The organism is Erythrobacter ramosus (assembly GCF_009828055.1).
Classification (GTDB): domain Bacteria; phylum Pseudomonadota; class Alphaproteobacteria; order Sphingomonadales; family Sphingomonadaceae; genus Erythrobacter; species Erythrobacter ramosus.
The window spans coordinates 113,804-563,143 of the sequence record NZ_WTYB01000002.1; the positions used below are offsets into that span (position 1 = coordinate 113,804).

Below are 449,340 nucleotides of genomic sequence, written 5' to 3' on the forward strand. Positions count from 1 at the left end.
GCCACCAGCATCCCGGTGATGGCACCGGCGCGGAAAGCGAGTGTCAGGCCCTCTTGCAGACCCTTCATCGCGGCAGCGGCGGTGCGCACGTTGGAGCGCACCGACACGTTCATGCCGATGAAGCCCGCCACGCCCGAAAGCACGGCGCCGATTACAAAGCCGACCGCCGGGATCGCGCCCAGCGTGACCGCGACGATCACCGCGACAATCACGCCGACAATCGCAATCGCGGTGTACTGGCGCTTCAAATAAGCCTGCGCGCCTTCCTGAATGGCGGCGGCAATTTCCTGCATTTTGGCATTCCCGGCGTCCGCGCCGAGCACCTGCCGACTGGTGATGAAGCCATAAACAATGGCAAGCAGCCCCAGCCCAATTGAAATGAGCAATAAATTCACGAGCAATCCCCTCTCGTCTTATTTAGCTTCCCCTTGCGGGGCGCGTGCGCCTCGTTTTGATCCCGTGGGCGCAGGGGTGCCAGTCATAGGCGCTCGCAGGGTGCTGGCAAGCCTCCCGCCCGCCGGAGGCACGGTTTTGCGCCACTTTCAGCAGTTTTGGCAGGCGGAACGGGGTGTCAGCCGTGCTGGTAGCCGAGGGATGCGGGGTCGGTGAGCGGCTCATCACCTAGCGTCAGCGGTGCATCTGCGCGTTCGATGACGGTGCCGATGCGGTACGCTGCAACCGGCAAGCGGACAGCGGGCGCGGCGGTGAACAGCAGCTCGTAATCGTCACCCCAGCGGATGCAGTCGGCCAGCCGCGACGGGTCAGCGACCGGGATGGCGTCGGTTTCAAGCGCAAAGGTCACGCCGCTTGCCTGCCCCATGCGCCAGCTATCGAGCAGCAACCCGTCCGACACATCCATCATCGCGCTGACATGGGGGGCGAGGGCTTGTCCTTCGGCAAGGCGCGGCTGAGGGCGATTGAAAGCGGTGAGGTGCTCGGCATCGCCTGCGAAGCCGAGCATCGCGCGCCCGACCGGGCCGGTGAGGTAGATGGAATCGCCCGGTCGTGCACCAGAGCGCGACGGGACTGGTTGGTGGGTTGCCCGACCGATCGCGGTCAGTCCGAAACTGCGCGCACCTTGCGCCGCGACCGTGTCCCCGCCCAGCAGCGGCGCGCCAAAGGCAGCGAGCGCTTCGTGCAGTCCTACCAGAAAGCGCGCATCGTCGCGGCCCAGCATATGTCCGAGCAGCACGCCGACCGGTTCCGCTCCCTTGGCGGCAAGGTCCGAAATGTTCGACGCGACCAGCTTCCACGCCACATCGGCCATGTCGGCATCGGGTCGGAAATGCGTGCCCTCGGCCATCATGTCGTGGGTAATGACGAGGGTCTCACCGCCGATGGTCAGAACTGCGCAATCATCCTGCAATCCGCGTGCACCGGGGTGGAGCGGCAGGTCGCGCAGCGCGGCGATGAAATCGGCTTCGTTCATGGTTCGGGCGATTGTCTACCCCGAGCGCGCATCCCTCGCCACAGCATCCAGAATGCCATTGACGAATTTCGCCTGCCCATCATCGAAGAACGCCTTGGCGACCTCGACATATTCGTTGATCGTAACCGCTGCGGGCACATCGACGCGGGCGATCAGTTCATAGGTGCCGGCGCGCAGCACTTGCAGCATGGTCTTGTCCAGCCGTGCAATGCTCCATCCAGCTGCCAGCTTGCCCGCCACCAGCGCGTCGATCTCGTCCCTTCGGGCGTCCACACCGCGCACCACATCATCGAAGAACGGCACTTCGGCGTCGGCATATTCGGCGTCGTCGAAATCATCGTCGTCGATGGTGCGGCCGAGCCGGTGCTGGTGGAATTCATCGAGCAGCCGCACGAGTGCGGTGCCTTCCATATGCTGCTGATACAGCGCCTGCACGGCGGCGAGACGCGCAGCCGAGCGGGCTTTTGAGCGGGCGGGATGGTTCATTTGATCCTCAGTTCCACGGACTTGGCGTGGGCAGGCAGCCCCTCGGCATGGGCGAGGGTTGCGGCGGCGGGGCCGATCGCGGCGAAGGACGCCGCATCAAGCCCCAGAAAGCTGGTGCGCTTCATGAAATCGAGCACCGACAGCCCGCTCGAAAAGCGCGCGCGGCGACCGGTGGGCAGCACGTGGTTTGGCCCGGCGACATAATCGCCGACCGCCTCGGGCGTCATCCGACCGAGGAAGATGCTCCCGGCGTGACGGATCGCCTTCAAGTAAGGCTCGGGATCATCGACCGCGATCTCGACGTGTTCCGCTGCCAGCCGGTTGGCCAGCGCAGGAGCCTCCGCGAGAAGGTCGTTGACCACGATCATCACGCCGTGCGCATCCCAACTGGCGCGCGCGGTCTTGGCGGTCGAGAGCTGGGTGATCTGCAAGTCGATGCAGTCCTCCACCTGCCGCGCAAACCCGGCATCATCGGTGATGAGGATCGACTGCGAGGTCGGGTCGTGCTCGGCCTGGCTGAGCAGGTCGGCGGCGATCCAGTCGGGATCGTTCTTGCCGTCAGCGATCACGAGAATTTCGGACGGCCCGGCCACCATGTCGATCCCGACGACGCCGTAAAGCTGGCGCTTGGCTTCAGCGACCCAGGCATTGCCGGGGCCGGTGATGACATCGACCGGGCGGATGCGCTTGGTGCCATAGGCCAGCGCGCCCACCGCCTGCGCCCCGCCGACGCGCCAGATCTCGTCCACGCCGGCGATGTGGGCTGCGGCGAGCACCATCGGATTCGACTGACCCTTGGGCGTGGGCGTAACCACCACCAACCGCTCGACCCCAGCAACCCGCGCCGGGATGGCGTTCATCAGCAGCGAGGAGGGATAGGCCGCACGGCCCCCCGGAACATACAACCCCGCCGCATCCACTGGCCGCCAGATCGCGCCAAGGCGCACACCCGCCGCGTCCACATAGTCGCGGTTCTCGGGCAGCTGCGCCTCGTGATAGGCGCGAATGCGCGCCGCTGCGAGTTCGAGCGCATCGCGCAGATCGGGGGCGAGTTCGTGATAGGCCTGCTCGCACCGCTCGCGCGTGATCAGCCAGTCGCCATCATCCGCCAGCGTGTAGCCATCGAAGCGCTGGGTGTAATCCGACAGCGCCGCATCGCCGCGCAGCTTCACCGTCTGGAGAATATCGGCGACTTGCCCTGCGACTTCGCTGTCGGATTCGCGCCGGGCATCGACGATGCGGTCGAACACTTTCGCGAAATCGGGCTGGAGGGTGGAGAGGATCGGGGTCATGCGGCGGCGGCCTTCTCGCTGCGGTCCTGCGCCTCGCGCCGGAAAGCATCCACCAGCGCGGCCACCCGGGCGTCGGTTTTGAGCGCGGTGCGGTTGACGATCAGGCGGGCCGAAATGTCGAGGATCACGTCGGTTTCGACCAGCCCGTTTTCCTTCAGTGTCTTGCCGGTTGAAACGAGGTCGACGATCTGGCGCGCCAGGCCAAGCGAGGGGGCAAGCTCCATCGCACCGTTGAGTTTGACACATTCGGCCTGCACGCCAGCAGCCTCGAAATGGCGGCGGGTGAGGCTGGGATATTTGGTCGCGACGCGCAGGTGGCTGGCGCTGCCCGGCTCGTCGAGGTCCGAGGCGAGGCGGGCCACTGAAAGGCGGCACAGCCCGATCCCGAGATCGACCGGCGCGTAAAGATCGGCGTAGTCGAATTCCTCGATCACGTCCGAGCCGACGATCCCGATCTGCGCCGCGCCATGGGCGACGAAGGTCGCGACGTCGAAGGCGCGTACGCGGATCATCCGCATGTCATCGCGCGTTGTGGCAAAGGCCAGCGCGCGGCTCTTGGGATCGTGGAACTCGGCGTCGGGCTCCACCCCGGCGCGCGCCATCACCGGCAGCGCTTCATCCAGGATGCGCCCCTTGGGGACAGCGAAGGTCAGCTGTCCGGGATTGTCGTGAGTGCCGTTGATGGTCATGATTGGCCGCGCACTTAAGGACGAGCGGGCAAAAGGGCAATGGTGATGGCGACAAGCGAGCCTGGAATCATGGGGCTGGAAGACTTTACCACGGCGCTCGACTGGCAGGCCCGCCATGCCGAGGAAAATGGCGCGCCCGCCACCGCCCGCGTGATCCGGGCGCTGGCAGGGGTCCGTGCTAGCGATACGGCCACAGGACGGCGGATTGCGGCTTGGCCGGGCCTGACGCTGAAGGATGCGATGCCCTTGCGGCTGGCCGGGGGCTTTCATCACCTGTTGCTGACCGGGGCGGATGACCGGCTGGCTGAGGTTTACGCCGGAACGATCACCGATCAGTCGGCGGTAGACGCTATGGTGCTCGACCTGACGCACAAGTTCGATGCGCTTCTGGTTCCGTGGCTCGATGGCCCGCCGCAGACCAACGAAGCGGGCCGCTCTGCCAGCATTATGGCAGGATTGCTGTGGCTGGCGCAGCGGGTGCGGGCTCCGCGGTTCGATCTGTTCGAGCTGGGAGCAAGCGCCGGGGTCAACACGATGATTGATCGCTATTTCTTCCGGCTGGGCGATACCGAGGTTGGGCCGTCGGACTCGCCGATGCGGATCATTCCGGAGTGGCGTGGAGCCTCACCGCCTGCGCCGCCTGCCGCGTTCGGGATTGCCTCCGTGAAGGGCTGCGACATTGCCCCAATCAATCTCGCCGATCCTGAACCCGCTCTGCGCCTCAAGGCCTATGTCTGGCCTGATGCGGGGGAACGCATGGCGCGGATCGATGCGGCGATTGCTCTGGCGGGCGTGCAACCTCCTGATCTCGTGGCCGCCGACGCCGGTGACTTTGCCGCCGCGATGCTCGCCCGCCCTGCGCAGGCGGGCAGGGCGCGGGTGATGTTCCATTCGATCATGTGGCAATATATGCCCGCTGCAACGCAAGCGCTGATCACCGCTGCGTTTGAAGCGGCGGGTGCCGAGGCGACGCCTGAGACCCCGCTCGGCTGGATCGCGCTCGAGACGGACCCCGCCACCTTCCGCCACGAATTGCGGGTGCGGCTGTGGGATAGTGACGCCCACCAAGGTGAGGAACACCTGCTGTCCCAAGCGCACCCCCACGGCGCATGGGTGGAGTGGCTTTAGGTTCGCGCCAATTTAGGTTCGCGCCAAGCCGCCAAAAGGCCAAGATGTAGCGCTTGCGGCGGAGCCGCCCCACACATCGCTGCGCACTCGGTTCGGATTCGAGGGCCTGCGGCGCGGAACTGCCCTCTTGGCCTCTTGGCGGCTTGGCGCGAACCAAGCCTAACCCGCCAGAAACGCCTCCATCGCCGCATTCACCGCCGCCGGGGCTTCCCACGGGACGAAATGCCCGCAATCGGGCACGCGCACGATAGTGAGCGGGTCGATGATGTTCTCCAGCCCGTCAAGGTTTTCGGGCGGCAGGGCGAGGTCATCCAACCCCCAGATCACCAATGTCGGGATCGTCAGCTTGGGCAGGGCTGGCGGCGACCAGCCTTCGGGGATTTCGAACGGCGCGTCCATTGTCGGCACGTCGATCGGGCTGGCGCGGTAGTAGTTGAGCATCCCGAAGGCCGCATCGCGGTTCTGCCAATCGAGCAGCAGGGCATCGCGTTCCTCGGGCTCCATTGCGCTGGGGCGATCCCACTTGACCTCCTTCAGCAGCAGCGCGGTGAGGCCATGTTCCTTGACCAGCGCGTCGTTGGCCGGATCGCGGAAACCGCGGATATATTGGCTCGCCTCACGCTGGCCGGGGTGGGTGTAGAGCAGGCGCTGGAAGGTCACGGGGTGCGGGGCGTTGGCGATGATCGCCTTGTTCACCCGCGCATGTTGCCCGCCCAGCGCCACGCCCCACGCAATCGCGCCGCCCCAATCGTGGCCGACGATGGAGAAATGGGCGATCCCCAAGGCATCGGCGAGCAGGAACACATCTCCGATCAGCTTGTCGGGGGTGTAGGCGGCAACTTCCTGAGGCTTGGACGACCCGCGATAGCCGCGCTGGTCGGGTGCGATGCAGCGGTAGCGGTCCTTGAAATGCGCAATCTGGTGGCGCCACGTCCGGTGGCTTTCGGGAAAGCCGTGGAGGAAGATCAGCACCGGCGCATCGACCGGGCCTTCATCAACGATGTTGAGGCTGATGCCGTTGGGCAATTGCACCCGCTTGAGATCGAAGCTCATCACTGCTGCTCCAGCTTGTCCATGTAGCCATTGGCGACCATGCCCGCGATCTGATCGAACAGCGCATCAGGCGTGCGGCGCAGCTCGCCCATCGCCTTCTCGCCGCCCTCTGCCACGATGATCTCGCGCGCCCCTGCCGCAATCCCGTCAAGCATGGCCTTGGCCGCGATGTCGGCCGGGATGCCCTCGTCGATGGCCTTGTCCGAGCGGCCGCGCTTGGTACCATCAGCGGTCAGCGCATTGCGCGAAACTCCGGTAGCGACCGAACCGGGGTAGATCGTGTGGACGCTGACGCCGCTCTGCGACAATTCGCCCCGCAGCGCGTCGGCATAGCCCGCCAGCCCGAACTTGGCAGCGCAATAGGCAGTGCGCATCGGCACGCCGACCTTGCCCGCGATCGAGGAGATGAACCCGAGCGCGCCCGAGCCGCGCTCTGCCATGTGGCCGATCAAGCCTTGGGAGAACGCAATCTGCGCGGTGAGATCAACGGCGATAATGTCGCGATAGACCTGCATCGAAGTCTTCAATGCGCGGCTGCGCTGCGAAATGCCCGCATTGGCAAAAGCGATATCGACCCCGCCTTTCCACGCAATCGCCTTGGCCGTGGCATCGGCCAGCGCGGCGTCATCGCGAACGTCGAAAGCGAGGATCAGCGTCTCGCCGCAAGTCGCCGCCACTTCGGCCAGCCGGGCTTCATCCCGACCCGACAGCACCACATGCGCGCCGCGTGCCGCCAATTCCTGCGCCAGCGCGGCACCGATGCCCGATGAAGCCCCGGTGATCCAAGCCACCTTGCCTGCGTAATCCATTGCTCTCTCCCTTTTGGCGAGAGGTAGCGGGCGGGCGGGGGCTGCGCAATCAGGTTGCGATTGCAGACCGGATCATGTCGGCAAGCTCGACCGGGAAGATCGCTTCATGCCAGCTTTCCAGTTCGTCGAGCGTGAACCAACGGTGCTGCGTCATCAGCGCCAGTTCGGTTTCGGTATGGCGGCTGGTGTCAATGGCTGCCTCGGCAACGCGCACGAGAAAGAAGCGTTCATCCGCTTGCACTGGTTCGCCTTGGACAGTGATGAACTCCGGCGTCATGCGGGCAATCTGCGGCCCCGGATCGGCGGTAAAGCCCGTCTCCTCCAGCAATTCGCGCCGCGCGGCTTCCTCGAAGCTTTCGTCCGGCTCGCATTCGCCGCCCGCTGTCACCCAGAACGGATCGCGCCCCGGCACGTCATAGCGGAACATCAGCGCGCGGCCTTCCGGGTCGAGCACGATCAGCCGCGCCGCGCGGCGCAGGCGTAGTGCGGGATTGAGCGTGTTCACGCCTCCGGTACGCCCGCTTTGATCGCCACGGCATGGACCCGCTGGCCGACGATATCGCCCAGCACCGCAATCACCGCGCGCTGGCGGGCGAGGCGGTTCATGTCGGCAAAGGCCGCCGCGTCGATCTCGATGGTGAAGTGCGATTCGCCCGAGCCATCGTCGCCCATATGGCCCGAGTGCTTGTCGCTATCATTGATGATCGCGAGCCGTGCGGGCGCGAAGGCCTCGGTCAGCAGGACATGCATTTCCTCGGCGACACTCATCGGGACTTTCCTTCTTTGCAAGCTGATCGGCCAAATTCCGGCTTGGAACTTGGGATCCCAATCGCCATTCTCGAGGGCTATGCCTTCACCACGATTTCACGGCCGCGTCGAGAGCAAGGGACGCACATGCGAAGCGCCCGGCTGCCGCGAGGCGGGTGAATTCCGTGCGCCCGGACGCCGCCCCAACGGGTTTGACGGGCCGGGCGAGTGGCGCTGGTTCTGCCTTCAACATGTGCGCGAATTCAACGCAGGCTATGACTGGTTCGAAGGCATGAGCGCAGAAGAAATCATCGCCGCGCAGTCGCCCATTGCCGGGTGGCGCACCGAAACCCGCGCCTTCCGGCCCGATGCGGGCGTGGACGGCGTGCCGCGTTGGGCCGATTACGCCGACCCGCTGGATGCCATCGCTGCCCGTGCGCGCGGTATCCGCAGCCGGGCTGAGGCGCGCGCGCGGGAAGCGGCGGCGCAGGTGCGCTTCTCGGCCGATGAAGCCCGTGCGCTCGAAGTAATGGGGCTGGGCAGTGACATTGATCGCACCCGGCTGCGGCGCCGGTATTCCGAGCTGGTGCGGCGCTATCACCCCGACCGGAACGGCGGGGATCGGCAGCATGAGGCCAAGCTGGGCGCGGTGGTCGAAGCCTATCAGCTGCTCAAGGGCAGCGCCGCGCTGACTTAGGCGCTACCAGCTGCCCGCTTCAATCCGCGCTTGCCGCGCCAATTCGCGTTCGCTGATAATCGGGATCGGCGCTTCGGACGGATAGGGCGGCAGCGCGCCGCCGGGCGCGTAGCTTGCGATCACCGTGCCCTTGGCCGTCACCCGGTGATCGGTCATCGTCAGGGCTGCAACCGGGGTGCCTTCGCCGAAGATGCGTTTGCCAGCTCCGATGATCACCGGATAGGTCATGGTGATCAGCTCGTCGATCAACCCGGCGGCGAGCAAGGCGGGGTAGAGCGTGCTCGATCCCTGAATGATCATCTTCGGCCCGTCACCGGCCTTCAGCGCAGCGACATCCTCCACCGAGGACACCCGGTGGCTGTTCTCCCAATCGAGCGGCCGGTCACCGCGCGTCAGGACATATTTGTTCGCAGCATTGAAAGCGTCGCGCATCGGGGCATTGTCGCCCTCGGCATAGGGCCAGTAGGCGGCGAAGATGTCATAGGTTCGCCGCCCCAACAGCAAATCGTAATCTCCCGCAAACAGCGTGCCGAGCGTTGCCTCGACCCCTTCATCCCATACGCTGAACACCCAGCCGCCCTGATCGAACCCGCCGGTCGGGTCTTCGGTCGGGCCACCGGGGGCCTGCATCACCCCGTCGAGTGACAGGAAAGCGGAAGCGACGATGTGGCGAGCCATAGCCTTAACCCTCCTGTGCCGCCTTGATGATCGCTGCGTCGATCGCGTTGGCCTCAATGTAGGCTGTGCGCTGGGTGATCCGATCGACATAGGCGCGGAACGAGGGCCGTTCGGGGATCGAACCGAAGCGCAGGCCCCACACGAACTGGCTACCGACATAAGTATCGGCCATCGTGAATCGGCTGCCGGCGATGAAGTCGTTGGCCGAAAGCCAGCCGTCGAGCGCGTCGAGCGCCAATCCAAGGCTGCCAAAGCCCGCCATGCCGGTCTTGCCTTCGGGTACTTCCCAGCCCATCGCCTTGCCGACCACCGCCTGTTCCAGCGGCCCGGCAGCGAAGAACAGCCAGCGGAAATAGGACGCCTTTTCGTGTACGTCGGGCAGCAGGCCTTTATCGGGGTGGGTCTCGGCGAGGTAGTGATTAATCGCGGCGCACTCGGTGATCACATGGTCATGGCCGTCATGGTGATGCACTAAGGTGGGCACCTTGTTCATCGGGTTGATGGTCTTGAACGTGTCTGGCCGGGTCGCCCAATCGAACACCACATGTTCGTAATCCGCGCCGGCTTCATGAAGCGCCCAGCGCGCAATCTGCCCGCGGCTCATGGCAACGGTGTAGAAGGTGAATTCGGCCATTGATGCTCTCCCTTGAATTTTTACGGCCGCGCGGTCGGCTGGCGGAATGCCCAGCGCAGGGTGCGGCCCATGCCCCAAGTCGCTGCGCGCGCGGGCAGGGCGGTCAATATCGGTCGTTGCAACCGCAGCATTTGTCTCGCCCAGTCGGGCAGCATCGCGACGGCATCGGCGGTGACCATGGTCTGCACTGCCTGCGGCGTTCCCTGCGGACGCTGGCTGAGCACCAGCTGCGCCACCTCGCGCGCGGCGGGTGAAGCGCTGAGATCATGGCGCAGCTCACGGAAGATCGCGTCTGCCTCGGCGCGGGTCTCAGGCACCGGATCGGCCCCCAGCGCGCGGGCAATAACGGCGAACTGGCGGTAATATTCGTCCTGCTCGGCGCCCGGCATATTGGGCCGTACGTGCCGTAAGTAGCCTGCAAGGAAGCTCTGCGCTTCAGTGACATGGACCCAGGCGAGGGTGCGCGGATTGGTCGCCTGATAGGCCGAATCGTCAGGCAGCGTCCCGCCGACCTTGGCGTGGATACGGTTGACACGGTCAATCGCCTTCATGGCCTCCTCGTGGTGGCCGAAGGTCGTCACCGCAATGAAGCGCGCGGTGCGCCGCAGCCGCCCGTGCATATCCTCGCGGAAATTGGAGTGGTCGAGCACGCCTTGCAGCGCGTGGGGGTGGAGCATTTGCAGCAGCAGCGCGCGCACCCCGCCGGTCATCATGCCCACGATATCGGCGTGCACCTGCCGGATCGGCGTATCGCGTTCAAACAGCGCTTCGTCCGACGGCGGGGTCGGCGTCTGGCCTTGGCTCGCATCGTGAAACACGCCGCGCACCTGAGAGACCAGTTTGAGGCGCAGCGATTCGACGGGATCTGGCATTGGGGAGATATAGGCGTGCAGCGGGCCTGAGGGAAACGGACTCGCCAAATTGCCAGCCTTCGCAGCCAAACCACTGCTTGCAGGCGGGCGAGGCCTGTTCTAACCGAACCCCACGATGACTGCACCCTCCAAGAACAATGTCACCGGCGATAGCGCCATGCCCAATCAGCCCGACATCACCGTCGACGTCCGCGAGATGTTCGGCATCGATGTCGATTGGCAAGTGCCCGCCTTCTCGAAGATTGACGAGCATGTGCCCGAGATTGACGGCGCCTATGTGTTCGATCCGGACACTACGCTGGCGATTCTGGCGGGTTTTGCGCACAACCGCCGCGTGATGGTGCAAGGCTACCACGGTACGGGCAAGTCGACCCATATTGAACAGGTCGCCGCGCGGCTCGGCTGGCCCAGCATCCGGGTGAACCTTGATGCACACATCAGCCGTATCGACCTGATCGGGCGCGATGCGATCGTGCTGAAGGACGGCTTGCAGGTCACCGAGTTCAAGGAAGGCATCCTGCCCTGGGCGCTACAGCACCCGGTGGCGCTGACATTCGACGAATATGACGCAGGCCGGCCGGACGTGATGTTCGTGATCCAGCGCATTCTCGAATTCGATGGCCGCCTGACCCTTCTCGACCAGAACCGCGTCATCACGCCCAACCCGTGGTTCCGCCTGTTCGCCACCACCAACACCGTCGGCCTCGGCGACACCTCGGGCCTGTATCACGGCACGCAGGCGATCAACCAAGCGCAGATGGACCGCTGGAACATCGTCGTGGCGCTCAATTACCTCGCCCCCGCGGTTGAACAGCAGATCGTCAAGTCCAAGACCCCGGCGACCGATGACAAGCTGATCGCCGACATGGTCAAGGTGGCTGAGCTGACCCGCCAAGGTTTCATCAACGGCGATATCTCGACCGTGATGAGCCCGCGCACGGTCATCACCTGGGCCCAGAACGCGAGCATCTTCGGTTCGACCGGCTTCGCCTTCCGCCTCAGCTTCCTCAACAAGTGCGATGAAGCGGAGCGCACGCTGGTGGCAGAATACTACCAGCGCGTGTTTGGCGAAGACCTGCCCGAAGGCGCAGCGAAGAAGCGGTAAGCAAGTCGCTTGCAGGCCAGTGTCCTAGGCTGGTAACACAGCCGCTAAGATGGCGCTGTTCGACCGATTCTGGAAAGGCTCACGCTCCGGTGCTCCGGAGGGGGAAGGCACGCCTGCGGGGTTCTTTCCGCTCTACGAATCGACCCGTCCGCTGGACGACGATGAGGACGACGAACCGCGCCCGCGCGCCTCTGCCACGCCCGCATTTGATGAATGGGACGCGAAGCTCGCCAGCATCGATGACGCGCTGGTCGTTGAAGAGAAGCGCCGCCTGCGCTGGTGGCAGCGCGACTATTGGCGCGCGCGCTCGAAATGGTGGTGGACCGGGCGCAGTGTCATGGCGACGTTGGCGGTGCTCACGCTGCTGATCGGCTGGCTGACTATCACCGCGCCGCTGTCCAAAAGCCTTGAGCCGATCGCTCCGCCGCAAGTCACTCTGCTCGCCAGCGACGGCACGCCGATTGCGCGGCAGGGCGCGGTGGTGGAGGCGCCGGTCAAGGTCGCCGACCTCCCCCCGCATGTCACTCAGGCCTTCCTCGCGATCGAGGACCGGCGGTTCTATTCCCATTGGGGGATCGACCCGCGCGGGATCGCCCGGGCGGCGTGGACCGGCTATGGTGGCGGCTCGACGATCACCCAGCAGCTTGCCAAGTTCACCTTCCTCACCCCGGAACAATCGCTCACCCGCAAAGCGCGCGAGGCGCTGATCGCGGTGTGGCTGGAAAGCTGGCTGACCAAGGACGAGATTCTCGAACGGTATTTGTCCAACGCTTATTTCGGCGACAACCAATATGGCTTGCGCGCGGCGAGCCTGCACTATTTCTACCGCCAGCCCGAAAAGCTGCGCCCCGAACAGGCGGCGATGCTGGCGGGGCTGTTGCAGGCGCCCTCGCGCTATGCGCCGACCAAGCATTACGACAAGGCCAAGAAGCGGATGGAGCTGGTGATCCAGTCGATGGTCGATGTTGGCTATCTGACCGCTGCCGAGGCCGCCGCGCTGCCCGATCCCCGTGTTGATGTGCGCAAGCGCGACGACAACCTGCCGACCGGCACCTATTTCGCCGATTGGGCGCTGCCGCTGGCCCGTGAGGGGATGGACGCGAGCTACTCGCAACAGGTGCTCACCACCACGCTGGACTCCCGGCTTCAGGCGCTCGCCAATCGCATCGTCGCGCGCGCGCCCTTGGGCGGGGCGCAGGTCGCGCTGGTGGCGATGCGGCGCAATGGTGAGGTCGTGGCGATGGTCGGGGGGCGCGATTACGGCAAGTCGCCCTTCAACCGGGTGACGCAAGCCCGCCGCCAGCCCGGATCGACCTTCAAAGCGATTGTCTATCTGACCGCGCTGGAAGCCGGGTGGGAGCCGGATGACACCATCCCCAACACGCCGATCACACAAGGCAGCTATCGGCCAAAGAATTCGCGCGAGCAGTATTCCGATCAGATCACGCTCGAAAACGCCTTCGCCCAATCGAGCAACGTCGCCGCCGTGCGTCTGTTTCAGGCGGTGGGTAGCGACAAGGTGATCCGCACTGCGCGCAAGCTCGGCATCACCGCGCCCATGACCGAAGGCGATCCCAGCCTTGCGCTCGGCACGTCATCGATGACGCTGATGGAACTGACCGCGGCCTATGCCGGAATTGCTGCCAACGACTATCCGATCGAACCCCACGCCTTTGCGCGCGGCGAGCAGGGGTGGTGGGAGTGGCTGACGACACCGAAGGATTCCATGTCATCGGGCACCCACGAAGATCTCGAAGGGATGCTGCGCGCGGCGATCAATCGCGGCACCGGGCGCAATGCCGTGCTGCCGGTCGCCAATTTCGGCAAGACCGGCACGACGCAGGATTACCGCGACGCGCTGTTCGTGGGCTATGCTGGCGATCTGGTAGTGGGGGTATGGGTAGGCAATGACGACAACACGCCGCTCAACGGCATCACCGGCGGCAGCACGCCCGCGCGCATCTGGCGCGATTTCATGCGCGGCGCACTCAAAGTAGAGGCTGCGCCGAAGCCCCAAGCGTCAGACACGCCCGATCCTGAAGGGCCGGTGCAACCGCTTGACGTGCTCGAAGGCGAGGAAATCCCCTTGGGCCAGGACGGCACCAGCCTGCGGATTGAGGAGGGGGGTGTCACAATCCGGCAGGATGGCGTGCCGGTGGAAGTCAGGCTGAACGAGGGCGGGGTGGTGGTGCAACCCTCGGCGTCGCCGTCGCCGGGTCAGCCACCGCTCTAGACCATCAGGATATTCATCACCGCCGTCGCAATCGGGCGGGAGCGGTCATCCTGCCACGCCTCGACTGTGACATTGGCATTGCGCCGCCCCAACCGTGTGATCCGGCCAACTGCGAAGCTGGCTTGGGATTTGCCCGCGGCGAGGTATTGCACGGTGATGTTGATCGGCTTCAACTGCGGATCACGCCCCGCCGCCAGCAACGCCGCGCCGAGCGCAGCATAGCCAGCCGCCTCTAGCAATCCGGCGGTCGCTCCGCCGTGGAAATGCTGCGGACGGCCTTCAACCATCGGCCCAAAATCGACCGACAGCACCGGCATTCCGCCCTCGGTATCCCCCGTCATCACGATCCCGAGCGAGCGGGCATAGGCCGGCAGTTCCAACGGATCAGCCATGTTCGCCGCCATTCAGCGCCGGGTTGGATTCGCGCGGGTCGGCGCCAATCGTCATGAACACGCCCGCGACATGGGCGACCGGATCGTCCGGATCGCCATCATGCGCGATCCCGCGCACAAACGCGGCCGAGCGCGTGCGGCGATAGCATTCGACCCTTCCGCGCACGCTCGCCCGTTCTCGCGCAGGGCGCTGATAATCGACTCTGAGATCGAGCGTCGCAACCGGATTGAAGCTGCCGCTCGCCTGCCAGATTGCCATGCCGCTGGCCATGTCCATCAGGCTGATGATCGGGCCGGAGGCAAGCACGAGGCGGCTGGCATCGCCCAGCAAATCCTCGCGCCAAGGCAGTTCCAGCTCAACCCAGTTGTCGCCCTGATCGGCGAATGTCAGGCCGAGCCAGCCGGTATGGCCGTGGCGGAAAAACCAGCGCGAGGCTTCGCGTGCGTCGAACCGGGTAGGGGGCGTGGTCATAGCCGGCACGCATAGGGGCGGGGGCGCGGGGCGCACAATCGTTTATTTCGTGCAGGGGCGCACGCGCTTCAGTTGCTCAGCTTGGCCACGCCGACGGCGATCAGAACAACGTTCGTCCCGATCAGGGCGAACCACCCGCAACCGGTCCGGCGCCGCCTGCGGGCCGAGGAGTCGGCAAGTGAACCGAGCTCCCCCAATGCTTCTATGGCTAACCCGGCGGCATCCTCGATCACCTACAGCACGCCCCCCGCCAGCCGATCGATCGCGCCTTGCAGGATCACCGCTGCAGCATGAGCGTCAATTGCGGCGGCGCGTTTGGCGCGGCTCATGTCCTGCCCGATCATCGCGGCTTCGGCGGCCTGGGTCGACCAGCGTTCGTCCCACAGCAGCAGCGGCAGGCCGAAAGCTTCGGCGCAATTGCGGGCATAAGCGCGCGAGGCCTGCGCGCGCGGGCCTTCGCTGCCGTCCATGTTGCGTGGGAGGCCGAGCACAATTCCCCTGATGCTGCGCGCCTTGATCAGTGCGGCGAGGGTCTCGCGGTCCCGGCCCCACTTGCCGCGCTGGATGGTGGTGTTGTTGGTGGCAAAGCGCCATCCGGCATCGCACAGGGCCGTGCCCAGCGTCTTGGTGCCCAGATCAAGCCCCAGCAGCACGCCGCCCTCTCCCAGCTCATCGGCAAAGCGGCGCGGGTCTTCGAAGATCAGCGCGCCGCCCGAATTCAAGGCGCTTTCCATGCACCCGCCCGCGCGATCACATCGGCTTTGGTATTGGCCCAGAACAGCGGCAGGTCATAGACGTGGTAATTGTTGCCTGGCAGGACGTAGCTGCCCATTTCAGGGGGCGAGCCGATGAGCATCAGCCCGCGCGGATCGCAAGAGGCAGGGACGAAGCCGGGGCGCAACTCGCCCTTTTCCATGCTGTCTTCGGGCACCAGCGTGCCAAGATTGGCGCTGGCCGGGGCCTTCCCTCCGATCCGGCCTGTAAGGGGATTGGAGCACAGCATGGGATCCTTGCCGGGCGCCTTGCCATCAAGCGCCAATGTGCTGCCATAGGCGTTCAGCACTGGTGCCGGATCGGCCGGTTCGGCAAAGCTCGACCAGCTGATGATGCACCCGATCTGACCCGGCGCGGCGCAAGCGGGAAAGCCGATGGTCGGCAGATCGTGGGTCATCGAAACCGGCCAGCCGATCAGATAGGCCGCAACCAGCCGCGCTGCCACAGGCGATCCCTTGACCTCTTCGGCGAGCAGGCGCTTCAAATGCAGTGCGCCTTGTGAATGGCCTGCCAGCACGATCGGCGTGGCGGGGTCAACGCTAGAGAGGAAGAAGCGGTAAGCCTCGCGCACGTCAGCATAGGCAGCGTCGATCGCCTGCCTGCCTTGGGGCGCATCGGTCAGGAAAGCGCCCATCGTGGCCTGCCGGTAACGCGGTGCCCAGATTTCGGTCGCGGCGTTGAACGGGCTCGCCATGCCGCGCAGATAGACGCGGGCGATCCGCTCAGCCTCAGGATCGCCGCCATTTTCCAGCGGGGCGTTCCAGCTGTTGCGGTTCACATAGCTGGTGGGGTGGATAAAGAAGACCGCGAAGGCGCGCTGTGCCTTGGGCTGCGGGGGCGGGCTGGCGTTGATTGGTATCGCATCCGCTGCATAGGCGGGCTGCCAGCGCGCCGGGTCGTTCACTCCGATGCCGGGGCGCGAATACCACAGCGCCGGGCTTTCATAAGCGTTGGCGTCCATCGGCTTGACCGGCACGAAGGGGGCCGTGGGCACGGTTGCAAGCCGCGTCAGTTCGTTGGGAAACAGTGCGAGGATGATGGCTCCGCTGATCACCAGCACGATGCAGAACGCGACGAAATAGAGGAACTTGCGGACCATTCTTGCTGCCTCAGTTCACGTTCGCGCAGATCACTTGGCCGCGGCACCTTCGGCCAGCGGCGGGCGCAGGGTGGTCCACGCCCGGTCACCACGGAGGCTGGAGAACCAGCTCGCCGGGTTCCAGGTGGTCGACCCGTTGAGGCTGAAGGTGATGAACTCCGCCCGCCCGCCGATATTGGCCATCGGCACCGGCCCGCCAAGCCCGTCGGCAATCGCCAGCGCGCGGCTGTCAGCCGAAAGATCACGATTGTCACCCATCACGAACACGCTGTCTTCGGGCACGGTGATCGGGCCGTAATTGTCGAGGTCCTGATCGCGGTAGTCGATGGTGAGATAGGTCGCGCCATTGGGCAGGGTTTCGCGCCAAGTCGGCGGATCGAAATAGTCGCGCCCGTCTGCGCCGGTTTTGCGGAATGCTTCGAAGGCCTGGAGGCAGGGGCGCTCACCATTGCCATCCTGACACAACAGCTCAGGCTCGAACGGCAGGCGCACCGGCGGCACGACCTCGCGCTTGATCGCCTTGCCGTTGAGGATGATCTGGCCGCCGCGCACTTCGATAGTATCGCCCGGCAGGGCGACCACGCGCTTGATATAGTCGACGTCCTGATCGGGGTGCACTGGGATCACGATGTCGCCATATTCCGGCGTCGAAGCCAGCACTCGCCAGTTCCCGCGCGGCAGGATGTGGAAGCTCGCAGAGGCCCATGACCAGCCATAGGGATACTTGCTCACCACCAGCCGGTCCCCCACCCACAGGCTCGGCATCATCGAGGTCGAGGGGATGTAGAACGGCTTGGCGACCAGACTGTGGAACGCCAGCACCGCCAGCAGCATCAGCCCGAGACCGCGAATTTCTGCGAGCCAATTGACCTTGTCCGGAGCGCTGCTGTCAGTCACGTGCGGGCTTTCGATTGTTGTCACGGGGGGTGCCATGGGGCGGCCTGTCAAAGGGGGATGGCTTCGATGATCACAAAGGCCTGCGCCCACGGGTGATCGTCAGTGAGAGTTAGGTGAATGCGCGCCTCATGGCCTTTCGGGATCATTTCTTCAAGCCGCAAAGCCGCCCCGCCCGTCAGCGCCAGCGTCGGCGCGCCCGACGGGGCGTTAACCACGCCGATGTCTTTCATGAACACGCCACGCTTGAACCCGGTGCCGACTGCTTTGCTGAACGCCTCCTTGGCAGCGAAACGCTTGGCGTAGGTGCCGGCGATGGTGAAGGGACGGCGGCGGGCCTTGGCGATTTCGGTTTCGGTGAAAACGCGGTTCTCGAACCGCTCGCCATAGCGCGCGAGCGAGCTGGCGATCCGTTCGATATTGCAGAGGTCGGAGCCCATGCCGATGATCAAGAGACTACTCCGATGAATGCGCTGGTTCGGGCGCGCAGCGACCGCAAGGCCGACCGGCCGCCCGCAGCGACGCGGCCGTCGGGCCGTGTGAGCGAGGATATCGCTCGCCGGAGGGCGAGCGTAATCAAGGAAACGCCCTTATCATCACCGCCACCAGCAGGCCGACCGCAACCACATGAAGCATCACTTGCGACTTGAACAGCGGGTGCGCAAAGTCGCCCTTGGCCATCTTCAGCGCCCCGACATAACCGAAGATCATCAGCGCCAGCCAGCCAACCGCGAAGACCACCATCACCTGCGCATTGAGCGCAAAGCCGAGAAAGCCGACCGCCAGCAGGAACAGCGCCGCTGCCGCAAACGCCCAGCGCTTCTGTTCGCCGATTAGGGCAGGCAGGTCAGGATTACTCAGCGCACGTCATCCATCAATTCGCGCATCCGGCGGATCGCGTTTTCGAGGCCGACGAAGACTGCCTCTCCGATCAGGTAGTGACCGATGTTGAGTTCCGCAATTTGCGGGATGGCGGCAATCGGCTGGACGTTTTCAAAGGTAAGGCCGTGGCCCGCGTGCGGCTCGATCCCGTTTTTGGCGGCGAGGGCGGCCATATCGGTGATGCGGCGGAGCTCGCGCTCCACCCGTTCACGGTCGCCATCGATGAAGGCGTGGGCATATTCACCGGTATGGAACTCCACCACCGGCGCGCCAAGGCGCAGCGCAGCGTCAAGCTGCCGCTCGTCCGCTTCGATGAACAGCGAGACCCGGATGCCGGCGGCGCGCAATTCCTCGGCAATCGGGGCGAGGGTGTTGTGCATTCCGGCGGCATCGAGCCCGCCTTCGGTGGTGCGCTCCTCGCGCTTTTCAGGGACGATGCAGGCGGCGTGCGGCTTGTGACGCAGCGCGATGGCGAGCATCTCGCGGGTCGCGGCCATTTCGAGGTTGAGCGGCAGGTTGGTCGCCGCCTGAATCCGCGCCAGGTCCTCGTCACGGATATGGCGGCGATCTTCACGCAGGTGTGCGGTGATCCCGTCACCGCCGACCGCCGCGACAATCTCCGCAGCCCGCACCGGATCGGGATGATCCCCGCCGCGTGCGTTCCTGATCGTGGCGACGTGATCGATGTTCACGCCGAGGCGCAGGGGGCGGGGGTGGAGGGTCTGGTTCAAAGCGGTGTTCCTGTCGTGCAGACGGCGGCGCGGATTACATCATGGGTAATGCCGACCTGCTGCCAGATTTCGCCAAACGCAGCTTCAGCCTCGGCGCGGTTCGCTGTCATGATAATCACCATATCGAGATCGGGCAGGATGATGTTGCGCAGCACGACGCCCCCGATGAAGCCGCGCCGCTCGACAATGCGAACAGGCGTATCGCCGCAGTCCTTGAGGGGCGAGCTAAACGACCATTGGCCGAGCGCCGCAAAGCCATACTCGGGTTTGCCGTCCCACATCTGCGCGCGCTGCGCATCGGGGATCAGCTTGCCGGTCATCAGCGCCCGGTCGAACGCGAAGAGATCGCGGGTCGTGCCATAAAGCGCGCCCGCACCGCCGAAGTTCTCCAGCCGGAATGCCGTCGACTCAGGCTTGCCCTCCGCAAAGCCTGCCACCGTCGGCTCGGCGCGAGGAAATACACCGACACTGTTTAGGCCGAGCGGCTGGGCGATGCGCTCGTCAATCAGAGCGGCGTAAGGCTTGCCACTGGTTGCCTCGATCACGGCGGCCATCATGATGAAATCGCAGTCACCGTAGAAGAATTCCGACAGCGGTTCGCGGGTGGTTGGCCCCTCGCACCATGTCCGCCCGGTTGCGGGGCTATCGAGATCGACCGAGTAGAAGGTCGACCAATCGTCCCGGCCAATGGGGCCTTCCTCCATGCGCGGCAGACCCGAAACGTGCTGCATCAGCATCCGCGAGGTGATGCGGCTGGCATAAGGCGCCTTGCTGTCGGGCAGATAGCGGATGATCGGCGCGTCGAGATCGAGGCGGCCTGCGGCAACTTCCTGCATCGCGATGGTGGCGGTGACCTGCTTGCTGACCGAGGCCCAGCGCCACACCTGCCCCAGTTCATGCGGCGTGTCACCGCCAGGAGCGATGTTGCCGACCGTGCGTTCGAATACGATTGTGTTGCCGCGCGCGATCAGGATCGTGCCGGGGGCCGTCTCAGGATTGAGCGCCGCAGTGACGCTCGCAGCGTCAATCGCGGGAGGAGCGACAGACTGCGCGGCTGCCGGGAGGGCTCCAAGCATGAGCAGTGCCGCGCATTCAAGGAGCCTCTTCATCTGTCTATTCCTTCCGGCTGCCGGGTTTGGTTACCTCTACGCGCGCCAGAGCCTCGGGGATGCTGTCTTCGTCATAGGTTGGGAAATCAATGGCGAGCAGCGGGTAGAAAGGCACGCCCAGATCGACCGACCCGCAAGACCGGTCGATGATCGCGCATTCGGCAATCACTTCGCCGCCCTCACGCGCAACGGCAGCGATGGCTTCGCGGCTGGAAAGGCCGGTGGTGACCACGTCCTCTACCATCAGCACTTTTGCGCCCGGGGAAAGCGCAAAGCCGCGCCTCAGGTGGAACACGCCTTCTGGCCGTTCGAGGAACACTGCATCCTTGCCCAGCGTCCGGCCCACTTCATGACCGATTATGATCCCGCCCATCGCCGGCGAGACGACAACGTCAACCTGATCAAGCACTTCGGCAGGAATGCCTGCCACGACGGCTTCGGCCAACCGCGCAGCCCGCGCGGGGTTCATCAGCACCCGGGCGCACTGTAGGTAATGTCCGCTATGCCGACCGGACGACAGCTTGAAATGCCCTTCAAGCAGAGCGCCCGAGGCTCGGAATTCGGCCAGAACTTCATCTTGCGTCACGGAGGAACCCCTTAGAAAACATGAAAGAAAGCGCCGACTTGCGTTGGCGACATGGAGCCTTGCATAATTTTCTCCCTAGAAGCGCTTGAGGCCCTCGGCAAGCGGGGCTAAGGGCGAGGATGAAGCTGGCCTTAGGGCTAGCCAAACGCTGTCCGCACCGGGTCTCGAGGGGGCTGAGTGGTGGGCGGTATGGGATCAGATTAGAACCACTTGGACACATGTGATGGGTCAAAGGCACACCCGTATGAAAAATGCTATTCTGGCGGCGATCGCTGCCGGGCTCGCGGCGTTCGCGCCGCTGAGCGTTGCGGCGCAAGTCGCGCCGACGACCACTCCGGTTGAAGCTACGGCCCCGGCGGCTGAAGCTGCGCCTGCCACAGCCGCGCCCGCTGATGCTGCGCCCGCCGAAGCGGCGGGCACCTACACCCCGATGGCTCCGACCAAGGGCAAGGGGATGCCGACTTCCTACGAGGACGGTGCGCTTAAGAGCATGACCTTCCAGGATCAGTATTCCGAAAACGGTAAGTACGCCCAGTGGATGCATGACGGCATCCTGATGCCGGTGATTACCGCGATCAGCCTGCTGGTACTCGGCCTGCTGCTGTATGTCGTGGTGCGGTTCAACCGCATCCGCAACCCGGTTGCCTCGCGCACCACGCACAACACGGCGATCGAAGTGATCTGGACGATCGTTCCGGTGATCATCCTGGTTGTGATCGCTGTGCCGTCCATAACGCTGCTGGCCCGCCAGTACGAAACCCCGCCTGCTGACGCCGTCACCATCAAGGCGACCGGTTATCAGTGGTATTGGGGCTACACCTATCCCGACCACGGCGAGATCGAAGTGATCTCGAACATGCTCGACGAAGGTGAGGCTGTGCGCCGCGGTGAGCCGGGTCAACTGGCTGTCGACAACCGCATGGTCGTTCCTGCTGGCGTGCCGCTGCGTATCCAGACCACCGCGAGCGACGTGATTCACGCTTTTGCCGTGCCGTCGCTGTGGTTCAAGATGGACGCCGTTCCGGGACGCCTCAACGAAAAGCTGCTGACCATCGAGGAGCCGGGCGTGTATTACGGCCAGTGTTCCGAGCTGTGCGGCGCACGCCACGCCTACATGCCGATCGCAATCGAAGCGCTTCCCCCAGCTGAATTCGCCGCATGGGTGAAGGCGCAGGGCGGCTCGATGCCGGGCGAAGAAGCGGCGGCTCCGGCCGCTGCGCCCGCTGTCGATGCTGCTGCCGCCGCCGCTCCGGCTGCGGCGCGCTGAGACTGAACAAGAAATAGAAGCAGAAGAGTAGCTGACCATGGCAACCACCGCAGAAGGCTTCGACGCCCACCACGACCAAGGGCATGGGCATGACGCCCACGACCACGCGGACCACAAGCCGGGCTTTTTTGCCCGGTGGTTCATGTCGACCAACCACAAGGACATCGGCACGATGTACCTGATCTTCGCGATTATCGCGGGGATCGTGGGCGGTGCGATTTCGGGCATCATGCGGGTCGAGCTCGCCGAGCCCGAGATTCAGTATCTGCAATGGTGGGCCCAGTTCATGGGCGGCGGCAATGATCTGAACACCGCGCTCCACATGTGGAACGTGTTCATCACCGCGCACGGCCTGATCATGGTGTTCTTCATGGTTATGCCCGCGATGATCGGCGGCTTCGGCAACTGGTTCGTACCGCTGATGATCGGCGCGCCGGACATGGCCTTCCCGCGCATGAACAATGTCAGCTTCTGGCTGACGGTCGCTGGTTTCTTCAGCCTGCTGTTCTCGCTGTTCGTCCCCGGTGGCACCGGTCCCGGCGCGGGCACCGGCTGGACGGTCTATGCCCCGCTGTCGACCAGCGGTTCGGTTGGCCCGGCGGTCGATTTCGCGATCTTCTCGCTCCACCTTGCGGGCGCAGGCTCTATCCTGGGTGCGACCAACTTCATCACCACTATCTTCAACATGCGCGCGCCGGGCATGACCCTACACAAGATGCCGCTGTTCGTGTGGTCGGTGCTGGTCACCGCCTTCCTGCTGCTGCTGGCGCTGCCGGTACTGGCGGCTGCCATCACCATGTTGCTGACCGACCGTAACTTCGGCACCACCTTCTTCAATCCGGCCGGCGGCGGTGATCCGGTGCTCTACCAGCACCTGTTCTGGTTCTTCGGCCACCCTGAAGTCTACATCATGATCCTGCCGGGCTTCGGCATGATCTCGCAGATCATCGCCACCTTCTCGAAGAAGCCGGTGTTCGGCTACCTTGGCATGGCCTACGCGATGGTTGCGATTGGCGTGGTCGGCTTCATCGTCTGGGCGCACCACATGTACACCGTGGGCCTCGACGTGAACACGAAGATGTACTTCACCGCGGCCACCATGGTGATCGCAGTGCCGACCGGCGTGAAGATCTTCAGCTGGATCGCAACGATGTGGGGCGGCAGCCTCAGCTTCAAGTCGCCGATGGTCTGGTCGATGGGCTTCATCTTCCTGTTCACCGTGGGCGGCGTGACCGGCGTGGTGCTCGCCAATGGCGGGATCGACGACAACCTGCACGACACCTATTACGTGGTCGCTCACTTCCACTACGTGCTGTCGATGGGCGCCGTGTTCTCGATGTTCGCCGGCTTCTACTACTGGTTCCCGAAGATGAGCGGGCGGATGCACAGCGAGCTCCTTTCGCACCTGCACTTCTGGACGTTCTTCATCGGCGTGAACGTGATCTTCTTCCCGCAGCACTTCCTCGGGATGCAGGGGATGCCGCGCCGCTATCCGGACTACGCGGAAGCCTTCACCTTCTGGCACCAGGTCAGCACCTACGGGTACTACATCATGGCCGGTTCGATGGTGTTCTTCTTCGTCAACATCGCTTATGCGCTGCTGGCGGGCAAGAAGGCGGCTGCCAACCCGTGGGGCGAAGGTGCGACGACGCTCGAATGGACCCTGCCGAGCCCGCCGCCGTATCACCAGTTCGAAACGCTGCCGGTGATCACCGACGCGCATGACTACCACGATCACCGTCCGGTGACGGCCTGATCGCGGCCAGGTGGCGGGGCTGGTGACAGCCGCGCCGCACTGACCGGACACGAGCACAAGCAGGGGGCGCGGCTTTTCAAGGGCCGCGCTCCTTGCCGATGGAACCCAAGAGTATGGCTACGACCGCACCTCAGACCACCGCAACGCTGCCAACGGAATGGCGTGATTTCTTCACGCTGACCAAGCCGCGGGTGATGACGCTGGTGATCTTCACCGCGATCTGCGGCGTGCTGGCTGCGCCGGGTTCGATCCATCCGGTGCTCGGCTTTACCGCGATCCTCGCGATTGCGATGGGAGCAGGCGGCTCAGCCGTGCTCAACATGTGGTGGGAAGCCGACATCGACGCAGGGATGAAGCGCACGATGAACCGTCCGCTCCCCGGCGGCCGGATGCGGCGCGAGGATGCGCGCGATTTCGGCATTTTCCTGTCGGCGGTCTCGGTCGGGCTGATGGGCGTGGCGATCGGCTGGCTGGCGGCGGCTCTGCTGTTTGGCGCGATCATCTATTACGCCGTGATCTACACCATGTGGCTGAAGCCGCGCACCCCGCAGAACATCGTCATCGGTGGCGGCGCGGGCGCGTTTCCGCCGCTGATCGGCTGGGTTGCGGTGACGGGCGACATTACCGCCATGCCGATTCTGCTGTTCGCGATCATCTTCTTCTGGACCCCGCCGCACTTTTGGGCGCTCGCGCTGTTCGTGCAGTCGGACTACGCCAAGGTCGGCATTCCGATGCTGCCGGTGGTTGCGGGCGAGAAGGTGACGCGCCGCCAGATCATGATCTACACCCTGTTGCTGGCCCCCATCGCGATTGCCCCTTGGTATATCGGCGGGACGAGTTGGATCTACGGCTCGGTCGCGGTGGTGCTTTCGGTGCTGTTCGTGGTGTTGGCGATGCCGGTGTTCACCCGCATGCGTGCCGAGGTTGACGCCATGACGCCCGAGAAGACCCTGTTCAAATATTCGATCGTCTATCTCTTCGTGCTCTTCGCCGCGCTGGTGGCGGACCGTGTGGCGGCCTATCAGGGGTGGATCGCATGACGCCCGAAGAAGAGCGTGAATTCCTGCGCCGCCGCAAAGCCCGTAACTGGGTTGTCGCCGGTACGCTGATCTTCTTCGTGGTGTTGTTCTACGCCATCACCATCGTGCGCATCGGAGGCCAGACCTGATGGCCACCCTACCGCCCATTGCTGACGACGCTGCACGCCGCAATCTGCGGGTCGGGCTGATGGCGTTTGCGGGAGCACTGGCGATGCTGGGACTGGGCTATGCTTCGGTGCCGCTCTACCGGCTGTTCTGTCAGGTCACCGGCTTCGGCGGGACTACCATGCAGGCGACCGAAAGTGACGCCGCGCGCGCCGCCACGCTGGTGACGGGGCAGAAGATTTCGATCCGCTTCGACGCGTCGGTCCCGGCGGACATGCCGTGGACCTTCCACCCCAGCGCGCCGACCGACACCATCACCATCGGTGAGCGTGACATTGCCACCTATGTCGCCCGCAACCTCGGTTCCACGCCGGTGACCGGCATGGCGACCTTCAACGTCACGCCGGAACAGGCGGGCAAGTATTTCAACAAGATCCAGTGCTTCTGCTTTACTGAGCAGACATTGCAGCCCGGACAGGAAGTTATGATGCCGGTGCTCTACTATGTCGATCCGGCGATGCTGGACGATCCGAACATGCAGGGCGTCGAACAAATCACGCTCAGCTACACTTTTCACCGCGCCAAGGACCCGGTAAACCCGGTGTCCACCGGCACAAACTGAACCTTCAAGCACAACCCAGGGACGGGAACGACCAATGGCTGGCAAGGCAAACCACGATTACCACATTCTTGAACCCGATATCTGGCCGCTGATCGGCTCGGTTTCGGCGCTCACTTTCACCAGCGGCATGGTGCTGAGCTTCCATCCCGAGCTGTTCGGTGCGGCATCCAGCTTCGTGATGTGGGCGGGCCTGGCGGGCCTGATCGCGACCTTCTTCATGTGGTTCAAGAACATCGTTGTCGAAGCCCAGCGCGGCGACCATACGCCTGTGGTGCAGCTCCACATGCGTTATGGCATGATCCTGTTCATCGCGTCCGAAGTGATGTTCTTCGTCGGCTGGTTCTGGAGTTTCTTCGACTTCGCGCTGTTCCCGACCCCGCTGACCTATGACCACACGACCGGTGCGACCACCAGCCTGTTTGGCGAAGCGGGCGCGATTGCCGCCTTCATCCCTGAAGGCATGGAAGTGCTCGATCCCTTCGCGCTGCCGCTGCTCAACACGCTGATCCTGCTGTGTTCTGGCACCACGGTCACTTGGGCGCACCACTCGCTGATTCATGGCGACCGCGTGGGCCTGAAGCAGGGCCTGTGGGCGACCATTGCGCTCGGCGTGCTGTTCAGCTCGATCCAGGCCTACGAATACAGCGCGGCGCCGTTCGGCTTCGGCGGCAACACCTATTCGAGCGCCTTCTACATGGCGACCGGGTTCCACGGTTTCCACGTGGCGATCGGGACGATCTTCCTCGCTGTGTGCCTCTATCGCGCATACCTTGGTCACTTCACCCCGCGCCAGCACTTCGGCTTCGAAGCGGCGGCATGGTACTGGCACTTCGTCGACGTGGTGTGGCTGTTCCTGTTCGTCGCCATCTACGTGTGGGGCGGCTGGGGCGCTGAATACCATTGATGAACGCGGACCCCGGTCCGACGGAAAAGAAAGGGCAGCCGGGATTGGTCTCGGCTGCCCTTTCCGGTTTGTGCCCCCGTTGCGGCGCCGAGACCCTGTTCGCTGCGCCCGCCGGGCTGGCTGAGACTTGCGCACATTGCGGGCTCGATATCGTCAGCCTTGAACGCGGCGGACGGTTTGTCGGCGTCGTGACGATGCTGTTGGCGCTGGTGCTGATCCTTGCCGCGATGGGCGTGGACGAATGGCTGCGGCCGCCGATCTGGGCCTCGCTGGTGTTCTGGGCGCCGGTGACGGTCGGCGCGGTGATCTTTGGCCTGAGGTTCTACAAGACGATGTGGGTCTACCACCAATACGAAGAGAGCCAGCAGCCATGACCCGCCGTATTCCGATATTCTCGACCATCGTCGTGATCGCGGCTGTCCTGACGATGATCGGGCTCGGCATCTGGCAGCTTGGCCGCAAGACCGAGAAAGAGGCTCTGATCGCGCAGTATCAGGCGGCCTTGCAGGACGACACCGTGGTGCCGTGGCCCAGTCCTGCCGATTACGAGCGCGATCTGTTCCGTCGTACGACGATCAATTGCCTTGCCGTGCGCAGCACCGATCCGATTTCCGGCAAGTCCGCCACTGGCCGCTCGGGCTGGGTGCATATTGCGCGGTGCAGCCATGCGGGCGGGGGTGAGGCTGACGTCACAATGGGCTGGTCGCGCTCGCCCGAATCCCCGGAATGGAGCGGCGGCCCGGTGACGGGACGCATCGCAAGCTATGGTGATACCATCCGGCTCGTCGCCGAAACGCCGCAGGCCGGGCTTGAGCCGCTCGCCAAGCCTGATCCGGGCGATCTGCCCAACAACCACTTGGCTTATGCCGGGCAGTGGTTCTTCTTCGCTCTGACCGCACTCGTCATCTACGTGCTGGCATTGCGGCGGCGCCGAGGCTAGGCGCTTTCGCCATGCAATACGTCTCGACACGCGGCAGCGCACCGGCGCTCGATTTCGAAGGGGTGACACTGGCGGGCCTCGCCAGCGACGGGGGGCTTTACGTGCCTGCCGAATGGCCCCGGTTCAGCCAAAGCGAAATCCGCGACATGCGCGGCCTCGCCTATCCCGATCTGGCCGCACGGATTATGGCGCCATTTGTCACGCCCAGTCTGACCGAGGATGAGCTGCTGGCGCTGTGCCACACGGTCTATGGCGATTTCGGCCATGCCGCCGTCACGCCGCTGGTGCAGCTTGATCAGCAGCACTGGCTGCTCGAACTGTTCCATGGCCCCACACTCGCCTTCAAGGACGTGGCGCTGCAATTGCTCGGCCGCCTGTTCGAGACCTTCCTCGAACGCCGGGGCGAGCGTCTCACCATCGTTGGTGCCACCAGCGGGGACACGGGCTCTGCCGCGATCCAAGCGGTGGCCGGGCTCGAGCGTGTGGAGATTTTCATTCTCCACCCCAGCGGGCGGGTCAGCGACGTGCAGCGCCGCCAGATGACCACGGTGCTGAGCCCCAACGTCCACAACCTCGCGATTGATGGCAGCTTTGACGATGCGCAGGCGCATGTGAAGCGGATGTTCAATGATGGGGATGTGACCGCCACGCTCAACCTCGGCGCGGTCAATTCGATCAACTGGGCGCGGCTGATGGCGCAAGTGGTCTATTATTTCGCCAGCGCGCTGCAACTGGGCGCGCCTGACCGGACGGTGGCTTACTCCGTCCCCACCGGCAATTTCGGCGATGTCTTCGCAGGCTATGTCGCGGCGAAGATGGGCCTGCCTATCGAGAAGCTGATCGTTGCCACCAACATCAACGACATCCTCCACCGCGCACTGTCCTCCGGCGATTACTCGGCGGGCGGGGTGACGGCCACAATCACGCCGTCGATGGATATTCAGGTGTCCTCGAACTTTGAACGCCTGCTGTTCGACGCAGGCGGGCGTGATGGCCTCGCAATGGCCGCGCAGATGCACGCCTTCGAAGCGACCAAGGCGATGACGCTCACCAACGCACAGGCACAGGGCGCGTCGGCGCTGTTCACCAGCGCGCGCGCCGATCAGGTCGAAACCGCCCGCGCGCTGCAATGGGCCTATCGTTCGGCCGGACAGGTGATCGATCCGCACACCGGCGTCGGCCTTCACTGCGCGCAAGCGGTTGCTGCCAGCGTGCCAGCGGGCGTTCCCATCGTCACCCTTGCCACCGCGCACCCCGCCAAGTTCCCCGACGCGGTTGAGCGCGCAATCGGCGTGCGCCCCTCGCTGCCTGCACGGGTCGGCGACCTGTTCGGGCGGGAAGAGAGCTTCATCGAGCTGGCCGGCGATTACGCCACCACCCGCGATCATGTGCTGAGCCATGCGGCCTCGACCAGCGCCGGATAATGGCTGACCTCGTTCAGCAACCGCTGGTGATGGAGTGCACCGGGTGGGACGGCTATCGCCTGCTCGACAGCGGGTTGGGGCGCAAGTGGGAGGCCTTCGGCCAGCGCGCCTTCATTCGGCCCGAACCCCAGGCGATGTGGCACCCGCGCCTGCCTGATTGGCCCGCAGCGGGCGAGTTCATCCCCGGCTCGGACGAAGATGGCGGCGGCCGCTGGCAATTCCGTGAGCGCCTGCCCGATGATGGCTGGCCGCTAGCGTGGAACGACGTGCGCTTCACCGCGCGCCCGACCCCCTTCCGCCATCTGCAATTCTTCCCCGACATGGCCCCGGTGTGGGACTGGATGCGCGCACAGCTGGGCGACATGACCGAGGCGGAAACGCTCAACCTGTTCGGCTATACCGGCCTTGGCACGCTGGCGTTGTCGCGGCACGGCAAGGCCACCCATGTCGATGCCTCGAAGAAATCCGTGGCTCAGGCGCGCGAGAACGCTGTGCTCTCGGACATGGCCGAACGTCCGATCCGCTGGCTCACCGATGACGCTGCCAAGTTCACCGCACGCGAGGTGCGGCGGCAGAAGCGCTATGACGGGATCATCCTCGATCCCCCCAAGTTCGGGCGCGGGCCGGATGGTGAAGTGTGGCGGCTGGAGGAACATCTCGCTGGGCTCGTCACCGATTGCGCACGGCTGCTCGACAACAACAGCCGGTTCCTATTCCTCACCGTCTATGCCGTGCGGATGAGCAGCCTGGCGATTGCGGGCCTGCTGGAAGAGGCGCTTTCGCACCTCCCGGGCCGGATCGAGCATGGCGACCTCGCCGTGCGTGAGGAAGGCGAGGGCGGGCGCTTGCTCCCCACTGCGATCTTTGCACGCTGGAGCCGCTAGGCGCCCGCCCGTCAGGACTGCACTGGACTTCGCTGCCCCATCCTGCCAACGGCCTCGCGATGCGCGATACCCTTACCCTTGAAGTCAATGATCTCGTCGTCGATGTCCTGACCGGCATCTATTCTGAGGAGACCGGCAAGCCCCAGCCGCTGCGCATCTCAATCGCGGCGCGTTACCAGATCGCGGATCGCTACGAACCCGACACCCCGCTTGATGCGTCCAAGAACTACATGGACCTGAAGTTCGCCGCCTCGGGCGGGTTGCCGCAGGGCGTGCATTTCAAGCTGATCGAGGCGGTGGCGGATCACATCTGCACCACGCTGTTCGTGCAGGACGCGCGGGTGGAGGCGGTGACGATCAAGATCGTCAAGCTCGCCATCGCCGAAGCCAACGAGCAGATCGGAATCACCCTTCACCGCGAACGGCCTGCGGCCCACGGGGCGTGAGCCGATGATGCGGCATATCGAGGTCGGACTGCTGCCCGACAATGCGCTGGATGCGGCAGGCGCGTTCATGGCCTTCCACCTCGAAGCCGCGCGTGCAGCCTTGGCGGAGGCGCAGACCACCGCGCTCGCGATCATCCTGCCGCCCGCTGCCCACGATCACCGCGATTGGCGGCTGGCGCTCGCCCGCGATCTGGCCCGCGAAGCTGCGCCCAAGCGGGTCAATGTGGTTGCCGGCCTTGAAGGCGAGGCGCGAACTGCGACGTTACGCTTTTTGTCAGATGCGCCCGGGGTGACAGGGCAGTATCTCGTGTGCCATGAATGACAATGTGCCGCGCAACCCTCCTCGCAAACCTGATCTGATCGTTCTGCGCGACGCGGCGGAAAGCCCGCCGCCGCTGATCGACAGCTTCCAGCGTCGCATCACCTATCTGCGCCTGTCGGTGACTGACCGCTGCGATCTGCGCTGTTCGTACTGCATGCCCGAGCGGATGACCTTCCTGCCCAAGAAGGACGTCCTTAGCCTCGAGGAACTCTATGATCTCGCCACCGGCTTCATCGCCCGCGGCGTCACCAAAATCCGCATCACCGGCGGCGAGCCGCTGGTGCGGCGCGATATCATCGACCTGTTCACCGCATTGGGCCGCAGGCTGGGGCATGATCTGGCCGAATTGACGCTGACCACCAATGGCACCCAGCTGGCCGAGCACGCTGAGGCGCTGGCCAAGGCAGGCGTGCGGCGGGTGAACGTCTCGCTCGATACCCTCGACCGTGCGAAATTTTCCGAACTGACCCGGCGCGATGCGCTGCCGCAGGTGCTCGAAGGGATCGCCGCGGCCAAGGCGGCGGGGCTCAAGGTAAAATTGAACGCCGTGGCGCTGAAGGGCGTCAACGAAGGTGAATTGCCCGATCTGATCGCCTGGGGCCATGCTCAGGGCCACGACGTGACACTGATTGAGGTCATGCCCTTGGGCGATGTCGAGGAGGAGCGGCTTGACCAATATCTCCCGCTCGATGATGTCCGCGCCGCGCTGGAGCAGCGCTGGGAGCTGAAGGACATGGCGTTTTCGACCGGCGGCCCGGCCCGCTATGTCGAGGTGGCCGAGACCGGGGGCAGGCTGGGCCTCATCACCCCGCACACCAACAATTTCTGCTCGGGCTGCAACCGGCTGCGGGTGACCGCGACCGGGCAGCTCTACCCCTGCCTCGGCGGAGGCGAGCGAGTCGATCTGCGCGCCGCGCTGCGGTCTGACGCGCCGGAGGAGAACCTCGCCGCCGCCCTCAACGAGGCGCTGCGGATCAAGCCGGAAAAGCACCACTTCCGCATGGACGCGCGCGGCGCCGATCCGGCGACCGCGCGGCATATGTCGATGACGGGGGGCTGAGTTGGCTACCATCGTGATGCTCGGCAAGCTCGCCGATCTGGCACAGGCGGCCACCATCGATTTGCCGCTTCCGCTGTCTAAGCCGCTCGATTGGGAGGGGCTCAAGGCCGCGCTGCCGTCTGCGCTGGCCGAGGCGCTCGACGATCCGCGTATCCGCGTGGCGATCAACGGCGCGCTGCTGCCCAACAAAGCGAAATTGCAGGCCGGCGCGGGTGACGAGATCGCGCTGCTCCCGCCGGTATCGGGGGGCTGATGCGCGATATCCGCCTGCTCGATCAGATGTTCCTGCCCGGCCTGCTGATCGGCCCGTTCACGCAGGCCAACAAGGGGCTGGGCGGGGTGTGCACCTTTGTGGGCGAGGTTCGGTACGATGAAGGCGTCGAAGCGCTCGAACTCACCCATTACGAGCCGCTGACTCTGCCGGGGATGCATGCCCTGGCCGACCGGGCGTTCGAACGCTTCACGCTGATGGGTCTGCTGATGGTTCACCGCGTCGGCCAGATGCGCCCCGGTGAGCCGATCGTTTGCGTCTCTGCCGCCGCGCTCCACCGCCGTGATGCGATCGACGCGGTCGATTTCTGCATGGATCACCTCAAAAGCGCCGCATGGTTCTGGAAGCGCGAGAAGCGCGCCACCCAAAACGGGGAAAGCGAATGGCATTGGATCGAGCCGCGCGAACAGGACCACAGCGATCTCGCCCGCTGGGAAAGTTGATTTGATCCGGGTCAAAGCGAGGCCCTGCGCCGCACGCTAATCATGCCTCCAACATCAAGGAGGATCACCATGAGCCACATCGTCCACGACCTTATCGCCCGCGGCGATGCCCGCGTTGTTGCCGCGCCCGTCGAAGCATCCCTTCGCCATCAGGTCGAAGCCGACCGCAATTTCGGCCTCCCCACCGCGCTCTATGGCGCGACCGTTGGCTGCTATCTCGGCTTTCTGGTGATTGTCGGAACGGCCTTTGCCAACCCGGTGCTGGCGATCCCGATGGCGATTATCGTGCTGCTGATCGTGGCGGCCTTTGCGGTCCCGGCCGTCTGGACGCGGCTGCGGGACAATGTCTCCGAACCCCAGACGCTCGGCGAGTTCGAGACGCGCGGGATCATGACCAACACTGGGCGCCTGGCGCCGCGCGATGCGACCATTCAGGTGCTGATCCTGCCGGTGCTGCTGGTGGTGTGGGGCCTCGCCGTGGCGCTGATCGCCGCGATTGTAACCTGACAAGCTCCCCTCGGGGCGGCGGACCCACTCCCAAGCCGCCGCCCCGAACCCTTATCGTCCCGATATGTCCTGCAACATTGTCGCATCCAGCAGCGCGATGCCGCGCTTACCCTCGCGCCGGATCGCGCCCATGTCTTCCAGTTCGCCGAGCTTGCGGCTCACCGTCTCGATCGTCAGGCCGAGCATGTTGGCGATCTCGCCGCGGGTCAGCGGCAGTTCGAAATATTGCGCGAGATGGCATGAGCTTTCACTCGCCGCCCCGGCAAAATCATGGAGCAGAGCCGCCAGCCGCGCCTCGGCGCTGGCGTGGCCAGTGAGTTCCAGCAGATTGCGAGTCGCCAGCAGATCGGCCTGGCTGCGGCGCAGCAGCGCGCGGGCAAGCGCGGGGTAATCCTCGATCGCGCGCTCGATGTCGCGCTTGGCAAAAGTGCACAGGCGGCTTTCGGTCAGCGCCACTACATCGTGATGCGCAAAGGGCGCGAACAGCTCGCCGATGAAGCCCGCCGGGTGGACGAGGGCGAGGATTTGTTCGTTGCCGTCCTGATCGATGGCTGAAACCTTGAGCGCACCCGATTGCAACGTCGCGCAGGCGGCCTCTTCATCGCCTGCGGCAAACAGCATCTCGCCGCGTTTCAGCGTCCGAGTGCGACCGGCGGCGGCCATCGCGTCGCGTTCTTCCGGGGTCAGCACCGCGCAGGCGGCAGTTTCCTTGACCGGACAGGTGCTGCACGCAAGATTCATGATCCCATAGCCTTCCATAGCCGCGCGATCCCCTCGTCCTCACGGGCGAGCAGAGCGGCGATTTCGGTTTGCATCTGGCTGAGCGCCGGATCGGGGCTGAGCGCGGCGGCGGCTTCAGCCGCAAGCGTGTCGAGCGCGGCCAGCGTGCCAGCGGTCGCGCCGCGCTTCGAGTCCAGATCGGCCAGCGCCACCAAGGCGGCTGCGCGCGATGCGCTTTCGAATGGCTGACCGGCGGCGCCGCGCACGAGTCGCCCGGCGTCATCCTCGCGGGCCAGAAAGGCCGCGTGCGACGCCGTGGCAGCGCCGCGTAACTCAGCAAGGCGAGCCGCGGGCGTGGCCGGGCGAATCACTTGGGGCGGGGCAGGGGTTTCGGGTGCGGGGCCGCTTTCGAACGGGCGCATCGCCAGCGATGGATAGCGTCCCGCATCCGCGGCGCACCCCGTCAGCGCCGCGACAAGCAGCACCAGACCCAGCGTATTTTTCGAATTTGCCTGCATAAAAATCCCATGTCCTGTTAGCATGACACTCAGGGATGGCAAAGAGACCTCACACTAGGCCGCGTTATCCTTTTTGGGCGGCTTTCCCACCAAGCGGGCGTTGACTTGGCTCAGCCTTTCCCCTAACGGCACGCATCTTTCCGGGGCTGCATCCGCGCACGCCTCGCATTGCCGTTCGGTTGGCTTGGCGTTTCCTGGCTGTTCCCGATTGGCTCAGACACGAGAGTATAAAGCCATGTTCGCTGTAGTGCGCACTGGCGGCAAACAGTACCGCGTTGCCGCCGGAGACAAGATTGCCGTTGAAAAGCTCGCTGGCGAAGCCGGTGACACCATCACGCTGGGCGACATCCTGCTCGCCGGCGAAGGCGACGATCTCGCCGACGCGAGCAAGGTGACCGTTTCGGCGGAAATCATCGCTCAGGCCAAGAGCGAGAAGGTGATCGTTTTCAAGAAGCGTCGCCGTCACAACTATCGCCGCAAGAACGGCCATCGCCAGCAGATGACTCTGCTGCGCATCATGTCGGTCGGCGCTGCCGAAGAGAAGCCGGCTAAGAAGGCCGCCGCGAAGAAGACCAAGACCGAAGCGCCGGCTGAAGCCGCGGCATCGGCCGAATAAGGAGCGACTGAACCATGGCACATAAGAAAGCAGGCGGTTCGTCGCGTAACGGTCGTGATTCGGCCGGTCGTCGCCTCGGCGTGAAGAAGTTCGGCGGTCAGGAAGTGATCGGCGGCAACATTATCATCCGTCAGCGCGGCACCCGCGTCTATCCCGGCGTCAATGTCGGCATGGGCAAGGATCACACGCTCTATTCGCTCGCCGAAGGCGTGGTGCGATTCCACTCGGGCAAGCTCGGCCGCAAATACGTCAGCGTAGATGCGATGGCCGAAGCCGCCGAATAAGCCGACGATTCGATAAAGGGATCGTCCGGCAAGGATGGTCCCGGCAGGTGCAAAACCTGCCATAAGAGGGAGACAGGACCGTCCTCATCAGAGGGGGTCCGTCTCCCTTTTTGCTTTCTCCCTCACCAGCCGCGCGAATCACAAAGTTTCGCGGCCATGAAATTGTCATGCGTTGCCCCTAGGGGTGCGCCGGGCGAGGAAGGGAGTTCTCGTGTTCCATCGCAGCCAAAGACTGTTCCTGAGACCCGCATTCCCCGAGGATTGCGAAGCCATTCTGGCGGGCATCAATGACGAGGCGGTCGTGCGCAATCTGGCGCGGGCGCCGTGGCCCTATGGCTTGGACGATGCGCGCGCCTTCGCCACGCTGCCGCAGGATATGCGCCTGCCGCACTTCCTCGTGACCCTGCCCGGCGTTGGCGTGATCGGTTCGGCCGGGATGGGCGAGCATGAAGGCCAACCCGAGATCGGGTACTGGATCGCGCGTGACCACTGGGGCCGCGGCTATGCCACTGAAGCGGCAGGCGCAGTGTTGCGGATTGCCCGCACGCTGGGCCATAGGCGGGTGACGGCGGGCCACTTCGTCGACAATCCCGCCTCGGGCAAGGTGCTGCGTAAGCTCGGCTTCGTGCCGACGGGCCGGACGGGCGGTCGGCATAGCCTGGCGCGCGGCGGCGCGGTCGAATCGGTCGAGTACGCGCTCGATCTGGAGGCGGACATGGACCCGGCCCCGTTTGCCCGCGCGGCCTGACACCGCGCCCACCTCCCGGCACCTTGTTCGCAACCGCAAAACCGATTAGTGCGGCGCTCCTATGGTCAGTCGCAAACGGTTAACGCCCGAGGAATCCCGCAGTTCTGCGCTCGCCGCTGCGCGTGCGCTGCTGATCGAGACCGGGCCTCAGGCGGTGACGCTGAAGGCGGTCTCGGCCCGGATCGGGCGCACACACGCGAACTTGCTGCACCATTTCGGCTCGGCATCGGGTCTGCAAAAGGCGCTGGCCGAACACATCGCGCGCACTGTGTGCGAGACGATCCTGCAAGCCGTTCACGCCAGCCGCGCCGGGATGGGTTCAGCGCGTGAAGTGGTGGATCTGGCCTTCGATGCCTTCGACCGCGAAGGCGCGGGCGCGCTGACCAGCTGGATGCTGCTGACCGGCAATGATGACGCGCTGGATCCGATCATCTCGACCATCCATGAACTGCTGGATGAGCTCACTCCGGATGAGCCGGAGGAGCATCTGGCCGAGCGGCGGCTGCACCGCGACACGCTGTCGCTGGTGCTGATGGCATTGGGCGATGCACTGATCGGCGGGGCGCTGGCTAAGTCGCTCGAACTGCCGCGCGATGCCGCGCGTGAGCGGGCGACGGCGATGCTCGAAGCGAGCCTCGCCGGCCACCAGCAGGCTTAGGCTTCGCTTGTCACGCCCGCGCGCTGCCAGACCGGCAGAGCAGCGGGATCGAGGTTCTCCACCCGCAGGTGATCCACCGCCAGCCCGAGCGCGGGATAGGCCGCCACACGCCGCACCTCGTCCGATGCGGCCAGCGGCACCACGACGAGCCGCCGGTTGACCTTCTGCCGCCAGTTCATCCGGGCGGTGTTCTCCTGACCGACATAGCAGCCCTTGGTGAAGCTGACGCCGTTCAGTTCGACTGCGTTGGTTTCCAGCCACAGGATATCGCCCAGTTCCCCGCGCCCCTCGGGCACACCGAGCGACAGGCGGTGGGCGAGCCATGCAGCATCGGCGCTCTCACCGCCCGCCGGGGCGAGCCAGCGATAGCCGAGGTCTGGTAGGCGCGGATCGGGAACCGCTCCCGGCTCTTCCACGGAACTCCAATGCACCGCCAGCGCATCCTCGCGCGTGATCGCGATCTTCCGGCGCAGTCGGTACATCGACAGGCGCTTGACCAGATCATCCGCCAGCGCGGCCTCGCAATCCAGCAACAGGCCCGCCGGGTCGGCCCACACCAGAAAGTCGAACAAGTGCTTGCCCTGTGCGCTGAGCAGCGCAGCGTAGCAGGGCAATGGCCCGGCTGTGTCATTGGTGACGAGGCCTTGCAGGAAGGCGGCGACATCCTCGCCCTCTTCCAAGGGGGAGAGGCGGATCAGCGCGCGGGCGGTCAAATGGGTTGCAGTCATGCGTGACAGATAGGCACCCGCAAAGCTAAGGGGAAGCCATGACCGACCGCCTCACGATCCGCCGCCCCGATGACTGGCACCTGCATTTCCGCGATGGCGCAGTGATGCGCGAAGTGGTGCCTTACACCGCGCGCCAGTTTGCCCGCGCGATCGTGATGCCCAACCTGACTCCGCCGGTGACGACCACCGTGCTGGGCGCAGCCTATCGCGACCGCATCCTCGCCGCTGTCCCGGAAGGCGTCAGCTTCACTCCGCTGATGACGTGTTACCTCACCGACAGCACCGACGCCGACGATCTGGCGCGCGGGGCGGCTGAGGGCGTCTTCACCGCCGCCAAGATGTACCCCGCCAACGCGACGACCAATTCGGCCGCCGGGGTTTCGAACATTGAGAACCTCTACCCGGTGCTGGCGCGGATGGAGGCCGAGGATATCGTGCTGTGCATCCACGGCGAGGTGACGGATCACAATGTCGACGTGTTCGACCGCGAAAAAGAGTTTATCGAACGGCACTTGCGGGCGATTGTTGCGAGCTTTCCGAAGCTGCGGGTGGTGTTCGAACACATCACCACCAGCGACGCGGTGGACTTCGTGATGGAGGCTGGCCCGCAGGTCGCCGCGACCATCACCCCGCAGCATCTCCACATCAACCGCAACGCCATGCTGGTGGGCGGGATCCAGCCGCATAACTACTGCCTGCCGGTCGCCAAGCGCGAGACGCACCGGCTGGCGCTGCGAGCGGCGGCGACGGGCGGGTCGGGGAAGTTCTTCCTTGGCACTGACAGCGCCCCGCACCTGCGCAGCGCCAAGGAAAGTGCCTGCGGGTGCGCAGGGATCTTCGGCGCGCCGACCGCGCTGGAAAGCTACGTCACGGTGTTCGACGAGGAGGGCGCGCTCGACCGCTTCGAAGGCTTCGCCTCGCTCCACGGCCCGGCGTTCTACAAACTGCCGGTGAATGAGGATAAGGTGACGCTGGAACGCGCCGAATTCCCCGTACCGCCGGTCCTGCACGTGACGGGCGAGGAGATTGTGCCGTGGCACGGCGGCCAGACGCTGGAGTGGAAGTTCCTAGGCTAGCGCCGCCTTGCGCTTGGCCCACATGTCCCAGACGAACACCCCGACCGCGACCCAGATCAGCACGAAGCTCGCCAGTTTTGCGGGGGCAAGCGGCTGGTGGAACACGAACAGGCCGAGGAAGAAGACGATCGTGGGCGAGAGGTACTGGATGAAGCCCAGCGTCGAATAATCCATCCGCCGCGCCGCAATCGCAAACAGCAGCAACGGCACGGCGGTGACCACGCCTGAGAAGATGATGAGGCCGCTCATCCACCAATCCTGTCCGAAGGACGAACCTTGCGGGCTCATCGCATACCATGCTGCAATCCCGACCGCGGGCAGCAGCAGGATCGCGCTCTCTATAGTGAGGCCGGGCAGCGACCCCACGGCAACCTGTTTGCGAACAAGGCCGTAGAGCGCAAAGCTGAAACCGAGTGTCAGGCTGATCCACAAGCTCGTCACCGCGCCTGCGGCCAGCAACGCCACGGCGACGGCAGCGATGGCGACCGCCAGCCACTGGCGGCGCGACAGCTTCTCGCCCAGCACCAGCGTGCCCAGCAGCACGTTGACCAAGGGGTTGAGGTAATAGCCGATGCTGGTCGCAAACACCTCGCCCGCCATGATCGCCCAGATATAGACGAACCAGTTGATCCCGATCAGCACCGCGCTCGCCAACAGAGCCAGCAGGCTGCGCGGGGATTTCAGCGCCGCGAGCAATTCAGGAAACTGGCGGCGAAAGGCGACGATCAGCAGGCACAGCGGCAGCGTCCAGATGATCCGCCAGCCGACGAATTCGAACGGCGGCACGGTCTTCACCAGGATCAGGTAGAGCGGCAGGAAGCCCCAGATGAGGTAGGCCCCCAGCGCTGGCGCAAGGCCGGATACCACAGGGGCGGGTGACGGGGCGGGGCTGGTCATAGCCGGGCGGCGTTAGGGGCCGCAGCGGCGCGGCGCAAGCGGCCCGGACTGCGCTGGCCGAATGAATGGCGGCTGTCAGGCGTGTCGGCGATTCGTTCAGATTGACCGCTCTATACATGAACAACAATTTCGAAGCCCGCTGACGCCGCTCTCCGGCTCTGGCGCGTGTTTCACCTTCTTGCGGCCGTTCCCACCTAATGGTCGCCAGCGCGCGGGCAACCTCGCCTTCGTGGAAAGCGCCTTCGGAGTCTTCGGACTCCGGGGGCGCTTTCATGTCCGGGTAAGGCGCAAATTAACCATCCCGTGGCACAGCGAGCCGATGCTCCGAAAGCTTGTCCCCTTGATGTGCCTGATGGCCGCCGCTTGCGCGGACCCGGCGGAAGAGGTCGCCAATGATGCGGCGCTGATCGCAAGCGACCCGGTGATCGCCCGTGCACTGCACGATCCGTTGATGAGCGATCCTGATCTCGCCAGCCGGAATGAGGCCAATGCCGCGATCGGCTTTGTCGATTCGGGCGCGCTCCCGGTCATCACCGCTAGCCCCGAAGCGGCGAGCAAGGCGCGTGAGGCGCTGCGGCTTGACCTGCTGGAGCGCGGATCGATCCCCGAACTGCCGCCGCCCTCGCAAGGTGCGAGCGGAAAGGTGTTGGGTCCACTGACCAGCGCCGCCGATTTGCTTGCCGCAGTGGGCGCTCCGGCAGTGTGCGAGAGCCAGCTGATCGAGGACTTCGCGCTCGCCGCCGACTTGCCGCCAGTCGCCGCGATCCCGCCGAGCGCTATGGTGATGCAGGCGGGCGGGGCCGATGGGGATAAGTGCGGGCTGCGCATCATCCGCTATCATAGTGTCGCCCCGCGCGAGGATATGCTGCAATATCACTACACCGAGGCCCTGCGCGGTGGCCTCAGAGTGCTGCGCTATGCCGAGCCGGAGGACATCATCGCCGCCACCGGCGCGGGCGGGGAGACGCTGTTGGTCCACATCCGCGCCGCCGCCAATGGCCTCACCGGGGTCCTGTTGATCTACCGCGCGCCGTGAGGATTAGGGGCGCAGGCCCACCATGATCGTAGTGCGCGGCTGGTCCATCTCGGTGCTGGCGACCGGATAGGCGCAGTAATCGGCGGCGTAATAGGCCGCTGGGCGGTGATTCCCGGACAAGCCGATCCCGCCGAACGGAGCCTTGGACGACGCGCCGTTGGTGGGCGAATTCCAGTTGATGATCCCGGCGCGGATATTGGCCCAGAACCGCCCGTAATCCTCGGGACTGCCACCAATCAGTGACGCCGACAGACCAAAGCGGGTGTTGTTTGCCTCGGCAATGGCCGTGTCGAAATCGGGGACGCGGATCACTTGCAGCAGGGGGCCGAACAGCTCGATATCGGGCCGGTCGGGAATGTCGGTGACATCGATGATGCCGGGGCTGAGGAACGGCAGGTCAGGCACGCTGCGGCGCATATGCAGCAGCGCGCGGCCCCCGGCGGTGATCAGCGCGACGAAGCTTTCGGACAGGCGATCGGCGGTCTCGTTATCGATCACCGGTCCCATGAAGGGCTGCGGTTCGCCCAGCGGATCGCCCACCATCAGCTTGCGCGCCATCGGCACCAATTCGGCCATCAGATCGTCGTAGATGCTCTCCTTCACGATCAATCGCCGTGCGGCGGTACAGCGCTGCCCGGCGCTGGTGAAAGCGCTCTGGAGGATCAGCGCGGCGGCATCGGCCAGCTTGGGCGTGTCGATCACCACGATCGGATTGTTGCCACCCATTTCCAGCGCGACGATCTTGCCCGGATTGCTGGCGAGCTTGCGGTTGATCGCGATCCCGGCCTGGGCTGATCCGGTGAATAGCACCCCGTCGATCCCCGGATGGGCAACCAGCGCCTTGCCTTCCTCCGGCCCGCCGATGACGAGCTGGATCACGTCTTCGGGCACGCCTGCGCGGTGGAATGCGGACACCAGCGCCTCGCCCACAGCGGGAGTCTTTTCCGAAGGCTTGAACAGCACTGCATTGCCCGCGATCAGTGCCGGGACGATGTGGCCATTGGGCAGGTGCGCGGGGAAGTTATAGGGGCCGAGCACCGCCATCACCCCGTGCGGCTTGTGGCGGACGGCGGCGCTGCCATTGATCCCGGAATCGAACTTCTTCTTGCCGGTGCGTTCGGCATAGGCCTGCACGGCGATATCGACCTTGTTCACGACCGCATCGACTTCGCTGCGGGCTTCCCACAGCGGCTTGCCCGCCTCGCGCGCGATCAGGGTGGCGAGCTCTTCGTTGTCACGCTTCACGATATTGGAGAAGGTGCGCATCACCGCGATCCGGTCGGTCAGCGCGCGGGCAGCCCAAGCGGCCCAGGCGCGGCGCGCGGTGCTGACCGCCGCGTCGACATCGCTGATCGGCCCGCGCCATAATTCCTCGCCGCTGGCCGGTTCGGTCGAGATAAGGATATTGTCGGTCACGTTGCCGTTCATTGTGCCGCTATCCGCCTGTTTGTCTTGCCCCCGCAGTCACCTTGCGCCCTATCGCGGCTGGGGCCGAAAAGATAGGGGGCGACGTTGGCTATCCATGGCCGGCAGGTAAGGGCGCAGCGCCGTGGGCGGCGCCCATGCGGCGCAGCGCGGCGACTTTAGCGGTGAGCGGGGCCCAGTCGTCACCCTCGGCGATGGCGGCCCAGATCGCCTCGACCTCTTCGATCAGCATGGATTGCGGGGCGGAGTCGCTCCAATAGGGGTGGGTGCCATGGACCGGCTCGTAACCTGCCAGCGCGTCGGCCACGGCACCTGTCGCAGGCCCGCGTCCGCAGCGATGGTCGAAGAAGAAGGCATCGGGCTGCGCCTTGCTGTCGCGCATCGCCGCTTCGCAGGCAGCGACCAATTGCGTGTCGGCCTCAAGCCCCTGCGGCACAACGCCCAGCCGCCAGCACCACCGCCGCGCCACCGCCGCCATATAGAGCGGCCCGAACCGTTCGAGCGCGGCGACCAGCGGCGCGGTCTCGGCATGGAGCCGGAGCGCGACCGCCAGCTGCCCGCAGTTCCAATGCAGCGCCTCGGGCTGGCGGCCGAAGGAATATAGGCCCGCGTGGTCGAAATAGGCGGCGGTGAAGTCCGGCTCCCATTCGGGCAACCAGCGCCACGGGCCGTAGTCGAAGCTTTCGCCGGTGACGTTCATGTTATCGGTGTTGAGCACGCCGTGGACAAAGCCTGCGACCATGTAGCTGGCGGCCAGATCGGCCATGCGCTCGACCACATTGTGCATCAGCCGGATCGCGGGTTCATCGCGCGCGGGCGCATCCTCGGGCGGAGGCGGGCCGGGGAAGTGGGTGAGGCAATAGTCGATCAGCGCCGCCATCTCGTCCGCCTGCTCTAGCGCCAGCAGCCGCTGGAAGGTGCCGATGCGGATGTGCGAGTGCGACAGGCGCACCAGCACCGCAGACCGCGTGGGCGAAGGCTCGTCCCCGCGCCACAGCCGCTCGCCCGTCTCGATCACGCTGAAGGTTCTGGAGGTATGGACGCCAAGCGCTTCGAGCATCTCCGTCGCCAAAATTTCCCGCACCGCGCCCTTCAGCGTCAACCGCCCGTCGCCTGCACGGCTCCACGGAGTGGTGCCCGAACCCTTGGTGCCGAGGTCCATCAACCGGCCCCGATCATCGCGCAGCTGCGCAAACAGGAACCCGCGTCCGTCGCCGATCTCGGGGTTGTACACCCGAAACTGGTGCCCGTGATAGCGCAGCGCCAGCGGGTGGGGGAGGTTATCCGGCAAGGGTTGGAAGCGCCCGAAATGCGCGGCCCAATCCGCGTTCGAAAGGCCCGCCAGCCCGACGCTCGCCGCCGCCCGGTCATTGCGCCAGCGCAGCCGCGTCTCAGGGAAGTCGGCGGGGGCCACCGCGTCGCCGAGCCAGTCCGCTAGGGTCAGGATCGCAGGATCTCCCTGATAGATTGCGGAGGGGTGATTTTCAGGCGGGTGTTGCACAGGCTCGCTCATCCCGCGATAGTGGGGACAAGCGTAGCGCAGCGCAAGCCGCGCGCCACTTGGACCAAAGGGAATATCGCCGGTCATGGCCGCCACATACGAAGATCGCTTCTGGACCAGCAGCGATGGATTGAACCTGCATTACCGCAACTATCCCGGCCCAGAGGGGAGCACCCTGTGCCCGGTATTGTGCATGCACGGCCTCACCCGCAACGCCCGCGATTTTGCTGGGCTTGCCGAGGCGCTGTCCGCCACCCGCCGGGTGATCGTGACCGAGATGCGCGGGCGCGGAGCAAGCGACTACGCGCCGGATTCGGACACCTATTCGCCCGTCACCTATGTCGCGGATGTGGAAAAGCTGCTGGCCGAGCAGGGCATCACCCGTTTCGTGGCGATCGGCACCTCGATGGGCGGGTTGATGACGATGCTGATGGCGCATGGCGCGCCCGGCCGCATGGCGGCGGTGGTGATGAATGACATCGGCCCGGTGGTCGATGCCGAGGGGCTGGCGCGCATTTCGGGCTATGTCGGGCAGGGCCGCAGCTACCCCACCTGGGTCCATGCCGCGCGCGGCATTGCCGAAGCGCATGGTGCGGCCTTTCCCGATTACGACATCGACCAGTGGCTCGAAATGGCAAAGCGGACGATGGTGGTGACCCAGAACGGGCGGATCAGCTTCGACTACGACATGGCGATTGCCGAACCCTTCGCCAAACCGGGCAATGCGGCGCCGGCCAACCTGTGGCTTGCCTTCGAGGCCTTGCGCGATGTGCCGATGCTGCTGGTGCGAGGCGGTCTGTCCGATCTGCTTAGCGCCGACACGGTCACGCAGATGGGTGTGCGCAATCCGGCGATGCGGACGATCACCGTCCCGCGCGTGGGCCATGCGCCGACGCTGGACGAGCCCGAGGTGCGCGCCGCGATCCTCGACCTGCTGGACGGGGTGGGGTGAGCCAGACCTCCGGGGGTGTTCCCCGGATCCTGCACCTTCATTCGACCTTCAGTGCCGGCGGCAAGGAAGTGCGCTGCGCCCGGCTGATGAACGCGTGGGGGCCGCGCCTCCACCACACCATTATCTCCGCCGAGCCGGAGGCGATGGCCGCCGCCGCGCTGATCGATCGGGGCGTGCCGGTGGATTATCCGCAAGACTTCCCCTCGCTGAAAGGCAAGCCCACCCCCGGACGGCTAGCGCGTCTGGCGCGGGCGATGCGAGGGTTCGATCTCGTCTGCACCTATAACTGGGGCGCGATGGATGCGGTGATGGCGCACCGGGTGTTTGCGCGCGCCTTCGATCTGCCGCCGCTGGTGCATCACGAGGACGGCTTCAACGAGGACGAGGCCGAGCGGCTCAAACCCACGCGCAATCTCTATCGCCGGGCGGCGCTGGGCGGGGCGGAGGCCGTGATCGTGCCTTCGACCGGGCTGGAGGCGACTGCGCGCGAAGTGTGGGGCCAGCCCGCACGGCGTGTTCACCGCATCGCCAACGGGATCGACACCGCTGCCTTCGCCGCCGCGCCTGATCCGGCTGCGCTCCCCATGCCCAAGCCCGAAGGCCAGCGCTGGGTCGGCACGCTGGCGGGCCTGCGCCCTGTCAAGCAGCTCCCCACGCTGGTCGAGGCCTGCGCCGCGCTCCCGCCCGCATGGCATCTGGTGATCTGCGGGGAGGGGCCGGAGCGCGCCGCGATCCTTGCCGCAGCCGACCGTCATGGCATGGCGGACCGCGTGCACCTGCCCGGCGCGGTCGATCCGGCCCGCGTGGTCGGTCTGTTCGATATCTTCGCGCTGTCTTCCGCCTCCGAACAATTCCCGCTCTCGGTTGTCGAAGCGATGGCGGCGGGGCTGCCCGTGGCCGCGCCCGATGTCGGCGATATTGCCGCGATCCTGGCCGAGCCGAACCGCGCCTTCATCACGCCGCCGCAGGATACGCCCGCGCTCTCCGCAGCACTGGTGCAACTGGCTTCAGACGGAGCCCTGCGCGCAAGTCTGGGCGCCGCCAACCAGACCCGCGCGCAGGCCGAGTTTGATCTTGCCGCCATGCTCGGGCGCTATACCGCGGTCTACGCCAGCGCGATGCAGCGCGAATTTTGAAACCGAGGCGCTTCATCCCCCGTTCAATTCGCGTGAGCCATTCCCCGCGTCGCCCTGCTGCTACCCCAAGGCCTACCATTGCGTGCAGGGCCTCACCTGCCTAAAGAGCGCGCTTCCGGCCGCCACGCGCGGCGCATGTCACTGATCAGGATTACGAGGCCCCCATGGCGCGCACGCCTACCACGACCCCGGTCCCCGCTACCCCCTCGCGCGAGGACGAAGTTCTGATCCGCGAGATCGATGAAGCTGTGCGCGAAGATGCGCTGTACACCTTCATGCGCGATCACGGGATCAAGGTTTTGGGCGTGATCCTGCTCGGCCTGGCGGGACTGGGCGGCTATCTGATCTGGGATCACTACTCCGAAAAGGCGCTGGAGGAGCAGTCCGAAACGCTGATCTCCGCGCTTGATTACCTGGACAAGCGCGATTTCAAGACCGCGTCTGAAAAGGTCGCTCCGCTGCTGGCCGATGGCTCTGCGCCCGGTGCGCGCGCGGCGGCGCGGTTCCTGCAAGCGGCTGCGGCGCTGGAAGAAGGCAATAACGACAAGGCGACCGGCCTGTTCAAGGAAATCGCTGCCGACGCCGAAGCGCCCCCGGCGCTGCGCGATCTGGCCCGCGTGCGCGACGTCAGCCTCAATTTTGACCGGATGAAGCCGGCGGATGTGATCGCCCAGCTGTCGCCGCTCGCCAAGCCGGGCAGCGCCTATTTCGGTTCGGCCGCGGAGCTGGTGGCGATGGCCCATCTCGAAGCTGGCAACCGGGCCGAGGCGGGCAAGCTGTTCGCCGCGATCGCGAAGGATGAAGACCTGCCCGAAACGCTGCGCAGCCGCGCGCGCCAGATGGCGGGCCTGATGGGCGTGGATGCGGTGGTTGATGTGAAGAAGCTGCTCAAGGACGAAGGGGTCACCGATGACGCCCTTGAGCCCGCAGAGGCTAACGCCGGGAACGCTGCTGCGGCCGAATAAAGCTCGAAGTTTAGGACGGACGGGAATGACGGATATGAAATTTGCACGCGCTGCCCTGCTGGCTGGCCTCGCCGCCGCAAGCCTGACCGGCTGCAAGGGCGGGCTGTTCGGCGGCGGGGATGAAAAGACCACGCCGACGATTGGCAACCGTATGCCGATCCTTTCGCGGATCGAAAGCGGGGCCGAGGTCGATCCGGCGCTGGCTGGGATCTCAGTCGTCCTGCCGCCGCAGCGCACCAACCCCGAATGGGGTCAGACCGGCGGCGCGGCGAGCAAGTCCTACGGCCACCTCGCTCTGTCGGAAAATCCCACCAAGGTGTGGACCGCCACCGTCGCTGGCTCGACCAACCGGATGCGCCTTGCCTCAGCCCCGGTGGTGGGCAGCGGCAAGCTGTTTGCCGAAGGCACAGACGGCGTGATTGTCGCCTTCGACAAGGCCACCGGCGCCAAGCTGTGGACCCGCGGCGAAGATGACATGACCAAGGATCAGGTACCGTCCGCCTTCGGCGGCGGGGTCAGCTACGAAGCGGGCAAGCTCTACGCCACCAACGGTGTGGGCGATGTGAAGGCCGTCAACGCTGAGACCGGCGAAGTGATCTGGAAGATCAAGCCCGCAGGTCCGATGCGCGGATCGCCGACGATTGCCTTCGGCCAGCTGTTCGTGATGACGCAGGACAACCAGATCATCTCGCTCAACATCAACGATGGTTCGCTGATGTGGGACGAATCGGGTTCGAACACCCAGTCGGGCGTGTTCGGCGTGGCCGCGCCTGCTGCCGGGCAGGGCACGATCGTCGCCGGCTATTCGAGCGGAGAGCTGTCGGCCTATCGCTACGAGAACGGACGTACCCTGTGGTCGGACGCGTTGGCGCGCACCAATATCTCGACCACGGTCGGCTCCATCACCGATATCGACGCCGATCCGATCATCGATTCCGGCCGGGTCTATGCGCTCGGGCAGGGCGGTCGCATGGCCGCCTACGAACTGGTCACCGGCCAGCGCATCTGGGAATTGAACCTTGCGGGCATTTCGACCCCGGCGATTGCTGGTGAGTGGATCTTCACGCTCACCGATGACGCGCGCCTGCTCGCCATCTCTCGGTCTTCGGGCCGCGTGCGCTGGATCACGCAGTTGCAGCGCTACAAGGACGAGGAAGACAAGAAAGGCCCGATTTTCTGGACCGGCCCGGTGCTGGCAGGCGGCCACCTGTGGGTCGCAAGCTCGCGCGGCGAGATGTGGAAGGTCAGCGCGGGCGAAGGCTCGGCCTCGCTGTTTGCCGATATCGGCCAGCCGGTCAGCCTGCCGCCGCTGGTGGCTGACGGGATGCTCTACCTGATGGATGACGCGGGCACGATCCACGCCTGGAAGTAGGTTCCAACAGGGGTTTTTCCGCGGAGGGGCGTTTGCCCCCGGTTGACCCCTGTTTGACCCGCCATTGGTCGCGGCATATGCCTTTTTGACCCGGTTTCGGGCGCGTTTTGCCGAGCTGTTAACCAATAGGCTGTAGGGCAGAGCGGTCATGACCGCGCCGTTCTCGCCCGTTCCAACATCGCGCACAGCGCCGCCGTTGCGCCGCCCCGAAAGCGACGTTTCGACCGGCGTCGGATTTGCCGGGCTGGCGGGGCTGTTTGTATGGATCGCCTTCTGCCGATCCTACCCTGAAATCGCCGGCGTGCTGGGTCTGGGCGGCGGTTTGTCGGGGGAGCGGGGCGTGCTCTCCGGCCCCTACGCCGCGCTCGCCGCGATGCTGTTTACGGCGGTGCCGATGGCCCTGTGGTCGGTGCTGATCGACAAGGTCCACCTGCGCCCCTCAACCGGGATCGACTGGAAACTCGCCCGCCCCATCGCCGAAGTGCTGCCGGTGTCGGTAGTGAAGCTGTGCGGATTGTGGGCGACTTGGGCGTTGCTCGCAGCGTTCTATGCGTTGGCGCGGTGGTACTGGTCGGGCAGTTATCTGTTCGCGATGGAGGTGCTGACCATCGCCATCCTGCCGCTCGTAATCCTCTCAGTTCCTTATGTGATCTGGATCGACCGCTATCTGGTCGAGCCGCGCGATGCGACCTTCCAGTTCGGTGCTTTCGTGCTCGGAGGGGGAGTGATCGGGCGTGAGCAATGGGACAGCGGCACCATCGCCAAGCACTGGCGGGCCTGGGCGATCAAGGGCTTTTTCGGCGCCTTCATGATCTCGATCCTGCCGCCCGGCTTTGCTCAGATTGTCGAGAGCAGTCCGGCGCAACTCATTGCCAATCCTGTCGAATTCGTGATGCTGCTGGTCACGCTGTTGTTCGTGATCGACGTCCAGATCGGCACGGTCGGTTACCTTTTGACGCTGCGCCCGCTGGATTCGCATATCCGTTCGGGCAACCCGTTCCTCGCAGGCTGGCTGGCGGCGCTGCTGTGCTATCCGCCCTTCGTGTGGGGGATTATCGGACCGAACGACCAGATCCTGAGCTATGAATTCGCCACCCCAGGCTGGGCGCACTGGTTTGCCGGGAATGATGCGCTGCTGTGGGCGTGGGGCGGCGTTCTGCTATTGCTGACTGGCATTTACGCTTGGGCGACGGTGGTGTTCGGCATCCGCTTTTCGAACCTCACCTATCGCGGCGTGCTGACCCACGGGCCGTATCGTTTCACCCGCCACCCGGCCTATCTGTCGAAGAACCTGTTCTGGTGGGCCTCGGTCCTGCCGTTTCTGGTGACCAACGGATCGCTAGCGGATGCCATCCGCAACTCGGTGTTCCTGCTGGTCGTCAACGGCATCTACTATTGGCGGGCTCAGACCGAAGAGGCGCACCTTCTCGCCGAAGACCCCAAGTATCGCGATTATCACGCGTGGATGGAGCAGCACGGCATGATCACCGCGCCGCTCGCGCGTCTGAAGCGGATGCTCACCGGTAGCCCGGCACCCCGCCGTGAAGAGACGCATCCCTTCCCGGCGGAGTAGGATCACATCACCGGTGCGCCGTCATCGGCGTGGAATTTGAGCGCTTCGACCACCTGAAAATCGAGCCCGCTGATCGCGGCGCCGAAGGCCGCCATGTGCGGCGTCGCGAAATGCGCGGCGAGGGCAGCGTCGTCCACCCACTTCTCGACGATGTGCAGCACCGAAGGGTCGAGCACGTCCTGCGTGAACGCATAGGCGATGCACCCGGCCTCAGCATTGGAAGCCGCGACCATATCGGCAATCGCCGCCCGCGCCGGTTCCATTGCGCCTTCGCCCACCTTGGCCTTGGCCAGCACGATCAGCATAGTGTCACTCTCCCTCAGAACGACTGTTCATAGACGCGGGAGATGTCCCCGTTCCACTCGCCATTATAGGCATCGAGCAGGCGCTGGGCCGGAACCTTGCCGCTGGCGACGATCTCGTCGAGCGTTTCGAGGTAGCCGGTTTCGTTGTCGCCAGACGCGTTCAGCCGTGCCCGGGCTTTCAGGCCTGAATGCGCGATCTTGAGCACCTCGCGCCCCAGATCCTGCAAGGTGCCGCCATCGGGCGAGCGGGTGGCAAGCGCGAGACGCGGCACTTCGCTCCGGAGCCGTTCGCGCTCCTCCATCGTCCAGCCCTTGACCAGATCCCACGCTGCATCGAGCGCGCCCTGATCATACAGCAACCCGACCCAGAAAGCGGGCAGGGCGCAAATCCGGCTCCACGGCCCGCCATCCGCGCCACGCATTTCGAGGAAGCTCTTCAGCCGCACCTCCGGGAAGGCAGTCGAAAGGTGATCCCACCAGTCGCTCTGCGTCGGGCGCTCGCCGGGGAGCACGCTGAGCTTGCCATCGAGGAAATCGCGGAAAGACAGGCCCGCTGCGTCGATATACTTCCCGTCGCGGAAGACGAAATACATCGGCACATCAAGCATATACTTGGCCCAGCGCTCATAACCGAAGCCCTCCTCGAACACGAAGGGCAGCATCCCGGTGCGGTGCGGATCGGTGTCCGACCAGATGTGCGATCGGTAGGACAGGAACCCGTTGGGCTTGCCTTCGGTGAAGGGCGAATTGGCGAACAGCGCGGTCGCCAGTGGTTGCAGCGCAAGGCCGACGCGGAACTTCTTCACCATGTCGGCTTCGGACTGGTAATCGAGGTTCACCTGAATGGTGCAGGTGCGCAGCATCATGTCGAGGCCCATGCTGCCGACGCGCGGCATGTGGCGCAGCATGATATCGTAGCGGCCCTTGGGCATGATCGGCAGTTCGGCGCGGGTCTTGTCCGGCCACATGCCAAGGCCGAGATAGCCGACCCCGCATTTCTCGCCGACTTCCTTGACCTGCGCCAAGTGCCGCCCGGTTTCCGCGCAGGTCTGGTGCAGGTTTTCGAGCGGCGCGCCCGACAATTCGAGCTGTCCTGCCGGTTCAAGGCTGACCGCGCCATCTTCGCCTTTCAGGGCGATGACGTTTCCGCCTTCTTCAACGGGTTCCCAGCCGAACTTCTCAAGCCCGCCCAAGAGATCGCGGATGCCGCAAGGCTCGTCGTACGACGGCGCGCGCTTGTCCGAATGCTTGTAAACCAGCTTTTCGTGCTCGGTGCCGATGCGCCAGCGCTCGGGCGGTTTTTCGCCCTTCAGCATCGGTGTGACGAGTTGGTCGAGGCTTTCGATCACCGGATCGTCGGCAGTGGAAGCTTCGCGTGTGCTCATGGAATGAGGCCCTCTCTGGCCGGTTGCTTTAGAAAACTGGTTTGCCGGTGGGAAGGCAAATTCGCGTTTGGCGGGGTGAAGCCGAATTGTCTTGCCGTAAAGTGATGGGCGCGCGGGCGGCGCTACCAATCCCCGGCGGTGGCCATCCATGCCGCGAGCGCGGCGATGGCGGCGGTCTCGCCCCGCAGGATGCGCGGGCCGAGGGTGATGGGGCGGGCGGCAGGGTGCGCCCGGATCGCGGCGCGCTCGGCCTCGTCGAAGCCGCCTTCGGGGCCGGTGAGGATCGCGGCGGGGCCGGTATGGGCGGCGAAGGCCTCGGCGGCAGGCGCGCCGCCTTTCTCGTCGGCGAAGAATAGCGCGCGGCCTTCCGGCCAGCTTGCCAGCAGTGTGTCGAGCTTCACCGGATCAGCCAGCTGCGGCAGCGCGGTGCGGGCGCATTGTTCGGCGGCTTCGGTGGTGATCGCGAGGGCGCGTTCTAGGTTGAGCTTATCTGCCACGCAGCGCCGGGTGATGAGCGGCTGGATACGCGCGGCGCCCAGTTCGGTCGCCTTTTCGAGGATGAGGTCGAAGCGGTCCTTCTTCAGCAGGGCGGGGCAGAGCCACAGATCCGGCACAGCCTCGCGCTCCCGCAACTTCTCCACGACGTCGAGCAGCACATCGCGCTTGCACGCATCCGCCACGCGCGCGGCCCATTCCCCCGTCATGTCGTCGCACAGGATCACGGCGTCGCCGGGCGCTACCCGCATCACGCGGGCGAGGTAATGCGCCGGGTTACCCTCGATCCGCACAGCCGCGCCTGCCGCCAGAGGTCCGGCGACAAACAGGCGCGGGGCGCTTTTCGGAGGCCAAGCGGGGGTTGCAGGCATGGCTTTGCACTAGGCGCAGCGCCCGCTAGTGAGCAAGTCATGTCCGCACGCACCGCACAGTTCCTCATCGCTGCCGTCTTCCTGATACTGGGAGGCTGGGCGCTGTTCGCCCCCGCGAGCGTGATCGAGCTCGCCTTCACCCAACCCTATAGGGACACCAGCTTCATCAACCGCTTTACCATCGCCTGCTTCGGATCGCAGGCAGTATTGTTCGGGTTGATGGCGCTGGTGACCCGTTGGAGCGCCCGCAGTTTTGCCGTCTTCGCCGTGCTGCTGCTGCCGTTCTTCGGCTTCAACTACTGGTTCCATTACGAAGTGCCGGTGCTGACTTCGATCGGGATGCTCGACTTTGCGGGGAACGTGACGATGCTGGTGCTGGCGATCATCGGTTGGCGTGCGGCGCGGGCAGACGAGGCGCGCGCATGACCGAACAGATTGTCCCCGATAGCGAGCGCAACAGTCTTTCGGGCGGCCTCGTCGCCCGCCTGCCGCAACGCCTGCGCGATCTGGCGTTGCTGGCGCGGTTTGATCGGCCGATTGGCTGGTGGCTGCTGTTCTGGCCCTGCGTTTTCGGGGTATGGCTGGCGGGAGCGGGCGCGCAGCCGGTGTTGCTTGGCTGGATGCTGCTGGGGAGCATCGCCATGCGCGGGGCGGGGTGCGTCTATAACGACATCGTTGATGCTGATCTCGACGCGCAGGTCGCGCGGACGGCCTTGCGTCCAGTGGCGAGCGGGCGGGTTTCGAAGCGCGTCGCGTGGGGCTGGCTGCTGGCGCTGTGCCTCGTCGGCCTGACCGTGCTCCTCCAACTGCGCTGGGAGGCGCAGTTGGTCGCGCTCGGCAGCCTCGCGCTGGTTGTGGCTTATCCCTTCATGAAGCGCATCACCTGGTGGCCGCAGGCGTGGCTGGGGATGGTGTTCAACTGGGGCCTGCTGGTCGGCTGGACCGAGCTCAGGTTCGACAATTGGCCCGCGCTGGCGGCGGTCTATGCCGGGTGCATTGCTTGGGTGATCGGGTACGACACGATCTATGCCCTGCAAGACCGCGAGGATGACGCGATGGTCGGCATCCGCTCATCCGCGCTGGCGATGGGCGCGCGGGTGACGGGCGGCGTGGCGGCATTCTATGCGGGCGCTGTGGGTCTGTGGGGCTTGGGCTTCTGGCTTTATCGTCCCGATGCGCTGGTGCTGCTGGCGCTGGTGCCGGTGGCGGGGCATCTCGCTTGGCAGGTGGCGACGCTCGACGCGGATGATCCCGAGAACCCGCTCGCCCGGTTCCGGTCGAACCGCTGGGCCGGGGCGCTGATGGCGGCGGCGTGCTTTGTGGTCGGCAACGCGGGGGCCTGATCGCGCGATGTGCAACCTCTACCGCATGACCAAGCCCGTGAGCGAAGTCGCCGCGTGGTTTGATGCGGTGGCAGCAGCCGAGGGCGCGAACTTTGCCGAGGAGGTCTATCCCGGCTATCCGGGCCTCGTCGTGGCTGACGGAGCGGTCAGGCCCATGACATGGGGCTTCCCGCTGGTGCTCAAGGGCGCGAAGGGTCAGTTGCTCAAGCCCAAGCCGGTCAACAATGCACGCACCGACAAGCTCGGTACTTTCTTCTGGCGGCACGCCTTCGAGGAACGCCGCTGCCTCATCCCGCTGACCGCATGGGCCGAGGCGGAAGGCGCCAAGGGCCGGATGACGCGCACGTGGCTGTCACAGCCTGATGCTCCGCTCCTAGCCGCTGCCGGGGTGTGGCGGCAGAGCGAGGAGTGGGGCGCGTGCTATGCGATGGTCATGACGGACAGCGAAGGCTCGGACGCCGCCGCCGTCCACACCCGGATGCCGGTGCTGCTTGCTCCGGGCGATCACGCAATGTGGACGGGCGGCACCCCGGACGAGGCGCTGGCGCTGTGCCGGGCGTGGGAGGGGCCGCTGGTGACCGACCGGACGCCTGATCCGTGGGTCAGGGGTGCGGCCAGTCAGCCCGGATTGCTTTAAGTGTAGCTCACCATCTCGAATTCGATCCCGTCCCAATCGAAGAAATAGAACCTGCGGCCGGGCTCGTAATCGGCATGGTTGAAGGGCTCCAGCCCGGCGGCCTTGACCACCGCTTCGGCCGCGTCGAGATCATCGACCACAAGCCCGACATGGTTCAGCGGCATCCCCTTGGCGAAGCGATCGACCGGAGCGCCCTTGGTGTAAACCGCAATGTAATCAGCTTCCCCGCCGACATGGATCGTTTCGCCGCCCAGCTGCGAAGGTCCGCGCCAGCGGTCGTGCCAGCCCATCAGGTCGCGCAGCAGGGCGGCGCTGCGTTCGATGTCGCTGACAGTGATGTTGATGTGTTCGAGATAGCCTTTGGGCATCGTGAGTCCTTTCGTTCCAGTCGATGAAACACCCACCGAGATGGGGGCGAATCAATCACCTTGCCCAGTCTGCAATCTCAACTTAACTTGAGGTCAAGCTATATCGGAACACTCCTCCATGCCCACCCGTCTCAAGCCATCCGACCTCCTCTCCATCGGCGAGATTGCCCGCCGAACGGGCCTGTCGGTTTCGGCGATCCGCTTCTACGAGGACAAGCGACTGATCGAGCCGGTGCGGTCGGGTGGCAATCAGCGGCGCTTCCTGCGGTCGGATATCCGCCGCCTCAGTTTCATCCTCATCGCCCAGCGGCTTGGCCTGTCGCTGACCGAGATCGAGGCGGAATTGGCCAAGCTGCCGCAAGGCCGCACCCCGACCACACGCGATTGGGAGGCTATCAGCGCCGCGATCCGCGCGCGGCTGGATGAACGCATCGCTGAACTCACCCGCACCCGCGACCGGCTGGACGGCTGCATCGGTTGCGGCTGCCTCAGCCTGACGCATTGCGCGATCTGGAACCCCGAGGATCAGCTGGCCGAGCAAGGCCCGGGCCCGCGCAAATTGCTCGGCTGACCGCGCAGGCACGCTCCAGACGGTCAACCGCGTCCGACGAACGGCAATCGCGTCGATCAATCACACAGCGCGCTCCACCAACATGGCTGTTATGGCGGTGGCTTGGTGCTAGTGTGCAAATGGGCCAAAATTCAGGGGACTAAAATGCTCGAACTCAGCAGCGTCAGCCACGTCTATCCCAATGGTACGCACGCACTGGATGATGTGACGCTGACAATCCCCAAGGGGATGTTCGGGCTGCTCGGCCCCAATGGTGCGGGCAAATCGACCCTGATGCGCACCATCGCGACGCTACAGGCGCCCACGCAAGGCACGATCCGCTTCGGCGATATTGACGTGCTGGCCGAGCCTGACCGGCTGCGCCGCACGCTCGGCTATCTGCCGCAGGATTTCGGCGTTTACCCGCGTGTATCGGCTTATCAGATGCTCGATCATATGGCGGTGCTGAAGGGTGTGAACAACGCGGGCGAACGCAAGGCGATGGTCGAGCACCTGCTCAATCAGACCAACCTGTGGAACGTGCGCGGCAAGGCGATTGCAGGCTTTTCGGGCGGGATGCGCCAGCGCTTCGGCATTGCGCAGGCGCTGATCGGGCAGCCGGAGCTGATCATCGTTGATGAACCCACCGCTGGCCTCGATCCCGAAGAGCGCAACCGCTTCCTCAACCTGCTCGCCGGGATTGGCGAGAACGTGGTGGTGATCCTGTCGACCCACATTGTCGATGACGTCGCCGATCTGTGCCCGCGCATGGCGGTGCTGGCGGGCGGCAAGCTGCGACTGGAAGGCGCCCCGCACGATCTGATCGCCCGCACGCAGGGGCGCGTGTGGCAGAAAACCGTGCCGCACACGCAGCTTGCCGAGATGCAGGCGCAATACGAGGTCATCTCGCACCGCTTCTTTGCGGGCGACATCGTGGTGCACGTGCTCAGCGATAATCAGCCGGAGGGTTTTGCGCCCGTGTCGGGCGGGCTGGAAGACGTGTACTTCGCCACGCTGGCCGAAAACCGCCGCGCTCCCGCCACGCAAGCTGCATAAGGGGCGCTCGATATGCTCACCGCCAGCATTGCTGCGTTCGAAATCCGTTATCAGCTTAAGAACCCGGTGTTCTGGGTTTCGGCGCTGATCTTCCTGCTGATCGGCTTCGGCTTTGCCGCAAGCGAAAATGTCAGCTTCGGCACGCCCGGGTCGGTGCACGAAAACTCGCCCTATGCGGTTGTGTTTGCGCTGGGGCTACTGGCGACCTTCTACCTGTTCGTCATCACCTCGTTTGTTGCCAATGCCGTCGTGCGCGACGACGCGACCGGCTTTGGCCCGATGATCCGCGCGACGCCTGTGGGGCGCACGCAGTTTCTGGCCGGACGTTTCCTTGGCGGGCTGGTGATCGCGATCATTGGCTACATGGCGGTGCCGCTGGGCATTGCGCTAGGTACGGCCATGCCGTGGGTCGATCCGGAGACGGTGGGGCCGGGCGGCTTTGCGACATATGCGTGGCCCTTCCTCGTCATCGCCGTTCCCAACATCATCTTGTCATCGGCGCTGTTGTTCAGCCTTGCGACCATCACCCGCTCGATGCTGGCGAGCTATATCGGCGTGCTGGTGCTGGTGATGGGTTACCTCGTCATCAGTGTGATCCTGTCGGCCGATCCCAGCTATCAGGATGCAATTGCCCGGTACGAACCGCTGGGCATGGGCGCGATCGGTGAGCTCTCGCGCTACTGGACGGCTGCGGAGATGAATACGCGCCTGATGCCGCTGGAAGGCAATCTGCTGTTCAACCGTGTCTTCATTCTTGGCCTGTCTGCGCTGTTCCTCGGCTTTGCGTGGGCGCGGTTCAGCATGACCGAGCGTGCGCCCTCGCGCTGGCGCCAGCGGCGGCTGGCCAAGCAGGCTGCCAAGGCTGCCAAAGCCGGTGAAGTGACGCCGCGCGTGCTGACCGCGCCGGTGCAGCGCAGCTTTGGGGCCGACCATGCCATGCAGAGCTTCTGGGTGCGTCTGAAGTCCGAAGTGCTGTTGGTGGCTAAAAGCCCCGGCCTGATTGTGCTGCTGCTGATCGGTCTGGGCTTTAGCGCGATCAATCTTGCCTTCGGCCAGACCACCTTCGGCACGCCGTCCTATCCGCTCACTGCCGATATCATCACCACGGTGATCGGCAGCATGAGCCTGTTCACCCTGATCGTCGCGGTGTTCTATGGCGGCGAGCTGGTGTGGCGCGAACGTGATGTGAAGATCGGCGAGATCGTCGATGCGACCCCGGTTCCGGCCTGGGCGATGTTCGTGCCGAAAATCCTCGCGATCTTTCTGGTGCTGCTGGCGATGTCGCTGGTCGGCATGGCGACGGGCATCGGCTATCAGCTGATCAAAGGCGCGCCAAGCATCGATGGGGGGCTGTACCTGTCCGCCTACGTCCTGCCGCAGAGCATCGACGTGCTGCTGATCGCGGTTCTCGCGGTGTTTTTCCAGGTGCTCAGCCCCAACAAGTATATCGGCTGGGGGCTGTTTCTGGTGTGGTTCGTCAGCCGCATCTTCCTGTCCAACCTCGGCTATACCAACATGCTCTACATGTTCGGCGGTGGACCGGGTGAACCGCTCTCCGACATGAACGGCACCGGCGGCTTTTGGGTCGGCGGGCTGATTTCGCGCGCCTATTGGGGCTGCTTTGGCGTCCTGCTGCTGGTGTTCGCGCACTGGGCCTGGCCGCGCGGCACCGTGGTCGCGGTGATGCCCCGCCTCAAGGGCATCGGGCAGCGCATCAGCCTTGCCTCAGGCGGGATCGCGGTCGCGGCGGTCGCTGGCATGATCGGCACCGGTCTTGTGATCCATCATAACATCAAGGAGCTCAATTCCTACGAGACCTCCGACGAAGCCGAAGCGCGCATGGCGGAGTACGAACGCAAGTACCTGAAGTTCGCCGCACTCCCGCGTCCGGTGGTGACCGATGTGGTGTTCGACGTCGCGATCGACCCGGCTGAGCGGCGGTTAGATGTGACCGGCCATTATGACCTGCGCAACGACAGCGGCGTGCCGATCACGGAAATGCATATCCGTCAGGGTGACGATGCGGTCGAATACAGTCGCCTCGACATCGCAGGCGCCAAGCTGGCGACCCATGACAAGCGCCACTTCCACCGTGTCTACCGCTTCGATACCCCGCTGGCGCCGGGCGCGACCACGCGGCTTGATTTCACCTCGCGGGTGTGGCGGCGCGGCTTTGCCAATAGCGGGGCTGCGACCGATATCGTCGACAATGGCACCTTCGTGAACAATTCGGTGTTTGCCCCTGTGATCGGCATGGACCAGCGCGGCCTGTTGCAAGATCGCACCGCGCGCCGCCGTCAGGGCCTGCCGGACGAGCTGCGGATGGCCAAGCTGGAGGACGTAAAGGCGCAGGGCGAAAACTACGTCCACTCGGACTGGGTCAATTCGCGCATCACCATCAGCTCGGTGGCCGATCAGGTGCCGATCGCGCCGGGCAACAAGATTTCGGACGAAGTGAAGGGCGGCCGCCGTATCGCGGTGTTCCAGAGCCCGGCACCGATCCTGAACTTCTTCTCGGTGCAATCAGCGCGCTATGCCGTGGCCGAGCAGCAGGCAGGGCCGGTGATACTGAGCGTCTACCACGATCCCAAGCACGCGTGGAACGTGCCCGCGATGCTCAAGGCGATGCAGACCTCGCTCGGCTATTTCGAGCGCAATTTCGGTCCCTACCAGTTCGGCTACGCGCGGATCATCGAGTTCCCCGGCTACCAGAGCTTTGCGCAGGCCTTTGCCGGAACGATGCCGTACTCGGAAAGCATCGGCTTTGCCGCCGACGTGCGCGATCCCGAGACGATCGACTATGTCTCCTACGTCACCGCGCATGAATTCGGCCACCAGTACTGGGCGCATCAGGTGGTGGGCGGGGACATGCAGGGATCGACCCTGCTGTCGGAAACGCTGGCGCAATATTCCGCGCTGATGGTGATGAAGCAGCTCTATGGCGAGGACAAGATCCGCCGCTTCCTCAAGTTCGAGCTTGATCAGTACCTTGCAGGCCGCAAGGGCGATGTGCTGGACGAACAGCCGATGATCCGGGTCGAGAACCAGCAGCACATCCACTACCGCAAGGGCAGCGTCGCGATGTATCTGCTCCAGCACCGGTTGGGTGAGGATGCGGTGAACCGCGCGCTGGCGCGGCTGGTGGCGCGCTACAAGTTCAAGCCAGCACCCTATGCCCGCAGTCTCGATCTGATCGCCGAACTGCGCAAGGAGGCCAAGACGCCCGAAGATCAGGCGCTGATCACCGACCTGTTCGAAAAGATCACGATCTATGATTTCAAGGCGAAGGAGGCGGTGACGGCCCAGCTGCCCGATCTCACCTACCGCACCCGCATCACCATCGAAGCGGCCAAGTTTACCGCCGATGGCAAGGGCAACGAACGCCCCGCGCGGCTGGCGGAAAGCATCGAAGTCGGCGTGTTCACCGACCGGCCCGGAACCGGCGCTTTCGCCAAGGCCAACGTGCTGTCGATGAAGCGCTATCCGATCCGCAGCGGCAAACAGGTGATCGAGGTGGTGACGAAGGGCAAGCCGACCTTTGCCGGGATTGACCCGTACAACTTCTACATCGACCGGGATTCGGACGATAACCTGGTGCCGGTGAGCTAGCTCTCCGGCCCCAGTTCCGCGTCGAGATCGCGCGGCCGGGCGAAGTGGACCAGTTCGGCGCAGTAGCGCTTCAGATCGGCCCAGTGTTCGATATCGCATTCGAGCACGGCGTAGGCGGCGGTTGGGAATTTCACGACCGCTTCCTTGAACAGCGCGTTCTCCTTGCCCGGCGCGACCAGTTCCAGCAGCACGTCCTGCAAGCCCGGATTGTGCCCGGAAATGAGGATCGCTTTCGCCTCGTCATCGCCGCTGCCGGCATGGGCCTCGATCGTCTCGACGATGGTGTCGAAGCTGGCGAGGTAGAGCCGCTGGTCATAGATCACCGGCACATCGGGCAGCGCACCTTCCAGCGTCAGCTTCACCCGTACGGCGGGGCTCGCGATCACCCGGTCCCACTTCACCCCGTGGTCGCGAATATGCTTGCCGATCAGTTCCGCGCCCTTGCGTCCGCGCGCGTTCAACCCACGGTCGAAATCGCGCTGGGCGGTGTCGTCCCAGTCGGACTTGGCGTGGCGCAGAAGGCCGAGGATCTTCATGGCAGCAGGGCACCTTGCGCAAGGGACGTAGGATTGCCCACAACACCAGCGGCGAGGCGTTGTAAAGCCTGATCGAGCGTGACGCGCAGCACCGGGGTGCCGGGAGGGAAAGCTGACAACAACCGTGAAGGGAAGGCGGGGGACAGCACAATGAAGTGCCCTGCATCATCCTTGCTGCGGATCAACCGTCCGAAGGCCTGCGCGAGCTTGGCGCGGATGATGCGGTCGTCATAGGCCGAGCCGCCGCCCGCCAGTCTGCGCGCCTTGTGGAGGATATCGGGCCGGGGCCACGGCACCTGTTCCAGCACCACGCAGCGCAGCGAGTGTCCCGGCACGTCCACCCCGTCCCGCAGGGCGTCGGTGCCGATCAGGCTGGCGCGGGGATCGTCGCGGAAGATATCGACCAGCGTGCCGGTGTCGATCGGGTCGACGTGCTGGGCATAGACAGGGAGACCTGCGCGGGCCAAGCGGTCGGCAATACGGCCATGCACCGCGCGCAACCGGCGGATGGCGGTGAACAGGCCCAGCACGCCGCCGCCTGACGCCTCGATGATCCGGGCATAGGCGCCTGCCAGCGCGGGCAAATCGCCCTTGGCAACGTCGGTGACGATCAGAACTTCGGCGCGGGTCGCGTAGTCGAACGGGCTTTCGGCGGCGGACAGCAGCGGCGTGCTTTCGACATGGGCCGCGCCTGAACGCTGGATCGCGCTGGCCCAGACGTCATCGCTTGGTGTCCGGTCGGTCAGGGTCGCACTGGTCAGCAGCACGCCGTGGGCCGGTTCAAGCACCACGCGCGCGAAGGGCTTCATCGGATCGAGCCAGCGGCGGTGAATCGCGACATCGAACTCGCGCGCATCGGAGCGATCAACCGCCAGCCAGTCGACGAAATCGGGGTCAGCCGGCCCGCCAAGTCGCGCGAGAAGGGCTTCCCATGCAGCAAGCAGATCAATCCGCCACGCCAGCGCAAAGCGCGCGCCTTCGATCCGCGCGCGGCCTTGCGCGTCGAGCCAGTCGGGCGGTTCGGCCAGAATTGCCTCCAGCCGCCCGCCCAGCCGGATCAGCGGCACCCGGATGCTGGCGAGCGCTTCGGCGGCATTGCTGGCGGCCTCGATCACTTCGCCGGGCAGGCCCGCCGCCTCGGTCTCGATCCCGTAGCCTGCGTCAATCCCGCCGCTTTCGTCGCGGGCATAGGTGGCGGTGCGCACGGCGGCGAGCAGGGCTTCGACCGGGCCGAAGGGCGCATTTTCGGCGAGGCGTTGCAGCCAGCCTTCGCTCGGGAGCAATTGCCCGGCCTTGCACGCGGCGGCGATGGCTTCGGCCCCGGCCTCGTCATAGCTGGCAATATCGGCGAGCCGCGCGGCAAGACCGCGCCTGCGCCCGCGCGCCTCCCGTTCGGGGCCGATGATCCAGCGGCGCAGTTCAATCGTTTCCTGCCCGCTCAGCGTGGCCGCGAAGGTCGAGTCCGCCGCGTCAAACACGTGGTGGCCTTCGTCGAAGATCAGCCGCGTCGGGCGCTGGTTGGGGTCGCGGGCGCGGGCGGCGTTGACCATCACCAATGCGTGATTGGCGATCACCAGATCAGCCTGCGCGCTATCCCGCGCTGCGCGCTCGATGAAGCACTTCCGGTAATGCGGGCAGCCCGCATAGATGCACTCGCCGCGCTGGTCGGTGAGCGCGGCGATGCCCCGCTTGCGGAACAAGGTGCCGAGCCAGCCCGGTAGATCGCCGCCCACCATGTCCCCATCGCGGGTGAAGGCGCCCCAGCGCGCCACCAGCTGCGCAAGGATCGCCGCCCGGCCCGCGAACCCGCCTTGCAGCGCGTCCTCCAGATTGAGCAGGCAGAGGTAATTCTCCCGCCCCTTGCGCACCACCACCGGCGGCGATCCGTCCGCACGCTTGGCCGGCCACGCCCGGCGGCTCTCCGCGCGCAGCTGGCGTTGCAGGTTCTTGGTGAAGGTCGAGACCCACACCGTGCCGCCTGATTGTTCGGCCCAGAGCGAGGCGGGCGCGAGATAGCCCAGCGTCTTGCCGATCCCGGTGCCCGCCTGCGCCAGCCCGAGATGCGGGCGGCCTTCGCGGACGCGCGGGGCAAAGATGCGCGCGGCATCCTTGGCATAGGCGCGCTGGCCTTCGCGCTGTTCGGCGCCGTCACCTGTCAGCCGCGCCAGTTGCGCCTCTACCGCAGGCGCGGCGAGTTCGACCTGGCGGGGGGCAGGGCGCTCACCCGCTTCCTCCCATTCGGGCAGCTTGGCGAACAACCAGCGTTCGGCGCGTTCCGGCTTGGCGATATGCGGCCTGAGCACCTGCGCCCACGGCCAGCGCAGGCGCTCTAGCGATTGCACCGCGCTCCACGCCCCTTCGCGCTCGAACCATTCGGGGTCTTGGCACGCCGCAATCAACGCGCCAGCGGCAAGCTGGAGCATTTCCGGCACGGCTGCGTCGTTTTCCGGCACCGGTAGGCCCAGCGCCTCGGCCAGCCCGCGCGGAGTCGGCACGCAGAAGCGGGCGGGGTGGATGAAGGCAAAGGCTTCCAGCAGATCGAGGCCGGACAGGTCGGGATAGCCCAATCGGCTCGCCACCAACGGTGCGTTGAGCATCAGCACCGGCGTATCGGCGGCGGCCATGATCGCATCGCCCTTCGACACGGCGTTGGTGCGCCCGTCGGCTGCACGCAGCCAGTGGCCGCCGTGGCTGGCGTGGAGCGCGGGAAGGGGCAGGGGATCGGGCAAAGTCACGCGGCGCACGATGGGCGAGCGCGCTTGGCTTGTAAACGCACAGGCGTGCCGCTGTGCCCGCCATTCCTGCGCCATACGGCAAGTAGCTGTCCTACAGCGCCCTGCGGAGGTAAGCCCATTGTCGTTCCGCCCTGCACGGGGGGAGCCCCCCCGGTCCCGGGCCAAGTGTCAATTTCGGTTTGCGACCACAAGACACGGAAAAATATAATGAAAATGTGCGAATGCCTGCTTGACACGCTGTCAACTTTGTCAACTTCGCCGCTGCCTTCGCGCTTGCAAGCGGGTGCGCCATGCCTAATAGCCGCCACACTATGACCATCACTCGTGAAGCCCTCATCGCCGCAGCGCAAACCTCCAAGGCCTGGCCGTTTCAGGAGGCGCAGCGCCTCGCCAAGCGCTTTCCGGATGGCAAGCCCGGCGGCGTGCTGTTCGAGACCGGCTATGGACCCTCGGGCCTGCCGCACATCGGGACGTTTCAGGAAGTGCTGCGCACCACGCTGGTGCGGCGCGCCTATGAGGCGCTGACGGGCGGCGCTGCAACGCGGCTGGTCGCGTTCTCGGACGATATGGACGGGTTGCGCAAGGTGCCAGACAATGTGCCGAACCGTGCCATGCTGACCGAACATCTCGGCAAGCCGCTGTCGCGCATCCCTGATCCGTTCGAAAAGTTCGAAAGCTTTGCCGCGCACAACAACGCGATGCTGCGCGACTTCCTCGATCGCTTCGGGTTCGAATATGAATTCGTCAGTTCGTCCGATTGCTACAATGGCGGCAAGTTCGATGAGGCGCTGAAGGGCGTGCTCGCCAATTTCGGCGCGATCCTTGATATCATGCTGCCCACGCTGGGCGAGGAACGGCGTCAGACCTATTCCCCCGTCATGCCGATTTCGCCGACTACCGGCGCGGTGCTTCAGGTGCCCATCGAAGTCGTGGACGCTGCCGCCGGGATCATCCGCTTCACCGACGAGGACGGCTCCACCGTAGAACAATCGGCATTGGGCGGGATGGCCAAGTGCCAGTGGAAGGTCGACTGGGCGATGCGCTGGGTCGCGCTCGGCGTCGATTACGAAATGTACGGCAAGGACCTGACCGACAGCGGCATCCAGTCGGGCAAGATCGCCCGCGTGCTCGGCGGCACCAAGCCCGAAGGCCTGATCTACGAGCTGTTCCTGGACGGCAAGGGCGAGAAGATCTCCAAGTCCAAGGGCAATGGCCTCTCGATCGAGGAATGGCTGCAATATGGCAGCGAGGAGAGCCTCGGCCATTACATCTTCGCCAATCCTAAGAGCGCCAAGCAATTGCACGCCGGTGTGATCCCCAAGGCGGTGGACGATTACTGGCAGTTCCGCAGCGCCTTGCCGGGGCAGGAAATCGACAAGCAGCTGGGCAACCCGGTGTGGCACCTGCTGCGCGCCAACCAGTCTTTCGCGGGTGCGGAAGCGCCCGGCGCGGGCGATACACTGCCGGTGCCGTTCAGCCTGCTCTTGAACCTCGTGGGCGTGCTCGGCGCGGGCGCGACGCGGGAGGCGGTGTGGTCTTACCTTGGCAATTACGTCGAGGGTGCCGATCCGGCGGCGCACCCGGCGCTGGATGGGCTGGTGGGCAAGGCGCTCGCCTATAACCGCGATTTCGTTGCCCCGACGCTGGTCAAGCGTGCCCCGGTGGGCGGCGAAGTGGGGGCTTTGCACGCGCTCGACGCGGCGCTGGCCGAGGCTGATCCGGCCACCAGCGCGGAGGATTTGCAGACCATCGTCTATGAGATCGGCAAGATCGAGGAATTCGGTTTCGAAAGCCTGCGGGATTGGTTCAAGGCGCTCTACGAAACCCTGCTCGGTTCGGAACAAGGCCCGCGCATGGGCAGCTTCATCGCGCTCTACGGCATCGCGCCGACCCGCACGCTGATTGCCGAGGCGCTGGCGAAAGCATGATCCGCGACGCCGATCCGCACCAGCTCGCGCGCGACCTTCTGGGCCGCGAGTTCGACGATCTGGAGGCGGACGAGCAGCGCGTGTTGAGGCGGGTCGCCTCCGGCAGCTTCACGGGCCGCGATGCCGATGAATTGGCGCAAGGGCACGAAACCCGCGGCGACCGTCTGGCTGACCGCGTAGCCGAGATCGGGGGAAGCTGGCGCTTCATCATCGGCTTCGGCGTGGTGCTGATGGTATGGGTGGTGCTCAACAGCGGCGCGCTGAAATTGCTGGGGTTGGGGCCGTTCGATGCCTATCCCTTCATCTTCCTCAACCTGATGCTGTCGATGCTGGCTGCGGTGCAGGCGCCGATCATCCTGATGAGCCAGAACCGGCAGGCGCGAAAGGACCGCATCAACGCGCGCCACGACTACGAAGTGAACCTGCGCACCCAGCTGGAAATCCTGCGGCTGGCGCACCGGGTGGAGAAACTGGCGCAAGCGGCGCACGCCGAGCGTAAGGAAGCCGCCGAAGCCTCACCGAAGGATTGAGCGCGCCGGAGGGTTTCCTACCGCCACGCGCGGGTGCGATACCACTTGGTGATGACGTATTTCGCGCCGCTCTCCACCGGCAACCCGGCATGAAGCGTTGCCTCATTCGGGTGGCCATCGGGCAGGGCATTGTTCCACAGCAGGAGCACGCCCGGCTTGGGTTCGATCTGGATGCCGAGGGCGGTGAAGGCTGTCGCCCCGCCAGCCTCGACCGCATTGAGATAGGCCATCGCCGTCCACGACCGCTGCCCGCCGCGCGCCTCTTCCTGCGGCCAATAGCCTTCGGTCACGTAAAACCAGTCATTATGCGGCTTGAACTGCTGGCCCGGCTGATAGCGCTGGCCCTGAACCGGCTCGCCAATCGCAGCCTTGACGCCGAGCAGCGCATCGATCCGCTGCGAGATGGCGGCAACGAAGGGATCGTGCGGCTCGAGATCGCCCGAATACGAGGTGCGAAACCCGCTCGCGTAGTCCAGCTCATGCAGCGCCGAGGGCCGCGCAACCGCGTCGATCATCGCGCACAGTCGGGTGCATTCGTCCGCGCTGAGGAAGTCGCCGACTGCGAACAGCTCAACTGGCTCAGCGGGCACCCGGTAGACTGCCGGATTGTCCGCCAGCCGCGCGCGCACCTGTTCGCCGAGGCGGGCGAGGGCGTTCTGGTCAGGCACGAATTCGGTCATCGCCGCCGGGTAGCAAGCCGGCTTCGGCAAAAAAAGCCCCGCCGGATTGCTCCGACGGGGCTCTTTCGCGTCAGTGATGACCTACCAGAAGAAGTCGTGGATCACGTCAACCACTTCGCCGGTGTAGATGTCGACCAACACCACATCGTCGTAATAGCGAACCCACTGATAAGGGCCGTAAGCCGGGGGCAGGCGGTAGGCGTAGGGGTCGTTCAGGAAGAACCGCGGCTGGAAGAACAAGCTGTCAAGGTAGAAGCCGATATCCAGCCGGTTGTAGCGGTGCGAGCGGAACGGTGCATAGTAGGGGCCGGGGCGGAACAGGTACTGGTTGCTGCGCCGCCAATCGGTCCAGCCATAGCGCCGGTCATTGCGCCAGCCATTATTGTTCCAGCGGCGGAAATCGCGGTTGTCCCAGCCCGGACGGCCGTTCCAGCTGTGACGCCAATCGTCACGCCGCCAGTTGCTCCGGCCATCGCGCCAGTTGTCGCGGCGACCATCGCGCCAGTCGTTCCGGTCGTTACCGCGCGCATCTGCACGGCGGGCATCGCGGGCGATATCGCCTACCTGACCGCTGAAGCCGCCTCCGCGATTGTCGAAGCGACCATCGCGGCGACCGTCGCGGCCGTCGCGGCCGTCGCGCCAATCGTCACGGCGGCCATCGACCCGGTCGGCCCTGCGGTCACCACGATCCTCGATGCGGTCAGCGCGGCGATCCCCGCGGTTTTCGACTTGATCCGCCCGACGATCACCACGGTTTTCGATTCGGTCGGCGCGCGCATCGGTGCGGCGGTCGACTCGGACAGCAGCGCCATCGCGCCCGCGCCGGTCCAGCTGGCCAGCACGGATATCGCCGCGCTGTTCGACCCGGTCGGCCCGCACTTCGCTGCGACGATCAATAGTGTCGGCGCGCCGTTCGCTGCGGCGATCTACCTGACCGGCGCGCGCTTCGCTCCGGCGGTCGATTCGGTCGCCGCGCACTTCGCCGCGACGGTCGGGGCCATTGGCGCGCTGTGCTGCCTGAACTCGGGCTGCAACGTCGCCGCCGAAGCCTCCGCGAGCCGGACGCTGCTGGGCATCGACCCTAACCGGCGGTTGAGGACGCTGAGCGACGGCGCGCTCGGCCCGCTGAACGGAATCCGGGCGCGGGGCAGCAGCCCGTTCAGGCCGGGGTGCATCAACGCGTGCAGCGCGTTGCGGAGCGGCCCGTTCCGCCTGCACCCGCTCAGGGCTGCTGCGATTTTCGGCGCGGGTCTGCTGGCGTTCGGCCCGCGCCTGCGCCCGGGCTTCGCCGCGACCGTTCTGATTATCCTGCGCAGCGGCAGGGGTGGCGGGAAGGGAGAAGGCGAGCGCCACGGCCAGAGCCGCAAGCGATCCGCTTCTCGAGAAGAGAGTCATCATTGGGAATGCCTCCAAAAGAGCCGGCCCACCACAACCGGCTTGTTGAGATGATGTGTATTACGATTCGCAGACTGTCGCAGGGATGAACCAGCTCACCGATGTTCATAAAAAATGCGATGAATGTGAACGTAGGTGCGGCGTGCTTGACGGCGCAGGCTTTGCCGCCAAAGGCGTGCGCCATGTTTGAAGCGCTCGACGAAGTCCTCACCGATTGCCGCAACCGCCTGATTCGTGCGCCGCGTGACCGCAAGTCACCGATGCACACGCCGGTGATCGTTACCGGCGATGTCGATGCGCGGGTGATGGTCCTGCGTGCCTTCGACAGCCAGAATTGGACGTTCCGGCTTCACACCGACGCGCGCGCGCCTAAGGCAAAGGTGGTGACCGCTGATCCGCGCATTGCGGTGCTGTTCTATGACAAGGGCGCCAAGATTCAGATTCGCGCACGCGGCACTGCGGCGATTGTCACCAGCGGTGCCGAAGTGGACGCGGCCTGGGGTTCGAGCACCAATTTCGCGCGGCGCTGTTATCTGGGCGACGGGCCGGGAAGTGGCTCGGACGTGCCGACATCTGGCCTGCCTGCGGAGTTCGAAGGGGCCGAGCCCGATGACGCCCAGCTTGTTCCGGCACGGGAGAATTTCGCCCTGCTGCGGATCACGCTTACCGCATTCGACTGGCTCTACCTTGCGCATACCGGCCACGTCCGCGCGCAGTTTGCCCGCGCGGCGACCGGTGAGTGGCAGGGGCACTGGGTTTCGCCCTGAGCGCGCGCGATTGCTCGCGCCGCGGATCGGGCTGGGCTCATTGGCCCAGCCCGCTGGCCGATCAGCGCGTCAGCTTCTTGTAGGCAAGTCGCGTCGGACGGTCGGCGGCATCGCCCAGACGGCGGCGCTTGTCTTCCTCGTAAGCTTCGAAGTTGCCTTCGAACCATTCAACATGGCTGTTGCCTTCGAAGGCGAGGATGTGCGTGGCGAGGCGATCAAGGAAGAAGCGATCGTGGCTGATGACCACGGCGCAGCCTGCGAAGTTCTCGATCGCGTCTTCCAGAGCGGCGAGCGTCTCGACGTCGAGATCGTTGGTCGGCTCGTCCAGCAGCAGCACGTTGCCGCCTAGCTTCAGCATCTTGGCCATGTGCACGCGGTTGCGTTCACCGCCCGAAAGCTTGCCGACGTTCTTCTGCTGATCCGCGCCCTTGAAGTTGAACGCACCGACATAGGCACGGGTGCTCATGTCTTGACCGTTGACCTTCATGTAATCGAGACCGTCGCTGATTTCGGCCCACACATTGTTCGCCGGGTTCAGGTGATCGCGGCTCTGATCGACATAGCCGAGGTGCACGGTCGAGCCGATCTCGATCGTGCCGCTGTCAGGCGTTTCCTTGCCGGTGAGGATCTTGAACAGCGTCGATTTGCCCGCGCCGTTCGGCCCGATCACGCCGACGATGCCGCCTGGCGGCAGGATGAAGCTGAGGTTTTCGAACAGCAGCTTATCGCCATATGCCTTGGTGATGTTCTTGGCTTCGATCACCTTGCCGCCCAAGCGCTCGGGCACCTGAATGACGATCTGCGCCTTGCCGACCATGCGGCTGTCCTGGCTGTTCTGGAGCTCTTCGAACTTACGGATACGTGCCTTGGACTTAGTCTGGCGCGCTGCGGGCGTCTGCCGGATCCATTCGAGTTCGCGCTGCAACGCCTTTGTCTTGCCGCTTTCCTCGCGGCTTTCCTGCTCAAGCCGCTTGGCCTTCTTTTCGAGGTAGGTCGAATAGTTGCCTTCGTAGGGGTAGTACGATCCGCGATCGAGTTCGAGGATCCATTCCACCACATTATCAAGGAAGTAACGGTCGTGGGTGATCATCAGCACCGCACCGGCATATTCCTTGAGGTGGTTTTCCAGCCACTGCACCGACTCTGCGTCGAGGTGGTTGGTCGGTTCGTCCAACAGCAGGATCGAAGGCTTCTGGATCAGCAGACGGGTCAGCGCGACGCGGCGCTTTTCGCCGCCCGACAGGCTTTCCACCGCCCAGTCACCCGGCGGGCAGCGCAGGGCTTCCATCGCCACTTCAAGCTGGTTGTCGAGCGTCCAGCCGTCAACGGAATCGATCTTGTCCTGAAGCTCGCCCATTTCCGCGCCGAGGGTCTCGAAATCGGCATCGGGCTCACACATCAGCGCGCTGATTTCATTGAATCGGTCGACCATGTCGGCAATCCCGCGCGCGCCGTCCTTGACGTTTTCGAGCACCGTCTTGCTGTTATCAAGCTCCGGCTCCTGCTCAAGGTAGCCGACGGTGATGTTCTCACCCGCCCAGGCCTCACCGGTGTAGTCCGTGTCGATCCCGGCCATGATCTTGATCAGCGTCGACTTACCCGCACCATTGGGGCCAACGATGCCGATTTTGGCGCCTTGATAGAACTGGAGCGAGATGTTCGAGAGCACCGGCTTCTGGGCACCGGGAAAGCTCTTGGTCATGCCCTTCATGACATAGGCGTATTGCGCGGCCATCGGATTGGTCCTTCGGGATCGATAAATCGGGTGGTGAGGTTTGGCTGCGCAGATAGGGAAGGGGAGAGGCGAGGGCAAGCGGCTAGACTTAGCCGCGGGGCGAGCTTAGCAGTCGAGGCCATGAACCGCGTCATACCTGCGCTCGCCGCGCTTTCGCTCGCCGCTACCACTCAAGCCGAGACCGTAGCCCCCCTGCCGCCCCTCGAGCGCGTCGCAGACAATGCTCTTGAAGGTGACAAGAACGCTTGGGATTTCGTCGAAGGCATCACCACTGAAGTCGGCCAGCGGCAGGCGGGCACCGAGGCCGAAGCGCGCGGGCGGGCCTGGGCGGTTGCCTGGCTCAAGGCGAAGGGCTTCAAGAACGTCGCGGACGAGCCCTTCATGATGCCCACCTGGATTCCGGGCGAGCCGGGCCGTGCGGAGATCGTCAGTCCCTTCCCGCAGAGCCTCGCGGTTGCGCCGCTCGGTGACAGCGCGTCGACCGGGCCGGAAGGGATCACCGCCGAGGTCGTGATGTTCAAAAGCGTTGCCGAGCTTCAGGCCGCGCCCGAAGGCAGCCTGAAGGGCAAGATCGCCTTCGTCAGCAACGCCATGACACGCACGCAGGACGGCAGCCAGTACGGCTTTGCGGGTCCGACGCGCTGGGTCGCCTCTGGAATCGCCGCGAGCAAGGGCGCGGCGGCGACCGTCATCAAGTCGGTCGGCACCGATCTGCACCGCAACCCACACACTGGCGGCACGGACTTCCCTGAAGGCGTGACCCCCACCCCGGCGGGCGCGCTGAGCAATCCCGATGCGGCCAACCTTGAGCGGATGTTCCAGCGCGCGGGCGGTAAGCCGATTACCATGAAGTTGGTGCTCACCCCGCAGAATCTCGGTCAGACCCAGAGCGGCAATGTTGTGGGCGAGATCGTCGGGTTTAACCGCTCGCTGCCGCCAGTTCTGCTCGCCTGCCATCTCGATAGCTGGTGGATGGGCACCGGCGCCGTTGACGATGGGGCTGGCTGCGCGATTATTGCGGCGGCCGCGCTCAACGCGGGCAAGGCGGGCCAACCGCTGCGCACCATCCGCGTGCTGTTTGCCGGGGCGGAGGAAACCGGCCTGTGGGGCAGCGCGGCCTACAGCAAGGCCCACCTTAGCGAGCCAATCGCGGTGGGCCTTGAAAGCGATTTCGGCGCAGACCGCATCTGGCGCTTTGACAGCAATTTCCGCGAAACCAACCCGGCGCTCCACAAGAAGATCGCCGCAGCGGTCGCGCGCTTCGGGGTCTCGGCGGGCAGCGATGTCGCTGGCGGCGGGGCCGATCTCAACATCGTGCGCGACCAGAAGGGCGCGCTCGTCGATCTCCAGCAGGACGGCACCCGCTATTTCGACCTGCACCACACGCCGGACGACACGCTCGACAAGATCGACCCTGTGCAGCTGCGCCAGAACGTCGCAGTGTGGACTCAGGTGGTCGGCATACTGGCGAATGAAGGCATGTCGATCCAGACTGGCACCCCGATCCCCTCGGCCCCGGCGATCGCGGGCCAATAGCCTCGCGAGGCAGGCCGCGCCGGGCGCATATCGCTCGGCCCGCCTATCACTTCAGCCGCTTGGGAACGCGGGTGGCTCTTGTACCCTCTTGGCTGCAATGCGGGTACGAGGGAGGATAAGCGATGCAGGGACCACTGGCGGGGAAGGCGGCCATCGTAACGGGGGCGGCGCGCGGGCAGGGACGGGCGATCGCGCTCGCTCTGGCCGAGGCGGGCGCGGACGTAGCGATCTGCGATGTCGGCGCGGCAGCGATGCCGACGGTCGGCTATGCGATGGGTGGCGCACTGGATGACGTCGCTCGCGCCATCGAAGCGCAGGGGCGCAAGGCCGTGGCGATGGCCTGCGATGTGCGCGACCAATCACAGATCGACGCCTTCATGGCGGCCACGCTTGAGGCCTTCGGGCGGCTCGACATTCTGGTCAACAACGCCGGAATCCTGACCGGTGGCCGCCCCGCGCACGAGCTTGACGATGCGATGTGGACCACCATGATCGACATCAACCTGACCGGCGCTTGGCGGATGGCGCGCGCGGCGGTGCCGGTGATGATCGTAGGCGGTGAAGGCGGGCGGATCGTCAACATCGCCTCGGTCGCTGGCCATGTCGGCACGCCCGGCTATGCGCATTACTGCGCCTCAAAACACGGGCTCATGGGGCTGACCCGCGCAATGGCGGGCGAGCTTGCAGGCGAAAGGATCACCGTCAACGCGCTCTGCCCCGGGCTGGTGGATACCCCAATGGTCGCCCACGCCACCGATGAAGTCGCCGCCGCCCGCGGTCTCTCCACCGAAGAGGCCTACGAACTCCAGCTCACCCCGCATCTCATCAAAGAGAAAATCACAGCTGAACAATCGGCGGCAGCGGTGATGTATCTGGTGAGCGAGCCTGCGCGGGTGGTGACCGGTTCTGCGCTGATGATTGACGCGGGCTGGTCTGCGGTCTGAGGCACGGGGCCTGACGAAAACTGGTCGGGGAGACAGGATGCGAGTCCACTTTTCCGACCACCCGCAAAGCCCGGAAAACCGCGGGGTTCAACACGCCGAAAAGGGCGTGTGAACCAGCATGTGACATAGGACGAATCCGGCTGCAAGGGCTGAATACGGGAGGGCAGGGCGCTGTTTGGCGAACGCGATCGGGGGACGCGACCGCCTCGCTTCTACCGCTTATCGGGTCGCTTGCGCCCCGCCTCCGTATTCGTTTGGCAGCGCGTGGCGGAGACCGCCGGCAATGTCTGCTATGACCCCTTCGCCAATAATTCCTGCCGTTCAGCTGCCGACCCCAAACCAGACATGAACTCGCGCTAACCCGAGCGTGCGAGATTGATCTGTCCACCAGTGGCTGGGCGTGACCTTATCTTTGACCATAGAGGCCGCGTTCTTCGGGGAAACCTGGTGAGCGGGCTAATCGCGCTCTTGCGGTCCTGGCGCGCTGGGAGGGCCGGGAACGGTCGATCCGGGATCTCCGGCAATCTCGAATTCCACGAAGCCATTCAGCGATTTGAACGATTTGGACGTCAGCAGGTACGAGATAGTGTAGCCCCCGGCCTCTTCCAGTGGAACGGGCAAGCGATAGCGGACCTGCTTTTGCTTTCGGCGCAGGTATGGTGTTTCGGGCTCGGCGTTCACCTCGGTGTCGTCTGGCAGGCGCACCGTTACGCTGATCACCTCGGCGGGTTCGGCAAATGTCAGCGCGATGGTTTCGATCCCTTCCGCGACAATGCTGTCCTTGGCGGGGCTGGAGGCGACAAGCATATCGCGCGGGTCCAGTTTCTCGGCCGCCGCAGGGCTTGCCAGCATTCCTGCGAGGGCTGCCATAAGCACGAAGATCCGCATCGCGACACCGCCTTTCGTCATTTGTGGAATGCCTGGCGGATGGCATCGCTGCGCGAGTTGACTTCGAGCTTGCGGTAGATCGCCTTGACATGGGTGCCCACGGTATGGGGCGAGATGCCCAGCACGCGGGCGGCTTCCTTGTAGCTTTTGCCTTCCGCAAAGGCGCGCAGCAGTTCGGTCTCGCGGGTCGTCAGACGATCATCGGCGGCATTGTCCACCGCGCCCTGCGGCACTGGGGGCGGGGCACGCAGCAGATCGAGCAGATAAACCGCCGCTGCCGGGCTGACCGGGGCGCCGCCATCGAGGGTAATCGCTATGCCATCGAGAATTTGCTGCGGCGTGCTGTCCTTGAGCAGATAGCCATCCGCGCCTGCGCCAAGGGCCTTTACCACCGTATCGCGGTCGCCGAAGGAGCTGATGATCAACACCTTGGCGGTGCACCCGGCCTTGATCTCGGGCACCATAACATAGCCATTGCCGTCCGGCAGGCCGATATCCATCAGGAACAGATCGGGCTGAAGCGCAATTAGTCCGCGTCCGGTGGCCAGATCAGGGGCCATGGCGATGACGTCATAGCCTTCGGCCATGCCCATGATCTGCATGAAATAGCGTCGGACTGTCGGTTCATCCTCGATGATCGCGATGCGGACAGGGGCGCTGGGCTGCGGATCGGTCATGCAGCGGTCCTAACGCGTTTGCCGGGCGGGGCGTATCCCATGAAATGGCCGATTATATGGGATGCGCGGCATGGGCGGTCTGGCGCAAGGTGAGGGTGACACGGGTGCCTTCGCCGGGCATAGCCTGCAAGGCATAGTCAGCTCCCACCGCCCTTGCGCGGACACGCATATTGGCAAGGCCGCGCCCTGCCTCGCCATCGCCGGTCCCGCCACTGCCATTGTCGGCAATCGCGATTTCGACCCCGCCATCGCTGTGCTGGGCGATGGTGATCGCAATCTCGGTGCCGCTGGAATGCTTGAGCGCGTTGGTGACCGCCTCCTGCATGATGCGGAACACCTGCAACACATCGCGCGGGCCAAGATCGGGTGCGGCCAGCGCATCGGGCTGGCTCCAGCGGAAGGCGAAGCCCGCCGCTTCGACCCGCGGCTGCACCCGGGCGCGGAAGGTGGCGAGGGCGGCTTCGAGCGATTCCCCCACGGAATCCATCGAATCCACCATCAGCCGCATCTCGTCGATCACGCTCTGGAGCCCCTCGGCCACCTTGGGGGGATCGGCCTCGCCCAGCCGCGCGCTCAGCATCATCGTCATCAGCTGGCTGCCCAGCCCATCGTGGAGATCGCGCATGATCCGGCGGCGTTCCTCGTCATGGGCCTGCGCGCGCACCAGCGCCTGTTCGCGCAAAGCGGCCTCGGCCAGTTCGGCCTCGCGCTGGGTGACCTTGGCTTGCAGCATTGCGTTGAGCGCGCCTTGCGACTGGAACAGCCGGAAATTGCGCGCGAGGAAGGCGGCGGTCATCGCCAGCAGCAGGAAGGCCGAACTATTGAGCAGGTTGCCTTCGCCAATACCCCATTCCGGAAACCAGTTGGTAATCGCGTCAAACACCAGTGCGGTTGCCATTACGGTCAGGAGGACGCTTTCCACCAGCCGACTTTCCGCCCGCGTGGCAAAGTGCCAAGCCAGCCGCGCCAGAACGAGCACCGCCGCGCCCATAAGATACCAGATCCACAAGGTGGTCGGGCGGTCATAGCCTTCAGGCATCGCCACGCCATAAACATGCCATGATATAACCGCGATCGCCGCGCCATAGGCTGCCATCGCTCCGGCCTGCAAACCTCGCAGCGGCTTGCCCGTCCAGCTGTCGACGAAGCAGAGCAGCGCGGTCGGGACAAACAGATAGATCGCAAAGAACGCTAGCATCCGGCCCCAGCCATCTAGCGGCGGGTTCATCCACAAGGCGTAGGTGAGATAGGCGACGAAGCCTGCACACAGGGCGCTGAGCCAAGCGGCAAAGCGCCAGTCGTCCGACCGGAAGGTCATGATCCCCGCCAGCAGCCCCAGCATCCCCAGCACGGCTGCCGACAGCATGTAGAAACCGTTGATGAAGAATAGGCGATTGGCGCTGTAGCTTTCCAACGCGTCAAATTCTGCGATGATCGGAGGGTAGATGTCGGTATAGGGAAAGCCGTCGCGCACGGTGATGTATTGAATTTCGTTGCTGCCTTCGCGCAGCAATCCTGCAGGAATGCGGGTGAGGAATGTGCGCTGGCCATCAAAGGTAACGGCGCCAGGCTGCATCTGCCCGCGCGCAAACAGCGTCGACCCGTTGACCGCGAGGCGATAGTTGTCGGCTTGCAAGGTCGAAATAATGCCAAGGCCATTTGCAGGCACCGCATCCACCTTGACGTTGATCCGGACGCTGAAGATCGCGGTGTCGCAGCAATGGGTGAAGGGAATTTCGACCGGCTGATATTGCGCCTTGGCGGCAGCGGCAAAGGTCGGGCTGTCCAGCCGCGCAATGGTCGCCCCGGTGATTTCGAGCGGCGCGGGGCGCTCCGCTCGGTCGGCCTCGGTAAGTGGATTAATCAGCAACCAGTAAACCAGCTGCACCGCCAACAAGGTCACAGCAAATATTGCAAGTTGGCGCCAGGCAATGCGGCTCGTCATTGTCTTCAAATTCCCCCCGTTTGCGCCGAGCGATGCCTTAAAGTCTGCCACCTGAAAAGAGGGCAAATCTGCGGCTTTGCAAAGATATGGCACCATAAGGCAGCGGCTATCCGGGCGGCCTGCACCACCTTATCACTTCGGGACGTCTGCAACGGCTGCGGCCACAAAAGGGGGATGATGATGCGACACGGGATGATTGCGGGTCTGGCGCTGCTTGGCGCTGGCTTGCCGGCGCAGGCGCAAGTGCAGGCGACCCCGCCCAAGCTGATCGCACCCAGCTTCGATTGTGCCAAGGCAAGGCCGGGCACCATCGATCAGGTGATCTGCAAGGACCGCGAACTCTCGATCCTCGACCGCACGATGGGCCTCGATTACGAACGCGCCAAGCTCCAGACCCCGCCAGTGGAAGAGGCCACTCTGCTGCGCGAACAGCGCGCCTTCATCGCCAATCGCAATCTGTGCATGAAGCGGCGGGAAGACCGGCAAGCATGCATCGCCTTCGCGTACGAATCGCGGATCGAGCGGCTTGGCGAATGGATCGACCGTTCGGCATGGAGCGGCGAATGATCCGCGCGCCTCTGATCGCGCTGGCCGCAGCGCTTGCCGCCGCCCCAGCTCTGGCCAACGACACCGAGGCCGAAATCGCGCTCGGCGGCCTGATCTTCGAGGCCAACGACCAGATCAGCATGGACAGCGAAGACCTGTTCATCAGCGCCGAACTGGTGCGGGTGCGCTACACCTACACCAACCATTCCAGCGCCCCGATCACGCTGCTGGTGGCCTTCCCGCTGCCTGCCGTGCCGCTCCCGGGTCAGGAGCCCGACTGGATCGAGGCCGCCTATCCCGATTGGGAGCAGACCATCGGCATGGAAACGCGCGTCAATGGCAAGGTGGTGGGGCTGATGCGGCTCGATATCGCCAAGGTTGCGGGCGTGGATGTCGACAAGCGGCTGAAGGAACTCGGCTGGCCCGCAAGGCACTGGGAGGACAAGGGGTTTGCCGCGCGGCTCAACGCTCTGCCCGACGATGAGAAATACGCGCTCACCGCCGAAGGCCTGCTGGCGATGGACGAGGATGAGCCGGGTAAGGTCCGCCCGTTCTGGAGCGTCGAGACCAGCTATGTGCGCACCCAGACCTTCCCGCCCGGCGTGCCCATCACGGTCGAACATCGCTACACCCCGATGGTGGGCGGCACGGTCGCCAGCGCACTCGACCGCGACATCAGGGGAGAGGCGCTCGATCCCGACAGCGAATATATCACCCGCTACTGCGTCGATGAGGCCTTCGTGCGTGGCTATGACCGCAAGCGTTACAACGCCGATGGCAGCCGCAACGATAATGTCTTCCCGGTCGAAAACTGGATCGGCTACACCTTGTCGCCCGGGGCCAACTGGCGCGGGCCCATCAAGCGGTTCCGGCTGACGGTGGACAAGGGCTACCCCGATCGCCTCGTCAGCCTGTGCATGGACGGGATCAGGAAGATCGGCCCCACCCGGTTCGAGGTGGTCAAGACGAATTACGAGCCGTCCCATGATCTCAATGTGCTGATCGTCACCCTCGCGCCCACCGAAGGCGGGCAGTAGCAGCGCGAGGCGCGGCATCCCATGATATGGGAGCCATGATGCATGGGATGCCGCCCGGCTGCCTGCCCGCCTAACCCTGTTGCCACTGAATTCATCAGCAACAGGAGAGTGACCCATGACCCGAACTGAAAGCCGCAGCCGCCTGCTGATCGCTGGCACGCTGAGCATCGCCAACCTCGCGCTGGTCGGCAGCCTCGCGCTCGCCGGGCTGGCCGCACCGGCCCATGCGCAGGGCCAGAACCGCGAGGCGATCGTCAAGACCAGCAAGGCCGCCCCGTGCCCCTCGGGCTGGCGCCATCCTGATGGCAGCACCAGCGTGTGCGAGCCGATGGGCACCATCGCGCCCAAGGTCTACGCCAAGAAGGAAAAGGAAACCTGCGCGGACGGCTATTACGAAGTCTACCGCGTGTGGTGTTCGACCAAGAAGCCCTGATCCGGCCCGTCCCGATAATTCGCGACCTTTCAGGAGTTTCGCACCATGAAGATGATCACCACACTTGCCGCCGGTGCGGCCATGGCCTTTGCCGCAATTCCGTTTGCCAGCCCTGCGATGGCGCAGGGGGCTGAGGGAAAATTTCCCGTTCCTCGCGCGGGTTGCCCGAAAACCCATGTGACTGCCAAGCGGAGCCCGGACACAGTATATTATTGCTATCCAAAGAAGGTCTCAAACGACGATTCTTCGAGTTCGTCTTCGTCCGGCAGCTCGGGCGGCCCGGTCTACACGGACCCGACCTTCGGCAACCTCACCAAGGCCAGCGAGTATGACCGCTGCCCGGTCGGCTACCACACCAGCGACAGTGCGCGCACGACCTGCGTGTCGTACCATGAGGGCAAGTCGCCTGCATCGCGCCTGAAGAAGGGCGGCGCCTGCGCGGCGGACGAGGTCGACGAATGGGGCGTGTGGTGCACCTCGAAATCCACGACCCTGACGCGCGCGCAGGCTGAGGACGAGGCGATCTCGGACGTCAACATCATCTTCGCCCCGGAAGGGCGCGGCGCGACCCAGGGGCCGGAATACCAGAACACCCCCGGCATCCTTGCGATCTTCGGCCCCAAGGGCGGTGCGCAAGCGAGCAACGCGGCAGCGTCTTCCGGCGATCAGGCCGCAGCCCAGCAGACCGCGCAGTGCCCCGCCGGTTCCGGCTCGGCCTCGGGTGCTGCCATTGGCGGCGCGATCGGCGGTGATGCCGGGGCGGTGCTGGGCGGCATGCTCGGCGGGCTCGGCAAGAAGAAGAAAAAGGCCGCTGGCTGCTGACCTCTCTGGCGGGACCGGACGCTGACCGTCCGGCCCGCCGCACCATCTTTCAGCTGGAACGCACGCGCCAATGCAACAGGGGGCGGGCGTTCGAGGTTCACGGGGGCCATTTGCGACCCGGACCCCGTCGAACACTTGCGGGAGCGCCGCCGCGACGCCGCGCTCCCGCCTTTTGCCGCCTTGCGCGATCAACAGGAGTTTGCCGATGCGTCTCGCCCCGATCCTCGCCGCGCTGCTGGCTGCGGTCCTCACTGCCGCACCCGCCGCCGCGGAACTGCCCGCCCCGGAACTGACTGCGAGCTTCCCCGCCAATCAGGAAGAAATCGCCGCCCCGCTCGACGCGATCACGCTGATTTTCGCGGCCGACGCCGATCTGGTCAATGTCACCATCATCACCCCCGATCAGCGGCGTCTGGTGCTGCATGACGCCGCTACCGCAGACGAAGCGCGCCGGGACACGATGTTCGTCCTCAGCCTGCCCGAAGTGGTCAGCCTTCCGGGCGTCTACCTGATCGAGATCGACGCCTCGGTCACCGACCCCAGCGACAGCTCATCCTCGGCGCTCAGCACCATGAACAGCTTCATCATCACCGAAGCCGTAGCGGCGAACGAACCCGCGCCACCCGTGCCCGAATAGGGGCAAGCCTATGAGTCTCTCGTACGGCAATCTCCTGCATTCGGGAGCGCTCTGGCTGATTTGGGATGGGAAACCGGCCTTTCCGGTATCCACCCAGCTTCGGTCATGGAGCTTTGCTTGTCATAGCGCCAAGACCGGACATTGGTGCGGCGATGTGCCGAGGCCATGTCACCTACCGATACCCTGTCCCCATCCGGGCGGTAGCCGGAGAACTTCGCGGACCTTGTCATCCGTTCGTCGCTGCTCTGCCTCGATTTGCGACGCCCGCTCAGGTTGTGATTTGGCCAAGGCTGAACGTTCCTTCTTCAGGCTTTCGCGGAGTTCGAGGACGCTGTCGGTTGTCGTGCTCAAATGCGTGAACGCCTGTGCCGCGTGAAGAAGGCTTGGCTCCATATCAGCCAGAGGTATCCTCTGCACATTTCGGCGTTCGGTGTCACTGTCATGGCGCATGGTCATATAGCCGTCTGTGATGGCGACATCCCATTTGCCGGAAACGACAGCATCCAGCACCTTCCGCGATTTCTCAATGCGCCGCTGCTCGGCGGAAACCGCCTCTGTCTTGCGCTTCCAATCGGCCTCGGCCGCTTCAGCTTGTTGCCTTGCTTCCGCAAGCTCATGTCTTGCCTGGATAACACCTCTCGCCCAATCGGGCGCATCTTTCTCGATGGTGGCACGGATTGGTTCGGGCATCGACGCCATCAGTTGAGGCGCAACAGCGACCTTACCGCTGTCATCAATGGTGACCTTGTCAGATGCCGACGCGGTGGCGGAGATCACGGTCAGCCAGCGCTCCTGCAAGAGCGTCGCGGCGTTAGCCTGTCGATCTTTCGCCGCAGCGGCATTCAATGCCTCCGTTGCCGTGTCTAGACGCTGTTTGATCTGTTTTTCTGCATCGTTGTTGTTCGCGATCCTGATATCCAGATCGCGCACGGCATCTTGATGCGCTCGCAGGGCTTCCTGATGGGCGTCGACGGACCGCTGATGCTCCTTGCGCTCTCGTTCCAGCGTCGCTTCCTTGTCAGCCAGCCTGAGCAACGTTCGGCGAACGGTCTCAAGCGCATCGGCAAGCGTGCGTCCGATTGCTACAATGCCTGCCGACCAACGGCTCTCGTATGCCGTCTTCTCCGGGTGGGTCATTCGAGATTTCGCCATTGAGAGAGTGGCTCCGGAAACCCGCAGTTCTAGACCGTTTCCATCGTCCGCCGCCCTGACGAGAAGTGCCAGTTGTGCCGCCTCACGATTACGGTCGCGCTCAAGTTGTTCCCGTTCGGTCGTGACCTGCGCCATTGCAGATTTCGCGGTTTCCATAAGGGCAGCGGCCGCTCGCCTAGTCTCAGCCATCGCCTGAAGATGTACGTGCTTCATCCGCGCAACGACGGCAGGAGTTGGTTCAACGCCAAGCCCTTCGGCCATCAGGGCCATCATCTCGTCTGCGATGGTGTCCTTGCCGCAGTACCGATCGAGGTCGCAGGCGACCCACTCAACATCCATCTCGTCATGGCCTGCCGCTTCCAGCATCCGACGCTGGGCTTCGGTCAGCTCGTTGCCCGTGCCCGGACGCTGGGCGATATCGAACGCGCTCGCCATGGTGCGGTACTCCCGCACGCGGGCCGCCGGATCACGCGCCGGATCGTGCAGCTCCATGATCAGCTTCGACAGGCAATTGCGCAGTTCGGTTTCGAACAGCCCCTTGATCGTGTCTGCATCGAGCGTCTGGTTCTGTTCGAAGTAGGCGTTCACGGTCCGGCGCACCCTGTCAAACTGCGCGGTGAGAATCGCGACCCTTTCGCGCGCTTCCTGCCCGTCACAGGTGGAAAGTGGCACGATTACATGGATATCCTTGCCATCCAGCAAACGGACCCGTCTGCGGAAATAGTAGCGGCCATAGCGGCGCGTGCTGAAGGGTATCTTTGGCATTGAAGGGCTCTCCGAGAAGGCTCGGTGAACCGGCATGTGACATAACATGTGACACTCCGCCTCACCGAGAGGTGAAAAGCGGTTTTCCTTCAATGCTTTGCAAGAAAAGTGGTCGGGGAGACAGGATTCGAACCTGCGACCCTCTGCTCCCAAAGCAGATGCGCTACCGGGCTGCGCTACTCCCCGACTCTGTTTCGTCCCGCCCGCTCCGCGCTCGCCTCCGGTGGGCCCGGCAGGATTCGAACCCGCGACCTAGCCGTTATGAGCGGCCAGCTCTAACCGCTGAGCTACAGGCCCTTGGAAACAAGGCACCGGAACGCAGGGCGAGGCCCAGCCCCTACTCTGCCACTGACAGGGAGACAAGCTGGTAAACGTGCTGCCTATCCGCCGGTTGCTGCGATGATATCGGTCACCTTGCATGTCGTCACCCCGCGCGCGGTCAGACGGGCGTAGACCGCCTCCAGCCAGCCATAGAGGGCCTCCACGTCAGCTTGGGTGGCGGTGTAGGGCGTATAGCCAGGCGCGAGGGAGGGGCTGTGGAACGACAGCACCAGCACCGGAAGCCCATCATCCAGCGCGATATCGATGCCGCGCAGCGCCTCTTCGCTGGATACGCCTTCCGGCGTCAGTGCGATCCGCTCCAGCAGACCGAGCCGCGAAAGTGCACCCATGCCGCGCGGGATCCGCTCGCCGATCCGTTGCAGCGGCCGCCCCATGCCGCGCAGGCGTCCGGCATGGACCGATGTGACGGGCAGTTCGAGCAGCCGCATTGCGCCGTCGACCCAATAGGGTTCAAGCGGATGCCGGGTGTAATCCGGCCCGCCACCCGCGCTGTAATCGAACAGCGAACGCACCGAGGTATCGACTCTGATTCCGGCGTGCTTCAACAGGTCGGCGGTGTGCGGCCCAAGCCCATACCGCCCCGCGCGGTAGATCAGCGGAGCGGTGCCGAACTTGGCTTCAATCGCGTCGCGCAGACCCATGAACTTGGCCATCTCCAGTGCTTGCGGGAGATTGCCGGCAAAGGAGTTGTAGACGCACACCTCCTCATCGAAGGGCGGATTGACCCACGGGTGCAATTGCACGCCGACTTCCGCCGTGCCGCGCCGCACCGCATCGCCGATGATCTCAACGGCGCGCGCATCCTGCACGATGGGCCAATCGACCAGATAGACGGGGTGCGCGCCGATCGCCTCGCAGAAAGCCTGAAAGCGCGGGATCGCCTCGACATGCTTGACGCCGTAGCCGTCACGCCGGAATGGGGCGGTCCAATTGAAACACTCTTCGGTATCGACTGTCAGCAGCACGCGCTGGCCGAAGCCGGGCGCAAAGGCAGCCGTGCGCCCGGCAGGCGGCACATCGAGCATTGATCCTGTGGTCATCGTCCTCGCACGCCCCCGCGCATCAGCCTAAGCCTCAACGGCGCTAGGCAGAGCGGGAATTTCGGTCAAGAGCGGCAGGGTCAGCACCAGCGTCTTGCCATCGCGCCGCATTGCACCGCCTGCCGCGCGTGCTTCTGCCCGAGCAAGGCGCAGGGCAAAGCCGGTGCCGAACAATCCGGCATTGATCGCGCTTTCCGCAGAGCGGGTGGTTGCGGCAAACAGGTTGTCCTCCGCTGCAAGCCGCGCGGGCAGGGCGCAGATCAGCCGCGCCATTGCGCCGCCTGCACCGATCAGCGGATCGAGCTGCACCGCAATCCGCTCACCCGCGCCGCAAGCCGCGCCGAGGCTGGCGAGCAGCCGCCACACCAGCGCCTCGGCGTCCTCGGGGTCGAGCCCGATCAGCAGGGTGGCAGTATCGGGGAAGGAGAGCGCCAGTCCCGCGCCCTGCGGCGCCAGCACCGGATCAAGCTGGGCAGCGGTGCGGCGCACCAAGGCGGCGAGATCGGTCTCACCCGGTTCGATCCGGGTCGCGCCCGTTTCCAGCCGCGCGAGCCGGTCAAGCTCCTCGAACCCGGCAAGGATACGCGCGGCATCGGCCGCGATGGCGGCGGCGAGCGCGCGGTATTCATGCGGGGCAGGGCCGAACAGCTGCTGCTGGATCACCTCGGCATAGCCCTGCACGGCGGTGACGGGCGTGCGCAATTCGTGGAGCAGCTGGCGGATGCGGTCCGCTTCGCGCGCTTCGGGGCCGGAGGGGCCGCTGGTCGCATCGGGCGCGCGGCGGAAGCGGCCGAAATAGCCGGTGAAGTGGCCTTCCTCGCTAAAGCGCGGTTCGGCATCGACGATCCAGTCGCCGGTGATGGCAGGCGCACCAGAAAGGCTGATCTCGCCCCCGGTGATCGGCTGGCGGCGGGCAAAGGCACGGGCGAGACTGGCGCTGCCCGAGGTATCCGCGCCGCCCGTGTGCGAGGCGAACAGGCGGGTCCCGACCACCATCGGTGCGACTTCGCTGACGGCCCAAGCGATCCGCCCGCTGGTGTCAGCGGCAAAGCCGAAGCTGGCAATGGCGCGCTGGTTGCGCTCGGGCAATTCGCCCAGCGGCAATCGCGGCGAGCTATCGAGATCGAGCGGGCTGTCACCGCGCGTCCGGCGGAACTGGGCGATCCGCTCGACCAGCGCAGAGATCTCGGTGCGGCCACTCTCGTCCCGGTCGCGCTGCCGGATGGGGATGGCGGGCGCCACGGGACGCACAACCTCTGGGGCCTTGCGCAGCAGGATCGGCGCGGACGGCGGAGCGGGCAGGGACTCCGCAGCAGTCATAGGCCCGGTTGGCGCAACCTGCGGATCGGCGGTCGAAGTAGCTGGGGCGGGAAGTCCGCGATCATGCACGCCGAGCCGGGACAGCAAAGCCTCGACATCAATCGGCAGATCGCGGCGCAGACGCAGAAACCCGCGCGCGCGCACCGGCAGGCGCGGGATCAGCGCGGTCCAGTCGTCCGAGGTCAGCTCGGCGCGGCTCAAGGCGGCGGAAGCGACATCGGGTTCGTGATCGGATAGGTGCGACGCCAGATCGGGGCTGCGGAACCGCCAGCCCGGCTCTCGGATCATTTGCGCCCGGTTGGAGGCGGGAATCGCCTCGGCCAGCGCGTCCATCCGCAGCCAAGCGGCTGCCAATAGGCTAGGGTCGCTTCCGCGCGCATGGGCGCGGTCCTTGCCCAATAGATCGAGCAATTGCCGGTACTGCGTGCGCAGGCTCGCCTCGCCAGTGGCGCGTTGGCGCAGCACGGTGGCAAGGCGATCATCGAAGAACAAACTCGTCTCCTCAAGCGGGCGTAGACAGCACGAATCACATGCGCCGAAACGCCGCGCCGCGTACCCATACGCTGTGCCAAGCTGTTCGTCTTATCAGGATGGAGCAATAGTCACAGTCTAACGCTCAAGGCGCGTTGCAAAGCGGGACAATTGCTGGCAGACCTAATAATATTAGCCAAGCGAGCCATCCGGCGAGCGTCTTGTTTCTTTGCGATCATAATGCACGCGCGTTGCCGCCGGGTGAACGCTGGCGTGATGGGGGAGCTTCAGCCACGTGGCCAATCTCGACGATATCGACCGCCGATTGCTGGCGGAATTGCAGGCAGAAGGCCGCGTCACCAATGTCGAACTCGCCCAGCGCGTCGGGCTGACCGCGCCGCCGTGCCTGCGCCGCGTGCGCGGCCTCGAGGAAGACGGTGTGATCCGCGGCTACCACGCCGATCTCGACCCGTCGAAACTGGGCTTTGCGATCACCGTCTTCGCGATGGTCAGCCTCAAGAGCCAGGCCGAAGCCAGCTTGCGTGAATTCGAGGAGCATATGCGTGCGCTGCCCGAAGTGCGCGAATGCCACATGCTGAATGGCGAGATCGACTTCATCCTCAAGATCGTGAGCAAGGATCTTCAAAGCTTTCAGGAGTTCCTGACCGGCAAGCTGACGCCCGCGCCGAATGTGGAAAGCGTCAAGACGTCGCTCACCATCCGAACAGCCAAGCAGGAGCCCGGCGTTCCTTTGTAAATGGGTTGGCCGCTGTGACCGATGCACCTCGACTAGCTGAACCTGTCACCGGGCGTTGCCTGTGCGGCGCGGTGACGATTACGGTTACCGCGATGCAGGCCGAGGTCGATATCTGTCACTGCGCGATGTGCCAGCGCTGGGGCGGGGCGTTCTACGCAGGCGTGAAGGGCGAAGGCGCCGAAGTGACGGGCGAGGACGCTGTTACCATCTACCGCTCCAGCCCGTGGGCCGAGCGCGCCTTCTGCGGAACCTGCGGCAGCAACCTGTGGTATCGCTTCCTGCCGACCGGCGGGCGCTCGTTTCTGGCGGGCCTGTTCGATCTGCCACCGGGCTTCGGGATCGAGCAGCAGATTTTTGTCGACGAAAAGCCCGATTGGTATGATATTGCTCAGGAAAGCCCGATGCTGACGGGCCCCGAGGTGATCGCCGAGGCGATCGCGCAGGGGCTTAAACTCGGCGACTAATGCAGCTTCAGCTTGGGCCGCACGATGCGGTTCACGCGGCCCACCAGCATCAGGAACGTCGCCTTCACCCAGCCATGAATGCCGATCAGGTGCAGGCGGTACAGCGAGGTGTAGATGAACCGCGCCAGCCGTCCCTCGATCGCCATGCTCCCACCGATCAGGTTGCCCATCAGGCTCCCCACGGTCGAGAAGCGGCTGAGCGACACCAGCGAGCCCTTGTCATGATAGGCGAAGTGTCGGAGCGGCTGTCCGCGCTGCATCCGGCAGATATTGTCGAACACCGTGCCTGCCATCTGGTGCGCCGCCTGCGCACGCGGGGGGACGGGGCGGTCTTCGCCGGGCGGGGTGTAACTGGCGCAGTCGCCGAGCGCGAAGATGCTCGGATCAACCGTGGTCTGCAAAGTGTCGGTGACGAGGATCTGGTTGCGCGAATTGGTCTCCAACCCAAGGCCTGAGAGGTAGTCTGCCCCCTTCACGCCCGCCGCCCAGACGATCAGATCGGCCTCGATCACCTCGCCCGTTCTGGTGATGAGCTGGCGCGGGCGGGCTTCGACCACCTGCACGTCAGGGCGGACCTGCACGCCGAGCACGCCGAGCTCATGCTTGGCCGCTGCCGCGAGCTTTTCGGGCAGGGCGGGAAGAATGCGCGGCCCAGCTTCGAGCAGGGTCACGTGCATCCGGCCCTCGTCAAACACTTCAAGCCCGTAGTGCCGCAGCGCGCCCGCCGCATTGTACAGCTCGGCGGCCAATTCTACCCCCGTCGCCCCGCCGCCGACGATGGCGATGCGCACCTGTTCGTTGGCGGTTGGATCGTTCATCATCGCCCGGCTGACGCGCAGGCAGTGGTTGAGCAGCCGGGTGCGGAACCGGTCCGCCTGCACGCGGCTGTCGAGGTAGAGGCAATGTTCCTTCACCCCCGGCACACCGAAATCGTTCGATACCGACCCCATCGCCAGCGCGAGGATATCGTATCGGATGGTGTGGGCCTCGATCAGCGCGCTGCCGTCCTCATCCTTTACCGGAGCGAGGCTGATGGTCTTGGCCTCCCGGTCGATCCCGTCGAGACTGCCCTGGAAGAAGCGATAGCCCCAGCGGTAGCAATGCCCGCGATAGCCAACTTCATCGAGGTTCGCATCGAGCGATCCGGCCGCGACTTCGTGCAGCAACGGCTTCCAGATGTGCGACAGGTTTTTGTCGACCAGAATGATGTCGTGCCGCTTGCGCCCGTATTTCGCGCCGAGCCTGCGGACCAGTTCCAACCCGCCCGCGCCCCCGCCGACGACGACAATCTGGGTCTTGCGGTTCATCCGTCACTCCTTGGCACACGCAGTGCAGCGCAATCCCGCAGCCCTGTTAGCGGGTGCGGGCAGCAAATGCGCGTCAAATCAACGTAGCGCTGTGCAACTTGTGTTGCGGTGCAGCAAAAAAGCATCAGCGCGCCAACCGCTAAGCGTTCCAGCACTTTGGCTGCAATGCCGGTAGCTAGCTTCGCAGCGCCCACTCAAGCGGTGCCGGCAGCGTGTCGCCGCTGTAGTCCACTTGCAGCACTCGGCGCGAACCCGTGACGGTCGAGCGGCGTGACGCGTGCAGGATCGGTGTAGCGTAGGCCCATACGTCGCCGTGCTGGGCAAGACATGCGGCAACCTCGCTGGTGGCCACCACCGCAGTTATGCGCGCTTCAGGGATGTAACCCTTCCGATGGGACCCAAGCGCGATTTCGAGCGGTGCATTGTCTGGTGTGACGGGATCGAGGTGGATACGCAGCGTGATCATCGCCCCGATCAGCGCAAAGGGCGGCTCGACATGCGGGCTCCCTTGCTTGACGGTCCACGGGCCGTATCCTTCGACTTCCGCGCGTGCGGCAACGTTGATTGTGCGATCCTGATGCCAACCTAATGCCCAGTTGGTAGCTGGTGACTTGTCGAAAGCAATTGCGCGCACCGGCCGCGCGGGCCGTCCCAACAGTTGCGAAGCCAGCGCGGCAATCGGCCCGGGCGAGACGAGGTAGGAAGCGAAGGCGCCCAGCCGGTGGAGCCGAGTGCCGGGCGCAGTCGGGGCGTTGGCGTACCAGTCTGCAAGGGCGGGAAGCATGTCACGGGCGGAACCCGGAAACAGCTGCGCGCCGTCAGTGGCAAACGAGAGCGTGTCTAGCCGACCCGCTCTTCCAGCCACTTTTCCAACCACTTGATCGAATAGTCGCCGTTCAGCACATCGTCCTGCCGCAGCAGTTCCTGATGCAGCGGGATGTTGGTTTTCACACCTTCGACCACCATTTCCTCAAGCGCGCGGCGCAGGCGCATGATGCAGCCTTCACGGGTGCGGCCATAGACAATCACCTTGGCGATCATGCTGTCGTAATAGGGAGGGATCCGGTAGCCGGCGTAAAGCCCTGAATCGACCCGCACATGCATCCCGCCCGCCGCATGATAATACGTCACGAGGCCGGGCGAGGGCGCGAAGTTGAACGGGTCTTCGGCGTTGATCCGGCACTCGATTGCGTGCCCCTGAAACTCGAGCTCGTCCTGCGTGACCGACAGCGGCTTGCCTTCAGCGATGCGAATCTGTTCGCGCACCAGATCGACGCCGGTGATCGCTTCGGTGACGGGGTGTTCGACCTGAAGCCGGGTGTTCATTTCGATGAAGTAGAACTCGCCGTTTTCCCACAGGAATTCGATCGTCCCCGCGCCGCGATAGGCCATATCGCGCATCGCCTTGGAGCAGACTTCGCCCATCCGGGCGCGTTCTTCGGGGCTGATGACGGGGGAGGGGGCTTCTTCCAGCACCTTCTGGTGGCGGCGCTGGAGCGAGCAATCGCGCTCACCCAAGTGGATCGCATTACCATTGCCATCGCCGAACACCTGGAATTCGATGTGGCGCGGATTGCCGAGGTATTTCTCGATATAGACTGTGGCATCGCCGAACGCCGCCTTTGCCTCGCTGCCGGCCTGCTGCATCAGGGTTTCGAGCTTGTCCTCGGCCTCGCACACCTTCATGCCGCGCCCGCCGCCGCCGCTCGCGGCCTTGATGATCACGGGGTAGCCGATTTCCTTCGCGATCCGGCGCGCTTCGTCGAAATCGCTGACCGCGCCGTCCGAGCCGGGGACCAGCGGCAGGCCGAGCGCGCCAGCCGTGCGCTTGGCCTCGACCTTGTCGCCCATGGTGCGGATATGTTCGGGCTTGGGGCCGATCCAGATGATGTCATGCGCTTCGACAATATCGGCGAACTTGGCGTTCTCCGACAGAAAGCCGTAACCGGGGTGGATCGCATCGCACTGCGCAATCTCGGCAGCCGAGATAATGTTGGCGATGTTGAGATAGCTTTCGCCAGCGGGCGGCGGGCCGATGCATACCGCATGATCGGCAAGGCGCACGTGCATCGCATCGGCATCGGCGGTGGAGTGCACCGCCACCGTCTCGATCCCCATTTCATGCGCCGCGCGGTGGATGCGCAAAGCGATCTCGCCGCGATTGGCGATCAGGATGCGTTTGATCCCCATGGTTTAGGAAATCACCACGAGCGGCTGGTCGAATTCGACCGGCTGAGCGGTTTCGATCAGGATCGCGGTGATGGTGCCGGCGCGCGGGGCGGTGATCGGGTTCATGACCTTCATCGCCTCGACGATCAGCAACGTGTCGCCTTCCTTGACCGCTTGGCCGACCGATACGAAGGGCGCAGCGCCGGGCTCGGGCGTCAGATAGCAGGTGCCGACCATCGGTGATTTGACCGCATTCTTGAGATCGGGGCCAGCAGGCGCGGCGGGCTCTGCCGGGGCAGGCGCAGCGGCGGCGGGCGCAGCCGCAGCAGCAACCGGAGCGGGCGCAGCGGCATAGACCGGCGCCGCCGAGGCAACCGCGCCGCGCGAAACGCGGATCTTGCGGTCGTCATCTTCGACCTCGATCTCGGTCAGTCCGGTTTCGTTGAGCAGTTCGGCCAGCTCACGCACCAGCGCCGTGTCGATGTTCATGCCCCCCGACTTGCGCTTGCCCGAATCTTTGCCGTGTCCGTCGTCGTTCGACATGAAAGCCCCTTGGTGAATGCTAAGCCCGTTTATGCGAGCGACCTATTCACGCCAATTGCGGCTGGCAAGTGGCAAGGGTGCAAAATGTGAAAGTTGGGTGACGTTTCAGATCTGACCCGACGCTACGGCTTCGAGCGCGATACGGTAGGAGTCTGCGCCGTGCCCTTCGACCGTCATGGCTGCGCCCATGCCGACATAGGACAGGTGACGGAACGGTTCGCGCGTCTTGGGATCAGACAGGTGGACCTCGATCACCGGGGTGCGGATCGCTTTGATCGCATCGAGCAGCGCCACAGACGTGTGCGTATAGGCCGCCGCATTGAGCAGGACCGCACGCGCACCCTCCGCCTGCGCTTCATGCAGCCAGTCGACCAGCATCCCTTCGTGATTGGTCTGGCGCATCTCGATTTCCAGCCCGAGCTCGCGGGCGCGGTCTTCGAGCATCCCCGCGATGTCATCGAGTGTGGTGGTGCCATAAATCTCCGGCTCGCGCGTGCCGAGGAGATTAAGGTTCGGGCCGTTGAGGACGTAGACGAGGTTGGTCATGAAGTGGGGATAGCGGGAAGGTGCGGGGCGGGGAAGGGGGGTGGAAAAGCCAGCGCTCTTGTTGTTTCCCGGGGTCTGTGAGACCATACACGGATGCATCATGCGTCCCACAAAGGTTCGGAAGAACGACTTTACATCAAAGCGTTGTCGATCCGTCACGAACGCGGTCGGGGGTTGTGGAGGCCGATCATGTGGCATCTCGCGCATCGGGGCCACGCGGACGCCATGATCGAATTGGCGGACTGGTTTTGCGGCGATGATGCCGCCAAGGACGTTGGCAAGCCTTCCGAAGCTTTCAGCGCTGCGGGCCTCTATTACCGGGCTTATCGTAAGCGGAATGCGAGGGCGGCCCGGAACATGGCGATCAGTTGTTTCAACCGCAGCGACATGGCGGGATATCGCTGCTGGTTAACGCGTGCGGCCAAGGCGGGGGATACGGAATCCGCACGGGATCTGCGCTACTTTGAAACTCGGCTATGGCACGGAGCGGCGCGCAGGATTGGGCGGCTGAGGCCGGTCCAGAAGCGCGATGGATTTCTGTGAGCGAAGTGTGCTTTACACCTACTCTCGTCATCCCAGCGAAAGCTGGTACCTAAGGCCTCTAGGTCAGACCTTGCCGCCCTAGGCCCCAGCTTTCGCTGGGGTGACGATGGAGGGAAGGCGCCAACCTCCGCCTACCGATCCACGCCCTTGACCTTGCCCCACTGCCGCGCCGCTGTGTAGCCCAGATAGCCGGTGCCAAACAGCGCGTAGAGCGGCTCGGGCAGGCCAGCGAGATAGGCGTTCATTCCCGCCGCGATGTCGCGCGCGGCCAGTGGGTGGAAGGCGCTCAGCACCCCCAACGGCAGGGCGGCGAGCAGCAGGATGTACATGACATACAGGAAGCTCGGGCGGGCGCGGCTGGTCCAGGGGTCGGCGGAGTTGGCCTCGGCGACAATCGCCTGAAGTTGCGCCTCGATCATCCGCATTTCCTGCGTCCCTTCGAGCGCGATCAGTTCTAGCTTGGCTTTCGCCCGCGCCTCCTTGTCGGGGATGATCTTGTCGATGATCGAAGCGATGGGGCCGATAAGTGCGTCGACGAGGGACATTGGTGCGCTCCTAATTGCGTGAGTCGGACCAGAAATGACCAAATTGGTTAAAGTAGGAAAGTTATTTAACCTGTGCCGCGCTCGCTTCGGCCAGTAGCCGCTGCGCGAGCGCCAGATGCGGACGGTCGAGCATCGCGCCATCCAGCGCCACCACACCTGCGCCCGGATGATCCGCAAAGGCCTGCACCACGGCGCGGGCGTGCGCCAATTCCTCGGCGCTCGGAGTAAAGGCGGCGTTGATCGGATCGACCTGCGCCGGGTGGATCGCCAGCATCCCGCGAAAACCCTGCGCCCGCACCGATTTGGCGCGGCGTTCCAGTGCCTCAAGATCACGGAATTCCGGCTGCACTGTCTCGATTGGAGCTACCCCCGCTGCCGAAGCGCCGATCAGGCAAAGGCTGCGCGCCATTTCATAGGTGTGCGAATACTCGCCATCCGGCCCCCGCTGCTCGCGCGCGCCCAGCGCCGAGGACAGATCCTCCGCCCCCCAGCTCATCGCCACCAGCCGCGTCTTGCCCGGATAATTGCCCGCATATTCGCCGGTGCGGAACATCGCCGCCGCCGTCTCGGTCACCAATGCGGCGATCAAGGTGCGCCCCTGCGGAATGCCGTTCGCGGCCTCCAGCGCGGTCAGATAGTGGTGCAGTTGGGTGATGTCCGCTGCCCCTTCGGCCTTGGGCAGAAACACCCCTCCGGGCCGCGCGGGGATGATCGCGGCGAGATCGGATATGCAATCAGCGGTGCTGATCGGGTTGATCCGCACCCACAGCCGCGCGGCATTATCCGACGCCGCGATCTGCTCTGCCACCATCGCGCGGGCAGCGGGCTTGTTTTCGGGCGAGACCGAATCCTCAAGGTCCAGCAGTGCAATATCCGCCGGGCTGGCAATCGCCTTGCCCATCTTCTTTTCGCTGTCGCCGGGTGCGAACAGCCACGAACGCATACGGGGCGGGGTGGGGGCGGTGTGGGCCATGATGAGTTCCTCTTTCACCCCTGCGCTTACGAAGCGCGCCGCCCGCCTGCAAGCCCGCTCACGGCGCGTCTTTCCATTAGGCGGCGCGCCGACAGGTTGCTATATGGGACGCATATCAACCAGCGGGGGAGCCAGTTGTGGCAATCGCATTTTCGGTCAATGGCAAACCGGTGAGCGTGGAGGCTGACGCCGATACTCCGCTGCTGTGGGCACTGCGTGATGATCTCGGACTGACCGGGACCAAGTTCGGCTGCGGAATTGCCGCCTGCGGGGCGTGTTCGGTCCATGTCGATGGCGCGGTGACTCGCTCGTGCAGCGTGCCGATCAGCGATGTCGCGGGCAAGTCCGTGACCACGATTGAGGGGCTGAAGGCTGCCGACGGGACGCTCCACAAGGTGCAGCAGGCCTGGATCGAAGCGCAGGTGCCGCAATGCGGGTACTGCCAGTCGGGCCAGATCATGGCGGCGGTGGCGCTGATCGAGCAGGTCGGCTCGCCCAGCGATGCGCAGATCGACGATGCGATGACTAACATCTGCCGCTGCGGGACCTATCCGCGCATCCGTACCGCGATCCTTGCCGCGACCGGCCAGGCCGCCGCAGCCCAGCAGGGAGAGGCATAATGGCCGACAACCCCAATTCCGATCTCGATTATCCTGAAACCTCAGCCCCGGCGGCAAAGCCGAAGCGCAAGGGCGTCAAGCGGCGCATCTTCCTCGCCGGCTCCGCGCTGGTGGTGGGCGGCGGCATCTTCGGCGTGTGGTGGACTGACAGCAACGCCAAGGGGCGCGCCAACACGCTGATCGGGGGCGAGGGCAAGCACGCGTTCAACAGCGTGATGACCATCGCGGAAGACGACACCGTCACGCTGTTCTCGCCCCACATCGATTTTGGTCAGGGATCGCACACCGCGCTCGGCCAGATGCTGGCGGACGAGCTTGATGCGGCGTGGGAAAAGGTCACAATCGAACAGGCTCCGGCCGACATGGCCTTCGCCAACGCGGCACTCGCCAAGGGTTTCCTGCCCACGATGGTGGGCGACACGGTGGCCGGGCTGATCCCCGATGCGGTAATCGGCCTGATGGCGCGGTCCATGCCGCTGATGATCACCGGCGGTTCCTCCGCGATCCGTTTCACCGGCGAGGTCGCAATGCGCCGGACCGGTGCAGCCGTGCGTGCGGCGCTGGTGGCCGAAGCGGCTGACCGGTTGGGCGTTCCCGAAAGTGAACTGACTACCGCGGACAGCAAGGTGACCCACGCCAAGTCCGGCCGCAGCTTGCGTTACGGCGAGCTGGCAGCAGGCGCAGCGACGCGATCACTCAGCAGCGATCCGGTGCTCAAGACCCGCGATCAGTGGAAGTTGATCGGCAAGCCCGTTCCGCGGCGCGATATTCCTTCCAAGGTCGATGGCTCGGCGGTCTACGGGATCGACTTCACGCTGCCCGATATGCGGGTCGCGACCATCGCGGCGGCGCCGGTGCGCGGCGGCAAGCTGGAATCGGTCGACGAGGCCCCGGCGCTCGCGATCTCGGGCGTTGAGAAGGTGGTGAAGCTGCCCGACGCCGTGATCGTGGTCGCCAAAGGATACTGGCCCGCGACCAAGGGCCTCGCCGCACTGAGCCCCAAGTTCACCGATGGCGGCCACAGCGCGATGTCGACCCCGGCGATCTACGCTGCGCAGGAGAAGCTGCGCAAAGCGAGCGGCGAGCCTGACAATGTTGGCGGCGAAGGCGATGTCGATGCGGCCTTCGCCGCGGCGGGCGTCAAGCTGGTCGAAGCCGAATACCGCGTCCCTTTCCTCCACCACGCGATGATGGAGCCCTTCGCGCTTACCGGTCATTTCAAGGACGGCACCCTCCACCTATGGGGCGGCTTGCAAGACCCGCTCTCGACCCGCGCCAAGGCCGCCAAGGCTGCCGGGCTGGAGGTCGACAATGTCGTCTTCCACCCGATGATAATGGGCGGCGGGTTCGGCCGGCGCTTCCCCGATCTCGTTGAGATCATCGACCAGATCGCCGTGCTCGCCAAGCAGGTGCCCTATCCGGTCAAGCTGGTGTGGAGCCGCGAGGAAGAAGTGCGCCACGGCACCTACCGCCCGCAGTCCTCGGCTGGCCTCAAGGCCTCCCTCAAGGACGGCAAAATCACCGGCTGGCGCGCCGACTATGTGCAAAGCGGCAGCGCGGAAGGCGAGGTGCCGTTCATATACGCCATCCCCGCAACCTTGCGCCGTCACTTTGCCTACCAGTCGAACCAGATCGACGGGCCGTGGCGTTCGGTAAATGCGACCCAGATGGGGTTCTACACCGAAAGCTTCATGGACGAGCTGGCGGCGGCGGCGGGTGAGGACCCCTACCAGTTCCGCCGCAAGCACCTGGCCACAGGCTCGCGTCACCTGGCGGCGCTGGATATGGTCGCCAAGCGTTCGGGCTGGGGCACGCCGCTGCCGAAAGGTGTCGGGCGCGGGATCGCGATTGTCGAGAGCTTTGACACGATTGTCGCCGAAGTGGTCGAAGCCAGCGTCAAGGAAGATGGCAGCCCCAAGGTCTTGAAGGCCTGGGCCGTGGTCGACTGCGGCACCACGGTGAACCCCTTGAACGCCGAAGCGCAGATTGCGGGCGGACTGATCATGGGCCTGTCTTCAGCGATAGGCGAGCAGGTCACGCTGGATAAGGGCGCGGTAGTGGAGAGCAACTTCTCGGACTACCCGATCCTCAAGCTGGCCGACGCACCGCCTGCGGTGGATGTGCACTTCATCGAAAGCGGCGCGAAAACCGGCGGGATTGGGGAGCCGGGCTTGCCGCCTGCCTCGCCTGCACTCGCCAACGCATTGAGCGCGGCGACCGGCAAGCGCATCCGCAACCTGCCGCTGCTCACGCAAGCCAAGGCGTAACTTGCAGGGCTGGTCGGCGCTGATCCTCGCCGGAGGGGCGGGGCGGCGCTTTGGCGGCGGCAAATTGCTCGCTGATATGGCGGGCGCTCCGGTGATCCGGCGCGCGGCTGAGGCGGTTGCGGCAGCTGACTTTGCGGAGGTCGTGGTGGTGACCGGCGCGGACGACGCGGCCATTCGTGCGGCGCTGGTAGGGCTGGAAGCGCACATCCTCCACGCGCCGGACTGGGCCGAGGGCATGGCCGCAACCTTGCGCACCGGCATCGCAGCGCTCGCGCCCGAGGCCGCTGGCGTATGCGTTTTCCTCGGCGATATGCCGCTGGTGCCGGTTTCCCTTTGCCCCGCGCTGACCCAGGCGGCTGAACAAGCTGGCTATGCCGCCCGCCCACGGCTGGACGGCAAGCCCGGACACCCGGTCGCCTTCACCCGCGCGGCCTTTGCCGACTTGCTGGCGCTGACGGGCGATCAGGGGGCAACCGCGCTCCTGAAACAGCACCCCGAGGGGGTCGCCTATATTGATACGGCCGAAAGCGGCGCGCTGCTGGACATCGACACGCCCGCCGATCTCGCCGCTGCAACACGGGCCTGGAACGCCTGCGCGACCTCCGCCACCAGTGAGAGTGCCACCTCGCGCGGGGCCTTGCCGAAGCCGTAAAGCCCGATGGGGGCGTGGAGGCGCGCGATGGCCGCCTCGCTCACGCCGTGACTGCGCAGCCGTGCGACCCGCGCGTCCAGCCGCGCCCTTGCGCCAATGGCGCCGACATAGAACGCATCACTCTGCAAGGCCGCTGCGAGCCCGCGCTCGTCATCCTCGCGGTCATGCGAGAGAACCGCAATCGCGGTCCAGCGGTCGAGCCCGATCGCGGCAAGTGCGCTTGCGGGATCGCTGCGGTGATAGGTGATGCCGGGGAAGGGCGCCGCCTCGGGCCCGCCGGGCGCGATCAGCGCCACGTCCCAGCCCATTTCGACCGCCAGCGTAGCCGCAGTCAGCGCCGCGCCGTCCTCGCCAATCAGCACCAACCGCAAGGGCGGGGTGAACAGCCGGGTGTAACGGGCGCCGTCCCAGGTATCGGAATGCGCCTCCTCGCTAGCAGCGGCAAAGCGCGCGCGTCCGTCGCTCGACCACAGCACCGGATGGCGCGCATCCCAGCCTGCCAGCAAGGCCGCGACCGCCGGTTCGTCCGCCGCCACCGGCTCGACCAGCACGGAAATCCCCGATCCGCAGGCGAGCTTGATATCGATCCACGGGCTGCCCTCGCCATAGCGCAGCAGACGCGGCGCACCCTCGGCGAGCGCCTCGCGCCCGTGGCGCGCGACATCAGCTTCGATGCAGCCGCCCGAGAGGAAGCCCCAATATTCATGGTCGGTGATGAACATCTGCGCCCCCACATTGCGCGGGGCCGAACCGTCAACCTCCACCAGCGTCGCCAGTGCAAAGCGATCGGGCACGATGGGGCCGGCTCGCAGGGCGGCGCGAATATCATCGATGGGAGCGGCAAGACGCCAGCGGCTCATGGGGGCAGGGCTTTCGTGAGAAGCGAGACCCGCAGCCTAACTCGCCCGCACCCCGCGCGCAATTGCCTGCGCGGCGCGGTGTGTTGGGGGCAAAAAGGGGGGAAACCACTGGTCGGGACGAGAGGATTCGAACCTCCGACCCCCACACCCCCAGTGTGATGCGCTACCAGGCTGCGCTACGTCCCGACACCAGTGGAGCGGGGCCTATAGGGGGCATGATTGGGGCTGGCAAGCGGGTTTGGATACAAGGGGTGTTGCACCGGCGCATCGCCTCGGGCCCCTCGCGATTGCGGGGCGCTTGCAATGCTGCTAGGCGCGCCCACTTGAACGGCAGGGGTGTAACCCTTGCATATCTTTCACGGGATCCTGACGGGCTTTACCTATGACATTCGACCTTCTCGCCGCCGCTGGCGCAGGTGCCGCAGGCGCGCCGCCGGCCTGGATCAGCTTCCTGCCGATCGTCGGCATGATCGCCATCTTCTGGTTCCTGATCATCCGTCCGCAGATGAACCGCCAGAAGCAGCACCAGGCCAAGATCGCCGCCGTCAAGAAGGGCGATCAGGTCGTCACCGCTGGCGGGTTGGTCGGCAAGGTGATCAAGGTCGACGAAACCTATGTCGAGCTCGAACTGGGCACCAATGTCCGCGTAAAGGCGATCAAGACCACGCTGGGCGACATCATCCCGCCGGGTGGCAAGCCCGCCAACGACTGATGATTGGCCTGACGCCGTGCCTTACCTGACCTTTCCCGCGTGAGACCCTGACGCAATGCTCGAATTCCCGCTCTGGAAAAAGCTTTGGCTGTGGGGGCTGACACTGGCCGCCGCCGTGCTGGCCTTGCCTTCGCTGTTTAATGTCTCCGGCCTCGACTGGCCCTCGGCGCTGCCCAATCCGCAGGTCAATCTCGGTCTCGACCTTGCGGGCGGCTCGCACCTGCTGCTCGAAGCGAGGGCCGACGATGTGCGCGCCCAGCGGCTGACGAACATGGAAGAGACCGTGCGCCAGCTGATGCGCAACGCCAAGCCGCGCATCCGCATCGGCGATGTGTCGACGGCGGACGGCAAGCTGTCCTTCATGCTTGAAAACGCTGGTGATATTGACCGTGCGCGCGGGCTGATCGAGCCGGTGATGCAGGGCCAGACCACGGTGCGCGAGTGGAGCCTCCAGGTCGTGGACGGCCAGCGCATGGTGCTGAGCCAGACCGATGCGGGGGTCAATCAGGCGCTCGACGATGCGATGGACAGCGCGACCGAAGTGGTCCGCCGCCGGATCGACGAACTCGGCACGCGTGAGCCGACCATCATCCGCCAGGGCTCAACCCGGATCGTGGTGCAGGTGCCCGGCTTGCAAGACCCCGATGCCTTGCGCGAATTGCTTGGCAAGACCGCGCAGCTCGAATTCAAGCTGGTGGCCGACCCGGCCGGATCGCAGGTCGGCACGGAAATCTTCCCCTATGCGCCCGGCTCCGGGCTTGATGGACAGTTCGTCACGGTCAACCGGCTGGGCGGTATTCGCGGTGACAATCTGACCGGCGCTCAGGCCGGCGTTGATCCCGAGTCCAATCGCAACATCGTCAACATCACCTTCGATTCTCAGGGCGGCGCCAAGTTCGCCAAGCTGACCACCGAGAATGTGGGCAAGCCGTTTGCGATCATCCTCGACAAGCAGGTACTGTCCGCGCCCAACATCAACGAGCCGATCATAGGCGGCAGCGCCCAGATTTCAGGCAACTTCACGCCGGAAAGCGCCAACAGCCTCGCGATCAGTCTGCGGTCGGGCGCCTTGCCGGTGCCGCTGACCGTGGTCGAGGAACGCACCGTCGGGCCTGATCTCGGTGCGGATTCGATCCGCAAGGGTCTGCTCGCGATGGCGATCGGCAGCATCGCGGTGATCGCGCTGATGATTGCGACCTATGGCCGCTTTGGTGTCTATGCGACCATCGCGCTGGTGCTCAACGTGCTGATGCTGCTCGGGCTGATGGCGGCGGGCGGGTTCACCCTCACCCTGCCGGGGATCGCGGGCTTCGTCATCACCATCGGCGCGGCGGTCGATGCCAACGTGCTGATCAACGAACGTATCCGCGAAGAACGCGCGCGCGGCCGCAGGGTCGTCGCCGCGGTCGAGACCGGCTACAAGGAAGCCAGCCGCGCGATCTGGGACGCGAACCTCACCAACGTCATTTCCGGCGTCGCGCTGTTCGCCTTCGGGTCGGGGCCGGTGAAGGGCTTTGCCGTGGTGCTGGTGATCGGCATCATCACCTCGGTCTTCACCGGGGTGACGCTGACCCGCATGTTTGTCGCCGGGTGGCTGCGCAAAGCGCGGCCCAACGACATCACGATTTGAGGAGCAAGCACCCATGAAACTCCTGAAGCTTGTCCCTGACAACACCAACATCAAATTCCTGAAACTGCGCGTCCCGTTCTTCGTGCTCAGTCTTGTGCTGATCTTCGGCAGCTGGGCGGCGGTGCTGGTCAACGGCCTCAATTTCGGGGTCGATTTCGCCGGCGGTCAGGAAGTCCGCATGACCTTCAAGGAACGTGAGACTGCGCCGATCCCGTCCCTGCGCGAGCTGGTTGGGGGGCTCGGCTATGGTGAGCCGGTGGTGCAGGAATTCGGCGCTCCCAATCAGGTCTCGATCCGCGTCTCCCTGCCCGAAGGCACGGAAAACACGCCGGGCGCTGCCACCGCCATTGGCGACAAGGTGATCGCGGCGATTGCCAAGGAATATCCCGACGCGCGCAAGGACGGCAACGACACTGTTTCCGGCAAGGTCGCGGGTGAGTTCCGCAATCAGGCGATCCTCGCGCTGCTGGCCGCGATGGCGGCGGTTTCGGTGTATATCTGGATCCGGTTCGAATGGCAGTTCGGCGTCGGCGCGATGTTCGCGCTGGTGCACGACGTGTCGGTGACGCTCGGCCTGTTTGCGCTGACGCAGCTGGAGTTTAGCCTCCAAATCGTCGCGGCGATCCTCGCGATCATCGGCTATTCGCTCAACGATACCATCGTCGTCTATGACCGCATCCGCGAGAACCTGAAGAAGTATCGCAAGATGCCGCTCAGCGAACTGCTTGACCTGTCGGTCAATGAGACGTTGGCGCGCACGGTGATGACGTCGCTGACGCTGTTCATCGCGCTGGTACCGCTGCTGATCTTCGGCCCACCGAGCTTGTTCGGCATGGTGGCTGCGATCACCGTGGGCCTCTTCATCGGTACCTATTCGTCGATCTACATGGCTGGCCCGCTGCTGATCTGGATGGGCGTGACCTCGACCAGCTTCGTGCCGACCGAAACAGCGACGGACCGTCAGGACAAGCTGGCGCGCGGCGAGGGCTAAGGAGCAGGGTTGGGCCTCAGGCCGCGTCCAGCAGTCGCTCGTAATGCGCGGCCAGTGCTTCGGCATTGGCTTCCCAGCTGAACGCTTCCGTGAGCGCAGCCACCGCCTCGCGCTCGGGCGGGTTGCTGAGCACCGCATTGATCCCTGCCGCCACCGCCGCAGGATTGCGCGCCACCAGCCGGCCGGCGGTATCGCAGGAAATCAGCTCGCGCGCGCCGCCGACATCGCTCGTCACCACCGGTGTCCCGCATGCGAGCGCTTCGACCCATGCATTCGCCAGCCCTTCGCTTACCGTGGGCAGCACCATCACATCGGCCGCCGACAGGATCAGCGGCATGAGATCGTGGTCGATCGAGCCGGCGAAGTGCACCCGGTCTGCCACCCCCTCGCTTACCGCCAGCGCGCGCAGGCGGGCCTCGTCCTCGCCCTTGCCGATCAGCACCAGCCGTGCGCCCGGAATATCGCGCAGGGCTTCTATCGCGATCCCCTGACCCTTGCGCTCGATCAGCGCGCCGACACAGGCGAGCAGCGGGGCGCTATCGGGCATATCGAAACCCAGCTCGCGGCTCAGCTGTGCGCGCAGTTGCGTGTGGCCGAACGGTCGGAACCGGTCGCGGTCGAGCCCGGTGTAGTGGACCGTGATCCGCTCCGCATCCATGCCCATCGCGGCCATCTGCCCCGCCAGATCACGGCTCACAGCCAGCATCCCGGTCGCCGTGCGTGCGGCGTTGAGCATCTGCTTACGGGCAAAGTCCTGCTCGCCCCAGAAGCTGATATCGCTGCCTCGCGCCTTGATCGACAGCGGCAGGCCCATCGCCCGCGCAATCTCAGCGGCGGCGGGGCCATCGGGGAAGAAGAACTGCGCGTCGAGCATATCGATGGGCGTTGCCGCATGGATGCGGCGCACCAGCGGCAGGCACGCGCGAGCGATGGCCCCGGCGTTGCGGCGCGCGCCGATGCGCGGGATCAGGGTGAAGCGCGGGCGGTGGACGGTGATGCCGCCTTCCTCGCTCACCTCGGGCAGGTCGGCGAGCGGGCGGTAGCGGCCCAAGGCCAAGGGCGGCAGGCCGATAGGATTGACCAGCGTCACCTGCCAATCGCCGCGCTTGGCCAGCGCCTCCAGCGACCGCGCCACGAAGGTGCCGAACTGCGGATTGACCGGATTGGGATAGAGCGTCGAGAGGGCGAGGACGTGTTTCATCGCCGGTGCCTCACAGCGGCCTGACCAGCATGAAGGCGACCGCGATCCATGCCGGATTGTCGACCACCACCTGCTTCTGCCCCGCGCCCGGTGGCAGCAGGCCGACCAGCGTGCCGCGCCGGTCGATCAGCCTGCCGAAGGCAAAGCGTCCGCCGGGGCGCGGCAGCAGGCAATCGCGGTTGATCGCGCTCGCCGCGTCGGCGGGATCAAGCGGGCGCAGCCACACCAGATCGCCGGGACGGTATTCGCCAACGCTGTCCTTCACCGCCAGCACCAGCGGGGCAGGGCCATCTTCGGCGGCGAAGTCGCTCGGCAGCAATGCTTCGCGCGGGGCGGTCAGCGCTTCGGGGCCACTGACGGCGAGCTCAGCAACGATCTGCGCAGGCGCGGCCGTCTCGGCGCGCATCAGACTGGCGGGCTCGACGCCGAGTGCGGCAGCGATGCGGTTCATCCAGGTCATCGAGAGCTGGCGCATCCCCGTCTCCAGCCGCCCGATGGTCTGCGCCGTAGTCGGCGGATCGCAGGCGGCGGCCAGATCGGCCAGCGTCAACCCCTTGGCCTTGCGGATGTCGCGGATGCGGTTGGTCATATCACGCCCTCAAGTAGCAAAGCGGTAGGCGCACAAGAACGCGCCTCAAGTAGCAAAGCGGTAGGCGAACAAGAACGCGCCTGAATTAACCGAATTGGTTTTTTCTTTCCTACAGATGTGCGCCCTTGGCAAGCCGCTTTCCGGTCAGCAAGCGGAGGACACGCCATGAAGCGCCAGTTGGTTGAACGCGAACTTACTCCTGAAGGCCCGCGCCGTGGGGCGATCAAAACCGGGGCGAAACCGCGCCGTACGGTGACGGTCAATCTCTCCGAAAGCCCGCTCGTCTGGCTGCACACGCGCGGGCATCTTTCTGATCGCTTGCTGGATGCAGGCGAAGCGCTGCGAGCCGATTACGAACGCGCGCAGCTATCCCCCAACGTGACGATGCGGTGGGACCCGGTGCGGGTGAAATCGACCGGTGAGCGCGGGCTATCGGCAAGCGAGCGCCAAGTCGCCGCCCGCCAGCGCTTCGACGGAGCGATCAAGGCGGCAGGACGCGGGCTGGAAGACATCCTGTGGCGCGTCGTCTGCGCAGGCGAGGCTCTGCCCGAAGCAGAAAAGACCCTCGGCTGGCCCGCGCGCAGCGGCAAGCTGGTGCTGCGCATCGCGTTGGAGCGGGTGGCGGAATTTTACCGGATAACGTGACCGAGCATGGCCTGCACCTTGGCGCGAAGTTGCGGCAGAATGTCGCGATCAAACCACGGGTGTTTGGCCATGAACAGGCGTGAACGCCACGCGGGGTGGGGCAGGGCGATGAAGGGCTCGTCCTCGCCGAAGCGGCTCACCCTTTCCGCAAGCGATAGGCGCTTCAGATGCGGCAGATAGCGGGCCTGCGCATAGGTGCCGACCAGCAGAGTCAAACGCTCGGGCGGGAGCACGCCGAGGACCGCGTCGTGCCACTGCGGCGCGCATTCCTTGCGCGGCGGGGCGTCTCCGCCGCTGGCCTTGCCGGGGTAGCAGAACCCCATCGGCACCAGCGCGACCTGCGCCGGATCGTAGAAGGTCGCCTTGTCCAGCCCCAGCCAGCCGCGCAGCCGGTCGCCGCTGTCATCGTCCCACGGCACGCCGCTGGCATGAACCTTGGTGCCGGGCGCCTGCCCGACGATTAGCAGGCGGCTGGTAGCGGAAAAGCGCGCAATGGGCCGCGGGCCGAGCGGGAGGTGCTCAGCGCACAGGGTGCAATCCGCGATCCGCGCTCTGAGCGCTTCGACATGGTCCCCCGGTGCGGGGGCGCTCACCCCTCGACCAACTCGGCCAGCATCAGCCAGCGTTCTTCGGCCGCGTCCTTTTCCGCCCGGGCGTTTTCAATGCCCTTGCTGATGGTCGCGAACCTTTGCGGGTCCTTGGCGTAGAGTTCGGGGTCGTTCAGAAGCGCTTCGCCCTTGGCGATCACGCTTTCGAGTTCCTCGATCCGCGCTGGCAGGATCTCGTAATCGCGCTGGTCCTTGTAGGTGAGTTTGACGGACGGAGCGGGTTTGGCCGGCCCACCCTTGTCAGCTGTGGTTTGCGGGCCGTTTGACCGGGGTTGTGCAGCGGTTGACGCGGGTTTTGTCGAGGTTATCGGCGCTTTGCGCTTGGCCTCCCAATCGGCATAGCCGCCCGCGACAATATCCACCTTGCCCGTCCCATCCAGGCCCAGAGTGACCGTGACCGTGCGGTCGAGAAAGTCGCGGTCGTGGCTGACGATCAGCACCGTGCCATCGAAATCGGCGATGACTTCCTGAAGTAGATCAAGGGTTTCGAGGTCGAGATCATTGGTCGGCTCGTCCAGCACCAGCAGGTTGGCGGTGCGGGCAAATTCACGGGCGAGCAGCAGTCGGGAGCGTTCGCCGCCGGACAGAATGCCGATCTTGGTATCGACCAGGCCGGGATCGAACAGGAAGTCCTTGAGGTAAGCTTGAACGTGCTTGCGCACCCCGCGAACATCGACCCAGTCGCCCCCTTCGGCGACGATCTGGCGCACGGTCGCACCGGGCTCGAGCAGTTTGCGCTGTTGGTCGATCATCACCCCTGTCAGAGTGCGCGCGTGGGTGACGCTGCCGGTGTCGGGCTCCAGCTCTTTGGTGAGCAATTTCAGCAAGGTGGTCTTGCCCGCGCCGTTCGAACCGACGATCCCGATGCGGTCGCCGTTCTGGATGCGCAGAGTGAAGGGCTTGATAATGGGGCGGTCACCGTAGGACTTGGAGATGTTCTCTGCGACGATTACCGACTTCGATTTGAAGTCATCATCGCTGGACAGTTTCAGCTTCGCTGTCCCCGCGCCGGAGATCATCGCCGCCCGCGCCGCGCGCATCTGGTAGAGCTTCTCCAGCCGCCCCTGATTGCGCTTGCGCCGCGCAGTCACTCCGCGTTCGAGCCAATGCGCCTCAAGCTTCAGCTTGGCGTCCATCCGCTCGGCTGCGCGGGCTTCCTCGGCATAGACTTGTTCTTCCCACGCCTCGTACCCGCCGAAGCCGACCTCCTTACGCCGCAGCGTCCCACGGTCGAGCCACAGGGTCGCCCGGGTCAGACGGGTGAGGAAGGTGCGGTCGTGGCTGATGGTGATGAAGGCGCCGCGATAACGCGAGAGCCAGTCCTCCAGCCAGTCAATCGCGGCCAGATCCAAGTGGTTGGTCGGTTCGTCGAGCAGGATCAGGTCGGGGTCCTGCGCCAGTGCGCGGGCGAGGGCGGCTCGGCGGCGTTCGCCGCCACTGGCCGTTGCGGCCTCGCGGCTCATGTCGATGCCGAGTTGGCCGGCGATGGCTTCCACCTCGTGACGCTCGGGTGGCAGTTCACCGCCAAGCGCGAAGTCCATCAGCGTTTCCGCGCTGCCGAATTCCGGGTCCTGTTCCAGAAACACGATCCGCGTCCCCGGCTTGATCCGCCGCGCGCCGCGGTCGGCATCGATCCGCTCCATGATCAGCCGCAGCAGCGTGGTCTTGCCAGCGCCGTTCCGCCCGATCAGCGCCAGCCGGTCACCGGGCAGCACGTGGAGATCGATGGGTGCCGCGCCGCTGGTGGGCGACGGACCGCCGAACAGCCAGCGCCCGCCTTGCTGCAATGCGACGCCTTCGAGCGAGAAGATGGGGGGCTGTGCCATGGGATGGGCCAAGTAGGGGCTTGGCCCCCGCGCCACAAGAGCGCGTTTCCCGCCGGTTCAGTGCAGCGAAAGCTGAACGGGTGCAGAGGCGCGACCAATCGGAGGAATACTTACCATGATGAAACCCGCCATTGCCTTTATTGCCGCCTCGGCGCTGACGCTTCCTGCGGCGGCGCTTGCCGCCAGCGTCGATATTGCCGCGACCGGCCCGGTGGTCGAACTCAACGTCTATGAAAGCGTTGATGTCGCCCCGGATACTGCGACAATCGGCGCAGGCGTCACCACCGAAGCGCCGACCGCGACCGAGGCCTTGCGGCTGAACTCGGCGGAGATGCAGAAGGTGATCGCGCGGATCAAGGCGCTGGGCGTTGCCGAAAAGGACATCCAGACGACCGGCATCAACCTGAACGCGCGCTATGATTACGATCAGGCCACCCAGCGCCAGGTGTTTCGCGGCTACATGGCCTCGAACCGGGTGAACGTGATCCTGCGCAAGATCGACGACACGGGCCGAGTGCTTGATGCGCTGGTCGTAGCCGGGGCGAATGACATTAACGGCCCGAGCTTTAGCATCGATGATGACACCGCCGCCAAGGACGCAGCCCGGAAGCGCGCGGTTGAGCGGGCTCAGGCGCAGGCCAAGGCCTATGCTACAATGCTCGGCTATGACGGGGCCAAGGTGCTGGCGATCAGCGAAGGGCTGACCGGCAATAGCCCGATGCCGCAGATGGCGGAAATGCGGTTGAGCGCCACGAAGTCCGATGCTGCGCCCGTGCAGCCGGGCATGGTTCAGGCCGGGGTGAACATTTCGATCACCTACGAACTGGTCAAGAATTCCGGCTCGCCCGCGAAGTAGTGCCATTCACGGCTTGTTCAATGGACCTCAGCTAGGCATGATCCTGTCATGAAACGCTTTCCCGCCCTCATCCTTGGTTCGCTGGCCGCTGCGGCACTGGTGACTGCGCCCGCTGCGGCGCAGCAGGATCAGACGCGCGGGGATCAGGGTGAGGCCCGGCGCGAAGCGCAAGCGGGCAATATCATGCGTTCGGGCGAGATTGAGGCGAAGATCTTGCCGATGATGAAGGGCGCCGAATATCTCGGGTTTGCCTATGATTCGACCGCGCGGGCTTATCGGCTCAAGTTCATCAAGGATGGCCGCGTCACCCATGTCGATGTGGACGCCCGCACCGGGCGGATCATCGGCCGTTCGCACTGACGGGCGGACGGCGATGCGCTTTCATCGGGGGAAAGCAGCGGCACAGGCGCGCGGCGCTTGCTTGACGCGTGAGCGGCAAAAGAGCACGACCCGGCGCAACATTAAGCTTGGAAATGGTGGATCATGCGCATTCTGATCGTCGAAGACGAACCGACCCTTGGCGCACAGCTCAAATCGACGCTCGAAGGGCAGGGCTATGCTGTCGACCTATCAGTCGATGGTGAGGACGGGCACTTCATGGGCTCGACCGAGGATTATGACGCGGTGGTGCTCGACCTCGGCCTGCCCGAGATCGACGGGCTGACCGTGCTCGGCATGTGGCGGCGCGAAGGGCGGAGCTTCCCGGTGCTGGTGCTGACTGCGCGTGACAGCTGGTCGGACAAGGTTGCAGGGCTGGATGCGGGCGCTGACGATTACCTCGCCAAACCATTCCAGACCGAAGAGCTGATCGCCCGCCTGCGTGCGCTGATCCGCCGCGCTTCGGGCAATACTTCCTCGGAACTCACCGCGGGCGATGTGCGGCTGGACACCCGTTCGGGCCGCGTCACGCTCGATGGCGAGCCGGTCAAGCTGACCGCGCAGGAATACAAGCTGCTGAGCTACCTGATGCACCACAAGGGCAAGGTGGTCAGCCGCACCGAACTGATCGAGCATATCTACGATCAGGATTTCGACCGCGATTCCAACACCATTGAAGTCTTCGTCACCCGCATTCGCAAGAAGCTTGGCGCAGACGTGATAACGACCATCCGTGGCCTCGGTTACAGCCTCGACGACCCCGCCGACCAGCCCCGCGCTTAAGGGTGTGCCTGAGGCGGCGGCGCCCGGCGGCGATGCTTCGGTGGCGTTGCCCGTGGGCGAGGCCGCGGTCGTGCCGGAGGAAGTAGCCGCCACGCCGCAACCGCGCGCCAGCCTTGCGCGGCGCATGGGGCTGATTGCGGCAGGGTGGATTTTCGTCCTCTTGCTGGGCGGCGGCATCGCGCTCGAACGCACGCTGACGACCCAGGTCGAAGCCAATTTCGACGAACAGCTCGACTACATCCTGACCGCCATGATCGCATCGGCCGAAATCGATGCGAGCGGCGAGGTCTACTTCTACCGAACCCTAGGCGATCAGCGCTTCCTTGAGCCGGGGAGCGGGCTGTACTGGCAGATCAGCGGCGGCAATTACGAACCTTGGCCCTCGCGCAGCCTGTGGGATCGCACACTGAAGCTGGAAGGTGCTGACACCAACGGCGACCATTTCGACAGCGATATCCATTTCTACAACTCAGACCAGTTCAAGGGCGAGCCGCTGCGCCTTGCCGAACGCACCGTGATCCTGCCCGGCAGCGAGACGCGCTGGACCTTCGCCGTCGCCAGCGCGACCGAGCAGATGGACACGCAGATCGGTCGGGTGCGGCTGATCCTGATCTGGAGCTTTGCGGTTCTGGGGCTGGGCCTACTGGTGATGGCACTGCTCCAGATCCGCTACGGCCTTTCGCCCTTGCGGCGCGTGCGGGCGGCAATCCAAAACCTGCGCACCACCGGCGCGAACCGCATCACCGAGCCGCTCCCGCTGGAAGTGCAGCCGCTGGTGGAGGAATTGAACGCGCTGCTCGAACATTCTGAGCGGCAGGCCGAAGAAGCGCGCCGCCATGCGGGCAATCTGGCCCACGCGTTGAAGACCCCGCTGACCGTGCTTACCAACGCCGCCACCGCGCGTGCACCCGATCTTGGCGAGGCCGTCATGCGCGAGACGCGCACGATGCAGCGCCATGTCGACCACCACTTGGCCCGCGCCCGCGCCGTCGGCCGCCGCGCGGTCGGCCATGCGCGCACCAATGTCATGGCCAGTGCCGAAGCCGTACGCCGCGCAGTCGAGCGGCTCTATCCCGATGGCCGGCTCGACATCGCCGGTGACCGGAACGCCGCGGTCTCGCTTGAGCGGCAGGATCTCGACGAACTGCTTGGCAACCTGATCGAGAACGCGGCCAAATATGGCGGCGGTTCGGTTTTCGTCACCGTCGACCCCGATGAGGCCGGGATTCCCCGGGATCCCAAGATGTGTCTGATCTGGGTCGAGGATGATGGCGCCGGTATCCCAGAGGCCGAGCGGATCCGCATTTTTGACCGCGGCGTCCGGCTCGATACCGACAAGCCGGGTACCGGCCTTGGCCTCGCGATCGTGCGCGATGTGGCCGAGATCTACGGCGGCAGCGTCACCCTGTCCGAGAGCGAGGATCTGGGCGGGTTACTGGTCGAACTGCGCTTGCCACGCGTCGATTGACGCGCCCCGCGAAGGGTTTTCGCAAGCCCCGCGTTGTAAGCGCGACGGACCGGACCGATCCACACGCACACGGGGCCATTTGCGCCAAGACATGAACGCCAGCAGCGAGCCTTCGACCTCTGCTCCGCGCACCGCCGGTCCCGGCGATGATGCGGCATTGGCGGCACGGCTGGCGGCGCGTGATCCGGCGGCGCTGCGCGAGGTGATCGCCTGCCACGCCGCCGCGCTCCATCGCGCCTGTTACCGGATGACCGCCGATGCCCATGAGGCCGAGGACATTGTGCAGGAAGCCTGTTTGCGATTGTGGGATCAGGCGCCGAAAATCGCCGCGCGCCATCCGATTGGCAACCAGGCGGCGGCAACGCTGAGGCTGGGCGGCTGGCTGCAACGGGTGGTCACCAACCTCGCGATTGACCGCCTGCGCCGCACCCGCCGGCTGTCGGACGGCGAGGTGCCGGACAGCGCGGACGAGGCTCCGCTGGCCGATACGCTGATCGAAGCGGGCGAACGTGATGGCACCGCTCGCGCGCTGATCATGGCGCTGCCCGAACGGCAACGCGCCGCGATCGTGCTGACCTATTACGAGGAACTGTCCAATGCCGATGCAGCCGAGGCGATGGAGATGAACATCAAGGCCTTCGAAAGCCTGCTACACCGCGCCCGCGCAGCCTTGCGCCAGGCGTGGACGGCGCAAGGAGACGCGCCATGAGCGTGAGTGAACAGGATCAGGGCGCGCCGATCGTTCCCGGCAGCCCGCTGGCCCGGGTGCTGGACGATTACGCCGTGCCGGGCCTCTCCGCCGGTTTCGCTGACCGCGTGCTCGCCGCAGCCGAGGTGCGTCCAGCACCGCTGCCGGAAGTGCGCCGGACGCGAGGCGAGCGTGGCTGGCGGTTGGGGCGGGGGATCGCCATCGGCATCGCCAGCTTCGGCGCGCTCGCCACGGCAGCGGCCGCGACGGGCTTGCTCCAGCAATTCGACATTCCTGTCCCCACGGCGGAAAAGGTCTGGGCCAGCCTTACCGGCAAGCCGCCCGCACGCGCCGCAGCGCCCGCGCCTGTGATCGCCGCGGCACCGGACGCTGCCAGCGAACCGGCCAGCCTTGCACGGGTCGAAATCGTCGGCCCGGTCGATACGCCCGAGGAACTTAGCGAGGCTTTCCGCCGGATCGATGAAGTGCGTGAGGGCCGCTATGCCGCCCGGCGCGAGACAATCGCCCAGCGCATCGACAAAGCGATCGAACAACGCCGCTCCGCCGGGCTCCCGGTGCCGACGCATGAGGAAGAAGCGGCCTTCCGCCAGCGCGTCGATGAAGCGCAGGCCCGCCGCCAGCAGCTTGCCGACGAGCGTATCGCCGCACGGCGTGCGGAGATGGAGCGCAAGGTTGCAAACGGCGAGGCGCTGACCCGCAAGGATATCGTCCAGCCTCTGCGCGAAGATGCCCGCGCGCTGGAACGGCTGCGGCAACTGCGGCGCATGTCGCCCGAACAGCGGCGCGAGGCCCTGCGCCAATTGCCGCCGGAAGAACGCCGCGCGCTGATGGACGAATATCGCGCCCAACGCATCGGCGCGGCAGCACCGACACCCGCAGTCCCAGCCGAAAACGCGCCAGCCGAGTAAGTAAGCGCAGGTGCCGGGAAGATTGATCCGCGATGCTCCTCTTCCTGCCCCAATTCACTCTCCGTTCATGGTGTGCAAGCGATTGAAAGCGCGTCCCAAACCGGAGAAACGCGGGCATGACCCCGATCCGCCCCAGCATGATCCTTGTCGCGGCGCTGCTCAGCGGATGCGCCACCGGCGGCACGCTGGAAGGCCAGCGTACCGTGTTCAGCAATCCCTACGTTGCACCGGTTATCGACCAGACGGGAATTGGCCCCGAATGCAATCTCGCGCGGGGGCGGGATGCGACCTGCCTAGGGGTGCCGCTGACCCGCAAGGGGCGGGGCAATAGCATCGGCGAAGACAGCTTTGGCAGCTACAACCGCAATCAGCGGCGCGTTCTGCGCGAGCGGGCGGAATTGCTCCGGCAAATCAGCGAGCAGCAACGGCAAGAGCAATCTGCCCCGCCGCCTCCGCCGCCCGAACCGACCTTGCCCACCGCCGCCGAGGACAGCGACAGGCCTTAGCCCGCAGCCGCGCGCTCGTGGTGGCGGATCACTTCGTCGATGATGAAGCGCAAGAACTTCTCGGAGAATTCGGGATCGAGATCGGCCTCCTCCGACAGCTTGCGCAGCCGTGCGATCTGCCGCGCCTCACGGTCGGGATCGGCGGGTGGCAGCGTGACCTTGGCCTTGTACTCGCCCACGGCTTGCGTGATCCGAAACCGCTCGGCGAGCATGTGGATCAGCGCGGCATCGATGTTGTCGATGCTCTTGCGGAAGGCAGCGAGCATCGGATCGGGCTCGACCGGAGTTTGCGTTTTGTCGGACATCGGCTGCGAAACTAGCAGCAATTCTGCGCTTGCCAAGCACGCTCGGGCCGCCCTAGAGCCGCAGGCAGCATGAGTGCCGATATCATTCCCCTGCCGCGCAAGGCGCCGACACTCGATCCGATGCTGTCGCTGACGGCTGCGAGCATGAACTCTGTCAACGCGGTCATCCTTGAGAGGATGCAGAGCGAGATCCCGCTGATCCCGCGGCTGGCCGGCCACCTGATTTCTGGCGGAGGCAAGCGGCTGCGGCCGATGCTGACGCTCGCAGGCGCGGAACTGGTCGGCTACAAGGGCACACGCCATTTCAAGCTCGCCGCCGCGGTTGAGTTCATCCACACCGCAACGCTGCTGCACGACGATGTGGTCGATGGCAGCGAGCTCAGGCGTGGGAAGGCCGCGGCCAATATCATCTTCGGCAATCCGGCGACCGTGCTGGTCGGCGATTTCCTGTTCAGCCGCGCGTTTGAACTGATGACCGAGGATGGGTCCTTGCGTGTCCTCTCGATCCTCGCCCGCGCCAGCGCCGTGATTGCCGAAGGGGAAGTCTCGCAGCTCTCCGCCCAGCGCCAGATCGCCACCAGCGAAGAGCAATATCTCCACATCATCGGCGCGAAAACCGCCGCGCTGTTCGCCGCCGCCAGCCAGATCAGCGCTGTGGTGGCGGAATGTTCGGAAGAGCAGGAACGCGCGCTGGAAAGCTATGGCCGCAACCTAGGCGTCGCCTTCCAGCTGGTCGACGATGCGATTGACTACGATTCTGACGCCGCAGAAATGGGTAAGGATCAGGGTGACGACTTCCGTGAGGGCAAAATGACCCTGCCGGTGATCCTCGCCTATGCCCGCGGCAACGAGGAAGAGCGCAAGTTCTGGAAGGACGCGATCATCGGGCATCGCACGTCCGACGCTGACCTCGCTCATGCGATTGCGCTGATCGGCAAGCACAATGCCTTGGAAGACACCCGTGAGCGGGCCCGTCACTTCGCGCACCGGGCGATCGATGCAATCTCGATCTTCCCCGATGGCAAGGCACGTCAGGCGATGGCCGAAGCGGCGCAATTCGCGGTCGCGCGCGGGCACTGATCGCGGTAACGGGCGGGGCATGATCCCCGACCTGCCCATCCACGCCGTCCTGCCGCAGATCCGCGCTGCACTCGCAGAGCAAGGCGCAGGTGTGCTGATCGCGCCGCCGGGGGCGGGGAAGACCACCGCCGTGGCTCCCGATCTGCTGAGCCAGCCGTGGTGCACCGGCCAGATCATTCTCACCTCGCCCCGCCGCGTTGCCGCTCGTGCGGCGGCCGAACGCATGGCCGATATGCTGGGTGAGGCCCCAGGCGAGACCGTGGGCTACATGACCCGGCTCGACAGCAAAGTCTCCGCTCGCACGCGCATCCTTGTCGTCACTGAAGCCATTCTGGTGAACCGATTGGTCGAGGATCCGGAGCTTCCGGGCGTTTCGGCGCTATTGTTCGACGAGGTGCATGAGCGCGCGCTCGACAGCGATCTAGGCCTCGCCTTGGCGCTCGAAACCCGCGCCGTGCTGCGCGAAGACCTCCGCGTGCTGGTCATGTCGGCGACCATCGACGGTACGCGGTTCGGCCGGTTGTTGGGCGAAGGTGCGGCAATCATCGAAAGTGAAGGGTGCAGTTTTCCGCTTGTAATTAAATGGTTTAGTGGTGATTCCTCGCAGAAAATCGAAGATCGTGTGGCCGCAGCCGTGCTGACCGCTTGGCGCGAAGAAGCGGGCGATATCCTCGCTTTCCTCCCCGGCGTGCGCGAGATTGAGCGGGTGCGGGAGCGGATCGAACCGCGACTGAAGGACGTGCCAATCCACGCGCTCCACGGCCAGATCGAACCCGCTGCTCAACGCGCCGCGATCCGCCGTGACCCGGAAGGTCGCCGCCGGATCGTGCTGGCGACCGCGATTGCCGAGACCTCGCTGACCTTGGACGGGGTAAGCGTGGTCGTGGACTCGGGCCTCGCGCGGCTTGCCGAGTTCGACCGGGCGGCAGGCTCCACCCACCTCGTCACCCGCCGTGCCAGCCAAGCCTCGGCAGCGCAGCGGGCAGGGCGGGCGGCGCGGCAGGGGCCGGGGGTGGCGTACCGGCTATGGGAGGAGGCGGGCCATGCCGGTCGCCCCGAATTCGCGCCGGCCGAGATCATGCAGGCTGACCTCGCTCCGCTGCTGCTACGGCTGGCGAAGTGGGGGACGGCCAACCCGCAGGCGCTGCCGTGGCTCGATCCGCCGCCAGAAGCATCAGTTTCAGCCGCGAGGGGGACACTGGAAGCGCTCGGCGCGCTCGATGCCAGTGGGCGGATCACGCCTTTGGGTGAGGCAATTGCCAGCTTGCCGATGGCGCCCGATCATGCGGCAGCCGTGCTCCACGGAGCGAGCGCGCGCTGCGGCGAGGATGCGGCGCGGCTCGTCATGCTGTTGCAGGAACGCGGGCTGGGCGGGCGGGGTGAAGACCTATTGCAACGCCTCACCCGCTGGTGCGGCGACCGGGCACCGCGCAGCGTGGCGGCAGCGCGGATTGCTGAGGGTTGGGCGCGGCAGGCGGCGAAGCTGGCGCGCGTGATCGGTGATAGCCGTGCTACCGACGCCGCCGAATCGCTCGCACTCGCGCGCCCCGATTTCGTGGCGCGTCGTCGCGATTCCTCGGGCGAAAACTGGCTGAGTGCCGGGGGGCGGGGTTACCAGCTCGATCCGGCCTCGCCACTGGCCCGCGCCGAGTGGATCGTGATCGGCGATGCGCAAGGGCAGGCCAAGGGCGGGCGGATCACGGCCGGGGCGGAAATCGCTTCCGAACGGATCGCTGTGCTATTCGCCAGGGAATTGCAGGAACGAATCACAACTCGCTGGAATAATGACAAAGATCGTGTCGAGGCGCGGCGCGAACGGCGACTGGGAGCCATCGTGCTGGCGAGCGTCCCCGAACCCGCGCCCGATCCGGCGCTGCTTGTGGATATCCTTGTGGGCAAGGCTGTGGAGCGGCTGGGGGACGTGCTGCCCAAAGGCTTCCTAGCCCGCGCGCGGTTTGCCGGGGTCGAAGCACTGGCGCCCGAAGCCCTGCGCAACCGTGCGGGCGAATGGCTCACCCCGCTGCTCACCGGGCGGCGCGACCTTGAAGTGCCCTCCTATCGCTTCGCCGAGGCCGCGCTAGGTCTGCTCGACTGGAACGCGCGACAGATGCTAGAAAGCGCTGCACCGACGCATTTCACGTCGCCCGCCGATACGCGCCACGCGATCGACTATGCGGGCGATGATGCGCCAAGCGTTGAGGTGCGGGTGCAGGCACTGTTCGGGCTGGATGTCCATCCGATGATCGGCCGCACGCCTTTGCTGCTGAAGCTGACCAGTCCCGGTGGGCGTCCTGTCCAGTCGACCCGCGATCTGCCCGGCTTCTGGCGTGGCAGTTGGCGCGATGTGGTCAAGGATATGAAGGGCCGCTATCCCAAGCACCGCTGGCCCGCCGAGCCATGGCTGGAAAAGCCGAGCCTCAAGACCAAAAACGCCTTCAACCGCCAATAGGATTGCGCTATCGGCAGAGCGCAATTCGACCTGCATTAGCAGGTCGCAAGGCCGACCGGCCGCCCGCAGCGACGCTGGCGAAGCCAGCATGAGCGAGGATCGCAAAAGAAATGCCCGCACGTATCTTCCAAAAGACCAAGCACGCGATGCAGTCCGGCAAGGCGCACACCGATGAGTGGGTGCTGGAATTCGAGCAGTCCGAAGCGCGGTTCGCCGATCCCCTGATGGGTTGGACCGGTAGCGCCGACACGCAGTCGCAGGTGAACCTGACTTTCCCCTCAAAGGATGCGGCCAAAGCCTATGCCGAAAAGTACGGCATTGCCGCCCGCGTCCATGCGACCCCGCCTAAGCGGCTCAAGCTACAGGCCTACGCGGATAACTTTCGTTAGGCCCTCAAGCGCCGGGCGGCGGGCGTCCGCCCGCCTTGGCTACGCGGCATAAGCCGCGGCGGGCGTTTGCCCTTGCGGCCCTGCGGGCCGATTTTTTCGCTGAGTTGATTTTCTGTTCGACCCGCGCCATATGCTCGCGTGGGAGTCGGGTGGACGTTTGCGTCCGCTCACCGAGTCAGGTCCGGAAGGAAGCAGCTCAGGTGGATTGCGGCGGGTCGCTCGGCTCCTTTTTCACCCCGATCGCGGCGATGCCCACCCATGACAAACCGGGTTTGAACGCCTAGCTTGTCGGCATGACCGATTCCGATCCCGATCTGCCTGAGGAAACTGACACCGGCCCCACCGCATCGGAGCTGGAGGCGGCTGGGCAGAATGCCTTGTTCGGTGACCTTACGCCGCCAGCGCCAGCGCCAGCCCCGACCACTCCCGCGCCCGAACCTGTCTCGCCTGCTCCACCCCCCGCCGTGCCGCCCGTTGCCGCCGGGCAGCCATACCGCGTGTTGGCGCGCAAATACCGCCCGCAGACCTTTTCTGAACTGATCGGACAGGAAGCGATGGTGCGCACGCTCGCCAATGCGATAGCGCGCGACCGCTTGGCCCATGCCTTCCTGATGACCGGGGTGCGCGGGGTCGGCAAGACTTCGACCGCGCGGCTGATCGCCAAGGCTTTGAACTGCGTCGGGCCGGACGGGCAGGGCGGTCCGACCATCGACCCTTGCGGAGTGTGCGAGGCCTGCACGGCGATCGCCGAGGGGCGCCATATCGACGTGATCGAAATGGACGCAGCCTCGAACACCGGCGTCGATGACGTGCGCGAAATCATCGAGCAGGTGCGTTATGCCGCCGTATCGGCGCGCTACAAGATCTATATCATCGACGAAGTCCACATGCTGTCACGCAACGCTTTCAATGCCTTGCTGAAGACACTTGAGGAACCGCCTCCGCATGTGAAGTTCCTGTTCGCCACCACCGAAGTCGACAAGCTGCCGGTCACGGTGCTGAGCCGCACGCAGCGGTTCGATCTGCGCCGGATCCCCGCGCCCATGTTGTCGGAGCACTTCGCCAAGGTGTGCCGGTTGGAGGGTGTCGAGGCCGAAGCCGAGGCGCTCAGCATCATCGCAGCCGCCGCCGAAGGATCGGTGCGAGACGGGCTTTCGATCCTCGATCAGGCGATTGCTCACGCGGACCTCGATGGCGAGGGCCAAGTCAGCGGTAGCCGGGTGCGCGACATGCTCGGACTGGCGGACAAGAGCGCGCAGCGCCGCTTGTTGGGCCATATTTTGTCAGGCGACGCCAAAGATTTGCTTGCGGCAGTTGATGCACAATATTCGCTTGGCGTCGAGCCGCTGGCTTTGATGCGCGCGCTTATGGACCTGACCCACCGCGTCACGCTGGCGCAGGTTTCGGGCGGCGAACCCGATGCGCCTGCCGAAGAGGAGCGCGCCGCGCTCGCCGATTTCGCGGCACGGCTGGGCGCGGGCGAATTGCACCGTCTGTGGCAATTGCTGCTCAAGGGGCATGACGAAGTTCGCACCGCGCCCGATCCGCTCGTCTCGCTCCAAATGGCGCTTCTACGCATCCTCCATGCGGCGCAAATGCCTGATCCCGGCAAGCTCGCTCGGCGGATCGAGGAGATTGCGGCAAGCGGGTTTACCGCCGCTCCCCCTGCCGCTGCTGAGGGTGCCGCGCCCGCAGCGACGCCTGTCGCGTCCTCGCCCGTGCAGGATTGGGCTGCACTAGTCGAAGCGGTCGATGCCGCGGGCCAGCTGCGCGTTGCTCAGATGATGCGTGACAGGGTGCGGGTGATCGAACTTGCCGCCGAAAGGCTGGTCTACCAGCAGGCCGACAACTTCCCCGACGATCCCGCGCCCGACATCCGTGAGGCCCTGTTCAAGGTCACCGGCAAGCGCTGGCTGATCGAACGCGGCACAGGCGCCGCGCAGCCCAGCTTGCGCGAAGTCGCCGAAGCCGACGCGGCTGCCGAAGATGCGCGCATCCGGTCCGACCCGCTGGTCAAGGCCGCGTTCGAGGCCTTTCCCGATGCCGAATTGATCACAACCCCCAGCCGCGCGGCCAGTGGCGGCGCTGGCAATCCCCCCTGGAATTGAGGAGTCCCCCGCAATGAAATCGATGGAAGAGATGATGGCCGCCGCCCAGCAGGCCGCCGAGACCATTCAGAAGCAAATGAACGAGATGCAGGTAAAGCTGGACTCGATTGAGGTCGAAGGCACGGCAGGCGGTGGCCTCGTGAAGGTTCGTGCCAGCGCCAAGGGCCGCATTCTCGGCGTCAGCATCGACGACAGCCTGATGGTGCCGGACGACAAGCAGATCCTCGAAGACCTCGTCACCGCTGCCTTCAATGACGCGCGTGACCGGGCCGACCGGGTGTCAGACCAGCAGATGCGCGAAATGCAGGGTTCGATGGGTCTGCCGCCGGGGTTCAACCTGCCCGGCTTGGGGTGAGGGATGTTCCGGCGCGACTTCGCGATGAAGATTAGCCTGGCGCATTTCGCGGGGCTGATCGGATTGGCGATCGCAGCGACGGTGATGAGCGCAGATCCGAATGCTGATGAAGCTATCGGCGTGTTTGTCATCGGGCTGTTTATGTCGGCCTTCCTTTTTTTGCCGATCCTTGCCGTGACGCTGGTGTTTGTAGGTGACGTGCTGCGACACCGCCTCGCCTTTGTCCTGCTTGGACCGGTGGCGGTTACGCTCCTGGTTTCCGCGGTGCTGGGTCTCGACGCGGGCAAGGTCATCGCGCTTCAGACGGCGCTGTCCTCACTTGTGCTGTACCTGCTGATCCGGGATTATGAAGTTCCGGATTGCGAGGCTGCATGATTGGGGACGACATCCTCGCCCGGATCGCCTTCTCCGGCGCCATCGTCGAATGGCGCGGCCCGGCGCCGTTCCTGTTCGTGCCGGTGCCTGACGAGCACGTTGCCGAACTGCGCTATGCCGCGCGCGAGGCGAGCTATGGCTGGGGTTGTATCCCCGCCACCGCGCGGATTGGCGATACCGACTTCACCACCTCGTTGTTTCCGCGCGGTGCAACCTATTTTCTGCCCGTGAAGGTCGCTGTGCAGCGCGCCGAAGGGGTGGGCCTGGGCGACCGGGTCACAGCCACCATCGCCATCCGCCAGCGTGGATCCTAAACGATCCGACGACCAAAGCCGGGCTGCGCCGGGGCTTGAGCCTTGGCTGGTCGTGCAGCGGATGGTGGTGCAGCAGGCCGGCGGGCTGGCAGCGGCGGGGTATGCTTGGGCGGGGCCGGGGCTGCGTCCTGCCGACTTTCGAGATAGCGCGCGAATACGGCATCAGCATCAAAATCGCTGTCGCTTGTCACCTCGCCTTGGTCGCTGGCCAGACGGCGGGCGCGGGGCGGGTCAGGGGGCTGTTGGCCCTGCCGCCGGTCGAAAGCCCCCGACCACACCGCAGCAACCCCGCTGCGCAAACCGCGGTAAACGCAGTATTGTCCCGCCGTCAAAACCAGCAGCGCTGGGATATAAAGCGGCAGGCGTTCGGATGCCTGGGCTGACAGATCGCCCATGCCCTCAATCAGCTTGGCCAGCCATGACAAGGCCAGACCAGCGGCAATCCAAGCAATCGGTTTCATCGCCTGCCTCTTTCGCTCTGGCGGGCAAGATAGCGGCAGGCGGTTAACGCCATCCTTCATGTTCCACAGCTCTTGCGCAAAAGGGATTGCGGCCCGCCTGACCGCTACCCATATTCGACCGGAAGGCAGGTCCAAACGGCCGCCGCGGAAATAGACAAATGACCCAGACTTTCCCTCTCCTCCCCTTGCGCGACATCGTCGTTTTCCCCGGCATGGTCGTCCCCCTGTTTGTCGGGCGCGACAAGTCGGTGGCGGCGCTGGAAGCGGCGATGGAGGCATCGAAGGACATTGTCCTCCTCGCCCAGCTCGATCCGGGCTGCGACGATCCCGAAGGCGATGACCTTTACGATGTCGGCGTGATTGCGCAGGTGCTCCAGCTCCTCAAGCTGCCCGATGGCACGGTGCGTGTGCTGGTTGAGGGCAAGGCGCGGGCGCGGCTCTCGGCGCTTGAAAACGTCGGCACGTATCTTTTGGCCGAGGTCGATGAACTTGGGCCCGAGACCGTCTCGGGCAGCGAAGTCACGGCGCTGATGCGGCAGGTGACCGAGCAGTTCGGCGAATATGTGAAGCTCAACAAGAAGCTCGGCGATGATGCCGCGATTGACCTTTCCGAGGTCGACGATGCCGGGCAGCTGGCCGATACGATCGCCGCTGCAATCAGCGCCAAGGTTTCAGACAAGCAGGCGCTGCTGACCGAGGGCAATCCGCTGAAGCGGCTCGAATTGGTGATGGCCTTCATGGAAGGCGAACTGTCGGTGTTGCAGGTCGAACGGCGTATCCGCGGGCGCGTGAAGCGCCAGATGGAGAAGACCCAGCGCGAATATTACCTCAACGAACAGTTGAAGGCGATCCAGAGCGAGCTTGGCGGCGGCGAAGATGGCGAAGGCAACGAAATCGCCGAACTGACCGAGAAGATCGAAAAGACCAAGCTTTCCAAGGAAGCCAAGGCCAAAGCGCTCAGCGAGCTGAAGAAGCTGCGCGGAATGCAGCCGATGAGCGCCGAGGCGACGGTGATCCGCAACTATCTCGACGTGCTCCTCGGCCTGCCGTGGGGCAAGAAGTCGAAGCTGAAACGCGACATTGCGCAGGCGCAGGCGGTGCTCGATGCCGATCACTATGCGCTGGAGAAGGTCAAAGACCGGATCGTCGAATACCTCGCGGTGCAGGCGCGCACCAACAAGCTGAAGGGGCCGATCCTGTGCCTCGTCGGCCCGCCGGGCGTGGGCAAGACCAGCCTCGGCAAGTCGATCGCCAAGGCGACGGGCCGCGAATTCGTGCGCCAGTCGCTCGGCGGCGTGCGAGACGAGGCAGAGATCCGCGGCCACCGGCGCACCTATATCGGTTCGATGCCGGGCAAAATCGTCGCCAATCTCAAGAAGGCTGGCACGTCGAACCCGCTGTTCCTGCTCGACGAGATTGACAAGCTGGGTCAGGATTTCCGCGGTGATCCGGCATCCGCGCTGCTCGAAGTGCTCGATCCCGAACAGAACGCCAAGTTCCAGGACCACTATCTCGAGCTCGATCTCGACCTCAGCGACATCATGTTCGTGTGCACCGCGAACAGCCTGAACTTGCCGCAACCGCTGCTCGACCGGATGGAGATCATCCGGCTGGAGGGCTATACCGAGGACGAGAAAGTCGAGATCGCCCAGCGCCACCTGGTCGAAAAGCAGGTCGAAGCGCACGGGCTCAAGAAGGGTGAATTCACCCTTGAAGAAGAGGCCCTGCGGGATCTGATCCGCTACTACACCCGCGAGGCCGGGGTGCGTACGCTTGAGCGGGAGATCGCCAAGCTGTGCCGCAAGAGCCTACGGCAGATCCTCGAAAAGAAGGCCACCAGCGTCACGATCACGCCTGAAAACCTCGGCGACTTCTCCGGCGTGCGCAAGTTCAAGCATGGCGTTTCGGAGGAAGAGGCGCAGGTCGGCGCTGTGACGGGTCTGGCATGGACTTCGGTGGGGGGCGAATTGCTCACCATTGAAAGCGTCACCACGCCGGGCAAGGGCGAGGTCAAGACGACCGGCAAGCTCGGCCAGGTGATGAACGAAAGCGTCTCGGCCGCCTTCAGCTTCGTGAAGGCGCGTGCGCCTGCCTATGGCATCAAACCGAGTCTGATTAACCGCAAGAACATCCACATCCACCTGCCCGAAGGCGCAGTGCCCAAGGACGGGCCGAGCGCGGGGATCGGTATGGTCACCTCGATCGTCTCGACCCTCACCGGCATTCCGGTGCGCCCTGATGTGGCGATGACGGGCGAAGTCACACTGCGTGGCCGGGTGCTGGCGATCGGTGGGCTGAAGGAAAAGCTGCTCGCAGCGTTGCGCGGCGGGATCACGACCGTCCTCATCCCCGAGGAGAACGTCAAGGATCTCGCCGAAATCCCGGCTAACGCCAAGGCGGGGCTGGAAATTGTGCCGGTGTCCCATGTTGACGAGGTGCTAGCCCGCGCGCTGACCGAGCCGCTGGTGGCGATCGAGTGGACCGAAGCGGACGATCTGGCGAGTCAGCCAGCTAACCCCACTTCGGGGGCGAGTTCCGCAAGCTCAGAGGTGCCTACCGCACATTGAGCCGCTAGAACGTCCGCACTTGCCGCGATTCGCGGCAGGGTCGCAACGTTCCGGAGACGGTATTCATCAGGCTAACGAGCGCCCAACCTATGTTGGGCGCATAAACTGCTTTGGCTTTTTGTCTGGCGGGGGCGATCGGGCTATTTGCCTTTGACAGCCTATCAAAAAACGTCTCAGTCTCGCCGTTTCGTATGTGCGCGATTCACACCGATAATCGATATCCAGCAGCTAGGGGGTTCCCATATGAACAAGAACGACCTGATCAGCGAAGTTGCCAACGCGAGCGGTCTGTCCAAGAGCGATGCCTCAAACGCGGTCGAAAGCGTCTTCGATGCGATTACCAAGGCGCTTTCGGGCGGGGACGAAGTGCGACTGGTGGGCTTCGGCACCTTTTCGGTCGCCAAGCGCAAGGCGTCGACCGGGCGCAACCCGCGCACCGGTGAACCGATGAAGATCAAGGCCTCCAATCAGCCCAAATTCAAGGCGGGCAAGGGGCTGAAGGACGCCGTCAACTGACCAGCGGCCAGCCCGACTGATCATCTTTCAAGGGCAAGAAAAATCCCCGTCAGCCTCGCGGCTGGCGGGGTTTCTCTTTGCCGTTCGCACCGATCAGGGAGCGGCGGCAATCAGTGCGGTCGGGGCCTGCGCGGTGCGCGGGTTGATACGCCAGATCAGCGCTTCGCCGCCGGTCTGAGCGACAGGGCCTTCGTCGGTGTTGTTGGCGAGAATCCGCATTCCGGCCGCGGCGCGGACCGTGAAGGTGCCGTCCATCACCGGCACACCGGGCATGGCCGCCGGATTCTGCCCGGCTTCACGCGACTGCTCGGCAGCGCCCATTGCGGCCAGCCCAGCGAAGGAGCCTGCGCCCAGAACCGTGCCGAGCCCGCCGCTATCCGTGCTCTGCGCGGCAAAGCCCGGTGCATTGATCCGCACCTGACTGCCCTTGCGCAGGAACACCTGCACGAAGGGGTTGGTCTGCGGGAAGCCTTCGATCATCGGGAAGGTGAAATCGTGGCCCATCGTGCCAGAGACGCGGTAGCTGATGTCGAACACGCCGTCGCCCTTGTGAACCACGCGATCCCAGCCCTTCTGGCGTTGGAGCAACCGGACCAGTTCCTCGGCGGCCTTGGGGTCGGACGGGTCGATCCCGCCCATCAAGGCGGCCATCTGCTGGGCCTGCTTCTTGGCCTGTTCCACCCGTTCGGCCGCGCCCGCTTCCCACTCTTCGCGCTGGATTGCCTCTTCTTCGGCTGTGCAATCCCGGCTCTCGAAGGTCTCGTCGTCGTAGCAATTGGGCGTGAAAGCCTCGGGATTGGCCGCGTCCATCTGCGCCAGCTTCGAAAGGCCGAGGAAGAAGATTTCGCCTTCATAGCTGAAGGTGAAGCTGTCCGGCCCGGTGATCGCGAGTTCCGACGTGAACTTGCCCGGTGTCATAAAGCAGCCGCTCAGCGCCAGCGCAGCGCCTGTCAGCACAGCAGCGGCGCGCAGGCGGATGGTCGAAAACATGGTCATGGCAATTCCCTCCCTGACCCTGCTTCTAGCTGCGCGTTGCAACCGCATAAAGCGCAATCGCCGCCGCGTTCGAGACATTGAGGCTTTCGATGGCCGAGGTGATCGGCAGCTTCGCCAGCACGTCGCAATGAGCGGCGATGTTCTGGCGCAGTCCTTCGCCTTCCGCGCCGAGCACGATCGCCAGCGGCCCGGTGGGCATGACATCGGCGAGCACCGCCTCGGCTTCCCCCGCCAGCCCGATGCGCCAATACCCGGCCTCGGCCAGCTCTTCCAAGGCGCGGGCGAGGTTCACCACGCGGACCCATGGCACGGTCTCAAGCGCGCCCGAGGCGGCCTTGGCCAGCACGCCGCCTTCAGAAGGTGCATGGCGGTCCTGCGTCACGATCGCCGCCGCCCCGAAAGCCGCCGCCGAGCGCAGGATCGCGCCGACATTATGCGGATCGGTCACCTGATCGAGCACCACGATCGGCCGGGCCGCTTCGCCGTCTGCCACCTCGTCGAGGAACACGTCTTCCAGCGCGGCGCATTCCAGCACCAGCCCTTGATGCGGCGCGTCCTTCGCGACCAGGCGGGCGAGATCGGCCGCTTGGGCATGTTCGACCGGGAAACCTGCGGGCAAGTCGCCGTCGAGGCTCTCGAGCCCTTCCGGCGTGGCCCACAGCTTGCGGTGCTGGCGATCGGGGTTCTTAAGCGCGGCCTCGACCGCATGGCGGCCCCATAGGCGCACCTGCCCCGCGCTGCCACGACCCGAGCCGCGCCCGCCCTTCATGCGCCCCGCACGGCCCCGCAGGGCGCGCTTCTTTTCACCTTTGATCATGTTGTTTCCCGCCTGAGGCTTTTCAAAGGCACCCCCTGCCAGCAGGGGCATTGACAGGCAAGCAGTGCTTCGCCAAAGGGGCGCCTCTCGGCGGCGGGCCCGGCAACGGACTCGCGCAATTTCAGAGCGTGACACGCTCAGGATCGCCCCCCTCATGGTAGGGGACTGTGTGGACAGGTGGCCGAGTGGTTAAAGGCAGCAGACTGTAAATCTGCCCGCGCAAGCGTACGCTGGTTCGAATCCAGCCCTGTCCACCACTTTCCTTCCATTGTTTCACGTGAAGCACTTCATGGCAGGCGTCTGGGGTGTGTCTCAAGGCGGTCTACCCCCTATCTGGACACAGCTGTCTCCCAAAATGAGGCCGTCGCCCGCTCGCCCCGCCGATGGCTCGACAGGCCGCGACCCTTGAGCGGGCGACGCCAGTTGCGACCTTGTTCACCTGCGCTCAGGCGGCGAGCATTTCTGGTTGTTGATCGGCCCAGGCAAGCCCCGGCAGATAGCGCGCATCGATCTTGCCATCCTTCAGGGCGAAGAGGTGCAGCCAGCCATTATCGAACAGCGCCCGGACGCTCGCGTGCTTTTCGAGGATCTTTATCATTTCCTCGCGCGGGGCCTCGATCATGACCGAGAGGCGTAGGGGCTCGTGCGCGAGGCGCTCGCCGTCATGCACCGCCTGCCACGGGAGGCCGGCGCGCAAGCGGCCGCCATTGCCTTCGATCACGCCGATGCCGCCGACGACATTGTGGATCAGCTTGTTGCCGCCGCCGAACATTTCGGGTGCGACGCTGGAGCCGTAATACTGGAGGCTGATCCAGCTCGCCACCACGACCGGGGCGGTGATGATCAGTTCCAGCGTGCCAAAGCCTGCGTCTGCCTGCCAGTCGTAGGAATGCAGGAACGCCCGCCCGCCAAGGTCGCGGCCAGCGGTTGCCTCGCGCGGGGCGGCGATGAAGGCAGCGCATCCGGCAAGGCCCCATTCCGGGCGGATTTCGGCCCAGTTCTGAGCGCGGGCGGCGATGGTGTTCCAGCGCGCACCGGGCAGCCGCACCGCACGCTCGGCACGCGCAACCTTAGCAGCCTGCGCCAGCCACTTGCGCACCGTGGCAAGATCGCCGCTGCGCGCGGCGGGAAGGCCATCTTCGTAGATCGTGATGTCGTCGGTGGTGGTGTCGTGCAGGCCGGCCACGAACAACGTATCCGCCGGAACATCCACGCCCCGTTCGGCCAACCCGGCGCGGGTTTCGGGATCGTTGAGCAGAATTGCGAGCAGCCGCGCCGAGACTTCGCCAGTGTACCCGCCGCAGGCCCCGCAGTGGTAGGCACTTTCATGCGGGTTGTTGGTGGTGTTGCCACCGTGGCCGAGCAGCAGCACGACCGCTCCGTGGCCTTGCGTCAGGCTCATCGCCTTGAGCACCGCCGCGCCGGTATCGGCCTTGGCTGCGGCGCTCATGCCGCCGATCACTTCGGGGGCAGGCTCCGCTTTCGCCGTGCCGCCGAGGCCGAGCGCCGACTTGACCAGCTTCACCGCATAGACCGGCCCCATCGCCTCGACAAAAGCGAAGGAGGACACCGCCGCCTGCCGGAACCGGCCCCAGGCGCGCTGGCTGCGGGCGTTGATGCGGGCGGCCTGATCCTTGGCCGGATCGCCCGCGCTGGTGGTGCTGACCGCCGGGTTGAGCAGCACCGGCAGTCGCGCTTCGAGAATGTCCGAACCATGCGCGTGATGCGCCAGAGGTAGGCCGAAAAAGCCTGCAAAACCGATGGTTGCAATGGAATGGTCGACAGATTCGAGCGCGCGGCGGAAGACTTCTGAGCGCACGTCGATGCAGAAAGCGGCTTGCAGGAAGGGCCGCTCGCCTTGCGGGACAGCACCGTCAAGCGCGGCGGCGAGGCGGCGTTGGTGCCCGCGATCGGCGGCGTCTTGCAGGATCGCCAGCGCCACCTCCTCAGCGGTCGCGGTGATCGGCATAGCATGAGCCGCGACGGTTGCCGCCCAGCGGTCGGCGATCTGGGGTGTGCGCAGCAGCAACGCCTCGTCCCAGATCAGGCGGATCGCGAGCAGGTCCATCAGCGTGCGGTCGGTATCGCCAACCAGTTCGGCTTGCCATAGCAGCCAGCGCGCGTGCTGCGCCCAGCCGCCAAGGCTCATGGCGAGGCGGTGGAAGGAGGTCGGTGCTGCGGCGTCAGACAGGCCGAGGGTTTCGGCTGCGGAGAGGATCGCGCGTTCGGTGGTGTCCGGCGCGCAGGCGACATGGGCGCAGAAGCCTTCGAGGCCGGCGATTTCCGGCGTGAGGTCATGGAGCGCCCAGCCGCGCCAAGCGGTGAAGGCCTCGGCACCTGGAGCGGGCGACCACAGAGCTTGGCCGCGGTCGAAGTGGCCTGCGGCCCACAGGCCGATGCACTTGTCGATCAGGGCGGGCCAATCGATCCCAGTCGCCTCGGCAGCAAGATCGGCAACGGTCGGCAAAGCGCGGGGGGCAGGGCCATCACTCAGCGTTTCGGCCACTTCGCGCAGGGCGGTGACAGTCGCAGGCTTCAAGGGCGAGGGCGAGGCGGCGAGCGCTTCGGCGAGGTCATCGGCGCGGATCCGGCCATCCATGATGGCGGCGACATATTCGGCGCCGGTACGAGTGACGCGGACTCCGGCGACGCGTGCAAGGCGCGCGGCGGTGCTGGCGAGGTCTTGTCCGGTTTGGCCGAGGAAGGGGTTCACCGCAACGGTCGCATCCAGCGGGAAGGCGGGCGGAATGGCGCGGCCGGCAGCCTCGGCGGCTTCGAGCACCGCCGAGAAGCGGGCCGGGGCGATGTCAGCGTGGTTCATCAGCATGGCATTGTCTCCGTTGGTGCGTTCGTCAGCGGGTCGTTGTGGTGCGGAAGCCGCCGATTGCGCGGTCCAGCAGAGCGTTGAGGTAAAGGCCGTTGGCAAGGTGGACGCGCAGGCCAGCGGTGGCCGGATGGTGAGCCCAGAGGGGGAACAGGGCCTGGGCAAAGGCGACCAAGCCGAAGCTCGCCACCGCAATCACCAGCATCGCCCATTCCAGCTCGCCCGGCATCGGCGGGGTCGGCAGGATCGGGCCCCAGATGGCTTGGGCAAGGGTCTGGAAGCTGAAGTAGCCGATTGCTGCGGCCAGCGCGGCGCCAGCGGTGCGCTTGGTCAGGGCGACCGGCGCACGGTCGGCAAGGCCCTGCGCGACAAGGTAAGCCACCCCGAAGATCAGGATCGCACCAAGCGCCAGCGCCTGCGGGGATTTCGGTCCGAACACGGCGGTGAAGGCTCCGGCAATCGCGGCGAAGATGGCGAGCGCCAGCGCGAAGCTCTTGAGCACCGCCGCGACGCTCGGCACGGCGACCGGGCCGGGGCGACGAATATTGGCAACCTCGGCGACTGCGCCGCCTGAGGAGAGGAAGGCGTGCGCCTTGTAAAGCGAGTGGGCGATGATGTGCAGCAGCGCCAGCGTCCACAGGCCCAGCCCGCATTGCAGCAGCATGAAGCCCATCTGCGAAATCGTCGACCAGGCCAGCGCTGTCTTGATCGCGCTCTGGGTCAGCATCACCGCCGCGCCGAACAGCGCGGTGAGCCCGCCGATCAGGACGAGGGCGACCATCGCTCCGGTGCTCGCCTGCACCAGCGGAGCAGCGGTGATCAGCAGCACGCCGCCCGAGTTGATGATCCCGGCATGGAGCAGCGCAGAGACAGGGGTAGGAGCCTCCATCACTTCGGTCAGCCAGCCGTGGAGCGGGAAGGCGGCGGTTTTGAGCGCGGCGGCGACGACGATGGCGGCGACGCCGAGCGTTCCGGCAAGACCAAGCCCGGTGGCGGCCGCAGCGGCGGGCAGTGCGGTCACGTCAAGCGTGCCGAAGCGGGCAAACAGCAGACCGGCGGCGATCACCAGCATCACGTCACCCGTGTGCCAGACGGCGCCGAACTTGGTCGCCGCGCGCTGGGCTTCGGGCCGGTCGGGGTAGAACAGCAGCAGGCGCTTGAGGGTCAGGCCGACCGTGATTGCGGCGAGGATCATGGTAGGCAGCGTGCCTGCCTGCACGAACACCAACACCGCAGCGAGCGTGGTCAGCATCAGCGCATGGAACGCGCCCTCGCGCGCTTCGCCGTCCAGATAGGTGCGGCTGTAGCGTATGACGATCCAGCCGATGAAGCCGACCAGCGTCGCAACGCTGGCGCTGACAAGATCGCTGCGCAGGCCGAGGGCGAAAGGGCCCTCCAGCATCGCAAGACCCGGGGAGGAAAACAGAGCGGTCTGGATAAGGCCCGCGAGCGCGAGCGCAAAAGCGGTAAGCGCCGCGCCTTCCGACCAGCGCGGCAGGCTTCCGGGACGCCTGCCCGGACGGGCGAGCGCAAGCAGGATCACCGGCACAAGCGCCAGCGGGGCAAACAGTGTGAGGGCGATGGCGTCAGACATAGCAGCGCTCCGGCAGGAAGAGAGGGCTTTAGGAACGCTTTGCCGGATAGGGGGTGGACGAAATTAAAGAAAATACATATTTTGCGACCAAACGTTCGTCTCAATCGAACGATTAAGCGGAGCTGGCACCATGGCGACCCTCAACCTGCACCACCTGCGCCTGTTCCGCGCGACCGCGCGCGAAGGCACTCTGACCGCGGCGGCACGCGCGCTCAATATCTCGCAAAGCGCGGTCTCGACTCAGATCAAGGCGCTGGAGGCCGATCTCGGCCACGACCTGTTCGAACGGCGCGGGCGCAATCTGGTGCTGACCGAGGCAGGTCGGATCGCGCTGGATTATGCCGAGCAGATCTTCCGCGCCTCCGAACAGCTCACCGCCACGTTCCGCGCGGTCGGTGGACAGCGAAAGGTGCTCAGGATCGGCGCGCTGGCGACCTTGTCACGCAACTTCCAGATGGGCTTTCTCAAACCGCTGATTGGGCGCGATGATGTCGAGGTGGTGTTGCGGTCGGGCACGCAGGCGAGCCTGCTGCGCGCGCTCGACTCTCTGACAATCGACGTGCTGCTGACCAATCAAGTGCCCGCCCGCGATGCGGCGAGCCCCTATCTGGTGCGGCGGCTGGCGGAGCAACCCGTCAGCCTTGTCGGCGCGCGCACCCGGCTGGCGCTGGCGGCGCAGGGCCTCACCCGGATGCTCACCACCGCGCCGCTGATCCTGCCCACGCCCGAAACCGCGCTGAGGGCCGGGTTCGATGCGATGATCGAAGGCCTTGGGATCGTCCCGCGGGTGGCAGCCGAGGCAGACGACATGGCGATGCTCCGCCTGCTTGCCCGCAGCGATGTGGGCGTGGCGGTCATCCCGCCGATCGTGGTTCGCGACGAGCTGGCCGCCGGCACGCTTTATGAACTGTTCCAGTTGCCCGGCATCACGGAGGAATTCTACGCCGTCACCATCGCGCGCACTTTTCCCAATCCACTGCTGCGCGAGGTTCTGGAACCTGACGCAGAGGCGGCAGGGCTTGCGGCGGGAGAGGGGGGGCAGTAAGGCGTGCGCCCCATGCAAGAGAGTCCCATGCAGGAAATGCAAGCCCCCCTTACCGGCCGCCCGGTCATCTCCGCCACCGGCCTGTTCACCCCCGCCGACAGCATCTCCAACGAAGAACTGGTCGCCAGCTTCAACGCCTTTGTGGATCGCCACAATGCGGCGAACCCCGATGCGGAACCGCTGGCCTATTCCTCGGTCGAGTTCATCGAGAAGGCGAGCGGGATCAAGGCGCGCCATGTCATGAGCAAGGCGCCGATCCTCGATCCCGACACCATGTGCCCGCGCTTGCCCGAACGCGAGAATGACGAGTTATCGATCATGGCCGAGATTGGCGTGGCGGCGGCGCGTCAGGCGCTGGAGCGGGCGGGCCGCAAGCCGGAAGATGTCGATGCGGTGTTGTGCGCGGCCTCGAATATGCAGCGTGCCTATCCGGCGATGGCGATCGAGATCCAGCAGGCGCTGGGGATCGAGGGCTTCGGCTTCGACATGAATGTCGCCTGCTCTTCGGCGACCTTCGGCATCCAGACGGCGGCCGATTACATCCGCGCGGGCAATGCGCGTTCTGTGCTGGTGGTCAGCCCGGAAATAACCTCCGGCCACCTCAACTGGCGCGACCGGGATAGCCACTTCATTTTCGGCGATGTCGCCACCGCTGTGCTGGTCGAGGATGCTGCCATTGCTCCGGCGGAGCATTGGGCGATCCTCGGCACCAAGCTGAAGACGGTGTTCTCCAACAACATCCGCAACAATTTCGGCTTCCTCAACCGCGCAGCGCCCGAGACTGCGGATACCGCCGACAAGCTGTTCGTACAGGAAGGCCGCAAGGTGTTCCGGGAAGTCGTGCCGATGGTAGCGCAGATGATCCTCGATGAAGCCGAGCGGCTCGGGATCGATCCGGAAGGCCTGCGCCGCCTGTGGCTGCATCAGGCCAATGCGGGCATGAACCGGCTGATTTCGACCAAGGTGCTGGGCCACGAGGCCAACGAGGACGAGAGCCCGACGGTGCTCGATACCTATGGCAACACCTCGAGTGCGGGTTCGATCATCGCTTTCCACCAGCATAGCGACGATCTTGTGGCTGGCGATACCGGCCTCATTTGCAGCTTCGGTGCGGGCTATTCTGCGGGCACGGTGTTCGTACGCAAGGTGAGCTAAGGGCCGAGTTGCTTGCGGCCTCGCGCTGCACTCCCTAGAAGCCCTCCGATGGCAGGCGAAATTCTCGATAACAAAGGTCGCGGCGAGGCGGGCTGGGATTGGCCCGCGATCCATCCGGAAGGTCGCAAGTTCGGGCTGATCGCGGTGGCGGTGAGCCTGTTCTTCTTGCTCGCGCTCGATTGGGAGCTGATCGGCTGGCCGCTGCTGCTGCTCAGTTTTGGCGTGTTCGCTTTTTTCCGCGATCCCGAACGTGTGGTGCCGCAGGGGGAGGCCGCGATCATCGCTCCGGCTGACGGTATCGTCACGCTGATCGAGGAGGTTGAACCGCCGCTCGAATTGCAGATCGACGATGGCTCGGGCTTTCCGGGCTTGCCCAACGGCACCGTCACGCGGGTGTCGATTTTTATGAGCGTGTTCGATGTTCACATCAACCGCACACCGGTGGGCGGGACGGTACGGCGGGTGGTCTATATCCCCGGCAAGTTCATGAACGCCGAGCTCGACAAAGCGAGCGAGGAAAACGAACGCCAGCATATCCTGATCGAGCGGAGTGACGGGCTGAAGATCGGCTTCACTCAGATTGCCGGGCTGGTGGCGCGGCGGATCGTGCCATTCGTCAAGCCGGGTGACATGGTTGCCAAGGGGCAGCGCGTCGGCCTGATCCGGTTCGGCAGCCGCGTCGATATCTATCTTCCGGCTGGGACCGATCCCAAGGTGATGATCGGACAGACCACCATTGCTGGCGAAACCGTCATCGCCGAGATCGGCCAACGCGGGTTGATCGAGGGAATTTCGCAGTGAGCCAACCGCCCCGCAAGCGCGGCCCGCGTAAGATTCCGGGCGCGCGGTTCTTTCCGGCGCGGCTTGGCCCGAAGGCCGCTGAGGATGAGGACGAAGGTGTGCGCAGTCCGGGTGCAGGCGGGCTGACCTTGCGGGCAATGCTGCCCAACGCGATCACGGCGGCGGCGCTGTGTTCGGGGCTGACCGGCATCCGTTTCGCGATTGATGCGCAGTGGACTTACGCGATCGGCCTCGTAGTCCTGGCCGGTGTGCTCGACGGGATCGACGGGCGCATCGCGCGGCTGCTCAACGCCCAGTCCCGATTTGGCGCGGAGCTCGACAGTCTGGCGGATTCGATTTCTTTCGGCGTTGCGCCGGCGCTGATCCTGTTCCTGTGGTCCTTGCAGGACTGGCCGCGCTTTGGCTGGTTTGCGGCGCTCGCCTTTGCGATCTGCTGCGCGCTGAGGCTCGCGCGCTTCAACGCTCGGATTGATCTGGACGATCAGCCGCACAAATCAGCCGGGTTCCTCACTGGCGTCCCTGCTCCGGTCGGGGCAGGGCTGGCTTTTACCCCGTTCTACCTGTGGCACGAGACCGGCATCGCCCTGTTCCGCGATCCGGTGCTGATGACGCTCTGGCTGGCGGTAATCGCGATCCTGATGATCTCGAACATGGCAACCTTGAGCTGGGCATCAATCCGGCCGCGCCGTTCGATTCGTCTGCCGCTGATCGCCTTCACGGGGCTGGCGTTTGCCGCATTGCTGCTGGAACCGTGGTGGACACTAGCGGCGATCTGCATCGCCTATCTTGCGCTGATGCCTTACGGCCTTGTGAAGTACGGGCGGATCAAGCAGCGGCGCAAATTTGATGCGGTAGCCTCCGCAGCTGAGCCGAGCGCCGACGCGGCGTGACGTCCTGACGACGGACAGCGCGCAGCTGCATGTCAACCGCAGCCGCCTGAAGCGCAAACCCGGCCCGCATCACTTCACCTTCCCGCATAAGCTGCGCATAGGCAGCGCGCGCGCCGATCAGGCTGTGCGCGATGGTGGCCACAGCGACAACACCGGTCAGTGTGAACAGGGCGGAAATGGCAAGAGCAAGCATGGCGGGTTCCCCTGAATTGTTCGTTCTTTGTTCCTACGTCTTGTTCCCTACCTGTTCTGGCCTGTCAAGCGCCTTTCGCACCGACCCTGGGGCGATTTTTCGTAAGCGCGTGCATTCATGTCTGGATTTCCGCCCGCGACGCGGTTAAGGGCTCGCTCGCTTGAGGCAAGGCGTTCGATCTTCGCGCCAAGCAAATTCACATGGAAGGCGCACATACCGGTGCCGTTTGCGGGATCTCCGCATCACGGTTCCAGTCTTCCAGAGGAACAACCGGAAAGGAATTACTTATGGCGGCACCTGTCGTCACGATGCAGCAATTGATTGAGGCCGGCGCTCACTTCGGCCACCAGACCCACCGCTGGAACCCGCGCATGAAGCCGTACATTTTCGGCGCGCGCAACGGTGTTCACATCATCGACCTGTCGCAGTCCGTGCCGCTGTTTGCGCGCGCGCTCGATTTCGTCGAATCGACCGTGCGGTCGGGTGGCAAGGTGCTGTTCGTCGGCACCAAGCGTCAGGCGCAGGAGCCGATCGCTGACGCCGCACGCATGTCGGGCCAACACTTCGTCAACCACCGCTGGCTGGGCGGGATGCTCACCAACTGGAAGACGATCTCGGGTTCGATCCGCCGTCTGAAGGCGCTGGAAGAAATGCTTTCGGGCGATGTGTCGGGCTTCACCAAGAAGGAAGTCCTGCAGCTCACCCGTGAGCGTGAGAAGCTGGAAGCCTCGCTGGGCGGCATCCGCGACATGGGCGGCATCCCGGACGTGATGTTCGTGATCGACGCCAACAAGGAAGATCTCGCGATCAAGGAAGCCAACGTTCTCGGCATTCCGGTGATTGGCATCCTCGACACCAATGTCGATCCGTCGGGCATCGCTTTCCCGGTTCCGGGCAACGACGATGCGAGCCGCGCAGTGCGCCTGTACTGCCAGGCAATCGGTGAAGCGGCGCTCGCCGGCAAGGGCAAGTTCCAGCAGGACGTGTCGAGCGATTTCGGCGCGATGGCTGAACCCCCGGCAGAAGCACCCGCGCAAGTCGTGGTTGCTGACGAGCCGGCTGCGGAAGAAACCGAAGCCTGATTTTCTTCACGTGGCAGCGGCGACACACACCGTCGCTTCCGCGTCACATTACCCTTCTAGCGCGCCCGGCATTGCCCTCCATCTGGAGACGGCAGGGCCGGGCGCCCGAACAACACACGAAAAGGAATTTCTCATGGCTGATTTTTCCGTCGCTGACGTGAAGAAGCTGCGCGAGCGCACTGGCGCTGGCATGATGGACGCCAAGAAGGCGCTGACCGAAGCCGGCGGCGACATCGAAGCCGCGGTTGACGCGCTGCGCGCCAAGGGCCTCGCCACCGCTCAGAAGAAGTCGAGCCGCACTGCGGCTGAAGGTCTCGTCGGCGTCGCCGTTTCGGGCACCAAGGGCGTGGCTGTCGAAGTGAACTCGGAAACTGACTTCGTCGCCAAGAACGACCAGTTCCAGAGCTTTGTCCGCAACGTGACGGCTGTGGCGCTTGAACTCGGCAATGATGATGTCGAAGCGCTCAAGGCCGCTGCCTACCCCGAAGGCGGCACCGTCTCCGATAAGCTGACCGACAACGTCGCCACCATCGGTGAAAACCAGCAGATCCGCCGCATCAAGACCGTCGCGGTCGAGAAGGGCGCGGTCATTTCATACATGCACACCGCCGCTGCCGAAGGCCTCGGCAAGATTGGCGTGCTGATCGGTCTGGAAAGCGAAGCGGGCGCCGACGTGCTCGAACCGCTCGGCAAGCAGCTGGCCATGCATGCGGCCGCCGCTTTCCCGATGGCGCTCGACGCGGACGGGCTCGATGCCGAAGTGATCGAGCGTGAGCGCAAGATCGCTGCCGAAAAGGCTGCCGAAACCGGCAAGCCCGAAGACGTGCAGGCCAAGATGGTCGATGGTGCGGTGAAGAAGTTTGCCAAGGAAAACGCGCTGCTCAGCCAGATCTTCGTGATGGACAACAAGACCGTCATCGCTGATCTCGTGGCGCAGGCTGGCAAGGCCGCGGGCACCTCGATCGTGCTCAAGGACTACGCCCGCTTCCAGCTCGGCGAAGGCATCGAGAAGGAAGAAGTCGATTTCGCAGCGGAAGTGGCAGCCACGCTCAAGGGCTGATCTTTCGCCAACAATCAACGGACGGCCGTCGCAGCAGATGCTGCGGCGGCCGTTTGCTTGAGCGGGCACGGCGTTACCTTACCCTTTGCGCAACGGCTGATTGCCGGTTAAGTGCCCCCTCTCAGATTCCCACCCGGAGCCCCGCATCCCCATGTCTCTTCCCCCGATCAAGCGCGTCCTCCTGAAACTTTCGGGCGAAGTGCTGATGGGTAGCCAGCAGTTCGGGATCGACCCGGCCTTCGTCGCCGAACTGGCAGCAGAGGTGAAAGCGGCCAAGGAAACGGGGCTCGAAATCTGCCTCGTGATCGGCGGCGGCAATATCTTCCGGGGGATGGCCGGCGCGGCCAAGGGGATGGACCGCGCGCAGGCTGATTACATGGGGATGCTGGCGACCGTGATGAACGCGCTGGCGATGCAGAACGCGCTTGAGCAGCTCGGCGTCCAGACCCGCGTGCAGTCCGCAATCGAGATGGACAAGGTGTGCGAGCCGGTGATCCGCCGTCGCGCCGAACGTCATCTGGAAAAGGGCCGCGTGGTGATTTTTGCCGCAGGTGTCGGCGCGCCCTATTTCACCACCGATAGCGGCGCGGCTTTGCGCGCGGCGGAGATGAAGTGCGACGCGCTGCTCAAGGGCACCAGCGTCGATGGGGTCTATGACAGCGATCCCAAGCACAACCCCGATGCCGTGCGGTTCGACACCGTCACCTATGACCGCGTGCTGGCCGATAATCTCAAGGTGATGGACGCCTCGGCGGTGGCCTTGTGCCGTGACAACAAGATTCCGATTGTGGTGTTCTCGATCCGCGAGAAAGGCAATCTTGCCCGTGTGCTCGCGGGTGAGGGCGTGCAGACCATTGTTCAAGACAGCTAAGACAACCGAAGGAAACCCCAGCCATGCCGCAATATGACAAGGCCGATGTTGAGCGCCGGATGAAGGGCGCTGTGGAAGCGTTGAAGAGCGATCTGCAAGGTTTGCGCACGGGCCGCGCCAACACCAGTCTGCTCGATCCGGTCGTGGTCGAGGTCTATGGTTCGATGATGCCGCTCTCGCAGGTCGCGACCGTCTCGGCGCCCGAGCCGCGGATGCTGAGCGTGCAGGTGTGGGACAAGTCGAACATGACCCCCGTCGAAAAGGGCATTGCCCATGCAAACCTTGGCCTCAACCCGATCATTGACGGCCAGACCCTGCGCTTGCCGATCCCCGACCTGACGCAGGATCGCCGCAAGGAACTGGCGAAGCTCGCGGGACAGTATGCCGAGAAGGCCAAAATCGCGATCCGCAACGTGCGCCGCGATGCGATGGAAAGCCTGAAGACCGACGAGAAGAAGAAGAAGGAAATCTCGGAAGACGACCGCAAGCGGTCCGAAGAGCAGGTCCAGAAGCTGACCGATCAATACGTCAAGGAAACCGACGAGGCTGCCGCCAAGAAGGAACAGGAAATCCTGACGCAGTGATTGCAGCGTTCGGATCGTAGGGAACAGGCTTGGACCAGTCGCGCGCCAAACATGTCGCCATCATTATGGATGGCAATGGCCGCTGGGCCAAGAAACGGGGCTTGCCCCGCGCGGTCGGTCATCAGCGCGGTGTTGAGGCAGTGCGCCGGCTGGTGCGCGCGCTTGAGCCGACCGAGCTCGAATGCCTGACGCTCTATGCGTTTTCATCCGAAAACTGGAAACGGTCGGAGGACGAGGTCGATGATCTGATGAACCTGATGCGCCGGTTCATCAAATCCGATCTGCCCGAATTCATCGCCAATAATGTGAAGCTCAAGATCATCGGCGATTGGCAATCGCTCGCGCCCGATATTGTCGCGATGCTGGAAGATGCGCTGGCGCAGACCGCGAATGGCAAGCAGACGCTCGCTGTCGCGCTCAATTATGGCGGGCAGCACGAAATCGCGCGCGCCGCGGCCAAGGCAGCGGCAGTAGGCGAGGTGACAATTGAGGCCATCGCCGCCCATCTCGACACCGCCGATCTGGCGCCGCTCGATCTGCTGATCCGCACGAGCGGGGAAATCCGCCTGTCGAACTTCCTGTTGTGGCAGGCGGCCTATGCCGAGATGCTGTTTGTGGATACGCTGTGGCCCGATTTCGAACCGGCGCATCTCACTACGGCGCTTGATGACTTTGCCCGGAGGGAGCGGCGTTATGGCGGACGGTGAGGCGCGCGTGCGCGACACAAAAGCTGGCGTGACCGATTTGCCGGTGCGGCTGGCGTCCGCAATCGTCATGCTGGTGCTGGCGGGCGGGGCGCTGTGGCTGGGCGGGTGGTTCTGGACCGCGTTTGTGGCGCTCGTCGCCTGCGGCGTGCTGTGGGAATGGAACAAGCTGATCGGACGCTTCCGGCTGGCCGGGCTGGGCGAGACGCTGTGGTTCTTTGGCGGGGTGGTCTATGTCGGCGGAGCGACGCTCGCGATGGAGATCGTGCGCAACGGCCTCACCCACGTGTTCCCGGACTCGCCGATCAGAGGCTACGGCCCGCTTGAGGTGTTGCTGGTGTTCCTGCTGCCGATCGTCGCGGTTGATGTGGGAGCCTATTTCGCAGGCCGCGCCATTGGCGGGCCGAAGATCGCACCGCGGATCAGCCCGGCCAAGACCTGGGCCGGCCTTTTTGGCGGGGCGCTGTTGGCAGGGTTGGTGGGCATCGCTGTCGAGCTTGCCGATATTGGGCCGGCGGCAGTGCCCGGCTTCAATTGGATCAGCATTGCCGGAGCGGTGTTCGGCGGTCTGTTGATCGCAGTGATCGCGCAAAGCGGCGATTTCTTCGAAAGCTGGATGAAGCGGCGCGCGGGCGTAAAGGATTCAGGCAGCCTCATTCCGGGACATGGCGGATTGTTTGACCGGCTCGATGGGTTTGTCGCGGTGTTCTTTGTGCTGTTTGTGATTGCCACGGCCACTACTTTGCTGGGATGATTGGGAGATGACGCGTGTCCTCACCCTGCTAGGCGCCACCGGCTCGATCGGCGCATCGACGCTCGATCTGGTGCGGCGCAATCGCGATGATTGGCGGGTAGAGGCGCTAACCGCGCAATGCAGCGCGGCGGAACTGGCAGCGCTCGCGATCGAATTCGGAGCCAAGCTGGCAGTGGTCGGTGACGAGACGTGCCTGCCCGAACTGCGCGAATCGCTCGGTAATAGCGGGATTGAGGCGGCTGGCGGGCGCGCAGCGCTGGTCGAAGCGGCGGCGCGTCCGGCTGACATGACCGTCGCCGCGATTGTCGGCTGCGCCGGTCTCGCCCCCGTGATGGCGGCGGTGGAGCGGGGTGGCACCATTGCGCTCGCCAACAAGGAAGCGCTGGTTTCGGCGGGCGAAGTGCTGATGCAGGCCGTCGCCAAGCACGGCGCGACTTTGCTGCCCACCGATTCCGAACACAATGCGATTTTCCAGTGCCTCAATGGCAACCGGATCGACGATGTCGCCAAGATCACCCTGACGGCCAGTGGCGGTCCCTTGCGGACGTGGACGCAGGCGCAGCTCGATGCGGCGACCCCGGCGGAGGCGGTGGCGCATCCCAACTGGTCGATGGGCGCCAAGATCAGCGTCGATTCCGCCACCATGATGAACAAGGGGCTCGAATATATCGAGGCCTATCACCTGTTCCCCGTCGGCCTCGACCGCTTGGGGATCGTCATTCACCCGCAGAGCGTGATCCACTCGATGGTCGAATTCCGCGACAGGTCGACGCTGGCACAGCTTGGCCCTTCGGACATGCGCGTACCGATTGCTTCATGCCTAGCCTGGCCGCAGCGGATGGAAACGCCGCTTGCTCCGCTGGATCTGGCTGCGATTGGCGAGCTGACCTTCTTCCCACCCGATGAAGACCGCTTCCCCGCGACGCGCCTAGCCCGGGAAGCGATCCGGGCGGGCGGCTCAGCGCCGGCGATCCTCAACGCCGCCAATGAAGTCGCGGTTGCCGCTTTCCTTGCCGGTCAGATCAGGTTCACCCGGATCGCGGCAGTGGTGGAAGAGACGCTCGCACGCAACAATGACGCACCGCGCCCGACCAGCCTTGAAGAAGTGCTGGCCGTCGATCAGTCCGGACGGATGCAGGCCATGAGTCTGCTGGAGACCAACGCCCTTGTTTGAATCGCCCCCTTTCTGGATGTACGTGATCGGCTTCCTGCTGTTGCTCGGGCCGCTCGTCACCCTGCATGAACTTGGCCACCTGCTGGTCGGCCGGTTGTTCGGCGTGAAGGCCGAATCCTTCTCGGTCGGGTTCGGCAAAGAGCTGGCAGGCTTCACCGACAAGCGGGGGACGCGCTGGAAACTCTCGGCGCTGCCTTTGGGCGGATATGTCCAGTTCAAGGGTGACATGAACCCGGCAAGCGTGCCGGACGCCAATGCTCCGGTCGAGGAAGGCAGCTTCCAGCACGCCGCCTTGTGGAAGCGGGCATTGATCGTTGCAGCTGGGCCGATCACCAATCTGGTGGTCGCTATTGCCATATTTGCGGCCTTCTTCGCGATCATCGGCAAGCCGGTGATCGTTGGCGAAGAGGATTCGCGCACCATCGGCGCCTTCAGCGAAGGCAGCGTGGCTGAAGCGGCGGGCCTTCAAGTCGGCGATGTGGTGGTGGAGATCGACGGTCGCCCGATCCGCGATTTCACCGATCTGAAGACCAAGGTCGCGCTCCATCCGGGCAAGCAGATGGTCTTCACCGTCGAGCGCGCGGGCGAGGAAATCGACTACACGCTCACCACCGCACGCATCGAACGCAAGGACACTTTCGGCAATACCAGCACCGAAGGTCTGATTGGCGTGGCGCCTGCGGGCGGCAAGTACGAGCTTGAAAAGGTGAGCGTCCTTGAGGCGATCCCGCTCGGCGCGAAGCAGAGCTGGGACTTCATGGGCATGATGATCACTGGCATCCAGCAGATCGTCACGGGCGAGCGTTCGGTCAAGGAACTGGGTGGCCCGCTCAAGATCGCAAAGTACTCCGGCGAGCAGATGAGCATGGGGGCGGCGGCCTTCCTCCATTTTGCCGCGCTGATTTCGCTTAATTTGGCATTCATCAACTTCTTGCCAATCCCCGCGCTCGATGGCGGGCACCTGATGTTCTACGCGGCCGAGGCAATCCGCCGTAAGCCGGTAGGGCCGCAGGCGACCGAATGGGCTTACCGCACCGGTATTGCGCTGGTGCTGATGCTGATGGTGGTGGTGACGGTGAATGACATTGTCTCGCTTCCCATCTTTGGAAGCTGATCGCGCGGCCTGGGGAGCCGCGCTTGATGCCTCAGTGCTTTGCCGGGGAAAGCGCGACCATCCGCGTTCTTCCGGCGACCACGCGGCTTGATTGCGCGGGGCACATGGGGCAGAGGCGGGGACCGTGGGGATGGAACCATGAGCGGGGGCACATGGATCTGAGCACGAATGGTGACTGGCAAGGCTTGACGACGCGGGTCGCAGGGTTGGAAACGGGATTTTAGCTGCATGAACCGATTGAGCAAGACAGGCCTTGGGCCGGTCATTTGCAATCCCGCCCCCTCGCGCGGCCCGATCCGGCTGGCGAGCCTGCTGTGCTGCGGCTCGATCCTCGCTGGATTGCCGACGATGGCCGGCGCACAGGAAGCAAGCCCGGCCCCCGCCGCGCAGCCCACTACTGCCCCGGCTCCGGCGCCTGCTGCGCGCAGCAACGTGATCCGTACCATCACCGTGGTCGGGGCCGAGCGGCTCGAGCCGACCACCATCCTCAGCTACATCCGCCTGCGGGTTGGCCAGGAATACACCTCGGCTGCCGCTGACGAGGCCCTGAAGGATCTTGGCGCGACCGAACTGTTCGCGAATTTTTCGATCCGCAACGATGCCGGCAATGTCGTCATTACCGTGACCGAGAACCCGGTGATTAACCGCATCGTGCTCGAGGGCAATGAACGCCTCAAGGCCGACAAGATCCTGCCTGAAATCAAGCTTTCGCCGCGGCAGATCTTCACCCGGTCCAAGGTGCGCGCCGACGTGGCCCGCATCATCGAGCTCTACAAGCGCCAGGGCCGGTTCGCCGCGCAGGTTGAACCCAAGATGGTGCAGCTGCCTCAGAATCGCGTCGATATCGTGTTCGAAATCACCGAAGGCCCCAAGTCCAAGGTCCGCCAGATCAACATCCTCGGCAACGAGAAATTCTCAGACGGCCAGCTGCGCGGCGAGATGGTGACCAAGCAGGCGCGCCTGACCAGCTTCTTCAGCTCCAACACCAGCTATGACCCGGACCGTCTGGCCTTCGACCAGCAGAAGCTGCGCCAGTTCTACCTGACCGAAGGCTATGCCGACTTCCGCGTCGTCTCGGCCGTGGCGGAACTCACGCCTGACCAGAAGGACTTCATCATCACCTATGTGGTGGAGGAGGGGGAGCGCTACACATTCGGCGACGTCAAGGTCGACAGCCAGCTGCGCGATTTCGACAGCGATGTGATGAGCACGCAGCTGCCGATGAAGGCCGGCGATTTCTACAACGCCAAGATCGTCGAAGACACGGTCGAGCAGCTGACCGAGCTGGCAGGCCGTTACGGCTATGCCTTTGCCGACGTCCAGCCGCGCTTCAACCGCGATCCCGAAAATCTCAAGATGAACATCACTTTCGTTCTTCGCGAGGCACCGCGCGTTTATGTCGAGCGGGTCGACATCAACGGCAACACGCTGACGCAAGATAAGGTGATCCGCCGCGAGTTCCGCTTGGCCGAAGGCGATGCGTTCAACTCACTGGGCGTGCAGCGCACCACCGCGCGCATCAACTCGCTCGCCTATTTCCAGGAAAACTTCGAGGTCACCCAGACCGAAGGCAGCGCGCCGGACCGGATCATCCTTGAAGCCAACATCGAAGAGCGCCCCACCGGCGAATTGCAGTTCTCGGCCGGTTTCTCCTCGATCGAGCAGTTCATTCTGGCTGGCTCCATCCGCCAGCGCAATTTCCGCGGGCGCGGGCAGACGGTCGGGCTCAGCGTCAACTATTCGCAGTTCTCGCGCTCGGCGCAGGTCAGCTTCTCCGATCCGTACATCTTTGATCGCAACATCTCTGGCGGGATCGATATCTACCGCCGCGATTTCAACAGCTTCAACTTTACCGGCAACGAGCGCAACACAACCTACGAGCAGGCGACCACCGGCTTCTCGATGCGTGCCGGGGTTCCGTTGACTGAGTACATGTCGCTGGTCGGCAGCTATACTCTGAATTACGACGAGGTCGGCCTCGACGAGAACCTGTTCTTCTCCGACCTTGATGGCGATGGCACGCGTGAGTGCGATCCGTTGCGCGCGGGCCGTTTCCTGTGCGATACACTCGGCAACCGGCTGAGTTCGATCGTCGGCCTAAGCCTTAACTACAACTCGTTGAACTCACGCGTCCGCCCGACACGGGGCAAGACCATTTCGCTTAGCGGCGAGTTCGCCGGGCTTGGCGGCGATCAACGCTTTGTCCGGTTCCGCGGCCGTGGGCAGCAGTTCTGGAATGTCGGCAACTCGGGCTTCATCTTCTCGATCCTCGCCGAAGGCGGCACGATCATCCCGTTGCAGGAACGGCCCGGTGCTGGCGTTGACGACGTTCTGCTGACCGACCGCTTCTTCCTCGGTGAACCGCAGTTCCGCGGCTTCGCGATCCGCGGCGTTGGACCGCGCATCCTGACGCAGACCTCCCAGCTTGATAGCTTCGGTCGCCCGATCCTCGATGCGGATGGCAACATCACCTTCTTCACTGACCGCAATCAGGTCCGTGATGACGCCATCGGCGGGCGCAATTACTACCTTGGCCGCGCTGAGCTGGAAATTCCGCTTGGCACCGGCGCTCGCGAACTGGGCCTAAGGCCTTCGATCTGGACCGACATTGGCGCGTTGTGGGGGGTCGAGCAACCGATCCTGACGGTCAATCCCGCCGGCATTCCGTTGACCAATGACGCAGGCGAGGCACTTTTCCAGGTTCCGAGTACCAACACCACGACCACCAGCCCGACCCAAGCTGACGGATCGCCCAATATTCGCCTGATCCAGCAGAATTCGAATATCCGCGAGCTGTTCCTCGGAAACTCGCCGAGCCCGCGCATCACGGCCGGGATCGGGGTTAACTGGAACTCGCCCTTCGGACCGTTCCGCATCGACTTCGCTCAGACCATTCGTAGGGTCGAAGGCGATGACGAGCGGCGCTTCACATTCAACGTAGGAACCCAATTCTGATGACACGTCTTGCCAAGCTTCTTGCTCCGGCCGGCCTGGTGCTGGCCGCCACCGCCGCGCTTCCCGCACAGGCACAGGTCGATGGCCGCATGGCCTCGGTCGATGTTACGCGCACCATCATCGGCACCACCGCCTTCCAGACCTCGTATGAGCAGGTCAACACGACCTATGCTCAGCAGAACGAATTGCGCCGCACCAAGGCGCTTGAGCGGCAGACCATGCTCGCCAAGTTCGACAAGAACGCCGACAAGCAGGTCGACGAGACTGAGCAGGCCGCCATGCAGAAGTCGGCCGACTTCCCCAAGCTTCAGGCGCTGGAGCAGGAAATTCAGGGCCTTTCCAACCAGATCGACGGCGCGCGCGTCTTCGCGATCGAGCAGATCATCATGCAGTATGGTTCGGCCTTGCAGGACGTGACCACAGCTGAGCAGATCAAGGTCGTGTTGGATCCGGGCACGGTGCTGTTCGCGGTGCCGGAAATGGACATCACGCCCAAGGTCACTGCTGCACTCAACGCCCGCGTTCCCGCCGTAGGCGTGGTTCCTCCCGCTGGCTGGCAGCCGAGCCGTGAAGGCGTGCAGGTCTATCAGGAAATTCAGCAGCGCCTCGCGATGGCCGCGCAGATGCAGCAGCAGCAGGCTGCCCCCGCACCGCAGGGCGACACGGCCGCGCCGGTCGGCCGTTGATCCTGACGGAGAACATAAGATGAGCGAAGCGGGTAGCGCGCCGGCCGAGGTGCTGGATTACGATATCGTCAAGATCCTCAAGGCCTTGCCACATCGCTACCCGCTGCTTCTGGTCGACCGGGTGCGGTCGATCACGCTGGGAGAGCGCATTCACGCGGTCAAGGCCGTGAGCATGAACGAACAGTTCTTCCAGGGCCACTTCCCCGGCGCACCGATCATGCCCGGCGTGCTCCAGATCGAGGCGCTGGCGCAGGCCGCCGGCATCCTCGGGATCGAGACGATGGAGCTGGCCGGTACCGGCAAGCTGGTGATCTTCATGGGGATCGAGAACGCCAAGTTCCGCGCTCCCGTCACGCCGGGCTGCCTGCTCGACCTGCACGTGGAATTCACCCAGAAGCGCAGCCGCGTCTACAAGTTCAAGGGCGTTGCCAGCGTCGAGGGCAAGACCACCTGCGAGGTCGAATTCACCGCCATGATGACAGATCCGCCTGCCTGAGCGCAGCAATCCTCATCTAAGGTTGCATTGCACCGCATTCGCCACTAAGGCGCGCGCTTCCCATTCATAGCTGCGCCGGTCGGTACCGGTGCCACGCTGCAAAGGATCACGTCATGAAGGCCGAAGGTCACCCCGAATACCACATGATCACGGTCAAGATGACCGATGGTACCGAATTCCAGACCCGCTCGACTTGGGGCAAGGAAGGCGACACCCTGTCGCTTGAAATCGATCCCCTCAGCCACCCGGCTTGGACCGGTGGCCGTCAGCAGGCGTCGGAAGGCGGCCGTGTGGCCCAGTTCAACAAGCGTTTCGGCGGGCTCAGCCTCAAGAACAAGTAATCGGTCTTTTCAGCTTGCGGCCTTCGGGCCGTGCGAGGAAGGCGGCCCGACGGGGTCGCCTTTTTCGTTTCAGGCGGCACATTTGATACAGCGGGTGGCCATCGGCTGCGCTTCCAGTCGCGCGACCGGGATCTCCGCGCCGCAATTCGCACAAGCCCCGTAGGAGCCGGCCTCGATTCGGGCGAGGGCCGCGCGAATCTGGCGGGCCTCGGCGCGCAGCACATCATCGATCCCTTCGAGGGCTTCGTCGTCGGCAAGGTCGGTCGCCTGCTCGGCGAAATCGGCGTCGAGAGGGCTACGCAAGTCCTCCTCGATTTCCTCGCTGCGTGCGACAATATCGGCGAGCCGCGCCCTCAGCAGCTGCTCGATTGTGGTGTAGTCGTTCATCAACCCCTCCATGGTTTTTCGCGATACCACTTGGTGATCACGTATTTGACGCCCTGCCTGACCTTCATCCCGTGGTGCAGCGTCGCCGGATTGATACCTCCGTCCGGCAAGCGGTTGTTCCAGCAGAGCAATTTTCCTGCTTCGGGTTGAAAGGTCTTGTCGAGCAGCTTGAAGCGGGTAGCACCACCCGCGGCGACGTCATTGAGGTAGATCATGAAAGTCCAGGTGCGGTTGCCCGACAGCGTACAGAACTTGGCAAAGTCGCGACCGCCCGGGCTGAAGTAGTCGGTGTGCGGCTTGAACTCCTGCCCGATGGCATAGCGCTGGCCCTGCAATGGCTCGCCAAAGACCGGGTCAAGACCGGACAATGACGTTAGCATCGCCTCGACCCGTTCGACAGCGGGTAGTCCCGCGGGCAGATCGCAGGTCTCACTAGTACGGAACACCGGATCGCCATTGTCGTCAGCGATGGTCGAGGGACGGCGGCCGGCATCGATCATCGCGATCAGCTCGGCCCATAGGTCCGGACCGGCAAAGCCGCGCAGCTGGAACAGCTCGGCCTTGGGGGTCGGCAGGCGTTGCACCCCGTCATGCGCGGCCAGCCGGGCGGCGATGGATTCGCTCGTCAGGGTCATGGGGCAAGGATAGTTGCCCATATCCGCAGCGCAACGCTTTCGGGGCTGGCGTAACAATCTTGCGTGAAGCCTTGCGGAAAACAGTTTTCGCTTCCCATCGGCAAGCCTTTGTGCAAGAGGCGCGCCTCCCTCGCCAGCGCACTTGACGTGCGTCTGCCTTGCGTACACCGCGCCATTTCGCGCGGGCTTGGCAGCGACCGAAATGGTGGTATGCGGGCAGGGGCGTGTGGCGATCATAGCTCAGTTGGTTAGAGCGCCGGTTTGTGGTACCGGAGGTCGCGGGTTCGAACCCCGTTGATCGCCCCATCTCCCCCATGCAGCAGGTTAGCACCGCGCCCGATAGGGGAGACGATATGACCGCATTCTGGGCCGAGCCCGATTTCGACGCACATGAACTTGTGCAGCTGGTCCACGACCGGGCAAGCGGGCTTACGGCGATCATTGCGGTCCATTCGACCCACCTCGGCCCGTCTGCAGGCGGCACCCGTTTCTGGCATTACAACGATCCCGCCGGCGCGATGCGCGATGCGCTGCGCCTGTCGCGCGGGATGAGTTACAAGAACGCAATGGCCGGTCTGCCAATGGGCGGCGGCAAGGCGGTGATCCTTGCAGATGAACAGCGGATCAAGACCCCTGAGATGCTCGCCGCTTTCGGTGACGCGGTCGAAGGTCTCGGCGGGCGCTATGTTACGGCCGAGGATGTCGGTATTTCTGAAGCGGACATGGTTGCCGTCTCGCAGCGCACCGCGCACGTATCGGGCCTTCCGGTTGCAGGTGAGGGCAGCGCGGGCGGCGATCCCGGCCCGTTCACGGCATATGGCATCTATCTCGGCATCAAGGCGGCGGTGCGCCACAAGCTTGGCAAGGACAGCATCGCAGGCGTCCATGTCGCTGTGCAGGGTACCGGCTCGGTCGGCGGCGGCGTGGCCCGCCTGCTGGCGCGCGATGGCGCAAAGCTGACACTGGCCGATATCAACGCAGACCGCGCTGCGGCGCTGGCCGCGGAACTGGGCGGCGTGACTGCTGCATCGGACGCGATCATGGCGACGCCGTGCGACGTCTTCAGCCCCAATGCGTTGGGCGCAATCCTTGATGATGCAGGCATCGCCACGCTCGACTGTCCGATTGTGGCAGGCGGGGCCAATAACCAGCTTGCCCGTCCCGAGCACGGCGTGCTGCTGGCGGCCCGCGGCATTCTCTACGCGCCCGACTATGTCATCAACGCTGGCGGGATCATCTCAGTCGCGACCGAGTACCTCGCGCGCCGTGACAGCCGCACCGGCAATGTTGCCGAGGTCAATGCGCTGGTCGAGCAGATCCCCGGCCGACTCGAAGCGATCTGGCAGGAAAGCGAAAGCACCGGCGTTTCGTCCGATGTGGTGGCCGACAGGATGGCGCAAAAGCTCATTGGCCGCGGCTGATGATGCAGGGCGCTGTGGGAACTATTCCACGCGCGCGTGATTTGCTCTCTTGTCCGGTTCGGGTGTAAGGCTACAAGCCCGGCCAGACGCAAACGATCATGCACATCTACGCCAACCCCACCCGTTTTCTGTCACTTGCAAAGTGGCTCATGCCGCTCCTGTTCTGGAGCGGCTTGGTGCTGTCTGTTGGCGCGGTGGGCTGGGGCCTGTTCATGGTCCCGCCCGACCGGCTTATGGGCGATACGGTGCGCATCCTGTTCATCCACGTGCCTGCCGCATGGCTCGGCATGGGCGGATGGGCGGGGATCGCGATTTCCAGCGCCATGCTGCTCGTCTGGAAGCATCCCCTCGCCGCCCTGTCCGCCCGCGCGATTGCGGTGCCGGGGATGGTGTTCTGCGCGATCTGCCTTGCCACCGGATCGATCTGGGGCCGCCCGACTTGGGGCACTTGGTGGGAGTGGGATGGCCGGCTGACGTCGATGCTGGTGCTGCTGTTCCTTTACGCGGGTTACATCGCGCTGACCGAGGCGGCCGAGAAAGAGGGTTCCTCGACCAAGATCGCTGCGATCTTTGGCTTGGTGGGCGCGGTCAATGTGCCGATCATCAACCGTTCGGTGGTGTGGTGGAACTCGCTCCACCAGCCCCCAAGCATCACAGCGGGCAAAAGCGCGATTGAGGCAACCTTCCTTGTGCCGCTGCTGGTCGCAGTGGTCGGCTTCTCGCTCCTGTTCGGTGCTATCGTCCTGATGCGGATGCGCGCGCTGATTGCCGAACAACAGGTCGAAGCGCGCTTGCGCCGCCGTGCGCTCGATGATGACGCGCCTGCGCCGGTGACGCCTGCGATGGAGCAGGCCTGATGCGCGAAGAATTGAACCAGTGGGATTTCGTGTGGCTCGCTTATGGCGTAGGCGCGATTGCGCTGGCTCTGCTGATCCTCTGGGCATGGCGTTCGATGGCGCGCGCCGAAGCGCGGCGCGATGCGTCGCGGCGGCGCTGAACGGGACAATGCTATGAAAGCCAAGCACCAACGTCTGGTCCTCGTGATCATCGCCCTCGTCGCGATTATCGGCGCGGGGCTTTTGGCGGCGTGGAGCCTGCGCAATCAGGCGAATTACTTCTACCTGCCCGAACAGATGGCGTCGGCCCCGCCTGAAGTGGGTCAGGCCGTGCGCCTTGGCGGGATGGTTAAGGCTGGCTCGATCAAGACCGAGGCCGATGGTGTTACAGTGAACTTCCTGGTGACCGGCAACACGGCGGACGCGATCCCCGTGCGCTACAGTGGCATTCTGCCCGATCTCTTCGTCGAGAATTCGGGCGTGGTGGCAGAAGGCAGCCTCGGCCCGGACGGCGTGTTCATGGCCACCAACCTGCTCGCCAAGCATGATGAGAATTACGTGCCCAAGGAACTCGAAGGCATGGGCACTGATCAAGCCGCCAAGATGGCAGCCGAAACCACCGTTGGGCTGAAGTAACATCGTGGCACAAATGAGGGCCAAGCAATGATCCCCGAAATCGGACTGGCCGCTTTGTGGCTCGCCGCTGCGCTGGCGGTGTTGCAGATGGTCTCGGGCGCCTTTGCGCTGAAGGCGGCGGAAGGCGCGGTCAATCCGCTGGCGATCTATGCGCGCCCTGCCGCGGTGGTGCAGGCCTTCCTTGCGGTGCTGGCGTTCCTGATGCTGCTGTGGTCCTTCGCGATCACGGACCTTTCGATCAAGCTGGTCGCGAGCAATTCGCACTCGATGAAGCCGCTCCTCTACAAGCTGACGGGGACATGGGGGAACCACGAAGGCTCGATGCTGCTGTGGGTCGGCGTGCTTGCGCTGTCGGGCGGGTTGTTGGCCGGGTTCGAGAAGCGCCTGCCGGAACGCACCATGGGCGCAACGCTGGCGGTGCAAGGGTTTGTGGCGCTTGGTTTCTATGCCTTCCTGCTGCTTTCCTCCAACCCGTTCGAGCGGCTGCCGGTCCCGGCGGCCGAGGGAACGGGCCTCAACCCGCTGCTGCAAGACATCGGCCTCGCGATCCACCCGCCGACGCTTTACGCGGGCTATGTCGGGCTGTCGGTGGCTTTCAGCCTGGCGATGGGCGCGCTGTTGACCAATCAGGTGAACCCCTCCTTCGCCCGCGTGCTGCGCCCCTGGGTACTGGGGGCCTGGGTGCTGCTGACCTTCGGGATCACGGCTGGTTCCTACTGGGCTTATTATGAGCTGGGCTGGGGCGGCTGGTGGTTCTGGGATCCGGTCGAGAATGCCTCGTTGATGCCGTGGCTCGCCGCAACCGCGCTGATGCATTCGGTCAGCGTGCTGGCCGCGCGCGATGCGCTGCGGACGTGGACGATCATGCTCGGCGTGCTGGCGTTCTCGATGTCGATGCTCGGCACCTTCCTCGTGCGTTCTGGCGTGCTGACCAGCGTCCATGCCTTTGCTGTCGATCCTGAGCGCGGGGCGTTCATCCTCGGGCTGCTGGGCCTCTACATTGGCGGGGCGTTCACGATCTTCGCCCTGCGCGCTGGCGCGGTGGCCGAGGGCAAGCGCTTCGCCATTGCCAGCCGCGAAGGCGCGTTAGTGTTCAACAATGTGATGCTCTCGGCGATCTTGGCGATCGTGTTGCTGGGCACGCTCTATCCGCTGCTGACCGAGGTGTTCGACGTGCGCGTGTCGGTCGGCCCGCCTTACTTCAATCCGGCAGGCGCGATCTTTGCGATCCCGATGCTCCTCGTCATGGCGGTTGGCCCGCTGCTGCGCTGGAAGAGCGACAAGCCCGCGCGGCTCCAGTTTGAGCTGGCGCTGATCGCTTCGCTAGTGATCGGGGTGATCGCGCTGGTGAGCTTCTTCGGGCAGTTCCCGCTTCTGCCGCTGCTAGGCCTTGGCCTCGCGGCCGCGCTGGCGGTGGCCGCCTTCCTGCCGCTGCGTGGGCGCAATCTCGCACGCGTGCCGGTCGCAACCTGGGGCATGGTGCTCGCCCATTTCGGCATTGCGGTCTCCTTGTTCGGCATGGCGTGCGAAGGAGCGTTCTCGCAGGAGCGCCTCGCTGCGGTTGCGCCGGGCGGTACCGAACAGATCGGCGATTTCGCTGTCACTCTTGAAAGCGTCACGCCTGTCGCGGGACCGAACTGGACGGCGATAGAGGCACGGCTGGCGGTCAGCAGGGACGGCGGCGAGCCGGTGATCCTCAATCCCCAAGCGCGCAACTTCTGGTCGCCGCCGCAGTCCACCAGCGAAAGCGCGCTGCTGACCCGCTGGGACGGGCAGCTTTACGCGGTGATCGGCAATCAGGCCGAGGATGGGCGCTGGCAGATCCGGGTGTGGTGGAAGCCGTTTGTCACCTTCATCTGGTATGGCGGATTGCTCATCGCGCTGGGCGGTATTCTGGCGATTGCGGGCCGGGTTAAGGTCGATGTCAAACGCCGTGCAGCTGTGACCAAGGGTGCAGAGCGCCGCGCCGATGTCGAGGCGCTTGATGTCGCCTCTCCGGTTCCGGCCGAGTAGGCCGATGCGCTCGCGACTGTTCCTATGGGTGCCGCTCGCCCTGTTCGCCTTCTTTGCGGGGGTCGCAGGCTATATGCTGACGCAGGAGAAGGACGAGTTCGTCGAAAGCACGATGATCGGTCAGCCCTTGCCCGATTTTGCGCTCGACCCTGCATTTGGCGGCCTGCCTGGGGCAGCCAAGACGGACCTCATAGGGAGCAAGCCGCGCCTGCTCAATATCTGGGCCAGCTGGTGCACACCCTGCATCGCCGAGGCACCGCAGCTCGAAGCGCTGCAGGCCCGCGGCGTCGAGATCGTCGGCATCGCCATTCGCGATCGGCCCGAAGACGTCGCCAATTTCCTTGGGCGCTATGGCAATCCGTACTCGCGGATCGGCAGCGACCGCATTTCCGAGGTGCAGTTGGCGATCGGATCGTCGGGGGTGCCGGAGACCTTTGTGATCGATGCCAAGGGCGTGATCCGCTATCAGCATATCGGCGACATCCGGCCCGAGCATGTCGCGGTACTGCTGGCCGAATTGGAGAAGGCCCGATGATCCGCGCTGTCGTGGCTCTGCTGCTTGCCCTGCTCGCCATTCCGGTGATGGCGCAGGATTCCATGCCGCCAGCGCCCTATGCCTATAATCAGCTCGACGACCCCCGGCTTGAGGCCGAGGCAACCACGCTGATGCACACGCTGCGCTGCCTCAAGTGCCAGTCGCAGAGCATCGCGGACTCCGACGCGCCGATGGCGGGCGATATGCGCCATCAGGTGCGCAGCCGCATTTTGGCAGGCGAAAGTCCCGACCAGATCCGTGGCTGGCTGATCGCCCGCTATGGCGATTACGTCAGCTACGAGCCTGAAGTGAGCGCGACCACTTGGCCGCTGTTCGCAGCACCGGTGCTGCTGCTGCTGATCGTGGCGGGCGTGCTGCTGCGGCGGCTGGGCAAGCGACGCAGCGATGCGGGGGATACGGTATGATCGGCGGCTGGCTGGCGATCGGCGCTTTGGCGCTGGCAGCCTTTGCGCTTGCGGTGTTGCTGCTGAAGCTCCCGCGTGAAGGGATGACGCTGTTCGGCGCTGTGCTGGTGTTCGGGCTTGCCGGTTATGCCTGGCAGGGTTCTCCGGGGCAGGCGTCTGCACCCAAGGGCGAGGCGGACGCCGCATCGGGGCAGGGCGAGGCAATGGTTGAAGGTCGTGCCGCGCTGTTCTCGCGCACACAGCCTGCGCCTGACTACCTCGTCACCTCCGACGCCTTCGCCCGCCGCGGCAAGTTTGCCGATGCGGCCAACCTCCTCCAGCGCGGGCTCGCCGATAACCCCCGCGATGTGGAGAGCTGGCTGGCTCTGGGCCTCGCGTTGGTCGGCCATGCCGACGGTTTCGTGACGCCGGCCGCTGTGCAGGCCTTCGGGCGGGCCAAGGCGATTGACCCGGGCCATCCGGGTGCGGAATACTTCCTCGGCTTTGCGTATCTCCAGAGCGGCGAGATCGTCGCGGCGCGCAATGTCTGGCAGGGTCTGCTCGCCAACTCGGCCCCCGAGGCGCCTTGGCGAGAAGGGCTTGAGGCCGAAGTTGCGCGGCTCAACGACATGATTGCCCGCGCGCCGATGCTTCAGGGCCAATGACGCCTTTCTCTCTGGCGCGCGCCATCCGTACTGATAATGTTGCAGGTGCGAATGGGCAGTGCTAGGCGCGCTGCCTCATCGGCCTGAATGGTTCCGGCAGGATGGGCAGTACCGCGGGATACGGGAAATCCAATCAAGATGAGCAGCATAGCCAATACTGACGAACCTGCCGCCGCAACCGCCCAAGGCCACGGGCACAGCGCGTCGACGCTGACCCTTGCGGTCGGCGCTGTCGGCGTGGTGTTCGGCGACATCGGCACGAGTCCGCTTTATGCCTTTCGCGAGACCTTCGCCGCGCATCATGGCGCAATCGGGATCACCCCCGACGCCGAGCATATCCACGGTGTGCTGAGCCTCGTGTTCTGGTCGATGATGATGGTGGTTACGGTCAAATATGTGCTCACCATCATGCGCGCAGACAACAAGGGCGAGGGCGGCAGCCTAGCCTTGTTGGCGCTGATTCGGCGCGCTTCGGACAATCGCCGGTGGACCGCGCCCTTGATCCTGCTCGGAGTATTTGCCACCGCGCTGTTCTACGGCGACAGCATGATCACCCCGGCGATCTCGGTGCTGTCCGCGACCGAGGGTCTTCAATACATCGTTCCCGGCTTCAAACCGTGGATCGTGCCGACGGCGGTGGCGATCCTGTTTGGTCTGTTCGCGATCCAATCGCGCGGGTCGGGCAAGGTCGGCAAGCTGTTCGGCCCGATCATGCTGACCTATTTCGGAATGCTGGCGACGCTGGGTGTGATGCATCTGTCCGCCAACCCTGCGATCATTCTGGAAACGATCAACCCCATCAATGCGCTGCGGTTCTTCCAGGCGGATGGATTTACCGCCTTCATCGCCCTGGGCAGCGTAGTGCTGGCGGTGACCGGGGCCGAAGCGCTCTATGCCGACATGGGCCATTTCGGGCGCAAGCCAATCGGGCTGTCCTGGCTGACCTTCGTGTTTCCGGCGCTGATGCTCAATTACATGGGGCAGGGCGCAATGATCCTTTCGGCAAGTTCGCCGGCGGCTGCGGCTGCGCTCGTCAAGGATCCGTTCTTCCTGATGATCCCTGACCTTGTTCGCGTGCCGGTGATCATCCTCGCGCTGCTTGCCACGATCATTGCCAGCCAGGCGGTCATTTCGGGTGCCTTCAGTCTGACCCAGCAAGCGATCCAGCTCGGCTTCATCCCTCGCATGGAAATCCGCCACACCAGCGCTTCAGCTGCGGGGCAGATCTACATCCCTACGATCAACTGGGGTCTGATGGTGATGGTGATCCTGCTGGTGCTGTTCTTCCAGTCTTCGACCAACCTTGCCGCAGCCTATGGCATCGCGGTGACCGGGGCGATGTTCATCGACACGCTGCTGCTGGCAGCCGTCCTGTTCTCGCTGTGGCGCTGGCCGGTGTGGAAGGCGCTTCCGCTGGTCGCAGCCTTCCTGATCGTCGACGTCGCCTATTTCGGCGCGAACCTGATCAAGGTGCCGCAGGGCGGCTGGGTTCCGCTGCTGATCGGCTTCGTGATCTTCACCCTGCTCACCACCTGGTCGCGCGGGCGTGAGCTGATGCGGGCGAGCATGTCCGAAAGCGCGCTGCCGATCGAGATTTTCGCCAAGAGCGCGCAGAACAGCGCCACCCGCGTCGCAGGAACGGCTGTGTTTATGGCCTCGACCAATACGGGCGTGCCTTCGGCGCTACTGCACAATATCAAGCATAACAAGGTGCTGCACGAACGCATCCTGATCCTGACCGTGGCGGTGCAGGATGTGCCCTATCTCGAATCGATCGAACGCTATTCGTGCAAGGATCTGGGCAATGGCTTCTACCGGGTCACGATCCGCTGCGGCTTCCTTGAAGAAACCGATGTGCCCGCGCTGCTGCGCACGCTCGACCTGTGCGGCGCGCCATTCGACATGATGCACACCAGCTTCTTCCTGTCACGGCAAACCCTGCTCGCATCGGCCAAGCCGGGTATGGCGATCTGGCGCGAAAAGCTGTTCGCCTGGATGCTGCGCAACGCGGCGAGCGCGATGGAGTTCTTCCGGCTACCGACCAACCGGGTGGTGGAGCTGGGGAGTCAGGTGGAAATCTGACCTTGCGCGTGGTCGCTCTCGCCCTTGTACCGCTCTCCCTCATGGCGGCGGCATGTGCGCCAGAGGTAGCTGACGAAGCGCAGGTGCCCAGCAAGGAGCAGGCAGCGATGACGAACCCGGTCTTTCATTTCGAAATCCCCGTCACCGACTTGGACCGGGCCATCGCCTTTTACGAAGACGTGTTCAGTTACCAGCTGACCCGCGCAGACGTCGACGGCTACGATATGGCGTTTTTCCCGCGCGCAGGCGATGCTCCGGGCGCAAGCGGGGCATTGGCCAAGGGCGACGTCTATCGCCCGTCGCAAGACGGGCCAGTGATCTACTTCGATGTACCAGATATCGACGCAGTGCTCGCGCGGGCGACGGCGCGCGGATCGAAGGTGCTCTATCCCAAAAAGGATATCGGCGAGGTGGGCTTCGTCGCCGAAATCGAGGATAGCGAGGGCAACCGGATTGCCTTGTCGCAAGTCAAACCCTGATCAGCCCCCCGTCGGCGGCTCGTCCTTCAACGGCTCGTCGCGGTCCTCAAAGCTCAGCCCGTGCTTGAGCAGCATGGGGATCTGGCTGAAGGTGAACAGGAAGGTGAGCGGCAGGAACACCCACAGCTTCGCCCACAGCCAGCCTTCGAAATCCATCTGCGCGCGCAGGACTTCGTTGAGGCCGGCCAGCACCACAAAGAACACCCCCCAATTGCGCGACAGCTTGAGCCAGCCTTCGTCCGACAGGCCCTCGAAGGCGGCTTCGAGCAGGATCTTGAGCATCGCCCGCCCGGCAACATACCCGGCCAGCAGCACCGCGCCGAAGCTCGCATAGATGATCGTCGGCTTGATTTGCACGAAAGTGGGGTCGCCGAAGAAGATCGTCAGACTTCCGAACCCGACGATCAGCGCGGTCGAAAACCATAGCATCGGCGACACTTTGCCCAGCCGCCATTTCGATACCAGCAGGGCGATGACGGCCGCGACCATGAAAGCGCCAGTGCCATTGATGATCGCGCCGAGTTCGCCCGTTGCACTCACCTTATCGGGCGCGCTCCAGCGATAGACGCCGAGGAACACCACCAGCGGGCCGTAATCGACCGCGACGTTGAGCCAGCTGGAGGCGGCCTTCTTGGTCTCGTTGTCGCTCATCACGCCACTCCGGCAATCACGCGGGCGACCAGATCTGGGTCGAACGGGCGCAGGTCTTCCATCTTCTCGCCGACGCCGATGGCGTGGATGGGGAGACCATATTGCTCCGCCGCCGCGACCAGCACGCCGCCGCGCGCGGTGCCATCGAGCTTAGTCATGATGAGGCCGGTGACGCCCGCGACTTCCTTGAACACGTCGATCTGGGCGAGGGCATTCTGGCCGTTTGTGGCATCGAGCACCAGCACCACATCATGCGGCGCTTCGGGGTTCAACCGGCCGAGGACGCGGCGGATTTTCGCCAGCTCCTCCATCAGCTCCTTTTTGTTCTGGAGGCGACCTGCCGTGTCGACAATCAGCGCATCGATCCCGGTGTCGGTCGCCTGCTTGACCGCATCGAACACAATCGCCGCCGGATCGCCGCCTTCAGGCCCGCGCACCAGATCAACCCCGATCCTGCCCGCCCACGTGGCGAGCTGCCCGATGGCCGCCGCGCGGAAAGTGTCGCCCGCTGCCAGCAGCACGCCGTAATCATCCTCCTGAAACAGGTGGGCGAGTTTGGCGATGGTGGTGGTCTTGCCGCTGCCGTTCACGCCGATCACAAGGATCACCTGCGGGCGCGGGAAGGCGGTGATTTCTAGCGGCTTGGCGACGGGGCGCAGGATCGCGGCGATTTCCTCGGCCACGGCTTCCTTCAGCTCGCGGGTGGTGATCTCCAGCCCGAAGCGCTTGTCGGAAAGGCGCGCACGGATGCGCGCCGCCGCAGCAGGGCCGAGGTCGGACATGATCAGCGCATCCTCGACCTCGTCGAGCGTAGCGTCGTCAAGCTTCGCACTCCCGCCTACCCCGGCAAGGTTGGCGGTCAGGCGCTCCGATGTCTTGGCGAAGCCGCCGAACAGGCGCTGGCTCCAGCTGGTTTCACTCATCCGAGCAGGCCCTCCCTGACCTCGCGCACATTCACTTTGATAATGTCACCCGCTGCTGTCCCGGCAGGCAGCGCGACGCGGGCATAGTTGGGGGCATAGCCCGTGCTATCGCGTTCGGCGAGGACGGGGAGCGTTTCGCCCACAAGGCTGTCGAGCCAGACCGCCCGGCGCGCGGCGGCGCGGGCGCGCAGGTCGGCAGCGCGAGCTTTCACCACATCGCGCGGCACTTGCGGCATCCGCGCGGCGGGGGTGCCGGGGCGGGCCGAGTAAGGGAAGATGTGGGCGTGGACGATGTCGAGCTCGTCGATGATGCCGAGGTTTTCGTCGTGGTGCGCATGCGTTTCGGTCGGGAAGCCGGCGATGAGGTCAGCCCCTATGGCGATATCTGGCCGGAGCGCTTTGAGGCGCTGGGCCAGTTCCACTGCATCGCGGCGCAGATGGCGGCGCTTCATCCGTTTTAGGATCAGGTCGGCGCCGTGCTGCAAACTGAGGTGCAGGTGCGGCATCACCCGGGGTTCGTAGGCGAGCAGGTCGAACAACCCTGCGTCAATTTCGATCCCGTCGACCGAGGACAGGCGCAGGCGGGGGAGGCCGGGGAAGGATGCAAGAATCGCTTCGACCAGCGTGCCAAGGCGCGGCTCGTCCGGCAAATCATGCCCCCATGAGGTCAGATCGACCCCGGTGAGCACAACCTCCTTGGCTCCCGCAGTTAGATGCGCTTCGACCTCGCGCAGCACGTCCGCCACGCTCAACGAACGGCTCACCCCGCGCCCCTGCGGGATCACGCAGAAGGTGCAGGCATGGTCGCAGCCGTTCTGCACGGCGACGAAAGCGCGGGTCCGCGCCGGGGCAACCGGCGGTGCATCAGCGGCGATATTCCACGCCCTCGGATCAAGCTTGGCCGCGTTCGCCACCAGCCCATCAACCTCGTCCATCGCCCCAATCGCAGCGCGGTCGATCTCAGCCGCGCAGCCGGTCACCACCAGCCGTGCCCCAGGATGATCGCGCCGAGCGCGGCGGATTGCCTTGCGGGTCTGGCTGAGCGCCTCACCCGTTACCGCGCAGGAATTGACCACCACCAGATTGGTTTCGCCCGCAAGCATCGCGCGCATTCGCTCGCTTTCAGCAATGTTCATGCGGCAGCCGAGCGAGATAATTTGCGGAGCGTTCAAGCTCCGGCTCCCGCGGCGTAATCATCCCAGTCGAAGGTGCCGCGATAGCTTTCTGCCGCAGGGCCGCTCATCAGGATCGTGCCGCCCGGCGCCCAGGCAATCACCAGATCGCCGCCAGGCAGCGTCACACGCACCGGACTCGCCACCAACCCGCGCCGGATCGCCGCGACCGCTGTCGCACAGGCCCCAGTGCCGCAAGCACGGGTCAGCCCGGCACCGCGTTCCCACACCCGCAGCTTCAGGTGATCTGACCCGGCGAGGCTCGCTACATTGACGTTCACCCGCTCGGGAAACAGCGGGTCATGCTCGATCACCGGGCCAAGCGTTTCCAGCGGCACGGCATCGGCATCATCCACAAAAAAGATCACATGCGGATTGCCGACATTGACCGCCATCGGCGCTTCAAGGTTCTCCCACGCCACCGGCATGGTGACGGTGTCCATCGGATAGGCCAGCGGGATCGCGTCCCAGTCGAAGCGCGGCGCCCCCATGTCGACTCGTGCGCCGCCGTCGAGCGGTTCGAGCGCAATCGGCCCGCCGCCAGTCTCGATGACTGCGGGCTCGCTATGCAGCAGCGCCACCGCCCGCGCGGCATTGCCGCAGGCCTCGACCTCGCTGCCATCGGAATTGAAAATCCGCATCCGAAACGCTTGTGTCTCGCTCGGCTCCAGCAGCACCAGCTGATCGAAGCCGATCCCGGTGCGCCGGTCACCCAGCGCGCGTGCGATATGCGGCGTCATCTGCGGCAGCGGCGTCAGCCGTGCGTCGAGCACGACGAAGTCGTTGCCCAGCCCGTGCATCTTGATGAAGGCAATCGTCTGCGTCACGGCTGCGCATCTATGCACGCAGGCAGTCCACGTCCAGTCCTGCCCGCGGGCGGGGGGCGCAATCTCAGGGCCGGGCGATGCGGTAGAGGGTTGGGCCGTCTTCCGTGCCGGTGCGTGGCAGCGACGGTGCTTGGTCGGAAACGCCGGTCAGCTTGCCCGCCGCCTTTAGCCGCGCGCGCACTGCTTCGGCATCTTCGGGCAGGCCATAGAGATAGCCCTGCGCCTTCAACCGGCCCATTGATTTCAATGCCTGAAGGATCTGTTCGTCCTCCACACCTTCCGCCGTCAGCGGCAGATCAAGCCCGCGGCCGAGTGAGATGATCGCTTCGACTATCCGCGAACGGCTGCCCGGTTCGCGCAATTCGCTGACAAAGCTGCGGTCGATCTTGATCCGGTCGAACGGCAGGTTGCGCAGCTGTTCAAGGCTGGAATAGCCCGTGCCGAAATCGTCGAGGCTGATCTGCACGCCCTGATTGCGCAGACTCATGATCATCGAGCGCACCAGGCCGATGTTCTCGTGCAGACAGCTTTCGGTGATCTCGATTTCGAGCCGCTGCGGGGGGAAGCCTGCGGCGACCAGCTTTTTCAGCAGGCGCTGCGCAAACCACGGATCGCGCAGCTGCACCGGCGAGATGTTGATCGACAGGGTCAGACTGTCATCCCATTCGCGCGCATCGGCGAAGGCCTGTTCCATAAGGCGTTCGGACATTTCGTTGATGAGGCCGATTTCCTCGGCGATGGGCACGAAGATGTCGGGGCTGATCACGCCAAGTTGCGGCGAGCGCCAGCGCGCGAGCATCTCGAACCCGACCAGCGCACCGCTTTCGACATCGACCTGCTGTTCGTAGAACGGCACGAACTCGCCGCGCGCGAGGCCCCGGCGGATGCCGGTTTCGAGTTGGTTGCGGAAGCGCATCTCGCTTTCCATGCTCGGCTCGAACCAGAAGTAGCGGTTCCGGCCCTGCTTTTTGGCATGGTAAAGCGCCATGTCGGCGCGCTGCATCAGGGTGCCGGCATCGACCACTAGGCCGATCGTGCCGTCCGCATCGTGATCGGCGGCAAGCCCGATCGACAAGGTCAACTCGACCGTGATTGTTGGCAGGCGGAAGGGCTGGGCGAGGCTTTCGAACAGACGGATGACCAAATCGTCGACCCGGTCGGCGTGGCCTGCGGGGTAGGGCATCACGAAGGCGAATTCGTCCCCGCCGAGCCGCGCCAGCCGCGCGTCACGCGGGAGTATTCCGCGCACCCGCTCGCTCAACATCACGAGCACCGCATCGCCCACCGGGTGGCCGTGCATGTCGTTGATCTGCTTGAAGTTGTCGAGATCCATCATGCAATAGGCGACAGCTTCACCGCGAACTGCCGCGCGCGACCGCAGCTCCTCGGTTGCTTCGAGCATACTGCGGCGGTTGAGGCACTGGGTTAGCGGATCGGTGGCCGCCAGCAATTGCGCACGGGCTTCGGCCCGACGGCGCTCTTCGATTTCGCGGGTGAGTTCGCGGTAACGCCGCCAGCCGAAGATGATCAGCGCGATGTTCAGCAGCAGGGCATTGACCAACAGAACATCCGGACGCGCACCATTGCCAAACAGTGCGTCCATGACCTTGGGCAGCACCGTTCCGCCGGTTCCCACCAGCATGATGATCGCTGCCACGGCAATTCCCAGCGCGATGATATCACGCTCGGCTGCTTGCAGTGGGTTGTTGGGCTCGTGATTTTTCAAAATCGTTGCCTTAATCGTCCAGTGCACGTGGATTGGCAGGCACGCCAAAGGTGCCTTCATGTGATTCATCGCAGATTGCACTAAAGAACGGGTTAACTCGCTCACTGTGGATCGGGGCTTGGCGAGACGGGGGTGTGCGGGCTACGTGGGCGCTGTTTGAGCAAGGGAGCGCGCTGCCAGCATGGCCTATTGGCTGATGAAATCCGAACCGTTCAAGTACAGCTGGGACGATCTTGTCGCCGAGGGCGAGGGGACGTGGGATGGGGTGCGCAACTATCAGGCGCGCAACAATCTTGCCGCGATGCAGGTCGGGGACGAGGCGTTTTTCTACCACTCGCGCGAAGGGCTGGAGGTGGTCGGCATCTGCACCGTCAGCGTTGCCGGGATCACCGATCCGACGGACGAGACGGGCAAGTGGGCGGCGGTGAAGGTGAAGGCCAAAGAAAAGCTCGCCCATCCCGTCACCCTGGTGGCGATCAAGGCTGAGCCACGGCTGGCCGAGATGCAGTTGATCCGCCAATCGCGCCTGTCAGTGTGCGGCGTGACCCCGGTCGAATGGCAGGTAATCTGCGAGATGGCGAAGGGCTAAATCAGCGGTTGCAATCGGGCTGCCGCGCTCGTGCCACCACTTGCCCCGGCTGCCGGAACGAACATCTCTGGCAACCGTAAGTCTCTTGAAAAGCCAATAAAGTCATTGGCTTAACCTAGGAGACTATCATGGGTGAATTCACGGACAAGGCGAAGGGTACGGCCAAGGAAATCATTGGCGAAGCCAAGCAGCATTCCAACAATCCCGAGACACGTGCCGAAGGTACGGCCCAGAAGCTTGAAGGCAAGGCCGACAAGGTCAAGGGCTCAATCAAGGGCGCACTCGGCGACAAGATCTGACCACGCGTCAGCGCTGAAAAGCAGGAAAGGCCGCTCCGTTCGGGGCGGCCTTTTCGTTTCAGGCGGTGGCTTTGGCTCTCGCGCGCAGGCCGGTGATGGTCGCACCGCTGGCGGCGATCCGGTTCAGATCGGTCACGGCGTGGATCAGGCGGATGCCGCTGCGGGCCTTGGCGTCATCGAGCGCGGCGATGAAGTCCGCCGTCGTCTCGGCCCGCGTGCTCCATGCGCCATAGGCTGCGCCGAGCATTGCGAAATCGGGATTGGAAAGCTGAGTCGCCGAAACGCGGCCGGGATATTCGCGCTCCTGATGCATCCGGATCGTGCCGTAAGCGCCGTTATCGACCACCACCACGATCATGTTCGCGCCATATTGCGCGGCGGTGGCGAGTTCCTGACCGTTCATCATGAAGTCGCCGTCCCCCGCGACAGCGACCACGGTACGCTCCGGAAACCGCAATGCGGCAGCGACGGCGGCAGGCACGCCGTAACCCATCGCGCCGCAGGTCGGGGCGAGCTGGCCGGGATAGGCGGCATAGCGCCAGTAGCGGTGCCACCACCCGGCGAAATTGCCCGCGCCGTTGCAGATGATCGTGTCCGCCGGAAGCGCGGCGCGCATCGCTGAGACGCAGGCGGCCAGATCGATGGTCGCGTCGGAGGGCTGGGGCGTTGACCAATCGAGCCATTCGCGGTGTGCTTCACCGCCCGCGTCGAACGGGATGATCCCGGCGTCCTCCCACAGCGCGGCACACTCGGCGAATTCATCCACTGAACAGCAAAGCGCGAGATCGGTGCGATAGACCCGGCCCAACTCCTCCGGGTCGGGGTGGATGTGGACCAGCAGTTGCCCGGGATGCTCGAGCGTGGGGACTTCGTAACCATCCGTGGTCGCCTCCCCCAAACGCGCGCCGACAGCGATGATGAGGTCGGCGCTCTTGACTCGTTCGACCAGCCGGGGGCCGGGTCCGTAGCCGAGGTTTCCGGCATAGACCGGGCTATCGGGCGCAATCGCGTCCTGACGGCGGAAGGCGGTCGCTACGGGAAGTCCGATCCGTTCGGCGAATTGCTGGAAGTATTCCCGCGCCTTGGCGTTCCAACCCGCGCCGCCGATGATCGCGATGGGGCTCGCTGCGTCGGCGATCAGATCGAACAGAGCCTGCATCGCATCGGGGCAGGCGGCCTGCGCGGTGCGGGTCACGAAGGGGCGGGGCTGGAGCGATGTGGGCACCTGCTCCACCAGCATGTCTTCGGGCAGGGCGAGCACCACCGGGCCGGGCCGCCCATTGATGGCGACGGAATAGGCGCGGGCGATGTATTCGGGGATGCGCGCGGGATCATCGATCCGCGCGGCCCATTTGCAGATCGGAGAGAAGAAGGCGGTGAAATCGACTTCCTGAAAGCCTTCGCGCCCCTGCATTCCGCGTGCAACATCGCCCACGAACAGGATCATCGGCTGCGAGTCCTGATGCGCCACGTGGACGCCGATGCTGGCATTGGTCGCACCCGGCCCGCGGGTGACAAAGGCGACGCCGGGGCGGCCTGATCCTGCTGCCTGCATCGCCCCATCCGCGCAGGCCATGAACGTGACCCCGCCTTCCTGTCGGCAGGTGACGACGTCGATCTCGGGCCGGTCGGGCAGGGCATCCAGCACGGCGAGGAAGCTTTCGCCGGGCACGGTGAAGATCCGCTCGCAGCCCTGCACGGCAAGGCAATCGACCAGCAGGGCGGCCGCGCTTCTGGTGGCTTCGGCGCGCGTGGAATCAGGCATCGAAAAGTCTCCCGTCGTCTTTTGCGGCCTCTACCGGCGTGGGCGAAGCGGTGCAAATCCGCCGAACCCCGATTGCCCCCATCACAGCCTGTCCCAGCTTGCGACAGCCTCATCGCAAGCTGTTTGCAATGGTAAAGAAAGTCTTAAAGCTGGTCTTCCTGCCAAGGGAGAGTCGTAAATGCGCCGCAGCCTGGTTCTCACTGACGAGACCGCCCGCCACTGGTTCCGGGCGAGCCTGCCGCCGCATGTGAAGCGCGATCTCATCCCGATCCCGGCCGAGGCTTTGTGGCGGCTCACCATGGCGGATGTGCGCGGCGTCGCCAGCACCTACGTGGCCACGACGCTCGCGATTTTCGCCTTTATCATCTAAGGGATTCGACTTCGGCGTCTCGCAGCGCTTCAGTGGCGTGCAACTTGCGCGCAAGCTGCGCCGAGAACACGCACAGGATCAGGCTCAGCAACAGCTGCTCCTCAAGCGGGATACCGAAGAACCCGAGCGCACCGGCAACCCCTGCGCCGATCACCATGAAGATCGAAGAAATGAAGTTGTTGGCCGCAACCGAGCGGGAGGCCTCCGACTTGTCGACCCGCGTGGTGAGGAAGGCATAAAGCGGCACCACGAACATCCCGCCCGCCACCGCAATCAGCAGCAGATTGAACGTCAGCACGAGCGCAAGCGGCTGGGCGAGAAATTCCCACACGGTGAACAGCTCGCCTTGCGGCTGGAGGTTCCACATCCGACACACACCGTAAAAGGCGATCAGCAGCACACCCAGCACCAACACCGAGCGCGCCGAATATCGCGCCGAGATATCGCCTTTAAGCAGTGCATTGATCGACACCGAACCAATCGCGATCCCGGCCGAGAACGCCACCAGCAACACTGCTGCGACCTGCTTGTCCGCCAGTAGCACGTTCTTGGCGAGCGGGATGAACTGCACCGAAAGGATCGCGGCAATCGCCCAGAAGTAGCTGATCGCCAACACTGAATAGCGCAGTTCGAGGTTGCCCATCGAGAAGGCTATCAATGATTTCGAGGCGCGGATCGGGTTCCAGTCGACTGTGTTTTCGTCGCTCTGCGCAGGCGCTGGCGGCACCCAGCGGCAGGTGACATAGCCGATCAGCGCGATCACGATCACGCCAACAATGGAATACATGATCGGCATCGCGCCGCCGAGCATCATGCCGACGAGGATCGCGACGTAAGTGCCAGCCTCAACCAGACCGGTGCCCGCCAGCACCTCATCCTTGTGGAGGTGCTGCGGCAGGATCGCGTATTTGATCGGGCCGAAGAAGGTCGAGTGAACCCCCATCGCAAACAACGCCACGAACATCAGCGGAATCGCGAGGCTTTCGATCTGCACGCCCTTGGCCGCCAGCAGCAGCCCCGTGGCACCGACCGACATGATGAGGATTTCCGCAAACTTGATCCAGCGGATGATCTTGGTCTTGTCGCGCATATCGGCGAGCTGGCCCGCAGTGGCCGAGAACAGCACAAAGGGCAGCACGAACAGCGCCGTGGCCACGCCGCTGATCAGCGTCTCCATCTCAGGCGAATCGTAGACCTGATAGACCACGAACAGCACCATCGCGTTCTTGTAGAGATTGTCGTTCAATGCATTGAGCAACTGGGTCAGGAACAGCGGCAAAAATCGCCGCTGGCGCATCAGGTGTGTCGATGTGGTCATGCGATGATTACGCTGGCGCTTCCCTGTGAGTTACCGCGACATAGCGGGCGTACAGGCTTTCACAAGAGCGCAAGGGTAGCGCGTCCCTGACCGCATCAATGTGGGGGAAGTCGGGACGAGGGGTTTTGCAGCGGGTCTTGCCGCGCTAGAGCGGGGATCAACCATGTCGAGCCTTCCCAATATCCTCACGCTCTCGCGCATCTTTGCGGTGCCACTGCTGGCGTTCTTCCTATGGTGGCCGGAATGGCGGCTAGGATATCTGATCGGCTTCGGGCTGTACTGCATCATTGCGCTGACGGATTACCTTGATGGCTACCTTGCGCGCGCGCAGGGTACGGTGTCGAAGATGGGCACCTTCCTTGATCCGATTGCGGACAAGATCATGGTGGCCGCGGTCATTCTGGTGCTGACCGCGCAAGGATATCTGCGCGGGCCTTATGCGGGCGATGTCCATGTGATCGCCGGGCTGGTCATTCTGGTGCGCGAGATTGCGGTGTCGGGCCTGCGCGAATTTCTGGGCGGGCTTCAGGTCTCGATGCCGGTCTCCAGGCTCGCCAAGTGGAAGACAACCTTCCAGCTTGTGTCGTTGGGCGCGCTGATCCTTGGCGGGGCTGTGCATGGGCAGCCGTGTCAGTCGGTGTTTGAAGGCTGCGGCACGATCGCCGAAAGCTGGGTGCATCTGATCGGGCTGGTCAGTCTGTGGACTGCCGCAGTGCTGACCTGCGTGACGGGATGGGATTACCTGCGGGTCGGCCTCAAGCATATGGATTGAGACGCCTGATCCGGGCTAGCAAATTTTCCGGTGGCAGTGACACCGCGCTTTGGATTACAACCTATTGAATGGAGAGGCAGGGGTTACCCTCAGCAAAGGATTACGCCCGCTTGCTCGCCAATGAGGCGAGGAGGCTTCAGCAAGAGGCGCGCGACGCGCTCGAGCAAGGTAACTATACCCGCGCCTCCGCGCTGATCGGCGATGCCGAATTGCTGGCCGAGGATGTCCATCACCTCGTCAGCGAACTCGAGCGGCACGAGATCGGTGGGCTGATGATGCTCGACGATTACGATGTGAGGGAAGTGGCGCTGCGCGCGCCTTCGCGTTTGCGGATACGTTTCGCGCTGCCCCCGCGCCGGGTGCGCGTGGCGCTCGGCGCCAGCTTCCTGATGAGCCTAGCGCTGACCGAGTGGTAAGGCGCAGCGCTCGGCATGCTGCTTGATGATCGCAAGCACATTGTCCTGAACATCGCCGAGCATCTGCTCGCCCCACAATTCCAGATATCCGCCAAATCAATGGTTTCAACCGGCGCGCAGTTCCTCGGCCAGCAGTTGGAAATCGCTTTCGCGCGGGGAGTTCTTGCGCCAGGCGAGCACAATCTCGCGCTTGGCGGTAGGGCTGTCGACGGGCCGCGCGACCACTTGCGTCCCAGCGAGAATGCCCGCCTTCAGCGCCATCTCCGGTAGCATGGTCAAACCGAGGTCGTTGTCGACCAGTTGTACGAGCGTGTGCAGGCTTGTGCCGATCATTGCCGCGCTCGCGCGCAGTTCGGCGCGGTTGCACGCCGCCAGAGCATGGTCGCGGAGGCAGTGCCCATCCTCCAGCAGCAGCAAGCGGCCCTGATCGATCATGTCAGGTTTGATGCTGGCAGGCGGATCGCGCGGATCGTCCTTCGGAAAGGCGATAAACAGGCGGTCGTCGGAAATATGGGCAATCGCCGCATCGCCGGTGTCGAAGGGCAGGGCCAGCAGCACGCAATCGACTCGCCCGTGATTGAGCGACTCTAGCGCGTCGTGGCTCGTCTCCTCGCGCAGCAGCAGCTTAAGGTCGGGCCGCTCGCGCTTGAGGCGCGGGAGCATTCGGGGCAGCAGGAAGGGGGCGATGGTCGGGATCACGCTCATCCGCAGCTCGCCCGAGAGCGGCTTGCCCGAGGCCTGCACCAAATCGGCCAGTTCCTCAGCTTCGCGCAGCAAGCGGTTGGCTTTGGCCACCACCTGTTCGCCCAGCGCGGTGAAGCGCACCACGCGGCGCGAACGTTCGACCAGCGTCACACCAAGGAGCGATTCCAGCTCGCGGAGGCCCGCCGACAGCGTCGATTGCGACACGAAGCTGGCATCGGCGGCTTTGCCGAAATGCCCGTGTTCATGAAGCGCTACGAGATATTGCAGCTGCTTGATGGTGGGGAGGTAGGTGGACACTGGCGCGCGCTACTCCGCCGCCAGCGTATCGGGATCGCCTTCGTGCTCAGCGGCGGGCTCAAGCTCAGTCGCGACCACCACCACATCGTCGATATGCGTCATCTTCAGCTTCCCGCGCTCCACCGCGAAGGCCAGCTTGCCTTCGACCAGATCGAGCGCGTCCTTGCCGAACACTTCGAAGCGCCAGCCTTGCAACACCGGCAGATCGCGCGCGCCGGCGGCCAGCGCTTCCATCTCGTCAGCGCGGGTGAGCAGGCGCGGGGCGACGTCGATTTCGCGGGCGCGGATCTTCAGCAGCAGTTTGAGCAGATCGGCCACCAACGCGCCTTCCTTGCCGAGCGGGGCACCCTGCTTGATCTTTTCGGGCATCTCGTCCTTGGGCAGGGGCTCGGCGTCGGCAAGGATCTTCATCAACCGCTTGCCGATGTCATTGTCGCGCCACGCCGCCGAAAGTCCGCGCACCTTGGCCAGATCGGCCTGCGTCTTGGGCGGGTGGCTAGCGATGTCGGCAAGGGTTTCGTCACGCATGATCCGGCCGCGCGGGATGTTCTTGTGCTGCGCCTCGCTCTCGCGCCATCCGGCGAGCGCCTTCATCCGGCCGAGCACCAGCGGATTGCGACCCGGCTGGCGGATGCGTTTCCACGCCTGACCCGGATCGGTAATGTAGTTCGACGGATCGGCGAGCTTTTCCATCTCCGCATCCAGCCACAGCCCGCGCCCGGTCTTGATCAGCTTTTTAAGGATGCGCGGGAAGATCGTGGCAAGGTGCGTCACGTCGCCGATGGCATATTCGATCTGGCGGTCGCTGAGCGGGCGGCGGCTCCAATCAGTAAAGCGCGCACCCTTGTCGATGGTGAGGCCCATCCAGGTTTCGACCAAGTTGGCATAGCCGATCTGTTCCGACTGGCTGATTGCCATCATCGCGATCTGGGTGTCGAAGATCGGATGCGGGGTCCGCTGCGTCAGGTTGACGATGATCTCGACATCCTGCGACCCGGCGTGGAAGACCTTGAGCACGTCTTCATTGCCGCACATCAGATCGAGAAGCGGTTTCAGATCAATGCCCGGCGCCATCGGATCGATCGCGGCCGCTTCTTCGGTATTGGCGATCTGCACGAGGCACAGTTCGGGCCAATAGGTGTTCTCGCGCATGAATTCGGTGTCGACCGCCACGAATTCGGACTTGGCGAGGCGGGTGCAGAGGTCGGAGAGAGCCTCGGTTGTGGTAATCAGCGGATGGATTTTCATGTCATCTTTTCGCGGTTAGCGAGCGGAGTGCCGCCCTCGGGGCCGTGCCCCATCACTGTGAACGCTGCCAAACCCGCAGCGCGCTTACTCTGATACAGTCAAAATGGAAAAGAGTTTAGATGCAGGGCCGTGATGCCCACAGATCGCGGCGCCCATGGCCGGTCGGGTTCGCTTGTGCATCCCCTACTGGATTTGTGCCGCCCGCTCGCTTAGAGGCGCGCCTTCGCAATCCTTACAGTGTCGGACAGTCAAAAAAATGCACCCCTATCGCACGCATACCTGCGCACAGCTTACCTCCGCTCATGTCGGCGAGACCGTCCGCCTGTCGGGCTGGGTGCATCGCAAGCGCGATTTCGGCGGGTTGCTGTTTGTCGATCTGCGCGATCATTACGGCATCACCCAGATTGTCGCCGATGCAGATTCGCCCGCGCTGGCGGTGCTGGACCGGCTCCGCGTGGAATCGGTCATCACCATCGAAGGTAACGTCAAGGCGCGCTCGGCCGAGACGGTGAACCCGCGCCTCGCGACGGGTGAGGTTGAGGTTTATGCGCGGCACATCACCGTGCTGAGCACCGCGGAAGAACTACCTTTGCCCGTGGCCGACGAACAACCTTACCCTGAGGATATCCGCCTCAAGTACCGGTTCCTCGATCTGCGCCGCGAGACGTTGCACAAGAACATCATGACCCGCGTGGCGGTGATCGCTGATATGCGCCAGCGGATGGGCGCGGTGGGCTTCAACGAGTTCTCGACTCCGATCCTGACGGCGTCCTCGCCCGAAGGCGCGCGCGACTTCCTCGTGCCGAGCCGCATCCATGCCGGCAAGTTCTATGCGCTCCCTCAGGCGCCGCAGCAGTACAAGCAGCTGCTGATGGTCGCGGGCTTTGATCGCTATTTCCAGATCGCCCCCTGCTTCCGCGACGAAGACCCGCGCGCAGATCGGCTGCCGGGCGAGTTCTATCAGCTCGATCTCGAAATGAGCTTCGTCACCCAGGAAGAGGTGTGGGAAACGATGGAGCCCGTCATTCAGGGCACCTTCGCGGCGTTTGCGGGCGACAAGGCCGTGACCCCGGCGGGCGAGTTCCCGCGCATTCCTTATGACGAGGCGATCCTCAAGTACGGCAGCGACAAGCCCGATCTGCGCAACCCGCTGATCATCAGCGATGTTTCGGCGCACTTCACGCAGTCAGGCTTCGGCCTGTTTGAAAAGATCGTCGGCGGCGGCGGTGTCGTCCGCGTGATCCCCGCGCCTGCCACGCATGAAAAGAGCCGCAAATTCTTCGACGACATGAACGACTGGGCGCGCAAGGAAGGTTACGCGGGCCTCGGCTATGTCACCCGCAAGGGCGGGGAATTCGGCGGCCCGATCGCGAAGAACCACGGCGCTGAGCGCATGGCCGAACTTTATGCCGAGCTTGGCCTTGGCGAGAATGACGGACTGTTCTTCGCTGCGGGCAAGGATGCCGACGCTGCCAAGCTGGCGGGCGCCGCGCGCATCCGCGTGGGCGAGGAATTGGGCCTGATTGACGAAAGCCGCTTTGCGCTGTGCTGGATTGTCGATTTCCCGTTCTACGAATGGAACGACGACGAGAAAAAGGTCGATTTCAGCCACAACCCCTTCTCGATGCCGCAGGGTGGGATCGATGCGCTGAATGGGCAAGACCCGCTGACGATTAAGGCGTTCCAGTACGATCTGGTCTGCAACGGTTTCGAAATCGCCTCCGGGTCGATCCGCAACCATATGCCGGAAACGATGGTGAAGGCGTTCGAGGTCACCGGCCTGACGAAGGCGGATGTTGAGGAGCGCTTCGGCGGGATGTACCGCGCGTTCCAATACGGCGCGCCGCCGCACGGGGGCATGGCCGCTGGCGTTGACCGGATCGTGATGCTGCTGTGCGGCGCGAAGAACCTGCGCGAAATCTCGCTCTTCCCGATGAACCAGCGTGCCGAAGATCTGCTGATGGGCGCGCCGAGCCCGGCCGAGCCGCGATCCTTGCGGGAACTGCACCTTCGCGTGGTTGAACCGCAGGCGAAGCCGGCAACCTGACGCCTTACTTCGCGGTTGTTTGCCAAGGCAAAGGCTGCAAAACCCCCGCTGGGATACAGCAAAGGGGGAGCGCTTGATGCGGGCATGGTTGTTGGTCGGAGGAATTCTTGCAGGCCTCGGCAGCGCCCCGTTGCGCGCCGAGACGATCCCTGTCGCAGGGATCTATGCGGCAGGGACTGATGCGCCATCCCGCGCGCGATCAATTGCGATTGCGGGCTTTGCCGGGAGGGGCGGCGAACGGCTCGCCTTTGCGATCGACACGGCGCTGCGCGGCGCGGTTATCGAGGGCCGCCCGTGGTTCGATCTCACCTTCGCCGAGCCCCCACGCGGCTCCACCTATACCTATGACCGCGATGCCGATCCGGCCGCCTATCGCGGCGGCGCGGACGCGGTGATGCGCGGTATCGCCGATGTCGAATGGCGCGACACCGACAGCGGCACCAAGGAGGTGGAGGAATGCGTCACCAGGGATGATCGCGGCAAGTGCTCGGAAAAGAAGAAGATCAACGTGCCCTGCCGCGCCCGCAACGTGACGCTGCGCCCCGAACTGCGGCTGGTCTCACGCGAAGGCGAACTGCTCTATGCCAAGGGCGACGTGCTCACCACCAGCCGACGCTTCTGCAAGGACGAAGACGGGTCGCCTTCGGTCGATTCGATGGTTGAGGAACTGGCACGCGGTTTTGCCAACGCCGTGCGCCGCGATCTCGCTCCCGAATTCCGGGACGAGGAAATCCGCGTTCTTGAAAGCCGCGATGGCGTGACCAAACCGGATCAGGCCATCTTCCGCACCGCCTTGCGTTTGACCAAGACCGATGTGTCCGAGGCCTGCGCCGTTTTCGGGGACCTGAGGGCTAATAACCCCAGCAGCGTCTCCATCTTGTTCAATATCAGCCTGTGCATGGAACGTCTGGGCGAGTTGGAGGCAGCAACCCAGCTTTACGATGAGGCGCTGGCGATCAGCCCGCGCAAGGCAGAACCGCGCGAGGGCCTTGCCCGCATTGCTTCGCGTCTGCGCGCCAAGGCCCAGCGTCAATTGCATGAAGACGCGCTGTCACGCTGACTGTCATCCCCACTTGCGCTTGTCCGCGCCGTTCATTAGGGCGGGGCGACTTATTCTAACCCCAGTTCAAGAGGGAATACCATGAGCGATACTGCCGACCGGGTGGCCAAGATTGTCGTCGAGCATCTCGGCGTGGAAGCTGACAAGGTCACTCAGGATGCGAGCTTCATCGATGATCTCGGTGCAGACAGCCTCGACATCGTCGAACTGGTGATGGCCTTCGAAGAGGAATTCGGTGTCGAAATCCCCGACGATGCGGCCGAGAAGATCACCACCGTCGGCGACGCGACCAAGTACATCGAAGAGCACAAGGGCTAACACCCGCAAGGACGCCCCGGTGTCCGCGCCTGCCAGCAGCTTGCCCGTTCGGCAAAAGGCGGGGCATTTGTCCGGCAACACATTTGCCGGAGCGCGGATCAGGGCTTAGACAGGCTCAGCCCTAGGCGGGTTGGGCCTGTTGCCTTTTTGCAAGCCGGCCCCTTTATCGGAGAACGCGAATGCGCCGTGTGGTTGTTACCGGGCTTGGTCTCGTCACCCCGCTTGGAGCCGATGTCGAAACGACATGGGCGAACCTGATTGCGGGGAAGAGCGGGGCGGGCCAGATCACCCGGTTCGATGCCTCGAACCAGAAGTGCACCATCGCCTGCGAGGTGAAGGGCAAGGATCATCCCTGGGGCTTCGACCCTGACAAGCGCGTGGATCACAAAGTCCAGCGTCAGGTCGATCCCTTCATCATCTACGGCATTGATGCGGCTGGCCAGGCGCTCGAAGACGCTGGCCTTACCGACATGACGCAGGCCGAAAAGGAGCGCACCGGCTGCTCGATCGGTTCGGGCATCGGCGGATTGCCGGGGATCGAAATCGAGAGCGTCAATCTCCACGAACGTGGGCCGTCGCGTGTTAGCCCGCACTTCGTACACGGGCGGTTGATCAACCTCATCACCGGTCAGGTGCAGATCAAGTACGGCTTCATGGGTCCGAACCACGCCGTCGTGACCGCCTGCTCCACCGGCGCGCACTCGATTGGTGATGCGGCGCGGATGATCATGGCAGACGATGCCGACGTCATGCTGGCGGGCGGGGCGGAAAGCACCATCAATCCGCTCGGTATCGCCGGCTTCGCGCAGGCGCGTGCGCTCAACATGAGCATGAACGACCGCCCGACCGAGGCGAGCCGTCCCTATGATCGCAATCGTGACGGCTTCGTCATGGGTGAGGGCGCGGGCGTGATCGTGCTTGAGGAATACGAGCGGGCCAAGGCGCGCGGCGCGAAGATCTATGCCGAAGTCACCGGCTATGGCTTGTCGGGCGATGCCTATCACGTCACCGCCCCGCACCCGGAAGGCAAGGGCGCGGAATTGGCGATGCGGATGGCGCTGAAGAAGGCGGGTCTCGGACCGGGCGATATCGATTACATCAACGCCCACGGCACTTCGACTATGGCCGACACCATCGAACTTGCTGCGATCAAGCGCGTGCTGGGCGAAGGGCTGGGAGGGGCTTCGATGTCCTCGACCAAGTCTGCCATCGGCCATTTGCTGGGCGGCGCGGGCGCGGTCGAAGCGATCTTCTGCATCCTGGCGATGCGTGACGGGATCGTGCCGCCGACCTTGAACCTGCATGATCCCGACGAAGGCACCGAAGGGATCGACCTCGTGCCTCTAGTGGCGAAGAAGCGTGAAGTGCGCGCCGTGCTGAACAACAGCTTCGGCTTTGGCGGCACCAACGCTTCGATCATTATGCAAAAGGTCGACTGATCCGGTGAGGATGCTGCGGCTTGCCCTGGCGGGCCTCGGGGCCATCCTTGCAGCCGTGGTGCTGGCGTGGGTCTTTCTGGGTTCGGCGACGATCCCCAAGGAGACCAGCTTCACCATCCCCGCAGGCGCTTCGGTGGCGTCGGTCGCGGACAAGCTGGAAGCCGAGGGGCTGATCTCCTCGGCTTCGGGCTTTGTCCTGCAAGCGCGCATCTTTGGTTCGGACACCCCGATTCAGGCGGGCGAGTTCCTGTTGACCCCGGACATGAGCCAGAGTGACATCCTCGCCGCGTTTCAATCGGGCGATGTGATCCGCCGCTTCGTGACGATCCCCGAAGGCATGCCCTCGATCCTCGTCTGGGAACGGTTGATGGCCGAGGACCTGCTCACAGGCGAGGTCGACGTGCCGCCCGAAGGTTCGATCCTGCCCGATACCTACGCCTTCGAACGCGGCCAGTCCCGGAAAGCCCTTGTCGAGCAGATGCAGGCCGCCATGGACAAGGCGCTGGCCGAAGAATGGGGCAAACGCGCGCCCGGCATCGCCGTGGACACGATGCGTGATGCGCTGACCCTCGCGTCGATCGTCGAGAAGGAAACCGGCAAGCCCGAAGAACGCCGCATGGTGGCGGGGCTCTATTCCAACCGGGTGAGCACTGGCATGAAATTGCAAGCCGATCCGACGATTATCTATCCCATTACCAAGGGCAAGCCGCTCGGGCGCAGGATCAAGCAGTCCGAGATCAGTGCGGTCAATGGCTACAACACCTACACCCGAACCGGGCTTCCTGAAGGTCCGATCACCAACCCGGGCCGCGCCAGCATCGCGGCGGTGTTGAACCCCGAGAAAACGGCTGCGCTGTTCATGGTCGCCGACGGGACGGGCGGGCATTGGTTCGCCAGTACTCTCGCTGAACACAATGCCAACGTTGCCAAGTGGTACGCCATCCGCCGCCAACGGGGCGAGATGTGACATCCCACCCGTAATCCCGGACTTGATCCGGGATCGCTATCGCCGCACACCCGCCCGGTGCCCAATCCCTTCATCCTGACCGCTGCCCTGCCGCCCGATCTGGCAGGCTTTGCCGAAGGGCTGCGGCGGGCGCATTATCCGGCAGAAAAGAACCACCTCCACGCCCACGTGACCCTGTTCCATGCCTTCGCGCCATCGCTGCTGGAGGAACTGCGCGATTTCCTGCCCAAGGTGGCTCGCGAATTCGCTGCTCCCGAGGGTGCGGTGAAGGGCGTGATGGATCTGGGCAAGGGCACCGCCATCGCATTGGAAGCACCGCAGCTGCTTGATCTGCGCGCGCTGATTGCAGAGCATTTCCACGGCAGCCTGACGTCTCAGGATCTTTACGAGCCGCGCCCGCACATCACGATCCAGAACAAGGTCACCAAGGGCGAGGCGCGGGCGCTTCAGGCGGCGCTTGCGCCCGACCTTGCCTCATGGATCGCCAAGGGGCGTTTCGCCTTTCCGGCGCTGGAGCTGTGGCACTATCGCGGCGGCCCGTGGGAGCAGGTCAAGACTTGCGCTTTCCGGGGCCGCGAACGGCTCTGAGCCAAGCGCGCCAACAGGGCTTGACCCCGCAACGCACCCGCCCTAAGTGCCCGCCTCGCCCGGGCCGACACCCGGTGCCGAATCCGGCTGCGAAACACCGCCGGATGCCCATGGGGCGGAGTAGCTCAGCCGGTTAGAGCAGCGGAATCATAATCCGCGTGTCGGGGGTTCGAGTCCCTCCTCCGCTACCACGTAATATCGTCAGAATCGGTCCGATCATAAATGTCTGCGTTAGGCTTTCTCGGCGGCAATTGGACGGTATTATCGTGCGCGGGCCTCGACTGACGGCTGCTTGAGGTTTGCTATCCTGAACCCTTCAATCTGAAATCGGCCCCATTGCGTTCAATGGGCGCAAGTCTGCGATGCGGGGTGGCTTGACCGTTTTGCCTACTTGTCAGATAGACAATGCGCGATGCTGTCCCAAAAGACCCGCTATGCAATCCGCGCGATGCAGCACCTTGCTGATCACTTTGGCGAGGGGCCGGTGCAACTGGCTGCGATTGCCGACACGCAGAATATCCCCGCGAAGTTTCTCACCGTCATCCTGTCGGAACTGACCCGCGCGGGCCTTGTTGAATCCCAGCGCGGGCGCGACGGAGGCTACTGGCTGGCGATCCCGCCGGTTGATATCACCTATGGCGATCTTATCCGGCATATGCGCGGGTCTCTTGCGCTGGTGCCCTGCGCCAGTCGCTATGCTCATGAAAAGTGCAAGAACTGCCTGGAGGAAGGGGAGTGCCGCACGCGCGCGTTGTTGCTCGATGTGCGCGACCGGACGGCGCAAATCCTCGATGGTATCCGTCTGTCCGATCCCATCATGCCGGTGCCAGCCTTTATCGGCGACGAGGCCTGACCGTCCCCTCCATTCGCCCTGGCGCACAAAGCCCACCTTTCATCGCCTGACAGAAAATCTGCCGTGCCACCCTATTGTCAAGTGAAACACTTGAGTTTAATTGCTTCGTTGCGGATTGAGTCCGCGTAACGAAAGGCCCGCTTATGGACCGTGACGAAAAACAATCTGGCGCAGCCGGCATTCTGCCGGACGCGCTGGCGCTGGTTAGCGAGGCGCTCGGGCATTTGCGCTACGGCGCGATCCAGCTGACCGTGCATGACGGCAAAGTCATGCAGATCGACGTGACCGAAAGGAAGCGGCTGACCGATTGATCGGCACCGTGACCCGACCCCACCACACATCAACAGGGACCAGCAGACCGGCCCACCGGATGCATACCCGCTTGCAAAGGCGAGACCATGTATCCGTTTTCCACCCGCAGCACTCTGCTGCTCGGCGCAGGCCTGACCGCGCTGCTCTCCGCCCCTTCTACCGCCTTCGCACAGGATCAAGCGCCTGCCGAAGCCGCCGACACCGCCGAGGAGCCGAACAGCAATGACATCATCGTCACCGCCCGCCGCCGCTCCGAAAGCGCGCAGGATATCCCGCTCGCCGTGTCGGTGATTGATGCCCGCCAGCTCGACGAGACCGGGGCGTTCAACGTCAACCGGCTCCAGCAGTTGGCCCCCACGTTGCAGTTCTATTCGTCGAACCCGCGTAACACGGCGGTGAATATCCGCGGGCTGGGCGTGCCGTTCGGTCTGACCAGCGACGGGTTCGAACAGGGCGTCGGCATCTATGTCGATGATGTCTATTACTCACGCGTCGCCTCGGCCACGTTCGACTTCCTCGATGTCGCGCAGATCGAAGTGCTGCGCGGGCCGCAAGGGACGCTCTACGGCAAGAACACCACCGCAGGCGCGATCAACATCACCACCAACCAGCCGAGCTTCGTTTTCGAAGGCCGGGCCGAAATCAGCCTTGGCAATTACGAGTTCCGCCAGGCACGGCTCGCGGTGTCGGGTCCGTTGTCGGAGAACGTCGCTGCCCGGGTCGCCTTTTCAGGCACCTCGCGGCGGGGCACGATCCGCAATGTCGTAACCGGGCAGGATATCCAAAGCCTCGATAACCTCGGAGTGCGTGCGCAGATGCTGTGGGAGGCGGCCGATAATCTCAAGATCACGCTGGTGGGTGACTACAACAAGCAGGACGCCAATTGCTGCGGTTCGGTGTTCGTGCGCACCGGCACGACCCAACGCCCGCTCAACCGCCAGTTCGCCGCGCTGGCCGCCGCGCAGAACTATGCGCCGCCAAGCACCAATTCGTTCGATCGCCTGACCGATCTCGATTCACAGCTGAATGCTGGCAACGTCATCGCAGGCGCGTCGCTCAGAGCAGTGTGGGACATCGGGCCGGGCACCTTCACTTCAGTGACGGCATGGCGTTACTGGGACTGGAAGCCCGAGAATGACCGCGACTTCACCGGCCTGCCGATTGTCTCGCTGTCGCAGAACCCTTCGCAGCAGAACCAGTATACGCAAGAGTTCCGGTACGCTTACACTGGCGACAAGTTTGACTTCGTGCTCGGCGCCTTCGCCTTCGACCAGCGCATCGATACGCAGGGGACAGAGGCCCAAGGCCTTGCCGCAAGCCGCTGGAACATTGCGCCCAATAATGCGCTCTCGAACGATCCAAGCGTGCTCAACGGACTGACGGCGCGCAACACCCAGTTCCTTGAAAGCACCAGCTTGGCGCTGTTTGGGCAGGTCAGCTGGAAGGTCACCGACGCCTTCACAATCCAACCGGGCGCGCGGGTGAATTACGACAAGAAGAAGGGCTTCTATCAGCGCCGCGTGTTCACCGGCACAGGCACGGAATTGCTCGGCACCGAGACCGACGCCCGCAGCCGCGCGCAGCTGGGAGTGTTCCAGCCGCAGGTGAGCGCGCCCGAGGATACCGACTGGAACCTTACTTACGACCTGACGCTCAGCTATGAACTCGCGCCAGATGTGCTGGCCTACGGCACCTATGCCAAGAGCTTCAAGACCATCGGGATCAACCAGAACGGGTTGCCGACCGACGCCAATGGCCAGCCGATTGCGGCGGCGGGCACGATCCGGCCCGAAACAGTCGATCACTTCGAGCTTGGTCTGAAAAGCCAGTTCTGGGATCGCAAGGCGACACTGAACCTCGCCGCTTTTCGCACAGAGATCAGCGACTATCAGGCGACTGTGAACAATGGCCAATTCGGGGTGCTGCGCGGGTTCCTCGCCAATGCGGACAAGGTGCGCTCGCAGGGGGTAGAGGCCGATTTCTCCATCCGCCCCAGCCAGCGTTTTACCGCCTATGCCAGCGGCGCTTACACCGACGCCAAATACGTCCGCTTCACCGATGCGCCGTGCCCGCCCGAATTGTCAGGCGGCACAACCGCCGCCGCCGGCCAAACCCCGTCCGCACCGAGCACCCCCGGCGGGATCAGCCCGGCCAATTGCGATATCTCAGGCCAACGCCTACCCGGCGTATCGAAGTGGGCGTTCTCCTTCGGGGCGGTGGGCAATCTGCCGACCGAATTCCTCGGCAAACCGGGCGATGTCTATCTCGGCTATGACGGCTCCTACCGTTCGGGCTTTTCCTCCAACCCGTCGCCATCGGCCTTCACCAATATCGAAGGCTACCACCTGTCCAACTTCCGTATTGGTTTCCGCTCGGATGACGGGTTCAACCTGTTTGCGTGGGTCAGGAATGCGTTTGATGAAAACTACTTCGAGCAACTCTTCGTCGGCCCGGGCAACACCGGGCTGATCGCAGGGCTTCCGGGCGACCCGCGCACCTGGGGTGCGACCGCCGCCATCACCTTCTAGCCCTGCCACGTGCAGAGAGGACCGCCTCATGCCTGACATCACCTCGATCCTGATCGACATCGCGCCGTTCATCGCCATCGGCATGGCCGCGCAGATGATCGACGGAGCGCTGGGCATGGCCTTCGGGGTCATCACCCAGACCCTGCTGGTGAGCGCCTTGGGGGTGCCGGCTGCCACGGCGTCGGCGAGCGTTCACATCGTCGAGCTGTTCACCACCGGGGCATCGGGGGCGAGCCATATCTGGCACCGCAATGTCGATTGGGGGCTGTTCTGGCGGCTGGTCCCGTTCGGCGTGCTGGGCGGGGTAAGCGGCGCCTATCTGTTGTCGAGCATCGATGCTTCGGCGGCGCGGCCCTTCGTGATGCTCTATCTGACGGGCATCGGGTTCTATCTGCTGTGGCGCGCGGTCCGTATGTCGAAGCCTCGGTTCGAGGATCCGCGCTACACCCGGCCACTGGCGCTGGCAGGCGGGTTCCTCGATGCGGCAGGGGGAGGCGGCTGGGGACCGGTGGTCACCTCCAACCTGCTGATCCAGGGCGGGGATCCGAGGAAGATCATCGGCACGGTCAATTCTGCCGAGTTCCTGCTGACCTTGTCGATCTCGATCGCCTTCATCGCTACGCTCGGCTTTGCTGCCTTTACGACCATTACCGTCGGCCTGATCATCGGCGGTGTGATCGCCGCGCCGTTCGGTGCGATCCTTGCCAACCGCGTTCAGCCGCGCACGCTGCTGCTGGCGGTGGCAGTGGTGCTGATCGTGACCAGCAGCTACAGCATCATCAAGGCATGGCCGATCATCTAGGCCCTTGGGAAGCAGCATGGACACCGAACTGATCGCAATTTGCGCGCTGACCGGCGTGATCAACCTCATTGGCGCGCTGGCCTATGCCGCGCGCATCGCCGGGGTGCGCACCGGGCGGATCGCACTCAGCTTTGCGTTGTTCAACGTCCTGCTGCTGGTCTCGCGCACGTCGAACGGGTTCCTCGGGCCGTTCCTTGCCAAGCGGATCGAGACCGGGCTGGCGAATGGCGCGGGGGATGCCTTGCTGTTCGACCTGCGGCTGGTGCTGCTCTCCGCTGCTGCGGCCGTGGCGCTCGGGATCGTGCTGGTGCCGACCTTCCAGCGCCTGTTCGCAGCCGCGATCAGCTTTTTTCAAGTAAACCGTTCCACCACCCGGCTGCTGCTCAGGAGCGTCACGCCGGCGGGCCTGAGCACGATACGGGATTCGGTCGCGCTCCCCTCTGCCGAGACGCTGCGATCGCTCAAGGGCCCGCGCGGGGTGAGTTGGCCGGTGCTCATCGCCAATGCCGCGGCGCAAGGCTTGCTGGCGGTGGGCGTGCTGGCCTCGCTTTATGCCGGGTACCTCGTGCCCGAATTCCGGGTCACCGCCTCGCAGATGACCGCCATCGTCAACGGCTTTGCGACCATCCTGCTATTCGCCCTGATCGACCCGCAGATTTCCGCGCTGACTGACGATGTGGTTGATGGCAGCGTCAGCGAGGCGACCTTCCGCCGCGCTATGATCTGGGTGTCATTGAGCCGCCTCGCTGGCACGCTGCTGGCGCAGGCCCTGCTGGTGCCAGCCGCAGTGGTGATAGCTTGGGCGGCGGGTTGGCTCTAAAGTGGGAGGCTCAATGCCAATCCGCCCACGGCACACACTGCGAGAATGCGCAGCACCGACCACTTCAGACCGAACGCGAGCCCGCAGGCGAGCACTGCCAGCACGGTTGCGCGCCAGTCGAAGCTCGCCGGATCAGGCCAATAGAGCCGCAGCGGGCCGAATTGGCGTTGGCCGACGCTGGCAAACAACACATGCAGCGCGAACCAAGCGGTGAGGTTGGCGATCACGCCGACAACTGCGGCCGTCACCGCTGCCAGCCCGCCCTTTAGCCGCACAGCATTGCCCAGCCGGTCGATCCATGGGGCGAGGGCGAAGATCCACATGAAGCATGGCGCAAAGGTCACCCATGTTGTCAGTCCGGCACCGAGCAAACCCGCGACGACGGGCGTGAACGGTTCGGGCGCACGGAACGCCGCAAGGTAGCCGACGAATTGCGTCACCAGGATCAGCGGCCCCGGCGTGGTCTCGGCCAGACCCAAGCCGTCGGCCATCTCGCCGGGCTGGAGCCAGCCGAAACCCTGAACCGCTTCCTGCGCCATGTATGCCAGCACGGCATAGGCCCCGCCAAAGGTGACGATCGCCAATTGCGAGAAGAATGCGCCAATCTCCCACAACACATGATCCTGACCCAGCATTACCGCGATAAGCACCATCGGCGCGGCCCAAACGGCGCCCCACACCGCCACCGACAGGATCGTGCTGCGCCAGGGACGTGCCGGCAGCATTTCGCCCGCCTTACCTGCTTTCAGCGCCAGCAGATCAGGCCGCTTTGCCGCTACCACCATGCCGATGACACCCGAACCCAGCACGATCAGCGGGAACGGCAGATCAAACAGGAACAGCCCGACAAACGCCGCAATCGCCAGTGCGCGCTTCAGTTTGGTGTCCAGCGCGCGCCCCGCGATCCGCAGCAGCGCCTGCACTACAATCGCCAGAACGGCCGCCTTGACGCCAAGGAACAGCGCTTCAACCCAGTTGAGGTTGGCCGCGATCCCATAAAGCACGGACAGCGCCAGAATGATCAGAGCGCCGGGGATGACGAACAGCAGCCCCGCCGCCAGCCCGCCGCGCCACCCATGCACCCGCCACCCGATCCACGTGGCGAGCTGCTGCGCCTCGGGCCCTGGCAGCAGGTGGCAGAAATTGAGCGCGTGGAGGAAATCGTCCTCGGTGATCCATGCCCGTTCTTCCACCAGCTCGCGATGCATAAGCGCGATCTGGCCAGCGGGCCCGCCAAAGCTAAGCAGGCCGATGCGGGTGAATACCCGCAGCAGATCGGTGAATGTGATAGAGGGGGTAACAACGAGTGACGCCAAGTGAACCTCGCACAGTGCACCTTGCCCAATGAGGCAAGATTACGAGGCAACGCTTGGGCTTTTCTCGGCCTGAACGGGAGTTTGCTTCGCCCCGCTGGAGATCGGCCTAACGGCTCACATCGGTGGGATCAAGTAAGCTTCCGTTCGTAACGCATCCCCACCATCGCTCACTAGCTCCGTCGATGGGCCCCCCGAACGCGGCATGGCGGCTTTGAGCGGAGCCAGACGATAACTTTGTCGGTCGTCAACGACCGGCTTTGGGTCGGCAGCCGACACTGCGATTTGCGGCTCTTCACGAATTTCGCGTTGCAAAATCCATCAGGTGGCGCCCGCTTGGGCCGGCTGCGGTCCATCCTTGCGCTCGCAGCTAGGCACTTCTTTAGGGATGTCAGCTTCTAGGTTGGATTGCCAGCACTGGTCGAAGACCGAACAGTAACAGGCCTTCACCTTGGTCTTGAACCGCTCACTGTCGATCCGCTCCCATCGGACTCGCCCCGCCTCATCGGCCGGGCGCTCCCAAGCGAACATCTGGCGCTTTTCGTTGGGTGCGAGCACAATCTGGTTGATCGAAGCCGAAGTAAACCTGATCGGACCCTCGCCGGTCGAGATTACCCACTGGCCGATGTTGCTGAAGCGCCCGCTTGCCGAGTTCACCTCGAACCAAACGATCCGCGCTGGTCCGGTGCCGACATTGGTGATCGTAAATTCGAGCCGTGCCTTGCCCTCATCGGTCACGTTGCCGTGGTCATACTGCAGCACCGGAGTCGACTGCGCGCGAACCAACCGCTCGTTGGCGTGGACTAGCGCTTCCATGGTATGCCCGGTGTGGAGCGCGACATAGAGCGATCCTGACGAGACCAGCAGCACTGCCAACGCCATGGCGATATCGAACCACCGACGGCCGCCGACGTGGCTGTCATCATGGCTGTGCGGCGTGTGCGGGGTCTCGGGCGCTTCAATCATTGCAGGTTGGTCTTCGCTGGGATTGTTAGGGCTGCTCACTGTTTTGTTGCGGGTGCCGCACGAATGGCTGCCAATGCGCGTTCGAGCCAAGGGTCGCCCTTTGCGCTGAGGTCCGAGATGTGTTGAGGCACGGCGATATCGGGCGTCACGCCCACGCCTTCGAAGGGTCTGCCATCCGGCAGATATTCTCGCTTTGTCGAGATGCGCATCCACATCTTCCATTGCGGCGACTGGACAAAATAGGGCTGGCCGGTCGATCCGAAGCTCGCCTCACCCAGCAGCGGCCCGCGTTTGCCGGACTGGAAGCGGATCACAAAATCCTCGCAGGCCGAACCGCAGCCTCCGTCCATGAGCACCGCCATCGGGCCCGTGATCGCATCGGCGGTTGGCTGGATCCGCTCCGGACCATAGCGGATCATCACCCGCGGCGGCGCGGCATCCACAGAGAACGAGGCCTGAGCGTCGCTTTCGGCAATGGTCATTGGGGTGTTGACGATGGTGCCAGCATAGGGGTTGTCCATGATCGTCGTTAGCAGGTCTGAAGGCGTGTTACCCCCGCCATTGCCGCGCACGTCGAACAGGATCAGCGGCGCGCCCGCGTGCGCTTTGACCGCTGCAACCGCAGCACTTTCGAACTTGGGTTCATCGAAGCTAGGGATGCGGATCACTACGACGCCATCGGTACGGACTGTGGTTTCGACCTCAAAAGGCTTAGGGGTCGGTCGGCGATCACCCTGCGGTTCGGCGCGGTCGACGCTGACAATCTTGCCCGAAGCGAGACCCAGCCGCACCCGCTGAGGCCATAGCGCGCGGCCCTGAAGCAATAGGACGCGGTCCTTTGCACGTGCATCGGACTGGGCAACAATGGCACGGAGCGGCGCAACCCACAGATCGATCGGTGTGCCGTCGATCGTGACAATGACATCGCCGGGTGAGAGTTCTGCGATCCAGCTGGCCGTGACCGTCCATTTACCTTCAATTGGTCGTGCATGGAACGGCAAGGTCGGCTCTTCATCGAGCAGGCGGTCGGAGAATGAGCTGTGGCCGTTCTCGAGGCTGGCGAACAGCCGCATCGTGGCTATGCTGAAACTGCGCCGATCGGGCGCAGCGATCGCTTCCTTCAGGTAATCGGCAAAGCGTGCGTCCCAATCGAATTCGGGCGGTAGACCTTCCCAATGCGCGAAATAGCGCTTCACAACGTGGTTTATCTGCGCCGCGACGACCATTCGGTCGGCGAGGGTGAATGGCGGCGAAGCTTCTTCTGCCCCGAGCGCTTTCGGTTCTGCGCTGGCCGCTGAGGTGCTTAAACCAGCTGACAAAAGCAAACATGCCGTGATGCTGAGGCTGCGGAAACATATCAGTATCACTCTGCGCATCGGCCGCTCCAAGTTGAGTGCAAAAATGGGACTCGACATCAAAATTGTCAATTATAATAGATGTTTCTGACGCGGTTCTTGTGGATCGGCTAGGTGCTAGCCAGCGCGATTATGGCCTGCGCCGGCTATCCCACCGCCTGCTTTACAGCGGGACTCTAGTCGGCATGGATTGGAATGATCGCGCGCCAGAGCTCAAGGGACGGTAGTGAGCGGCTGGGCGGCATGACGAAACCGCCAACACCCACCTGTGAGAGTTGCTGGTGGACGGTGCATGGCCGAGGACTGGCGCACAACGCTATCCGCCCGACAACCACAGGTGCCTACGGGATTGTCATTCGATAACGCCTGCCAACAGCTTCAGAGTGCTTTGAGCGCAGCTGGTGCGTGCAATCTGATCGCAGCTTGTGCATCACGAAATTCTGCTGGTGAGAGAAGCAACGGAATTCTTTGGAAAATCGTTCGGCCTGAAGTTTGAACCGAGAGAACTGGGTCCTCACTGCCCAGCGACAAGTCGGTGATCTGTGCCCATGGATATGCGCGTCTCCTTTGACCGATTTCGAGCCAGGATATCCCGTCTGCATCGATTACCAGTTCAGTGGATGCATCTCGCTTCGGCGCCAATAGCCAAGCGATCCCTGCCCCGCTTGCCGCGATGAACTGCACGGCCCAGAAAGGTAATACGAAGATGGCTGCCTGTATAACGAGCGCAACAACGACTGCGGGCTCGACAGGACGCCGCCACCGGATGCGCATTGCCTTGAATGTCACGCGTTCATACCTCCGCTTCCCGCAGCAGCGAGGGGGTTGATCACTACCACCCCAGCGCGGCCAATGTTCAAACGACACTCGGCAAACGACCCTAGGCCGAGAAGCGTGATTACGTCCTGTTGCAATGTGTGAGCCAGATCATTTCCGGCCTTTTTCTATCGCTATAAGGCATTGAATATTCTATAAATATATAGAGAATGTTAACATTCTGGTCAAAGAATAGTTCATCGTTTTGGTATGGATGACTGACGCCGGGCACGAACTCGATTGGCTTGGCGGCAGGAGTCGCCATGCGCATTCGGCACACTTCGGAGGATCTGCTGATCGCTACGCGTTGATCGGATGTCTCCGCGAGACGCCCAATAGGCCAAAAGCCACGCTTGCCGTCGATGAGGAATGCGTCAACTATTTGCTGCCGCTGGCCTTTTGGTCTGTCAGGCATCGGTCGACAGCGTCGAAGTAGCGGGCAACAATCGCACGCTCAGCCGGAGTCAGATCAGCAGCCGCTGCTGTCATGGCCTCAGCTGCGGGCACAAGGTCCAACCCAGCCTTCTCCATGGCCACGTCGGTCAATGACACCAAAATCCCTCGGCGATCCTGCGGATTCGGCCGTCTACGCACCATGTGCTTGCCTTCAAGCCTGTCGATCAACAAGGTCATCGATGCAGATGGCATGGACAAGAAATTGCCTATTGCGCCGAGTGACATTTCACCAGCAACGGCCAACTGCTCCAACACAGCAACTTCTGCGAGTCCAATCTTCATCCGCCGACCAGCGAAGGACGAGAAGCTGAACAATAGTGCAGCATGGCGTTGCCAGCGCATCGTTAGATCCAAAGGGTTCATTATATCTCGTATCCTGAGAATATAGGCATTAAGGTATTTCTGGTTCCGAACCTTTTGTCTACACCTTGGGTCATGCAATAACCAGTTGTTTCCCGTGCCACTTGCATGACCACAGTCAAGAAATCACATTCTTTCCTGCCGTGGTTCTGCTGAACTCATCGTCTCCGGACTATGCACGAGGTATCGTCTGATGCGGCAGATCGAAAGACTGATGGTCCCGAAAGTGGATCCGAAAAGGGTGTAAAAGTGATCGATCTTCAGGCTTATGAATTCGGCAGACGTGATCTAGTACTGAGCGCTAGCTTGGCTGTATTTCTTGCTGTGTGCATTAATTTTGCAATTGCCGTCTTCGAGCTTGGCGACACCGAAGTGGCTGGTCGAAATCCAGGCGCAATCAACTCGATCATCTATACAATTGTACCGTTTGTTTGGCTCGTCCTGTTTGCGGGAATGGGGGCGGCAATTGCTCTCTTGCGCGGCAAAAGCACATTGGGGCGCAAGGCGGCCCTTCCGGCAATAGGGCTGTTGGTCAACTGCACTCTCTATCCAGTCTATACTATCGGGTTCAGTTCAATGGATATGGGCCTTGCCGGCAACTTCTTGACGGCAGTTTTATCTGCTCTGGCGGTGGGAATCGCGTGGCCTATCTCGCGCCTTGCAGCTCTTCTTTTGGCGCCCGTAGCAATCTGGGTTTGCATCGCCTCGATCGGACTCGTGGCGGTAATGACGGAACGCAGCTTTTAGCCAAGCCAGACTTGGATCGAATTTGGAATTTTCAATTCAAACAGCATTTGAAGTCTTTGTATCGGAATTTGTCTCACGATGATCATCGTCCATAATCAGGATCGCAGCGATGATCATTCATGCTTTTTGCTAGAGGAATTTCGATTCAAATACGACGGATAAAAGAAGGCTCAATTACTATTCAGAGCCAGCGCTTTCGTGATTAACTGATACTAAGGAGATGGAGTTGGATTTCGCAGCGGCCATAGGGCCCATATGCTTCTGTGTTACGAGGCTCACCTTAGCATTCGCTTCTCCGCCCTAACCCCAAAAAGCTGTCGTCGAGCGACTAGCTGTCATAAGCTGCATTCCAGACTTGCGGCAGGCGCTTGTGGCCAATGGTCGATTTGCGCGACATATGTGCGAGACTGCCAGCCACAAGCCGCCCTCATTCAGCAACGGCCAAGAGCTTCTAGATTGGGCTTCAATTCGTCGCACACGGCGGAGGACGTCCGCAGTGATCGCACGACTTTGCGCGAAGCCATGACGTTGATCTGGGTCGCGCTGACTATTCAGTTTAAGATCGCGGCGCCAATTCGCGCTTAAAAACGTCTTGAAATCGTAAAGCCGCCGAACAGCTGTGTCGCACTGCCGCGCTGCATTACGATTGGACTGGCAGACGCTGATGATTGCAGGCGCCCCAACGAAGACACAAAGCCTGCAGACCAGCTTCCACCAATTTGTCGATCGAATAGCACGGATACTCCAATGTCCCGGACTCCGGAACGAGCCGCAAAAGCAGTAAGTCCAGAGGCGCGCGCATCTTCTGCATCTACTGAGAAGAAGGAGTTTGCGTAGCGCTGATCTTGCCAGTTGAGAAAGGCGGATGCAGCAAAAGATGTGCGGGCGCCGAGAGGGGCAAACACTCCCATGCTGGACTCGATCAATAATCCTCCATGCCCGCCTTCAAGGCCCTTCTCAGCAGCGATCCGGGTAAACAGAGTTGCGCCAGGCTCGTTATTCCCGTTCAGTGGCAACCTGAACTCGACAAATCCACCAAGTTCGACTGACGGGCTAACTTTGCGAAGCTTCTGCACGACTGCATCGCGCACGTTAAAGAGTGAATTTCGGCCAGGATCAACTCGCCCAATCGCGCCAATGGTCAAGGTGGGCGTAATTTCTATCCCCGCCTCCAGACCAAGATTATTGGTTCGAACGATAACCGGACCCGAACTAACTGACACGGATGGCAAAGGAACAATGATGTAATCACTGCCCCCAAGGTAACTAGGCGCCACGCCGAATCCAAAGCCGACATTGACATCTTCGGCACAAGCAACGCTTGGCATGATGCATAAGATTAGGCCTATCGAACCTTGAGCGGATAGACGTTGAATTTCTGAAATACGCATGCCGCGCTTTTTAAAAATCTGTGAATAATTTTGAAAGAAATAAAGAACTATATTCTCATGTTATGAGAGAAATTTTCAGTTTCTATAATATAAATATTGATACAAAATGATTTTTCAATAAATATATATTTTGTGATTAATTAAAATAATCAATGAGATATAAATAATTAAATTGATTTGCAGATGTCATTTTGATAAATAACAATGAAAATTGTGCACAATTATGGCGAGATTGTTTTCGCTTTGGCTTTCACATTATCAATTATAGCTGCGTTCAGAGTTCCGGTAGTGAATTCTGAATTTCGATACAACTGTGGAATGGGGGTTTGTTAGCTCGTATAATTGCTTGTTGTTGGCGTCCTCGTCATTGCATTTATTGTGCTTGAACGTAGCAAGACGCCTTTCCCTGGAGGGGGCAGGCGTTGCAATTCTCCTCTCCTGTCCCATGACCAACGACATTGCATGCGGTAGCTTGGTGGAGCTTTTTGCCGGACGCTGAACTTCCGAAGAAAGACGTATTCGCCGTCTATCCAGCGACCCAGTACGCATTGGGCCGAATTGGCACCCCACTTGATGCGTTCCGCAGTCGGCCCATCAATACATCACAATGAAATCTGGCACTGGCGAGCTGGCTATTCGATTTGCGACCTTTTCCAATCGTCGGTCAGCAACCCGGCATAGCCCCAGTCTTCCTCTTCGATCTCTTGTAAGACGATATGGATGTGCTCGGGTTTCTTACCAAGAATGCCAACTAGCAATGAGGTCACGCCAGCTACAATTTCAGCCTTTTGGTGGCGCTCGGCGCCCTTTGTGATCTGTATATTGACGTAGGGCATTGCGCGTACCTTCCTGATCCCTGAGATTGCCAATTTGGTCGAGCCGATCCTAAGCTTTTTCGCCGTACCTCGCTGTGGAGCATCAGCAGCCCATTTTTTTGGCCTTTTAACAAGGGAAGGGCTGCCGACCTCGGAATGCTTTTTCGGCACCCCGGTCTTCGGAATTCTTGCGGCAGTGCGAGATACCTCTGCGAGGCATAAGCATTCCTTAGCGTCTGTACTTGCAAACAATAACTTGGCAAATTGCCTAAGGCCAATGAAAATATAGGAAAGATGATGAGAATCGGGTTCGCAATTTTGGCGCTTTTTTTGTCAGCTAGCCCCGCCCATGCGGGAGAATGCGCCCCATTTGCATGGGGCAGTGTCATGGTCGGTGACATCGAAATTTCGCAGGGTGCGATAATCGTTGGTGTCGACATCGAGGGCATTGGCGATAACATTCCCCTGCAACTGGATACCGGTTCCGCGACGACAGAACTGTATGGCGAAGCTGTTTCAGCCGAGATCATAGCAGCCGGCATGCAGCCGCGATCCGTTCGGATTCAGGGTTGGGACGGGGATGGGCAGTCCTTGCCGATCACCATTCGCCCTGCAGAGGGATCGCCGGGCAAGACTGCGGGGACGCTGGGGACTGACGCATTCCCGGGAGGTTTCATCCTGGATCTGGAGCACCAGCGCATTTGCAGGATGAACGTGCTGAACGACGACGAAATCGTGGGCTGGCAGGCCTTGACGCTCGTCAACGGGTCGCCGGTTATCGAGGCAACCGAGGATGGTGCGACCATCAGGCTCTTGCTGGACACAGGGTCGAGCGGATTTAGCCTTCTCAGCACACCGGCACTCTCATCGACAGTACGTACCGCCACGCCCGTTCAGCAGCTGAGTGTCCCATCCTTTGGCCGAATGATCGATATCACTGCAATGAAGCCATCGGGCAGCATGGGAGTGATGGGCAAGGGGCTGGCACTGGACATGGTGTATTCGTTCAACGATCCTGACATCGAGGGGATGCTGAAATCGGCAGGACTTTCGGGCCTGCTTGGCATGCGACCATTTTCTGGTGGTGCGCTGGTTTTCGATTTCGCGGGCAAACGGATCGGCTTTGGACGGCTCCCCGAGTAGCGAGCATTCAGCGTGGCAAGCGCAACTGTTCTACATCGCAAGTTCGCGTTGGAGCCCGATGTGCGGCTGATCCCGCCAGCCTATGTTAAGCCGTTGGCAAAGCGGCGGATGGGGCCATCTATCCATGATCCGCTAACCCGCCTTCAGAGTTTCTCGATGTTTAAGACTGGCGCCCACTGGACGTCATTGGGGCTCATTATGGATGCAAAGAACGTGCTTCTAGCGCCGCCTTCGGTTCCAACCGCCCACCCGGTGGTGCGCCTATTTGAAGCGTCAGTGTTCCTTGTCCGTGGTGGTCGTAGGTTTGCCTTCGGCTTTACGCGCAGGGGGTTTCATGGGGATTCTGGATCGGTTTCGGCTCGATGGCGAGGTGGCGGTGGTCACCGGAGCGGGCAAGGGCATCGGGCGGGCTATCGCGATTGCCTTGGCCGAGGCCGGGGCGGATGTGGTGCTGGCGTCGCGCACGCAAGCTGATCTTGATGCCGTGGCGGGAGAGATCACCGCTTTGGGCCGCCGCGCCCTACCGCTGGCCACCGATGCGACCGATGGGGCGGCACTCGATCGCTTGGCCCAGGCAACCATTGCGCAATTCGGGAAGCTGACCATCTGGGTCAACAATGCGGGCGGCATCCCCGATGCCACGCCGCGCTATCTCACCCGGACGCCTGAAGAGAACTTCGACGCGCAGATCGCGCTTAATCTCAAAGCGGTGTGGATGGGGGCGAGTGTGGCAGCGCGGCATATGGGCGAGGGGGGCGGGGCGATCGTCAACATTTCGTCGCGTTCGGCTTTCGGCCCGCAGGTCAAGAACGGGCCCTATGGCGCGGCCAAGGCGGCGGTGAACAGCCTGACAAGCACGCTCTCGGTCGAACTTGCGCCCAAGATCAGGGTCAACGCCGTCGCGCCCGGTCCGGTGCCGACCGAGAATTTCGATGAATGCATGGGCACCGACACCGAAGAGAAGCGAGAGAAGTTGCTCGGCATGATTGGCATCCCGCTGGGCCGCTATGGCGACCCAGAGGATATCGCAGCCGCCGTGGTCTTCATGGCCTCGTCCGCGGCAAGCTGGGTGACGGGGCAATGTCTCTACGTCACCGGCGGCAGGTAAGGAGGCGGGCATGGATCTCGGCATCGCGGGGCGCAAGGCGCTGGTGAACGGCGGCAGCGCAGGGATGGGGTACGGAGCGGCGCTGGCACTGGCACGCGAAGGGGTGGAGGTGTTCATTTCAGCGCGCGGGGCCGAACGGTTGGAGGCGACCTGCAAGGCCATTGCCGCCGAAACCGGCGCCAAGGTTCACGCGCTGGTCGCCGATCACGCCTCGGATGAAGGGCGGGCGACGATCCTCTCTGCCATCTCCGATCCCGATATTCTGGTGGCAACCTGCGCGCCGCCGCCCTTCACCGGCGATTTCCGCGCGGTTTCACGCGAGGACTTCGAACGCTCGGTCGCGACCGCGCTCTTGAGCCCGATCGATTACATCAAGGCGGTGACAGGCCCGATGGTGGCGCGGCGCTGGGGGCGGATCGTCAATATCAGCACGGGAGCGGCCAAGTATCCCGCCGCGATGCGGGTGCTGTCCGGCCCGCCGCGCGCGGCGCTGGCGAATTACTGCCATGCAATCTCGAAGGAACTTGCGCCGCACAATGTCACGATCAACTCGGTGCTGCCGGGGATGCACCACACGCCGGGGATCGAGGACATTCTGGCACCGCGCGCCGCCGCCAATGGACGCAGCTATGACGAGGAGGTCGCGGCCTTCGTCAACGCGGTGCGCCTCCCCGCCGGGCGGTTCGGCGATGCCAAGGATCTGGGCGCACTGGTCGCGATGTTTTGCAGCGCGCAGGCGAGCTACGTCACGGGCCAATCGCTGGTGGTCGATGGCGGCATTGGCACGTCGACCTTCTAGGCAAGCGGGGAACTGCCCTGTGCTGCGCTGTCATGCGCTCTCTCAGGCAGCCTGCGCGCTCGCGGTATAGCCGACTGCGATCCGCGCCTGAGCGAGCGCATTGGCCGCGCGGTGCGGGGCCAAGCTACGCTGCTCGGCATGATCGAGCACCGCGCGCAGCCGCTCTCCGGTCTGCCCCACCCGGCGCTCGACCTCGGCTCTGCTCCAACCCAGATGTTCGGCGCAGACGTTGATGATGCCGCCGCTGTTCACGACATAGTCGGGACAATAGAGCACGCCGCGTTTCGCCAGCCGCAGTCCATCGGCATCGCTGGCGAGCACATTATTGGCCGCGCCGCAGACGATCTCGGCCTTGAGCCGGACCACCCCGCGTTCGTCCAGGACGCCTCCCAGCGCGCAGGGGGCAAACACATCGCACGGCACATCAAGGATCGCATCGGGGGCGACCAATTGCGCATCGAACCGCGCGGCGCAGGCGGCGGCGCGTCCGGGGTCGACGTCGGCCACCACCAGCCGCGCGCCGACGCTCGCCAGCAGTTCGCACAAATGGGTGCCGACGTGGCCGAGGCCCTGCACGGCGACGGTCGCGCCGGCAAGGCCGCTGCCATGGCGCCGCCTGACGGCTTCCTCCATCGCGCTGAGCACGCCGAGCGCTGTCCAGGGCGACGGATCGCCGCCGACCGCGCCTTGCGCTGCGGGAAGGCCCGCGACATGGGCGGTTTCGGTGCGCACCCATTCCATGTCTGCCACCCCGGTGCCGACATCCTCAGCGGTGAGGTAGCGACCCTCAAGCCGCTCGACCTCGCGCCCGAAGGCGCGGAACAGTGCGGCGCGGTCAAATTTGCCTTGGGGCAAGCGGATCACCGCCTTGCCGCCGCCCAGCGGCAAATCGGCAAGCGCGTTCTTGTAGGCCATGCCCTCTGCCAGCCGCAGCGCATCGGTCGCAGCAGCAGCGGCATCGGGATAGCGCCACAAGCGGCAGCCCCCGGCTGCGGGTCCCAAGCGGGTGGAATGGAGCACGATCACGCCTTCAAGCCCGTTGGCGGGGTCACGCATGACATGGACCGCTTCGGGCGGAGTGCCGGGGCTTTGGTGAAGATGGTGCATGGCAAAAGGGCTCCTGATTGGCAGGGGCCATTGTGCAGTTCTGGCGGGGAAAATCTCACCCAAGATTGCCGACTTGGTCGAATTATCGGTCAGTCCTTGCGGATTTTTCGATCTATCCGGTCAAGTCATCCGGAAGGCCGAAGTCGACCCCTAGTCGAGGGGCAGCGCCGTGGTTGACTTGATCTCTGACAGCGCCACGGTCGAGTTCACTTCCTGCACGCCCGGCAATTGCGACAGGCGGTTGAAGAACAGTTTTTCATAAGCCTCGATATCGGGCGCGACGATGCGCAGGAGGAAATCGACCGAGCCCATCATCACATAGCATTCGAGCACTTCCGGCAGATCGCGGATCGCGGCGGCGAATTCGTCGAGATTGGCGCGGCCGTGGGCGTTCAGTTTGACCTGCGCGAAGATCTGCGCGTTCAATCCGACCTTGCGGCGATCCAGCAGCGCCACGCGGCGCTTGATAAAGCCTTCACGCTCCAGCCGATCGATCCGCCGCCAGCACGGCGAGGCGGACAGACCGACCTTCTCGGCGATATCGGCATTGGAGAGCGAGGCGTCTTCCTGCAGCAGCCGCAGGATGCGCTTTTCATAGGCGTCGAGCGGCGCGGAGGGACGCTCTGCGCTCAATTCAGGAACAATTCGGCCATGGCATCGATGATGGCTTCGGCATCAAGGCGATAGGTGCGGTAGAGATCGGGCAAGTCGCCGGTCTGACCGAAGCGGTCGGTGCCGAGCGGGCTGACCCGCTGCCCGCACACGCCGCCTAGCCATGACAGCGCGGCGGGCGACCCGTCGAGGACAGTAACGAGGCCTGCACCGGGGGCAAGCTGGCCGAGCAGGGTCTCGATGTGGCTCGGCTGACGTGCACTTCCGTTCCAACGTGCAGCTCGCGCAGCAGACCAAGCGCGGTGCAGTCGGTCAGGCGAGGTTACAGCGAGTAGGCCGAGGCCGGGGAGGTCGTCCTTCAACGCCTCCCACGCGCTAAGAGCCTCGGGCGCAACCGCCCCGCAGTAGGCGATGGCAGCCGTTGACCCCGGTACAGGCTCGCGCAGCCAGTAAGCCCCGGCAAGCGCATCGGCTTCCCAAGCATTGTTGCCGCGCGCTTGTTGTTCGATCTGGCGGGTGGTGAGGCGCAGATAGACCGAGCTGCCGTCGTCGGCCTGCATGTGGGCAAACGCCCAGCGCATCAGCAAGGCGACCTCATCGGCAAAGGCAGGCTCGAAGCTTTCGAGGCCCGGCTGGCCCATTCCGATCAGCGGCGTGTTGATCGACTGATGCGCGCCGCCTTCGCCCGCCAAGGTAATGCCCGAAGGCGTGCCCACCAGTAGGAATCGCGCGTCCTGATAGCAGCCGTAATTGAGCGCATCGAGGCCGCGGGCGATGAAGGGATCATAGACTGTCCCCACTGGCAGCAGCCGCGTGCCGAAATGCGGCGCGGCCAGACCCAGCGAGGCGAGCAGCAGGAAGAAGTTGTTCTCGGCAATCCCGAGTTCGATATGCTGGCCAGCGGTGGTCGCGGTCCATTTCTGCGCGGATGGGATGCGCGCCTTCTGGAACACGTCGGCCAGTTCCTGCCGCCGGAACAGCCCGCGCTGGTTGACGAAGGCGCCAAGGTTGGTGGTCTGTGTCACATCGGGCGCGGTTGTCACCAGCCGGTCGGCAAGCGCCTCGTCAGACTTGGCGAGATCGAACAGCACACGCCCGAAGGCAGCCTGCGTTGATTGCACGGCGCCTTCAGGCACCGGCAGGCGCGCGGGTACGGGGATAGCGGGTGCACGATGTTCTGCCACTTTGCGGGCGATCGGGCTATCTTTCACCAGCGCTTCTAGCCGCGCGGCGAGATTGTCGCCGAGGCCGGCCCACTTGTCCCACTCCTGACCCGGTTCGATCCCGAGTTCGGCGCGCAGACCTTCGATCTGCGTCGTGTTCATCATGCCCGAGTGGTTGTCCTTGTGGCCCGCGAGCGGCAGGCCATAACCCTTGACGGTGTAAGCGATGAATAGCGTCGGGCGGTCGTCGGTCACATTGTCGAAAGCGTCGATCAGCGTCTCGATGCAATGCCCGCCAAGGTTGGTCATCAACCGGGCGAGCTGCGCATCATCATGCGTGGCCAGCAGTTCGGCCACGCCATTGGCATCGCCAAGATCGCGCGCGAGCCGCTCGCGCCATGCGGCGCCGCCAAGATAGGTCAGCACCGCGAAATCCGCGTTAGGGCAGTTCTCGATCCAGTCCTCAAGCGCCTGCCCGCCGGGACGCTTGAATGCCTCGCGCTGCAACCGTCCGTGCTTGAGCGTCACCACCCGCCAGCCGCAGGTCTCGAAGATGTCGTCGAACCGGCGGAACATCCGGTCGGCAGTGGTCGCGTCGAGGGACTGGCGGTTGTAGTCGACGATCCACCAGCAGTTGCGCAGATCGTGCTTGTAGCCCTCGATCAGGCATTCGTAGATATTGCCTTCGTCCAGCTCGGCGTCGCCCATCAGCGCAATCATCCGGCCGGTGTCGGCCTCGGCCAGCTTGCCGTGCGCGACGAGATAATCCTGCACCAGACTGCTAAACGCGGTGACCGCCACGCCGAGACCCACCGAGCCGGTCGAGAAATCGACCGGGATCGTGTCCTTGGTCCGGCTGGGATAGGACTGCACACCGCCTAGGCCCCGGAACCGCTCCAGCTTCTCACGGGTCTGTTCGTCCAGCAGGTAGTGGATCGAGTGAAGCACCGGCCCCGCGTGGGGCTTCACCGCCACTTTGTCCTGCGGGCGCAGTGCGTGGAAATAGAGCGCGGTCATCACCGCCGTGATCGACGCGCAGCTCGCCTGATGCCCGCCGACCTTCAACCCATCACGCTTTTCGCGCAGGTTGTTTGCATTGTGCACCGTCCACGATGACAGCCAGCGGAGCCGCTGTTCGATTTGGGTGAGCAGGGCGACCTGTTCGGCCCGCGCAGGGTTCTCGGCGGCGATCAGTGGGGCAGGTGCGTTCATGTCAGCTGGCTTCCGGCTAGGCGGCGCGGGTCGAAGGCGGCGATTGCTGCGGCTGGGCCTTCTATGATCAACCGCACGGCGTGCTCACCCACGGCGGCGGAATGCTTGAAGCCATGGCCCGAACAGGCCGAAACGACTGTGATGCGCTCCGTTCCATCGAGTGGCCCGATTACGAAGTCGGCATCTGGTGCGCAAGTGTAGAGACACGCGGCCGAGCGTACCGGCGGCAGGGTGAGACCCGGTATCCGCCCGGCGAGATGATCGCGGTGCATCTCGGCGGCTTCCCCAGCGCGCACCTCGCGGTCCAGCTCATCGGGATCGGCGGTGGCGCGGGTCTGGTTCTCGTCGGCGACCTTGACGAGGCCGTGGCCGAGATCATCGGGAATCGGGAAGCCGTAGAAGCTGTCTTCGGCGTGCTTGCCGTGCAGCCAGATGAAGGCGGGTAAGGTGCCGACCGCGAAGTCCCGCGGGCGCTCGGGCGCGAACCAGTGCAGGACTTGCCGCCGCAGGGTCAGCGGGGCGAGGGCGAGTGTGGGAGCGAGGCTGGGCGTCCAGGCGCCTGCGGCAAGGATTACATGGTCGGCGTGATAGGTGGTGCCGCCAGCTTGCACCGCTACTCCGCCTGCCGCTTCGCTGATAGCGGTGACCTGCGCGCCGGTGACGATGCGTGCACCCAGCTTGCGGGCCAAGGTCAGCTGCGCTGCGATGCAGCGTTCGGGATAGACAAAGCCGCCGCCCGGCTCGAAGTAGACCAATTCGTCGCCCGAGAGGGCGAATTGTGGGAAGCGACGACGGGTGTCCTCGATGCTCAACACCTCGTGTTCGATCCCATGCGCTTGCGCGGCGGCGACCGTGTTGAGCACGAAGCCGCTGCGGCTGTGGTGCATCGCCGCGCCGCCTTCCGCGCCGATGATAAGCACCCCGCAGGTTTCCAGCAGGCGCTCGCCCGTTTCCTGTTCCAGCTCGCGCCAGATTTCGTGGGAGCGCAAGACCAGCGGGACATAGACCTCACCCTCGCCGATGGCCTGCCGAGTGATGCGGGTCTCTCCGTGGCTCGATCCCATCGCATGGGGCGGGTCCCAGCGGTCGATCCCGACGGCGCTGATCCCGGCGCGGGCGAGTTGATACAGCGCCGCGCTACCCGCCGCGCCGAGACCGACGACGATGACGTCCGCAGTGGAGCTCATTGGCCCTGTCCGATCGGCTGAAGCGCATCGCACAGCCGGTCGATATCGTGATCGCTAATGTGCAGATGCGGCGAGATCCGCAGCATTGCGCCGCGCTGGCTGATGTGGATCTGCTGCGCGGCGAGGCGCATGACGATGTCGCTCGTGCCCGGCGGCACCGCTACGCCGAGGATGTGCGGCGAGCGTACCTTGGGCGGGGGCAGCGCAAATCCGCTGGCGGCGAGGCGCTCGGCGATGCGGGCGTTGGTTGCGCCGAGGCTCGCGGCGATCCGTTCCACCCGCCAGTCGAGCAATTGCTCCAGCGCCGCGATCACCACCGGCAGCAGCGCGAAATTGGAGCGCTCGCCCATGTCGAACCGCCGCGCGCCGGGCTGCGTTTCGTCGCGGTAGTTGACGAGACCGGAGAAGTCCTCCGCCCCAGCGCGCGATGCCCAGACGTGCTCGATAGGCCGGGCGCGATGCCATTCGGGCGAGACGTAAGCGAGCGCGACCGAATAGGGGCCTAGCAACCATTTGTAGGTGGCGGCGACCAGAAAATCGGGCTGCACCTGCGAGACCGCAAACTGCATCGCGCCGCAAGACTGCGTGAGGTCGAGCGCCAGCCGGGTGCCATTGGCGCGGCACGCCTCGCCGATCCGGACAAGATCGAGCGCGAGGCCGCTCGCCCAATGGCAATGGGGGAGGGCGGCAATCGCCACGTCGGGCTGAAGCCGCGCAAGCACCGCTGCCGTCCAGTCACCGTCCGCCGGGACAGGGACGGTCTCGATGGCCGCGCCAACCTGCGAAGCGCGGTCGGCCCAAGGGTAGTAGTTGCTCGGGAATTCCTCGGCGAGCACCAGCACTTTTTGCCCGGGGCCAAGGGGCAGGGTGCGGGCGGCGAGCTCCAAGCCGTAGCTGGCGGAAGGCATGATCGCGATACATTCGGGATCGGCCCCGATCAGAGCGCCGAACAGGCGGCGCACCTCCTCGGTCTCAGTGAAGAAGTCGCTCGGTGCGATGCTCCACGGCGCGGACTTGCGCGCTGAGGCGGCGATGCCGGCTGCGGTCGCGGCACGAAGCTGCGGGCCCATATAGGCGCAGTTGAACCACGCCCGGTCGGCAGGGATGTCGAACAGGTGGCGCTGCGGCGGGATCAGGCTGGACATGCCATCAAGTTAGCGGGCCAGCGCACCTGCTGCAACAAAACATAACAGAATTATGTTTTCATCCGCGACTGTCCGGCATACAGTCTTGCTTCAACAGGCCAAGGGAGAGGTGGCAATGCTTGATGTCCTCATCAAGGGCGCGGCGGTGGTGGATGGGACGGGACGTCCGGCCTTCACAGCCGATGTTGGGATAAGCGGCGGGGTGATCGTCGAACTCGGCCAGGTCACCACGCCCGCCGCCCGGGTGATCGAGGCTGACGGTGCGCTCGTCACCCCCGGCTTCATCGACATTCACACCCATTATGATGGGCAGGTTTCGTGGGATGCCGAGATGCTTCCTTCGGCCAACCACGGCGTCACAACCGCGATCATGGGCAATTGCGGGGTCGGCTTTGCGCCGGCGCGCAGCCGTGATCGCGGCACGCTGATTGCGCTGATGGAGGGGGTGGAGGACATTCCCGGCACTGCGCTCCACGAAGGCATCACCTGGGAATGGGAGACGATGGGCGAGTATATCGACGCCATCGACCGCATCCCGCGCACGATGGATATAGGCGTGCAGGTGCCGCACAATCCCCTGCGCCTATACGTGATGGGCGAGCGCGCCGTGCGGCGTGAAGCGGCGACGCCTGACGATATTGCCGCGATGCAGGCCTTGCTCTCCGAGGCTCTGGAGGCTGGCGCGCTGGGCTTCACCACCGCCGATACCGTCGGCCACCGCGATGCGCATGGGAACCCCACCTATGCTCGGCAGGTCGCCGCGAGCGAACTTTATGCACTGGGCGATGCGATGGGCCGCGCGGGTAAGGGCGTGATCCAGATCTTCAACGATTTCTACCGCGAGAACGCGGGCGACTTTCCCACCATCGCCGAATTGGCGCGCCGCAGCGGGCGGCCGCTGTCCTTCACCTACGAACAGGACGACGCTTGGCCTGAGGGTTTCCACGAATATGTGACCGGGGAAATGGACGCGCTGAACGCCGCCGGCATCTCGATCCGCGCGCAGGTCGCGCCGCGCGCGATTGGCGGCATCCACAGCCTGCAAGGCACGATCAACCCCTTCATGACCCGCCCGAGTTACATGGCGATCATGCACCTGCCCCATGCCGAGCGGGTAGCAATCATGCGCGATCCCGCGTTCAAGGCGCAGCTGATGACCGAGCCGGACCGGCCGATTTCGGATTTCGTCATGTCGGTTAGCCCGCGGGTCGAAGAATGGGGCGCTGATCCGATCCGCATGGCGCAGCGCACCTTCTGTCTTGATACGGTGCCTGACTACGAACAATCGCTCGAAGCGTCGCTCTACGGCCAGTCTCAGGCGACCGGCCGCAGCGTACCCGATCTGCTCTATGACCAGCTGCTCACGCAGGACGGCACGGGCCAAGTCTTCGTGCCGATCATGAACTGGGGCGGGGGGAATTATGATTTCGTCCACGACACGCTGACCAACCCCTGGGCGATCATGGGGCTGAGCGATGGCGGCGCGCATGTCGGTTACATCTGCGACGGCAGCTTCCCGACTTATCTGTTGAGCCACTGGACGCGTGATCGCACCCGCGGTCCGCGCATCTCCATCGAGCGCGCAGTGCAACTCCAGACCACCGCGCCTGCCGAGCATATGGGCCTGCATGATCGCGGACGGATTGCGCCGGGATACCGTGCGGATATCAACGTGATCGATCATGCGGCGCTTGCCATTGGTAGGCCGACGCTGCGCACTGATCTCCCCGCAGGCGGCACCCGCTTCGTGCAATCCGCCACCGGCTACCTTGCGACATTGGTGGCTGGCGAAGTAGTGACCGCCAATGATACGCTCACAGGCGCGCGCCCCGGACGGGTGGTGCGCGGGGCGCAAGGGAGGGCAGCATGACGGCACCTCGGATTTCGCGGCGCAAGCTGCTGGGCGGGGCGGGGCTGACGCTGGCGGCGTTGCCCTTCGGCACGCCGCTGGGCAGAGTGCTGGCGTCAGAGAGCAAAGCGGGCTCGGCGGTGGGTGATTTCGCAACTACCACGCTTGCGACCCGCATGACGCCCGGTGTGTCGGCTGCCGTCGCAACGGCGGATGCACGGATCGTCACCGCCGTCGCAGGCCTCGCCGATCCGCAGGCGGGGCTCGCCATGACAAACGCTACCCGGCTGATGGGCGGAAGCACCGGCAAGACCTTCTGCGCCGCCACGCTGCTAAGTCTCGCCGAGGACGGCATCCTCGATCTCGACGCGCCGATTGCGCCTGTCTTCGCGGATGAGAGCTGGTTTGCGCGTCTGCCCAACGCCAAGGCGCTGACCCTCCGGATGCTGCTGATGCATGGCGCGGGCTTTCCACAGTTCCTCGACATCGGCGCGTTCATGCGCAGCTATATGTGGGACGCGATGGCGGGCGAGGATATTGCTTATCCGCCGCGCAAGATGCTGTCCTTCATCCTTGATGCAGCGCCCTTGAATGAGCCCGGTGCGGCCCATGCCTATTCCGATCTGCACTACCACCTCGCCGGGATCACGGCCGAGAAGGTGACGGGCAAGCCCTACTTCACGCTGCTGCAAGAGCGGGTGCTGGCCAAGCTCGGCGATCCGCATGCCGATGTGATTCCTTCCAACACCCGAAGCATTCCGGGGCTTGCGGCAGGGTTCGCGCGCGGCGATGTGATTGCGGCCATGGCGGGCATGACTGGGCGCACGACGGATGATGCGGGCGCGCTGCGGCATGATCCCTCGCTCGAATACACTGGGGGAGGGTTGGCGCTGACCCCGCGCGCGCTGGCGCGGTTCTACTGGAAGCTGGCGCGCGGCGAGATCATTTCGCCCGCAAGCTTTGCACAGATGACGGGATCAAGCTTGCCGGTGGTCAAAACCGCTGAGCTGACCTCGGTTTACGGGCTGGGCGTGTTCGTGAACGAGCGCGCTGGTTTCGGGCGCTATATCAGCCACTCTGGGTTCTTCCCCGGATACACCTCGAACGTCGGCTATTTCCTCGATCATGGCTTTGCCGCGGCAGTGCAATTCAACACCGACCACGGCCCCGACATTAATCAGGCGCTGCGCGATCTGGCCAGCGGCGTGATCGCCGGAAAGGCCTAAAGCGCGGGCATCGGCGCCAGAATGGCGTAGGACCACAGCGCGGTCTGGCGGGCGATCCAGTCCTCGGGCTTTTCGGCATAGGGCTTCAGCGTCGGGTTGCCCCACTGGAACACGTCCATGCTGAGATCCTCGATTGAATTAAGGATGAACAGCGCGAGGAACGGGCTGGCATCAGCGTCGAGCCCGGCTTCGCGGCGCGAGCGGGTGATGAGTTCGGTCAACTGCTCGATCACGGGTGTCCGCGCTGCCAGCCACGCCTCATAGGCGCGCGGGCGCGAGTTGATGACGAGCTGGATTGCCCTAGTGCGGCGGCCATTTGCCCTTTCGTAGGCGGTGCACTGGGCGATGATCGCGCGCGCCATGGCTTCGAAGCTCGCGTGGTCGGCCTTCATCAACGATCCGTAGATGGTCTCGATCTCGTCGATGACCATTTCCTCGACCGCTTCGTCCTTCCCCTTGAAGTGGAAATAGACCGCGCCGGTGGTGAGCTTGGTGCCCTTGCAAATGTCGGACAGCGAGATGTCGGCAAGATCGCGCTTGCTGGCGAGCTTGGCGATCACGGCCTTGATCTGCCGCCGGGTCTTGTCCCCGCGCGTGTCGGAAGCTGGGGCAACCGTGCCCTTTGCCTGCGCTGGCTTGCGTAAAGCCTTGACCACTCTCTCTCACCTCGACGTTTGCTCACGCCCCTTATGGTATCGTCGCCAGCGCTGCAACTGGGGCGGGGCCGATCACGGTGCGCTGCCGGTTGTGGGTTGATCGAGGAACCACACCCGCTCAATCAGACTGTCACCTACCAGATAGATCGCGGCGGCTTCCACCAATTGGCCGGTGGCGAGGATCAGCACCTGTTCGGCATCGATGACATAGCGCCCGTCGATGATCCGCTGGGCAATCGCCACTTCTCGCTTGGATCGGGCGAACATTGCGCCCCACACCTCGGCGATCTGCGCGCGTCCGGCGGCGATCACCCGGCCTGATGGCAGCGCGGCGCAGATCGCGTCCTCGGCATAGAGCGCGGCGAACCCTTCCGTGTCGCCCGCTTCGTAGGCGCGGATCTGGGCATCGACGATTTGTGCAGGATCAGATGGCATCGCGGCTTGCTCTCCGTAACATAATCAGATTATGTATCTGGCAGGACAAGGGGCGAGAGGCAACCAGGGATGCGCAAGCTTTACATTTCTGCCGATATCGAAGGGTGCGCCGGGGTCGCCAGCCAGCACGCGCTGGCCGCAGACCGGTTCGAATGGCAAGATGCGCGCCGGTGGATGACGAACGAGGTGGTGGCCGCCGCCGAAGCGGCGCTCGCTCATGGCTATGACGAAGTGCTGGTGGTCGACGGCCACGGTAATGGCCATAACCTGCTGCCTGACTCCATGCCAGATGGGGTGCGCCTGCTGCGATCCTGGCCGCGCGCGCTGTTGCAGATGGAAGGCATCGATTCGCCGGGGATCGAAGCGGCGTTCTTCATCGGCTATCACAATGGCGGCATGGGGGACGGCGGGATTCTGGCGCACACCTATTCCAGCGCCGCCTTCCGCGATCTGCGACTGAACGGGGTGAGCGCGTCCGAAGGCTACCTCAACGCGGCGCTGGCAGGCGAGTTCGGCGTGCCCGTGGTACTGGTGACAGGTGATGCCGAGACGGCCGCCGATGCCCAGCGTTATGCGCCGGGGGCCGAGGCCTGCGTCGTCAAGCAATCTTACGGCTTCCGCGCCGCCGCCGCGCTCAACCCGCGCGAAGCCTGCGCCGCGATCCGCGCCTCGGCCGCCAGCGCGCTCGCCGCCCCGCGACCGGAGCCGTTCCGGGTGCAAGCGCCATACCGGTTAGAGATTGATTTCAGCACCCGCGTTGCGGCGGAGATGGCCACCTATCTGCCCTTCATCGTGCAGACCGGGCCGGTGACGGTTGCCGCTGAATTCCCGACGATGACAGCGCTGATGCGGTTCATTTCCTTCCTCATCCTGTTCAATCCCAATGGCGTGGTCGGGCTTTGAACAGGCGACGTAATCCGATTATGCTCTGCTTGCCCTTGCGGCGTGGGGTGGTTAGCCTCGCGTGTCAGCATCGGGGGATCAGATGAACCGGTTTTCGCAAAGGCGGCCCGTGCTTGCCTTCTACCTGCTCGCGCTGCTGATCGCGTCACTGGTGGTGGTCTGGACCGTGTTTCGCTTCACCACCGATCCAGCCTCGGCGGGGACGCTGGGCGAGATGGTCACCGGCATCTATGCCAGCGGCCAGTATATTAACATCGCCTCGATGCTCCCCTATGCGCTGGCGCGGCCCGATCTACTGGGCGTGTTCATTTTCGCCGCCGCGCCGAGCATCGCCGCTGTTGTCATCGCGGCGAGAGGCGGGGGGGGCGGGCTTACGATGCTTGCTGGAAGGCTGCGCCCCGTCGGTCAAGCGACCACTCCGCGCCGTGCTGTCGCAGTCTATGCTGGGATGCTGGCGGTCTATGCGGCTGGCTTTGCTGCCTTCGATTTCGTTGCGGGGCCGGGTACAACCATCACCGATCGGTTGGCGATGTTCGGCGGCAGCGTGCTGCTGGGCGCGGCTCTCGGCCTCCTGATGGACGAGGGTGGGACGCTGGAGGAACTGGGCTGGCGCGGCTTTGCCTGGCCGCTGTTGCAAGCGACGATGAAGCACCCGCTGCGCGCCGCATTGCTGCTGGGCACGCTGCATTGGGCGTGGCACCTGCCGCGCGAGGTGCTGACGCTTATGGGCGGCGTCGATCCAGCGAGCTTTCTGGTGACCCAAGGCGTGTTCTGGGCGCTATGCCTCGCGCTCGCAATTGTCGCGGGATATTGCGTCAATCTGGCGGGTGGATCGGTCTGGCCAGCGGTGCTGGTGCATGGCGGCACGAACCTGTGGTCCAAGGCGCTGAGTGACCACATCGCGCCCAGTTTCGGCGTGCTCGACCTGCGCACGCTGATCCTGTTCGTGCTCGCAATCATAATTGTGATGGTTGCAGGTCGCCAGCTCGGACGACTGCCCTCTGATGTCGACCGCGAGCCGGGGTGATGGCGCGTTTCGTCCTGCAACGGCTGGCCTTTTTCGGGCTGGTGCTGCTCGGCGTGTCGCTCATCACCTTTGCGATTGCCCACCTTGCCCCGGGCGATCCGGCGCGGATGATGGCAGGTCCTGCCGCCTCGGCGGATGCGGTCGCAGCCCTGCGCGCCGAACTCGGCCTCGATCTCCCCCTGTGGCAGCAATATGCGCGCTATCTCGGCGATCTGTTGCGGTTTGACCTTGGCACCTCCAACGTCTCGGGCGAGCCGGTGCTGGACGAAATCCTTGCCCGCGCGCCCGCCTCAATCGAGCTGATGGGGAGCGCTCTGCTCTTGTCGCTGCTGGTCGGCATTCCGCTCGGCATCGGCGCGGCGGTGAAGCGTGGCGGGTGGCTCGACCGGCTGGTATCGGGCCTGTCGGTAGCGGGAATTTCGGTGCCGGCGTTCTGGCTCGGGCTGGTCATGGTGATCCTGTTCTATCGCCAACTTGAGTGGTTTCCCGCTTCTGGCCGCTTCACCGGCGAGCCGCCGCCTGCGGTGACTGGGTTCCTGTTGATCGACGCGCTGATAGCGCTCGATTTCCGGGCGCTTTCCGCAGCATCAGCTCACCTCGCCCTGCCGGTGCTGTCGCTCGCATTGCTGGAGGCGGGGCCGCTCGCCCGGCTGGTGCGCAACCAGATGCGCGCGGTGCTGGGGTCCGACTATGTCCGCATGGCGCGGGCGAGCGGGCTTAGCGAACGCACGATCCTGTGGCGCCATGCCTTGCGTAACGCGCTGACCCCGCTGGTGACGCTAGTCGCCGCGTCAATTGCCATGATGCTGTTCGGCTCCGTCAGCCTTGAAACCGTGTTCGGCTGGCCGGGGGCGGGGCATTATGTGGTGCAATCGATCTTCGCACTCGATTTCCCGGTGATCATGGGTTTCGCGGTGCTGACAGCGATTGCCTATGTTCTGGTGAATACGGCGGCCGACATCACGCTTGGCCTCATCGACCCGCGAGTGCGCCCGGCATGAGCAACGCGCGGCGCTCTATCACCATTGGCGGCGTCATCGTGGCGCTGATCGCGCTGCTGGCGCTGCTTGCGCCGCTGTTGACCACCTATGGCCCGAACGAAGTCGATACCGGCGCGATCCTTGAGGCGCCCTCGGCGCGGCACTTTGCCGGAACCGACAATCTCGGGCGCGATCTGTTTGCGCGGATCCTTTATGGTGGGCGCACCTCGCTCGGCGTTGCGTTCGGCATCGTCGCGATCGGCATGGGCGCGGGCGCGCTGCTCGGCTGCGCGGTCGGGCTAGCGGGCGGCTGGGTCGACCGGATCGCGATGCGGCTGGTTGATGTGGCGCTCGCCATCCCGTCGCTGGTGATCGCATTGGCGCTGGCGGCGGCGGTGGGGCCGAGCCTTGTGAACCTTGTTCTGATCCTCGGCGGGCTGGGCGTGCCGCTTTACCTCAGGCTCTTCCGTAGCGAGGCGCTGTCCTTGCGCGAGCGGCCTTTCGTCCTCGCCGCCAGAGCCAATGGCGCGCCGGCCTGGCGGCTGCTGGCGGTGCACATTCTTCCCAATATCGCCCCGCTGTTCGCCACGCTGGCCTCGACCGCGCTCGGTACCGCGCTGGTCGCAGCTTCGGCGCTGTCGTTCATAGGGCTGGGCGCGCAGCCACCAACGCCCGAATGGGGCGCGCTGATCTTCGAGGGGCGCAACACCATCATGTATGAGTGGTGGGCCGCTGTGCTCCCCGGTCTGGCGGTGGCGGTTTCGGCGCTGGGCTTCGTGCTGCTGGGCGATGGGTTGCGCGACTGGCTCGATCCGCGCGGAGGTGGGCGGTGAGCGCGCTGCTGGCCATCGAGGGTCTGACGGTCGCCTATGGCGCGGTGCCGGTGGTGCGGGACGCATCGCTGGCTGTGGCGGCGGGCGAGGTGCTGGGGCTGGTGGGCGAATCCGGGTCGGGCAAATCTACGCTCGGCATGGCGGTGCTCGGCCTTCTCGATCCGGCGGCGCGTGTCGAGGCAGGGCGGATCATGCTGGGAAGCGATGATCTGCTGGCCTTGCCGCCCGCAAGCCGCCGCCCTTTGTGCGGTAGCACCATCGCGCTGATCCCGCAGGAGCCCATGGCCGCGCTCAATCCGACGCTGCGGATCGGACGCCAGCTTGACCTCGTGCTGCGCCAACATGGCAAGGGTAATGCGGGCGCGCGCCGGCGGCTGGCTGAGGACGCGCTCGCTTCGGTGATGATCGCTGATCCGCCGCGCATCCTTGCTTCATATCCCTTCCAGCTGAGCGGCGGGCAGTTGCAGCGGGTGCTGATCGCGCTCGCCTTCGCGCTCGGGCCGAAGCTGATCATCGCCGACGAGCCGACCACTGCACTCGACATGAGTGCGCAAGGGGCAGTGCTCGATCTTCTGGTGTCGCGGGCGCGAGATGAAGGCGCAGGCGTGCTGCTGATCAGCCACAACCTGCCGCTGGTGCGCCGCTATGCCGACCGAGTGGCGGTGATGCGGCGCGGCGCGATTGTGGAGAGCGGGATGGCGGCCGACGTGCTGGCCGCGCCCCGCCATGCCTACACAAGTGCGCTGATCGCAGCGCTGCCCGCAAACACCCCGCAGCGCACGCCTTTGCCGGTGCCCGAAGTATGAGTGCCGCGATGCTGGAACTGGCCGACGCGCGGCTCACCTATCGCCGCGGCGCTGCGCGGTTCGCAGCGCTGGACGGGGTGAGCCTGTCAGTCGCGCAGGGCGAGTGTGTCGGCGTGATCGGCGAATCGGGCTCAGGCAAATCGAGCCTCGCGCGGGTCATCGCCGGGCTGGCCGAGGGCGCGACCGGCACCTTGCGGTTGGCGGGCGAAGCTGTGCCGATCACCCCCGGTGCGCGCCGCCGCGAACAGTGCCGCCGCATCCAGATGGTCTTTCAGGACCCGGTCGGCTCGCTCAACCCTGTCCTCACCATCGGCGCGATCATTGCCGAGGGGATGGCGATCCACGGCATCGGCACCCGCGCCGAACGCCGCGAGCGGGTGGCGGCATTGTTGGCCGATGTCGGCCTCGATCCCGCGCTGGCTGCGCGCCGTCCGCACGAGCTTTCGGGCGGACAGCGTCAGCGGGTCGCGATTGCCCGCGCGCTGGCGGTCGAGCCCGATCTGTTGCTGCTCGACGAGCCGACCTCGGCGCTCGATCTGGTGGTGCAGGCGCAGATCCTCAACCTGCTGCTGGCGCTGCAAGAGGCGCGCGGGCTGGCTTACCTGTTCATCAGCCATGATCTCGATGTGGTGCGCCACCTGTGCCACTATGTGCATGTCATCACTGCCGGGCAGATTGTGGAAAGCGGGCCGACCGAGGCGGTGTTTGCCGCGCCCCAGCATCCCTATACCCAAGGTCTGATCGCCGCGATGCCGGGAGCGACGCGGTGAACCCGTCGGCGCTTGACGCGCTGTTCGCCGGGCAGGATTTTGCCGCCGCACCGGGCTGTGTCGCCGCGCTGCTAGATGGCGATGTTGTGGCGTGGCAGGGGTGTTTCGGCCTCGCCCGGCTCGACACCACTGCACCGCTGACACCTGCGACACGGATGCGCATTGCTTCGATCACCAAGCCGATGGTCGCGCTTACGCTCGCCGCGCTGGAGGACGACGGGAAGCTGGCGCTCACCGATCCCCTCTCCCACCATGTGCCGGAACACCGCTTCGAGGCGGACCCAACGCTGGCGCAGCTGCTGGCTATGACAAGCGGCATTCCCGAGACCTACCCGCTGGTGTGGCTGGCGCTGGGGGATGCGGCGAGGCTGGCCGAGCATTCGCAGGCTTTGCTGGCGCTGCTGTTGGCTCAGCGTCAGCTGAACTTCCTTCCCGGTGAGCGAACGCTTTACGCCAATGCCAACACCGTGCTGCTCCATCTTGTGACAGAGCGGGCGACGGGCGAACCGCTGGCGCGCTTGATGCAGCGGCACGTCTTCGATCCGGCGGGGATGGCGAGCGCGGTGCTGGATGATGGCCTCGCGCACCGCCTGCCTGAAACGGCGATCGGCTATGCCCGATCGGGGGAGGGGTTTGTCCCCGTTGATCCCGTATCGGTAGAGGCAGCACCCGGCGGGGTGATCGCTTCGCTTGCCGACATGATTGCTTGGCACCGCTGGCTGCGTGGCAATCCGCATGGGTGGCGCACCCGGCTGGCGGCTGTGGTGCCGCATAATGACGGCTCATTGAGCGGTTATGCGCATGGCTTTGTGCACCAGTTGCTGAGTGGTACGCGGGTTATTGGCCATGCCGGCGGGCATTCGGGCTGGGCAAGCGACTATCTGTTTGCCTCGGAAGAGGATGTGGCCGTGATCATCCTCGCCAACCGGACCGATGCCAATGTCTACGAGCGTGCGCGCGAAATGCTGGTGACCGCGCTCGGCTTGCCGCCCGATCCGGGCGCTACGCCAGCATTGCTCGGTGCAGCCCCTAAGCCGCTGTGGGAGGCGACCTATGCCAGTGTGGAGACGATTGCCTCGCTGAGCGTCAAGGGCGGCCCCGGAGAGATCGCGGTGGACGGACGGCGGATGCCTCGCGGGAAAGATGGCGTGTTCCGCCGCACGCTTGGCGTCGAACCATTCGTGATCGAAGCCCCCAACACCGCCACGCCCCCGGCTGAATTGACGCGGTACGAGGGCAATCACGCGGTGACCTACCGCCGGGTGGACGATGCGGCTGCGCTGCCTGCCGAGGCCATTGTCGGAACCTATGCCTGCGCCACCTTGCCGCATCCGGTGACGATCAAAGCGGACAACAGCGGCGTGATGCGGGTGTCCACCGGCCCCGTTTGGCCGGGCGGGGAAGTTTGGCCGCTGGTGCCGGTTAGCGGCGCACTGTTCCGTTGCACGACGCCGGACGGCGCGCCCAGCGAAGTGCATCTGCGCTTCGAGTTAGGCACAGACGGCGCGGTGAGCCGTGTCTCCTTCAGCTTCCTGCGCTTGCTTCGGATCACGCTTGATCGGATTGAACCCGCCGCTGCTGAACAATGGCGTGAGCTGGGACTGGCGGCACCGACGTTGCTCACCGGAGACGCGCCATGATCACCCGCACGCTCGCAATTGCCGCGATGCTTTTGGCGCTCGTCGGCTGCATTCCCGAGCCCGATGTCGAGGACCGCGCACGCACCGTGGTCGTCGCCACCGCCTTCCCGCCGCAGTCGCTCGATCCGGCACAAGGCGCCACCGGCGCTGGCCTTCCGATGATCGATCAGCTTTACGAGCAGCTCCTGCGGTTTCGTACTGGCACGAGCCAGCCCGAGATCGAGGGCGAACTCGCGGAGAGCTGGCAGATTTCGGCTGACGGCTTGCGGATCGATTTCGTGCTGAAAGACGGCCGCGTCTTCGCCGATGGCACCCCGGTCACCGCCGCAGACGTGGTCTGGTCGCTCGACCGGGTCAAGCGGCTGGGACTGGGCTCGGCCTATTTCCTCGAATGGCTGGAGCGCGCCGAGGTGACGGGGGAGCGCACATTGACCCTCTTACTCAAACGGCCCCACGCGCTGGCGCTGCAATTGCTTGCCCATCCGGCGACCTCGGTGATCAACCGCAGGGCGGCGCTCGCCGGGGCGGGCGATGCCGATGCCGATGCCCGCCTCTGGCTATCGTCGCGTAGCGCAGGCTCCGGTCCTTATATGCTCACCGAACTGCGCACGGGTGAGAGCGTGACGCTCGCGGCCAACCCCCGCGCCGCCGCGCCGCCGCGCCAGTTCACCCGCGCGCGCTTTGTCGCGCTGCCCGATGAAGGCGTGCGCCGCCTGCTGCTCGAACGCGGCGATATTGACCTTACCGTGGCGGTCCCGGCGGCCTTTACCGAGCGCTATCGCGGGCTGGAGCGCGTCGCAGTTACCAGCATTGCGGGCGGACCGTCGCAGTCCTTCCTCACGCTCAACACCCGCAAAGGGCCGCTGGCGAATGTTCATCTGCGCCGCGCGATTGCCCATGCGCTGGATTACGAGGCGCTGCGGGTGCAGGTGCTTAAGGGCAATGCGGTGCAGATTGCGGGCTATATCCCGCCTGGCTCAACCGGCTACGATCCCGCCGAACCGCCCCCGCAACGCGAACTTGCTGCCGCCCGCCGCGAGCTGGAAGCGGCGGGATACAAGGGCGAACCGGTGCGGCTGATGGTGTCGATGCTCGGGCCGGTGGCGGAATTCATCCAGTCCAACCTCGCCGGGGCCGGGATCAACGTGGTGATCGAACGCCGCCAGCCCGGCGCGATGGTGGCGCTGGCGCAGGCGGGTGAGTTCGATCTGATCTACGATGCCTGGACGCTGGACTCGCCTGAAGCGACCGCGATGCTGGAGGCGCTGCTATCGGGCCGCGCGCGGGCAAATGGCACCAATGTGTCGGGCTATGCCGACCCTGCGGTTGATCGCTGGCTGCTGGAGGCGGCGGCCACCCCCTCCGCTGAGGCGCGCGCGGCGATCTTGCGGCAGATCGATGCCAAGCTACGCGCCGATCGCCCTCTGGTGATGATCTTTGGCGCGAACCCGATCATCGCTTACCGCGCCGACCTTAGCGGTGTGATCATCGACCCCTATCAGAGCTTCGCTCTGCCGCTGGCGGGTCTGACCCGAAAGGAACCCGCCCGATGAGATGGCCATTGAGGCAGGACACTGTCTTCTTCCCCCCTGTGGCGAACCCGCGCGCTTGCGGCCATCTCGATTGCGGAGACGGGCATCAGGTGTGGTGGGAGCTGACAGGCAACCCGGCTGGCGTACCGGTGGTGGTGGTGCATGGCGGGCCGGGCGGGTCAATCCGGCCCTATTACCGGCGTCTGATCGATCCGGACCGCCAGCAAGGTGTGTTCTTCGACCAGCGGGGCTGCGGGAAGTCGCTGCCCGCAGGCGCGCTCGATCATAACACCACGCCCGATCTGGTCGCCGATATGGAGCGGCTGCGCGACCATCTGGGGTTCGAGCGCTGGATCGTGCTGGGCGGATCGTGGGGCTCGACCCTCGCGCTCACTTACGCCGAGGCGCATCCAGAGCGGGTTGCGGGGCTGGTGGTTAGCGGGGTCTATCTGGCGCGGGCATTTGACGTGTGGTGGTGGTGGCAGGGTGGGGGCCATGTCTTTCCCGAGGTCTTCGCTGCGCGCGACGCATGGCTGCCCGCAGCCGAGCGCGGCGATCCGCGCAGCGCTTTCGTACACCGCATCCTCGATCCCGATCCCGCGATCCACCGTCCGGCGGCGCACATCCTTGGCATGGCAGAAAGCCAGACGCTCGACCTGTGGCCCGCCGCGCCCGGGGACGACCCGTGTGGAATCACCGATGCCGCCGTGCAATCTGCCCGGATTTTCGCGCATTTCGAGGCGCATGACTACTTCTTCGCGCCCGATCAACTGTTACGCGATGCGAGGCGGCTGGCGGGTATCCCCGGGGCGATTATCGCCGGACGGTCCGACATGTGCACGCCGCCACAAAGCGCGTGGGATCTGGCGCAGGTGTGGACCGATGCGCGCCTGCACATCGTCCCCGCCGCCGGGCATCGCTGGAATGACGAACAGCTGTGCCGCCCGATCATTGCCGAGCTGGCGCGGCTAGCCGGGGCGGGTTGAACGCCCGCCCCGGCCCGCGACCCGTTAGAAGTTTACGCGCGTCGATACGCCATAGGTCGTCCCGGGCGCCTGCGTGACGCCCGAAGTGCCGTTGCGGTTGCCGCCGAACGCAATATCGAAGCGGTCGTTTCCGGCGTTCTGGACGAAGGCGAGCACATCGAACTTCCCGAAATCGAGCCCTGCCGACAAGTTTAGCAGATCGATGTCGCCAGTGCGGAAGGCATTGGCCACGTCCTGGAACCCGCCCGAGCGGCTCGCATAGGCAGCGTTGGCAATCACATCGATCCGGTCCGACAGCGGGCGGCGCACTTCGGCATTGAGCGAGAAGCTCCACCGCCGTGTCGCGGGCAATTGCAACCCGTCGAGCGGCGTGACTGTTGCCAGTCCCGCGATGAAGGTGCCGCTGGTGAATTCGGGGTCCATCCAACCAATCGTGCCGCCCAGCGTTACGCCCTCAATCGGCGTGACCGAGCCCTCCAGCTCAATCCCCAGGGTTTCGGCCTTGCCGGCGTTGGCAAGGAAGCCTTGCAGGCCCGGTGCGGCGGTGAAATCGAAGAACGGGACCAGGACATCGTCTTGCGTCAGCAGATAGGCCGACACTCCGATGAGCGCCTTGCCGTCCATGAGTGTGGTCTTGGCCCCGAGCTCGTAATTGACTGAGGTTTCCTGCCCGTATTCAAGGTTCGCGGCATTGGCGACGTTGAAGTTGAAGCCCCCAGCGCGGAAGCCTGTCTGGATCTTGGCATAGATATTCGCATCGCCCGGTGTCCATGACAGCGTCACGCCCGGCGTGAAGCGGCTGAACCCGCGCGACAGGTTGGCGGTTTGTGGCACCAGCCCGAATCCGGCGAGCGCCGGCGTGGGGTTGAAGGCGAAGTTCACCCGCTTGGTGTCGTCGGTGTAGCGCGCGCTCGCGATCACACTGACGTCATCCGCGAGGTCGACATCGGCTTCGAGGAACGCGGCCCAGGATTCCAGCGACTGGTCATTGGCGATCCCGAGCACGAAGGGCACCGTCCCGCCGCCCAGGAAGGTGCGGATGCTGACGAGATCGGTGGCGATGTCGCCGGTCGCGCTCTCATCGAGATAGGTGACGCCCGCCAGCACCGACAGCCCGCCCCATTGCGGCGAAAGCCAACGCAATTCGCCAAAGCGGCTTTCGACCCGGTTGAAGCGGGTTGTGACCTGCTGGCCGAGATTGCCGGTGGCCAGATCGGGGATGATGTTGTCCGAAAGGTCGGTGTCCTCGGTCCCACGCAGCTTGTAATCGCGACCCCCGGCAATCAGCGTGAACGTGCCCGCGCTGTCGCTGTCGTAGGCGAGTTCGGCGGCGAGGCGATCGACGTTGTAGCTGTTGCGCGGCTGCGTATCGCGGCGGATTGTCCGACGGGTCTCGCCCGCATCGCGGAAGAACAGCGCCGTGCCGGGCGTGTCGGCATCGGTGTGCTCGTAGATCAGGGTTGCGCTGAACCCGCTGCCCGGATCGAACTTGGCGACGACGCGGCCACTGATCGAATCCTGCTTGTCGATGAATTCATCGGTGACGGTATTGAGATACTCGCCCTTGTTCTGATCGATATAAAGGCCCGAGACGCGTACGCCGAAGCTGTCGCCGACGGGCAGGTTCGCCATCGCCTCGACCTCGCTACGGTCATAGCGCGCGACGGTGCTGCGGATCATCCCGGAAAGCTCGTCGGTCGGTCGCTTGGAAATTACATTCACCGCGCCGCCCACGGCATTGCGCCCGTACAGAGCGCCTTGCGGGCCGCGCAGCACTTCGACTCGTTCGAGGTCGTAGAACTGGGTGGGGAAGCTGATGAACCCGCTCGAATAAACCTCGTCGACATACATCGCGACGCCCGGTTCGGCGAACAGTGTCGGCGTGCCGACTCCGCGGATCGAGATGTCTCGCGCTGTCCCGGCGTTATTCTCGACCAGGAAGGCGCCAGGCACTTGCAACAGCAGATCGCGCGGTTCCTGCAGGCGGGCATCGGTGATCGTGGTGGGCGAAAGCGCAGTGATAGGCCCGGGCACATCCACGAGCCGCTCTTCCCGCTTGCGAGCGGTGACGATGATTTCGCCGGTCGTGGCGCGAGTATCGGCGTCCGCGGCTGCTGCGGCCTCATCCTGTGCGGCGACGACCGCCGGGCTGGCCGCGAGAAATACCGCTGCTGCACTCGACATCAATGCTGATCTGGTCACGTGACCCTCCCTATAGCAGCAGCGCGTCCCGTGGCTGCGACAATAACATAATCAGATTATTTTTTGAGTTTTGTCAATTGGCGTCTGCAAGTCAGGCGGCCGAGGGAGATTTTCGGGTGAAAGCTGGCTGCACAGGGGTCGTGGCGGCGGCCTCGTTCCGTCGGGTTTGCAGCAAGGTTGCGGATGTTGCGCGACGGGCATCTCACCGTTGGCGATGCGCCATATATTTTTACACATAGAGCAATATTGCATGATCACCACTGATCAGGCCTGTTGATCTGGGCCATGATACTCTAGGGGCCGAGCCGTGAGCATTTGATCTGCGTATCTTCGTGGCGCGGATACGACCGGTTGCCATCAGGCGCCGAAGACACCGCCACCGCCGGGGTTTTCCCGTAGTCATTCAATTTGGCCGTGCTGCGATTGGCATACCGGCAGGAGAAAATACCGATGAGAGGTTTTAAAGAGCCGAGCTTTCAGGACAGAGCTGCGGCCTCTTCCCGGGCGAAGGACAAGGCTCTGGAAAAGATGAAGGCCGCGCCCCAACCGGACGCTGCCGAATTGGCCGAACGGCTTGAACGCCGCGCAAAGCGTGAAGCGCTTGCCGCTGAAAAGAGCGAGAAAGCCCGGCAATTGCGCGAGGAAAAGCAGCGTCTGCTCGAGGAGAAGCGCGCCGAAGCGCTGCGGAAAAGCGAAAAGGCCGACGCTCCCAAGAAGACCGAGGCCGAGCAGAAGGCGGCGCGCGATGCGCGTTATGCCGCCCGCAAAAGCCGCAAGTGAATGCAGCTGAGCAATTTCGATGTCACCGCCTTCCTGAAGGATTACTGGCAACAAAAGCCGCTGCTGATCCGTTCGGCATGGGACTGCTGGACCAATCCGGTCGACCCTGACGAGCTAGCGGGCCTTGCCTGCGAGCCGCTGGTCGAATCGCGCATCATCACGCGCCGGGATCACGCGTGGGAGCTGGAACATGGTCCGGTGCCCGAAAGCCGCTTCGCCAAAGCGGGCCGCGATCCGTGGACGCTGCTGGTGCAATCGGTCGATCACCATCTGCCGAGCGTTGCCGCCTTGCTGGACCCGTTTCGCTTCGTGCCCAATTGGCGGATCGACGACGTAATGGTAAGCTATGCCGTCGATGGAGGCGGAGTGGGCGCGCATTTCGATCACTATGACGTGTTTCTGGTGCAGGGCCTCGGCCGCCGCCGCTGGGAAGTTGGCGCGCTGTGCGATGACGATACCGAGCTGTTGGCGCATGACGGTTTGCGTCTGCTCGCAGATTTCCAGGCGACCGAGGAATGGATCCTCGAACCCGGCGACATGCTTTACGTCCCGCCGCGCGTAGCCCATCGCGGCGTAGCGATCGGGGACGATTGCATGACCTATTCAATCGGCTTTCGCGCCCCATCGCGTGCGGAACTGATCGAGGCCTGGGCCGATGACATGATTCCCGATCTGTCGGACAGTGATCGCTATGCCGATCCGCACCTGTTGCAGCAGGACAATCCGGGTGAAATCAGTGCGGAGGCGCTTGCGCAGTTGCAGGCCATGATTGCCGAGACCCTGCTCGACAAGACCCGGTTTGCCCGGTGGTTCGGTCAATACAACACCACCCCCAAAAACCCAGAGATCGACTGGCGTCCGGAACACGCTGAAGACGCGGATGACGTTCAGCAGCGGCTGGCCGCCGGCATGACGCTGGTGCGCAATCCCGCCAGCCGGTTCTCGCTGATCCGCGAGACGGACACATCGCTTCTGCTGTTTGTGGACGGTCTCTGCATTGCGTGCAGTGATGACACGGCTCGGTTTGCCGAACGGGTTTGCGCCGAAACCGAGCTTGCAGTGCCTTCAAACAGCGCGCCCGCAACGCTGGAGGTGATCGCGCTGCTAGTCAACGCGGGCAGCCTCGCCTTCGAAGCCGAGGATTGACGCCCGCGCGGCTGACTAGACCGTGATTTCGGTGAATTCGCCGGGGGCGATCCCGGCAACGGTCCAGTCGCCGATCGACCAGCGCACCAACCGCAAGGTCGGCAGGCCGACCGCCGCCGTCATCCGGCGCACCTGCCGGTTGCGACCTTCGCGGATCGTGAGCTTCAGCCAGCTATCGGGGATCGACTTGCGCTCGCGAATGGGCGGATTGCGCGGCCATAATTCGGGCGGATCGATCCGCTCGGCTTCCGCGGGCAAGGTCATGCCGTCCTTAAGGCGGACGCCTTTGCGCAAAGCCGCCAAGGCCTCGTCCTGCGGTTCGCCTTCGACCTGAACCAGATAGGTCTTGGGCAGCTTGAACCGTGGGTCGGCAATCCGCGCCTGCAACCGCCCATCATCGCATAAAAGCAGGAGCCCCTCGCTATCGCGGTCGAGCCGACCGGCGGGATAGACATCCGGCACCGTAATGAATTCCGAAAGGGTCGCACGCACCGTCTCCGACCCGCGATCGGTGAATTGCGAGAGCACCCCAAAGGGCTTGTTGAACAGGATCAGCCGGGCCATGCCGGAGCCTATATCCGCAGGCAGCGAATTTGTCTCCAAGCCCCGGTATGCACCGTGCGGGGAGGCTGGCCTGCAAGCCTGCGGTGCGTTAATGGCCCGCGCTAGCAAGACGCGATTGGCGGCGTGCTGATTCTTTCTACCACTTCAGAAACAATGCACCGGCTAGCGGGGTTCTTGCGGTACTGGCCGCGGCACCCCTTGGCATCTTTTTCGCGAATGGAACGCTGATCGTGACTCTCCAAATCAACGTGCAGCTTGATTACTGGTTCGAGGCACCTTGCGATGTCCTGCTGCAAGTGGAGGCTGCCGCAATCGCCGGGCAGCGGATTGAGCAAGCGCATATCACGGTCACGCCGCATGACTATTTCGGCCGCGTCGCAGCGCAGGACCACATCGGTGAGCGCATCTGGCTTCGCACTGGCGGGCGGATGCTCGTGGACTATCAAGCCACCGTCACGATCGACCGCGGCCCCGTCGATTATGCGCTCCTGCCTGCCGTGCCGTTTCACCGTTTGCCAGGTGAGGCTGCCCCTTACCTGTTTCCCTCGCGCTACTGCCCGTCAAACCAGTTCGTCGATCTGGTGCAGACCGAATTCGGCGCGCTGGAGGGCGGCGCCAAGATCGCTGCGATGCGGGACTGGATTGCCGGGCACCTGTCCTATGTGCCGGGCTCCAGCAATTCGGATACGACCGCGGTCGACACCTTCCACGGCCGCGAGGGCATCTGCCGCGATTACGCGCATCTGATGATCACCTTCGCCCGCGCCGCCGACATTCCGGCCCGGATCGCCAGCGTTTACGCGCTCGGCGTGACCCCGCCTGATTTCCACGCCGTGGTTGAAGTGTTCCTCGATGGCGAATGGCACCTTGTCGATGCAACCGACATGGCCAAGGCGAGTGAAACCGTCCTGATCGGGGTAGGCCGCGATATTGGCGATGTCGCCTTCCTGACCGCCTTCGGGCCGCTACAGATGAACAGCCAGAACGTCACGGTTGCCGAAGTCAGCCCGATAGCTGCCGCCGATTGACCGCGCTTCAAGCATGCCAAGCGGCCACTTGTCTCGGTTTTGACGTCTGGGAAAGGCATGATGCGGTCGACTTTAAGGGACTGGCAATGCGTGGCGATGCACGATGCGCAGCCGGTGCTCGTTCGCGCTGTGTGATGCGTCAGAATAGTTGCATTTGCTAGCCCCGCGCAGGCTGGTGGTTTGGCAGAGATGCCTGTATCAGGTTTTGAATTCTGCTGTTTTGGGAAGAGAATTAATGCACGCTCCTATGTCCGCGGCCGCTGCGGACGCTGTTTCGCTGGAACCGCGAAAGCTGGTTTCGCAACTCAAGCCCTTCATCAAGCCACACACGGGGCGGAGCATTTGGGAGCTGGCGATTACTATCGTCCCGTTCCTCGCGGTGATTATCGGGATGCTGTTCGCCATCGACGCTGGCTATTACGCGGCGCTGGCACTGGCACCGGTGGCAGGGTTGCTGCTGCTGCGGGTGTTTATCATCCAGCATGATTGCGGGCACGGCGCCTTCCTCACCAAACGGGCCGGCAATGACTGGATCGGTCGCGCGCTCGGCGTGCTGACCTTCACGCCCTATGAATGCTGGCGCCGGTCGCACACGCTCCATCACGCGAACACCGGCAATCTCGACGCCCGCGGATTTGGCGATGTCGACACGCTGACGGTGAAGGAGTTTCAGGCGCTCAGCCCGCTGCAACGCTTCTTGTACCGCGCTTATCGCCACCCGCTGATTCTCCTGGGGGTCGGTCCGGCCTACCTGTTCCTGATCCGTCATCGCTTGCCGATTGGCCTGATGAAAGAAGGATCGATCTACTGGGTCAGCTCGATGGCGACCAATCTGGCGACCGCTGGTGTCCTTGCTGGCCTGATCTACGCCTTTGGCTTGGGGACGACGCTGCTGGTGGTGCTCCCGGCGCTGCTGATCGCTGCTTCGACCGGCGTCTATCTGTTCTACATCCAGCACCAGTTTGAGGATGCACACTGGGACCGGCGCGGGCATTGGACCTTCCATGAGGCAGCGGTGCGCGGCAGCTCCCACCTTGATCTGCCGCAGCCGCTACGCTGGTTCACCGCCAATATCGGCGTGCACCACGTTCACCACCTCGCGAGCCGCATCCCGTTTTATCGCTTGCAAGAGGTGCTGAAGGCCCATCCGCAGTTGCGTGATCTCAACCGCTTTACGGTGCCCCAAACGCTCAGCCCGCTGCTGTTGACCCTGTGGGACGAGGACAAGCGCAGGCTGGTCACCTTCCGGGAAGCCGCAGCGGGCTAAACCCGAGGCAGGGCGGGGCTACCCGCTTTGCCTGCGGTCAGGCGGCTTTGGTCGTACCTTCGCAGTCGGGCAAGCCGGGGACGGTGATAACCCGCTCTCCGCCGAATTCTTCGCGCACCACGATCAATCCGTTGCGCTCGAGATGGTCGAGCAAGCGGCGGATGCGGCTGGGCGAAGAGCTGCCATAGAGCCGCGCGAGCTCTTCCTCGTCCGGCATCGGCTCTCTTAGTACCTCGGCGACAAGCATGGCGAGATAGGGCGCGAGCACATCGTCATCCACGCCTGCGATCATTGCTTCGACCCTGTCACGCAGAGCGCCTTCGAGGCGGCTGAAGCCGCCAATTTCGCGGGCGAACATGCGGCGGAAGCGGGCAAGGTCGATCTGTGCGCTGGCGACACCCTGCTGGCGGCACCGGATCGCGAAATCGCGGAACAGAGCGGTCGCGGGCCGGAAGGTCGCGCCTTCGCTGAGCGCGAGTTCGCGCACCACATCCTCGGCGCTAGCTGCGGGCATGGCGGGCTCGGGCGGAGCGGCAGGCTTGGGAGCCGATGGGGTAACGTCTGTCAGCGGCACCGGCTTGGGCGCGAGCTGCAGGGGCGGCACTGCGCGCAGGGCTTGTTCAATATCAACTGCGGGGCGGGGCGCAGGCGGCGGACGACGGATGCCCGTATCGCTGACCGCTTCGGCCAGCCGATCGGTCAGCAGCGCCTCCATGGCGTCACCGTCGGCCTCCGGCAACGGAAGCAAACCGCCGCCGCCACTGCGGCCTCCAGTGCGGACCGGGCCGACATTGACGGCCACCGGACGGCGGCTGATCGCCGGGCCAAGCCCCAGAAACTGCCCGCGCTGCAAATCGCGTATCCGTTCAGCCTGACGCCGGTCCATACCGAGCAGGTCAGCCGCACGCTGCATATCGATATCCAGAAAGGTACGCCCCATCAGAAAGTTAGACGCTTCAGCCGCGACGTTCTTTGCCAGCTTGGCGAGGCGCTGGGTCGCGACAATCCCGGCCAGCCCGCGCTTGCGCCCGCGGCACATCAGGTTGGTCATGGCAGACAGCGTGAGCCGGCGGGTTTCATCGCTCATCTCGCCCGCGGCGGCAGGCGCGAACATCTGCGCTTCGTCAACCACCACCAGCGCGGGATACCAATGCTCCCTCGGGGCATCGAACAGTGCGGTCAGGAACAGTGCGGCGCAGCGGATCTGCTGCTCCACTTCAAGCTCGTCCAGCGTCAGTACGACCGAGGCCCGGTGTTGCCGTACCCTTCCGGCCAGGGCCTCGATCTCGCGCGGGGAATAAGCTGCGCCGTCGATCACGACATGGCCGAACGCATCCGCCAGCGTGACGAAATCGCCCTCGGGATCGATCACCACCTGTTGAACCTGCCCGGCGCATTCCTCCAGCAAACGGCGCAAAAGGTGCGACTTGCCCGAGCCCGAATTGCCTTGCACCAGCAGGCGCGTCGCGAGCAGTTCCTCAAGGTCAATCGTGACCTTTTGCCGCCCTGAATCCTGGCCGATGTCAATATGTGCGCTCACCCACAAGGGATTAGGGAGACGGCAGCGGCAGGCAAGGGCGGACGCCAGAGTTTTCCAGCGATTCGAACCCCTATCAGGCGCTCAGTACGTGCAGCTGGTAATATCCGAGCGGGCCGCGCCGGCTTTTCAGTCGAAGCCCTCGAGAATGGGCAATGCGGGCGGCGACAGCGGGCAAGGTGGTGCGCGGTTCGACGTGAAACTTCGCAAGCCACCCCCTAAGCAGAGTCTGGAAGGGGCCTGGCAGACCTTGGAGGTCACCGAAGTCAACGACGTGCAGCTCACCCGCATCCGCCAGTTGCCCCGCCGCGTGATCCAGTGCGCCTTCCCAATCGGGGATCATCGAGAGCGAATAGGACAGCACGATCCGTTCAAACGCCGGCTCTCGCAGCAGCGCCTGCGGATCGAACGAGCAGGCATCGCCTTCGCCCAGCTGTGCCTCAGTCCCCAGTGCCGCGCGGGCACTTTTCAGCATCTCGGCGGAGATATCGAGGCCGAACAAGCGCACCCCCGGCCACGCCTTTCCGACCTTCGCCAGATTGCGCCCCGTCCCGCAGGCAACCTCCAGCACCCGCATCCCGGGCCGCGCATCCAGCCCCGCAATCAGCGTATCGCGCCCGAACAGGTAGTACTTGCGCGTCAGGTCATAGATATGCCGCTGGCCGCGATAGACCTCGTCCATCAGCGCCGCGTGAGACGATCCTGCGCTCGCCATCACGCCAGCTCGTACACATGCACGCCGCCATAGATCGACGAACGATCGCGGCGGGTCAGGTCGGCGGAGGTTTCGTCGAGGTAACGCCATCGGCCAAGGATCGTGTCATCCAGACGGCCCGGCAGCAGGCTCGGCTCGGCAGCCGTGCGGAACAGCACCCGCGCGCCGGGGCGGCTGGCGCGGGTGATCTTGGCCCACAGGTCATCGAGCTGTGCGTTGTTCATCCAGTCCTGTGCGTCGAGCAGCACGAAGCGGTCCATGCTCGCCTCCTCGCGCCCGCCGATCCAGTCGACCATATTGGCGCGGGTGACGTCGAGCCGGTCAATCCGTTCCTTCATCACCTCCCAATTGGAACGTTGCAGATAGGGCGGCAGCGGCGCATCGGCCCCGCGGCTGTAGCCCCGCCCGAACGCCTGCCAGGCGAAGTAGTTGTCCTTCACCGCGAAATCGCAAGCGAGCTTTTCGAGACGGCGGCGTAGCACTTCGGCCATGCGTTCATCGCCCGCAAGGTGTTCGAACTGCGCGGGCGGAATGCCGAGGCCGAACAGGGAGGCGGGCTGATCGGTCAGCCAGCGGATGAACTTCTTCTCGAACACCGGGGCCAGCTCGCGCTCGAACACCTCGCGCTGTTCTTCCAGCGTTTGCGCTTCGAGCACCTTACTGAGATCGATCTTGTACAGCTTGGCAAAGACATGCGCCAAGCCGATGAAATTGCCGAGCAATCCCTTCCGATAAATCCCGCGCGTGAAGTACGAGATGCGCCGCCGCCCGCGGATGTCGCGCTGTTCCCAATAGGCGCGGCTGACCAGATCGAGGTGCGGCGCGATCATTGCCTTGTAGACCTCGGCGTTTTCCTTGTGATCGGCGTGGGCGAAGAAGCGGTGGAACCGCTCGTAATTGGGCAGATGCTTGATCGCTGCAATCTTGAGCCGCCCCAGCGCTACGTGCGCGTGGTTGAGATCGACTGCTGTGACGCTTTCCGGCCCTGCCGTCAGATAGGACAGCGCGTTGCAGCTACCACTGGCGATGCACATGATGCGGCTGCCCGGCTGGATGGCGAGGCCCTCGATATCGACCACCGGGTCTTCCCAGATCTGGGCATAGACCAGCCCCTTGAACGCCATCGCGAATGCCTTGTCGAGCAGCTTTTCGCCGACCTTTGCATCCTTTCGGACCACTGCATCCTCGATGATCCGCTTTGCCTGTGTCGCCATGGGGAGGGGGTGTCCTTACGTAACGTCAGGCGGTGGCCCTATGGCACTAGAGTGTCGGCAATGTGACGCTATCCACAGGCTAGTGGGTGTCGGTCAGCATTGCCGCATAGGCCGCGGGATCGGCATTGCCGCCGGTGAGCATGATCACCGTGTCTGCGTCCACCGGCACCCTGCCTGCCAGTGCCGCCGCCAGCGCCGCTGCGCCGCCTGGCTCGACCACCAGCCTGAGATTGGCGAAAGCGAAGCGCTGCGCCGCCCGCACCTCGGCATCGGTGACGGCCACGCCCGGTTCGGCCCGTCCGTGGAGCACTGCGAGGTTGATCGGCTTGGTTGCGAGCGGCTGGAGCGCGTCGCAGATCGTCTTGGGGGCGTCAGGTGCGGCAGGGACGATGGCTCCGGCGGCGAGCGACTGCCCGACCATGTCCCAACCCACCGGCTCGACCGGATGGATCGCACTGTCGGGTGCACCCAGCGCCAGCCCCGCCGCAAGGCCTCCGCCGCCGCAGCAGGCGATGATCCGCGAAGGCGCGCGGCCCAGTTGGGCGGCGATCTCGATCGCGGCGCTGCCTTGGCCCTCGATCACCCACGGATCGCCGAACGCATGGACCAGCGTCCCGCCCTGTTCCGCGATCAGCTGCGCTGCAACCGCATCGCGGTCTTCTCCGGGGCGTTGGTACAGCACCACCTCCGCGCCGAGCGCCTTGGTGTTCGCCAGCTTCACCTCAGGCGCATCATGCGGCATCACGATGGTCGCGCTCATCCCGAGCCGCCGCGCCGCCCAAGCCACGCCTTGCGCATGATTGCCCGATGACACCGCGACCACGCCCGCAGCGCGTTCTTCCGGCGACAGGCTCACCAGCCGCCACCATGCGCCCCTGATCTTGAAGGCGCCGATGGGTTGCAGCACTTCGGCCTTGACCCACGCCTGCACGCCGCCGATCTCCACCGGCAACAGCGGGGTGGGCGGCAGGATCGCAGCGACCGCATCGGCCGCTGCCAACACGCCGTCACGGGTGGGGTTTCGTTCAGTCACGCTGGCCTGCTCCTGTCTGTTGGAGACACATGAGACGCTGCCCTGAAGCAGAAAAGTGCTCCCCCGCAAAGCCCCTGTGGCGGCACGAAACAGGCAAGGGTCGGAGGGAGGGTGTCATCATCCGGTCAGCCTGCCCCATCATATCTCTGTAGGAAATGCGGATCATTTGTCCCCTCGGCTGCGTTGGGGTAGGGCGCGCGCAAGATTCGCATCACGAAAGGTTCCCAAAATGTCGGCAGCAAAATCCAGCACCGTCCTTGTTATCGGCGCGGGCGGGGTCAGCTCGGTCTGCGTCCACAAGATGGCGTTCAATCCGGACATCTTCCCCGAAATCCACCTCGCCAGCCGCACCAAGTCGAAATGCGACGCCATCGCCGCCAGCGTGAAGGAGCGCTGCGGGCGCGATATCGCGACCTACGAAATCGACGCCGAAGAAGTCCCGGCGATGGTCAATCTGATCCGCAAGACCGGTGCGGGCCTCGTGGTCAACCTTGCGCTGCCCTATCAGGATCTGCCGATCATGGACGCCTGCCTTGAAGCGAGCGTCGATTACCTCGACACGGCGAATTACGAGCCCAAGGACGAGGCCAAGTTCGAGTACCATTGGCAGTGGGCCTATCAGGATCGTTACAAGGACGCAGGCCTGATGGCATTGCTCGGTTCGGGCTTCGATCCGGGCGTGACGAGCGTCTTCACCATGTGGCTCAAGAAGCACAAGCTGAAGACGATCCGCCAGCTCGATATCCTCGACTGCAACGGCGGCGATCACGGCCAGCATTTCGCCACCAACTTCAACCCGGAAATCAACATCCGCGAAGTGACCGCGCCCGCGCGTCATTGGGAAAACGGCGAGTGGGTGGAAACCCCGGCGATGTCGAACAAGGTCGCGTTCGATTTCGAAGCGGTCGGTCAGAAGAACATGTACCTGATGTATCACGAAGAGCTGGAAAGCCTCGCGAAGTTCGTCCCCGAACTGGAGCGCGCGCGGTTCTGGATGACTTTTGGCGATCAGTACATCACGCACCTGACCGTGCTCCAGAACGTCGGCATGACCTCGATCGAGCCGGTGCGCTATCAGGGCAAGGACATCATCCCGCTGCAATTCCTCGCCGCCGTGCTGCCCAAGCCTGAAACGCTGGGCGAGACCACCAAGGGCAACACCAACATCGGCGTAATCGCCACGGGCGAAGCGCTGGATGGATCGGGCGAGAAGACGTTCTACATCAAGAACATCTGCTCGCATGAGGCAGCTTACGAGGAAACCGGCAATCAGGCGGTCAGCTACACCACCGGCGTCCCCGCCATGATCGGCGCGGCGATGGTGGTGCGCGGTGACTGGCAGGGCGAGGGCGTGTTCAACATCGAACAGCTCGACCCCGATCCGTTCATGGCCATGCTGAACGCGCACGGCCTGCCGTGGACAGTCGAGGAAATGGCCGGGCCGGTTGGGTTCTAGTTTGTTCCGGTTCACGCGATGACGCAAAGAAGTTGCACCCGGACGAAATCGAGCGCCTTGCCCGCATCGTTGTCGATTGTGTGTTCCATATCCACAATGTCCTAGGACCTGGTCTGCTGGAATCGGCATATGAGGCGTTGATGGCCGAAGCACTTCGCCAGGCTGGGCTCAATGCGCGTCGCCAAGTCAACGTTCCGCTGACATACAAAGGCGTTGTCGTAGACAACGCATTCAAGATTGACCTTTTGGTTGAAGAAAGCCTGATCGTCGAATTGAAATCGGTCGAAAAGCTTGCGCCGATCCACGGGAAGCAACTCTTGACGTATTTGCGGTTGACCGGTTTGCCGCTTGGGCTGCTGATGAACTTCGGGCAAGCGATGTTCAAAGATGGCATAAGGCGGGTCGTCAATAATCATCGCGGTGGTCGCAGCACCGACTGACCTCTTCGCGTCTTTGCGTGATACGAAACGGAGCAAAGCTCAAAAATGCAAACCAAAGCCGGTGATCCGGGCGCTTTCGCCCATTTCGATCTGTCGCGCGTCGATAGCCCCGCTTTCGTCGTGGACGCGGCCAAGCTGCGCGCCAATTGCCGTGTGCTGGCCGAGGTGCGTGATGCCGCTGCGGCTGACGGCGCAGACATCAAGGTGTTTGCGGCGCTGAAGGCGTTCTCGATGTGGTCGGCCGCGCCGATCATCGGCGAATATCTCGATGGTGTGTCCACCTCTGGCCTGTGGGAAGCACGGCTCGCGTCCGAATTCTACGACGGCGAGATCGCGACCTATTCCGCCGCCTTCAAGCCTGAGGAGCTGGAGGAAATCTGCCGCCTGTCCGATCACGTGATCTTCAATTCGCCGTTCCAGCACGAACGTGCGCGCCTGATCCTTGATCACGCGGCGGCCAACGGCGCGAAGGTCAGCGTCGGCCTGCGGATCAATCCACAGGTGCCCACTGGCGAGGTCGCCAAGTATGACCCCAGCGCCCCCGGCTCGCGGCTCGGCTTTCCGCTCGACCAGCTGACCGAGGAGCACATGGAGGGCGTAGAGGGCATCCACTTCCATAACCTGTGCGAACAGGATTTCGAGCCCCTGAAAGCCACATGGGACCGGGTGTTCGACGTGATCGAACCGTTCTTCGGGCAATTAAAGTGGATCAACATGGGCGGCGGCCACCACATCACCCGCGCGGATTACCAGCGCGAGGAATTGGTCGAATTCCTCAAGGATGCGGCCGAGGATACCGGCTGCCAGATCATCCTCGAACCGGGTGAAGCGGTTGCGCTTGATGCGGGCATTCTGGTCGGCACGCTGCTCGACACCATGTTCAACGAGGTGCCGGTCGGCATCACCGATATCAGCGCCACCTGCCATATGCCCGATGTGCTGGAAGCGCCGTACCGCCCGGCGATGCTCGGCGAAATCGCGGACGAGGACATGATCCCGATCCGCCTCGGTGGCCCGTCATGCCTCGCGGGCGACGTCATCGGCGATTACATCCTGCCGGTGCCCGCCGAGCCCGGCGCGCGCTTCGCCTTCCTTGATCAGGCGCATTATTCGATGGTCAAGACCAACACCTTCAACGGGGTTGCCCTGCCATCGATCTGGATGTGGGATTCCGAAACGGACGCGCTCGATTGCATCAAGCGGTTCGATTACGCCGATTTCCGCGACCGGCTCAGCTAAAGTCGCTTGCGGGCGGAAGGTCGCCGCCGGCTACCCGCCCACGTTCGTTCTGGTTGATGGCCAGCGCGAGGCCTGAGATTGCGCTGAATTGCCGCTGGGCGCGTTCGGCGTTGGCGCGGTCGGCGCTGGCGTCCATCGCGCCGCTTTCGAACATATTGTCCGCCTCGACCGCGATGATCACCTCGCCGCGGGTGAACAGAGCGCGCAGCTCCTGCGCCTCAAACGCGCTTTCAAGTTGCAGCAGGTGCTCGATATAGGTGGGGTGGACCAGCACCCGCGCTTCGACCTGATCGTCGCTATAGAGCGCGAAGACGTCGCCAAACGCCGGGTGCACCTGATCGACCCGGTCGAGCCGGTGGCCATCAAAGCTGACATGATCGCTCGCCCCGCCAAGCCCCAGCCACTTGCGATGCTTGCCGGCGCGTTCGAGCAGCGTGGTGGAGTGGAAGCTGCGGCCGAACCCCATGTGGATCACCGGACCGCGAAACACCGTCACCCAGCGGCGGTTCTTGCCCGACCCGCGTTGTTCTTCGAGGTGGGTTTCGTAAAGGTTGAAGTCATGGCCCTGAAGATTGCCGTACCAGCGATCTTCAAAGCTTGACCGGTCATAGCCCGGCACGAGGCCATAGGTTCGCGCAGCCTCGAACTCGGCGCCCGGTTCGACCTCGTGGGCATAGGCGACGCCGAAGCTGGCTGCGATGGCGGAGTTGATCCCGATCTTGATCGCCTGCTTGGCGGCGTCGATTGGGCGGTAGCCCCACCACCCGATCAGCGCGGCGGCGGCGAGCGTGGCGAATAGCCGAAGCTCGACGTCGATGGCAGGGCCGAACCACAGGAATGCAAGCACCGGCAAGGCAATCGCCGCGCCCCACGTCCAGCGCGAGGCTGCCTGCTTCTTCGCGCCTTCGCGCATGTCCGCCTGTCCGGCGAGCCATTGTTCCAGCCCGCCCTGCATCAGGCCTTCGATCCCGTTGCGCATTGCCTCTCCCGCGCGATTCTTTAATCAGTGTCAGCACAAATGGGGCCATCTGGTAAAGGGGATGACAATGAATTTGATCGGCTTGGTGGCGATTGGCGTGGTTGTCGTAGGGGTGCTGATGGTGATCGGCATCTACAACAATCTGGTCGGCCTGCGGCAAAGCGTGCGCCAGGGCGTCGCCGATATCGACGCCCAGCTGCGTCAGCGCCACGATCTGATCCCCAATCTGGTCGAGACGGTGAAGGGCTATGCCGGACACGAATCGGCGACGCTCGAAGCGGTGATCGCGGCGCGCAACGCGGCGGCGTCAGGCACGCCGGATTCGGGGAGCGAGCAGCAGTTGCGCGGTGCGCTCGACAATCTGCTGGCTCTGGGGGAAGCCTATCCCGATCTGAAGGCCAGCGCGAACTTCCAGTCGCTCCAGAGCGAGCTCGCCGATGTCGAGGACAAGCTGGCCGCCGCCCGCCGGGCGCTGAACGCGGCGGTGGCGCGTTTCAACGGTGCGCGCGAATCCTTCCCGGCGGTGCTGTTTGCGAGCAGCCTTGGTTTCGCCGAAGCCGATTTCCACCGGCTCGACGCGAGCGAACAAGGGACGGTCGATAAGGTTCCCAAAATCGGCTTCTAACGCGAAAAAAAGGCGGATTTCCGTCACATTTCGGTCGTGCTTGGTGGGGTGTCTTCGAAAAGAAACATTTCACCCCGCCGGGGTGCATTTTTCGTTTGCAATATCCCCCCCAAGCCCTAATTGCGCCCTTCCGCTGCCCCAAGGGGACTTCCAAACCGCAAGGCAGCTTGTCGTTTTATGGTTTTCAAAAACCGTTTTGGGGGTCCCTTGAGTTGCACATTTATCCCGACGCACTGGCTGTAGTCCGCGACCTTCGCCCGGACGAACCCGTCATCCTCAACCGCCCGCACGCCGCGCGGCGCGCCGCTCGTTACTTCGTCGAGAAGTTTCCGGGTAAGGTGCTGTACGCGGTCAAGGCCAACCCTGCGGCCGATCTGATCAGCGTGCTCTGGGATGCCGGGGTGACCCACTTCGACGTCGCTTCGATCACCGAAGTGCGATTGGTGCGCGGCATCCTGCCGGATGCTGTGCTGTGCTTCATGCACCCGGTGAAGACCCCGGCGGCAATCGCGGAAGCCTATTTCGACCACGGCGTGCGTACCTTCAGCCTTGATACTGTCGAAGAGCTGGAAAAGATCATCGACGCCTGCCGCAACCGCGAAACGGGTGAGGCCCCGCGCGATTTGCGACTGTGCGTCCGGCTGCGCGTGTCGTCCGAGTATTCGGAGCTGAGCCTCGCGTCGAAGTTCGGCTGCGATCTGATCGAGGCACCCGCGCTGCTGCGCGAAGCCCGCCAGCATTGCGACTGGCTGGGCGTGTGCTTCCATGTCGGCAGCCAGGCGATGACGCCGTTTGCCTTCGTGCAGGCGCTGGACCGCACCCGTGCGGCGATTGCCGAGGCATCGGTGGTGATCGACATGATCGACGTCGGCGGAGGCTTCCCGAGCGCCTATCCGGGCCTCGAACCGCCGCCGATGGAAGATTACTTCGCGATCATCGCCAAGCACTTCGAAAGCCTACCGATTGCCTACAACGCCGAGCTGTGGTGCGAACCCGGCCGTGCGCTGTCGGCCGAGTACTCCTCGATGATCGTGCAGGTGAACAAGCGTCGCGGCGAGGAGCTTTACATCAACGATGGCGCGTACGGCGCACTGTATGATGCGGCGCACGTCGCATGGCGTTTCCCGGTGAAGGCGCTTGAGGACGATCTGATCGAGGACGAGGAAGACTTCGCCTTCTACGGCCCGACCTGTGACGACGCCGATTACATGAAGGGCCCGTTCCGGCTCCCGGCTGACATTCAGGCGGGCGATTACATCGAGATCGGGATGCTCGGCGCTTACGGCGCGGCGATGAAGACCGGCTTCAACGGCTATGGCAATGCCCAGGTCGTGACGGTGCAGGACGAGCCGATGATGAGCCTGTTCAACGGCACCCGCAAGCGCGAGGCGACCGATAACGTGGTGAGCCTGCGCTGACTTTTTCCCGCCGCCCCGCCTGACAAAGGCGGGGCGGCGGCCTTCCATTTCCTGCCATCTGCGTCACCCCGGACTTGATCCGGGGCTTGGCTTGCCTTTTTCGAACTTCGATCAGGACGAGCCAAGCCCCGTGTCACGCACGGGGCGACGGGAAGGGCACAAACAAAAAACGGCGCGGGAATTGCTTCCCGCGCCGCTTTTTGTGTTAGGTCAGAGCGTTCCTTAGAAGACCTCGAAGAGACCAGCTGCCCCCATGCCGCCACCGACGCACATGGTGACGACGACATACTTGGCGCCGCGGCGCTTGCCTTCGATCAGCGCGTGGCCGGTGCAGCGGGCGCCGGTCATGCCGTAGGGGTGGCCGATCGAGATCGAGCCGCCGTTGACGTTGAGGATGTCGTTATCGATCCCCAACGTATCGCGGCAATAGAGCACCTGCACCGCGAAGGCTTCATTCAGCTCCCACAGCCCGATGTCGTCCATCTTCAGGCCGGTCTGCTTGAGCAGCTTGGGGATCGCGAAGACCGGGCCGATGCCCATCTCGTCAGGTTCGGTGCCCGCGACCGCCATGCCGACATAGCGGCCGAGCGGCTGGAGGCCCTTTTGTTCGGCCAGCTTGGCTTCCATCAACACCGCAGCGGACGAACCGTCCGACAGCTGCGAGGCGTTGCCCGCGGTGATGTTCATGCCCGGGCCCATCACCGGCTGGAGGCTCTGGAGGCCTTCCAGCGTGGTTTCGGGGCGGTTGCCTTCGTCCTTGGTCAGCGTGAATTCGCGCTGGCTGACTTCCTTCGTCTCCTTGTCCATCACGTTCATGGTGGTGGTGACGGGGACGATTTCGGCGTCGAACTTGCCTGCGGCCTGCGCGGCGGCGGTGCGCATCTGCGACTGATAGGCGTATTCGTCCTGCGCATCGCGGCTGATGTTATAACGCTTGGCCACCGTCTCGGCGGTTTGCAGCATCGGCATGTAGACATTGCCGTGCATCGCGAGCAGCGACTTATCCATCGCGACGCGCATTTCCGGGGTCTGCACCATCGAGATCGAGTCCTGACCGCCGCCGACGACGATATCCATATTGTCGACGATGATCTGCTTGGCAGCGGTCGAAATCGCCATCAGGCCGGATGAGCACTGGCGATCAATGGTTTGGCCCGAGACGCCAACCGGGCAACCGGCGCGCAGGGCAACCTGGCGGGCGATGTTGCCGGCCTGCGTGCCCTGGGTGAGGACCGCGCCCCACACCACATCGTCGATCGCGCCCGCTTCGATCCCGGCGCGTTCAATCGCGGGGGCAAGGCTGAGCGCTCCAAGCGTGGCGCCGGGGGTGGCGTTGAAAGCGCCCTTGTAAGCACGGCCAATTGGTGTGCGGGCGGTGGAGACGATGACTGCGTCACGTGCCATGTTGGGGGTATCCTTTATCCTGAGCCCCAACCGTCATCCCGGCGAATGCCGGGACCCAGTGACGGTGAGGGCGGAGTTTGCAGCTCTGGGCCCCGGCCTGCGCCGGGGTGACGATGCGTGCTAGATTACACGAAGTATTGCGTAATCCACTCGCAGATCAGGGCGGGCTTTTCCTCGCCTTCGATCTCGATGGTGATCTCGCAGGTCTGCTGCCACTGACCGGGGCGCTTTTCGACCATTTCGGTGAGCTTCCAGACGCCGCGGATGCGCTTGCCCGCGCGGACAGGGGCGATAAAGCGCGTCTTGTTGCCGCCGTAGTTCACGCCCATCTTCACGCCGTCGATGCGCGGGGCGCCGCCCTGGGCACCGAGATAGGGGATCATCGACAAGGTCAGGAAGCCGTGCGCGATGGTCCCGCCGAACGGGGTCATCTTGGCCATCTCTTCGTTGACGTGGATGAACTGGTGATCACCGGTCGCCTCGGCGAACTGGTTGATGCGTTCCTGGCTCATTTCGGCCCATTCGCTGGTGCCGATAACTTCGCCGACCTTGGCGGCCAATTCCTGCGGGTTCATGGGGGCTCCTCCTCACATTTTGCCGGCGAGATCCCGTGCCCGCCGTGCTTGTCCGTGGGCGGCTTCATGGCGCAACACAAGGGGGAGCGCAACGCTCTGATCTATGCCGCTACGGCACCGCCCATCTTGGCTGCGATGGCCTGCTTGCGAGAGACGCTGCGCTCCAGCAACCCGCGCGCCGAATCGATCCGTGCGCAATAGGTGTTGAGCCCGATCTGAAGGCCGACCAGCATCAGCATCACTGGCTGATAGGCAATCCCCTGGAAGGTCGCGCCGACGAGATAGATCAGCGCCCCCATCTGCAAGGCGGCGGCAAGCGGCGAAATCCAGCGTTCGGCCTCGGCCTCGACATTCTTCCAGCGGCGCTGGATGCGCTCCATCTGCCACAACCCGATCAGGTGGAGCGAAATCCAGATGATCAGGCCCGGCCAGCCCTGTTCGCCCAGCATCTCGAAGAACGAGGAGTGATAGGCGCGGCCCTTGTCCTCGACCGGCTGATAGGTCACCGTGGTGGTGTTCCTGTCGGTTGTTTTGACCGGCATCACATAGTTGAACTTGTTGCCGCGGAAGGCATCGAACCCGCCGCCCAGCGGTTTCTGCGCGACGTAATCGATGGTCCATTCCCACACCGCTATCCGGGTCGATGCGCTTTCATCGCCGCTCGGTTGGGCGAGGGTGGACATGCGCTCGTAATAGGATTGCGGGAGGAAGGGCAGGGCGGTCAGCCCCAATACGCCTGCGCCCGTAATGAACAGAAAGCGCTGCTTGGTGTAGCGCAGCATCAGCACAGCCAGGGCGGCGATGCACAGGAGGCCGGTGCGCGCCTCGGTGCCGATCGGCACCAGCAGGGCCGCAAATGTCAGCGCGGCGGCGAAGACCGTTACCGTCCAGTGCCGCGGGAAGATCGTGCCGTGCTTGACGAACCACCACAGCATCGGGATCAGCCCGATCGCGACCGTCGCCAAGGTCGAGCTTTCGTAGATCCCGCTATTGTCGTCGACGAAGAAGTTGAGTTCGCCATAGCCGCCGCCACCGGTCACCACTTTCAGGCCCGTCGCGATCACGATCATCGCCACGGTCAGCAGCAGCGAGAGCGCAAGCCCCTCGATCCGCGCGCGGGTGGTGAGGGTGAGGGGGAGGAAGATCGCAAACAACAGCGCCTTCCACACCCAGTCCCACTTGGTCGCGGCCTCGACCGGGAAATCGGCATGGCCCGTTGTCCAGAAGCAATAGACGAGTAGCAGCGCCATCAACCCTTGTCTCAAGGTGAAGCGCGCGCCTTCCTTGCGGTCGAGCGCGACCCAGCCGCCGAAAGCCGCGGCAAAGGCGATCAGCGACACCGGCAGGCTGGCAATCGCGGAATAGCCGATCCGCTGCGGGGCGAGGATGTCGATATAGACATAGAGCAGCACCCACAGGAACGGGCGCCGGAGACCGAGCACCAGCACGTATCCGATGAAGGCAAGGAAGACGAGATCAAGCATTGGCGGGTGGGTCGCCTTCGGCTTCGTCGTGTCCGGCCGTCTTGGCGCGCCGTGCGGCGTTGCGGCCCGCAACGCTGGTCGCCATGCGGTTGCCTTCGGTCTCGGCTTTGAGTTCGCCGATCAGCGGGTCGGCGTCCAACCCGTCGCGCAGCATCAGGCGCAGCAAGGCGATGGCCAGCAGGCCATGTCCAAGAGCAAGCGCGAAATAGTCGATCATAGGTCGGGCGGGTCCAGACGGCGGGGTCTGTGCTGCTTTACGCCCCTCCAGTTGACGCGGCGTTAAGCACGCCTGCGATAGATGGATGCGCATGACCCGCGTTCTGCATGTGCTCGATCATTCGCTCCCGCTCCACAGCGGCTACACCTTCCGCACCCGCGCGATCCTGAAAGCGCAGGAGGGGCTGGGGTTGGAGGTGCGCGGGATCACCGGGCAGCGCCATAATCTCCAAGCAGTGCTGAACGGCTCGCCCGAAGAAGCGGACGGGCTGACGTTCCACCGCACGCCCGGCACCCCGTCCGGCCCGCCGCCCTTGCGCGAGATGGGCGAGATCGAAGCGCTCACCGCGTCGATCATCGCGCTTGCTGATGAATGGCGCCCCGACATAATTCATGCCCATTCGCCCGCCCTGTGCGGCGCAGCAGCGCAGCGGGCGGCGCGGGCGCTCGGCATTCCCTTCGTCTATGAAATCCGCGCCTTTTGGGAAGATGCTGCGGTTGGCAATCTCACCGGCACCGAAGGCAGCATCAAATATCGCCTGACCCGCGCGCTCGAAACCCAGGTCGCCAAGGCGGCGGACGCACTGTTCACGATCTGCGAAGGGCTGCGGCAGGATCTGGCAGAGCGCGGCATTCCCGACAGCCGGATTCATGTGATGCGCAATGGGGTCGATCTTGACCTGTTCGGCGACCCGCCCCTGCGTGATGGCGTGCTGGCGGCCGACCTCGGGATTGCCGATGGCGCGCCGGTGATCGGCTATATCGGCAGCTTCTATGCCTATGAAGGTGTCGATGATCTGATCGCCGCGATGCCGCTGCTGCGCCGTTCGCACCCCGATTCGCGGCTGCTGCTGGTGGGCGCGGGGCCGATGGACGAAAGCTGGCGCGCTGCGGCGGCGAAGCTGCCCGAACCCGAGGCGGTGATCTTCACCGGGCGCGTGCCGCATGGCGCGGTTGAGCGCTACTATTCGCTGGTCGACGTGCTCGCCTATCCGCGCAAGGCGCAGCGCCTGACCGATCTTGTCACGCCTCTGAAGCCGTTGGAAGCGATGGCGCAGCGCCGGTTGGTGGCCGCGTCCAGCGTGGGTGGGCACCGCGAGCTTATCACCGATGGCGAAACCGGCACGCTTTTTGAGCCCGATGATCCGGCCGCCTGCGCCGCCGCGCTCGCCCGGTTGCTCGATGCGCGGGAAGGCTGGGAGGCGATGAAGGACCGCGCCGTTACCCATGTGCGCACACGCCATGACTGGGCTGCCAATGCCCGTGATTATCTCTCTGTTTACCATCTGTTGCTAGCCCGTAACCAGAGCGGCGCTGCGGGGCGCATGGCCGCTATGGCAGGATGACATGACAATGAAGTTCGGGCAGCAGGATCGACCGAAAGAGCGCGCGCCGCGCAAGGCGAGGGGACGCACAGTGCGATCGCTTGTGGCGCACCGGGCTTTTGCGCCCATCCTCGGATTGTGGGGCACCATGCTGGCCGGTTTGACCGTTATGGTCCTCCCGTCAGCCCTGATCGAACAGGCGCTGAGTGGAACGATGATTGGCGCGTCGGGCCTGCCGCTTCAGCCGATTGCGGCTGCCATTGCGGCGCTTTTGCTGGGCGGCGGATTGTTCGCAATTGCCGCTGGCGCAAGCCTCCGTGCCCGCCGCCGCGCCGGAGAGCCATCCATATTGAAGCGCGCGATCCACCCAATCGACCCGTTGCGCGATCTCGGCAGCAGCAGCCTTGATGATCCGATTGAGACAACCCGCTTCGCTACGCCGGCCTGGCTCGATGCAGAGATGCTAGACGTCGCGCCTGAGACGCAGAGCGTGCCGCGTGAGCTTAATCTGGCCGAATTTGCCGAACTGCCCGGTCGCAATGCGGTGTGGGTGGAAGATGTGGCAGAGCCCGTCGCCCAACACGCGCCTGAGCCCGCACCCGAGCCGCTGCCGGTCGCTGAACCGGTGGCCGACGAACCCGTCACTGACACCGCCGTTACCGCGCTGCATCAGGCCGCTACCGTGCCCGATCCCGGCACCGCTGCGCTCGCCCGTCTGCGCGCGCAGCCGACTAGCGAGCTCAGCATGGCCGAGATGGTCGAACGCTTTGCTGGTGCGCTCCACGAACACCGCACCAGCCCACCGACCCGCGCGCTGACCGCCGCCGATCTCGCCGCACGCGAAGCCGCGCTCGCCGAGGCGCTCAAGGCGCTCGCTGCACTGAGCGGGGAAAGCACTAGCGATGCGGCCAAGGAACCGCTCCGAGCGGCTTTGGCCCAGCTTCAGACGCCGCGCAAAGTCGGGGGCGGGTTGGGCTGAGCCGGGATACTGGCGCAAAAGCTGCAACCAAACCCGGCTGGGCGTGCATCATGCGCAATCTAACGATAGTCTGAATAGGTCTGCGAGAAATATTACTTCGCGCAACCCCATTGCCAAACCCGCATCCTGTCGGCATGAGGGGGCCGAAAACGGGCAAGAGCAACCCTGCAAAGGGCTGGGCGCGCCCGATAGACCTGCCAAGAGGCGTGTTCCCTGCGTGAGCTTGTCTGCCGCAGAGTTCGCGCCTGTCGGCATCTGACAGATCGGACTTTTGCCATGGGATACCCTTCCTCCCAGGGTCTCTATGACCCCGCCAATGAACATGACGCCTGCGGCGTCGGCATGGTTGCGCATATCAAGGGTGAAAAAAGCCACGCGATTGTTGCGCAGGCCTTGGACATCCTCGACCGCCTGGATCACCGCGGCGCGGTGGGTTCCGATCCGTTGCTGGGCGATGGCGCAGGCATCTTGATCCAGATTCCCGATCCGCTGATCCGCGGCTGGGCCGAAGCCAATGGCCACGATCTGCCCGCGCCGGGTGACTATGGCGTCGCCATGTGCTTCCTCCCCCAGGACGATGCCGCGCGCGATTTTGTCAAGGCGCGGATGGAAGCCTTCACCGCCAAGGAAGGCCAGTGTTTCATCGGCTGGCGCGAAGTGCCGACCACCATGGACGGGCTGGGCGCGGCGGTGATCGCGTCCATGCCGGTGATCGAGATGGCGGTTATCGCGCGCGGGTCAATCTGCGCCGATCAGGACGCGTTCGAGCGCAAGCTGCTCACCATCCGCAAGCAGGTGCAGAACCCGCTGGCGATGCTGGCTGAAAAGCACGGCCTGCCGGGCGTGACCGAGACCTATATCCCGAGCTTCTCGACCCGCACCATCGTCTACAAAGGCCTGCTGCTGGCGACGCAGGTGGGCAGTTTTTATGACGACTTGCGCGATCCGGCCTGCGTGTCGGCGCTAGGCCTCGTCCACCAGCGCTTTTCCACCAACACCTTCCCCAGCTGGCGGCTCGCACACCCGTTCCGGTTCATCGCCCACAACGGCGAAATCAACACGGTGCGCGGCAACGTCAACTGGATGAACGCCCGCCGCCGCACGATGGAAAGCGAGCTGCTCGGCCCCGATCTCGACAAGATGTGGCCGATCATCCCGCACGGTCAATCGGACACCGCGTGCCTCGATAACGCCTTGGAACTGCTGATTGCAGGCGGATACAGCCTCGCCCACGCGATGATGATCCTCATTCCTGAGGCGTGGAGCGGCAATGCACAGATGACGCCCGAACGGCGCGCGTTCTACGAATATCATGCGGCCTTGATGGAGCCGTGGGACGGCCCGGCGGCGGTGTGCTTCACCGATGGCCGCCAGATCGGCGCGACGCTGGACCGCAACGGACTCCGGCCCGCGCGCTTCTGCGTCACCAAGGACGATATCGTCTGCCTCGCGTCTGAAAGCGGCGTGTTGCCGTTTGCCGAGGAAGACATCGTCCGCAAGTGGCGCTTGCAGCCCGGCAAGATGCTGCTGATCGACCTTGAACAGGGTCGCATCATCGAGGATGACGAGCTCAAGGCCGAACTCGCCAATGCCGAGCCCTATGCCGAGTGGCTCCAGCAGGCGCAGTACAAGCTGGAGGACATCACGGATGTCGTGCCTGAGCTTGCTGCAATTCCGGCTGAGGAAACCACGCTGCTGCAACGCCAGCAGGCGTTCGGCTATACGCAGGAAGACATCACCCGCTTCCTCGAACCGATGGCCGTGGATGGTGACGATCCGATCGGATCGATGGGCACCGATACGCCGATTGCCGTGCTGTCTGACCGCGCGCGGCTGCTCTACGATTACTTCAAGCAGAACTTCGCGCAGGTCACCAATCCGCCGATCGACCCGATCCGCGAAGAGTTGGTGATGAGCCTCACCAGCATGATCGGCCCGCGCCCGAACCTGCTGGGCCGCGATGCGGGGACGCATAAGCGGCTCGAAGTGCATCAGCCGATCCTCACTAACGAGGATCTGGCCAAGATCCGCTCGGTGGAGGAAGCGCTCGACGGCGCGTTCCGCTGCGCCACCATCGACATGACATGGGATGCCAGCACTGGGGCCGAAGGCCTTGAAATGGCCCTGAAAGAAATGTGTTGGGCCGCGACCGAAGCGGTGTTGCAGGATCACAACATCCTCGTTCTGTCTGATCGCGGTCAAAGCGAAGCGCGCGTGCCGATGCCGGCGCTGCTTGCGACGGCGGCAGTGCATCATCACCTCGTGCGGCAGGGCCTGCGGATGCAGACCGGCCTCGTGGTCGAAACCGGCGAAGCGCGCGAAGTGCACCACTTCTGCGTGCTCGCAGGCTACGGCGCGGAAGCGATCAACCCCTATCTCGCGTTTGAGACAATCGAGGCCTTGCGCGTGAAGCGTCATGCGGATCTGCCCGCCTACAAGGTGCAGCAGAACTTCATCAAGGGCGTGGGCAAGGGCATCCGCAAGGTCATGTCCAAGATGGGCATTTCGACCTACCAGTCGTACTGCGGCGCGCAGATCTTCGACGCGGTCGGCCTGTCGACCGAGTTCACCCAGAAGTACTTCACCGGCACCGCCACCACCATTGAAGGCATCGGCCTTGCCGAAGTCGCCGAGGAGGCTTTGCGCCGCCACGGTCAGGCTTATGGTGACAACCCGCTGTATGACGGGATGCTCGATGTTGGCGGGATCTACCAGTACCGCCTGCGCGGTGAGGAACACGCCTGGACCCCGCAGAACGTGGCGCAGTTGCAGCACGCGGTGCGCGGCAACGACCCGAAGAACTACGCCGAATTTGCCGCCAGCATCAACGAACAGTCCGAACGGCTGCTGACGATCCGCGGCCTGCTGGAGTTCAAGAAGGCCGATAGGCCGATCCCGCTCGACGAGGTTGAACCCGCAGCGGAAATCGTGAAGCGGTTCTCGACCGGGGCGATGAGCCTCGGCTCGATCAGCCACGAAGCACACTCGACCATGGCGATTGCGATGAACCGCATCGGCGGACGCTCGAACACGGGCGAGGGCGGGGAGGAGCCCTTCCGGTTCAAGCCGATGGCGAACGGGGACTCGATGCGCAGCCGCATCAAGCAGGTCGCCTCGGGCCGGTTTGGTGTGACGACCGAATATCTCGTCAATTCGGACGACATCCAGATCAAGATGGCGCAGGGCGCAAAGCCGGGTGAGGGCGGCCAGCTGCCCGGCCACAAGGTCGACAAGCGCATCGGCGCGGTGCGGCACTCGACGCCCGGCGTGGGCCTCATCAGCCCGCCGCCGCACCACGACATCTATTCGATCGAAGACCTCGCGCAGCTGATCCACGATCTCAAGAACGTGAACCCGGTCGCGCGCATCTCCGTGAAGCTGGTGTCCGAAGTCGGCGTCGGCACGGTCGCGGCGGGCGTGTCCAAGGCGCGCGCGGACCATGTGACGATTGCGGGCTATGACGGCGGGACCGGCGCATCGCCGCTGACCTCGCTGACCCACGCGGGTTCGCCGTGGGAGATCGGCCTTGCCGAGACCCAGCAGACCCTGCTGCTCAACGATCTGCGTGAACGGATCGCGGTGCAGGTCGATGGCGGGCTGCGCACCGGGCGTGATGTGGCCATCGGCGCGCTGCTTGGCGCGGACGAGTTCGGCTTTGCCACGGCACCGCTGATCGCGGCCGGGTGCATCATGATGCGCAAGTGCCACCTCAACACCTGCCCGGTCGGCGTTGCCACTCAGGACCCGGTGCTGCGCGCGCGCTTCACCGGTCAGCCGGAGCACGTGGTCAACTACATGTTCTTCGTCGCCGAGGAACTGCGGGCGATCATGGCCGAGATGGGCATCCGCACTGTCGCCGAGATGGTGGGCCGGGTCGACCTGCTCGACACCCGCCGGATGCATCGCCACTGGAAGGCGCGGGGGATCGACCTTGCGCGTATCCTGCATCAGGTGGAGATCAAGGAAGGCGCCTCGCTGCGCCAGCGCGGCACGCAGGATCATGGGCTCGAAGGCGCGCTCGACAATCAGCTCATCGCCGATTGCCGGAACGCCATCGACACCAAGGCACCGGTGCAACTCGCCTACGACGTGCGCAATGTGAACCGCACGGTAGGGGCGATGCTCTCGGGCGAGGTCGCCAAGGCGCATGGGCATGAGGGCCTGCCGACCGACACGATCCGCATCAACCTGACGGGCGTGGCCGGGCAGAGCTTCGGCGCGTGGCTGGCCCACGGGGTGACGCTCGATCTGGTCGGTGATGCCAATGACTATGTCGGCAAGGGCCTGTCAGGCGGGCGCATCATCGTGCGCCAGCCCGCCGAGGCACCGCGCAACGCTCAGGACAACATCATCGTCGGTAACACGGTGATGTATGGCGCTATTGCGGGTGAGGCCTATTTCAACGGCGTCGCAGGTGAGCGGTTCGCGGTGCGCAATTCGGGCGCCATCGCGGTGGTCGAGGGCACCGGGGATCACGGCTGCGAATACATGACCGGCGGCGTGGTGGTGGTGCTCGGCAAGACCGGGCGCAACTTCTCGGCAGGCATGAGCGGCGGGATCGCCTATGTCTATGACCCGGACGGCGCGTTCACCGATCTGGTCAACCACGCGCAGGTCGATCTACTGCCGATCGCGGCAGGGCCGGATGTCGAGGAAGGCACCGGACGCCCCTCGCAGCGCCCGCGCTCGGTCAATGACCTCGGCATGGGCGATATGCTGCGGCACGATGCTGAACGACTGCGCATTCTGGTCGAACGCCACCAACTCCACACTGGTAGCAAGCTTGCGGGCGCGCTGCTGGCCGATTGGGACGCGGCGCTGGGCAAGTTCGTGAAGGTGATGCCGCGCGACTACGCCGCTGCGCTCAAACGGCTCGAGGCCGAGCGCCACGAGGCGGAAAGCGTCGCGGCGGAGTAGTTTGATTTAGCCTCGTCATTGCGAGCCGAAGGCGAAGCAATCCATCGACCGAGGACGTGAGTTGAAAACAACGGGTCATGGGTTGCGGCGGGGCCTGCGGCCCCTCGCAATGACGAATTTAAACGAAGGTAAAGACACGTGGGCAAGGAAACCGGATTTCTCGAGCTGGACCGCCGTGAGCGGGATTATCTCGATCCCAAGGAACGGCTGAAGAACTACCGCGAATTCGTCATCCAGCCGGATGAAGGCACGCTGGCGGGGCAGGCCTCGCGCTGCATGAATTGCGGTATTCCGTACTGCCACAATGGCTGTCCGGTGAACAACCTGATCCCGGACTGGAACCACCTCGTTTACGAGGCGGACTGGAAGCGCGCGCTGGCGATGCTGCATTCCACCAACAACTTCCCGGAATTCACCGGCCGCATCTGTCCCGCTCCGTGCGAGGCGGCGTGCACGCTCAACATCATCGACCAGCCGGTCACCATCAAGTCGATCGAATGCGCCATCGTTGATCGCGGGTGGAAAGAAGGCTGGATCCACCCGCAGGTGCCTGCGAAGAAGACCGGCAAGTCGGTTGCGGTGGTCGGCTCTGGCCCGGCAGGGCTCGCCTGCGCGCAGCAATTGGCGCGTGCGGGGCATTCGGTCACGGTGTTCGAAAAATCGGATCGCGTCGGCGGCTTGCTGCGTTATGGCATCCCCGACTTCAAGATGGAAAAGCACCTCATCAACCGCCGCGCCCAGCAGATGGAAGCGGAAGGGGTGACGTTCAAAACCTCGAAGGAAGTCGGCGTCGACATCTCCTTTGCCTCCCTGCGCGAAAACTTTGATGCGGTGGTGCTGGCGGGTGGCGCAGAAGATGCGCGCGCATTGCAGATACCGGGCGCCGAAATGTCGGGCGTGCGGCTGGCGATGGAATTCCTGACCCAGCAGAACAAGCGTGTCGCAGGCGACGATGAGCTCCGCGCCGCGCCGCGTGGCTCCCTGCTGGCGACCGGCAAGCACGTCGTCGTGCTCGGCGGCGGCGATACGGGGAGCGACTGTGTCGGCACATCGAACCGGCAGGGCGCATTGAGCGTCACGCAGCTCGAAATCATGCCCAAGCCGCCGGAGAAGGAAGACAAGGCGCTGACCTGGCCCGATTGGCCGATGAAGCTGCGCACCTCGTCAAGCCATCAGGAAGGCGTCGAGCGCGACTGGGCGGTGCTGGCCAAGCGCGTGCTGGGCGATGGCCAGAAGGTCACCGGCCTCGAATGCGTGCGCGTCGAGTGGGTTGGCGGGTCCATGCAGGAAATGGCGGGCAGCGAATTCACCATCCCGGCCGATCTGATCCTGCTGGCGATGGGCTTTGTGGGGCCGAAGAAGGCCGGATTGCTCGAACAGGCCGGCGTGACGCTGAGCCCGCGCGGCAATGTCGATGCCGACACGGAAAGCTACGCCACCAGCGAACCCGGCGTCTTCGCATGCGGCGACATGCGGCGCGGGCAGAGCCTTGTGGTTTGGGCGATCCGTGAAGGCCGGCAAGCCGCGCGCAGCGTGGATGAGGCGTTGATGGGGGTAAGCGAACTGCCGCGCTAAAGGGCGGGGGCGCCCCTGCTACCAGCTATGTCAGGCTGCGCATTGTGTGGTATCCTCCGGCCATCTCGGGGGGAGAATCACTATGCGTCTGACTGTCTCAGCTTTCGTCACGCTCGCGGGGCTTGGCTGCGCCGCCACGCTGGTGTCGACCACCGCCCTGTCGCAATCATCAGCCAACCCTCCGGTGCGTTACGCGATGGATGCCGCCACCATGAGCGGCATGGGCGCGATGGCAAGCGGCGGCGGGTTTGGGGCGATGATGGGCATGATGCGCGGTCGCCCGCCCGAAGCGGTGCGCACGCTGCTGTTGCAGCACGGCGCGAGCACCACGGCGCCCAAGCCGCAGGCCGATCACTTCATGCCCCAAGGCGCGGGCCTCGGCACCTCGCTGCGGCTGCTGCCGCCGGCCAAAGCAGAATACGAGGGAACCCCGAGTTTCGAGCGGCCGAGCGGGCGGCTGCTGCTCTACTGGGGCTGCGGCGCGCGTGCACCCAAGGGACAGCCGGTGGTGATCGATTTCGCCAAGCTTGCCGCCGGCGAGATGCCTCCCGGCCTGTTCACGAGCGGCGTCAATCTGCCCGAAGACTGGACCATGACCATCTCGGGAAGCAAGACCTACACCTCTTGGCCCCACGGCAAGGACAATAAGTCGGTCCCCGCCAATGGATCGCTGCTCGGCGCGCATCGCATCGCCGCCAACTACTCCAAGGAAATCAATTTTACCCTTGGCGAGGATTTCATGCCTCCGCTGCAAGCTCGCACCAGCGATGTCGCAGGCGGTGCCAGCAATCTCGCGTGGACCGGGCTCGACAAGGCGACCGGCTATTATGCCTGGGCGATGGGGGCCAAAGGCATGGGGCGCGGCGGTACGCCGACCGAAATGGTGTGGTGGGCCTCATCGAAACAGCAGGCCTTCGGCGGCCCGCTGTGGGATTGGATCTCGCCCGCCGGGGTGCGCAAGCTGATCGCAGCCGGAACGGTCATGCCGCCCGAACAGCGCGACTGCACCATCCCTGCCGAGGTGATGCAGGCGAGCGGGGAGGCGATGATGGTCAACCTCCAGGCCTATGGCCCGCAGGTCGATTTTGCCTATCCGGCGCGTCCGGCCGATGCCCGCAAGCCCTGGAACCCCGAATGGATCGCCCGCGTGCGGTTCCGTTCGTCAACCATGCTGCTCCCGGGGATGGAAGGCATGGCCGGGAGCATGGGGGGCACGGATACCGCTGCCGAGGGGAGCGGGGAACCGCCTAAGCCCGCCAAGAAGAAGTGCAAGGGGCTGAAGGGCATCGCCGAACGCGCGGCTGGGCTTTGCGAGTAGGCGCGCAAGTGGCTTTGCCCAATCCCCATCTTGGTGCATTAATGCAGTAATGCACCAAGATGGGAGGCGCTGCATGAAACTTCTGAAGACTTTGGTCGGGATCGCCGCCTTGGTTGCTGCGCCTGTGTTGGCTGAAGACGCATCTGGTGTGCAAGCCGCGTCCGATGATGCGTCGGAACCGGTGCAGGTCATGGTTCTGGGGATGTATCATTTCGCCAATCCCGGCCTTGATGTGGTCAAATTCAACGTCGATGACGTCCTCGCGCCCAAACGGCAGGCGGAAATTGCCAACCTTGTGGATAGTCTTGCCCAATGGGCCCCCACCAAGATCGCTGTCGAGAACGAGGCTGCGCCGCCGACACTCGCCTTGCCCGACTATGCTCAAACTGACGCGCTGCTGGCGACCGAGCGCAGCGAAAGCGTTCAGATTGGCTTTCGCCTCGCTCGGCAGCTCGGCCATGAGGCTGTTTATGGCCATGACGAGCGAGGGGGAGAGGGCGAGCCCGACTACTTCCCGATGGGTGAGGTGCAAGCCTTTGCCGAGGCTAACGAAATGATGGATGAGCTTGCGGCGATGTTTGCCGAAGTCGAGTCCATGACGACTGAACAACAAGAGCAACTGGCGAGGCAATCGATCGCCGAATCGCTGTTCGCGCACAATGACGGCGCGGCCTTGGCGCTGATGCACGACCGGCTTTACTACGCGCTGCTCCGCTTTGGCGACGGCAACAAGCAACCCGGAGCCGAGCTCAACGCCTACTGGTACATGCGCAACGCGAAGATATTCGCCAAGATCGCGATGGTGGCTCAGCCGGGTGACCGTGTCCTTGTCCTTGCGGGTAGCGGTCATGCCACGTGGCTGCGCCATTTCGCCGAGCGTGTTCCGGGATTCGAACTGGTCGAAGCGATGCCCTATCTCGAACGTGCGGCGGAGCGTTCGCGCGTCGCTGCGCCTTAGCCCTTAATCAAACCCCACGAAGCGCGCGGCCTCGTCCACGCTTTTGCGCAGGCTCACCACAGCGTTCGCCGGGAAGTCCGGATCGGGCCATCCAAGTGCGACCGCTTTCATGATCACCTGATCCTCCGGAATGCCTGCGTGTTCGCGCACCACTGGGCTCTGCATGATCCCTTGCGAGTTGATCACGCAGCCCAGCCCGCGCGACCACGCCGCATTGACCAGCGCCGTCGTCACTGCACCGCAATCGAAGGCGGTGTCATCCGAGCCGCCCAACTCGCGGTCATAGGTGACGATCACGCACACCGGCGCGTCGAACTGGCGGAAGCCGCGCAGCACCCAATCCTGCCGCGCGTCCTTGTCATCGCGTTCGATCCCCATCGCGCCGAACAATTGCTTGGCGACTTCGACCTGGCGATCGCGGTGGACGCCCGCAAACGCCTCGCCCCGCCGGAATTCGCGGCTGTCGGGGACTCCGGCGAGAATGTTGTCGGTGTTGCCCTTGCGGATGCGGCCCAGTGGCTCGCCGGTGATGACGTGGAAGTGCCAGGGCTGGGTGTTCATGGAGGTTGGCGAGCGCATCGCCATAGTGAGGATCTCTTCGATCAACGCACGCGGCACGGGCTTGTCGAGATAGCCGCGAATGCTCCGCCGCTCGAGGACGATTTCACTGTAAGTCTGGTCAGGCGTGCCGCCCATTTTTCTCTCTCCCGAATCTCTGTTCCGGGAGGCGTTAGCCCAGCCGGAGCGCCGCTCAAAGCACGCTACGGCAAGGGGACGGCGATTACGCTGCTTCTGCCAGCCGCAGCTCCAGCCGGTCCCAGATTTCCACCAGCGCCGCCGTCAGCTCGTCCATCATCTCATCGGTATGGTGCGGGCCGGGGGTGAAGCGCAGCCGCTCGGTGCCGCGCGGCACGGTGGGGAAGTTGATCGGCTGTACATAGACGCCGTACTCGGCGAGCAGGACGTCGCTGATCTTCTTTGCACGGATCGGATCACCCACCATCAGCGGGACGATGTGGGTGACAGAATCCATCACCGGCAGGCCCGCTTCGGCAAACTTCAACTTGAGCATGGCGGCGGCGCGCTGCTGCGCGTTACGCTCAACGCTGCTCTCCTTGAGGTGCCGCACCGAAGCGAGCACGCCCGCCACTAGCACCGGCGACAGCGAGGTCGTGAAGATGAACCCCGGCGCGTAGGAGCGGATGCAGTCCACCACCTTGTGGCTCGCCGCGATATAGCCGCCCATCACGCCGAATGCTTTGCCGAGCGTGCCTTCGATGATGTCGATCCGGTGGGCCGCACCGTCGCGCTCCGAAATGCCGCCGCCGCGCGCGCCGTACATGCCGACCGCGTGAACCTCGTCGATATAGGTGAGCGCGTTGTACTTTTCCGCGAGGTCGCAGATCGCGTGGATCGGGGCGACATCGCCGTCCATCGAATAGACGCTTTCGAACGCGATCAGCTTGGGCGTGTCGATGTCGACGCTGGCGAGCAGTTCTTCGAGGTGCGCCACGTCATTGTGACGGAACACCTTCTTGTCGCAGCCCGAATTGCGGATGCCCGCGATCATGCTGGCGTGGTTCAGCTCGTCCGAGAAGATTACGCAGCCCGGCAGCAGCTTGGCGAGCGTCGAAAGCGTTGCGTCGTTCGAGACGTATCCGCTGGTGAACAGCAGGGCCGTGTCCTTGCCGTGCAGGTCGGCGAGTTCATTTTCCAATTGCACGTGGAAGTGGGTGTTGCCGCCAATATTGCGGGTGCCGCCTGAACCTGCCCCGACATCATGCAGCGCAGCTTCCATCGCGCCGATCACCTTGTCGTGCTGGCCCATGCACAGGTAATCGTTCGAGCACCAAACCGTGATCGGCTTGGGACCATTGTGCCCATGGAAACAGCGCGCGTTGGGATAGGCGCCCTTGTTGCGCATGATGTCGATAAAAACCCGGTACCGGCCTTCTTCATGCAACCGGTCGATGGCGGAATCGAAGATCTGATCGTAGTTCACTCGCATCTCGCTGCTCTCGCGGCCGCTCACGCGGGCGCTACGTTCCTGCCGTGCTTCTTTTGTCACGCCATAACGTGCCAGACGGCGGTTGGTTTCGCGCGATTATCTAGGGTGCGAGTGCAGTTTTTGCCACAGCGATCTTTGCGAGCGTTTCGCAAGGCTGGCGGCATCAATCAGAACGCTTCTGCCGGGCCGAATCCGCGCGTGGCGAGGGCTTCTTCCAGCCCTTGTGCCCCGGTCAGCGGCCCGGTGACGACGAAGCGGTTGGGGCCTTGCGCGGCGAAGCTCTGCCCTTCAAGCAAGTGGGCGATCCGGCGCGCGATACCCTCGGCGCCGTCCACTTGGGCGACATCGCTCCCGAAGGCAGCGGCGAGCTCATCAGACAGCAACGGGAAGTGGGTGCAGGCGAGCACCAGGGTGTCGATGTCCGCTCCGCCCGGCATGGCGGCAAGCCGCGCGTGAACGTCTGCGATCAGCGCCGGATCGACCGGCTGCCCGCGCAGCTTGGCCTCGGCAGCGGCAACAAGGCCAGGAGCCGCGACCCGCAGCAGGCGCTTTCCGCTGGCAAACTGCGCTTCGAGATCATCGACATAGGCCTGCCGGATCGTCGCTTCGGTCCCGACGAGGCCTATGGTGCCGGAGCGGGTAACCGCAGCAGCAGGCTTGATCGCTGGTACGGTGCCGACCACCGGAATCTCCAGCACATCTCGCACCATGCCCAGCGCGATGGTCGATGCAGTATTGCAGGCAATGCAGGCAAGCCGCGGCTGATACCGCTCCGCCATCCGCCCCAGCAACCCCGCAACCCGCGCGGCGATCTGGGCTTCGGTCTTGGTGCCGTAGGGCAGGCCCGCAAGGTCGGCGGCGTAAATCACCGGAGCCTCGGGCAGCGCCTTGCGCAAGGCGTCGTACACGGTCAGCCCGCCGACGCCGGAATCGAACAGCAGGATGGGGGATGTGGCCTCGACGTTCAAAAAAATCTCCGTTCCGGCTGAGCTTGTCGGACACGAAGTAGGCCAAAGGCCAACCCTCGTCCTTTTCTTTTTTCACATGGCCATTAGAAGAAAGGGCGGCCGTTGGGCAATGCCCGCCCTTGCGGGTCGACAAGCTCAGGGCGAACGGGACGGGTCTGATGGAATTGTTTTTCGCCGCGCTTTTAGGCTTCGCGCTCGGCTCGATCCCCTTCGGTCTGATCCTCACCCGTGCAGCCGGGCTGGGGGATGTGCGCAAGATCGGTAGCGGCTCGATTGGCGCGACCAATGTGCTGCGCACCGGCAACAAGGGGCTGGCTGCGGCAACGGTACTGCTGGACGCGGCCAAGGCGGCGGTGCCGGTGCTGGTCGCCGGACACTTCTGGCCCGGCACCGAAGGCGTAGCCGCGGTTGCGGCGGTTGCGGGGCATTGCTTCACGCCGTGGCTCGCATTCAAGGGCGGCAAGGGCTTTGCGAGCGCTGCTGGCGCGCTGCTCGCGTTGGCGTGGCCCGCGATGCTGGCCTGCGCTGCGATCTGGGCCATCACCCTGTATGTCAGCCGGATTTCCTCGGTGTCTTCGATGGTGACAGTGGTCGCATCGCCGCTGGTGGCATGGGGGCTGGGCTATCCTGACGCCATCCCGCCGCTGATTGCGATTGCTGCCATCGTGCTGGTGCAACACCGCGCCAATATCGGGCGATTGATGCGCGGGGAGGAGCCGAAGGTGGGTTCCTCGGGCAAGGCATGATCCTTCCTCACCCTTCGTCATGCCGGCGCAGGCCGGGACCCAGAGCGGCAAGCGCAGCCCGGTGGGTCACTGGGCCCCGGCCTTCGCCGGGGTGACGAGTATGGAAGAGGTCGCACTCAAACTCACTCAAGCAGAAGCTTTCGCGCGCATTCGTCTGCTGCGCTCGCCCAATATCGGGCCGGTGAGCTATCGCCAATTGCTGGCGCGGTTCGGCACAGCGGCGGCGGCGCTCGACGCCTTGCCCGATCTGGCGATCCGGGGGCGGGGGCCGTATCGCCCAGCCAGCGTCGAGAGTATCGAGCGCGAAGTCGCGGGGGTCCGCCAGGCCGGGGCGCGGTATCTGTTCCACGATCAGCCTGATTACCCTGCGTTGTTGGCCGAGCTGGACTCTGCTCCGCCGATCGTCACCTGTCGGGGCCGCTTGTCGCTGGCAAGCGAGCCCTGCGTCGCGCTGGTCGGCGCGCGCAACGCCAGCGGGGCGGCGGTCAAGCTGGCACGCGATTTCGCCGCCGCTCTGGCCGAGGCGGGGTTCACTGTCGTATCCGGCCTTGCGCGCGGCATCGACGGCGCGGCGCATGAAGGCGCGTTTCCGCAGACCATTGGGGTGATCGCCAGCGGCATCGACATCGCCTATCCGCCGCAGCACACCGCATTGCAGGAACGCATCGCGACAGACGGCCTGCTGATCGCTGAACAACCTCCCGGCACCGAGCCGCGCGGGCGGCATTTCCCCTCACGCAACCGCATCATCGCCGGGCTTGCCAGTGGCACGTTGGTAGTCGAGGCCGCGCCGCAATCAGGCTCCCTCATCACCGCGCGGTTGGCGGGCGAGGCGGGGCGCGAGGTGATGGCGATCCCCGGCTCTCCGCTTGATGCACGAGCGAGCGGCTGCAACCAGCTGATCCGCGAAGGCGCGGTGCTGGTGCAGACCCCGGACGAGGTGGTGGAACTCCTACAAAGCTTCACCGGCGCCCCGCGTTCGCGCTTCCGGGTGGGGGACGCGGCGGCTGACTTCGACTACGCCGAACTCGCCAAGCTCAACTGGGGCGAGGCGCGGGCCGATCTTTCAGGCGACATCGCCAACCTGCTGACCAACGCGCCGGTCGCCGTCGATGAATTGATCCGTCAGACAGCCGCCACCGCAGCCGAGGTGCATATGGCACTGCTGGAACTGGAACTGGCGGGCGAGTTGGTGCGTGAGGCTGACGGGGCCGTCCGCCGCGCCGGATAAGCGCCCCCTTGCACAACCCGCTTGACGCTGTAAGCCGCGCCGCTCCACCCTCGCGCGTACACACGTAAGGGACACCCCGGCACTATCATGCAGCTTGTCATCGTTGAATCCCCCGCCAAGGCAAAGACCATCGAGAAATATCTCGGCAAGGACTTCAAGGTTCTCGCCTCCTATGGTCACGTCCGCGATTTGCCGCCCAAGGATGGCAGCGTCGATCCCGAGGCTGACTTTGCGATGGAGTGGGAACTCTACCGCGACAAGCAAAGCCGTTTCAAGGAAATCGCCGACGCGGCCAAAGGCGCAAGCCGCCTCGTGCTGGCGACTGACCCTGACCGCGAGGGTGAGGCGATCAGCTGGCACGTGCTGGAGCTGCTGAAGAAGCGCAAAAGCGTCCCCGCCAATGTGCAGCGCGTCACCTTCAACGCGATCACCAAGCAGGCTGTGACCGAAGCGATGGCCCGCCCGCGTGAGCTGGATCAGCCGCTGATCGATGCCTATCTGGCGCGCCGGGCGCTCGATTACCTGTTCGGCTTCACTCTCTCGCCCGTCCTGTGGCGCAAGCTGCCCGGTGCCAAGAGCGCGGGCCGCGTGCAGTCGGTCGCGCTGCGTCTCATCGTCGAGCGCGAGCGCGAGATCGAGGCCTTCCGCGCGGACGAATACTGGAGCGTCGTCGCGCGAATGATGCACGACGGCACCGAGTTCGATGCGCGCCTCGTCAAGTTCCGGGGCGATAAGCTGGAGAAGCTGAGCCTCGGCCAGCAGGGCATCGCGATGGAGGCGAAAGCCGCTGTCGAAGCCGGACGCTTCACCGTCGAAGGCGTTGAAACCAAGCCGCTGAAGCGCAACCCCGCGCCGCCATTCACCACCTCTACGCTCCAGCAGGAGGCCGCGCGCAAGCTGGGATACTCGGCGCAGCACACCATGCGGCTGGCGCAGAGCCTCTACGAGGCGGGCGCGATCACCTATATGCGGACCGACGGCGTGCAGATGGACATGAGCGCGATTCTGGCCGCACGCGATGCGATTGCTGCGCGCTTCAGCGAGGATTACCGCCCCGAAAAGCCGCGCATGTACAGCACCAAGGCGAAGAACGCGCAGGAGGCCCACGAAGCGATCCGGCCGACCGATTTCACCCGTGAGCGCGCCGCGAGCGGCGACGAGGGCAAGCTCTACGACCTCATCTTCAAGCGCGCGATGGCGAGCCAGATGGCGACCGCGCAGCTGGAACGCACCACGGTGACCTTCCGCGATGCGACCGGCCAGCACGAGCTGCGCGCCACCGGGCAGGTGGTTCGCTTCCCCGGCTTCCTTGCGGTCTATCAGGAAAGCTTCGACGATAGCGATGATGAAGACGGCAGCCTGTTGCCGGTGATGAAATCGGGCGATTGCCCCGCGAAGCGCGCGGTCGATGCCACCCAACACTTCACCCAGCCGCCGCCGCGCTTCTCGGAAGCGTCGCTGGTCAAGCGACTGGAGGAGCTCGGCATCGGACGTCCGTCCACCTACGCCTCGACCATCCAGACCCTTCGTGACCGCGCCTATGTGCGGATGGAGAAGAACCGCTTCTTCGCCGAGGAATCCGGCCGGTTGCTGACCGCCTTCCTCGAGCGCTTCTTCCCCACCTATGTCGCCTATGATTTCACGGCGGGCATGGAGGACGAACTCGATATCGTCTCGGACGGGCGTGAGGATTACAAGCTGCTGCTCGCCCGGTTCTGGAAGGACTTCAAGCCCAAGGCTGACGAGGTGATGGAGAAGCTCCCCTCGGAAGTGACCGAGGCACTGGACGAATATCTCTCTGACTTCCTGTTCCCGCCGCGCGAAGACGGCAGCGATCCGCGCGCCTGCCCGCTCTGCGCCAGCGAGGGTCGCGCCAATGGCCGTCTGGCGTTGCGCGGCGGCAAGTTTGGCGCCTTTGTCGCTTGCGCCAATTACCCCGAGTGCAAATACACCCGCCGCTTTGCCCAGCCGGGCGGCGAGGGTGAGGGCGGGGCGGATGACGGCATCATGGGCCAGCACCCTGAAACCGGCGAGGACATCCACCGCAAGACCGGCCGCTTCGGCCCCTATGTCCAGATGGGTGACGGCAAGGAAGCCAAGCGCGCCTCGATCCCCAAGGACTTGGACGATTTTGATCTGGATTGGGCGGTGAAGCTGCTCGATATGCCGCGCATCATCGGCGCGCATCCGGATACGGGGCTGGAGATCGAAGCCAATATCGGGCGTTACGGGCCCTATCTGCGGCACGATGGCAAGTACGGCAAACTCACCAACACCCGCGAAGTGTTCGAGGTGGGGATGAACCGTGCGGTCGATCTGCTGGCGCAGGCCGCCAATCGCGGCGGGGCGACACGCGGGACGTCGGAGCCCATCGCGACGCTCGGCGCGCACCCCACCAGCGGCGGGGAGATCAAGGTCATGCCGGGCCGCTATGGACCCTATGTGACCGATGGCACCACCAACGCCACGATCCCGCGCGACGCCAAGCCAGAGGATGTAACGCTCGAACAGGCGATCGCACTGATCGACGCGCGCATCGCTAAGGGTCCGCCGGCCAAGAAGGGCAAGAAGAAAGCCGCGCCCAAGAAGGCTGCTGCCAAGAAACCCGCGGCCAAGAAGGCGCCCGCGAAGAAGAAGGCTGCGGCCAAGAAGGCCTGACAAAACGACGATCTGAGAGCCGGAGGGCGACAAAGACCCTTCCGGTGCTCGGTCGTTTGCAAATAATAAAGCATTTGGACCTTACCACGGTGGCCGGAAAAAGGGCTCCCGCCGTGATAGAAATCGAAATCCAGAACGAGACCCATCAGACCCAGAGCCGCATCCGCTTTGCTGCGGTGCCGCGCATCGGCGAAGGCATCCGCCTGCGCGAACCCGATGGGATGTGGGCAAGCTATGATGTGCTCGACGTGTGGTACCAGAAGGCCGAATTCGGCGATGTCTGGATGCCCTATCTTCACATTCGCATGACGCCCGGCGAAGAGGTCGGCACGCTCGACTCCGCCGATCCCTATTCCGACGATTACGCCGCCAAGGCGTATGAGTCGGGCTTTGCGACAATGGGCGGGGGACGGTAACCGTGCAGAACCTAATCAAGCGCAATTCCGGCCCCAATCGCCGCACTGTGACAGATGGCAAGACGCTGGCGGAAAAGCTCGCGCAGAACGAAAAAGTGCTGGCCGCTGCTGCCGACGAGGACGAAGCCCGCGTCGCCGCCGAGCCTGCCGTACCGCCGCGTCCGGCCCCGACAGGTCAGGGCAGCGCGTCCGAACCCGACGATACCGCCGCGATTGTCGCTGCCGCCAAGGCGATGCGCGACCGCTATTCCGGCCAGCCAGCGCCCGCGGCGACCGCCAAGACCTGCCTCATCGTCGATGACAGCCGGGTGATCCGCAAGGTATCCAGCAAGATCGCATTGAGCCTCGGCTATGTTCCGGTCGAAGCTGAAAACGGCGAGGAGGCTTTGGCGCGCTGCAAGAAGTCGATGCCCGATCTGGTGCTGACCGATTGGAACATGCCGGAAATGGACGGCATCACCTTCGTCACCAAACTGCGCTCGATCCCCACGCCCAAAGAGCCGGTGGTGGTGTTCTGCACTTCGAACGGCGAGGCCCAGGACATCCATGATGGCATCGCGGCAGGTGCAGACGACTACATCGTCAAGCCGTTCGACGAGGCTGCGTTGAAAGCGAAGCTGGAGAAGCTGGGGCGGGGGTGAACCCTCCACCCGTCGCCCCGTGCTTGACACGAGGCTTGGCTTTTCTTTCTTCGAAATTAACGTAATATCAGCCGCTTGGAAAAGGGTGGCTGGCTATACATCATGGCGAACCGCTATCGCGGCGGCATGTATATCGGCGTCACTGCCGATGCCATCCGCCGCGTGCACCAGCACCGCGAGGGCGAAGGCTCCCAACATGTGCACGATTTCGGCAAGCGGCGGTTGGTCTATGTCGAGCACCACGAAACAATCGAAGGCGCGATCGCTCGCGAAAAGCTGGTCAAGAAATGGCGCCGCGAATGGAAATTCGCGCTGATTGAGGCGGATAATCCCGATTGGGATGATCTGTGGGATCAGTGGTTCGCGCCCCGCGCACCAGAAGATTAGCCAAGCCCCGTGTCAAGCACGGGGCGACGGGTTTGGTGAGGGGGCAAGGCAACTATCCCCTCAATCGTCGCCCCGGACTTGATCCGGGGCTTGGCTATTCTCATTCAAGTGTCGGTAGGATGCCTGTCTGGTCGAGAGATGCGTCCAGCAGCTGACAAGCGCGGCTCCGAAGTGCCGCTTTCCAGGCTCGTCGCTCCAGCTCACTTAGCGGCATTGGCTCATGCCGTTTTGTTATCTCTCGGTCTCTGGACATCGGAAAGTCATGAAACTTAACCCAGTTCTCTGGCAAAACTTGCATGTGGGCATGCGCCACAAGATTCCGGAAGTGAAAGTCAAAATCAACTTTGTGCAACACTGTAATGGCCAAATGCTCAAATCTTGCAAGCGGCCCAAACTGAAAAACTCTTCGTAGATACTTTATCCGAGCTGGAAAAGAGAACGGGTATTGCTCTCGAACATCGATGTATTCGCTCATCTTAGATGCCCTTATGCAAAGGACAGATAGTCGGTAGTCGATTTCGCTGTGGGCAGAAATGATCGCGCCTCGGAAGAGTAACGCAGCTTCGACGTCTCCCCGCGTCGACCATGGGTTCACCTCAACCGCATAAGCACTCCGAGCTTGGTTTCTCGGAGGCTCGCGAAGGAATGCCTGAACCGGTCGTCTGTAGAAGTCGGAGACCATCGTTCACCGCACCCAATCGAGCCCCATCTCCTCGAAGATCTCCTTATCCTCGGCCCAGTTCTCCAGCTGCTTCACATGGAGATAGAGGTGCACCGGCACGCCCAGCACTTCGCTCAATTCCTTGCGCGCCGCCGCCCCGATCTGCTTGATGCGCGCTCCGCCCTTGCCGAGTACGATGGCGCGCTGGGTTTCGCGCGCCACCACGATCTGCTGGTGGATTTCGATGCTGCCATCTTTCCGCACCTCGTATTTCTCGGGCCGCACCGCGCTGTCATAGGGCAGTTCCTCGTGGAGCTGCTGGTAGAGCTGTTCGCGGGTGATTTCGGCGGCGAGCAGGCGTTCCGACGCATCGGAGACCTGATCTTCGGGATACATCCATTCGCCTTCGGGCATCATGCCGGCCAGCGCGTCCTTCAGTTCCGGCACCCCGTCCCCCGTCAGTGCCGAGACGAAGTAAATCTCGGCAAAATCGACCTTGCCCGCCAGATCCTGCGCGAGCGCCAGCATCGGCTCCTTCTTGGAACGGTCGACCTTGTTGATGACGAGGATTTTGCGTTCCGGGCGGCCCGCCAGTGCCTCCAACAGCGGCTCCAGCTCGTGACGGCGCTGCTTGATCGGATCTACCAGCAGCAGCACGGCATCGGCGCTTTCCGCGCCTTCCCAAGCGGCGCTGACCATCGCGCGGTCGAGCCTGCGGCGCGGCGCGAAGATGCCGGGGGTGTCCACCAGGATCATCTGCACGCCTGCGCCGTCCAGCTCATGCAAGGCGATGCCGAGCATCCGCGCGCGGGTGGTCTGCGCCTTGGCGCTGGTGATCGCGACCTTCTGGCCGACCAATTGGTTCACCAGGGTCGATTTCCCGGCGTTCGGCGCGCCGATCACGGCAACGACTCCGCAGCGGGTCGGGGGGGACGAGGGGGGTGTCTGAGTCATGGTTCGATTGTATCCGTTCGCCCTGACATTGTCGAAGGGCTGTTTCGAAGGAGTGGGCAGCGATTGGCGCGGCTTATGCAGGCGATGACGCGGGTTATGCAGCGGTTGTCCGGCGTCAGCCTAGGGGTAGGGCGGAGGGGCCAGCAATGTTTCACGTGAAACATATAGAGAACATGGCCGCACTACCTCATCCGAACGCCTCCAGAAATGCCTTGGCTGCGAGCCGTTCGGCTTCGCCCTTGCTGGTGGCGGTTGCCTCTGCCGCGCCGACATTGCGCACGCTGACCTGCACGGTGAAGCGGGCGGCATGGTCAGGGCCGCTGCGGTCGATAACTTCGTAGAGCGGAGGCGCACGCCGGTTGCCCGCGGCCCATTCCTGCAACGCGCTTTTGGGATGCTTGGACTTGCCCTCGTCGCCTTCCAGCTCATGCGACCACAGGCGGTAGATCATGGCCTGCGCGGCGTCGAAGCCACTCTCGATGAAGCAGGCGCCGATCAGGGCTTCCATCACATCGCCAAGGATCTTGTCGCTGTCCGCCCCGCCATCGTCACGCGCCTGCTTGCCGAGGCGGATGTGGACGGGAAGGTCAATCGCACGGGCGATGCGCGCGCAAGTCGCCCCGCTGACGAGCGCATTCAGACGCTGCGAAAGCCGCCCTTCGGGGGCATCTCCGGCGCGGAACAGCCAGCTCGCTACCGAGAGCCCCAGGACCCGGTCACCCAGAAACTCAAGCCGCTGGTAATCGGCGACTTCCGCGCCTGAGCCGTTGAAGCTCCCGTGGGTGAGCGCCTCGATCCACGGAGCCTCGTTGGCGATGACAAAGCCTTTGGCCTCAAGCCATTCGCGGGTCGCGGGGGCGAGGCCGGTCACAGCGTGTCTCCGATCCGGTCCCAGCGCGCGGCGGAAAACCATGTCCACGGCTTGCCCCAATCGGCACTGCCATCGGTCGACCAGACGATGATCGCGGCGCGCCCGACCAGCAGGTCTTGCGGGACAAAGCCGACCCCGTCGCCGGCCACCGCCGGAAAGCGGCTGTCGCGCGAACTGTCGCGGTTGTCGCCCATCACGAACAGGCGGCCCGCGGGCACGGTCACCTCGGCGAAGCCATCGTAAGGGGTGAGGCCAAAATCGAGCGTGGTGTAAGACGGGCCGCCCGGCAGCGTCTCGCGGAATGCAGTGTAGCGGCACACTTCCATGCCGTCCGCCCCATCGGCCAGATCGCCGCCCCAGGCGCAGCCGGTATTCGACGATTGCGCCACCGGCACGTCGGCGATCCGTTGTCGCGGCAGACGCGCGCCGTTCAGCACGACCTCGCCGCCGATCACCGCCACCCGGTCACCCGGCAGGCCGATCACCCGCTTGATATATTCGCGCCCGTCGACCGGGTGCTTGAAAATCACGATATCCCCGCGCTCGGGCGTGCCGGGCAGCAAGCGTCCGCTTGGAAGCGGCAGATCGAAAGGCAGCGAATGGCGCGATATGCCATAGGGCCACTTGGCCGCCAGCAGGTAATCGCCGTTCATCAGCCGCGGCAACATGCTCTCCGATGGGATGGAGAAGGGCGAAAACACCAGCGTACGAAACGCCAGCACCGCCAGCAGCAGCTTGATCAGGAACCAGACGAAACCGCCCCAGCTCTCGCGGGCACGGGCGCCATCTGCGGCAGGCTGGCCTGCGTCGAGCGTTTGGGCCTCAAGCGATTGGGTCTTAACATCCATCGTCTCTGCCCTTACTCGCAGCCGCACACTTGCGTAAAGGGAAACGGCGATGAGCACTTCGGATGGGGCAAAGGGTCATGCGGCTATCGCGGCAGCATGGACGCAGCTGAAGGCTCTGCCACAGCCCAAGCTCGCCGACCTGTTCGCCGCGGATCCCGATCGGCCCGCCAGCCTGACTCGGCGGATCGCCTGGCCAGTGGAGCCCGGCAGCGCCGGCGAGGCCGGGATGCGGATCGATTTTTCGAAAACCCATCTGAACGATGACGCGCTCACCGCCTTCGAAGCGCTGGCCGAAGCGGCAGGCTTTGATGCGGCGCGTGAGGCGCTGTTTGGCGGCGGGATCATCAACGTCACCGAAGGCCGCGCTGCGACCCACGGCGCGCTGCGCGGCAGCGGCACGCCCGCGCAGGTCGATGAGGCCGAGGCGCTGCTCACCCGCATGAGCCTACTGGTCGAAGCGATCCACGAAGGCGCGCTGGGCGAAATCAAGCATTGCATCGCCATCGGCATCGGCGGATCGGCGCTGGGCCCGGCGCTCGCGATTGATGCGCTGACCCGCGATCTGGCGCTGGTCGATGTGCACGTGGTCTCGAACATTGACGGACTGGCGCTGGAACAGGCGTTCCGGGCCTGCGATCCGGAGACGACTCTGATTGCGGTCGCCTCCAAGACCTTCACCACCATTGAGACCATGACCAATGCCGAAAGCGCGCTGAAGTGGTTGGCCGAAAACGGTGTGGATGATCCGGGCGGCCGGGTGATCGCGCTCACCGCGTCGCCGGAAAAGGCCGTCGAGTGGGGCGTGGACGAAACCCGCGTGCTACCCTTCATCGAGAGCGTGGGAGGGCGCTATTCGCTGTTCTCCTCGATTGGGTTCCCGGTTGCGCTCGCCATCGGCATGGAGGAATTCCGCGCGATGCTGGCGGGCGCCAAGGCGGTGGATGATCACTTCCGCGCGGAGGAAGGTCGGGCCAATGCGCCGCTGCTGGCTGCGTTTGCGGACCAATATTACACCCGCCTGCGCGGTTGCCAGACCCGCGCCGTGTTCGCTTATGACGAGCGGCTCGCGCTGCTGCCCGATTACCTCCAGCAGCTCGAGATGGAATCGAACGGCAAGAGCGTGAAGACCGATGGCTCCCCGGTTGACGGGCCGACGGCAGCGATCACCTGGGGCGGGGTGGGGACCGACGCGCAGCACGCGGTGTTCCAGCTGCTGCATCAGGGCACGCATCTGATCCCGGTCGATTTCCTCGTCAGTATTGGGCCCGGCGACCAGCTTGATCCGGCGCATCACCGTATCCTGCTGATGAACTGTCTCGCACAGGGGGCCGCGCTGATGGCGGGCAAGCCGGCTGATGATCCGGCGCGGGCCTATCCGGGCGACCGGCCCTCGACCACCTTCCTGATCGACGATTGCGATGCGGCTGCATTGGGCGCGCTGATCGCCTTTCACGAACACCGCACCTTTGCCAATGCGGTGCTGATGGGGATCAACCCCTTCGACCAGTTCGGGGTGGAGCTGGGCAAGGCGATCGCGAAGCAAATCGAAAGCGGGGAGGGCGAGTTCGATGCCAGCACGCGAGCTTTGCTGGCAGCAGCGGGGCTGGGGTAAACCCCCACACGATCTGTCGCCCCGTGCTTGACACGGGGTTAGGCTTTTTGCGGCCCCGACTGCACTTGCCAAAGGCAGCCAAGCCCCGTGTCAAGCACGGGGTGACGATGATTAGCGGCCTGGGGGCATCTCGTAATCGTTTGACTTTTGCGCCCCGCGCGCCCACATGGCCTCCATCGAAGCGCGCTAGCCATGCGTGAAGCGGCGGAAATCTGAAAACATCCGCCCCGGCCGCACTTCGGTTCTACCTCCAAGACTTCCCTTTTCACGCGGGCGGTTTCAACCCCCGCGCCGCGCGTGGCGTGCCCGTTGACGATTTGCGTCAGGGGTGGCCCAGCGCGCGTCGCAGATTGTTTGCGAGTTTTTTTCCATATGACTACTTTTGCTGACCTCGGGCTGTCGCAGCCCGTGCTCCAGGCTCTTGACCTCAAGGGCTACACCGTGCCGACCCCGATCCAGGAACAGGCCATCCCCGCCGTGCTGAAGGGCCGCGACCTGCTCGGCATCGCGCAGACCGGCACCGGCAAGACCGCGGCCTTTATGCTCCCCAGCATTGATCGCCTGCGCGAAGCCGACAAGCAGATCCCGTTCAAGTCCTGCCGGATGCTGGTGCTGGCCCCGACCCGCGAGCTCGCGGTGCAGATTGCCGACAGCGCCCGTGATTACGGCGCGCTCGCCGGACTCAAGGTGCAATGCATCGTTGGCGGCACCAGCGTGAGCAAGGATCGCAACAAGCTGCACCGCGGCGCAGACATTCTGGTGGCAACGCCGGGCCGTCTGCTCGATCTGATCGACCAGAAGGCGCTCAACCTTGCCGGTATCGAAATTCTGGTGCTCGACGAAGCCGACCAGATGCTCGACCTCGGCTTCATCCACGCGCTGCGCAAGATCCGCGAACTGGCCCCCAAGGATCGCCAGACGCTGTTCTTCAGCGCGACCATGCCGAAGGCGATCAAGGAGCTGGTGAGCGGCTTCTGCAACAACCCTGTGCAGGTTTCGGTCACGCCGGAAAGCACGACCGCCGAACGCATCGACCAGTACCTCTTCATGGTCCAGCAGGACGAGAAGCTGGCCCTGCTCGAAATGATCCTCAAGGGCCGTCACACCGTGCCCGGTACGGTTGAGCGCGTGCTGATCTTCACCCGTACCAAGCATGGCGCGGACCGGGTGGTGAAGAAGCTGGAACAGGCAGGCATCCCCGCCAACGCGATCCACGGCAATAAGTCGCAGCCGCAGCGCCAGCGCGCGCTCGACGAGTTCCGCAAGGCCCGCGTGCCGGTGCTGATCGCGACCGATGTGGCCGCGCGCGGGATCGACATTCCGGGCGTCAGCCACGTGATCAATTACGAGCTGCCCAACGTGCCTGAGCAATACGTGCACCGTATTGGCCGCACCGCGCGTGCGGGCAAGAGCGGGATCGCGATTGCCTTCTGTGCCGAGGACGAACGCGCATACCTCAAGGATATCCGCAAGGTGACCGGCGCTGAGCTTGACCGTCTTCCGCTGCCGGACAATTTCCGCGCCGTGGTGGAAGGCGAAGGCCCGACCAAGCCGGCCGCTCGCACGCCGATGAAGCGCGTCAGCCCGCGCCCGCTCGGCCAGCGTCCTCAGGGTGACCGCAAGCCGCAAGGTGATCGTCGCCCCGATGGCGAGCGTCGTCCGCAGCAGGGCGAACAGCGCCGCGCAGAGGGTGATCGCAAGCCGCAGGGCGAGCGTCGTCCTGAGGGTGATCGTCGTGCCTTCGGCACTAAGCCCGGCGGCAACGGCGGCGGCCAGCGTCACCCCGGTGGCGGCGGGCGTCCCGCTGGTAACGGCGGCGGCAATGGCGGTGGGAACCGCGGCCGTGGTCGTCCCGGCGGCGGCGGCGGCGGCGGCGGTCGTCCCCGCGCAGCCAGCGTCTAACAATTAGAATAAGAAGGGCGGGAGCGGCAAACTCCCGCCCTTTCCTTATCTGAATCCGGCATTTCACCTTCGCATGGTTGCCGCTCCGCCCCTGTGACGCCATATGCGTGTCCGCGACGATGGGAGCAGCATGATGACGGGCGAATACGACTTTGATCTCTTCACCATCGGCGCAGGTTCGGGCGGGGTACGCGCCAGCCGTGTTGCCGCAGCCCACGGCGCCAAAGTGGCCGTTGCCGAGGAATACCGCGTCGGCGGCACCTGCGTGATCCGTGGGTGCGTCCCCAAGAAGATGCTCGTCTACGGCGCGCATTTCGCCGAGGATCTCGAAGACGCGCAGGCCTTTGGCTGGACCATCCAAGGTAAGAGCTTCGACTGGATCAAGCTGCGTGATAATGTCCAGCAGGATGTGACCCGGCTGGAAGGCCTCTATGGGCAGACCTTGTCGAACCACAACGTCACCATCTTCAACGAACGTGCTACGATCACCGGCGATCACCAGATCACGCTGGCGAGCGGCAAGGTCGTCACTGCCAAGCACATCCTCGTCGCCACCGGCGCGCGCCCGGCTATCCCCGATTTTCCGGGCAACGAGCACGTCATCACCTCGAACGAAGCGTTTCATCTCGACGCCATTCCGCGCCGCATCCTGATTGCGGGGGGCGGCTATATCGCCAACGAGTTTGCTGGGATCTTCAACGAATTCGGCAGCAAGGTGACAATCGCCAATCGCTCGGACACGATCCTGCGCAGCTATGATGCGGCACTGCGGGACCGGCTGCTGCAAATCTCTATGGTGAAGGGCATCGAGTTCTGTTTCCACGCCGAGTTCGAGCAGGTGGAAAAGCAAGATGATGGCACTCTGCTGGTCAAGCTGACGGGCCAGGACCCGCGCGAATTCGATGTCGTGATGGTCGCCACTGGCCGCGTGCCGAATGTCGAAGGCCTCGGGCTGGAGACCATCGGGGTCGAAGTTGGCAGCAAGGGTGAAATCATCGTCGATGCCTTCAGCAAGACCAATGTCGACTATGTTTATGCCGTGGGCGATGTGACCGACCGGGTGCAGTTGACCCCTGTGGCGATCCGCGAAGGGCAGGCGTTTGCTGACTCTGTGTTCGGCGGGGTCGAGCCTTACGCGGTCGATCATTCCTGCGTGCCCAGCGCGGTGTTCAGCCACCCGCCGATCGCCGCCGTCGGCATGACCGAGAGCGAGGCGCGCAATCAGCTCGGCAATATCAAGGTCTTTCAGTCCGACTTCCGGCCGATGAAGAACGTCGTGGCGGGGCGCAACGAACGCAGCCTTTACAAGATGATCGTCGATGCCGCGAATGACCGGATCGTTGGCATTCACATGATCGGCCCTGACGCGCCCGAGATCATGCAAGCGGCCGCGATTGCGGTGAAGGCGGGACTGACCAAGGCAGATTTCGACGCCACAGTCGCGATCCACCCGACGATGGCGGAAGAGCTGGTGCTGTTCAAATAGGCTGCGTGCCGCTGTCGTGCTGCTAAGGTGCGATGACACTCAAACAGGGGAAGCGCAGCATGGCCGATACCATCCTTGTGACCGGCGGCACCGGCTATATCGCGGGCGAGCTCATCGATCAGGCGTTGGCGGCGGGCAAGGCGGTGCACACCACCGTGCGCAATGCCGCCAAAAGCGAACCGCGCCTGCGTGCCCGCTGGCCCGAGGCAGGCGAGCGGTTGCGAGTGTTTCAGGCCGATCTGGAGCATGACGCGGGCTGGGCCGAGGCCTGCGCGGGCTGCGACGGGGTGGCCCATGTCGCCTCGCCTTTCCCGCTCGCGGTGCCGAAACACGCCGATGAGCTGGTGATCCCGGCGCGCGAAGGGGCCTTGCGGGCGCTGCGCTTTGCCCATGCGGCGGGGGCGGGACGCTTCGTCCTGACCAGTTCGGCGGCCGCGATTGCCTATGGCCACGGCCCCGGCAAGGATCGCTTTGACGAGCGGGACTGGACCGTGCTCGAAAATCCGGCCGTGCCGCCTTACCACCGCTCCAAGACCGTGGCCGAAAAAGCCGCGCGCGAATGGGTTGCAGCGAATGCGCCCGCTATGGCGTTCTGCTCAGTCAATCCGGTCGCGGTGCTGGGGCCGGTGGTGAATGACGATCTGTCGACCTCGATCGAGCTGGTGCGCAAGCTGCTGACTGGCGAGATCCCGGCGCTGCCCGCGGTCGGCTTCGGCATTATCGACGTGCGCGATGTGGCCCGCGCCCATCTGCTGGCGCTCGATGCGCCTGCTGAAACCGTGCGCGGCGAGCGCTTTCCGGTGCAGGACCGCTTTGTGTGGATGACCGAGATTGCGCAAGTGCTGCGAAACCGCACGCCTGAGCTTGCGCGCAAGGTGCCGACCCGCAAACTGCCCGACTTCGTCGTCACCCTGCTAGCGCCGATGATGGCCGAGATGAAGCAGGTGAAAGCAGAACTCGGCCGTACCCGCGATGTCTCGGGCGAGCACACGCGGCGCGTGCTGGGCATGGATTTTATCGCTGCCGAAGACAGTATCGAGGCGACCGCGCGCAGTCTGGTCGACCAGGGAATCGTGCGGGTCTAGGCGCCGAGCCGCGCCGGGGCGAACTGCTCGGGCGCGAGGTCTGCGGCGGCGCAATCCGCAGGGAAGGGCAGACCCAGCACCGCGCTTTCGGCAATCCGTGACAGGGCCGGAGCGGTCTGGAAGCCAGCGCCGCCTTGTCCCGCAACCCACACGAAGCCGGGCGCGCCAGCCGCGTGGCCGATCACCGGTAATTCGTCGGGCGCAAAGCTTCTGAGGCCCGCCCAACTATGCGCGATACGGCGAATGGGGAGGGTGGTCGCCTGCTCGACCCGGTCGGCGGCGATGGCGATGTCCAGTTCCTCGGGCGCGGCGTCGCATGGCTGGCTGGGGGTCTGGTCCATCGATGAGGCGAGCAGTTGCCCCGCGCCCTCCGGCAGCAGGTAGAAGCCTTCGCCGACTGTCTTGGTGAAGGGCCACTCCCGCACATCCTCGTCCGGCAATGCGGCGAAGGAGATGACGGTGCGGCGGCGCGGTTCAATGCCGATGAGCGAAACACCCGCAAGGCGCGCAATGTCATCTGCCCATGCTCCGGCAGCGTTGATGAGTAGGGGCGCAGCGTAAGTCTCGCCCGAGGCCTCGACCCGCCAGCTAGCGCCGTCGTGTGCAATCGCGCTGACCCGGGCGCCTGTCACCACCGTGCTGCCGGCCGCGCGCAAGGCGGCCATGTGCGCCTGCAACATCGCGTGCGTATCGAGCTTCAGCGCTCCGTGATCGACCAGCGCGGCCGCGCACGCCTCAGACTTCAGCACCGGCAGCAGCGCGCGCGCTTCGGCGCCGCTGATCCGCGCATAATCGCAGCCAAACTGGCGGTGCGTGTCTTCCAACGCATCGAGCGCTTCCAATTGTGCCGAAGAGGCGATGTGCAATGCCGGATGCCGCGTGCCATGCTCGGCCAGCGCGGGCAGGCTCAGGGCGGTCAGCGTGCGCACCAGCCGCTCGCCCAGCCCGAAATGCGCGACCGCCACGCTGCGGCCCGAGGCGTGGTAGCCCGGCGCGCTTTCGGCCTCAAGCACTACCACCCGCCCATGCGCAGCCAGTCGCGCAGCGCAGCTCAGCCCCGCGATCCCGCCGCCGATCACCAGAAAATCGCACCGCTCCATGATGTCGGTCTCGCCTAATGCGTTGCCCTATGCAACTGTTGTTCGTAAGCCACAGGCAGGGAGGCGGATGCCATGCAGCTTGCAGGAAAGACGGTATTGTTGACGGGCGGCAGCGCCGGGATCGGGCGCGAGATCGCGCTGCAACTCAAGGCCAAGGGCGCGCGGGTAATCCTCACCGGACGCAGCCCCGAACGGCTAGAGGCGATGCGGGACGCGGGGTTCGAGGTGATCGCCGCCGATCTGTCTCATGCTGCCGGGGTCGATGCACTGATCGCACAGTTGGCCGAGACTGAACTCGATGTGCTGATCAACAATGCCGGACAGCTGGTCGATCACGATTTCCGCAAGGCCGCGCCTGATGCCGATGCGGCGGATGCCGGCATTTATGCCAATCTCTCTGCCCCGATCCGGCTGATTACGGCGCTGGTGGAACGCCTACGTGCACGTCCGCAAGCGGCAATCGTCAACGTCACCAGCGGCCTCGCAATTGCCCCGGCAGCGCGCCAGCCGGTCTATTGCGCCACGAAGGCGGGCCTGCGGTTTTACACCCTAGCCCTGCGCGAACAGCTCAAAGAAAGCGCCATTCAGGTGATCGAGGCTCTGCCACCGGTGGTCGACACCCAGATGAATGACGGCAACCCAATGAAGAAGATGCCGCCCGAGGAATGCGCCCGCCAGATCATCGCTGCGATCGAGCAGGACCACGACGAGGCCAATATCGGCATGACCAAGATGCTGCGCACGGTCGAGGCGGTCGCCCCTTGGCTGGCGCGGCGTATGACGCTGCGGTTCTGACCGCCCGCACTTTTGCCACGTTGACGCTTGGGACAGGCTAAGGCAACGCAGCGGCCAAACACGCCACAGAAGGGGATGCCCATTGTCCGCCAATATCGCTGAAATGGAACGCCGCCGCGAAGCCGCCCGCATGGGGGGCGGCCAGAAGCGTATCGACGCCCAGCACGCCAAGGGCAAGCTGACCGCGCGCGAACGGCTCGATGTGCTGCTCGACGAAGGCAGCTTTGAAGAAGTCGATGCCTATGTGGAGCACGACTGCAACGACTTCGGCATGGAAACCCAGCGCATCCCTGGTGACGGGGTGGTGACGGGCAGCGGCACCATCAACGGGCGGCTGGTCTATGTTTTCTCGCAGGACTTCACCGTGTTCGGCGGCTCGCTGTCGAAGCGCCATGCCGAGAAGATCTGCAAGGTGATGGACACCGCGCTCAAGGTCGGCGCGCCGGTGATCGGCCTGAACGATTCGGGCGGTGCGCGCATTCAGGAGGGCGTCGCGAGTCTTGGCGGCTATGCCGAGGTGTTCCAGCGCAATGTGCTTGCATCGGGCGTGGTGCCGCAAATCAGCCTGATCATGGGGCCGTGCGCGGGCGGGGCGGTCTATTCACCGGCGATGACTGACTTCATCTTCATGGTGAAAGATTCGAGCTACATGTTCGTCACCGGCCCCGAGGTGGTGAAGACCGTCACCAACGAGGTCGTGACGCAGGAGGAGCTGGGCGGGGCGATCACCCACACCACCAAGACCAGCGTGGCCGATCTCGCCTACGAGAACGATGTCGAGGCGCTGCTGGCCACCCGCCGGTTCTTCGATTTCCTGCCGCTGTCGAATCGCGACGAAGCCCCGATCCTGCCGACCAGCGACGCCTGGGACCGGATCGACAACAGCCTCGACACGCTGATCCCCGACAACGCCAACCAGCCCTATGACATGCACGAAGTCATCGCCAAGGTGCTGGACGAGGGCGATTTCTTCGAGATCCAGCCGGCGCACGCGGGCAACATCCTGTGCGGTTTCGGCCGCGTGGAAGGCCGCACCGTGGGCGTGGTGGCGAACCAGCCGATGGTGCTGGCGGGTGTGCTCGACATCAATTCCTCGAAGAAGGCGGCGCGCTTCGTGCGGTTCTGCGATGCGTTTGAAATCCCCATCATCACCTTCGTCGACGTCCCCGGCTTCCTCCCCGGCACCGCGCAGGAACTCGGCGGGATCATCAAGCACGGCGCGAAACTGCTGTTCGCCTATGCTGAGGCGACCGTGCCCAAGATCACCGTCATCACCCGCAAGGCATACGGCGGGGCCTATGACGTGATGGCCTCCAAGCACCTGCGTGGCGATTTGAACTACGCTTGGCCCACGGCGGAAATCGCGGTCATGGGTGCCAAGGGCGCGGTGGAGATTATCTTCCGCTCGGACCGCGGGGACGCGGCCAAGATCGCGGAAAAAACCAAGGAATACGAAGACCGCTTCGCCAACCCCTTCGTGGCGGCCCAGCGCGGCTATATCGACGAGGTGATCCACCCGCACTCCACGCGGCGGCGGATTGCTTTGGGGCTAAGGAAGCTGCGGACGAAGCAGTTGGAAAACCCGTGGAAGAAGCACGACAATATTCCGCTGTGAGGCGACGCTTCTAACCTTCGTCACCCTGAACTTGTTTCAGGGTCCATCCCGCCCCAAACTCGAACAGAGCGGGCCGCCGAATGGATGCTGAACCAAGTTCAGCATGACGGCATTTGAGAGAGGAATGAGCCAGTGAAGCTGGGAAGATTGAACCACATCGGGGTCGCCACGCCCTCCATCGCGGACTCGATCGCGTTCTACCGCGACGTCATGGGTGCGACCTCGATCACCGAGCCCTTCGACCTCGAAGAACAGGGCGTGAAGGTCTGCTTCGTCGACACCCCCGGAGCCGATGGCGCGATGAACGGCACGCAGATCGAACTGATCGAGCCGTTGGGGGAAAACTCCACGCTCGCAGGTTTCATCGCCAAGAACCCCTTGGGCGGGCAGCATCACCTGTGCTTCGAGGTGCCCGATATCGCCGAGGCGCGCTCCGAGTTCGAGGCGCTCGGCAAACGCATCCTCGGCCCCACGCGCATCGGCGCGCATGGCACCCCTATCTTTTTCGTCCATCCCAAGGACATGGGCGGCATGCTTACCGAGATCATGGAGACGCCCAAAGAGGGCACGCACTGGTCGAATTGAAAACAACCCCCGCCCCGGACTTGATCCGGGGCCCAGCTTCTTCTCTCACCCACGTTGAAGAAAGCTGGGCCCCGGCTCGGAGGTCGGGGCGGGGAAATCGAGAGGTTTGAGAAGAATGTCCTACGAAACCATCCGCGTCGACCGTGACGGCCCGCTGCTCACCATCACGCTAAACCGCCCCGAGCGGCTCAACGCCATGCCGCCCGCGATGGCGGACGAGTTGGGGCAGGCGTTCTACGATCTGGGTGACGCGCGCGCGGTTTTGATCACCGGCGAGGGCAAGGGCTTTTGCTCAGGCGCGGACCTTTCGGCGCGCGGCTCCGGCTCGGCGCTCGGCGGGAAGGGCGGCAGCCACGAGGCTCTGATCAATCACTATAACCCCGCGATCAGCCAAGTGGTGCGCGCGAGCGTGCCGGTGATCTGCGCGGTCAATGGCCCGGCGGCGGGCGTGGGCTGCTCGTTGGCTCTGGCAGCGGATTTCACCATCGCGGCCAAGAGCGCCTACTTCCTTCAGGCCTTCGTCAACATCGGCCTTGTGCCCGATGGCGGATCGACCTGGCTGCTCGCCCGCGCCATCGGCCGCGCGCGTGCCACGCGGATGATGATGCTGGGCGAGAAGATCAGCGGCACGCAGGCGGAGGAATGGGGCCTCGTCTACAAGTGCGTCGAGGATGCCGACCTGATGACCGAAGCCCGCGCGCTGGCCGAGAAGCTCGCGAACGGCCCGACGGTGGCCTACGCGACGATGAAGCGCAACATCGCCACCGCGCTCGACCAGAACCTGCAAATGGTGCTGCTCGCCGAGGCCGAGGGCCAGCGCATCGCGGGCGCGACCAAGGACGCGATGGAGGGTGGCATGGCCTTCCTCCAGAAGCGGAAAGCCGAATTCAAGGGTCAATAGTCCGAAGGACTATTGACCCGCAGCCCCCGCGCAGGCGAGGGCCCATAGCCGCCCGCGGTGCCAGCTTCCGCTGGCATGACGGATATGCTTAGGGAAGCGACATGACCCAAAAACCCACCCTCTCCGACTGGAACACCCTCGCCGCCAAGGAAGTGAAGGGCCGCGACCTTACCTGGCACACGCCGGAAGGTTTCGCGATCAAGCCGCTGTATACCGAAGAGGATCATGCAGGGTTCGACCCCGGCCTCCCCGGCTTCGCGCCCTTCACCCGGGGCGTGAAGGCGAGCATGTATGCGGGCCGTCCGTGGACGATCCGGCAATATGCGGGCTTCTCGACCGCCGAGGAATCGAACGCCTTTTACCGCCGCAACCTCGCGATGGGGCAGAAGGGCCTGTCGGTCGCCTTCGATCTTGCGACCCACCGGGGCTACGACTCCGATCACCCGCGCGTGGTCGGTGATGTCGGCAAGGCGGGGGTGGCGATCGATACGGTCGCGGATATGCAGATCCTGTTCGACCAGATCCCGCTCGACACCATGTCAGTCTCGATGACGATGAACGGCGCGGTGATCCCGGTGCTCGCCTTTTTCATCGTTGCGGCGGAACGTCAGGGCGTGTCGCAGGACAAGCTTGAGGGCACGATCCAGAACGACATCCTCAAGGAGTTCATGGTCCGCAACACCTATATCTACCCGCCCGAGCCTTCGATGCGGATCATTTCGGACATCATTGCATATACCTCGGCCAATATGCCGAAATTCAACTCAATTTCGATCAGCGGCTACCACATGCACGAGGCCGGCGCGACCGCCGTGCAGGAGCTCGCCTTCACCATCGCTGACGGCAAGGAATACGCCGCCCGAGCGATGGCGGCGGGGCTGGATATTGACGCTTTCGCGGGCCGCCTCAGCTTCTTCTTCGGCATCGGCATGAACTTCTTCATGGAGATCGCCAAACTGCGCGCCGCGCGCACGCTTTGGTACCAAGTGATGGACGATCTGGGGGCGAAGGACGAACGCTCCAAGATGCTGCGCACTCACTGCCAGACGTCGGGCGTGAGCTTGCAGGAGCAGGATCCCTACAACAACGTCATCCGCACCACCGTGGAGGCCATGGCGGCGGTGCTGGGCGGCACGCAGTCGCTCCACACCAATGCGCTTGATGAAGCGATTGCGCTCCCCACCGATTTCTCTGCGCGGATTGCGCGCAACACCCAGCTGGTGCTGCAAGAGGAAAGCGGCATCTGCAACGTCGTCGATCCGCTGGGCGGATCCCACTACATCGAGGCGCTGACCGCAACGCTAGTGGCCGATGCCGAAGCGATGATGGCCGAGGTGGACGCGGCAGGCGGCATGACCGCCTATGTCGCGACCGGCGCGCCCAAGGCCGCAATCGAGCGCGCCGCGGCAGAAAAGCAGACCAAGGTCGATATGGGCGAGACGGTGATCGTCGGCGTCAACAAGTACCGCAAGGACAGCGAAGACCCGATGGATACCCTCGAGGTCGATAATCAGATGGTCCGCACCGGCCAGATCGCCCGCCTCGCCAAGGTGCGCGAAGGGCGGGATGAGGCCGCGTGCCGTGCGGCCCTTGCGGCGCTGACGGCGGGCTGCGCGGATGGCGAGAACGTGCTGGCGCTGGCGGTTGCCGCCGCCCGCCACGATGCGACCTTGGGCGAGATTTCCTCGGCGATGGAAGAGGTCTTCGGCCGCCACGATGCGACGCCTGCGCCGGTCAGCGGGGTCTATGCCAGCGCCTATGAGTTCGACCGCCGCTGGGCGCAGGTGACGGACGGCGTGGAAGCCGTGGGCCGCCGCTTGGGCCGCGCGCCTCGCATCATGATCGCCAAGATGGGCCAGGACGGCCACGATCGCGGCGCGAACGTGATCGCGAGCGCATTCGGTGACATGGGCTTTGAAGTCGTCTCCGGCCCGCTGTTCCAGACGCCCGAGGAATCCGTCGCAATGGCGCTTGAACACGATGTCGACGTGGTGGGCGCGTCGAGCCTTGCAGCTGGCCACAAAACCCTGATCCCCGAACTGATCCGCCTCCTTCGTGAAGCCGGTCGCGGCGACATCAAGGTCACCGCAGGCGGCGTGATCCCGCCGCAGGACTACGACTACCTGCGCGAGGCGGGGGTGCAGGGGATTTACGGCCCCGGCTCCAACGTGGTGGAATGCGCGGCAGATATCCTCGTGCTGCTCGGCCACAACATGCCGCCGCTGGGCGAGGGGCTGGACGAGGCGGCGGAGTGAGTCACTCCCGCAACTTGTCCCATCCTATCGCCCGCCTTGCTGCGCTGACGCTCCTTGCGCTCGGCGCCGGGGCAGTGTCCGCGCAGGAGCCGGAGGTCCGCGTGCCGGTGGTGACGCTGTTCACCATCAGCGACCTTGATGATCCCGCGATGATCCGCGCCGCCAAGCCGGTCGAAGGTTACGAGACCTGGCTGACCCCGGCGGATTTCCCTGCGGATGCTTTTGATCCGACTCGGACCTGGTATGTGCCGCTCTCGATCAAGGTTGCCGCCGATGGTTCGGTGAGCGATTGCATCCCTATCGATCCTGTCAGGCAAGGCGGTGCCCGCGCCTGCGAGGTGATCCGCGAGCGCGGGCGCTTTGTTCACGCCCTCGACGCAGAGGGGCGCCCGCAGAGCGGTAGCAGAGCGATGGGCGCGGTGTTTGAGCTTCGCCAGCCCGGCAAACCTGTCCTCGCATCCCCCGCCCCGCCGCCAATGGGCTATCAGAACACCAAGCCGGTGATCCGCGATGCGGCACTGCTGCAACTGGCGGCGGACCCCCAAAAGTTCATCGAAACCGCCCCCGGCGTCTGGCTCGATATCAACGCCAAGGGCCGCGTCACCCGCTGCCGTATCCGCATCTCCACCGGTACCGACGCCGGCGACGCGGAAGTGTGCAAGCGTATGACCAAGGCGAAATTCGATCCCGCGCGCGATCCGCAGGGCAATAAGGTGCCTGCGGTCGGCGCCTATTTTGCGCTGAAGGTGGCGGCGTGAGGGTGGGGTATGGGCTGGACGAGGAGGGGGCGTAAGGTTCCCCGCACTCCGTTTGCCCTGAGCTAGTCGAAGGGCTGCTTTTCACTTCTCTTGCGGTTACAAGGCGCAGGACAGGGCTTCGACAAACTCAGCCCGAACGGAGTGTTGGTTTGCCTCAGGTCCGCGCCCCGGATGTCCGCATTGCGCTGGTGCTCCTCGCCAGTATGTTCCTTGCCAACTGCGCTCCTGGACAAGAGGGTGAGGCACCGCCTGAAACTTTTGCGACCGCTTCGGCTGCCACTTCGTCTGATGAGACGCAGGATTGTGCCGATATCACGCCCAATTCTGCCTACACCGAGTGCTTCAGGCAACGCGCCCTCGCGGCTCTTGATGACGTTGCGGCTGAGTTGCCGAAAGCCCGGACGCTGGCCGAGGCAGCTGACGCGGAATACAGCCGCTATGCGCCGGATTCGACGAACGCCGATGACAAGATGCCGCTAGCACGCCATCTCGCTATGTCGCATCAGAACTGGACGCGGTATGTCGAGGGTCAATGCGAGCTTGAATCTACGGCTGCGCACGGCGGTAGCGGCACCGACACGTTGCGTCAGAAATGCCGCTTGCGTCTTGCGCGGCTCAGGCTTGAAGAATTGCGCAGCGCCGAGGCGCTGATTGATGGAAACAGGTAGGATAAAGTTGTTGTCTCAGACTCCCCGCACCGACTGGACCCGCGCCGAAATCGCGGCCCTCTTCGACCTGCCTTTCACCGAACTGCTGTTTCAGGCCGCCAGCGTCCACCGCGCCTACCACCCCGCGACCGAAGTGCAGCTGTGCACCCTGCTCAGTATCAAGACCGGCGGGTGTCCGGAGGATTGCGGCTATTGCTCGCAGTCGGTGCACGCCGACAGCGGGGTCGAGGCGACCAAGCTGATGGACGTGCAGGCCGTGCTCCAGCGCGCGGCGCAGGCGAAGGATGCGGGCAGCCAGCGGTTCTGCATGGGCGCGGCGTGGCGCAACCCGAAGGACCGCGACATGCCCGCGATTGTCGAGATCGTGAAGGGCGTGCGCGACATGGGGCTGGAGACCTGCATGACGCTGGGGATGCTCGAACCGCATCAGGCCGAGATGCTGGCCGAGGCGGGCCTCGACTACTACAACCACAATATCGACAGCAGCCCCGAGTATTACGAGCGCGTGATCTCCACCCGCGATTTCCAGTGCCGCCTCGATACGCTGGATCACGTCCGCAAGGCGGGGATCAATGTATGCTCGGGCGGGATCGTCGGCATGGGCGAAACGCGCGATGACCGGGTGGGCTTCGTCCACACCCTCGCCACGCTGCCGCAGCATCCCGAAAGCGTGCCGGTCAATGCGCTGGTGCCGGTGAAGGGCACGGTGCTGGGCAATATGCTTGCCGATACGCCGCTCGCCAAGATCGACGATATCGAGTTCGTGCGCACGGTCGCGGTCGCCCGCATCACCATGCCGCGCTCAATGGTGCGGCTCTCGGCTGGGCGCGAGTCCATGTCCGAAGCCACGCAAGCGCTGTGCTTCCTCGCCGGTGCGAATTCGATCTTCACCGGCGACAAGCTGCTGACCGCGCCCAATGCGGGCGATGACAAGGACGGCGCGCTGTTTGCCAAGCTGGGTCTGACCGCGCTGCAAGGCGAGGAACCGGCGCGGGCGTGTAAGAGCGCGGTGCCGGCGGAGTGATTAACACGCGTCCGTCATCCCAGCGAAAGCTGGGACCCAGAGCGGCAAGTGCGGCTCTTTGCGGCCCTAGGCCCCAGCTTTCGCTGGGGTGACGTGACATGGTGATGCGGTTCAGCTTCTTCGCGATTTCGCTGTTGGCAGCGTCAATGGCCTCGGCCAAGCCCGAGCCAATACCCCTCACCATAGGCGAAACCGTGACTCTGGAAGCCCTCGGGGTTGAGCGCGCGGTCAACATCATCCTGCCGCCCGATTACGCCGCCGAGCCGGAGAAGCGCTGGCCGGTGATCTACCTGCTCGACGGGGCGATGAAGCAGGACCTGATGATGGGCGCGGGCCTGATGCGCTGGGGCGCGCTCTGGGGGCGCAGCAAGGACGCGATCATCGTCGGGATCGAGACCAAGGATCGCCAGCGCGAGCTGCTCCCGCCAACCGGCGACACAGCCGAGCGCAAGCGATGGCCTAGCGCTGGCGAGAGCGCCGCGTTCCGCCAATGGCTGACCGACACCGTTAAGCCGATGATTGAGGCGCGCTATCGCCACGATGGCACCGCGCTTCTGGTCGGCGAGAGCGCTGCGGGGCATTTCGTGGTCGAGACTTGGGCCGAGGCGCCCGCGCTGTTTACCGGCTACGCCGCGATCTCGCCGAGCCTGCAATGGGATAGCGAGGCTCTGAGCCGCCGCGCCTTGGGCGACGCAAAGCGCCCGCCGCTCTACCTCAGTCTCGCGGATGAAAGGGGCGCGACCGAGAGCGGGATGATGCGGCTGCTGGGGGTGCTCCCGACCGAGCAGCCCTATTGCTTCTCCGACCGCCGCAAGCAGTTGCGTCATGCGACCAGCTTGCACGGCTTGCTGCCCGAAGCGCTGCAATATCTGCTCCCGACCGAGGCGGATTGGCTGGAGGAATTCGGCATGGTGCTCAGGTGTGATCGGCGGGGAGGCGCCCTATGACCCGCAATCGTCACCCCAGCGGTTGCGAAGCACAACCGAAGGTTGAACGCTGGGGCCTAGGGCTGCCATGGGCCGCGCGTGCAGCTCTAGGTCCCAGCTTTCGCTGGGATGACGGAGTGCGTACCCCATGACCCTTGGCTTTTCCGTCGACACGCTGCTCCCCAAGGCGCGTGGGGGCGGGCAGCTTCGGATGGGGCTGGTGAAGCTGGAGGAGCACGAGTGGCTTCAACCCACGCCCGATCTGGCAGCGCGGGCCGCTGGCTTTGCCGAATGGCCGCAGGGTGTGCAACTAACGCCCGAAGTCGATGCGCCGGGCCGCGAATTGGCGGCGCTGTTGTGCGTGGATGGTGCGCTCCCCGAAGCGGCGCTGGCCGCCCACGAAGATCTCTGCCTGCTCACCAAACGTGAGGGAGAGGAGGTGTACCGCCTGATCGGTGCAGCGGTCGCATGGCCCTCAGACTGGCACCCCGCCGAAAAAATCGGCCTGCCTTTACGCGCGCTCCACGCGCCGATTGCGGGCTATGAGGAGCAACTCGCGACCGGCGTCGACCGTTTCATGGAGACCCTGCGCCCCGGCCCGATCTACGCCCGCTGCAACTGGTTCATCGCCGCTACGGGCGAGCGCCGCTGGCTTCCCGACCAGCCGCCGCAGGAAGCCTTCGCCCACGTCACGCCGGAGAATGCAGGCGAGACCCTTTTCGTGCGCTCCGAACGCCAGACCCTGCGCCGCCTGCCGCAAACGGGCGCGATCCTGTTCGGCATCGGGATTTATGTGGAGCCGCTCGGCAAGCTGTCCCCCGCCAACATCGCCATGCTCGGCAAGGCGGTGCAGACGTTGGTGAGCGGCGAGGGCGACAGGCGCGGCGCTCCTGCCTATGCCGGGAGCCTGATCGCTTTTGCCGAAGGACAAGCCGCATGACCCTCACGCTGTTGCTCCCACTGCTCGCGCAAGCTGCGCAGCCGTCTGTGCCCGAGTGGAATTGTAAGGACCCGGTCGTGCAGCAGGAAATGAACTGGTGTGCCGGTCAGGACTACGCAGCCGCCGACGCCGAGCTCAACGCGCAGTGGAAAATCACCGCGTCGATCATGAAAGAGCGCGACGCCGGTACCGACGACGATTTCGGCCCGCTCAACCCTGTGACCCCGAGCGAGGATGCGGCGGCCCGGCTGACCTACACGGGCCACTTCCAGACCTTGCTCGAAGCCCAGCGCGCATGGCTCACATATCGCGACGCCAAGTGTCGGCTGGAAGGTTACGCCTTCCTCGGCGGTTCGGCCCAGCCGATGATCGTTTCGGGATGTCTCGCCATGCTCACCCGCCAGCGCACGCAGGAATTGCGCGATCTGACGGAAACCCTCGGCTAAGGGCGCAAATCCGCTAGCTTGCAGGCAGCGCAAACCCTCGGCATAGCCCGATCACAAGATAACGCATCTGCACGAGAGGTTGTCCGCCTTGTTCTCCAAAATTCTGATTGCCAACCGCGGCGAAATTGCCTGCCGGGTCATCACCACCGCCCGCAAGATGGGGATCAAGACCGTCGCGGTCTATTCCGATGCTGACGCCCGCGCGCCGTTTGTGGCGATGGCGGACGAGGCGGTGCATATCGGCCCGTCGCCTGCGGCGGAAAGCTACCTGATCGCCGACAAGATCATCGCCGCCTGCAAGCAGACGGGCGCCGAGGCCGTCCACCCCGGCTATGGATTTCTGTCGGAACGCACCAGTTTCGCCGAGGCGCTGGCCAAGGAAAACATCGCCTTCATCGGCCCGCCGGTGAACGCCATTGCCGCGATGGGCGACAAGATTGAATCCAAGAAACTCGCCATGCAGGCAGGGGTCAATGTCGTCCCCGGCTTCGTCGGCGAGATTGACGATACCGAGCACGCAGTGCGGATCTCGAACGAGATCGGCTATCCGGTGATGATGAAGGCAAGCGCGGGCGGCGGGGGCAAGGGGATGCGCCTTGCCTATTCCGAAGCCGACGTGCGCGAGGGCTTTGAAAGCGTGAAGCGCGAAGGTCTGAACTCCTTCGGCGATGACCGCGTGTTCATCGAGAAGTTCATCCTCAACCCGCGCCACATCGAAATCCAGATCCTCGGCGATCAGCACGGCAATATCCTATACCTCAATGAGCGCGAGTGCTCGATCCAGCGCCGCCACCAGAAGGTGGTCGAGGAAGCGCCGTCGCCCTTCGTCACGCCCAAGATGCGCAAGGCAATGGGCGAGCAATGCGTCGCCCTGAGCCGCGCGGTGGGGTACTATTCGGCAGGCACAGTCGAGCTGATCGTGAGCGGCGCAGACCCGACGGGGGAGAGCTTCTACTTCCTCGAAATGAACACCCGCCTGCAGGTCGAACACCCCGTCACCGAAGCGATCACCGGTATCGATCTGGTCGAACAGATGATCCGCGTGGCAGCGGGCGAGAAGCTGGCGATGACGCAGGACGATATCGGGATCGACGGCTGGGCGATCGAAAACCGCGTCTATGCCGAAGATCCCTATCGCGGCTTCCTGCCCAGCACCGGGCGGTTGGTGCAGTATTCGCCTCCGCTGGCGGGCTGGCAGGAGGATGAGACGGTTGGCGGCAAGGCGCGTCGCGGGGTGGCGCGTGGCACTGGCTCCGTGCGCGTCGATGACGGTGTTTACGAAGGCGGCGAGGTTTCACGCTTCTACGATCCGATGATCGCCAAGCTGATCACCTGGGCACCGACCCGCGACGAGGCGGCCGACCTCCAGATCGAGGCGCTCGACAATTTCCGCATCAAAGGCCTCGGCCACAATGTCGATTTCCTCTCGGCGATCATGCAGCACCCGCGATTCCGCTCCGGCGAATTGACCACCGGCTTCATCGCCGAGGAATATCCCGATGGGTTCCACGGCGCAGCCACCAGTGACGAGCTGAACCGCCTGCTCGCCGCGGTCTGCGCGGGCAATGAGTTCACTCTGCAAAGCCGCGCGCGGCGCATCTCCGGCCAGCTGGACGGCGATGACGGGCGCCCCGGCGTCCAGCGCGTCGCGAGCGAATGGCTGGTGAAGCTGGGCGACCAGCGCTTTGACGTCATCCTTGGCGATGGCCATGCGATGGTGGACGGTGTGCGGGTGGAAGGCACCTGCGACTGGATGCCCGGCATGGTGCAGGCGACCGCGACCGATGGACTCGGTAACAGCTTTGGCCTGATCGTTGAGCGGATTGGCAATCACTGGAAGGTGACCACCCGCGGGGCTGCGCACACCGCGCTGGTGCTGCCGCTCAGGCTGGCGCGGCACGAATCGCTGATGCTCGAAAAGGTCCCGCCGGATCTGTCGCGCCTGCTGATCTGCCCGATGCCGGGGATGCTGGTGAAGCTCCACGTGGCCGAGGGTGAGACCGTGCAGCTGGGCCAGCCGCTTGCGACGGTGGAGGCGATGAAGATGGAAAACATCCTGCGCGCCGAGAAGGAAGGCGTGATCGCCAAGATCAATGCAGCGGAAGGCGAGAGCCTCGCGGTGGACGCGGTAATTCTGGAGTTGGAGTAACGCTCCCGATGCTCGAAGCTTTGGCCTTGAACATGGCAGAGCCGGTGGAACCTGCGATGATCGCGGGCCTGCCCACTCATGACGTGACGCTGACACATCACGGCGAGACGCAGACCTGCACTGGGCCGCTGCTTGCCGACGTGATGGCAAGGCTTGGCGCGCCGTCTGGCAGTGCCATGCGCGGCCCTGCGCTGCTGATGGCCGTGGTGATCGAAGCGCGGGACGGTTACCGGGTTGCCTTCACCCTCGGCGAACTCGATCCGTTGCTGGGCAAGGCCGAGGTGGTGCTGGCGGATCGGTGCAACGGCGTGATGCTGGACGCGGAGGACGGCCCGTTCCGACTGGCCGTTGAAGGGGATACACGCGGCGCAAGGTCGGTGCGGCAGGTTGTGAGCTTGCAGCTTGCTGCTGTGCCCTAGGCCAAGTTACGCCGATCAGACCAGAGTCAGATGCAGGCACTGGTTAAAGTCGGTGAGCACATAGTCGCCAAACGCCGCGCCATTCACAAACCCTCGCTTGCGGTAAAGCGCCAGCGCCGGATCAAACGCCGGGCCGCCGCCGGTTTCAAGGCTGAGCCGGGTGATCGCTTGGCTGCGGGCGTGGTCGATGATCGCCTCCAGCAGCTGTGCTGCGATCCCGCGGCGCAAGAAATCGGGGTGGGTGCGCATTGATTTGAGCTCGGCCTGACCGCCGCCCAAAAGCTTGAGCGCGCCGATTGCTGCCACCCGATCATCCACCCGCACAGCCCACACCGACACCACCGGATCGGCCAACCCCGACAGGTCGAGCGCAAAGCTGAGCCCAGGGGGTGAGCCCGCCTGCATCGCCTGCTGGTGAAAAGCGATTAGCGCCTGCACATCCGCATCGCCAAGATCGGCGAGCGCGATGATCATACGGCCAGTTCGCCGTCCAGAAACGCGGCGATATCAGCTAGGTCGACGTCGCGCGCCACATAGGCCTCGCCTAGCGCGCGCAGCAGGAGGAAGGGCAGGGTGGCGGCCTCCGCCTTTTTGTCATGGCGCATGTGATCGACAAGCGCGGCGCCGTCACAGGTGAGGCCTAGCGCGGATAGGCTGGCGGGCAGGCCGGACGCTGCGATGGCGCGCGCAGCCCGCTCGGCATCATCCACTGAAATCTCGTCCCGCCGCGCCGAATAACGCGCCGCCAGCACCATGCCTAAAGCCACCGCCTCACCGTGGAGCAGCCGTTGTGAAAAGCCAGTCTCCGCTTCCAGCGCATGGCCGAAGGTGTGGCCGAGATTGAGCAGCGCGCGGCGATCCTCCGTCTCGCGCTCATCTTCGGCAACGATCCGCGCTTTCATGGCGATGCTGGTGGCAATCGCATGCTCGAGCGCCACTGGATCGCGCGCCAACACTTTGGTGCCATTGGCCTCCAGCCAAGCAAAAAACGCCGCATCGCCGAGCAAGCCGTACTTTAGCACCTCGGCATACCCGGCACGCATTTCGCGATCCGGCAGAGTGGCGAGCACCAGCGGGTCGATCAGCACAAGGCTTGGCTGGTGGAAGGCACCGATCAGGTTCTTGCCTGCTGCAGTGTTGATCGCGGTCTTTCCCCCGACCGACGAATCGACCTGCGCCAGCAAGGTCGTCGGCAATTGCACGAAGCCGCAGCCGCGCTTGGTAATCGCGCAGGCAAAGCCAACCAGATCACCCACCACTCCGCCGCCGAGCGCGAAAACGTGATCCTTGCGGGTGACACCCATCGCCAGCAGCCAATCGCACAGCTTCTCGAGCACGCCCCAGGTCTTGGCATCTTCGCCTGGTTCTACCACAAACCATTCGGCCGCCAGCCCGTGTGCGGCCAGATTGGCGGCGACACTCTCGCCATAAAGCCGTTGCGTGTTTGTATCGGCCACGAATGGTACGCGGCGCGCAGCCCCGTAACCCTTCAGGAACGGCGCAGCCGCCTCGGCAAGACGCCCAAGCAGACCTTCCTCAATCACCACATCATACTCGCGCCCGGCCAGCGCGACGGGAATTACAGCCATTGGTCAATCGCCTCGATGATCGCGCGTGCGGTGTCGGCATGGGGGCCGGTTTCGCTGACGACGCGGATATGGGCTTGCCCATAGAAAGGCGCGCGCTCCTGCGCCAGCCGGGTGAGAATGTCGCGCGGATCGCCGCTTTTCAGCAGTGGCCGGTTCCCGCGCCGCGCGGTGCGTTCGACCAGCGTGTCGATGTCGCAATCGATCCACACCGCGATCCCGCGCTCTAGCACCAGCGCCCGGGTGGCGGGATCGACAAAGGCTCCGCCGCCGGTCGCGATGACGCCGTGGGATTCGTCCATCAGCCGAGCGATCACGCGCCGTTCGCCATCGCGGAAATAGGCCTCGCCGAAGGTTTCGAAGATTTCGGGAATCGAGCGCTGGGCAGCTTCGACGATGGCTTCGTCGGCATCGACGAAATCGCGCTGCAAAAGGCTGGCAAGCTTGCGCCCGACGGTTGATTTGCCCACGCCCATCAGCCCCACCAGCACCACGGGCCGCGTAATGCGCGCAGCAATCGCGGCAAGCGGGGCAGGATCGTTGAGAGGCGGCGCAGCGGACATTGCCGCAGGGCCTATAGATGGGCTAGGGCACGCGCAATATGCGAAACTCTCGCCCCTCGCGTCTCTCACCGACTGGCCTTCAGGAGGCACCCGCTCCGAGTGTTCCGGCGGGGCGGCGCTGGATAGTGATTGCGGGCCTCGTGGTGGCCGCTTTGCTGGCGCTCGCGTGGTTCGATGGGGGCGAGGAACCGCTGCATCCCATCGCCGATGATGTGGCGCTGCCGGAGCCGTCGCAATGAGTGGCAAGCGTTACGGGGCCAGCGTGCTGGCTATCGCGCTGGCAGGTGTGCTGGGCGGAGCGGGGCTGGCCGGTTTCGCTGGCGCTCAGGGGAAACCCGAATCGCTGCTGCCGCCGGGGTTTGACGATCCCGCACCCGCGCCGTCTCCGCGTCCCAGCCCCGCTCCTGCACCGCAGACCGGCAATGCGCCTCCCCCTGTCTCCCAGCCCGGTACAGCGCCGGTGCCCGGCGTGCCGGTCGATCCGTCGACCCTGCCGCCGATGCCGAGCATCACGCGCGGTGATCTTTCCCGCCTGCCAAGCCTTGAGGCACTGGAAAACATGTCGACCGAGGAGCTGGACCGGCTGCTCGGATTGAAGCCCAAGTCCGATATTCCCGCTGGTGCGCGGCGCGCTCTGACGCGGATCGGCGTGCTGGCGACCGACGAGGGCGGGTTGCCGCCGTCTGCGCTCGCGAATCAGCCGGACAAGCTGGTGCGCGCGGTTCTGGCAGGCACCCGCGGGCCAATGGTGTCGCGCTGGGGACACATCCTCATGCGCCGCGCACTCGCGAGCCGTTTGGCTGCGCCGCTTGGCATGGACCCGATCGAGTTTGCAGCGCTGCGCGTCGGCGTGCTCAATGGGATGGGCGAATATGCACTCGCCCGCGCAGTGGTGCAGGATGTCGACAGCGCCGACTGGTCCCCCAGCCTGACGCAGGAAGCACTCAACGCCTATCTCGGGAGCGGCGACATCACCGGCGCGTGTCCAGCGGTGCGGCTGCAAGGCTCCGCGCGTGAAGATGGCGAGTGGCAAATGTGGCAGGCGATCTGCAACGCCTATGCCGGGGAAAGCGCGCTGGCGGCGTCGCAGCTTGATCGCGCGTTGTTCCGGGGCGTGGCGCCGCGGATCGACGTGCTGTTGGCGCGCCGGTTTGCGGGCGCAGCCGGGCGCGGGCAGCGCGGTGTTCAGATCGAATGGAACGGGGTGGAGGACCTCAACCCGTGGCGCTTCGGCCTTGCGACCGCGCTTGGTGAGCCCCTGCCCGATGGCCTGCTGGATGGCGCGATGAAGGACAAGGGCGGGGCTTATTACGCCCGCGCGGGCGCGCTACTGCCGATGCTGCCAGCGACCCAGCGCGCCACTTTTGCCGGGCGGGCCGCGCGCGAGGGGATCATGTCGGCCGATGCGATGGTCGATCTCTATTCCGAAGTTTACGCCGATCCGGCTGCCAGCGGCGATCCGCAGACCCATGCGGCCACGTTGCGCGAAGCCTATCTTGCGGCAGACCCCGGCGCCCGCATTGCCGCGATGGAGCGGCTTTGGGCCGCAGGCGCCGCGCTTGGCGGCGGGGACGGGTACGGCGCGCGGGTTCTGACCGCCTATGCCGCCGCGCGCATTCCCGCCGATGCTGCCCATGCCGATACTGCGGGCGAGCTGATCGCGGCGATGCTGGCCGCCGGGCTTGATGGCAATGCGGTGCGCTGGTCCAACGTGGTCGACGAAGGCTCGCTCGGCTGGGCGCTCATCGCGCTTGCCAATCCGCGCGGGGGTGAAGTTGGTCAAGGCGCGGTTGAGAGCTTCACCAGCAGCGACGACAGCGACGGCGCGCGCAAGTCTGCCTTCCTCGTAGCCGGGCTCGCCGGAACCGGACGGTTGAGCGAAGGCGATGCCAATGCGCTGGCGGGTGACCTCGATTTCGATCTGGCGCGTGAAACCCGCTGGAGCCGCGCCATCGCGCGCGCGGCCGAGGTCGGCAATCCGACGCTGGTGGTGTTCCTTGCTGGGCTAGGGATGCAGGGGACAAGCTGGCAGCAAATGACGCCCCTGCACCTCTATCACATCACCGCCGCGCTGACCCGTGTGGGGATGCAGGCCGAGGCCCGGATGATCGCTGCCGAGGCTGTGGCGCGGGGCTGATGTCCGCCGGTACCGATGCGTTTCTTGCAATGCTGGCTGCTGAACGGGGCGCTGCGGCGAATACGCTGGCCGCGTATCGCCGTGACTTGAACCAAGCCGAAGACGCCATCGGCGATCTGGTCGCCGCCCCGCGCGATGCGGTTGCCAGCTTGGCCGGTGCATGGGCGAGCCTTGCGCCCTCAAGTGTCGCGCGCAAGGCTTCGGCATTGCGGCAGTTTTTCGGTTTTGCCATCGACGAAGGCTGGCGCAGCGACGATCCCTCGGGTGCCTTGCCGCGCCCGCGCGCGCGCCGTCCATTGCCCAAGGTGCTTGGCCATGACCAGATCACCGCGCTGTTTTCCCGCGCCGAGGAGGAAGCATCGGGCGATGATCCCAAGGCCGTACGGCTGCTAGCGTTAATCGAATTGCTGTACGGTTCAGGCCTGCGCGCGAGCGAATTGGTGACGCTCCCGCTCCACGCTGTCCCGCGCGATGCACCGTTCCTGACTGTGACGGGGAAGGGCGGGACGACGCGGCTGGTGCCGGTCGGTGGGCGGGCGCTGGAGGCACTGGCCCGCTGGCTGGCGCTGCGCCCGCAGGTGGTTCCCCAGTCTCGCTACCTGTTCCCATCCGGCGGGGGCAAACCGCTGAGCCGGGTGCGCTTGTTCCAGCTGCTCAAGGCACTGGCTGCCCGTGCAGGGCTCGACCCTGCCACCATCAGCCCGCACGTGCTGCGCCATGCTTTTGCCACCCACCTGCTGGAAGGCGGCGCGGACCTGCGCGTGCTGCAAACCCTGCTCGGCCATGCGGACATTTCCACCACCCAGATCTACACCCATGTCGATGCCGCCCGGCTTGTTGCGCTCGTCAATTCCCGCCACCCGCTTGCAACCCGCTCAACATCCGACTAGCCCCGCGCGATGATTTCCTACCTCGATTTCGAGAAGCCGGTCGCCGCCCTTGAAGAGCGCATCGCACAGCTGCGCAGCGTCAATGCGCTGCATGATGTCGATGTCGCCAGTGAGATCGGCCGGCTTGAGGCCAAGAGCGCCGAACTTCTCGCCAGCACCTATGCCTCGCTTACGCCGTGGCAGAAGACGCAAGTTGCCCGCCATCCGCAGCGCCCGCATTTCCGCGACTATGTCGCCCATGCTTTCAGTGAGTTTGTGCCGCTGGGCGGGGACCGTCTGTATGGTGACGATCTGGCGATCATGGGCGGCTTTGCGCGGCTCGATGGCCGCCGGGTGATGCTGATCGGGCACGAAAAGGGCCACGACACCACCACTCGCATCGCGCACAATTTCGGCATGGGCAAACCCGAAGGCTATCGCAAAGCGATCCGCCTGATGGAAATGGCGAGCCGATTCGGCCTGCCGGTGGTGACGCTGGTGGACACCTCAGGGGCGTTTCCGGGGATTGAAGCGGAAGAACGCGGCCAGGCCGAAGCCATTGCTCGCTCGACCGAGGCGTGTCTGGCGCTGGAAGTGCCGATGATCGCGGCCATCGTCGGTGAAGGCGGATCAGGCGGCGCGGTTGCGCTTGCCTCTGCCAACCGCGTGCTGATGATGGAGCACGCAGTCTATTCGGTAATTTCGCCAGAAGGTTGCGCTTCGATCCTGTGGCGCACCTCCGAAAAGGCTGCCGATGCCGCACAGGCAATGAAGATCACCGCCCAGCATCTCAAGCGCGACAAGGTCATCGACCGCATCGTCAAAGAGCCGGTGGGTGGTGCCCAGCGCGACCCGCAGGCCGCAGCCCGGATGCTCGGCGCTGCGCTGAGTGAGGAGATCGCACAGCTGTCGGGGCTCAGCCGCACCGAATTGGTCGCCCAGCGCGAGGAGCGCTTCCTCGGCATCGGGGGTTAAGCCCGGCAAAGGCGCCATCCCAAGTTAAGGTTTCGTTTGCCAAGGCTTTCCGCTGCGCTGCTTTGCCGATAAGCTTGCAGCAGAACATTACAGCGGGAGGAGCCACCCATGGCACGCATTTCACGCAAGATACTGGCGCTCGGCGCAGCGCCGTTGGCGTTGACCGGGTGCATGGGCGCAGGCGGGGCCATTCCCTCGGCCTCGACCCCGATCACCCAGACCGAAGCGCAGCAGGGCGCGCAGTATCACCCGCAATTTTTGGCTGAATTCGGCGGGGCTATGACGGGCACCCATGCTCAATATGTTGAGCAGGTCGGTAAGAATATCGCGGTGCAATCGGGCCTCGGCAATGCGCGCGAGAGCTTTACCGTGAGCCTGCTGAACTCGCCCGTGCACAACGCTTTCGCGGTGCCGGGGGGCTATATCTACACCACCCGCCAGCTGGTGACGCTGATGAACAACGAGGCGGAACTCGCCGGCGTGCTGGGGCATGAAGTCGGCCACGTCGCTGCGCGCCATTCGCAGCGACGCCAGGCCGAATCGCAGAAAAACACGCTGCTTGGCGGCGGGCTGGCAATCCTTTCGGGGATTCTGTTGGGCGATTCGGGGCTGGGCAACACCCTGTCGCGCACCTTCATGGAAGGCTCGCAGATGCTGACGCTCAAATTCTCGCGCCAGCAGGAGCTGGAAGCAGATGATCTCGGCATCCAGTATCTGGGTCGCGCTGGCTATGATCAGCGTGCGATGGGCACTGTCCTGGCCAGTCTTGCGGCACAAAACGGACTTGATGCGCGCCTCGCCGGGCGCAATGCCAGCGTTCCGGAATGGGCTTCGACCCACCCTGACCCCGCCAGCCGGGTACAAAGCGCGCTCTCCAAGGCCAGTGCGGCGGGTGCTGGCGGTGTAACGAATCGCGACACCTTCCTCACGCGAATCGATGGGATGCTCTACGGCGATGATCCTGCGCAGGGGATGATCGAGGGAAGCACGTTCATTCACCCCGAAATGCGCCTCGCTTTCACCGCGCCTCAGGGCTTTTACATGGTCAATGGCACCCGCGCGGTCAGCATTCAGGGACAGGGCGGGCAGGCGCAGATGACGCTGGCGGCCTATAGCGGCAACTTGGAAACCTATGTACGCCAGCAGTTCACGGCCCTCGGCGGTCAGAACAGCACCCTTGCACCGGCTCAGCTTGAGCGCACGACGGTCAATGGCCTGCCCGCGGTGTATGGCACTGCACGGGTCAATAATGGGCAGAGCCAGGTGGATGTGGTCGTGTTTGCCTATGAATTTGCCCGCGACCGGGCCTACCACTTCACCGCAATTGCGCCTGCGGGCCGCGCGGCGACTTTCAATCCGATGTTCCAGTCGATGCGGCGGATCACTCAAGCCGAAGCGACCTCAGTGGTGCCGAAGAAATTGCAGGTGGTGACGGTGGCCCGCGGCGACACGGTGGCGAGCCTTGCGCGGCGAATGGCCTATGACAGCGCGCAGGAAGATCGCTTCCGGGTACTTAATGCGCTCAGCAGTAGCGCGGCGTTGACGCCGGGTCAGAAGGTCAAGCTGGTCGTGCGGGCGCGATAACTGGCGGGTCTGTGCCCGTCGGCGGTATCTGTATCTCAATTCCACAAAGAAAAAGCGGCGGGGATTGCTCCCCGCCGCCTTCCTTTTTGCTTGCAGCGACTGCCTTACGGGGTCGTGGTGCCAGCCTGCATTTCGGTGTCGACGTTCGAGAAGGTCGCATCGAGGGTCGAACCCAGCGAGCTCATGGCGGTGATCGCGGCAACGGCGATGAGAGCGGCAATCAGGCCGTATTCGATAGCGGTGGCGCCCTGCTCGTCACGGACGAGGTTCTTGAAGAAGGTCATGTCTAGTCTCCTGGTTTGGTCTTCGGTACCCAAGCCCCCCCTGTTCGGCGGCGGGCTATTTGTGAGATAATCGATACGTATTGAGAAATTCCTAATTCGAAACGAAATTGAATTTACCCATTCATTGCATCGACGCTTCTGCTCTCAATCGTGTTCCACATGTTGATCGCAGTGTCTGCGACACCTTGCAGCGAAACAATCATGGCGATCACGATCAGAGCGACAATCAGGCCATATTCCACAGCGGTAGCCCCCGAGGTGTCGTCGACGAGGTCCTTGATGAAAGTCGACAGCATTGGTGGTTCCCCCCGTTTGTCACGGCCTAATGCAGTGTAAAATCCGGGCTTCGAGTTAATAAATGGTTGAGATCGAGCACGTTGATGGAAAGAAATCCGACATGACCTTGGGCTGGATGGCGGTAGTTGCTGCTGCTTTGCACCGCGATGACGGACGCTGGCTCATGCATCAGCGCCCTTTGGGCAAGCACCATGCCGGGCTCTGGGAATTTCCCGGTGGTAAGGTTGAAGCCAATGAAATTCCTGTGGAATCTGTGGTGCGGGAGATGGCGGAAGAGCTCGGGATCGCCTGTTGTGCCGCCGCCTGCACGCCTACTGGTTTTGCTGAGGGCGGAACTGCCAGCAACGGCCAGGCACTTGTCATCCTGCTTTACACGGTGAGCGCTTGGCAGGGCGAACCGCAGGCGCTGGAGGGCGGGGTTGTTGGCTGGTTCACCCCGGAGGAGGCGCTCGCGCTGCCGAAGCCGCCGCTTGATGTCATGCTGGCACAGCGACTGTTTCAAAATCTCGGATCAGGGCCAAACGCCTCTTGCCAAGCCTGACGCACCTCCCTATGTGCCGCCCCTCAGCGCGCACCCGTAGCTCAGCTGGATAGAGCATCAGACTACGAATCTGAGGGTCGGACGTTCGAATCGTTCCGGGTGCGCCAACAAAGCCCGCTCCTTGTAAAAGGGGCGGGCTTTGTCGGTTCTGGGCTTGGCCTAATCCGCCACACTCTCCTCGAGCGCATGCATATCATCATCGGACAGGCCGAAATGGTGCCCGGCTTCGTGAATCACGACATGGCGGATCAGTGCGGCAAAGCTGACGCCGGTTTCCTCCATCTCGGCCAGCAACGGCCGGCGGAACAGTGTGATGACCGGCGGCAACCCGTCGCTGTCCCACTGTGACCGCTCGGTAAGCGCGACGCCTTCATATAGCCCGGTCAACTCCCAGCGATCGGCAATCCCGACACCGTGCAATTGTTCGGCGGTCGCGAATTCCTCGATCCGCAGCACCACATCGGCCAGCGGCTGGCGGAACGCTTCAGGCAGGCGAGCGAGAACGGAAGCAGCGGCGGCTTCGAAGTCGGCGATGCTGGGTTGATGCAAGATCGATGTCCTTTCTCGTCACCATGGGGGATGAATTGCCGGGTCAATCCCCTACATAAAGCAAGATGGGGACAGCATCCTTCCCGCGCAACCGGCGTATCTGCATGGAACGCCTTGGGAGTTGACGGGTTGACGTCACTCGGGATCGATAGGTGAGGGGGCTCCGACTGGGCCAATGAGTAAAGAAAGACGACAGACCATGAATTACGTTTCGGCCCACGATCACGATGATGAGTTTGATCCGGAAAACCCGATGGGCAAGCCGGAAGTGCCGGATCACGTGCAGAACGCGATCCGCACTCTGATCGAGTGGGCAGGCGACGATCCGAACCGCGAAGGCCTGCGCGATACCCCCAAGCGGGTCGGCCGCGCGTGGCTTGAATATTGTGAGGGCTACAAGGAGGATCCGGCGATCCACCTGTCGCGCATTTTCGAGGAAGTGGGCGGCTATGATGAGATCGTGCTGCTCAAGGACATTCCGTTCCAGTCGCATTGCGAACACCACATGGCCCCGATCATCGGCAAGGCAGCGATTGCCTATCTGCCGAACAAGAAGGTGGTCGGCATTTCCAAGCTTGCCCGCGTGCTGCACGGTTATGCCCAGCGCTTGCAGATTCAGGAGCGTCTGACCGCCGAGGTCGCGCAGTGCATCTGGGACAATCTCGATCCGCATGGCGTGGCCGTGGTGATCGAAGCGCAGCATGGTTGCATGACCGGGCGTGGGGTTAAGACCCCGGGCGTGGGTATGATCACCAGCCGCATTTTGGGCTGCTTCCTCGACAATGACAGCAGTCGCAAGGAAGTCATGAGCCTGATGGGTTATTGATCGCTTATCTGCTAATATTCTGGCTTCGAATTTGCTCACTTTCCTGTGTCTGAATTGCACGTTCCAACCCATGGCTAAACCTTGGCCAACCCTTGGTTTGTGCGATTCGCAGTGGTAATCTTTCCTCATCCACGGCCCTAACGGCCGGGATCAAGCAGGAGAGTACCATGAAGAAGTACGTCTTTGCCGGACTGGCGCTTGGCGCCTGTCTCGCTTCGCCTACCTTCGCGCTCGAGCATGAGGTCGTGATCGACCACGAGGACGGCCCGATTGCGGCCGATTACAAGGGTTCGGTCACGATCGAAACCACGCAGGTCGGGACTGCCGGCCCGGCCGGACGCCCGAACACGCTGCGCTGCAACTGGACCGCCACGCTGAATGTTGATCGGATCGCCAAGGTTGGCGAGACCCTTCGGTCGCGCCGCACCCTGACCAGCGATGATGTGGTCAGCGGGTCGCGGCCCGGTTGGTGCGAAACCCATGCCAAGGCGATCGACCGGCTGGTCGACTCCCGCCGAGACAACATTCGCACCGCCATGCTCGCTTTGATCGATCAGGATCGCGCGGAACTTCTCGCCGAAGCCGAGGGAGCGCAGAACAGCCGCCGCGGCGTCTGATTTCACGAAGAGGCCGTAGCAGAGCGGGGCGCTTCCATAGCGGAGGCGTCCCGTTTTCGCATTTGCGATCAGGGGCAAAGCGTCGTAGCCTTTGGGTTCGGCCCAGCCGATGAGCCTTACTGACGGAGATTGCTGATGCTGCGCAGACCTGCCACCCGCTTTTTTGTTGCCGCCGCGCTGGCGGGCGTACTTGCCGCCTGTTCGGGCGAAGGCGCCTCCGATGCCGCACCTAGTGGTGATGTTGCGGCTGCGGGCGAAGTCACGCCGGTGCTCAAGGAACGGCACGACAATTTCGAAGGCATTGGCGATGCCTTCAAGGCGGTTCGCGGGGAGCTGGACAAGGACGCGCCCGATTTCACGCTAATCGCCGCCAAGGCGGACGATATCAACACGCGCGCGAAGCTGATCGAAACCCACTTCCCGGCCGGCACCAGTGTCGACGATGGCTTCAAGACCGAAGCTCTGCCGTCGATCTGGGAGAAGCCTGAGGAATTCAAGGCTGCCGCGCAAAAGCTGGTCGATGAAAGCGCCAAGCTGGTGACTGTAGCAGGTGAGGGCGACAAGGCCGCCACTGGAGCGCAGGCGATGTCGATGGGCGGCGCGTGCAAGGGCTGCCACGACAAGTTCCGGCTCGACGACAAGAAGTAGCCCTGATGACCGATCCGCTCGGTACACCGCCCGCTGCCTCGCATGATGTGAAGGTGTGGGATCCCTTGCTGCGGATCACGCATTGGAGTTTTCTGCTGATCATCCCGATGATGTGGTGGACGGCGGAGAACTCCAAGTGGGCGCTGCATCGCCGCACCGGGCTGGTGCTGCTCGGCCTGCTGGTGTTCCGCCTGCTATGGGGGTTTGTGGGGCCTGAGACCGCGCGCTTTTCTAGCTTTGTGAAGGGGCCGGGTGAGGTGATCGCCTATTTGCGGGGCACCTTGTCAGTTGCCGCGACCCGCATCGGACATTCGCCCATTGGCGGGTGGAGCACATTGGCACTTCTCGGGGCGATGTTGGTTCAGGTCAGCATGGGACTGTTTGCGGGCGATCCCTATGACGGGATGACGGGGCCGCTCAACCCGCTGGTTGGTGTGATGACCGCCGATACGATCACCGAATTGCACGAGACATTCTTCTGGGTGATCGCAGGCCTGATCGGCCTGCACTTGGCCGCGATCACCTTTTACGCCGTGAAGGGTAATGATCTGCTGAGCCCGATGGTGAGCGGTGACCGTCCGCCGGTGCCGGGCGTGGCGGGGATTGGCCCGACGCCGTGGGGACGCGCGGCGCTCGCGGTGGGGCTTGCTGCCGGCTTTGCGTTATGGGTGGCGTACGGCGCGCCGCCGCTGATCTGATACGAAAACGGGGCGCTTCCCCTTTCGGAAAAGCGCCCCGTTTCTATGCATTTGAGCAGGAAGGCTCAGAGCTGACCGAGCATATGGTCGGCGCTCGAAACCTTGAAGTCGCCCGGCTCTTCGACATTGAGCTGTTCGACCACGCCGTCATTGATCACCATCGAGAACCGCTGACCACGCTTGCCGAGGCCGAAGCCCGAGCCGTCCATGGTCAGGCCGATCGCTTCGACAAACTCGGCATTGCCGTCCGCCAGCATGGTGATGTCGTCGCTGCCAGCAGCCTTGTTCCAGGCACCCATCACGAAGGCGTCGTTCACTGCGGTGCCGACGATCTCGTCGACGCCCTTGGCCTTGAGGTCGCTCGCCTTTTCGACAAAGCCAGGAAGGTGCTTGGCTGAGCAGGTCGGGGTGAAGGCGCCGGGGACCGAGAATAGCGCCACGCGCTTGCCAGCGAAATAGTCGGAAGACTTGACCGGCTGCGGGCCTTCGGCGGTCGCCTTGATCAGCGTGACTTCGGGGATCTTGTCGCCAACGGAAATGGTCATTGTATGTGCATCCTCATGCCTTGGGGGTGTGTCTGCGGTGTTCTATAGCGGGTGCTGGCAGGTGGGCAACAAATAGACATATAAAGATAAGTTTATATTTGCCTCAGAACAACCTTGCCGCTAGGGGCATGGCGCATAAGCAGACCTTCGCACACCGATGTGCCGATCTGCGCTTAGGAGATTGAAGCAATGGCTACCCTCGCTGCCGCCCCGACCACCGAATACGTGATCAAGGACATCGCGCTGGCCCAATTCGGCCGTGACGAGATTATGATCGCCGAAACAGAAATGCCCGGCCTGATGGCGCTGCGTGAAGAATATGGCGCGGCCCAGCCGCTCAAGGGCGCCCGCATCACCGGCTCACTCCACATGACCATTCAGACGGCGGTGCTGATTGAGACGCTTGTGGCTCTCGGCGCCGAAGTGCGCTGGGCGACCTGCAACATCTTCTCGACGCAGGACCACGCCGCTGCCGCCATCGCCGACGCCGGCATCCCGGTGTTCGCGATCAAGGGCGAGACGCTGGCCGATTACTGGGATTACGTGGGCCGCATCTTCGATTGGGCGACCGACGAAAACCCCGATCTTACCTGCAACCTGATCCTCGACGATGGCGGCGATGCCACCATGTTCGCGCTGTGGGGCGCACGTCTCGAAGCCGGGGAAGAAATGGGCGAGCCGACCAACGCCGAGGAAATCGAATTCCAGCGCGCGCTGAAGGCCTTCGTCGCGGCCCGTCCGGGCTACCTCACCAAGACGGTGAAGGCGATCAAGGGCGTTTCGGAAGAAACCACCACGGGCGTGATGCGCCTCTACCAGATCGCCAAGCAGGGCAAGCTTCCCTTCCCGGCGATCAACGTGAACGATTCGGTCACCAAGTCGAAGTTTGACAACCTCTACGGCTGCAAGGAATCGCTGGTCGACGCGATCCGCCGCGCCACCGACGTGATGCTGGCTGGCAAGGTCGCCTGCGTTGCCGGTTACGGCGATGTCGGCAAGGGTTCGGCAGCATCGCTCCGTGACGGCGGCGCGCGCGTGATGGTCACCGAGATCGATCCGATTTGCGCACTGCAAGCCGCGATGGACGGCTTTGAAGTCGTCACCATGGAAGACGCCGTGAAGCGCGCCGACATTTTCGTCACCGCCACCGGCAACGAAGACGTCATCACCGCCGATCACATGATGAACATGAAGCCGATGGCGATCGTCTGCAACATTGGCCACTTCGACAGCGAGATTCAGATTTCCGCGCTTTCCAACTACAACTGGAAGGAAATCAAGGAAGGTACCGACATCGTCACCTTCCCGGATGGCAAGTCGATCATCATCCTCGCCAAGGGTCGTCTGGTGAACCTCGGCTGCGCCACCGGCCACCCGAGCTTCGTGATGAGCGCGAGCTTCACCAACCAGACGCTGGCCCAGATCGAGTTGTTCACCAAGGCTGACGAATATCAGAACGATGTCTACGTCCTGCCCAAGCATCTCGATGAAAAGGTCGCCGCGCTGCACCTCGAAAAGCTGGGTGTGAAACTGACCCAACTGTCGGGCAAGCAGGCCAGCTACATCGGCGTGCCGCAGGCTGGTCCGTTCAAGCCCGATCACTACCGCTACTAAGCGATGCGAAACCGGCGCCCCCTAACCGTTTTTTCAAGCGGTTCGGGGGCGCACAGGTTCATCCCCGTTGCGCTCCCGCGCGCACGCGCATAGCGGTTGAGCGATGGACTTCTCGCCCCTTTCATTGGTGCTGATCGCGCTCGTGCTTGCCGCTTGGGCGGTGGGTGCGGCAATGGTCGTGCTGCGTGCGAATCAGAGCGTCAAGCGCGCCAAGGCGATGCGCACCAGCCTGAAGCGGATGCAGACGCTGCTCGATGTCGCGCCGGCCTTGCCGCTGTTGGTGCGAGTGGACGGGCGTATCGAGGCACCTGAAAAGCTGGCCCGGATGTTGGGCCTAGCAGCGATGCCCAAATATCTCAGCGAACTTGCCGCGCCAGCGGGCAATCCCAAGGGCGGCGGACTTGCGCAGGCACAGCTCGACCAGCTTTGGTCCCGGATCCAGACTACCCAGAAAAGCGCCGCGCCTTTCCGCATGGCCATCAACCTGCCCGGTGCGCAGCGTAGCCTCGCGCTCTACGGGACGCTCGCCGATCCGCAGGTCTCGCCCGGTGGGGCCGCGCTGGTGTGGGTTTTCGACTTTACCGAAAGCCATTCCGAAATGGCCCGTCTGCGCGCGGCTGCTGCGCGGGCTACCGGGGATTTTGCTGCGCTCGTCGGCTTGATCGAGGCCGCGCCCATGCCGATGTGGTTCCGCGGTTCCGATCTCACGCTGCAACTCGTCAACCAAGCCTATGTTGATGCCGTTGGCGCGAGCACGGCGGCCGAAGTGGTGCAGAGCCAAATCGAACTGCTCGAGCCCGATGAAGGCCGCTCACCCGCCGATATCGCCCGCGCCACGCTGACCAGTCAGGCAAAGTCCGAACGCATCATCGCCGCGACCATCCACGGCGCGCGCCGGACGCTGCGGGTCAGCGACCTCCCCCTCGGGCTGGAGGGGGTTGCAGGCTACGCCATCGACATCGAGGAACAGCAGCAGGTCGCGCGCGAATTCCGCGCCTTCCGCGATGCGCAGCGCGCACTGCTCGACCAGCTGTCGGTCGGCGTCGCCCTGTTCGACGGCGACGAGCGTCTGACCTTTGCCAACCGCCCGTTCCGCCGCCTGTTTAGTCTCGCAGAAGATGCGATCGAGGCCCATACGCCATTCGAACGCTTCCTCGCCGAAGCGCGTGAGCGTGGGCGCACGCCCGAAGTGCGCGATTTCCCCGAGTGGCGGCGAGAGCGCACTGGCTGGTTCGGGATGCAGGATACGCAGGAAGAAGCCTGGCCGCTGCCCGGCGGCACCCATTTGCGCGTCGTCGCTCAGCCGATGCCGGATGGGGGCCTCATCCTGATCACCGAGGATCGCACCGAAAGCCTCGCGCTTTCCGCCGTGCGCGACACGCTGCTGCGGACTCGTACCGCCACGCTCGACAGCCTGTTTGAAGCCTTGGCGATCTTCGCGCCGGATGGCTCGGTGCAGCTCTGGAACCGCAGCTTTGCCGGCACTTGGGGCCTCACGCCAGAACTGCTTGATCTGCACCCGAGCGCCGATGAATTGCTCAGCGCGATCGGGCGCAATCTGGTGAAACCCGAAGAAGCTGGGCTGATCGGGGCTGCCGTGCGCGCCGCGACGCTCGACCGGCGAGAGAAGGGCGGGCAGGTCGATCTGGCCGATGGCCGCACGCTGCGCTTTGCCGGGATACCGCTGCCGGATGGCAACGGCCTGCTGACCGTGCTCGACATCACCGCATCGCAGAAAGCCGAACAGGCCCTGCGCGAACGGGCCGAAGCGCTGGAGGAGGCTGACGCGGTCAAGGCCAAGTTCCTCGCCAACATGAGCTACGAATTCCGCACGCCGCTCACCACCATCGGCGGTTATGCCGAACTGTTGAAAAGCGGCGCGGCGGCTGATCCCGAGGCGGCGGGCGAATATGTCGATGCGATCCTCAGCGCAGTCGAGCGCCTGACGGAACAGGTCGAAAACGTGCTCGACCTGTCGCAGAGCGAGGCGGGGCTGCTGCCGATCCGCAAGGAACGCCTCGACCTTCTCGACTTCCTCACGACTCTGGTGCGCGATCGTGAAACAGCGATTGTCGCAGCCGGGCTGAGCCTCGATCTCAAGGGCCGCCGCGGTCGGGTGATTGAGGCCGATCCGCGCCAGATGGGCCGTGCAATCGGCAACCTGCTCGACAATGCTGTGGTCGGCACGCCGGAAGGCGGCCGGATCGTGATCGAGATCCGCAGAGCGCCCGAGGGCACCGAGTGGGGGGTAGAGATCAGCATCGCCGATAATGGCCGGGGCATGACTTCGAAGGAACTCGCTCGTGCGCAGGGTGGGGTGAAACCCGCCGGCGAAGGCGCTCCGGAACGCCGCACGGGGCTGGGCATCCCGCTCGCCCGGCAGCTGATCGCTGCGCATGATGGGACGCTTGAGATCGTCAGCCGCAAGGGCGCGGGCACCACTGCGACGATCCGCCTTCCGTGACCGAAACCCGGTCTAGCCTCCCCGACTTGGCCTCTATGGCTGCCTACGGCGCAGCGATTGCCGGGCGGCTACGCGCGGGCGATGTGGTTGCGTTGACCGGCGGGTTGGGGGCGGGCAAAACGACGCTCGCGCGCGCGATACTGGCTTCGCTGGGACATGAAGGCGAAGTGCCGTCGCCGACGTTCACTATCATCGAGACTTACGATTCGCCGCCGCTCAGGCTCGCGGCTGTGCATGCCGATTTCTACCGTTTGAAAGATCCTGCCGAACTCGCTGAAATTGGCCTCGATGACTACCGCGAGGGTGCGGTGCTGCTCGCGGAATGGCCGGATCATGCGGGCGGCTTCGCCCATGAACCGGGATGCCTGTCGATCACGCTGGAACCGGTGGGAGAAAGCGGGGAAGGCGGCCGGATTGCGATTGCCCGCGGCGGTGCGGATTGGGTAGGGCGGATGCCATGAACCCGCTTCCCCAAGGCCTTGCCGAATTCGTCGCCCACGCTGGATGGGAGGGCGCGGATATCGACCCGCTGCCGGGCGATGCCTCGTTCCGGCGGTATTTCCGCCTGACGCTAGCGGGCAGTGGAACAGCCATGCTGATGCACGCCCCTCCGCCGCACGAAGACCCCGCGCCGTTCCTCCACGTTGCCCATTGGCTGAACGCGCATGGGATGCGCGGCCCTGCCATCCTCGCCGAGGACGCGGCCCAAGGCTGGGTGCTCACCGAGGATTTCGGCAATGACCGGATGCGCGACTGGCTCGAACTGAACCCTGCGGACGAGCGCGCCGCTTACGAAGCCGCGGTCGAGGCGCTGGCCGCGCTCCACCGCGTGCCGCCGGGGCCGTTTCCGGCTTACGACATGGCGGTTTATGCCCGCGAGGCGGCGCTGCTGACCGAGTGGTATTGCCCTGCGCAGGGCCTTACGGTGGATGCAGCGGGCTATGCCGCCGCTTGGGAGGAAACCCTCGCACCGCTGCTCGCCCGCCAGAACCCTGGTGTGACGGTGCTGCGCGATTATCATGCCGAGAACATCATGCTGCTGGGCGGCAGAGCGACCGCGCCGCAGGGCCTGATCGATTTTCAGGACGCGCTGGTGGGCCACCCGGCCTATGATCTTGTCTCGCTGCTTCAGGACGCGCGGCGCGATGTGTCTGAGGCGCTGGAAGCAGCGATGCTCACGCACTACTGCACGGCGGCGGGCGTCAGCGGCGATGATTTCCTCGCCGACTATGCCCGACTTGGCGCACAGCGGAATGCCAAGATCGTCGGCATCTTCACCCGGCTCGACCGGCGTGACGGTAAGCCCAAATACCTCGCCATGATCCCGCGCGTCTGGGCGGCGATGGAGCGCGATCTGGCGCATCCAGCGCTGGCACCCGTTGCGCGCTGGTTCGATGCCAATATCCCGGCTGAACTGCGCGCTGCGAACGGCGCTTTCGCCGCATGACGAAGCTCGCATCCGATACCGCGATGATCCTCGCCGCTGGCCTCGGCAAGCGGATGCGGCCACTGACTGCAAGCCAGCCCAAGCCACTGGTGCGGGTGGCAGGCAAGGCGTTGATCGACCACGCGCTCGACCGGCTGGCCGAAGCGGGCGTGGCCAAGGCGGTGGTGAACGTCCACTACCTCGCCGACGCGCTTGAAGCCCATGTGCTCGCTCGCGCCGTGCCCAATGTGACTGTGTCGGACGAGCGCGCGCAACTGCTCGAAACCGGAGGCGGGATGGTGAAGGTACTCAGCCAACTGCCCGACCCGTTCTTTGCTCTCAACGCTGACAATATTTGGCTGGATGGGCCCAAGAGTGCGTTCCACGACCTGTCGCGTCGCTGGGATCCCGAAGCCATGGACGCGCTGCTGCTGGTCGTGCCGCACGCGCGAGCGGCCAATTTCAACGGCACCGGCGATTTCCATATGGACCCGCTCGGCCGCCTCTCGCGCCGCCGCGATGGGCGGATTGCGCCGTTCATTTACACCGGCATTCAGCTGGTCAGCCACCGCCTGATGCGCGACGCGCCCGAGGGTCCATTCTCGACCAACATCCTCTGGAACCGGGCGATGGAGGAGGGGCGGCTTTACGGTCTCAGCTTCACCGGGCTGTGGTTCGAAGTCGGCACGCCGCAAGCAATCCGCCCGACCGAGGAGGCGCTGCAGGGTGGCTGAACCGCGCCACATCGGCCCGCTGGTCTATTCCATAGCCGCGCATCGCGGTTTTGCCGATGCCCTGGTGGCAGGCCTGGTGCCGCGGTACCGCGAGCCAGGTTTCGGGTTGGCGCGTCTCACTCTGCTGGTGCCGTCGAGCCGCGCCGCGCGTACCCTGTCCGAAGCTTTCATCCGCCACGCTGGGGATACAGGCGAGGGCGGCGTGCTGATGCCGCGCATGATTGCGGTGGGCGATCTCGATCTCGATGAAAAGCTGGGTGCGGCGCTCGATCCGCTGGGGGCGGCGGATATTCCTCCGGCCTGCGATCCGGTGGCGCGCTGGCTGACGCTCGACCGGCTGATTGCTGAGGAGCGCGAAGCCGAGGGCACGGAGCCGCTGCCGGGCCGTGCGCGGCTGAATCTCGCGCGCGAGATGGCGCGGACGATGGACCGGCTGCTGGTCGAGGAAAAGCCCCCCGAGGAGCTGTGGGCCGATCCGGTGCTCGATCAGCTTGGCAATCTCGCGGAACACTGGAAGCGAGCGATCCGTCTGTTTGCGAGGGTCAATACGCGCTGGCAGGTGGAACTGGCGGAGCGGGGTGAGGTTGACGCTGCGACCCGCCGCAACCTGCTGTTCGACCGCGCCGCCCGCCGCTGGCGTGAGACCCCGCCGCCGTATCCGATCGTTGCCGCAGGGGTGACGAGCGCTGCGCCTGCACTTGCGCGGTTGCTGAAGGTCGTGGCAGAATTGCCGGAAGGCGCGGTGGTGCTGCCCGATCTCGATCTGGGGATGGACGATGCGGCGTGGGCGGAGCTTGGCCTTGCCGGCGCATCCGAGGAACCGGGTGGGCCGGTATTCGCTTCGGGTGACGCGCTCAGCCATCCGCAATATCACCTCAAGTTGCTGCTGAACCGAATGGGTGTGAACCGCGCCGAGGTGCAGCCGTGGCACCGGCGCGGGATTGCGGCGGCGGAACCGGCGCGCAGCCGGGCGATTTCTTCGCTGTTCCTGCCTCCGCAGGCGAGCCGCGCGTGGATCGACCTCAATGCTGACCGGCGGCGGCTGTCAGGCGTGCGCCTGCTCGCCAGCGCCACTATCGAGGAAGAAGCGCAGGCGATCGCGCTCCTGGTGCGTGAGGCGCTGGAACAGCCGGAAAAGCGCATCGCCGTGATCACCGCCAACCGCGGCTTGGCGCGGCGAGTGGCGCAGCATTGCGAACGCTGGAACATCGCGGCTGACGACACCGCTGGTCGGCCGCTTGCGCTGACCCCGGCCGGACGATTGTTCGGCCTGCTGGCGGAGGTGGCGGCGAACGGACCTGATCCGGCCAATCTTGTCGCCGCTTTCGGGCATCCACTGGTGCGCGGTCACGATGGCGGGGCGCGGCGCGATTGGCTCAAGGGCCTGCGTGCCTTCGATCGCCGCCTGCGTGGTCCAGCGCCCGCGCCCGGTATGGAGCCATTGCGCAAGGCCGCAGCCAAAGCGGAGGTCGCCGAGTGGTGGGCCGAAGCGGAACAATTGCTCGCGCCGCTGCTCGACTGGCCGCGCGAGATACCCTTGGCCGACGCGCTGACCCGGCTCTCGGACGCTGCCGAGGGTTTCGCCCAGACGCTGGTCTGGGAGCGCGAGGACGGGCGCGCGCTCGGCACCCTAATCGAGGAATTGCGCGGGCAGGCCGAAGCGGCAGGCACTCTGGTCGAGACTGCCGATCTGGCCGGAATCTTGCGCGATGCGATGGAAGCGGTCGCGGTGCGTCCCGGCTATGGCGGCCATCCGCGCGTGGCAATCTACGGCTTGCTCGAAGCGCGCATGGCGCGGGCCGATCTGGTGATTTGCGGGGGGCTCAACGAAGGCTCATGGCCGCAGCCGCCTGGTGCCGACGCGCTGCTGGCGCCTGCGATCCTGCGCGCGCTCGGCGTGCCGGGGGCGGAGTTCCGCATCGGCCTCGCCGCGCATGATTTGGCCGGCGCGATGGGCGCGCCTGAAGTGGTGCTCAGCCGGAGCCTGCGCGATGCCGAGGGGCCGACGCTACCCTCGCGGTTCCTGCTGCGCGTCGAAGCACTGCTCGGCGATGATCTCGACAAGGAGCACCGTGAGCGCGCGATCCCGGCGCTGCTGCCGCATCTCGACCGCCTGCGTTCGCCCGCCCCCGAATACCCGCGCCCCGCTCCCGATCCTTCGTCCGCTCTGCGCGATGTGACGATCAAGGTTACCGCGCTCGATCGGTTGCTCGGCGATCCCTACCAGTTCTACGCGCAGGCGATCCTCGATCTTCGCCAACTGCAACCGCTCGCCGCCGATCCCTTCAGCGATCCGGCACTGCGCGGCACGTTGGTGCACGATCTCCTCGACCAATGGCACAGGGCAACGGCGAGCGATCCGGGCCTTGCGCTTGCCCCCTTTGCCGCCGGCTATTTCCAGGACGAGCGAGTCCACCCGCTGTTCCGCGCGCTATGGCAGCCCCGTCTGATCGCCGCGCTTGAGCGGTTCGAGCAATGGATCGCCGCAGATGCCGCCGAAAAGGGCCGCACGGTGCTCGCGACCGAGATTTCGGGTGAGATGGTGTTTGAAGGTGTGGCGGTCATGGGCCGTGCCGACCGGATCGACCGATTGGCTGACGGGACGCTCGCAATTGTCGATTACAAGACCGGCGCACCTCCTGCAAAGAAGCAGGTGACGTCGGGCTATGCCATGCAATTGGGGCTGCTCGGGTTGATCGCTCAGGCCGGTCGGTTCGCGAACGACAAGACCGGGCAGGTTGTGACGGGCACGCCGACCCGGTTCGAATATTGGTCGCTCGGCAAAGCGAAGAAGGAAGACGGCTTCGGCTATCAGGAAACCCCAGTGAAGGAAGGCAGCGCAAAGACGGGTCTGCTCCAAGAGGATTATCTCAACTTCCACGCCGACCGGCTGGCTGAAGCGATCCGGCTGTTCATCAAGGGCAGCAAGCCCTTCATCGCGCGCGAGAATCCCGACTACAAAGGGTACAACGAATACGACCAGCTTATGCGGTTGGAGGAATGGGCGATCCGCCTGACCGATCCGGAGCCCAAGACATGAGCGGCGCAAACGGTTCCGTCTTTCCGCTGATGGACAACCAGCTGCTGGCAGCGGACCCAGAGGACAACGTCTGGCTCTCGGCCTCGGCGGGGACAGGCAAGACGCAGGTGCTGTCCGCCCGCGTGCTCCGGTTGCTGTTGCGCGAGGATGTCGCGCCGTCGCAGATCTTGTGTCTGACTTTCACCAAGGCTGGCGCGGCCGAGATGGCAAACCGTATCAACGCGGTGCTGGCGCGCTGGGTGCGGCTGCCGTCTGTCACGTTGGCGAAGGAGCTCGGCTATCTCGGTGCGGACATTGATCCGGCCACGCAGGAACGCGCGCGCAGCCTGTTTGCCAGCGTGCTCGATTGTCCTGGCGGTGGCCTGCGTATCGACACCATCCACGCCTTTGCGCAGTTCCTGATCGGCAACTTCCCCGAGGAAGCGAACCTCGCCCCCGGCACGCGGGTGCTCGACGATCGCAGCCGCGAGCTGCTAAGCCGCGAGGTGCTGACCGACCTATTCGAGGAGGCCGAGCGTACCAATGATATGCGGGTGCTCGATGGCATCGAACTGTTCACGAAGCGCAAGGACCCCGCGGCGCTCCATAAGTGGCTGATGCACGCCGCCGAGGCGCAGGACATGTGGGAGGGGACAGCCGGTTGGCAATCGCCGATGGCCGGGCGAGTGCGTCAGACACTCGGCATTCCCGCGGATGCGGACGAGGTCTGGGCGAGCGAGCCGCTGCATCCCGATATCTTCCCTGATGACGCGCTGCTCGGCATTCTTGCGGCGCTGCGGCAGTGGGGCAAGGCGTCGGGAGACAAGGCAATCGCCGGTATCGAACGCTGGCTGCGGCTCGAACATTTTGAGAGAGCCGGTTCAATCGACTGTCTGGTAGGCGGGGTGCTGAATGGGGACCTCCTTCCCAACGGCAACCTCAGGCACGCTGCCAAGTTCGATCCCGATTTCGTCGACCTGCAAAGAACGGTCGCCGATGCATTCGTGCTTGCAGAAGACCGCCGCTCGCTCCTCGCCTGCGCCGAAATCGTGACCTCGGCGCTCGAAATCGGCCGCGCCTTCGCTGTCCGCTGGGAGGCCCGCAAGGCGCGCGAGGGGCTGCTCGATTTCTCCGACTTGATCCGCAAAGCCGCCGCGTTGCTCGACCGGTCAGAGGCGGCGGATTGGATCCGCTACAAGCTCGACCGCCATTTCGACCACGTCCTGATCGACGAAGCGCAAGACACCAACCGCAGCCAATGGGACATCGTCGAAGCGCTGATCGACGACTTCTTCAGCGGCGAAGGCGCGCGTGGGGACAAACTGCGCACGATCTTCACCGTGGGCGATTACAAGCAGGCGATCTTCGGCTTTCAGGGCACCAGTCCGGAGAACTTCGCCCGCGCCAAGCAGCGGGTGCACGGCCGGATCACCGCGGCGCAGCAGGGCATCCGGCAGGGCCGTGTCAATCGCCGAGAGCCGGGCTGGCAAGATCTCGACCTCGGCCACTCGTTCCGCACCGCCGATATCGTGCTCGGCTTCGTCAACCGCATGATTGCGATGCTGGGCTTTGGCGAGTTTGGGTTGGATAAGGAACCGGCGCCCCATGTCGGCGCCGAGCGGCCCGGCCTTGTTACGCTTTGGCCGCCCGTCGCACCGAAGCAGGGCGAGGGGCAGGAAGACGAGGACGATGCCGAAGACAGCGAGAACCGCGACTGGCTGCCCAAGCACGACACGTTGCTCGCGCAGAACATCGCCGATCAGGTGCAGCGCTGGCTGACCGATGATCCCTTTGTGCTCGCGAAGAGCACTCGCCGCCATGCGCAGGCCGGCGACATTATGGTGCTCGTGCGTCAGAGAAAGGAACTCGCCGCGCAGATCGTCGCCAAGCTCTATGCGCGCGGCGTGCCGGTGGCGGGGGTCGACCGGCTGCGGCTCGGTGCGCCGCTGGCGGTAAAGGATGTGCTCGCCGCCTTGCGCTTTGCGGCGCAACCGCAAGATGATCTGAGCCTTGCCAACCTGCTCGCCTCGCCGCTGGTGGGGTGGAGGCAGGATGATATCCTTGCATATGTACCGCGGCCCGAGAAGGTGCGGCTGTGGGATCATCTGAAGCGCAAGGACGCACCGCCTGCCGTTGCCGCCACGGCGGAGAAGCTAAGGGACCTACTGCGCCGCGCCGACTACCAGACCCCGCAAGCGCTGATCGCGTGGCTGCTGACCGGCCCGTGGCAGGGTCGGGCGCGGTTCGTTGAGAGGCTGGGGGCCGAGGCCAATGATCCGCTCGACGAGCTGATCAACGCCGCCTTCGCCTATGAGGCCGAGTATTGGCCGAGCCTGTCGGGTTTCCTCGCATGGTTCGATGCCGGGACGGGCGACCTGAAGCGCGATTCCGACAGCGCATCCGGGCAGGTGCGGGTGATGACGGTGCATGGCTCCAAAGGGCTTCAGGCGCCGATCGTCATCCTCGCCGATGCCACAGGCGCGCCGGGCGAGGCGGGCGATCTGGTGCTGGAGGACGATCCACTCGGCCAGATGGGTGATCGCAAGCGCGAAGTGCCGCTGCCTCCGCTCGGCAAGGACGAGAAGAAGGGCAGGATCGCCGAAGCCGAGGAAGCCAAGAAGGCCGCGCTTTTGCAGGAGCATTGGCGCTTGCTCTATGTGGCGCTGACCCGCGCGGAGGAGGCGCTGTTCATCGGCGGGTCTCTCAACAAGAACGAGGCGAAGAAGGGCGTGCCCCACGACGACAGTTGGTACGCCCGCCTCGCGCCGCTGTTCGAGGGTGAGGAGATCACCGATCCGGTCTGGGTTTGGCGCAAGGAATGGGGTGAGCGGGCCGAACCGCTGGTGCCGGAGGATGCCACCACCGATGCAGCCCCGCCGCCCGCCCTGCCGCACTGGATCACCACGCCGATTGGCCCCGAACCCCGCCCACCGCGCCCGCTGGCACCGTCGAGCGCAGGCGAGGACGGCGGGGCCGCACCGCCGCTCCCGCCAGAAGCCGCGCGTCATGCGGCCCGGCGCGGCAGCCTGATCCACACGCTGCTCGAACGGCTGCCCGATGTCGCTGAGGCTGACCGCGAGGCTGCGGCGCGGGGCTGGCTCGAACGGCAGGCGGGCGATCTCGGCGCCGAGCTTCGGGATGAGATGCTGGCCGCCGCGCTGGGCGTGCTCGATCACCCGCAGTTTGCCTCGATCTTCTCACCCCAAGCGCTCGCCGAAGTGCCGCTGGCAGCGACAGTTGAAGGCGTGGTCGTGGCCGGCACGGTTGACCGGCTGTTGATCGAGCAGACCCGCATCACTGTGGTCGATTTCAAGACCACGCGCCGCCCGCCCACCGGTGCTGCCGCAATCCCGCTGGCGACTCTGCGCCAGATGGCGGCCTATGTCGCCGCGCTGGAGGTGATCTATCCGGGCCGCGAAGTGCGCGCTGGCGTGCTCTATACCCATGCCCCGGTGCTGTTCGATCTCCCCCCCGCAACGCTAGTGGCGCACAAGAACGCGTTGCAGACCGCGCAGCAATCCTTGTTACCGCTCGATATTGAGTGAACAGCCCTGCGCATTAGATTGCATTCACATGACCGGCGCTCTTATGGTCGTAGGCAAAGGAGAATTCGAAATGGCGACCGTCAACGTGACCGATGCAAGCTTTCAGGCCGATGTGCTGGACAGCGACACCCCCGTGCTGGTGGATTTCTGGGCCGACTGGTGCGGTCCCTGCAAGATGATCGCGCCTGCGCTGGAAGAGATCAGCGACGAGCTCGCCGGTCAGGTGAAGATCGCCAAGATCGACATCATGGAGAACACCGATATCGCCGCGCAGATGGGCGTGCAGTCGATCCCGCTGATGGTGCTGTTCAAGAACGGCGAAGCGGTTGCGCGCAAGCTTGGAGCAGCGCCCAAGGGGCAGCTCAAGGCCTGGCTCGAAAGCGAACTCTGAGTCGTCAACCGGGCCTGCATCTGCCGGCCTGTTGGAGACACATGAGACACTGTCCTGAAACAGAAAAACTGCCCCTGAACCGGCCCCCATTCCGGACGGCGTGACAGGGGCGGGCAGGGCGGCGTTGCGGGTCATGTGCGCATGGCTGGCAAACTGCGCGCAAGTAGGAAAGCTGTTTTAACCCAGCACTCGCGCGACAAATTCGTCCCAGATTGCCGGGCTGGACGCGCCGACGAGCCCCGGCTTTTCGGCCTCGTCCACCCGGTATTCACTGCCATCGAGCCGCGCGGCTTTGCCGCCCGCTTCGTTGAGCCACAGGATGCCCGCAGCGTGATCCCACGCCAGCGTGCGCTTGAAGCTGGAGACGTCGTTTTCGCCTAGCGCGAGGCGGGGGTATTGTTCGGCGGCACAACGCGGGATGTCGACCAGCGTGTAGTGCGGCGCCAGCTTGGCATCGACCATCGCCGATTGTTCGGGGGTAAGGAAAATGCGGCTGACGGCGGAGACGGGCCGATCCTGCCCGGTGGTGCGCGCCACAATCCGCTCGCCATTGACGAAGGCCCCTTCGCCCGCGCGGGTGTGGCAGAAGCGATCCTTGTTCGGATCATAGATCCACCCTGCGACCGCGCGGCCCGCGTCGGCAAGCGCGATGATGATGCCGAACGGCTCCTTGCCTTCCGCGAAGTTCGCCGTTCCATCGAGCGGATCGATGATCCAGCATTGGCTGGAGAGGTCATCGAGCACGCTCTTGTCGGCGTGCACCGCTTCCTCGCCCACCACCGCGACGCCGGGGGCGAGCTTGGTCAGCGCTTCGGTCAGGAAGGCTTCGACCTCGCGGTCGACGATAGTGACGGGATCGTCAGCGCCCTTCATTTCAACTTCGTGCGCGGCCAGTTGGCGGAAGCGCGGCAGCATCGAGCGCTGCGCCGCAAACCGCATCAGATCGCGGATTTCCTCATCCAGGGCCGACAGGCCGGACGCGCTCACGAACGATAATCCGCGTTGATGGCAATGTAGCCGTGGGTGAGATCGCAGGTCCACACCGTCGCGCGCCCGTCCCCGAGGCCGAGATCGACGGCGATGTCGATGTCCTCGCCCTTCAGATGGGCAGCGACCGGGGCTTCGTCATAGCCTTCGACCGGCAAGCCGTTGCGCGCGGCCCAGACCCCACCGAACGCGATTGAGAGCTTGTCCCGATCCGCCGGCTCGCCCGCCTTGCCGACAGCCATGACCACGCGGCCCCAGTTCGCGTCCTCACCCGCAATCGCGGTTTTCACCAGCGGCGAGTTGGCGATGCTGAGGCCCACGCGGCGTGCGCTGTCATCGCTCGCCGCGCCGCTTACGCGAATGGTGATGAACTTGGCAGCACCTTCCCCGTCGCGCACCACGAGTTGGGCAAGCTGGCGGCACACATCAGCCAGCGCCGCCGCAAAGGCATCGGCGCCGGGGCTGTCCCAGCTTTCGATCCGCGCATTGCCCGCCTTGGCCGTAGCGAACACCATCACCGTGTCGCTGGTCGAGGTATCGCCGTCGACCGTTATGCAGCTAAACGTTGCCGCATTGGCGCGTTCGAGCGCTTCTTGCAGGAAGGCGGGGGCCACGTTTGCATCGGTGAAGATATAGCCGAGCATCGTCGCCATGTCGGGCGCGATCATGCCGCTGCCCTTGATGATCCCGGCGAGTTCGACCCGCGTGTCCCCGATCATCGCCGAGGCGCCAGCGCCCTTGGCGAAGGTATCGGTAGTGCCGATCGCGTTGGTCGCATCCGCCCAGCCGCAGGGCTCCGTCACCAGAGCAGCTTCGATCCCGGCCCGCGCCTTGTCCTTGGGCAGCGGCACGCCGATTACCCCGGTAGAGGAGACGAACACCTCGTCCACGCCGCAGCCCAATGCCGCGCTTACCTGCGCCTGGATCGCCTCGACCGCCTCACGCCCGCGCCAGCCGGTGAAGGCGTTGGAATTGCCCGCATTGACGATCAACGCCCGCGCGCGGCCCTGCTTCACCGCCTCGCGGCCCAGTTCGACCTCGGACGAGGCACAGGCGCTCTTGGTGAAGACGCCTGCGACGCTCGTGCCCTCGGCCAGCTCCGCAAAGGTCAGGTCGCAGCGGTCCCACGTCTTGTACTGCGCACGCGCAACGCGCAGCGTGACGCCCGCGATGGAGGGCAGTTCAGGGAAGGGGCGAGCGAGGGGCGAGCGTTGGATATCCATGGCGAGCGCCTCTAGGCGGGCGACGCGGCGGCGTAAATCCGCAAATCAGGTGGACGAAACGCGCGCGATTCCCTATCTATGCTCACAATGACCCGGCGTTTTCTTGCCTTTCTGGCCCTGCTTACAGGCCTTGTCGCTCTTGGCGGCCCGGCGCAGGCGTCTTTGGCTGAAGCGCTGGCTTGCGGGTCCAGCATCACTGCTGCGGCGGGCGATGAGGCGGTTGGCGGCGAACATGTCGCCGTGCAGCCTGCACCCTCGACGATCAGCGCCACCCGCGCGATCGAAGCGCCGCGCCGCGCTCCGGCCAAGCCGGAAACGCTGCGCTTGCCAGTCCTGATGGGTATCGAACGCGCCTACGAATAGGCGCGTTTTTCCGTTCCCGCATTGATTCCGGCGCGCCGGGCCTGAAGGCCGCGCGCTCTTTCCCCATTATCCGTTTCGGGCCCGCACGCCGGGCTGCCGTCCGCATCAAAGGTTTGCCCCTATGTTGAATAACATCATCAAGTCGGTCTTCGGTTCGTCGAATGACCGCTACATCAAGTCCGTGCGCAAGGTGATCGCGCAGGTCAACGCGCTCGAGCCGCAGATTCAGGCGCTCACCGATGCCGAGCTTCAGGACCAGACCGTCAAGCTGCGCGCGCTGGTCGACAAGGGCGCGAGCCTTGATGAGATCCTGCCCGAAGCCTTCGCCACTGTGCGCGAAGCCTCGGTGCGCGTGTTCGGGATGCGCCACTTCGATGTGCAGCTGATTGGCGGCCTCGTCCTCCACCGCGGCGAGATCGCCGAAATGCGCACCGGTGAAGGCAAGACGCTGATGGCGACGCTCGCGGTGTATCTCAACGCGCTCGAAGGCAAGGGCGTGCACGTTGTCACCGTCAACGATTACCTCGCCCGGCGCGACGCCGCCGAGATGGGCAAGCTTTACAACTGGCTTGGCCTCACGGTCGGCGTGATCGTCCCGGGAATGCCCGAGGAATACAAGCGCGACGCCTACAACGCCGACATCACCTACGGCACCAACAACGAATTCGGCTTCGATTACCTGCGCGACAACATGAAGCACGAACGCAGCGCCATGGCGCAGCGGCCGTTCAACTTCGCGATTGTCGATGAAGTGGACTCGATCCTGATCGACGAAGCACGTACGCCGCTAATCATCTCCGGGCCGACCGAGGACAAGTCGGAGCTTTACGTCGCGCTCGATCAGGTGGCGCGCGAAATCCCGGTCGAATGGCTCGACATCGACGAGAAGGTGAAGCGCGTCCAGCTGACTGAAGACGGGCTGGAGCAGGTTGAACAGCTGCTGATCGAGAAAGAGCTGCTGGCCACCGACAACCTCTACGATGTCGAGAACACGCAGGTCGTGCACCACCTTGATCAGGCGCTGGTCGCCAATTTCGCGCGGAAGCGTGATACCGATTACATCGTCAAGGACGGCAAGGTCGTTATCATCGACGAATTCACTGGCCGTATGATGGATGGCCGCCGCTGGTCGAACGGGTTGCACCAGGCGGTCGAGGCCAAGGAAGGCGTGCGGATCGAGCCGGAGAACCAGACGCTCGCCTCGATCACCTTCCAGAACTATTTCCGCATGTACCCCAAGCTGTCCGGCATGACCGGCACCGCGGCGACCGAAGCGGCGGAATTCTGGGACATCTACAAGGTCGGCGTGGTCGAAATCCCGACCAACTTGCCCGTCGCCCGCATCGACGAGGAAGACGAGTTCTACAAGAACATCGCCGACAAGTTCGGCGCCATCGCGAAGGCGATCAAGGAGAAGCAGGAAATCGGTCAGCCGGTGCTGGTCGGCACGGTTTCGATCGAGAAATCCGAACTGCTCAGCCAGTATCTCGACAAGGAAGGCGTGACCCACTCGGTGCTGAACGCCCGCTTCCACGAGCAGGAAGCCCGGATTGTGGCGCAGGCCGGACGCTTCGGCGCGGTCACCATCGCGACTAACATGGCCGGGCGCGGGACCGACATCCAGCTCGGCGGCAATATCGAATACCGCATCCTCGACGAACTGGCCGACATGCCCGAGGGGCCGGAGCGCGATGAAGCGATTGCCCGCATCAAGGCCGAAGTGGCTGCGGAAAAGGATCGGGTGAGGGCGGCCGGCGGCCTGTTTGTGCTCGGTACTGAACGCCACGAATCGCGCCGGATTGACAACCAGCTGCGCGGCCGTTCGGGCCGCCAGGGCGACCCCGGCCTGTCGCGCTTCTACCTGTGCCTTGAGGATGATCTGCTGCGCATCTTCGGCCCCGACACGCTGTTTTCGAAGATGATGAAATCGAACCTCGCCGATGGTGAGGCGATTGGTTCCAAGTGGCTGTCGAAAGCGATCGAGACCGCGCAGAAGAAGGTCGAATCCCGCAACTACGACATGCGCAAGCAGGTGGTGGAATACGACGACGTGATGAACGACCAGCGCAAGGTGGTCTACGAACAGCGTTCCGAGATCATGGACAGCGAGGCGGTGGACGACGTGGTGCTCGACATGCGGCATGACACGATCAACGCCATTGTTGGCACCGCGTGCCCCCCGGGCTCCTATCCCGAACAATGGGACGTCACCGGCCTCAAGACCCGCGCCGAGGAGGTGCTGGGCTTCAACCCGCCGATCGACGACTGGCTTGCCGAGGACGAGGTCGAGCCTGAATTGATCGAGGAACGCCTGCGCGAACTGACCGACGCGATGATGGATGAAAAGATCGCCGCGTCCGATCCCGCGATCTGGCGGATCGTCGAAAAGGACGTGCTGCTGCGCCAGCTTGATCACCACTGGAAGGAACACCTCGCCACGCTGGACGCGCTGCGTCAGGTGATCTGGATGCGCGGCATCGCGCAGAAGCAGCCGATCAACGAATACAAGCAGGAAGCCTTTGCCCTGTTCGAGACGATGCTCGAAACCCTGCGCGAGGAAGTGACCAAGATCCTGTTCCGCTCGGAACTGCGTGTCGAACAGCCGTCGATGCAGGCGCTGCCCGATCTGCCCGATTTCCTCACCGGCCACATCGATCCCTTCACCGGCATGGACAATTCGGCCGATGGCGACGGGTCGGAACTGCGGCCCGAATTGTTCGGCACGCTCGCTGGAAGCCCGCGCGCGGCAACCGGGCCGGGCGGGGCGAACACCGACAACCCTTATGCCAATCTCGACATCAGCCGGAATGCACCGTGCCCCTGCGGATCGGGCAACAAGTACAAGCATTGCCACGGCGCGGTTGGCGCACCGCAGAACGTCTGACCGGCGCGCGCGGTGCTTAGGCGAAGGCGATGATGATCGGGGCGGTTCCGGCGCTGCTGGCGCTCGCCTTCCTGGTCACCGCGCTGCTCTATGCCAGCGTCGGCTTCGGCGGCGGGTCGACCTATTCGGCGCTGCTGGCGCTGTCGGGCCTTGATTACCGCCTGCTGCCGCTGGTCTCGCTCGCCTGCAATATCGTGGTGGTGACGGGCGGCTCGATCCGCTTCGCCCGCGCGGGGCTGACCCCGTGGAAGAAGGCGTTGGTGATCGTTGCGCTCGGCGCTCCGGCCAGCTTCCTTGGCGGTCTGACCCCGATCAAGGAGGCGACCTTTCTGACGCTGCTCGGAGCCAGTCTGGTTCTGACGAGCCTCTTCATGCTGGTGCCGGTGCGTGAGGATGCGAAAGGTGCCGCGACCCGGTTTGCTCGGTGGATGCCGCTCGCCGCCGCGCCGCTCGGCTATTTTGCCGGGCTGGTCGGGATCGGTGGCGGGGTGTTCCTCAGCCCCTTGCTGCATCTTGCACGCTGGCACGAAGCGCGCGGGATAGCGGCGACGGCGAGCCTGTTCATCCTCGTCAATTCGCTGTTCGGGCTGGCGGGCCAGATGGTGAAGAACGGCCCCGATCTGTTCGGGCAGGCGATTGGCGCGGCGCTGCCCTTGCTGATTGCAGTGGTGATCGGCGGGCAGGTGGGCAGCCTGATGGCGACCCGCGTGCTCCCGCCGCATTGGATCCGCTGGCTGACCGCGCTGCTGGTGCTGGTAGTCGGCGTGCGCCTGCTGGTGGGCGTTTAAGCTGCGCGCCGCCGCCGCCAGATGAGCGCGATGAACAAGGTCGCGGTAAAGGCGGCATAGCCGGTCAACAGATTGGGCAGCAGCAGCGGCACGCCCGTAAACAGCATCGCGTCATTACCTCCTGGCACCAGCGTCGCGCCCAGTCCCATCAGCAAGCCGCCGCCCGCGCCGCGCGACCACTCGCGCGCGGTGCCGAGCTTCCACTCGAACGTTCCGCCCACAAGTGCCGCGACGGTCATGCCAAGGATGAGGATCGCTGGCCCGGCAAAGGCGGCGGGCTCGGCCGGGATGGTGCCATAGGCCAGCCCGGCGATGCGGCTGGTATAGACCCACTGCCGGTCGAGCGCGAACAGGAGGCCCGATGCCGCCCCCACCAGGCTCATCGCAACCAGCGGCGACCACCCGCCGCGCGGTTGCCTCCAGCCGAGCCGCCGGTAGATATAGGTCGCGGCCAGCACCGCCAGCACGCCGCCAATCGCCAGCGCCGCCGGCAGATTGCTTGCCAAGGGTGACAGCACCAGTCCGCGCGGCGGCAGCATCAGCGCGGCCTGCGACATCTCTGGCCCGAGCAGCAGCGCGGCCGCAAACATCGCCGCAATTGCTGCGCTCCGCGGCAGATCGCCCGCAGTCAGCGCCGCCAGAGTTCCCATTGCGCAATGCCCGCTGAGCAGCGTGCCGAGCCCGAACAGCACACCCCCGGCGATCGCGCTTCTGTCTGCTGGGGCGCCGGGGATCAGGGTAAAGGGCTGCGCGCCCAGCGTTTCCGCCGTCGCCATGACCAGCATCGCGCTTGCCGCCGCCAAGGCAAAGCCCGCTAGCCGGTGCACGCGCCGCCGGTCGATCACCTCGCTCACCGCTCGCATCATGCAGACACCGCTGCGCTGGCTGGAATAGCCGATCAGAAACAGCAGAGCGAAAGTTGCGGCGAGAGGCACGGGCGCAATGTCGAGCGGGTGGTGCACTAAAGGCAATCTACAGCGATCGAGCGAGAGGCGCAGCCGGGTTGCAACTCATCACGCGTCGTCGCCAAGCCGCTACACCGCGTCGCCGCCAGGTGAATCTGGCTTCGTGATCTTGGCCTCCAGCGATTCCTGAGCCAGCTTGTCCTCTGCGGCTTTGCGTGCCGACTTTGAGCGAGCAGGCTTGTGGTGAGTCGGTTCATCAGTCGCTGGCATTTGCGCCTCCTGACGGCGGGGAGAGGTGCGCAGCAGTAAACTGATCTATGTGAAAACCGAAGGACTAATCCGCGCCGATTCTTGCGGCCCGCCACCAGTTCGATGGTGCGTATGGTGACGCGCACAGAGTTGACCATGACGCGCCACATCGTGCCCGAGTCCCATCGCATAGTCCCTTTCGCGCTGTTCCAGCAGGCTCATGGTGGATTGCGCGGGCCGGAGCGGCTGATGTTGATTACCGGCACCCCGTGTTTGCGTTTGCAATAGCGTCCAATCGACTTCAAGACGGTGATCGGGGGAGGGCAATTGCGGGCATGATGCCGAACGATCAGGTGCAGGGTTGCGAGGTCGGGGCGCAGCGGGCCCGCGCTTCTCTCATTGGGCCCTTTCGCCTTTATCAGCCTGATGGTCGCGAGGTCCTGATCTCCAACAAGCGGGCGCGCGCCATATTGGCGATTTTGTGCCTTTCGGCCGGAGAGCCGATTGAACGCGACACGCTGCGCAAGCTGCTCTGGCCCGGCCGCTATCCCGCTCAAGCCAAGGCCAGTCTGCGGCAATGCCTGCTCAATCTGGGCAAGGTGCTCGCGCCGTTGGGTCGGGATGTGCTGCTTGTCACCCGTAGCAGCGTGGCGATCCGAACCGATGCGATCATGGTCGACCTGCGTGAAGTGTCCGCGCCCGACCGGCCGATTCTCGTCGAGTTCGATCTGGGCGAGCCCTTCGCACACTGGGTAGCGGCCAGGCGGGCCGAGATCGAGCGGACGAACCCAATTGGCGATAGGCCCCCGATCCCCGCGCGCCTGATCGACCGTCCGGCAGATCGGCGCGGCGTTGCCATTCTACCATTTCGTTCGGCGTCGCCTTCGGGAGAACAGGATTACTTCACCGACGGCATGGTCGATGAACTGATCACCGCCCTGAGCGGCGTGGCAGGGTTGCAGGTGGCGGGACGGACATCCTCATTCCATTTCCGCGACAGCACCATGACGCCCGCGCAGATCGCTGCGGCGCTGGGCGTGTCGCATCTGGTCGAAGGATCGGTGCAGCGTCAGGGCGAGAAGGTCCGCATCCACGTCCATCTGGTGGACGGGGCCAGCGGGTTCGAGCTCTGGGGCAGCCGGTTCGACGGCGTGCTGGACGACATCTTCGAACTTCAGGAAGCCGTCGCGCGCGGCGTGACCGAGGCTTTGGCGGCAGCCTTGGGCATTGCTCTCCAGCCGCCGGTCGTAGGCAATCTCACGCACAGTAAGCAGGCCTATGACCTCTATCTGCAAGGGCGCACGCTCAATGCGCGGCTGTTCGGGGACGGGGTGATGACCCGCGCGGCCGAACTGGTGGAACAAGCGCTCGCAATTGATCCCGACTTTGCCGAAGCGTGGGTGCTGCTGGGCGATGTGCACCAGCGCATGGGGATCTATCTGGCCGGATACGATCCGGGTGAGGCTTCGATGCGGATGGCTGCCTGCGTGCGCAAGGCCTTGGCGATCAAGCCCGGTCTCGGTCATGCTTATGGCCTGCTGGCGCTGCATGAATTCGCCCGCAACAATATGGTCGGCGCTCTCGATCTGGCGTTCAAGGGCTATGAGGTTGAGCCGAACAATCCGGCCGTAACTGTACGGATCGGCGGGCTGCTGCTGTTCTGTGGGCTGACCCGGCGGGGCATGGAGTTTCTGGATCAGGCGATTGACCGGGATCCGGCGGATGGCAGGCATTATATGGTGCGATCTGCCGGGCAGCTTAATCTCGGCCGGATCGATGCTGCGGTGGCAGACGCGCAGCGCTGCGTCGATCTGGGGTTTCCGTCCGTGTGGCTGGGGGTCGCGCTAGCGGCAGCGGGCGAGCATGAACGTGCGGTCGAAGCCTACCAGCAGTCGCGCTATGCGATTGCGAGCAGCATTCCGCCGCCCAGTGGTACCGGGCCGATGCCGCCCGCGATGATCGACGCCTATTGGGATGTGGCTGCGAGGGGCGTGTGCAGCGGCAAGCCCGAAGACCGCGAGGCCTATTGCCGCACGCTCGATTTCCTGCACCTGTCGATGCAGGACAAGGAGCATCAGGCCATCACCCTGCCGGCGGTGTTCATGGGCTATGCCGAGATGCTGTTCAAAACCATTGGCACGCGCATCACCTTGCAGAACCTTGCCTGCCTGATGTCGATCTGGACCAAGGTCGATCCGATGTGCCAGATTTGGCAACATCCCGAATTCATCCCCTTCGCCCAGCGCATCGGCATGGCCGACGTTTGGGAGAAATATGGCTGGCCCGATCTGCTGCCGATGCCCAGTAACCGTGCCTGAAGGGCGCGATTGACGCCTTTTTCACGCTTTATTGACGATCCGCCGGATTGACGATTGACGCTACGGAAATGCATTCTCCGGGGCGAGGCTTAGCGCGATAATCCAAGGGCTTGCACAGGCCGGGACCAAGTGTTCCGGCACGCGCCTTGTCGCGCCAGGCTTGCGGGGGGACATCATGCCGGCAACGGGCGAGCAACAGGTAGCAATCGGCGCTTCGGCGATGCGCAAGGCGTTCTGGCGGATCATTCCGCTGATCCTCGTCGCCTACCTATTTGCTTATATGGACCGGGTCAACGTCAGCTTCGCGGCGGCCGATATGAACGCCGACCTTGGCTTCAGCGCGACGGTTTACGGGCTGGGCGGGGGGCTGTTCTTTCTCGGCTATGCTCTGTTCGAGATCCCTTCCAACCTGATGCTGGTACGATTCGGCGCGCGCCAGTGGATCGCGCGGATCATGATCACCTGGGGCCTGCTGTCGGCGGGCATGATGTTCGTGACCACGGCCGAGCAGTTCTACATCCTGCGCTTCCTGCTCGGCGTGGCCGAGGCGGGGTTCTATCCCGGCGTGATCTACTACTTCTCGGGTTGGTTTCCGCCGTGCCATCGCAGCCGCGCGGTCAGCCGGTTCTATATCGCGGGGCCGCTGGCTTCGATGGTGATGGGGTCGATGTCGGGCTGGTTGCTCGGGCTGGACGGCAACTCAGGGATGCATGGCTGGCAATGGCTGTTTCTGGTGCAAGGCCTGCCCACGGTGCTGGTCGGGCTGGTGGTGCTGCGGTTCCTGCCGGATAGTCCGGCGAAGGTGGAATGGCTCAACCCGGCGGAGAAGGCGTGGATCGCCGACGAGCTGGCGCGCGAGCGACGGCTGATCGGAGGGGCAGTGAGCCACAATGTCCTCGCCATTTTCCGCAATCCTAAGGTGCTGCTCAACGGCGCGATCGGCTTTACCTGCATTGGAGCGTTCATCACCTTCACGCTGTCGGCCCCGATGATCCTGAAGGCGGCAACCGGGCTGGATGCCACCGGCATCGGCTATCTGGTCGGTTTCGGCGGGCTGATCGGCACGGCGGCGACACTGTGGCTCGGCAACCGCGCTGACCGGCACGGGGACCGCCTGATCCATGCTTTCGGCAGCGCAGTTGTGATGGCGGGATCGTTGTTTGTGATGCTGCTCGCCCCCTCGCCATTGACTGTGAGCCTTGCCTACCTCGCCTTTGCGACCGTGTCGTTCTCGGTCGCGATGCTGGTGTCATCGGGCTGGGCCGATGCGCTGTCGGGGCGCGAGCTGGCGGTCGGGGCGGCGGCGATCAACACCATGTCGCAGATCGGCGCCTTCCTGACGCCGTTCGCATGGGGCGCGCTGGCGGATGCGACCGGCAACTTTGATGCAGGCCTGCTCGGCATTGCGCTGATGATGACCGTCAATGCGGCGCTGATCTGGGTGCTGCGCGGACAGGTGCGCGGGCAAGTTCTGCGCGCGGTGCCTGCTGCGGCGTAAGTTTTGAAGAGAGTGCCGCTCATTCCCGAGCGGACGGACTGGGGGAGAACGATAATGAAAATGATGAAATCACTGATCATCGGGGCAACGATGATGGCAGCGACGCTGGCAACCCCGGCGATGGCGGATGAAACGCCCTATACGCTCGGCACGGTGTGGGAGGCGAACCGCATTGATGTGCTGCCCGGCCAAGGTCCGAACTATATCGAGTATCTCGCCGCGACCTGGAAGAAGAACATGGAGACGTTGAAGGCGGAAGGCTACGTCGTCAGCTATCGCGTGCTGGCAACCAACCATCGCCGCGGTGACGAGCCCGATCTGATCCTGCTCATCGAATATCGCGATTATCAGACGGTTGCACAGATTGAAGCCCGTCGTGCGCGGATGAATGAGCTGACGGGGCAGACGAACCGCAGCGCCGCAGCTGCCTCAGCCGAGCGCGGCAAGATGCGGGAGGAGCTGGGGACGACCCAGTATCAGGAATTGGTTCTGAAATAACCGGCCCGGTTTCAGGATCATGGCGGGCGGCGCGGGTTCCGGGGGGGAGCTGCGCCGCCCGCCCCATTTTGTTGGCAATCCCGTCATGGCGGGAGCGTGATCCGGCGTGTCGTCTTGCGCTGCTGTGATGGATTACATCCGCTTCAAACCGGCCCGCGATCCATAGGGCCATACGATCAACGGCGAACACACGACCAAGGTCGTGTGCGCTGCGGAAAAATCGTAAGAAAATTGGCTCCCCGAGTAGGATTCGAACCTACGGCCAAGTGATTAACAGTCACCTACTCTACCGCTGAGCTATCGGGGAGCAACTCTTCCAAGCGGTCTCAGGAAGAGCGGAAGCGCGCCTATATGGGCCGGTGCGGATGATTGCAAGAGGGTTTTGAATGGCCACCGCGCGTTAGATCAATCCGGCGCGGAGCGGCTGCAAGGCTGATGAGGCCGCGCAAGTCACGCCGTGATGAATTGCTCGGCCACAATTCGTTCTTCGAGGCTCTGGCCCGGATCGAACAGGAGCGTGAGCGCGCTGTCCCGCGCAATCTCGAGCCGGACTTCGGCGATGTCGCGCAGTTCCTTCTGGTCGGCGACTGCGGCCACCGGACGCTTGGCTGGGTCGAGCACGCGCAGGACGATCTTCATCCGGTCCGGCAAGATTGCCCCCTTCCAGCGCCGCGGGCGGAACGGGCTGATCGGGGTCAGCGCCAGCATCTTGCTGTCCAGCGGCAAGATCGGGCCATTGGCCGAAAGGTTATAGGCGGTTGATCCCGCAGGCGTCGCCACCAGCACCCCGTCACACACCAGCTCCCGGATGCGCACCCGGTCCCCCACGGAGACTTCGATCTTGGCGGTCTGACGGGTTTCGCGCAGCAGCGAGATTTCGTTGATCGCGCTCATCACATGGGTCTCGCCGTCCTGCGTCACCGCCTCGACCCGCAAGGGCGAGATCGTCCAGTGGCGCGCTTTGTTGACCCGCGTGGCAATCGCCGCGCGCCGGTCATAACGGTTCATCAGAAACCCGACCGTGCCAAGGTTCATCCCGAAGGCCGGGACCACGCGGCCCGCATCCAGCATCGCGTGCAGCGTCTGGAGCATGAACCCGTCACCGCCGAGCACGACGACGGCATCGGCCTCGTCCAGCGGTACCCAGTCGCCCTGGCTCAGCAGCGCATCATGGGCTTCCTGCGCGCGCGCCGTGTCCGACGCGAGCAGCGCCAACCGCTGAAAGCTCGTACCATTGCTCGCCATTCATCCCCCTCAGGCAGCGCTCGCCATTTATCCCCGGCGCATCGCTCGGCGTCATCCCTGATGTGCCAGATTCGGGCGGATTGCAATTGATGCGAGGCAGGCTTGCATTCAAGGGTTAAGGGGGAGCGGGGCATGAGGAACGTAATGGAACAGGGTCGGACATCCTTGCGGGGCGCAGTGCGCGGGCGCTTTCCGGGCGTGAGCGCCGGCGTGCTTGAAGCCGATCTGTTGAGCGCGCTCGACCGGCGTGAGATCGAAGTGTTGTTCCAGCCGCAATTTTCCTGCGTGACCGGCGCAGTGGTGGGGGCTGAGGCGCTGGCGCGCTGGCGGCATCCGACGCTGGGCGCCATCGGCGCGCGCGATCTGTTTGCCGTGGCCGAGAAGGCCGCACTGGTGGCTCCGTTGTCGCGTCACGTGGTCGCCCGCGCACTGGAGGATGCGGCGACCTGGCCCGACAATCTGACCCTATCGCTCAACATCACGCCCGAGGAATTGGGCGATCCGCGCTTTGCCGCCGATTTCGCCGCGCTGATCGGCCGTTCGGAAATCGCGCCGCAGCGGCTGATGCTGGAGATCACCGAGGATCTGCTGCTGCGTAATCTTGCCCAAGCGGCGTCCGCGCTGAAGGCGCTGCGGGGGCTGGGCTTCCGCACCGCACTCGACGATTTCGGCGCGGGGTTCTGCAATTTCCGCTACCTGCGCGAACTGCCACTGGATGCGCTGAAGCTTGACAAGGCGATGGTCGAAGGCGTCCCGGGCGACGCCACCGCGCTCGCCGTGCTGCGCGCGATCGTGGCGCTGGGCCGGGCGCTGGGCCTGGCCGTCTATGCCGAGGGGATCGAGGACGAAATCCAGCGCGCCGCGATCACTGCGGAAGGCTGCGATTACTGGCAAGGCTTCCTGCGCGCCCAACCGATGCCCAGCGAAAGCGTGCTGGCACTGGCCCGCACCGCGCGAGGCATGGGGCACGGGTAGGGATTAAAAGCGCGCCCGTCAGGGGGCCGGCTTCTCGACCGGCATGACATTGTATTCGCGCACTTCAGCTTGGCTGAGGCAATAGCGCGTGCTTGGATTGTCGTCGCGCTTAACGGCCTGCTGCTTGTACATGATGTCGGTCAGCAGTTTGCGGCTGATGCCCATACGGATGAGAAAATCATTATCCTCGCTTGCCAGCATTGCGGAGGATTGTTCGATGCTGGTGATCAGTTCGGTGGTCGCCTTGCTTCCTTCGATCACCACTTCATCGATCAGCGCGCGGTCATTCGTGTGTGTGAACATGTGAACCATAAACACCCCGCCTTCGTCGATGACACGACGGTCGCCGCCCATGAAGACAAAGTTGCAGGCCGAGAAGCATGTCCAGCCCGAAGGCACCCGGGTCAGCATGCCGCGATAGGACCGGATGACCCGCCCCGCTTCGTTCCCCGCGCTCACATCGCCGCCACGCGAACGAAGCCAGATTTCCTCGATCCGGTCGTCCGCCTCAATTGCGGCCTTCAACCGGGTCGGCAAGGTCGGATCAATCGCTCCCTCGGCCAGCAAGACGAGCTTGCCGCCGCGCTGCGCTGTTTTCAGCGTCATCGCGGTTTTGGGCCCGAAATCAGGCTTTGCGGGACAGGTAGGATTGTCCGGATCCATCGCCGTCGCGCCCGTCAGCAATACGAGCGCGGCCAACACAGCCAATGCGCGGACGCCGCGCATCATGCGATGATCGAGTAGCGCGCCGAACCGGGCGCCCGGCACATCCGCTTGTCCGCACGGGTTTCCTCGCCCTGAACGATCACGACATCGGTCACGGTAATGCAATCGAGATCGCCGCTAGCCCGTTCGCGTCGGGTGACGGTAGAGGTGCCGCTCACATCATCGCGCGTGGACGAATTCCATGATGCGCTAGACCCCACCTGGGCCGTTCCGTCCTCCGTATCGGCGCGGGTGGCTTGGAGCGTCGCTGCTGCGGCTTGTTTCTGTTCTTCGGGGTCTAACCGACAGGCTATGCTTTCAGTCAGCTGGTCGGAAAATGCCGGGACCGGAACGAACGATGGGAGGCGAGCCTTGCGCGCCATATCTCTCACCGCGCCGCCGAGAAGGCCACCAACCACGCCGCGCGCCTTGTCACCCTTTTTGCCCTCGCCGCAGGTGTCGGCGCGATCCGCCCCACGCTTGCCTCGGTTAAGCAGGGTGCCGAGCTGCGCCTGCGCGGGCATGGACGTTGCCACCAAAGCTAGCGCTCCGATGATAAGGGTAAGCCTTGCTCCAGAAACCGGCATCGCTTCCCTCCGTCCCATCCTTGGAAACTACGCCCGGGATGCCATGAGGTCAATCAAGCCCGCCCTCACGCCGCCTTCTTCGCCTTGCTCGCCCGCTTGACGATCCCGGAGAGCCCCTTGGTTAGCTGGAATAGCCCGTTGAGGCGGCTCAGCGGATCGGCCCAGGCGCGGTTGATGACCAGCTTCATATCCGGGCGCAGTTTGGCGGTGTCCTTGCCGCCGTCATTGAGCCGCTCGACGTAGGCGATGAGGCCCATGGGATCGGGGAAGTGGTCGTTGTGGAAGGTGACGAGTGTCCCGCGAGCGCCGACATCGATCTTGGCAACGCAGGCAAGGATCGCCTGATGCTTGATCTCGATCAGACGGATGAGGTTCTTGGTAGGCTGCGGCAGATCGCCGAAGCGGTCGATCATTTCGGCGGCGAGGCTTTCGATCTCGTGCTGCCCCTCAGCCTGATTGAGGCGGCGGTAGAGGGCCATGCGGACCGCGAGGTCGGGGACGTAGTCCTCGGGGATCATGATCGGGGCATCGACCGTGATCTGCGGGGTCAACTTGTCGCGGGGCTTGTCGAGGCCCATTTCGCCCGCCTTGGCGGCCATGATCGCCTCTTCCAGCATCGCCTGATACAGTTCGAAGCCGACTTCGCGGATATGGCCCGATTGCTCGTCGCCCAGCAGATTGCCCGCCCCGCGGATGTCGAGATCGTGGCTGGCGAGCTGGAACCCGGCGCCAAGGCTGTCGAGATCACCAAGCACCTTCAGCCGCTTCTGCGCAACTTCCGACAGGGCCACGCCCGCCTCGTGCGTCAGATAGGCATAGGCGCGCAGCTTGGCCCGGCCCACGCGCCCGCGCAGCTGGTAAAGCTGGGCAAGGCCGAAGCGGTCGGCGCGGTGGATGATGATGGTGTTGGCGGATGGAATGTCGAGCCCGCTTTCGACGATGGTGGTCGACAGCAACACATCATACTTGCGGTCATAGAAAGCGCCCATCCGCTCCTCGACCTCGCTGGGCGACATCTGGCCGTGGGCGGAGACGGATTTGATTTCGGGCGCGTGTTCGCGGAGCCATTCCTCGACATCGGCCATGTCGGAGATGCGGGGCACGACGATGAAGCTCTGCCCGCCGCGATGATGTTCGCGCAGCAGGGCCTCGCGCATCACCATGTCATCCCATTCCATCACGTAGGTGCGCACCGCGAGGCGGTCGACCGGCGGGGTCTGGATGGTGGAGAGTTCGCGCAGACCGCTCATCGCCATCTGCAGCGTGCGCGGGATCGGGGTGGCGGTGAGGGTGAGCACATGAACGTCGGCGCGCAGCTGCTTGAGCTTCTCCTTGTGGGTGACTCCGAACCGCTGCTCCTCGTCGACGATGACGAGTCCGAGGTTCTTGAACTTGGTCGATTTGGAGAGGATCGCATGGGTGCCAACGACGAGATCGATCTGACCGTTCTCCAGCCCCTCACGGGTCTCGGTCGCTTCCTTGGCCGTGACCAGCCGCGATAGGCGCCCGACATTCAGCGGGAAGCCGGCAAATCGCTCGGCGAAGTTCTGGTAATGCTGGCGGGCGAGCAGGGTCGTTGGCGCAACGATGGCGACTTGTTGCCCATTCATTGCTGCAACAAAGGCAGCGCGTAGCGCGACCTCTGTCTTCCCGAAACCGACATCGCCGCACACCAGCCGGTCCATCGGACGGCCGCTTTCCAGATCGCCCAGCACATCGGCAATGGCGCGTTCCTGATCCTCGGTCTCCGACCACGGGAAGCGGTCGGTGAACTGGCCAAGGGTCGCGGGATCGGCGGGGAGGGAAGGGGCCTGCCTGAGCGCACGCGCGGCGGCGACCTGCATCAGCTCCCCCGCGATGGCGGTGATGCGTTCCTTGAGCTTGGCGCGGCGACGCTGCCATGCCTCACCGCCAAGCCGATCCAGTTGGACGGCGAGCTCGGACGAGCCGTAGCGGCTGAGCACGTCGATATTCTCGACTGGAATGAACAGCTTGTCCCCCCCGGCATATTCCAGCGCGACGCAATCGTGCTGGCTCTTGCCGACCGGAATCGGTTCAAGGCCGAGGTAACGCCCGATCCCGTGCTCGATATGCACCACCAGATCGCCGCGCGACAGTGCCTGAAGTTCGGCGAGGAAGGCATCGGAATCCTTGCGCTTTTTCTTGCGCCGCACCAGCCGGTCCCCGAGAATGTCGGCTTCGGTCAAGACTTCCAGCGTGTCGCTGGCGAACCCCGTTTCGAGCGGGAGGACGACCACAGCGGTCTTGTTCTTCGCCGCCAGCCCCAACGCCTGCTGCCAGCTATCGGTAAGTGCGGTAGGGGCGCCAGCTTCTTCGATAATGGACGCGATGCGGCGGGCGGAGCCGGTCGAATAAGCCGCCACCAGCGACTTACGCGACCCCTTCGCCACCGACTTCAGGTGCTTGGCAGCGGCTTCATAGACATTCTCCCCGCGCCCGCGTTCCGGCGTAAAATCGCGGGCGGAGCGGAACCCGAAATCGAGCGTGCCCGCCTTTTCCTCGCTGGCAAAGCCTGTCGCGCGGTGAGCGGGCATGGCCGCGAGGCCCGCGTCGAATTCGGCGCGCGTCAGGTACAGCGCATCGGGCTTTAGCGGACGGTAGCTGCCCTTCTTTTCGCTCGCGATCCGGCCGCGCTGCTGGTGGTAATCGGCAATGTCATTGAGGCGTTCTTCCGCCGCGCCGAGCGCGCCTTGGTCGATGATGACCACGTCGTCCTTGGCGAGGTGATCGAACAGGCTCGCCATCCGATCTTCGAACAGCGGAAGCCAGTGCTCCATACCCGCAAGACGCCGCCCCTCGGACACGGCTTCGTAAAGCGGGTCCTGTGTGGCGTTCGCGCCGAACAACTCGCGGTAACGGCTACGGAACCGCTTGATGCTCTCCTCGTCGAGCAGCGCTTCGGAGGCGGGGAGCAGCAGGTGTTCGTCAATCCGCTCGACAGTGAGCTGCGTGGCAGGATCGAACAGGCGCAAGCTCTCCAGCTCGTCCCCGAAGAAATCGAGCCTGAGCCCGGCATCAAGGCTGGAGGGGAAGATGTCGACAATCGAGCCGCGCACCGCGAACTCGCCATGGTCGATCACCGTATCGGTGCGGCCGTAACCCTGACGGACCAGCAACGCGGCGAGGCTTTCGTGTCCGATGGTGGTGCCGACACGGAATTCGCGCACGCTCTCGCGCACCCGGAAGGGGGTGAGCACCCGTTGCAGCACGGCGTTGACCGTGGTCACCAACAATTGCTGCGCGCTGCCCGGTTGCTGCAAGCGGTGCAGCGCGGCCAGCCGTTCAGCGCTGATCGTCAGCGCAGGGCTCGCCCGGTCATAGGGCAGGCAGTCCCACGCGGGGAAAGCGATCACTTCGATCTCGGGTGCGAAAAAGCGCGCTGCCTCAGCGGCTGCGCGCATCGCGGCATCGTCAGGCGCGATGAACACCGCCCGGCGCTTGGCCGCCCGCGCTAGATCGGACAGCACCAACGGCAGGCTCCCGCGCGGGAGCGAGGCGAGGGTCAGCGGTTCACGGGCCGCGAGGATGCGGTTGAGATCGGGCATAGATTTCCAGTCAAGCGGCGCGAGGCCGAAGGGTTCCCGCGCAGGCCCCGTCAGCGCGGGATGTCGACGTAATCGAGCTTTTGCATCACCACCAGCAATTCGCCCGCCAGATGCTCCGGCGGCGGCTGCGAACCCAGCGCCCAGGCCATCACATCGACGTCATCCTCGTCGAGCAGGGCTTCGAACCACGCCAGTTCGGCCTCACCCCAAGAGGCATGGTAGCGATCAAAATAGCCGCCCATCATGTAATCGGCTTCGCGCGTGCCGCGGTGCCAGGCGCGGAACTTGGCGCGGGCGAGGCGCTGTTCGAAGGAAGGCGTTTCGGTCATGGCGACCACCTAGCCACAGGCTTGCGCAGGCACAACTCGCAAAGACGCAATCGGGGTGATAGCGAATGCATCATGCGCCCCGAGGCTCTCAACCCGCTGTTTGCCGAAGTCACGACGCTGGAAGGCGTCGGCCCGAAGCTGATGAAGCCGCTCGAAAAGCTCGGCCTGACGCGGGTGAAGGATGTCGCGTATCACCTGCCCGAACGGTTCGTCAGCCGCCAAGCGATTGCCGATCTTGATGCTGGCAGCGAAGGCGAGCAGGTCATTATTGCGCTCACCGCGATCGAACACCGTACGCCGCGGGCCGGAAGCCGCGGGCCGTACCGGGTGCTGGCGCAGGATGCGATTGGCAATGTCTGCGCGCTGACGTGGTTCGGCAAGGCGGCCTATAGCGCGAAGAAGCTGGTCCCGGTGGGCGAGAAGCGCTGGATTGCCGGGCGGCTCGACCGCTACGGCGACATGCTTCAGATCGTTCACCCCGATCATATCGAGGCGGAAAGCGCCGCCAATATGGGTCGCTTGAGCGAGCCGGTCTATCGCCTGTCGGACGGGCTGACCCAGCCGCGCATCGCCGATTTCGTTCGCCAGTCGCTCACCCGCCTTCCGGCGCTGCCCGAATGGATCGAACCGGGGCAACTGGAGCGCGCGGGTTGGCCCGCCTGGGCCGATGCGCTGCGCTTGGGGCATGAAACCACCGACGCCAAAGCGCTAGACCGGCTTGCCTATGACGAGTTGCTGGCGAACAGCCTCGCGCTGCTGCTGGTCAAAGCCGAGGGGCGGCGGCGCAAGGGACAGGCGTTGGCGGGCGACGGGCGCCTGCGAGCAAAGCTGCAACTGCCCTTCGCGCTGACGGGCGCACAGGCACGCTCCATTGGCGAGATCGCGGGTGACATGGCGCAGGAAGCGCCGATGCTGCGGCTGCTGCAAGGCGATGTCGGGGCGGGTAAGACGGTGGTGGCGCTCAATGCGATGCTGATCGCGGTGGAATCGGGAAAGCAGGCCGCGTTGCTCGCGCCGACCGAAATTCTTGCGCGGCAGCACTTCGAGACTTTGCGCAAGATGCTCGGGCCGACGGGCGTGGAGATCGCGCTGCTGACCGGCCGTGCGAAGGGGCGGGAGCGCGAGTCTATCCTGATGGGGCTGATGGATGGCTCGATCCAGATGCTGGTTGGCACCCATGCGATCTTTCAGGACACGGTCAATTACCGCGATCTGGGGTTGGTGGTGATCGACGAGCAGCACCGATTTGGTGTGGCGCAGCGACTGGCACTCGCCGCCAAAGGCAGGCGTGCGCCGCATACGCTCGCGATGACTGCGACCCCGATCCCGCGCTCGCTGACACTGGCGCAATATGGCGAGATGGACGTGAGCCGTCTCGACGAACTGCCCCCCGGGCGGCAGGCGATTGACACGCGCGTGGTGCCGCAAGAGCGGATGGACGAGGTGGTGGCCGGGGTCGAACGCCACCTTGCAAGCGGGCAACAGGCCTATTGGGTCTGCCCGATGGTGCGCGAGATCGACGGCGTGCCTGATCTGGCGGACATCGCTGCGGCCGAGGCGCGCTATGCGGCGCTGAAGGAGCGGTTTGGCGACGCTGTCGTGCTCGTCCACGGCCAGCTCCGCCCCGAGGTCAAGGATGCGGCGATGGAGCGTTTTGCCAGCGGTGCGGCGCGGCTGCTGGTGGCAACTACCGTGATCGAGGTCGGGGTGGACGTGCCGTCAGCCACACTGATGGTGATCGAACAGGCCGAGCGCTTCGGCCTTGCGCAATTGCACCAGCTACGCGGACGTGTGGGGCGGGGAGCGGAGAAATCGACCTGCCTGTTGCTGCGCGGCAGTGCGCTGTCCGAGACGGGTCGGGCACGATTGGCCCTGATGCGCGAGACGCAGGACGGGTTCCGGATCGCTGAGGAAGATCTCGCCCTTCGCGGTGGCGGCGAATTGCTCGGCACGCGGCAATCAGGTGAGGCGGCGTTCCGGATCGCGAATCTGGAACAGATGCAGCGCCTCTTGCCGATTGCTCACGGCGATGCACGGCTGCTGATGGAGCGCGACGGCGGCCTTACCAGCCCGCGCGGGGAAGCGGCGCGGTTGCTGCTTTATCTGTTCGAACGCGACTGGGGGGTGCAGTTGCTGCGCGGCGGCTAGGCCCGCTGCTGCACGCCTTCGCGGATCAGGCGGTCGACCCACGCGCCTGTGCCCAGCGAGATTACGCTCCACGCTGCCTCGAACGCGGCGGTATCGCCGTAGTAGGGATCGGCTACGGGCTCACCCCGGCGACCATCGACCGCGTCCATCAACATCGCCAACGTGGCCGTACCATCGCGCGGCGCACGGGCGCGCAGGCCTTCGAGATTGGCGCGGTCCATCGCGATGATGTGGCTGAACCGGTAAAAATCATCCTGCTCGATCTGCCGTGCCGACTGTCCGGTGATATCGATACCATTCAGATTGGCGACCGCGATGGCGCGGGGATCGGGCTGGCTACCGACGTGATAGGACGCGGTTCCGGCGGAATCGACATGAAACGAAAGTTGCCGCTCCAGCGCCGCTGCGCGGAACGCACCCTCCGCCATCGGTGACCGGCAGATATTGCCGAGACACACAAACAAAACGCCGATCCTGTGTTCAAATCCCCCATGCATTAGGGTGCGTTAGTATAAAATATCATGCCTGTCCACGCCCTATCATCTTGGTTTCATGCGGAACATGCATCGCTGTCGACGAAGCGTTAGCAGGGCGGGACAAGATTGAAGCGCCCTGGGACACCTGGGACAGCGGAGGGAGGCCCGGCCTAAGCTGCGGCGGCGGGAAGCGGCGCGGTGGTCGCCAGAACGTCCTCGGTGATCCGTCGGATATTGACCTTGGCCTTCAGTCTTGCGCCCAACAGTGCCGTGCCAGAAACCTTGCGCTGGACAAACAATGTCTCAATCGGCGGAAACGCCCATGTGTCCTTGTCCTGAGCGATGGCATAGCCTTCATCGCGCAGCAGCGGGATAAAGGCCCGGTCGCCGAAATCGAAGGGGGCGTCCTCGCGCATTTCGCCAATCACGATCTCGATCATCTTGTTGACCCGCTCGGGGTGCTTTTCAGGGACAATCGGCATCATGAACCCGGCTTCGATCGTGGCGGCGAGCACGTCTTCGGCATTGCCGCGCAGGCCGGCGGCGAGCATCTTGCGATAGCCGTTGGCCACCATCGGATCGACCGGGCGGCAGGCCCCAAAGTCGAGCAGGATGATCTCACCCGTCTCCCGCCGATAGCGGAAGTTGGCGAAATTGGGATCGGTCTGCATCACGCCGAAATCGAACAATTCGCGCGTCACCAGCCGGATCAATCGCGCGAATACCTCGTCTCGGCGTTCGGGCGGCTCGTTGCCGAGCTCCTCGATGCTCACCCCGTCTTCAAAGCTCATCGCAAGGATTGAGCCGCGGGTCAGGCCTTCGTGCAGGCGGGGCACGACGAAGCCCGGCGTGCCCGCCAGCCGCTCACGATACATCGCCATCTGCGCGCCTTCGCGGGTGTAATCGGCTTCCTCGTGGAGCTGCTGCTTGGCCGCGGCCATCAGCTTACCCATCTCCAGCTCGGGCGGGGCGAAACCGGCCACCTTCAGCAGGGTCATTACATTATCGACGTCGGAATCGATGCTTTTGGCGACGCCGGGGTATTGCACCTTGATCGCCAGCTCTTCGCCATCGCGGGTCAGGGCCTTGTGGACCTGGCCGATGGAGGCAGCGGCGATCGGGCGGGGGTTGAACCAGCGGAACTGCTTGCGCCAATCCGGCCCCCATTCGGCGCGCAGCACGGCATCGAGCTGCTTGGTCGGCATGAAATTGGCCTGATCGCGCAAGGTAGCGAGGATCCTTGACAATTCTTCGGGCAGGAAATCGCCCGCATCCAGGCTGATCATCTGCCCCATCTTCATCGCCGCGCCGCGCAGGTGCGACAGGCGGTCGGTCATGCGCTGGACATTGCCGGGCGTGAGGATCAGGTCGCGGGCGTTGATGCCTTCGCCGCTGGCGATCCGGCGTGCGCCTTCGGCCACCATGCCGCTCGCCACGCCGCCGACCAGCCTTCCGAATGTGCCGAACCGCGCGATCCGGCCCGCAGGCACGGCGCGCTGGCGGCTCTTGTCTTCGGGGAGCTTATCGAAGTCGGGAATGTCGTCGTCGGCCACGAGGAGGGGTGTTCCAATTGCGAGAGGCTTTTGCGGGCAACGGCTTGCGCGCGCCTGCGTTCCACCTGAAATGGTGCACCTTAGCTGATACTCAACTAGGAAATGCTTAGGCCGCCGTCGACTGGCAGACATTGCCCGGTGATGTAGTTGGAATGGGTCGAGGCGAAGAACACTGCCAGCCCTTCGAGCCCTTCGTGATCGCCCGGACGCCGTAGCGGGATGCGCTTGGCCATCCATTCACCGAACCGAGGATCGGCGCGTGCAGTGATATCGGTTTCGTAAAAGCCGAATAGCAGCGCATTGGCGGTGATCTGGTAACGCGCGAGTTCGAACGCGGCGGCGCGGGTGAGGCCGTTCACGGCCGCCTTGGACGCGGCATAATCGGACGAGCGGTTGACCCCCATGATCGACTGCCCGGACGAAGTCACGATCAGCTTACCACCCGCATCGCCGTCTTGCGCGCGGGCGATCATGTGGCGGGTGACGTGCTTGTAGACCAGCGCCGCGCCGCGGGTGTTGACGCCCATGGTGTTGTCCCAGCCTTCGGGTGTGATTTCGGGGATCGCCTGACCCGCGCCCGGAATTCCCGCATTGGCAAAGCACACATCGACACGGCCGAGCGTGTCGAGCGTCGCTGCCATGGCGCGGGCAATCGCAGCTTCCTCGGTTACTTCGCAGGCGAGCGCGATGACGCGGCCGGTTCCCAATTCGCCCAGTTCCTCAAGCGCGGCGGCGTTCTTCCTGGGATTGCGGGCCCAGATTGCAATATCGGCGCCTGCCTTCGCCAGCCCTCTTGCCATTGCGAGGCCAAGCCCGCCATTGCCGCCGGTGATGATGGCCGCCGTGCCAGTCAGATCGAAGATGTTCATGGGCCCATGTGGTGGCGCAAACCGGCGTCGCTCGCAAGAGGATCGGGAACCGCAACGCGCGGCAGGGTTTGAGCCGCCATGGACGCAGTAACACCACAACCTCCCGCTTCGCTTTCCGCAGCGGCCCGCGCCTTGGGTTATGCCGGACTATTGCCTCAGATCATCTGCATCGCGCTGATCCTGATGGGGCACGAATGGCGCTATTCGGCGCTGGCAGGCGGGTTTGCCTATGCGGCGGCGATCTTCAGCTTTCTGGGCGGGGTGTGGTGGGGCCAAGCGCTCGCCAGCGGCCGCGCGACCAGCGGTGCCTATGTAATCGCGGTCATACCGAGCCTGCTGGCCCTCGCGCTTTTCCTTCCTTGGACATTTGGCTGGGAATGGCCCGGCCCCGCGCTGTTCTATCTGGGAGCGCTGATCCTGGGCTCGCCGCTGATCGACCGGGCGCTGGGCTATGCCGCGCCAGACTTTCTACGGCTGCGCTGGCACCTTTCGATTGGGCTCGGGAGCCTGACGATTGCACTTGGCTTCCTGTCCGACCGGGTGATCTGACCGCGTTTTATGGGCAGGTGCGCAGGTCAGTGCTGCGCCTGTCGTTTGCGATGAATTAACCAATGTATCCTAGGGACAAGCTTGGCTTTGCCCTCGGGAACGCGTGCTTGATGATCGGAATTCTTCAGAATCTGGCCGACACGATACGGCGCACGTTCGGCTCAGCCGGCGAGGAAGTCGCTGGATTCAAGCAGGAGCTTGCGCAGCGTTCGGGTGCAGCCTTGCTGCGCCGCAAGCGCACCAAAGTTGCGCTGCTAGCGATACTATTCGGGGTTGTGTCCTCGATCATCGAACTTCCGCTACCCCTCGAAGACCTCTACCGCGCCGCGCGGGCAGAGCTTCGTTCCCGCCCCGCGCCGCGCGATGTCGTGATGATCGCAATCGACGATAAGACACGTGCCGCCAATCAGCACAACCTTCCCAACCGGATGCAAGACACCAAGGTGGTCGATACGCTGATCGCTTCCGGCGTGCGCCGGGTCGTGTTCGACCGCGCGCATGCCGATCCCGAAACGCCGAAATCCGACGCGATGTTTGCCGACATGCTGGCCCGTCATCAAGGCAAGGTGTGGCTGGGCGTTGTCCCGGCAAGCGACATCGGGTTCCAGAGGGTCGACGAGATCGCGCCCCTCCCTGAATTCCGTAAAACCGTCAATCTTGCAGCGATGAACGGGCGCGCCAATCTTTTCGGCCTGTCGGTGATCTTTCCGACTTCGATCGACCTCGGGGGCAAAAAGGAGGGGTCCATCTCTGCCGTTCTTGCTGAATACACGGGGCCGACGCGGCTCTATCGGCCCGACACGGCGTTCGATGCCTCGACCGTTCCCTCGTTCAGCTATGTCGATGTGCTGAATGGCCGCGTACCGGCGGCTGAGCTGCGCGGCAAGAACGTGGTGATCGGGCAGGCCTTCTTTGGATCGAGTGACTACTACTTCTTGCCGTTCCGCCCGAACACGAAAGTGCCGGGCTCCTATTTTCATGTCCTTGGTGCGCACACACTGAAGCGCGGCGTGCCGCTTGACCTGATGTGGTACCCGGCGATGCTCCTGGCCGCGCTTGCCATGGCCGTGCAGGTTGTGAGCCGGCGGCGCGCGTCGAATTCCTTGATGATAACGTCCTTCGGGCTGCTGATCGCGACATTCGTGTTCGACGAATTCACCTTCAATATCGACATTATGTCCGCACTGCTCGCCATGGGGGCGGCCGCCATCGGGTTCCAGCGGATCAATCGCAAGTATTACAGCAGTGATGTCGATGCGATGACGACGTCGGCTATCGCTTCGGATCGCCCGAGCGAGGAGCGTGATGTCTACGCGCTCAAGATTGCCAATCTCGCCGAGTTTTCGGAAGAATGGACGGCCCGCGAGATCGGGGAATTCGTCAACACTCTGATCGCTTACGTGAAGGGTCCGGGCGAAGTCGGCGACGTTGCGTTCGAGCGTGATTTGCTGGTCTGGCTCGCGCCGCGCATGGAGAATGGCGAACTTGAACGCCATGCCGATGGGCTTGCGATGATGCTCAAGACTGCAATCAGCTATGACTGGCAGTCATCCAACAGCGCTCCTGCGCTGGGGATCGATACCAATCATGATCTGCCGGTCGCCTCGCGCATCAAGAAGGCGATGCAGGCGGCAGACGAAGCTGCTAACCGCGGTGTGCGCTTCATCATCAATGACGCCGCACATCTTGAAGCGCGCAACAATCGACTTCAGCTGATCAAGGTGTTGGAAAAGGGCCTGCGCGACCGCGATATTGGTGTGGCTTACCAGCCCAAGGTCGACCTTGCGTCAGGCCGGATCGTCGGTGCGGAAACCTTGATTCGCTGGCAGCCTGAGGGTGAGGAGCCAGTCAATCCGCAAGATCTGGTGCTCGCAGCCGAAGCCGGTGACCGGATCAACGAGCTCACCCTTGTTGTGATGGAAAAGGCGCTGCTCGAGGGTAAGCAGGCGATCGCGCTCGATCCGCGCTTCAAGCTGGCGGTCAACATGTCGGCCAAGAGCCTGTCGGACACGCACCTGCTGTTCGATATCATGACTTTGCTGGGGCGTTTTGACTTCCCGCCCGAAAATCTAACGCTGGAACTGACCGAAACCGCCAAGCTGGAGGATGACCGAATCGCTCCGCAGATCGCAGCACTGAAGGCGCGTGGCATCGGCCTGTCGATCGACGATTTCGGCACTGGCCAATCCAATCTCGAATATATCGAGAAGCTGCCGAGCTCCGAGCTCAAGATCGACAAGCGTTTCGTGCAGCACATGGCTACTTCCGAGGAAAGCCGCGCGGTTGTGCGCGCCACGATCGAGATCGCGCATTCGCTCGGCAAGACCGTCGTCGCCGAAGGCGTTGAGGATCTTTCGGTCGCAGCGGCCTTGACGGCGATGGGTTGCGATCAGGCGCAAGGCTACCTGTTCTCGCGTGCGATCCCAATGTCAGAGCTGCTGGTGATGATGGGTGGACGAAGATCTGCAATTTACAGTTGATTAAGGTTAATAATGTGTTAAACACGCCCTACAGCTTTTGCGCTGATAGGAGTGTATTTTATGTGGGGTTGGATCACACACATGTTTGGCAGCCGCTAAGACGGCTCCGTCAGATATAGGAGAAAGCCCCGGGAAACTGGGGCTTTTTTCGTTTCTGTGGCCGCGTTTCCCTTGGTAAGATACGCTCCGATGAAGATGGCATGGCCCGCCGGTTCTGCATTGTGTAACGGCTGATCTGCAGCCAGCAGCGGTCGCCGATCGATTCTCATTAACCGTTGCGCTGCCCGCGCCTCCGCACCGTAGGCTAATCGGTCTCCATCATCCCGGAGAACGATCTTGCCGTCCCAGACCTCCCCAACTCTTGCCGAGCTCGGCGATACCACCAAGGCCTTGGTCAGACGTCGCTTGCTCGTGTCGTTGGGTATCAGCGGGATGGGTCTTGGTGTTCCAAACGCATGATCATTTCGGGGGTTATGCGTCAGCGCGTGAAATTGGCTGCGCGCATGGTGTGCTGACGCAGCGGCTGCATCGCCTGTGCGATCAGTTGCTGGCGATCGACATCAGCCAGACGGCTCTCGCCCTCACTCAGCAAAGGCTGGGCACGAAGGCCGGCCTCGAATTTGCGCAGATGGGCTTCCCGACCGAAGCGCCGCGAGGCCTGTTTGACCTGTGTGTCATGTCCGAGGTCGCCTATTACTGGGACGCTGATGACCTTTCCCGCGCGGCGCAATGGCTGGCGGATCACCTTGTGCCGGACGGACGCGTGGTGCTGGTGCATTACACGGGCGAGACCGATTACCCCTGCACGGCTGACGAGGCGGTGGGCGCGCTCCAAGGGGGGACATCTGGGCAGTTCACGACCTGCCTTGCCGAGCGGCAGGAAACCTATCGTCTCGATCTGTGGGTACGGCGATGAGCCTGTCGGTCCTCACCCTCGTCCGCAACCGGACGGAGCATCTGGTCAACCTGCTCGAAGGTGTGGCGCGCAGTGCTGTGCAACCGGACGAGGTTATCGTGGTCGACATGAGTGACACGCCGGTGCGCCTTGAGGTGCAGCATCCGCTGGTGCGGTTCGAGCGCCTCGAAACTGATGGCCTCCCGCTGGCAAAAGCACGCAACCACGCCGCCGCCTGCGCCACGGGTGAGCGGCTCGTGTTCCTCGACGTCGATTGCATCCCGATGCGCGATTGTCTGGGCGGGCTTTCGGACGCAATCGGCGCGCACGACCGGCTTGTGTGCGCAGAAGTGCGATATCTCGGGCCGGGCGATGCGTCAGGCGCGTGGGACGAGGCAGCGTTGCTCGCCAACGGCGCAGTGCATCCGGTCCGCCCGTTTCCTGCGCAAGGGCTTGAGCAGGTCGACAATCCCGGCCTGTTCTGGTCACTCGCCTTTGCCATCCGCCGCAGCACCTTCCAGCGGATGGGCGGGTTTGACGAACGCTTTACAGGCTACGGGGCCGAAGACACCGATTTCGGCTTTGCGGCGCGCGCTGTTGGCTTGCCGCTGTATTTTCTCGGCGGCGCGCTGGCCTGCCACCAATATCACCCGAGCTTTGATCCGCCGCTGCAACATCTTGACGACATCGTCGCCAATGCGCGCCGGTTCCGCGAAAAGCGCGGGTTCTGGCCGATGGCAGGCTGGCTGGAACAGTTCGCCGCGCTCGGGCTGGTAGCATGGCAGGACCACACGCTCACAATTCTGCGGCAGCCCACACAACGCGAACGCGACCAAGCGATGAGCTTTTGGCCCGCAGACGGCAGCGCGCTCTAATCTGGTGTGAGACCACTCGGCTCAGGACTGCGCTAGCAAGTCGGGCCGCGTACAACCACAACGCCAACCGGCCAGTTTCCCCTAGTCGGGGAAAATGGCGGATTTGCGTTGGATTAGATGCCAGACTTGGCGAAATTGGTCGGGGAGAGAGGATTCGAACCTCCGGCCCCTGCCTCCCGAAGACAGTGCTCTACCAGGCTGAGCTACTCCCCGACCGTGTCGGTCCCGCTTGGGCAAAAGCACCACGCGGGTCGAGGCAAGGCGCGCCCTATAGGTGTGGAAGACGAGGGTGGCAAGCGGGCAATTGCGGCTTATGATGCGCCGCATGGCCAGCGCTGCGATTCCTCTCAATGAAACCGCCTTGCCGCATCCCGAGCAGCAATATCTCGATCTGATGCGCACCATCTGGGAAACCGGGAGCGAGCGGGTCGACCGCACGGGGATCGGCACGCGGTCAGTTTGTGGGTCTATGCTGCGATTCGATTTGGGCGGGGGTGCGATGCCGCTGCTCACGACCAAGCGGGTGTACTGGAAAACCGCGACGCGCGAGTTGTTGTGGTTCCTGACCGGGTCAACCAACATCCGGCCGCTGGTGCTGCAAGGTGTGAAGATCTGGAACGAGTGGCCGCACGCCAATTATGTCCGCGAGACGGGCGAGGCGATCAGCCTTGATGCGTTCGTGGCGCGAATCGCCGATGACGAGGCTTTCGCCACGCGCTGGGGCGATCTCGGCCCGGTCTATGGCAAGCAGTGGGTGGACTGGCCGACCTATCGCTATCGTGCCGACGGGCTTTACGAGAAGGGCGAGGGGATCAACCAGGTCGCCGCGGTGATCGGATCCTTGCGCACCAGCCCCGGCAGCCGCCGCCACATCATCGAAGGTTGGAACGTCGCCGAGCTTGACCGCATGGCGCTTCCCCCGTGCCACAAGACCTACCAGTTCCATGTCACCGGAGAAGGCGCAGACGCACGCCTCAACTGCCTGCTCTATCAGCGCAGCTGCGATGTCGCGCTCGGTCTGCCGTTCAACCTGTGGTCGGCGGCGCTGCTCACGCGGATGATCGCGCAGCAGGTGGGGATGCAGCCGGGCGAGCTGGTGTGGATGGGGGGTGATGTGCACCTCTATCTCAACCACGCGCATCTGATCGAGGAACAGCTCGCGCGTCAGCCGCAGGGCCGCCCGACGCTAAGGATCACGCGGACACCCGAAACAATATTCGGATATACCATCGATGATTTCGTGGTGCATGATTACACGCCGCTACCCCCGATCAGCGCGCCTGTTGCGGTTTAGCGCCACCACCTGCGCGGCGCTTGACCGCTTGATGGCGTTGAAATAAAAATACGTATTCAAGCAATGATCACACCGGTGTTGGCCGGTGCCACGCGAGGGGAAAGCGCAAGGATGGCCGAACCAGCGAAACCGGCGGACACCAATCGCCCAGCGCTCGCGTTGCACGTGCCGGAGCCGAAATACCGGCCCGGTGACCGCGCGGATTTCTCGCATCTCGACATCGGCCAGCCCGGTGATCAACCGCGCCCCGACGAAGGCGTGCACCCCTCGCAGATATCTGGCCTCGCCTATGGCCTGATCCGGGTGTTGGGCGATGACAATCAGGTGCACGGCCCGTGGAACCCGCGTCTCAGCCCCGATACCTTGCGCGCGATGCTCGGCCACATGGCGATGGTGCGGGCCTTCGATGAACGCATGTTTCGCGGCCAGCGCCAGGGCAAGACCAGCTTCTACATGAAGTGCACCGGCGAGGAGGCGACCTCGATCGCGCCCGCGATGGCGCTCGCCAGTGATGACATGGTGTTCCCCAGCTATCGCCAGCAGGGCATCCTGATCGCGCGCGGCTATCCGCTGCTGGACATGATCAACCAGATCTATTCCAACCGGGCCGACAAGCTGAAGGGCCGCCAGCTGCCGATCATGTATTCGAGCCGCGCGCACAGCTTTTTCAGCATCTCCGGCAATCTTGCCACGCAATGCCCGCAAGCCGTTGGCTGGGCGATGGCGAGCGCGGCCAAGGGTGACAGCCGGATCGCGGCATGCTGGGTCGGCGAAGGCTCGACCGCCGAGGGCGATTTCCACTCCGCCTGCACCTTTGCGGCTGTCTACAACGCGCCGGTGATCCTGAATGTGGTCAACAATCAGTGGGCGATTTCCAGCTTCTCTGGCTTTGCCGGGGGCGAGCGCACCACCTTTGCCGCGCGCGGGCTGGGCCATGGCATCGCGGCGCTGCGGGTCGACGGCAATGACGCGCTGGCCTGCTATGCGGCGGCCGAGTGGGCGGCGAACCGTGCGCGTGGTAACCACGGGCCGACCCTGATCGAATACTTCACCTACCGCGCCGAAGGCCACTCTACCTCCGACGATCCGAGCGGCTATCGCAGCGCGCAGGAGCGCGAGGAATGGCCGCTCGGCGATCCGGTGACGCGCCTGAAGAAGCACCTCATCGCAATCGGCGAATGGGACGAGGAACGCCACGCAGCGATGGACCTCGAATGCGCGGAACTGGTCAAGGCGACCACCAAAGAGGCCGAGAAGAACGGCATCCTCGGCCATGGCCTCCACCACCCGTTCCACACCATGTTCGAGGACGTCTATGAGGAGCTGCCTTGGCACCTCGAAGAACAGGCCGAACAGGCGATTCGCGAACGCATCACCAAGTTCGGCACCGAAAGGCCCTTCGGATGAACGAGAACCCGGCAACCGTGGGCGAAGCGGTCATCGCCGAACGCCGCCTCAACATGATCGAGGCGATCAACGAAGCGCTCGACATCATGCTGGAGCGCGATCCGGATGTGATCATCATGGGCGAGGATGTCGGCTATTTCGGCGGCGTGTTCCGCGCCACGGCGGGGCTTCAGGCCAAGCACGGCAAGAACCGCGTGTTTGATACCCCGATCAGCGAATGCGGCATCATTGGCGCAGCGGTGGGCATGGGTGCTTACGGCCTGCGACCGGTGCCGGAAATCCAGTTCGCCGATTACATCTATCCGGGCCTCGACCAGCTTATCTCGGAAGCCGCGCGGCTGCGTTACCGCTCCGCGGGCGATTACATCGCGCCGCTGACCGTGCGCTCGCCGTTCGGCGGGGGCATCTTCGGCGGCCAGACCCACAGCCAGAGCCCCGAGGCGCTGTTCACCCATGTGGCTGGCCTCAAGACCGTGATCCCTTCCACCCCGCACGATGCCAAGGGGCTGTTGATCTCCGCCATCGAAGACAATGATCCGGTGATCTTCTTCGAGCCCAAGCGCATTTATAACGGCCCATTCACTGGGTTCTACGACAAGCCGGTCGAGCCGTGGAAGAAGCACCCCGACAGCGTGGTGCCCGAGGGTTACTACAAGGTGCCGCTCGGCAAGGCGCGCCATGTGCGCGAGGGTGAGGCGCTGACTGTGCTCGCCTATGGCACTATGGTCCACGTCGCGCAGGCCGTGTGCGAGGCCAAGGGTGTCGATGCCGACATCCTCGATCTGCGCACGCTGGTGCCGCTCGACATCAAGGCGATCGAGGCTTCGGTCGAAAAGACGGGCCGCTGTATGATCGTGCACGAGGCGACCCGCACAAGCGGCTTCGGCGCGGAATTGTCAGCGCTGGTCACCGAACGTTGCTTCTACCACCTCGAAGCCCCGGTCGAACGCGTCACCGGCTTCGACACGCCCTATCCCCACAGCCTCGAATGGGCCTATTTCCCCGGCCCGGTCCGCATCGGCGAGGCCATCGACAAGCTTCTCAAGGACTGACCGGCACCATGGCGAGATTCATTTTCAAGATGCCCGACGTGGGCGAAGGCGTGGCCGAGGCGGAAGTCGTCGAATGGCACGTGAAGGTCGGTGACCGGGTCGAGGAAGACCAGCACCTCGTCGACGTGATGACCGACAAGGCGACGATCGATATCGAAAGCCCTGTCGCAGGCACGGTGGTCGATGTCGCGGGCGAGGTTGGCGACGTGATCGCCATCGGCTCGATGCTTCTGGTGATTGAGGTTGAAGGTGAGGGCGCGGCTGATCGCGACGCCGAGGCGGAGGGTGATGCTGAGGAGCAAGCCGAGGCCGAAGCCGAAGCGGCAGCCGAGCAGATTGAAGACGAAATGTCCGACGCCGATGGTGCGGAGGTTTCCGAAGAGCCTGCCCCGGCGCCCGCGCCCGCGCCGGCTGCGGTCCTCGTTAAAGTCCTCGCCTCCCCCGCCGTGCGCCAGCGCGCGCGCGAGTTGGGCGTCGATCTCTCTGAGGTGAAGTCTGCCGAAGATGGCCGCGTGCGGCACGGCGATCTCGACGCCTTCCTCGCCTACAACGCGGGCAGTGGCTTCGGTGCAGCCGGCAAGGCGCGCGGGGATGAGGTGATCAAGGTCATCGGCCTGCGCAAGCGCATCGCCCAGAACATGGCCGCGGCCAAGCGCCACATCCCGCACTTCACCTATGTCGAAGAATGCGATGTCACCGATCTGGAAACCCTGCGCGCGCAGTTGAACGCTGCACGGGGTGACAAGCCCAAGCTCACGCTGCTGCCACTGCTGATCACCGCCATATGCAAGGTCGTGCCCGATTTCCCGATGATCAATGCGCGCTATGATGACGAGGCCAATGTCGTCACGCGTTATGGCAGCGTGCATCTCGGCATGGCGGCGCAGACCGACAATGGCCTGATGGTGCCGGTGATTCGCGACGCGCAGAGCCGCAACCTGTGGCAATTGGCGCGCGAGATCGGCCGCTTGGCCGAGGCCGCGCGCACCGGCAAGGCGACGTCGGAAGAGCTTTCCGGTTCGACCCTGACGATCACCTCGCTCGGGCCTTTGGGCGGGGTGGCGACCACTCCGGTCATCAACCGCCCGGAAGTCGCGATCATCGGCCCCAACCGCATTGTCGAGCGTCCGATGTTCGTTAGCGACGGCATGGGCGGGGAGCGAATCGCCAAGCGCAAGCTGATGAACATCTCGATCTCCTGCGATCACCGCGTGGTCGATGGCCACGATGCGGCGAGCTTTGTGCAAGGCATGAAGAAGCTGATCGAAACGCCGGCGCTGTTGCTGGTGGATTAGGTGAAAAATATTGCGCCGGTGCAGGGCAAGAGGGCGTTGACAGCCCGAACGCCCGCGCCTAATGGCGCTGCTCCACGGGCGGGACGGCACAGCCGGAACGCTCGGAAGGACAAGATGCGCGGGTGTAGCTCAGTTGGTTAGAGCGTCGGCCTGTCACGCCGAAGGTCGCGGGTTCGAGCCCCGTCACTCGCGCCACTTGTTCTTCAGGGAAGCCGAAACGGCATTGATAAAGGCGGGCGTTAGTCCGCCTTTTCTTTTGCCTGCGTTGCGGCAGGCGGGCTCCAAATGCCGGTCTCCATCCAGATCAGGAAGCGCTTCAAGGGCAGCAGCCAGATCAGCCCCAACACGACATAGACGACTGCCTGCGAGCCGCCCGACCAGCGTCCGATGATGTCCGGCGCATAGCGGGCAATGACCACGCCATAAACGATCAGCGCAATGAAGAGGCTGACAATGCCGAACGGGATTCGCCAGGTTGGGGTTTCGCGCATCAGGTAAGTCCATATATCCGGGTCGGGGTGACGACCGCATCGAGTGGCACATCGTGAGGTTCGGTCGGCAGGGCGTCGCAGGCCTGCGCATCCCATGCCAGCCCAATGGCCAGCAACGGCGGATGTTCCGCCAGCCAGCGATCATAATGCCCGCCGCCCTGACCGAGCCGCGCGAGCGCCGGGGTAAAGCCGACCAGCGGTACGAACAGAACCTCGGGAACCAGCGTGTCGGCCTCAGCTGGGGGTTGCAGCATGCCGAACGGGCCGACTTCGAGATCGTCCTGCCCATAGGCATCGCTGTAGCGGCAGAAGGTCATCGCCGCATCTGGTCCAGAGAAATGGGGCAGGGCGATGGGGTGGCCCGCCTCATGGAAGAACCGCGCATAGGCCGCCGCGGGGGCCTCCCAGGGGCCGGCGTGATAAACGCCGATCACCGCCTCCTGCGGAATGCGGGCGAGCAAGGGCGCGGGCGGACGGTGGAACAGCAGCCCGCGGATATGATCAGGGAGCGCCTCGACATGCGCCTTGCGGGCAGCGCGAAGAGCCTTGCGGAGTTCGGTTTTGGAGGGGTTGTTCATCAATCAAGGCGGTAGACTTCAGTCTGGACGGCGGCAAGATCAACCACCTGCTCGCCCCTCCACCACCTTCGGTGGTCCCCCTCCCCTGAAGGGGAGGATTGTAACGGCCCGCAGGGCCGGAAGGGCGACCGCCCGCCCGCAGCGGCGCGGCCTTCAGGCCGTGTGAGCCAGGATTTCGCGCGCCGGAGGGCGCGCGGAAATCAAATAATGTGACGGAACCACCATGGGTCGTTTGCGCTAGAAATCCTCTGACGCGTTTTACGTCAGGTGGGCGCCGTATGCCCAAGCCTTCCGGACGAACCGGCAAACAAGGGCAGGGACAGCTCCCATTTGGATTACTTATAGCCTCAGGGATGTTCAATCGGCTCGTGCCGGGCAGTCCCGCCGCCTACCTATCTAGGCGCTTGGTGCCGCCGCTTCAAGCGCCGCGGCACTGGCTTCGATGCGGGCTGCCAAGGCTTCGAGTTGTTCGGCGAGCGTATCGCTCACATCTTCTGCCGGAGCAGTGCCTACGAACAGGTCAGCCTGGGGTGCGGCAGGGGGGCGCGCCGCAGGCGTGGCAGCAGCTTGGCGCACGGCTTCGAGCTCGCTTTCAAGCTGGGCAATAGTCTCGCGCAGCGCATCAGCTTCTGCTGGCTCGGTCTCGGGGGAGGCCGCCGGCTCGGAAGCGGCGGCACGCTTGCGTGCTTCAGCCAGTTCGTCGGCGAGGAACAGCGCGGCGAACAGCAGGTTCTGCGCTTCCAGCGGCGCGCGTGATGCGCCGAGCAGGGCATATTTCTCGGCAATCATCGCGCCGAGCCCTTCGATATGGGCTTCCTCGCCATCGGCGCAGGCGATGGTGTAGGTTTTGGGGCCGATGTTCAGCGTGACGGTGCTCATCGGGCGTCAGTCTTCCAGCTTGGCGAGGATATCGTCAAGTTCGCGCAGGCTTTCCGCGACTTGCTCGCGCAACCTCTCGTGAACGTTGACCAGTTCGATCACCCTGGCAGAGCTGCCTGCCGCCTTGCTTTCGGCGTTAGCGGTGGCTTCGCGCGCGATATCACTCGACGCCGCGTCGATCCGGGCAATTGCGGTCTCGATACGGGCCAGCGCAGTGGCGATGCGATCGGCGGTCATGGGCGCTAGCGATACCAACAGAATGCATGGGGTGCAAAGGCTTGGGCGGGGCTGTTGATAAGTGATGCGCCCTTGCAAGGGAGGCCGATCGGTCGACAGCGCGCGTGCCCAAGGTTGACCTCCCTGTTGGCCTCGGCAATGGCACGCCCATCTGAGCCGAGCCGAGTCGGGCGCGATGGCGCGCGGGGCCGGTTGCTGAAGCAGGAGAATTTCGTGCCGATGAGCCTCGAGCCCGCCCGCCTCCAGCCGATGGCGAATGCCATCCGCGCCCTGTCGATGGACGCGGTCGAGGCGGCCAATTCCGGGCACCCCGGGATGCCGATGGGCATGGCCGATGTGGCGACCGTGCTGTTCACCGGCCACCTGAAGTTTGATCCGACCGCGCCCGATTGGGCAGACCGCGACCGGTTCATACTGAGCGCGGGCCACGGTTCGATGCTGATCTACAGCCTGCTCTATCTCACCGGCTACGCCGCGCCGACGATTGACGACATTCGCAATTTCCGGAAGCTGGGCAGCCCTTGCGCAGGCCATCCCGAGAACTTCCTGCTCGACGGGGTGGAATGCACCACTGGCCCGCTCGGGCAGGGTCTCGCGATGGCAGTCGGCATGGCAATGGCCGAGCGTCACCTGAACGCGGTTTATGGCGATGATCTGGTGGATCACCGCACTTGGGTGATCGCGGGCGATGGGTGTCTGATGGAAGGCATCAACCATGAGGCCATCGGGCTGGCCGGGCACCTGAAGCTCGGGCGCTTGAATGTGCTGTGGGACGACAACCGCATCACCATCGACGGCGCGACCGATCTGTCCTCGTCCGAAGATATCAAGGCGCGCTACATCGCGACCGGATGGCATGTGACCGAGTGTGACGGCCACGATTTCGCCGATATCGAGCGGGCCTTGCAAGAGGCCAAGGCCGATCCGCGTCCTTCGCTCGTTGCCTGCCGGACGCTGATCGGCAAGGGCGCGCCCAACAAGCAGGGCACCAGCGGCGTCCACGGCGCGGCGCTCGGCGGGGCGGAAGTGGCTGCGGCGCGCGAGACGCTGGGCTGGACGGCTGAGCCGTTCGTGATCCCCTCCGAAATCCTCGCTGACTGGCGCTTGGCGGGTGAACCGGGACGGGCGGCGCATGGAGCCTGGGCCGGACGGCTCGAGGCTTCGGAAAAGAAGGGTGATTTCACCAGCCAGATGGCGCCGATCGGCAGTCTCGTCGGCCCGGCGATTGCGGGTTACATCGACGATCTTGCCCGCAATCCGAAGACAGTCGCGACCCGCAAGGCATCCGAGATGGCACTTGGCCCGCTGACGGCGGCGATCCCGCAGCTGGTCGGCGGCTCGGCCGATCTCACCGGATCGAACAATACCAAGACCCCCTCGACCCTGCCGATGACCGCCGAGGATTATTCGGGGCGCTACGTCTATTACGGCATCCGCGAATTCGGCATGGCGGCGGCGATGAACGGCATGGCGCTGCATGGCGGCATCGTGCCTTATGGCGGCACCTTCCTGATCTTCAGCGACTATTGCCGTAACGCGATCCGCCTGTCGGCGCTCCAGCAAACTGGCGTGGTCTATGTGATGACCCACGACTCCATCGGGTTGGGCGAAGATGGGCCGACCCACCAGCCGGTGGAGCACGTGATGAGCCTGCGCCTGATCCCCAACCTCAATGTCTATCGCCCGGCCGATGTGATCGAGACGGCGGAGTGCTGGGCGTTGGCGCTGACGACACCGGAGACGCCTTCGGTACTGTGCCTGACCCGGCAGAACCTGCCGCAGCTGCGCGGCAAGGGTGACGAGAACTGGTCGCAGGCGAACAATCGCAGCGCCCAGGGCGGCTATCGCCTGCGCGAAGCGACGGCGGCCCGCAAGGTCGTGATCGTCGCGACGGGCTCCGAAGTGGAGCTTGCGATGACCTGCGCTGACGAACTCGAAGCGCAGGGGATCGGCGCAGACGTCGTTTCGATGCCTTGCGCCGAGCTGTTCGACGCTCAGCCCGAAGCCTACAAGGCCGACGTGCTGCCCACAGATGCGTTGATCGTCTCGATTGAGGCCGGATCGACGCTGGGGTGGGAACGCTACACCGGGCGCAGCGGCATCAATATTGGGATCGACACCTTCGGTGCTTCGGCCCCGGCAGAAGATCTGTTTGCCCATTTCGGCTTCACAGCGGAGGCTATTGTCCCGCAAATCCTGAACAAACTGAACGCTTAAGCAGGAGAACCTCTCATGGCCACCAAAGTTGCCATTAACGGCTTCGGTCGCATTGGCCGGCTCGTCGCGCGCGCTATTCTCGAGCGCACCGATCACGATCTCGAACTGGTCGCGATCAACGATCTGGCGGATGCCAAGTCCAACGCGCTGCTGTTCGCCTATGACACAGTCCATGGCCGCTTCGGCGGCGAAGTGACGGCCGATGGCGATGCGATCATCGTCAATGGCAAGCGCATCGCCGTGACCAAGGAACGCGATCCCGCCAATCTGCCGCACGCCGCAATGGGCGTGGACATCGTGCTCGAATGCACCGGGTTCTTCCAGTCCGACGAAGCCAGCCGCCCGCATCTCGCCGCCGGGGCCAAGCGCGTGCTGATCTCGGCGCCCGCCACGGGCGTTTCCAAGACGATCGTTTACGGCGTGAATCATGAAACGCTGACCGGAGATGACGTGATCATCTCGAATGCAAGCTGCACCACCAACTGCCTCGCACCGGTGGCCAAGGTGCTGAACGATGTGATCGGGATCGAGCGTGGGTTCATGACCACGATCCACTCCTACACCAACGATCAGCGGATGCTTGACCAGATCCACTCCGATCTTCGCCGCGCTCGGGCCGGTGCGCAGAACATGATCCCGACCACCACCGGCGCAGCGCGCGCTGTGGGTCTGGTGCTTCCTGAGCTGAAGGGCAAACTCGACGGTTCATCGGTCCGCGTGCCGACCCCGAACGTCTCGATGGTCGATCTGGTATTCGTGCCGAGCCGCGAGACCACCAAGGAAGAAATCAATGAAGCGCTGAAGGCGGCGGCTGAAGGGGCGATGAAGGGCGTACTCGACTACACCGATCAGCCGCTCGTCAGCTCCGACTTCAACCACTATCCGGCGTCCTCGACGGTCGACAGCCTTGAAACCAGCGTGATGGAAGGCAAGCTTGCCCGTGTCGTCAGCTGGTACGACAACGAATGGGGCTTCTCCAACCGGATGATCGACACCGCCGGGGTGATGGCGAAGTTTCTTTGACACCAATCGTCACCCCGGCGCAGGCCGGGGCCCAGAGCGAACATGCGTGGCCGGAGCCTCCTGGGTTCCGGCCTCCGCCGGAATGACGGATAAATAATGATGGCTCGCTTCAAGACCCTCGACGATCTGCCCGCAGACCTGACCGGTGAGGTCGCGCTCGTTCGCGTTGATCTCAACCTGCCGATGAAGGATGGCTCGGCCACCGATGTCACCCGGGTCGAGGCAGCGCGCCCCACCATCCTTGAGCTCGCCGGACGCGGGGCCAAGGTGCTGCTGTTGGCGCATTTCGGGCGTCCGGGCGGTCAGCGGTCTTCGATGTTGTCGACCAGCATGGTGATCGGCGATGTCGAGCGGGTGCTGGGCAAGGAAGTGATGTTCATCCCCGAGATCGCTGGACCGGTGGTCGATCAGGCGGTCAGCACCATCCTGCGCAGCGGCGATATCGGGTTGCTCGACAACACCCGCTTCTGGCCGGGCGAGGAGGGCAATGATCCTAACTTCGCGCAGGCCATCGCCGCCCACGGCACGCTGTATGTGAACGACGCCTTCAGCGCCGCGCACCGCGCCCATGCGACGACAGAAGGGCTAACGCATTTTCTTCCGTCCTATGCCGGTCGCTCGATGGAGGCTGAGTTGAAGGCGCTCGACGCCGCGCTCGGCACGCCGCAGCAGCCGGTCGCGGCTGTTGTCGGCGGAGCCAAGGTTTCGTCCAAGCTCGCTGTGCTCGAACATCTGGTCGGCAAAGTGCAGCACCTGATCATCGGCGGCGGCATGGCCAACACTTTCCTCGCCGCGCGCGGGGTCGATGTCGGCAAGTCGCTGTGCGAGCATGATTTGGCCGCAACCGTGGCCCGGATTATGGACGAGGCGGACAATGCGGGTTGCACCGTCCACCTGCCCTATGACGTGGTGGTGGCCAAGGAATTCGCCGCCAACCCGGCGAGCTTGCGCACCTGCAACGTCCACGAAGTCGCCGCGGACGAGATGATCCTCGATGTGGGTCCTCAGGCGGTGGAAGCGCTGGCCGACGTGCTCAAGACCTGCCGCACGCTGGTATGGAACGGCCCGCTCGGCGCGTTCGAAACCGAGCCGTTCGATGCGGCCACTGTTGCCTTGGCGCGCACGGCGGCGGCGTTGACGCTGGAAGGTTCGCTTATCAGCGTGGCGGGTGGGGGTGACACGGTCGCGGCTTTGGCACAGGCGGGTGTTTCGGAAGATTTCACTTATATTTCAACAGCTGGTGGAGCCTTCCTCGAATGGATGGAAGGCCGGGTGCTGCCCGGCGTGGCGGCGCTCGAAGTCTGACCATGGCTGACGTTACTGCCGAGATCGAAGCGCTGGCGCTCGGCGCGATGCGCGCCTGGGTGGCGGGCGATGTGAAGGCGATGAAGAAGATCACCGCCCGCGATTTCATGCTGCTGGTTGGCAGTTCTCCGCCGCAATTGCTTGATCGCCCGAGCTTCCTCGCAGCGATGGAGCGCGGTTTTGCCTGCACGCGCTTTGCCTTTCGCGAAGTGATTGTGCGCCCTTATGGCAAAAGCGCCTGGTTCGTCGCCGGCGCGGAGCTTGAACTGGCGCTTGGGCCGAAGCTGTGGAGCGGCGGGTTTCTAGTAACTGACCTGTGGCGCAAGGGCACAATCGGAGGCTGGAAGCTGGCCGAACGCAGTCTCGCCCGGCTTGATCAGGACGATAGCATCGCGGCGGCCGTCAGCCGCCTGCAATTGTGGAAGTAGCGATGAGCGAAGCGGTAGAAACCAGTTACGGCCAGTTGAGCGTAATGGAGAACGGCGAGTTTGCCGGGTGGCGCTATTGGCAGGGCGATCCGTTCGAAACGCGCTCGGGCCCGTTCTACTACCGGCGTGAGGAGGACGGCTCCTATGTCAGCGCCTTCCGTGCGGAACCGCGCCACATGAACGGCGGCGGCTTCATGCATGGCGGCTGCCTGCTGACCTTCGCCGATTTCGCCCTGTTCGCAATCGCGACCGACGAACTGAACGGCGATCACGCGGTCACCTTGAACCTTGCGGGCGATTTCCTCGGCTCGGTCGCGGACGGCGCTCTGGTCGAGGCACGGGGGGAGATCACGCGCGGAGGTGGCAAGACGATCTTCGTGCGCGGGATCATCACCGGCGACGGCAAGCCTGCGCTGAGCTTCACCGGCATCATCCGGCGCCTGACCCGCCGCTGATCGCATCGTGGCCGCCTTCGCGGTTGCAGCATCCGCGAGGGCTCGCTAATGGCGCGTCATCGGGTTTGTGCATACCTATGCATAGACGCAAGCAGGCCCCACCACAGACCACCTTCGCACCGGAGAAAGCCAGCCATGAATACCCTCGAAATGACGATCCGCATCGCCACCGGACAGGGGTTCATTGCCGCGCTCGACCAGTCGGGTGGCTCGACCCCCAAGGCGCTGCGCGGGTACGGGGTGGAAGACGCGGAGTGGTCGGGTGACGAGGAAATGTTTTCCCAGATCCACGCAATGCGCGCCCGCGTCATCACCTCGCCCTGCTTCGGCAGCGGCAAGGTGATCGGGGCGATCCTGTTCGAGCGCACGATGGACGGCGTGGTGGATGGTGTCTCAACCGGGGATGCGTTGAAGGCGCGCGGGATCGTGCCGTTCATCAAGGTCGACGAAGGTCTGGCTGACGAGTCGGACGGCGTGCAATTGATGAAGCCGATGGTGAAACTTGCGGCGCTGCTGGAAAAGTCGGTGGCGGCGGGGATGTTCGGCACCAAAATGCGCTCCGTGATCAAGGCGGCCAATCCCGCCGGGATCGCCGCCGTGGTTGCTCAGCAGTTCGAAGTGGGTGCGCAGATCATCGCTGCGGGCCTGATGCCGATTATCGAGCCGGAATATGACATCACCTCGGACGACCGCGCGGCAGGCGAAGCGATCCTGCTCGAGGAAATCCTCAAGCACCTCGACGCGCTGCCCGAAGGCCAGCAGGTGATGCTGAAGCTCTCGATTCCGGCCACCGCCGGTCTCTACACTCCGCTGACGCAGCATCCCAAGGTGCTGCGCGTGGTCGCGCTGTCGGGTGGATTCTCGACTGACGACGCCTGTTCACGCCTCGCCCAGAACCCCGGCATGATTGCCAGCTTCAGCCGCGGGCTATTGCAGGATTTGCGCAAGGGCCAGTCGGATGCGGAATTCAACACAGTGCTCGGCAAGGCGATCGAAAAGATCGCCAGCGCCAGCGTCTGAGGCTCACCGCGCTTCGAAGGTGAAGCGGTACTCCTCCTTGGCAGTTTCGCGTCCGGCTCCGGCTTCGGGCGCCGGTTCGCCTGAGGTGAGGGCAAACACCGTTCCATGCGTGCCGAAGGGCTCGCCCAGCGTCAGGTCAGCCGTGTCGCGCCAGCCTGCGCCGTCGATCCGGGTGCGTACCACCAACCGTCCGGCCCAGATGCAACGGGCATTGATCGGGCAGCGGCTATCTTCGACCACTTCCTGCGGCGTCACGGTCAGATCGCCGACCTTCACAGTCTGGAGCAGCGCGGTGGGGCTCCCCTGAGGCAGCGAAATCCTTTCTACCCCGGCGCGGTCAGGGATGACGGCGCAGGCGCCAAGCACAGCGGCGAGGGTGAGGGGCAGGACGGCGCGGAGCAGATGGTTCATGCCCGCAGTTTAGCGCGCCGATGGCTGAGTGGCGGCTGAACAGGTGACAGCGACCGCGTGAGCGATTAGCGGTTGCGGCCATGACCGAAACACAGCTTTATCTCATCTCCCCACTCGATGTGGGCGGCACCTTTCCCCAGCGGCTCGAACGCGCTCTGGAGGCAGGCAAGGGTCTTGTGACCGCGTTCCAATTCCGGGTGAAAGGCGTCGAAAGCCATGAAGCTGCAGCGCTGGCCGAGCCGCTTCAAGCCATCTGCGCCGAGCATGACGTGGCCTTTATCGTCAATGATTCGGTCTCGCTGGCCAAGCGGCTTAAAGCTGACGGGGTGCATCTGGGGCAAGACGACGGCTCCCCGCGCGATGCGCGCGAGGAATTGGGCCGCGAGGCGCAGATTGGCGTCACCTGCCACGCCAGCCGCCACATGGCGATGGAAGCGGGGGAAGCGGGAGCTGATTACGTCGCCTTCGGCGCGTTCTACCCCTCGACCACCAAGGATAAGGGCCCGGACGCCGAAGTGCCTGACCTCGAAACGCTGCAATGGTGGACGAGCATTTTCGAAATCCCCTGCGTCGCCATTGGCGGGATCACGCCGGAAAACTGCAAGCCGCTAATCGAAGCGGGCGCGGATTTCCTCGCGGTATCGGGCGCGGTGTGGAACGGCGACGAGGTCGCGGCGATCGAGGCGTTCGCCAAGGCGATGCGCAGCTGAAGCGAGGGTTCGCCTGACTGGCTGCACCGCATCGGGCGGAAATCTGCTATCATCGCCACCTACTGCTGAACAACGAGCCAACTGCTGGATTGGGTAGTTCATTGCCATCCTCCCGCACGTCGCACCGGACTTGATCCGGGGTTAGGCTTTTTTCCTGCAACGGCACCGAAGTTAGCCAACCACCGTGTCAAGCACGGGGCGACGGGTAAGAGGGGGGCACTTTGGGCCGCTAGCCGAATGGCAGCTTTACTCCCGCGATCCCTGCCGCTGCCTCCGCGTCCCAAGCCTAGTTGGTGTTGCTCACCCGCGTGCAGATCAGCTTGCTGAGGCTCCCGTCCGAGTTGAGCTTCTGCAAGGTGTTCTCGCCCAGCACCCGGAAGCGCTGGTCTTTCTTCGGGCCGCGGGTGAAGACCACCTCGGTGCCGCGCAGCAGGTAGATGCCGTTGCCTTCGGGGTTTTCATAGCTGGAGGCAGTGCCGATCCGAAACGCCTCTTCGGGGACTTCGACAAAGGCCTCACCCCCGGCATCACCCGGCAGCGCGCATTGCCAGTTACCGTGCTGCAGAATGCCGAGCATCCCGCTGGCAGGCGCAGCGGCACGGGATTGCGGGCGCGACGCATTACGGTCTTGCCCTTGGGCACCGCCCGGCAGGAACGCGGCGGCAGCCGCAGCACTGACGATCAGCAGGAACACATAGCGGGTCTTCATAATGCTCGCGCCTCTACCAGCAGGCGGGCGGGAAGGCCAAGTCTTTCGCAAGCCATTTGCCCGCGCTTGCCCGGACCGGTCCGCTCGGCTATGGGCGCGCATCATTTGCGGGCGTGCGCCTTTGCGGCGGCGCGCCTCAACGCTCTTTCCACCACGTAAGAAGGCCCACAGCCCCATGAAGATCAGCGGCGTCGATATCCGCCCCGGCAACATTCTGGAATATGAGAAAGGCATCTGGAAAGTTGCCAAGATCCAGCACACGCAGCCCGGCAAGGGCGGGGCTTACATGCAGGTCGAAATGAAGAACCTGCAAGATGGCCGCAAGACCAACGTGCGCTTCCGCAGCGCCGACACGATCGAGCGCGTCCGGCTCGACACCAAGCCCTTCCAGTTCCTCTATGCCGAGGGCGATGACCTCGTCTTCATGGACAATGACACCTACGAACAGATCACGCTGCCCGGCGACCTGCTCGGCGATGCGCGCCCGTTCCTTCAGGACGGGATGCAGGTGAACCTTGAGCTGTGGGACGAAAAGCCGATCTCGGTCGAACTGCCCTCGCAGATCGAAGCCACCATCGTTGAAGCTGACGCCGTGGTGAAGGGGCAGACCGCCTCGTCCAGCTACAAGCCCGCGATCCTCGACAATGGCGTGCGCATCATGGTGCCCCCCCACATTGGCAGCGGCACGCGCATCATCGTCGATGTGTATGAGCAAGCCTACGTCGGCAAGGCGAGCTGAGCACAGATCATGGCAGCTATTTCCGGCCTAATCCGCGTCATGGAACGCGCCGCGCGCAAAGCGGGCGGGCGCTTGCGGCGCGACTTCGGCGAAGTCGAGCACTTGCAGGTCAGCCGCAAGGGCCCGGCCGATTTCGTCAGCAAGGCCGATATCCGCGCCGAGCGCACGCTCTATGACGAACTGCTCGCGGCCCGTCCGGGCTGGGGCTTTGTCATGGAAGAGGCGGGCGTGATCGAGGGCGATCCGGGGATGCCGCGCTGGATCGTCGATCCGCTCGATGGGACCAGCAACTTCCTCCACGGCATCCCGCACTTCGCCATCTCCATCGCCGCGCAGGAACCGCGCGCGGACGGGAAGGGCTGGGGCGATGTGGTTGCGGGTGTGGTGTATCAGCCGATCACCGATCAGACCTTCTGGGCGGAAAAGTCCCGCGGGGCGTGGCTTCAGGATGCGCGGCTGCGCGTCTCGGCCCGTTCGCGTCTCGCCGATGCGCTGGTCGCCACTGGTGTTCCGTTCTTCGGCCACGGCGACTTTGCCGAATGGAGCCGCATTTTCGGCGCCGTCGGCCCCGAGGTTGCGGGCATCCGCCGTTTCGGTGCGGCCTCGCTCGATCTGGCTTACGTGGCGCAGGGCCGGTTTGACGGGTTCTGGGAAAGCGGCCTGAGCGAATGGGACACGGCAGCCGGTTGTCTGCTGGTGCGTGAGGCTGGCGGCTTCGTCAGCGACTATCGCGGCCGGTCCGAGCCGATTCATGCGAATCAGGTTCTGGCAGCGAATGATGCGCTACATTCCAAGCTGCACAAGCTTTTAGCGGGAGCTTTGCGCTAGAGACTGTTGCCTTGACGCCGGTGCAACGCTAACAGCGCCGCATCCGCTCTGGGCGCCCCTGTGGTGGAATTGGTAGACGCGCTCGACTCAAAATCGAGTTTCGAAAGAAGTGCCAGTTCGAGTCTGGCCAGGGGCACCATTCCGGCTTTTTCCCGATATTAATGCTCGAGCGTTGCCAACGCTCCCAGCAGTCCTTCTGCCAAGTCGCTGGCAGCTGCGCGCGTCGCGCTGCGATCAGCGGTATCGGCGACCTCATAGGTATAGGCCGGAATAGCATAGCGGGCGTGGAACCAGTTCTTCGCCGTGCCGCTGCCCGGATTGGCGTTGCGCGGTTCGATCGTGAAGGGATAGCCCGCAAAGGCTTGCTCCCGCCCTCCCAGCCATGCGGTAAGGAAGCGCTGCTGCGCCGGGCTGGCCTCGTCACCCTGCACATAGAACAGGTTGCGACCCGTCGAGTGGAAATCCACCATCAGTGCCGGGCGCACGCCTGCGGGCAGGGCATCGAGCCACACCTTTACGCTGCGGGTCTCGGGCTGAGAGAAATCGCCCCAGTCACGGTTGAGGTCGACCGCGCCGCGATTGGCACGCCAGTGCCCCCGCGCGGTGCCATCGGGGTTGAGCATCGGCACGACCAGAAACTGCACATCGCCGAGCCCGCCACGCGCGGCGGTGCCGACCAGTGTCTCGACAAAGGCCTGCATCGCCATGGCCCCGGTGACCTCGGGCGGGTGCTGGCGGCCGAGCAGGATCACCAGTCGCGGCGCATCCGTCCGGCCGATGCGGATCGCCTCGATTGCCCGCCCGTCCAGCGAACTTCCCAGCGTGAAGGGGGGCGTGCCGAGCATCTTGCTCCAACGCAGCAAGTCGGCGCTGGTGTCGGCAGGAGTGATCAGTTCCTGCGCTGCGACGATCGCCTCGCCCGCTGGCAGATCCATGCTGGCTGCGGTGCCATCGGCGCTGACCGTCACCGGCAGGTCACGGGTCGCATCCCCGCTCTGCCACTTTGGCGCGTAGCGATGCGCGCCGCCGAGATAGCGCAGGGTCACGCTGACCGGCGCGGTGCCATCGGCTTCGTAGCGGAAGGCGTACCACGAGCTGGGATTGATCGGCGGCGCGTGTTCGGGCGTGATCAGCAGGGTGAAGGCCCGCTCTCCCATGACCGCGCAGCGCGCCGGAGAGGCTCCGTCGAAATCAAAGGCGAGCATCACAGAATCGGTGCGGCATGCGCTGTTCGCCGCCGCAAGAGAAGCAGGGGGCGGCGTTTGCGCGCACGCCCCCAGCGTCATGGCTAAACCGGCCCATAGGTATCGCAGCGAGATGCCCATGGGTGCGGCCTATCAGAAGGTCTTGCGGATATCGACCCGGAACACCCGCCCACGCGGCGAGTGCAAGGCGCTGAAGAAGCCGTATGTGTCATCAGCCAGCGGCGGATCGACGTCGAACAGGTTGTTCACACCCAAGCGGATGCGGGTGCCATCCAGCGCGCCGCCGTTGTCGAAGGTGTAGCTGATCGAGGTGTTAATCGTCAACATATCGTTCACGCGGAAGAAGTTGGCGTTGGGATCGTCCGACACCAGCGGCACGTCGCGGCTGACACTGGTGTTCCACACCTTGCCGACGTAACTCGCGAACACCGACGCGTCGAACGGGCCGCTGCCCCAGTTGATCGAGCCGCTATAGCGCCACTTGGGCCTGCCTTCGATCTCCAGCAGCTGGCCCAGACCTTCGATCCTGACTTCGGGCGGCAAGTCCCCGTTGGCGACTGCATCGACCAGTGTCTTTCCGTCCGTTCCGGCGGATTGGACAAAGCTTTCGAGCCGCGCCGCGTTGAAGCGCAACCGGAATTGGCCGAGGCCGAATTCGGGGACGTTGTAGGCAAGTCCGAAGTCCCAGCCCTTCGATACGCGGCTGTCCAGGTTGATATAGGGATCGAGCACCCGGATGATATCACCCGCAGCGGCAAGGCTGGTGCCTTGGTAGAGTGCGATCTGTTCCGCATTCGGCGCAGCACGGATCACGTTGGGGTTGCTGCTGCCATTCTGGCGAAGCAAGAGATCGAGCGCGATCGCGTTGTCATCACCGAAGACGCCGACCAGCCCGGTCTGCTTCACGCGCCAGTAATCCGCGGTCAGCGTCAGTCCGGGAATGAACGCTGGCTCCAGCACGGTGCCCAGATTGATGCTCTCACTTTCTTCGGGGCGCAGCTGGTCGGTTCCCGAACGGAAGCTGATGATGCCTTCGCCCGGACACAAACCCAGATTGGCGATCACGCCCTTTTCGACCTGCGCCTGACAGCGCACGAAATCGTCGCGGGTGTTGGAACGGGTGGTGCCTTCGTCATTGACCTGCACCAGATTCGGCGCGCGGAAGCCCTGCGACCATGCGCCCCGGAACATCAGACCGGGGACCACGGTCCACGATGCAGCGGCACGCGGGACGATGGCCGTCTCACCGATATCCTTGAAGTGCTCCATTCGCCCGGCCAGTTGCAGGTTGAGCGCGCTGATCAATGGGATGTCCATATCCTCGCTCACCAACGGAACGAAGGTTTCGACGAAAGCCGAATAGGCCGTCCGCACGCCGCGGGTGTCGGGCGATGCGCTGGTGCCGGCAACGTCGCTGCCGTCGAACACGCCGGTGACGCTGTCGGTCCAGGTGATGGTGCCATCAATGCGCGGATCGCGGTCGTCGAAGAAGGTTTCGCGCCGCCATTCGACCCCCGCTGCAACCCCGACATCGCCGCCGGGCAGGGCGAGCAGAGCACTGTTGCTGACCTTGAAATCAGCCAGCGCAAGGCTGGTGCCGCCGGTGCGGAACACGCTGATGCGGAACGGGTCGATCGAACTGGCAGGGTTGGGGGTGCAATCGTCATTGCCCGGATCGCCGGTCACGCAGCCGCCATTGAAGGGGTTGTAGGCATCCGGCGTCGACTTGTTGATGGCCTGCTGCAACAGCGTTAGCGAGACCCGGTTGCCTTCAAGGTCGGTGCTCTTGGCTTCGGAATAGACAAAGCCCGTGTCGAAATCCCACGCGCCGAAATTGCCGCGCAGACCGGCGACCAGGCGATAGGAATCCTTGTCGACATCAACCGATCGGTTGCCGGCATCGACAAAGCGGTAACGCTCCATGATGAGATTAGCACCGGCGGCAGGGATGGTAGTGCCCGGCACGCGGTTGGGGTTGGCCGCCCCGCCCGGGAAGGTCACCGGGCCAAACGGGTTCCAGTAGGCATTGCGCGAAATCCCCACCGGCACTGCGCTGAGGATCGCGGCAGGCGTGATGTTGCGGCTGCTTTCCGAACGGTAATAGGTGCCTTCGAAATAGCCTTCGACATTGTTGCTGAATTCGTAGTTGAACAGCGCGACGGCGTTGATGCGGGTCTTCTCGCTGATCAGCGTGGTGCCAAAGGCGCGGTTGTAGCGCACCCCGACCGCCGGGTTATCGCCGTTACGCGCGCACAAACCGTTCCCCAGCTCAAGGCGACAACCGGTCAAGGTGGACGGCTGAAGATAGAAGTCATCGTCGCGGATCGGCGTCTGGTTGTTGTTCGTGATCTGAATATCGAACTGGCCGAACGGGCCGAAGGTGTTGCGGTTGTTGAACTGCGTATCGCCTTCAAACGGGGTGCCGACCAGCAGCTGAGTCTTGTCGTCATCGGCGGAATAGGCCCGCTCTGATGCGTCCATTCCGTTCTCGAAGAAGTAGCCGCCATAGACGGTCAGGTTGGCGCGCCCGCCGGCAAAATCGAAGCCATAGCCGCCATTGATCTGGGTGCTGTAAAGGCCGGTGCCGTCCGAGTTGCGGTATTCGCCTTCGATGAAGCCGCCCTTGCGGTTGCCGCGCAACACGGTGTTGACCACGCCCGCCACCGCGTCCGCGCCATAGATCGCCGACGCGCCATCGCGCAGCACTTCCAGCCGCCGCACACTGCCCGGTGCGATTTCGTTGGTGTCGGGGCTGACGACCGGCACCAGCAGCTCGGTCTGGAAGCCGGGGTTCAGCACCATGCGCCGTCCGTTGATCAGCAGCAGCGTGTTGCCAGTGCCCAGATCGCGCAGGTTAATCGAGGCCGCATCGCCGCGCACGTTGTTTGAGCTGACATCGTTCTGTTCGTTGAACGCGACCGCGCCTGCCTGCGGAATGGCGCGGAACAGCTCGTCACCCGATGTCGCCGCGACGTTGGCGATGTCGGTTTCGTCAAGCACGGTGACGGGGAGCACATCGTTGATTTTGGCCCCTTGGATCTGGGTGCCGGTGACGACGATCTCGCTCGTAACATCGTCTTCCGGTGCAGGCGCGGGCGCTGGTGCCTCCTGACCATAAGCGGCGCTCGCGGCGATCAGACTGCCGCCGCACATCAGGGCGAGCCTGCTCAGAAATTTCGTCGACATCATTATTCTCCCCGTTTTTCAATTATTTTGAGTGACTGTGCCCAATGCGCGAACAGCGCGGGCCATTGGCTGATGACTTGCTCGGGCGTGCCTAGACCCCAACCATGCCCTCCGTTGCGGAACAGATGCAGCTCGGCGCTGGCCCCGGCAGCGATGAGAGTCTGGAACAGCAGGATCCCGTGCCCCGGCGGTGTGGTCGGATCGTCGGCGGCGGCAAAGATGATCGTCGGCGGCGCGTCCTTGCTGGCGTAGGTATCCAGCGACCATTCGTTCTCGGCCTTCGGCCCTGCCTTGTCGCCGATGATCTCGCGCCGAGTGCGGGTGGTGTCGTAGGGGTTGCGCAGGGTGACGACCGGAAACAAGAGAACGGCAAAATCGGGCCGGGCGGAAGCCGTTTCGTAGCGATCCGCCCCGGCATAGAGCGTGCGGGCCGGTTGGTAGGCGGTGAAGCCCGCCAGATGCCCGCCTGCGGAAAAGCCCATGATCCCGATCTTGTCCGGCGCGACCCCGAACTCGCTCGCACGGGTGCGGATGATCTTCATCGCCCGCTGTGCATCCATGAAGGGCGCGGCGGCGTCCCAGCCATCATTGGGCAGACGATAGATCAGCTCGAACACGGTAAAGCCTTGGGCTTGCAGCCACTCGGCCGCAGGCGTGCTTTCCTTCTTGAGCTGGATTCGGAAATAGCCGCCGCCGCCCGCCACCAGCACGGCAGCACCATTGGGTACAGCGGGGCGATAGACGCGCATGCGGGGTGCTGCGATGTTCGAGACCGCGCCGTAGCCAGCGCCTTCGCCGCCGATTTTCTCCGGTCCGGTGACTGTGCCGCTGCCCGGAGGCGTGCCCGGCCACAGCAGGATTTCTTCGGGCGAGGCTGCGGCAACCGGCAGCGCCGATGCAAGCAGCGACAGCAGCGCGGTCAGCGCCATAAAGAGGCGCCGGGCGATCATGGTCGTTTCTCCAGCGCGCTGGCGATTGTTTCGCTAACCGGGCCGCTGCGTTCGTGGCGTTCGATGTCTTCTTCGGGCAGTGGCATGGGCGCGCCTGCAAGGGCTGCGGCCAGCCGCTCACGGTCGAGCGCGTTCTCCCAGCCAGCCACCACGATAGTTGCCACCGCGTTGCCGACGAAATTGGTGAGCGCACGGCATTCCGACATGAAGCGGTCGACGCCGAGGATCAGTGCCATGCCCGCCACGGGCACCCCCGGCACCACCGACAGCGTCGCAGCCAGGATCACGAAGCCCGATCCGGTGACGCCAGCTGCGCCCTTGGAACTGATCATCGCCACCAGTACCAGCGTCAGCTGTTCGGCGAGGCTCAACTCCACCCCGACAGCCTGCGCAATGAACAGCGCGGCCAGCGTCATGTAGATGTTGGTGCCGTCAAGGTTGAAGGAATAGCCCGTCGGCACGACCAGCCCGACCACCGCCTTGCGGCACCCGGCGATCTCCATCTTCTCCATCAGGCTCGGCAGAGCGGCTTCGGAGGATGATGTGCCCAGCACCAGCAGCAGCTCTTCGCGGAGGTAACGGATCAGTGCGAAGATCGAAAAGCCGTTGAACCAGCCGACCAGCCCCAGCACGACCAGCACAAACAACAGTGAGGTGAGGTAGAACGTCGCCACCAGCGCGGCGAGGTTGGCGAGGCTTCCGATCCCGAATTCGCCGATGGTGAAAGCCATCGCCCCGAAGGCTCCGATGGGCGCGAGCTTCATCAGCATGTGCACCAGCCGGAACACCACCTCGCTGAACGAGGCGAGCACGTCCATCACCAGATCGCTCGCCGGGCGGGTCATGGCGATGGCGACGCCGGCAAGGATCGCGACCAGCAGAACTTGCAGAATCTGGCCGTCGGTCATCGCGCTGAACAGGGTGTCGGGGATGATGTTGAGCAGGAACCCGCTGATGCTCTGAGCTTCGGCCTTGTCGGCATAATCGGCGACCGCGGTGGTATCGAGGGTGGCCGGGTCGATGTTCAGCCCTTCGCCGGGCCGCACGATGTTGCCGACCAACAGCCCGATGATCAGCGCGAGGGTGGAGAAAGTGAGGAAATAGGCGAACGCTTTGCCCGCAACGCTGCCCACTGCCTTCATGTCGCGCATCCCGGCGATGCCGGTGGCGACGGTGAGGAAGATCACTGGCGCGATGATCATCTTGACGAGTTTGATGAAGCCGTCACCCAGCGGTTTCAGCGCGGCACCGGTTTCCGGGAACAGGTGGCCGACCAGCGCCCCCAACGCAATCGCGGTGAGCACCTGCACATAAAGCTGGCGATAGAACGGCTTTCGCGCAGGCGCGGGGCGCGCGGGCGGCGTCATGGTTGCTTGCAAACCCATGGGCTGCGCGGTTCCCTCCCCTTTCAGTGTCTCTCCGCCATCCAAAATCGGCCACGCACCTGCGCGTTGCAAGTTTTTCGTTGCCCGCGATATGGCCACGCAATAACAGGGGGTTAAACTATCCATTCAGCCTCTTTGTGCGGAAATCCGCACAAGCTTCTTGCGCCGCTTGCGGAAATCCGCACAAGTCGGTCGCGGAATCGGAAGGGGGATGGTGCGGCAGGTCAGGCTAGGGCGGTGGTATCTGGTGGCGGTGGGGCTAATTGCCCTGACGCTGTTGGCCGCGCTCGCCATGCTCGGGATTGAGCGGGCGGTGCGGGTCAATGCGCTGGCGGAGACCCGCGCCGAAGCGACAAGTCAGGCGGCGATCCTGGCTGCGGGGCTGGAGAGCGAGCTCAACAAGTTCAGCCTGGTGCCGCGCGTCTTGGCGGTCGATCCCGAGGTCGCAGCGCTGTTGGGTGGGCAAAGCGCTGGCCGCGAAGTGCTCAATCTCCGGCTTGCCGCGCTGGCGGGACAGACCAATGCCGCCGCGATCTACCTCATGGATGCGCGCGGGCTGACGCTGGCGTCCAGCAACTGGGACCGCCCCGACAGTTTCATTGGTTCCAACTACGGCTTCCGCGAGTACTTCTCCGGCGCATCCAAGCGCGGCACGGCGAGCGAATTCGCGCTCGGCACAGTCAGCCGCAGGCCGGGGCTGTATCTCGCCGAACGGGTCGGCCCGGCGTCAGCCCCGCTCGGGGTGGTGGCGGTCAAAGTTGAGTTCGACAGTCTCGAACGCAAATGGCGCGATGCCGAGGATGGCGTGTTCGTCACCGACGCGGGCGGGATCGTGTTGTTGGCAAGCAATCCCGGGTGGCGCTTCAGAACGGCTGAGGGAAGCGGCGCCAACGGTCAGGCGGTCGATCCGGAGCGCAACGCAAGGCGCTTTGGTGTGGCGCAGCCCAAGCGCTTTGATCTTCCGGCCACCGGCGATGCGTCCTCGCCGTTGCGAATGATCGAGAAGATCCAGCCCATCGCCCCGGTGGGTTGGGAGTTGCATCTGCTCGCCGATCCCGCGCCGCGCTTGTCGGTTGCGCTGGCCAACGGGCGGCTTGCCGGTGTGATCGCCTTGGCGTTGCTTGGGCTAGCAGGGGCGGGGGCCTATCTGTGGCAGCGCCAGCGGCAGTCCCGCGCCGGCGCTCAGGTCGCAGCGCAAACGGCGCTGCTGCGCGAACAATTGCAGCAAGCGAACCGGCTCGCGACGCTTGGCCAGATCACCGCAGGCCTAGGCCACGAAATCCGCCAGCCGCTCGCCGCCATGCGGGTCTATGCCGAAAATGGCGAACGCCTGCTGGCAGCGGATCGCCAGACCGAGGCTGCGGCCAACTTCGACAAGATTGCCCAGCTTGCCGGCCGCATCGGCGAGATCACCGCCGAACAGCTTCATTTCAGTCGCCGTTCGCCAGAGGAGCCGCGCGAAATTCGGCTCGCCGAAGTGATCGACGGATCGCTGTTGCTGCTGCGCGATCAGATCCGGCAGAAGGGCCTCACCCTCGATCGCCCCGCCGCAGACCTTGCCGCGACAACGGTGCGCGCGCGCCACGTCCAGCTTGAGCAGGTGTTGGTCAACCTGCTCCAGAACGCGGTGCAGGCCTGCGGGGAGGGTGGGCAGATCGCGCTCGCGATTGCGGCGGAGGGCAACACGGTGCGTCTCAGCGTCAGCGATGATGGGGCGGGCGTACCCGCTGAACTGCGCGAAACCCTGTTCCAGCCCTTCGTTACGTCCAAAAGCGAGGGGATCGGACTTGGCTTGGCCATTTCGCATGACATCATGCGTCAGCTCGGCGGCGATCTGGTTCATGAAGCGACCGCCGCCGGTGCGCGTTTCACCATGGTAATGCCCGCCGCATGAGCGCCGCTGCCGCCCCCCCGATTCAGGTCGCCTTGGTCGAGGACGATCCCGACCTGCGTGACGCGACCTTTCAGACCCTCACGCTTGAAGGGGCGGACGTGGTCGCATTCGCTGATGCCCGCGCGGCGCTAGACTGGCTGGATGCCGACTTTCCCGGCGTGGTGGTCAGCGATGTGCGGATGCCCGGGATCGACGGGATCGCCTTCTTCGCCGCGCTGCGCGAGGTTGACAGCGACCTGCCGGTGATCCTCACAACCGGTCATGGAGATATCGCGATGGCTGTGGCGGCGATGAAGAATGGCGCGGCCGATTTCCTCACCAAGCCTTACGCCTCGGCCGATCTGATCCGCGCCGTGCGCGCCGCCAGCGAGCGGCGCGCCTTGGCGCTGGAGAACCGGCGTCTGCGTCAAGAGGCCGGGCGCAATGTCGGCCTTTCCATTCCCGGTTCCTCTGCTGCGGCCCAGCGGCTGCGGTCTGTAATCGAAGGCGTCGCGCGGTCGGAGATCGATGTCGTACTGACCGGTCAGGCGGGGACCGGCAAAAGCTACGGCGCGAGATTAATCCATGACCTCAGCGCCCGTCGCAGCCGTCCATTCGTGACAGTCGATGCCGGTGTACTGGCGCATGAGGATGCGGAGTTGCTGCTGTTCGGGCGCGATCCGGGAGCGGGGCAATTGTCGCGCACCGGCCTGATCGAACGCGCCAACGGTGGGACACTGTTTCTCGACGACATCGCCGCGGCCAGCGGTGTTTTGACCACGCGGCTCGTTTCGCTGGTCGAAAAGCGCGAGGTCTGGCCACTTGGTGCAGCCACGGCGCGGCGGCTCAACATCCGCATCATCATCGCCAGGCTTGCCGAACAACCGCAGGACAGCCTGCGTGACCCGGCCTGGCACAGGCTGGGCGCGGTCCAGATTGCCTTTCCTCTGCTGGCTGACCGGCGGGAGGATGTGCCGGAGATTTTCCGTCTGTTCGTTGCCCGTCATGCGCGCGACGCGGGCGTGCCAGCGCCCACAATCGGCGAGGCGCATTGGCGGCATGTCCAATCGCATGACTGGCCGGGTAACTTGCATGAACTCAGCGGTTATGCCCGCGCGGTTGTGCTGGGTCTGGCGGAGATCGAGAGTCCGGCAAGCCCGCTCACCGGACAGCGCCCACTCCATGCGATCGTCGCCGATTTCGAGCGGACTGTGCTGGAAGACGCACTGCGCCAGTGCCGGGGCGACATTGCTCAGCTTCAAGCCATGCTCCAAACCCCGCGCAAGACGATCTATGACAAGCTGGCGAAGTATGATCTGAAACCGGCGCGCTTCCGTTAGTGATGGGCTGGTCAGGTCGAATGGGAAAAACTGCAATGATGCCGAGAGCCGCTTTGGTTTTGCGAATGTTCTCCCGGTTGATCGCTGCGGCGATGGCGTTGTTGCTCGGCTGTGCCACGGTCGCCTCTGCTGAGGATGGGCGAGGTCGGTTTGTGTTCACCGGATGGGAGGGGCCACCGCTGCCGGTCTGGTATCAGCTGCCGGAAGAGGTGAAGCCTGATACGCCGGTCGTGGTGGTCATGCACGGCGTCAACCGCGATGCTGATCGCTACCGCGACGAATGGGCGGGCCTAGCTGTGAAACACCGCTTCATCGTGATCGTCCCGGAATTCAGCCGGTCTGACTTTCCCGGAGCTGCCAGCTACAACACCGGCTTCTTTGCCGAGGCGGACGGCAAGTTGGGTCCGCGCACCCGCTGGTCCTTTGCCGTGATTGAGCCGTTGTTCGACGAAACCCGTCGCCGCTTCGGCACGGCTGCGGAACGCTATACGATCTACGGCCATTCGGCCGGCGCACAGTTCGTCCATCGTTTCGTCATGTTCATGCCCGAGGCCCGGATCGAGCAGGCGATTGCCGCCAATGCCGGGTGGTACACTATGCCCGATCCCGCAATTGCCTTTCCCTATGGAGTGGAAGGCGCACCTGTCGCACCTGACACGTTCAAAGCCGTGCTGGCCAAGCCGCTAACGGTGCTGCTCGGCACAGCGGACACGGACCCTGCTGATCCCGATCTGCGCACCACGCCCGAGGCGAACCGGCAAGGCCCCCATCGCTTTGCGCGCGGTCAGAGTTTCTTTGCCGAAGGGCGTGCTCTCGCAACGCGGTTGGACACGCCGTTTGGCTGGCGGATGGAACACGTCCCCGGCGTTGGCCACAAGAACGGCCTGATGGCAAAGGCAGCGGCTGAACTGATCGCGGCACGGGGGGAATAGAAGGCCGTGGGCTTGCCATGCCGCTCAATTGGCAAGCGGTAGTTCAAGCACAAACACCGCACCCGTATCGCTTTGCGCCAATGCCAGCGAACCGCCTGCCGCCTCGATCAGCGATTTGATGATTGGCAGTCCGAGGCCGCTCCCGCCACTCGCGCGCCGCGTCGTAAAGAACGGCTCGAAGATGCGGGTGCGATCGGCTTCGGCAATTCCGGGGCCGTTGTCTGCCACTTTTATCCGCACGGCAGCTACCCCCTGATCGGCGGTGAAACTAACCCGACTTGCCCTGGCTTGGCGGCTGTTGTCGATCAGCGCGCTGGCAATGGCTTCGAGCGATGCGTCGCGGATGGCGAGGAGTGGCAGGCCGTCAGGCAGGGTCGCCGCAACAGCAAACGTGTCAGCCCGATAGGCATCCGCGAGCCGGTTCAGGATTGCCGCAAGGTCTGCGCGTCCAGCGGGGTCGTTTGCGCTGAGGTCGGCGCGGGCGAGTTCCAGTAAACGTGTTGAGAGCATCGTCAGCCGCGCTGCATCGGCATCGGCATTGGCGAGGAACCGGCGCCGCTCGTCCGGGGCCATGCTGTCGCCATGATCGCCGAGAATCTCCAGTGTGCCGCGGATGCCCGACAGCGGGGTCTTGAACTCGTGGCTGACGGCGTGGGCGAAATCGCGCAAGTACCGCGAGCGCCGCTCGATCGCTTCGGCCATGCGGGCGAAATCGGCGTAGAGGTCTTGGATCTCGGCGGCGGCGGTGCGGGGCGGTTTGGGGAAGTCCTGCCGTCCCAAGGCGAGCGCCCGGCTTGCGCGTGCCAGTGCTTCGACCGGACGCACAATGCCGCGCGACAGCACGCTGCTCAGCACAAGCAGGAGCATGAAGATCGCCGCAATGCCGAGCAGGATCTTGCCGCGATCGGCGTAAAGCCCCTTGAACAGGCTGCGGGCCGAACGGGACAGCAACAACACACCGACCACGCGGCCATTGACGATGATCGGGCGCGCATGATGCACCCGCACCGCCGCCGCGCGGGACAGCCATTCGAACTGGTAAGTGGCGCTGTAATCGCCATTGCGGCGCAGCACGGTCTCGGGACGGCCCGCGAGCGCGGTGCTGACTTCAGGGATAGTGGCGTGGCTTTGTCCGCTTGGTTCCGAGGCGATCAGACCCTGCCGGTCGAGCAGCAGGATCGAGGACAGCGTTACCTGCCGCGTGCGCGCTGCGACCGGTGCGAGCGTGCTCCAGACAGCAGCGGCATCGGCATCAGGCGCCAAACCGCTGGGTTGCGGCAAGGGGCGCTCGCCAAGGATGTCACTGCTGCTGAGATCGATGGTCGGCGGCTCGGGCCGGAAGTCCTGCGGATCGGGCATCGTGACGACCGCCCCGGGCCATTGCGACGAGGCGACGGCGGCCAGCGCAGCCCCTTGCGCGACCAGCTCTGCTTCGGTCTGGCGCACCAGCGTGTTCTCATAGACCCGCAGGAACATCGCCGCGATGCCGGGCAGGGCGGCGACGGTGAACAGCGTGGCGAACACGATGGTGCGCAGCCTGAGCCGCGGCCAGCGCGCCTTGAGCCATTCTTTGACCGCACGGATCACGCCTCGCCCTCAGCCGCCCGCGCGGGTGCAGGGCCCGAGCGCATAGCCGATGCCGGCGCGCGTCTCGATCAGCCCATCCGCGCCGACGGCGGCGAATTTTGCCCTGACATTGCGGATGTGGCTGTCGATCGTGCGATCGGTGACAGCAAAGCCGGGGCCGTGCAGCTGGTCGATGATTGCATCGCGGCTGAACACCTTGCCGGGCCGCGTGGCAAGCGTCCGCAGTGTCGTGAACTCGGTCACCGTCAGGGGCACGTCCTGCCCATCCCAAGTGGCGCGCCAGCTTTCGCAATCGAGCGTCAGGCAATTATGCGTGATGATCGCCGTGCTGGGCTTCTCCTCCGGTGTAGCCGTGCTGGCCCGCCGCAAGATCGCTTGCGTGCGGGCAACGACCTCGCGGGGAGAGAAGGGTTTGACCACATAGTCGTCTGCGCCAAGCTCGATCCCCAGCACCCGGTCAATCTCGTCATCGCGGGAGGACAGGAACAGGATCGGCACGCTGCTTGTCGCTCGCACCCGGCGGCACACCTCCAGCCCGTCCATACGCGGCATATTGATGTCGAGGATCACCAGATCGGGCTTCAGCGCGGTGATGAGCGCCACCGCTTCTTCCCCATCACCGGCCTCAAGCGTGGCGAGGCCTGCCTTGCCCAGCGCGAAGACCAGCAGCTGGCGGATGTGGGGATCGTCATCGACGACAAGGATGGAGCGCGGCATGGGATGCAAGATCACGGCTTTTCTCCCGGCGTCAATGTTGCAGTTGGCGGCGGTGGCAGCGCGATCGGCGGTGCAGGGGGCGGGAGGATTTCACCCCCGCACATCCGGCCATAGGTTGCGGGCATTGGCTTGCGAGCATCGCCCGCCAGCAGCGCTTCAGCCTCGGCGAGCCGCAGAGCGCCGCGCAGGGTCCAGCTTTGCCAATCGCTCTGACTTTCTCCAAGCTTGCGATAGGCTTCCGCGCTCAAATAGGTGGCCTGATCGCGCAGCCTGTCGCCAACTGGAGCGCTCCGCAATTCGAGCAGCGGGATCAGCGCCGAGCTTTCCAGCCGCTCCAGATAGCACAGGTCGAGCCGCGACGGATCGCGCAAGTGATCGACATTCCACCGCGCAGCGATCGCGCCGTAATCGGCCATCGTTGAACCGGCAAGCACGATCCCGGCGGCCAGCGCATTGGCATTGATCAGCCACGCCGCCGACTGCCCATGGAAAAAGCGCCAGCAAATCAGCACGAGCCCGGTCGCCACCAGCACCATCCACACAAGCGCTGCGATCCGCAATTCGGTCAGCGAATAGGCATCAATGTAGTCGAGCAAACGCAGGATGCTGGAGGCGACCAGCAGAAGGTTCTGCGCGACCCACACCAGCAGCAAGCGGCGGATAATCGGGGTCTGGGCCGAGGCTGAGCCCGGTCGCAAAGCCAACAGGACGAAGAGTCCGGCCAGCAGCGCCGTTGCGATCAGGGTATAGGCACCGCGGTGCGCATAATCAGCCAGCGTGATGCCCTCGGGCAGCGGCGCGCCGCTCCACAGGAACACCAGATCGAGGCCGTTTTCCAGTGCGAAGACCGCGTTGAAGACCACCAGCGTGCTCAGCATCATCGTCACCGAAGGATCCGGCATCTGCGGCAACCACGCCTGCCGCTCGCTGGCGAAGCGCAGGGCGCGTGGGCGCAAGGTCGGCCAGACGAAGACGAGCGTCACGCCAAGCAGCAGCGCGTGGCCGATGAGCGTGGTGAAATCCGGCAATTCAATCGCCGCAAACGCATTGCCGAGGATCGGGTTGGCGCTGGCAAATAGGCTGAGGAACATCGCGCCCCCGATGAGTGGCAGCGCGATGTTGAGCAACATGGACTTGCCTACCGATCCACGGTGGCCGGACATGCTGGCGAGCCGCCATGCATCTGCAAGCGGCCAGAATGTCGCTCCCACTCCGAGCGTCGTCAGCCGCAAGCACCACAGCCCGGCATGATCGAACACGTGCCGGGGAAGCAGCGCCGCGCTACCTATCGCAATCAGGAACAACAACCCGGCCAGAGGACCGGGGTTATGGATCAGGCTGGCTGCAAACACCGCGCCGCAAAGTATGGCGACCCACCCTCCGCGTGCATTTCGCACCGCGGGCCGCACCAGCACCATGACCGCCAGCCAGATCAGCGCAAACAGGCCGATGACCGATCCTCCGCCAAATCCGTAAAGCAGCACATCGGCGGCGGCGAGTATGGCAAGCGCGCCGCCCAGCTTCATCGCGAAACTGTAGCGGGACCAAGAGGGTATTGTCAGAGCACCAGTCATGCAATTTCTCCGTCTGTTTGACGGGGTCTTGCCAACATGGGATGGTGTGAAGGTGGTGGAGGCTGTGCTGATGCAGCCCGCTTGTCGTGCAGATTTGGTGCAGAGCGACAGGCAACGCAAAGCCGCCGCAGTCATAAACCGCTTGCCCGGCACCCAGCCGATTGGCTAGCCCTTAAGGCAACGCCATGTTGGAAGCTCCATCCTATCACGCGATAGCGGCTATGGCGGTGACCATCGCCATGTTTATCGGCTTTGCCCGGGGACGTTACCCTGAGGAGATCATCTCGCTCGTCACCATCGCGGTGATCGGAGTAGGTCTCTACTTTGCGCCGCTCGAAGGCACCAAGCCGACCGACGGTCTGGCCATTGCGTTTGGCGGTTTCGGTCATTCCGCGCTGATCACGATCTGCGCGCTGATGATTATGGGCCGGGGGCTGGTGGTGACCGGCGCGCTGGAGCCATTCGCGCGGCTGCTGGAGAGTGTGTTCAGGTTCAGTCCGCAACTTGGCCTGCTGACGGCATTGTTGCTGGCCTTCTCCATGTCGATGTTCGTCAACGACACGCCGGTGATGGTGCTGCTGATTCCGATCATTGTCGGGATCGCCGCCAAGGGCCTGATGGCGTCTTCGAAAATCCTGATGCCGGTCAACACTGCGGTGCTGCTGGGCGGCATGGCGACCACCATCGGCACCTCGACCAACATCCTTGTCGTCACCATCGCTGATGATATCGGGATGGCGCCCATCGGCGTGTTCCAGTTTACGCCGATCGTGCTGATGGCCGGGCTGGTTGCGATCCCTTATCTGTGGCTGGTGATGCCGCGGATGCTGCGCGACAACAGCGTCGCGCCGGACAATGCGCGGCGCACCTTTCACACCCGCCTGCGGGTCGGGGCGAACAGCGTGCTGGCGGGCGGCGATCTATCGGCTGCGCGCGGCAAGCTGCCCGACGGGATCACCTTCCATGATGCGCCGTCAGGCGCGCTTGCCGCTGACGAGCGCCTGCACATATCAGGCACCCACGAAGCGCTGGAGGAAGCGGCGCGCGCGCTCAAGGGAGAACTTGCGCCGTCGTGGGTGGTTGACCGCATTCGCCGCATTTCCAAGGCGAACGGGCAGGATATCGTCGCGGTCGAAATGACGGTGACGGCGGATTCACGCCTGGTCGGCCGCACGCTGGCAAGCTCGGGTATCGCAGATCTTTATGGTGTGGCCGTGCTCGGCATCCACCGCCCCAACCGCCTGTTGGGTGAGCGCGATAGCTACACCGACGCTGGCGATCTCAGGATCCTTGAAGGCGACGTGCTGCTGGTGATGGGGATCGACGAGGACTTGCAGGCTTTCGCCCGCAATGACGGACTGCTGAGGCTCGAAGGCGCGCGTGAGTTGCCGCGCCGCTCCAAGGCGGTGCTGGCAGGCGCGATCATGCTCGGCGCGATCGCCACCGCCTCGCTCGGCCTGCCGTGGTTCGACGGCATGACCTATGCGCCGATCAAGCTGCCGATCGCGATTTCCGCGCTGGCGGGTGCGATTGCGATGTTCGTGACCGGCTGCGTCAAGTTTGACCGGGTCGGCCGCGCGCTTTCGGCCAAGGTGATCGTGCTGATCGCCGCCAGCCTCGCCATTGGCCGGGTGATCGACGAGAGCGGGGCAGCGACATGGTTGGGGCAGGCGCTCTCGCTCGGCCTTGCCTATCTGCCGCCTGCACTGGTGCTGTCGGCGATCATGCTGTTCGTGACGATCCTGACCAACTTTGCCTCCAACGCGACCGCGGCGACCATCGGCACGCCGATTGCCTACAGCATCGCGATTCAGCTTGGCCTGCCGCCCGAGCCGCTGGTGCTGGCGGTGCTGTTCGGCTGCAATCTTTCGTTCGCGACACCAATTGCCTATCAGACCAACCTGCTGATCATGTCCGAGGGTGGCTATGAATTCGGCGACTATGTCCGCGCCGGGGTGCCGCTGGTTGCGCTGATGGTGACGGTACTCTCGGTGCTGCTGGTGCTGTGGTATGGGCTTTAGGCCCGCGGGGCTTTCCTAATCTGGGCCGGCTGTGCCATGCTTCGGTAATGACAGTTCGCACCCCTCTGCTGAGACCACGTCTGGCCATGTGGCGGGGGCGTTCCCAGTCGGGGCGGTTTTTCTCTCCTTGGACAGTGTCTCATGTGTCTCCAACACGGGCCCAAGGGCACGGGCAAATGAACGAAAGGCAAGCGTGATGCGGATCAAGGCGATTCGGGCAGGGGTGGCCGCCGCGGCGCTGATGGCAGTGCCAGCACAGGCGGACGAACTGCGCGATGCGGTCGCGGCAGACCTGCCCGCCCTCGTGGAGCTCTACAAGGACCTGCATGCCAACCCTGAGCTGAGTTTTGAGGAGGTCGAGACCGCCAAGAAGCTCGCCGCCCGCGCTCGGGCGCTGGGGTTCGAGGTGACCGAAGGCGTCGGCAAGACCGGCGTGGTCGCGGTGATGAAGAACGGCGACGGCCCCACCGTAATGCTGCGCGCCGACATGGACGGGCTTCCGGTGATCGAACAGACCGGACTGCCCTACGCCTCCAAGCGCCGGGCCGTGCCGCAGACCGGTATCGAGACCGGCGTGATGCACGCTTGCGGGCATGATACCCACATGGCCGCATGGATCGGTACGGCGCAGCAGCTCGTCGCCCGGCGCGATCAGTGGTCAGGCACGCTGGTGATGATCCTCCAGCCCGCCGAGGAAATCGGCGAAGGCGCGAAGGCGATGCTGGATGACGGGCTCTACACCCGCTTTCCCAAACCCGACTACGTGCTCGCCTTCCACGATGCAGCGCAGGCTCCGGCGGGGCATATCGGCTACGCCAATGGCTTCGCGCTCGCCAATGTGGACTCGGTCGACATCGTGGTGCCGGGTGTGGGCGGGCATGGCGCCTATCCGCATACGACCAAGGACCCGGTGGTGCTCGCCTCGGCCATCGTCATGCGCTTGCAGACGCTGGTGAGCCGCGAGCTGAACCCCACCGATTCGGCGGTGGTCACGGTCGGCAGCTTCCAGGCGGGATCGAAGCACAACATCATCCCCGATGAAGCCCGGCTCCAGATCACGGTCCGCAGCTATTCCGACGCGGCGCGCAAGCAGCTGCTCGAAGGCATCGCCCGCATTGCGCGGGGCGAGGCGATTGCTGCTGGGATGCCTCAGGACAAGATGCCGAAGGTCACGGTCGCCGATCCCTACGTGCCGGCCACTTACAACACGCCTGCTCTGACGGAGCGGGTGGTCGCAGGGCTCAAACCGCGCTTCGAAGGCCGGGTGTTCGAGGTGCCTGCCGTGATGGGCGGAGAGGACTTCAGCCAGTTCTACCGCGCCGACCGCGAGAATGTGGAATCGCTGATTCTGTGGGTCGGCGGCGTGCGGGCCGAAGAATGGGCCAAGGCGCAGAAGGGCGAGATCACGTTGCCTTCGCTCCACTCGCCGTTCTGGGCGCCCGATGCCCCTGTGGTGATCGCCACCGCAACCGAGGCGCTAACGGCGGCGACGCTAGACCTGATGCCCAAGAGGGGCGTCTAAACAAATGCGGCCGCCGGAGCGCGCCTTTGGGGCGCATTCCGACGGCCGTTTCTCCTCCCCAGGAGAACTGTAAAAGGGGTGCGGTCTTACGAAGGAACGTAAGTGCCCAGACGGTGGTGCAGAGCGTTGATCTTGGCCAGCTCCTCACGGTCTTCGGTGTTGCGGGCGTGGCTTTCCAGCGCGCGGCGCAGCAGCTTCATGTCCGCGGTCGAAAGCAGCGCGCGGGCGCGTGCCGGCTCGGGATTCGGGGTTTCGGTATCGGTCATCGTCACTCTCCTCGGGGTGATGGTCTCACGCCCTTAGGCGGCTTTGCAGGCAACCGGAAGGCCACAATAACGCGACCTTCCGGCTCCTCTCCCGGGCGGCTTATGCCGCCTCGAACTGGTTCATCGTGTTGTGTGCGCCGCCCGCCTTCAGAGCGGCTTCACCGGCGAAGTATTCCTTGTGATCATCACCAATGTCGCTGCCCGACATGTTCTGGTGCTTCACACAGGCGATGCCCTGACGGATTTCCTCGCGCTGCACGTTCTTGACGTAGCCCAGCATCGCCTGCTCGCCGAAATACTCACGGGCGAGATTGTCGGTGCTGAGCGCGGCGGTGTGGTAGGTCGGCAGGGTGATGAGGTGGTGGAAGATGCCGGCCCGCGCAGCGGCATCGCGCTGGAAGGTGCGGATCTTTTCGTCGGCTTCCGCGCCCAGTTCGGTGCCGTCGTAGTCGACACTCATCAGCTTGGCGCGGTCATAGGCCGACACGTCCTTGCCCGCCGCTTCCCACGCATCGAACACCTGCTGGCGGAAGTTCAGCGTCCAGTTGAAGCTGGGCGAGTTGTTGTAGACCAGTTTGGCATTCGGCACGGCTTCACGGATGCGATCGACCATTTCGGCGATCTGCTCGACATGGGGCTTCTCGGTCTCGATCCAGAGCAGGTCGGCACCGTTCTGGAGGCTGGTGATGCAGTCGAGCACCACGCGGTCCACACCCGTTCCGGCGCGGAACTGGAAGAGGTTCGAGGGCAGGCGCTTGGGCGCAAGCAGCTTGCCGTCGCGGCTGATGAAGACCTGGCCATTGGTGATGTTCGCGGGATCGACTTCATCGGCATCGAGGAAGCTGTTGTACTGGTCGCCCATATCGCCCGGCTCCTTCGAGAACGCGATCTGCTTGGTCAGGCCAGCGCCGAGCGAGTCGGTGCGGGCGACAATGACGCCGTCGTCCAGACCCATTTCGAGGAACGCCATGCGGCAAGCGCGGATCTTCTGGAGGAAATCTTCGTGCGGGACGGTGACCTTGCCGTCCTGGTGGCCGCACTGCTTTTCGTCCGACACCTGATTTTCGATCTGCAGCGCGCAGGCGCCCGCTTCGATCATCTTCTTGGCGAGCAGATAGGTCGCTTCGGCATTGCCGAAGCCTGCGTCGATGTCGGCGATGATCGGCACGACATGGGTTTCGTAATTGTCGATGGCGTTTTCGAGGCGTTTGGCTTCCACGGCGTCGCCGGTTTCACGGGCCTTGTCGAGCGCGCGGAACATCATGCCGAGTTCGCGGGCATCAGCCTGCTTGAGGAAGGTGTACAGCTCTTCGATCAGTGCGGGCACCGAGGTCTTCTCGTGCATAGACTGGTCGGGCAGCGGACCGAATTCGCTGCGCAGCGCGGCGACCATCCAGCCCGAGAGATACAGGTAACGCTGCTTGGTGGTGCCGAAGTGCTTCTTGATCGCGATCAGCTTCTGCTGCGCGATGAAGCCGTGCCAGCAACCCAGCGACTGGGTGTATTGCGCCGGGTCCGCGTCATAGGCGGCCATATCGGCGCGCATGATCTTGGCGGTGTATTTGGCGATGTCGAGTCCGGTGGGGAAGCGGTTCTGGATCGCCATGCGTGCGGCGCTCTCGGGATCGATCGCAGCCCAGCTCGGTCCGTTCGCAGAAACGATGCCCTGCATCCGGGTGATGGTGTTCTGGTAGGTCATAAGTGTCTCCTGTCCATCCTGGGGAGGGGTTTGAGGCCTTGCAGACTCGCGCCGCTGGATAGGCAGGCTTTGACGTGGTGCGGCGCAGCATGACAGGAAAACTTACAGATAATCGTGTCGCTATGCCGACAATCGCCTGCATTCTTGTGTCAATCGGTAAATTAATTTACAAAACCACTTATGGCTGACACCAACCTCCTCGCCGGGCCTGCCTTGCGCCGTCTGCGCAAGCGCGAAGGCCTCACGCAAGCCGGGATGGCGAGTATCCTCGGGATCTCGCCGTCTTACCTCAACCTGATCGAGCGTAACCAACGTCCCCTATCAGCCCGCGTGCTGGTACAGGTGATCGAACGCTTCGATTTCGACCCGCGCAGCCTGCGCGAAGATGACGCCATCGGCGGGCTCGACGGCCTGGTGCGGCGCATGGCCGACAAACGTTTCGGCGATCTCGGGATCGACCGTGAGGAAGTGCAGGAATTTCTTGCCGCCGCGCCGCAGATCGCCGCTGCATTCGCGCGGCTGTACGACACGGGCGGGGGCGAGCGAATCGTGGTCGAGGACACCGCCGCCGCCGGGCGCCGCGCGGTCGAGCGTTGGCAGAACCACTTCGCCGATCTTGACCACGCAGCCGAGGATCTGGCCGATGAATTGCGGCTTTCTCGCGGAGAAATCAGTGCAGCTCTGGGAGAGCGGCTGCGGGAGAAGCACCAGCTTCAGGTGCGTATTCTCCCTGCCGAGGTAATGCCGGGGCAGGTCCACCGACTTGACCTTCACGCGCGGCAGTTGCAACTCTCCGAAATGCTCCCTGGTGCCGCACGGCGCTTCCAGATTGCCCGGCAAGTGGGCCAGCTTGAAATGCGCGAGGGCATCGAGACATTGGTGGCAGGCGCGAACCTTGCCAGTGCCGACGCGCGGGACGCCTTTCGCGAGCATATCGCCGATTATCTCGCAGGCGCGCTGTTGTTGCCCTATCGCCGGTTCCTGCGCGCCTGCGAGACGGCCGGATATGACTTGGCTGTCCTTCAGCGCCGGTTTGCGGTCAGCTTTGATCAGGTCGCCCAGCGGCTCACCACGCTGGGGCGGGTCGGCGAGCGGGGATTGCCGTTCTTCATGGCGGTGATCGACCGGGCGGGGCGGATGACCAGTTTCACCGCTGGCGGGAGCGGCGCGATGTATCCGCTCGAAGGTGCGCGCTGGCCCGCTTGGGTGCCTTTTGCCGCCTTCGAGCGTCCCGGAACCGTGCTCACCCAAGCCGTCACCTTCGGCGAGGGCGAAGCGGCAGCACGGCACTGGTTCACGATCACCCGCACGGTAGATGGGGACGGGGTGATGTGCGCAGGTCGCCGCGCGGTGGTGCTCGGAATCGAGGCGCGCTTTGCCGGAGATCTGGCCCATGCCCGCGGCGTCTCACTCGACCGGCTTGACGCTGTGCCGCTCGGAGTGCCGTGTGGCAGGTGCGGGCGGGCGGAGTGCCTGACCCCGGCCCCGGCACGGATAGCCAGTGCGCTACCACGCCCGCGTTCCGCATCCTAAGCATGGCATTAACCGTCGCGAGCCGCAGAATTGCGGGCTTCGCGAGCGGTGTAAAGTTTACCGACACTTAAGGTCTCGGTCCTAGAAGCGGCAGGGCATGCACCAGAGGCCGCCCCTGAAATGATCCGCCTGTTCAAGCATTATATCCCGCACGCCGTGCTGCTGCTCGGACTGCTTGATCTCGGCTTGCTGGTGCTGGCGAGCGAGATCGCTTGGCAGTGGCGCGCTCATCAGATCGGCATGGATCTGGGCAATTTCGGCGGCCGCGGCCTTGCGCTGTTAGGCACGGCTTCGGTGATCTGGTTGGCGATGATTGCGGTCGGGGTTTACGGCCCCAATTCGTTGCGATCCCTCCGCTTTGCAGGTGCGCGGGTGCTGGTGGCAATCAGCTTGGGCATCATTGCGCTGGCGGTGGTGGATTTCGTCCTACCGAGCGACCTGTTCTGGCGTTCAACGCTACTCTACACCATGGGGCTTGCCATCGTGGTGCTGGTGGCGGACCGGCTGCTGCTGAGTTCTTTCCTCGGCTCTTCGGCGTTTCGCCGCCGCGTGATGGTGCTGGGTGCGGGCAACCGGGCACAGCGCCTGCGCGAATTGGGCGATAAGCCTGAGACCGGCTTTGCCATCGTCTCCTATATCGCCATGAGCGACGATGCCCGCGTCGTCGAAGAGGCGATCCCGCGCTCGGCAATCCACGATCTGGGCCGGTTCGTCGAGAATCTCGGCGTGTCCGAAGTCGTGCTTGCGCTCCAAGAGCGTCGCAACGCCTTGCCCCTGAAAGACTTGCTGCGGATCAAGACCAAGGGCGTCCACGTCAATGATTTCTCCAGCTTCATCGAGCGGGAGACGGGCCGGGTGGACCTTGATACGATCAATCCTAGCTGGCTGATCTTCTCCGACGGCTTTTCCAGCAGCAGGATGTTCTCGAGCGCGGTCAAGCGCATCTTCGACATCACCGCGAGTGTGATCCTGCTAACGCTCACGCTGCCGCTGATCGTGCTGTTTGCCCTGCTAGTGAAGCTCGACAGCAAGGGCCCGGCCTTCTTCCGCCAAAAGCGGGTGGGGCTTTATGGCGAGACCTTCACGCTCATCAAGCTGCGCTCGATGCGGACAGATGCCGAGAAGGACGGCGCCAAGTGGGCGTCAGAAAACGATCCGCGCATCACCCGTCTCGGCCGCTTCATCCGCAAGGTGCGGATCGACGAACTCCCTCAAACCTGGAGCGTGCTCAAGGGTGAAATGAGCTTCGTCGGCCCGCGTCCGGAGGTGCCGTCATTCGTCGAAAGTCTCGAAGAGGAGATCCCCTTCTACGGCGAACGGCACATGGTGAAGCCCGGCATTACCGGTTGGGCGCAGATCAACTATCCCTACGGCGCGTCGGTCGAGGATAGCCGCTGCAAGCTCGAATATGATCTCTACTATGCGAAGAACTACACACCCTTTCTCGATTTCGTGATCCTGCTGCAAACTTTGCGCGTGGTCCTGTGGCCGGAGGGCGCGCGATGATCTGGCTGGGCGGCATGGTTCCCTTGGCGGGCTTCCTCGCATGGGTCGCAGGCGCAGTGATGAGCGCAGGCGCGGTGCTGTGGATTTGGCACCATGGTGAGCGCGCGCGGCCTGACCGGACCACGCTGAAGATTGCTGCTGGCGCAAGCAGCGTGTGGTGCGCGCTCGCAGCCGGGCTTGGCACCGAGAACAATGCGACCGTTATCGCGGCAATGGCGCGCAACCTCGCCCTGATCGCTACGATCTTCTGCCTGTTTGGTGCCGATGGCCGTGCGGCCAGCCTCAAGCCTGTTCGCCCGGTCATCGTCGCTCTGGTGCTGGTGCAATTGCTTCAGCCGGTGCTGCTGCTGGTCGGGTTCAGGTTCACAGGTACGCCCGAGGTCAGTCAGGCGGTGTTCGAGGCGCGGGCCTTGATCGATATGCTGGTCGCGATCGGCGCGCTGATGCTGCTGCACAACCTCTATGCCGGCGCTGCAAGTGCCTTGCGTCCGGTGCTGCGCTGGACTGGTATAGCACTGGCGGGGATCTTCGCCTATGATCTCAACCTTCAGACCTTGGCCTACCTCAGCGGATCAAGGGCAGGAGCGCTCGGCGATTTGCGTGGGCTGTTTGCCGGGATCATGGCGGCGCTGTTTGCGCTCGGGATGAATGCTGCCGGGCCGCGGGTGCAATTCAGCCCGTCGCGCACGGTCACTTTCCGCACGCTCTCGCTACTGCTGATCGGCGGCTATCTGATCGGGATGGCGCTGGTGACCAAGTCGCTGGCGCTGCTGGGGGGCGATATGGCCCGTGCCAGCCAGGCGGCCTTCGTGGTGGTCGCGATTATGGGAGCGGCGCTGGCTCTGCCCTCGCCGCGGCTGCGCGGATGGCTGCGTGTGACTGCGACCAAGCACCTGTTCCAGCACCGCTATGAATACCGCCAAGAATGGCTGCGCTTCACCCGCACCATCGGGCGCAGCGGCACAGGCAATGCCAGCCTGGAAGAACGCGCGGTCCAGGCGCTCGCCGACATCACCGAAAGCCCCGCCGGCCTGCTGTTGATGCCCAACGAGGAAGCCCAACTGGAACTCACCGGGCGCTGGAACTGGCCGACCATCGCAATTCCCGCGGTGGCGAGCGACTATGCGTTGTCGGGTCTTCTCGAACGGCACAACTTCATCCTCGCCATCGACGAGGTGCGCAGCGGGATCGACCATCATGGCGAGGCTGCGCAAGTGCCAGCCTGGCTGATTGACGCCGAGGACGCCTGGGCACTGGTCCCGCTGCTCCACTTTGACCGGTTGGTCGGCGTCATCGTTCTCGCTCGGCCGCGCAATCCACGCCAGCTTGATTGGGAGGATTTCGATCTGCTGCGCGTCGCCGGACAGCAGCTTGCCAGCTATCTGTCCGAACAGGCCGGGCAGCAGGCACTGATGGACGCGAGCCGGTTTGACGAATTCAACCGCCGCATGGCCTTTGTGATGCACGACATCAAGAACCTCGTCAGCCAGCTTTCCCTGCTGGCCGCCAACGCTGAAAAGCATGCAGACAATCCCGCCTTCCGTGCCGATATGCTGGTGACCTTGCGCAATTCGGCGGACAAGCTTTCCGCGCTGCTCGCAAGGCTTGGGCGTTATGGCTCGGGACAGGTCAATGCGCTCGGGCAGATCGAGCTCGTCGATATGGCGCGCGGCATCGCCGAGCGGTTTAAGGGCGTTCACCCCGTTGCGCTCACCCGCGAGCAACCCGTCCGCGTGATGGGCAACCGCGAGGCGCTTGAGCAGGCGCTGATCCACTTGGTGCAGAACGCGATTGATGCGAGCGAGCCGGGAATGCCGGTGTTCCTCGACGTCACCGGTGAAGGGCTGCACGGCGCGATCGACGTGGTCGATTCCGGCGAGGGCATGAGTCTAGCGTTTGTGCGCAGCGGGCTGTTCAAACCGTTCGTCTCGTCCAAGTCGGGCGGGTTCGGCATCGGTGCCTTCGAAGCACGCGAACTGGTCAAGGCGATGGGCGGGCGGATTGCGGTGGAAAGCCGCGAGGGGCTCGGCACGCGCTTTTCCGTCGTTCTGCCCTTGGCCTATGCAGTGCAGTTGCTCGGCGGCCAAGACGCCGAAACCGAACAAGGGGTCGCATAATGCCTGACAAGAAACCCGTACTGCTGGTGATCGAGGATGATCCGGGCCTTCAGGCGCAGCTCAAGTGGGCCTATGATGATTTCGAGGTTGTGATCGCAGGCGACCGCGATAGCGCGCTCGCCGCGTTGCGGTCAGAAGCGCCGGGAGTGGTGACACTGGATCTCGGCTTGCCGCCCGATCCCGATGGCACGACTGAAGGCTTTGCCGTACTTGATGCGATCATGGCACTGAAGCCCGATACCAAGGTCATCGTCGCCAGCGGCCACGGTGCCCGCGAAAGCGCTTTGGCGGCGATTGCGCGCGGGGCTTACGATTTCTACCAGAAGCCGATCGATATCGACGCGCTAGGGCTGATCTTACGGCGCGCGTTCAACTTACGCGCCATCGAGGAGGAAAACCGCCGCCTTGTCGCCACCAGCAGTGCTGACAAGACCGTGCTCGGCCGCCTGATCACCGGCGCGCCCGAAATGGTCAAGGTCGCGCGCACTATCGAGCGCGTTGCCAAGACCAGTGTTTCGGTGATGCTGCTGGGCGCGAGCGGGACAGGCAAGGAACTGCTCGCCAAGGGTCTGCATGATACCAGCGACCGCGCGAATGGGCCGTTTATCGCGATCAATTGCGCTGCGATCCCTGAAAACCTGCTCGAAAGTGAGCTGTTCGGGCATGAAAAGGGTGCGTTTACCGGCGCGGTCAAGACCACTGAAGGCAAGATCGAAAGCGCCAATGGCGGCACGCTGTTCCTTGATGAGGTGGGCGACATCCCGCTGCCGCTTCAGGTCAAGTTGCTGCGCTTCCTTCAGGAACGCACCATCGAGCGCGTTGGCGGACGCAAGGCGATTGCGGTCAACACGCGGATCGTGTGCGCCACGCACCAGGATCTCGAAAGCATGATCACCGCAGGCAGCTTCCGCGAGGATCTGTTTTACCGCCTCGCCGAAATCGTGATCCGCATCCCCGGTCTAGCCGAACGGCACGGCGATCCGGTGCTGCTCGCCAAGGTGTTCTTGAAGCGCTTTGCGGCCGAGATGAACCCTTCCGTCAACGGCTTTGCCGCCGATGCGCTTGCGGCGATTGATGCGCATGAATGGCCGGGCAATGTCCGCGAGCTCGAAAATCGGGTGAAGCGCGCAGTGATTATGGCTGATGGCAAGCTGGTAAACGCTGACGACCTCGATCTGGGTGCTGGCGAGGACGAGGACGCCGATGTTCTCAACCTCAAGGCTGCGCGCGAGTCGGCGGACCGCCGGGTGATCCGCCATGCGCTGTCGCGCAGCGAGGGCAATATCTCAAGCACTGCCAAGCTGCTCGGGATCAGTCGCCCGACGCTGTATGACCTGCTCAAGCAATATGACCTTCAGGCGTGACACAGCCGCCGGGCTGACCGCGCTGGTTCTGGCATTGTCGGGCTGCTCGGAGGAAAACGGTGCAGGGGTTTCCGCGCGTGACGAGGCGCGGAAACCCGCGCTGGTGCAGCTGCTGGGCGATGCTGACCGGGCGATGGCGGCAGGCCAATTGGCGGACGCCGGACGGAAACTGGATGAGACGCGCGGGCTTGATCCCAACGATCCGGCGCTGTGGGTCGCCATTGCGCGGCTACGCTTTCGCGGCGGGGAGCACCTGACGGCAATCGAGGCCGCCGACCGTGCGCTGGAACTCGGTCCCGATTATCCGCCCGCGCTGCTATTGCGCGCGGTTATGCTGCGCGACGCGCATGGCTTTGCTGCGGCCGTGCCTTGGTTCAAGGCGGCACTAGCCGCTGATCCCTACTACCGCGACGGATGGGCCGAATATGCCGCAACCCTTGGCGATGCCGGGGAGGCTGGAGCTATGCTTGATGCGGTGCGCAAGCTCGCCGAAGTCGCGCCTGGCGATGAACGGGTGCCCTATCTGCAAGCGGTGCTGGCCGCGCGTGGCGGGGAATACGCGCTTGCCCGCAGTCTGCTGGCGCGCAGCGGCATGGCGGCTCGCGGCGTGCCTGCGGCCTTGCAACTCGATGCTGTCATCAGCCTCGCGGAAGGCAATGCCGATAGCGCGGCGGTGATCCTCGAAGGTCTCGTCGCGCGCCAGCCCTCCCATGCCAAGCTGCGCGAACTGCTTGCCAAGGCGATGCTCGAATCGGGGAGAGGGGACGAATTGATCGCCCGTTTCGGGCCGGAAGCCGGATTGCGGGAAGCATCGCCCTACCTCGTGATGCTGGTCGCGCGGGCCTATGAACAGCGCGGCGATAGATTGAACGCGGCCCCCTTGCTGGCCCGGGCGATGCGCGGGGCAAGCACTGCGCCGATGGTGCTGGCGGTGCGCGAAGGCTTGCCGCCGCCGACGGCGACAGTGCGTCAGGCAGGCTTGGTAGGCGATTGGGTCACCGCACGGGCAAGCACGCAGGCGCTTGGCAAACGCTTCCCGGCGTCGGCGGACGTTGCAGCGCTGAGCGGGGATGTTTTGCTCGGGGCAGGTGATCCGAAGGCCGCGCTCTCAGTCTATTCGGTGGCCACTAAAGTGAAACGTCCCTGGCCGCTGACGCGCAAGGCGGTGCTCGCATATGCGCGTTCGGGTGACGAGGCTGCGGCTGACACCTTGTTGGCGCGCCATGTGGCCGGCGAGCCTGACAATGCGAGCGCTCTGATCGCTCTGGCCGAGCGCTTTGGCCGGCGCGGCGATTGGAATCGGGCGGCGCAGTTGCTCGATCATGCCATCGCACTTGGGGCCGGGCATGATCCGGCGCCGCTCGGCTTGAGACTGCGCGCGGCGCGGGCGCTCAACCAGCCGGATGAGGCACGCCGCTTTGCCGCATGGCTCGCAGAGGTCCATCCGCGCCACCTCGTGCAGCGGTAGCCGCACTGCCGCTCGACAAGCGCTCCCGGGCAGGGCAGGGCGCCTAGCGCCTATGTCCAAGCCTGCTGTCTCCCGCTTCCCGTTCCTGACCGATCCGATGATCGCCGTCTTGGTGATCGCGACCGGACTCGCCCTGCTTGTGCCCGCAGCCGGGGAAGCGCGGGCGGCTGCAACGCTGGTGTCGAATGCCGGTATCTTTCTGTTATTCCTGGTCAACGGGATGCGCATCCGCCGCTCCGAGATCGCGCGGGGCTTGGCCAATTGGCGCTATTTCGGGCCGCTGATGCTGTTCGTCTTCGGCGCGATGGCGCTGGGCGGGGTGGGCTTTGCGAGCCTTGCCGGACAGGTCTTGCCGCCGATGGTGGCGCTGGGCTTCATCTATCTCGGCTGCCTGCCGTCCACGGTCCAGTCAGCCACGAGCTACACGAGCTTGGCCGAGGGCAACGTTGGCCTGGCGGTGGTCGGCGCGGCGCTCATCAACATCGCGGGCGTTTTCATCAGCGCGCCGCTATTTGCGCTGCTGGGCGGCGGCGGAGCGGGAGAGATCGGGAGCGAGGCGATCATCCGCATCGGCCTCATTCTGGTGTTGCCCTTCGTGATCGGACAACTGGTGCAGGACCGGGTGATAGAGCGCATCGCTGCCCACCGGGCCCGGATCGCGTGGCTTGACCGGGCGGTGATCGGGATCGCGGTCTATGTCGCCTTTTCAGGCGCGGTTGAGCAGGGGCTGGCCACCATGTTCGCGCCCGCTGACTGGGCGGTGATGATCGCGCTGGTGCTGGCGATGCTCGCGCTCGCCCTGGGAGCTGCTTGGGGCACGGCCAGCTTGCTGGGCCTGCCGCGGCCTGACCGGATCGCGTTCCTGTTCGCCGGATCGCAAAAGAGTGTCGCCATCGGAGCGCCACTGGCCGCGATCCTGTTTCCGCCCGCCAGCGCCGGGTTCGTGATCGCGCCGCTTCTTCTCTATCACTTGGCCCAGCTGGTGCTAGCGGCACCGCTGGCGCTGCGCCTCGCCAAAGACGCGGACTAGGCCTTGGGCTGGTAGGTCTGGTCTTCGGTCGGGAAGGCGCGGCTGCGCACTTCTTCGGCATAGCGGGCTACGGTGCGGTCAATCACGCCCGCGATATCCTCGTAACGCTTCACGAAGCGCGGCACCCGCTCGAACATGCCGAGCATGTCTTCGGTGACGAGCACCTGCCCATCGCATTGGGCCGAAGCGCCGATGCCGATGGTAGGGCAGGTGACGGCCTGTGTCGCGGCAATCGCGATGGGCTCAACCACGCCTTCGATCACGATCGCGAAGGCGCCCGCTTCATCCAGCGCCTTGGCGTCAGAGACGATCTTCTCCGCCTCGGCATCCGACCGCCCGCGCGCGCCATAGCCGCCGAGCACGTTGACCGCCTGCGGAGTGAGGCCCACATGGCCCATCACCGGAATGCCGCGCTGGCTCAGGAAAGCGACGGTCGGCGCCATCACCGCCCCGCCTTCCAGCTTCACCGCCGCAGCGCCGGTCTGCTTGAGGAGGAAGGCCGCGCTTTCGAACGCCTGCTCTGGCGACGCCTCGTAGGAACCGAACGGCATGTCGACGACCACGACCGAATGATACGACCCGCGTACAACTGCCGCGCCATGATTGGCCATCATCTCGAGCGTCACCGGAACGGTCGACGGCAGGCCGTAGATCACCTGGCCGAGCGAATCCCCCACCAGCAGGATATCGCAATGCGCGTCGAGCAGCTGCGCCTGACGCGCGGTATAGGCGGTCAGCATTACCAGCGGAGTGGCGGTGACACCGTCCTTCTTGCGCGCGCGAATGGCGGGCACGGTTAGCCGCTTCATCACCTGCGGGGTGGGGTTTGCGCGGCTTGTGCTGGTGTCGAGCTGGAAGGTCGTGGACATGAACGGCGGTGTAGCGCTTGCGCGCACCGGGGGAAACCCGCTCTTTCGGCTTGTGTTGCGAGCCTGTTGCGCTAGCGTTACGGCCATTCGATCGCGCGGGGGATCTGCTTGCGATCAGTGGGAGACCTATTCCAGATGTTTCTTGACCGGATTAAGCCGTGCGCCGTGCAGGCGCGCAGGGGGGATTTGTAATGGCGAGTGCACCCAGAGGAACCGTTTTTCAGCGGATGTTCGCGCGCAAGTCGATTGCGCAGGTCCAGCGTGAAACCCAGACCAGCGAGTTGAAGCGCACGCTCGGCAAGTGGAACCTGCTGCTGCTGGGCGTCGGCTGCATCATCGGGGCGGGCATTTTTGTTCGCACCGGCAGTGCGGCGGCGCTCCATGCGGGGCCGGCTGTGATGCTGTCCTTCGTGGTGGCGGGCATTGTCTGTGCCTTTGCCGGGCTGTGCTATGCCGAGCTTAGCTCGACACTGCCGGTCTCTGGCTCAGCCTACACCTACAGCTACACCACGCTGGGCGAGTTCGTCGCCTGGATCATGGGCGCGCTGCTGCTGCTGGAATATGGCTTGGCTGCTTCGGTGGTCGCGGTGGGCTGGGGCGGCTATGTGGTCAGCCTGCTAGCTGACTTCGGCCTTGTTATACCGCCACAATTTACCGGGCCTGCAGGCATGACGCTGATGCAGGATGGCGCGCCGGTGATTGTCGATGGCCAGACGGTCACGACGATCTTCAATATGCCGGCGTTCCTGATCTGCATCGCGCTATCGGGCCTGCTGATGCTGGGCGTGTCGGAATCGGCCAAGGTCAACAACATCATCGTCGGCATCAAGGTCAGCGTGCTGGTGGCGTTCATCGCGGTCGGCGGGCTGATTGTGCTTTCCAACCTCGGCGAGCTGATGGCGACCAACTGGGTGCCGTTCATTCCTGAGTATGACGCTGCGGCCAATAATGGCGAAGGCGCCTTCGGGGTCGACGGGATCATGCGCGCCGCCTCGATCGTGTTCTTCGCCTATATCGGGTTCGAGGCAGTCTCGACCGCCGGACAGGAAGCCAAGGACCCGGCCAAGGATATGCCGTTCGGCATTCTGGGCTCGCTGATTGTCTGCACCGTGATCTACATGCTTGTTGCCGCGATCATGACGTTGCTGGTGCCCTACGGCACGCTCAACGTCCCCGATCCGGTTGCGGTGGTGGTCGACAATTTCGGCCCCACCTGGGGCTGGCTCGCGAAGATCATCAAGGTCGGTGCGATCATCGGTCTGACGTCGGTGGTGCTGGTGCTGATGTATGCGCAGACGCGCATCTTCTACACCATGGCGCGTGACGGCCTGCTGCCCAAGGTGTTCAGCAAGGTACATCCGAAGTATCAGACGCCCTATGTGAACACGGCGCTGGTCGGCATCATCACGGCCGTTGCTGCGGGCTTCTTCGACATCAACGTGCTCGGTGACATGACCTCGGTCGGTACGCTGGCGGCCTTCGCCATCGTCTGTCTGTCGGTGATCTACCTGCGCCGCAACGCGCCGGAACTGCCGCGCGGGTTCAAGGTGCCGTTTTATCCGGTTACCCCGGTGCTGGGCATCCTGTCGTGTGCCTACCTGATCTACACCGTGCCGCCGAGCGTGCTGATCTTCTTTGCATGGTTCATGGCCGGGATGATCGCGCTGTATTTCCTTTACGGCCTGTCGCATTCCAACCTCCAGCATGGCGAGTGGCAGGACCCTGCGCCTGACATGGGTGAGTTTCCGGGGCCGGTGGTCGACGACTAGGTCTCGTTGAGACTCAAATCTAAGGGCGCGGGGAGCACACAGCTCCCCGCGCCCTTTTCATTGCAAGCGGACCAATATTGGAACATAAAGCGAACATATGAGTCGTTCGCTTATGCCCTTTACGCCCTCCAAACCGTCACCTGCGCGCGTGCTGTCCCGCGCTGCTGCCCTATCTACGCCTGAAGCGCGGTGGCGACCGGGGTTGGCGGATCACCCGTTCCACTCCGAAATCTTCGCGTCCGCCAGTGAGGCGAGCGGAGTGGGGCTGGCGCTGGCTTTGGCGCGTGACGCCTTGACGTCAAACGCAGCGGATGAGGCGATTGAGGACACCCGCCAAGTCCTGTGGGTGCAGGATCGCGCCGCGATCCGCCTAGGCGGGCGGCCCTGCCTTGCCGGCCTTTCGCCCGATCTGCGCCGCCACCTGATCCATGTCGCCGCCGCCACGCCAGAGGACGCGCTGTTCGCGCTGGAGGAGGGGTTGAAGTGCCGTGACCTCGCCTGCGTGATCGGGGAGATCGCGGGTAATCCGCGCGCGCTCAGCTTCACCGCCTCGCGCCGGTTGAGCCTTACCGCAGAACGCCACGGAGTGCGATTGTGGCTGGTGCGGCTCGATGCCGAACGCGACCTTTCCTCGGCCCGAATGCGCTGGCAGGTGCGCGCGGCACCTTCGCCTCTGCCGCGCTGGAACCCTGCCGCTCCCGGCACTGCCAGCTGGCATGCCGAACTGTTCCGTGCGCGCGCCCATGCGCCGGGCGAATGGATGCTTTGCGATGACACTGGAACCCTGCGCCTCCGCTCTGATCCTGACACCGATGTCGCCGCCGCGCCGGATCCTGTCCATCTGGCTCGCCCGACTGTCGGTCGATCGCTGGCGGCGCGCGCACGCGCCTGAGGCGCAAGCCGCCGCCGATGCCGCGCCCACAGCGCTGATCCTCGAAACCGCGCACGGCCCGCGCATCACCGCTGCCAATGGCGCCGGGCTCGCGGCGGGTGCGCGGGTGGGGATGTTGCTGGCTGATGCGCGCGCGCTCTGCCCTGATCTGGCCGCTGTTCCGGCTGACCCCGCAGGCGATCTCGCAGCGCTGGAGAAGCTCGCCCTGTGGGCGCAGCGCTGGGGGCCGTGGAGCGCGCTCGATCCGCCCGACGGTCTGCTGGTCGATGTCACCGGAGCCGCCCACCTGTTCGGCGGCGAGGACGCGCTACTCACCGATGTCATGCGGGCCTTCGCAGCGCGCGGGCTGACAGCGCGCGCCGCGCTCGCGCCGACGGCGGGGGCGGCTTGGGCGCTTTCGCATTACGCCCGGCCGCGTGCGATCCTCGCCCCGGATGATGATCCGCTGCGTCAGCTCGGCGATCTGCCTGTGGCAGCACTCAGGCTCGATGACGACGTGCTGACCGTGCTGCGCCGGCTCGGGATCAAGCGGCTCGGCGAGCTTGCAGGGGTGAGCGGCATGGGTGAGGATCCGGGGCAGGAGGCCGCCGCGCGCGATGCCCTGCGCCGGCGGTTCCGCAATCACCGCTCCCCCGCCGCCAATCCGCTGCTCCGGCTCGATCAATTGCTGGGCCGCGTGCCCGAACCGCTGCTGCCGGTGATCGACCGGCCGATGCCGCTGGTGCAGCGCCGGTTGATGGAGCCGCTGCGTCACCGCAACCTGCTCGACCGGGTGGTGGAAGACCTCGCCGCTGACATGGTGCGCGCGCTCGAAGCGCGGGGGGAGGGCGCACGACGGCTCGAACTGGCGCTGTGGCGGGTCGATGGCGAAGTCTTACAGCGCCGCATCGAACTCGCTGCCGCCACGCGCGAGGCCAGCCATATCAACCGGCTGTTTGCCGCCCGGCTCGATGATGTCGAGGCCGGGTTCGGGATCGAAGCGGTGCAGTTGCGCGCCAGCTGGAGCGAACCGCTCAGCCTCAGCCAGGCCGATCTCGATGCGGCCGCCGAAGACCACGGCACTGCGCTGGCGGCCTGCATCGACCGGCTGACTGTTCGGCTCGGCCCCAAGGCTGTCACCCGCCCGGTCGCTCGTGCCAGCCACATCCCCGAACGCGCGCAAAGCTGGCAGCCGCCGCTCGCCCCGGTGCCGCCTTCGCAAGGCGCGCTTGCCTTCCACACCCGCCCGCTGAAACTGCTCGACCGGGCCGAGCCGATCGCGGTGCTCTATGCCTCGCCCGATGGCGTGCCGCAGCGGTTCCGCTGGCGCGGGAATGTGCGCGAGGTCTGCCGCGTCGAGGGGCCGGAGCGGATCGCGCCCGAATGGTGGCGCGAACGCTCGACCGCGCGGCTGCGCGACTATTACCGGATCGAGGATGAGGCGGGGCGGCGGTACTGGATCTACCGGCAGGGAACCCTTGGTGACGGGCGGGGCGGGGTGCCCGACTGGTTCCTGCAAGGGCTCTATGCCTGATAGCGCTTAACCCTAATTCCTCTTACAGGCTTGCTTAGCTTTCCTTTACAGATTTGTGCCATGCTCCGCCTATGAACCTCCACTCGATCTCGCGCGCGTCCGAACGCCGGCCGATGAGCCTCACGGTGAAAAGCCGGGTGCGCTCGCGCGTGGTGTTTGTCGATCTGATCGATATTTCCGAAGGAGGCTGCAAAATCCGCGCGCGCGCTGGGTTTGCCGAAGTCGGTGACCGGGTGACGATGAAGGTCAATGGGATCAACGCCCCGCTCGGCACGATCGCTTGGATCGAAGGGCAGGTCGCCGGTGTCGCCTTCGAAGGGGCGATGCACCCCGCTGTGATCGACTATCTGTGCGATAAGCAAGACGACCGCGACACCGGCCCAGAGTTGCGTCGCATCGTCTGACAGGCCGCTTGCAAGCTTTGCATTTGGCGATGGAGAAGTAGGAACATATAAGGAACACTTGAAAGGTGTTCCTCGTTCCGATGGCTCAGCAGACTCTCCGCCAGAAACTCGAAATCCTCGCCGATGCGGCGAAGTATGATGCGTCCTGCGCGTCATCCGGCACAGCGAAGAAGAATTCGCTGGGCGGGAAGGGCGTCGGCTCAACCGAGGGGATGGGCATCTGCCACGCCTATGCGCCGGACGGGCGGTGTATCTCGCTGCTCAAGATCCTGCTGACCAATCACTGCATCTTCGATTGCCACTACTGCATCAACCGCAAGAGCTCGAATGTGCCCCGCGCGCGGTTCACTCCGCAGGAGGTGGTTGACCTCACACTCAATTTCTACCGCCGCAATTATATCGAGGGGCTGTTCCTGTCCTCCGGCATCGTGCGCAGCGCCAATCACACGATGGAGCAGCTGGTCGAAGTAGCGCGCATCCTGCGTGAGGAGCATGATTTTCGCGGCTATATCCACCTGAAGACCATCCCCGAGGCTGATGCCGAGGTGATCCATCAGGCCGGGCTTTATGCCGATCGCGTCTCGATCAATGTCGAACTGCCGACCCGCGCGGGCCTGACGCGGCTCGCGCCCGACAAGGACGAAAGCCAGATCGAAGGCGCGATGGGGCGTACCAAGGCGCGGATCATCCAGGCCAAGGACGAACGCAAACGCTTCCGCCACGCGCCGCGCTTTGCGCCTGCGGGCCAGTCCACGCAGATGATCGTCGGCGCGGACGGGTCCAATGACACCGCGATCATCGGCAAGGCGAGTCGGCTCTATGGCAGCTTCGGGCTGAGGCGCGTCTATTACAGCGCGTTCTCGCCGATCCCCGATGCGAGTGCCGTACTGCCGCTGAAGCGCCCGCCCTTGCTGCGCGAACACCGCCTGTATCAGTCCGACTGGCTGATGCGGTTCTACGGCTTTGCGCCGGGAGAAGTGGCCGACGTGACCGAGGCGAATGGCAACCTGCCGCTCGATATCGACCCGAAGCTGGCGTGGGCGCTGAAGTTTCGCGCAAGCTTCCCGGTCGATGTGAACCGCGCCGCGAAGGAGCAATTGCTGCGGGTGCCGGGGCTGGGAACCACGGCGGTCGCGCGCATTATCGCGGCGCGGCGGCACCGGACGCTGCGATTGGATGATGTGGCGCGCCTGACCGCCTCAATCGCCAAGGTGCGTCCTTTCATCTGCGCGCTCGACTGGCGGCCCACACTGCTGACCGACCGCGCCGACCTGCGCCGCCTGCTTGCGCCGAAGTCGGAACAGCTGGAGCTGTTCTGATGGGTGGAAAGAACGGTTTCCCGCAGAGACGCAGAGGAAGCAGAGACGCAGAGATGTCGCGCCCGCGGCGCAGCCGCACTCCTCGTCTGACAGTCCGACCAGCGGCTATGTCGAACGAGCGGAAAGTGCCTTCGGCACGCACAGCCCCTCCGTGTCTCCCCTTTCTTCTCTGCGCCTCTGCGAGAAACACCCCGCGGCTTCGCCGCGTAACCTTCTCCGCGCCCCCTGCTCCTCTGTGGTCTCTGCGCGAACCCCTTTGTTGGGGCCGCACATGACCGCCCAAAAACGTTCTGGGCAGAACGCCTCTCTCGGCGCCCACTACGCGATTCACTTACCCGCGCCCGACGATTTCGCCTTCTGGCGGGAACGGGCGCGCGGGTTGATCCAGTGCGATGTGCCGCCTGACCGCGTCTCGTGGATCGAGCCGGGAGGGACGGGTGATCTATTTGCCGAGGGGCCGTCGCGCGGAGACAAGCGCCTGCCGCCACCGCCTGCCGATGCGCCGCCGGTGCGTGCCAGCCAGCGGTTTCTGACGGTTGCCCGCAGCGCGGCGCTGCACTCCGATCCGGCGCGATTCGGGCTGCTCTACCGCTTATTGTGGCGGCTCCAGCGCAATCTCCGCATAATGGAAGACAAGGCCGACCCGGAGGTGCGGCGGATCGAGGAGCTCGCCAAATCGGTGCGGCGCGATGCGCACAAGATGCACGCCTTCGTCCGCTTCCGCGAGGTGACAGAAGAGGACGGCACCCCGCATTTCGTCGCCTGGTTCGAGCCCGATCACCATATCGTCCGCGCCGAGGCAGCGTTCTTCATGCGCCGCTTTGCCAATATGCGCTGGTCAATCCTGACCCCGCGCGGCAGCGTGCATTGGGACGCCGAGACCATGCGCGAAGGCCCCCCAGCGCGCCGTGAGGATGCGCCGGGCGGCGATCCGGTCGAGGTGCTGTGGCGGTCCTACTACGCCTCGACCTTCAATCCCGCGCGGCTGAAGGTGGGGGCGATGCTGTCCGAAATGCCCAAGAAATACTGGAAGAACCTGCCCGAGGCCGATCTCATCCCGCAGCTGATCGCGGGCGCACAGGCGCGCGAGGCGGTGATGGTCAGGGCCGGCGCGCGCGAGGAGCGGGTACGGCCTACGACGCTCGCCGAGGTCGCGAAGGGAGCGGCGAATTGCCGCGATTGCCCGATTGCCGACTGCGGCACCCGTGCGGTGACGGGTGAGGGGCCGGAAGGCGCGCGCCTGATGATCATCGGCGAACAGCCCGGCGATCAGGAGGATATGGCAGGCCGCATGTTCGTTGGCCCGGCGGGGCAGTTGCTCGATCAGCACCTCACCCGCGCGGGGATCGACCGCAGCGCGGCTTACGTCACCAATGCGGTCAAGCATTTCAAGTTCACATGGAAGGGCAAGCACCGGTTGCACCAGTCTCCCGGTGCGAAGGAGATCGACACCTGCCGCTGGTGGCTCGAAGCCGAACGCGCGATTGTCCAGCCCCGCATCGTGCTGGCGCTGGGTGCGAGCGCGGCGCGCGGGATGCTGGGCCGTACGGTGAGCGTGTCCAAGGCGCGCGGCACTCCGATCATGCTCGATGACGGAGCCGAGCTGTGGGTGACGGTGCACCCGTCCTACCTGCTCAGGCTGGACGGCGAAGCGCAGGCGCAACAGGCGGCGCTGTTCGCGGCTGATCTTGAGGCGGTGCGGGAGCGGCTCGCGGAGTTGGCGGGCTGAGATGCCCGAAGGCCCGCTCACTCCCGACAAGCGCACCTTGCAGGTCGATCCCGACGGGATTGTGCCCCCGCCGCGTGCGCCGTTCGTGGAACTGGGGGTGGCGAGTTGCTTCAGCTTTCTGCGCGGGGCGTCCGACGCGGTCGATCTGGTGCTGACCGCCCACGCCCACGGCTATGACGCGCTGGGGATTGCCGATGTGAACTCGATGGCAGGCGTGGTGCGGCTGCATACCGAGGCCAAGACGCTGAAGCTGCGCCCGTTGATCGGCTGCCGGATCGAGACGGTCGAGGGCCTAGTCTTCCTCGCCTACCCTGAAACCCGCGCCGCCTATGGCCGGTTGTGCCGCCTTATCAGCGCGGGACGGATGCAGACGCTTTCGGGCGAGTGGCAGGACAAGGGTGTGTGCGATATCGACCTTGCCCTGCTGGCGGAGCACAGCGAAGGTGTGCAGTTGATCCTGCTCCCGCCGGATGATCTGGATGCCCGGTTCTCCATCACGGTGCCGAGCAATGTCATCCCTTTTCCCCGTCCCGGCCCCCGAGCCGGGACCCCGCTGCCTCCCGATGCTGCCTCGCAAGATAGCGGGGCCCCAGATCAAGTCCGGGGCGGGGGAAGTATGGAACGCAGCGCAAAGTTCCTCGATCTCCTCCCCCACCTCACCCGCCAGCTGCCCAACCTCGGCCACATCGCCGCCAGCTATCTCTACAGCGGCGATGATATCGCCCGGATCGAGCGGCTCGACAGCCTCGCGCGGGCCAACGGCCTCAGCCTCCTCGCCACCAACGATGTCCACTACCACGCGCCCGAGCGCCGTGCGTTGCAGGATGTGATGACCGCGATCCGGCACAAGACCACTGTCGCGGCGGCCGGCCACCTGCTTCACCCCAATGCTGAGCGGCATCTGAAGTCCCCGGCGCAGATGCAGCGCCTCTTCGCCCGCTGGCCCCACGCAATCCGCGCCGCACGCGAGGTGGCCGACCGCTGCCAGTTCAGCCTCGATGAATTGCGCTACGAATACCCGGAGGAAATCTACCCGGACGGGCAGACACCGCAGGCTTTCCTCGAAACCGAAGTCTGGGCCGGGGCAGGGCGGCGCTACCCCGAGGGCCTGCCCGAAACCGTCCGCGCCACGCTGGAACGCGAATTGGCGCTGATCGCCAAGCTCGATCTCGCGCGCTACTTCCTCACCATCAAGGACATCGTTGATTTCGCGCGCGGGCAGGAGCCGCCGATTTTGTGCCAAGGGCGGGGGAGCGCGGCCAACTCTGCCGTGTGCTACGTCCTCGGCATCACCTCAGTTGATCCCGCCAAACACCAGCTTCTGTTCGACCGCTTCATCTCCGAGGAGCGGAAAGAGCCGCCCGACATCGACGTCGACTTTGAACACGAGCGGCGCGAAGAGGTGATCCAGTACATCTACAAGAAATATGGTCGCCACCGCGCCGGACTGTGCGCGACCGTGATCCATTACCGCCCTCGCATGGCGATCCGCGAGGTGGGCAAGGTGATGGGCCTCAGCGAGGATGTCACCAGCGCCCTAGCGCGGAGCGTGTGGGGCGGGTGGGGCCGCGAGATCAGCGAGAAGCACGCGGCGGAAACCGGGCTGGATATCACCGACCCGCACCTCAGGCGGGTTCTGAAACTCACCGAGCAGATGATTGGAATGCCGCGTCATTTGGGCCAGCACGTCGGCGGGTTCATCCTCACCGAAAGCGCGCTGACCGAAACCGTGCCGATCGGCAATGGCGCGATGCCGGAGCGCTCCTTCATCGAGTGGGACAAGGACGATATCGATGCGCTCGGTATCCTGAAGGTCGATGTGCTGGCGCTGGGGATGCTGACCTGCATCCGCAAATGCCTCGATCTGCTGGGCGAACACCACGGGCGCGCACTCACGCTGGCCACAGTCCCGCGCGAAGACCCCGAAACCTATGCAATGCTGCGCAAGGGCGACTCGCTCGGGGTGTTTCAGGTCGAAAGCCGCGCGCAGATGAACATGCTCCCCCGCCTGCGACCGCGCGAGTTCTACGATCTCGTCATTCAGGTGGCTATCGTGCGCCCCGGCCCGATTCAGGGCGACATGGTGCACCCCTATCTCAAGCGCCGCCGGGGTGCCGAGCCGGTGCAGATCCCCGCGCCTGCGCCCGAACACGGCCCGCCGGACGAGCTCACCAGCATCCTGGGGCGCACCTTGGGCGTACCGATCTTTCAGGAGCAGGCGATGAAGATCGCGCTGGATGCGGCGAAGTTCTCCAGTCTCGAAGCCAACCGGCTGAGGAAGGCCATGGCGACCTTCCGCAGCCGGGGCATGGTCGATGAACTTCAGGACATGATGGTCGAACGCATGGTCGCGCGCGGATATGACCGCGACTTTGCGCAGCGCTGTTTCAATCAGATCAGGGGCTTCGGCGAATATGGCTTCCCTGAAAGCCACGCCGCGAGCTTTGCGCAGCTGGTCTATGTGTCGAGCTGGCTCAAGTGCCACTACCCGGCGGCCTTTGCCTGCGGGCTGCTGAATTCGCAGCCGATGGGCTTCTATGCGCCCGCGCAGATCGTGCGCGATGCGGCTGAGCATGGGGTGCGGGTGTTGCCGGTGGATGTGAATCACTCAGGCTGGGATTGCACGCTGGAAGAAGAAGGGGGTTCACGCAGAGACGCAGAGGAAGAAAGGGGGAGGCGCGGAGAGGTTGCACCAGCGGCGCAGCCGCAATCCTGCCTGAACGGCACGGAAGGCGGCGAGGTTGCAGGTGATGAGAGTGCCTTCGGCACGCACAATATCTCTGCGTCTCCCTTCTCCTCTGCGTCTCTGCGTGAACCCGGATTTGATCGCAGCCACGCCCTCCGCCTTGGCCTGCGCCAGATCGACGGGCTGCCCGGACACGTCGCCGCCACCCTGCTGGCGGAGCGTGAGGAGCGTGGGCCGTTCCGCGACATCGCCGATCTGCGCACGCGTGCGGGGCTCTCGCCTGCGCATATCGAGCGGCTCGCCAGCGCTGATGCCTTCAATTCGCTAAGCATCTCGCGCCGGCAGGCTTTGTGGGATGCGAGGAGCCTTATCGCTGCGCCCGATCTGCCATTGTTCCGCGCGGCGGGAGTGCGTGAGGAGGGGGGCGAGCGTGCGGCGATCCGTCTGCCCGCCATGCCTTTGTCGGAGGAGGTGGTCGCCGATTACCAGACCACCCGCCTCAGCCTGAAAGCCCACCCCATGGCCTTCCTGCGCGCCGATCTCGCCGCGCGCGGATTTGTGCGCGCGTCAGACCTTCGCGCCCGTAAGTTCCGCAGCATGGTGCAAGTCGCGGGCGTGGTGCTGATCCGCCAGCGGCCCGGCAGCGCCAAGGGCGTCACCTTCATCACCCTCGAAGACGAAACCGGGGTCATCAACCTCGTCGTCTGGCCCGATCTCAAGGAGAAGAACCGCAAGGTCGTGATGGGCGCGCGGCTGATGGAGGTGCGCGGGCGGGTGGAATATGACGACGAGGTGATCCATGTGATTGCCCAGGCTATGACCGATGCGACACAGCGGCTGCATGCGCTATCCGATGATCTGCTCGATGCCCCGCTTGCCCGTGCCGACGAGGTCAACCGCCCGATGCCTGAGCGTGGCCCGCCTGTGCCGCGCGACATTATCGACGAATTGGCGCCAAAGCCCAACGTGACTGGCCACCCGCGCAATCATCGGATTTTGCCAAAGTCACGCGATTTCCATTAGAGAAAGGCCATGCCCCGTTCCCGAACAAACAAACACTTGGCCGCCGCACGCCGAGCGATGCTGGCGCTAGCGCTGCTGGTGGCGGGAATCGCCGGGTGGCAGTGGCTCCAGTCACACCCGCAGCACAACCCCTGGGCGCCGCTCGACCTGCGCGATCCGCCGGGTTGGGCGACGCGCACCAAGCTGATTGCCCTGCGCAGCGATGTGGCCGAGTGCCGCGCCGTGCTGGAGGGTAGCGACATTGCCTTCACCGCACTGCCCGAAACGGGCGAGGGAGCCTGCGCGCGGCCTGATCGTACCCGGCTCGGCGATTATCCGCTCGTGCCGGATACGCCTGCGGTGACCTGCCCGGTGGCGGCAGCGCTTGAATTGTGGCGGCGCAAGAGCGTAGCGCCCGCTGCGCGCAACATCCTTGGCAGCGATCTGGCGCGGATCGAACATCTCGGCGCCTTCTCCTGCCGCCGGATGTATGGCGGCGCCGACGGCCCGTGGAGCGAACACGCCACCGCCAATGCGATCGATATCGCCGCCTTCGTACTGGAAGATGGGCGGCGCATCAGCGTCCTCAAGGACTGGGATGACGACGGAGACAAGGCAGCCTTCCTGCGCGCTGTGCGAGACGGCGCGTGCGGCAGCTTTGCGACCGTGCTTTCACCCGATTACAATGCTGCCCACGCCGACCACTTCCACTTCGATCAGGACGATCGCTGGGCGGGGGTGTGCCGTTAGCTGGCTTCGAGCGCGTATCCAGCTGAACGCACCGTGCGGATCGGGTCTTTCGCCCCATCGATCCCTATCGCCTTGCGCAGGCGGCGGATGTGGACGTCGACCGTGCGCAACTCGATGTCCGAGCCCGTGCCCCACACGCCGTCGAGCAGCTGGCCACGGCTGAACACCCGGCCCGGGCTCTCCATGAAGAACTTGAGCAGCCGGTATTCGGTCGGCCCCAATTGCAGCGCCCGACCGCGCCGCTGGACCCGGTGCGCAACCGGATCGAGCTTGAGATCGCCAACCTCGATCGTCTCGCCCGCCAGCGCAGGACGGATGCGGCGCATCACTGCAGCGACACGCGCGAGCAATTCGCGCGGCGAAAAGGGCTTGGTCAGGTAATCATCGGCGCCGGTTTCCAGCCCGCGCACCCGGTCATCCTCAGCCTCACGCGCGGTGAGCATGATGATGGGCACGTGGGCGGTCTCCTTGTCGCGGCGCAGACGGCGGCAGACCTCGATGCCGCTGGTGCCTTCGATCATCCAGTCGAGAATGATCAGATCGGGCACTTCTTCGGCGGCCAGCATCAGCGCTTCATCGCCATCGCCGGTGCAACGCACGGCATAGCCTTCGTTCTGGAAACGATATTCGAGCAGTTCGGACAGGGCCGGATCGTCTTCGACCAGCAAAAGTTTGGCAGCGGACATGCGCAGGATGCCTCCTCAAGCCCGCGCAGGCGGGCGATGCCATGCGCTATGTGTCACTTGAGCGACAATTTGATGAAACTGTACATGGCAAATTTTCAACAGGCACATGACATTGCACCTGCCGCAGCTACGCCTCAGCGGTCACCTTCTGGCGGATAGGCCCCGGTTGCCGCAAAGTGCACCATTTCCGCCACGTTGGTCGCATGGTCGCCGATCCGCTCGATGTTGCGGGCCACGAACAGCAATTGCGCCGCGCTCGAAATGGTCGAAGGATTCTCGACCATATAGCTGACAAGATTGCGGAAAATGCTGTTGTAAAAGCCGTCAACCTTGGCGTCGGTGGCGATCACCTCGCGCGCCAGATCAGGGTCACGCGCGGCATAGGCTGTCAGCACGTCATGCACCATTTCGCCCGCAAGCTCACCCATGGTGGGGAGCAGGGTGAGCGGTTCGAACCGGGCGCGGCCTTCGATCATGCCGGTGCGCTTGGCAATGTTCTTGGAATAATCGCCGATCCGTTCGAGCACACCGCCGATCTTCAATGCGGCGATCACTTCGCGCAGGTCGTCCGCCATCGGCGCGCGCAGAGCGATGATCCGCACGGCGAGCTTGTCGACTTCGATTTCGAGGGCATCGATCCGCTTGTCACGCAGCACCACCTGTTCGGCCAACGCTTCGTCCCCGCGCACCAGCGCATCGAGCGATTCGGCAATCGCGACTTCAGCAAGGCCGCCCATCTCGGCGATCAGGCCGCGCAGCCGGGTGATGTCTTCGTCGAATGCCTTTACGGTATGCTCAGCCATCAGCCGTACCTTCCGGTGATGTAATCCTTGGTGCGTTCTTCGATCGGATTGGTGAAGATTTCCGAAGTCGGGCCATATTCTACCATCTTGCCGAGGTGGAAGAACGCGGTGCGTTGACTGACGCGGGCGGCCTGCTGCATCGAGTGGGTGACGATCACGATGGCATAACGCCCGGAGAGTTCATCGATCAGTTCCTCGATCTTGGCGGTGGCGATGGGATCGAGCGCACTGGCCGGTTCGTCCATCAGGATGACCTCGGGGTCTACCGCGATGGCGCGGGCAATGCAAAGCCGCTGCTGCTGGCCGCCCGAAAGCGCGGTGCCCGAATCCTCGAGCCGGTCCTTGACCTCGTCCCACAGACCCGCACGGGTAAGGGAACGTTCGACCACGATGTCCAGATCGGCCTTCTTCTCCGCGAGGCCATGGATTTTGGGGCCATAGGCGATGTTCTCGTAGATCGACTTGGGGAAGGGGTTGGGCTTCTGGAACACCATGCCGACACGGGCGCGCAATTGCACCACGTCCATCCGGCTACCGTGAATGTCCTCGCCGTCCAGCTCGATCAGACCGGTCACCTTGGCCGTGCCAATCGTGTCGTTCATCCGGTTGAAGCACCGAAGGAAGGTCGACTTGCCGCAGCCCGACGGGCCGATGAACGCGGTGACGTAATTGGGCGAGATGTCGATCGACACTTCGTCGATCGCCTTCTTGTCGCCGTAGAAGACGCAGACGTCCCGCGCGCGGATCTTCGCGCTTTCGTCGGCCATGTTGGGATGGATTACAGTCACCAGCGTTTCTCAAACTTGTTGCGGAGGTAAATGGCGAGGCCGTTCATCGTGAGCAGGAACACCAGTAGCACGATGATAGCGGCGCTGGTGCGTTCCACAAAGCCGCGGTCGATTTCATCGGACCACAGGAAGATCTGCATCGGCAGAACGGTGGCGGGAGAAGAGAAGCCTTCGGGCGGGGTGGCAACGAAGATGCGCATCCCGATCAAGAGCAACGGCGCGGTTTCACCCAGCGCTCGGGCCATGCCGATGATGGTCCCGGTCAGCATCCCCGGCAGCGCGAGCGGCAGCACGTGGTGGAACACCACTTGCACCGGCGAGGCCCCGATGGCGAGCGCGCCGTCACGGATCGACGGCGGCACTGCTTTGATCGCATTGCGACCGGAAATCACGATCACCGGCATCGTCATCAGCGCCAGCGTCATCCCGCCGATCAAAGGCGCGGATCGCAGGTTCGGGAACAGGGCGAGGAACACCGCCAGTCCCAGCAGGCCGAAGATGATCGAGGGCACCGCGGCCAGGTTGCTGATCGATACCTCGATGATGTCGGTCCAGCGGTTCTTGGGAGCGTATTCCTCCAGATAGAGCGCCGAGAGCACCCCGATCGGAAAGGCCAGCACCAGCGTCACCAGCATCGTCAGCATCGAGCCCTTGAGCGCCCCCCAGATGCCGACCGCCTGCGGGCTGGTCGCGTCCGAGCGGCTGAGGAAGCCCATATCCCAGTTGCGCGACAGCTTGCCTTCCTTGTCGAGCCCCTGCGCCAGCGCTTGCATTGCGGGCGGGCCTTCGCCCTGAAGTCCGGCCGCCAGCGCCGAGGACGTCGGCAGGTTGAAGCTTTGGCTACGGGTGATGAGATCGGGGTCTTCCGCCAGCGCCGTGGCGATATCGCGCCATGCATCGGGCGAGATTTCTGCGGCAGCATCCTTGCCCAATTGTGCTTCGGCAAAGAAGGTCACGATATCGGGCAGGCCCTGCATTTCAAGCGTCTGCATCGCGCTCGGCGCAGTCAGCGATATGGCATCGCCGGTCACGCCGCTGGTGGGAAAATCGATGGTGACTTCAACTTCGGCGCGCTGAAACCCCGCAACGCCGTTGATCAACATATTGCCGAGCAGAAATACCAGCACGGCAACCGAGAACACCACCGCGCCTAGGCCGACCCGGCGGAAATTGCGCTCGGCCCGGTAGCGCTTGGCAAGGCGCTGTTCGAAGGCGGGCGTGCGGGTTGGGCGCATTGTTTGCGCTTCTGCAACGTCGTCGTGGGGAAGGGCGGAACTGCTCATTCGTAGGCCTCGCGGAAACGCTTGACGACGCGCAGGGCGATGAAGTTGAGCGCCAGCGTCACCATGAACAGCACGAAGCCCAGTGCATAAGCGCTGAGCGTGGCGGGGTGATCGGTGCTTTGCTCGCCGGTCAGCAGTTTGACGATCTGCACCGTGACGGTCGACATCGGCTCAAGCGGGTTGGCGGTGAAATTGGCCGCGGGCGAAGCGGCCATGACCACGATCATGGTCTCCCCAATCGCGCGGCTGACCGCGAGCATGATCCCGGCGACGATGCCGGGCAGCGCAGCGGGGAACAGCACCTTGCGGATCGTTTCGGACTTGGTCGCGCCCATCGCGAGGCTCCCATCACGCATTGCGCCGGGTACAGCGGCCATTGAATCGTCCGCCATTGAGGAGACGAAGGGAATGATCATCACCCCCATCACGATCCCTGCGGCGAGCGCGCTCTCGGTCGAGGCGCTGGTGATACCGATTGCCACGGCTGCATCCCGGATCATCGGGGCCAACGTTAGCGCGGCGAAATAGCCGTAAACCACCGTCGGCACACCCGCGAGCAGCTCCAGCAGCGGCTTGATCCAGGTGCGCACCTTGGGATCGGCATATTGGGTCAGGTAGATCGCGCTCATCAGCCCGAGCGGGATCGCCACGATCATGGCGATAATGGCGCCAATAAAGATCGTCCCCCAGAACAGCGGAATCGCACCATAGCGCGACGGATCGACCGCATCCGGACTCCCCATCGTGTCGGGGCCCCACTTGGTGCCGAACAGGAAATCGATCGGTGAGACCATGCCGAAGAAACGCACGGTCTCGAACACCAGACTCACGAAAATGCCAAGCGTCGTGAGGATCGCCACCAGCGAGGCCAGCAGCAGGATCATCATTACCGTCCGCTCAACCCGCGTGCGCGCACCGAATTGCGGGCGCAGCCGCAGGAATGCGAGCGCGCCGCCGGCCGCCGCAATCAACACGGTCACAAGAATGCCGATGGTGTTGTAATAGGAAAAGGCATCGCGGAACGGGACGATCAGCGGTTCCGCCTCGTCATTGAACACGCCGGGCGCCTGACCCAATGCCACGGCGCGCGCTTCGCCAAGAAAGGCGTCACGCTCGAAACCGAAAACGGGCAGACCATCGGCGGCGGGCGAGGTCAGCACGGTTTGCAGCACCAGTTGCGGCGCGATCACCGACCAAGCCACCACAAACACCAGCACCGGGATCACCACCCACAGGGCGACGTACCAGGCATGATAGATCGGGCGCGAGGCCGGGCGCAGCGCCGGGTCGCTTGACGCAAAGCTCCACGCCTTCGCACGGCCAGCCAGCCAGCCCAGCAGGCCCAGGCCCAAAGCAATCAGGATCAGCGTGATCGGCGACATGAAAGAGACCTGTGTTCCCTGCAGGAGATGCGCTTTGGCGTTCAGGCCTCCGAATCTCGGATTCGAGATCGGCGGGCGGTCCAGCCCCTATGCCATGACGGGCGCATGTTGAAGAAATAAGACACTACTATGACAGTTGTTGCGTTTCCGTCTGAGGCTCGGTGGTTTCTTCGGGTTCAATCGGGACAATATCGGCGCGAGGATCGGGCTCGGCGAGCGGGATTCGGACAACGACGCGCGTGCCTTTTCCAAGCTCGCTCGTGATGTCGAGCCGCCCGCGATGACGCTCAACGATGTGCTTGACGATGGCGAGCCCGAGCCCCGTTCCGCCCGAAGCGCGGCTGCGGCCCGGATCGGTGCGATAGAAGCGGCGGGTGAGGTGCGGGATCTGTTCAGGCGCAATGCCTTCGCCCTGATCGGCCACCGCAATCCGCGCCAGATCGCCCTGCGCCAGGTCGAGCACGACGTTGACGGGCGTATCTGCCGCACCATATTTCAGCGCATTATCAACGAGGTTGCGCACAACCTGCTCAACCTGCTGGAGGTCGCCCAGCACCACCGGTTCAGCCGTGATGTCGAGCATCAGGCGATCGAGCCGCGCAGGCCCCGCCGCATCGCGCGCCGCGCGTTCGACCAGTGAGGCAAGGTCAATGCGCTCGGTCGGCAGGTCGTGTTTTTCCGCTTCGACGCGCGACAGGCTCATCAGGTCACTGACCAGTGCGTGCAGCCGCTGGGCCTCACGCTCGATGATCCCGAGGAACTTGCGCGCGGTCGGGGTGTCGAGCCCCTCGTCGCCTTCCTGCAAGGTTTCGACATAGCCGAGAATGGCCGCGAGCGGCGTGCGCAATTCGTGGCTCGCATTGGCGACAAAATCGGTGTGGGCGCGGCTGATGTCAGCTTCGGCAGTCTGGTTGATGAATTCGAGCATCGCCAGCCGGTCGTCGAGCCGCTGGCGGTTGATCTGCCAGATATCGCCGCGCCGCACGAGCCCCCGCACGATCGCTTCGCCCTGACGGTTCTCATTGAGCAGCGAAATCGCCTCGGGCTGGCGCAGCGCCACGCGGGCATCCTGCCCGATCACATGCGGCCCCAGCATCTTGCGCGCTGCCCGGTTGGCAATCGCGATGGTGCTCCGTTCGGTGATGACCAGCGGGGTAGAGGAATTCTCGATCAGGTCGCGGATCGAATCGAGCGACAGGCGCTGCTTGACCTTGGCTTGCGGCGGTTCGGGCGGGCGACCGGCGGCGACCAGCAATGATCCGACCCACACCGTCAGCACCGCAATCGCGATGACCACCTCGGTCCCAAGCAGCAACAGCGCCACGAAGGTCACCGCCGCAAGGCTGATGCCGGCGATGGGAATGTTCTGGCCGTTGCCCATGGCTCTGGCTCTTACAGCCAAGCATTGGGTGTGGGAAGGGTGGCTGCCCGGAACGGAGCATGAAAAAGGGCGGCAAGACCGAAGCCTGCCGCCCTGTTTTGTCCCAACCGAAGATGGTGACCCCTACGGGAATCGAACCCGTGTTTCAGCCGTGAAAGGGCCGCGTCCTAACCGCTAGACGAAGGGGCCGTCTCGATTGCGAGAGCGCGCAACTAGGGGCGTGAATCGGATCGGTCAAGCCCCGTTTGCGCAGCGTGCGGGAAATTTACGCCGTCGCTGGATCAATCGGCAAAGGCTGCGTCTTCGAGATGCAATTCAGCTGCTGGGCGGTTGCCCCAGTCGTCAAGCTTGACCCGACCGGCCAGGTAAAACCGGCGGCCCTGGTGGCGGTGCAGCAGGGTCTGGCCCATCTCGCTTTCGCCTGCACGGAAGGCGATGGCCTTGAAGCTCTTCCCGTCATTGCCGCTGGCGATCAGGCGCAGGTGATCCTTGCCGACGATGTCCGCCTTGACGATCCGCACCGGGCCGACGGCGATGCGTGGGGCGGGCCAGCCGACGCCGTAAGGGCCGGCAGCTTCCAGCGTCTCGACCAGTTCCGGCGTGAGCCCACCCGGCGCCAGCGCCAGATCTAGCAACATCGCAGCGCCCGCCCGCGCGCGATCCACATCGCGGGCGAGGCGTTCATCGAGGAACCCGGCAAAGTCGGAAAGCCGCGCCGGATCGATTGTCAGCCCTGCTGCCATCGCATGGCCGCCGCCTGCCACCAGCAACCCGGCCTCACGCGCGGCGATGATAGCTGCGCCGAGGTCCACGCCGCTGATCGAACGGCCCGAGCCTTTGCCCTGCGTCTCGTCCAGCGCGATCACCACGGCGGGCTTGCCGGTCTTTTCTTTGATGCGGCCCGCAACAATGCCGATCACGCCGGGGTGCCAGCCATGCCCGGCGATGACCTGCACTGCCATATTGTGCTGGCCGGCAATCAGCGCCTCGGCCGCTTCCTGAACCTCGCCCTCAATCGCGCGGCGTTCCTCGTTCAATTGCGAAAGCTGCGCGGCAATGGCGCGGGCTTCTTCGGGGTCTGTGGTGGTGAGCAGCCGCACGCCCAAAGTCGATTCGCCGATCCGCCCGCCCGCATTGATCCGCGGGCCCAGCGCAAAGCCGAGGTCGCTGGCTTGCGGCGCGCGGGTGAGGCGGCTTGCATCCATCAGCGCCGCCATCCCGATCCGCTCGCGTCGGGCCAGCACCTTCAACCCCTGCGCCACGAAGGCGCGGTTGAGACCGTGGAGCGCGGCGACATCGGCTACGGTGCCGAGCGCCACCAGATCAAGCAGGCCCATCAGATCAGGCTCGCGGCGGTGTTCTCCAAACCAGCCGCGCCCTCTCAACGTCCGCACCAGCGCTACGCCGAGCAGGAAGGCGACGCCCACCGCTGCCAGATGCCCGTGCGCCGCACCAAGATCGCTCTCGTCCAGCCGGTTGGGATTGACCAGCGCGGTCGCGGGCGGAAGGTCGGGCGAGCATTTGTGATGGTCGACCACGATCACATCGACCCCGGCATCGCGCGCCATGCCGAGCGCCTCATGCGCCATCGCGCCGCAATCGACCGTGACGATAAGGCTCGACCCGGTTTCGCCGAGCTTGACGAGCGCCTCTCCCGATGGACCGTAGCCTTCGAGCAGGCGGTCAGGGATGTAATAGCCCGCGTTCAGCCCCAATTGGCGCAGCAACTCCACCAGCAGCGCGGCACTGGTGGCACCGTCCACGTCATAGTCGCCGTAGATCGTGACCCGCTCGCCGGTCATCACGCTGTGGGCGAGGCGTTCGGCGGCGGTGTCCATGTCGCGGAAGGTCGATGGGTCTGGCAGGAAGGCACGGATCGTGGGCTGGGCATGGCGCGCCAGATCATCCTCGGCCACCCCGCGGGTCAGCAGCAGCTGATCAAGGACCGCATGATTGAGCCCATGCGGCCCGCCCGCTTGCGCCGCGTCCAGCTCCATATTGCCACCGCGCCAGCGCCACGCCTTGCCTGAAAGCGAGACGGCAACGCCGAGAACCGGTGCAAAAGGAGGGGGTGACAGGGTGTGGGAGGCCATTCGGGCGTTCTAGCGCAACTCCTTGGCCGCTGACAGGTGCGCGCGGTTGACAATCGACAGGCGCAGAGCCCAGCGTTGCGTCATGACCACGGTACCTGCCGAACCTTGCCTGCTGATCATCTGGCACAGCCGCACCGGAGCGAGCGAGGCCATGGCTAAGGCTGCTGCCGACGGGGCAGGAGAGGCGGCTTTGTTGGTGCAGGCTGCTGACGCCACGCCCACGTTGCTGCTGGCAGCGCACGGCTACATCTTCTGCTGCCCCGAAAACCTCGGCAGCATGAGCGGGCTGATGAAAGAAATGTTCGACCGTGCCTATTACCCCGTGCTCGGGCAAATCGAAGGTCGGCCCTATGCCACGCTGATCGCTGCCGGATCGGACGGGGAGGGTGCCACGCGCCAGATTGACCGGATCGCAACCGGGTGGCGCTTGCGGCGGGTCGCTGCACCTTGCATCGTCAATCTTGCGGCGCAGACCCCTGAAGCCATCACGGCGCCTAAAGACGTCCCGGCCAAGGCCTTGAATCAGTCCCGGGAAATTGGCGCTGCCCTAGCCGAAGGGCTCCGCCTCGGAGTGTTCTAGAGATTGCTCCAAAACGGTAATGGTGGTCGGTTGGGGGACTCGACGATGATCGGCAAAGCCGTCAATTAGTTCGCGGTTCAAACGCCATTCAGGGGCAGTCGAAGGGAGCCGGGACAATTTCACAGTTGCAGCGCGCCCATCATGCTGAACTGCATTTGCTGTTTGGCCGTGGCAAGCGGCCCGATCGGGATGCGATCAGGGCGTTTGCTGCGCGCTGTCAGTCCGTTAGCATCAGCCACGATCCCTCTCCCAAAGACGCGCCCCATGCCGAAACGCTCCGGCCCAGCGAGCAGCATTGGCTGGAATTGTTGCGCGATGGGCTCACCTTCGATCTCACTGGCCTTGCCCCTGGTCCCGAAAGCCCCTTGCCCGAACTGGCCCAGCGCTTCGATCTGCCCGCGCAGCCGGATCTGCGTGATCACGAAGCGATGACGCTGCGGCCGGGTCCGCATGTCGCCTCTGCCGGAAATAGCATGCCGGTGGTCTGCACGGTGATGGCGCTTGCTTGCGATCTGGTGCGGCATTTCGATGATCTCCTTGCGGTCGGTTGGGCGCCTGCGGGCAGCGTGATCGGGCGGAGGTTTTTCGAATCCGTCACCACCGCGTGGCTTGATGGCGGGCCATTCCCGGCCTTGGGGCTGACCGCCTTTGTCGAAGCGCCCGATGGCGCGCTGCAAAGCGTGGGGCTGGCGTTCTGGATTGATCGGGAACTGCGGATCGAACCACCGCTCAGCGCCGACCGGGTGGCAGCAACGCGCCTTGCGATCCGTCTGGTCAATCATCTGGTCCTTATCGGCGAGCTGGAGGCGGATGATCACATTACCGCACCAGATGGCACACGACTGGTCTTGCGACCATCGCGCGAGCGGGCGCTTATCAGTGTGTGGCGTGAATAGATGCCGCATTCGGGTCGCACCGCCTGTCTGAATGTCATCGCGTTCCGCTCGGTCAATTCGCCGGGCGCGCAGGGGTATGATCCCGGTCTGCAACGCCACCACTTGCTGCCCCGACAACTGCTCTCGCAGCGCTGCTTTGGTGCGCTGTTTGCCAATGTCGGGCGAGCGCGGGTCGGGTTTGACGATTTCCGCCGCAACGGCCTGCTGCTGCCCGCGACCGAGTCGGCCAGCGTCAGCACCGGGATGCCGCTCCACCGCGGGCCGCATCGGCGCTACAACGAGGTGGTGATCGCCCGTGTCGGCCAGATCGAGGCAAGTTGGTCGGTTGCCCGGTACGGTAATCCGGAAGCGGCGCTGGATGAAGCGCTGCTACGGCTCCACTTGTTGCAATGTGCTTTGCGGCGGCAATTGCTGGCGCAGCGCCGACGGGTCCTGCTCAATCGCAAGGACCCGCTCGGCGCCGGCTTTGATTTCAGCGAACTCGACGCGATGGCCGAATTGCTGTGGGTGGCCGAGTATTCCTACTCCGCAGCCTCAGCCATCGCACCCCACGAGGCATAGCCCGAATTGGCGAGCAACTGCGCCTTGGCAGCGTGATATTCGCGCTCGAACCGGGCGACCAGATCCTCGACCGTGCCGACTTCCTTGATCGGCCCGATGCCCTGGCCCGAACCCCAGATGTCCTTCCACGCCTTGGCCTTGGTGTTGCCGCCGCTGCCGAAATTCATCTTGCTGGGATCGCTCACGGGCAGGTTGTCCGGGTCCATCCCCGCAGCCTCGATCGAGGAGCGCAGGTAGTTGCCGTGCACCCCGGTGAAGAGGTTGGTATAGACGATCCCTTCCGACGAGCCTTCAACGATGCCGTCCTTGTACGCGGCATCGGCGTTGGCTTCCTTGGTCGCGATAAACGCGCTGCCCGCATAGGCGAAGTCGGCACGCAGGGCCTGCGCGGCGAGGATGGTAGCCCCATGCCCGACCGCACCCGACAGCGCGACCAACCCGTCAAACCATTCGCGGATTTCCTGCATCAGCGCGAAGGGCGACAGTGCCCCCGCGTGACCGCCCGCACCGGCCGCCACCGGGATCAGCCCGGTCGCACCCTTTTCGATCGCCTTGCGAGCGAAGCGGTTGTTGATCACGTCGTGCATTGTGACCCCACCCCAGTTGCGCACGGCGGTGTAGATGTCTTCGCGCGCGCCGAGCGATGTAATCACCATCGGCACCTGCCACTTCTCGCAGGTCGCCATGTCGGCATCGACGCGGTCGTTGGTCTTGTGGACGATCTGGTTGACCGCATAGGGCGCCGCCGGACGCTCGGGATGGGCGCGGTTGTGGGCGGCCAGTTCCTCGGTGATCTGGTGGAGCCATTCGTCCAGCTGTGACTGCGGCCGCGCATTCAGCGCCGGGAAGCTGCCGATGATCCCCGCCTTGCACTGTGCGATCACCAGCTCAGGGCCGGAGACGATGAACAGCGGCGATCCGATCAGCGGCAGGCGCAGACGATCGAACGGGGCGGGAAGCGGCATCGGTTTCTCCTTAAAACTGTATTCTCAACCCGTTCTCTAGCGCCGGTTTTGACGCTGCCAACCCTCTTTTCGGGAGGAGCTACGCCGGTGCTTGGCGGCGTCGGGTCAGCTCTAGCCTCACGGCGAAGTTGACAAAGTTGACAGCGTGTCAAGCGCCAGAATTCGGATATTTTGCATTGAAAACAGACAGATGGTTCTAAATATCGAAGTTGACAATTCGCCGTTCCCCGGGGGGGAGGGGGTGGCATCGACGGAGCGAACCGCAGGACGGGAAGAATAGGCCCGCACCGGCGCTGTAGGAAAGCCGCCGCTTTCCCTGCGCGGCCCGCGCGAGCCTTATCACTCCGTCAGCCGAGCAAATCCTCAATGCCGTAGAAGCGCGCCGCCGTGCCAGCGAACAGCGCCGCTTTCTCATCTGCGCTGGCGCTGCGGGTGAGGCGTTTGAAGGCGTTCCACAGCACCGCGTAATCCGCGCCCCAATAGTCGACCGGATAATTGCTCTCGAACATCGCGCGATCCGGCCCGAAGGCCTCAATGCAGGTTTCGATATAGGGCCGCCACAGCGCGGCGAGATGCTCCGATCCGTGATCAGCAGCGGGGCCATCTTCGGGCAGGGCGCAAAACGCCATCGCAAGACCGCCGAGCTTCACCACCACATTCTCGCACTTGGCGAGTTCGTGGATATTGCGGCGCCATTCGTCAAAGCGTTCGTGCAGCTTGCCCTTGTAGGCAGAGACCCCCACCGGCGTGCCGCAATGATCGAGGCAGATCGGCTGATCAGGGAAGGCCCGCGCGAGGTCGATCACATCGGGTAGCTGGGGTTCAAGGACCCAGGCATCGAAGGTCATCCCGCGCTTGCCCAATTCGGCGAAGCCTTGGCGGAAGGTGGCGTCCCTATACAGGCCTTCCGGATGGTGGAACGGCGGCCCGAGGACATTGGCGTCGGCATCCCAGGCCCCGGCGTGGCGGATTCCCTTGAACCGGCGCGGGGCCGCCGCGTGAAGCGCATCGAGCACTGCGCCAGCCTCGCTCCCCAGCATCAGGTTGGCGTGGCCGACAATCCCTGCGCAATAGCGCGAAGGCCCATAGAGGCCGCTGGCCGATTGCGCCGCGACGCCGTTCACGAACTCGACCTCGCCCACCGGCTTCAAGGCATCGCCATAGGCCCCGTTGTAGAACGCCCCGCACTCCATGAAGACCGTGCCGATGATGTTGTGGCCGGTGGTCAGATGGGCGTGAAGCTGGTCGAAGGTGTAATGCGCATTGTCGACCAGCGCGGCGACGAAGTGGTGATGTGGCTCGGGGAACATGCCCAGCATCGGCCGCAAATCCCACAGGTGATGATGCGGGTCGATGATCGGCAGATCGGGTTCGAGGATGTCCTCGGCGGTGTGGGTCGGGGTGTTCAAGGCTCTCTCCGCTTGTTGTTATGTGAATGCCGTCAGCCCACCGCCCGCACATAGAGATGCCATGTCGCGTGGCCCAGCACCGGCAATGCCACGATCAGCCCGAGGAACCCCGGCAGCATTGCCACGAACAGCAGCGCGGCAATCACCGCCGCCCAGCCGAGCATCACCGCAAAATTTCGCCGCACCACGCCTAGGCTGGTGAAAATGGCGGTGAGGAAATCGACCTTGCGTTCCACCAACAGCGGTAGGCTGATCACAGTCATGGCGTAGAAGGCAAAGGCCATCAACCCGCCGACCGCGCTTCCCACCGCCAGCATGGCGAGGCCCGGCGGTGTGAGGAAGGCGGCGATCGGATCGTGCCCCATGCCGCTTTCGGCCATGAACACCGCGAAAATCGCATGGGCCACGATCATCCAGAAAGAGAAGGCGACGAACACGATCACACCCATCGACAAGATCTGATCGTCATCATGCCCCTTCAACGCGCCCAGCACCGCGCGCCATGACAGGGCCTCTCCGGCAGCGCGGCGGCGGCTTGCTTCATACAGGCCCACAGCGACGAAGGGCGCCACGAGCGGGAAGCCTGCAATCGCCGGGATCAGCCAAGTGAGCTCACCGCCGGTGACCGTGAACCAACCGATTGCGAGGCCAGCCAGCACATAGACCCCGCCGAAGAACAGGCCGAAGCGGGGCATGGCGAGAAAATCGCGCCAGCCGGCACCAAGCGCGGCGGTGAGGTCGCTCCACGCCAGGTCATCCGCAATCTGCGGCCCCATGGGCGCGGTCGGTACGGGGGGATTCTGCTCCCAACTGGTCATTGCCTGTCTCTCCTCCCTTGCCACCCAAGTTGCGCCGAAATCGGGCATGGCGCAAGCGCGGGCGATCAGGCGGCGGGGGAAGCGACGGCGGCGTTGGCGGCGCTCAGCACCGCGCGCACGCTGGCCGTGGCAATGTCCTCGTCGATCCCGCAGCCCCAGATTGTGCGCCCATCAGGGGCGCGGCATTCGAGATAGGCCGCCGCCCGCGCATCGGTGCCTGCGCCCAACGCGTGCTCGGTGTAATCGACCACCTCAAGCTCGACCCCGAAGGCTTCGCGCAAGGTGCCCATCACGCTGGAGATGAGGCCATTGCCGCGGCCCGAAACGCTTTGTTCGGCGCCTTCGACCGCGATGGTCCCGGCAAAGATGCGGGTGCCATCGGTTGCGCGGCTTTCCTCGTAGCGGACCAGCTGGAAGTGCTTGGGGTGGGTCTTGACGTGATAGGCCTTGCGGAAGGCATCCCAGATATCGGCGGCATTGAGCTCGCGGCCCAATTCGTCGGCCATGTGCTGCACATGGCGGCTGAAATCGGCCTGCATCTTCTTGGGCAGCTTGAGGCCCTGATCCTTCTCAAGCACCCAGGCGAACCCGCCCTTGCCGGACTGCGAATTGACCCGGATGACGGCTTCGTAACTGCGCCCTAGGTCGGCGGGGTCAATCGGCAGATAGGGGACGCGCCATTGCTCGTCATTCTGCGTATCGCGGGCCTCGAAGCCCTTCTTGATCGCGTCCTGATGACTGCCGGAGAAGGCCGTATAGACCAGCTCCCCGCCATAGGGGTGGCGCTGGTGGACCGGGATGTCGTTGCAATATTCGACCGTCTCGATCACGCGGTCGATGTCCGAGAAATCGAGGCCGGGTTCGACGCCTTGCGTGTAGAGGTTGAGCGCCATGGTCACGAGGCAGCAATTGCCGGTGCGCTCGCCATTGCCGAACAGGCAGCCTTCGACGCGGTCGGCGCCTGCCATCAGCCCCAGCTCCGCCGCCGCGACGCCGGTGCCGCGATCATTGTGGGTGTGGAGCGAGAGGACCGCGCTTTCGCGGTTCGGCAGGTGGCGGCCGAAATACTCGATCTGGTCGGCGTAGATATTGGGCGTCGCCGCTTCGACCGTGGCGGGCAGGTTGAGGATGATCGGGTGGTCGGGCGTGGGCTGGAGCACCTCCATCACCGCGGCGCACACCTCGATGCTGAAATCGAGCTCGGCGGTGGAGAAGGTTTCCGGGCTGTACTGGAAGTGCCAGTCCGTGCCGGGATAGCGCGCCGCTTCATCACGCATCACCTTGGCGCCCGCGACGGCGATGGCTTTCACCTCGTCCTTCGACATACGAAACACGATGTCGCGCCATGCGGGGCTGACCGCGTTGTAGAGGTGGACGATGGCCGCGCGCGCGCCTTCAAGGCTGGCGAAGCTGGTGCGGATCAGGTCTTCGCGGCTTTGCGTGAGCACCTGCACGATCACATCATCGGGAATCGCGTCGGACTTTACGAGACCGGAGATGAAGTCGAACTCGGTCGCGCCAGCGCTGGGGAAGCCGACCTCGATTTCCTTGACGCCGATTTCCAGCAGCAGGTCGAAAAAGCGGCGCTTCTTCACCGCGTCCATCGGGTCGATGATCGATTGGTTGCCGTCGCGCAGGTCGGTCGAAAGCCAGCGCGGGGCCTTCTCGATCATGCGAGAAGGCCATTGGCGATCGGGCAGGTTGATCTGGCCGAACGGGCGATACTTGGCGGAAGGCTGCTTGAGCATGGGCATGGTGGATGGCTCGTCGCGAAGGGGAATGGGAAGCTGCGGCAGGTTACCCTTGGGAGCGGTGCCGCGCTGATCTTCGCGCGCGGCCGCCTACGCCCAAGGGCGCATAAGTCGAAGCAGCGTAAGTCCATTCCGCGTCATGCGAGCTGTCTATGCCGATTATTGCGCGGGGTGCAAGCCGGGAATGGCGCTTGTTTCAACTGTGCGTTCAGCCACAGCGCGCATCGCGGATGATGTTCTGCGCATCGAGCATGATCGACAGACGCGGATTGGTCGCATCGGGGTTGACCGTCCCAGCGCTGCCAAAGGCGACGAAGCGCAGATTGTCGGTGCGGCCGAGCATCTTGGCAATCTCGGCGCGAGTGGTCTGATCCGCGAGTTTGCCGATGAACGGCCCCATCAGCGGCGCGCCGCAGGTGCGCGAGGCCGGATCTGTGAGCGTCCCCTTGGCAAAGGGACCGGGCGCCGCGCCGGGAAGCGGGGCCGCGATTTGCGGCGTGGCTGTTGCCGCAGGCGCGGGCGTCGCTCCAGGTGTCGGCGTAGCCTCGCCAGCGCCGATCCGGGCGGCGAAGCTTTCGGCGTCATTGCCCGGCTGCTTGGGCTCGCTCCCGCAAGCGGTTAGGGCGAGGGCGGCGAGAGCAAGCGGCAGGGTGCGGGCTGCGGTGATCATGGGTATTGGTCCATTCCGTATAGTTTGCTCGCCAAAACGCCCTTAGCGTTACCGGATTATGACACGCGCTGCTCTAGCCGCGATGTCTAAGCCGGTCGGATGTGAGCTGGTCGATCCGCGTCACGCCCATTAGCCGCATCCCTCGCTCCAACTCGTCCTTGAGGATGCCCAGCGCCCGCTCGACCCCGTCTTGCCCCGCCGCCGCTAAGGCATAGAGATACAGCCGCCCGCCCGAAGCCGCCGTCGCGCCAGAACACAGCGCTTTCATCACATGGGTGCCGCGCCGGACACCGCCATCGCAGATGATCTCGATCTGCCCGCCGACCGCATCGACGATTTCAGGCAGTTGATCGAAGGGCGCGCGGCTGCCGTCCAGTTGGCGACCGCCGTGGTTTGAAACCATGATCGCATCCGCGCCGATTGCGACCGCGCGGCGCGCGTCAGCAGCGCTCATCACACCCTTCAGGACGAAAGTGCCACCCCACTGCTCGCGGATGCGCGCGGCTGTGTCCCAGTCCATCGACGTATCGAGCATCGTGTTGAAATACTGCGCAATGCTCACCGCCTGCCCGCTGCCTTCAGTCACGTGGGTGTCGAGATTGGGCAGCCGGAACTTCTCGCGCAGCACGTAATCGAGCGTCCAGCGCGGGCGGGTGGCATAGCTCCAGATGCTCGCAGGCGTGAAGCGCGGCGGAGTGGTGAACCCGCTCCGCAAACACCGCTCCCGCTTGCCCGAAACGATCGTGTCGACCGTCAGCGCCAGCGCATCGAACTTCGCGGCCTGACACCGCTCGATTATATGCGTGTTCAACCCCTTGTCCTTGTGGACATAGAGCTGGAACAGCTTCGGCCCGCTGGTCAGCGCGGCGATTTCCTCGATTGAGCGGGTGGCGAGGCTCGAAATGCCGAACCACAGCCCGTATTTCTCCGCCGCCTTGGCCACCGCCCGCTCGCCCTGCCAGTGAAAGGCGCGTTGCACCGCCGTGGGTGAGAGCATCAGCGGCAGCGCCGACTTGCGGCCGAGGATGGTGCAGGAGGTGTCAATCTCGGCCACGCCAGCCAGCACATCGGGCACCAGATCGACCTCGTCAAAGGCGGCGGTGTTGCGTGCCTTGGTCAATTCGTCATCGGCTGCGCCGTCGATATAGTCGAACACGGGGAAGGGCAGGCGCGCCTTCGCCAGCACCCGGAAATCGTCGATATTGTGGCAATCGGAGAGGCGCATCTGGCCACCGTCTTGAAACAGGCGCTCGGCCCTGTCGAACATTTTTGCGCAGGCCTGTCACGTTTCGCCCGAAGCTATCGAAAGATGGGCAGACGCCGCAGCGCTCATGATCGCCTCTCCCCATTGCGCAGCGGCTCAGGAGAAGGACAGCTTTCGATGAAAATGAACCGCTTGCTTCTGGCAGTCGCTGCCGTGTTGGCCCCGCTCACTGTGCCCACTGCCGCGATGGCAGAGGGCGGCATCTATGTCGGTACTGAGGGCGCGAAGGTCGCGGTGGGCGGCTATGACACGGTGAGCTATTTTCGCGGCACGGGCGCGCCGGTGAAGGGCAATGCCCGCTACAAGCTGAAGTGGAAGGGCGCCGACTGGCACTTTTCGAGTGAAGCCAATGCTGCGGCGTTCAAGGCCAATCCGATTGCCTATGCCCCGCAATATGGCGGCCACTGCGCCTGGGCGATGGCGCAAGGCTATCTCGCGCCAGGTGATCCGACCGCCTTCGATATCGTCGGCGGCAAGCTCTACCTGAATTACGATCAGGACATTCGAGCAAAGTGGCGCAAGAACACCGCCGGGTTCATCGCCAAGGGTGGCCCCAACTGGGCAAAGACCCCGGCGGGCAAAACCTATAGCGGATCATCCTGGTTCGGGTTCTGATCCGCACTACGAAGCGTGGCTGGCGGACCTTGCGACCCGCCAGCCACTCAGGCGCTCTTACTGCTTTTCGAAGGCCGCGCTGATCGTGAGCGTCACGTCCTTGCCGACGAACGGCGCTGCGTAGTTCACGCCCCACTGGGTGCGGTCGATGGTAGTGCGGGCGTGGAAGCCGACGGTGTCCTTCTTGTTGAAGGGATTGGCACCCGCGCCGACGAATTCCGTAGTGAGGGTCACAGGCGCGCTCTTGCCGTTCATGGTGAGCGTGCCAGTTACGTCAGCGGTCATGGCGCCCGTCTTGACCACTTTGGTCGAAGTGAAGGTTGCCATCCCCGGGGTGGGGCCAAAGAAATCAGGCGCGCCGCCGTCCTTGCCGGGACGCAGGAGGTGATCCTTGAGGCCTGCACTGGCAACGCTGACTTCGGCGATTGGCACCATAACCTCGACCTTGGCGGCCTCGATATTGGCCGGGTCCATCGTCATCGTGCCGGTGATGTTGCCGAACAGGCCGAGATAGTCGTTGAAGCCGAAGTGGCTGACCTCCCAACCCACCAGCGTGTGACCCGCATCGAGCGCATAGGTCCCGGCGGTGACGCGCGCGGGGTCCTGCACGCCGGGCACCTGCGGCGCACCTTGCGCAAAGATCGTAGGCGCGGCGGCAATCCCGCCGGTAACGGCGGCAAGAGCAGCGGCAGTGGCGGCTGCGAAAGCATAACGGTTCATCGAAAAGGTCTCCTTCTTCAAAAGGTCCCAATTCGCAGGAGCCATCACGGTTCCAGCCAATGCACGGCCGGTCAGCACTGCACGACAGGCCGACGATTCCGCGCGGTCAGTTGCGGTGACGAATAAGCAGGAGCGATTGGATCGCCGGGGCAAGAGCGATAGGCGGGGTCTTGTCGCAGGCAGCCTTCAGCGCAGACCAGCACAGCACGTTGCTGCTGCCAATTGACCCGCCACAGCCGGCCACCCGGGGTTGCGACATAGCCATCGATCTGGCTTTCAATATCGCCTTCCAGATCGATCAGCGAAGGGACTTCGCTGTCGTAGTTTTCATCGAAGGCGCCATGCGTGTGGATGCTGGCGAGCGGGGCCATGCCCGGCTCGTCGAAATAGCGCAGGTCGCAGGTCGCTTCATCGCCAACACGGACTTCGGTGGCGTCGAGTTCGCCCGTGCTGGTTTCGAACACGATGGCGCAGAGTTCGACCTTCTCGGCGAAGGAACGTGCCTGCATCGCGTTAAGCCGCTCGCGGGCGAAGGCCTGAACTTCGCTTTGCGCGACGGTGACGACGAAACCTTCCGGCCCTTTGACGTTGAACGCGGCACGCACGACGATCACCACCCAGATGATGGCGATCGCCGTGTATACCAGCTTTGCGTTGCGGCCTTCAAACATCAGGCCGTTGCTTTGGCGTCAGTTCTTGGCCCCTAGTTTTTGGCTTTATCGACCAGCTTGTTGGCGGCGATCCACGGCATCATGGCGCGCAGCTTTTCGCCGGTCTGCTCGATCGGGTGAGCCGCAGCCTGCTTGCGCGCGGCCTTGAGTTCGGGCTGACCCGCACGGTTATCGAGCACGAAGTTCTTCACGAAGCGGCCCGACTGGATGTCGGCGAGCACGCGCTTCATTTCGGCCTTGGTCTCATCGGTGATGATGCGCGGGCCGGTGGTGATGTCGCCATATTCAGCGGTGTTCGAGATCGAATAGCGCATGTTGGCGATGCCGCCTTCATACAGCAGGTCGACGATCAGCTTGGTTTCGTGGAGGCACTCGAAATAGGCCATTTCCGGCGCGTAACCGGCCTCGACCAGCGTTTCGAACCCGGCCTGGATCAGGTGGGTGATCCCGCCGCACAGCACGGCCTGCTCGCCGAACAGATCGGTTTCGCATTCCTCGCGGAAGTTGGTCTCGATGATGCCCGAACGCCCGCCGCCGACAGCGCTGGCATAGGCGAGGGCTACGTCATGCGCAGCGCCGCTTGCGTCCTGATGGATGGCGATCAGGCACGGGACGCCGCCGCCCTTCACATATTCGGAGCGCACGGTGTGGCCGGGGCCCTTGGGCGCGATCATGATCACGTCGATATCGGCGGGCGGCTCGATCAGGCCGAAATGCACGTTAAGGCCGTGTGCGAAGGCGAGCGCGCTGCCGGGCTTCATGTGCCCCTTGATGTCATTCTCCCAGATCGCCGCCTGATGTTCATCGGGCGCGAGGATCATGATGAGGTCAGCCCACTGCGCGGCCGCCGTGTTGGTCAGCACCTTGAAGCCGGCCGCTTCGACCTTCTTGGCGGTCGCCGAACCCTCGCGTAGAGCGATGGCGACTTCGGCCACGCCGCTGTCGCGCAGGTTTTGCGCATGGGCATGGCCCTGCGAGCCATAGCCGACAATCGCGACCTTCTTGGGCTTGATCAGATTGAGATCGGCATCGGCGTCGTAGTAGACTTTCATTTCTTCTTCCTCGTCATTCCGGCGAAGGCCGGAACCCAGTTCCGGCGCCAGTGAAAATGGATCCCGGCCTGCGCCGGGAAGACGTAAATCTCAAAAAATCATGCCCCCAGCGGCCCACGCAGCATCCCGACCACGCCGGTGCGACCGACCTCGACCAACCCCAGCTCGCGCATCAACGCGATGAAACTGTCGACCTTTTCGGGCGGGCCGGTGATTTCGAAGATGAAGCTCTCGGTCGTGGTGTCGACCGGCCGCGCGCGGAAAATGTCGGCGAGGCGCAGCGCCTCGACCCGCTTTTCGCCGGTGCCCGTGACCTTGATCAGCGCCAGCTCGCGCTCCACGTGCGGCCCGGCGGTGGTGAGGTCGATCACCTTGTGCACCGGCACCAACCGTTCGAGCTGCGCTTCGATCTGGTCAATCACCGATGGCGGGCCATTGGTGACGATGGTGATGCGGCTGACGGCGTGATCTTCGGTGATGTCGGCCACGGTCAGGCTGTCGATGTTGTAGCCGCGCGCGGTGAACAGGCCGGTGATCTTGGCGAGGATGCCCGGCTCGTTGTCGACCATCACGGTCAGCACATGGCGTTCGGAGGCCGCTTCGGTGATTTTCATTGCATGGTTCCCCGTAAAGCAGCGGCCTTAGACCAGCGCCTTGGCCTCGTCGTCCATCGTGCCGTCGACCTTGTCGCCGTACAGCATCATGTCGGTATGCGCCGCGCCTGACGGGATCATCGGCAGGCAGTTGGCATCCTGCGCGACGAGGCAGTCGACAATCACGGGGCCGGGATGATCCAGCATCCGCATGATCCCGTCATCCAGATCGCGCTCCTCGGTGATGCGGATGCCCTTCCACCCGTAAGCTTCGGCTAGCTTCACGAAATCGGGGAGGCTGTCGGAGTAGCTGTTCGAATAGCGGCTCTCATAGGTCAGTTCCTGCCACTGGCGGACCATGCCCATATATTCGTTGTTGAGGATGAAGATCTTGACCGGCAGGCGGTATTGGCTCGCGGTGCCGAGTTCCTGGATGTTCATCTGGATCGAAGCTTCGCCCGCGATGTCGATCACCAGCGCGTCCGGGTGGCCCAATTGCGCGCCGATCGCGGCGGGCAGGCCGTAGCCCATCGTGCCGAGGCCGCCGCTGGTCAGCCATTTGTTCGGGTCTTCAAATCCGAAATACTGCGCCGCCCACATCTGGTGTTGGCCGACTTCGGTGGTGATAATCGGATTGCGGCGGTGGGTGAGGGCGTGGAGCCGCTCAACCGCCTTTTGCGGCATGATCATGCCCGGATGCTTCACCGAGCGTTCGGGATAGGCAAGACACTCACGCGCGCGCCAACCGGCGATCCGGGCTTTCCATTCGCCCAGATTGCGCGCTTGCCGTGCGCCCCACGCCTCGATCATCTGCGCCAGCACCGTGCCACAATCACCGACAATGCCCATGTCGACCGGCACGGTCTTGTTGATCGAGGAGCGGTCGATATCGATGTGGATCTTCTTGGAGTCCGGCGAGAAGGCATCAAGCCGGCCGGTCACCCGGTCGTCGAAGCGCGCGCCGATGCAGACCATCACGTCGCACTTGTTCATCGCCATATTGGCTTCGTAGGTGCCGTGCATCCCGAGCATCCCGAGCCAATCGGGGTGCTGCGAAGGGAAGGCGCCGAGGCCCATCAGCGTGGACGTGACCGGAGCGCCGGTGATGTCCTGCAACTGGCGCAGCAGGCGGCTCGCCTCCGGGCCCGAATTGATGACCCCGCCGCCGGTGTAGAAGATCGGGCGCTGAGCATTGGCGATCAGTTCGACCGCTTCGATGATCTGATCGACCGGAGCAACCGTCTGCGGCGCATAGCGATGCGCGCCCGCCCGCGTCAGCGCGCGGCGTTCCGAGGGGACGGCGATCTGCACGTTCTTGGGGATGTCGATCACGACCGGGCCGGGCCGACCTGTGGTGGCGATCAGGAAGGCTTCCTTGATCGTGGCGGCCAGATCAGCCGGGTCCTTCACGAGATAATTGTGCTTGGTGCAGTGGCGGGTGATGCCGATCGTGTCCGCTTCCTGAAACGCGTCCGTGCCGATCAGGCTGGTGGGCACCTGCCCGGTTATGACGACCAGCGGGATCGAATCCATCCACGCGTCGGCGATGCCGGTGATCGCATTGGTCGCGCCGGGGCCGGAAGTGACCAGCACCACGCCGGGCTTGCCGGTGGAGCGGGCATAGCCCTCTGCTGCGTGAGCCGCGCCTGCTTCATGGCGGACGAGAATGTGGCGGATGCGCTCATCGCCGAACAATTCGTCGTAAATCGGCAGCACCGCGCCGCCCGGGTAGCCGAAGACATATTCGACGCCCTGTTCGATCAGGCACTGCACGAGGATCGCCGCGCCGCTCATGGCGCTGCTATTGTCCGAAGGCCGCTTGGTCGGGGCAGAGTCCGGCTTGCCGGGCACGGGGCAACTCCATCTATTGGATCGCATGAAGCCAGAAAGGGCCGCACGGACAGGGCGTTAACAACAAAACTGGCCCGACGCAGGGGGCGCATCGGGCCGATTGATGTCGCCGCTAAAGGTTATAATCTGATAGGTCAACCCTTAATTGCGTAATAATGATGCGAAATACGCGCCCAATTCGATACATTCGGATTCATACCCGAGTGCCACCCGAGGCCATTCCGGCGGGGGTTGGCGCCGGAACCACGTGAACTGGCGTTTCGCAAAGTTGCGGGTCGCTTGCGCGCCGGCGGCGATCATCGCTTCGTAGGTGACTTCTTCGTAGAGAAACGCGGCAATCTCGGGCACGCCTATGGCACGCATGACCGGCAAATCGGGGTCAAGCTGGCGGGCGAGCAGGGCTTCGACCTCGGAAATCGCGCCTGCCTCCAGCATCGTTTCGAACCGCAGGTCGCAGCGCTCATAAAGCCACGGCCGGTCGGGTTCGAGCAGCAGCGGGTAGAGCGTCACCTCGTCGCCGATCCCACCTGCCTTGGCGAGCTGCCAATCGCCCAGCGTCACGCCGGTCGAGCGTTTCACCTCAAGCGCTCGGGCGATCCGCTGGCGATCTCCCGGATCAAGCTCGGCGGCGCGCAGGGGGTCTTCCAGCTGGAGCAGCTTGTAAGCCGCATCCTCGGGCAGTGCGCGAACGGCGGCACGCACGGCGGGGTCGATTTCAGGGATCGGGGCGATGCCTTCGATCAGCACCTTCACATACATTCCGGTGCCGCCAACCAGGATCGGCACATCGCCCGCCGCATGGCACTTGGCGATTTCGGCCTTGGCCGCTGTCGCCCATGCGGCGACCGAGCACGCCTCCGCCCCGTCCCAAGCCCCGAACAGGCGATGCTCGATGCCTTCCATCTCATCCTCGGAGGGACGCGCGGAGAGCACCTGCAAGTCGGCATAGACCTGCGCGCTATCGGCATTGATGATGACAGGCCGCTGGCCGGTCTCGGCGAGGGCGTGGGCAAGTGCGAGCGCAATCGCGCTCTTGCCGCTCGCGGTCGGCCCTGCGATGAGCGCGAGCGGTGCTGGTGGAGATACAGGAATGCTCATTGCGCGGCTGATAGCAGAGACGACAGAATGTGAAACGCGTCTCGATGCGCTGTCGGGTGCTTTGGCGCAAAGCGGCGTGCCGCTGGAAGCAGCCGCCATGCCCGAAGGCGATGACGGCGTTCTCGAACTACATATGGGTGAGGGCGATCCCGCCGCCGTGCTGGCTGCTATCGATGCAGTGTTCGAGCCTGCCGCGATGCTGGTTGCGCGCGGGGCGATCGAAGTGCCGCGGCTGTTCGTCTCGGACATGGACTCGACCATGATCGGGCAGGAATGCATCGACGAGCTGGCGGATTACGCCGGCTTGAAGCCGCAAATCGCCGCGATCACGGAACGCGCGATGCAGGGCGAACTTGATTTCGAAGCCGCGTTGCGGGAGCGGGTGGCGCTGCTCGCGGGTCTGGAGGAAAGCGCGATACATGCCTGCCTTGCTGACCGGATCACTGCCACGCCGGGGGCAAAGGTGCTGGTGGCGACACTGGCGGCGCTCGGCACGCGGACGGTGCTGGTGACGGGCGGTTTCCATCACTTTGCTGATCCCGTGGCAGAGATGCTCGGCTTTCACCGGGTGGTCGGCAACCGGCTTGGGGTCGAAGGCGGCAAGCTCACCGGGGGGCTGATCGGCCCTATCACCGACAGCGCGGTCAAGGCTGCTGTGTTGCGTGATGAATTGACTGGGCTGGGCGAGGGCGCACATAGCCTCGCCACCGGAGACGGCGCGAATGACATCCCGATGATCGAAGCGGCCACCTATGGCTTTGCCTATCGCGCCAAGCCCAAGGCGCGCGCAGCGGCCAATGGGCGTGTCGATGCGGGCGATCTGACGGCGGTTTTGTGCCTTCTCGGTGTGCCGCGCAGTGACTGGCGTGACGCGTGATCGCCACCGGGAACGGGGAGGCGCAAAAAGGGTTTTGTTTGTGATACCGAATCGGTTATTAACATTGGTGTAAGCAAGCGGGGCTAAAGCCAGCCCATCTTGAAGGACCGCACTCGCATGACCCAACCCGATCGTGACGCCTACACCCGCATGTTCGCCGCCGACGGCACCGTGTTGTTGCACCCTGATCGCCCGGCGGCGAAGTATCGCCCGATGCGCGCGGTCCGCAACTTTCGGAAGTTGATGAAAGACAAGGAAGACACCGCAGCCGTCTTCAAGATTTTCGAATCGCTGCCCTCGAAGGATTTCCTTCCGCGCGTCGCAGAACTTGCCTTGTCCGAGCGCGGTGAAATGCTGCGGTCAGCCGAGCCAAACCTGCCGGAGATTCTCGACGATCATGCCGCTCTACGCCGCACACCTGCTGGTAGCCTTGCTCATGCCTATTGCGATTTCATGGAGGCCGAGGGGCTTTCAGCTGCGGGCTTGGTCGCCGAATCCGATCGCGCTGGGCGGCCGCGATACCCTGATCTGATCGAATGGTTCATCAATCGTTCGCGCGATACGCATGACCTGTTCCACATTCTCACCGGTTATGGCCGCGATGCGCTGGGCGAAGCCAGCGTACTGCTGTTCACGCATGGCCAGTCGCCCAGCCAGGGCCACCTGCTGATCGGTTATGCTGGTGCCGCCAACATCAAAAATCTGGCCAAGGGCAGCGCCGCGCCGGTGTTTGGTGCCGTGCGCGAGGCGCATCGGACCGGCAAGGGTGCGCCGCAGCTCATGGCTCAGCCGATCCGCGAGCTGCTGGCCCGTCCGCTTGACGAGGTGCGCGCCGAAATGCGCATCCCGCAGCCCCAACAATATCGCGAATGCCACCGCATCTGGCAGGCCGAGGGGATTGACCCTCACAACCTTCTGGCAAGCAAGTCGGCCGAACCGGAACTGCTCGCTGCTTAATTCCTTGCGTCATAGCCAGCTGGCGATTTGCTCCAGCGGTTTCTTGACCAATGCATGGGCCGGAACGGTCGCGTCCGGGGCAGGGCGGCCTGCGACGACGATCATCACCGGCTTTTCCCATTCGGGCCGTTCGCAAATCCGGCGCAGGAATCCCATTGGGGACGGCGTGTGGGTGAGCGTTGCTACCCCAGCCTCGTGCAGGGTCGCCAGCAGCAGCCCGCAGGCAATGCCGACGCTTTCATTGACGTAGTAGTTCTGCGTCTCCCCATCCTCGGCGATCCCGCCCTTCCGCTGTGCGAAGACGACGATCAGATAGGGCGCCGTTTCGAGGAAGGGTTTGTCGGCATCGGTCCCCAAGTCCTTGAGCGCCGAGAGCCATTCCGCGCCTGCCTTGGGCTCATCGCCGTCCGCGCCATAGAAGCGCCGCTCCTCAGCCTCCGCCGCTTCGCGGATCGCGCGCTTGCGGTCAGGCGCCGTGATGACGGCGAAATGCCACGGTTGATGATTGGCGCCCGAAGGCGCGCTTCCGGCAGCGGCAATGGCGGCTTCGATCACGCCGCGCGGGACGGGCGCGTCGGAGAACCAGCGGCAGGTGCGGCGCTGTTTCAGGCGCTGGGCAAAATCCTGCACGCGCGCAACAGCCTCCTCATCAGACAGATGCGGCAGGGTATATGGCTGGGCGTCATGGGCGTTCATCGGTGGGCGTGTGACCTCGATCGAGCGGGCAATGGACATTTAACTGACATTGATGTAAGTGGCATTTCCTGAACCTAATTCGCGACTCGCGCAAAGGACGTTACACGATGGCCTTCACCGATCTTCCGCTGCTTGCCCCCGAACGCAAGGTGTCGGGCTTCCGGCCGCTCAAGGTGCTGCACCATTTCGGCAAGCTGGTCGATGACAAGGAGGACACCGAGCAGGTGTTCCACATCATCGAAGCGACCAAAGGCAGGCGCAGCCTTGCGCAGGCGCGCGATTTCGTCCGATCGACCGAAGGTCAGCGCTTCCTTGCCGATGGCGTGGATATCCCCGCAATGCTCGATGATCACGCGCGCTGGGCCGATTGCGCGCCGAACAGCGTTGCGGCGCATTACATCGCCTTCATGAAGCGCGAAGGCCTGTCGGCGGCAGGTCTGGTGGCCGAGAGCCACCGCTGGGCGCCGCCAGAAAGCCTGCCGCGCGATCAGACCCAGTGGTATTTCGATCGCCAGCGCGACACGCATGACCTGTTCCACGTGCTGACCGGCTATGGCCGCGATGCGCTGGGCGAGGTCAGCTTGCTGGGCTTCTCCTATGAGCAGAATCACAACACCGGCATCCTGTTCATCGCCTATGCCGGCGCGCGCCAGATCAAGAAGGTGAGCGGCACCAAGGCGCCGATCTTCGCCGCGATCAAGGAAGGCCGCAGGCTGGGCCGTGCTGCCGCCAAGATTTCGCATCAGGACATTGCAGCGCTGATGCACGAGGATATCGGCGAAGCGCGGGCGCGGCTGAATATCGGCAAGCCCGAGGTCTATCGCCAGTGTCTTGCGATCCTTGAGGGCGAGGGCATGATGCGGGAGGATTTGACGCTCGGCGGGGCTGGCGCGGAGGCGGCCTGAGGCTTCAGCGCAGTTCCTTGCGGATCACGAGCTTGAGGCCTGACCAGACCTCGTCAATCGCGCAAACCTTGGTGTCGACCAGACCGAGGGGCAGGGCAATCTCGCGGATTGTGTCTTCGGTGATGTCGGTTTCGACCTTGGCGGCTTTCTTCGGCCAGCTCACCCAGATCTGACCTTCTGGCGCAATCTGATGCCGCAGCGCGGTGAGCTGCGTCTCCAGCGCGGCGCGGGTCGTCACGAAGATATGCGCGGCATCGATCCCTTCGGCCGGGTCGGCTACGAAGAACAGTTCGAGCGCATATTCGTCGATCTCGTCGATAACATGCTCGGGCATGGCGTCGAACCACACCCGCATCCCGTCACGCAAGTTCAGCTTCTTGACGAGCGGCGTGCCGGAATAGCCGGAGGTCATTGCTCAGGATTCCATCCACTCGTCGAAGAACCGCTGGTTTGCGGCGCGCAATTCGATGAGCGGGATGCCGAGCACCTGATCACCGCCCACGGTGCCGATCCGCTGGAAGCCAATCTGCGCCGTGTCCGCATCGCGCGTGCCCTTGGCGAGGGCGGCGTTGAGCGCTGCGACATCGGGGACGGTCACCAGATAGCGCCCCTGATCCTCACCGAACCACCATTGCGCAGGTGAATAATCGGGATTGCCCGCCAGATCGGCCTCGGCCCCGATGCCGCCTGCGAGCGCCATTTCCGCGAGCGCCACGGCAAGGCCGCCGTCGGACAGGTCGTGGACAGCATTGACGAGACCATCAGCAATCAATTCATGGATGATCTCGCCAGCCGTGCGCTCGACCACCAGATCGGTCGGCGGGGTGCGACCCGCTTCCACGCCTTTGACGACGCGCAGCCACAGCGACTGGCCGAGGTGCGAGCGGGTGGGGTCGGGCTTGGCCCAGAATTCCGGCCCGACGAGGTAGATCGCATCGCCGGCCTGCTTGAAGTGCATCGTCATCATCTTCGACAGATCGGTGATGATGCCGACGCCGCCGATAGCCGGGGTGGGCAGGATCGCCGAACCGCCGCCGGTGGCCTTGCTCTCATTGTAGAGCGACACGTTCCCGCTCACGATCGGGAAGTCCAGCATCCGGCAGGCATCGCCCATGCCTTCGAGCGCGTGGACGATCTGCGCCATGATCTCGGGACGCTGGGGGTTGGCGAAGTTGAGGCAGTTGGTCACTGCCAGCGGGCGTGCACCAACCGCACAAAGGTTGCGGTAGGCTTCGGCAATGGCCTGCTTACCACCCTCGTACGGATCGGCGAAGACATAGCGCGGGGTGCAATCGGTGGTGATGGCGAGCGCCTTGCCCGTGCCATGCACTCGCACCACACCCGCGTCCCCGCCAGTCTGGAGCGTATCGGCGCCGACCTGCGAATCATATTGCTCGGCAATCCAGCGGCGTGAGGCGAGGTCGGGCGAGCCCATCATCGTCAGCAGGTCCGCCGCGATGTCATCGCTCGCGGGCACCTCGCCGAGCGGCTTCACGCCCGCCCACACCGCGTATTCTTCCTTGGAGAGGTAAGGCCGGTCATAAAGCGGGGCATCGTCGGCGAGCGGATCGAGCGGAATGTCGCACACCACTTCGCCATTGAATTCGAGCACCATGTGGCCGGTGTCGGTGACTTCGCCGATCACCGCGAAATCGAGCTCCCACTTCTTGAAGATCGCCTCGGCCATCGGCTCCTTGCCGGGCTTCAGCACCATGAGCATCCGCTCCTGGCTCTCGCTCAGCATCATTTCATAGGGCGTCATACCGGTTTCACGGCAAGGGACCTTGTTCATGTCGAGCCGGATGCCCGCGCCACCCTTGGACGCCATTTCGACCGACGACGAGGTCAGGCCCGCCGCGCCCATATCCTGAATGGCGACGATGGCATCGGTCGCCATCAGTTCGAGGCAGGCCTCGATCAGCAGCTTCTCGGTGAAGGGATCGCCGACCTGCACCGTCGGGCGCTTTGCATCGGCATCTTCGCCGAAGTCCGCGCTCGCCATGGTCGCGCCGTGGATGCCGTCGCGCCCGGTCTTGCTGCCGACATAGACGATCGGGTTCCCGAGCCCGGTCGCAGCCGAATAGAAAATCTTGTCCTGATCAGCCACGCCCACGGTCATCGCATTGACGAGAATGTTGCCATCGTAAGCCGGGTGGAAATTGGTTTCGCCCGCCACGGTCGGCACGCCCACGCAGTTGCCGTAACCGCCGATGCCCGCAACCACGCCCTGGACCAGATGCTTCATCTTGGGGTGTTCGGGCCGTCCGAACCGCAGCGCATTGGCATTGGCCATCGGCCGCGCGCCCATAGTGAAGACGTCGCGCAGGATGCCGCCGACGCCCGTCGCCGCGCCCTGATAGGGTTCAATGTAGCTCGGGTGGTTGTGGCTCTCCATCTTGAAGATCGCCGCCTGCCCGTTGCCAATGTCGATCACGCCCGCGTTCTCACCCGGACCGCAGATCACCCACGGGGCCTCGGTCGGCAACTTTTTGAGGTGCAGGCGCGAGGACTTGTAGCTGCAATGCTCCGACCACATCACCGAGAAGATGCCAAGCTCCACAAGGTTCGGCTCGCGGCCCAGCGCGTGCAGGACGCGCTCGTATTCCTCGGGCGAAAGGCCGTGCTGTTCGACGATTTCAGGGGTGATGGTGGTCGACTGGGACATGGACAGGGACTCCTTGGGCAGCCCCCTAGATTACTGAAGCGCGAAGGCCAAGTTGCCGCGTTTGCGGAACCAGCGATTCTCCCCGACCCACGTCGCCAGCGCGGTCATGATCCCGAAAGCGAGCAGCGCCTGCATGGCGAAGAATACCCCGGCGCTCTCCGGGTGCGGGCCGAACCAGCTGATCGCCTGCAACAGCAGCATCACGCCGATGAGAATCGCAGGCGGCCCCGCCGGGCCACGCGTCCGGCGCAGATAAAAGGCGAAGGCGCCAAGCGTCAGCCCCAGCTCCAGCGGGATCGCGACCCACGGCATGTCCCACAGGCCCAGCCCGAGTTTGGGCGGCGTGCCGTCCAGCGTCAGATCGGGCACGTGTACCAGCCAGTCGAGCAGCCAGTGCGACAGCACCACTAGTCCGGCCAGCGCGCCCAGCTTCACATCGCGGCGCTGCACCGCCACCACGCCGAGCAGCGCGGCGGCAAAGATCGTGGTTCCGATCAGGCTGTGGGTATAGGGCATGTGATAAAAGTCGATCGGCGACATCACACTTGCTGGCGGGTCGACGATGCGCATGTGCTCGACGCCGATGATGCTGAAGATGAAGAACGCCCAGTCGACCAGCTGCGCCGCCACGAACATCAGCCCCAACCGCGGCCGCTCAGGGCTGACCGCAGCGGCGACGAAAGCAGGGGCGAAGTGGCCGATGAACATGGAAGCAGCGTGCGCCTCAGCTGGGCGTTGCGGCGGTGGCCGGGACGAAGCGGAGCACCACAAAGGTGGCAATCCCGCTCGCCGCGCCGGTCACGAACGCGCCCCACAAGATATCGAGCACGCTGATATGCGTCGCCCAGACCTTCATCACCGCCTGCGAGGTGAGGTCGAAGGTGGCGTAGCACAGCGCGCCAAGCAAAATCCCGTTGAGCACGGCAGCTTGCACCGTCCCGCTCTCGATCCCCGGACGGATTGCAAACCAGGTGATGCCGGCGATGTAGATCAGATAGAAGGCAATCGCCGCACCGGCGTTGAAGTCCTTGGCCATGATCTCGCCGATCACCGGGCGATAGAGATTGCCCGCCGCCCAGCGCAGCCAGACGATGTCAAACGCCAGAAAGGATACGGCTGCGACGCCATAGGCGATGATCCACTTAAGCATATTGCGTGCAATTCCTGTTTTGGTGATCCCGCCCGTCACGGCCAGCCTTGACCGCGCCCGCGCGCCCCGTCAATGCTTGGCACCATGGACGAGGGCACAGGATCACCGGCAACTGCCGGACAAGACATTGCAGGCATGAGCTTCGAGCAGGCGCTGGCCGCGCTCGAACAGATCGTGCAGGCGCTTGAGCGCGGGGATGTGCCGCTGGATCAGTCGATCAGCCTTTATGAACGCGGAGAGGCGCTGCGGCTTGCCTGCCAGCAGCGGCTCGACGCGGCGCAGGCTCGGATCGAGCGGATTGTGACGGCAGCCGATGGCCGGGCGACCGGCACTCAGGCCTTTGACGCGGAAGGCTGAACCGATGCTGGCAGAGACACAAGGCAATGTGCTGAGCGACGCGATCCGCAATGTGCAGTCCGAAATCGATTCGCTGTTCGATGCGCTGTTGCCGGTGCCGGATGATACCAGCGCGCGTTTGATCGAGGCGATGCGCTATGCCGCGATCGGCGGCGGCAAGCGGGTGCGCCCGCTGCTGGTGTGCAGCACCGCCAGCCTGTTCGGCGTCTCGCGTGATGCGGCGCTGCGCGCGGGCGCTGCGATTGAGGCGATCCACGTCTATTCGCTGATCCACGATGACTTGCCCTGCATGGACAATGACGATCTGCGCCATGGCAAGCCGACCCTGCACAAGGTCTATGACGAGGCAACCGCGGTGCTGGCGGGCGATGCGCTCCATGCGCTGGCCTTCGAAATTCTCGCGGACGATGCCACCAGCGAAGACCCCTTCACCCGCAGTGAGCTGATCCTGACGCTGGGCAAGGCATCGGGGATGCACGGCATGGCCGGCGGGCAGATGATGGACATGGTCGCGGATGAGGAAGGGGTCGAATATGACCTCCACACCATCACCCGGCTGCAACAGCTGAAAACCGGCGCGCTGCTGGCTGCCAGTGTCGAGATGGGGGCAATCCTCGGCAAGGTCGCGCCGCAGGGCCGCGCGCATCTGAGGGCTTATGCCCGCGATATCGGCCTCGCGTTCCAGATCGCTGACGATCTGCTCGATGTCGAAGGCGATATCGAGAAGGCGGGCAAGGCGCTGCGCAAGGACGAAAGCCAAGGCAAGCAGACCTTCGTGACGCTGATGGGCGCGGAAAAGGCCCGTGAACAGGCCCGCGCGCTGGTCGATCAGGCCGTCCTGCGCCTTGCCTCCTATGGCAGCGAGGCGGACATCCTGCGCGCGCTCGCCCGCTTTATCGTCGAACGCGAGTCCTGAGCGAAGTTCTCACGGCAAACAGAGGGGAAAGCTGATGGCATTCCGGCAGATGATTCAGGAAGAAAGCCGTGGCGGTGTCACCATGCGGGTGCATCGCTATGTCGAAAAGAAGATGGTCGCGCGCGGGCTGCCCACCGGTGTGGAAGGCCAGATGCACTACATCGCCGAGCCGACGGATGTGCACCAGCTTGAAATCGAACTCAGCAACGCATCGGTTCTGATCGAACCGGGCGCGCTGCAATACTCCTATGGCAACCTCAGCGCCGAAGTGGTCCGCCACGAGGCGAACAAGGGCTTCTTCGCGCGCGCCGCCGCCTCAGCCGCGACCGGCGAATCTGCCCATGCGACGCGTTATTCCGGATCGGGCACGATCTGGTGCGAGCCGGTGCGCCGACATTTCGTGCTGGCGACGATGGATGGCCCGCAAGATGCTTTGCTGCTGGATGACCGGGCGTTCTATGCCTGCGCGGCAGAGATTTCGCTGACCACGCATATGCACAAATCGGTCTCGGGCATGTTTTCGGGCAATGGCCTCGCACAGCCCAAGATCACGGGTTCAGGGGTGTTCGCTGTCGAAAGCCCGGTGCCGGTGCACGAAATTGACGAGGTGCCGGTGCGCCCCGGTGAGGAAGTCGTGGTCGATGGCGATTTCATGCTGATGTATTCCGCCTCGCTTGAAGTGACGATTGGCCCGCTGGTGCAGGGCCTGCGCAGCGCGATGCGGTCAGGTGAGGGATTTGTCTACAAGATGCGTGGTTCCGGCAGCGTCTGGGTCACGCCGTCAGCCCGGATCGCCTGAGCCGAACACGCGCCAGACCAAGGGAGAGGACATTGTCATGAGCCGCCGCATCGGGATTTACCCGGGGACATTCGATCCCATCACGCTGGGCCACGCCGACATCATCCGGCGCGGGTCAAAGCTGGTCGATCACCTGATAATCGGTGTGACCACCAATCCGTCCAAGAACCCGATGTTCTCCACCGACGAACGCTTCCGCATGGTGGAGCGCGAGGTCGCGAACATGGGCCTCAGCAATGTCGAGGTGGTGGGCTTCAACGCGCTGCTGGTGAAATTCGCACAGAAGCAGGGCGCCAATGTCATTATCCGCGGCCTGCGCGCCGTGGCCGATTTCGAGTACGAATATCAGATGGCTGGCATGAATCAGCAGCTCGACGACGATATCGAAACCGTGTTCCTGATGGCGGATGTCTCGCTCCAGCCGATCGCGTCCAAGCTGGTCAAGGAAATCGCGGTCTATGGCGGCGATATCGCCCGCTTCGTCAGCCAGCCTGTATGCGAGGAAGTTAACGCCCGTGTGCGCGAGCAGGGGATGAAGGGCGATTACTAAGGCTCAGCCATCGCGGTAATGCGCCTCTCATTCATTGCAGTGTCAGCCGGGCAGGGCTAAAGCGCCCGCATAAATCCGGATGGAACCATGATCATCACCAAGCTTGCGCCTGCCCTTGCCGCCCTGTTGCTGTTCACCGCCCCGCAGGCGGCGTTCGCCCAGAAGCAGAAGGACGATACCCCGCCCGAGGCTTTCGGCGACAATGCCGAAAAGGCGGATGAGGAAGCCGTCCCCACAGTCGCGCGCACCTATCCGCCGATCAATTTTGATCCCACGGTCGATCCCGACAATGTCTGGGTGCTCGATCTGTCGAACGGCCAGCGGGTCAAGATCCGCCTAGCTGCCGAATGGGCGCCCGCCCATGCCGAACGGATCAAGACGCTCACCCGCGCAGGCTTTTACAATGGCGTGGTGTTTCACCGCGTGATCGAAGGCTTCATGGCGCAGGGCGGCGATCCGACCGGCACCGGGCAGGGCGGCAGCGAGCTTCCCGATCTGAAGGCCGAATTCAACCCGATGCCGCACGTGCGCGGCACGCTGTCGATGGCGCGCGCTTCGGAGGAGGACAGCGCCAACAGCCAGTTCTTCATCGTGTTCTACCCGCGCTTCAGCCTCGACAAGAAATACACCAATTTCGGCCGGGTGATCGAGAACATGGAAGCGGTTGATGCGATCAACCGTGGCGAGCCTCCCGCGACGCCGACCTATATCCTCCAGGCCTCGCTCGCCAGCGACAACCTGCCGCCCCCGCCGCCGCCCGCTCCGGCTCAGGATGCGCCGATTTCGGCTGATATGTTGAGCGCGCCGATCCCCTAAGGGGCTTCCCGCGGGCGCGCCATCGGGCTACGGGCGCGCGCCATGAAGGTTGACCTGTTCGATTTCGATTTGCCCAATGAACGCATAGCGCTTCGACCGGTGCGCCCGCGCGATGCGGCGCGGATGCTCGTTGTGCGCGGGGCGGATGCTCCATTCGAGGATCGCGGCGTGCGCGACCTGCCGAGCCTGCTGAACGCGGGCGACGTGCTGGTGTTCAACGATACCCGCGTAATTCCCGCTCAGCTCGAAGGCCGACGTGCCGATGGCGAGGCCAAGATCGGCGCCACTCTCCACAAGCGGCTCGACCTCAGGCGCTGGCAGGCTTTCGTCCGCAACGCCAAGCGCGTGAAGGAGGGCGACCAGATCGTCTTCGGCGGCGGCGTCACCGCGATTGCCGAAGCGCGGCTTGCCGATGGGTCGATCACTCTGTTCTTCGAAGGCGAGGAACCCGTCGAAGTTCTGCTCGACCGTGCCGGCACCATGCCGCTGCCGCCCTATATCGCGTCGAAGCGCGGGGTCGATGCGCAGGATCTCGAGGACTACCAGACGATGTTCGCGCGCGAGGAAGGCGCGGTTGCCGCTCCCACCGCCTCGCTGCATTTCACCCCAAGACTGGTCGACGCGATCGACGCCGCCGGGATCGGGCGGGCGATGCTGACGCTGCACGTCGGGGCGGGCACATTCCTGCCGGTAAAGGCGGACGACACCGACGATCACCAGATGCACGCCGAGTTCGGCCGCATCTCGGCAGAGACCGCCAATCAGCTCAACGAAGCCCGCGCCAAGGGTGGCCGGATCATCGCGGTCGGCACCACCTCGCTGCGGCTGCTCGAAAGCGCGGTGGATGAGAACGGCATCATCCAGCCTTTCGCCGGAGACACCGCGATCTTCATCACGCCGGGTTACAAACTGCGCGCGGTCGATGGGCTGATGACCAATTTCCACCTGCCTAAATCGACCCTGATGATGCTGGTTTCTGCGCTGATGGGGCGTGATCGGATGATGGCGGCCTACCAGCACGCCATCGCGAATGAATACCGCTTCTATTCCTATGGTGACTCCTCGCTGCTGCTCCCGTAATCGGTAGCAATGAGCGAACCTATCCTCTCGATCCGCGGCCTGACCAAGACCTACAAGAACGGCCCGCGGGCGCTTGATTCGGTCGATCTCGATATCCGCCCGGGTGAGATCTTTGCGCTGCTGGGGCCGAATGGGGCGGGCAAGACCACGTTGATCGGCGCGGTATGCGGGCTGGTTCGGCCCACGGGCGGGACGATCACCGCTTTCGGGCAAGACCTGTCGCGCGATTGGCGCAAGGCCCGCGCACGGATCGGACTGGTGCCGCAGGAACTCGCGACCGATATGTTCGAGACCGTGTGGCGCGCCATCGCCTATTCGCAAGGTCTGTTCGGCCGCCCCTATGATCCCGCGCGGCTTGAGGAGATCCTGCGCAGCCTGTCGCTGTGGGACAAGAAGGACGCACAGATTCGCGCGCTGTCCGGCGGGATGAAGCGCCGCGTGCTGATCGCCAAGGCACTGGCGCATGAGCCAGAGTTGCTGTTTCTCGACGAACCAACCGCCGGTGTCGATGTCGAACTGCGCAAGGATATGTGGCAGCAGATTGCGGCGCTGAAAGAGCGCGGCGTCACCATCATCCTCACCACCCACTACATCGAGGAAGCCGAGGAAATGGCCGACCGCGTCGGCATTATCCGCGGAGGGCGTATCCTGATGGTGGATGAAAAACGCGCGATGATGGAGCGGCTCGGCACCACCGAGGCAGTGATCACCTTGGCCGCGCCGCTGGCCGCGATTCCGCCTGCGCTTGCCGGGTTCCCGGTGGAGATTGGTGCGGACGGGATGCAGCTGATCTATCGCGGCGGGAACGGGCAGGGCGGGGGCCGTGCACAGGTGGCGCAGCTTACCCAAGCGCTAACCCGCGCGGACATTGCCTATACCAGCCTCGACATCCACGATTCGTCGCTGGAAGACATTTTCGTCGGCCTGCTGGGCGAGAAGGAGGCCGCGTGATGTATTTCAACGCTCGCAGCGCGCTCGCCATCTACCGCCGCGAAATGGCCCGCGCTTTCCGCACCGCATTCCAGTCGATCCTCTCTCCGGTGCTGACCACCTCGCTCTATTTCGTGGTGTTCGGATCGGTAATCGGCGCGCGGATGGAGCCGATTGGCGGCGTGCCTTACGGTGCCTTCATCATTCCCGGCCTGCTCATGCTGACGCTGCTGGGCGAGACCACCAGCAACGCGAGTTTCGGTATCTATATGCCGCGCTTCACCGGCACGATCTACGAACTGCTCTCCGCACCTGTCGGCGTGGCCGAGACGCTGGCCGGTTTCGTCGGGGCGGCGGCGACCAAGGGGCTTATTCTGGCCGCCATCATCCTCGGCACGGCGACGTTCTTTGTGGATTACGAGATCAAATATCCGTTGCTGGCCGCGTTCTACATCATGCTGGTCGCGGCCAGCTTTGCGCTGTTCGGCTTCATTCTTGGCATCTGGGCGGATAGCTTCGAAAAGCTCGGGATCATTCCGATGCTGATCCTTACGCCGCTGACCTTTTTGGGCGGCACATTCTATTCGATCCGCGAATTGCCCAGCCCCTGGGACGCCGTCGCGCTCGCCAATCCGATCGCTTTTCTGGTGAGCGGCCTGCGTTATAGCTTCTACGGTGTGTCCGATGTGCCGATTGGCGTGTCGCTCGGCCTCACAATCGGCTTCCTGGCGCTATGTACCCTTGTTATTGCAGTGATTTTCCGCACAGGATGGCGTCTTCGCGAGTGACGTTCGTAGATCGCCAAAGGCTCTTGGTCGGACCATATGCACTGTCTGGCTGACATTAACGGCAAGTCCAACCTTCGTTCATTGCGCAGAAAGTCACGCATTCCTAGATGTTTGACCACCTGCTGCACCCCCTGCGGCCGGTCAAACGAAGGATAACAAGAATGAAAAAGATCGCATTCGCTTCGCTCGCAGCGATGGGCGCGATTGCGCTGCCGGCCGCAGCGCAGGCCCAAGATTCGAACCAGCCGGAAGTCACCATCGGTGCTTCGGTCGGTCTCCACGACCTCGCCGTGGATGTTGAAGATGCCGACCTCGACGGCTTTGACGTCGACGAAAGCGGCGAAATCTTCGGTGGCTTTGCTGCGGTCGACTTCCCGCTGGGCACCAACCTGTTCGCCGGTGTGGAAGGGAACGCCCACTTCGGCAGCGGCCCGATCGACGCGGAATACGGCGCATCAGCCCGTCTCGGCTTCCGCACCGATGGCGGCGCGAAGATCTATGCCCGCGGCGGCTACCAGTGGGTCGACCTCGACGCCGGTAACCTGATCGGCGTGCCCGATTTCGACGAGAGCGACTTCCCCAATCTGGACACCACCGCTGGTGACTACCTCGTCGGCGTCGGCGTTGAAGTTCCCGTGAGCTCGGTTGTCCTGCGCGCCAACGTCGATACCATCGCGTTCGACACCCTGCGCGGCACGGTCGGCGTGGGCTTCAAGTTCTGATCGCCTGATCCGGACTGAGACTGGCAACGGGCCGCTCGTCATCATGGCGGGCGGCCCGTTTGCTTTTGGCCGGCTCGCTTTAGGGGTGACAGGCGGGCGCCGCCTCGCTAGCGCGCGGGGCCAATGACCGCCCCCCGTTTTTCCTTCACCCTCCACGCCACGGACGGCAAGGCCCGTACGGGCACCATCGCCATGCAGCGCGGCGAGATCCGCACGCCGGCCTTCATGCCGGTGGGCACGGCGGCGACGGTCAAGGCGATGAAGCCCGAAGCCGTGCGCGGCACGGGCGCCGACATCATCCTCGGCAACACCTACCACCTGATGCTGCGCCCCGGCGCGGAGCGCGTGGCGCGGCTTGGCGGGCTGCACACCTTCATGAACTGGCCGCGCCCGATCCTGACCGATAGCGGTGGCTATCAGGTGATGAGCCTGAGCGAGTTGCGCAAGCTGACCGAACAGGGCGTCGAATTCCGCAGCCACCTCGATGGCAGCAAGCACATGATCACGCCCGAACGCTCGATGGAAATCCAGCGATTGCTCGGCAGTGACATCGTCATGGCGTTCGACGAATGTCCCCGCGCCGACCGTCCGCGGGACGAGATCGCTGCCTCGATGGAGCTCTCCATGCGCTGGGCCAAGCGTAGCCGCGAAGGCTTTGACAGCGGCGAGGAACATGCGAGCCGCGCCGCTTTGTTTGGCATTCAGCAGGGCGCCCTGCATGAAGACTTGCGCCGGATCAGTGCCGACAAGCTCACCGACATCGGCTTCGATGGCTATGCCGTCGGCGGGCTTGCCGTGGGCGAAGGGCAGGAGGCGATGTTCGGCGTGCTCGACTGCGCGCCCGACATGCTGCCGACGGACCGCCCGCGTTACCTGATGGGTGTGGGCAAGCCCGATGATCTGGTCGGCGCGGTTGAGCGTGGGATCGACATGTTCGATTGCGTGCTGCCGACCCGCTCGGGCCGCAACGGGCAGGCGTTTACGTGGAATGGCCCGCTGAACCTGAGGAACGCGCGCTTTGCCGAGGATACCGGCCCACTGGATGAGCGCTGCCACTGCCCCGTCTGCACCACCTATAGCCGCGCCTATATCCATCACCTCGTCAAATCGGGCGAGATGCTGGGCGCGATGCTGGTGACCGAGCACAACCTCAGCTTCTATCAGGCCTTGATGCAGGGCATGCGCGACGCCATTGCAGGCGGGCGTTTTGCCAGTTTTGCCAGCGACTTCCGCCGGGATTATCTGCACCGGGGGGCTTGAACCCTGCCTTGCCCCCGCTAGTCTGCACCTCATTGCAGAACCGGGGAGCCTTCATGATCTTGGCAAACAAAGCCGCATTGGCGGCGCGTGATCTGCTGCTCGCGGGCAGCGTGCTGGCCGCGGGCGCATTCTCCTCCGACGCTTGGGCGCAAGAGAGTGCTGACGCGGCAGCGACCCGCTTCGGTGCGCGCGGCGATGTGCTCGACATCAGCCTCTCGCCCTCGGGCAACAAAATCGTCTTCGTGGCCGCCGGGCCTGGGCACACCGAGGTCGTCAACGTCATCGACTTCACGGCTGATGCTGCCGTCAAGCCGGTTCTGACCAACACCGAAAAAGTTGTCGACATCGATTCGTGCCAGTGGGCGAGCGAGGAACGGCTGCTGTGCCAGTTCTCCGGCATGGGGGGCGGGAATGGCAGCATCCTGATCCCGTTCGATCGCCTGATCGCGCTTAACGCCGACGGCACCAACATTCGGATGTTAAGTCAGCGGGATTCGCCGCGCGCCTTGGGCATCAACCAGTTCGGCGGCGATGTGATTGCTCTGGATGTGGCGGGCGAAGAAGGCATGGTCATGATGACCCGCAATTTCATCCCGGAGACGACGACAGGGTCACGCCTCGGAAATGAGAAAAGAGGGCTGGGGGTGGATCTGGTCGATACCGCCAATGGGCGCGGGCGGGTGCGCGAACAGCCCGATGATGCAACATTGCGCTATATTGCCGACGAACAGGGTCAGGTTCGGATCAAGGTGCAGGCCTTGAGCGACATCAACGGCAATCTTACCGGCGCCTACCGCTATTTCTTCCGTAAGCCCGACAGCAGCAGTTGGGTGCCGCTAGAAGCCCTCACGATTGATGGGATGCCGGTCGAGCGGATGATACCGCTGGCGGTCGATAGCGCGCGCAATGTCGCTTTCGGCTTTGTCACCAAAAGCGGCTATGATGCGATTGCCGAAGTTGCGCTGGACGGCACGGGGTCTGGCAAACTGCTGATGGCGCGCGGCGATGTCGATGTTGACGGGCTGATCCGGATCGGCCGGAAGAACCGCGTGGTCGGCGCGAGCTACGCTACGGAAAAGCGCGAGATCGCTTACTTCGATCCGGCGCTGGCCAAGCTCGCCGCCGATCTCGGCAAGGCTTTGCCCGATCAACCGCTGGTCAATATCGTTGGCGCCAGTGCGGACGAGCAGAAGCTGCTGCTGATCGCCTCAAGCGACACACAGCCCGGCATGGTCTACCTGTTCGACCGTAAGGCCCGCGCTCTGGAACCACTGCTGCCGCTGCGTCCGCGGCTTGAAGGGCAGGCGATGGGGCAGATGAAGCCAGTCAGTTACCCCGCGCGCGACGGGACAATGATCCCCGCCTATCTCACCCTCCCGCCCGGTTCGAATGGCAAGGGCCTGCCCGCCATCGTCCTGCCCCACGGCGGACCGGCGGCGCGCGACGAATGGGGGTTTGACTGGCTGGTGCAGTACTTCACGGCCAAGGGCTATGCCGTGCTTCAGCCCAATTATCGTGGCTCATCGGGCTATGGCGAAGCGTGGTACGGGCGCAACGGCTTTAAGGCATGGGAAGTCGCGATTGGCGATGTGAATGATGCAGGCCGCTGGCTGGTGAGCGAAGGGATCGTTGTGCCAGACAAGCTTGCCGTCGCCGGGTGGTCCTATGGAGGCTATGCGGCGCTGCAATCGCAGGTGTTGGATCCCGCGCTGTTCAAAGCGGTAGTGGCGATCGCGCCGGTCACCGATCTCGGTTTCCTGATCGCTGACGCTCGCGATTACACCAATTCTCGGCTTGTGCGGGACTATGTGGGCGAGGGTCCGCACGTCGCTTCGGGCAGCCCGCGCCGCCATGCCGAGAAGTTTGCCGCGCCGGTCGCGCTGTTCCATGGCACCCGCGACCTCAATGTCGATGTGCGTCACGCGCAGGCGATGGAGCGCGCCTTGAAAGAAGCGGGAAAGTCCGTGACGTATCGCGAATATGCCGATCTTCAGCATGGGCTCGATGACAGCGCAGCGCGCGCTGAGATGCTGGCCGATATCGGGCGTTTTCTCGATGAGGCGCTTGCCGGCGGTTGATGGCGCGGGAAGCCCCTCGACAAGAGGCATTGTGACCGCTTAGGGCGCTGGCCATGACCGATTTTCCCCTGAGCCCCGAAGACTGCCAGACCATGCCCGAAGTGCGCGCCGGGGTCGATGCGCTCGATGCCGAGCTGGTGGCGCTGCTCGCCAAGCGCTTCGGCTACATGCGCGCCGCTGCCCGGATCAAGCCGACCCGCGATGCGGTGCGTGACGAAGCGCGCAAAGCGAGCGTGATCGCTGCCGCTGTCGCCGAAGCCGAGGCTCAGGGTATCCCCGCCGATGTCATTGCCGACATCTGGGAGCGCCTCGTCGAAGGCTCGATCGCCTATGAATTCGGCGAATGGGACCGGATCAGGGACTGACCCCGGTTTCCTAAGCCTGCAACGAAAAAGGGCGGCCCCGCAAGGCCGCCCTTTTCGTATTCGTCGCTGTCCGAAGGATCAGCGCGAGTAGAATTCCACCACCAAGTTCGGCTCCATCGTGACCGGGTAGGGCACTTCGTCGAGCTTCGGCACGCGGGTGAAGGTGATCTTGTCGTTGCCATCGGGCTGGACGTAATCGGGAATATCACGCTCGGCGAGGCCCTGGGCTTCGATCACGAGCGCCATTTCCTTGGCCTTGCTGCCAAGGCTGACGACATCGCCGATTTCCACGCGGCGTGAGGCGATGTTGCACTTCACACCGTTCACATAGATGTGACCGTGGCTGACGACCTGACGGGCCGAGAAGATGGTCGGCGCGAACTTGGCGCGGTACACCACCATGTCGAGACGCTGTTCGAGCAGGCCGATCAGGTTCTGGCTGGTATCGCCCTTCATGCGCGATGCTTCGGCATAGGTGCGCTTGAACTGCTTTTCGGTGACGTCGCCGTAATAGCCCTTCAGCTTCTGCTTGGCGCGCAGCTGGAGGCCATAATCGCTCATCTTGCCCTTGCGGCGCTGACCGTGCTGGCCGGGGCCGTAGGAACGCTTGTTCACCGGGGAATTGGGACGACCCCAGATGTTTTCGCCCATCCGGCGGTCAAGCTTGTACTTGGCGCTTTTGCGCTTCGACATACGTCTTCCTTCAAATTGCTGGGCCGCCCCCATTGGGCAGCCATTGAACCCGGTATCGCTCCATCACGCCATCAGGCGGGATGCGGCCACTGCTTCACCGGGGTGCAGGGCCCATTTGCGAAGGCGCGCGCATAGCAGGATGACCGTGAAGGTCAAGCGTTGCGCGCCGGATTGCACTGAGTCCGATCAGAGCGGAACGTTCAATTCGCGCCATTCCTCGATCGTACGGCACACGCGCGTCTTGCGGCGGCTCGACGGATCGGCCCGGACGGACTTGCATACGCGCTTGTCTTCCTCGGCAGTGTCTTCCTTGGCCGTTTCGTCGTCCGGCTTGGGAGCGGGCGTCTCAGCCGCGGGCGGGGTTTCGCTGGCTTGCCCGTCAGACTGGGCGGCTGCGGCGAAGGGCAAAAGCAGCAGGCTGCCGGCACAGGCCAGCAGGAAGCGGCGCAGGGGAATCATCAGCAATCTCAATTGGTTGGGGGCGGGGTGCCCTAGAGCTAACGGCTGACTGGCCAGTGTCCAACCCCGTTCGACGAACGACGTTACTCGATCCGCCCGCGCTCGATTGTGGTCAGAACCCCCCTGAGGGTGCGCACTTCGAGATGGTTCCAGCCCGGCTTGGTGAGCACCCCGCGCAAGGTGCGGCGGTTGGCCTCGGCGCGGCCTTCAGGGCGGAAATAGCCGCGCGGGCCGAGCAGCGCTTCGAAATGGGCGATCAAGCCCTCAAGTTCTTCCTGCGGCGCGGGGGGCAGAATTTCTTCGATCGTCGGCTGCACCAGCACCGGATCGACTCCTGCCATCTCGCGCCCGGCGCGCGACCACTCATAGGCGACCAGAATTACAGCCTGCGCCAAATTGAGCGAGCCGAACTCAGGGTTGATGGGAATCGTCAGGATATTGCGGGCCAGCGCCACATCTTCGGTCTCAAGGCCGGAGCGTTCGGGGCCGAAAATGATCGCGTGCCGACCAGCCTCGGTGTGGACCAACCGCCCAGCTTCATCTGCGCCGATCACCGGCTTGGTGACGCCGCGCTTGCGCACAGTGGTGGCGTGGACGTGCTGGCAATCGGCCACCGCTTCGGCCGTTGTGGCGTAGACCTTGGCCTGTTCCAGCACGATGTCTGCGCCCGAGGCAGCAGGCCCTGCCGAGGGGTTGGGCCAGCCATCGCGGGGGGACACCAGCCGCATCTCGGTCAGCCCGAAATTGAGCATCGCGCGGGCAGCCTTGCCGATGTTCTCACCCAGCTGCGGACGCACGAGCACGATCACCGGCTTGTTGAGTTCAGCCATGTTCTGCCTATTCTTTCGCGGCTTGCTGGACGGTGCTGGCAAATTCCTCGAAATCCCGCGCTTCGGAGAAATCGCGGTAGACGCTGGCGAAGCGGATATAGGCGACGGAATCGATCTGCCGCAGCCCTTCCATCACCAGCTCGCCAATATGCGAGGACGGCACTTCCGCCTCGCCCGAGGTTTCGACCTGCCGCTGGATGCCAGAGATCAGCTGATCGAGCCGTTCCTGATCAATCCCGCGCTTACGGCAGGCGAGCGCGACCGAGTGTTCCAGCTTGGACCGATCAAACGGCTCACGCCGCGACGCCTCGCCATTCCCCCCTGACTTGACCACCACCACCTCGCGCAGTTGCACGCGTTCAAAGGTGGTAAAGCGCGCGCCGCAGGACGAGCACTGGCGACGCCGCCGGATCGAGGCATTGTCCTCGGTCGGGCGGCTGTCTTTTACCTGGGTATCATCATGAGCACAAAAGGGGCAACGCATTCAGAGGGTTATTTCTTAATTCTCTGATAAAGTGCGAAGCCGGCGCCCGCGAGCAAGCCCACCGGCCAGGACACAATCGGCAGAACAAGACCAGCAACTGCGCCAATGGCCGCTCCGGTCAGGACAGGGCCGGTCGAGGGGTGGTTGATCCCCTCCTTGGCCATGCCGGTCACTTCGGTCTTCACATCTTCGACCCAGTCGGGGCCTTGGCGTGGATCCTGATCATTCATGGCCGAGGCCTCCTCACATTCCGGGATAAACGGGGAAGGCAGCGCACAGCGCGCTGACCCGCTGACGAACGCTCTCTTCGATCTGGGCATCGCCTTCGGGGCCGTTTTTGGACAGGCCTTCCACCACTTCGGCGATGAGCTTGCCGATCGTGCGGAACTCTTCCGGGCCGAAACCGCGGGTCGTGCCGGCGGGCGTGCCCAAACGGATGCCGCTGGTCACGAAGGGCGAGCGGGTGTCAAACGGGATGCCGTTCTTGTTGCAGGTGAGCCAGGCGCGATCGAGGCCCTTTTCGGCATCCTTGCCGGTGACATCCTTGGCGGTCAGATCGACCAGCATTGAATGGTTGTCTGTGCCGCCGCTGACAATCCGCAGGCCGTTCTCCTCAAGGCTCGCGGCCAGAGCGCGGGCGTTTGCGACGATGCGATGGGCGTAGGTCTTGAACTCAGGAGCCAACGCTTCCTTGAAGGCCACCGCCTTGGCAGCAACGATGTGCATCAGCGGGCCGCCCTGAAGGCCGGGGAAGACCGCCATGTTGAGCGGCTTGGTGTACTTCTCATCATTCCACAGGATGATGCCCGAGCGCGGACCGCGAAGGCTTTTGTGGGTGGTCGAAGTGACGATGTCACAATGCGGGAAGGGCGAGGGGTGCGCGCCGCCAGCGACGAGGCCAGAAATGTGGCTCATGTCGCACAGCAGGATCGCGCCCACTTCATCCGCGATGGCGCGGAAGGCGGGGAAATCCCACAGCCGCGAATAGGCGGTGCCGCCGCAGATGATCAGCTTGGGCTTGTGCTCGCGCGCCTTGGCGGCGACTTCTTGCATGTCGATGGTTTCGGCACCCTGCGTCACGCCGTAGGAGACCGGGTTGAACCACTTGCCGCTCATGTTGACCGGCGAACCATGGGTAAGGTGCCCGCCCGAATTGAGGTCGAGCCCCATGAATGTGTCGCCTGGATTGAGCAGGGCGAGGAACACCGCCTGGTTCATCTGCGAGCCGCTGTTGGGCTGCACATTGGCAAAGTTGCAGCCGAACAATTGCTTGGCACGCTCGATTGCCAGGGTTTCAACCACGTCGGCATAGTCGCAGCCGCCGTAGTAGCGCTTGCCGGGATAGCCTTCGGCGTACTTGTTCGTGAACACGCTGCCCGCAGCTTCAAGCACGGCGCGGCTTGCGATATTCTCGGACGCGATCAGCTCGATCTTGTCGCGCTGGCGGGCGAGTTCCTTGCCGATTGCGGCGGCGATCTCTGGGTCGGCATGGGCCAGATCGTCATTCCAGAAGCCGTCCATCGACTGAACGGCGGAACGGGCGGCAAAATCAATCGGGGCAGTGCTCATTGATGGGTCTCGATATGATCAGGCTGAAACGGGGGCTGGCCGAGCTTGCCGACGCGGCGCTGGTGGCGACCGGCCGGATCGCCGGCATCGGCGAATTCGGTATCAAGGAAAGTGGCGATGCAGGATTTGGCCATCTCAATCCCTACGAGACGCGCGCCCATTGCGATGCAATTGGCGTCATTATGTTCGCGGGCGAGGGCGGCGGATAGGGGCTCCGAGACCAGAGCGCAGCGCACCTGCGGGTGGCGATTGACGCTGATCGAGATGCCGATCCCGCTGCCGCACAGGGCAACACCGAATTCGACTGTGCCCTCAGCGATGATCTCGGCGAGGCGATAGCCATAATCGGGGTAATCAACGCTCACTCCTGGCTCAGGGCCGAGATCGGCGACGTCGTGGCCTTCTTCGATGAGCCATTCGGCGAGTTCCGCCTTCAGCTCGACGGCGGCATGATCAGAGGCAATGGCGATGCGCATGGCGTCCACATAGTCGCATGAGCGGAGATTCTCCACCCCCCACGACCGCCTTTTCGACCGAGGTTGCGGAGCCCCGCGAATAGAAGGTGTCCGCAGTTTGAACGCAAGCCGCGACATAGATTGCCGCTCTTGCCGGGGCTAGGGCAGCCCCGAAGGAGAAGAGCGATGAACACGAAGGCTCTGATGGTGCTGGGCGCTTTGCTGTGTCTGCCTGCGGCCGTAGCCGCCCAGCAGGCAGGGGGATGGCCGATTGATTCGATTCCGTGGCAGGAACAAGCAGCCGACGGGTCGCGTTTCGCCTTGCTCGAGGGGAACCGGGATGCGCCGGACGAGGCGTTTTCCTATGCTTTCTTCATTCCAGCAGGCGGCTTCGATGGCCCGCACGCCCATAGCAGTACGGCGCGGGTCTTCGTGGCACGCGGGGCGTTGAAGCTCGGGTACGGCACCACCCCTGACCCGGCGAAGATGATTACCTATCCGCAGGGCAGCTATGTCGTTGTGTCGGCAGGCACGGTCCATTTCGACGGGGCAGACGTCGACACGATTATCATCGGCACCGCGACGGGACGCTGGACCACAACCTATGTCGATCCGCACGCTGGAGCATCGGCCGGAACACGGCCGACCGATTGACCTGCGGCTCGGATTACTGGTCCAGGAACGACCGCATCTTGCGCGACCGCGACGGGTGCTTCAGCTTCCGCAGCGCCTTCGCTTCGATCTGGCGGATACGTTCGCGCGTCACCGAGAACTGCTGGCCGACTTCTTCGAGCGTGTGATCGGTGTTCATCCCGATGCCGAAGCGCATCCGCAGCACGCGTTCTTCACGCGGCGTGAGCGAGGCCAGCACGCGGGTGACCGTCTCCTTGAGGTTCGCCTGGATCGCGGCATCCACCGGGATGATCGCGTTCTTGTCCTCGATAAAATCGCCCAGATGGCTGTCTTCCTCGTCCCCGATCGGGGTTTCGAGAGAGATCGGCTCCTTGGCGATTTTCATCACCTTGCGCACCTTCTCCAAAGGCATGGAAAGGCGCTGCGCCATTTCCTCAGGGGTCGGCTCGCGGCCTTCCTCGTGGAGGAACTGGCGGCTTGTGCGGACCAGCTTGTTGATCGTCTCGATCATGTGCACCGGAATACGGATGGTGCGCGCCTGATCCGCGATTGAACGCGTGATCGCCTGCCGGATCCACCATGTGGCGTAAGTGCTGAACTTGTAACCGCGGCGGTACTCGAACTTGTCGACCGCCTTCATCAGGCCGATGTTGCCTTCCTGAATAAGATCAAGGAATTGCAGGCCGCGATTGGTATACTTTTTGGCAATGGAGATCACCAGACGCAGGTTCGCTTCGACCATCTCCTTCTTGGCGATGCGCGCCTCGCGCTCGCCCTTCTGGACCATGTTGACGATGCGGCGGAACTCGGTGAGGCTCATGCCGGTCTGCGCGGCGATATCGGCGATTTCCGAGCGGATGCGCTCGATCGCGTCTTCCTCACGCTCGGCAAAGGCGGCCCACTTCTTGTCCTTCTTGGCGCGTTCCTTGATCCAAGCGTCGTCCATTTCGTTGCCGACATAGGCGTTGAGGAAGTCGACGCGCTTGACCTTGTGACGTTCGGCCAGACGTAGCATCTGCCCGCCTAGCGTGGTCAGGCGGCGGTTGAAGGCATAGAGATTGTCGACCAGAAATTCGATCTTGGTCGCGTGGAACTGGACGCTTTCGACCTCGGCGGTGAGGTCTTCGCGCAGCTGTTCGTACTTCTTTTCCTTGGCGGCCGGGAAGTCATTGCCCACTGCCAGCGTATCGACGCGCTCGCCCTGAAGCTTTTCGAAGGCGTTGAACAGCGCGGTTATGCGCGCGAACCGCTCAAGCGCCTCGGGCTTTAGCGCGGCTTCCATCTGGGCGAGGGAGAGGGTGTTGTCCTCCTCCTCTTCCTCTTCGCGCTTGGGGCGGCCTTCGCCGTCTTCGTCGTCATCGCCGTCGGCATCAGGTTCATCGGCGACTTCGTCATCCTCGCGGATGGTGGGGCCGGCGGTGGCTTCGGAGATTTCGCCATCGTCGTCGTCATCTTCGGCGCCTTCGGCCATCTTGTCGGCCGGTGGTTCCTTCGAGAGCATCGCGTCAAGATCGAGGATCTCGCGCAGTTGCATGTCGCCGTTGTTGAGCGCTTCGGACCACTGGATGATCGCGTGGAATGTGATCGGGCTTTCGCACAGGCCCATGATCATCATGTCGCGGCCAGCTTCGATCCGCTTGGCGATGGCGATTTCGCCTTCGCGGCTGAGCAGTTCGACCGCGCCCATTTCGCGCAGGTACATGCGCACCGGATCATCGGTGCGTTCGCCAGTGACGAGCTTGCGGTTCCCGGCGCGAGCGTCCTTGGTCGGACCCTTTTTCTCGTCGTCCTCCTCGTCGTCATCGTCCTCGGCGACGACTTCTTCGGCTTCGCCCTCTTCACCCTCGGCCTCGGCGTCTTCGTCGCTTTCGACGATCTGCACGCCCATTTCCGACAGCGCGGTCTGGATATCCTCGATCTGATCGGGGCTCATCTCGCCCGAAGGCAGCGCCTCGTTGAGCTCGTCATTAGGTGACATAGCCGCGCTTTTTGGCCTTGCTGATGAGCTTCTTGATCGACGAATCGTTCAGATCGATCAGCGGGGCATCTTCCTTCTCGGCCATATTTTTCGTGTCTATCCGTTGCCGGGCGGTCCGCGAGATGCGCGGGGCCGCCAATTAATCCCATATCCGCCACTTAAGCGGTATCGTCACCCGTGGCCGTAGCGCCCGCTTTGCGGCGCCCGAAGGCCTTGAGGCGTTCTTCGACTGCCATGAGCTGCGCGCGCAGGCGGGTCTGTTCCGCAAACGACCCTTCCGGATCGCTTTCGAAACGAGCAATGGTGGCCGCAAGCGCAGCCTCCAGCGCCGGCCTTTCGACCAGCAGCGACACAGCTTCAGCCAGTTCCTCACACGCAGCGCCGGGATCGTTGCCTTCATCAAGAAAGGCGTAGCGGATATCTGCCGGCGGGGCAGGTTGGCCTTGCGCGTTGCATATGGCGGTTGCGGCTCGCGAATCAAGCGTTTCTGCAAGTTCGAACAGTGATTCGATCAAAGCGGCTGCTTTGGGGTTAGCCCGCGCCAGGACCGAAAGCGCTTCGGCATGGCGCGCAATCTGGTCGGGATGGCGCACGAAGCCTGCCAGAACCGCGCTGAGCAGGCCCTGCTGCTGGCCGCCCGCCATCATCCCAGAAAGCTGTGCGCGCGCGCCGTCGGAGAGGCCTTGCGGCTGCGGCGGGCTGCCCTTCCACGGCGCGCGCTGACCGGGCTGAAACGCGGGTTTCGGCGAACGCGGAGGATAGGCGAAGGCTGAGAAGCGATCAGACAATTCCCGGCGATACAGCCCTTTGATTTCGGGATCGGCGATGGTTTCAACGTGCGCCATTAACCGCGCCTTGAGCCCGGCCTTGGCTTCGGGCGTGGTGAGGGGCTGGGAGTCGCGTTCAAATTCCCACAGCGTTTCGATCAGGCTGGCAGGGCTGGCGAGCAACCGTTCCATCGCGGCCTTGCCTTGCGCTTTGATAAGGTCATCGGGATCAAGGCCTGCGGGCAGGCGCACGATGCTGAGCGAGCGCATCGGCGCCAGTAGCGGCAGGGCGCGGGTAATAGCGCGCATGGCGGCGCGCTGGCCCGCTGCATCGCCATCAAAACACAGCACCGGGGCGTCGACCATGCGCCACAGCAACTCGAGCTGCATCTCGGTCAGCGCTGTGCCGAGCGGAGCGACCGCATCAGCGATCCCTGCATTGGCAAGCGCGATCACGTCCATATAACCTTCGACCACCACCACCCGTCCGCTCTGGCGCGCGGCAGGCGCGGCGCGGTGCAGGTTGTAGAGCGTGCGGCCCTTGTCGAAGAGATCGGTGTCGGGCGAGTTGAGATACTTGGCGACGCCGTCCCGCTTGTCGAGGATGCGCCCGCCGAAAGCGATCACCCGCCCGCGTGCGTCCTGAATGGGTAGCATGACGCGGCCACGGAAGCGGTCGTACCGCTCGCCCTGCTCATTGGCGGCGCGCATCCCTGCGCCTTCGAGCATATCCTCGGCGAACTGCATCAGCGCGCGGGGTAAGGCCTGCCGGTCATCGGGTGCCCAGCCGAAGCCGAACTCGGCCATGACTTGGGCCGAGAACCCTCGCCGTTGCAGATAATCCCGCGCCGCGCCGCCGGAGGGGCCGGACAGGCTCTCGACAAAGAACCGCTGCGCCGCCTCGGTGACGTCGATCAGGCTGGCGCGGGCTTCGGCCTTCTTCGCCATGACCGGATCGGGGGCGGGGACCTCCATGCCCGCCATCCCGGCGAGTTCCTTGACGGCGTCCATGAATTGCAGGCCCTGCTGGTCGACCATCCAGCTGATCGCATCACCATGCGCGCCGCAGCCAAAGCAGTGATAGAACTGCTTCTGGTCGTTCACATAGAAGCTGGGCGTCTTTTCCTCGTGGAACGGGCAGCACCCCTTCCACTCGCGCCCCGCCCGGGTGAGCTTCACCGACCGCTGGACAAGCGTCGAGAGCGTGATCCGCGCACGCAGCTCGTCCTTCCATTGCGGGGTGATGGCCATGGGGTTTAGGTGCGCCGTAATGGGGCGGGGTTCAAGCACCCAAATAAAAACGACATCGTCGCCCCGTGCTTGACACGGGGCTTGGCTAAGTTTGCTTCAGACGTTGACGCAGAAAAGCCAAGCCCCGTGTCAAGCACGGGGCAACGGTTGTGGATTAGCTCAACGCCGCCTTCACCAGCGAACTCGCCAGCTTGCCATCGAGCACCGCGCCGTGGCGGGCCTTCAGCTCGGCCATAACGGTGCCCATGTCCTTCATGGTCGACGCGCCGGTCTCGGCCTTGATCGCTTCGATCGCGGCGGCAGTTTCGGCCTCGCTCATCATCTGCGGCAGGAATTCCTCGATCACGGCAAGCTCGGCGCGCTCCACTGCGGCGAGCTCCTCTCGGCCGCCGGCGTCATACATCTCAATCGATTCGCGGCGCTGCTTCGCCATCTTCTGCAACACCGACGTCACCAGCACATCATCATCGGTGATCGGCGAGGTGGCGGTGCGCTCCTCAATGTCGCGGTCCTTGATCTTGGCGCTGATCTGGCGGAGCGCGGCGGTGCGGTCCTTTTCGCCCGCTTTCATCGCGGTGATGGTGGCGGCCTTGATATCGTCACGGATCATTACGTGTTTCCTGTGGATTGAACTCAGGCGCGCGCCTCTAACGCAATTAGCGCGGCACGCCTAGGTTGACGCGGCCCGCCACCGGGCCTAGCGGACGAAACTTAGCAACATCGCTGGCTTTACCGCAAACGGAGCGCCCCATGGCCGACCCCGCATCTTTCCGCGCACAACCCTCTGGCGCGACGGGAGTCCTTGTTTTGGCCGATGGCACAGTGGTCTGGGGCCGGGGATTCGGGGCTGTGGGCGCATCCGTGGGTGAGGTGTGCTTCAACACCGCGATGACTGGCTACCAAGAGGTGCTGACCGATCCCTCCTATGCCGCGCAGATCGTCACCTTCACCTTCCCGCACATCGGTAATGTCGGCGCGAACGGCGAGGATATTGAAAGTAAGGTCGAAGGCGCAGTTGGCTGCATTGTGCGCGAGGATGTCACCGAACCGTCGAGCTTCCGCTCGATCGAGAAGTTCGCCGACTGGATGGTGCGCAACGGCAAGATCGGGCTGGCGGGCGTCGATACCCGCGCGCTCACCCGCCGCATCCGCCAGAGCGGTGCGCCCAATGCGGTGATCGCCCATGCGCCAGACGGCAAGTTTGACCTGCCTGCGCTGTTGGAACGCGCAAAGGCTTGGCCGGGGCTGGAGGGCATGGACCTCGCCATCCGCGTGACCCGCGAGGCGCAGGAAGGCTGGGAAGGCGGCTACTGGACGCTCGGCAAGGGCTATGGCCGCGCCGCCTTCAACGCGAAGCCCCACGTCGTGGCGATCGATTACGGGGCAAAGGACAATATCTTCCGCAATCTGGTGAAGGCCGGAGCGCGGGTGACGGTGGTGCCGGCCAAGGCTTCGTTTGACGAGGTGATGGCGCTCGCGCCCGACGGCGTGTTCCTGAGCAACGGCCCGGGCGATCCGGCGGCAACCGGTGAATATGCCGTGCCGGTGATCAAAGCGCTGCTGGACGCAGACGTGCCGTTGTTCGGCATCTGCCTCGGCCACCAGATGCTGGCGCTGGCGGCAGGGGCGAAGACGCTCAAGATGCACCAGGGCCACCGCGGTGCGAACCACCCGGTGCAGCGCGTGGGCGAGGGCTGGGGCGAAACCTCCGGGCTGGTCGAGATCACCTCGATGAACCACGGTTTTGCAGTGGATGCGGCGACTTTGCCTGAGGGGGTTGAGCAGACCCATGTCTCGCTGTTCGACGGCACGAATTGCGGGATTGCGATCAAGGGCAAGCGGGCGTTTGCGGTGCAGTATCACCCTGAAGCGTCGCCGGGGCCGCAGGATAGCTTCTATCTGTTCGAGAAGTTTGTCGGGGGGCTGTGACGCTGCTTCGGATAACTGCCTTTCCGGTTTTAGCGGCGGCGACAACACTCTCCGCCCAAAACCCCGCGATGACTCCGCCGCCCCTCGCACAATGGCCCGGCGCGGAGATCGCCGAGGGCGTTGCGTTTCAGGGCGATGGCTCCGTTACCATCGAGGCATCATCCGAAACCGGCCTCCCGGTGTTCACTTTCTGGCGCCCCGTCCTGCATGACGAGGGCAGCCGCTATCCCGTTGCGGGCCGGATGGACTGCCGAATTGCCGCCGCTGAAAGCCCCTTCGACGCCGCCGACTTCGACCCCGCTGTCCGCCATGCCGCCGCCAAGGATGCGCGCAAGGAGCAGGGCTACACCGATGCCGAGCAACTCGCCTCGGGCACCGACACCATCAAGCAGCTCGACATCATCGGCCGCCGCAACGCGCCGCGCTCCTATTACGTGCTGAGCTACATCATGGCCCGCGACGGCGACCGCTTGGTCGACATCCGCCGCAACTGCACCTTCATCTTCGGCAGCGCCGCGTCCAAGCCAGACGTCCTGCCGCTTGTGAACCGCTACACCAAGATAACCTTTGCCTTCACGCCCGAAATAAGCGCGCAGGCACCAACTGGAGGAGAAGGCTGATGGGTCGCACCATGATCGCCGCTTTGATTGCTGTGGGAATGCTTACGGGATGCACCGACTGGCGTGAGGGATCAGAGACGGTCGAGGCGTGCGTGGAGCGTTTTGCGCTCAAGAAGGGCGCGGTCCATCCCTTGGCCGATGATCCGGGCCAATGGGTTCCTTCCTACACCTTTGACGTCACCAAGATGGGTGCGGAGAACTTGCGTGACCTGATCAATGCGTCTGACGCGAAAGCGCGGACTGCGGGATCCGGGATAATTGCAGGTGAGGGCTCCGATATCAAAGCCCGGGAAGCTTTCGAAGACACGCCCGCAAGCGAGGCTGGGGTGCTATTGATTGCGGAGGACCCTGCGCTTTTCAAAGTCCGTGGAAAGCCAGGATTACACCGCGAACTTATCCGGCAGGGCTGCGAAGGCCAGCGTGCCGGAATGCGGCTCATCAGCTATCGGTTCACCCGCGAGGATCAACTTGTTGACGGCGAATTGCCGCGCTCTGACTTCACTTCTGCGGAAATGCGCAAGCTCGAACAGCAATTTGATAGACCCAAGATCAAGGACCTGATCCCCTGATGCCCAAACGCACCGACATTTCCTCCATCCTCGTCATTGGCGCCGGCCCGATCATTATCGGGCAGGCGTGCGAGTTCGATTACTCCGGCACGCAGGCGATCAAGGCGCTGAAGGAGGAGGGCTACCGCGTCATCCTCGTCAACTCCAACCCGGCCACGATCATGACCGATCCGGAGTTTGCCGACGCGACCTATATAGAACCGATCACGCCCGATATCGTCGCCAAGATCATCGCCAAGGAACGCCCCGATGCGCTGCTGCCGACGATGGGCGGGCAGACGGCGCTGAACTGCGCGCTGGCGCTGGATGCGGATGGGACGCTCGCGAAATACGGCGTCGAGATGATCGGCGCCAAGGCCGACGCGATCGACAAGGCCGAAAACCGGCAGCGGTTCCGCGATGCGATGACCTCCATCGGGCTGGAAAGTGCGCGCTCGGGCGTGGCCAACACGCTCGAGGAAGCGCGCGTGATTCTCGAACGCACCAGGCTGCCCTCGATCATCCGCCCCAGCTTCACGCTCGGCGGCACCGGCGGCGGGATTGCCTATAACAAGGCCGAGTTCGACCAGATCGTGCGCGAAGGCCTCGATGCGTCCCCCACCACCGAAGTGCTGATCGAGGAATCGCTGCTCGGGTGGAAAGAGTTCGAGATGGAGGTGGTGCGCGATCGCAAGGACAACGCGATCATCATCTGCGCCATCGAGAACGTCGATCCGATGGGCGTCCACACCGGGGACTCGATCACCGTCGCCCCGGCGCTGACGCTGACCGACAAGGAATACCAGATCATGCGCAACGCGAGCATTGCTTGCTTGCGCGAGATCGGGGTGGAGACGGGCGGCTCCAACGTGCAGTTCGCGGTCAATCCCAAGGATGGGCGGTTGATCGTGATCGAGATGAACCCGCGCGTGTCGCGCTCCTCGGCGCTGGCATCCAAGGCGACGGGCTTCCCTATCGCCCGCGTCGCGGCCAAGCTGGCGGTTGGCTACACGCTCGACGAGCTTACCAACGAGATCACCGGCGCAACGCCTGCCAGCTTTGAGCCGACCATCGATTACGTCGTCACCAAGATCCCCCGCTTCGCCTTCGAGAAGTTCAAGGGTGCGGCCAATGATCTGTCGACCGCGATGAAGAGCGTCGGCGAAGTCATGGCGATCGGGCGCAATTTCCAGGAATCGATGCAGAAGGCCCTGCGCGGGCTCGAAACCGGACTCGACGGGTTCAACCGCGTGACGGAGCTGGAAGGCCAGCCCCGCGACGTCATCACCGCCGCCCTGTCGCGCCGGACGCCTGACCGGCTGCTCAAGGTCGGCCAAGCCTTCCGCGAAGGCATGAGCGTCGAGGAAATCGCCGCCGTCACCTTCTACGATCCGTGGTTCCTGCGCCAGATCGAACAAATCATTGCCGCCGAGCGCGAGGTGCAGGCCAATGGCTTGCCACGCGACGCGGTAGGGCTGCGGCGGTTGAAGGCCATGGGCTTCTCAGATCGCCGTCTGGCGACGCTGGCGGTGCGATCGGTCGGCGTGGCCGGCGGCATGGGGGAGACGCAGGCCAAGCGCTCCGGTCTGCTCCACGACGCGCTTGTTGCGATGGCCGGCGCGACCAGCGCAGACGAAGTGCGCGCGCTGCGCCACAAGCTCGGCGTCTTCCCGGTGTTCAAGCGGATCGACAGCTGCGCCGCCGAGTTCGAGGCGATCACGCCCTATATGTACTCGACCTACGAAGCGCCTACGTTCGGCGAAGCGGAATGCGAATCCGCGCCGACCGATCGCAAGAAGATCGTCATCCTCGGCGGCGGGCCGAACCGGATCGGGCAGGGGATCGAGTTCGATTACTGCTGCGTCCACGCCTGTTTTGCGCTGGCGGAGCAGGGCTTCGAGACGATCATGATCAACTGCAATCCCGAAACCGTGTCGACCGATTACGACACTTCAGACCGCCTCTATTTCGAGCCTCTGACCGACGAAGACGTCCTCGAAATCCTGCGGGTCGAACAGCAGAACGGCACGCTGGTGGGGGTGATCGTGCAGTTTGGCGGGCAAACCCCGCTCAAGCTGGCGCAGGCACTGGAGGATGCGGGCATCCCGATCCTCGGCACCTCGCCCGATGCTATCGACCTTGCCGAAGACCGCGAACGCTTCGCCAAGCTGGTCAGCAAGCTAAAGCTCAAGCAACCCGAAAACGGCATCGCCCGCAGCCGTGATGAAGCAGCCGCTGTGGCCGCCCGCATCGGCTATCCAGTCTTGCTGCGTCCCTCATACGTTCTGGGCGGCCGAGCGATGGAGATCGTCGACAGCGAAGCGCAGCTCGACAACTACATTGCCACCGCCGTGAACGTGTCGGGCGACAGCCCCGTTTTGATCGACCAGTATCTGCGCGACGCGATCGAATGCGATGTCGATGCGCTGTGCGATGGCGAGGAAGTCCGCATCGCAGGGGTCATGCAGCACATCGAGGAGGCCGGCGTCCACTCGGGCGACAGCGCCTGCACTCTGCCGCCCTATTCGCTTGCACCCGAAATCATCGCCGAGATGGAGCGGCAGGCCGTGCTGCTCGCCCATGCACTCAGCGTGGTGGGCCTCATGAACATCCAGTTCGCGGTCAAGAATGGCGAGGTCTACCTGATCGAGGTCAACCCGCGCGCTAGCCGCACGGTGCCGTTTGTGGCGAAGGCCATCGGTCAGCCGGTTGCAAAGATTGCGGCACGGGTGATGGCGGGCGAAAAGCTCAGCGCCTTCCCGCCGTTCAAGCGCGATCTGCCCTATATGGCGGTCAAGGAAGCGGTGTTCCCGTTCGCGCGCTTCCCGGGTGCCGACCCGGTGCTCAGCCCCGAGATGAAGTCCACCGGCGAGGTCATGGGGATCGATGCGACCTTCGAGGCCGCTTTCCTCAAGTCGCAGATCGGGGCCGGAATGGTCCCGCCGCAATCGGGCACGGTGTTCGTCTCCGTGAAGAACACCGACAAGCCGGTGATCGTCGCCGGCGTGCGGCAGCTGATCGAGCACGGGTTCAAAGTCATCGCGACCGGCGGGACGCAGACTTACCTTGCCGAACAGGGGCTTGCGGTCGAGCGCGTCAACAAGGTGGCTGAGGGTCAGCCGCATATCGTCGACAAGATCATCGATGGCGAGATCGCGCTGATCTTCAACACCACCGAAGGCTGGCAATCGCTGCTCGACAGCAAATCCATCCGCATGGCTGCTCTGGCGAACAAGGTCCCGTATTACACGACGGCGGCCGGATCCGCGGCGGCGGCGGCAGCGATTTCGGCGATCCGGCCTGATCAGCTTGAAGTCCGGTCGATGCAGGACTATTATGGCATCTGACTGGCACTTCCCCACAGATTGAAAGTCCCCGCGCCGTATGGATCGAACGGCCGGGATTCCTTTCTTCCCAAGCGGGGTGAAGAGCCAAGCATAACAGACAGAAAGACAACAGAAATGGCGACGATGGACAAGGTGCCGATGCTGGCCGAGGGGTATGAGCGGCTGACAGCCGACCTCAAGGTGCTGCGCGAGGAACGCCCGAAAATCGTCGAGGCCATCGAAGAAGCGCGCGCGCACGGCGATCTGTCGGAAAACGCCGAATACCACGCTGCCAAGGAGCGGCAGGGCCAGGTTGAAGCCATGATCGGCGACATCGAAGGCATGGTCAGCCGCGCGCAGATCATCGATCCGACCACGCTGTCGGGCAACAAGATCGTGTTCGGCGCGACCGTGACCTTGCTAGACGAGAACGACAAGCCGATCCGGTACCAGATCGTCGGCCAGACCGAAGCGGATGCGGCCAAGGGGCGTATTTCCTACACCTCACCGCTCGCCCGCGCGCTGATCGGCAAGCAGGTGGGTGACGATATCGAAGTCACCGTGCCGTCGGGCGAGAAGTTCTACCACGTCAACAAGATCGAGTTCATCTGAGGCGTGGCGGTTCCGCCCGTCAGGCCGATTGCCGAGCGGCGGGTGGTGCAGCATTTCGTTGATGCCGGCGCTGTCAGCATGGCGGACGCGATTGGCTATGATCCCGGCCTGCCAAGCCGTCAGCATGCCTTCGCTCGGCTTAAGGGCGCGGATGTCCTCAAGACCGATGGGCAGGGGCGCTGGTATCTCGACGAAGAGCGCTGGGGCTCAAGACGTTCGGACCGCCGTACACGGGTGGTGCTAACGATGCTTGCGGTGGCTGCGGCCGGGGCTTTCGCCGCGCTCCGCTGAGTCTGGTTGGGCGGGTGCTAACGTCGCGCTGTCAGCCGAGGCGTTTTTCCATCGCATAATTGTGGATCGCCACCTCGCTACCCTCAAAGGGAATGGTGAAATCGCGGCGGTGGAGCAGCGCATATCCGGCCCGCGCAAACACCGGGCGGGCAAGCTCGCTCGCCTCGGTATACAGCCGTTCGGCCCCCAAAGCGCGCGCCGCCACCTCCGCATCGTTCAGAAGCCTAAGGCCTAGCCCGTGCCCGGTGTGATCCGGGTGACAGAACAGCATGTCGAGATGCCCGTCCGCCTCAAGTACGGTGTAGGCCGCTGGCCGCTCATCCCCATCGGCAGCGACCAGGATCACATCGCCCCGCGCCGCACTCTCCAGCAGCCTCGCAGGCGAGTAGCGTGCCGACCACGCGGCGACCTGATCGAAGGAATAGGCCCGCAGCGCCGTCTGCCGGATCGCCGCCAGTGTCAGCGCCGCAATGGCCTCCGCATCGGCGGGCGTGAAGGCGCGGATGGTATACTCCGCCATGGCGATAGGCTTCCGCGAATTAATCTTCCGGAGTCAGCAGCTTGTGAATGTGAACCACCACGTACTTCATCTCGGCATCGTCAACCGTGCGCTGTGCCTGCGCGCGCCAGGCGTCGACCGCGGCGTCATAGGAGCTGTACACGCCGACGACGTGGATGCTTTCGGGGTCCTGAAACTCGATCCCGCGCGGATCGATCACGCGGCCGCCCATCACGAGGTGGAGGCGCTGGGTGGGGGTGGTTTCTGCCATGATATGTGTCCCTGGGGAGGAAAGATGCGCGCGCCTTTAGCGCCTTGGAGCGCGAGGGCAAGCCTTCAGGGACCGTGTCAGGATCAGCCCTTGGTCTTGCGACCCAGATCGCGCACGATATCCGCAGCAGCAGCGCGGGTCTTGCGGGCCAGCGCGCGGGTGCTGTCCGCCGCCGAACCTGCGGCATCGGACGTGCGTGCGGTAATCTTCTTCGCCTGCACGCCCGCAGCATCGCCCAGTTCCTCAGCGCGCTCCTGACCGGCGCGGGCGGTCTCCAGCACCTCGTCGATCAGCGTCATGGCATAGGTCACTGCGGCCTGACCGATCATCTGGCCAAAGCGCGAACCGCCACGCGAGGCGACATTCTTCACGCCGGAACTGGCGCTGGAAGCCGCGCCGGAAATCGCACCGGCCGTGCTGTGCGCAACCCGGCTTGCCACCCGGCGCCCGGGGCGGGTGAGCAGACCGATTACGAGGCCCGCGGCCAGCGCTCCGCCAATCACCGTCAGCGGATTGGCGCGGGTGTAGTCCACCGCTGCCGTTGCGGCTTCGCGGGCTTGGTCGGCTAGCGTGCGGTCAGCATTGCGACGCTCGGCCGCTTCAATCCGGGCGCGCAGCGCGTCGCGGCTGTCGGTGGACGAGATGGGGGTGGGTTCGGTCATGCGGGGTCTCCTTGCGCATCGCCTTCGGGGAAGGCGGCGTCGGTATCAGTGTCGTCGTCAATGTCGGCGAATTCGTCGAGCCAATCGAGGATTGGCCCGCGGGCGAACCAAAGGACAATGGCGCCGATGAGCACCGCAAGCACGCCCTTGTGATCGCCCGCCTGCGCCTTGGCCTGTGCGAGCACATCGCGCGCGCCGGTTCGAATGCGGCTCGTGATCGTGGAGCTGACACCGGACGATACGCGGCTCGCGATGCCTTCCTCGCTGAGGCTGGCGCGCAGGCGTTCGATATCCTCAGCCAACACGGCGCGGGCCGCATCGCGCAGTGCACGGTCTTCGATGAAGCTTTGCGGAAGGCGGGTCATGCATCCTCTCCCGCGTCGAACATCGCCGAGAGCGCCTTGCCGTCACCTGCGGCGCTCCACACCAGCAGCGCAACGCCGATCAGCAGCACGCCCACCACAATCGCAATCGCGCCCCAAATCGTCACCAACGGCGCCAGCGCAATCACCGCGCCAACGGCCAGCGCGATCAAGGCGATGTGGAGCAACACCAAGGCCAGCACCAGCAGCACCAGCGCCCGGCCCGCCCGCTTTCCGGCAAGGCTGGCGCGGGTCTTCTGGAAGGCGATCTCCGCCTCGGCATAGGTGCGCGCATCATCCACCAACGCGGTGATATCGTCACGCAGC

The 449,340-nt window shown here is 64.3% G+C and carries 433 protein-coding genes, 12 tRNA genes, 2 other RNA genes and 2 pseudogenes (2 of these 449 only partly in view); 262 read left to right on the forward strand and 187 right to left on the reverse strand.

Annotation, left to right across the window (positions count from 1 at the left end; genetic code table 11):
* The 5 genes from GRI59_RS07085 to hisG form a co-directional block, all read right to left on the reverse strand.
* Nucleotides 1-395 carry the start of a sodium-translocating pyrophosphatase gene (locus GRI59_RS07085; RefSeq protein WP_160760538.1) on the reverse strand. It extends 1,693 nt beyond the left edge of the window, so only the first 395 of its 2,088 coding nucleotides appear in the window; it begins with the start codon at nt 393-395; the stop codon falls past the left edge of the window.
* A gap of 176 nt (nt 396-571) precedes the next feature.
* Nucleotides 572-1,429 carry a thiamine-phosphate kinase gene (thiL, locus tag GRI59_RS07090; protein ID WP_160760539.1) on the reverse strand — a complete coding sequence of 286 codons (858 nt, stop codon included), beginning with the start codon at nt 1,427-1,429 and terminating at the stop codon, nt 572-574.
* Between the two features lie 15 nt (nt 1,430-1,444).
* Nucleotides 1,445-1,915 carry a transcription antitermination factor NusB gene (nusB, locus tag GRI59_RS07095; protein WP_160760540.1) on the reverse strand — a complete coding sequence of 157 codons (471 nt, stop codon included), beginning with the start codon at nt 1,913-1,915 and terminating at the stop codon, nt 1,445-1,447.
* Nucleotides 1,912-3,207 (reverse strand): histidinol dehydrogenase, encoded by a 1,296-nt coding sequence (gene hisD / locus GRI59_RS07100; protein ID WP_160760541.1) that lies wholly within the window; start codon nt 3,205-3,207, stop codon nt 1,912-1,914. Before hisD ends, nusB begins: the two co-directional genes overlap by 4 nt.
* The gene (gene hisG / locus GRI59_RS07105) at nt 3,204-3,896 is read right to left on the reverse strand and encodes an ATP phosphoribosyltransferase (protein WP_160760542.1); all 693 of its coding nucleotides are present in this window, start codon (nt 3,894-3,896) and stop codon (nt 3,204-3,206) included. The genes hisD and hisG overlap by 4 nt, the downstream gene beginning before the upstream one ends.
* A gap of 45 nt (nt 3,897-3,941) precedes the next feature.
* Here hisG and GRI59_RS07110 point away from each other — a divergent pair, with 45 nt between their 5' ends.
* The gene (locus GRI59_RS07110) at nt 3,942-5,024 is read left to right on the forward strand and encodes a DUF2332 domain-containing protein (RefSeq protein ID WP_160760543.1); all 1,083 of its coding nucleotides are present in this window, start codon (nt 3,942-3,944) and stop codon (nt 5,022-5,024) included.
* 159 nt (nt 5,025-5,183) lie between these two features.
* On the opposite strand, the gene GRI59_RS07115 is transcribed toward GRI59_RS07110, so the two are convergent.
* From GRI59_RS07115 to GRI59_RS07130, 4 genes are read right to left on the reverse strand one after another with little or no spacing between them, the layout of a single operon-like run.
* Nucleotides 5,184-6,077, reverse strand: a complete 894-nt coding sequence (locus GRI59_RS07115; protein ID WP_160760544.1) for an alpha/beta fold hydrolase — start codon at nt 6,075-6,077, stop codon at nt 5,184-5,186.
* Nucleotides 6,077-6,886, reverse strand: coding sequence for an SDR family NAD(P)-dependent oxidoreductase (locus tag GRI59_RS07120; RefSeq protein WP_160760545.1), 810 nt, complete (start codon nt 6,884-6,886; stop codon nt 6,077-6,079). Before GRI59_RS07120 ends, GRI59_RS07115 begins: the two co-directional genes overlap by 1 nt.
* 49 nt (nt 6,887-6,935) lie before the next feature.
* Nucleotides 6,936-7,391 carry an NUDIX domain-containing protein gene (locus GRI59_RS07125; RefSeq protein WP_160760546.1) on the reverse strand — a complete coding sequence of 152 codons (456 nt, stop codon included), beginning with the start codon at nt 7,389-7,391 and terminating at the stop codon, nt 6,936-6,938.
* Nucleotides 7,388-7,654 (reverse strand): BolA family protein, encoded by a 267-nt coding sequence (locus GRI59_RS07130; RefSeq protein WP_160760547.1) that lies wholly within the window; start codon nt 7,652-7,654, stop codon nt 7,388-7,390. The genes GRI59_RS07125 and GRI59_RS07130 overlap by 4 nt, the downstream gene beginning before the upstream one ends.
* Nucleotides 7,655-7,733: 79 nt before the next feature.
* On the opposite strand from GRI59_RS07130, the gene GRI59_RS07135 reads away from it, so the two are divergent.
* Nucleotides 7,734-8,330, forward strand: coding sequence for a J domain-containing protein (locus GRI59_RS07135; RefSeq protein ID WP_160760548.1), 597 nt, complete (start codon nt 7,734-7,736; stop codon nt 8,328-8,330).
* A 3-nt stretch (nt 8,331-8,333) separates the two neighbouring features.
* Here GRI59_RS07135 and GRI59_RS07140 read toward each other — a convergent pair whose 3' ends face one another.
* Genes GRI59_RS07140 through GRI59_RS07150 form a run of 3 tightly spaced genes read right to left on the reverse strand, consistent with a single transcriptional unit; the run spans nt 8,334 to nt 10,514 of the window.
* Nucleotides 8,334-9,008, reverse strand: a complete 675-nt coding sequence (locus tag GRI59_RS07140) for a dihydrofolate reductase family protein (protein WP_160760549.1) — start codon at nt 9,006-9,008, stop codon at nt 8,334-8,336.
* A 4-nt stretch (nt 9,009-9,012) separates the two neighbouring features.
* Nucleotides 9,013-9,642, reverse strand: a complete 630-nt coding sequence (locus GRI59_RS07145; RefSeq protein WP_160760550.1) for a glutathione S-transferase family protein — start codon at nt 9,640-9,642, stop codon at nt 9,013-9,015.
* A gap of 20 nt (nt 9,643-9,662) precedes the next feature.
* Nucleotides 9,663-10,514: an oxygenase MpaB family protein gene (locus tag GRI59_RS07150; RefSeq protein ID WP_160760551.1), complete on the reverse strand. Its 852-nt coding sequence runs from the start codon at nt 10,512-10,514 to the stop codon at nt 9,663-9,665.
* A 115-nt stretch (nt 10,515-10,629) separates the two neighbouring features.
* On the opposite strand from GRI59_RS07150, the gene GRI59_RS07155 reads away from it, so the two are divergent.
* Together GRI59_RS07155 and GRI59_RS07160 are read left to right on the forward strand one after the other, a co-directional pair.
* A complete protein-coding gene (locus tag GRI59_RS07155; RefSeq protein ID WP_183363629.1) occupies nt 10,630-11,619 on the forward strand; it encodes an AAA family ATPase in 990 nt (329 codons plus the stop codon).
* 49 nt (nt 11,620-11,668) lie between these two features.
* A complete protein-coding gene (locus GRI59_RS07160) occupies nt 11,669-13,852 on the forward strand; it encodes a transglycosylase domain-containing protein (RefSeq protein ID WP_160760552.1) in 2,184 nt (727 codons plus the stop codon).
* Here the strand turns inward: GRI59_RS07160 and GRI59_RS07165 are convergent.
* The 11 genes from GRI59_RS07165 to pyrE all read right to left on the reverse strand — a co-directional run bounded on the left by GRI59_RS07165 (nt 13,849) and on the right by pyrE (nt 20,791).
* Entirely contained in the window at nt 13,849-14,244 is a 396-nt protein-coding gene (locus GRI59_RS07165) for a PaaI family thioesterase (RefSeq protein WP_160760553.1), read from the reverse strand. The genes GRI59_RS07160 and GRI59_RS07165 overlap by 4 nt on opposite strands.
* Complete coding sequence (locus tag GRI59_RS07170) at nt 14,237-14,716, reverse strand: PaaI family thioesterase (protein WP_160760554.1); 480 nt, start codon at nt 14,714-14,716, stop codon at nt 14,237-14,239. Before GRI59_RS07170 ends, GRI59_RS07165 begins: the two co-directional genes overlap by 8 nt.
* Before the next feature lie 68 nt (nt 14,717-14,784).
* Complete coding sequence (locus GRI59_RS07175; protein ID WP_160760555.1) at nt 14,785-14,949, reverse strand: hypothetical protein; 165 nt, start codon at nt 14,947-14,949, stop codon at nt 14,785-14,787.
* Nucleotides 14,950-15,450 carry a Holliday junction resolvase RuvX gene (gene ruvX, locus GRI59_RS07180; RefSeq protein ID WP_160760556.1) on the reverse strand — a complete coding sequence of 167 codons (501 nt, stop codon included), beginning with the start codon at nt 15,448-15,450 and terminating at the stop codon, nt 14,950-14,952.
* Nucleotides 15,435-16,589: a DUF3089 domain-containing protein gene (locus GRI59_RS07185; protein WP_160760557.1), complete on the reverse strand. Its 1,155-nt coding sequence runs from the start codon at nt 16,587-16,589 to the stop codon at nt 15,435-15,437. Before GRI59_RS07185 ends, ruvX begins: the two co-directional genes overlap by 16 nt.
* 30 nt (nt 16,590-16,619) lie before the next feature.
* Nucleotides 16,620-17,522 carry a signal peptidase I gene (lepB, locus tag GRI59_RS07190; protein WP_160760558.1) on the reverse strand — a complete coding sequence of 301 codons (903 nt, stop codon included), beginning with the start codon at nt 17,520-17,522 and terminating at the stop codon, nt 16,620-16,622.
* Between the two features lie 11 nt (nt 17,523-17,533).
* Entirely contained in the window at nt 17,534-17,935 is a 402-nt protein-coding gene (gene acpS / locus GRI59_RS07195; RefSeq protein ID WP_160760559.1) for a holo-ACP synthase, read from the reverse strand.
* A 124-nt stretch (nt 17,936-18,059) separates the two neighbouring features.
* Nucleotides 18,060-18,230, reverse strand: a complete 171-nt coding sequence (locus GRI59_RS15800; protein WP_237440737.1) for a hypothetical protein — start codon at nt 18,228-18,230, stop codon at nt 18,060-18,062.
* 110 nt (nt 18,231-18,340) lie between these two features.
* Nucleotides 18,341-19,096, reverse strand: a complete 756-nt coding sequence (locus tag GRI59_RS07205) for a pyridoxine 5'-phosphate synthase (RefSeq protein ID WP_160760560.1) — start codon at nt 19,094-19,096, stop codon at nt 18,341-18,343.
* Complete coding sequence (locus GRI59_RS07210) at nt 19,093-20,205, reverse strand: serine hydrolase domain-containing protein (RefSeq protein WP_237440738.1); 1,113 nt, start codon at nt 20,203-20,205, stop codon at nt 19,093-19,095. The genes GRI59_RS07205 and GRI59_RS07210 overlap by 4 nt, the downstream gene beginning before the upstream one ends.
* Before the next feature lie 4 nt (nt 20,206-20,209).
* Entirely contained in the window at nt 20,210-20,791 is a 582-nt protein-coding gene (gene pyrE / locus GRI59_RS07215; RefSeq protein WP_160760562.1) for an orotate phosphoribosyltransferase, read from the reverse strand.
* Between the two features lie 244 nt (nt 20,792-21,035).
* Here pyrE and coxB point away from each other — a divergent pair, with 244 nt between their 5' ends.
* The 16 genes from coxB to GRI59_RS07290 all read left to right on the forward strand — a co-directional run bounded on the left by coxB (nt 21,036) and on the right by GRI59_RS07290 (nt 32,782).
* A complete protein-coding gene (gene coxB / locus GRI59_RS07220) occupies nt 21,036-22,058 on the forward strand; it encodes a cytochrome c oxidase subunit II (RefSeq protein WP_160760563.1) in 1,023 nt (340 codons plus the stop codon).
* 37 nt (nt 22,059-22,095) lie between these two features.
* The gene (ctaD, locus tag GRI59_RS07225; RefSeq protein WP_160760564.1) at nt 22,096-23,814 is read left to right on the forward strand and encodes a cytochrome c oxidase subunit I; all 1,719 of its coding nucleotides are present in this window, start codon (nt 22,096-22,098) and stop codon (nt 23,812-23,814) included.
* Between the two features lie 113 nt (nt 23,815-23,927).
* The gene (locus tag GRI59_RS07230) at nt 23,928-24,854 is read left to right on the forward strand and encodes a heme o synthase (RefSeq protein WP_160760565.1); all 927 of its coding nucleotides are present in this window, start codon (nt 23,928-23,930) and stop codon (nt 24,852-24,854) included.
* Nucleotides 24,851-24,982 (forward strand): hypothetical protein, encoded by a 132-nt coding sequence (locus GRI59_RS15935; RefSeq protein WP_272917007.1) that lies wholly within the window; start codon nt 24,851-24,853, stop codon nt 24,980-24,982. The genes GRI59_RS07230 and GRI59_RS15935 overlap by 4 nt, the downstream gene beginning before the upstream one ends.
* Nucleotides 24,982-25,581 (forward strand): cytochrome c oxidase assembly protein, encoded by a 600-nt coding sequence (locus tag GRI59_RS07235; protein WP_160760566.1) that lies wholly within the window; start codon nt 24,982-24,984, stop codon nt 25,579-25,581. The genes GRI59_RS15935 and GRI59_RS07235 overlap by 1 nt, the downstream gene beginning before the upstream one ends.
* 34 nt (nt 25,582-25,615) lie before the next feature.
* Complete coding sequence (locus tag GRI59_RS07240) at nt 25,616-26,485, forward strand: cytochrome c oxidase subunit 3 (protein ID WP_160760567.1); 870 nt, start codon at nt 25,616-25,618, stop codon at nt 26,483-26,485.
* Nucleotides 26,486-26,529: 44 nt separating this feature from the next.
* Nucleotides 26,530-26,859 (forward strand): DUF983 domain-containing protein, encoded by a 330-nt coding sequence (locus GRI59_RS07245; RefSeq protein WP_237440739.1) that lies wholly within the window; start codon nt 26,530-26,532, stop codon nt 26,857-26,859.
* Nucleotides 26,856-27,425 (forward strand): SURF1 family protein, encoded by a 570-nt coding sequence (locus tag GRI59_RS07250; RefSeq protein ID WP_160760568.1) that lies wholly within the window; start codon nt 26,856-26,858, stop codon nt 27,423-27,425. The genes GRI59_RS07245 and GRI59_RS07250 overlap by 4 nt, the downstream gene beginning before the upstream one ends.
* Nucleotides 27,426-27,436: 11 nt before the next feature.
* Complete coding sequence (thrC, locus tag GRI59_RS07255) at nt 27,437-28,849, forward strand: threonine synthase (protein ID WP_160760569.1); 1,413 nt, start codon at nt 27,437-27,439, stop codon at nt 28,847-28,849.
* The gene (locus GRI59_RS07260) at nt 28,849-29,733 is read left to right on the forward strand and encodes an RsmD family RNA methyltransferase (protein WP_160760570.1); all 885 of its coding nucleotides are present in this window, start codon (nt 28,849-28,851) and stop codon (nt 29,731-29,733) included. The genes thrC and GRI59_RS07260 overlap by 1 nt, the downstream gene beginning before the upstream one ends.
* 59 nt (nt 29,734-29,792) lie before the next feature.
* Nucleotides 29,793-30,179, forward strand: coding sequence for a dihydroneopterin aldolase (locus GRI59_RS07265; protein WP_160760571.1), 387 nt, complete (start codon nt 29,793-29,795; stop codon nt 30,177-30,179).
* Nucleotides 30,180-30,183: 4 nt separating this feature from the next.
* Nucleotides 30,184-30,501, forward strand: coding sequence for a Rossmann fold domain-containing protein (locus GRI59_RS07270; protein WP_160760572.1), 318 nt, complete (start codon nt 30,184-30,186; stop codon nt 30,499-30,501).
* Nucleotides 30,494-31,561 carry a GTP 3',8-cyclase MoaA gene (gene moaA, locus GRI59_RS07275; protein WP_160760573.1) on the forward strand — a complete coding sequence of 356 codons (1,068 nt, stop codon included), beginning with the start codon at nt 30,494-30,496 and terminating at the stop codon, nt 31,559-31,561. The genes GRI59_RS07270 and moaA overlap by 8 nt, the downstream gene beginning before the upstream one ends.
* Before the next feature lies 1 nt (nt 31,562).
* Nucleotides 31,563-31,814, forward strand: coding sequence for a MoaD/ThiS family protein (locus GRI59_RS07280; protein WP_237440740.1), 252 nt, complete (start codon nt 31,563-31,565; stop codon nt 31,812-31,814).
* On the forward strand, nt 31,814-32,275 hold the full coding sequence (locus GRI59_RS07285; RefSeq protein WP_160760574.1) for a molybdenum cofactor biosynthesis protein MoaE: 462 nt from the start codon (nt 31,814-31,816) through the stop codon (nt 32,273-32,275). Before GRI59_RS07280 ends, GRI59_RS07285 begins: the two co-directional genes overlap by 1 nt.
* A 69-nt stretch (nt 32,276-32,344) precedes the next feature.
* Nucleotides 32,345-32,782: a hypothetical protein gene (locus GRI59_RS07290; protein WP_160760575.1), complete on the forward strand. Its 438-nt coding sequence runs from the start codon at nt 32,345-32,347 to the stop codon at nt 32,780-32,782.
* 51 nt (nt 32,783-32,833) lie between these two features.
* On the opposite strand, the gene GRI59_RS07295 is transcribed toward GRI59_RS07290, so the two are convergent.
* Nucleotides 32,834-33,523 (reverse strand): Crp/Fnr family transcriptional regulator, encoded by a 690-nt coding sequence (locus tag GRI59_RS07295; protein ID WP_160760576.1) that lies wholly within the window; start codon nt 33,521-33,523, stop codon nt 32,834-32,836.
* Entirely contained in the window at nt 33,520-34,020 is a 501-nt protein-coding gene (locus GRI59_RS07300; protein ID WP_160760577.1) for a hypothetical protein, read from the reverse strand. Before GRI59_RS07300 ends, GRI59_RS07295 begins: the two co-directional genes overlap by 4 nt.
* Before the next feature lie 73 nt (nt 34,021-34,093).
* On the opposite strand from GRI59_RS07300, the gene rplU reads away from it, so the two are divergent.
* The 4 genes from rplU to GRI59_RS07320 all read left to right on the forward strand — a co-directional run bounded on the left by rplU (nt 34,094) and on the right by GRI59_RS07320 (nt 36,326).
* Nucleotides 34,094-34,636, forward strand: a complete 543-nt coding sequence (gene rplU, locus GRI59_RS07305; protein ID WP_237440741.1) for a 50S ribosomal protein L21 — start codon at nt 34,094-34,096, stop codon at nt 34,634-34,636.
* A gap of 14 nt (nt 34,637-34,650) precedes the next feature.
* Nucleotides 34,651-34,920 carry a 50S ribosomal protein L27 gene (gene rpmA, locus GRI59_RS07310; protein WP_068351314.1) on the forward strand — a complete coding sequence of 90 codons (270 nt, stop codon included), beginning with the start codon at nt 34,651-34,653 and terminating at the stop codon, nt 34,918-34,920.
* Nucleotides 34,921-35,131: 211 nt separating this feature from the next.
* Complete coding sequence (locus GRI59_RS07315; RefSeq protein WP_160760578.1) at nt 35,132-35,668, forward strand: GNAT family N-acetyltransferase; 537 nt, start codon at nt 35,132-35,134, stop codon at nt 35,666-35,668.
* Between the two features lie 61 nt (nt 35,669-35,729).
* Complete coding sequence (locus GRI59_RS07320; protein WP_160760579.1) at nt 35,730-36,326, forward strand: TetR family transcriptional regulator; 597 nt, start codon at nt 35,730-35,732, stop codon at nt 36,324-36,326.
* On the opposite strand, the gene ygfZ is transcribed toward GRI59_RS07320, so the two are convergent.
* Complete coding sequence (ygfZ, locus tag GRI59_RS07325; protein ID WP_160760580.1) at nt 36,323-37,054, reverse strand: CAF17-like 4Fe-4S cluster assembly/insertion protein YgfZ; 732 nt, start codon at nt 37,052-37,054, stop codon at nt 36,323-36,325. The two genes, GRI59_RS07320 and ygfZ, sit on opposite strands and share 4 nt — an antisense overlap.
* A 38-nt stretch (nt 37,055-37,092) precedes the next feature.
* Between ygfZ and pyrC the strand changes: the two genes are divergently transcribed.
* Nucleotides 37,093-38,130 carry a dihydroorotase gene (gene pyrC / locus GRI59_RS07330; protein WP_160760581.1) on the forward strand — a complete coding sequence of 346 codons (1,038 nt, stop codon included), beginning with the start codon at nt 37,093-37,095 and terminating at the stop codon, nt 38,128-38,130.
* Here pyrC and rarD read toward each other — a convergent pair.
* A complete protein-coding gene (gene rarD / locus GRI59_RS07335) occupies nt 38,122-39,027 on the reverse strand; it encodes an EamA family transporter RarD (RefSeq protein WP_160760582.1) in 906 nt (301 codons plus the stop codon). The genes pyrC and rarD overlap by 9 nt on opposite strands.
* A 352-nt stretch (nt 39,028-39,379) precedes the next feature.
* Between rarD and GRI59_RS07340 the strand changes: the two genes are divergently transcribed.
* Nucleotides 39,380-40,063, forward strand: a complete 684-nt coding sequence (locus GRI59_RS07340) for a hypothetical protein (protein WP_160760583.1) — start codon at nt 39,380-39,382, stop codon at nt 40,061-40,063.
* Between the two features lie 3 nt (nt 40,064-40,066).
* Here the strand turns inward: GRI59_RS07340 and astD are convergent, their stop codons facing one another.
* Together astD and GRI59_RS07350 are read right to left on the reverse strand one after the other, a co-directional pair.
* Nucleotides 40,067-41,491 carry a succinylglutamate-semialdehyde dehydrogenase gene (gene astD / locus GRI59_RS07345; RefSeq protein ID WP_160760584.1) on the reverse strand — a complete coding sequence of 475 codons (1,425 nt, stop codon included), beginning with the start codon at nt 41,489-41,491 and terminating at the stop codon, nt 40,067-40,069.
* An 88-nt stretch (nt 41,492-41,579) separates the two neighbouring features.
* Complete coding sequence (locus tag GRI59_RS07350) at nt 41,580-43,001, reverse strand: protein adenylyltransferase SelO family protein (RefSeq protein ID WP_160760585.1); 1,422 nt, start codon at nt 42,999-43,001, stop codon at nt 41,580-41,582.
* Between the two features lie 73 nt (nt 43,002-43,074).
* Between GRI59_RS07350 and GRI59_RS07355 the strand changes: the two genes are divergently transcribed.
* From GRI59_RS07355 to GRI59_RS07375, 5 genes are all read left to right on the forward strand, one after another.
* Nucleotides 43,075-43,941 (forward strand): alpha/beta fold hydrolase, encoded by an 867-nt coding sequence (locus GRI59_RS07355; RefSeq protein WP_160760586.1) that lies wholly within the window; start codon nt 43,075-43,077, stop codon nt 43,939-43,941.
* On the forward strand, nt 43,938-45,077 hold the full coding sequence (locus GRI59_RS07360; protein ID WP_160760587.1) for a glycosyltransferase: 1,140 nt from the start codon (nt 43,938-43,940) through the stop codon (nt 45,075-45,077). The genes GRI59_RS07355 and GRI59_RS07360 overlap by 4 nt, the downstream gene beginning before the upstream one ends.
* A gap of 164 nt (nt 45,078-45,241) precedes the next feature.
* A complete protein-coding gene (locus GRI59_RS07365) occupies nt 45,242-46,042 on the forward strand; it encodes a tetratricopeptide repeat protein (RefSeq protein ID WP_160760588.1) in 801 nt (266 codons plus the stop codon).
* Nucleotides 46,043-46,076: 34 nt separating this feature from the next.
* Nucleotides 46,077-47,414: a PQQ-like beta-propeller repeat protein gene (locus GRI59_RS07370; protein WP_160760589.1), complete on the forward strand. Its 1,338-nt coding sequence runs from the start codon at nt 46,077-46,079 to the stop codon at nt 47,412-47,414.
* A gap of 148 nt (nt 47,415-47,562) precedes the next feature.
* Nucleotides 47,563-48,987 (forward strand): methyltransferase family protein, encoded by a 1,425-nt coding sequence (locus tag GRI59_RS07375; RefSeq protein ID WP_160760590.1) that lies wholly within the window; start codon nt 47,563-47,565, stop codon nt 48,985-48,987.
* A gap of 2 nt (nt 48,988-48,989) precedes the next feature.
* Here GRI59_RS07375 and GRI59_RS07380 read toward each other — a convergent pair whose 3' ends face one another.
* The 3 genes from GRI59_RS07380 to GRI59_RS07390 all read right to left on the reverse strand — a co-directional run bounded on the left by GRI59_RS07380 (nt 48,990) and on the right by GRI59_RS07390 (nt 51,543).
* Complete coding sequence (locus GRI59_RS07380) at nt 48,990-49,292, reverse strand: putative quinol monooxygenase (protein WP_160760591.1); 303 nt, start codon at nt 49,290-49,292, stop codon at nt 48,990-48,992.
* A 14-nt stretch (nt 49,293-49,306) separates the two neighbouring features.
* Nucleotides 49,307-50,677 (reverse strand): glutamate--cysteine ligase, encoded by a 1,371-nt coding sequence (locus GRI59_RS07385; protein ID WP_160760592.1) that lies wholly within the window; start codon nt 50,675-50,677, stop codon nt 49,307-49,309.
* A gap of 122 nt (nt 50,678-50,799) precedes the next feature.
* Nucleotides 50,800-51,543, reverse strand: a complete 744-nt coding sequence (locus GRI59_RS07390; RefSeq protein ID WP_160760593.1) for a 16S rRNA (uracil(1498)-N(3))-methyltransferase — start codon at nt 51,541-51,543, stop codon at nt 50,800-50,802.
* Between the two features lie 39 nt (nt 51,544-51,582).
* Between GRI59_RS07390 and GRI59_RS07395 the strand changes: the two genes are divergently transcribed.
* From GRI59_RS07395 to GRI59_RS07405, 3 genes are read left to right on the forward strand one after another with little or no spacing between them, the layout of a single operon-like run.
* The gene (locus GRI59_RS07395) at nt 51,583-51,969 is read left to right on the forward strand and encodes a hypothetical protein (RefSeq protein WP_160760594.1); all 387 of its coding nucleotides are present in this window, start codon (nt 51,583-51,585) and stop codon (nt 51,967-51,969) included.
* A complete protein-coding gene (gene ubiA, locus GRI59_RS07400; protein WP_160760595.1) occupies nt 51,966-52,886 on the forward strand; it encodes a 4-hydroxybenzoate octaprenyltransferase in 921 nt (306 codons plus the stop codon). Before GRI59_RS07395 ends, ubiA begins: the two co-directional genes overlap by 4 nt.
* Nucleotides 52,887-52,893: 7 nt before the next feature.
* Nucleotides 52,894-53,523, forward strand: coding sequence for an SOS response-associated peptidase family protein (locus tag GRI59_RS07405; protein ID WP_160760596.1), 630 nt, complete (start codon nt 52,894-52,896; stop codon nt 53,521-53,523).
* Here the strand turns inward: GRI59_RS07405 and GRI59_RS07410 are convergent.
* Complete coding sequence (locus GRI59_RS07410; protein WP_160760597.1) at nt 53,520-53,891, reverse strand: VOC family protein; 372 nt, start codon at nt 53,889-53,891, stop codon at nt 53,520-53,522. The two genes, GRI59_RS07405 and GRI59_RS07410, sit on opposite strands and share 4 nt — an antisense overlap.
* Before the next feature lie 118 nt (nt 53,892-54,009).
* Between GRI59_RS07410 and soxR the strand changes: the two genes are divergently transcribed.
* The 3 genes from soxR to GRI59_RS07425 all read left to right on the forward strand — a co-directional run bounded on the left by soxR (nt 54,010) and on the right by GRI59_RS07425 (nt 59,106).
* Nucleotides 54,010-54,462 (forward strand): redox-sensitive transcriptional activator SoxR, encoded by a 453-nt coding sequence (gene soxR / locus GRI59_RS07415; RefSeq protein WP_160760598.1) that lies wholly within the window; start codon nt 54,010-54,012, stop codon nt 54,460-54,462.
* A gap of 144 nt (nt 54,463-54,606) precedes the next feature.
* Nucleotides 54,607-55,497, forward strand: a complete 891-nt coding sequence (locus tag GRI59_RS07420; RefSeq protein WP_160760599.1) for an ABC transporter ATP-binding protein — start codon at nt 54,607-54,609, stop codon at nt 55,495-55,497.
* Nucleotides 55,498-55,509: 12 nt separating this feature from the next.
* Nucleotides 55,510-59,106 carry an ABC transporter permease/M1 family aminopeptidase gene (locus GRI59_RS07425; protein WP_160760600.1) on the forward strand — a complete coding sequence of 1,199 codons (3,597 nt, stop codon included), beginning with the start codon at nt 55,510-55,512 and terminating at the stop codon, nt 59,104-59,106.
* Here the strand turns inward: GRI59_RS07425 and GRI59_RS07430 are convergent.
* Nucleotides 59,103-59,642 carry a SixA phosphatase family protein gene (locus tag GRI59_RS07430; RefSeq protein WP_160760601.1) on the reverse strand — a complete coding sequence of 180 codons (540 nt, stop codon included), beginning with the start codon at nt 59,640-59,642 and terminating at the stop codon, nt 59,103-59,105. The two genes, GRI59_RS07425 and GRI59_RS07430, sit on opposite strands and share 4 nt — an antisense overlap.
* Nucleotides 59,639-62,452 (reverse strand): ATP-dependent DNA helicase, encoded by a 2,814-nt coding sequence (locus GRI59_RS07435; protein ID WP_419866795.1) that lies wholly within the window; start codon nt 62,450-62,452, stop codon nt 59,639-59,641. Before GRI59_RS07435 ends, GRI59_RS07430 begins: the two co-directional genes overlap by 4 nt.
* A gap of 236 nt (nt 62,453-62,688) precedes the next feature.
* Here GRI59_RS07435 and GRI59_RS07440 point away from each other — a divergent pair, with 236 nt between their 5' ends.
* Nucleotides 62,689-64,305, forward strand: a complete 1,617-nt coding sequence (locus GRI59_RS07440; protein WP_183363628.1) for a lysine--tRNA ligase — start codon at nt 62,689-62,691, stop codon at nt 64,303-64,305.
* Nucleotides 64,302-64,835, forward strand: coding sequence for a DUF1003 domain-containing protein (locus tag GRI59_RS07445; RefSeq protein WP_160760602.1), 534 nt, complete (start codon nt 64,302-64,304; stop codon nt 64,833-64,835). The genes GRI59_RS07440 and GRI59_RS07445 overlap by 4 nt, the downstream gene beginning before the upstream one ends.
* A gap of 17 nt (nt 64,836-64,852) precedes the next feature.
* Here GRI59_RS07445 and GRI59_RS07450 read toward each other — a convergent pair whose 3' ends face one another.
* A complete protein-coding gene (locus GRI59_RS07450) occupies nt 64,853-65,515 on the reverse strand; it encodes a prolyl hydroxylase family protein (RefSeq protein WP_160760603.1) in 663 nt (220 codons plus the stop codon).
* A gap of 81 nt (nt 65,516-65,596) precedes the next feature.
* Nucleotides 65,597-66,913, reverse strand: a complete 1,317-nt coding sequence (locus GRI59_RS15625) for an RcnB family protein (RefSeq protein WP_237440742.1) — start codon at nt 66,911-66,913, stop codon at nt 65,597-65,599.
* 179 nt (nt 66,914-67,092) lie between these two features.
* Between GRI59_RS15625 and GRI59_RS07460 the strand changes: the two genes are divergently transcribed.
* Entirely contained in the window at nt 67,093-67,677 is a 585-nt protein-coding gene (locus GRI59_RS07460) for a pyridoxamine 5'-phosphate oxidase family protein (RefSeq protein WP_160760604.1), read from the forward strand.
* Between the two features lie 61 nt (nt 67,678-67,738).
* Here the strand turns inward: GRI59_RS07460 and ettA are convergent, their stop codons facing one another.
* Nucleotides 67,739-69,412 carry an energy-dependent translational throttle protein EttA gene (gene ettA, locus GRI59_RS07465; RefSeq protein ID WP_160760605.1) on the reverse strand — a complete coding sequence of 558 codons (1,674 nt, stop codon included), beginning with the start codon at nt 69,410-69,412 and terminating at the stop codon, nt 67,739-67,741.
* Between the two features lie 120 nt (nt 69,413-69,532).
* Between ettA and GRI59_RS07470 the strand changes: the two genes are divergently transcribed.
* Nucleotides 69,533-70,948: a M20/M25/M40 family metallo-hydrolase gene (locus GRI59_RS07470; RefSeq protein WP_160760606.1), complete on the forward strand. Its 1,416-nt coding sequence runs from the start codon at nt 69,533-69,535 to the stop codon at nt 70,946-70,948.
* A 122-nt stretch (nt 70,949-71,070) separates the two neighbouring features.
* Nucleotides 71,071-71,892, forward strand: a complete 822-nt coding sequence (locus GRI59_RS07475) for an SDR family NAD(P)-dependent oxidoreductase (RefSeq protein ID WP_160760607.1) — start codon at nt 71,071-71,073, stop codon at nt 71,890-71,892.
* A 456-nt stretch (nt 71,893-72,348) separates the two neighbouring features.
* On the opposite strand, the gene GRI59_RS07480 is transcribed toward GRI59_RS07475, so the two are convergent.
* Genes GRI59_RS07480 through GRI59_RS07490 form a run of 3 tightly spaced genes read right to left on the reverse strand, consistent with a single transcriptional unit; the run spans nt 72,349 to nt 75,360 of the window.
* Nucleotides 72,349-72,801 carry a copper resistance CopC family protein gene (locus GRI59_RS07480; protein WP_160760608.1) on the reverse strand — a complete coding sequence of 151 codons (453 nt, stop codon included), beginning with the start codon at nt 72,799-72,801 and terminating at the stop codon, nt 72,349-72,351.
* Nucleotides 72,798-73,457, reverse strand: a complete 660-nt coding sequence (locus tag GRI59_RS07485; protein ID WP_160760609.1) for a response regulator — start codon at nt 73,455-73,457, stop codon at nt 72,798-72,800. The genes GRI59_RS07480 and GRI59_RS07485 overlap by 4 nt, the downstream gene beginning before the upstream one ends.
* Nucleotides 73,458-73,509: 52 nt before the next feature.
* A complete protein-coding gene (locus GRI59_RS07490; protein WP_160760610.1) occupies nt 73,510-75,360 on the reverse strand; it encodes an ATP-binding protein in 1,851 nt (616 codons plus the stop codon).
* 216 nt (nt 75,361-75,576) lie between these two features.
* Between GRI59_RS07490 and GRI59_RS07495 the strand changes: the two genes are divergently transcribed.
* The 5 genes from GRI59_RS07495 to GRI59_RS07515 all read left to right on the forward strand — a co-directional run bounded on the left by GRI59_RS07495 (nt 75,577) and on the right by GRI59_RS07515 (nt 78,877).
* Nucleotides 75,577-75,969 carry a lysozyme inhibitor LprI family protein gene (locus GRI59_RS07495; protein ID WP_160760611.1) on the forward strand — a complete coding sequence of 131 codons (393 nt, stop codon included), beginning with the start codon at nt 75,577-75,579 and terminating at the stop codon, nt 75,967-75,969.
* Nucleotides 75,966-76,985, forward strand: coding sequence for a DUF4424 family protein (locus tag GRI59_RS07500; protein WP_160760612.1), 1,020 nt, complete (start codon nt 75,966-75,968; stop codon nt 76,983-76,985). The genes GRI59_RS07495 and GRI59_RS07500 overlap by 4 nt, the downstream gene beginning before the upstream one ends.
* Nucleotides 76,986-77,100: 115 nt before the next feature.
* Entirely contained in the window at nt 77,101-77,418 is a 318-nt protein-coding gene (locus GRI59_RS07505; protein WP_160760613.1) for a hypothetical protein, read from the forward strand.
* Nucleotides 77,419-77,463: 45 nt separating this feature from the next.
* Nucleotides 77,464-78,240 carry a hypothetical protein gene (locus tag GRI59_RS07510; protein ID WP_160760614.1) on the forward strand — a complete coding sequence of 259 codons (777 nt, stop codon included), beginning with the start codon at nt 77,464-77,466 and terminating at the stop codon, nt 78,238-78,240.
* 205 nt (nt 78,241-78,445) lie between these two features.
* Nucleotides 78,446-78,877 carry a copper resistance protein CopC gene (locus tag GRI59_RS07515; RefSeq protein WP_160760615.1) on the forward strand — a complete coding sequence of 144 codons (432 nt, stop codon included), beginning with the start codon at nt 78,446-78,448 and terminating at the stop codon, nt 78,875-78,877.
* 168 nt (nt 78,878-79,045) lie between these two features.
* Here the strand turns inward: GRI59_RS07515 and GRI59_RS07520 are convergent, their stop codons facing one another.
* The 5 genes from GRI59_RS07520 to GRI59_RS07540 form a co-directional block, all read right to left on the reverse strand.
* Nucleotides 79,046-80,794 (reverse strand): coiled-coil domain-containing protein, encoded by a 1,749-nt coding sequence (locus GRI59_RS07520; protein ID WP_160760616.1) that lies wholly within the window; start codon nt 80,792-80,794, stop codon nt 79,046-79,048.
* Nucleotides 80,795-80,903: 109 nt separating this feature from the next.
* Nucleotides 80,904-80,980: transfer RNA gene (locus tag GRI59_RS07525), tRNA-Pro, on the reverse strand.
* A gap of 38 nt (nt 80,981-81,018) precedes the next feature.
* Nucleotides 81,019-81,091, reverse strand: a tRNA-Ile gene (locus GRI59_RS07530).
* A gap of 83 nt (nt 81,092-81,174) precedes the next feature.
* Entirely contained in the window at nt 81,175-82,176 is a 1,002-nt protein-coding gene (locus GRI59_RS07535) for a polysaccharide deacetylase family protein (protein ID WP_160760617.1), read from the reverse strand.
* A gap of 27 nt (nt 82,177-82,203) precedes the next feature.
* The gene (locus GRI59_RS07540; RefSeq protein ID WP_160760618.1) at nt 82,204-83,988 is read right to left on the reverse strand and encodes a histidine kinase dimerization/phospho-acceptor domain-containing protein; all 1,785 of its coding nucleotides are present in this window, start codon (nt 83,986-83,988) and stop codon (nt 82,204-82,206) included.
* Nucleotides 83,989-84,262: 274 nt separating this feature from the next.
* Here GRI59_RS07540 and GRI59_RS07545 point away from each other — a divergent pair, with 274 nt between their 5' ends.
* Entirely contained in the window at nt 84,263-84,724 is a 462-nt protein-coding gene (locus GRI59_RS07545; protein ID WP_067405649.1) for an Lrp/AsnC family transcriptional regulator, read from the forward strand.
* 14 nt (nt 84,725-84,738) lie between these two features.
* Nucleotides 84,739-85,188 carry a GFA family protein gene (locus GRI59_RS07550; protein ID WP_337190245.1) on the forward strand — a complete coding sequence of 150 codons (450 nt, stop codon included), beginning with the start codon at nt 84,739-84,741 and terminating at the stop codon, nt 85,186-85,188.
* Here GRI59_RS07550 and GRI59_RS07555 read toward each other — a convergent pair.
* The 5 genes from GRI59_RS07555 to GRI59_RS07575 form a co-directional block, all read right to left on the reverse strand.
* Nucleotides 85,185-86,495, reverse strand: a complete 1,311-nt coding sequence (locus GRI59_RS07555; protein WP_160760619.1) for an NAD(P)/FAD-dependent oxidoreductase — start codon at nt 86,493-86,495, stop codon at nt 85,185-85,187. The genes GRI59_RS07550 and GRI59_RS07555 overlap by 4 nt on opposite strands.
* Before the next feature lie 175 nt (nt 86,496-86,670).
* Complete coding sequence (locus tag GRI59_RS07560) at nt 86,671-87,279, reverse strand: phytanoyl-CoA dioxygenase family protein (protein ID WP_160760620.1); 609 nt, start codon at nt 87,277-87,279, stop codon at nt 86,671-86,673.
* Between the two features lie 56 nt (nt 87,280-87,335).
* Nucleotides 87,336-88,685, reverse strand: coding sequence for an acetyl-CoA carboxylase biotin carboxylase subunit (gene accC, locus GRI59_RS07565; RefSeq protein ID WP_160760621.1), 1,350 nt, complete (start codon nt 88,683-88,685; stop codon nt 87,336-87,338).
* Nucleotides 88,686-88,688: 3 nt separating this feature from the next.
* Entirely contained in the window at nt 88,689-89,153 is a 465-nt protein-coding gene (gene accB, locus GRI59_RS07570) for an acetyl-CoA carboxylase biotin carboxyl carrier protein (RefSeq protein WP_160761561.1), read from the reverse strand.
* Between the two features lie 159 nt (nt 89,154-89,312).
* Nucleotides 89,313-89,753 (reverse strand): type II 3-dehydroquinate dehydratase, encoded by a 441-nt coding sequence (locus tag GRI59_RS07575; protein WP_160760622.1) that lies wholly within the window; start codon nt 89,751-89,753, stop codon nt 89,313-89,315.
* A 189-nt stretch (nt 89,754-89,942) separates the two neighbouring features.
* Here GRI59_RS07575 and GRI59_RS07580 point away from each other — a divergent pair, with 189 nt between their 5' ends.
* Nucleotides 89,943-90,296, forward strand: a complete 354-nt coding sequence (locus GRI59_RS07580; RefSeq protein ID WP_183363627.1) for a hypothetical protein — start codon at nt 89,943-89,945, stop codon at nt 90,294-90,296.
* Nucleotides 90,297-90,427: 131 nt separating this feature from the next.
* On the opposite strand, the gene GRI59_RS07585 is transcribed toward GRI59_RS07580, so the two are convergent.
* Complete coding sequence (locus GRI59_RS07585) at nt 90,428-90,841, reverse strand: holin family protein (RefSeq protein WP_160760624.1); 414 nt, start codon at nt 90,839-90,841, stop codon at nt 90,428-90,430.
* Nucleotides 90,842-90,902: 61 nt separating this feature from the next.
* On the reverse strand, nt 90,903-91,814 hold the full coding sequence (locus tag GRI59_RS07590; protein WP_237440744.1) for an HpcH/HpaI aldolase/citrate lyase family protein: 912 nt from the start codon (nt 91,812-91,814) through the stop codon (nt 90,903-90,905).
* Between the two features lie 137 nt (nt 91,815-91,951).
* Between GRI59_RS07590 and GRI59_RS07595 the strand changes: the two genes are divergently transcribed.
* The 3 genes and pseudogenes from GRI59_RS07595 to GRI59_RS15805 form a co-directional block, all read left to right on the forward strand.
* The gene (locus GRI59_RS07595) at nt 91,952-92,434 is read left to right on the forward strand and encodes a (2Fe-2S)-binding protein (protein ID WP_337190246.1); all 483 of its coding nucleotides are present in this window, start codon (nt 91,952-91,954) and stop codon (nt 92,432-92,434) included.
* Nucleotides 92,434-94,701 carry a xanthine dehydrogenase family protein molybdopterin-binding subunit gene (locus GRI59_RS07600; RefSeq protein WP_160760625.1) on the forward strand — a complete coding sequence of 756 codons (2,268 nt, stop codon included), beginning with the start codon at nt 92,434-92,436 and terminating at the stop codon, nt 94,699-94,701. The genes GRI59_RS07595 and GRI59_RS07600 overlap by 1 nt, the downstream gene beginning before the upstream one ends.
* A 1-nt stretch (nt 94,702) precedes the next feature.
* A pseudogene (locus GRI59_RS15805) lies at nt 94,703-95,182 on the forward strand (nucleotidyltransferase family protein); the annotation flags it as partial.
* Nucleotides 95,183-95,208: 26 nt separating this feature from the next.
* Here the strand turns inward: GRI59_RS15805 and GRI59_RS07610 are convergent.
* On the reverse strand, nt 95,209-96,213 hold the full coding sequence (locus GRI59_RS07610) for an XdhC family protein (protein ID WP_160760627.1): 1,005 nt from the start codon (nt 96,211-96,213) through the stop codon (nt 95,209-95,211).
* A 109-nt stretch (nt 96,214-96,322) separates the two neighbouring features.
* Nucleotides 96,323-96,399, reverse strand: a tRNA-Pro gene (locus tag GRI59_RS07615).
* Between the two features lie 196 nt (nt 96,400-96,595).
* On the opposite strand from GRI59_RS07615, the gene yajC reads away from it, so the two are divergent.
* Genes yajC through secF form a run of 3 tightly spaced genes read left to right on the forward strand, consistent with a single transcriptional unit; the run spans nt 96,596 to nt 99,546 of the window.
* Nucleotides 96,596-96,925: a preprotein translocase subunit YajC gene (gene yajC / locus GRI59_RS07620; protein ID WP_160760628.1), complete on the forward strand. Its 330-nt coding sequence runs from the start codon at nt 96,596-96,598 to the stop codon at nt 96,923-96,925.
* A gap of 55 nt (nt 96,926-96,980) precedes the next feature.
* Nucleotides 96,981-98,555, forward strand: coding sequence for a protein translocase subunit SecD (secD, locus tag GRI59_RS07625; RefSeq protein WP_160760629.1), 1,575 nt, complete (start codon nt 96,981-96,983; stop codon nt 98,553-98,555).
* Nucleotides 98,556-98,568: 13 nt separating this feature from the next.
* Nucleotides 98,569-99,546 (forward strand): protein translocase subunit SecF, encoded by a 978-nt coding sequence (gene secF / locus GRI59_RS07630; protein ID WP_160760630.1) that lies wholly within the window; start codon nt 98,569-98,571, stop codon nt 99,544-99,546.
* 16 nt (nt 99,547-99,562) lie between these two features.
* On the opposite strand, the gene GRI59_RS07635 is transcribed toward secF, so the two are convergent.
* Together GRI59_RS07635 and GRI59_RS07640 are read right to left on the reverse strand one after the other, a co-directional pair.
* A complete protein-coding gene (locus GRI59_RS07635; RefSeq protein WP_160760631.1) occupies nt 99,563-100,747 on the reverse strand; it encodes a glycosyltransferase in 1,185 nt (394 codons plus the stop codon).
* A 10-nt stretch (nt 100,748-100,757) separates the two neighbouring features.
* The gene (locus GRI59_RS07640; protein WP_160760632.1) at nt 100,758-101,336 is read right to left on the reverse strand and encodes a helix-turn-helix domain-containing protein; all 579 of its coding nucleotides are present in this window, start codon (nt 101,334-101,336) and stop codon (nt 100,758-100,760) included.
* A gap of 165 nt (nt 101,337-101,501) precedes the next feature.
* Here GRI59_RS07640 and GRI59_RS07645 point away from each other — a divergent pair, with 165 nt between their 5' ends.
* Complete coding sequence (locus tag GRI59_RS07645; RefSeq protein ID WP_160760633.1) at nt 101,502-101,981, forward strand: DUF6456 domain-containing protein; 480 nt, start codon at nt 101,502-101,504, stop codon at nt 101,979-101,981.
* Here the strand turns inward: GRI59_RS07645 and GRI59_RS07650 are convergent.
* Both GRI59_RS07650 and GRI59_RS07655 read right to left on the reverse strand, forming a co-directional pair.
* The gene (locus GRI59_RS07650; RefSeq protein WP_160760634.1) at nt 101,966-102,574 is read right to left on the reverse strand and encodes a uracil-DNA glycosylase family protein; all 609 of its coding nucleotides are present in this window, start codon (nt 102,572-102,574) and stop codon (nt 101,966-101,968) included. The genes GRI59_RS07645 and GRI59_RS07650 overlap by 16 nt on opposite strands.
* Nucleotides 102,571-104,415, reverse strand: a complete 1,845-nt coding sequence (locus GRI59_RS07655) for an ABC-F family ATP-binding cassette domain-containing protein (protein WP_160760635.1) — start codon at nt 104,413-104,415, stop codon at nt 102,571-102,573. Before GRI59_RS07655 ends, GRI59_RS07650 begins: the two co-directional genes overlap by 4 nt.
* A gap of 115 nt (nt 104,416-104,530) precedes the next feature.
* Here GRI59_RS07655 and GRI59_RS07660 point away from each other — a divergent pair, with 115 nt between their 5' ends.
* The 7 genes from GRI59_RS07660 to GRI59_RS07690 all read left to right on the forward strand — a co-directional run bounded on the left by GRI59_RS07660 (nt 104,531) and on the right by GRI59_RS07690 (nt 110,023).
* Nucleotides 104,531-105,271 (forward strand): SIMPL domain-containing protein, encoded by a 741-nt coding sequence (locus GRI59_RS07660; RefSeq protein ID WP_237440745.1) that lies wholly within the window; start codon nt 104,531-104,533, stop codon nt 105,269-105,271.
* 48 nt (nt 105,272-105,319) lie between these two features.
* Entirely contained in the window at nt 105,320-105,631 is a 312-nt protein-coding gene (locus tag GRI59_RS07665) for a PepSY domain-containing protein (protein WP_160760636.1), read from the forward strand.
* Nucleotides 105,632-105,754: 123 nt separating this feature from the next.
* Nucleotides 105,755-106,432, forward strand: a complete 678-nt coding sequence (locus GRI59_RS07670) for a response regulator transcription factor (RefSeq protein ID WP_160760637.1) — start codon at nt 105,755-105,757, stop codon at nt 106,430-106,432.
* On the forward strand, nt 106,383-107,900 hold the full coding sequence (locus GRI59_RS07675) for a sensor histidine kinase (RefSeq protein WP_419866796.1): 1,518 nt from the start codon (nt 106,383-106,385) through the stop codon (nt 107,898-107,900). The genes GRI59_RS07670 and GRI59_RS07675 overlap by 50 nt, the downstream gene beginning before the upstream one ends.
* Before the next feature lie 91 nt (nt 107,901-107,991).
* The gene (locus GRI59_RS07680; protein WP_160760638.1) at nt 107,992-108,609 is read left to right on the forward strand and encodes a sigma-70 family RNA polymerase sigma factor; all 618 of its coding nucleotides are present in this window, start codon (nt 107,992-107,994) and stop codon (nt 108,607-108,609) included.
* The gene (locus GRI59_RS07685; protein WP_160760639.1) at nt 108,606-109,517 is read left to right on the forward strand and encodes a hypothetical protein; all 912 of its coding nucleotides are present in this window, start codon (nt 108,606-108,608) and stop codon (nt 109,515-109,517) included. The genes GRI59_RS07680 and GRI59_RS07685 overlap by 4 nt, the downstream gene beginning before the upstream one ends.
* Nucleotides 109,518-109,633: 116 nt before the next feature.
* Nucleotides 109,634-110,023: a hypothetical protein gene (locus GRI59_RS07690; protein WP_160760640.1), complete on the forward strand. Its 390-nt coding sequence runs from the start codon at nt 109,634-109,636 to the stop codon at nt 110,021-110,023.
* Here GRI59_RS07690 and GRI59_RS07695 read toward each other — a convergent pair.
* Nucleotides 110,020-110,328: a chorismate mutase gene (locus GRI59_RS07695; RefSeq protein ID WP_160760641.1), complete on the reverse strand. Its 309-nt coding sequence runs from the start codon at nt 110,326-110,328 to the stop codon at nt 110,020-110,022. The genes GRI59_RS07690 and GRI59_RS07695 overlap by 4 nt on opposite strands.
* A gap of 69 nt (nt 110,329-110,397) precedes the next feature.
* Here GRI59_RS07695 and GRI59_RS07700 point away from each other — a divergent pair, with 69 nt between their 5' ends.
* The 8 genes from GRI59_RS07700 to GRI59_RS07735 all read left to right on the forward strand — a co-directional run bounded on the left by GRI59_RS07700 (nt 110,398) and on the right by GRI59_RS07735 (nt 117,398).
* Nucleotides 110,398-111,408 carry a polyprenyl synthetase family protein gene (locus GRI59_RS07700; RefSeq protein WP_160760642.1) on the forward strand — a complete coding sequence of 337 codons (1,011 nt, stop codon included), beginning with the start codon at nt 110,398-110,400 and terminating at the stop codon, nt 111,406-111,408.
* Nucleotides 111,409-111,427: 19 nt separating this feature from the next.
* Entirely contained in the window at nt 111,428-113,857 is a 2,430-nt protein-coding gene (gene hrpB, locus GRI59_RS07705; protein WP_160760643.1) for an ATP-dependent helicase HrpB, read from the forward strand.
* Between the two features lie 110 nt (nt 113,858-113,967).
* Entirely contained in the window at nt 113,968-114,246 is a 279-nt protein-coding gene (locus GRI59_RS07710) for an ETC complex I subunit (protein WP_160760644.1), read from the forward strand.
* A 138-nt stretch (nt 114,247-114,384) separates the two neighbouring features.
* Nucleotides 114,385-114,479: signal recognition particle sRNA small type (gene ffs, locus GRI59_RS07715), an RNA gene on the forward strand.
* 60 nt (nt 114,480-114,539) lie between these two features.
* Nucleotides 114,540-116,354 (forward strand): DNA polymerase III subunit gamma/tau, encoded by a 1,815-nt coding sequence (locus GRI59_RS07720; protein WP_160760645.1) that lies wholly within the window; start codon nt 114,540-114,542, stop codon nt 116,352-116,354.
* Nucleotides 116,355-116,367: 13 nt separating this feature from the next.
* Nucleotides 116,368-116,709, forward strand: a complete 342-nt coding sequence (locus tag GRI59_RS07725; protein WP_160760646.1) for a YbaB/EbfC family nucleoid-associated protein — start codon at nt 116,368-116,370, stop codon at nt 116,707-116,709.
* A gap of 3 nt (nt 116,710-116,712) precedes the next feature.
* On the forward strand, nt 116,713-117,084 hold the full coding sequence (locus tag GRI59_RS07730) for a hypothetical protein (RefSeq protein WP_160760647.1): 372 nt from the start codon (nt 116,713-116,715) through the stop codon (nt 117,082-117,084).
* On the forward strand, nt 117,081-117,398 hold the full coding sequence (locus GRI59_RS07735) for a DUF1905 domain-containing protein (RefSeq protein WP_160760648.1): 318 nt from the start codon (nt 117,081-117,083) through the stop codon (nt 117,396-117,398). The genes GRI59_RS07730 and GRI59_RS07735 overlap by 4 nt, the downstream gene beginning before the upstream one ends.
* Here GRI59_RS07735 and GRI59_RS07740 read toward each other — a convergent pair.
* Nucleotides 117,395-117,859, reverse strand: coding sequence for a hypothetical protein (locus tag GRI59_RS07740; RefSeq protein ID WP_160760649.1), 465 nt, complete (start codon nt 117,857-117,859; stop codon nt 117,395-117,397). The two genes, GRI59_RS07735 and GRI59_RS07740, sit on opposite strands and share 4 nt — an antisense overlap.
* Nucleotides 117,860-118,017: 158 nt before the next feature.
* Between GRI59_RS07740 and lon the strand changes: the two genes are divergently transcribed.
* Nucleotides 118,018-120,426, forward strand: a complete 2,409-nt coding sequence (lon, locus tag GRI59_RS07745) for an endopeptidase La (protein ID WP_160760650.1) — start codon at nt 118,018-118,020, stop codon at nt 120,424-120,426.
* Nucleotides 120,427-120,669: 243 nt separating this feature from the next.
* Nucleotides 120,670-120,942, forward strand: coding sequence for an HU family DNA-binding protein (locus tag GRI59_RS07750; RefSeq protein WP_160760651.1), 273 nt, complete (start codon nt 120,670-120,672; stop codon nt 120,940-120,942).
* A 93-nt stretch (nt 120,943-121,035) separates the two neighbouring features.
* Here GRI59_RS07750 and GRI59_RS07755 read toward each other — a convergent pair whose 3' ends face one another.
* Nucleotides 121,036-121,938, reverse strand: a complete 903-nt coding sequence (locus GRI59_RS07755) for a hypothetical protein (RefSeq protein ID WP_160760652.1) — start codon at nt 121,936-121,938, stop codon at nt 121,036-121,038.
* A 25-nt stretch (nt 121,939-121,963) separates the two neighbouring features.
* Nucleotides 121,964-122,755, reverse strand: coding sequence for a 23S rRNA (guanosine(2251)-2'-O)-methyltransferase RlmB (rlmB, locus tag GRI59_RS07760; protein ID WP_160760653.1), 792 nt, complete (start codon nt 122,753-122,755; stop codon nt 121,964-121,966).
* Nucleotides 122,756-122,926: 171 nt separating this feature from the next.
* Between rlmB and GRI59_RS07765 the strand changes: the two genes are divergently transcribed.
* A tRNA-Tyr gene (locus GRI59_RS07765) sits at nt 122,927-123,012 on the forward strand.
* 188 nt (nt 123,013-123,200) lie between these two features.
* On the opposite strand, the gene GRI59_RS07770 is transcribed toward GRI59_RS07765, so the two are convergent.
* On the reverse strand, nt 123,201-125,582 hold the full coding sequence (locus tag GRI59_RS07770) for a YbcC family protein (protein WP_160760654.1): 2,382 nt from the start codon (nt 125,580-125,582) through the stop codon (nt 123,201-123,203).
* Nucleotides 125,583-125,607: 25 nt separating this feature from the next.
* Nucleotides 125,608-127,173 carry a proton-conducting transporter transmembrane domain-containing protein gene (locus GRI59_RS07775; RefSeq protein ID WP_160760655.1) on the reverse strand — a complete coding sequence of 522 codons (1,566 nt, stop codon included), beginning with the start codon at nt 127,171-127,173 and terminating at the stop codon, nt 125,608-125,610.
* 130 nt (nt 127,174-127,303) lie between these two features.
* On the opposite strand from GRI59_RS07775, the gene GRI59_RS07780 reads away from it, so the two are divergent.
* From GRI59_RS07780 to rpmE, 16 genes are all read left to right on the forward strand, one after another.
* Nucleotides 127,304-128,218: a LysR family transcriptional regulator gene (locus GRI59_RS07780; RefSeq protein WP_160760656.1), complete on the forward strand. Its 915-nt coding sequence runs from the start codon at nt 127,304-127,306 to the stop codon at nt 128,216-128,218.
* Nucleotides 128,219-128,230: 12 nt separating this feature from the next.
* Entirely contained in the window at nt 128,231-129,373 is a 1,143-nt protein-coding gene (locus GRI59_RS07785) for a beta-ketoacyl-ACP synthase III (protein ID WP_183363626.1), read from the forward strand.
* A 48-nt stretch (nt 129,374-129,421) separates the two neighbouring features.
* Entirely contained in the window at nt 129,422-130,174 is a 753-nt protein-coding gene (locus GRI59_RS07790) for a phosphatidylserine decarboxylase (RefSeq protein WP_160760657.1), read from the forward strand.
* Nucleotides 130,171-131,064, forward strand: a complete 894-nt coding sequence (pssA, locus tag GRI59_RS07795) for a CDP-diacylglycerol--serine O-phosphatidyltransferase (protein ID WP_419866797.1) — start codon at nt 130,171-130,173, stop codon at nt 131,062-131,064. The genes GRI59_RS07790 and pssA overlap by 4 nt, the downstream gene beginning before the upstream one ends.
* Nucleotides 131,065-131,544: 480 nt before the next feature.
* Nucleotides 131,545-132,339: a 30S ribosomal protein S2 gene (gene rpsB, locus GRI59_RS07800; protein ID WP_160760658.1), complete on the forward strand. Its 795-nt coding sequence runs from the start codon at nt 131,545-131,547 to the stop codon at nt 132,337-132,339.
* Nucleotides 132,340-132,472: 133 nt separating this feature from the next.
* The gene (tsf, locus tag GRI59_RS07805; RefSeq protein WP_160760659.1) at nt 132,473-133,399 is read left to right on the forward strand and encodes a translation elongation factor Ts; all 927 of its coding nucleotides are present in this window, start codon (nt 132,473-132,475) and stop codon (nt 133,397-133,399) included.
* Nucleotides 133,400-133,550: 151 nt separating this feature from the next.
* The gene (pyrH, locus tag GRI59_RS07810; RefSeq protein ID WP_160760660.1) at nt 133,551-134,270 is read left to right on the forward strand and encodes a UMP kinase; all 720 of its coding nucleotides are present in this window, start codon (nt 133,551-133,553) and stop codon (nt 134,268-134,270) included.
* 23 nt (nt 134,271-134,293) lie between these two features.
* Complete coding sequence (gene frr, locus GRI59_RS07815) at nt 134,294-134,854, forward strand: ribosome recycling factor (RefSeq protein WP_160760661.1); 561 nt, start codon at nt 134,294-134,296, stop codon at nt 134,852-134,854.
* 65 nt (nt 134,855-134,919) lie between these two features.
* Nucleotides 134,920-135,561 (forward strand): polyprenyl diphosphate synthase, encoded by a 642-nt coding sequence (gene uppS / locus GRI59_RS07820; RefSeq protein WP_237440804.1) that lies wholly within the window; start codon nt 134,920-134,922, stop codon nt 135,559-135,561.
* Nucleotides 135,548-136,312, forward strand: coding sequence for a phosphatidate cytidylyltransferase (locus tag GRI59_RS07825; RefSeq protein WP_160760663.1), 765 nt, complete (start codon nt 135,548-135,550; stop codon nt 136,310-136,312). The genes uppS and GRI59_RS07825 overlap by 14 nt, the downstream gene beginning before the upstream one ends.
* A 7-nt stretch (nt 136,313-136,319) precedes the next feature.
* On the forward strand, nt 136,320-137,486 hold the full coding sequence (gene dxr / locus GRI59_RS07830) for a 1-deoxy-D-xylulose-5-phosphate reductoisomerase (protein ID WP_160760664.1): 1,167 nt from the start codon (nt 136,320-136,322) through the stop codon (nt 137,484-137,486).
* Nucleotides 137,487-137,502: 16 nt separating this feature from the next.
* Nucleotides 137,503-138,600 carry an RIP metalloprotease RseP gene (rseP, locus tag GRI59_RS07835; protein ID WP_160760665.1) on the forward strand — a complete coding sequence of 366 codons (1,098 nt, stop codon included), beginning with the start codon at nt 137,503-137,505 and terminating at the stop codon, nt 138,598-138,600.
* A 228-nt stretch (nt 138,601-138,828) separates the two neighbouring features.
* Nucleotides 138,829-141,555, forward strand: coding sequence for an outer membrane protein assembly factor BamA (bamA, locus tag GRI59_RS07840; protein ID WP_160760666.1), 2,727 nt, complete (start codon nt 138,829-138,831; stop codon nt 141,553-141,555).
* Nucleotides 141,555-142,241: an OmpH/Skp family outer membrane protein gene (locus GRI59_RS07845; protein ID WP_160760667.1), complete on the forward strand. Its 687-nt coding sequence runs from the start codon at nt 141,555-141,557 to the stop codon at nt 142,239-142,241. The genes bamA and GRI59_RS07845 overlap by 1 nt, the downstream gene beginning before the upstream one ends.
* 19 nt (nt 142,242-142,260) lie before the next feature.
* A complete protein-coding gene (gene fabZ, locus GRI59_RS07850; protein WP_160760668.1) occupies nt 142,261-142,737 on the forward strand; it encodes a 3-hydroxyacyl-ACP dehydratase FabZ in 477 nt (158 codons plus the stop codon).
* 113 nt (nt 142,738-142,850) lie between these two features.
* Complete coding sequence (gene rpmE, locus GRI59_RS07855) at nt 142,851-143,078, forward strand: 50S ribosomal protein L31 (protein WP_160760669.1); 228 nt, start codon at nt 142,851-142,853, stop codon at nt 143,076-143,078.
* Between the two features lie 69 nt (nt 143,079-143,147).
* Here rpmE and GRI59_RS07860 read toward each other — a convergent pair whose 3' ends face one another.
* The gene (locus GRI59_RS07860) at nt 143,148-143,465 is read right to left on the reverse strand and encodes a TraR/DksA family transcriptional regulator (protein WP_160760670.1); all 318 of its coding nucleotides are present in this window, start codon (nt 143,463-143,465) and stop codon (nt 143,148-143,150) included.
* Nucleotides 143,465-144,100, reverse strand: a complete 636-nt coding sequence (locus tag GRI59_RS07865; protein ID WP_160761568.1) for a prolyl hydroxylase family protein — start codon at nt 144,098-144,100, stop codon at nt 143,465-143,467. Before GRI59_RS07865 ends, GRI59_RS07860 begins: the two co-directional genes overlap by 1 nt.
* Before the next feature lie 229 nt (nt 144,101-144,329).
* On the opposite strand from GRI59_RS07865, the gene GRI59_RS07870 reads away from it, so the two are divergent.
* From GRI59_RS07870 to GRI59_RS07920, 11 genes are all read left to right on the forward strand, one after another.
* A tRNA-His gene (locus tag GRI59_RS07870) sits at nt 144,330-144,406 on the forward strand.
* Nucleotides 144,407-144,453: 47 nt separating this feature from the next.
* Nucleotides 144,454-145,521 carry a Leu/Phe/Val dehydrogenase gene (locus tag GRI59_RS07875; RefSeq protein WP_160760671.1) on the forward strand — a complete coding sequence of 356 codons (1,068 nt, stop codon included), beginning with the start codon at nt 144,454-144,456 and terminating at the stop codon, nt 145,519-145,521.
* Between the two features lie 98 nt (nt 145,522-145,619).
* A complete protein-coding gene (gene ccmC, locus GRI59_RS07880; protein WP_160760672.1) occupies nt 145,620-146,378 on the forward strand; it encodes a heme ABC transporter permease CcmC in 759 nt (252 codons plus the stop codon).
* Nucleotides 146,378-146,518, forward strand: coding sequence for a heme exporter protein CcmD (locus GRI59_RS07885; protein ID WP_160760673.1), 141 nt, complete (start codon nt 146,378-146,380; stop codon nt 146,516-146,518). The genes ccmC and GRI59_RS07885 overlap by 1 nt, the downstream gene beginning before the upstream one ends.
* A gap of 13 nt (nt 146,519-146,531) precedes the next feature.
* Nucleotides 146,532-146,993 (forward strand): cytochrome c maturation protein CcmE, encoded by a 462-nt coding sequence (gene ccmE, locus GRI59_RS07890; RefSeq protein ID WP_160760674.1) that lies wholly within the window; start codon nt 146,532-146,534, stop codon nt 146,991-146,993.
* A 27-nt stretch (nt 146,994-147,020) separates the two neighbouring features.
* A complete protein-coding gene (locus GRI59_RS07895; RefSeq protein WP_160760675.1) occupies nt 147,021-149,006 on the forward strand; it encodes a heme lyase CcmF/NrfE family subunit in 1,986 nt (661 codons plus the stop codon).
* Nucleotides 149,007-149,010: 4 nt separating this feature from the next.
* Nucleotides 149,011-149,541, forward strand: a complete 531-nt coding sequence (locus GRI59_RS07900; protein ID WP_160760676.1) for a DsbE family thiol:disulfide interchange protein — start codon at nt 149,011-149,013, stop codon at nt 149,539-149,541.
* Nucleotides 149,538-149,966, forward strand: coding sequence for a cytochrome c-type biogenesis protein (locus GRI59_RS07905; RefSeq protein WP_160760677.1), 429 nt, complete (start codon nt 149,538-149,540; stop codon nt 149,964-149,966). Before GRI59_RS07900 ends, GRI59_RS07905 begins: the two co-directional genes overlap by 4 nt.
* Nucleotides 149,963-150,610 carry a tetratricopeptide repeat protein gene (locus tag GRI59_RS07910; protein ID WP_160760678.1) on the forward strand — a complete coding sequence of 216 codons (648 nt, stop codon included), beginning with the start codon at nt 149,963-149,965 and terminating at the stop codon, nt 150,608-150,610. The genes GRI59_RS07905 and GRI59_RS07910 overlap by 4 nt, the downstream gene beginning before the upstream one ends.
* A 138-nt stretch (nt 150,611-150,748) precedes the next feature.
* Nucleotides 150,749-152,692 (forward strand): potassium transporter Kup, encoded by a 1,944-nt coding sequence (locus GRI59_RS07915; RefSeq protein ID WP_160760679.1) that lies wholly within the window; start codon nt 150,749-150,751, stop codon nt 152,690-152,692.
* A gap of 107 nt (nt 152,693-152,799) precedes the next feature.
* Complete coding sequence (locus tag GRI59_RS07920; protein WP_160760680.1) at nt 152,800-153,171, forward strand: VOC family protein; 372 nt, start codon at nt 152,800-152,802, stop codon at nt 153,169-153,171.
* On the opposite strand, the gene GRI59_RS07925 is transcribed toward GRI59_RS07920, so the two are convergent.
* The 5 genes from GRI59_RS07925 to GRI59_RS07945 form a co-directional block, all read right to left on the reverse strand.
* Nucleotides 153,172-153,822 (reverse strand): inner membrane-spanning protein YciB, encoded by a 651-nt coding sequence (locus GRI59_RS07925; protein WP_160760681.1) that lies wholly within the window; start codon nt 153,820-153,822, stop codon nt 153,172-153,174.
* Complete coding sequence (gene ftsY / locus GRI59_RS07930) at nt 153,822-154,745, reverse strand: signal recognition particle-docking protein FtsY (RefSeq protein ID WP_160760682.1); 924 nt, start codon at nt 154,743-154,745, stop codon at nt 153,822-153,824. The genes GRI59_RS07925 and ftsY overlap by 1 nt, the downstream gene beginning before the upstream one ends.
* A complete protein-coding gene (locus GRI59_RS07935) occupies nt 154,742-155,917 on the reverse strand; it encodes a MiaB/RimO family radical SAM methylthiotransferase (RefSeq protein WP_160760683.1) in 1,176 nt (391 codons plus the stop codon). Before GRI59_RS07935 ends, ftsY begins: the two co-directional genes overlap by 4 nt.
* Nucleotides 155,914-156,717: a diaminopimelate epimerase gene (dapF, locus tag GRI59_RS07940; protein WP_202390979.1), complete on the reverse strand. Its 804-nt coding sequence runs from the start codon at nt 156,715-156,717 to the stop codon at nt 155,914-155,916. Before dapF ends, GRI59_RS07935 begins: the two co-directional genes overlap by 4 nt.
* Nucleotides 156,718-156,808: 91 nt before the next feature.
* On the reverse strand, nt 156,809-158,470 hold the full coding sequence (locus GRI59_RS07945) for a putative bifunctional diguanylate cyclase/phosphodiesterase (RefSeq protein ID WP_160760685.1): 1,662 nt from the start codon (nt 158,468-158,470) through the stop codon (nt 156,809-156,811).
* A 181-nt stretch (nt 158,471-158,651) separates the two neighbouring features.
* Between GRI59_RS07945 and GRI59_RS07950 the strand changes: the two genes are divergently transcribed.
* Both GRI59_RS07950 and GRI59_RS07955 read left to right on the forward strand, forming a co-directional pair.
* Entirely contained in the window at nt 158,652-159,059 is a 408-nt protein-coding gene (locus tag GRI59_RS07950; protein WP_160760686.1) for an EVE domain-containing protein, read from the forward strand.
* Nucleotides 159,060-159,187: 128 nt separating this feature from the next.
* Nucleotides 159,188-159,358 (forward strand): CsbD family protein, encoded by a 171-nt coding sequence (locus GRI59_RS07955; protein WP_160760687.1) that lies wholly within the window; start codon nt 159,188-159,190, stop codon nt 159,356-159,358.
* Nucleotides 159,359-159,416: 58 nt separating this feature from the next.
* Here the strand turns inward: GRI59_RS07955 and GRI59_RS07960 are convergent, their stop codons facing one another.
* Nucleotides 159,417-161,123, reverse strand: a complete 1,707-nt coding sequence (locus GRI59_RS07960) for a thiamine pyrophosphate-binding protein (protein WP_160760688.1) — start codon at nt 161,121-161,123, stop codon at nt 159,417-159,419.
* A gap of 178 nt (nt 161,124-161,301) precedes the next feature.
* On the opposite strand from GRI59_RS07960, the gene GRI59_RS07965 reads away from it, so the two are divergent.
* Nucleotides 161,302-161,493 carry a hypothetical protein gene (locus GRI59_RS07965; protein ID WP_160760689.1) on the forward strand — a complete coding sequence of 64 codons (192 nt, stop codon included), beginning with the start codon at nt 161,302-161,304 and terminating at the stop codon, nt 161,491-161,493.
* Here the strand turns inward: GRI59_RS07965 and GRI59_RS07970 are convergent.
* Entirely contained in the window at nt 161,486-162,811 is a 1,326-nt protein-coding gene (locus tag GRI59_RS07970) for an MFS transporter (protein ID WP_160760690.1), read from the reverse strand. The two genes, GRI59_RS07965 and GRI59_RS07970, sit on opposite strands and share 8 nt — an antisense overlap.
* 163 nt (nt 162,812-162,974) lie before the next feature.
* Here GRI59_RS07970 and pgsA point away from each other — a divergent pair, with 163 nt between their 5' ends.
* Nucleotides 162,975-163,583, forward strand: a complete 609-nt coding sequence (pgsA, locus tag GRI59_RS07975) for a CDP-diacylglycerol--glycerol-3-phosphate 3-phosphatidyltransferase (RefSeq protein ID WP_160760691.1) — start codon at nt 162,975-162,977, stop codon at nt 163,581-163,583.
* Nucleotides 163,584-163,693: 110 nt separating this feature from the next.
* The gene (locus GRI59_RS07980) at nt 163,694-163,999 is read left to right on the forward strand and encodes a hypothetical protein (RefSeq protein ID WP_160760692.1); all 306 of its coding nucleotides are present in this window, start codon (nt 163,694-163,696) and stop codon (nt 163,997-163,999) included.
* Nucleotides 164,000-164,104: 105 nt separating this feature from the next.
* Here the strand turns inward: GRI59_RS07980 and GRI59_RS07985 are convergent, their stop codons facing one another.
* On the reverse strand, nt 164,105-165,001 hold the full coding sequence (locus tag GRI59_RS07985; protein WP_160760693.1) for a hydrogen peroxide-inducible genes activator: 897 nt from the start codon (nt 164,999-165,001) through the stop codon (nt 164,105-164,107).
* Between the two features lie 9 nt (nt 165,002-165,010).
* A complete protein-coding gene (gene rnd / locus GRI59_RS07990) occupies nt 165,011-166,249 on the reverse strand; it encodes a ribonuclease D (protein WP_237440747.1) in 1,239 nt (412 codons plus the stop codon).
* Between the two features lie 256 nt (nt 166,250-166,505).
* On the opposite strand from rnd, the gene aspS reads away from it, so the two are divergent.
* The 12 genes from aspS (at nt 166,506) to GRI59_RS08050 (ending at nt 177,983) form a co-directional block, all read left to right on the forward strand.
* A complete protein-coding gene (gene aspS, locus GRI59_RS07995; RefSeq protein WP_160760694.1) occupies nt 166,506-168,296 on the forward strand; it encodes an aspartate--tRNA ligase in 1,791 nt (596 codons plus the stop codon).
* 76 nt (nt 168,297-168,372) lie between these two features.
* Nucleotides 168,373-169,356: a hypothetical protein gene (locus GRI59_RS08000; RefSeq protein WP_160760695.1), complete on the forward strand. Its 984-nt coding sequence runs from the start codon at nt 168,373-168,375 to the stop codon at nt 169,354-169,356.
* Nucleotides 169,357-169,437: 81 nt separating this feature from the next.
* Nucleotides 169,438-169,674 carry an acyl carrier protein gene (locus GRI59_RS08005; protein WP_017666217.1) on the forward strand — a complete coding sequence of 79 codons (237 nt, stop codon included), beginning with the start codon at nt 169,438-169,440 and terminating at the stop codon, nt 169,672-169,674.
* 179 nt (nt 169,675-169,853) lie between these two features.
* Nucleotides 169,854-171,113: a beta-ketoacyl-ACP synthase II gene (gene fabF, locus GRI59_RS08010; protein ID WP_160760696.1), complete on the forward strand. Its 1,260-nt coding sequence runs from the start codon at nt 169,854-169,856 to the stop codon at nt 171,111-171,113.
* Nucleotides 171,114-171,123: 10 nt separating this feature from the next.
* Nucleotides 171,124-172,080, forward strand: coding sequence for an endolytic transglycosylase MltG (gene mltG / locus GRI59_RS08015; protein WP_160760697.1), 957 nt, complete (start codon nt 171,124-171,126; stop codon nt 172,078-172,080).
* A gap of 57 nt (nt 172,081-172,137) precedes the next feature.
* Nucleotides 172,138-172,668, forward strand: coding sequence for a 2'-5' RNA ligase family protein (locus GRI59_RS08020; RefSeq protein WP_160760698.1), 531 nt, complete (start codon nt 172,138-172,140; stop codon nt 172,666-172,668).
* Nucleotides 172,669-172,782: 114 nt separating this feature from the next.
* A tRNA-Met gene (locus GRI59_RS08025) sits at nt 172,783-172,859 on the forward strand.
* A 221-nt stretch (nt 172,860-173,080) separates the two neighbouring features.
* Nucleotides 173,081-173,521, forward strand: a complete 441-nt coding sequence (locus GRI59_RS08030) for an RrF2 family transcriptional regulator (RefSeq protein WP_160760699.1) — start codon at nt 173,081-173,083, stop codon at nt 173,519-173,521.
* Between the two features lie 143 nt (nt 173,522-173,664).
* Nucleotides 173,665-173,832, forward strand: coding sequence for a YezD family protein (locus tag GRI59_RS08035; protein ID WP_160760700.1), 168 nt, complete (start codon nt 173,665-173,667; stop codon nt 173,830-173,832).
* Between the two features lie 87 nt (nt 173,833-173,919).
* Nucleotides 173,920-176,361 carry a TonB-dependent receptor gene (locus tag GRI59_RS08040; RefSeq protein WP_160760701.1) on the forward strand — a complete coding sequence of 814 codons (2,442 nt, stop codon included), beginning with the start codon at nt 173,920-173,922 and terminating at the stop codon, nt 176,359-176,361.
* 28 nt (nt 176,362-176,389) lie between these two features.
* Nucleotides 176,390-177,163, forward strand: coding sequence for a sulfite exporter TauE/SafE family protein (locus GRI59_RS08045; RefSeq protein ID WP_160760702.1), 774 nt, complete (start codon nt 176,390-176,392; stop codon nt 177,161-177,163).
* A 16-nt stretch (nt 177,164-177,179) separates the two neighbouring features.
* On the forward strand, nt 177,180-177,983 hold the full coding sequence (locus tag GRI59_RS08050) for a lipid II flippase Amj family protein (protein ID WP_160760703.1): 804 nt from the start codon (nt 177,180-177,182) through the stop codon (nt 177,981-177,983).
* Here GRI59_RS08050 and chrA read toward each other — a convergent pair.
* The 5 genes from chrA to GRI59_RS08075 all read right to left on the reverse strand — a co-directional run bounded on the left by chrA (nt 177,980) and on the right by GRI59_RS08075 (nt 183,252).
* On the reverse strand, nt 177,980-179,299 hold the full coding sequence (chrA, locus tag GRI59_RS08055; protein ID WP_183363625.1) for a chromate efflux transporter: 1,320 nt from the start codon (nt 179,297-179,299) through the stop codon (nt 177,980-177,982). The genes GRI59_RS08050 and chrA overlap by 4 nt on opposite strands.
* A 318-nt stretch (nt 179,300-179,617) precedes the next feature.
* The gene (locus GRI59_RS08060; RefSeq protein ID WP_160760704.1) at nt 179,618-180,262 is read right to left on the reverse strand and encodes a hypothetical protein; all 645 of its coding nucleotides are present in this window, start codon (nt 180,260-180,262) and stop codon (nt 179,618-179,620) included.
* 35 nt (nt 180,263-180,297) lie between these two features.
* Nucleotides 180,298-181,458 (reverse strand): S41 family peptidase, encoded by a 1,161-nt coding sequence (locus tag GRI59_RS08065; RefSeq protein WP_160760705.1) that lies wholly within the window; start codon nt 181,456-181,458, stop codon nt 180,298-180,300.
* Between the two features lie 537 nt (nt 181,459-181,995).
* Nucleotides 181,996-182,406 (reverse strand): PH domain-containing protein, encoded by a 411-nt coding sequence (locus GRI59_RS08070; protein WP_160760706.1) that lies wholly within the window; start codon nt 182,404-182,406, stop codon nt 181,996-181,998.
* A gap of 405 nt (nt 182,407-182,811) precedes the next feature.
* Nucleotides 182,812-183,252: a MarR family transcriptional regulator gene (locus GRI59_RS08075; protein ID WP_160760707.1), complete on the reverse strand. Its 441-nt coding sequence runs from the start codon at nt 183,250-183,252 to the stop codon at nt 182,812-182,814.
* A gap of 246 nt (nt 183,253-183,498) precedes the next feature.
* Between GRI59_RS08075 and GRI59_RS15940 the strand changes: the two genes are divergently transcribed.
* Nucleotides 183,499-183,996: a tryptophan-rich sensory protein gene (locus GRI59_RS15940; RefSeq protein ID WP_160760708.1), complete on the forward strand. Its 498-nt coding sequence runs from the start codon at nt 183,499-183,501 to the stop codon at nt 183,994-183,996.
* A gap of 581 nt (nt 183,997-184,577) precedes the next feature.
* On the opposite strand, the gene GRI59_RS08085 is transcribed toward GRI59_RS15940, so the two are convergent.
* On the reverse strand, nt 184,578-185,387 hold the full coding sequence (locus tag GRI59_RS08085) for a MipA/OmpV family protein (protein WP_160760709.1): 810 nt from the start codon (nt 185,385-185,387) through the stop codon (nt 184,578-184,580).
* A gap of 632 nt (nt 185,388-186,019) precedes the next feature.
* Nucleotides 186,020-186,223 (reverse strand): tautomerase family protein, encoded by a 204-nt coding sequence (locus GRI59_RS08090; RefSeq protein WP_160760710.1) that lies wholly within the window; start codon nt 186,221-186,223, stop codon nt 186,020-186,022.
* A gap of 366 nt (nt 186,224-186,589) precedes the next feature.
* On the opposite strand from GRI59_RS08090, the gene GRI59_RS08095 reads away from it, so the two are divergent.
* The 3 genes from GRI59_RS08095 to GRI59_RS08105 all read left to right on the forward strand — a co-directional run bounded on the left by GRI59_RS08095 (nt 186,590) and on the right by GRI59_RS08105 (nt 189,252).
* Complete coding sequence (locus tag GRI59_RS08095) at nt 186,590-187,345, forward strand: hypothetical protein (RefSeq protein WP_160760711.1); 756 nt, start codon at nt 186,590-186,592, stop codon at nt 187,343-187,345.
* A 334-nt stretch (nt 187,346-187,679) separates the two neighbouring features.
* A complete protein-coding gene (locus GRI59_RS08100) occupies nt 187,680-188,453 on the forward strand; it encodes an SDR family NAD(P)-dependent oxidoreductase (RefSeq protein WP_160760712.1) in 774 nt (257 codons plus the stop codon).
* Nucleotides 188,454-188,463: 10 nt separating this feature from the next.
* Nucleotides 188,464-189,252, forward strand: coding sequence for an SDR family oxidoreductase (locus tag GRI59_RS08105; RefSeq protein WP_160760713.1), 789 nt, complete (start codon nt 188,464-188,466; stop codon nt 189,250-189,252).
* Between the two features lie 42 nt (nt 189,253-189,294).
* Here the strand turns inward: GRI59_RS08105 and GRI59_RS08110 are convergent, their stop codons facing one another.
* From GRI59_RS08110 to GRI59_RS08130, 5 genes are all read right to left on the reverse strand, one after another.
* A complete protein-coding gene (locus GRI59_RS08110) occupies nt 189,295-190,359 on the reverse strand; it encodes a Glu/Leu/Phe/Val dehydrogenase dimerization domain-containing protein (protein ID WP_160760714.1) in 1,065 nt (354 codons plus the stop codon).
* 150 nt (nt 190,360-190,509) lie between these two features.
* A complete protein-coding gene (locus tag GRI59_RS08115; protein ID WP_160760715.1) occupies nt 190,510-190,992 on the reverse strand; it encodes an Lrp/AsnC family transcriptional regulator in 483 nt (160 codons plus the stop codon).
* A complete protein-coding gene (locus GRI59_RS08120; RefSeq protein ID WP_160760716.1) occupies nt 190,989-193,346 on the reverse strand; it encodes a transketolase in 2,358 nt (785 codons plus the stop codon). Before GRI59_RS08120 ends, GRI59_RS08115 begins: the two co-directional genes overlap by 4 nt.
* Nucleotides 193,343-194,533 carry an N-methyl-L-tryptophan oxidase gene (gene solA / locus GRI59_RS08125; protein WP_160760717.1) on the reverse strand — a complete coding sequence of 397 codons (1,191 nt, stop codon included), beginning with the start codon at nt 194,531-194,533 and terminating at the stop codon, nt 193,343-193,345. The genes GRI59_RS08120 and solA overlap by 4 nt, the downstream gene beginning before the upstream one ends.
* Nucleotides 194,530-195,678, reverse strand: coding sequence for an aminotransferase class V-fold PLP-dependent enzyme (locus tag GRI59_RS08130; protein WP_160760718.1), 1,149 nt, complete (start codon nt 195,676-195,678; stop codon nt 194,530-194,532). The genes solA and GRI59_RS08130 overlap by 4 nt, the downstream gene beginning before the upstream one ends.
* 115 nt (nt 195,679-195,793) lie before the next feature.
* Between GRI59_RS08130 and GRI59_RS08135 the strand changes: the two genes are divergently transcribed.
* Entirely contained in the window at nt 195,794-197,548 is a 1,755-nt protein-coding gene (locus GRI59_RS08135; RefSeq protein ID WP_160760719.1) for an N-acyl-D-amino-acid deacylase family protein, read from the forward strand.
* Complete coding sequence (locus tag GRI59_RS08140) at nt 197,545-198,753, forward strand: serine hydrolase domain-containing protein (RefSeq protein WP_160760720.1); 1,209 nt, start codon at nt 197,545-197,547, stop codon at nt 198,751-198,753. The genes GRI59_RS08135 and GRI59_RS08140 overlap by 4 nt, the downstream gene beginning before the upstream one ends.
* On the opposite strand, the gene GRI59_RS08145 is transcribed toward GRI59_RS08140, so the two are convergent.
* Both GRI59_RS08145 and GRI59_RS08150 read right to left on the reverse strand, forming a co-directional pair.
* Nucleotides 198,750-199,409: a TetR family transcriptional regulator gene (locus GRI59_RS08145; RefSeq protein WP_160760721.1), complete on the reverse strand. Its 660-nt coding sequence runs from the start codon at nt 199,407-199,409 to the stop codon at nt 198,750-198,752. The genes GRI59_RS08140 and GRI59_RS08145 overlap by 4 nt on opposite strands.
* 72 nt (nt 199,410-199,481) lie before the next feature.
* Nucleotides 199,482-199,844 (reverse strand): nuclear transport factor 2 family protein, encoded by a 363-nt coding sequence (locus GRI59_RS08150; RefSeq protein WP_160760722.1) that lies wholly within the window; start codon nt 199,842-199,844, stop codon nt 199,482-199,484.
* A 69-nt stretch (nt 199,845-199,913) separates the two neighbouring features.
* Between GRI59_RS08150 and GRI59_RS08155 the strand changes: the two genes are divergently transcribed.
* From GRI59_RS08155 to GRI59_RS08195, 9 genes are all read left to right on the forward strand, one after another.
* A complete protein-coding gene (locus GRI59_RS08155) occupies nt 199,914-200,747 on the forward strand; it encodes a M55 family metallopeptidase (RefSeq protein WP_160760723.1) in 834 nt (277 codons plus the stop codon).
* A 61-nt stretch (nt 200,748-200,808) separates the two neighbouring features.
* Entirely contained in the window at nt 200,809-201,774 is a 966-nt protein-coding gene (locus GRI59_RS15995) for a CPBP family intramembrane glutamic endopeptidase (protein ID WP_337190248.1), read from the forward strand.
* Complete coding sequence (locus GRI59_RS08165; RefSeq protein ID WP_160760725.1) at nt 201,774-202,775, forward strand: ABC transporter permease; 1,002 nt, start codon at nt 201,774-201,776, stop codon at nt 202,773-202,775. Before GRI59_RS15995 ends, GRI59_RS08165 begins: the two co-directional genes overlap by 1 nt.
* Nucleotides 202,772-203,587, forward strand: a complete 816-nt coding sequence (locus GRI59_RS08170) for an ABC transporter permease (protein ID WP_160760726.1) — start codon at nt 202,772-202,774, stop codon at nt 203,585-203,587. The genes GRI59_RS08165 and GRI59_RS08170 overlap by 4 nt, the downstream gene beginning before the upstream one ends.
* Entirely contained in the window at nt 203,584-204,393 is an 810-nt protein-coding gene (locus GRI59_RS08175) for an ATP-binding cassette domain-containing protein (RefSeq protein WP_160760727.1), read from the forward strand. The genes GRI59_RS08170 and GRI59_RS08175 overlap by 4 nt, the downstream gene beginning before the upstream one ends.
* On the forward strand, nt 204,390-205,163 hold the full coding sequence (locus GRI59_RS08180) for an ATP-binding cassette domain-containing protein (protein ID WP_160760728.1): 774 nt from the start codon (nt 204,390-204,392) through the stop codon (nt 205,161-205,163). The genes GRI59_RS08175 and GRI59_RS08180 overlap by 4 nt, the downstream gene beginning before the upstream one ends.
* Complete coding sequence (locus GRI59_RS08185; protein WP_160760729.1) at nt 205,160-206,803, forward strand: serine hydrolase; 1,644 nt, start codon at nt 205,160-205,162, stop codon at nt 206,801-206,803. The genes GRI59_RS08180 and GRI59_RS08185 overlap by 4 nt, the downstream gene beginning before the upstream one ends.
* Entirely contained in the window at nt 206,800-208,356 is a 1,557-nt protein-coding gene (locus GRI59_RS08190; RefSeq protein ID WP_160760730.1) for an ABC transporter substrate-binding protein, read from the forward strand. The genes GRI59_RS08185 and GRI59_RS08190 overlap by 4 nt, the downstream gene beginning before the upstream one ends.
* Before the next feature lie 38 nt (nt 208,357-208,394).
* Entirely contained in the window at nt 208,395-209,321 is a 927-nt protein-coding gene (locus GRI59_RS08195; protein WP_202390940.1) for an alpha/beta fold hydrolase, read from the forward strand.
* Between the two features lie 24 nt (nt 209,322-209,345).
* On the opposite strand, the gene GRI59_RS08200 is transcribed toward GRI59_RS08195, so the two are convergent.
* The gene (locus tag GRI59_RS08200) at nt 209,346-211,523 is read right to left on the reverse strand and encodes a TonB-dependent receptor domain-containing protein (RefSeq protein WP_160760732.1); all 2,178 of its coding nucleotides are present in this window, start codon (nt 211,521-211,523) and stop codon (nt 209,346-209,348) included.
* Nucleotides 211,524-211,973: 450 nt separating this feature from the next.
* Between GRI59_RS08200 and GRI59_RS08205 the strand changes: the two genes are divergently transcribed.
* Complete coding sequence (locus tag GRI59_RS08205; RefSeq protein ID WP_160760733.1) at nt 211,974-212,303, forward strand: DUF6481 family protein; 330 nt, start codon at nt 211,974-211,976, stop codon at nt 212,301-212,303.
* Nucleotides 212,304-213,449 carry a cupin domain-containing protein gene (locus GRI59_RS08210; RefSeq protein WP_160760734.1) on the forward strand — a complete coding sequence of 382 codons (1,146 nt, stop codon included), beginning with the start codon at nt 212,304-212,306 and terminating at the stop codon, nt 213,447-213,449.
* 15 nt (nt 213,450-213,464) lie between these two features.
* Here the strand turns inward: GRI59_RS08210 and GRI59_RS08215 are convergent, their stop codons facing one another.
* Nucleotides 213,465-214,013 carry a pseudouridine synthase gene (locus tag GRI59_RS08215; RefSeq protein ID WP_160760735.1) on the reverse strand — a complete coding sequence of 183 codons (549 nt, stop codon included), beginning with the start codon at nt 214,011-214,013 and terminating at the stop codon, nt 213,465-213,467.
* A 230-nt stretch (nt 214,014-214,243) separates the two neighbouring features.
* Here GRI59_RS08215 and GRI59_RS08220 point away from each other — a divergent pair, with 230 nt between their 5' ends.
* Nucleotides 214,244-215,041: a transglutaminase domain-containing protein gene (locus GRI59_RS08220; RefSeq protein WP_160760736.1), complete on the forward strand. Its 798-nt coding sequence runs from the start codon at nt 214,244-214,246 to the stop codon at nt 215,039-215,041.
* A 247-nt stretch (nt 215,042-215,288) separates the two neighbouring features.
* Nucleotides 215,289-216,308, forward strand: coding sequence for a fatty acid desaturase (locus GRI59_RS08225; protein WP_160760737.1), 1,020 nt, complete (start codon nt 215,289-215,291; stop codon nt 216,306-216,308).
* Between the two features lie 37 nt (nt 216,309-216,345).
* Here GRI59_RS08225 and GRI59_RS08230 read toward each other — a convergent pair whose 3' ends face one another.
* From GRI59_RS08230 to GRI59_RS08245, 4 genes are all read right to left on the reverse strand, one after another.
* On the reverse strand, nt 216,346-217,848 hold the full coding sequence (locus tag GRI59_RS08230) for a helicase HerA domain-containing protein (RefSeq protein WP_160760738.1): 1,503 nt from the start codon (nt 217,846-217,848) through the stop codon (nt 216,346-216,348).
* Between the two features lie 73 nt (nt 217,849-217,921).
* Nucleotides 217,922-218,560, reverse strand: coding sequence for a class I SAM-dependent methyltransferase (locus GRI59_RS08235; RefSeq protein WP_160760739.1), 639 nt, complete (start codon nt 218,558-218,560; stop codon nt 217,922-217,924).
* Nucleotides 218,560-219,774: a BtaA family protein gene (locus GRI59_RS08240; protein ID WP_160760740.1), complete on the reverse strand. Its 1,215-nt coding sequence runs from the start codon at nt 219,772-219,774 to the stop codon at nt 218,560-218,562. Before GRI59_RS08240 ends, GRI59_RS08235 begins: the two co-directional genes overlap by 1 nt.
* Before the next feature lie 79 nt (nt 219,775-219,853).
* On the reverse strand, nt 219,854-220,807 hold the full coding sequence (locus tag GRI59_RS08245; RefSeq protein ID WP_160760741.1) for a pyridoxal-phosphate dependent enzyme: 954 nt from the start codon (nt 220,805-220,807) through the stop codon (nt 219,854-219,856).
* Between the two features lie 229 nt (nt 220,808-221,036).
* Between GRI59_RS08245 and GRI59_RS08250 the strand changes: the two genes are divergently transcribed.
* The 3 genes from GRI59_RS08250 to GRI59_RS08260 are packed head-to-tail and all read left to right on the forward strand — an operon-like array spanning nt 221,037 to nt 223,942.
* Entirely contained in the window at nt 221,037-222,263 is a 1,227-nt protein-coding gene (locus tag GRI59_RS08250) for a saccharopine dehydrogenase family protein (RefSeq protein WP_160760742.1), read from the forward strand.
* 32 nt (nt 222,264-222,295) lie between these two features.
* Nucleotides 222,296-222,703, forward strand: a complete 408-nt coding sequence (locus GRI59_RS08255; RefSeq protein ID WP_160760743.1) for a GxxExxY protein — start codon at nt 222,296-222,298, stop codon at nt 222,701-222,703.
* 45 nt (nt 222,704-222,748) lie between these two features.
* Nucleotides 222,749-223,942, forward strand: a complete 1,194-nt coding sequence (locus GRI59_RS08260; protein ID WP_160760744.1) for a carboxynorspermidine decarboxylase — start codon at nt 222,749-222,751, stop codon at nt 223,940-223,942.
* Here the strand turns inward: GRI59_RS08260 and GRI59_RS08265 are convergent.
* On the reverse strand, nt 223,935-224,921 hold the full coding sequence (locus tag GRI59_RS08265; protein WP_160760745.1) for a DUF3137 domain-containing protein: 987 nt from the start codon (nt 224,919-224,921) through the stop codon (nt 223,935-223,937). The two genes, GRI59_RS08260 and GRI59_RS08265, sit on opposite strands and share 8 nt — an antisense overlap.
* Before the next feature lie 67 nt (nt 224,922-224,988).
* On the opposite strand from GRI59_RS08265, the gene GRI59_RS08270 reads away from it, so the two are divergent.
* Together GRI59_RS08270 and GRI59_RS08275 are read left to right on the forward strand one after the other, a co-directional pair.
* On the forward strand, nt 224,989-225,546 hold the full coding sequence (locus GRI59_RS08270) for a LemA family protein (RefSeq protein WP_160760746.1): 558 nt from the start codon (nt 224,989-224,991) through the stop codon (nt 225,544-225,546).
* A gap of 212 nt (nt 225,547-225,758) precedes the next feature.
* On the forward strand, nt 225,759-226,964 hold the full coding sequence (locus tag GRI59_RS08275; protein WP_160760747.1) for a type III PLP-dependent enzyme domain-containing protein: 1,206 nt from the start codon (nt 225,759-225,761) through the stop codon (nt 226,962-226,964).
* Nucleotides 226,965-227,186: 222 nt separating this feature from the next.
* Here GRI59_RS08275 and GRI59_RS08280 read toward each other — a convergent pair whose 3' ends face one another.
* The 4 genes from GRI59_RS08280 to GRI59_RS08295 all read right to left on the reverse strand — a co-directional run bounded on the left by GRI59_RS08280 (nt 227,187) and on the right by GRI59_RS08295 (nt 230,644).
* A complete protein-coding gene (locus GRI59_RS08280; RefSeq protein WP_160760748.1) occupies nt 227,187-228,368 on the reverse strand; it encodes an acetyl-CoA C-acyltransferase in 1,182 nt (393 codons plus the stop codon).
* 125 nt (nt 228,369-228,493) lie between these two features.
* Nucleotides 228,494-228,943 (reverse strand): MaoC family dehydratase, encoded by a 450-nt coding sequence (locus GRI59_RS08285; protein ID WP_067401388.1) that lies wholly within the window; start codon nt 228,941-228,943, stop codon nt 228,494-228,496.
* Between the two features lie 101 nt (nt 228,944-229,044).
* Nucleotides 229,045-230,427 carry a DUF5935 domain-containing protein gene (locus GRI59_RS08290; protein WP_160760749.1) on the reverse strand — a complete coding sequence of 461 codons (1,383 nt, stop codon included), beginning with the start codon at nt 230,425-230,427 and terminating at the stop codon, nt 229,045-229,047.
* A complete protein-coding gene (locus GRI59_RS08295; RefSeq protein ID WP_160760750.1) occupies nt 230,420-230,644 on the reverse strand; it encodes a hypothetical protein in 225 nt (74 codons plus the stop codon). Before GRI59_RS08295 ends, GRI59_RS08290 begins: the two co-directional genes overlap by 8 nt.
* 91 nt (nt 230,645-230,735) lie before the next feature.
* On the opposite strand from GRI59_RS08295, the gene GRI59_RS08300 reads away from it, so the two are divergent.
* The 6 genes from GRI59_RS08300 to GRI59_RS08325 all read left to right on the forward strand — a co-directional run bounded on the left by GRI59_RS08300 (nt 230,736) and on the right by GRI59_RS08325 (nt 241,715).
* Nucleotides 230,736-231,989: a TIGR04063 family PEP-CTERM/XrtA system glycosyltransferase gene (locus tag GRI59_RS08300; protein WP_160760751.1), complete on the forward strand. Its 1,254-nt coding sequence runs from the start codon at nt 230,736-230,738 to the stop codon at nt 231,987-231,989.
* Between the two features lies 1 nt (nt 231,990).
* Nucleotides 231,991-232,947: a hypothetical protein gene (locus tag GRI59_RS08305; RefSeq protein WP_160760752.1), complete on the forward strand. Its 957-nt coding sequence runs from the start codon at nt 231,991-231,993 to the stop codon at nt 232,945-232,947.
* 276 nt (nt 232,948-233,223) lie between these two features.
* The gene (gltB, locus tag GRI59_RS08310; protein WP_160760753.1) at nt 233,224-237,864 is read left to right on the forward strand and encodes a glutamate synthase large subunit; all 4,641 of its coding nucleotides are present in this window, start codon (nt 233,224-233,226) and stop codon (nt 237,862-237,864) included.
* Between the two features lie 138 nt (nt 237,865-238,002).
* Nucleotides 238,003-239,439: a glutamate synthase small subunit gene (locus GRI59_RS08315; protein ID WP_160760754.1), complete on the forward strand. Its 1,437-nt coding sequence runs from the start codon at nt 238,003-238,005 to the stop codon at nt 239,437-239,439.
* An 82-nt stretch (nt 239,440-239,521) separates the two neighbouring features.
* Nucleotides 239,522-240,757, forward strand: coding sequence for a hypothetical protein (locus tag GRI59_RS08320; RefSeq protein ID WP_160760755.1), 1,236 nt, complete (start codon nt 239,522-239,524; stop codon nt 240,755-240,757).
* Nucleotides 240,758-240,830: 73 nt separating this feature from the next.
* Nucleotides 240,831-241,715: a DUF5694 domain-containing protein gene (locus tag GRI59_RS08325; RefSeq protein WP_160760756.1), complete on the forward strand. Its 885-nt coding sequence runs from the start codon at nt 240,831-240,833 to the stop codon at nt 241,713-241,715.
* Between the two features lie 3 nt (nt 241,716-241,718).
* Here GRI59_RS08325 and GRI59_RS08330 read toward each other — a convergent pair whose 3' ends face one another.
* From GRI59_RS08330 to murI, 3 genes are all read right to left on the reverse strand, one after another.
* Nucleotides 241,719-242,411 carry a nitroreductase gene (locus GRI59_RS08330; protein ID WP_160760757.1) on the reverse strand — a complete coding sequence of 231 codons (693 nt, stop codon included), beginning with the start codon at nt 242,409-242,411 and terminating at the stop codon, nt 241,719-241,721.
* Nucleotides 242,412-242,496: 85 nt separating this feature from the next.
* The gene (gene hemA, locus GRI59_RS08335) at nt 242,497-243,717 is read right to left on the reverse strand and encodes a 5-aminolevulinate synthase (RefSeq protein ID WP_160761570.1); all 1,221 of its coding nucleotides are present in this window, start codon (nt 243,715-243,717) and stop codon (nt 242,497-242,499) included.
* Nucleotides 243,718-243,890: 173 nt separating this feature from the next.
* Nucleotides 243,891-244,691, reverse strand: coding sequence for a glutamate racemase (murI, locus tag GRI59_RS08340; RefSeq protein ID WP_202390942.1), 801 nt, complete (start codon nt 244,689-244,691; stop codon nt 243,891-243,893).
* A gap of 158 nt (nt 244,692-244,849) precedes the next feature.
* Here murI and plsY point away from each other — a divergent pair, with 158 nt between their 5' ends.
* The 6 genes from plsY (at nt 244,850) to GRI59_RS08370 (ending at nt 250,770) form a co-directional block, all read left to right on the forward strand.
* On the forward strand, nt 244,850-245,437 hold the full coding sequence (gene plsY, locus GRI59_RS08345; protein ID WP_160760758.1) for a glycerol-3-phosphate 1-O-acyltransferase PlsY: 588 nt from the start codon (nt 244,850-244,852) through the stop codon (nt 245,435-245,437).
* Between the two features lie 100 nt (nt 245,438-245,537).
* Nucleotides 245,538-246,668 carry a DNA-processing protein DprA gene (gene dprA, locus GRI59_RS08350; RefSeq protein WP_160761572.1) on the forward strand — a complete coding sequence of 377 codons (1,131 nt, stop codon included), beginning with the start codon at nt 245,538-245,540 and terminating at the stop codon, nt 246,666-246,668.
* An 87-nt stretch (nt 246,669-246,755) separates the two neighbouring features.
* Nucleotides 246,756-249,326: a type I DNA topoisomerase gene (gene topA, locus GRI59_RS08355; RefSeq protein WP_160760759.1), complete on the forward strand. Its 2,571-nt coding sequence runs from the start codon at nt 246,756-246,758 to the stop codon at nt 249,324-249,326.
* A 113-nt stretch (nt 249,327-249,439) separates the two neighbouring features.
* Nucleotides 249,440-249,742 carry a hypothetical protein gene (locus GRI59_RS08360; RefSeq protein ID WP_237440748.1) on the forward strand — a complete coding sequence of 101 codons (303 nt, stop codon included), beginning with the start codon at nt 249,440-249,442 and terminating at the stop codon, nt 249,740-249,742.
* 2 nt (nt 249,743-249,744) lie between these two features.
* Nucleotides 249,745-250,383 (forward strand): response regulator, encoded by a 639-nt coding sequence (locus GRI59_RS16000; protein ID WP_337190249.1) that lies wholly within the window; start codon nt 249,745-249,747, stop codon nt 250,381-250,383.
* A 66-nt stretch (nt 250,384-250,449) separates the two neighbouring features.
* On the forward strand, nt 250,450-250,770 hold the full coding sequence (locus GRI59_RS08370) for a GIY-YIG nuclease family protein (RefSeq protein ID WP_337190272.1): 321 nt from the start codon (nt 250,450-250,452) through the stop codon (nt 250,768-250,770).
* Between the two features lie 100 nt (nt 250,771-250,870).
* Here GRI59_RS08370 and GRI59_RS08375 read toward each other — a convergent pair whose 3' ends face one another.
* From GRI59_RS08375 to lepB (GRI59_RS08390), 4 genes are all read right to left on the reverse strand, one after another.
* Nucleotides 250,871-251,245 (reverse strand): hypothetical protein, encoded by a 375-nt coding sequence (locus GRI59_RS08375; protein WP_160760761.1) that lies wholly within the window; start codon nt 251,243-251,245, stop codon nt 250,871-250,873.
* Nucleotides 251,246-251,455: 210 nt separating this feature from the next.
* The gene (era, locus tag GRI59_RS08380) at nt 251,456-252,385 is read right to left on the reverse strand and encodes a GTPase Era (protein ID WP_160760762.1); all 930 of its coding nucleotides are present in this window, start codon (nt 252,383-252,385) and stop codon (nt 251,456-251,458) included.
* Nucleotides 252,386-252,572: 187 nt separating this feature from the next.
* Nucleotides 252,573-253,256 carry a ribonuclease III gene (rnc, locus tag GRI59_RS08385; RefSeq protein ID WP_301749730.1) on the reverse strand — a complete coding sequence of 228 codons (684 nt, stop codon included), beginning with the start codon at nt 253,254-253,256 and terminating at the stop codon, nt 252,573-252,575.
* Complete coding sequence (lepB, locus tag GRI59_RS08390) at nt 253,253-254,104, reverse strand: signal peptidase I (protein WP_160760763.1); 852 nt, start codon at nt 254,102-254,104, stop codon at nt 253,253-253,255. The genes rnc and lepB (GRI59_RS08390) overlap by 4 nt, the downstream gene beginning before the upstream one ends.
* A gap of 49 nt (nt 254,105-254,153) precedes the next feature.
* Between lepB (GRI59_RS08390) and pgi the strand changes: the two genes are divergently transcribed.
* The 4 genes from pgi (at nt 254,154) to GRI59_RS08410 (ending at nt 260,189) form a co-directional block, all read left to right on the forward strand.
* The gene (pgi, locus tag GRI59_RS08395; protein WP_160760764.1) at nt 254,154-255,716 is read left to right on the forward strand and encodes a glucose-6-phosphate isomerase; all 1,563 of its coding nucleotides are present in this window, start codon (nt 254,154-254,156) and stop codon (nt 255,714-255,716) included.
* Nucleotides 255,717-256,088: 372 nt separating this feature from the next.
* Nucleotides 256,089-257,618 carry a DEAD/DEAH box helicase gene (locus GRI59_RS08400; RefSeq protein WP_160760765.1) on the forward strand — a complete coding sequence of 510 codons (1,530 nt, stop codon included), beginning with the start codon at nt 256,089-256,091 and terminating at the stop codon, nt 257,616-257,618.
* 103 nt (nt 257,619-257,721) lie between these two features.
* Nucleotides 257,722-259,104 carry a glutathione-disulfide reductase gene (gene gorA, locus GRI59_RS08405; protein WP_237440749.1) on the forward strand — a complete coding sequence of 461 codons (1,383 nt, stop codon included), beginning with the start codon at nt 257,722-257,724 and terminating at the stop codon, nt 259,102-259,104.
* Between the two features lie 59 nt (nt 259,105-259,163).
* Complete coding sequence (locus tag GRI59_RS08410; RefSeq protein ID WP_160760766.1) at nt 259,164-260,189, forward strand: NAD-dependent epimerase/dehydratase family protein; 1,026 nt, start codon at nt 259,164-259,166, stop codon at nt 260,187-260,189.
* On the opposite strand, the gene GRI59_RS08415 is transcribed toward GRI59_RS08410, so the two are convergent.
* On the reverse strand, nt 260,186-261,289 hold the full coding sequence (locus GRI59_RS08415) for an NAD(P)/FAD-dependent oxidoreductase (protein ID WP_202390943.1): 1,104 nt from the start codon (nt 261,287-261,289) through the stop codon (nt 260,186-260,188). The genes GRI59_RS08410 and GRI59_RS08415 overlap by 4 nt on opposite strands.
* Nucleotides 261,290-261,361: 72 nt before the next feature.
* Here GRI59_RS08415 and GRI59_RS08420 point away from each other — a divergent pair, with 72 nt between their 5' ends.
* The 13 genes from GRI59_RS08420 to GRI59_RS08480 all read left to right on the forward strand — a co-directional run bounded on the left by GRI59_RS08420 (nt 261,362) and on the right by GRI59_RS08480 (nt 274,770).
* Entirely contained in the window at nt 261,362-262,084 is a 723-nt protein-coding gene (locus GRI59_RS08420; protein ID WP_160760767.1) for an SDR family oxidoreductase, read from the forward strand.
* A gap of 82 nt (nt 262,085-262,166) precedes the next feature.
* Nucleotides 262,167-263,699 carry an acyl-CoA carboxylase subunit beta gene (locus tag GRI59_RS08425; protein ID WP_160760768.1) on the forward strand — a complete coding sequence of 511 codons (1,533 nt, stop codon included), beginning with the start codon at nt 262,167-262,169 and terminating at the stop codon, nt 263,697-263,699.
* A 132-nt stretch (nt 263,700-263,831) separates the two neighbouring features.
* The gene (gene mce, locus GRI59_RS08430) at nt 263,832-264,284 is read left to right on the forward strand and encodes a methylmalonyl-CoA epimerase (RefSeq protein ID WP_160760769.1); all 453 of its coding nucleotides are present in this window, start codon (nt 263,832-263,834) and stop codon (nt 264,282-264,284) included.
* Nucleotides 264,285-264,399: 115 nt separating this feature from the next.
* A complete protein-coding gene (locus GRI59_RS08435) occupies nt 264,400-265,185 on the forward strand; it encodes an enoyl-CoA hydratase-related protein (RefSeq protein ID WP_160760770.1) in 786 nt (261 codons plus the stop codon).
* A gap of 101 nt (nt 265,186-265,286) precedes the next feature.
* Entirely contained in the window at nt 265,287-267,440 is a 2,154-nt protein-coding gene (gene scpA / locus GRI59_RS08440) for a methylmalonyl-CoA mutase (RefSeq protein WP_160760771.1), read from the forward strand.
* A gap of 14 nt (nt 267,441-267,454) precedes the next feature.
* A complete protein-coding gene (locus tag GRI59_RS08445) occupies nt 267,455-268,198 on the forward strand; it encodes an energy transducer TonB family protein (protein WP_160760772.1) in 744 nt (247 codons plus the stop codon).
* Nucleotides 268,199-268,347: 149 nt separating this feature from the next.
* Complete coding sequence (locus tag GRI59_RS08450; protein ID WP_160760773.1) at nt 268,348-268,866, forward strand: lysozyme inhibitor LprI family protein; 519 nt, start codon at nt 268,348-268,350, stop codon at nt 268,864-268,866.
* A 10-nt stretch (nt 268,867-268,876) separates the two neighbouring features.
* The gene (gene bioB / locus GRI59_RS08455; RefSeq protein WP_419866798.1) at nt 268,877-269,890 is read left to right on the forward strand and encodes a biotin synthase BioB; all 1,014 of its coding nucleotides are present in this window, start codon (nt 268,877-268,879) and stop codon (nt 269,888-269,890) included.
* A gap of 98 nt (nt 269,891-269,988) precedes the next feature.
* Nucleotides 269,989-270,837, forward strand: a complete 849-nt coding sequence (locus tag GRI59_RS08460) for an alpha/beta hydrolase (protein WP_237440750.1) — start codon at nt 269,989-269,991, stop codon at nt 270,835-270,837.
* A gap of 127 nt (nt 270,838-270,964) precedes the next feature.
* A complete protein-coding gene (locus tag GRI59_RS08465; RefSeq protein ID WP_160760775.1) occupies nt 270,965-271,756 on the forward strand; it encodes a heme-dependent oxidative N-demethylase family protein in 792 nt (263 codons plus the stop codon).
* Nucleotides 271,753-272,202: a lysozyme inhibitor LprI family protein gene (locus GRI59_RS08470; protein WP_160760776.1), complete on the forward strand. Its 450-nt coding sequence runs from the start codon at nt 271,753-271,755 to the stop codon at nt 272,200-272,202. Before GRI59_RS08465 ends, GRI59_RS08470 begins: the two co-directional genes overlap by 4 nt.
* Before the next feature lie 88 nt (nt 272,203-272,290).
* Complete coding sequence (locus GRI59_RS08475) at nt 272,291-274,351, forward strand: acetyl-CoA carboxylase biotin carboxylase subunit (protein ID WP_160760777.1); 2,061 nt, start codon at nt 272,291-272,293, stop codon at nt 274,349-274,351.
* A gap of 8 nt (nt 274,352-274,359) precedes the next feature.
* Nucleotides 274,360-274,770 carry a molybdopterin-binding oxidoreductase gene (locus GRI59_RS08480; RefSeq protein ID WP_160760778.1) on the forward strand — a complete coding sequence of 137 codons (411 nt, stop codon included), beginning with the start codon at nt 274,360-274,362 and terminating at the stop codon, nt 274,768-274,770.
* A 15-nt stretch (nt 274,771-274,785) separates the two neighbouring features.
* On the opposite strand, the gene GRI59_RS08485 is transcribed toward GRI59_RS08480, so the two are convergent.
* From GRI59_RS08485 to GRI59_RS08495, 3 genes are read right to left on the reverse strand one after another with little or no spacing between them, the layout of a single operon-like run.
* Nucleotides 274,786-275,244: a GNAT family N-acetyltransferase gene (locus GRI59_RS08485; RefSeq protein WP_160760779.1), complete on the reverse strand. Its 459-nt coding sequence runs from the start codon at nt 275,242-275,244 to the stop codon at nt 274,786-274,788.
* Entirely contained in the window at nt 275,241-276,359 is a 1,119-nt protein-coding gene (gene aroB / locus GRI59_RS08490; RefSeq protein WP_160760780.1) for a 3-dehydroquinate synthase, read from the reverse strand. Before aroB ends, GRI59_RS08485 begins: the two co-directional genes overlap by 4 nt.
* Complete coding sequence (locus GRI59_RS08495; RefSeq protein WP_160760781.1) at nt 276,350-276,919, reverse strand: shikimate kinase; 570 nt, start codon at nt 276,917-276,919, stop codon at nt 276,350-276,352. The genes aroB and GRI59_RS08495 overlap by 10 nt, the downstream gene beginning before the upstream one ends.
* 235 nt (nt 276,920-277,154) lie before the next feature.
* Between GRI59_RS08495 and GRI59_RS08500 the strand changes: the two genes are divergently transcribed.
* From GRI59_RS08500 to GRI59_RS08515, 4 genes are all read left to right on the forward strand, one after another.
* Entirely contained in the window at nt 277,155-279,056 is a 1,902-nt protein-coding gene (locus GRI59_RS08500; RefSeq protein WP_160760782.1) for a hypothetical protein, read from the forward strand.
* A complete protein-coding gene (locus GRI59_RS08505; RefSeq protein ID WP_160760783.1) occupies nt 279,056-279,946 on the forward strand; it encodes a tyrosine recombinase in 891 nt (296 codons plus the stop codon). Before GRI59_RS08500 ends, GRI59_RS08505 begins: the two co-directional genes overlap by 1 nt.
* Before the next feature lie 9 nt (nt 279,947-279,955).
* The gene (locus GRI59_RS08510; protein ID WP_160760784.1) at nt 279,956-280,900 is read left to right on the forward strand and encodes an acetyl-CoA carboxylase carboxyltransferase subunit alpha; all 945 of its coding nucleotides are present in this window, start codon (nt 279,956-279,958) and stop codon (nt 280,898-280,900) included.
* A gap of 108 nt (nt 280,901-281,008) precedes the next feature.
* Nucleotides 281,009-282,484, forward strand: a complete 1,476-nt coding sequence (locus tag GRI59_RS08515; protein ID WP_160760785.1) for a M48 family metalloprotease — start codon at nt 281,009-281,011, stop codon at nt 282,482-282,484.
* Nucleotides 282,485-282,588: 104 nt separating this feature from the next.
* Here the strand turns inward: GRI59_RS08515 and GRI59_RS08520 are convergent, their stop codons facing one another.
* Both GRI59_RS08520 and GRI59_RS08525 read right to left on the reverse strand, forming a co-directional pair.
* Nucleotides 282,589-282,768: a Flp family type IVb pilin gene (locus tag GRI59_RS08520; protein WP_160760786.1), complete on the reverse strand. Its 180-nt coding sequence runs from the start codon at nt 282,766-282,768 to the stop codon at nt 282,589-282,591.
* A 113-nt stretch (nt 282,769-282,881) separates the two neighbouring features.
* A complete protein-coding gene (locus GRI59_RS08525) occupies nt 282,882-283,064 on the reverse strand; it encodes a Flp family type IVb pilin (RefSeq protein WP_160760787.1) in 183 nt (60 codons plus the stop codon).
* A gap of 62 nt (nt 283,065-283,126) precedes the next feature.
* Between GRI59_RS08525 and GRI59_RS08530 the strand changes: the two genes are divergently transcribed.
* Together GRI59_RS08530 and GRI59_RS08535 are read left to right on the forward strand one after the other, a co-directional pair.
* Entirely contained in the window at nt 283,127-283,606 is a 480-nt protein-coding gene (locus GRI59_RS08530; RefSeq protein WP_237440751.1) for a (deoxy)nucleoside triphosphate pyrophosphohydrolase, read from the forward strand.
* Between the two features lie 30 nt (nt 283,607-283,636).
* A tRNA-Arg gene (locus GRI59_RS08535) sits at nt 283,637-283,713 on the forward strand.
* Nucleotides 283,714-283,765: 52 nt separating this feature from the next.
* Here the strand turns inward: GRI59_RS08535 and GRI59_RS08540 are convergent.
* Nucleotides 283,766-284,155, reverse strand: a complete 390-nt coding sequence (locus GRI59_RS08540) for a metallopeptidase family protein (RefSeq protein WP_160760788.1) — start codon at nt 284,153-284,155, stop codon at nt 283,766-283,768.
* A 199-nt stretch (nt 284,156-284,354) separates the two neighbouring features.
* Here GRI59_RS08540 and folE point away from each other — a divergent pair, with 199 nt between their 5' ends.
* From folE to GRI59_RS08560, 4 genes are all read left to right on the forward strand, one after another.
* On the forward strand, nt 284,355-284,981 hold the full coding sequence (gene folE, locus GRI59_RS08545) for a GTP cyclohydrolase I FolE (RefSeq protein ID WP_160760789.1): 627 nt from the start codon (nt 284,355-284,357) through the stop codon (nt 284,979-284,981).
* A gap of 167 nt (nt 284,982-285,148) precedes the next feature.
* Complete coding sequence (locus GRI59_RS08550) at nt 285,149-285,598, forward strand: hypothetical protein (RefSeq protein WP_160760790.1); 450 nt, start codon at nt 285,149-285,151, stop codon at nt 285,596-285,598.
* 135 nt (nt 285,599-285,733) lie between these two features.
* Nucleotides 285,734-286,246: a c-type cytochrome gene (locus GRI59_RS08555; protein WP_160760791.1), complete on the forward strand. Its 513-nt coding sequence runs from the start codon at nt 285,734-285,736 to the stop codon at nt 286,244-286,246.
* 5 nt (nt 286,247-286,251) lie between these two features.
* Nucleotides 286,252-286,944: a cytochrome b/b6 domain-containing protein gene (locus GRI59_RS08560; protein WP_160760792.1), complete on the forward strand. Its 693-nt coding sequence runs from the start codon at nt 286,252-286,254 to the stop codon at nt 286,942-286,944.
* A 65-nt stretch (nt 286,945-287,009) separates the two neighbouring features.
* Here GRI59_RS08560 and GRI59_RS08565 read toward each other — a convergent pair whose 3' ends face one another.
* Nucleotides 287,010-287,489 carry a peroxiredoxin gene (locus GRI59_RS08565; RefSeq protein WP_160760793.1) on the reverse strand — a complete coding sequence of 160 codons (480 nt, stop codon included), beginning with the start codon at nt 287,487-287,489 and terminating at the stop codon, nt 287,010-287,012.
* Between the two features lie 189 nt (nt 287,490-287,678).
* Between GRI59_RS08565 and ahcY the strand changes: the two genes are divergently transcribed.
* The 8 genes from ahcY (at nt 287,679) to trxA (ending at nt 300,682) form a co-directional block, all read left to right on the forward strand.
* Nucleotides 287,679-289,103: an adenosylhomocysteinase gene (gene ahcY, locus GRI59_RS08570; protein WP_160760794.1), complete on the forward strand. Its 1,425-nt coding sequence runs from the start codon at nt 287,679-287,681 to the stop codon at nt 289,101-289,103.
* Nucleotides 289,104-289,206: 103 nt separating this feature from the next.
* The gene (locus tag GRI59_RS08575) at nt 289,207-291,567 is read left to right on the forward strand and encodes a PAS domain-containing sensor histidine kinase (RefSeq protein WP_160760795.1); all 2,361 of its coding nucleotides are present in this window, start codon (nt 289,207-289,209) and stop codon (nt 291,565-291,567) included.
* Nucleotides 291,564-292,028 (forward strand): tRNA (adenosine(37)-N6)-threonylcarbamoyltransferase complex ATPase subunit type 1 TsaE, encoded by a 465-nt coding sequence (gene tsaE, locus GRI59_RS08580; protein ID WP_160760796.1) that lies wholly within the window; start codon nt 291,564-291,566, stop codon nt 292,026-292,028. The genes GRI59_RS08575 and tsaE overlap by 4 nt, the downstream gene beginning before the upstream one ends.
* The gene (locus GRI59_RS08585) at nt 292,025-293,014 is read left to right on the forward strand and encodes an aminoglycoside phosphotransferase family protein (protein WP_160760797.1); all 990 of its coding nucleotides are present in this window, start codon (nt 292,025-292,027) and stop codon (nt 293,012-293,014) included. Before tsaE ends, GRI59_RS08585 begins: the two co-directional genes overlap by 4 nt.
* Entirely contained in the window at nt 293,011-293,727 is a 717-nt protein-coding gene (locus GRI59_RS08590) for a nucleotidyltransferase family protein (RefSeq protein ID WP_160760798.1), read from the forward strand. Before GRI59_RS08585 ends, GRI59_RS08590 begins: the two co-directional genes overlap by 4 nt.
* On the forward strand, nt 293,720-296,767 hold the full coding sequence (locus GRI59_RS08595; protein ID WP_160760799.1) for a PD-(D/E)XK nuclease family protein: 3,048 nt from the start codon (nt 293,720-293,722) through the stop codon (nt 296,765-296,767). Before GRI59_RS08590 ends, GRI59_RS08595 begins: the two co-directional genes overlap by 8 nt.
* On the forward strand, nt 296,764-300,291 hold the full coding sequence (addA, locus tag GRI59_RS08600; protein ID WP_160760800.1) for a double-strand break repair helicase AddA: 3,528 nt from the start codon (nt 296,764-296,766) through the stop codon (nt 300,289-300,291). Before GRI59_RS08595 ends, addA begins: the two co-directional genes overlap by 4 nt.
* 70 nt (nt 300,292-300,361) lie before the next feature.
* The gene (gene trxA / locus GRI59_RS08605; protein ID WP_101793476.1) at nt 300,362-300,682 is read left to right on the forward strand and encodes a thioredoxin; all 321 of its coding nucleotides are present in this window, start codon (nt 300,362-300,364) and stop codon (nt 300,680-300,682) included.
* 177 nt (nt 300,683-300,859) lie between these two features.
* Here the strand turns inward: trxA and GRI59_RS08610 are convergent, their stop codons facing one another.
* Both GRI59_RS08610 and argJ read right to left on the reverse strand, forming a co-directional pair.
* On the reverse strand, nt 300,860-301,621 hold the full coding sequence (locus GRI59_RS08610) for an inositol monophosphatase family protein (protein ID WP_160761579.1): 762 nt from the start codon (nt 301,619-301,621) through the stop codon (nt 300,860-300,862).
* Nucleotides 301,622-301,665: 44 nt separating this feature from the next.
* The gene (gene argJ / locus GRI59_RS08615; RefSeq protein WP_160760801.1) at nt 301,666-302,892 is read right to left on the reverse strand and encodes a bifunctional glutamate N-acetyltransferase/amino-acid acetyltransferase ArgJ; all 1,227 of its coding nucleotides are present in this window, start codon (nt 302,890-302,892) and stop codon (nt 301,666-301,668) included.
* Between the two features lie 87 nt (nt 302,893-302,979).
* Here argJ and GRI59_RS08620 point away from each other — a divergent pair, with 87 nt between their 5' ends.
* The 3 genes from GRI59_RS08620 (at nt 302,980) to GRI59_RS08630 (ending at nt 306,927) form a co-directional block, all read left to right on the forward strand.
* A complete protein-coding gene (locus tag GRI59_RS08620) occupies nt 302,980-303,255 on the forward strand; it encodes a hypothetical protein (protein WP_160760802.1) in 276 nt (91 codons plus the stop codon).
* A 121-nt stretch (nt 303,256-303,376) separates the two neighbouring features.
* Nucleotides 303,377-306,139: a preprotein translocase subunit SecA gene (gene secA, locus GRI59_RS08625; protein WP_160760803.1), complete on the forward strand. Its 2,763-nt coding sequence runs from the start codon at nt 303,377-303,379 to the stop codon at nt 306,137-306,139.
* Nucleotides 306,140-306,171: 32 nt separating this feature from the next.
* On the forward strand, nt 306,172-306,927 hold the full coding sequence (locus GRI59_RS08630) for a sulfite exporter TauE/SafE family protein (RefSeq protein ID WP_160761580.1): 756 nt from the start codon (nt 306,172-306,174) through the stop codon (nt 306,925-306,927).
* On the opposite strand, the gene GRI59_RS08635 is transcribed toward GRI59_RS08630, so the two are convergent.
* Nucleotides 306,924-307,862, reverse strand: coding sequence for a YeeE/YedE thiosulfate transporter family protein (locus GRI59_RS08635; protein WP_160760804.1), 939 nt, complete (start codon nt 307,860-307,862; stop codon nt 306,924-306,926). The two genes, GRI59_RS08630 and GRI59_RS08635, sit on opposite strands and share 4 nt — an antisense overlap.
* Nucleotides 307,863-308,551: 689 nt before the next feature.
* Here GRI59_RS08635 and GRI59_RS08640 point away from each other — a divergent pair.
* From GRI59_RS08640 to GRI59_RS08650, 3 genes are all read left to right on the forward strand, one after another.
* Nucleotides 308,552-310,399 carry a hypothetical protein gene (locus GRI59_RS08640; RefSeq protein ID WP_160760805.1) on the forward strand — a complete coding sequence of 616 codons (1,848 nt, stop codon included), beginning with the start codon at nt 308,552-308,554 and terminating at the stop codon, nt 310,397-310,399.
* 175 nt (nt 310,400-310,574) lie between these two features.
* Nucleotides 310,575-311,897, forward strand: coding sequence for an MFS transporter (locus GRI59_RS08645; RefSeq protein WP_160760806.1), 1,323 nt, complete (start codon nt 310,575-310,577; stop codon nt 311,895-311,897).
* Between the two features lie 54 nt (nt 311,898-311,951).
* Nucleotides 311,952-312,395 (forward strand): hypothetical protein, encoded by a 444-nt coding sequence (locus GRI59_RS08650; RefSeq protein ID WP_160760807.1) that lies wholly within the window; start codon nt 311,952-311,954, stop codon nt 312,393-312,395.
* Between the two features lie 232 nt (nt 312,396-312,627).
* Here the strand turns inward: GRI59_RS08650 and GRI59_RS08655 are convergent.
* A tRNA-Asn gene (locus GRI59_RS08655) sits at nt 312,628-312,702 on the reverse strand.
* A gap of 143 nt (nt 312,703-312,845) precedes the next feature.
* Nucleotides 312,846-313,640, reverse strand: a complete 795-nt coding sequence (locus GRI59_RS08660) for an NAD kinase (RefSeq protein WP_160760808.1) — start codon at nt 313,638-313,640, stop codon at nt 312,846-312,848.
* A gap of 132 nt (nt 313,641-313,772) precedes the next feature.
* On the opposite strand from GRI59_RS08660, the gene GRI59_RS08665 reads away from it, so the two are divergent.
* A complete protein-coding gene (locus tag GRI59_RS08665) occupies nt 313,773-314,615 on the forward strand; it encodes an EAL domain-containing protein (protein WP_237440752.1) in 843 nt (280 codons plus the stop codon).
* A gap of 18 nt (nt 314,616-314,633) precedes the next feature.
* On the opposite strand, the gene GRI59_RS08670 is transcribed toward GRI59_RS08665, so the two are convergent.
* From GRI59_RS08670 to GRI59_RS08685, 4 genes are all read right to left on the reverse strand, one after another.
* Entirely contained in the window at nt 314,634-315,344 is a 711-nt protein-coding gene (locus GRI59_RS08670) for a COG3904 family protein (protein ID WP_237440753.1), read from the reverse strand.
* Complete coding sequence (locus tag GRI59_RS08675) at nt 315,341-315,844, reverse strand: hypothetical protein (RefSeq protein WP_237440754.1); 504 nt, start codon at nt 315,842-315,844, stop codon at nt 315,341-315,343. Before GRI59_RS08675 ends, GRI59_RS08670 begins: the two co-directional genes overlap by 4 nt.
* A gap of 128 nt (nt 315,845-315,972) precedes the next feature.
* Entirely contained in the window at nt 315,973-319,473 is a 3,501-nt protein-coding gene (mfd, locus tag GRI59_RS08680; RefSeq protein WP_160760810.1) for a transcription-repair coupling factor, read from the reverse strand.
* A 50-nt stretch (nt 319,474-319,523) separates the two neighbouring features.
* Nucleotides 319,524-319,802: an FAD assembly factor SdhE gene (locus GRI59_RS08685; protein WP_160760811.1), complete on the reverse strand. Its 279-nt coding sequence runs from the start codon at nt 319,800-319,802 to the stop codon at nt 319,524-319,526.
* A gap of 72 nt (nt 319,803-319,874) precedes the next feature.
* Between GRI59_RS08685 and recG the strand changes: the two genes are divergently transcribed.
* Nucleotides 319,875-321,950, forward strand: a complete 2,076-nt coding sequence (recG, locus tag GRI59_RS08690) for an ATP-dependent DNA helicase RecG (RefSeq protein ID WP_160760812.1) — start codon at nt 319,875-319,877, stop codon at nt 321,948-321,950.
* Here the strand turns inward: recG and GRI59_RS08695 are convergent.
* The 3 genes from GRI59_RS08695 to GRI59_RS08705 all read right to left on the reverse strand — a co-directional run bounded on the left by GRI59_RS08695 (nt 321,947) and on the right by GRI59_RS08705 (nt 324,848).
* Nucleotides 321,947-322,447, reverse strand: a complete 501-nt coding sequence (locus tag GRI59_RS08695; protein ID WP_160760813.1) for a low molecular weight protein-tyrosine-phosphatase — start codon at nt 322,445-322,447, stop codon at nt 321,947-321,949. The genes recG and GRI59_RS08695 overlap by 4 nt on opposite strands.
* Before the next feature lie 149 nt (nt 322,448-322,596).
* Complete coding sequence (locus tag GRI59_RS08700) at nt 322,597-323,979, reverse strand: ABC1 kinase family protein (protein WP_337190251.1); 1,383 nt, start codon at nt 323,977-323,979, stop codon at nt 322,597-322,599.
* A 95-nt stretch (nt 323,980-324,074) separates the two neighbouring features.
* Nucleotides 324,075-324,848, reverse strand: coding sequence for an SDR family NAD(P)-dependent oxidoreductase (locus GRI59_RS08705; RefSeq protein ID WP_160760814.1), 774 nt, complete (start codon nt 324,846-324,848; stop codon nt 324,075-324,077).
* Between the two features lie 78 nt (nt 324,849-324,926).
* Here GRI59_RS08705 and GRI59_RS08710 point away from each other — a divergent pair, with 78 nt between their 5' ends.
* The 4 genes from GRI59_RS08710 (at nt 324,927) to GRI59_RS08725 (ending at nt 329,647) form a co-directional block, all read left to right on the forward strand.
* Nucleotides 324,927-325,397 carry a DUF3429 domain-containing protein gene (locus GRI59_RS08710; protein ID WP_160760815.1) on the forward strand — a complete coding sequence of 157 codons (471 nt, stop codon included), beginning with the start codon at nt 324,927-324,929 and terminating at the stop codon, nt 325,395-325,397.
* A gap of 110 nt (nt 325,398-325,507) precedes the next feature.
* Nucleotides 325,508-327,877, forward strand: coding sequence for an EAL domain-containing protein (locus GRI59_RS08715; protein WP_160760816.1), 2,370 nt, complete (start codon nt 325,508-325,510; stop codon nt 327,875-327,877).
* Nucleotides 327,878-328,319: 442 nt separating this feature from the next.
* Nucleotides 328,320-328,793, forward strand: coding sequence for an SAM-dependent methyltransferase (locus tag GRI59_RS08720; protein ID WP_160760817.1), 474 nt, complete (start codon nt 328,320-328,322; stop codon nt 328,791-328,793).
* The gene (locus GRI59_RS08725; RefSeq protein WP_160760818.1) at nt 328,790-329,647 is read left to right on the forward strand and encodes a glycosyltransferase; all 858 of its coding nucleotides are present in this window, start codon (nt 328,790-328,792) and stop codon (nt 329,645-329,647) included. Before GRI59_RS08720 ends, GRI59_RS08725 begins: the two co-directional genes overlap by 4 nt.
* 136 nt (nt 329,648-329,783) lie before the next feature.
* Here the strand turns inward: GRI59_RS08725 and GRI59_RS08730 are convergent.
* Nucleotides 329,784-329,860, reverse strand: a tRNA-Pro gene (locus GRI59_RS08730).
* Nucleotides 329,861-329,972: 112 nt separating this feature from the next.
* On the opposite strand from GRI59_RS08730, the gene thyA reads away from it, so the two are divergent.
* From thyA to GRI59_RS08755, 5 genes are all read left to right on the forward strand, one after another.
* Nucleotides 329,973-330,941 carry a thymidylate synthase gene (thyA, locus tag GRI59_RS08735; protein WP_160760819.1) on the forward strand — a complete coding sequence of 323 codons (969 nt, stop codon included), beginning with the start codon at nt 329,973-329,975 and terminating at the stop codon, nt 330,939-330,941.
* 111 nt (nt 330,942-331,052) lie between these two features.
* A complete protein-coding gene (locus GRI59_RS08740; RefSeq protein ID WP_160760820.1) occupies nt 331,053-332,348 on the forward strand; it encodes a thiamine pyrophosphate-dependent enzyme in 1,296 nt (431 codons plus the stop codon).
* Nucleotides 332,345-333,400 carry an alpha-ketoacid dehydrogenase subunit beta gene (locus GRI59_RS08745; protein WP_160760821.1) on the forward strand — a complete coding sequence of 352 codons (1,056 nt, stop codon included), beginning with the start codon at nt 332,345-332,347 and terminating at the stop codon, nt 333,398-333,400. The genes GRI59_RS08740 and GRI59_RS08745 overlap by 4 nt, the downstream gene beginning before the upstream one ends.
* A gap of 8 nt (nt 333,401-333,408) precedes the next feature.
* Nucleotides 333,409-334,695 (forward strand): dihydrolipoamide acetyltransferase family protein, encoded by a 1,287-nt coding sequence (locus GRI59_RS08750; RefSeq protein WP_160760822.1) that lies wholly within the window; start codon nt 333,409-333,411, stop codon nt 334,693-334,695.
* A 118-nt stretch (nt 334,696-334,813) separates the two neighbouring features.
* A tRNA-Asp gene (locus tag GRI59_RS08755) sits at nt 334,814-334,890 on the forward strand.
* A gap of 44 nt (nt 334,891-334,934) precedes the next feature.
* Here the strand turns inward: GRI59_RS08755 and GRI59_RS08760 are convergent.
* The 5 genes from GRI59_RS08760 to GRI59_RS08780 all read right to left on the reverse strand — a co-directional run bounded on the left by GRI59_RS08760 (nt 334,935) and on the right by GRI59_RS08780 (nt 336,880).
* Nucleotides 334,935-335,186 carry a DUF2842 domain-containing protein gene (locus tag GRI59_RS08760; protein ID WP_160760823.1) on the reverse strand — a complete coding sequence of 84 codons (252 nt, stop codon included), beginning with the start codon at nt 335,184-335,186 and terminating at the stop codon, nt 334,935-334,937.
* The gene (locus tag GRI59_RS08765) at nt 335,186-335,764 is read right to left on the reverse strand and encodes a 5-formyltetrahydrofolate cyclo-ligase (protein WP_160760824.1); all 579 of its coding nucleotides are present in this window, start codon (nt 335,762-335,764) and stop codon (nt 335,186-335,188) included. The genes GRI59_RS08760 and GRI59_RS08765 overlap by 1 nt, the downstream gene beginning before the upstream one ends.
* A 211-nt stretch (nt 335,765-335,975) precedes the next feature.
* Nucleotides 335,976-336,149, reverse strand: a non-coding RNA gene (gene ssrS, locus GRI59_RS08770) — 6S RNA.
* Between the two features lie 11 nt (nt 336,150-336,160).
* A complete protein-coding gene (locus tag GRI59_RS08775; protein WP_160760825.1) occupies nt 336,161-336,643 on the reverse strand; it encodes a cell division protein ZapA in 483 nt (160 codons plus the stop codon).
* Between the two features lie 6 nt (nt 336,644-336,649).
* Entirely contained in the window at nt 336,650-336,880 is a 231-nt protein-coding gene (locus GRI59_RS08780; protein ID WP_160760826.1) for a hypothetical protein, read from the reverse strand.
* A gap of 219 nt (nt 336,881-337,099) precedes the next feature.
* On the opposite strand from GRI59_RS08780, the gene tkt reads away from it, so the two are divergent.
* The 6 genes from tkt (at nt 337,100) to GRI59_RS08810 (ending at nt 343,328) form a co-directional block, all read left to right on the forward strand.
* Nucleotides 337,100-339,097, forward strand: coding sequence for a transketolase (gene tkt, locus GRI59_RS08785; protein ID WP_160761584.1), 1,998 nt, complete (start codon nt 337,100-337,102; stop codon nt 339,095-339,097).
* Between the two features lie 15 nt (nt 339,098-339,112).
* On the forward strand, nt 339,113-340,120 hold the full coding sequence (gap, locus tag GRI59_RS08790) for a type I glyceraldehyde-3-phosphate dehydrogenase (RefSeq protein ID WP_160760827.1): 1,008 nt from the start codon (nt 339,113-339,115) through the stop codon (nt 340,118-340,120).
* 99 nt (nt 340,121-340,219) lie between these two features.
* Entirely contained in the window at nt 340,220-341,425 is a 1,206-nt protein-coding gene (locus GRI59_RS08795; RefSeq protein ID WP_160761585.1) for a phosphoglycerate kinase, read from the forward strand.
* Nucleotides 341,426-341,427: 2 nt separating this feature from the next.
* On the forward strand, nt 341,428-341,853 hold the full coding sequence (locus GRI59_RS08800) for a YybH family protein (RefSeq protein ID WP_160760828.1): 426 nt from the start codon (nt 341,428-341,430) through the stop codon (nt 341,851-341,853).
* Nucleotides 341,854-341,855: 2 nt separating this feature from the next.
* Nucleotides 341,856-342,308, forward strand: a complete 453-nt coding sequence (locus GRI59_RS08805; RefSeq protein ID WP_160760829.1) for a PaaI family thioesterase — start codon at nt 341,856-341,858, stop codon at nt 342,306-342,308.
* 135 nt (nt 342,309-342,443) lie between these two features.
* Complete coding sequence (locus GRI59_RS08810) at nt 342,444-343,328, forward strand: fructose bisphosphate aldolase (RefSeq protein WP_160760830.1); 885 nt, start codon at nt 342,444-342,446, stop codon at nt 343,326-343,328.
* Nucleotides 343,329-343,331: 3 nt separating this feature from the next.
* Here the strand turns inward: GRI59_RS08810 and GRI59_RS08815 are convergent, their stop codons facing one another.
* The gene (locus GRI59_RS08815; protein WP_160760831.1) at nt 343,332-343,739 is read right to left on the reverse strand and encodes a hypothetical protein; all 408 of its coding nucleotides are present in this window, start codon (nt 343,737-343,739) and stop codon (nt 343,332-343,334) included.
* An 80-nt stretch (nt 343,740-343,819) separates the two neighbouring features.
* Here GRI59_RS08815 and thiE point away from each other — a divergent pair, with 80 nt between their 5' ends.
* A complete protein-coding gene (gene thiE / locus GRI59_RS08820; RefSeq protein WP_160760832.1) occupies nt 343,820-344,449 on the forward strand; it encodes a thiamine phosphate synthase in 630 nt (209 codons plus the stop codon).
* A gap of 286 nt (nt 344,450-344,735) precedes the next feature.
* Here thiE and GRI59_RS08825 read toward each other — a convergent pair whose 3' ends face one another.
* Nucleotides 344,736-345,158 (reverse strand): elongation factor P, encoded by a 423-nt coding sequence (locus GRI59_RS08825; protein ID WP_160760833.1) that lies wholly within the window; start codon nt 345,156-345,158, stop codon nt 344,736-344,738.
* A gap of 175 nt (nt 345,159-345,333) precedes the next feature.
* On the opposite strand from GRI59_RS08825, the gene efp reads away from it, so the two are divergent.
* The 3 genes from efp (at nt 345,334) to GRI59_RS08840 (ending at nt 346,864) form a co-directional block, all read left to right on the forward strand.
* Complete coding sequence (gene efp / locus GRI59_RS08830) at nt 345,334-345,897, forward strand: elongation factor P (protein WP_160760834.1); 564 nt, start codon at nt 345,334-345,336, stop codon at nt 345,895-345,897.
* A gap of 9 nt (nt 345,898-345,906) precedes the next feature.
* Nucleotides 345,907-346,725 (forward strand): inositol monophosphatase family protein, encoded by an 819-nt coding sequence (locus GRI59_RS08835; RefSeq protein ID WP_160760835.1) that lies wholly within the window; start codon nt 345,907-345,909, stop codon nt 346,723-346,725.
* Between the two features lie 54 nt (nt 346,726-346,779).
* Nucleotides 346,780-346,864 (forward strand) — tRNA-Leu (locus tag GRI59_RS08840).
* A 19-nt stretch (nt 346,865-346,883) separates the two neighbouring features.
* On the opposite strand, the gene GRI59_RS08845 is transcribed toward GRI59_RS08840, so the two are convergent.
* The 4 genes from GRI59_RS08845 to GRI59_RS08860 all read right to left on the reverse strand — a co-directional run bounded on the left by GRI59_RS08845 (nt 346,884) and on the right by GRI59_RS08860 (nt 353,451).
* Complete coding sequence (locus GRI59_RS08845; RefSeq protein WP_183363623.1) at nt 346,884-347,930, reverse strand: M14 family metallopeptidase; 1,047 nt, start codon at nt 347,928-347,930, stop codon at nt 346,884-346,886.
* 132 nt (nt 347,931-348,062) lie between these two features.
* Nucleotides 348,063-351,119, reverse strand: coding sequence for a TonB-dependent receptor domain-containing protein (locus GRI59_RS08850; protein WP_237440758.1), 3,057 nt, complete (start codon nt 351,117-351,119; stop codon nt 348,063-348,065).
* On the reverse strand, nt 351,119-352,066 hold the full coding sequence (locus tag GRI59_RS08855) for an alpha/beta hydrolase (RefSeq protein ID WP_160760837.1): 948 nt from the start codon (nt 352,064-352,066) through the stop codon (nt 351,119-351,121). The genes GRI59_RS08850 and GRI59_RS08855 overlap by 1 nt, the downstream gene beginning before the upstream one ends.
* Nucleotides 352,063-353,451: a dicarboxylate/amino acid:cation symporter gene (locus GRI59_RS08860; RefSeq protein ID WP_237440759.1), complete on the reverse strand. Its 1,389-nt coding sequence runs from the start codon at nt 353,449-353,451 to the stop codon at nt 352,063-352,065. Before GRI59_RS08860 ends, GRI59_RS08855 begins: the two co-directional genes overlap by 4 nt.
* A gap of 211 nt (nt 353,452-353,662) precedes the next feature.
* On the opposite strand from GRI59_RS08860, the gene GRI59_RS08865 reads away from it, so the two are divergent.
* From GRI59_RS08865 to GRI59_RS08875, 3 genes are all read left to right on the forward strand, one after another.
* Nucleotides 353,663-355,345: an ATP-binding protein gene (locus GRI59_RS08865; protein WP_160760838.1), complete on the forward strand. Its 1,683-nt coding sequence runs from the start codon at nt 353,663-353,665 to the stop codon at nt 355,343-355,345.
* Nucleotides 355,342-356,664 (forward strand): sigma-54-dependent transcriptional regulator, encoded by a 1,323-nt coding sequence (locus GRI59_RS08870; protein WP_160760839.1) that lies wholly within the window; start codon nt 355,342-355,344, stop codon nt 356,662-356,664. The genes GRI59_RS08865 and GRI59_RS08870 overlap by 4 nt, the downstream gene beginning before the upstream one ends.
* Before the next feature lie 65 nt (nt 356,665-356,729).
* Nucleotides 356,730-357,596: an alpha/beta hydrolase gene (locus GRI59_RS08875; protein WP_160760840.1), complete on the forward strand. Its 867-nt coding sequence runs from the start codon at nt 356,730-356,732 to the stop codon at nt 357,594-357,596.
* 24 nt (nt 357,597-357,620) lie between these two features.
* Here the strand turns inward: GRI59_RS08875 and GRI59_RS08880 are convergent, their stop codons facing one another.
* The 3 genes from GRI59_RS08880 to GRI59_RS08890 are packed head-to-tail and all read right to left on the reverse strand — an operon-like array spanning nt 357,621 to nt 361,474.
* The gene (locus tag GRI59_RS08880) at nt 357,621-359,183 is read right to left on the reverse strand and encodes an ATP-binding protein (RefSeq protein ID WP_160760841.1); all 1,563 of its coding nucleotides are present in this window, start codon (nt 359,181-359,183) and stop codon (nt 357,621-357,623) included.
* A gap of 9 nt (nt 359,184-359,192) precedes the next feature.
* Nucleotides 359,193-359,900, reverse strand: coding sequence for a response regulator transcription factor (locus GRI59_RS08885; protein WP_160760842.1), 708 nt, complete (start codon nt 359,898-359,900; stop codon nt 359,193-359,195).
* An 11-nt stretch (nt 359,901-359,911) separates the two neighbouring features.
* On the reverse strand, nt 359,912-361,474 hold the full coding sequence (locus GRI59_RS08890) for a DUF4153 domain-containing protein (protein ID WP_160760843.1): 1,563 nt from the start codon (nt 361,472-361,474) through the stop codon (nt 359,912-359,914).
* A gap of 185 nt (nt 361,475-361,659) precedes the next feature.
* Between GRI59_RS08890 and GRI59_RS08895 the strand changes: the two genes are divergently transcribed.
* Together GRI59_RS08895 and GRI59_RS08900 are read left to right on the forward strand one after the other, a co-directional pair.
* Nucleotides 361,660-363,495: an SLC13 family permease gene (locus GRI59_RS08895; RefSeq protein ID WP_160760844.1), complete on the forward strand. Its 1,836-nt coding sequence runs from the start codon at nt 361,660-361,662 to the stop codon at nt 363,493-363,495.
* A gap of 196 nt (nt 363,496-363,691) precedes the next feature.
* Nucleotides 363,692-365,017: an amidohydrolase gene (locus GRI59_RS08900; RefSeq protein WP_160760845.1), complete on the forward strand. Its 1,326-nt coding sequence runs from the start codon at nt 363,692-363,694 to the stop codon at nt 365,015-365,017.
* Nucleotides 365,018-365,103: 86 nt separating this feature from the next.
* Here the strand turns inward: GRI59_RS08900 and GRI59_RS08905 are convergent, their stop codons facing one another.
* Both GRI59_RS08905 and GRI59_RS08910 read right to left on the reverse strand, forming a co-directional pair.
* Nucleotides 365,104-365,283, reverse strand: a complete 180-nt coding sequence (locus GRI59_RS08905) for a hypothetical protein (RefSeq protein WP_160760846.1) — start codon at nt 365,281-365,283, stop codon at nt 365,104-365,106.
* A gap of 100 nt (nt 365,284-365,383) precedes the next feature.
* Complete coding sequence (locus tag GRI59_RS08910) at nt 365,384-366,982, reverse strand: isocitrate lyase (protein ID WP_160760847.1); 1,599 nt, start codon at nt 366,980-366,982, stop codon at nt 365,384-365,386.
* A 180-nt stretch (nt 366,983-367,162) separates the two neighbouring features.
* On the opposite strand from GRI59_RS08910, the gene GRI59_RS08915 reads away from it, so the two are divergent.
* The 6 genes from GRI59_RS08915 to GRI59_RS08940 all read left to right on the forward strand — a co-directional run bounded on the left by GRI59_RS08915 (nt 367,163) and on the right by GRI59_RS08940 (nt 376,000).
* On the forward strand, nt 367,163-368,515 hold the full coding sequence (locus GRI59_RS08915; RefSeq protein ID WP_160760848.1) for a helix-turn-helix domain-containing protein: 1,353 nt from the start codon (nt 367,163-367,165) through the stop codon (nt 368,513-368,515).
* 120 nt (nt 368,516-368,635) lie between these two features.
* Nucleotides 368,636-370,021, forward strand: coding sequence for a TIGR03013 family XrtA/PEP-CTERM system glycosyltransferase (locus tag GRI59_RS08920; protein WP_160760849.1), 1,386 nt, complete (start codon nt 368,636-368,638; stop codon nt 370,019-370,021).
* Nucleotides 370,000-372,138, forward strand: a complete 2,139-nt coding sequence (prsK, locus tag GRI59_RS08925; RefSeq protein WP_160760850.1) for an XrtA/PEP-CTERM system histidine kinase PrsK — start codon at nt 370,000-370,002, stop codon at nt 372,136-372,138. The genes GRI59_RS08920 and prsK overlap by 22 nt, the downstream gene beginning before the upstream one ends.
* Nucleotides 372,138-373,502: a PEP-CTERM-box response regulator transcription factor gene (gene prsR, locus GRI59_RS08930; protein ID WP_160760851.1), complete on the forward strand. Its 1,365-nt coding sequence runs from the start codon at nt 372,138-372,140 to the stop codon at nt 373,500-373,502. The genes prsK and prsR overlap by 1 nt, the downstream gene beginning before the upstream one ends.
* A complete protein-coding gene (locus tag GRI59_RS08935) occupies nt 373,486-374,970 on the forward strand; it encodes a tetratricopeptide repeat protein (protein ID WP_160760852.1) in 1,485 nt (494 codons plus the stop codon). Before prsR ends, GRI59_RS08935 begins: the two co-directional genes overlap by 17 nt.
* A 52-nt stretch (nt 374,971-375,022) precedes the next feature.
* Nucleotides 375,023-376,000 (forward strand): bile acid:sodium symporter family protein, encoded by a 978-nt coding sequence (locus GRI59_RS08940; RefSeq protein ID WP_160760853.1) that lies wholly within the window; start codon nt 375,023-375,025, stop codon nt 375,998-376,000.
* Here the strand turns inward: GRI59_RS08940 and panB are convergent.
* A complete protein-coding gene (panB, locus tag GRI59_RS08945; protein ID WP_160760854.1) occupies nt 375,997-376,869 on the reverse strand; it encodes a 3-methyl-2-oxobutanoate hydroxymethyltransferase in 873 nt (290 codons plus the stop codon). The two genes, GRI59_RS08940 and panB, sit on opposite strands and share 4 nt — an antisense overlap.
* Before the next feature lie 191 nt (nt 376,870-377,060).
* Between panB and GRI59_RS08950 the strand changes: the two genes are divergently transcribed.
* The 8 genes from GRI59_RS08950 to GRI59_RS08985 all read left to right on the forward strand — a co-directional run bounded on the left by GRI59_RS08950 (nt 377,061) and on the right by GRI59_RS08985 (nt 388,933).
* Nucleotides 377,061-378,638 (forward strand): amino acid permease, encoded by a 1,578-nt coding sequence (locus tag GRI59_RS08950; RefSeq protein ID WP_160760855.1) that lies wholly within the window; start codon nt 377,061-377,063, stop codon nt 378,636-378,638.
* A gap of 97 nt (nt 378,639-378,735) precedes the next feature.
* Nucleotides 378,736-379,530 (forward strand): recA-like protein, encoded by a 795-nt coding sequence (locus GRI59_RS08955; protein ID WP_237440760.1) that lies wholly within the window; start codon nt 378,736-378,738, stop codon nt 379,528-379,530.
* Nucleotides 379,451-381,043: a DUF6504 family protein gene (locus tag GRI59_RS08960; RefSeq protein WP_160761588.1), complete on the forward strand. Its 1,593-nt coding sequence runs from the start codon at nt 379,451-379,453 to the stop codon at nt 381,041-381,043. The genes GRI59_RS08955 and GRI59_RS08960 overlap by 80 nt, the downstream gene beginning before the upstream one ends.
* A gap of 71 nt (nt 381,044-381,114) precedes the next feature.
* Complete coding sequence (locus GRI59_RS08965; protein WP_160760856.1) at nt 381,115-381,447, forward strand: PilZ domain-containing protein; 333 nt, start codon at nt 381,115-381,117, stop codon at nt 381,445-381,447.
* A gap of 80 nt (nt 381,448-381,527) precedes the next feature.
* Entirely contained in the window at nt 381,528-382,766 is a 1,239-nt protein-coding gene (locus GRI59_RS08970; RefSeq protein ID WP_160760857.1) for a putative DNA modification/repair radical SAM protein, read from the forward strand.
* A gap of 271 nt (nt 382,767-383,037) precedes the next feature.
* Nucleotides 383,038-384,495, forward strand: coding sequence for a UdgX family uracil-DNA binding protein (locus tag GRI59_RS08975; protein WP_160760858.1), 1,458 nt, complete (start codon nt 383,038-383,040; stop codon nt 384,493-384,495).
* A 1-nt stretch (nt 384,496) separates the two neighbouring features.
* Nucleotides 384,497-388,204: an error-prone DNA polymerase gene (locus GRI59_RS08980; RefSeq protein ID WP_160760859.1), complete on the forward strand. Its 3,708-nt coding sequence runs from the start codon at nt 384,497-384,499 to the stop codon at nt 388,202-388,204.
* Nucleotides 388,205-388,213: 9 nt separating this feature from the next.
* Complete coding sequence (locus tag GRI59_RS08985; RefSeq protein ID WP_160760860.1) at nt 388,214-388,933, forward strand: extensin-like domain-containing protein; 720 nt, start codon at nt 388,214-388,216, stop codon at nt 388,931-388,933.
* Here the strand turns inward: GRI59_RS08985 and phoB are convergent.
* The 8 genes from phoB to recJ all read right to left on the reverse strand — a co-directional run bounded on the left by phoB (nt 388,930) and on the right by recJ (nt 397,349).
* Nucleotides 388,930-389,619 carry a phosphate regulon transcriptional regulator PhoB gene (gene phoB / locus GRI59_RS08990; RefSeq protein WP_160760861.1) on the reverse strand — a complete coding sequence of 230 codons (690 nt, stop codon included), beginning with the start codon at nt 389,617-389,619 and terminating at the stop codon, nt 388,930-388,932. The two genes, GRI59_RS08985 and phoB, sit on opposite strands and share 4 nt — an antisense overlap.
* Nucleotides 389,620-389,753: 134 nt before the next feature.
* Nucleotides 389,754-390,422: a phosphate signaling complex protein PhoU gene (gene phoU / locus GRI59_RS08995; protein ID WP_183363622.1), complete on the reverse strand. Its 669-nt coding sequence runs from the start codon at nt 390,420-390,422 to the stop codon at nt 389,754-389,756.
* Complete coding sequence (gene pstB / locus GRI59_RS09000) at nt 390,422-391,189, reverse strand: phosphate ABC transporter ATP-binding protein PstB (protein ID WP_160761591.1); 768 nt, start codon at nt 391,187-391,189, stop codon at nt 390,422-390,424. The genes phoU and pstB overlap by 1 nt, the downstream gene beginning before the upstream one ends.
* Before the next feature lie 17 nt (nt 391,190-391,206).
* A complete protein-coding gene (gene pstA / locus GRI59_RS09005) occupies nt 391,207-392,493 on the reverse strand; it encodes a phosphate ABC transporter permease PstA (protein ID WP_419866799.1) in 1,287 nt (428 codons plus the stop codon).
* On the reverse strand, nt 392,490-393,875 hold the full coding sequence (gene pstC / locus GRI59_RS09010; protein ID WP_160760862.1) for a phosphate ABC transporter permease subunit PstC: 1,386 nt from the start codon (nt 393,873-393,875) through the stop codon (nt 392,490-392,492). The genes pstA and pstC overlap by 4 nt, the downstream gene beginning before the upstream one ends.
* A gap of 127 nt (nt 393,876-394,002) precedes the next feature.
* The gene (locus tag GRI59_RS09015; RefSeq protein WP_160760863.1) at nt 394,003-395,256 is read right to left on the reverse strand and encodes a sensor histidine kinase; all 1,254 of its coding nucleotides are present in this window, start codon (nt 395,254-395,256) and stop codon (nt 394,003-394,005) included.
* Nucleotides 395,257-395,370: 114 nt separating this feature from the next.
* Nucleotides 395,371-395,445 (reverse strand) — tRNA-Glu (locus GRI59_RS09020).
* Between the two features lie 92 nt (nt 395,446-395,537).
* Nucleotides 395,538-397,349 carry a single-stranded-DNA-specific exonuclease RecJ gene (recJ, locus tag GRI59_RS09025; RefSeq protein ID WP_160760864.1) on the reverse strand — a complete coding sequence of 604 codons (1,812 nt, stop codon included), beginning with the start codon at nt 397,347-397,349 and terminating at the stop codon, nt 395,538-395,540.
* An 82-nt stretch (nt 397,350-397,431) separates the two neighbouring features.
* Between recJ and GRI59_RS09030 the strand changes: the two genes are divergently transcribed.
* Nucleotides 397,432-397,929 (forward strand): flavodoxin family protein, encoded by a 498-nt coding sequence (locus tag GRI59_RS09030; RefSeq protein WP_160760865.1) that lies wholly within the window; start codon nt 397,432-397,434, stop codon nt 397,927-397,929.
* A 119-nt stretch (nt 397,930-398,048) separates the two neighbouring features.
* Here the strand turns inward: GRI59_RS09030 and GRI59_RS09035 are convergent, their stop codons facing one another.
* Nucleotides 398,049-398,453 (reverse strand): hypothetical protein, encoded by a 405-nt coding sequence (locus tag GRI59_RS09035; protein WP_160760866.1) that lies wholly within the window; start codon nt 398,451-398,453, stop codon nt 398,049-398,051.
* Here GRI59_RS09035 and GRI59_RS09040 point away from each other — a divergent pair.
* Together GRI59_RS09040 and GRI59_RS09045 are read left to right on the forward strand one after the other, a co-directional pair.
* On the forward strand, nt 398,445-398,825 hold the full coding sequence (locus tag GRI59_RS09040) for a hypothetical protein (RefSeq protein WP_160760867.1): 381 nt from the start codon (nt 398,445-398,447) through the stop codon (nt 398,823-398,825). The two genes, GRI59_RS09035 and GRI59_RS09040, sit on opposite strands and share 9 nt — an antisense overlap.
* Nucleotides 398,826-399,386 (forward strand): AHH domain-containing protein, encoded by a 561-nt coding sequence (locus GRI59_RS09045; RefSeq protein ID WP_160760868.1) that lies wholly within the window; start codon nt 398,826-398,828, stop codon nt 399,384-399,386.
* On the opposite strand, the gene GRI59_RS09050 is transcribed toward GRI59_RS09045, so the two are convergent.
* The 6 genes from GRI59_RS09050 to GRI59_RS09075 form a co-directional block, all read right to left on the reverse strand.
* A complete protein-coding gene (locus GRI59_RS09050; RefSeq protein WP_160760869.1) occupies nt 399,347-400,351 on the reverse strand; it encodes an NAD(P)H-dependent flavin oxidoreductase in 1,005 nt (334 codons plus the stop codon). The genes GRI59_RS09045 and GRI59_RS09050 overlap by 40 nt on opposite strands.
* Before the next feature lie 347 nt (nt 400,352-400,698).
* Nucleotides 400,699-401,760, reverse strand: a complete 1,062-nt coding sequence (locus GRI59_RS09055) for an amidohydrolase family protein (protein WP_160760870.1) — start codon at nt 401,758-401,760, stop codon at nt 400,699-400,701.
* A 32-nt stretch (nt 401,761-401,792) separates the two neighbouring features.
* A complete protein-coding gene (locus tag GRI59_RS09060) occupies nt 401,793-402,578 on the reverse strand; it encodes a DUF2189 domain-containing protein (protein WP_160760871.1) in 786 nt (261 codons plus the stop codon).
* A 65-nt stretch (nt 402,579-402,643) separates the two neighbouring features.
* On the reverse strand, nt 402,644-404,332 hold the full coding sequence (gene leuA, locus GRI59_RS09065) for a 2-isopropylmalate synthase (RefSeq protein WP_160760872.1): 1,689 nt from the start codon (nt 404,330-404,332) through the stop codon (nt 402,644-402,646).
* Nucleotides 404,333-404,537: 205 nt separating this feature from the next.
* The gene (locus tag GRI59_RS09070) at nt 404,538-404,999 is read right to left on the reverse strand and encodes a hypothetical protein (protein ID WP_160760873.1); all 462 of its coding nucleotides are present in this window, start codon (nt 404,997-404,999) and stop codon (nt 404,538-404,540) included.
* A gap of 73 nt (nt 405,000-405,072) precedes the next feature.
* Nucleotides 405,073-406,224 (reverse strand): alpha-hydroxy acid oxidase, encoded by a 1,152-nt coding sequence (locus tag GRI59_RS09075; protein ID WP_160761593.1) that lies wholly within the window; start codon nt 406,222-406,224, stop codon nt 405,073-405,075.
* A gap of 156 nt (nt 406,225-406,380) precedes the next feature.
* Between GRI59_RS09075 and GRI59_RS09080 the strand changes: the two genes are divergently transcribed.
* Entirely contained in the window at nt 406,381-406,878 is a 498-nt protein-coding gene (locus tag GRI59_RS09080; protein WP_202390945.1) for a YHS domain-containing (seleno)protein, read from the forward strand.
* Between the two features lie 57 nt (nt 406,879-406,935).
* Here GRI59_RS09080 and GRI59_RS09085 read toward each other — a convergent pair whose 3' ends face one another.
* The 6 genes from GRI59_RS09085 to miaA all read right to left on the reverse strand — a co-directional run bounded on the left by GRI59_RS09085 (nt 406,936) and on the right by miaA (nt 412,863).
* Nucleotides 406,936-407,598, reverse strand: a complete 663-nt coding sequence (locus GRI59_RS09085; protein WP_160760874.1) for a YceI family protein — start codon at nt 407,596-407,598, stop codon at nt 406,936-406,938.
* 71 nt (nt 407,599-407,669) lie between these two features.
* Entirely contained in the window at nt 407,670-408,269 is a 600-nt protein-coding gene (locus GRI59_RS09090) for a DUF4329 domain-containing protein (protein ID WP_160760875.1), read from the reverse strand.
* Between the two features lie 32 nt (nt 408,270-408,301).
* Nucleotides 408,302-409,321, reverse strand: coding sequence for a ketol-acid reductoisomerase (gene ilvC, locus GRI59_RS09095; RefSeq protein WP_160760876.1), 1,020 nt, complete (start codon nt 409,319-409,321; stop codon nt 408,302-408,304).
* 98 nt (nt 409,322-409,419) lie between these two features.
* A complete protein-coding gene (ilvN, locus tag GRI59_RS09100) occupies nt 409,420-409,935 on the reverse strand; it encodes an acetolactate synthase small subunit (protein WP_160760877.1) in 516 nt (171 codons plus the stop codon).
* Nucleotides 409,936-409,962: 27 nt separating this feature from the next.
* Nucleotides 409,963-411,708: a biosynthetic-type acetolactate synthase large subunit gene (ilvB, locus tag GRI59_RS09105; RefSeq protein WP_160761595.1), complete on the reverse strand. Its 1,746-nt coding sequence runs from the start codon at nt 411,706-411,708 to the stop codon at nt 409,963-409,965.
* A gap of 198 nt (nt 411,709-411,906) precedes the next feature.
* The gene (gene miaA, locus GRI59_RS09110; protein ID WP_160760878.1) at nt 411,907-412,863 is read right to left on the reverse strand and encodes a tRNA (adenosine(37)-N6)-dimethylallyltransferase MiaA; all 957 of its coding nucleotides are present in this window, start codon (nt 412,861-412,863) and stop codon (nt 411,907-411,909) included.
* Between miaA and serB the strand changes: the two genes are divergently transcribed.
* Together serB and GRI59_RS09120 are read left to right on the forward strand one after the other, a co-directional pair.
* Nucleotides 412,856-413,740 carry a phosphoserine phosphatase SerB gene (serB, locus tag GRI59_RS09115; RefSeq protein WP_160760879.1) on the forward strand — a complete coding sequence of 295 codons (885 nt, stop codon included), beginning with the start codon at nt 412,856-412,858 and terminating at the stop codon, nt 413,738-413,740. The genes miaA and serB overlap by 8 nt on opposite strands.
* Nucleotides 413,741-413,857: 117 nt before the next feature.
* Complete coding sequence (locus GRI59_RS09120) at nt 413,858-414,697, forward strand: Coq4 family protein (RefSeq protein WP_183363620.1); 840 nt, start codon at nt 413,858-413,860, stop codon at nt 414,695-414,697.
* 9 nt (nt 414,698-414,706) lie between these two features.
* Here the strand turns inward: GRI59_RS09120 and GRI59_RS09125 are convergent, their stop codons facing one another.
* A complete protein-coding gene (locus GRI59_RS09125; RefSeq protein ID WP_160761597.1) occupies nt 414,707-415,393 on the reverse strand; it encodes a nitroreductase family protein in 687 nt (228 codons plus the stop codon).
* A gap of 107 nt (nt 415,394-415,500) precedes the next feature.
* Here GRI59_RS09125 and GRI59_RS09130 point away from each other — a divergent pair, with 107 nt between their 5' ends.
* Nucleotides 415,501-416,298, forward strand: a complete 798-nt coding sequence (locus GRI59_RS09130) for a Coq4 family protein (RefSeq protein WP_160760880.1) — start codon at nt 415,501-415,503, stop codon at nt 416,296-416,298.
* A gap of 4 nt (nt 416,299-416,302) precedes the next feature.
* On the opposite strand, the gene GRI59_RS09135 is transcribed toward GRI59_RS09130, so the two are convergent.
* From GRI59_RS09135 to GRI59_RS09150, 4 genes are read right to left on the reverse strand one after another with little or no spacing between them, the layout of a single operon-like run.
* Complete coding sequence (locus tag GRI59_RS09135) at nt 416,303-416,710, reverse strand: DUF3052 family protein (protein ID WP_160760881.1); 408 nt, start codon at nt 416,708-416,710, stop codon at nt 416,303-416,305.
* A gap of 3 nt (nt 416,711-416,713) precedes the next feature.
* Nucleotides 416,714-418,963, reverse strand: coding sequence for a phosphoribosylformylglycinamidine synthase subunit PurL (gene purL, locus GRI59_RS09140; protein ID WP_160760882.1), 2,250 nt, complete (start codon nt 418,961-418,963; stop codon nt 416,714-416,716).
* A 30-nt stretch (nt 418,964-418,993) separates the two neighbouring features.
* Nucleotides 418,994-419,671, reverse strand: coding sequence for a hypothetical protein (locus GRI59_RS09145; protein WP_160760883.1), 678 nt, complete (start codon nt 419,669-419,671; stop codon nt 418,994-418,996).
* A 16-nt stretch (nt 419,672-419,687) separates the two neighbouring features.
* The gene (locus GRI59_RS09150) at nt 419,688-420,113 is read right to left on the reverse strand and encodes a DUF2177 family protein (RefSeq protein WP_166546294.1); all 426 of its coding nucleotides are present in this window, start codon (nt 420,111-420,113) and stop codon (nt 419,688-419,690) included.
* 84 nt (nt 420,114-420,197) lie between these two features.
* On the opposite strand from GRI59_RS09150, the gene GRI59_RS09155 reads away from it, so the two are divergent.
* The 12 genes from GRI59_RS09155 (at nt 420,198) to GRI59_RS09210 (ending at nt 430,774) form a co-directional block, all read left to right on the forward strand.
* On the forward strand, nt 420,198-420,470 hold the full coding sequence (locus tag GRI59_RS09155) for an exodeoxyribonuclease VII small subunit (RefSeq protein ID WP_160760884.1): 273 nt from the start codon (nt 420,198-420,200) through the stop codon (nt 420,468-420,470).
* A 4-nt stretch (nt 420,471-420,474) separates the two neighbouring features.
* The gene (locus tag GRI59_RS09160) at nt 420,475-421,386 is read left to right on the forward strand and encodes a polyprenyl synthetase family protein (RefSeq protein ID WP_160760885.1); all 912 of its coding nucleotides are present in this window, start codon (nt 420,475-420,477) and stop codon (nt 421,384-421,386) included.
* Nucleotides 421,387-421,420: 34 nt separating this feature from the next.
* Nucleotides 421,421-422,185 (forward strand): AIM24 family protein, encoded by a 765-nt coding sequence (locus GRI59_RS09165; protein WP_160760886.1) that lies wholly within the window; start codon nt 421,421-421,423, stop codon nt 422,183-422,185.
* Nucleotides 422,186-422,222: 37 nt separating this feature from the next.
* Entirely contained in the window at nt 422,223-422,735 is a 513-nt protein-coding gene (coaD, locus tag GRI59_RS09170; protein WP_160760887.1) for a pantetheine-phosphate adenylyltransferase, read from the forward strand.
* An 87-nt stretch (nt 422,736-422,822) separates the two neighbouring features.
* Nucleotides 422,823-423,551, forward strand: coding sequence for a peptidylprolyl isomerase (locus GRI59_RS09175; protein WP_160760888.1), 729 nt, complete (start codon nt 422,823-422,825; stop codon nt 423,549-423,551).
* Nucleotides 423,552-423,593: 42 nt separating this feature from the next.
* The gene (queA, locus tag GRI59_RS09180) at nt 423,594-424,631 is read left to right on the forward strand and encodes a tRNA preQ1(34) S-adenosylmethionine ribosyltransferase-isomerase QueA (protein WP_160760889.1); all 1,038 of its coding nucleotides are present in this window, start codon (nt 423,594-423,596) and stop codon (nt 424,629-424,631) included.
* 9 nt (nt 424,632-424,640) lie between these two features.
* On the forward strand, nt 424,641-425,582 hold the full coding sequence (locus GRI59_RS09185; RefSeq protein WP_160760890.1) for an ABC transporter ATP-binding protein: 942 nt from the start codon (nt 424,641-424,643) through the stop codon (nt 425,580-425,582).
* Nucleotides 425,582-426,349, forward strand: a complete 768-nt coding sequence (locus GRI59_RS09190; protein WP_183363619.1) for an ABC transporter permease — start codon at nt 425,582-425,584, stop codon at nt 426,347-426,349. The genes GRI59_RS09185 and GRI59_RS09190 overlap by 1 nt, the downstream gene beginning before the upstream one ends.
* Before the next feature lie 161 nt (nt 426,350-426,510).
* Nucleotides 426,511-427,071, forward strand: a complete 561-nt coding sequence (locus GRI59_RS09195; RefSeq protein ID WP_160760892.1) for an outer membrane beta-barrel protein — start codon at nt 426,511-426,513, stop codon at nt 427,069-427,071.
* Between the two features lie 123 nt (nt 427,072-427,194).
* Nucleotides 427,195-428,331, forward strand: coding sequence for a tRNA guanosine(34) transglycosylase Tgt (gene tgt / locus GRI59_RS09200; RefSeq protein ID WP_160760893.1), 1,137 nt, complete (start codon nt 427,195-427,197; stop codon nt 428,329-428,331).
* 53 nt (nt 428,332-428,384) lie between these two features.
* Nucleotides 428,385-430,409 (forward strand): alpha/beta hydrolase family protein, encoded by a 2,025-nt coding sequence (locus tag GRI59_RS09205; protein ID WP_160760894.1) that lies wholly within the window; start codon nt 428,385-428,387, stop codon nt 430,407-430,409.
* Between the two features lie 53 nt (nt 430,410-430,462).
* Nucleotides 430,463-430,774, forward strand: a complete 312-nt coding sequence (locus GRI59_RS09210; RefSeq protein WP_160760895.1) for a chorismate mutase — start codon at nt 430,463-430,465, stop codon at nt 430,772-430,774.
* Between the two features lie 78 nt (nt 430,775-430,852).
* On the opposite strand, the gene rpsD is transcribed toward GRI59_RS09210, so the two are convergent.
* From rpsD to GRI59_RS09245, 7 genes are all read right to left on the reverse strand, one after another.
* Nucleotides 430,853-431,467 (reverse strand): 30S ribosomal protein S4, encoded by a 615-nt coding sequence (gene rpsD / locus GRI59_RS09215; protein ID WP_160760896.1) that lies wholly within the window; start codon nt 431,465-431,467, stop codon nt 430,853-430,855.
* 186 nt (nt 431,468-431,653) lie between these two features.
* Nucleotides 431,654-431,932, reverse strand: coding sequence for a hypothetical protein (locus GRI59_RS09220; RefSeq protein WP_160760897.1), 279 nt, complete (start codon nt 431,930-431,932; stop codon nt 431,654-431,656).
* A gap of 77 nt (nt 431,933-432,009) precedes the next feature.
* Nucleotides 432,010-432,756 (reverse strand): RNA methyltransferase, encoded by a 747-nt coding sequence (locus GRI59_RS09225; protein ID WP_160760898.1) that lies wholly within the window; start codon nt 432,754-432,756, stop codon nt 432,010-432,012.
* 7 nt (nt 432,757-432,763) lie between these two features.
* Nucleotides 432,764-433,240 carry a transcriptional regulator NrdR gene (nrdR, locus tag GRI59_RS09230; RefSeq protein ID WP_160760899.1) on the reverse strand — a complete coding sequence of 159 codons (477 nt, stop codon included), beginning with the start codon at nt 433,238-433,240 and terminating at the stop codon, nt 432,764-432,766.
* Nucleotides 433,241-433,248: 8 nt separating this feature from the next.
* Entirely contained in the window at nt 433,249-433,470 is a 222-nt protein-coding gene (locus GRI59_RS09235) for a hypothetical protein (protein WP_160760900.1), read from the reverse strand.
* A 13-nt stretch (nt 433,471-433,483) separates the two neighbouring features.
* Nucleotides 433,484-434,809 (reverse strand): serine hydroxymethyltransferase, encoded by a 1,326-nt coding sequence (gene glyA / locus GRI59_RS09240; RefSeq protein ID WP_272917015.1) that lies wholly within the window; start codon nt 434,807-434,809, stop codon nt 433,484-433,486.
* A complete protein-coding gene (locus GRI59_RS09245) occupies nt 434,806-435,285 on the reverse strand; it encodes an RpiB/LacA/LacB family sugar-phosphate isomerase (protein ID WP_160761600.1) in 480 nt (159 codons plus the stop codon). Before GRI59_RS09245 ends, glyA begins: the two co-directional genes overlap by 4 nt.
* Before the next feature lie 165 nt (nt 435,286-435,450).
* Between GRI59_RS09245 and GRI59_RS09250 the strand changes: the two genes are divergently transcribed.
* Nucleotides 435,451-435,918, forward strand: coding sequence for a cupin domain-containing protein (locus tag GRI59_RS09250; protein WP_160760901.1), 468 nt, complete (start codon nt 435,451-435,453; stop codon nt 435,916-435,918).
* 13 nt (nt 435,919-435,931) lie between these two features.
* On the opposite strand, the pseudogene rpoD reads toward GRI59_RS09250, so the two are convergent.
* From rpoD to GRI59_RS09265, 3 genes and pseudogenes are all read right to left on the reverse strand, one after another.
* A pseudogene (gene rpoD, locus GRI59_RS09255) lies at nt 435,932-437,960 on the reverse strand (RNA polymerase sigma factor RpoD).
* Between the two features lie 73 nt (nt 437,961-438,033).
* Nucleotides 438,034-439,893: a DNA primase gene (dnaG, locus tag GRI59_RS09260; RefSeq protein ID WP_160760902.1), complete on the reverse strand. Its 1,860-nt coding sequence runs from the start codon at nt 439,891-439,893 to the stop codon at nt 438,034-438,036.
* Between the two features lie 154 nt (nt 439,894-440,047).
* Nucleotides 440,048-440,503 (reverse strand): GatB/YqeY domain-containing protein, encoded by a 456-nt coding sequence (locus tag GRI59_RS09265; RefSeq protein ID WP_160760903.1) that lies wholly within the window; start codon nt 440,501-440,503, stop codon nt 440,048-440,050.
* Nucleotides 440,504-440,643: 140 nt separating this feature from the next.
* Between GRI59_RS09265 and carA the strand changes: the two genes are divergently transcribed.
* From carA to GRI59_RS09295, 6 genes are all read left to right on the forward strand, one after another.
* Nucleotides 440,644-441,822 (forward strand): glutamine-hydrolyzing carbamoyl-phosphate synthase small subunit, encoded by a 1,179-nt coding sequence (carA, locus tag GRI59_RS09270; RefSeq protein ID WP_160760904.1) that lies wholly within the window; start codon nt 440,644-440,646, stop codon nt 441,820-441,822.
* A 68-nt stretch (nt 441,823-441,890) separates the two neighbouring features.
* Entirely contained in the window at nt 441,891-442,442 is a 552-nt protein-coding gene (locus GRI59_RS09275) for a carbamoyl-phosphate synthase large subunit (RefSeq protein ID WP_237440761.1), read from the forward strand.
* The gene (locus tag GRI59_RS09280; RefSeq protein WP_160760905.1) at nt 442,442-443,011 is read left to right on the forward strand and encodes a hypothetical protein; all 570 of its coding nucleotides are present in this window, start codon (nt 442,442-442,444) and stop codon (nt 443,009-443,011) included. Before GRI59_RS09275 ends, GRI59_RS09280 begins: the two co-directional genes overlap by 1 nt.
* A complete protein-coding gene (gene carB / locus GRI59_RS09285; RefSeq protein ID WP_160760906.1) occupies nt 443,011-446,337 on the forward strand; it encodes a carbamoyl-phosphate synthase large subunit in 3,327 nt (1,108 codons plus the stop codon). The genes GRI59_RS09280 and carB overlap by 1 nt, the downstream gene beginning before the upstream one ends.
* A 114-nt stretch (nt 446,338-446,451) precedes the next feature.
* A complete protein-coding gene (greA, locus tag GRI59_RS09290; RefSeq protein WP_160760907.1) occupies nt 446,452-446,928 on the forward strand; it encodes a transcription elongation factor GreA in 477 nt (158 codons plus the stop codon).
* A 3-nt stretch (nt 446,929-446,931) separates the two neighbouring features.
* A complete protein-coding gene (locus GRI59_RS09295) occupies nt 446,932-447,219 on the forward strand; it encodes a hypothetical protein (RefSeq protein WP_160760908.1) in 288 nt (95 codons plus the stop codon).
* Nucleotides 447,220-447,250: 31 nt separating this feature from the next.
* Here the strand turns inward: GRI59_RS09295 and GRI59_RS09300 are convergent, their stop codons facing one another.
* The 5 genes from GRI59_RS09300 to GRI59_RS09320 form a co-directional block, all read right to left on the reverse strand.
* Entirely contained in the window at nt 447,251-447,739 is a 489-nt protein-coding gene (locus GRI59_RS09300; RefSeq protein ID WP_160760909.1) for a GNAT family N-acetyltransferase, read from the reverse strand.
* A gap of 19 nt (nt 447,740-447,758) precedes the next feature.
* Entirely contained in the window at nt 447,759-447,989 is a 231-nt protein-coding gene (locus GRI59_RS09305) for a DUF4170 domain-containing protein (protein ID WP_160760910.1), read from the reverse strand.
* Nucleotides 447,990-448,072: 83 nt separating this feature from the next.
* On the reverse strand, nt 448,073-448,651 hold the full coding sequence (locus tag GRI59_RS09310) for a hypothetical protein (RefSeq protein WP_160760911.1): 579 nt from the start codon (nt 448,649-448,651) through the stop codon (nt 448,073-448,075).
* Nucleotides 448,648-449,016 carry a hypothetical protein gene (locus GRI59_RS09315; RefSeq protein WP_160760912.1) on the reverse strand — a complete coding sequence of 123 codons (369 nt, stop codon included), beginning with the start codon at nt 449,014-449,016 and terminating at the stop codon, nt 448,648-448,650. The genes GRI59_RS09310 and GRI59_RS09315 overlap by 4 nt, the downstream gene beginning before the upstream one ends.
* A protein-coding gene (locus GRI59_RS09320) for a phage holin family protein (RefSeq protein ID WP_160760913.1) crosses the window boundary here: on the reverse strand, nt 449,013-449,340 show its 3' portion. It continues 110 nt past the right edge of the window; 328 of the gene's 438 nt are visible here — the last part of the coding sequence; its start codon lies beyond the right edge, outside the window; the stop codon is at nt 449,013-449,015. Before GRI59_RS09320 ends, GRI59_RS09315 begins: the two co-directional genes overlap by 4 nt.

What these genes read in the sequence shown, in the direction of transcription:
- thiL (WP_160760539.1), bottom strand. Translation starts at nt 1,429, where the DNA reads ATGAACGAAGCCGATTTCATCGCCGCGCTGCGCGACCTGCCGCTCCAC.
- nusB (WP_160760540.1), bottom strand. Translation starts at nt 1,915, where the DNA reads ATGAACCATCCCGCCCGCTCAAAAGCCCGCTCGGCTGCGCGTCTCGCC.
- hisD (WP_160760541.1), bottom strand. Translation starts at nt 3,207, where the DNA reads ATGACCCCGATCCTCTCCACCCTCCAGCCCGATTTCGCGAAAGTGTTC.
- hisG (WP_160760542.1), bottom strand. Translation starts at nt 3,896, where the DNA reads ATGACCATCAACGGCACTCACGACAATCCCGGACAGCTGACCTTCGCT.
- GRI59_RS07110 (WP_160760543.1), top strand. Translation starts at nt 3,942, where the DNA reads ATGGCGACAAGCGAGCCTGGAATCATGGGGCTGGAAGACTTTACCACG.
- GRI59_RS07115 (WP_160760544.1), bottom strand. Translation starts at nt 6,077, where the DNA reads ATGAGCTTCGATCTCAAGCGGGTGCAATTGCCCAACGGCATCAGCCTC.
- GRI59_RS07120 (WP_160760545.1), bottom strand. Translation starts at nt 6,886, where the DNA reads ATGGATTACGCAGGCAAGGTGGCTTGGATCACCGGGGCTTCATCGGGC.
- GRI59_RS07130 (WP_160760547.1), bottom strand. Translation starts at nt 7,654, where the DNA reads ATGAGTGTCGCCGAGGAAATGCATGTCCTGCTGACCGAGGCCTTCGCG.
- GRI59_RS07135 (WP_160760548.1), top strand. Translation starts at nt 7,734, where the DNA reads ATGCCTTCACCACGATTTCACGGCCGCGTCGAGAGCAAGGGACGCACA.
- GRI59_RS07140 (WP_160760549.1), bottom strand. Translation starts at nt 9,008, where the DNA reads ATGGCTCGCCACATCGTCGCTTCCGCTTTCCTGTCACTCGACGGGGTG.
- GRI59_RS07145 (WP_160760550.1), bottom strand. Translation starts at nt 9,642, where the DNA reads ATGGCCGAATTCACCTTCTACACCGTTGCCATGAGCCGCGGGCAGATT.
- GRI59_RS07150 (WP_160760551.1), bottom strand. Translation starts at nt 10,514, where the DNA reads ATGCCAGATCCCGTCGAATCGCTGCGCCTCAAACTGGTCTCTCAGGTG.
- GRI59_RS07155 (WP_183363629.1), top strand. Translation starts at nt 10,630, where the DNA reads ATGACTGCACCCTCCAAGAACAATGTCACCGGCGATAGCGCCATGCCC.
- GRI59_RS07160 (WP_160760552.1), top strand. Translation starts at nt 11,669, where the DNA reads ATGGCGCTGTTCGACCGATTCTGGAAAGGCTCACGCTCCGGTGCTCCG.
- GRI59_RS07165 (WP_160760553.1), bottom strand. Translation starts at nt 14,244, where the DNA reads ATGGCTGATCCGTTGGAACTGCCGGCCTATGCCCGCTCGCTCGGGATC.
- GRI59_RS07170 (WP_160760554.1), bottom strand. Translation starts at nt 14,716, where the DNA reads ATGACCACGCCCCCTACCCGGTTCGACGCACGCGAAGCCTCGCGCTGG.
- ruvX (WP_160760556.1), bottom strand. Translation starts at nt 15,450, where the DNA reads ATGGAAAGCGCCTTGAATTCGGGCGGCGCGCTGATCTTCGAAGACCCG.
- GRI59_RS07185 (WP_160760557.1), bottom strand. Translation starts at nt 16,589, where the DNA reads ATGGTCCGCAAGTTCCTCTATTTCGTCGCGTTCTGCATCGTGCTGGTG.
- lepB (WP_160760558.1), bottom strand. Translation starts at nt 17,522, where the DNA reads ATGGCACCCCCCGTGACAACAATCGAAAGCCCGCACGTGACTGACAGC.
- GRI59_RS07210 (WP_237440738.1), bottom strand. Translation starts at nt 20,205, where the DNA reads ATGAAGAGGCTCCTTGAATGCGCGGCACTGCTCATGCTTGGAGCCCTC.
- coxB (WP_160760563.1), top strand. Translation starts at nt 21,036, where the DNA reads ATGAAAAATGCTATTCTGGCGGCGATCGCTGCCGGGCTCGCGGCGTTC.
- ctaD (WP_160760564.1), top strand. Translation starts at nt 22,096, where the DNA reads ATGGCAACCACCGCAGAAGGCTTCGACGCCCACCACGACCAAGGGCAT.
- GRI59_RS07230 (WP_160760565.1), top strand. Translation starts at nt 23,928, where the DNA reads ATGGCTACGACCGCACCTCAGACCACCGCAACGCTGCCAACGGAATGG.
- GRI59_RS15935 (WP_272917007.1), top strand. Translation starts at nt 24,851, where the DNA reads ATGACGCCCGAAGAAGAGCGTGAATTCCTGCGCCGCCGCAAAGCCCGT.
- GRI59_RS07235 (WP_160760566.1), top strand. Translation starts at nt 24,982, where the DNA reads ATGGCCACCCTACCGCCCATTGCTGACGACGCTGCACGCCGCAATCTG.
- GRI59_RS07240 (WP_160760567.1), top strand. Translation starts at nt 25,616, where the DNA reads ATGGCTGGCAAGGCAAACCACGATTACCACATTCTTGAACCCGATATC.
- GRI59_RS07250 (WP_160760568.1), top strand. Translation starts at nt 26,856, where the DNA reads ATGACCCGCCGTATTCCGATATTCTCGACCATCGTCGTGATCGCGGCT.
- thrC (WP_160760569.1), top strand. Translation starts at nt 27,437, where the DNA reads ATGCAATACGTCTCGACACGCGGCAGCGCACCGGCGCTCGATTTCGAA.
- GRI59_RS07260 (WP_160760570.1), top strand. Translation starts at nt 28,849, where the DNA reads ATGGCTGACCTCGTTCAGCAACCGCTGGTGATGGAGTGCACCGGGTGG.
- GRI59_RS07265 (WP_160760571.1), top strand. Translation starts at nt 29,793, where the DNA reads ATGCGCGATACCCTTACCCTTGAAGTCAATGATCTCGTCGTCGATGTC.
- GRI59_RS07270 (WP_160760572.1), top strand. Translation starts at nt 30,184, where the DNA reads ATGATGCGGCATATCGAGGTCGGACTGCTGCCCGACAATGCGCTGGAT.
- moaA (WP_160760573.1), top strand. Translation starts at nt 30,494, where the DNA reads ATGAATGACAATGTGCCGCGCAACCCTCCTCGCAAACCTGATCTGATC.
- GRI59_RS07285 (WP_160760574.1), top strand. Translation starts at nt 31,814, where the DNA reads ATGCGCGATATCCGCCTGCTCGATCAGATGTTCCTGCCCGGCCTGCTG.
- GRI59_RS07290 (WP_160760575.1), top strand. Translation starts at nt 32,345, where the DNA reads ATGAGCCACATCGTCCACGACCTTATCGCCCGCGGCGATGCCCGCGTT.
- GRI59_RS07295 (WP_160760576.1), bottom strand. Translation starts at nt 33,523, where the DNA reads ATGAATCTTGCGTGCAGCACCTGTCCGGTCAAGGAAACTGCCGCCTGC.
- GRI59_RS07300 (WP_160760577.1), bottom strand. Translation starts at nt 34,020, where the DNA reads ATGCAGGCAAATTCGAAAAATACGCTGGGTCTGGTGCTGCTTGTCGCG.
- rpmA (WP_068351314.1), top strand. Translation starts at nt 34,651, where the DNA reads ATGGCACATAAGAAAGCAGGCGGTTCGTCGCGTAACGGTCGTGATTCG.
- GRI59_RS07320 (WP_160760579.1), top strand. Translation starts at nt 35,730, where the DNA reads ATGGTCAGTCGCAAACGGTTAACGCCCGAGGAATCCCGCAGTTCTGCG.
- ygfZ (WP_160760580.1), bottom strand. Translation starts at nt 37,054, where the DNA reads ATGACTGCAACCCATTTGACCGCCCGCGCGCTGATCCGCCTCTCCCCC.
- pyrC (WP_160760581.1), top strand. Translation starts at nt 37,093, where the DNA reads ATGACCGACCGCCTCACGATCCGCCGCCCCGATGACTGGCACCTGCAT.
- rarD (WP_160760582.1), bottom strand. Translation starts at nt 39,027, where the DNA reads ATGACCAGCCCCGCCCCGTCACCCGCCCCTGTGGTATCCGGCCTTGCG.
- GRI59_RS07340 (WP_160760583.1), top strand. Translation starts at nt 39,380, where the DNA reads ATGGCCGCCGCTTGCGCGGACCCGGCGGAAGAGGTCGCCAATGATGCG.
- astD (WP_160760584.1), bottom strand. Translation starts at nt 41,491, where the DNA reads ATGAACGGCAACGTGACCGACAATATCCTTATCTCGACCGAACCGGCC.
- GRI59_RS07350 (WP_160760585.1), bottom strand. Translation starts at nt 43,001, where the DNA reads ATGAGCGAGCCTGTGCAACACCCGCCTGAAAATCACCCCTCCGCAATC.
- GRI59_RS07355 (WP_160760586.1), top strand. Translation starts at nt 43,075, where the DNA reads ATGGCCGCCACATACGAAGATCGCTTCTGGACCAGCAGCGATGGATTG.
- GRI59_RS07365 (WP_160760588.1), top strand. Translation starts at nt 45,242, where the DNA reads ATGGCGCGCACGCCTACCACGACCCCGGTCCCCGCTACCCCCTCGCGC.
- GRI59_RS07370 (WP_160760589.1), top strand. Translation starts at nt 46,077, where the DNA reads ATGAAATTTGCACGCGCTGCCCTGCTGGCTGGCCTCGCCGCCGCAAGC.
- GRI59_RS07375 (WP_160760590.1), top strand. Translation starts at nt 47,563, where the DNA reads ATGACCGCGCCGTTCTCGCCCGTTCCAACATCGCGCACAGCGCCGCCG.
- GRI59_RS07380 (WP_160760591.1), bottom strand. Translation starts at nt 49,292, where the DNA reads ATGCTGATCGTGCTGGCCAAGGCCAAGGTGGGCGAAGGCGCAATGGAA.
- GRI59_RS07385 (WP_160760592.1), bottom strand. Translation starts at nt 50,677, where the DNA reads ATGAGCACACGCGAAGCTTCCACTGCCGACGATCCGGTGATCGAAAGC.
- GRI59_RS07390 (WP_160760593.1), bottom strand. Translation starts at nt 51,543, where the DNA reads ATGCCTGCAACCCCCGCTTGGCCTCCGAAAAGCGCCCCGCGCCTGTTT.
- GRI59_RS07395 (WP_160760594.1), top strand. Translation starts at nt 51,583, where the DNA reads ATGTCCGCACGCACCGCACAGTTCCTCATCGCTGCCGTCTTCCTGATA.
- ubiA (WP_160760595.1), top strand. Translation starts at nt 51,966, where the DNA reads ATGACCGAACAGATTGTCCCCGATAGCGAGCGCAACAGTCTTTCGGGC.
- GRI59_RS07405 (WP_160760596.1), top strand. Translation starts at nt 52,894, where the DNA reads ATGTGCAACCTCTACCGCATGACCAAGCCCGTGAGCGAAGTCGCCGCG.
- GRI59_RS07410 (WP_160760597.1), bottom strand. Translation starts at nt 53,891, where the DNA reads ATGCCCAAAGGCTATCTCGAACACATCAACATCACTGTCAGCGACATC.
- soxR (WP_160760598.1), top strand. Translation starts at nt 54,010, where the DNA reads ATGCCCACCCGTCTCAAGCCATCCGACCTCCTCTCCATCGGCGAGATT.
- GRI59_RS07420 (WP_160760599.1), top strand. Translation starts at nt 54,607, where the DNA reads ATGCTCGAACTCAGCAGCGTCAGCCACGTCTATCCCAATGGTACGCAC.
- GRI59_RS07425 (WP_160760600.1), top strand. Translation starts at nt 55,510, where the DNA reads ATGCTCACCGCCAGCATTGCTGCGTTCGAAATCCGTTATCAGCTTAAG.
- GRI59_RS07430 (WP_160760601.1), bottom strand. Translation starts at nt 59,642, where the DNA reads ATGAAGATCCTCGGCCTTCTGCGCCACGCCAAGTCCGACTGGGACGAC.
- GRI59_RS07435 (WP_419866795.1), bottom strand. Translation starts at nt 62,452, where the DNA reads ATGGCGCAGGAATGGCGGGCACAGCGGCACGCCTGTGCGTTTACAAGC.
- GRI59_RS07440 (WP_183363628.1), top strand. Translation starts at nt 62,689, where the DNA reads ATGACCATCACTCGTGAAGCCCTCATCGCCGCAGCGCAAACCTCCAAG.
- GRI59_RS07445 (WP_160760602.1), top strand. Translation starts at nt 64,302, where the DNA reads ATGATCCGCGACGCCGATCCGCACCAGCTCGCGCGCGACCTTCTGGGC.
- GRI59_RS07450 (WP_160760603.1), bottom strand. Translation starts at nt 65,515, where the DNA reads ATGACCGAATTCGTGCCTGACCAGAACGCCCTCGCCCGCCTCGGCGAA.
- GRI59_RS15625 (WP_237440742.1), bottom strand. Translation starts at nt 66,913, where the DNA reads ATGATGACTCTCTTCTCGAGAAGCGGATCGCTTGCGGCTCTGGCCGTG.
- GRI59_RS07460 (WP_160760604.1), top strand. Translation starts at nt 67,093, where the DNA reads ATGTTTGAAGCGCTCGACGAAGTCCTCACCGATTGCCGCAACCGCCTG.
- ettA (WP_160760605.1), bottom strand. Translation starts at nt 69,412, where the DNA reads ATGGCCGCGCAATACGCCTATGTCATGAAGGGCATGACCAAGAGCTTT.
- GRI59_RS07470 (WP_160760606.1), top strand. Translation starts at nt 69,533, where the DNA reads ATGAACCGCGTCATACCTGCGCTCGCCGCGCTTTCGCTCGCCGCTACC.
- GRI59_RS07475 (WP_160760607.1), top strand. Translation starts at nt 71,071, where the DNA reads ATGCAGGGACCACTGGCGGGGAAGGCGGCCATCGTAACGGGGGCGGCG.
- GRI59_RS07480 (WP_160760608.1), bottom strand. Translation starts at nt 72,801, where the DNA reads ATGACGAAAGGCGGTGTCGCGATGCGGATCTTCGTGCTTATGGCAGCC.
- GRI59_RS07485 (WP_160760609.1), bottom strand. Translation starts at nt 73,457, where the DNA reads ATGACCGATCCGCAGCCCAGCGCCCCTGTCCGCATCGCGATCATCGAG.
- GRI59_RS07495 (WP_160760611.1), top strand. Translation starts at nt 75,577, where the DNA reads ATGATGATGCGACACGGGATGATTGCGGGTCTGGCGCTGCTTGGCGCT.
- GRI59_RS07500 (WP_160760612.1), top strand. Translation starts at nt 75,966, where the DNA reads ATGATCCGCGCGCCTCTGATCGCGCTGGCCGCAGCGCTTGCCGCCGCC.
- GRI59_RS07505 (WP_160760613.1), top strand. Translation starts at nt 77,101, where the DNA reads ATGACCCGAACTGAAAGCCGCAGCCGCCTGCTGATCGCTGGCACGCTG.
- GRI59_RS07510 (WP_160760614.1), top strand. Translation starts at nt 77,464, where the DNA reads ATGAAGATGATCACCACACTTGCCGCCGGTGCGGCCATGGCCTTTGCC.
- GRI59_RS07515 (WP_160760615.1), top strand. Translation starts at nt 78,446, where the DNA reads ATGCGTCTCGCCCCGATCCTCGCCGCGCTGCTGGCTGCGGTCCTCACT.
- GRI59_RS07520 (WP_160760616.1), bottom strand. Translation starts at nt 80,794, where the DNA reads ATGCCAAAGATACCCTTCAGCACGCGCCGCTATGGCCGCTACTATTTC.
- GRI59_RS07535 (WP_160760617.1), bottom strand. Translation starts at nt 82,176, where the DNA reads ATGACCACAGGATCAATGCTCGATGTGCCGCCTGCCGGGCGCACGGCT.
- GRI59_RS07555 (WP_160760619.1), bottom strand. Translation starts at nt 86,495, where the DNA reads ATGAACCGCAAGACCCAGATTGTCGTCGTCGGCGGGGGCGCGGGCGGG.
- GRI59_RS07560 (WP_160760620.1), bottom strand. Translation starts at nt 87,279, where the DNA reads ATGCTTCCCGCCCTTGCAGACTGGTACGCCAACGCCCCGACTGCGCCC.
- accC (WP_160760621.1), bottom strand. Translation starts at nt 88,685, where the DNA reads ATGGGGATCAAACGCATCCTGATCGCCAATCGCGGCGAGATCGCTTTG.
- accB (WP_160761561.1), bottom strand. Translation starts at nt 89,153, where the DNA reads ATGAACATCGACACGGCGCTGGTGCGTGAGCTGGCCGAACTGCTCAAC.
- GRI59_RS07575 (WP_160760622.1), bottom strand. Translation starts at nt 89,753, where the DNA reads ATGACCAACCTCGTCTACGTCCTCAACGGCCCGAACCTTAATCTCCTC.
- GRI59_RS07580 (WP_183363627.1), top strand. Translation starts at nt 89,943, where the DNA reads ATGTGGCATCTCGCGCATCGGGGCCACGCGGACGCCATGATCGAATTG.
- GRI59_RS07585 (WP_160760624.1), bottom strand. Translation starts at nt 90,841, where the DNA reads ATGTCCCTCGTCGACGCACTTATCGGCCCCATCGCTTCGATCATCGAC.
- GRI59_RS07590 (WP_237440744.1), bottom strand. Translation starts at nt 91,814, where the DNA reads ATGGCCCACACCGCCCCCACCCCGCCCCGTATGCGTTCGTGGCTGTTC.
- GRI59_RS07600 (WP_160760625.1), top strand. Translation starts at nt 92,434, where the DNA reads ATGGCCGACAACCCCAATTCCGATCTCGATTATCCTGAAACCTCAGCC.
- GRI59_RS07610 (WP_160760627.1), bottom strand. Translation starts at nt 96,213, where the DNA reads ATGAGCCGCTGGCGTCTTGCCGCTCCCATCGATGATATTCGCGCCGCC.
- yajC (WP_160760628.1), top strand. Translation starts at nt 96,596, where the DNA reads ATGACATTCGACCTTCTCGCCGCCGCTGGCGCAGGTGCCGCAGGCGCG.
- secD (WP_160760629.1), top strand. Translation starts at nt 96,981, where the DNA reads ATGCTCGAATTCCCGCTCTGGAAAAAGCTTTGGCTGTGGGGGCTGACA.
- secF (WP_160760630.1), top strand. Translation starts at nt 98,569, where the DNA reads ATGAAACTCCTGAAGCTTGTCCCTGACAACACCAACATCAAATTCCTG.
- GRI59_RS07635 (WP_160760631.1), bottom strand. Translation starts at nt 100,747, where the DNA reads ATGAAACACGTCCTCGCCCTCTCGACGCTCTATCCCAATCCGGTCAAT.
- GRI59_RS07640 (WP_160760632.1), bottom strand. Translation starts at nt 101,336, where the DNA reads ATGACCAACCGCATCCGCGACATCCGCAAGGCCAAGGGGTTGACGCTG.
- GRI59_RS07645 (WP_160760633.1), top strand. Translation starts at nt 101,502, where the DNA reads ATGAAGCGCCAGTTGGTTGAACGCGAACTTACTCCTGAAGGCCCGCGC.
- GRI59_RS07655 (WP_160760635.1), bottom strand. Translation starts at nt 104,415, where the DNA reads ATGGCACAGCCCCCCATCTTCTCGCTCGAAGGCGTCGCATTGCAGCAA.
- GRI59_RS07660 (WP_237440745.1), top strand. Translation starts at nt 104,531, where the DNA reads ATGATGAAACCCGCCATTGCCTTTATTGCCGCCTCGGCGCTGACGCTT.
- GRI59_RS07665 (WP_160760636.1), top strand. Translation starts at nt 105,320, where the DNA reads ATGAAACGCTTTCCCGCCCTCATCCTTGGTTCGCTGGCCGCTGCGGCA.
- GRI59_RS07670 (WP_160760637.1), top strand. Translation starts at nt 105,755, where the DNA reads ATGCGCATTCTGATCGTCGAAGACGAACCGACCCTTGGCGCACAGCTC.
- GRI59_RS07680 (WP_160760638.1), top strand. Translation starts at nt 107,992, where the DNA reads ATGAACGCCAGCAGCGAGCCTTCGACCTCTGCTCCGCGCACCGCCGGT.
- GRI59_RS07685 (WP_160760639.1), top strand. Translation starts at nt 108,606, where the DNA reads ATGAGCGTGAGTGAACAGGATCAGGGCGCGCCGATCGTTCCCGGCAGC.
- GRI59_RS07690 (WP_160760640.1), top strand. Translation starts at nt 109,634, where the DNA reads ATGACCCCGATCCGCCCCAGCATGATCCTTGTCGCGGCGCTGCTCAGC.
- GRI59_RS07695 (WP_160760641.1), bottom strand. Translation starts at nt 110,328, where the DNA reads ATGTCCGACAAAACGCAAACTCCGGTCGAGCCCGATCCGATGCTCGCT.
- GRI59_RS07700 (WP_160760642.1), top strand. Translation starts at nt 110,398, where the DNA reads ATGAGTGCCGATATCATTCCCCTGCCGCGCAAGGCGCCGACACTCGAT.
- hrpB (WP_160760643.1), top strand. Translation starts at nt 111,428, where the DNA reads ATGATCCCCGACCTGCCCATCCACGCCGTCCTGCCGCAGATCCGCGCT.
- GRI59_RS07710 (WP_160760644.1), top strand. Translation starts at nt 113,968, where the DNA reads ATGCCCGCACGTATCTTCCAAAAGACCAAGCACGCGATGCAGTCCGGC.
- GRI59_RS07720 (WP_160760645.1), top strand. Translation starts at nt 114,540, where the DNA reads ATGACCGATTCCGATCCCGATCTGCCTGAGGAAACTGACACCGGCCCC.
- GRI59_RS07725 (WP_160760646.1), top strand. Translation starts at nt 116,368, where the DNA reads ATGAAATCGATGGAAGAGATGATGGCCGCCGCCCAGCAGGCCGCCGAG.
- GRI59_RS07730 (WP_160760647.1), top strand. Translation starts at nt 116,713, where the DNA reads ATGTTCCGGCGCGACTTCGCGATGAAGATTAGCCTGGCGCATTTCGCG.
- GRI59_RS07735 (WP_160760648.1), top strand. Translation starts at nt 117,081, where the DNA reads ATGATTGGGGACGACATCCTCGCCCGGATCGCCTTCTCCGGCGCCATC.
- GRI59_RS07740 (WP_160760649.1), bottom strand. Translation starts at nt 117,859, where the DNA reads ATGAAACCGATTGCTTGGATTGCCGCTGGTCTGGCCTTGTCATGGCTG.
- lon (WP_160760650.1), top strand. Translation starts at nt 118,018, where the DNA reads ATGACCCAGACTTTCCCTCTCCTCCCCTTGCGCGACATCGTCGTTTTC.
- GRI59_RS07750 (WP_160760651.1), top strand. Translation starts at nt 120,670, where the DNA reads ATGAACAAGAACGACCTGATCAGCGAAGTTGCCAACGCGAGCGGTCTG.
- GRI59_RS07755 (WP_160760652.1), bottom strand. Translation starts at nt 121,938, where the DNA reads ATGACCATGTTTTCGACCATCCGCCTGCGCGCCGCTGCTGTGCTGACA.
- rlmB (WP_160760653.1), bottom strand. Translation starts at nt 122,755, where the DNA reads ATGATCAAAGGTGAAAAGAAGCGCGCCCTGCGGGGCCGTGCGGGGCGC.
- GRI59_RS07770 (WP_160760654.1), bottom strand. Translation starts at nt 125,582, where the DNA reads ATGCTGATGAACCACGCTGACATCGCCCCGGCCCGCTTCTCGGCGGTG.
- GRI59_RS07775 (WP_160760655.1), bottom strand. Translation starts at nt 127,173, where the DNA reads ATGTCTGACGCCATCGCCCTCACACTGTTTGCCCCGCTGGCGCTTGTG.
- GRI59_RS07780 (WP_160760656.1), top strand. Translation starts at nt 127,304, where the DNA reads ATGGCGACCCTCAACCTGCACCACCTGCGCCTGTTCCGCGCGACCGCG.
- GRI59_RS07785 (WP_183363626.1), top strand. Translation starts at nt 128,231, where the DNA reads ATGCAAGAGAGTCCCATGCAGGAAATGCAAGCCCCCCTTACCGGCCGC.
- GRI59_RS07790 (WP_160760657.1), top strand. Translation starts at nt 129,422, where the DNA reads ATGGCAGGCGAAATTCTCGATAACAAAGGTCGCGGCGAGGCGGGCTGG.
- rpsB (WP_160760658.1), top strand. Translation starts at nt 131,545, where the DNA reads ATGGCGGCACCTGTCGTCACGATGCAGCAATTGATTGAGGCCGGCGCT.
- tsf (WP_160760659.1), top strand. Translation starts at nt 132,473, where the DNA reads ATGGCTGATTTTTCCGTCGCTGACGTGAAGAAGCTGCGCGAGCGCACT.
- pyrH (WP_160760660.1), top strand. Translation starts at nt 133,551, where the DNA reads ATGTCTCTTCCCCCGATCAAGCGCGTCCTCCTGAAACTTTCGGGCGAA.
- frr (WP_160760661.1), top strand. Translation starts at nt 134,294, where the DNA reads ATGCCGCAATATGACAAGGCCGATGTTGAGCGCCGGATGAAGGGCGCT.
- uppS (WP_237440804.1), top strand. Translation starts at nt 134,920, where the DNA reads ATGGATGGCAATGGCCGCTGGGCCAAGAAACGGGGCTTGCCCCGCGCG.
- GRI59_RS07825 (WP_160760663.1), top strand. Translation starts at nt 135,548, where the DNA reads ATGGCGGACGGTGAGGCGCGCGTGCGCGACACAAAAGCTGGCGTGACC.
- dxr (WP_160760664.1), top strand. Translation starts at nt 136,320, where the DNA reads ATGACGCGTGTCCTCACCCTGCTAGGCGCCACCGGCTCGATCGGCGCA.
- rseP (WP_160760665.1), top strand. Translation starts at nt 137,503, where the DNA reads ATGTACGTGATCGGCTTCCTGCTGTTGCTCGGGCCGCTCGTCACCCTG.
- bamA (WP_160760666.1), top strand. Translation starts at nt 138,829, where the DNA reads ATGAACCGATTGAGCAAGACAGGCCTTGGGCCGGTCATTTGCAATCCC.
- GRI59_RS07845 (WP_160760667.1), top strand. Translation starts at nt 141,555, where the DNA reads ATGACACGTCTTGCCAAGCTTCTTGCTCCGGCCGGCCTGGTGCTGGCC.
- fabZ (WP_160760668.1), top strand. Translation starts at nt 142,261, where the DNA reads ATGAGCGAAGCGGGTAGCGCGCCGGCCGAGGTGCTGGATTACGATATC.
- rpmE (WP_160760669.1), top strand. Translation starts at nt 142,851, where the DNA reads ATGAAGGCCGAAGGTCACCCCGAATACCACATGATCACGGTCAAGATG.
- GRI59_RS07860 (WP_160760670.1), bottom strand. Translation starts at nt 143,465, where the DNA reads ATGAACGACTACACCACAATCGAGCAGCTGCTGAGGGCGCGGCTCGCC.
- GRI59_RS07865 (WP_160761568.1), bottom strand. Translation starts at nt 144,100, where the DNA reads ATGACCCTGACGAGCGAATCCATCGCCGCCCGGCTGGCCGCGCATGAC.
- GRI59_RS07875 (WP_160760671.1), top strand. Translation starts at nt 144,454, where the DNA reads ATGACCGCATTCTGGGCCGAGCCCGATTTCGACGCACATGAACTTGTG.
- ccmC (WP_160760672.1), top strand. Translation starts at nt 145,620, where the DNA reads ATGCACATCTACGCCAACCCCACCCGTTTTCTGTCACTTGCAAAGTGG.
- GRI59_RS07885 (WP_160760673.1), top strand. Translation starts at nt 146,378, where the DNA reads ATGCGCGAAGAATTGAACCAGTGGGATTTCGTGTGGCTCGCTTATGGC.
- ccmE (WP_160760674.1), top strand. Translation starts at nt 146,532, where the DNA reads ATGAAAGCCAAGCACCAACGTCTGGTCCTCGTGATCATCGCCCTCGTC.
- GRI59_RS07895 (WP_160760675.1), top strand. Translation starts at nt 147,021, where the DNA reads ATGATCCCCGAAATCGGACTGGCCGCTTTGTGGCTCGCCGCTGCGCTG.
- GRI59_RS07900 (WP_160760676.1), top strand. Translation starts at nt 149,011, where the DNA reads ATGCGCTCGCGACTGTTCCTATGGGTGCCGCTCGCCCTGTTCGCCTTC.
- GRI59_RS07905 (WP_160760677.1), top strand. Translation starts at nt 149,538, where the DNA reads ATGATCCGCGCTGTCGTGGCTCTGCTGCTTGCCCTGCTCGCCATTCCG.
- GRI59_RS07910 (WP_160760678.1), top strand. Translation starts at nt 149,963, where the DNA reads ATGATCGGCGGCTGGCTGGCGATCGGCGCTTTGGCGCTGGCAGCCTTT.
- GRI59_RS07915 (WP_160760679.1), top strand. Translation starts at nt 150,749, where the DNA reads ATGAGCAGCATAGCCAATACTGACGAACCTGCCGCCGCAACCGCCCAA.
- GRI59_RS07920 (WP_160760680.1), top strand. Translation starts at nt 152,800, where the DNA reads ATGACGAACCCGGTCTTTCATTTCGAAATCCCCGTCACCGACTTGGAC.
- GRI59_RS07925 (WP_160760681.1), bottom strand. Translation starts at nt 153,822, where the DNA reads ATGAGCGACAACGAGACCAAGAAGGCCGCCTCCAGCTGGCTCAACGTC.
- ftsY (WP_160760682.1), bottom strand. Translation starts at nt 154,745, where the DNA reads ATGAGTGAAACCAGCTGGAGCCAGCGCCTGTTCGGCGGCTTCGCCAAG.
- dapF (WP_202390979.1), bottom strand. Translation starts at nt 156,717, where the DNA reads ATGCACGGGCTGGGCAACGACTTCGTCGTGCTCGACGCACGGCTGACG.
- GRI59_RS07950 (WP_160760686.1), top strand. Translation starts at nt 158,652, where the DNA reads ATGGCCTATTGGCTGATGAAATCCGAACCGTTCAAGTACAGCTGGGAC.
- GRI59_RS07955 (WP_160760687.1), top strand. Translation starts at nt 159,188, where the DNA reads ATGGGTGAATTCACGGACAAGGCGAAGGGTACGGCCAAGGAAATCATT.
- GRI59_RS07960 (WP_160760688.1), bottom strand. Translation starts at nt 161,123, where the DNA reads ATGCCTGATTCCACGCGCGCCGAAGCCACCAGAAGCGCGGCCGCCCTG.
- GRI59_RS07965 (WP_160760689.1), top strand. Translation starts at nt 161,302, where the DNA reads ATGCGCCGCAGCCTGGTTCTCACTGACGAGACCGCCCGCCACTGGTTC.
- GRI59_RS07970 (WP_160760690.1), bottom strand. Translation starts at nt 162,811, where the DNA reads ATGACCACATCGACACACCTGATGCGCCAGCGGCGATTTTTGCCGCTG.
- pgsA (WP_160760691.1), top strand. Translation starts at nt 162,975, where the DNA reads ATGTCGAGCCTTCCCAATATCCTCACGCTCTCGCGCATCTTTGCGGTG.
- rnd (WP_237440747.1), bottom strand. Translation starts at nt 166,249, where the DNA reads ATGAAAATCCATCCGCTGATTACCACAACCGAGGCTCTCTCCGACCTC.
- aspS (WP_160760694.1), top strand. Translation starts at nt 166,506, where the DNA reads ATGCACCCCTATCGCACGCATACCTGCGCACAGCTTACCTCCGCTCAT.
- GRI59_RS08000 (WP_160760695.1), top strand. Translation starts at nt 168,373, where the DNA reads ATGCGGGCATGGTTGTTGGTCGGAGGAATTCTTGCAGGCCTCGGCAGC.
- GRI59_RS08005 (WP_017666217.1), top strand. Translation starts at nt 169,438, where the DNA reads ATGAGCGATACTGCCGACCGGGTGGCCAAGATTGTCGTCGAGCATCTC.
- fabF (WP_160760696.1), top strand. Translation starts at nt 169,854, where the DNA reads ATGCGCCGTGTGGTTGTTACCGGGCTTGGTCTCGTCACCCCGCTTGGA.
- mltG (WP_160760697.1), top strand. Translation starts at nt 171,124, where the DNA reads ATGCTGCGGCTTGCCCTGGCGGGCCTCGGGGCCATCCTTGCAGCCGTG.
- GRI59_RS08030 (WP_160760699.1), top strand. Translation starts at nt 173,081, where the DNA reads ATGCTGTCCCAAAAGACCCGCTATGCAATCCGCGCGATGCAGCACCTT.
- GRI59_RS08035 (WP_160760700.1), top strand. Translation starts at nt 173,665, where the DNA reads ATGGACCGTGACGAAAAACAATCTGGCGCAGCCGGCATTCTGCCGGAC.
- GRI59_RS08040 (WP_160760701.1), top strand. Translation starts at nt 173,920, where the DNA reads ATGTATCCGTTTTCCACCCGCAGCACTCTGCTGCTCGGCGCAGGCCTG.
- GRI59_RS08045 (WP_160760702.1), top strand. Translation starts at nt 176,390, where the DNA reads ATGCCTGACATCACCTCGATCCTGATCGACATCGCGCCGTTCATCGCC.
- GRI59_RS08050 (WP_160760703.1), top strand. Translation starts at nt 177,180, where the DNA reads ATGGACACCGAACTGATCGCAATTTGCGCGCTGACCGGCGTGATCAAC.
- GRI59_RS08060 (WP_160760704.1), bottom strand. Translation starts at nt 180,262, where the DNA reads ATGATTGAAGCGCCCGAGACCCCGCACACGCCGCACAGCCATGATGAC.
- GRI59_RS08075 (WP_160760707.1), bottom strand. Translation starts at nt 183,252, where the DNA reads ATGAACCCTTTGGATCTAACGATGCGCTGGCAACGCCATGCTGCACTA.
- GRI59_RS08085 (WP_160760709.1), bottom strand. Translation starts at nt 185,387, where the DNA reads ATGCGTATTTCAGAAATTCAACGTCTATCCGCTCAAGGTTCGATAGGC.
- GRI59_RS08090 (WP_160760710.1), bottom strand. Translation starts at nt 186,223, where the DNA reads ATGCCCTACGTCAATATACAGATCACAAAGGGCGCCGAGCGCCACCAA.
- GRI59_RS08095 (WP_160760711.1), top strand. Translation starts at nt 186,590, where the DNA reads ATGGTCGGTGACATCGAAATTTCGCAGGGTGCGATAATCGTTGGTGTC.
- GRI59_RS08100 (WP_160760712.1), top strand. Translation starts at nt 187,680, where the DNA reads ATGGGGATTCTGGATCGGTTTCGGCTCGATGGCGAGGTGGCGGTGGTC.
- GRI59_RS08105 (WP_160760713.1), top strand. Translation starts at nt 188,464, where the DNA reads ATGGATCTCGGCATCGCGGGGCGCAAGGCGCTGGTGAACGGCGGCAGC.
- GRI59_RS08110 (WP_160760714.1), bottom strand. Translation starts at nt 190,359, where the DNA reads ATGCACCATCTTCACCAAAGCCCCGGCACTCCGCCCGAAGCGGTCCAT.
- GRI59_RS08120 (WP_160760716.1), bottom strand. Translation starts at nt 193,346, where the DNA reads ATGAACGCACCTGCCCCACTGATCGCCGCCGAGAACCCTGCGCGGGCC.
- solA (WP_160760717.1), bottom strand. Translation starts at nt 194,533, where the DNA reads ATGAGCTCCACTGCGGACGTCATCGTCGTCGGTCTCGGCGCGGCGGGT.
- GRI59_RS08130 (WP_160760718.1), bottom strand. Translation starts at nt 195,678, where the DNA reads ATGTCCAGCCTGATCCCGCCGCAGCGCCACCTGTTCGACATCCCTGCC.
- GRI59_RS08135 (WP_160760719.1), top strand. Translation starts at nt 195,794, where the DNA reads ATGCTTGATGTCCTCATCAAGGGCGCGGCGGTGGTGGATGGGACGGGA.
- GRI59_RS08140 (WP_160760720.1), top strand. Translation starts at nt 197,545, where the DNA reads ATGACGGCACCTCGGATTTCGCGGCGCAAGCTGCTGGGCGGGGCGGGG.
- GRI59_RS08150 (WP_160760722.1), bottom strand. Translation starts at nt 199,844, where the DNA reads ATGCCATCTGATCCTGCACAAATCGTCGATGCCCAGATCCGCGCCTAC.
- GRI59_RS08155 (WP_160760723.1), top strand. Translation starts at nt 199,914, where the DNA reads ATGCGCAAGCTTTACATTTCTGCCGATATCGAAGGGTGCGCCGGGGTC.
- GRI59_RS08165 (WP_160760725.1), top strand. Translation starts at nt 201,774, where the DNA reads ATGGCGCGTTTCGTCCTGCAACGGCTGGCCTTTTTCGGGCTGGTGCTG.
- GRI59_RS08170 (WP_160760726.1), top strand. Translation starts at nt 202,772, where the DNA reads ATGAGCAACGCGCGGCGCTCTATCACCATTGGCGGCGTCATCGTGGCG.
- GRI59_RS08180 (WP_160760728.1), top strand. Translation starts at nt 204,390, where the DNA reads ATGAGTGCCGCGATGCTGGAACTGGCCGACGCGCGGCTCACCTATCGC.
- GRI59_RS08190 (WP_160760730.1), top strand. Translation starts at nt 206,800, where the DNA reads ATGATCACCCGCACGCTCGCAATTGCCGCGATGCTTTTGGCGCTCGTC.
- GRI59_RS08205 (WP_160760733.1), top strand. Translation starts at nt 211,974, where the DNA reads ATGAGAGGTTTTAAAGAGCCGAGCTTTCAGGACAGAGCTGCGGCCTCT.
- GRI59_RS08210 (WP_160760734.1), top strand. Translation starts at nt 212,304, where the DNA reads ATGCAGCTGAGCAATTTCGATGTCACCGCCTTCCTGAAGGATTACTGG.
- GRI59_RS08215 (WP_160760735.1), bottom strand. Translation starts at nt 214,013, where the DNA reads ATGGCCCGGCTGATCCTGTTCAACAAGCCCTTTGGGGTGCTCTCGCAA.
- GRI59_RS08225 (WP_160760737.1), top strand. Translation starts at nt 215,289, where the DNA reads ATGTCCGCGGCCGCTGCGGACGCTGTTTCGCTGGAACCGCGAAAGCTG.
- GRI59_RS08235 (WP_160760739.1), bottom strand. Translation starts at nt 218,560, where the DNA reads ATGGCGAGCGCAGGATCGTCTCACGCGGCGCTGATGGACGAGGTCTAT.
- GRI59_RS08240 (WP_160760740.1), bottom strand. Translation starts at nt 219,774, where the DNA reads ATGGCGACACAGGCAAAGCGGATCATCGAGGATGCAGTGGTCCGAAAG.
- GRI59_RS08250 (WP_160760742.1), top strand. Translation starts at nt 221,037, where the DNA reads ATGTCGGCAGCAAAATCCAGCACCGTCCTTGTTATCGGCGCGGGCGGG.
- GRI59_RS08260 (WP_160760744.1), top strand. Translation starts at nt 222,749, where the DNA reads ATGCAAACCAAAGCCGGTGATCCGGGCGCTTTCGCCCATTTCGATCTG.
- GRI59_RS08265 (WP_160760745.1), bottom strand. Translation starts at nt 224,921, where the DNA reads ATGCGCAACGGGATCGAAGGCCTGATGCAGGGCGGGCTGGAACAATGG.
- GRI59_RS08270 (WP_160760746.1), top strand. Translation starts at nt 224,989, where the DNA reads ATGAATTTGATCGGCTTGGTGGCGATTGGCGTGGTTGTCGTAGGGGTG.
- GRI59_RS08280 (WP_160760748.1), bottom strand. Translation starts at nt 228,368, where the DNA reads ATGGCACGTGACGCAGTCATCGTCTCCACCGCCCGCACACCAATTGGC.
- GRI59_RS08285 (WP_067401388.1), bottom strand. Translation starts at nt 228,943, where the DNA reads ATGAACCCGCAGGAATTGGCCGCCAAGGTCGGCGAAGTTATCGGCACC.
- GRI59_RS08290 (WP_160760749.1), bottom strand. Translation starts at nt 230,427, where the DNA reads ATGCTTGATCTCGTCTTCCTTGCCTTCATCGGATACGTGCTGGTGCTC.
- GRI59_RS08295 (WP_160760750.1), bottom strand. Translation starts at nt 230,644, where the DNA reads ATGATCGACTATTTCGCGCTTGCTCTTGGACATGGCCTGCTGGCCATC.
- GRI59_RS08300 (WP_160760751.1), top strand. Translation starts at nt 230,736, where the DNA reads ATGACCCGCGTTCTGCATGTGCTCGATCATTCGCTCCCGCTCCACAGC.
- GRI59_RS08305 (WP_160760752.1), top strand. Translation starts at nt 231,991, where the DNA reads ATGACAATGAAGTTCGGGCAGCAGGATCGACCGAAAGAGCGCGCGCCG.
- gltB (WP_160760753.1), top strand. Translation starts at nt 233,224, where the DNA reads ATGGGATACCCTTCCTCCCAGGGTCTCTATGACCCCGCCAATGAACAT.
- GRI59_RS08320 (WP_160760755.1), top strand. Translation starts at nt 239,522, where the DNA reads ATGCGTCTGACTGTCTCAGCTTTCGTCACGCTCGCGGGGCTTGGCTGC.
- GRI59_RS08325 (WP_160760756.1), top strand. Translation starts at nt 240,831, where the DNA reads ATGAAACTTCTGAAGACTTTGGTCGGGATCGCCGCCTTGGTTGCTGCG.
- GRI59_RS08330 (WP_160760757.1), bottom strand. Translation starts at nt 242,411, where the DNA reads ATGGGCGGCACGCCTGACCAGACTTACAGTGAAATCGTCCTCGAGCGG.
- plsY (WP_160760758.1), top strand. Translation starts at nt 244,850, where the DNA reads ATGGAATTGTTTTTCGCCGCGCTTTTAGGCTTCGCGCTCGGCTCGATC.
- dprA (WP_160761572.1), top strand. Translation starts at nt 245,538, where the DNA reads ATGGAAGAGGTCGCACTCAAACTCACTCAAGCAGAAGCTTTCGCGCGC.
- topA (WP_160760759.1), top strand. Translation starts at nt 246,756, where the DNA reads ATGCAGCTTGTCATCGTTGAATCCCCCGCCAAGGCAAAGACCATCGAG.
- GRI59_RS08375 (WP_160760761.1), bottom strand. Translation starts at nt 251,245, where the DNA reads ATGAGCGAATACATCGATGTTCGAGAGCAATACCCGTTCTCTTTTCCA.
- era (WP_160760762.1), bottom strand. Translation starts at nt 252,385, where the DNA reads ATGACTCAGACACCCCCCTCGTCCCCCCCGACCCGCTGCGGAGTCGTT.
- lepB (WP_160760763.1), bottom strand. Translation starts at nt 254,104, where the DNA reads ATGGATGTTAAGACCCAATCGCTTGAGGCCCAAACGCTCGACGCAGGC.
- pgi (WP_160760764.1), top strand. Translation starts at nt 254,154, where the DNA reads ATGAGCACTTCGGATGGGGCAAAGGGTCATGCGGCTATCGCGGCAGCA.
- GRI59_RS08400 (WP_160760765.1), top strand. Translation starts at nt 256,089, where the DNA reads ATGACTACTTTTGCTGACCTCGGGCTGTCGCAGCCCGTGCTCCAGGCT.
- gorA (WP_237440749.1), top strand. Translation starts at nt 257,722, where the DNA reads ATGCGTGTCCGCGACGATGGGAGCAGCATGATGACGGGCGAATACGAC.
- GRI59_RS08410 (WP_160760766.1), top strand. Translation starts at nt 259,164, where the DNA reads ATGGCCGATACCATCCTTGTGACCGGCGGCACCGGCTATATCGCGGGC.
- GRI59_RS08415 (WP_202390943.1), bottom strand. Translation starts at nt 261,289, where the DNA reads ATGGAGCGGTGCGATTTTCTGGTGATCGGCGGCGGGATCGCGGGGCTG.
- GRI59_RS08420 (WP_160760767.1), top strand. Translation starts at nt 261,362, where the DNA reads ATGCAGCTTGCAGGAAAGACGGTATTGTTGACGGGCGGCAGCGCCGGG.
- GRI59_RS08435 (WP_160760770.1), top strand. Translation starts at nt 264,400, where the DNA reads ATGTCCTACGAAACCATCCGCGTCGACCGTGACGGCCCGCTGCTCACC.
- scpA (WP_160760771.1), top strand. Translation starts at nt 265,287, where the DNA reads ATGACCCAAAAACCCACCCTCTCCGACTGGAACACCCTCGCCGCCAAG.
- GRI59_RS08460 (WP_237440750.1), top strand. Translation starts at nt 269,989, where the DNA reads ATGGTGATGCGGTTCAGCTTCTTCGCGATTTCGCTGTTGGCAGCGTCA.
- GRI59_RS08465 (WP_160760775.1), top strand. Translation starts at nt 270,965, where the DNA reads ATGACCCTTGGCTTTTCCGTCGACACGCTGCTCCCCAAGGCGCGTGGG.
- GRI59_RS08470 (WP_160760776.1), top strand. Translation starts at nt 271,753, where the DNA reads ATGACCCTCACGCTGTTGCTCCCACTGCTCGCGCAAGCTGCGCAGCCG.
- GRI59_RS08480 (WP_160760778.1), top strand. Translation starts at nt 274,360, where the DNA reads ATGCTCGAAGCTTTGGCCTTGAACATGGCAGAGCCGGTGGAACCTGCG.
- GRI59_RS08485 (WP_160760779.1), bottom strand. Translation starts at nt 275,244, where the DNA reads ATGATCATCGCGCTCGCCGATCTTGGCGATGCGGATGTGCAGGCGCTA.
- aroB (WP_160760780.1), bottom strand. Translation starts at nt 276,359, where the DNA reads ATGGCTGTAATTCCCGTCGCGCTGGCCGGGCGCGAGTATGATGTGGTG.
- GRI59_RS08495 (WP_160760781.1), bottom strand. Translation starts at nt 276,919, where the DNA reads ATGTCCGCTGCGCCGCCTCTCAACGATCCTGCCCCGCTTGCCGCGATT.
- GRI59_RS08500 (WP_160760782.1), top strand. Translation starts at nt 277,155, where the DNA reads ATGAGTGGCAAGCGTTACGGGGCCAGCGTGCTGGCTATCGCGCTGGCA.
- GRI59_RS08505 (WP_160760783.1), top strand. Translation starts at nt 279,056, where the DNA reads ATGTCCGCCGGTACCGATGCGTTTCTTGCAATGCTGGCTGCTGAACGG.
- GRI59_RS08510 (WP_160760784.1), top strand. Translation starts at nt 279,956, where the DNA reads ATGATTTCCTACCTCGATTTCGAGAAGCCGGTCGCCGCCCTTGAAGAG.
- GRI59_RS08515 (WP_160760785.1), top strand. Translation starts at nt 281,009, where the DNA reads ATGGCACGCATTTCACGCAAGATACTGGCGCTCGGCGCAGCGCCGTTG.
- GRI59_RS08520 (WP_160760786.1), bottom strand. Translation starts at nt 282,768, where the DNA reads ATGACCTTCTTCAAGAACCTCGTCCGTGACGAGCAGGGCGCCACCGCT.
- GRI59_RS08525 (WP_160760787.1), bottom strand. Translation starts at nt 283,064, where the DNA reads ATGCTGTCGACTTTCATCAAGGACCTCGTCGACGACACCTCGGGGGCT.
- GRI59_RS08530 (WP_237440751.1), top strand. Translation starts at nt 283,127, where the DNA reads ATGGTTGAGATCGAGCACGTTGATGGAAAGAAATCCGACATGACCTTG.
- folE (WP_160760789.1), top strand. Translation starts at nt 284,355, where the DNA reads ATGAATTACGTTTCGGCCCACGATCACGATGATGAGTTTGATCCGGAA.
- GRI59_RS08550 (WP_160760790.1), top strand. Translation starts at nt 285,149, where the DNA reads ATGAAGAAGTACGTCTTTGCCGGACTGGCGCTTGGCGCCTGTCTCGCT.
- GRI59_RS08555 (WP_160760791.1), top strand. Translation starts at nt 285,734, where the DNA reads ATGCTGCGCAGACCTGCCACCCGCTTTTTTGTTGCCGCCGCGCTGGCG.
- GRI59_RS08560 (WP_160760792.1), top strand. Translation starts at nt 286,252, where the DNA reads ATGACCGATCCGCTCGGTACACCGCCCGCTGCCTCGCATGATGTGAAG.
- GRI59_RS08565 (WP_160760793.1), bottom strand. Translation starts at nt 287,489, where the DNA reads ATGACCATTTCCGTTGGCGACAAGATCCCCGAAGTCACGCTGATCAAG.
- ahcY (WP_160760794.1), top strand. Translation starts at nt 287,679, where the DNA reads ATGGCTACCCTCGCTGCCGCCCCGACCACCGAATACGTGATCAAGGAC.
- GRI59_RS08575 (WP_160760795.1), top strand. Translation starts at nt 289,207, where the DNA reads ATGGACTTCTCGCCCCTTTCATTGGTGCTGATCGCGCTCGTGCTTGCC.
- GRI59_RS08585 (WP_160760797.1), top strand. Translation starts at nt 292,025, where the DNA reads ATGAACCCGCTTCCCCAAGGCCTTGCCGAATTCGTCGCCCACGCTGGA.
- GRI59_RS08590 (WP_160760798.1), top strand. Translation starts at nt 293,011, where the DNA reads ATGACGAAGCTCGCATCCGATACCGCGATGATCCTCGCCGCTGGCCTC.
- addA (WP_160760800.1), top strand. Translation starts at nt 296,764, where the DNA reads ATGAGCGGCGCAAACGGTTCCGTCTTTCCGCTGATGGACAACCAGCTG.
- trxA (WP_101793476.1), top strand. Translation starts at nt 300,362, where the DNA reads ATGGCGACCGTCAACGTGACCGATGCAAGCTTTCAGGCCGATGTGCTG.
- GRI59_RS08610 (WP_160761579.1), bottom strand. Translation starts at nt 301,621, where the DNA reads ATGCGGTTTGCGGCGCAGCGCTCGATGCTGCCGCGCTTCCGCCAACTG.
- argJ (WP_160760801.1), bottom strand. Translation starts at nt 302,892, where the DNA reads ATGGATATCCAACGCTCGCCCCTCGCTCGCCCCTTCCCTGAACTGCCC.
- GRI59_RS08620 (WP_160760802.1), top strand. Translation starts at nt 302,980, where the DNA reads ATGACCCGGCGTTTTCTTGCCTTTCTGGCCCTGCTTACAGGCCTTGTC.
- secA (WP_160760803.1), top strand. Translation starts at nt 303,377, where the DNA reads ATGTTGAATAACATCATCAAGTCGGTCTTCGGTTCGTCGAATGACCGC.
- GRI59_RS08630 (WP_160761580.1), top strand. Translation starts at nt 306,172, where the DNA reads ATGATCGGGGCGGTTCCGGCGCTGCTGGCGCTCGCCTTCCTGGTCACC.
- GRI59_RS08645 (WP_160760806.1), top strand. Translation starts at nt 310,575, where the DNA reads ATGCCGGCAACGGGCGAGCAACAGGTAGCAATCGGCGCTTCGGCGATG.
- GRI59_RS08650 (WP_160760807.1), top strand. Translation starts at nt 311,952, where the DNA reads ATGAAAATGATGAAATCACTGATCATCGGGGCAACGATGATGGCAGCG.
- GRI59_RS08660 (WP_160760808.1), bottom strand. Translation starts at nt 313,640, where the DNA reads ATGGCGAGCAATGGTACGAGCTTTCAGCGGTTGGCGCTGCTCGCGTCG.
- GRI59_RS08665 (WP_237440752.1), top strand. Translation starts at nt 313,773, where the DNA reads ATGAGGAACGTAATGGAACAGGGTCGGACATCCTTGCGGGGCGCAGTG.
- GRI59_RS08670 (WP_237440753.1), bottom strand. Translation starts at nt 315,344, where the DNA reads ATGATGCGCGGCGTCCGCGCATTGGCTGTGTTGGCCGCGCTCGTATTG.
- GRI59_RS08675 (WP_237440754.1), bottom strand. Translation starts at nt 315,844, where the DNA reads ATGCCCGCGCAGGCGCAGCTCGGCACCCTGCTTAACCGAGGCAAGCGT.
- mfd (WP_160760810.1), bottom strand. Translation starts at nt 319,473, where the DNA reads ATGCCCGATCTCAACCGCATCCTCGCGGCCCGTGAACCGCTGACCCTC.
- GRI59_RS08685 (WP_160760811.1), bottom strand. Translation starts at nt 319,802, where the DNA reads ATGACCGAAACGCCTTCCTTCGAACAGCGCCTCGCCCGCGCCAAGTTC.
- recG (WP_160760812.1), top strand. Translation starts at nt 319,875, where the DNA reads ATGCGCCCCGAGGCTCTCAACCCGCTGTTTGCCGAAGTCACGACGCTG.
- GRI59_RS08695 (WP_160760813.1), bottom strand. Translation starts at nt 322,447, where the DNA reads ATGCATGGGGGATTTGAACACAGGATCGGCGTTTTGTTTGTGTGTCTC.
- GRI59_RS08705 (WP_160760814.1), bottom strand. Translation starts at nt 324,848, where the DNA reads ATGAACATCTTCGATCTGACTGGCACGGCGGCCATCATCACCGGCGGC.
- GRI59_RS08710 (WP_160760815.1), top strand. Translation starts at nt 324,927, where the DNA reads ATGGACGCAGTAACACCACAACCTCCCGCTTCGCTTTCCGCAGCGGCC.
- GRI59_RS08715 (WP_160760816.1), top strand. Translation starts at nt 325,508, where the DNA reads ATGATCGGAATTCTTCAGAATCTGGCCGACACGATACGGCGCACGTTC.
- GRI59_RS08725 (WP_160760818.1), top strand. Translation starts at nt 328,790, where the DNA reads ATGAGCCTGTCGGTCCTCACCCTCGTCCGCAACCGGACGGAGCATCTG.
- thyA (WP_160760819.1), top strand. Translation starts at nt 329,973, where the DNA reads ATGGCCAGCGCTGCGATTCCTCTCAATGAAACCGCCTTGCCGCATCCC.
- GRI59_RS08740 (WP_160760820.1), top strand. Translation starts at nt 331,053, where the DNA reads ATGGCCGAACCAGCGAAACCGGCGGACACCAATCGCCCAGCGCTCGCG.
- GRI59_RS08745 (WP_160760821.1), top strand. Translation starts at nt 332,345, where the DNA reads ATGAACGAGAACCCGGCAACCGTGGGCGAAGCGGTCATCGCCGAACGC.
- GRI59_RS08750 (WP_160760822.1), top strand. Translation starts at nt 333,409, where the DNA reads ATGGCGAGATTCATTTTCAAGATGCCCGACGTGGGCGAAGGCGTGGCC.
- GRI59_RS08760 (WP_160760823.1), bottom strand. Translation starts at nt 335,186, where the DNA reads ATGCGCGAAACCCCAACCTGGCGAATCCCGTTCGGCATTGTCAGCCTC.
- GRI59_RS08765 (WP_160760824.1), bottom strand. Translation starts at nt 335,764, where the DNA reads ATGAACAACCCCTCCAAAACCGAACTCCGCAAGGCTCTTCGCGCTGCC.
- GRI59_RS08775 (WP_160760825.1), bottom strand. Translation starts at nt 336,643, where the DNA reads ATGAGCACCGTCACGCTGAACATCGGCCCCAAAACCTACACCATCGCC.
- GRI59_RS08780 (WP_160760826.1), bottom strand. Translation starts at nt 336,880, where the DNA reads ATGACCGCCGATCGCATCGCCACTGCGCTGGCCCGTATCGAGACCGCA.
- tkt (WP_160761584.1), top strand. Translation starts at nt 337,100, where the DNA reads ATGAGCCTCGAGCCCGCCCGCCTCCAGCCGATGGCGAATGCCATCCGC.
- gap (WP_160760827.1), top strand. Translation starts at nt 339,113, where the DNA reads ATGGCCACCAAAGTTGCCATTAACGGCTTCGGTCGCATTGGCCGGCTC.
- GRI59_RS08795 (WP_160761585.1), top strand. Translation starts at nt 340,220, where the DNA reads ATGGCTCGCTTCAAGACCCTCGACGATCTGCCCGCAGACCTGACCGGT.
- GRI59_RS08800 (WP_160760828.1), top strand. Translation starts at nt 341,428, where the DNA reads ATGGCTGACGTTACTGCCGAGATCGAAGCGCTGGCGCTCGGCGCGATG.
- GRI59_RS08805 (WP_160760829.1), top strand. Translation starts at nt 341,856, where the DNA reads ATGAGCGAAGCGGTAGAAACCAGTTACGGCCAGTTGAGCGTAATGGAG.
- GRI59_RS08810 (WP_160760830.1), top strand. Translation starts at nt 342,444, where the DNA reads ATGAATACCCTCGAAATGACGATCCGCATCGCCACCGGACAGGGGTTC.
- GRI59_RS08815 (WP_160760831.1), bottom strand. Translation starts at nt 343,739, where the DNA reads ATGAACCATCTGCTCCGCGCCGTCCTGCCCCTCACCCTCGCCGCTGTG.
- thiE (WP_160760832.1), top strand. Translation starts at nt 343,820, where the DNA reads ATGACCGAAACACAGCTTTATCTCATCTCCCCACTCGATGTGGGCGGC.
- GRI59_RS08825 (WP_160760833.1), bottom strand. Translation starts at nt 345,158, where the DNA reads ATGAAGACCCGCTATGTGTTCCTGCTGATCGTCAGTGCTGCGGCTGCC.
- efp (WP_160760834.1), top strand. Translation starts at nt 345,334, where the DNA reads ATGAAGATCAGCGGCGTCGATATCCGCCCCGGCAACATTCTGGAATAT.
- GRI59_RS08835 (WP_160760835.1), top strand. Translation starts at nt 345,907, where the DNA reads ATGGCAGCTATTTCCGGCCTAATCCGCGTCATGGAACGCGCCGCGCGC.
- GRI59_RS08845 (WP_183363623.1), bottom strand. Translation starts at nt 347,930, where the DNA reads ATGCTCGCCTTTGATTTCGACGGAGCCTCTCCGGCGCGCTGCGCGGTC.
- GRI59_RS08850 (WP_237440758.1), bottom strand. Translation starts at nt 351,119, where the DNA reads ATGATGTCGACGAAATTTCTGAGCAGGCTCGCCCTGATGTGCGGCGGC.
- GRI59_RS08855 (WP_160760837.1), bottom strand. Translation starts at nt 352,066, where the DNA reads ATGATCGCCCGGCGCCTCTTTATGGCGCTGACCGCGCTGCTGTCGCTG.
- GRI59_RS08860 (WP_237440759.1), bottom strand. Translation starts at nt 353,451, where the DNA reads ATGGGTTTGCAAGCAACCATGACGCCGCCCGCGCGCCCCGCGCCTGCG.
- GRI59_RS08865 (WP_160760838.1), top strand. Translation starts at nt 353,663, where the DNA reads ATGGTGCGGCAGGTCAGGCTAGGGCGGTGGTATCTGGTGGCGGTGGGG.
- GRI59_RS08870 (WP_160760839.1), top strand. Translation starts at nt 355,342, where the DNA reads ATGAGCGCCGCTGCCGCCCCCCCGATTCAGGTCGCCTTGGTCGAGGAC.
- GRI59_RS08875 (WP_160760840.1), top strand. Translation starts at nt 356,730, where the DNA reads ATGTTCTCCCGGTTGATCGCTGCGGCGATGGCGTTGTTGCTCGGCTGT.
- GRI59_RS08885 (WP_160760842.1), bottom strand. Translation starts at nt 359,900, where the DNA reads ATGCCGCGCTCCATCCTTGTCGTCGATGACGATCCCCACATCCGCCAG.
- GRI59_RS08890 (WP_160760843.1), bottom strand. Translation starts at nt 361,474, where the DNA reads ATGACTGGTGCTCTGACAATACCCTCTTGGTCCCGCTACAGTTTCGCG.
- GRI59_RS08895 (WP_160760844.1), top strand. Translation starts at nt 361,660, where the DNA reads ATGTTGGAAGCTCCATCCTATCACGCGATAGCGGCTATGGCGGTGACC.
- GRI59_RS08900 (WP_160760845.1), top strand. Translation starts at nt 363,692, where the DNA reads ATGCGGATCAAGGCGATTCGGGCAGGGGTGGCCGCCGCGGCGCTGATG.
- GRI59_RS08905 (WP_160760846.1), bottom strand. Translation starts at nt 365,283, where the DNA reads ATGACCGATACCGAAACCCCGAATCCCGAGCCGGCACGCGCCCGCGCG.
- GRI59_RS08910 (WP_160760847.1), bottom strand. Translation starts at nt 366,982, where the DNA reads ATGACCTACCAGAACACCATCACCCGGATGCAGGGCATCGTTTCTGCG.
- GRI59_RS08915 (WP_160760848.1), top strand. Translation starts at nt 367,163, where the DNA reads ATGGCTGACACCAACCTCCTCGCCGGGCCTGCCTTGCGCCGTCTGCGC.
- GRI59_RS08920 (WP_160760849.1), top strand. Translation starts at nt 368,636, where the DNA reads ATGATCCGCCTGTTCAAGCATTATATCCCGCACGCCGTGCTGCTGCTC.
- prsR (WP_160760851.1), top strand. Translation starts at nt 372,138, where the DNA reads ATGCCTGACAAGAAACCCGTACTGCTGGTGATCGAGGATGATCCGGGC.
- GRI59_RS08935 (WP_160760852.1), top strand. Translation starts at nt 373,486, where the DNA reads ATGACCTTCAGGCGTGACACAGCCGCCGGGCTGACCGCGCTGGTTCTG.
- GRI59_RS08940 (WP_160760853.1), top strand. Translation starts at nt 375,023, where the DNA reads ATGTCCAAGCCTGCTGTCTCCCGCTTCCCGTTCCTGACCGATCCGATG.
- panB (WP_160760854.1), bottom strand. Translation starts at nt 376,869, where the DNA reads ATGTCCACGACCTTCCAGCTCGACACCAGCACAAGCCGCGCAAACCCC.
- GRI59_RS08950 (WP_160760855.1), top strand. Translation starts at nt 377,061, where the DNA reads ATGGCGAGTGCACCCAGAGGAACCGTTTTTCAGCGGATGTTCGCGCGC.
- GRI59_RS08955 (WP_237440760.1), top strand. Translation starts at nt 378,736, where the DNA reads ATGAGTCGTTCGCTTATGCCCTTTACGCCCTCCAAACCGTCACCTGCG.
- GRI59_RS08960 (WP_160761588.1), top strand. Translation starts at nt 379,451, where the DNA reads ATGTCGCCGCCGCGCCGGATCCTGTCCATCTGGCTCGCCCGACTGTCG.
- GRI59_RS08965 (WP_160760856.1), top strand. Translation starts at nt 381,115, where the DNA reads ATGAACCTCCACTCGATCTCGCGCGCGTCCGAACGCCGGCCGATGAGC.
- GRI59_RS08970 (WP_160760857.1), top strand. Translation starts at nt 381,528, where the DNA reads ATGGCTCAGCAGACTCTCCGCCAGAAACTCGAAATCCTCGCCGATGCG.
- GRI59_RS08975 (WP_160760858.1), top strand. Translation starts at nt 383,038, where the DNA reads ATGACCGCCCAAAAACGTTCTGGGCAGAACGCCTCTCTCGGCGCCCAC.
- GRI59_RS08980 (WP_160760859.1), top strand. Translation starts at nt 384,497, where the DNA reads ATGCCCGAAGGCCCGCTCACTCCCGACAAGCGCACCTTGCAGGTCGAT.
- GRI59_RS08985 (WP_160760860.1), top strand. Translation starts at nt 388,214, where the DNA reads ATGCCCCGTTCCCGAACAAACAAACACTTGGCCGCCGCACGCCGAGCG.
- phoB (WP_160760861.1), bottom strand. Translation starts at nt 389,619, where the DNA reads ATGTCCGCTGCCAAACTTTTGCTGGTCGAAGACGATCCGGCCCTGTCC.
- phoU (WP_183363622.1), bottom strand. Translation starts at nt 390,422, where the DNA reads ATGGCTGAGCATACCGTAAAGGCATTCGACGAAGACATCACCCGGCTG.
- pstB (WP_160761591.1), bottom strand. Translation starts at nt 391,189, where the DNA reads ATGGCCGACGAAAGCGCGAAGATCCGCGCGCGGGACGTCTGCGTCTTC.
- pstA (WP_419866799.1), bottom strand. Translation starts at nt 392,493, where the DNA reads ATGAGCAGTTCCGCCCTTCCCCACGACGACGTTGCAGAAGCGCAAACA.
- pstC (WP_160760862.1), bottom strand. Translation starts at nt 393,875, where the DNA reads ATGTCGCCGATCACGCTGATCCTGATTGCTTTGGGCCTGGGCCTGCTG.
- GRI59_RS09015 (WP_160760863.1), bottom strand. Translation starts at nt 395,256, where the DNA reads ATGGGCAACGGCCAGAACATTCCCATCGCCGGCATCAGCCTTGCGGCG.
- recJ (WP_160760864.1), bottom strand. Translation starts at nt 397,349, where the DNA reads ATGGCCTCCCACACCCTGTCACCCCCTCCTTTTGCACCGGTTCTCGGC.
- GRI59_RS09030 (WP_160760865.1), top strand. Translation starts at nt 397,432, where the DNA reads ATGACCACGGTACCTGCCGAACCTTGCCTGCTGATCATCTGGCACAGC.
- GRI59_RS09035 (WP_160760866.1), bottom strand. Translation starts at nt 398,453, where the DNA reads ATGCCGCACCAGATCGCAAGCAAGCGCCATCACCGTGCAGACCACCGG.
- GRI59_RS09045 (WP_160760868.1), top strand. Translation starts at nt 398,826, where the DNA reads ATGCCGCATTCGGGTCGCACCGCCTGTCTGAATGTCATCGCGTTCCGC.
- GRI59_RS09050 (WP_160760869.1), bottom strand. Translation starts at nt 400,351, where the DNA reads ATGCCGCTTCCCGCCCCGTTCGATCGTCTGCGCCTGCCGCTGATCGGA.
- GRI59_RS09060 (WP_160760871.1), bottom strand. Translation starts at nt 402,578, where the DNA reads ATGACCAGTTGGGAGCAGAATCCCCCCGTACCGACCGCGCCCATGGGG.
- leuA (WP_160760872.1), bottom strand. Translation starts at nt 404,332, where the DNA reads ATGCCCATGCTCAAGCAGCCTTCCGCCAAGTATCGCCCGTTCGGCCAG.
- GRI59_RS09070 (WP_160760873.1), bottom strand. Translation starts at nt 404,999, where the DNA reads ATGATCACCGCAGCCCGCACCCTGCCGCTTGCTCTCGCCGCCCTCGCC.
- GRI59_RS09075 (WP_160761593.1), bottom strand. Translation starts at nt 406,224, where the DNA reads ATGCGCCTCTCCGATTGCCACAATATCGACGATTTCCGGGTGCTGGCG.
- GRI59_RS09080 (WP_202390945.1), top strand. Translation starts at nt 406,381, where the DNA reads ATGAAAATGAACCGCTTGCTTCTGGCAGTCGCTGCCGTGTTGGCCCCG.
- GRI59_RS09085 (WP_160760874.1), bottom strand. Translation starts at nt 407,598, where the DNA reads ATGAACCGTTATGCTTTCGCAGCCGCCACTGCCGCTGCTCTTGCCGCC.
- GRI59_RS09090 (WP_160760875.1), bottom strand. Translation starts at nt 408,269, where the DNA reads ATGTTTGAAGGCCGCAACGCAAAGCTGGTATACACGGCGATCGCCATC.
- ilvC (WP_160760876.1), bottom strand. Translation starts at nt 409,321, where the DNA reads ATGAAAGTCTACTACGACGCCGATGCCGATCTCAATCTGATCAAGCCC.
- ilvN (WP_160760877.1), bottom strand. Translation starts at nt 409,935, where the DNA reads ATGAAAATCACCGAAGCGGCCTCCGAACGCCATGTGCTGACCGTGATG.
- ilvB (WP_160761595.1), bottom strand. Translation starts at nt 411,708, where the DNA reads ATGAGCGGCGCGGCGATCCTCGTGCAGTGCCTGATCGAACAGGGCGTC.
- serB (WP_160760879.1), top strand. Translation starts at nt 412,856, where the DNA reads ATGCTCATTGCGCGGCTGATAGCAGAGACGACAGAATGTGAAACGCGT.
- miaA (WP_160760878.1), bottom strand. Translation starts at nt 412,863, where the DNA reads ATGAGCATTCCTGTATCTCCACCAGCACCGCTCGCGCTCATCGCAGGG.
- GRI59_RS09120 (WP_183363620.1), top strand. Translation starts at nt 413,858, where the DNA reads ATGACCCAACCCGATCGTGACGCCTACACCCGCATGTTCGCCGCCGAC.
- GRI59_RS09125 (WP_160761597.1), bottom strand. Translation starts at nt 415,393, where the DNA reads ATGAACGCCCATGACGCCCAGCCATATACCCTGCCGCATCTGTCTGAT.
- GRI59_RS09130 (WP_160760880.1), top strand. Translation starts at nt 415,501, where the DNA reads ATGGCCTTCACCGATCTTCCGCTGCTTGCCCCCGAACGCAAGGTGTCG.
- GRI59_RS09135 (WP_160760881.1), bottom strand. Translation starts at nt 416,710, where the DNA reads ATGACCTCCGGCTATTCCGGCACGCCGCTCGTCAAGAAGCTGAACTTG.
- purL (WP_160760882.1), bottom strand. Translation starts at nt 418,963, where the DNA reads ATGTCCCAGTCGACCACCATCACCCCTGAAATCGTCGAACAGCACGGC.
- GRI59_RS09145 (WP_160760883.1), bottom strand. Translation starts at nt 419,671, where the DNA reads ATGTTCATCGGCCACTTCGCCCCTGCTTTCGTCGCCGCTGCGGTCAGC.
- GRI59_RS09150 (WP_166546294.1), bottom strand. Translation starts at nt 420,113, where the DNA reads ATGCTTAAGTGGATCATCGCCTATGGCGTCGCAGCCGTATCCTTTCTG.
- GRI59_RS09155 (WP_160760884.1), top strand. Translation starts at nt 420,198, where the DNA reads ATGGACGAGGGCACAGGATCACCGGCAACTGCCGGACAAGACATTGCA.
- GRI59_RS09160 (WP_160760885.1), top strand. Translation starts at nt 420,475, where the DNA reads ATGCTGGCAGAGACACAAGGCAATGTGCTGAGCGACGCGATCCGCAAT.
- GRI59_RS09165 (WP_160760886.1), top strand. Translation starts at nt 421,421, where the DNA reads ATGGCATTCCGGCAGATGATTCAGGAAGAAAGCCGTGGCGGTGTCACC.
- coaD (WP_160760887.1), top strand. Translation starts at nt 422,223, where the DNA reads ATGAGCCGCCGCATCGGGATTTACCCGGGGACATTCGATCCCATCACG.
- GRI59_RS09175 (WP_160760888.1), top strand. Translation starts at nt 422,823, where the DNA reads ATGATCATCACCAAGCTTGCGCCTGCCCTTGCCGCCCTGTTGCTGTTC.
- queA (WP_160760889.1), top strand. Translation starts at nt 423,594, where the DNA reads ATGAAGGTTGACCTGTTCGATTTCGATTTGCCCAATGAACGCATAGCG.
- GRI59_RS09185 (WP_160760890.1), top strand. Translation starts at nt 424,641, where the DNA reads ATGAGCGAACCTATCCTCTCGATCCGCGGCCTGACCAAGACCTACAAG.
- GRI59_RS09190 (WP_183363619.1), top strand. Translation starts at nt 425,582, where the DNA reads ATGTATTTCAACGCTCGCAGCGCGCTCGCCATCTACCGCCGCGAAATG.
- GRI59_RS09195 (WP_160760892.1), top strand. Translation starts at nt 426,511, where the DNA reads ATGAAAAAGATCGCATTCGCTTCGCTCGCAGCGATGGGCGCGATTGCG.
- tgt (WP_160760893.1), top strand. Translation starts at nt 427,195, where the DNA reads ATGACCGCCCCCCGTTTTTCCTTCACCCTCCACGCCACGGACGGCAAG.
- GRI59_RS09205 (WP_160760894.1), top strand. Translation starts at nt 428,385, where the DNA reads ATGATCTTGGCAAACAAAGCCGCATTGGCGGCGCGTGATCTGCTGCTC.
- GRI59_RS09210 (WP_160760895.1), top strand. Translation starts at nt 430,463, where the DNA reads ATGACCGATTTTCCCCTGAGCCCCGAAGACTGCCAGACCATGCCCGAA.
- rpsD (WP_160760896.1), bottom strand. Translation starts at nt 431,467, where the DNA reads ATGTCGAAGCGCAAAAGCGCCAAGTACAAGCTTGACCGCCGGATGGGC.
- GRI59_RS09225 (WP_160760898.1), bottom strand. Translation starts at nt 432,756, where the DNA reads ATGGCTGAACTCAACAAGCCGGTGATCGTGCTCGTGCGTCCGCAGCTG.
- nrdR (WP_160760899.1), bottom strand. Translation starts at nt 433,240, where the DNA reads ATGCGTTGCCCCTTTTGTGCTCATGATGATACCCAGGTAAAAGACAGC.
- GRI59_RS09235 (WP_160760900.1), bottom strand. Translation starts at nt 433,470, where the DNA reads ATGAATGATCAGGATCCACGCCAAGGCCCCGACTGGGTCGAAGATGTG.
- glyA (WP_272917015.1), bottom strand. Translation starts at nt 434,809, where the DNA reads ATGAGCACTGCCCCGATTGATTTTGCCGCCCGTTCCGCCGTTCAGTCG.
- GRI59_RS09245 (WP_160761600.1), bottom strand. Translation starts at nt 435,285, where the DNA reads ATGCGCATCGCCATTGCCTCTGATCATGCCGCCGTCGAGCTGAAGGCG.
- GRI59_RS09250 (WP_160760901.1), top strand. Translation starts at nt 435,451, where the DNA reads ATGAACACGAAGGCTCTGATGGTGCTGGGCGCTTTGCTGTGTCTGCCT.
- dnaG (WP_160760902.1), bottom strand. Translation starts at nt 439,893, where the DNA reads ATGGCCATCACCCCGCAATGGAAGGACGAGCTGCGTGCGCGGATCACG.
- GRI59_RS09265 (WP_160760903.1), bottom strand. Translation starts at nt 440,503, where the DNA reads ATGATCCGTGACGATATCAAGGCCGCCACCATCACCGCGATGAAAGCG.
- carA (WP_160760904.1), top strand. Translation starts at nt 440,644, where the DNA reads ATGGCCGACCCCGCATCTTTCCGCGCACAACCCTCTGGCGCGACGGGA.
- GRI59_RS09275 (WP_237440761.1), top strand. Translation starts at nt 441,891, where the DNA reads ATGACTCCGCCGCCCCTCGCACAATGGCCCGGCGCGGAGATCGCCGAG.
- GRI59_RS09280 (WP_160760905.1), top strand. Translation starts at nt 442,442, where the DNA reads ATGGGTCGCACCATGATCGCCGCTTTGATTGCTGTGGGAATGCTTACG.
- carB (WP_160760906.1), top strand. Translation starts at nt 443,011, where the DNA reads ATGCCCAAACGCACCGACATTTCCTCCATCCTCGTCATTGGCGCCGGC.
- greA (WP_160760907.1), top strand. Translation starts at nt 446,452, where the DNA reads ATGGCGACGATGGACAAGGTGCCGATGCTGGCCGAGGGGTATGAGCGG.
- GRI59_RS09300 (WP_160760909.1), bottom strand. Translation starts at nt 447,739, where the DNA reads ATGGCGGAGTATACCATCCGCGCCTTCACGCCCGCCGATGCGGAGGCC.
- GRI59_RS09305 (WP_160760910.1), bottom strand. Translation starts at nt 447,989, where the DNA reads ATGGCAGAAACCACCCCCACCCAGCGCCTCCACCTCGTGATGGGCGGC.
- GRI59_RS09310 (WP_160760911.1), bottom strand. Translation starts at nt 448,651, where the DNA reads ATGACCGAACCCACCCCCATCTCGTCCACCGACAGCCGCGACGCGCTG.
- GRI59_RS09315 (WP_160760912.1), bottom strand. Translation starts at nt 449,016, where the DNA reads ATGACCCGCCTTCCGCAAAGCTTCATCGAAGACCGTGCACTGCGCGAT.